Raw genomic sequence first — 413,471 nt, 5'->3', positions numbered from 1 at the left:
TCGCTGGTCAGACCGGACAAGTACTATGTAGGCATATCGATGCCCCGTTCTATTTTCGGATCCAAAGAATCCGACTATGTACGTCAGTTTGGTCGGGACAATACCTTTTATGTATCCTCTTCTGTCATCTTCGATCTGGATAACCAGATGTACATCCGTCCAAGCCTACTGGCGAGCTACCGTCCGGTGACCGGGGTTCAGTTCGATGGTACAGTGATGTTATTCTTCCATGAGAAATTCGGTATCGGGGCAGGTTACAGACAACGTGGCGATCTGATGGGAATGGCTGAATTCAATCTGGGCAGACTTCGTATCGGATACAGTTACCAGCAGAATCTGAAGAACAGTGTTCTGAACAGATACATCGCAAACAGTACACATGAACTAGGGTTGTCTGTGCGATTTGGAAATCAAAGCAGATCAAGGTTGTAAGACGAGTTGAAGTTTAATTTCGTAAATTTATGTTGTGAAACATAGATTATAGATAGATACCTCGGTTTTTGGCGGATATTACGATATAGAATTTGTCGAATTTACTATTCCGATATTCGAAAGATTTCAAAAGGGAGAGTTTATTATGCTTTTTTCAACTGTGACACAAGACGAACTTGAAAATGCACCCTCCAATGTTAGAAAATTAGTTCAGAGCTTAAAAGTTGAGCATACTGAATTTTTGGAAATAAATTAGGAAGCTGTTGATTTGGCAACAGCTTATTTAAGAGAAAAAGTAGTTGGGAAAACAAGTTATGCAGACTGTCTGCATATTGCTTTAGCAACAATATGTAAAGCGGATTATTTAATTAGCTGGAACTTTAAGTACATCGTAAATGTAGATAGAATTAGAGGGTATAATGCTGTCAACATTAAAAATGGATATAAACAATTAGAAATTCGTTCACCTAGAGATTTTATTAAATATGAAGACGATTGAGAAACAATTTGACGCTGTGAAATATATGCGTGAACAACGAGAACAATTAAGTGATAAATTATCTAAAATGTCAAAGGCGGAAATCATTAAATATTTTAGAAAGAAAAAATCAGAATCGAAGATAAAACCCGATGCTTAACATTGTTGCTAACCGCAATCTACTCTACTTTTATGAATAACCTGTTCCTACTCGTCGGAAGGGTTAGGGGGAGGTTCTGAACTTCTTGGGATTAACCTCTCTGCCCTTCGGGCATCTCTCCTTTAGAAGGAGAGAAAGATGATAACAACGTGCCTGCGGTCCCGATACAGTCTGATATCTATAAAGAGGTATAATATATTGGCTATCTTTAATGGAAATCAATTATTTATGGATTCAAAATCATTTAGAAGGCAACTTCGCAGAGACCAGACACCTGCGGAAACTACATTTTGGAATTTGGTTCGTTCTCATAGATTAAATGGATTAAAATTCAGGAGACAGCATACAATTTGTAATTATATTGTTGATTTCTATTGCCCAAAACTGAAATTAGTTGTTGAATTGGATGGAAGTGTTCATGATAATCTTGGACAAGCTAACTATGATCATGAGCGTGAGATAAAACTAAGATCAATGGGTTATAAAGTAATCAGGATAGAAAACGAAGCCGTTCTAAAAAATCCGGAAGTAGCACTTATGTATTTGTTAAATTTTATAAAGCAAACCTAATTCCCTCTCCTTTTTAAGGAGAGGGTTAGGGAGAGGTTGTGTGCTTCTATGGATTAACCTTTCTCCCGATAAATCGGGATATCTCTTTTGAAAGGAGAGAAGGTGAGGACAACGGCAGACGCGGACAAAAACAGATTCTAATCAAATTCTAATATTTTTCTAAAAGATCTCTAACAGCTCCCTGACAGGAGCTGTTTTACTTTTGCAACGTCAAAAAATAAAAAAACATGGATTCAGATCCCTATTATCTTACTCGCAAGCTGACAGCTTAATCCGTATCGTTCTTGAAGGAGCGTACCTAAGCTCCTGTTTGTATTATACAAAAGAACAATGAACACACTCGATTTTACTATTCGTCTGGCCCTATCTCTGTTATTGGGAGCTTCCATAGGTTTTGAACGTCAATGGAGACAGAAGAGTGCCGGTCTGCGTACCAACACACTAGTTTCTCTTGGCTCTACTGCTTTTATATTGCTGTCCGTCAGTATTGGAGGTGATGCTACCGGGAGAGTGGCTTCATATATTATCAGCGGAATTGGTTTTCTCGGTGCAGGAGTAATTATGAAAGATGGAATGAGTGTACAGGGACTTAATACCGCTGCTACGATATGGTGTTCTGCTGCAATTGGCTCACTTGTAGGTGTCGGATTATATGCAGAAGCTGTTATCCTCAGTTTTTTTGTTGTATTGATTCATCTGCTTATGCGTCCGCTTGGTCAACGCATAGGACAATCTCATTTTATCAAATCTTCCCTGATTCAGACAGACTACCGGTTTTCTATTATCTGCAGGGCTGAAGTAGAAAATCATATCCGTATCCTTCTCCTTCAGCAGTTGGGCAATCATGAAAAGCTATTGCTTAAATCATTGAGCAGTGATGATTATGAAAATCCGCAGAAGGCTATTATTACAGCAGAGATACATGCGGCATCCCAGCAGGACAGTTTTATGGAACGTGTCGCCAGTCTGTTGACGATTGAAGAAAAAGTAATGAAGGTGAGTTGGGAGATTATAGGTACACAAAGTGATTTATAGCTGTTATATTATTAAAGCTATAGTTTTCTAAATGTAATTTATCTATCATATAATCAATTGATTAAAAACATTTTAAAAAGTATAATTCCGGTTCGTAATAAAGGAGTGAGAGAATGAAAAACAGTACTACAACCCTGCATAAAAAAACGAAAGAAACGTTGAGCAGATCAGGAATGAATGAGGGGACAACTATCAAACTGCAGAATATCGCCATGCAGGAAGACCAGTTTATCTATGCTATGATGGAGAGTTCTGCCGAAGGCATCACGTCCGCTACAGCAAAGGACAGGATACAGCGGTTTGGGGAAAATGTCATACAGCATGATCGTGCACCTTCCTGGTTGAAACAGCTTATACAAGCTTTTGCCAACCCGTTTATATTGATTTTACTTGTGATTGCTCTGATATCTTTTGTATTGGATATATGGATGGCTTTACCCGGGGAACGTGATTACAAGACTGTAATAGTAGTATTGACGATGATGATAATCAGCGCATTAATGCGATTTGTACAGGAGTTCAGAAGTAACCGGGCTGCAGAACAACTCAAAAGTATGGTAAAGACCACGGCAACTGTTTTGCGTAGATATAACGGCAAGCATGAACTTCTTATTGAAGAATTAGTTCCGGGAGATGTTATTTTTCTGTCAGCCGGAGATATGATACCAGCAGATTGCAGGATATTACATTGCAAAGATCTCTTTGTGAGTGAGTCCATGCTTACAGGAGAAGCACTTCCTGTAGAAAAGAACTGGTTACCGGTCCCACATGCTGATCAGTGTTCTCCCATCGGGATTTCCAATATCTGTTTTATGGGAACTAATGTGATCAGTGGCTCGGCATCTGCAATCGTAGTGGCAACAGGTAGTTCCACTTACTTCGGGACTATCAGTAAAACAATTGTTGGCGAACGTCCGGAGACAGCTTTTGATAAAGGAGTGAATAAGGTGAGCTTCCTCCTTATCCGGTTTATGCTTGTTATGGTTCCGGTTATTTTTCTCATCAATGGTCTGCTCAAAGATGACTGGATGAATGCCTTACTGTTTGCGGTGGCAGTGGCTGTGGGACTTACTCCCGAAATGCTACCGATGATCGTAACCGCTAATCTGGCCAAAGGAGCACTGAACATGAGCAAACGTAAAGTGATCGTCAAAAGACTGAATGCTATACAGAATATAGGTGCAATGGATATACTGTGCACAGATAAGACCGGTACACTTACGATGGATAAGATCGTATTGGAAAAACATCTTAATGTACACGGAGCCGAAGATGATGAAGTATTGAAATGGGCTTATCTGAATAGTTATCATCAGATGGGATTGAAAAATCTGCTTGATAAAGCGGTGTTAGAACATGTGGAATTACATGATTATCTCAAGGTTGAAGAACATTACGTAAAGATTGATGAAATCCCGTTTGATTTTCAGCGGCGAAGAATGTCGGTTGTCCTGAAAAATGCAAACGGCAGCCACTTGCTGATCTGCAAGGGAGCGGTTGAGGAAATGCTTAATCTCTGTACACATACTTTCGATCCGGGGGAGGATCGAAGTATTCATACCGAGCAGGATAATATTGTGCAGATGACCGACAAAATGCGCGATCATGTGATGCGTACAGCACGGAAGCTCAATGAAGAGGGACTGAGGGTGTTGCTGGTTGCCATACGCGAATTTGAAGGCAACCATCCGCTTACTTATGCTGTTGAAGATGAGAACCAACTTATACTGACAGGTTTTATAGGTTTTCTGGATCCGGCCAAACCTTCCGCAGCACCAAGTATAAAAGGTTTACAGGAATTGGGGATAGCTATAAAAGTGCTGACCGGAGACAATGATATCGTGACCCGTAAAATATGTCGGGATGTCGGAATTCCGATCCGTAACATTATGCTGGGCGATGAACTCGATATGCTGTCTGCAGAAGAATTAAAAACACAGGTAGACGATATCTCTGTATTTGCCAAACTCAGTCCCCTGCAAAAAGTAAGAGTTGTGCAGGCGCTGCGTGAGAAGGGGCACACAGTAGGTTTTATGGGAGATGGGATCAATGATGCTGCCGCTCTCAAAGAATCCGATGTCGGCATCAGCGTTGATACTGCGGTAGATATTGCCAAAGAAAGCGCTGATATAATTTTATTGGAAAAAGATCTCACCATATTGAGAAAGGGCGTCATTTACGGCAGAAGAACTTTTGGCAACATAGTCAAATACATCAAAATGACCGCAAGTAGTAATTTTGGTAACATGTTTAGTATGCTGGGAGCCAGTGCATTTCTTCCTTTTCTACCTATGCTGCCTGTCCAGCTTCTGGTTCAGAATCTGTTATACGATGTTTCTCAGGTCACCATTCCCTGGGATAGTATGGATAAAGATTTTCTGGCTGAACCAAAGAAATGGGATGCTCGCAGCTTGCAACGCTTTATGCTATGTATAGGGCCTATCAGTTCTGTATTTGATTTTGTAACGTTTGCCGTTATGTTTTATGTATTCAAAGCTAACAGTCCTGAGCATCAATCTTTATTTCAGAGCGGTTGGTTTGTAGAAGGGCTATTGTCACAAACGCTGATTATCCATATGATTCGTACACGTAAGGTACCGTTTATACAAAGCTGGGCTACAGCTCCCGTTGTAGCTATGACTTCTTTGATTATAGTGACAGGCATGCTTATTCCGTTTCTGCCAGTCGCCTCAGCATTAGGGATGCAACCTTTGCCCTGGACCTACTTTCCGTGGCTCATCGGTATTCTGTTTAGCTACTGTTTGCTGACGCAAGTTGTAAAGAGATGGTATATCCGTAGATTTCAGGAATGGTTATAATGAGAGAGTTGTCGTCGTCCGACCAGATAAGAGATAATTACATTAAAAGGGTTGGAGCGACCGGCCTAAAAGGTTAAAATCGTGTAGTATGAAAAAGATGATTCCTTTCATTGCAGGCGTACCTATGTTGCTATCCTGTAGTCATCAGCCGGCAGAAACTACTTACATTGATTTTACGAACAAGGGCGATATCATACTCTCTGCTTGTTTACCGTTATAAAATGATTCTTAACAAATTTAATGTAACTTTTTTCATTGGTTAGCATCTATAAAATGCTAACCAATGAAAAGTGATTTCAATTAATTCATGACATCCAGATAATAAGCTAGTGCCCAATCCTGATCATTAGCATAGGCATCATAATATTTACCTGGTTTTCCATTAATGGTCTTTGGATACAGATAAGCGCAACTCGCTTTCCCATCTTCTTTAAAGTTTAACAAGTTATTCTCGACAATACCTTTTGCTCTTTGTGCATAGCTACTCTCCTGTGTACATTGATAATAGCGGTAGAAAGCAATCCCTGTAAGAGCACTCCAGTAATGTGGCATAGTATCACCCAGTAGTTCTCCTTTACCAAACCAATAGCCATCCCAGTGCCTGATTCCGATATCATATAGATGTACGTCAGGCTGTTTTCCGTTAAAGGCTTCAAGAGATGGCATCTGTTCTTTTGCGGCGGTAAGATATTTTTGTTCTTTTGTAACCAGATATAATTCACATAAAACCGTTACAGCCGGAGCTACGATGGATTGTTCGTAGTTTACCTCATGTTTTGGGTAGTAAATGCCATTTTTAATGATAAAATCACCAAACATTTTGTAATCATTTAGTAATACTTCTTTCTGTTCATTCATCCCTGCCGAAGCTAGTGCTGCTATTCCTTCCTTAATACGCATATCTATTCCGTAAAAATGATGACCATATTCTGTGAAAAATTTTCGCATAGTTCCGTAGTAGTCTTCTAAATACTGCCGTTCTCCAGTAAGTTTGTAGACTTCCAGATAAAGACTGGCGACCCAGGGGTAGTTATATCCGCGGGGATAACTGTTCTTCGTCACATTAGAAAATGTTTTGTAGTCAGTGTCCTGGAGCTTAGTTCTTACAAATTTTACGTATTTCTGTAAGGATTCTTTTATTTTTTCATCCGTATTATATTGCAGCCATCTTGCTATGAATACGCCCATTCCTAAACGTTCAGCTCCTTCATTTCTGTCTGCAGAACTTACTGATTTTGAGGGATCAGTGACAATTTTGTTAAGGTCATTGTCATACACCATATAAGCACCATATCTTTGATCATTAAGATCATTCATCTGCTGATGGTCAACAATGAAATGTGCTCGCTTTGCCAATAGTTCTTTTGGAGAAGAGATAACCAGATAATTAACAAAAGTATATTTATGACCATTGTCAAAATAGATTTTTTTGCTGTATTCTCCCGGTTTGTCGCCTGTTACAACTATAGTTTTATGCTTTAGCTTTGCAGTTTTCAAAGCATCTGTTTCTATTTTTATTTTGCCACCCTTTGAAGTAACATATTTATCAGCTTTTACATGTACAAAACCCAGATTTTTTGCCTTCGCATAAAAATCTTCCCAGCCCTCATGCCAAAAAATCTTCCACTGTAATACATAACTTTGACCCGGTTTCAAACTGAAATTTTCTACATTTAAAGCCATAGTTCCTCTGGAATTACTCCAGCCACCTTCTTTATTGGTGTTTCTGTTTTCTACAGCATAACTTTGCAAAGCGCCTTTTGTGAGAATCAAACCCAGGTGAGGGCCAGAACCATTCATTCGCATTGCATTGACATAGGAAGCGTGCATACCTGTCCATATATGTGCATTACACCGGTTAGTGGCACAAGTACGGGCATCAGGATAATTATCATTAAAGGGTGTGAAGATCTGAAGATCTGAAATGTTGATATTCTGAGAAGTATTATTTGAGATAGTATACGTTTCTACATAATATGATCCTTCAGGTTTTCGGTTCACCTTTATGTCTAAAGGTTTTGTATGATATAACAGTGAAGCAGAATTTTCTGATATGTTAGCTTCCTGTGGTATTTCCCATTTCTGAATACTATCTTTATTCAGATCAGATTTGAATTTTCCCATTCCCCAGTCCTGATTCTGATGTTGCCATGCGGTATTTCCATCTGAGGATGACAGAATCCAGTTCATCTTGTTCGGATCTGTGAAGTTAACAATACTGGAAATTGCTCCGGTTTGTTTATTGATTGTAATGTTGAATTGGGCGAAAATTCCGAAATGAATCGAAATAAACATAGATAAAATCAATGTTTTCTTGAGTAACATAATAATAAGTTTTGGTTGTTAGTGTGACGCTAAGATAGTGAAAAAAATATAGAGAATAATCATTTTGTATTATCTTCAGGAAACATATTCTGCTGTACGGATAAATATTTCAGCAGGTAAATTGAGAGAATAGTCAGCGCTTTTCAGACAGCATTTTTTAGGCTTCTGTAATTACTAAATTAGTAGATTATCAGGCAATTTATATGTATAACTGCATTTTATTGAAGAAAATTAGGAGTCTTTATGAAAGAAAACAAAATCAGTTTTAACCTGTCACAAAAAAGATCTGACAAAGGGCTGACCCAGCAAAAACTGGCTGAAATAGCCGGGCTGACCACACGTACGATTCAACGTATAGAAAAAGGTGAGGTGATTCCGCAAGGCTATACTTTACAAAGAATAGCTGAAGCCCTGGATATTAGTATAGAAGAGTTGAGTGCCGAAATCCGGAAGAATAACTATGATAATCAGGCTTCAAACGAAATGGTTTCACTTTTTCATTTCTTACCGCTCACCGGACTTATATTCCCTTTTGGGAATATATTGTTTCCCCTTTTTCTCTGGATATACTTTAAACAAAAAAATCTGCAGTATGATGTTCATGGCCGTATCTCTTTAAATTTTCAATTTACAATTACAATATTAATGCTTTCAGCCATTGTATTACTGGTTACCTATTTTCCTGTTGGCTTTTTTCTACTTGTTCTTACGACTGTTACCGCTATCATACTCTGTGTTTTCAATGGTATCCGTAGCTTTAAAAATCTAAAACCAATGTATTATTGTTCTTTTCCTTTTCTTAAACCTGTTCCTGAGAATTTCCATGAATAACTGCTTTTGTAATCTCTTTTAATTCAAACAGCCTCATCTGTCGTCTATATGTCGTCACTGTGTCGTTGACAGCATCGGTATGATGCAGGAACTTTGAATAAAAAATAAAAGCAAAATGAAGCAATCTGTTTTAACCCCATTTTACTTCCGGTCAGCTGTACAACTACTGTCGGGACTGAATCTTTTTTTGGCTTGTTGTGCCAAGCCATATCGACTGATACTCGTACTTATATGCTGCGTTCAGCTGTCTTATGGACAGCAAGACCCTATTACCCGATTAGATCAAAGTACATTAACCATATCTGAGATTGATCATAAAGTACGTGCTGTGATGGATAGTGCAGATATCCCCGGACTTAATCTGGCAATTCTCAATCACAACAAACCTGTATTCATTAAATCATATGGCTATCGGGACAAATTCCAAAACGAATTAATGGATACAACCACTCTTATATATGCAGCTTCTTTCAGTAAAGCTGTCTTCGGTTATCTTTGTATGCTGCTCGTTCAGGAAAAGCAACTGGATCTGGACAGACCACTTTATCAGTACTTAAAAAAACCTTTGCCTGATTATCCTTATTTTTCAGATTTAAAGAATGATGACAGATGGAAAATGATGACGGCACGTATGTGCCTGAGTCATACTACCGGATTACCCAATGTCAGATGGTTTGACCCCAGAGATGCTAATCCTGTATTTGATTCAGTCGGTGTGATACGTATATATTTTCAGCCCGGTAAACAATATGCGTATTCAGGAGAAGGATTCAAGCTGTTGCAGTTAGCTGTAGAGGAAATTACAGGTAAGAACTTGGATGAACTGGCCACAGAAAAGATTTTCAATCCTATTGGTATGACAAGATCAGGGTATATATGGCATGATAATTTTGGAGATAAACTGGTCATCGGACATAATGAAAAAGGCCAGCAGAATGTTAAGAGAAAGCGAACAGCAGCTGTTGCAGGTGGTTCTATGGTCACGACTATTGCAGATTACACACGTTTTATTGCGTATGTTACACAAGGTAAAGGACTGGAGAAGAAGTATTTTGAGCAAATGATTTCTCCGCAGATAAGTATTCATTCTAGAACTCAGTTTCCACCGATTACTACGGAAACAACTGCAGATAATAAAGCTATTCATCTGGCTTACGGACTGGGCTGGGGATTAATGAGAACTGAATATGGAAGAGCATTTTTCAAGGAAGGAGGAGATGATGCCTGGAAAAACTATAATATTAATTTTATAGATAAAGGAGTTTCTATTATCATAATGACAAATAGTGTCAACGGTTCAAAAGTCTTCAAAGAACTTCTGGAAACATTGATTGCTGATACATTCACCCCCTGGAAATGGGAAGAATACTACCCGTATAATTATAGGTAGACATTGATTGTTGGACTGATCTTTGCAAATAATTTATCTTTGTCGAGTACAAACAGAATTACTTAAAAAAGCACCCGGATATGTTTTCAGCAGAGCTATTAAAACAAATAGATTTTATTAAAGAGATTGATAAAATCAAGTATATTCAACGTAGAACCAAGCTATTCAATAGTGACCGGAATGAAAACGATGCAGAGCACAGCTGGCATCTGGCATTAATGGCGATTGTACTGGCAGAGCATTCCAATGAAAAGATTGATTTATTGAAAGTCCTGAAGATGGTGCTTATTCATGATATTGTAGAGATAGATGCAGGCGATACTTTTATCTATGATATGCAGAAAAATCATAGTAATACAGATGAAGAAAGACGGGCAGCTAATCGTATTTTCGGTCTGTTACCTCTGGAACAGGGAGAAGAACTTATCGCAGTATGGGAAGAGTTTGAAGCAGGAGAGACTCCTGAAGCTAAATTTGCCAGAGCAATGGACAGACTGGAACCTCTTCTGCAAAATAGTTCTAATAATGGTGGAACATGGAATGAGCCGGGTGTGAATTATACGAAAGTGTATACAAAGAAAAGTATCATAAAAGAAGGGGCTGAAAAGATCTGGGAATACGCCGAAACGCTGATCAACGAAGGTGTTTAAAACGGAATTTTGAAGAAAGAATAGACTAAGTGCTCAATCCCGGAAATTAAAAAAGATTAATAAAGCGATGCCACGCATTCCTGAATATAAAAACCAATTTAATGGAGGGTGAAAATCTGATAATTTCATTACCTTAATAAAACCAAATTATACACAGATGAAAGTAATCATTACAGGTGCAACAGGAATGGTAGGCGAAGGCGTACTCTTGGAATGTCTCAATAACACCGCCGTGGTGGAAGTATTGATAATTGGAAGGAAAAACTATCCATTATAACATCCAAAACTAAAAGAACTGATTTTAAAGGATTTTTCAGAAATAGAAGACCATGCAGATCTGTTGACCGGTTACGACGGTTGCTTTTTCTGTGCAGGAGTAAGCTCAGTAGGGGAAAACGAAGAAAGCTTTACTAAAAAGACTTACGATTTTGTTATTCCGTTTGCCAGAACACTTTCTGCCATCAACCCGGAAATGATTTTTATCTATGTATCCGGAAACCGGACCGACAGTACAGAACAGGGAAAGGTAATGTGGGCAAGAGTAAAGGGGAGAACCGAAAATGAGCTGATGAAACTACCCTTTAAAGGTCAATACAATTTTCGTCCGGCTATAATGAAAGCGACAAAGGGACAGGTCAACGTAAAAACAATATACAGAATAATGGGGCCGCTGATTGCTCCGTTTATCTCAGCAAAGACTTTGAAACTCGCAGATGTTGGCCGGGCCATGATCCATGCTGTATCAAAAGGCTATCCAAAACAGGTTTTAGAGGTTGATGATATTATACAATTAGCAAAGTAAGGATGCTGGTGTGTAACCTGATTTATTTATGCTGATGCATGAAGATGAGCTTCAGGTACATTCGAATAAATAAACAGATATGTCACAGTCTTTGTCAAAAATGTATGTACACATTATTTTTCATACAAAGTATAACCAGCCGCTAATCCGGCCGGAGGTTGAAAAAGAACTGTACGCTTATAACGGAGGGATTATCAAAGTAAATGATTCTGTACCTGTAAAAATTAATGATACACAAGATCATATTCATATCTTGACAATAATGTCAAAAAATATAGCTCTGGCAAAACTTGTAGAAGAAATAAAACGAAACAGCAGCCGCTGGATAAAATCCAAAGGTGCAAACTATCAGTAGTTTGCCTGGCAAGGAGGTTATGCAGGTTATTCAGTAAGTCAATCGGTAGTAGGTCGGGTAAAAAAGTATATTGAAAATCAAAAGGAACACCATAAAACAAAATCATTTCAGGATGAATATGTAGCATTTTTAAAAGAATATGAGATTGATTTCGATGAAGATTATCTATGGACATAGCTATGCTGCCCTTTCAGGGCGCAACTAAATATTGTATGAAGCCCTCAAGATAAACCTTGGGTTGATATAGGAAAGGCCTTCAGCCTTTTATCTGGAAATAAGACAAGTCTGTAAGGCTTGTCTATATTGAGCCCTATATATCGTATTGGGGTCTAATGAAAAAAATCCTGTAAGGGTTGTATAATGTTGAACTATGTTTCGCATCTGGATTTAAATAGAATATAAGCCTGTAAGGCTTGTCTATATTGAGCCCTATGAATTATAGTGGAAACGAGATCGTAAGAAATGGAAAGTAATAAGAAATCAGAGTATAAAGATATGCCCTCCGTACTTGGGGTAATCAGACTTGTTGCTACAGATGCCGGTCTTGCAGCCATCTTATGGGAAGGAGAAGACTATACACGAACGAAACTTTCCGTTCCGGAAAGAAATGATCAAAATCCAATACTATTAAAGACAGAACAACAGCTGACTGAATATTTCGCAAAAACAAGAACGACTTTTGATATCCCCCTTGATTTTTCAGGGACAGAATTTCAGAAGAAAGTATGGAAAGCCTTGTTGAATGTACCTTTTGGTAAGACCATAACCTATGGCGGATTAGCAAAAATATTAGGCGATATCAAAGCAGTAAGAGCAGTAGGAGGTGCTCTAAATAAAAATCCGGTCGCAATCATTGTTCCTTGTCACAGAATAGTGGGCGCAACCGGAAAAATGGTTGGTTTTGCAGGTGGCATCGCCAATAAAACTATTTTGCTGAATCTGGAAAATAAATACAAAATGCCTTCTCTATTTGACCAATAAACGAGCTATACATACAGCTCCGGTTTTATAGCAAAGTAGGTGAGAGGCAGAGCAGTTTATTTAATAAAATCAGCATACCAGTGTCCGGAGGACTTGATAATGCGTTGCTGCGTCCGGAAATTGACATACACCAATCCGAATCGGGGGTGATATCCTTCTGCCCATTCAAAATTATCCAGAAAAGTCCATAAAAAATATCCGTTGACATTTACGCCCTCGTTTTTAGCACGTAATACCTGTTGCAATATATCCTGCATATATTGTGCTCTTTTAGGATCATGTACCCGTTCATTCTCCGGCAAGTCAGGAAAAGCAGCGCCGTTTTCTGTGATGATCAGAGGCGGAATATTTTCATAATCCTGAAATTTTTTCAGCATGTGGTACATGGATTCCGGATATACTTCCCAGTTCATGGCTGTCATTTCTACCTTACGCTCTTTAGCAGTAACTATTTTTGCCTGTAAAAAGGGAACGAAGAAAGAATGACGTATGATTTCCCTTGTGTAATTCTGAATACCGATAAAATCCATATCGAATTTCAGGTTATTTTCGTCATTTGGTTTGATATATTTCTCAATCCTTCTCAATACTCTGATCTCTTTCGTAGGATAGCCCATCCCCAGTAAAGGTTCTATAAATAATCTGTTGAGCAATACATCTGCTTTTTTAGCAGCTATTATATCCTTTTCCCTGTTAGTGAAAGGTTCAACGTGTGAACATGAAAATGTAGTGCCTACTGTAGCATCCGGGTGCAGGGCTTTGATGATACGCGCACCGTGTGCCTGAGCCAAAGCAGCATGATGGGCTGCTGCCAGAAAACAATCTATACCTTTTCTGCCGGGAGCATGTACACCAAAGAAATAACCCGCAGCACTGAATACCGTAGGCTCATTCAAGACCATCCAGTTTTTTACCCGATCACCAAAATTTCTTACACATATAGCTACATATTCTCCAAACCAGTCTTTGATATCCCGGTTTACCCATCCGCCTTTTTTTTCGAGTTCAAGAGGAAGATCCCAATGATATAAAGTGACCCAGGGAGTAATTCCCAGCTCCAGAGACAAATCAATAAGTCTGTTGTAAAAGTCAATTCCGGCCTGATTGATTTCACCAGTTCCATTGGGAAGAATACGGCTCCAGGAGATAGAAAATCTATAGTTACGGATATTCAGGCTGTACATCAGATGCAGATCATCTACATAGCGGTTGTAATGATCGCATGCAATCTCCCCATGATGATTCTGAAAAATCTTGTTTTTTTTCCGGACAAACTTATCCCAGATAGAAAGACCCTTTCCATCCAGATTATGTGCACCTTCTATTTGATACGCCGCAGTAGATACTCCCCAGATAAAATCTTTGCCAAAGGCATCCTTCGTCAAAAGCATTTACACTGAAGATTAATTAATAACACAAACATTTTTCGAATATACCGTTTAGTTTTTATGAAACCTAAGCGGAGAATAGAACGAGCTGAACTGTGTGAGAAACAGACGGAAGACCATCTTCTGAAAAAAATAAACGATCGTTTTCATAATGCTGATGTTTTAAATAACAGTATTACATATACTTACATTATAAAGTTACGCAGTTTTTGTATATCCAATATTAAGGGAATATTAAGTTTTCAGCTCGCTATGCAGACTTCATGATCACACAGTTTTCATGATTTATTAATATAGTAACAAAGGGTTAACCATTCTATAAACCAAACCCAACACTCGCTTAACACGAGAGGATTAGATTTGCCACAAATCTATTTAAGTTGAAAAAATAAAAACATGTACTTTAAATCAACCAAACTATTATGGCTTCTACTGCCATTAACCACAGTTTCATTAACCGCTGAAGCAAGTGCCCTGAAGATCGGACTGTTGAAAATAGAGTTAAAAAATCAACAACAGATTTCAGGAAAAGTAGTAGATATCGATGGTAAGCCCGTTGCCGGAGCTACCATCACGAATATCCGTACACAGCAACGTTTTCAGACAGACGAAAAAGGAAATTTCTCGCTGGCAGGTACAGTAGGAGATACTATTTCTATCCGCTATATCGGATACAAAGAGGTTCGTCAGGTCGTCTCTTCCCTTCAGGGATTAACAGTTACATTAGAGGCCGAAGGACAGCAGATAGATGAAGTCCTGGTATCTATCGGATATCAGAAAGTTCGTAAAGCAGATGTGACCGGCGCGATAGCGAGTGTAAAAGCTGAAGAACTGAATCTGACTTCACCCAAACTTTCACAGGCTTTGGTGGGTAAGGTCGCAGGTGTGCAGGTGATGCAGACCAGCGGTGCACCATATGACGGGACCAAAATAAGAGTTCGGGGAATGGGATCTATCAATGCCGGCTCGGACCCATTGTATGTTATTGATGGCTATCCTGCAGGCAACAATCTCAATATCAATCCCAATGATATTGAGACAATTGACGTTCTGAAAGATGCAGCTTCAGCTGCGATCTACGGTTCCAGAGCGGCCGGAGGTGTAGTGTTGATCACGACCAAACGAGGTAAAGAAGGACGTAGCAATATAGATTATGAAGTACTTGGAGGATTTGGCCAGCTATCCAAAAAAATAGATGTGTTGAATGCTGGAGAATTTATCGATTTGCTGATTGATGGCAGAAATAATACCTACAGAGATTTGCTTGCCACGAAGGGTGTGACCTGGACTGATCAGAGACGACTGGACAATAACAAGGCCAGAGTAGATGCAGTAGGAAATGCGGGCTCAGTCACCATTCCTGAAGAATATTATGATTTTGCGACAGGTACAGCCAAAGCATCTAAATATGATACAGACTGGCAGGATGCCTTATACAGAAATGCACCTTTCCAACGTCACAATTTATCCGCATACGGCGGAAATGATAAAAGCCGCTATTTCCTGAGCGGATCTTATCAGAATCAGGAAGGGATCATGCTGGGAACAGACCAGAAAGTATTTAACTTCCGGGCCAATATGGATTCGAAAGTCAGTAAACGACTTACTGTAGGAGCCAACGTATCGTTTACCTACAATGATAATAATGAGGTGACTACAGGGCGATACGATCGGAGTCCTTCCATGGCAGCTTTGATCTATCTGCCTACCTTACCGGTATACAATGAAGATGGCAGTTATGCCAAATACTTAATGGCTAATCTGTCAGCTAACAACTATGGAATACAGAATCCTGAAAATCCGCTGGCCTATGTTACCGAAATCAAAAACAATAAAAGAGGAAAAAGAGGATTGTATAATGCTTTTGCGGATTTCTCCATTATTGAAGGATTAAATCTGAAGATCAACGGGGGACTTTCCACTTACGATGAGAAATACGATTACTACCGTCCAACCAGTATTTCGGATGGCAACAATGCGCCTTACTCGGATCTTGCAAAAACAGCTGCGTATGCCGATGCACGTACCAGAAGTGAAATTGATAAACTTGTCGAAGCTACTCTTAATTACAACAAGACATTTCAGGAAAAACATCAGTTAAATGTATTGCTGGGCTATTCTGCACAGCGGACAGACATCGACCAGATGACCGTTCGCGCCAATGGATTCCAGAATGATGCGATAGGCGAGATCACCAACAAAGGAGCAGATCCTTCCAACTTCCGGTTGCTCAAGGACAACGGAGAGACTTTCAAACGTATCACGACCCTACAGTCATATTTTAGTCGTGTCAACTACAGTTACGATTCCAAATATTTCCTGTCCGCGTCTTTCCGTACAGATGGTTCTTCCCGATTCGGGCCTAACAGCAAGTGGGGAACTTTCCCATCTGTATCTGCCGGCTGGACAGTATCAAATGAAGGGTTCTACGACAATTGGTTAGGAGCAGGATCTACTATGAAATTTAGAGCAAGCTGGGGTAAAAGCGGAAACAATAATATTCCGGACTACAGAGCTATAACCGCATACAATTCACCGGGTGGAGTTATCATTGCTGATAAGGTTGCTACAGCATTGTGGCCGGACGATCTGCGTGATCCTAATCTGGGGTGGGAATCCACTTCACAGTATAATGCCGGGCTTGATCTGGGATTACTGCGCGGACGACTGAATGTAATGACCAACTTCTACCTCAGCCGCTCCTTTAATCTCTTGTTTAATCAACCTATTACTGCAATTTCCGGAGCGACAACAATTTTTACCAATCTGCCGGATAGTAAGGTACAGAATAAAGGTTTCGATGTGCAGATCGATGCTACGCTTATTCGTAAAAATGACTTCGAACTTGGGTTTAGCGGCAATATCAATGTGAACCGTAATAAAGTGCTGGATCTCGGAGGAGCTTCAACTATTATGACTAACGGAGCAGAACGTTCTTATATTACCCATATTACGCAGGAGGGAAGCCCGATCGGGATGTTTTATGGATTCAAAGTATTGGGAATCGCTACCGAAGAAAACTATAAAACTGTAGCACCTTCAGCGGCCTCCACAAATCCGTTGCAGCCCGGAGACCTCTATTTTGAAGACGTAGACGGCAATGGCGTTGTTAATGATCAGGATAAACGTATTATTGGAAATCCGCACCCGGACTTTACCTATGGATTTGCCTTAAATACCAGCTATAAGAATTTTGATCTGAGAGCTTCTTTTAATGGTTCACAAGGTAACAAGGTATTGGATGGTTATGACTATTACCTGTATAATATGGAAGGATCCGGCAATCAGTATACTGACGTGGCACAACGCTGGAGATCGTCTGCTAATCCGGGAAATGGTAGTGTCTACCGTGCAGCGAGAGGAGGTACGCAAAGTAACAGTACACGTCTTTCATCCTTTTACCTGCAGGACGGATCTTTTCTGCGTATGACCAATATTATTCTCGGATACAGTCTGCCGAAAGAAACAGCACAAAAACTTATGCTTTCCGGAGTCCGGATTTATGCAAGTGTGGATAATCCGTTTACAATCACCAAGTATAAAGGATACAATCCCGAGCCGGATTACGACCAGCGCGGTAACCTCACTCCGGGAGTAGATTATGGCTTGTATCCACTGGTCAGATCGTACAATCTGGGATTAAAAGTGACATTCTAATAAAGATATAACAGAGATGGATACAGGAATCTTTAAACACCTGATTCCTGTATTCACTAAAACAGCATATACTAATGAAAAAGAGATATTTATTACCTTTTGTTCTTTTGGGGATTACTTCCTGTCAAAAAGATTTTTTAAATCAGCAAGATCCGAATGCGGTGTCCGTAGGATCTTATTTCAAAACTGAGAATGATGTCTTGTTAGCCGTTAACGGACTCTATCAGGCACTGCGCTCGGGGAGCAGTATAGGTGAATCCAGTACCCTTTATAGTGAGGAACGTTCGGATAATACAGGACGTGATGACAATCAGTCTAATGCAGGGGAACCTTTTCAGTTTAATGATTTTTCGATACTGGCCAGCAACTCTTATCTCAAGACACATTGGTCTACCATGTATGACGGGATTGCAAGATGTAATACATTATTATCCAATATCGATAAAGTGACCTTTGCTGATCCGGCATTGAAACAGCGCTATATTGCAGAAGCAAAATTCGTCCGTGCTTTATTGTACTTTCATATGGTTCGCAAGTTTGGAGATATCCCTTTGTCTACGGTAGAAATTACAACCAAAGAGCAGGCAAATGAACTTGCTTTTCGTCAGAAAGAAAGCGTAGTTTATCAGCAAATAGTAACAGATCTGTCCGATGCGCTGACCAGTAATCTGCCTGATCAGCAAGGGCAATATGCCGTAGGGCGTGCCTCTAAAGCTGCCATCAATGCGCTGTTGGGACAAGTCTATCTGACCATGGGAGCGACCTTAGCGGGCAATGCCAATGAAAATTTTCTAAAGGCAGAACAACATCTGACTGCAGCATACGGCATGCGTACCTTTGGTAAACTAAATGAAATACCCTATGCAGATGTCTTCGATGTGACGAAAAAAAATACATGTAAGGAGTTGATCTTTCAGGTTCAATATCTGCAGGGAGATCAGAACTACAGTTCCAGTATTGCACGTAATAATCAGGCAAGAGGTGAAACGATCAATTCTCAGTTTACATCTACAGGCATTGGAGGAAATGTCAAAAGAGATCTGGTAAAAGACTATGAGGATAACGATATCCGGAAGGCCTTTTCCATCAAATTTGCTGCAAGTACTCAGGTCAATGACTGGTTTATTACGAAATTCAGAGATAACAGTAATAATGCCGGTAAGCAGGGCTTTGGAGGTAATGACTGGATACTGATCCGCTATGCTGATGTCATGCTGCTGTTGGCAGAAACCAAAATGCGCCTTGGAAAAGATGCTGAAGCTATCGTATTACTGGATGAGGTGAGAGAACGGGCAGGTTTACCTTCCTATGCCGTTTCGAAAGCTAATAACACCTACAATACCAAATATCCTACTTTGAAAGATGCCATCCTGCATGAGCGCAGAGTCGAACTCGCTTTTGAAAATCACCGTTGGTTTGATCTGATCCGCAATTACAATGCTCAGGAGCTGGTCACCTACTTCAGGAAGAAAGAACAGGCTGATTACGGCAACGCCAAAATATCTAATATCTCTGCCAAAGACCGTTACTATCCTATTCCGTTTGATGAATACAAGCTGAATCCGGAGAAAATGTATCAGAATCAAGGATATTAAGTTCTTCTGTGTTATGAAAACTATTCTGAAATTAATACTCCTGACACTGGGGACATGCTTAAGTCATGTCTCCGGGGCTCAGGATTTTTCGGCCTGTGAGACACCTCAGGATTGGGTAATTGCCAAGAATTATTATGCCACATTTCAGCTGGCTCAGGATTCCGGTCTTAGCAATCGCATTTTGTCCGATCCGGATATGCACAGTATGTTGGAAAAAAGACATGCACGATATATCGAATCTGCTAATTGCAAAGATGTAGCCTGTTTTCTCCGTGAATTCAGATGGAATGAACAGGAGGTGGAAACCATCGTCACTGTTTTTAGCAAGAGACTTCAAACGGATAAGGTGTTGAAAGCACTGGTGAAGAATAAGCTGATCCCTTCGTACACATACGGCATGGATGTATCAGGCGGGGAGAGTGCCTATCTGGCAAAAGCACTTCGTCAGGATCTGAATGCTATGAATTACGTAATAGATGTATATGCCGGAGCAAAGAAACCCAACTATCCGAAGATTGATTCCATCTCCTTTGATAGCACAAAAAAATCATATCTGTATCTGCTTAAAGATGTCGCGCAGGATATTCTGAAAGACGTACGCAGACCGGAAGAAGCCTATTATGAATCCCTGTGGACAGCAGTACGGTTATTAGAAGTCAATGAACGTTGGGATGCCGCACAATTAGAACCGTTGATGCAGCTGGAAAACAAGAAAGCTTATGATGCGATCCGCAAGACAGACTTTGGAAGCTATCCGTATAGTCTGCTTCTGACATTAGGAGCCGGACCGGAGGTTTATGATCAGCCTATCAGTCCTGGTGGTATGCTGCGTTGCCGGATGGCTGCCCGGAGTTATTTTCAGAGACTTGCACCTTTCATTGTAGTTTCCGGCGGACGTGTACATCCTTACAAAACTCCCTACATAGAAGCCATAGAGATGAAAAAGTATCTGATGCAGGTATTGAATGTACCGGAAGAAGCTATTCTTATTGATCCGCATGCCAGACATACGACCACCAATATGCGCAATACAGCTCGTATCTTATTACATTATGGATTTCCGGCAGAAAAGTATGCGATCGTCAACAGTAGTGTACCTCATATCGATGCCGTTGAAAAGATGGCTGACCGATGTGTAAGGGAGCTGGGATACGTACCCTATGTATTAGGCAAGCGAATCAGTGAAGTCATTATCGAATTCAAACCACGGGAAGAAGCATTGACTATTGATCCGGACGAACCTATGGATCCCTGATTGACATAGTAGCATGCAGCAGTTTTTTGACGCAGAAGCTATTAACTATAAAAAAATAAAAGTATTTTGCAGGTCTTGACCGACCTGCTTTTAGTATCTATGAAAAATTTTCTTAGCCAGTTTTCCGTTTGTGTTCTGCTAATCCTAAGTTCGCAGCAATTTGTATACGCACAATCCAGATCATCCCTGACAAATGTATTTTTAGGTTCTTCAGGGGATTACGGACAAATGTCACCTGCTGCATCATCTCCTTTTCATCAGATGAGTATAGCACCACAGACTTATCCGACATTGCATATGGGGTATGAGTATCTGGCAAAAGAAATACTGGGATTTACGCACAACAGATTTGAAGGAGTGGGTTGTAAGGGGAGTGGGGGACTGATTCTTGTCAAGCCTTTTCTGGGAGGGCAGGACGATCAACAGCCGTTATTAAAAGTGACTGAGCAGGCTGGTCCAGGTTTTTATGAAATCGGATTAAAGAATAGAATAAAAGCTGCTTTTGCTGTAGATCAAAATTTTGGCATTCATGAGTACAGCTTTCCCAAAGGCAAAAAAGGATTCAGTATAGACCTTGCTCATGCTTTCAATGGTGCTTTCGTATCAAATACATACGATATGGATGCAAAGGGTATGCTCAAAGGATCAGTCAGGGCCCGTACTACATGCGGAGTAGGGATATATACTATCCACTATGCCATTAAAGTTTCTTCCTCTCATGTCTGGGAGGGGAAAGGTAATCAGCTAACCCTTCATCTGGAAGAAAATAGCGAAAAAGTCACGATACAGATTGCTTTTTCAGCCGTCAGTGTACAAAAAGCTGTCGAGACGCTTCTGCATAATGCTGACCGTTCATATAGCGAGGTCAGGAATGCATCCCAGCAACAATGGGATATCTGTCTCTCCCACATAGAAGTAAAAGGTGATCCGGAAAGAGAAAAACTGTTTTATTCGCTGTTTTATCGTACGCTTCAGTCCCCTTATCAGACCTCAGAAGCAGACGGTCAGTACGCAGGGACAGATGGAAAGATGCACTCGGCCAAAGGAAAACGATATCATGGCTGGGCTATATGGGATAATTATAAAACACAGCTGCCTTTATTGGAACTGCTCTATCCACAACTGTATCAGGATGTGGTATCATCCATTTCTGACCTGTACCGATACGGCAAGTATGATTTTGCAGGACCTAATGAACCCGCTAATTCTGTTCGTACCGAACATGCGGCAGTAGTTCTGCTGGATGCCAGGAATAAAGGATACGATATCCATTTTGATGCTGTAAAAGATTCACTGATCAGGGATACAGCGCGGTTTGATTTCTCAAAACCGGATAAAGCTTTAGAAGCAGCTTACGATATGTGGGCTATGGCACAGCTTTTTGATAAAAAGGGAACACATTATGCACAGAGAGCCGGTAGTTATAAAACTGTCTGGCAGAAAGAATTCAAAGATTTGTCCCGAAATGATGTAGATCGTATGTCTGCAAGAAATATGTATCAGGGAACGATCAGACAGTACCGCTGGAATGTACCCTTTGATATCGGAGGACTGGTAGATCTGGCCGGAGGAAAAAAGGCCTTGACAGAGCAACTGGATGAATTCTTTGACGAACATTATTTCAACAGAGCAAATGAACCGGATATGCAGTCACCCACGCTGTATTATGCCAGTGATAAACCCTGGAAATATCAGTCTCTGGTTCATCAGCTGGCCGTAGATACTGTTATCCAATATTACTTCAATGATAACAGCAGAGGAATAGATCCTTTTATAGACCGGATTTATAAGAATGAATCCAAAGCCTATATCCGGACAATGGACGATGATGCTGGTGCTATGTCCGGATGGTTTGTGCTTACAGCCTTAGGATTGCACCAACCTGTGATCGGCCATCCTGTATACTATCTCAGTGTACCTTTATTTCCGGAAATCAATCTCCGTAGAGCAGATAATACATTGCAGATCCGGGTGCATAATTTTGGCAGTCAGAACAAATATATCGCAGGCGTAAGACTCAACGGTAAAGATATTAAACGCTTATGGTTATCGCATGAAGAGATTAGCCGGGGAGGGCTTTTAGAAATTGAAGCCAGCTCCGAACCTTCTGCGTATGGTAATGAAAATATCTGGATTACGGGCAAAAATATCCAGCCTTAATCCGGACACTAACACGTCAATTGAGTCGTGTTAGTGTTCTTTATAAATCTTCTCAATCCTGCCTTACTCCTTGTGAATTAACTGTAAAACCCTCTTATCCATTCATATATCCTAAAAATTATTTTCACAAAAATTTGCGTAGTCAAATGGCTACATTTATATTTGTAGTCAAATGACTTCATATTAAAGTGCTGAAGTTTTACAGTAACATTTAAATAATCCATATCATGAACTTAAGAAGAGATGTTTTTCAAGCCGTTGCAGATCCGACCAGAAGAGCGATACTTCTTTTAGTAGCAACACAATCCATGACAGCAGGAGCTATTGCTTCCAACTTTGATACCGCCAGGCCTACCGTTTCCAGACACCTGCAGATCCTGACCGAGTGCGAGCTGTTGACATCCAAACAAAATGGCAGAGAGATTACTTATCAGCTTAATCCTTACAAAATGAAAGAGATAGCTGATTTTATTGAGCCGTTTCGTCAGATGTGGGAGGAACGTTTTAATAAACTGGAAACCATTATGAAACAATATAAAACCCAATAAAATGGAATATAAAACAAAAGTCAGTGCTGAAGACGGCAAACAGGAAATTATTATTACGAGGACCTTTGATCTTCCTGTCGATCTGCTTTTCAAGGCCTATGAAGAGGCCCATATTGTGGAACAGTGGATGGGGACAAAGGTGTTGAAACTGGAAAGCAGGCCACATGGCTCATATGCTTTCGAAACATCTCATAATGGAAGTGTGGTCTTTCGTGCAAACGGAACAATTCACGAGTTTATTCCCAACCAAAGGATTACACGAACTTTTGAGATGGAAAATAGCTCTTTTCCTGTTCAGCTAGAATACCTGTCATTTGAAGAAATTACCGAAGACAGCAGTCAGCTTACCATGCAGATTATTTTTAAATCGGTAGCACACCGGGATCAATTGCTGCAGATGCCTTTTGCTCAGGGTATTAGCCTAGCACATGACAGATTGCAAAGTATATGTAATAAACTTATATAATACGATTATGACAGGAGAAACAAACTTTGCCAGATCTTTAAGACTACGAAAAGTCTTGTATTGGATTGGGACGGGATTACTGGCTGCAGGAATGCTATCAGGTGGTCTGGCACAATTATCCGGCGCAAAAAAGAGTGCCGAAGGTATAGCTCACCTGGGATATCCGGTCTACCTGATGTATATTTTAGGTTCCTGGAAAATAGCAGGTGTCATCGCTATTCTGATTCCGGGGTTTAAATTACTTAAGGAATGGGCTTATGCAGGATTCTTTTTTGCCATGTCCGGAGCTACTCTCTCACATATTGCTGCGGGAGATGCGTTTTCGCAAGCCCTTGCATCTTTTATCTTTATACTGCTTATCCTTATATCCTGGTATTTCAGACCTGCTGAAAGAAAAATTTAAGTCAGACAAAATATAAATCAATTCTTATGAATACAGCTGCCGGTCACTTTTTTGAACGCAACCAAAAATGGAGTACAGAATTCCATTTACTGCGGGAAATCATCACTGAAAATACAGACCTTCTGGAAGATTTTAAATGGATGCATCCCTGTTATACCTTAAACGGAAAGAATATTGTCCTTATTCATGGTTTCAAAGAATACTGTGCATTATTATTCCATAAAGGAGCTTTGATGACTGATCCGGAGCATATCTTAATCCGGCAAACTGAAAATGTACAGTCTGCGAGACAAATCAGATTCACGAACAGTGAACAGATTACAGCACTGCGATCTGTTATAACCGCTTATATACGGGAAGCTGTTGAAATTGAGAAATCAGGAAAAAAAGTGGAGATGAAAAAAACAGCTGATTATCCTGTTCCCGATGAATTTCAACGTGCTATGGAAGAAGATACAGCACTGAAAAAAGCATTTCATACCCTGACACCCGGACGGCAAAAGGGATATTTATTTTATTTTAATCAGGCGAAGCAAGCCGCAACAAGGGAATCACGAATTGAAAAATACTACCAGCATATTTTAGATGGTAAAGGATTGGATGATTAGTGCGGACATCGTTAAGAGGAGCTGCTCATCATCATATCTCACTGGTCACCTTTGCAAATTTATTTCTATACTCTATCGGTGTCAGCCCCGTTATCTTCTTAAAAATATCACGGAAGGCCTTAGTATCGCTGTAACCCACATCGTACATGACTTCCGATACATTCTTTCGGGAAGCTTCGAAGAACTTTTTGGCTGCTTCTATTCTGACGCGCTGGATGTATTCTACAGCTGTATTGTTGGTAGCCTCTTTAAATCGCCTTTCAAAGGTACGGCGCCCCATACTGCTAAGATTTGCCAGGTCATCAATCGTGATTTTATCTTCATAGTGCTTTTCTACATAATCCTGTACTTTCTGTATATCGGCATCATCATGATTGCGTTGTCCCCTGAAAATAGCAAACTGAGACTGGCTGTCCCTGCTGATATCGAGTGCAAAATATTTTGCGATTAATACCGCCGTTTCTCTGTCTGAATATTTTTCAACGAGATAGAGGATCAGATTCCACAAACTACTCGCACCGCCACTGCTGTAGATATTATCATGTGCTGTTATTACCGCACCGTCTTCGATTTCAATGTCCGGATATTTTTCTTTAAACTCATTGATATACGCCCAGTGGGTAGAGCACTTTTTGCCGGACAGCAATCCTGTTTCCGCCAGTAAAAAAGCACCTACGCACAAACTCGCCAGACTGGCCCCATTCAGATGTAGTTTGCGGAAATAGGGTATCGCTTCTGCATTAGCAGCTATACCGGAATCTATACTGCCAAATACGGGAGGAATAATAAGGAGATCTGTACGACTCACATCCTTCAGCAAGCGATTAGTTCTGATACTGTATTCCCCGCTGTTAGCCGGAACATATTCCTGCAACCCTACATATTCTACTTCAAATACCGGCTTTTTACCAAATACAGTAAGAAATTCATTAGCCGTATGAAATGTTCGGAAGGCAGGGGTGATACCTTCTATTGTACCGTATTGAGGAACGAAAACGGAAATTTGCATGATCTGTTAATTTAGTCTGGTAAAGATACATATAGTTTTTGTCGTAATCTACCCTTAAAGTTGACGTTTTTACAATGTTGGGAATTCCAAAAACTGTCGCAACTTTGTAATAACATTATAAACGATAAATTGATAAAAATGAAAACACAACCACAAATCACTGTAGAAGCGACAATAGATGCTCCCGTAGAAATAGTATGGAAAGCCTGGAATACACCAGCGGACATTATGCAGTGGAATGCTGCAGATCCAAGCTGGCACTGTCCGTCCAGCAAAAATGATCTGCGCGTGAATGGTAAATTCAGTAACCGTATGGAAGCGAGGGATGGAAGTTTTGGCTTTGATTTCGAAGGCACTTATCAGCAGGTCGACTTGCATGAAAAGATCAGTTATACAATGGCTGACGGACGCGAGGTCAGTACATTATTCAGCAGCAAAGGAGACACAACAATAATTACAACGACCTTTGATGCAGAAACGGAGAACGATCCCGAGTTTCAGAAACAAGGTTGGCAGGCTATATTAAGCAATTTCAAAAAATATGTAGAATCCGCATATTAGATTTACGAACTCTTAGAGAGCAAAATTATATACTTATGAAAAAGAACAAAATAATATTCTGGATAGCAACCACTATTCTCATTCTATGGGAAGGTGTTATGCCTCTTGGTACACTGCTTTTTGCACCTCAATATGTAAATGCCGGAACAAAACCTTTAGGCTATCCTGATTACTTTGCGTATACCCTCATTATCTGTAAAGTATTAGGAGTGATCGCTATTTCTTTGCCGTCTGTTCCGGTAAAAATAAAAGAATGGGCATATGCAGGACTCACCTTCAATCTGATTTTTGCATTTATCAGCCATGCATATGTTGATCAGGTAATAGCATACATGATCATGCCGCTGGCAGTATTAGCTATACTTATTCTTTCCTACTGTTATAATCCGCGTATTGTTCATAGGAAAGCCGTTACGGGATAATGATTTATTAATCCCGCTATCTGATAAAATAATTGATTATTCACGATTAAAATCTCAATCAAGATGAAAACAAACAAAGTTTCCCTGCACAGGGTAATTAAAGCAAGTCCCGAAAAAGTATTTCGCGCTTTTGCAGATCCGGTTGCACATGCCACCTGGATACCGCCCTATGGTTTTCTATGTACGGTACAGGAAATGGAATTCAAAGTAGGAGGAAAATTCAGGATGACTTTTATAAATTTCAGTACCGGCAACGGACATTCCTTTGGTGGTGAATACCAGGAAATTATTCCCAATGAATCTATTAAATACAGCGACAAGTTTGATGACCCTAATATGCCGGGAGAAATGACAACTACAGTCTCGTTGCGTCAGGTTTCCTGTGGTACAGAGGTTCATATCGAACAGAGTGGTATTCCTGATATGATACCCGTAGAGATGTGCTATCTGGGCTGGCAGGAATCGCTGGACAAGATGATCAGACTTGTAGAGCCACAGATACCGGATGCCTAATTTTAAAAACAGATGTTACATCACTCGCATAATCGCTTTCAAAGTGGCGTTTTTATCTCTTTTGCAGGTAACTGTAAAGAAGCGCTGACATACTACCAAACCTGTTTTGGAGGCGAACTGCATTTTCAGATGATGGATAAGCATCTGGATGGCTTTGCCAAAATCCCGGTCATTAGCGGTTCGCTGATTTCTGATAGTGTTACTATCTACGGTTCAGATCTGGTGCCGGATGAAGGCCGGCAAACCGGTAATTATCTTGCCATTTTTATGTTATGTAATAGCGCTGAATCCCGAAAGTTGCTTTTGGAAAAACTGATGCCCATACCTAAGAAAACTGACGCAAAGAACGATGAAAAGATAGCTCTTATTGAAGTGACCGACCGATATGATGTGAGATGGCTGCTGGCTGTTTAGTTTTGATGCTGATAAAGTAAGACACTTTTACTAACTAAAAATACCTGAGCTGGTTCGGATAATACTTCGGGACCAGTTCATTTTTTGCTGTTTTGATGACCTTCAAACTGTTTTTTGTACATTTGAGAGCAGAAATAATCAGGTTTCTTTTGAAACTCAATACTGCTAAATCATATCATGATCAAAATATACCATAATAATATGTGCAGCAAAAGTCGGGCTGCACTGGAGCTGTTGAAAGCCTGTACTACGGATTTAGAGGTGCATGAATATATAACGGATACGCCAGATAAAGAGGAACTCACCCGAATCCTGGATATGCTTCAACTCAAACCTATCGAACTGATCAGACGTAAGGAAGCTATTTTTGAGGAAAAGTTTAAAGATATTTTGTATACGGACGAAGAGTGGATCGATATTATGCTGCAATATCCGGTTCTTATAGAGCGTCCGATAGTCGTTAAAGATGGTAAGGCCGTGATTGGTCGTCCGATAGAGCGGGTCATTGATTTGCTGAGAGAGGACTGATCCCGGATAAACAATATAAGTCCGTATCTTAAAACCAAATGCCGCACAACCGGCTTAAATAATGTAGATGTAATATTTAGGATTCATCTGCTGTCTTAATGGGACGTCTCTTATACCATTTCACAAATACACCTAACAAGGCAATGGAGACCCCGCAGGTAAGAGCCGATTTCAGCAATACAGCTTTGATAATTTCAGTATCTGTGTAGGTGGACCAGCAGGCATGTCTGCTGGTAAATTCGACTTTATTCACCCATAGCCAAAACAACAAGACTCCCACCAAAAGAAATAAATCTGCTGTTTTCTTATTTAGCAGACTCAGTAGGAAAACACCCGCAAACTGTATTGGCATATAGAATAAAATTCCATCCAGTAAAGAGCTTTTACCATCAATACAGGATACACCGCCAGGCAGAAAAAAAACCATTTGTATGGAACCTATAGTAACAGATACAAGACTGATGAAAAAGGCTCTTCCGGCTTTCATGGATGTATAAATGATTTAATTTAAAAACCTGATTAATGCTCAAATATATTATAAACAAATGAAAAAAGTAGCCGGATGATAAACACTTATTGTTTACGATTTTATTTTGTATGATCTGAAAATATAAGTTGTTCATAAATGGACAGATACATTATAGTTTGTGTGTTTTGTGAAAACTTTCGCATATTTATACGTTGTTATCCATATGATGAAAAATCTTGAAGACAAAATAATAAGTTTTGATGACTGGTCGCAGCCGTGGACATTTCACGGATTTGTTTCCGACAATAAGATATTAAGCACAGACGAAGTAAATCTGTTCAACAAAATATGGAAAGAGGCAGGTGACGCGGAATTATGGAAGTACAGTGACTTAACTTTAGGATGTAAAGCGAGCCATACTTATATTGAAAAGCACTATGATTTGGCAGATAAAGCAATTGCTAATATAGTACGGGCACTTTCTTATGAATGGAAATAAAACTGTAAATAGGCTGCGTCTGATCACGCCATTCACAGACAGGAAGGTGTTTTACATACAGTAAAAACATTAACAGTAACTCAATTTAAAACATAACAGTAACTAATGAAACAGGAAAAGGCTGGCAATTTTGAAGACCAGAAATTGAAAAGAATTAATAGCAATTATATTTCACATGAGATTCAGCATCTGATTCACTTTGAAAAGGGATTTCCTTTTACAATTAAAAATCTGTTATTAAGACCTGGGAAATCCATTAGAGAGTTTTTATTTGAGAATAGAGATAAATATGTAAAACCCGTATTGTTTTTGGTTGTTTCTTCTGTGGTATTTTTACTGTTAATGAGCTTTCTACATATACATTTGTCTTTTTTTAATATTGATACAATGGAAATATTAAAAGGAAAGATACGTTCAAAAGAAATCGGAGCATGGACAAATAAGAATATGGGTTATTCTCAACTGATCATGGGTATTTTTATTTCTTTATGGATTAAGGTATTTTATAGAAAATACAAATATAATATTTTCGAGATTTTAGTGCTCTTGTCTTTTGTCTTGGGTGAAGCATTATTGATTTTTGCATTTTTTATAATCGTTGCTAATATTGTTCAGAGTGAAAATGTGGCAGTTTTTGGAATTATTGTTTACTTTGTATATATTATATGGGCTATAGGCCAGTTTTTTGGAGAGAAAAAAGCGATTAATTATATCAAATCTTTTTTTGTTTATTTCCTTGGTAACGCCACTTATCTGGCAACATTAGTCAGCATCGCTTATTTGCTTAAATTTATATTGTAGTCACTGTAATAGTATACGTAAAGAGATAAAACCTCATTTTGTACCTGCGCAAGTATAATGTTTCCATAATCTATCTGAAATAGAAGAAAATAGTGATCCAGTTATTGGGATTAAACTCTTTCTTTTTAGATAAAGATTACAATTCTAATGTTCTGATCAGTTCACGGGCAGCAGCACCCCCGGCACGGTTGGCTCCGATTGTAGAAGCTGAAGGACCGTATCCTACCAAATGAATCCGGGGTTCTTTCGCGACTCTGGTTGCCAGTCTTCCATCCATCAGAATTCCACCGCCTTCCTCTCTTGGAACTACAGGATTCAAATGTTCGAGTGATCCTTTAAAACCCGTATTCCAAAGAATAACATCTGCTTTTTGTTCTCTTCCGTCTTCCCATTTTACACCTGAAGCAGTTATTTCACTAAACATCGGAAAGCGATGTAGAACACCACGTTTTTCCATATTCCGGACAGCTTCAGAATAGGGCAGACCGGTAACAGATACCACAGATAGCGGTATTAATCCCTGCCTTACCCGCTCATCTACCATAGCCACAGCTTCATGTCCTGCAGCATCATCAAACGGTCCTTCTCTGAATACCGGAGGACGACGGGTAACCCATGTTGTAGTAGTAACTCTAGAGATCTCATCCAGTAGCTGAATGGCAGAAATACCACCACCAACAATAACAACATGTTTGTTGCGGAAATAATCCGCATTACGGAAGTCTTTGGTATGCAATTGTTCCCCTGTAAATAAACTTTGTCCCGGATATTCCGGAATGTAAGGATTTTCCCATGTACCTGTGGCATTTATTATACCCAAAGCGGAGAAAAGCGTGTCATTTGTGTCTATGTAAAATCTATTTTCATGTTTATATACATTTTCGACTTTTAAAGGACGATATACCTGCAATCCGAATTTCTTTTCATAGGCATCAAAATAATGCGGAACAGCAATATTGGCCTGTACTTCTTTTTCATCTGTCTCCAGTGTTTCTTCAAAAGACATCCCCGGCAGATCGTGAATTTTATTGACTGTACTCAATGTAAGCGAAGACCATCTGAATTGCCATGCACCACCCGGATGAGGAGCTTCGTCCAGAATAATAAAATCCCGGCCGATTTCCAGACCCAGTTTTTTGAGATGATAAGCCGATGACAGGCCAGCCTGACCGGCACCTATAACAACAATTTTAGTTTTAAAGCGGAGGTTTTTTACCATACATCTCTAGGCATTACCGCCAACCCAGTCCCGGTGCTACGTGTTCCAGAAAAGAAGAGAGTACATGTACATTATACTCTACTCCCAATGTATTAGGAATAGTCAGCAAGAGCGTGTCTGCCTCCTGTATGGCTTCATCCTGTGCCAGTTCACGAATAAGCTGATCTGGTTCTGCAGCATAACTTCTGCCAAAAATAGCACGTTTATCTGCTTCAATCATGCCGATTTTATCGTCTCTGTCAGCCTCATGTCCAAAATAATAACGATCCTGATCATTGACCAGTGCAAAGATAGACCGACTCACCGATACACGGGGTTCACGCGTATGTCCTGCTTCTTTCCAGGCTTCTTTATATAACCTGATCTGTTCTGCCTGCTGTACATGAAAAGGTTTTCCGCTTTCGTCGTATTTAAGAGTAGAGCTTTGAAGAAGCATCCCGTTTTGTGCTGCCCACACTGCTGTGGCATTCGATGCAGCACCCCACCAGATACGATCCCTTAAACCTTCAGAATGAGGCTCCAGGCGCAATAGGCCCGGTGGATTGGGAAACATAGGATAGGGGTTGGGTTCTGCAAAACCTACACCCTGGAGTCTTTCCAGAAATTCAAGCGCTTTGCGTCGTCCCATGTCCGCATCTGTTTCACCCTCAGAAAGTGCATAGCCGAAATAGCGCCATCCATCAATAACCTGCTCGGGAGAACCTCTGCTGATACCTAACTGTAATCGGCCACCAGATATCAGATCAGCTGCTCCGGCGTCCTCAACCATATACAACGGATTCTCATAGCGCATATCGATCACTCCGGTGCCGATCTCGATTCTGCTTGTTCTGGCTCCGATAGCCGAAAGCAACGGAAAAGGAGAAGCCAGTTGCTTTGCAAAATGATGTACTCTGAAGTAAGCACCATCTATACCCAGTTCTTCTGCAGCTACTGCCAGATCTATAGACTGCAGCAGCGTATCACTAGCTGTCTGTGTGCTATATGCAGGATGATTGGCCCAGTGACCAAAGGATAAAAAACCTATTTTTTTCATGATTCCACTATGAAATTAGATAAACTATATGTCAAATGTAACAAATGTTATTGTTTTGCAGCTTCTGCAGATTGTCCTTTGCATGTAAATAAAAATAATTTTGAAAGCTGGTATAAAAGTCAGTTTATCCCAGATTTAGATTTTGGATAGATATTTGTAGAGTAGCTGATTAATCGGAGAAAATTCAGGAAAGCAAACTGTTTAATTCAGGATTATCATGCTCCTTTCTATCTTTGCAACTCAAAAACAGGGCTGGCCCCTGATAGGATCAGAGGTTAGCATACTAATAAAATTGAAATATGAATTTATTTTATAAATAATATACAAGGAAGGGGATACAAATCCTGTTTGTAAACCTGAAACAGAAGAACATCTACTATTAAAAACAATAAAAATGAACAAAAGGGGATTATTCATACTCTTAGGGAGTATTTATTTGGGTCTTTGTGCAATATCCTGTGAAAAATCAGCGGATATTAAAGAGACTGAAACACCCGGAGACCAGACGGGGACAGACAAAAACCAATCTAAAATTCAGACGAATCTTGACAATACACTTATTCTGGAACTGGTCAATAAAGTAAGAGTGGCTGGCTGTGAATGCAAAGACAAAGATACCAAAAAGGTGGATAAAATGCCCGCTGTACCTGCGCTGATCTGGAGTGAAAAACTGGCTGGTACGGCTGTGAAACATGCACAGGATATGGAAACCAGAAATTATTTTTCACACAACAGCCCCGAAGGGGAAACCTTTGGTCAGCGGTTAAAGAATAACGGATACAGTTACCGCCTTGCGGCAGAAAATATTGCCAGAGGACAGCGAACGGAAGCGGAAGTCGTGGAAGCCTGGATAAACAGCTATGGACACTGTAAGAACATTATGCTGGCAGATGTCAAAGAAATGGGGGCTGCCCGTTCACCCGGATCCGGTTTTTATTGGGTACAATTATTTGGAACCCAATTACAATAAAGAGAGAATAGCATAGAGGCATATCCTGCTGAAAATATAAAATGCTTATCATATAAGAAACGCACTACCCATCCGGTAATGCGTTTTTTGTATTGATTACATTGCATATAAAGCTTCTTTACAAACGAATAATAAAAGAAGCATAACGAATTTTGATTGAGCTAAACAACTTTACATAAGAAGTTGTTATTTGCGGTATAAAACTTAAAGAACTATGAAGACAACATTATTCTCAGCTATTATTGCTTTATTGGTATTGACCTCATGTGGCGGTAAATACGATTACGGATACAATGAAAAAATGTCCAGCCTGTTTCTCAGCTGTATGGAAAAAGTGGATGAGAGCCACGAAAAACTCATGAACGGAGAATACAATATCAGCAAAGCGAATAACGAAATCTCTTATGATATGGCTCTGAAAAATGCAAATGGCCTTATTAAATACACCAACCAAATAAAAACAGAAGCACAGGAGCTGACACATAGTGAAATCGCAAATAAATTTCACGATGCGTCGATTGCTTATATGACCGAAATCGGAGACGGATATGCCCCGTTACTCGTCAAATATATAGAAGAACAGGATAGTGTATCGAGAGAAGCTATTCGTAAGGAATTGATTCTCAAAAAGGAAAGTGTCGATAAGGCTGCAGACAAATCTCAAGAAGTGCAGATTGAATTTCTTAATAAAGCCGGGATCAAAATAAATACAGAAGGTTAAGAGTATCTTAGAAAAATAATCACAAATCTTTACTCCGAAGATGATTGTCAGACAAAAAATAAAATGGCATACTAAAAATGGATCTGAGGGAACTTAAAGTGTATGATGAAGATAGCAGATCGGAGAAATAATTCTGCAAAGGAAGATGAAATCCAGTTATACAGTGAGTGATAAAGTAATCGGGTGGAATGATTAGAAAAATCCTTTTCATCTTCTTGCTGGCAGTATATGCTCTTTTACTGCTTTTCTATGTGGGACTGGTGGTTCCCGAATATCTGGCCTGTACCGGATGTATGTATGAGGGAGAAAAAGGTATTGACATATGGGGAAGCGAGATTGATTGCTCCGGAGAGAGCCGCGCTGTTGGAGAAGGATTTTTTCAGCTTTTTTCTATCGTTGTTTCCATATACAGCATTTTGATCATTTTTATAATATACCGTATCAGACGATCAAAATTAAATACACAAAGATATTAACCCGATGAAATATATTGGTATACGAGTAATATTGCTGCTGTTGCTTTTAGTTGTTATCTATTACATGAGTGACTATATACAAGAATATACAGTTGTCGATGACGGAGATTATAATTTTGAAGGTGTAATTGCTTTCTTTCAGATGACCCTCGGTTTGGCAATTATCAGCCTTGGTCTGTTTATTTACGAAGCCTGTCGGTTTAATAAAAGGAAAGAACACAAAAAACGAAATGCAAGTCTGATTCTGATCAGTTTGATTTTGATTGTATTGATACTTTTTGCCGGATACTTTTTTGAGTTTGTTTATTAATTCTTGCGTATAAACAGCATTTGCCTTATTATTTCCTGTGTATATTACATATTCTTATGTAAGGGCTCTTATATTAGAAAACGTGGAAACAGGGAAATCAGAATATGGTATCTGTTAGGAGAAATAAACTGACGAGCTTCAGATACATGTAAAGATAATTTCAAAAAATAACAATATGCAGATGATTTTCATCATTGTAGGCGTCATGATAATAACTTTGGTCTTTCTCTGGAAGATCTCAGGTTTGGGTGTAAAAGAGGAAACGGTAGCCGGAGATTTTTATAAAGCAAACCGGGACTTTTTGTATAGTGAAAAGAGAGAACTCTATATAAAAAAAATGATCCGCAGATATCAGCAACTAAAATGGATTATCACCATAATTGTTTTAATTATAGCCTTTATTCCTTTTTTCATAACAGTATCAGACACCCTCAGTTTTAATGGGAGACTGGATGCAGAAAGGTATGATGCAAGAATGAGAGATAGTTATATATTGTTGGTGTGTATGTTAGGAATCGGGCTGTTGACTTGTTTTTTTAGCTGGATGATTTTCAAAAAGACTGTTCAGAACTATACAAAAGTTATAATGGAGCTGGATAATGCACATTTTGAAAAAATGATAAGCGTAAACAATCATCTGGGACTGGTCAATCAGTTTATGATGAATGCTCCTTTCATCATAGGATATTCCAATCTGTATGTATTTAAATTGGCCCGGATTCTTGTGCTCCCCTGGTCCGAAATCAAGTCCATCAAGATCACGAGTGCTCCCCGAAACGGTTATTATGTGCGTGTAAAAATTAAAGAGAAAACCTACTTTTTTACAGTCGGAGAACCGCAGATAGTCGTAATATTGGAGACAGAGGCCTTGAAATATAACCCTGACATTGAAGTTAGAATTTAATTTTCTACTTATAAAGGGTAGTTTAAGTTCTGATCCACAGTTACGCTATCCTTGTTAAGGAGAGAGGTTGATTTATGTAAGTTCAAAACCTCTCCTAATCCTTCCGACGAGTCGAAACAGGTCCTCCTTGAAACCTGAAAGGAGAGAGGATAGAGGATATCTTTAGTTATGATGAGTACTCATGGCTGCGTCTGTCGGTGTCCACACCGGCAGACCTATACAGGCACAAGCAATATGCTTGCGCCAGACAAGTGACAACGGTTAAGCCTGATTAATTTCTATCCTTGTTAAGGAGAGATGCCCGTAGGTAAGAGAGGTTAATCAATATACATTCAGGACCTCGCCTTAGTACCGGCAAGAAATAATATTTTATTAAATTCTCTTGAGCCTGCAATTTATGTATACTATCTACGGCATTGCATCATAATTTTTCATTATTGAAGAAAAATACTGAATCATACGGCCATAATTAGCGATGCTGATGTATTCATTAGTGCTGTGTATGCTTTGTCGTTCCGCTGAATTAATGGAAAAAGGAATAAATCGATATACATTATCACTTACAATTTCATACTTGTAGGCATCCGTTCCCCCTACAGTCAGGTAAGGTGTAATCAATACATGAGGATAGATTTCACGAATAGTCTTCTCCATCACTTCATATGCCTTTGTATTCGTTGCAGAAATTTTAGAAGCCTCACGAGTATTATCCACCTCTTCCACTTGTACATCGAATCCCTCACAAGCTTTTGCAATATGATCCTTTACTTCAGCTACCGTGTTGCCGGGTAATATTCTGAAATTGACCACAAATTCTACCTGTGGGGATAAGACATTTGTGCCGTCGCTACCCTCCATCATGGTAAGTGCCGTAGTAGTACGCACAAGTGCGTTTGTTGCATTATTGGAGGTTAATTTACTCAAAAGTACAGACTCAAGCAGCCAGCGGTTAGCAATAGCCATTCGCGCAGTAAAGCTCATATCTCCGCCAACGTTGGTAAAGAAATCTCCGATCACAGGCGTAATATAGGGTTTCATTTGATTTTCCTCGAGACGTTGCATAATGATCGCTGCTTTGCCGATAGCGCTCTGTAAAGGTGGCATAGAAGAATGACCACCCAGACCGCTAACTTTAATTCTGGCGGAAAGGAAACCCTTTTCAGCACAGCCGATCAGAGCTACGTCCGTATTTACACCTTCTACAGCGCCCTTTTGCATAATAATACCACCTTCATCATATACTGCATCAAAATGTAAACCTTTACGTTTGAAGTCAGCAGCAATCTCACTCGCGCCTTTACTTCCGCCTACTTCTTCATCACAACCAAATGCCAGATAAATATCCCGTTCGGGTACATAACCCCTTTTCATAAGAGCTGTCATACTTTCCAACAATGCAAAAAGCATACTTTTCATATCCAGTGTACCCCGGCCATATATACGTCCGTCACTGACGGCTCCGGAGAATGGGGCATAGGACCATTCTTTGGAAATCTCTGTTACAGCAGGTAATGGCTTGTCTTTTATATTGTAGATAAAAGTGGAATCATTGTTTTTGACAGGAGCATCGCCCGGAGGAACGACATCCATATGAGATAGAAACAGAATAGGTTTTAGTGAGCTGTTTTTGCCTTTCCATCGGAATACCAGTCCGTATTGATTATTTACAGTATACCGTTCAGTACCCTTATGCACTTCAGGGTAAGTCTCCTGTAAATATGCGATAAAGCGTTCAAAAGGTTCAAAGTTAAATGTTCCCATAGAGCCGGTAGATATTGTTGGGATTCGGATGCCCTGAGCAAAACGATATACCGCAGAGTCACTGACAGGTACAGTAGTTTGCGGATCTGTATCGGCTGAAGCCGGAATTTTTCCAAAAGGGTAAGTCATTGTTTTGACCACGACTATACTGATAAGAATAAGAAGCAGAATAAATAGGATAATAAAAACCTTTTTCATAGATCTGGAATTTGGAGAATACGGATACTATATGTTCTCAAGGAGTTGCATATCTTTTATGTATCATATGCTGCTCTGAGAGATAATCGATTATAATCAAATATAATAAAGTTCTCCTTAGGAAGACTACGACTTTTCATTTATAGTTATTCTCTCCTTGTTAAGGAGAGATGCCCGCAGGGCAGAGAGGTTGATTTATATAAGTTCAAGACCTCGCCCTAATCCTCCGACTAGTCCAAACAGGTTCTCCTTTAAACCTGAAAGGAGAGAGGATATCCTTAGTTATGATGAGTACTCATGGCTGCGTCTGTCGGTGCCCTCACCGGCAGTATGATATTCCGGTTTATCATTTGGGGGGACGCCAAATGACGTTGTTAAATAGCCTGGTTGATTTGAGTTTTTTAACCAGGACTTTTATATTTTGAGTATTAGAACCTCTCCCTAGCCCTTTCCTTAAAAATGAGAGGGAATAGGTTCAGCTTTTAAAAACTATTGTTTATATTAAAGATATTATAACTTTTGTCTGTTTATCTCCTTAGAAAGAAGAAGCAACCTTTTGTTTGATAGTTATTCTCTCCTTCCTAAGGAGAGATGCCCGCAAGGGCAGAGAGATTGGGGAATCAGGTTATGCTGTTCCGTTTGCTTGATCTCAATTGCTGGCGAGGACACCAGCAAACGCATGAGATGTTAAGTTGTTTGGTCTTATCTAACCCGCCAACTGCTTATATAGTTCTCTCCTTATTAAGGAGAGATGCCAGCAGGTCAGAGAGGGTAATTGATAAAATAATGTGCACATTATCAGTGAATTGTCACTTTGTCTTTTACTTCGATTAATCTTTTGCAAATAACAGACAGTCATAAAGAACAAAGAGTAAACACAAACATTAGAAAAACATTAAAGAGGGAGGGTTCCATGAAAAAATTACTTTACATTACATTGCTTATCGGAGGGATCTTCTCTTTCACTCCGTCTCAGGCTCAGGTTCGTATCAATGTCAATATCGGAAGTCAACCACTTTGGGGACCAGTAGGATACGATTATGTCCGTTACTATTATATGCCGGAAATGGATGTATATTATGATGTTGTGCATCGTCGCTATACTTATTACCATGGAAACAGATGGGTGACCAGAAGTAGTTTGCCGAGCAAATACCGTCGTTATAATATGTACAGAACGTATAAGGTAGTGGTAAATGATCACAACCCATGGCATCGGCACAACCATTATCATGAGCGCTATCATAGATACTCGGGTAATTACAGTCAGGTGAATTTAAGAGACGGTAGAGGTCGTTCGGATCGTCATGACCGGGATCGTTATGATCGTCACGATCGTAAGGATAACCATAAAGGAAATAAACACCGTGGAAAAAATAAAGGACGTCATCATGACTAATCCGCTTGTAAATTTATAATTTCATTAGCAAAGGAATCCTTAATCAGGATTCCTTTGTTGTTTTTTGAAACAACTTTTCTTTGAAATTAGATAAGTCAGATTTAATATGTTATTTTTGCGTAACTTTTATTAAAAAGTCTAATATAAAAATAATATTAAATGCGATTAATTGGAAATGTGGTGGCAGGAATGGCGCTATCAGTACTTGTTTTAAGTACTCAGTCCTGCGGAAATAATCAGTCTTCTCAAAAAACTTCTACTGTTGAACATCAGGATTCGGTAACAAAAAAGGAAGAGCATAATACCGAAAAAAAAGAGATTCAGACAAAAAAAGATACGTTAACCATAGATTCGGTTAAGAAAAAAGAGCCTGTTGATAAAGCTAAGCTAACTAAAGCACAACGAGACTCTATTAATGCGAAGCTTGATAGCCTTCCTAAGCATATCTACCTGACTTTTGATGACGGACCATTGATCGGAAGTTCAGCAATTGATTCCATTGCTACAGCAAAGAATATTAAGATTAATGTGTTCCTGATCGGTAAACACGCAAATATGAGTAAAAGACTCAAAAAAGATTATCTGAGATATTATAATAACCCCTTGGTTGATTGTTATAACCATAGTTATACACATGCCAATAACAAATTCAGTGTTTTTTACAGCAATCCGAATCACGCGTTTTCTGATTTTGAGAAAAATGAAGCTGATTTAGCCTTAAAATATAAAATTACCCGTATGCCAGGACGTAACATCTGGTATTTTAAAGACAGAAGAAGAATTGATTTACAGAGTGGTACAAGTACTGCAGATTTGCTTTATGCTAACGGATATGAAATCATGGGATGGGATGTAGAGTGGAAAATCCACGGACTAACAGGAAAGCCCGTGCAATCTGTTAATGAAATCTATCAGCGTATGAAAAACAGATTGAAGAAGAAAGATTCATTTACGGCCAATAATGTTGTGTTATTAATGCATGATGATATGTTCCAAAATCGAAAAGGGCAGAAATTGTTATCTGATCTTATTGACAGTTTAAAGTCTAACCCGAACTATCATTTCGAACATATGCGTGATTATCCGGTAAAATACTAATAGCGGGTTACGTCTTTTGAAGAAAAACAGAATCGAAATATGCGCTGCTATGGTGCTGAGTCCTGCAATGCAATTGTTGCTGGTTCGTAAAAAAGGATCTGAGTATTATCAGTTACCCGGAGGTAAGGTAGAAGAGGGAGAAACATTTGTCAACACTGTGTGCCGGGAGATAGAAGAGGAGATAGGGTTGACGGTAGTTGCGCAAGAGCTGCTTTTTCTGGGGACGCATGAAGCTGAAGCGGTAAATGAAGCTAATACAACAGTAGTGGGGCACGTATTCAAACTCATGTTATCTGAAATTAAAGAAGTGAGTCCGCAGGCTGAATTAGAAGAAGCGGTGTGGGTAGATCAGCATAATTACACGCAATACAGACTTGCACACCTGGCTGAAGAATTTGTTGTTCCAAGGTGGTTTCAGTTGTAAGGTTTGTAAAAAACATTCCCCTTGCATTCATCATGTATAAAAAGAACTGAAAATAAATAAGAAAAGCTCCTTTATGGAGCTTTTCTTATTTATAAAGTAAATACTCAATCCAGCTGAGCATTTAACAACTTAGCCACTTTTTTAGGAATATCTGTATTTTCCATTTTGTGGGTGAATAATTCACTGCCGCTTCCTATCGCAAATATCGGAATATAGCTTGCTGAGTGATTTCCGGAACCCCATCCCAGAGTAGAGGCATCATTTAATACTTTCACAGCCAGAGTCGCTAATTTATCGTCAGTAGCATAGAGACTTTTGGATTCCTGTGTCTCGTGGTTTACAAAACTGCGCAGATAGGTTTCATGCATATTTTGTTCATCAGCCTTGCTTACTTTGATGACAGACCATAGTCCGAGTTGATCCGAAAGCAATTGTTTAACCTCATCCCATGTTGTTTTAGGATTTGAGATTCTCAATTTGGAAATCTGTGCAGATAATTCACTTTGTGATTTTTTCTGTAATTCCAGATTTTTAAAAGATAACCTGGAGCTTCCTGTTCCAAGTGTCATTCCGCCGGTTTCATGATCGGCAGTAACAATGATCAGAGTTTCTTCCGGATATTTTTTATAGAAATCGAAGGCTTCCTTTACAGCTTCATTAAAATCCAACACTTCCTTTACTGCAGTTGCTCCGTCATTGGAATGACAAGCCCAGTCGATTTTCCCACCTTCTACCATCAGGAAAAATCCGTTGTTGTTTTCTTCTGTCAGCGATTCAATTGCTGCTGAAGTAATCTGTTTCAGTGTCAGATCATTTGGATTTTGATCAATTGCATATTTTAAAGATACCTGATCTGCTCCTTTGTTATTGGATAATATTATTTTTCCGGCTTTGTTTTTAAGCGTTTTATACTCCTGATAGCCTTCCACTAGAGAGTAACCTCCCTTTTGTAAGATTTGAGTAATAGGAGTTACTTTTTCCTTTTTGAAATTCTGTTCAGGTTTTAAGAATCCGGATCCTCCGAAAAAGTCAAAATCCGATTGGAGAATATCTTGTGCAATTTCGTAATACATATCCCGGTCCGGCTGATGAGCATAGAAAGAAGCTGGTGTAGCATGGTCTATACTTACACTTGTGGTGATGCCGACCTTCATGCCTTTTTCTTTAGCAAGGTAGGCAATGCTTTTTAAGGGTTTTGTTTTGGTGCTGTCCATACCGATCACACCATTTTTGGTTTTATTTCCTACAGCCAGAGCTGTGCCGCCGGCACCGGAGTCTGTTACACCGTTAGAAGTAGAGTAAGAGGTGGCAAAGGATGCAACAGGGAAGCCTGTAAATACGAGCGGTGAAATACCAATACGTCCTTCCCGTTCGGCAAGATACATTTCCGTAAGATTGACCTGATTTAAACCCATTCCATCACCGATCATAAAGAAAATGTATTTAGGTTTTTGTTGAGCAAAAGCCAGATGAAAGCTGAGGATGGATAATGCAAATAATAAGGATAGTTTTTTCATGTTATGAATCTGTGTATCGGTTTTCATTAATATAGAATGCTGTTGTCAAAGATAATGCATTAGTGTTAAGGTAATATTAAATGCTGGACCGGACCTGTATCAAACAAAATATCGTGCTGATTGTTAATTAGTTTATTAGACAATGGATCAATATTATGGAAAACAATCTCTTAAATAACGCAAAGGCATTCTTCAATGAAGATACACTTTCAAAGCTATCCGGGAAAGTCGGAGTAGATTCTGCCCAACTTAAGCAGGGAACAGATCTGGTCATTCCGACTTTGTTTTTAGGTCTGCAACGCGAAAATGAAAACGGATTAAATACTATTCTGGAACAAGCTAAGAGTCATTTTGGCAATTTTGATTTTCAGCAATGGTTTAATTCTGATGGTTCAGCTCCGGTCGGGGGAGCTGCTGAAGATGTAAATAGTCAGCATCCTGAACATCAGCACATATTGCAAAGCATATTCGGAGGTAAACTGGATACAGTAGTCTCTGCTATTTCCGGGTTTATCGGGATTAAATCAGATACTATTCAGAAGTTGCTGAGTTCGGCACTTCCTGCCGTATTCGCCAGTCTGACCAATAACGGTACCAACTGGAACGCAGCTAGTATTTCTAATCTGCTGAATGAGAATAAAAGTAATTTTGCGGCAGCGCTGCCTGCCGGATTAGGATTGGGCGCTTTTGGTAGCCTGTTTGCGGATTCGGATATTCAGAGTCCGGCTGTAGAGACGCGGATTCCTCCAGCAGATATTCCGGTTGTAGAACCTCCTGTACTCACTGTGCCGCCAGTCAATCCGGAGCCGGCTATTCATACACGTGAAGCTGTCAGAGAAGTAAAGAAATCAAGCGGGTTATGGTGGATACTGATACCATTGGTACTTGTGGCTCTTTGGTTTTTATTTGGTAAAAGTTGTGCAGGCAATGGTGCTGGTACATCTGATTCAACTTCCAATGGTCGTGACACATCGTCTATGACAAATCCGGCAGACTCATTGGGTGCAGCAGATGGTTTATCAAACAGAGAATCTGTAATTCTGAAATTACCTGACGGACAGGAGCTTCGGGCTTATCCGAGAGGGATAGAGGATAATCTGATTAAATTCCTGCAATCAGACTATAAGGCACTTCCGGATGATACACTTAAAAATAAATGGTTTGATTTTGATAATCTGAATTTTGAGACCGGGACAGCTAAGATATTACCTGCCAGCAGAGATCAGTTATTAAATCTGGCTGCTATATTGAAAGTATTCCCGGATGCGAAAGTTAAGATCGGAGGATATACGGACAAAACAGGGGATGAGTCATTTAACAAGAAATTGTCATTGGATCGTGCTAATGCTGTTAAAGTATTTTTAGATGAGCAGGGACTGGGAGCGCAGGTTGCAGGTACAGAAGGTTACGGATCTGAAATTGCGCGGTATCCGGCAGATGCACCTGAATCTGACAGGATCAAAGATCGCAGAGTATCTGTAAGTGTTCGTAAATAAGAACAGATATTTTAAATTTTATAGTAAAGGCTGTCAACATAGTGCTGACAGCCTTTGTTATTTAGAATGCATACACGAGTGCCATTGAAAACTGTCCTGCATTTTTTGTGGGACTTAGATCTTTTTTGACAAACATTTCGTTTTTGCTGTTATCGAATCGCACTTCAGGTATAAAAGAAAAACCCTGATGTCTGAGGTGGCCACTCAGTGTCGCTGACCATATTTCGTTTTCTTCAATAGCGAGTAAAGGAGCATCTTTTGTTTTGAAATATTCACCCCGTACACCTATACCTATATTTTCATTGATGTTTACTCTCGGATAAAGTGCAATTCCGGAATAGCCTGCATCACCTTTCTGATTGTAGTTGGTTGCATTGAGTCCGAGGGTGAAACGTGGAGAGAAACTGTAGTTTCCAACCAGATCTAGAAGTGTACCCGAACTGTAGTTTGCTACTCCGCCAACAGAAGAACCTGTCAGAAAATTAAGGTAGAAACTGGACGCTTCATTCGGGATGATGCTGAGTTGTGAACCAAAATGAGAAACTCCGTTAAAATCCTGATAAACATTCCAGTCATTAAAAATTCCTACCATTAGTGCTACTTTCTCAGAGAACGTATAGTTTGCTTTTAATCCGGCATCCTGAAACGGTCCGGCTCCGAAGAGGTAAGAAGTAGAATAATGGAAGTTGTTGGAAGGGCATATAACCTCATACCCTACAAATGTACCCATGAACCCGGCGGTCATGCTTAATTTTTCGGTCAGATCGTAGGATACATACAGATTTTGGATATGAAAGCTGTTGTTGTCGTCACCAGCCTGTCCATCTCCGTTCAGAATAGATCTGTACTGTCCCCTGGGTCCAAAGGAAAGCTCGCCTACGAAAGAAGCGCGACCTGTTTTCTTTTTCAGTGCCAGATCTACCATACCTATAGATACGGAATTATTGTCTTCTGTGAAGTAAGTTTTGATGTTAGGTTGGTTTTGGAAGTCATATTTCCAATACGTATCTACCGATCCTGAGATCTCGAGGCCTAATAATGTTGATTTTTCTTCTTGTGCGTTGGTTAAATTTAGAAATAGGTGGTAAATAATTGATAAAGTGATTAGTTTTTTCATGTTTTTAGTTTTAAATGGTTGATTTTTTAATTTTTTAAATCTAAAAACCCTTTTTTCATCTAATTTTAGTTTAAATAATTGGTGAATTTAATTTTGTTTTGTCTGTTTTGTGGTTTTTAATTAGATTTTTGGTTGATTTTTTATAAATGTATGAATATTATTTAAAATAATTTGTTGATTTATAAATATTTGCTCATATATTTGTTTTGAATTTAATTTTACATATCAATTTTTATCTGTTTTTCATCTAAAACCATTAATTATTAACAAAATTTGAATTAAAAACAATTAAAACATTATGAAAAAAACCGTTCCATTGATTATTTTAACAATTTTGGCCATTATAGGCTTGTTAACTCCCTCTATTGATGTGACTAATGTAGCAGATATAAAGATTGATTCCGGAGATACGGCCTGGCTATTGACATCTTCCGCACTTGTATTGATTATGACACCAGGTCTGGCATTCTTTTATGGTGGTATGGTGAGCAAGAAGAATGTAATCTCTACTATGATGCAGAGCTTTATCTGTATGTGTATTATTTCGGTATTATGGGTGATTGTCGGGTTTAGCCTTGCATTTGGCGATGATATCGGCGGAGTGATTGGCGATCCGCGTACTTTTTATATGATGAAGGGGATGCTTGGGAATGTTGCCTGGGGAGCTTTACCTACGGTCCCTTTGGTCCTGTTTGCCATGTTTCAACTCAAATTCGCTATTATAACTCCTGCTTTGATTACCGGTGCTTTTGCTGAGCGCGTGCGGTTCAATTCGTTTATGGTATTTATAATTTTGTTCAGTATTTTTATTTATATGCCTTTAGCGCATGCAACATGGCATCCGGAGGGAATACTTGCCAAATTCGGTGTTTTGGATTTTGCCGGTGGTACAGTCGTGCATATGTCTGCGGGATGGGCTGCATTAGCTTCGGCGGTATATCTGAAAGGAAGAAAGACCCCTACACATTCTCCGGCACGTATCAGTTATGTTATATTAGGTACAGCGTTGCTTTGGTTTGGCTGGTTTGGATTTAATGCCGGTTCGGCAGGAGCTGCAAACGGTCTGGCAGCATATGCATTTGCGACCACGACTACAGCTTCAGCTGTGGCAGCAATCGCATGGATATTTGTAGATATTATCAGAGGTAAGAAACCTTCTGCAATGGGTGCCTGTATAGGCGCTGTAGTAGGTTTAGTTGCGATTACACCGGCTGCAGGCTTTGTCAGTATTCCGCACTCGATCGTCATTGGACTTGTAGCAGCCCTGGTCAGTAATCTGGTTGTGTTTTTACGCAGTAAGACCAGCATTGATGATACGCTGGATGTATTTCCTTGTCATGGTGTGGGTGGTATGGTTGGTATGGTGCTGACGGGGGTATTTGCAAATAGTAATGTGAATAGTGTGGTTACTGCTAACGGATTGTACTTCGGGGAGACCAGTTTATTCCTGGCGCATGTGGTCGCATTGATCGCAGTTTCCTTATTTGCATTTTTCGGTTCTCTGTTACTAATCAAGATTACGGATCTGATCACACCTCTGCGTGTGCATGAAGAAGAAGAAAAACTGGGGCTGGATATTACACAGCATGATGAAGAGTTATAATAAGATATCCCAAACCAATTAACTATAACCCTAAATGTAATGGCATAGCTTAAGCTGTGCCATTTTTTGGTTAAGTACATTTTTTATTGCATTTTTGTCCTCATGAAAGATACGGTCTACGCAACGCTTAAATCTGATTTTGAAAAATTTATGCGCCATTCCATACATGTATCAGGAGCCTTTGGCTTTGATGTTTTTGGAGATTATGTGACTTCCGTACTTAATTTTTACGTAGGCAGTTCTGTATTGACACTGGACGAAAAAGTAAATGCTGCATTTTATTTGTGCCAGTTATATAATAAAGGGCTTAAGAATATGATGTCTGTTGCAGATATGAAAGAAATGTCTATCGAGTTTGCGAACGACCCTACTCTGGATTATACTGTGCTCAGTCCGATTTTTGACGGATACTAATCCTGTATTGTCCACACCAGTTTGTGGATTTCAAATCCACTTCTCAATGCAAAATCCAGATAAATAGATTTGATGTCTCCCGGAATTGATTTTTCCCTGGACAGAATCCACATGTAATTGAGATTATCACCAAATACTAAGGCATACTTATAATCAGGATCTATTTTCATAACATGGTAGCCTGCTGAAAAAGGAGGGAAGAAGCTGACTTTGAATGCACCTTCACTGTGATCCCGCATAAATTTAGCTTTGCCTATGCTTTTTTTCTGTTTCTGCTTACGCATATCGTAGCCTTCATTTACAACCTGAATACTGCCATCTTCATTAAGACTGTAATTTGCGGTCACATTTTTGAGATTTTTTTCCCACCGAAAGTCCAGTCTGGCTATTTCGTACCATTGACCCAGGTAACTGTCAAGATTAAAATTTGAGACTCCTCTGATATCCGATTTGACAGGCTTGAGTGCCTGGTATAACAATGTGCCAACAGCAGTGGCGGATAGAAGCAGTAGTGATTTTTTCTTGTCCATATCGTAACGTTTATATAATTATAACGTCGCGGACTTCGATATGTTTGAATTTTTCAATAGTTTTGAACAAAAATTACAGGGCTTTACATTGTATTCACGAGAAGAATCTAAACGGATCAAAGAAACATTCTGGACCAAATTTGGTCAATTTATGAGCTTACAGCCCAATAGTGAAGGTGCAAAAATCAATTGGATCAATTACCGCACCGGAATCAAGCATCTTTACTTCAGAATGAACGCAGATAAGCGAACTGCGGAGATCATGATTGAAATATCACATCCTGATACGGGTATTCGTCTGCTTATGTTTGAGCAATTTGAACAGTATAAAACGCTTTTGCATGCGGTACTTGGTGAAGAATGGAATTGGGAAAAGGACAGCTATGATGCAGACGGGAAAAAGATTTCCAGAATCTATGCTGCTGTGTCAGGCATCAGTATCTATAATGAAAATGACTGGCCGGAACTTATTTCTTTTTTTAAACCGCGGATAGCTGCATTAGATGAATTCTGGAATGATGCGCAATATGGTTTTGATTTGTTCAAATAGGAATGCCATATTATCTATACTTTTGCATATAAATTCAATACTATGAAGAAAATAATAAAATTGTTGTTGCTGCTGGCATTTTTTGCTCAGACATCATCGGTGTGGGGCTGGGGAATGACAGGTCACCGTGTAGTAACAGAAATTGCTGAACGCCACCTGACCAATAAGGCAAAGAAGAATATTGCCAAACTAATCGGAAAGCAACATCTTGCTTACTGGGCGAATTGGCCTGATTTCGTGAAATCTGATCATGCTTTTGATGAGACATCACCGTTTCATTATATCAATACAGAAGGAAATCTGACAAAGGAGCAGTTTGCTACGGCGCTGCAGCAGTCTCCTGATAACAACATCTACAAGCAGCTGATTCGTTTGTCTGCTGATCTGAAAGCAAAGGATAAAGGGCTGACAGAAATGCAGCAAAATCTTTATTTCCTGATCCATCTGATGGGGGATGCCCATCAGCCTATGCATGTAGGCCGACCGGCAGATCTTGGTGGTAATAAAATTGAAGTGATGTGGTTCGGGAAACCGGATAATATTCACCGTGTATGGGATTCCAATCTGGTAGATTATGAGAAGTATAGCTATACTGAATATGCAAATGTACTTGATATTCATACCAGACAGGAGAATCAAAGGCTGACAGATGGTGATTTTGCTTCGTGGTTATACGACACGCATATCGTAGCCAATAAGATTTATAAAGATGTGGAGCAGAATTCTAATCTGTCTTACCGCTATATATATGATAATAAGTATGTGGTGGAAGATGCCTTATTAAAAGGCGGCTTACGACTGGCGAAGGTACTTAATGAAATCTTTGGTTAAGCTGTTCGGTTACACTTGCTAAGTAAAAAAAGGGATGACTTCGTAAATTCACCCCTTTTTTTGTGCCTGCGATGTTATATTTTGGATACGGTTATTTCCAGTTTTTGTGACTGGATGATCCGGCTAAAGAACTCTTTAAGATCAAAATATTCTTCAGGTAAAAAGAATGGTTTATTGATCTGTGTGGCCACATTGATATGGAGTTTATTATCCTCCATCCTGGACGTGTAAAAATATCGTGCATCTTTATTTGGCAGAGACATGATAACATTCTTAGGCTTTTCTTTCAGTTGATATCCCTCTGGTAATTCTACTTCCATATTAAGCACTTCTTCTACGGTTGAACCGATATCGATTGGATAATTACGCTGCTCCAGATTAAAAGGATTTTTACTTGTCTTTCCAATAAAAAGCGGATTAAACAGGAAATCATTCTGATGTGTAGAGCAGAAGTTGTCTATTTCTATATCAAATGTTTCTACCAAAAAGTATTCTGTACTATCCACATGTGTAATATCTGATTTTAAGTAGTTTATTTTACTGTTGTTTTCTTCTACTTTTTCAAAGTACTCTTCCATTGAATTGTATTCTTTGATCTCTTTTCTTTTGTTATAGGCATCAAACCCGAGTCTTCTGATCTGCAGATTTCCTGTTAATTTTCCTTTGTCATCCAGTTTCCCTGTAAAATCATAGTAGACAGTAGATTTTTCTTTTGCTTTGAGTTCCACCCACTGGGATCCTCCTCCTTTTTGAAATAAGCGTCCCTGATAGTTGATACAGCGCAAAGGCAGACTGCCAAACGGAATAATAGATTCAGTAGCATCCAGATAATACACTGTCGAATCAATATTAACCTGAGCGACGACGTAATTGAAGTCCGAGAGGACAGGATTCGTAATGTTAGGGTAGCCATTCGCACGGGTAGAGAGTATTAGAGGGTTGGCATTAATGTCAGCTGCATTTAATGCAGCGATAAGAGCCAGATTTATGTCAGCGACGTTTCCGGATCTTTTCTCCAATGCATCTTTTATCCCTTTGTCGGTAAATAATCCGTTTGATTTATCCCATTTTATCTGCTTGTTGATATAGCTGTGGATGGCTTTGGCTTTTTCAAGCTCTGTTTTTTTGTCCGCTATAACAGATGGTAAAATGGCTTTGAAAAGTCCTTTTTTCTTGATCTGCCCCCCGAAATCTTCATCTGTAAACAGTTGTTTCTCCACATCTTCCCATGTTCTGGTGTAATTGTAGTTTGCACCCATAGGGATTCTGTAACTCGCCAGTTCAAATGATAGAGAAGAGCGCCAGTTGTCTGCAGAAGTCATGTAATCTTCATTGACAAAGGCCGGAATATTTTCCATTCCATATGTCGTTTTTGAACCGTGTACTTCTCCTATTTCACTACGCATGTCAGTATTGTAGTTTTCCTTAGTATGCCTGGAAATACTTAGCGAGCCTCTCATATTTTGGTTATAAATACAGATTTCAGGTATTTTAGAAACAAATTCACTGTATACTTTTGGTATATCATCCTGGAATTTCCACGTTCTGAAATTGTAGAGGAAAGGGGAATTAATCGTATACCGAAGTTCGATAATCGAGCCTTCCTGAATGTTGGGTAACGTTAGTTTGGTTAGCGCAACGGATTTTGTCGATTTCTCATTGAAAATTTTACTTTTATCCAGATCGTATTCAGCAATCTTCTCTCCGTTAAGATTATAGGTGACTCCTTTGATAGAAGATATGACTTCTTTTGAATTTCCGGATGTATACAGCGGGATAGTAAAATCAGCTTTGCTAAACCCTTCTTTAGTAAAGATTTTGGTCTTGATGTGATAGTAGAATTCAAGCATCAGACCTCCTTTTGCAGGATCGATAAGGATACTGGCATTTCCATATTCACGAAGAACTACTGCATTGGCATTGCTGTCAATCGTGTTTCGGTTAAAGTTTAGGTCTTCCTTAGTGATTTTTCCAAATGAAAAATCCTGAGCAAATCCTGATATGCTGCATAGCATAATTGCAGCAATACAAAATATTTTTTGCATGAAAAAAGGTCAATAGTTAATAATTCTGTCTTTATTGAGAAGCAGTAAAGATGTGATTTAAACTTTAAATATGCAAGGTTTGAATTAAATTTATTTTATTAGAAATTGTGTGATAATTGCTGATTAAGGAGTGAATGAAATACGGATAATCGTAAAAGATAAAGCTATAAAACAAAAAAACTTTAACAATCTCTTGTTAAAGCGTCATTCTTTCGAGGTTACTTTTTACTTAATCTTCACCTGAAAGATAATCATCACCATCAAATGTAAATTCTACTCCATCTGACAGGACCTCTGTTGCAAATAATTCATCTTTAATCATGACTTTTTATTTTAGTGTCCTTATTCTATTTATTAATACAAATCTACCATCTCATTATTAATTACCTATAAAGTGAAAATGATCAAATTGTTAATTGTGTTCTGTCGGTTTATTGTGGATTGTATGGTCCTGCAGATAGATAAGGTCAATCATGTTTTAGTAAACTGTTAAATATAAAATTCTGTAAAGTGATATCTATACCGAATTTCCTTTTGTTTTCGTTTAAAAAAATGAAATATTATTATGTTTGCAGGAAATATTAAAATAATGATTGTAGTGTTGACATTTTTTGCGGTTGTGATTGTAGTTTGTGTAGTTTCTATAGGATATTTATTGGTTAAAGGGGAGCAAACAGAACAAAATTAGTTCCTAAGTGGGGGATCTTCCAGCAAGTATCGGTTATTATAATTATCTTTTTAATTTGCGAATCCATTTCTTATTTCAGTATACTTTCCACGGTGTTTTGTGGCTGATAATAAATAGTTTGCAACAAACTTGATACATTTGAGTGAGTTCCGTATTTTAGTTGTGTTTTAATCAACTGATTATGGTACTACTTTTTATCCTGGGAACAGGATTTATAGCTTGTATTATTTATGCGGCTATCCTGATGTACAGGGATATGAACCATCATAATTTCTGATCATTATAAAGAATTTTATCTGTTCATCTCAGTAATAAATTCTTTATAATTGTGACTGTTTTATTTTATAGCCCTATGCAAATTATATCAGTACGAGAAAATCCCGAATATAAAGACACAGCTATCCGCTACCTGCAACAGTCATGGCCGGATATTTCACCCGTAATTTATGAAGACTGTATCGCTCACAGTATACATGCTCAGCAAGAACTGCCGCAGTGGTATTTACTGGAGAAGGATGAGAAAGTGATTGGATGTGCCGGATTGATCAGCAATGATTTTATTAGCAGAATGGATCTTTATCCCTGGATATGTGCCATTTATATTGCCGAAGAGCATAGAGGACATGCATACGCTACTTTACTGATTGATAAAGCAAAAGAAGATGCGCGTAAATTTGGTTTCCGCTATCTTAATCTGAGTACCGATCATATCGGGTACTATGAAAAGTATGGATTTCAATATATTGGTCAGGGATATCATCCCTGGGAAGAAGAATCCCGGATTTATCAGATCGAACTGTAGACTGCTGTTCTGTATTGATAATGTGGATAGAAGTCGCAATCATTTCCGGAATGATTGCGACTTTTTCTTTATGAGATGTGGTCACATCATCATTATTCTGTAAAGCGTGCGCTTTAGAAAAACTTGCTAAATTTGTTTAAATTGTACATATTATGATGATTATAGATTCACCTTCTACTAATGCTTATTTTAATATTGCTTCTGAGGAGTACTTGTTGTACAAATATCCCAAAGAAGATATTTTTCTGTTGTATGTCAATGCGCCCTCTATTATTGTTGGTAAGTTTCAGAATACGTTATCAGAGATTAATCTGGATTATGTCAGAGAGCAACATATTAAAGTGGTAAGAAGAATGTCCGGAGGGGGCACAGTATATCACGATACGGGGAACCTGAATTTTTCTTTTCATACGCTACTCGGTAAAAATGATTTCATGGACTTTTCTCAGTTTACGCAACCTGTCATTGCCATACTAAACAAGATGAATGTACCGGCGAGACTTGAAGGACGGAATGATTTGCTGGTCGATGGCAAGAAGTTTAGTGGTAATGCCAAGCTCGCCAAAAATGGGAAAATGATCCAGCACGGAACAATTCTTCTCAATTCTCAGATGAACGTACTGGTGGAGGCTATAAAGGTAAACCCGTTAAAATTTGTAGATAAAGCAGTTAAATCCAACAGAGCAAGAGTTACTAATTTAATAGAATATTTACCTGAAAATACAACTACTGAAATCCTTAAGCAATTGCTGATCGGCGAGATGCTGCAGAATAATACAGAAGCCAGTGTATATCAGTTTACGAAGGAAGATATAGCGGGTATCGAGAAGCTGGTGACAGAAAAATATAGTACATGGGACTGGAATTATGGATTCTCGCCTAATTATAACTTTAAAAAAGCTGTCAAAATACCCGCCGGATTTATCGAACTGCATTTGGATGTAGATAAGGGAATTATGGAAAAAGTAAAAATATTTGGCGATTTCTTTGCATCCAGGCCTATTGAAGAGTTGGAAAAGGTACTTACAGGTCAAAGGCATGATGTTGATCATATAGAAAAGCTGCTGTCTTCAACAGATCTTACAGCCTACTTTGGAAAGGTAAGTGTAGCGGAGATTCTGGAACTTTTCAAATAAAAACGGATCGCTTCCATATTCAGACAATCTGTTGTTAATTTTTGCTTTTGTTTTTATTTAGAATTATATCTAAATTTTACGAATGGAAGAAGTACCCTCAAATAAGCAAAAACATAAGAAAATACAAAAAGCGCTGCTTTGTGCCTTAGGTATAACAGTAGTGTATGGTATTATCATCTATTTTATACCCAAAGGTGGCCTTGACGGATTAGGCTATCTGTTGTTCACGCCTGTTGTTTTTATTGGCGGGTTTCTGTTTTATTATATTTTTGATTACTTCAGGTCTATACACAAACTGGCCTGGCTATTTTCAGTATCAGGTATCCTGTTGTTGTTCACGCTTTATAATTCCGGACTTTGGAATCTGGACATATGGCTGAGAAACCTGTTTCATTCCGATAAACTTCCTCCATCATATTCCGCATATCAGGATATCAATCAGCCGCCTTTGAAGTTTGGAAGCAGAACGATAACATTGCTGTACGAAAGTGAGGAGCGTATAGATCATTATCTTACTTCAAATAACGATCTGATTATCAAAAGAGAAAAGAAAGGTGAGGGGAATTCTGACCGTAGATTTACTGTGTATGAATTTACAAAACTGGATCCTTCAGGGAATATCTCCGGTACGTACAACTACATACAACACAACTATAGAGACCAGGAGGTGCTTTTTGAGGGCTATCTGATCAATGCAGATAAAGCTTATTACAAGACCTGGCCACTCGACGCGGATACCTCCCAAAAATCGATATCCATTCAAAATGAACATCTGGACTGGGACGAAGGCCGGCAGATTGAACTTTATCGTAGAATACAAGGTGATGCTTCTGTGTTTTATACAGATTATGACCATTCTCTGCGTAAGGAAGGTCAGGAAACAATCTACTTTCAAAAAATTGTGTACAAAATAGGTGAGGACTGGTTTATCTTTTTTGAGAATCTGAATGAGGATAGAAAAGGATATCCGTATGTACGGAGTAGGGGAAAAACTATCAATAACATATTTGGACATTTAGCTGAAAACGGACTTGACTGGGTAGATAATGTTAGTACAAATATAGAATCACAGTATTTTGAGAAGGTAAAACTGACCCGACTTACACATATTATCGGAGGTAATACTCCTGCTTCAAAATCTGACGAATGGTTAGGATATCTTTATACGAACCTGACTGTCGGTAAGGATACGTTGAAGTTTAAGGATGAATTTTATCTGGATGAGGAATGGAAGCAGACCCCTGTAGCCATCAATGGCCAGCTATTCGGTACCTTGAGCCGGCCGGATAATGATTTTTTTACGACCTATCTGTATTTCGAAAATAAAAATCTGCACTATAAACTGTTTACCAACAGTCTGAGAAAACTCTATATTATTAAATAACAGTTCCCCGAAACAGACATTATAACTGTAATTTTTCGCTGATAATATTAATTAATTAAAATTAATTCGTTGATAATCAACTGGTAACTGCTTTGTGCTCTCTTTTCAATATATAATTTAACATGGTACTTTGTTATACTATGTATTTTGTTTTATATTTGTTTGATGAATGAAGACTTTACTACTAAATGGATTTCCCAACTGAAAAAAGGCACACTGTCTTTTTTGGTGTTAAGTATTCTGAAAGATGAAAAGGAATATTACGGATATGATCTGATTAATGAGATAAAGAAGAAAACCAGTATTGAAATTGCTGAGGGTACACTTTATCCTTTGATGAACAGACTGAAAAAAGAAGAACTGGTCGAATCCAAATGGGTAGAGCAGGAGTCCGGTATTCCGAGAAAGTACTACAAGATCACGACTTTGGGATTAAGTACTGCAAGCGAAATGAAAATTTATTGGGACAACCTTAATACAACCATAAATCTAATATGAAATTTAAAGAGATCGCATTTAAGGATAAAAATTCAAAACGGATTTATCTGGATTATATATCCAGAATTCAGCAGGCTACAAAATCGCTTGATAAGACAAATCAGCAAGAGGTATTGCTGGAGATCAACAGTCATATTTACGAAAGTATAACAGATCCTGCAGCAATGGAAAAGGGGGAAGTGGAGCGCTTGCTGGATGTGCTGGAAAAGCTAGGACAACCGGAAATATTTCTGAAGCCTTTGGTAGCTGAAAAAAAACTTGAAGAAGCAACCAGGTCATTTAATCCTTTCCATATTCTGAAAGCGCTTATATTGAATATCGGTAACGGGATATCTTATGTGATCTTCACGCTGTTATATTTGCTGCTGTTTGGTTTTATATTCCTCATTGGTGCAAAGCTGGTAGACCCCGAAAATGTTGGCTTTTTCTTTAAGCCCAATGAAATTTTTATTCTGGGGTATTACAGAGAAAATGGAATCAGTTATCTGCAGTATGAGCAATTAGGCCATTGGTTTATTCCGGCTATGCTGCTGCTGGCAATTATTTTGTATGTGCTCATAACCTTACTACTTCGATTAAAAAGAATCCTTAAATAACTTATTATGCTTAAAAAATCAGTAACCTATTTAGCTGTCTTTTTTGTTGCATCACTTGCATCTGCACAAAAGATAGACACAGAAAAACTTGACTTGTATATCCAAACACTGGAAGATAATAACAAGTTTATGGGGAGTATCGCTATTTCTCAAAATGGAGAAAGGGTATATGCCAAATCTGTCGGATATATTGATCTGGAGAATAAGATCAAAGCCAATGAAAATTCAAAGTACAGAATTGGCTCTATCTCCAAGACTTTTACAACGGTATTAGTGCTGAAAGCGGCAGAGGATAAAAAACTATCTCTTGATCAGACTATTAAACAGTATTTTCCGGCGATAAAAAATGCGGATAAGATCACGGTAGGTCATCTGCTAAATCACAGAAGCGGGATCCATAATTTTACTGATGATGCGGATTATCTGAACTGGAATACTAAAGTGATGTCTGAAAAAGATATGGTGGATGTCATTACAAAGGCCGGAAGTGATTTTGAACCGGATAGTAAAGGAGAATATAGTAATTCCAATTTTGTGCTACTGACCTACATTCTTGAGAAAACTTTAAAAAAATCCTATGCAGATCTGTTGACAGCAAATATCACCAAACCTCTGGGCTTGCAGAATACCTATCTTGGCGGTAAGATTAATGTTAAAAACAATGAGGCGAAATCTTATGATTTTGCGGGGGACTGGAAGCCTGAATCCGAAACAGACATTTCTATCCCATTAGGGGCCGGAGGTATCGTATCTACACCTTCGGATCTGACAAAGTTTGCGGAGGCACTCTTTAACGGGAAGCTGCTTACTAAAGCGAGCGTTGAATTGATGAAGACTATCAAAGATAATTATGGTATGGGCTTATTTCAGGTGCCTTTTTACGATAAAAAAGGGTACGGGCATAACGGAGGTATAGATGGCTTTTCGTCAACATTTTCGTATTTTGAAGATGGAAATGTAGCTTTTGCACTTACTTCAAACGGGACTGACTTTAACAATAATAATATTGCAATTGCAGCACTGCGTGCTTTTTACAATAAGCCTTTTGATATTCCGGATTTTAGGACTTATGAAAACAGTTCGGAAGATCTGGATATTTATCTGGGAAGCTATGCTTCGACGCAGATTCCTATTAAAATAACAGTTACAAAAGATAATAAAACACTTGTGGCACAAGCCAGCGGACAACCATCATTTTCACTGGAAGCAACAGAAAAGCACAAGTTTAAGTTTGATCAGGCAGGAATTGTGATGGAATTTAATCCCGATAACAAATCTTTTGTGCTGAAGCAACGGGGAGGAGAGTTTCTCTTTACTAAAGAACAATAACTGACACAGCAAACGTATTGATGGGGTATAACAAAGCCGGAAAACTACAGTTTTCGGGCTTTGTTAGTTTTCAAAAGGATAGTTCTTATAACGCTTGTAAGCGCCAGACCTGGTGTTGATTTTGATCACATCCATATGTCCTCTCCGGTTTTCAAGTTCCTCTGCAAACACATAGTAACTCTCGTTTGGGGTAACTTCTATACCATAGGAATACATAGAGTATAAGGTTTTATTTTCTCTGTTATCCTGAAAAATGATTTCAGCATCTCTTGTTTTTACAGGCATACTTCTTGCAAAGGCCTCGTACTCATCAGTAGAAGGGTCCAGATAGGCTATATGTTTGGCTTTTTCTACATTTACCCATCCATCCATACGGTCTATAATACCGCTGGAATGACGGCCATTGATTATGCAATCCTCACTGAAGCGGCAGTCGTGGGATCCCAGATATCCAAACATCCCATATTGCAGATAGGCATAATGATGATAATCAGAGATGTAATAAATAAGCTTATTAGCGGTTGTCAGGACTATGGTGTCTGTTTTCAAAAATTGCTTATAAGGGATACTGACTTTCCAGATGATATCATCATTCTGTTTTGTGAAATCTGTCCTGATCATTTTTTCTTCGATAAACTTTCCGTCCCTTAATATTTGAAATTTCAGGGTTTCCAGATCACTTGCTTCAAATTTTATAAAACCCAAAGTCGGTTGTTCCGTTATCATCTTTACCGTATCACAGATAAGTGATATTTCTACACCGTCACGTTCGGCATCTTTGTGTCTGTTTTCCAAAGCCCACCATATCCAGGCCATGATCAGCAGTCCAATACAAAGAAGAACAGCAAATACAATTAAGCAATCTTTCAGATATTTATTCATAGGCTTTTATTTTATCTTTAGATAGCTGATTTATATTCTCGTATATGTTCTGGACTCAAATGTTACTTTAAAATATTTAACAGGAGGTAGCAGATCTATTCTGAAGTTGATATGCCGGACCAGCTCAGCAAGAATCTCCTTATTGGGCGTATCATTATTCAAGGGGCGAAAAGTGTAAATTACTTTATTATCTGATCCGGATACGGTCAGTGTATTAGGAAGGGGATGATTAAGTTTTAAGGCGTGAATCTGGGAATAGCTTATTTCCTTTTGTTTCCCGTTTTTGAGTTGAATGGTCATCCTGTGCTCATCAAAGGAGACTGTCGTAGATGTTCTCATTCTGGCCAGAATAAGAAACAGAGGTAGAAATACAGGAGTAGCAAAGATCAGTGCTAATCCGAGTGCAGGGCCTGAATACTGATTTATCCATTCAATTACACGCTCATTACTGGATAGTATCCAAAAGTAAAGGATTATGTAAATTGCAAAAGGCAATAATAATACTTTTACCTGCTTAAGATTTCGTTGATTAAATTCTATTGTTTTCATGGTGCAGACGCTTAATTGACTTAAATATAAGCTATTTAACAGGATGATGTAACTGTTACCTTAAATTTGTCCGGTTTCGTTTAATATTCGCCTTAAATGAAGAGATATTAATTGCCTGCATTGTCTGACAATTCTAGAAGGATTTCTATTACTGTTCAAGTGCAGATGTATTGTTTCAGCCTCTGTTTATAAGGGTTTAAATACAATTTTCGTTATTTCAGAAAATTATGCTCTGCTTCAGACCAATCTTTCGCTTAGATTTGGATAATAAAGAATCTGGCTGCTTTATCACCCCTTAAAGACACTGATATACATATGAAAGTAACGTTCGAAAAGTATAACCCGTTATGGACTGCATCTTTTGCTTCACTGGAAACGGAACTAAAAACCTATCTTAGTGATTTTGATGTGCGGATTGAGCATATTGGTAGTACCTCGGTCAAAAATCTGTCTGCAAAACCCATTATTGATATTATGATCGGGGTAAAAGACCCCGAAGACCTGGATAAGATTCCTGATCTTCTGATGGCTGAGGATTACATTTATTACGAAAATTATAATGCGGATATGCCGTACAGAAGATTTTTTGTACGACTTCATCAGTCTCCCGGAAGTCTGGGGCTACCTGTACATATTACTTCTATAGCGGATGTTACTGAGGAATTGCACAACCATACATGGCGCATGGCTCATATTCATGTAATACCTTTGGCATCGGAACACTGGATCAGACATATCGCATTCCGGGATTATTTGCGCAATCATTCAGTTGTCAGAGAAGAGTATCAGCAACTCAAAGAAAAATTGAGTAAGCAGGAGTGGATAGATGGTAATGATTACAATGCTGCTAAAGACTCTTTCCTGAAAAGAGAAGAACAGAAAGCCATACAATGGTATAATGATCTTTAGATCGACAATAGCTGCAGGGAGAGATTTAAAATCAGTTCGCCTGATCTGTTACAAAGCGAACTGATTTTAGTTGGATTATCTGATGTAAAGCTTTATTTTATTTATCTTTTATAGTTAACTTTCAGTTTTCTATGAAAGACCTCTTGATTTCAATTCAAGTTTTATTTCTTTGACCGTTTTAAAATTAAGAATTAATGTGGGAGACAGAGCAATAGGTATAACGATCAGTGCGCTGAAACCCTTTGTAAGTGAAATGTAAGTCGCTAGAATCAAAAGCAGAAGCAGCATTCCTGCAAGAACGCCCGTTGCTGTACTTGTGATTCTCTTTTTTTTAAGCAATTCTTCATCGCTCATTTCTTTTAGATTTTCCGTTTTCATGGGTTAATATAGGGTATAGTATTAGTTCACTCTCAAATATACATAAGTTTATGATTTTCTGCAGGACAGAAGCATATTTCCTTCTGTTTTGGGAGGACTTTCCGGATTAAACTGTTAAAGTTTTCAACTGTTAATGAGGAGCAATAAAAGCACATTCACTGAAAAGCAATATCCCTTCATATTATTTTCTGGAACAGCCACAGCTTTAGTTTTTATTGATTAGTTTTGTGTTTCAATTGAATATTTTATAAAATTTCCGTGGCATTAGTATTTAACGATGGACGTCCGGTAGTGAGATTGAGAGCATTTCGTGCTATTGATGATCCACAGACCTGTGAACGTTTTATAGAAGGGCATGCTCATGTCCTGACCGCTATAGGTGTAAAGAAGGTTACATCCTCTAAGAATGACTGGATGTATAATCCTGCTGCTTTTGTTTTGATTGTAGAATCATTAGACGGCGAGAGGGTGTATGGTGGTGTACGCATTCATGTGGCAGGGGGTAGTGAGCCGCTTCCGATAGAACAGGCAACCGGAGCAATGGATGCAAGTGTGTACGATCTGGTCTATCAATATGCAAAGCAGGGAACAGGAGAAGGGTGTGGATTGTGGAATTCACGTGAAATCGCAGGATACGGAATTGGTAGTATCTTCCTGACAAGGGCAGGAGCAGCGATCAGTACGCAGGTCGGGATCAAGTCCTTATTTGCGCTTTGTGCTCCGTATACGGTCAAGCTGGCCGAAAGTGTAGGCTATCGCATAGATACGACCGTGGGTAACAACGGTACCTTTTATTATCCGAAGCTGGACCTTCTGGCGACAGTGATGATTATGCGAAACCTGGATACACTGACAGAAGCGGATCAGGAGAATAAAGATGCTATATTATCGCTTCGCGGTAATTCGAATATTGTTCGCGTGGAAAGTCTGCGAAATAAGGAGATTGAAATCCACTATCAGATCGATATTCCGAATCTGGATCAGTGGGATCTGCAACAGGTCATTAATAACCTGAAGTATGCGCCGAATGACTTTAAACTGGATGATCGAAATTTAAATATATTATAAATGGATAATAAACACTATGGTGCCGGTTATTTGGTGGATACCGGCGATTTTCTTAAACAGTTAAAAATTCATTCATATACGCCTTTTGCAAATCTTCAGCAAGGTGTAATTTTAGATTTGGGATGCGGTACCGGGATGGATGCTATCAACATAGCGGATATGGTAGGAGAGCGCGGACAAGTTATCGGTATTGACCATGACCAGGCTATGATCGGGCACGCCAGAACTACTGTAGGTGAAAGAAAAAACATAGATTTCGTACAGGCTGGAGTAGATAAGCTTGACTTTGAAGATAATAGTGTTTCGGGAATACGTATGGAACGTGTGGTTCAGCATTTGCCTGAACCGGATGCCACATTCAGGGAAGTGTATCGTGTTTTGAAAACGGATCATCCCTTCGTTGTGGTAGAAACCATATGGGACAGCCTTAATTTTTATACACAACATATTGCGACAGAACAGAAAATCCGTAATTATCTGACGGGACAAAAAGTAAATAACGGATGGGCGGGAAATAAACTGACGGCAGATCTGAATGCAAACGGATTCCGGAATATTCAGTTGGATACCTTCTGTATGGTCGTCCGTACTAAAGAAGAAGCCAACCGCTACGTTTTTCTGGATCTGATACTTGCAGAAATGGTAGACAAATCCGTCTTGACAAAAGAAGAGTCTGAAGATTTTATAAATAGCTTATTATCTGCGGATAATAACGGTTATTTCACTGTTTCCATGAATCTGGTTATAGCTAAGGCTGTAAAATAAAGCAATTGTGATGAGGCTCTGGGTTATCCTTTTATCTTTCTTTGTATTCGCCGGCAATTTTCAATCTTATGCTGAGGTGATCATTAATGATGCTACCCACAGGCTTACCGTTGGAAAGAGCCTCGAACGTTATATGGGTAAGGAAGGGGTTTCCTTTGCTGAAATCCGGGCTTCTAAAGATTTTAAAGCATTGGACAGCGAGGTGCCTAATCTGGGTATTTCTCCGTCTGATATCTGGCTGCGGCTGCCGGTTACTAATCTGGGCCATGCAACAGATCTTCTGCTTGAAATAGCTTATCCTTTACTGGATGAAGTCGAACTATTCATGCCTTCTGCTTCAGGTGAATACCATTCCATAAAGCTGGGAGAGCATCTTATATTTTCCAAACGACAATACAAGATACCGAATTATGTGTTTGATATCCATCTTCCGGAAAATAGCTCGCAGGTATTTTATCTGCGGATTAATAGTACAGAGCAGATTATCTTACCTGTACATATCAGTAATGAGCTGGGTTTTGTGTCGCAGGTAAACAGGGATAATCTGGTAAGCGGTATTTATATTGGTATCGTCTTTATTATGGCCATATATAACCTCTTTCTTTTCTTTTCCGTACGGGAAAGAGGTTATCTTTATTACGTACTGTATGTGCTTTTTGCCGGAATCACGCAGATGGGTATTAAGGGGTACAGCTTTCAGTATCTGTGGCCAGACTGGCCGTCTTTTGCAACAAAGGGACCTATTATTTTCGGTTGTCTGTCCGGCCTGAGTGCTCTACTCTTTGCCTATACTTTTCTCCAGTTAAAGAAGAATGCACCACATGCAAGACGCTTTTTCTGTGTATTTATTGTCTTGTTTACGATAAGCTTGTTTATGGTGATCTTTGGCTGGGAGCAGCGGGCATTTCTCTGTATGCAACTGGTCACGGGTGTAGCTTCTTTATACGTGCTATATATTTCATACCGTGTCATGATAAATGGATTCCGTCCGGCAAGATATTTTGTATTTGGATGGACGATTCTTCTTTTGGGATCCGTAGTTTTCCTTCTAAAAGACTATGGATTACTTGAGTATGATGATTTTACGAGCAATGCTGTACAGTTGGCTTCCGTAATAGAAATGGCTCTTCTTTCCTTCGGTCTGGCTTACAGTATTAATATCCTGAAAGAGGAAAAGGAAGTATCTCAGGCACGGGAACTCGCTATTTCGCTGGAGAACGAGCGCCTGATCAGGGAACAGAATATCGTTTTGGAACAGAAAGTGGAAGAGCGTACACTGGAATTGACGCAATCCAACGAATCTCTTCAGACAACATTGACTCATTTGAAGGAGACGCAGTCGCAACTTGTAGAAGCGGAGAAGATGGCTTCTTTGGGACAGCTTACAGCTGGTGTGGCTCATGAAATCAATAATCCGATCAACTTCGTGACTTCTAATGTGGCACCGCTGAAACGCGACATTAAGATGATCTGGGAAATGGTGGATGAAGTCGAACGTCTGGCACTGGCAGATGATCTGAGCAATAGTGAAAAACGGGCACAGATCAAAGCTTATAAACAGGAGCTGGATGTAGATTATCTAAAGACAGAAGTTGATTTTCTGTTAAAAGGTATGCACGATGGAGCTCACAGAACGGCTGAGATCGTAAAAAGTCTGCGGATATTCTCACGTGTAGACGAAGATACACTCAAATTTGCCGATATCAACGAGGGACTGGAGTCTACTATGGTGATCCTGAATAGTTTGATAAGAGAGGGTGTCGAAGTCGAAAACAGCTATGCTGATCTGCCGAAAATAGAATGTCATGCCGGTAAACTCAATCAGGTATTCTTAAATATTCTGACGAATGCTCTTTATGCCATCAACAAGAAGTTTGATAACAAGGCAGGAGGGAAGTTAAAGATTGAGACCGGTATATATGAAGATAAATCCTTTATTTATATAAAAATAGCCGACAATGGCATAGGTATTCCTAAGGAAATCCGGGAGAAAATCTTTGAACCTTTCTTTACGACTAAAGATGTGGGCGAAGGAACCGGATTGGGAATGTCAATAGCCTACAATACAATTGCTAAGCATCATGGTAAGATCCTGGTCGAATCCGAAGTCGGAGAGGGAACGATTTTTACTTTGATCCTTCCGATCCAACAAAATATTTGATTAAAAAGTATACCTAAATGTCCGATAAATTATCATTAACTTCGCTCATAGGGTTGTTGAGGAAATACCATAATAGATAATTATGCAAAGAGAACTCATAATATTATATATTGATGATGAAGTGAACAATCTGATTGGCTTTAAAGCCAATTTCAGATATAACTATACTGTTCTCACCGCATCAAATACGACAGAAGCACGGGAGATACTTCTTGCCAATCCTGATATACGCATTATCTTTTGTGATCAGCGTATGCCGGAAGAACTGGGCGTGGACTTCTTTCACCGTATAAAGAAAGATTTTCCGAAGCCTATTCGTATTTTACTGACTGCCTACGCGGATATGGAAACAGTGATAGACGCAGTCAATAAGGGTCATATTTTCAGGTTTGTTCGTAAACCCTGGGTAGAAGAAGATATCATCTCTGCAGTAGAGGAGGCTGATAAGTTTTATATCGCCAATTCGATGTTAGAGATTAAGAATGAAGAACTTCAAAAGGCTTATGACGAACTGGATAAGTTTGCATACAGCGTGAGCCATGACCTTCGTGATCCGCTTACAGGGGTATTGTCTGCAGTGAGACTGGCTTCGGAGTTTGACAACATTGACCGTATTCATGAACTACTGGGGTTGATGGACGATTCACTGATCAGTCTGGATGCCTATATTGATAGCTTACGTGACTATTATCTGTTGAGAAGGGGAGAGCTGTTCTTATCGGATATAGATTTTAGAGAACTGTTCGGAAATATAGCCCAATTCTATAAAATGTATACACAGAATAAAGATGTTGCATTCAAAATTGCTGTAAATCAGGATTATATATTTAAAAGTGACAAAGCTATTCTTGAACTGATTCTGCACAATTTGTTATCCAATGCGTTCAAATACCAGCGTAAAGAACTGGAGAATAAAATTGTAAATTTATCTGTTGATGTGACAGAGACAGAAGCTACGATTACAGTTATTGACAATGGGATAGGAATTTCTTCCGAACATATAAGCGATATATTCAAATTATTCTTCCGGGGCAGTGATCAGGCAAAAGGAATGGGATTTGGTCTCTATAACGTACAGAATGCCTTATTAAAATTGAAGGGAACTATTGATGTGAAGTCAGATCTTGGTTTCGGAACGACATTTAAGGTCGTCATTCCGAGCAAGTAATCTGCATGCAGATGATCCTTATGAAAGGAGTTTCTGACGTAGTAGAAATTCCAGTTGTTCGTTAGATGTTTCCAACTGTGAATTGGTCTCTATTATTTTTTCTCTTTCATTATAGGCTTCATAAGCACGTATTATCGTTTGGTCCAGTTCCTCTTCGCTCCACGGCTTATTCAGATAATGAAATATTTTACCTTTATTAACGGCATCTATGACTGCAGCCATGTCTGTATAACCAGTGAGCAGAATACGCATAGGATGTGGATCCAGTTTAATAATCTCTTCTAAGAACTCTACTCCGGTCATTTCGGGCATACGCTGGTCCGTAATAATAACATTGACAGGATTCTTTTTGACAATTTCTATAGCATCCGCACCACTTATCGCCGTGTGGACTTCATATTTGAGACGAAAAGTCGCCTTAAAGGAAAGCAAATTATTCTCCTCATCATCTACGTATAATACCGTAATCTTCTTATTTTCCATCATTTTTTTGCTTTTGAGACTGATAAATCAATCAATCAGCCAAATTAAAAAAAAGTATTCCAATAATCAAAGAGAAGCAGATGAATATGAAAGAATCATTACAAACGGATCTGTTATCTTTATAGCTGCTCGGTTATCGGCAGATTATTTACAGTTTGGCGTAGCTGTTAAGACATCCAGAGACATATCCATTGCTTTTTTAGCCCATTTTTTCATGCCTTGCAGATCAGATTCTTTGAGAGCTTTGTTACCAAACGTTACAGCGTTTAACGCATAGTTTTTAGCATTAGCACAGTTGCAGGAAGGTATAAGCGCATATGCTGATGCTTCTGTTGCTTTTGCTACTCCGTCTTTTAGCAACGGTTTGGCATTTTCGATTGAAGTAGACTGATAGGCTTTTTTGAACGTCATAAAAGCCAGTTCTGCATATGTGGATGCCATTTCACAACCCGTAAATTCTGGTTTCTTTACTGCGCTTGCAGATGTAAAAAATAAGGCACTGATAAGCGTAAGAGGGATCAGGATGCGTTTCATAATTAATTCAGGTAAGATGTTGTTGTAAATATACAGAAAAGAACAGATAATTTTCATTGTCTACTTTGTCAGTCCTTATTAGCTTTCAAACTCATCTTAATCAACACTATGATTCTTTCGGCTTCTTCTTTCTCTATTCCGATACCAATACGTTGAATCTTATCGTATTCAAATGCTATCACTCCATAAGCAGCCAGTGAAGTCAGAACTGTCCTGGATACAAAGAAATCCATAAACGAATAAGGATGATTCTCGTATCTCAGATCTTTTATTTTTTGCAGATCAAAGCTTCGGGATTGCGTAAAGAAACCTGCTTTCTTCACTATTATGAGATGATTTTCATCAATACTGATTGTTTCTTCACCCATCAGATACCATAATAATGCTCTGAAAACAAAGATGCAGTATAGCGACAGGAAAACTAAAAGAATTCCGGCTCTGTAATCGTGAAAAGCTGCTATGCTAAGTCCGGTTATCAGGGAAATAAGAAAACACAATATCAGTACAAATGTGACTATAGCCGATTTGTGTTTATTCATTTTTGTTTTTATCAGAAGCATATTATTCGTGGTGAATGTAAGGATGATTGCATGATCTGAAGATTGCTATATCAAATAAAATGCCCGAAGTCTATACTTCAGGCATTTTGTATTATTAAGGTATATCTTCTTCGGTTAGCGTTCGATATCTTTCAGGCTATTCATCTTCTTGTATTCGAGGAATCCTTTGATGTCTTCAAAATGTTCCCGGACCCGTTTATTACCAAATTCAAAAACTTTTTTTGCCAGTCCATCCAGAAAGTCCCGGTCATGGGATACCAGTATCAATGTACCGTCGAAATCCTGTAAGGCATCCTTGATGATATCCTTTGTTTTCATATCCAGATGGTTGGTCGGCTCATCGAGTATCAATACATTTACCGGTTCCAGTAATAATTTGATCATTGCAAGACGGGTTTTCTCACCACCGGAGAGGACTTTTACTTTTTTGGTGGTATCGTCACCACTAAACATAAATGCGCCCAGCAAATCCTTTATTTTAACGCGTACATCGCCTATCGCAATCTGGTCTATTGTTTCAAAAACGGTCAGCTCTTCATCCAGCAAAGCTGCCTGATTCTGTGCAAAATAACCTATTTTGGCATTGTGACCGACTTTAAGCGTACCTTCAAAATCTATTTCACCCATAATAGCTTTTATCATGGTTGACTTACCCTCACCGTTTTTACCTACAAATGCTACTTTTTCACCTCTCTCGATTACCATGGAAGCTTTCTCAAATACGGTATGATCTCCATATGCTTTAGTCAGCTCTTCTACGATGACCGGATACTGACCTGATCGTGGTGATGGCGGAAATTTCAGACGCAAAGCAGAAGTATCCACCTCATCAATTTCAATGATCTCTAATTTTTCCAGCATTTTGACCCGGGACTGTACCTGCAAGGTCTTAGAGTATGTACCTCTGAAGCGGTCAATAAATTCCTGATTATCGGCAATGAAGCGTTGTTGTTCTTCGTATGCTTTCAACTGATGCATGCGACGATCCTTACGCAATTCCAGATAATGGCTGTATTTGGCTTTGTAATCATATATTTTGCCCATAGTGACTTCTATGGTGCGGTTGGTAATATTATCGACAAATGCACGGTCATGGGAGATCACGATAACAGCTTTAGCTGAATTTATCAGAAAGTCTTCCAACCATTGGATACTTTCAATATCCATGTGATTGGTCGGCTCATCCAGGAGAATCAGATCCGGTTTTTTGAGCAGAATTTTAGCCAGTTCGATACGCATGCGCCATCCCCCGGAGAATTCTGACGTCTGACGTGTGAAATCCGTACGTTCAAATCCAAGCCCTTTCAGTACTTTTTCGACTTCAGCATCGTAGTTAGTCTCTTCGATGGAGTAAAATTTTTCGCTTAATTCCGAAACCCGTTCGATCAGTTTCATATAATCGTCCGTTTCATAATCCGTACGGATATTCAGCTGTTCGTTCAGCGCTTCCAGTTCATCCCGCATTTTATAGACTTCTTCAAAGGCTTTGGACGTCTCTTCAAATACGGTCATATTATCCTGCGTCAACAGATGTTGCGGAAGGTATGCGATGACGGCATCTTTGGGACCGCTCACATTACCTGTAGTCGGCTTGCCTGCACCAGCTATAATTTTTAATAAGGTAGATTTACCTGCACCGTTTTTTCCCATCAGTGCGATTTTATCATTTTCATTGATAGAAAAAGATACATCGCTGAAAAGTGTTGTTCCTCCAAAAGATACGGAGATATTATTTACATTGATCACTATATGCTTGAATTAAAATCAGTCGCAAAGATAAGAGAATAAGATGAGTTTGCAGCGTAAAAGCCAGTAGTTTCAGATACAATATAGAGAATTGATAGACAAAAATTTTAAAACGTATTCTTCGTTTCAACATCCATTAAATGGAAAGAATCCGCAGGGAAGTCCTGAAGGTTGGAGATGTCCTATGGTTTCGAACGAGGCGATGAAAATTATTGATGCCAGACTGAGGCGTACAAAGAAACCGGTTCTGATGTGGATCTATAACTGATAAGCTGATTATTTCATTTATAATAATCTTTCCTGAATATATGAAATTAATTCTTTAAGTCACACGCTGACTTTACTGAATCTGTATTGCATTCAAATTCATTTAACCAATATCCTGGCGTGTATCATGTAGAGTTGTCACGACAAATATTGAAATATTATTACATTACGTTTGAAACACTATCATTTATTGTATATATTTATAATGATGATTAATATTTGTTCAGGGGATTTATACTTCTAAATACCATAATTATATAATTATCAATATTTTAAATTAACTAATAACGGGTTATATACCTTACATAATTCACACACTAACTATAATTATTATTTAGTTATTTTATTTAATTCGCTAATTAACAATTATTTATTGTTTTTCTGCAGTTGCTTTAGCCGCAGATCAACTGTAAACTTTTGTAAGAGATAAAATATGTCAGGTTATTGATCGACATGTACACGCATAACTATTGTAAAATAATAACTCCATTTAGTAAAATAGAATTTCAATGAAGTTTTTTCTGAAAACAGAATATAATGATGAAAGAACCATATTCATCACAGGTAATTTCAATAACTGGAATCCTAGAGACAAGCGCTTTAGTCTTCAACAGGCTGATGAAGGATATTGTATAGAAATTAATGATGAAATCTTACCTTCTGAAATAGAATATAAATTTACCAAAGGCGGATGGGGAAATGTAGAAATTGATAGCGAAGCACAATTCACTCCCAACAGAAAAGTTAAAAAGAAAGCAAAAGAGGTGGAAGATATTGTGGAAGGCTGGCGTCTCAACTGGGCTCCGTTCAAAGAAGAGTATTTTCCCAAAATAGAACTGATCTCCGAAAACTTCTATATCCCGCAACTGAATAAGACCCGTAAGGTATGGGCGCTTCTTCCTTATGACTATGAGACGACGGAGAAGAGTTATCCGGTGCTCTATCTGCAGGATGCTCAGAATCTGTTTAATGAAGATAGCCCGTTCGGAAACTGGGAGATCGACAAAAAGCTTTCGCTGCTTGCCGAATACGGCATTGGAGATATTATCATCATTGCTGTAGAACACGGGAGCGAATATCGTATCCAGGAATATGTGTTTGAAGATGATAATGAGTACGCTGTTAAGGCAGAAGGTAAAAAATATATCCGGTTTATAACAGATACATTAAAGCCTTATGTTGATCAGCATTTCCGCACTTTACCAGACAGAGAGCATACCGGAATAGGAGGTAGCTCATTAGGAGCACTCATCAGTATCTATGGTGGGTTTCTGTATCCGGAAGTCTATTCAAAACTAATGCTGTTTTCTCCCTCATTGTGGCTGAATCCCAATAATAATTTTCCAATGCTGAGCTTCCATCAACCTTATTATACCAAAGCGTATATCTATGGCGGTGAACCGGAAGGATCGGATATGGTAAAGCGTATTAATCTTTTTAAAGACGCTATGAGTCGTTGGGAAGAGAGCAAATCAATAGAATTTGAGGTGAGAACCAGTATACACCCAGAGGGAAAACATGAAGAGTTTTACTGGTCTCAGGAATTTCCGCGGGCATTGGAATGGTTGTTTTTTGATAAACTGGAAAATCCGGTAGAGAGAAAGAAAAGATATACTAAAGAAAAGGAAAATGTCTAAGCTGATTCAACATATCTATATCTACTCCGAAGTATCATGGACGGCGCACAAGCCCGTCTATCCTGATGCTATGGATAAGTTTTTTTCAGGTAAGCAACATGAAAGTTTCGTCATAACCTCTGAAAAGGAGATCACCTGGTTTTTGGGAATCGGAAACTCTTCCTGCACTGAAAGTGTACTGGTGGATATTGGTCAGAAATTCGCTTATGACAACAGAGAAAAACTATTACCAACCTCCACATACCTGCATCACGATCTACTGGACAGTCCGGGTTTTGAAAGTTTATGGATGGGATTCTATCTGGGAACTTATGAATATCCTTTTAAGGCGACTCATCCATTGTGGGATGATAGATTCAAGTGGGAAGGACTGCAGGATCATAAAGCTGGATTGACTAAGATTAAATCCATTTGCGAAGGTCAGTTTATGTGCATGGACTGGTTGAACAAGCCGGCGAATTTTAAGCGGACAACACTTTTAAATGCTTTTCTAAAGGAAAAATCCAGGGAATATGAGTTGCAGTATACTTCTTTTAACAGAAAGGAATGTGAAATTCATGGACTTGGTGCTTTTCTGGCAGTCAATCAGGGAAGCAGTCAGGAAGCATCTTTTACCATTATGGAATACCGGTGCGGGACAAAGGGAGCTCCTGTAATAGGGTTGGTCGGCAAATGTGTCTTATTTGATACCGGAGGCATCTCTATCAAACCTTCCGCCAATCTTCATTATATGAAAAGTGATATGGGGGGAGCTACAGCTATACTGGGGGCGTTGATTGCGGTATCAAAGATGAAATTTCCGGTAGATATTGTAGCCATATTGCCGATTACAGATAATGCCGTATCCAATAATTCTTACCTGCCAAGTGATGTTGTCACCGCCTATAACGGAAACACCATAGAGATACTGGATACAGATGCTGAAGGGCGTCTGACGCTGGCAGACGGATTGAGCTATCTGTCAAAAAATTATAAAACTGATTATCTGATAGATCTGGTAACACTTACAGGCAGTGCGGTGAGAATGTTTGGCAGTACATGCGGGGCATTGTTTTCAAATAATGAGGCATTAGAGCAACAATTGCTAAAGTCGGGACAAAAAACCGGTCAACGCCTCTGGAATTTGCCGTTATGGGAGGATTGGGAGGATGAGATTAAATCAGATGTAGCTGATTTTAAAAATATATCGCTCAAACCTGTTGGCGACTGTATTGTCGCTGCCACTTTCCTAAAACATTTTATTAATGAGCATCCTAAATGGGCACATCTGGATATTGCTGCTATGTGCTTCGGAAATGTAAGGTATGCTAAAGAAAAGGCTGCCACAGGATATGGTGTACGTCTTTTAATAGATTTTATAGAAAACTTGCAAACCTGATAGTTATGAGAACATTTGTATGCCTTTCCAGTTATTATAAAGGCTATGACTTTATGGATGAATGTAAAAAGCTGGGCAATAAGGTCATCCTGATTACATCTGAAAGTCTGAAAGACAAAAACTGGCCGTGGCATGCTATTGATGAAGTCTACTACATGCCCGAGACCGAGCCATCGGTCTGGAATTCTGATCATATGATCCAGGGATTCGCTTATCTTATGAGAATCCATATTATCGATACCGTCATTGCTTTAGACGATTTCGATGTAGAGAAAGCGGCCTTAATCCGGGAAACTTTCCGGATACAGGGTATGGGGCAGACGACATACCGATATTTCCGGGATAAGCTGGCGATGCGCCAGATGGCTAAAGACAACGGAATTCATATTCCATCCTTTGTCCCGGTTTTTAATGATGCTGTCATCGCAAAATTCATAGAAGAAAACCCTGCTCCCTGGGTGCTGAAGCCTCGCTCAGAAGCCTCTGCCAGCGGAATAAGAAAAATACATAGTACTGATGCACTTTGGCAGGCTCTTGATGAGCTTGGTGCAGAACGTATTCATTTTTTGCTGGAAGTCTTTAAGCCGGGAGATGTATTTCATGTAGATTGTCTCGTCTATGACAAAGAAATCAAATTTATTTCCTGTTCCCGGTACCTGTCTCCGCCTATGGCGGTATCTCATGAGGGAGGAATCTTCAGAACCAAAACACTGGGGGAAGATTCAGAAGACTTCAAACAACTGGAAGAAATAAATCATCAGGTTTTATCAAAATTTGGTATCGTACATGGGGCGACACATTCGGAGTTTATAAAAAGTAACGAAGACGGGAAATTTTATTTTCTCGAAACCTCTTGCCGCGTTGGCGGAGCACATATAGCAGATATGGTAGAGGCCGCAACCCATGTTAACCTCTGGCGGGAATGGGTGAAAATAGAAACGATGGTATTGAATAAATCTACCTATCATCTTAACTATAAAAGGAAGTATTTCGCCGGACTTATAATTGCTTTGGCGAAGGATAAATATCCTGATATTATAGATTTTCGGGTAGCTGAACTCGTTAAATCGCTGGACCTGGAACACCATATCAGCCTGTTGTATCAATCTGATTCTGCCGAAAAAATCAGCGAGGCGCTGGATAGTGCTGCCGAAAAAATATATACCCATCATCTGAGCATTCTGCCACCGCAGGCTAAGCCGGTTTCTTAATTTAAAAAAAGAAGATATGCCAAAAGTAGAATATACAGAGTATTATTCCCATATGCTGGGAAGAACGATTAATATACAGGTAACCGGGCATTACGGACTGCCTGTTATTATGTTTCCTACCTCACAGGGGAGTTTTACACAGAATTCTGATTTTCATCTAAATGCATCCGTGGATTATTTTACTGACAATGGTAAAATAAAACTCTTTAATCTGGAAACACTGGATCAGGAAAATTTATACAATACCCGTATTCCTCCACATGAGCGGATAGCACGTTATGAAAATTATATGTTGTTTCTTTTCCTGGAGTATATTCCGTTTATTCAGAAAACCCATAATGTACATCGTGTAGCTGTTGCCGGATGCAGCTTCGGAGCTTTTCATGCTACAAATTTTGCATTTCGTTTTCCGGATGTCGTGTCACACCTGATTGCCATGTCCGGTGCATTTTCTATCCGCAATTTTATGGATGGGTACAGCAGTGAGACCGTTTATTTTAATTGTCCCGAAGAATTTATGCAAAACGACGCTTCCTGGAAATTTGGTCATATGCACATTGTGCTTAGTACATCAGATCAGGATGTATGTCTGAATAAGAATCAGAGAATGTCAGAAATCTTACGGTCCAAAGGAATCGATCACTGGTACGATGAGGCCAAATGGATTGATCATGACTGGCCATTGTGGAGGATGGCCTTCCCCAGATTTATAGGTGCCTATTTTTCATAAAATACAGATCGAATATAATTAACCTAAAAAAATAATATTATGGTAAAGAGAGTTGGAATCCTATTCGGAATGGAAGACACATTCCCATGGGCGTTTATTGATAAAGTCAATGAATTGGGTAAAGGTAAAATAATCGCTGAACCTGTAAAAATTGAGATACTGGAGCAGGGAGCAGATTATGGGTATGCTGTTATTATCGACCGTATATCTCAGGATGTGCCTTTTTACAGAGCATACCTCAAAAATGCAGCGGTTAACGGCACTTATATTATCAATAACCCGTTCTGGTGGAGTGCTGATGAAAAATTCTTCAACAATGCGCTCATGAGTAAGCTGGGTATCCCTTTACCTAAGACGGTCTTGCTGCCTTCGCATGAGAGACCTGTAAATACTTCGGAAACATCGTTCAGAAACCTTAGTTTTCCCCATGACTGGGAATATATCTTTGAGTATGTAGGTTTCCCGGCCTATATGAAACCGCATGACGGTGGCGGCTGGAGAAATGTGTACCGTGTCGAAAATCCTGATGATTTATGGAACAAACTGGGAGAAACTGATCAGCTGGTCATGATGGTCCAGGAGGAAATCGTCTTTGAAGACTACTACCGTGTCTATTGTTTAGGGAAAAAATATGTTCATATTATGCCATATGAACCCCGGAATCCCCACCACTTGAGATATGCTGCCAAATCTCAGTACTCGGGAAAACAGCTCAAGGATCTGCTAAAGACCATCCATGACTACACCATTACGATGAATCAGGCTTTGGGTTATGATTTCAATACGGTGGAATTTGCCGTACGGGACGGTATACCATATGCTATTGATTTTTGTAATCCTGCGCCTGATGCAGACAAAAACTCTGTGGGAGAGGAAAATTTTGCATGGATAGTAGAACATGCCGCTAAGCTGGCAATAGAGAAGGCTAAAGAATATACTCCCGGAAAACCGAATATATCATGGGGGACATTTGTGAAGGATTCAATCAGATAGAAATACAAAAACTTCAGAAGATATTTTCTTCTGGACTGCTAACCAAAAATTAACCGAAATGCACAAGTTTACGATAGGTATAGAAGAAGAATATCAGATCATTGATGCAGAGAGCAGAGATCTGGTATCACATGTTTCCAAGATTATTGAAAGTGGCAAGGCTATTTTAAGCGAAAATCTGAAGCATGAAATGCACGAATCTATGGTCGAAATGGAAACCGGTATTTGTCAGAATATCCAACATGCCCGTGAAGAACTGACTGGTCTGAGACGTCAGTTGGTAAAAATAGCACACGATCAGGGGCTTCGTGTTTCAGGAGGCGGTACACACCCTTTTTCCCATTGGAAAGACAATGTTATTACGAAAGCCGAACGCTATAATAAAATTGTGAATGACATGGGGGATGTTGCGCGATCGAATCTGATCTTTGGCCTTCATGTTCATATTGGTATCCCTGATCGTGAAGAGGGGATCCGTATACAGAATGTGATGCGTTACTTTCTGCCACATGTATATGCGCTGTCTACCAATTCGCCCTTCTGGGTAGGACGCCTTACAGGGTTTAAATCCTATCGTCAGGAGGTTTTTGCCAAATTCCCCAGAACCGGAATCCCCAGTTATTTTGGCAGTGTTGCCGAATTTGATGCTTACGTCAACCTGATGATAAAAACAGGTACCATAGACAACGCCAAAAAGATCTGGTGGGATCTTCGGGTGCACCCGTTTTATCCGACAATCGAATTCAGGATATGTGATATGCCTTTTACTATTGACGAAACAACATGCCTTGCAGCGATTATGCAATCATTAGTAGCGAAAATCTATAAAATGCATCAGCAGAATATCAGTTTTCGTTCTTATCGCAGATTATTGCTCAGTGAAAATAAGTGGCGGGCTTCCAAAGATGGAATACATGCTGATCTGATTGATTTTGGTAAAGAAACCAGTGTTCCGTATGCTATATTATTAGATGAACTACTGGAGTTTATTGATGATGTAGTGGACGGACTAGGTTGCCGTAAGGAAGTAGAATATGCGCGGCAAATTGTCAAAATGGGAACAGGAGCAGACCGGCAATTAATGGTTTTCAATGAAACAGGAGATATCAAAAAGGTCGTCGATTATATGATCTGTGAAACTGAGAAATCAGTGCTTTGATCGTGCAATCAGCTAATAAAACAATTTTTTACTACAGTTCTATATTAGAAAAATTTACATATTATGAATCATCAGGTAAGGATTGCTTTACTGGATATGAACAACAATTATCCCAATCAGGGGATGGGTAATATTAAAGATATATCAGCAGCTTTTAAAGCGGGTTCGGACTATATAATCCTCATTGAGATTTTTGATGTTCGTTCTAAGTACGAAATACCGGATATTAAAGATTTTGATATTTTTATTTCCTCAGGAGGTCCCGGAAATCCCCATAAGGAAGGTTATGTATGGGAAGAAAATTACAATCGTTTTCTGAATGCAATATGGAAGCATAATAAAGAAAATGATGCTAAAAAATATCTGTTTCTTATCTGTCATTCCTTTCAGGTAGCCTGTATATATTGGGACCTGGCTGAGGTGATACTCCGGAAGTCGTATTCTTTCGGGGTGATGCCAATTCACAAAACAGAAGACGCTGAGCGGGATCTGATGCTGAAGAATCTTCCTGAACCTTTTTATGCTGTAGACTCTAGAGCCTATCAGGTTGTCCGTCCAAAGTCAGATCACCTGGATAAATACGGAATGAAGATTACCGCATTAGAAAAGATCCGTCCGCATATTGATTTGGAAAGAGCTGTAATGGCTATCCGGTTTTCTGATGAAATATTCGGTACACAGTTTCATCCGGAGGCAGATCCGGTAGGATTTATGGAGGCACTCAAGATTGAAAAATACAGAAACAGTATTATCGAGGATCACGGACCGGAGAAATATCAGGAAACGATTGATCGTATCAATGACCATGATAAAGTAATATTAACAAGAAAGGAAATTTTACCCCGGTTTTTAGAATTTGCGGCCGAACAGGTCTTCAAAGCTACTTCACTGGCCTAAAAAACAAAAGAATATGATAGCTCGTTTCAGAAAAAAATTTAATGAAGCTTTCTCGTCCGAGAAATATCAAAAATTAATAGATGTCTGTCAGCAGTATTCAGATACTGATATTGGTTTTAGACTTTCCGAAAGTCCGGTTTTCATAGATAAAGCCTTTCAGGAGAAACTATTTTGCGTTGCTGAATCTATTATTCAGCAGGTAGATTCTTTTTCTGCAGAGGAACTTGGCAGAGCTATACCTTCTGATTCTTTTGTACCGGGAGATGATACACACTGTCATTTTCTATCTATTGATTTCGGGATATGCAGAAATAAATCAGGAGAACTGGAACCTCAGCTTATTGAGCTACAGGCTTTTCCTTCACTATTTGGTTTTCAGCGTCAGTATGAAGAAAATCTCCGTTCGGTATATCCCTTTCTGGATAATTTTAAAAGACGTATTCCATTAGACGAATATGTAGAAAAGTTGAAGAACATTATCGTAGGAAACGAAAATCCGGAACATGTTATTCTGCTGGAAATATTTCCGGAGAAACAGAAAACAGCTGTAGACTTCCATGTTACCGAACAATTTTTGGGGATAAAAACGGTTTGTCTGACTGAGCTTATAAAAGAAGGTCGCCAGCTTTTCTATCATGACAAGGGCAGGAAGATAAAAGTAAACCGTATCTATAACCGTGTTATTTTTGATGAACTGGATCATATCCCTGATCTGAAGACGGATTTTCACTTTACGGATGATGTAGAGGTCACATGGGTGACTCATCCTTTTATTCTGCCTAAGCTGAATCATGTGTATGTACCCAAAAGCTATTTTTTGCATGAAGCACCTGAAAATATCGACTATAATCAGTATGTACTAAAGCCATTATTCTCTTTTGCAGGAAGCGGAGTAAATATACACCCCGGGCAAGATGATATTGATAAAATTGCTGATAAAGAGAATTATATCCTGCAACAAAAGGTAAGCTATGCTCCGATATTTGAAGATATCAACGGAGAATTTTCAAAAGCTGAAATCCGGCTTTTGTTTGGTAAAGCGGAAGGAAGCAAGGAACTGGAATTATTAGTAAATATCGTAAGGATGACCAAAGCTGAAATGGTGAATGTAAACTTTAATAAAAAGGACGCCATCTGGATCGGCAGTACAATGGCATTTATGGAGAGTGATCTTAAATAGCTAACAGGCTTATTCAGGTATGGTATTTGATGAACTCTGGAACTAACAATTAACATTTAATTTAAAAATATGAAAAATAAAATTTTCTTTCTGCTTTCCGTTGTTTTTGCTGTAGCTCTGTCTGTAGGTTGTTCAAAAAGTGATAACAAGCCTGATAATGGAAATCAGGATGTATTTATGCGCTGTAAGTTTAATGGCAAATTACGTGAATTTGCTTTTCATGTGAATGCGAATGATCCGCCATCTGAAAAACTTATACATTTCGTCGTCGTGTCGGGTTGGGAGGGGGAAGATATGGCTCGGTCCCCCGGGTTCGGATTCAGTCTGGTGCTTCCTGAAGGAGCGCAGGAAAAAACATATGAAGTAGCCGGAGGTTTAACCCCTGAACTGGATGCCACTTATTTTGTACAAAACTATAACGGAAGTACGAATATCGGAACTTCTACCTGGAGTGGGGGACGCACAGAAGGTACTTCATTTAAACTGACTATTACCAGTTTAAGTGACTGGGGTGTAAAAGGTAAATTCAGCGGCTTGCTAAAGGGGGATGACAATAGTCTGATTACTGTTACTGATGGAGAATTCTCTGCACCGTATAATTATGGGGGGCGAAAATAGATCTGAAAGTACAATAAAATTATGTATATTAATAACTTAAAAAAACAGTCTGATCATATGAAAGTTTTTGTATACATCTTAATCTTTTTCCTTGTTTATTTTGCGGTAAGTTATGTGCTGTCTTATTTTTGGTATGCTCATATTGACGTGAAATGGATACTTATCAGCAGTTTCCTGTCTTCAGCATTAATGCTTGTCTTTCTGTTAGTGGATAGGAGAAGAAAGGTTTAATGATTTATCATTGTAGGTCTGTTTTGGATCAGACGCATTATAAAAAATAATAGCGAGGCTAAAAGCCTCGCTATTATTTTTTATACTGATGTTTATTTTTCAAGGACTTTCAAATTTAGTGTCACTCTTTTCAGGTAGGATGGCGTTTTATAATCCTGACGCATGATGAGGGTTGAATCTGATATTTGGTATGCGAAAGAAGATTTTTGATCTCCTATATTCATGTGTATGGAATCTCCGGATAAAGTGTAGGATCCGTTTCCATCTACTGAATTGAATTTACCATCCGGAAGAAAGTGTATTGTGTCCTTTTCGGACCTGGAATAATCAGTTCTGCCCCTTAAACCTTCATTTTTACTGTGGTCAGGATTCAGGTAAGTAATTTCTTCAGAAACGATCTTCCATTTTTTTTGTATATCCTGTTTTTGCTGAATGTGATTATTACTATGCGGGATAAAAGATAAGTTGAAAAGAAGTAAAAAATAGGGCGTAAAAGTCATTTCTGTTTTTACATAGGAATTAACAAAAACTGTTCCGTTTACCGTATTGCTTTTTCTTACCATATAATCATAAATAAGTAACTGACTTTTCTGTTGCTGAAGTCCTTTCATGATATGGACAGGGACAGTGTAAATAAAAAGCGGGACATTAATCCCGCTGATTATTTTACATAAATACACCTCGCATCTTCTGATTTATTATTTTGAAGAATCTAGAATCATTTTAATCTCTAATAACTTTATCCATAATGGACATTTTTCTAGCTCTACTCCCCAATCCTCAATGTATTCAAAGCATACATTGATAAAACCTTTAACGTCACGTATATGAACGTTCTTCGGCAACATTATTTCATACGGTATTTCATGCGATTCGAAATATGTTTTTAGCTCTCTGATTTCCAAACTTTGAAAGCCCATAATTACTTAACATATAGAAACTTACTTTGTTTGTGCCAGTCGGATTTATTCCTGCCCGGCAAGTGCAAAGCTTAGTCGCCTGATATCATAACGGGGATTTGTATTATTTATTTCATGTCTAATCTGTTACATGTTTACATCATAGTAAATTGTGGTCGAAAAATCGGACGGTTTTAACCATAGAATCGTTTTGATTTTGTTATCACCCACCCAAAATCCCAGACTGTAATCTGCATTTAATGGAATTATAAAAGGTCTTGTGTTAGCATTGGGATTTTCTGATTTTAGAGAAGGACTCTTTACTTCCAGAGAGGGAAGTTTTTCTTTATCAATTGTTTGGACGATTGTGCTTTTTAGATTAGTCAGATTATTAATAATCTTATCTTTTTTAGCACTATCAATGCCTTGAGTAAAGTAGTGGTCTAAAAATGCATCAGTAATAGTTTCTGTTTCATAAATATCCTTTAAAAATGATTTTATAAGTTTTTCATCATTTTCCTGAGCAAAAGAACATGTGTACCCCAGTAGCAAAGTGAAGAGGAGTAGTAATTTATGCATATGAATTAATTTTGCTTTATCAATTCCTTGGTTTATAAATAATCTTCAATTATAATAAAAATAGATATTAAATCAGTGGTTTTCTTTTTGCTTTTGTTGGGTGGCAATGGTTGCTTTCAGTGCCGTAAAGGCTGCTATTTTGTCGGTATGCTGCTGTTGGGTATATTTGAGGGTGTCTCCCCAGCTTCTGGTTTGCTGTGCTTGCTGTATGGTTTGCAGTTTTTGCTTGCGTGGCTAGTATTTTAGCTTGATTGGCTTGTTGTGCAGCTGATTGGGCTTCATGTAGCTGGTTTCCTGATCGAGTTCGAAGATGATGACCTGATGTTTGTAATTGAGTTTTGAAAAGGACATGGGTAGCGGGCTCCGTAATTTGGTGGGATTTTTTTTGTGGAGGGGAGCCAAAGAGATTGCTTGAGTAGTACTTCCTATTGCCATGCATGAATATACTGCGAATTCAGTTGTTGGGATTTCATCTTTTCTGAAAAATAAAAAGCCCAACTTTCGTTGAGCTTTTTATTTTGTGGAGGTCATTAGAGTTCAATAGAACTATTAGTGCCTTTATTACAATTTATTAAGAAGATAAAAACAGGGAAATAGAATTATGTGGGATTTCCCTATATAATTCTATTTGCCTGTTTTTGTTTATCTAAATTTTAATGTAATGAAAAATGTAATTTTGTTGTTTGTTATCAATATAGTTGTGGTCATCGGTTTCTTTGCTGCGCTAAGTATGAAAACTCCGTGGGTTGGCTTTGCTATTGCTTTCAGTGTATGGTTTATATACTTGTGGAAAAGTACAAATACATGAGATTAAAATTCAAATGCGATTACTATTTCGCTATTTTTCCTTTTTATGATTTGATTTCTTCCCTTAAAAATATTTAAGAAGTATTACAATACAAATATTAGCATTTAAAAAAGTGAAAATATCCTTGACCAAATTTGTCTAATAATTCTCATAGTATTCCACCTAATTGAAGTCTTGAAGTTTTCTTTTTTGATAATATTGAATTAATTCAGTTATATCGTATGGCAACTTATCAAATAAATAAGTGAGAAAATAATTAAATTCAGTTTGCTTGTATAGTCTTCTGTGAGATTGAAAATAAATTTTGCTTAATTTGGTTACTGCTTAATAAACGGATTATTATATGTCGATTTATCAGAATAACGATTGTTTCGGGAGAAATATTGTTAAGTCATATGCGGTTACGCAGGAAGTTGAGGCATCCTTTAAATTTATTGAGTCGGGTATTTTAAACCTACAGGCTCAAAAGTTTGCTGTATTAAATAACCATGTAACATTACAGTTATTGGCAGCAGGATTTGAACGTTTATTAAAAATCCTCCTTCTATTGAAAGAAAAAGAATTGAATGGTGACTTCCCAGAGCTTGAATTGGCAAAAAAACAATTTAATAAATACAACGGTGGTCATGGAATTGGAAAGATGTTAGATGAACTATTGGAATATTCCGAAGGTGTAGAGGAAATGAAGAATATTCCTATGATCGAAGAGGATATAAGGTTTCTTAAAGAAGATGAAAAATTTACAATCCTAATAGATATTTTAACAGAGTTTGCAATATCTCAAAGATATTTCTATATCGATACTATCGTACTTAACAAGGAAAATACCGCATCGAATCCATTTGAGAAATTCACCTCATTCGTCTATAGTTTCAACAAAAATATTGATACCGATAATTTATCTTATGAAGAAGAAGATAAGCTAGCTATAAAGAATTCCATAATATGTATCGAAATGGGAGTTAGAGCTATCAGTAGTTTTTTTACACATGGCTTAGGAGATTTGGGAAGGCAATATTATGGAGATTTTTCAAGCTTTATCCTGCTCAAAGAAAAAGATTTGGGTTCATTGGACTATACAAAGAGCCGAGTAGCCCCTCATGAACTTTATGTGCCCATGTCAAAATATTCGTTAAAGTTTCTTGGTTTAAAAATGGATTCAAAATCTAAGTTAATTGTTTCATCAGAATATGAAGACTGGCCATTTTCAGTTGGCTCTATAAAAGTTTACTTTACGGGCAGCCGATACTATTTTGCTGAAATCGGTAATAAAATTTTTGCTTTGACGGGAGCTACCAGTAGAGATTATGAAATTCCGACATATTTTAAAAGTAAAAAGTTAAAGCCAAAAGGGTACGCGTTATTTCTATTGGAAGAGGCAAAGAAACTAAATCCAAAAGAACCCCTTTGATGCTATTGGTTCAGATTGGTATATTCAGGAATATAGACATTTAGAAATCTTAGCCATTATTATACAAAGATTTTTTTTGCAATGCTTTAATATAACGAGCTTTTATTTCTAGGTGCTTTTTTTTGAACCTGTGATGCTTTTAAAAATTCTAGAACAAATGATATAACAGATATAAGTCGTACCCGATAATCAATATATTTTCAATTTTATGAATTGCCAAATGGGACAAAAAATTAAAAAATATTAGCTTCTTCCGGCATATTATTCTTGCGACAATAACATAGATATGCCATATATGCTATTTGCGAGTATAAGTCAAGAAGTTTAATAAATGAAGAGCCCTTTAATTGAATATAACCGATTTCATAATTTATTGAATAACAAAAATTTTCTTTTTGTAAGGCGCCGTAAAATTGAAGGTTTTTAAATTTTTTACCCTCCTTAATTTTTTTATTGAATTCAATGAAATCATTTTCTAATGCTTGCACTAAACCTCCATTATGAGTGATACAGTTTCTAAATAGCCTAAGATTATGCAGTATCAATATGGTGGGTGTTTTAAGGAGCTTTTTGTTATCTATAGCCACTAATTGCTCTTGGAATTCAATGTCGAATTCGTTAATAATATTGATGCTTTTGCTACTATTTGTCCCTAATAAAGTTTTTAAAAATACACAGATGTGCTCGAAAACAGGTACACTCAATTGACAATAAATACTAGAAAGAAATTCTATCGATAATTTCGTTTTATTTGTCTCATCAATCACTATTTGGCGCCCAGAACTTCCTTTTTTTGCCCATTTTATTTCAGTATCCGACCTTCCCAGAAGTTTATTGAAAAAATCAACCTGTTCTTTTTCCGATTGAATATCGACATTGAAAGGATCTGTGAAAATATGGGGGGAATAACTCAGTTTGGTACTATCCAGCCAATTATCATTGATAGATTGAGCAGATTTTTGGATCGTTAGGACTTTAAGAAAAAATTCATTTAAAGATTGAGTCGCGTTGCTTGCCATAACATGGAAATAGGTTCTACCGTCAAAAATAACGATTTCAGTTAGAATGATTGTGTATATTAGGAAATATGACAGACCGTATGCTTTTTGACAATAAAGAGAGAGTAGAAACACGTCCTTCAAACGGAAATGAAAATACGTTCGACTATTTCAATAATAGTGGCCGTAAGGAGATAATTCCAGTTCGGGAGGTAATGGAGAACTGGTTTAGGATGTATCCCGATTCAGAGAAAGAAGAAATGAAAAAAAGAGTTAAAGCAGATTTTGGCCCCGCTTTCTATGAACTTGGAATGTATTGTTATTTTAAAAACATGGGTTATGATATTTTTATACACCCAACAGTTCCAAATTCATCTAAACGACCAGACTTTTTAGTTGTTAAAAACGATCATGACTTTTATGTGGAAATAAAAGAAATGAGAATGTTATCTGATGCTGAAAGGCTAAAAGAAAGACGTTTAAATACGCTAACAGATTCAATGAATTTGGTCGATTGTACATACTTTATGCTTTGCATTGAAAGTATCAGATTCAAATCAGGAAACCAACCAAGTGGAAAGAAAATCATTAAACACTTTGACGATTTAATCGAAACTTATGACCCAGATGTATATAGGGAAATGCTCGAAAAAGAGGGGTTTAGATTTATGCCAGAATTGAAGTATGATGATAACGACGTCTCCATTAAAGTGAAATTAATGCCGAAGGCTCCACACCTGAGAGGAAAAAGAGGTCGATCTATTGCCAGTTATGGGGCGTATACAAAGATTGGTGGTGACGAGGAAATGATCAAAAGTGCTATTCAAACAAAAGCAACACGATATGGAGAATTGGACATGCCATTTCTTATCTGTCTAAATTATCCAAGTAACTTACTTCATAAAGAAGATATAAATATTGCATTATATGGGAATGATGGAATTTTCGGGGCAGAAAATAACCCAAGGAATACAAGGATGTCCGCTGTTCTAATCACTACATTCACGGTGTCTGGCCTTCTGAATACAAATTTGTATTACCATGAGAACCCATTTGCAAAAAATAAAATTGATTTTTTGCCATTTACAGATCTGATAAAAGGTTTGAATCTTACAGATCGATACGTTCAAGAATTTGGTTCGGAATTATAAGTCCCGAGGGTCTAAAATCTCCTGAATTTGGTCTTCCGAAAAACTATAGTTAAAGGTTTTTGGCCCATTAGGGAACTCATTGCTTCGTACAATGAGTTCAATTTTTATTTCCGACGGTCTTGAAAAAACTAAAGCAATTTGGTCATTGAAAATATCAGTTTCTACTCCTTTTTGCTTGACACGAACAGCCGTATGTGTGCCCTTTTTTGGAGTAATCTCATAAATAGAATAGGAAGCATGTTTTGTAAACTCTACATTTAAATCTACACGTAAAAATGGAGAATACATATTGTCTAGATAAGGAGTATTGGAAAACATGCTTTTCTCACGTTTATCTTTATGATATTTCTCTTCAATGTCTTGTGTACATAGAGCCGTAACACCCCTATTATTGTAAATTTTAGCTTCAACATCCAGATCAATAGAGGAGTTAGAAAGATTTATCACATCAACTCGTAGATGCTTTATATAACCAGTATATCCTATCTCTGAGAATTTAAATCCACCAAGTGTTATTTCAAATTCTATTTCATCGCTACGATCTTTAATGCTAAAACGTTCTGTATAGATTTTTTCAAAATCATCTCGTTTTAATTCGCGCGTTGAAGTTCCTGTTCTAACGAATCCTGAACCTATTTTGTACTGATTTCCCTTTGGCTGAATATCCTTATATTCTTTCTTAAATAAATATGGTCTCTTATTATTGTTAAACAACCTAAAATAAGCCAATCGGTTGCCTTCATGTATAATCTCTCTGTACTCAAAATTGATTTCAGGTTCTATATATTGATTTAAGAATTGCTGATACGACGCCTGGTCGTGTAAATTATCAATAGATTTAAAACTCACTGCAATACCATTTTCTTCTTCAGCTCCTATGATAATAAATTTATCCTCTTTGCTGATGAGATTTGCAAATGCACACATATCTTTTAAAAATTCTCCTTTCTTAATATTCCCTTTTTCGATAGGGTACTGCTCAAGCTTAAAATCAAGCTTAGTGTTTTCGCTTTCGTTTTCAATCAGGTTAACAATGGTTTCTTTCATAGCTTTTCTATTCCTAATAAATTTACGATTTTTATGTCATTGTTAGCCCTGAACTGAAAGGTCGAAATGAGTATATTTGTTTAAAATACTCTATACTATGTTTGGTAACCAACAAAACGACAAAATTAGAATTATCAAAGCTAATACGGGCGAAATTTCAACAGAGATAAAAGCACGTGTAGATTCTAGGAATAATATAATTTATATTTATTTTCAACATCTTCCGGTAAATTGGTATGTGGAAGATGGTGATTATCTGGAAAGAGACTTGCCAGGAGATAGAATTGAGAAATTTACCATAAAAAATAACGGTTATCAACCTGCTGGAAAGATTTCTCCGGAAAGATATGAATGTATTGTTACTAAAGGAGATACTTTCGATAGAGAAGCATATTCATTTATAACTTATAATCTACACGGTGATAATTCCAGAGTATATAATAATTCAGTAGATAATTCTAGCAATATCATATCATCCGATAACGGTTCAGAAGTTTTTATTTTATTGAATAAAATAATTGATGAGCAGCTTTCTAGCAATTCAGTGTTACTAAATTTAGTTAAGGACATGGAGCAAAGTCATAAAGATAAAAGCTTTGTTAGCCTTGAAACATATCAGAAGTTTATTGCGCAAGCAGCCAATCACATGACTTTGTTCTCGCCGTTTATACCTGCTCTAACTGAAATGCTTAAATAACTTTTTTGTTATTAAAGAATATATTAGAGTAAGAAAGTATCACTGTTTCTGTTTTTTTTCTAGGAAATCCAAATCTTGTATCGTTTTTAAAATGTCGTTTTTTTCTCCGTAAACGAAATGCTCTGCTCTTTCCAATTGAGAGATATTAAGAATTCTGACAGCTTGTTCGGAAGCAACTTTCCCATGCTCAATTCTTAATATAATATTTTGGTCTGTATCTTCTATAAAGGGGTACAAATTTATCATGTGGTATTTGTCAATTGGTAGCGATATCCTACAAGAGGGAGAATATAGCGGTTCCGAGGTGTAAACGGGACGGTCACTTGAGATTAAGCCTATGGGGCTATTGTATTTAACGACCATAATATGATAGGAAAATTTCAACTTTACTAGCCCTCTTAATCTTGATATACATTCGATATTGGAAATTTGTCTGTTTTCATTTCTATTTTTGGTTTTAGCTTCATCTATGCTTTTCTCAGACCAATCGTATGCTAGTTTTCCGTCTTCTGTATATAATTTTTTTTCAGTACCTAATTGTTCATGGGAATTGAATACATAATCGATAGTTCTATCCGTCAAACTATTTAATGCTTGAGCTATTTTAGGAGTTCTTAATTCTTGGGAGATTATATGGCGAAGAATTTTATTCTTGATTTCTGGTGTTATTTCTTCTGTCTTTTCATCAATTAGCAAATTGTAAATACTGTTGTAATGGCTTTCAATATTATTTGCATAATATTTTTCCAACCACCTTTTATCTATTTCAGAAGGTGAGTGGTCGAATGTGTAAAATTCATTGATTTTACAAATATTTTTGATGTTGACCCTCGGTATATTAATGCCTTTTTGCTTTTTATAAAAGACATCCACGAAATAATCCTTTTTCTTGATTGATGTTGAAAAGTTCTTTAAATAAACTCTGGGTACTATATGTTGGCCAATAGGTTCAGTCATGGTAATTATTATTTTGGATGGTTAAGACAGTGTCTTTTATTTAATAAAATTAATGCTTTCTTTCCAATTAAATGTACTATTAATTCTTTATTTTCTGACTACATGAAAAGGGGTAAGGTGCTCCGCTTAGGAATAGCATGGTCTCAATGTCTATAGTCTCGAATATATATATGCAAAACAAATTATGATGAATCTTTGAATTAATTATTTTCTGATAAAATTACTTACCCTATTTGAATTTTAATTGATTTTTTTGATCTTTGAGTAGAGCTTTTAGCGGAAGCTTGCCACTTGTCTTAAGCTAAGCTGTTTCGGCACCGCCTCATCAATCTGATTCGTAACCCAATTTCTCGTTACGGAGAACGGTAGACAGGTGACGTTTTTCTTCGAGAGTTTGGAGGAACGATGACTCAAAAAACAAAAGAGGGCGAAGTAGAAAAAATTAAACGTAACGCCAAGAAAATCAAAAAGCAGATGGGAATACCTCATCACCAAGCGCTGGATATGTCCGCTATTGAACAGGGCTATTCCAATTTTCGAAATTTATTAAATAGTTTTCAGCCGAAAGAGAAGGACAAAAGAAATAGAATGGAAGTAACAAATTCTTTACCACGTCCTTTAACATTTCCTTACAAAACGTTGGGTAGTCCAAATGGTGCAAGAAGACCCAATGCTAAAGTGCCTGTTAAAATTCATCAGGAATTAGGAAGGGTTTTGAAGGAACTGTATAGTTCACTCGAATTTAATAAAAAAGGACATAAAGCTGTTTCAATTATTAAATCTACTCTCGATGATTGGATACAATTAGAATACACTAGTAAAACAGAATTGAAGGATGAGTTGTATTTTACAATCTATTATGGAGATACCGACTACCCCTCTGATCCATGGCCAACAGATAAGAGAAAAATGGAATTGGAAAAGTTGGTCGAGGTCTGTAGAAAACTGCTGAAAAATTCATATCCTAGTTGTTCGCCGATACATTCCCTCAATAAAAGATTGGATCAAGTTTTAAAAGCAATACATAATTGGCCTTTGAACAAAAAGGTCAAGGGGCTGAAAGAAGTGAAAGGCCAAATTGCTAAGGGTACTTTGATCTATCTTAAAAAGAACCAAAGAAAACCAGCGATCCTTCTCTCACATGATACCGTAAATAATCTTATTTATTGCTATGAAGATGCCGGATCTGCTGTTTTAGCTAGGGAGGAAATAACGGTTGCAAGGGATCAATCAAAGATTAAAAAATTTCATCCTATGCGATTGTCATTACCATATGGAAAATGGTTTTGTGAGAATGGAGCGGAAGTGTTGTTCAATAGGGATTACATTCCAATTTGGATGAAAGATAAAAACGGTAAGGTTCATCAGATTGATCCTGATACAAATGTAGTGAATGTAGATAATCCTGTATTCTATTTTAATGATGGATCTACACCATGGGGAGGAAATCAATCTACTTTTGTGAAATGTAAGAACATCTTGCTTAGTTGGAATGTGTCAGATAGAACGTCTTTACTATTGAAGGCTTTAGGCGATTCAGTAATAAAGGGTAATGCAAATAATCTTAAATTTAGAAAAAGGACCAATATCTTTCCATAAGCAAAGTCTGTCAGTTGGCTGTAATTTGCCAGCTGACAGTTCTTTTAGGGATATGCTAATTTAGAAAATAATGTGAATTTTCACCATATCCTTTCGAATTGAGGAGCAGGCTTCTTCCATTTTTTTATTCAACTATTGTCCTGTTGGAGATTTTGAAACCATTGACCATCCTGATTTGAAAAAAGATGACCATTCAATTCGGATAATTTTGACCATTTGAATAATACGCCTAGGAGTTACAAATTCATTTTTTACTTAGTTTGTATGGTTTAACTCAAAGTGGTCAATTTGCCTCCGAATTGCATAGTCTCTATGACCGTAATCTCCACCTTGAAAGCATTATACAAAGGAACTGAAATAATTATATTTTTCATGGAATTCACTTTGTGGTAAGTTGGTTATGAGTTCCAAGTCTTCCTAAACTAATTTCTGTTCTTCTTCACTATAGTTTTTGATACGGGTAAAAATGTTCCCAGTATGGATAATTGAATTTACTAATATAAATTTCTAGTTATTTGAGATAATATCGGCTAGATCTTGGAAAAGTTATTTTTTATTCCAGACATCACGCTCCTGTCTAAATATACCTTAATCCATAATTCCGTATTTATCATTTTTTGAATTTAAGAAAACTTTTAGAATAATTTTTCGAATAAAATTATTCAAATAATTGTTGCTTTTTATGTAATCTTGGCAGAGTCAACTAGTTGTAAACAAGTTAAATGAATTCATTATTCATATGAAAACAGCCTATCTATACGTCCGTGTAAGCACAGACGAACAAAAGAAAAAGGGATACTCTTTGCCGGAACAAGAGGATAGATTACTGAAATACTGTGATTATAATCATATAAAAGTTCTAGGTGTTTACAGAGAAGATCATTCGGCAAAAGATTTTAATCGGCCAGAATGGAAAAAGTTGCTTGCAATAGTCAAGCAGAAGCCAAGAGAAGATAAGAACATACTCTTTATTAAATGGGATCGATTCAGTCGGAATATAGAATATGCTTATGAAATGATAGGCTTGTTACGTAAATATAATTCAACACCTATAGCGATCGACCAACCAATAGATCTTTCTGTTCCTGAAAGTACAGTTATGTTAGCAGTCTATCTATCTGTACCGGAAGCGGAGAACAGTAGAAGGGCCATGAATACAGCAAATGGAATTCGTCGCGCAAAACAAATGGGAAGATTTCCTGGAAAGGCGCCATTAGGTTACATCAATATGAACGGTTTTGATGGAAGGAAAATAATTGTTCCTAAACAGCCCGAAGCGAATATAATAAAGTGGGTCTTTCGTCAACTAGCCAAGAATAACAATAAGATAGATCATATCCGAAAGATAGCTGATGCAAAAGGTTTAAAATGTTCGCGCTCACATTTTTTTAGAATTATACGCAATCCGACATATTGTGGCCTTATATCAATAAAGATTTCTTCAAAAGAGCAGCAAATGGTTAAAGGAATTCATGATCCCTTGATTTCTGAAGTATTGTTTAATGAGGTTCAGCGTATTATTACTAGAAAAAGAATAGTTACGTCTAAAACTAATGAATTGAATGAAACTTTTTATCTGAAAAGTTTTCTTCTATGTCCTATTTGCTACAAAAGGCTTTGTGGCAGCTTCTCTAAAGGCAAAACAAAAAGATATCCTTATTACCATTGTAATGCTAAATGTAAGACAAGAGTAAATGCGTTGACTCTTAACGACGCTTATTGTAGCGAACTTCAGAGCCTGCAGCTTTCTAAAAACGTGACTGAACTATTTAGTAGTATTCTGGAGGATTGTAATATAAATATACAGCAAGCAGAAGATATACAGGAACGCAACATGCTAGTTCGAAGATTAAGGGATCAGGGGTTGCTACTTTCCCAGGCAAGAAAACTATTTGTAGCTTCTGTGTTAGGAAATGATGACTACTACGCTATTAAAATGGAATATCAAATCAATTCTCAAAGTATTAAATGAGAACTTTCAAATGTTAATACTAAATTGGAAAACTATAAGAAGCATCGTGAGTTGATGTCAGTTTCGTTCATAGATGTTTTTCAAGTATTTAAACATTTAGAAACTGCAGATAAGATGCATTTGGTCAGCCTAATACCACCTAATAGATTTGACTTGCAGAAGAGAAGTGTATCCTTGCATCTTGACAGTGCCTTATCAAAAATATTGCTGCCAAAAATATCCCAAATACAGCAGCCATGAATTATATAGAAAAAAAGATCTCCATTAATAAAGCTATGGCGATATTAGCTAAAAATGGAATTCATGTAAATGAGGAAGAGACGGTTACTATTTTAGATTTTTTATATTTGATGGCCAAATACTACAGCTTCGATCCATGTAGCTTGGATGCCGAATCCTTAAGTAGAAATCGAACTCTGGAAAAACGGTAGGAGAGTGGTTACAAACCTCATTTTTTGCGTCATTGATAACGAAAGATTCAAAAATTTTGTTAAAATTTTCGAGCTCTAATTGAATATGCTTTAACAGTTTTTATGTATGTAAAAAAAGTAGGCGCTTTCTACTAAGTGTCTCCTTGAGTGAGTACGGTAATGGATCTAACATTGTAATATTTCTTTAGAAAGGCATAAAAATTTTTTACTTTAGAGTAGAACCTTGTTATATTTGAAATACAACAATTAATACCACTATTAGCCGATGCACCTTACTGATTTACTTTCCATTGAGAATGGCGCTAAATTTTATAGAGCCGACCTGCATATTCATTCATATGGCCCTTTTGCCTCATATGATGTAACTGATACGCAAATGACTCCAGCCAATATTATCGATGAAGCGATAAAAGAGAATATCGCAGTCATTAGCATAACAGACCATAATGAAATTGGAAATATACCAGCTGCATTAGATCACGCACAAGGGAAAAACATTCTGGTTGTGCCGGGTATTGAGCTGTCCACCAGTCAAGGGCATTTTCTGGTTTATTTTGAAACTTATGAGCAAATCAGATCTTTTTATGGTGAGCTAACAATTTCAGTGGATAAGAAGCAGTGTGATACCACCATCACAGCGGCTTTGGATACTGCGCGTAAATATGGTGGCTTCGGGATTGCAGCCCATATTGATATTGATGCTGGCTTTGAGAATTATACAGCAGGTTATACACCTTTTAAGGAAGCCATCCTGAAACATGATTTACTCTACGGGCTGGAAATATCCAACAAAAACGCAGAAAACTGGTTTACCGAACTTGATGAAAACCCAGACAGGAAGCGTTTGTTCAGAGCTAGAGTTGAAGCTTTTAATGAAGATAATTCATATAATATCGCAAAAATCATGTCTTCTGACGCTCATACGCTAATAGCATTAGGAAAGAACCTGAGTGGTAATAAGAAACTAACAAGACTGAAACTGGATTCCCTGGACTTTAATTCCTTCAGGGTTGCTTTTCTGGACGCAAATGCGAGGGTACGGATCGAAGAAAGTATTCCCACATCTTTTCCGAAGTTCCTTGGAATCAGTTTTGAGGGCGGTATCCTTGATAAGAACCATATCCATTTCAGTGATAATTTCAACAGCCTGATCGGAGGGCGAGGCACAGGAAAATCGACTATATTAGAGTGTATACGGGCTGTTACTGGTAATCCAACAAGGGAAGACATCATCGATAACGAGGTTTGGCCAGATACCATTAAGTTATTTTATCAGGACGAAGCAGGCCAGATACTAGAATTCCAAAAGCAAAAGTACAATAGTGCCATCAATTTTTCTGATCCGCAACATGGTATCCAGCAAATTACAATTGAAAGTTTCGGACAGGGAGAAACTGCAGCTACGATACAAAAATGCGGTAAAGACCCCGAAATCCTTTTAAAATTCATTGATAACTTTATCGATACCAGCGCCTATGAGCTTGAAGACGAAGAGTTGAGAAATCAACTGCTGCAAAATCAGACATTAAGGGAACGTCTGAAACTTGAAATAGACCGTATCCCTGGGATAGAACAGGCATTTACCAACGCTAAGGGGCAATTGGCACAATTGAAGACCCATAACGTAAAGGAAGTCGTTGAGCTGGAAGAAGGTATAGCGAATGAACGGACCTTAAGGAACGAACTGCTTGAAAATTTAGATACACATATACAAAATATCACCGATGGGTTGAACACCGATTCCCTTAAAGAGGCCGTCCACTCAATTACCGAGTCTGAAATTATTGTAGGTAAAGAGGAGTACCGTACAGTTTCAACACTTATGGATGGTTACATTACCTCTATCGGTCAACAGTCTTCCAAAGTCGTTTTAGACTCTACTGCTTTTAAACAAAGCCTGAAAAATGAAATTGAAAAATGGAAGGCCAAGGAGGTCGATATCATAAAAAATATAGAAGAAAAAAGAATAGTCCTCGAAGGTCAGGGCATTAAGCTCGATATGTCCTTTATACGCAAAGTAACCAAAGATGTGAGTGATTTTGATGCTAAGCTCAAAGAATTAAGACAGAAGGAAACTAAATATAAGGAACTGGTGAAGGAAAGGATGACGCTTATAGGGGATCGAAAGACTAATTTGGACAACCTGTATAATGAGCGTTATAAATTCATCTATACGGTAAATGGAAATTTAAAGGGATCAGTTATTGACTATGAAGTTGAACTACGAATAGAAAAGCAGAACTTATCGACCGAGTTAGCAACGCTGATCAAAAATGTGATGGGTTATAGAACTGCACAGGTTCCAAAGGCGGATCTTATCGTAGAAAAAATTTCCTATTTCGACCTAATTAAAGCATTGCACAAAAGTGATGTAACCGTATTTACCGCTTTACGTAATGGCAGCGGGCAGCCGATTTTCTCGGAGGAGGAAGCCATGGATATTATCGCACGCCTGAAAAATATGGAGACACTTGGCCAATTGGAACGATTAGTAGTGAAAGATAAGCCATTTATTAAGATCAAGAAGATCATAACAAATGACGATAAATCAAAGACGGTGATAGAGAGGGACTTTTCTAAATTGTCCATGGGCCAGCAGCAATCCATTTTACTGACCCTTTTACTGTATTCCAAAAGAAACTGTCCGTTAATAATTGACCAGCCGGAGGACAATCTGGACAGCGAGTTTATATATAAGACCCTAGTAAAAAACCTAAAAAGGATTAAAGAGCACCGTCAAGTCATTATTGTGACCCATAATGCGAATATTGCGGTGCTGGGAGATTCCGAACTTATAGTACCTTTAAAAAGTACTAATGAGAAAACCTCAATCGTAGACAGGGGCTCAATCGATAACAGGAAGACCAACAGTATGGCGTGCGTTATTTTAGAAGGCGGTGAAACGGCTTTTAAGAAGCGACAGGTGATTTACAATTTAAAATAGACTTATAGCTAAATGATTCAGTCACTATGGAGGTAGCGGAAGATATCAAGTGGATAAAAAATGTTAAAAGAAATAACTGCGAAGGATGGGCTTATGAAAACGCAAAAGTTGGGAATAATTTTTACTTGAACTGGCCTACAAAAATGCGGGGAAGTGCGGAGACGCCTAAAACAGGTGAAGTGATTGTCTTGTTTCAGAAGCCTAACTTTATCAACGGGCAGAGAAACAGGCTTGTCCACTTAACCCATTTAGTAGTTCCTGTTTCGGAAGATATACATGTGGATGAAAACTCACTAAAGCACAGGTGGTGCCGCGAAGTAAAGCTACTAGCAAAGGCTAAACCTATTCAGACAATTCCCAATCCGGGATATTATAATTCCTTTAAACCCAATCGCGGCTTAACCAATCCGATTATTAATCTGGAAAATAGGGAAAACCTCACTGAAGATGAAGTTAAGGTAGACCTATGGGAGTTATTTGGCGGATTTTTCAGTGACTCTTTATCTTCAGAGAATTTATACGGGCGTTTGCCTGCACATATGTATGAAGGTTCTGAGGGTGACAAGATTGTCAGGGCGCATATTTTGCAAGAACTTACGCGCCGAAACCCAGCAATTGTACGAAGAGCTAAGGAAGAGGCATTGAAGAGAGGAAATGGCCGGATAAGGTGTGAATGCTGCGGATTTGATTTTGTGGCTGCCTATGGACCGCTTGGTGATAGATTTATCGAATGCCACCATAAAATACATCTTAATAAGGGGGCGCTCCATTGCCTGAGATTTCCGTACACCAGTAATGGCGGCCCGTTTACGCTGTATGCTCCGCTAAATATGCCTGATAAAAACCTGCAGACAAATAGCCAGAACATACTGTCTTCTTTTAGATGCCTGCCTTTTTTTTAATAAAGCGAATAAAGCGTTACTATTTTAGATTTTTTATATTTAATGCCAAATACTACAGCGTCGATCCATGTAGCTTGGATGCCGAATCCTTAAGGAGAAATCGAACTCTGGAAAAACAATAGGAGAGTGGCTACAAACCTCATTTTTTGCGTCATTGATAACCAAAGACTAAATAATTTTGTTGAAATTTTCGAACTCTAAATGAACCTGCTTTAAGAGCCTGGTTCATAGTTTTTTATGGGTATAAAAAAAGGAGACAACTTCTATCAAGTGTCTCCTTAAGTGGAGCCGGAGAGATTCGAACTCTCGTCCAGTCATGGTACTGTATACGCTTTCTACATGCTTAGCTTCTCTTTGGTTGTCGGAAGAGGGAAGGTGAGTCGCTTACCTGTACCGTTCTTCGTATTTGCTGTTTCTCACAGATGCTTAGCAACATCACATCTGCCAGTTCTAAAGTTCGATGCCCCTAATGTCAGACTAAAGAACAGAGTCTGACGGGACAAATAGCTATGTTAAGTCTAACTTAAGCAGCTAAGGCGTAGTTTTCTTCGCCAGTTGTAATTCTGAAAGTTCAGATTAAAGTGCTAGACTAACAATGCACTGCATGCTTACATAACCGTCTCCATCCTGTCAATTCCGGTCGACCCCTGATTATTGTAAGAATACAAATTTACGAATAAAAATTTATATATTGTAAGGATAAACGCTTTGGACAGTCAAACAAATTCATTGTCAGATTGTTTACGTTTTAACAAAATTATCATATACATAAAAAATTAAAAAAATATAAAATGGCAAAGTCAAAACCAATTAAAGAAAAAAAGGACAAAAAGTCTAAGGATGGCGCTCCGGTAGCAAAAGAAAAAAAGACAGATAAGAAAAAACCAGATGCTAAAAAGGAGAAACCTAAAAAAGCGAAAGTTAAAAAAGTTAAAAAGGCTAGCAAAGGCAAAAAAGATTCAAAATTAGAGAAAGCCTACAAAAAATTAAGTAAAGAGGTTAAAACACTTGTTGGAAAGCTTAAAACAAATGTAGAGTCTGTTGTCGAGAAAGTTATTCCTGAAAAAACAGAAGAAAAGGCCAAAGTTCAGACTAAAGCAGCTAAGCCAGCGGCAGCGTCCTCTGCGGCTAAACCAGCGTCAACAAAAGCGACTCCTGCGAAAACATCAACATCTTCTGCGGCTAAACCTGCAGCAGCGAAAGCAGCTCCTGCAAAGCCAGCGGCAGCGTCCTCTGCGGCTAAACCAGCGTCAACAAAAGCGACTCCTGCGAAAACATCAACATCTTCTGCGGCTAAACCTGCAGCAGCGAAAGCAGCTCCTGCAAAGCCAGCAGCAACATCTTCTGCAGCTAAACCAGCGGCAGCGAAAGCAGCTCCTGCAAAGGCAACAGCAGCATCTTCTGCAGCTAAACCAGCGGCAGCGAAAGCAGCTCCTGCAAAGCCAGCAGCAACATCTTCTGCAGCTAAACCAGCGGCAGCGAAAGCAGCTCCTGCAAAGACAACGGCAGCCTCTTCTGCAGCTAAACCAGCAGCTGCAAAAGCAACTCCTGCAAAGACAACGGCAGCGTCCTCTGCAGCTAAACCAGCAGCAGCACCGACGGCTACTCCGGATACAGATAAAAAGGATGCTTAATCATCCAAAAAATAAAAAGGGCGGAAATTTATTTCCGCCCTTTTTATTCTATAGCAAACCTGCCCGCTTCAGCAACGCATCAGGTGTGGCCTCTTGTCCTCTGAATCGTTTGTACAATACCATCGGATGCTCAGTACCTCCTTTAGATAAAATATTATCCTTGAATTTTTTCGCAATTTCTTTATTGAAAATACCATTTTGCCTGAAGTAATCAAAGGCATCTGCATCCAGTACTTCTGCCCATTTGTAACTGTAGTATCCGGATGAATACCCGCCATTAAAGATATGAGAGAACGCCGGAGTCATAGCATTTTCCTTTACATCAGGATAAAGCTGTGTTTCTGAGAATTGTTCTGTCTCAAATACTTTAAGATCCCTGATCTGCCGCGGATCATGTCCATGCCATCCCATGTCCAGCATACCGAAGCTGAGCTGACGGATCGTGGCCATTCCTTCCAGAAAAGAAGCACTTTCCTTTATCTTTTCTACCAGATCCATCGGAATATCTTCGCCCGTCTCATAGTGTCTGGCGAATAGCGCAAGCGCTTCTTTTTCATAACACCAGTTTTCCATGATCTGACTTGGTAGTTCCACAAAGTCCCAGTAAACGGAAGTTCCAGACAGCGTAGGGTATACAGTATCCGCCAGCATTCCATGCAAAGCATGGCCGAATTCATGGAATAGCGTTGTGACCTCATTAAATGTCAACAGAGAAGGTTTAGTAGCGGTAGGCCTTGTGAAGTTACAGACAATAGACACATGAGGACGTTGTTGTGTGCCTTCTTTTACATACTGAGGCTTGAAAGACGTCATCCAGGCTCCGTTACGTTTTCCTTTACGCGGGAAAAAGTCAGCATAAAAAACCGCTACCAACTGACCATTATTATCCGACACTTCGAATGTCTGTACTTCTTCGTGATACTTGTCTATGTTGTGGACCTCTTTGAAGTGGATATCAAACAATTTTTCAGCAACTTCGAAAGCCCCGTTCAGGACATTTTCCAATTTAAAATAAGGTTTTAGTTTTTCATCGTCCAGACTGAATCTTTCCTGTTTTAATTTTTCAGCGTAATAGGAACCGTCCCATTTTTCCAATTGGCTGATTCCGTCTTTTTCTTTTGCGAATGCGGCCAGTTCATCGAATTCCTTTTGAGCAGCCGGCTTAGCCTTGCTTAATAATTCCTTCAGAAAAGCGTCTACTTTTTCAGGGCGCTGTGCCATACGTTCTTCCAGTACAAAATCTGCATGTGTCTTGTAACCTAACAGTTGAGCCCGCTGGAAACGTAAGTTGACGATTTTAAGAACAATCTCTTCATTATTATATTCGTTGTGCTGAAAAGCTTTTCTTCCAGCTGCTATCGCAAGCTCTTTGCGTAGTTCACGGTTATCCGCATAGGTGACAAAGGGCAGGTAACTTGGGAAATCAAGTGTAAATATCCATCCCTCTTTATCTTCAGACTGTGCTAATGCTCTTGCTGCTTCAATACTTCCTTCCGGCAGTCCTGCAAGATCGTTTTCATCTGTGATATGGAGCTGGTAAGCATTTGTCTCTGCCAGTACATTCTCACCAAATTTGAGTTTCAATACGGAGAGTTCAGCATCTATTTTACGTAAGCTGTCTTTCTGCTCATCATCAAGTAATGCCCCGTTACGGACAAAATCTTTATAGTTTTTTTCAAGGAGAGTCTGTTGCTCCACTGTAAGGTCGAGCTGATCTTTTTGCTCGTATACCGCTTTGATACGTTTGAACAAATCAAAATTTAAGGTGATGTCGTTGCTTAGTTCAGAAAGTTTAGGCGCTATTTCCTGTGCGATCTGTTCCAGTTCATCACTGGTTTCGGCCGAATGCAGATTGAAGAAAATACTGGATATACGATCCAGTGTCATTCCGGAATAAGCCATGGCGGCGATTGTATTTTCAAATGTGGGGGCTTCCGGATTTTGTGCTATAGCATCTACCTCTTTTCGGGTCGCTTGTATGGCTGTTTCAAAAGCCGGAATATAATCTTCATTCTTTATCTGAGAAAATGGCGCAGTATTATGTACTGTGTCAAAATAGTTCGTTAAAATACTCATGATGTAAATTTAAGATTATAATAGCAGAGCCAATAATTTTCTAATCCCAAAGTTGCAATAATGGCAAAATAATGATAGAATGGGTTTGGAAGAGCTAAATAAGAATTTGCATCTGTTAAACTTATCAGATGCAAATTCTTCAATAGGTCTTTGTACGAGTTATTTACAAGGTGTCATAAGGCCAATGATCTCCACGTTCGTATCAGCCTTTGCGGATACTTACCGCATTTTTGTGAGCGTGAAGACCTTCCAGTTCGGCCAGTATCTCTACAGTAGAGCCGATCTGTAACAGGCCTTCTTCCGAGATGTGCTGAAACGTGATCTTTTTGACAAAAGAGTCTACTGACACACCTGAGTACGAGCGGGCATAGCCTGAAGTTGGCAAAGTATGGTTTGTTCCCGAAGCATAGTCTCCTGCACTTTCCGGTGTCAGGTGGCCTAAAAATACAGATCCGGCATTAAGAATCTGATTGGACATAGATTTCCATTGATCAGACTCGATGATCAGATGTTCGGGAGCGTAGGCATTCGAAAATTTCATACCTTCAGTAAGATCGCTGACCAGGATGGCATAAGAATTTTCCAATGCCTTCTGAGCCATTTCTTTACGTGGTAATACAGCCAGCTGCTCGTCCAGTTGTTTATTGACCTCATCTATAAGCGTATCGGAAGTAGCGACCAGTACGGCCTGGCTATCTACCCCATGTTCGGCCTGTGCCAGCAGATCTGCAGCGATATAGGCAGGATTAGCCGTTTCGTCAGCAAGTACCAGTACCTCGGAAGGTCCTGCAGGCATATCAATACTTACATTTGTCATGCCTTGCAGCATACTTTTTGCCTTAGTCACAAACTGATTTCCGGGGCCAAAGATTTTATCCACTTTAGGGATACTCTCCGTTCCGAAAGCCATTGCTGCCACCGCTTGAGCTCCACCGACAAGGTATATGCGTTTTATGTTTAACAATTTAAGGCAATACGCCACGAAGCCATTGATCTTGCCACTGGCTTGCGGAGGAGAACAGACGACGATCTCTTTGCATCCGGCGATACGCGCCGGTACACCAAGCATTAGCAGTGTGCTGGGCAATACGGCTGATCCACCCGGAATATAAAGACCGACTTTTTCTATAGGGCGGGGTTCACGCCAGCATTTTACACCGGGCATAGTTTCGACTACACGCTCACGCTTCAGCTGATAACTGTGAAATTTGTGTATATTCTGGAAAGCAATTTCCAGTGCGCGTTGCTGTTCTCTGTTGATCGTGAAAGCCAGTTCGTCAATATCATCCGCATCCAGATACAGTTTGTCAAGCTTTACTTTGTCAAACTGATGCGCATAGTCCACTAATGCGCGGTCTCCATGCCTGCGCACCTCGTCGATGATATGCAGGACAGTATCCTGTATCGCAGATGAGGGGTCTGTATTACGGTCTACCAGATCAGCAATGTCCTGTGAAGATAGCTGACTGTAGTTATACTTTTTCAACATGTTGTTTTTTCTTTTGATTACACTTACAAGATAATCTTTTCGATCGGCATCACTACTATTCCCTGTGCTCCTGCAGATTTCAGTGTGTTGATCTTTTCCCAGAAATCATCTTCCGAAATAACTGTATGTACAGCTACCCAGCCTTCTTCGGCCAACGGAACGACTGTTGGGCTCTTGACACCATGCAGCAGGGAAGTGATCGCCGGCAGATTCTTTTTCTCCACATTGAGAACCACATATTTGGTCTCTTTGGCCAGCAGTACCGATTCAATACGCTGCACCAGTTCTGTCAGGATCAGGTTATCTTCCAGGCCCTTTCTTCCGATAAGGATTGCCTCTGAGCGGCGGACATCCGCAAAAGGCTTCAGACCGTTGCTTTTCAATGTACCGCCTGTAGATACGATATCACAGATCGCGTCACTCAGTCCCAGACCCGGAGAGATCTCTACAGATCCTGATATTAAACGGATATCTGCTGTGATCTGGTATTCATCCAGAAAATTTTTCAGGATAACAGGGTAGGAGGTTGCGATAGCCTTACCATTCAGGTCTTTCAGATCTTCGATCTTACTGTCTTTAGGTACTGCCAGTTTGAGTGTACATTTTCCAAAACCTAAACGTTTGACATAGGAGACCTGTGCTTCGGATTCATCGATCACATTTTCTCCGACAATACCGAGATCTGCAATGCCCTGTTCGACATATCCGGGGATATCATCATCTCTTAAGAACAGTATTTCAAGAGGAAAATTAGCAACAGAGGTAATCAGTGAACTTTTATAGTTTTCGAAATCTAAACCACAGTTTTTGAGTAATTGGACTGATTTTTCATTTAATCTACCCGATTTCTGGATAGCTATTTTGAGATTTTTCAACGCTTTATAATGTTAGCAGTAAATTATTAATAAATAGGATTCAAACACAAGGGGAAAAATGCTTCACGTAGAAACATATCAATTACATATCGCCACAGGGGCGATGATGGAAATGAAAATGATGTACGTGAGTATAAATCATGTTTGTATTAATAACGGATCAAAAATAGAGTTTTATTGCTAATAATCAAATAAAAATGTCTGTTTTTTGAAATAAATAAAAAGTTACACGGAGCCCGGGTGACTTACTCCTGTATATCTTAAAAATCTGTTAATACCTCCGTTTTCCTGAAAAATGAAAAAAAAAGTTGCAATGTTTTTAATATATTAATATGTTTGTATGTATGTACATTTGATGTGTGCCACTACAAAAACCAATGTTATGAGGATTCCTGTTTACATTAATAGGGGAGGTAATACAGTTTTCTGTAAAATAAATCTCATCATCGATTATTTCTGATTGTATCAGATATTACACAATTATGCTGCTTTAAATATGTTTTATCCTGTTTTTTTAGGATCAGCTTTTTACCTGCAGGACTATTCAAATAACCATAAACTTATACTATTCCAATTTAAACTAACTAACCATGAATCAAAACAAAATGTATGGACATTTTATGTCCTGTTTCCGGGCAGTGCTGCTCTTTTTGCTCGCCTGTCCGTATCTTGCATCAGCCCAGAGCGGGCTTGTAATACGAGGGCTGGTCTCTGAAAACGGAAATACAGCCTCTGCCTTGACAGGTGTCAGCATACTGGAGAAAGGGAGCTCCAATGCGACGACGACAGATGATAAAGGCCGGTTTCAGATCGAAGTGAAGGATGAAAAAGCAGTTCTTATCTTTAGTTTTATCGGTATGAAATCTCAGGAGGTTGCTGTCGGAAAGCAAAGAGATCTGCGTATCCTGTTGTCCGCATCGGGAGAAGAGCTTGAAGAAGTGGTGGTCACCGGATACGGTACACAGCGTAAATCTGATCTGACAGGATCGGTTGCGGTGGTATCTTCCAAAGAACTGCTGAATGTGCCGGTCAATAATGCTTTGCAAGCCTTAAAAGGTAAAGTAGCCGGAGTAAATGTATTTCTCAATTCCGGATCTCCTACCGGAAGTCCCCGTGTGCTGATTCGCGGGTTGGGAACGATCAATTCGTCTTCAAGCCCGCTTTATGTCATTGACGGGGTAGTCATGGAGAATATGCAGTTTCTCAATCCAAACGATATCGAACGTATGGAAGTACTGAAGGATGCATCTTCTACAGCGATTTACGGAGCCAGAGGTGCCAATGGCGTTATTCTGATCACCACCAAACGAGGTGCCACGTCAGATGGCGTCGTGATCGGTTATGATGGTTTTGTGAGTATAGGGGTATTGCCTAAAAAACTGGAGTTGCTGAATGCTAAGGAATTTCTGGAAGTCATTAAAAGAGGTTTTGACAATTACAGCAAATACAATCCTACAGGCACGGCTCCCGTATTTACAACTTCGGATCCCCGACTGTTTGACGCACAGGGCAATCCGTTGTATGACACAGACTGGCAGGATGAAGCTACCCGTACTGCGCTGTCTCACAATCATCAGCTGTCCGTATTAGGCAAGGGTGAAAAATCTTCATTTGGTGCATTTATGAATTATGCCAAGACCGAAGGGATCATGCTCAACAACTGGCTGGAACGGATCAATGGTAAACTGGCTTATGATGCCAAACCTAAAAAATGGTTGTCTATGGGTACAAATGTGCTCGTGAACTATACCCGCGGAAATGAGTTTGAAGAAGAGGGAGGGCATCAGATGCCGAGACGTTCTATGCTGGAAATGCCTCCTATATTCCCGGTCAGATTTCCGGACGGAACCTGGGCCCACAGCGGCATGATCACAGATGCATATTCTTTGGAGTCTATCCCGAATCCTGTACATGTATTGACAACTCAGGACCGGTTACGCAAACGCACGCAAATTTTTGGCAATACCTATCTGACTTTTCATATTCTTCCGGGACTGGATCTGCGTACGCAATTCGGATTTGATAAAAATGATAATCTGATCCAGAATTACGATCCTACAGATCTGATCAATATTTCCGCTCCGCTGGGTTATGCGTATATTGAGAATCAACATTCTTTTTACTGGCAGGAAGAGACGTATCTGAATTATAACAAGGATTTTGGGGATCATCGTATCAATGGAGTGATTGGTCTCAGCTGGCAGGAAAGAAGAGCGGAGAATAACTGGATTTCGGCAAAGGGATTTTCCGATAACTTCTTCCGCTACAACAGTATTCAGGCTGCAAGTCAACCAGGTGCTCCGGGTTCATTATACGACAGATGGGCTATGAACTCTTACTTTCTGAGAGGAAGTTACAGTTATAAAAGTAAATATCTACTCACCTTTACAGGGCGTATTGACGGATCTTCGCGGTTTGGGGAAAACAACAAATACGGTGTATTCCCTTCTGCAGGTATCGGTTGGGTAATTTCAGAAGAACCGTTCTTAAAAGATGTATCTGCCATCAACGAGCTGAAGCTGCGCTCAAGTTATGGGGTCACCGGAAATACGGAAATTCCGACTTATCAGTCTTTAGGTACCATATCTTCTGAAACGACGCTGATCAATGGTACACGTGTATCCCAGAGTTATATCAACAGACTTCCGAATCCTAATCTGGAATGGGAAAAATCAAAGCAATTTGATATCGGGATGGATCTGGCTTTGTTTGACAGACGTCTGAAACTGGGGCTGGATTACTACCACAAGCTGACTACAGATTTGTTGCTGGACAGACCTGTGCCTTCGTCTACCGGATTTATGGCTGTACGGGATAATATAGGTTCTGTGTCGAACAGAGGGGTAGAGGTATTGATTAGTGCCGTGCCGGTCAAAACTTCTGATTTCAACTGGGAATCAACTTTGAATTTTACCTATAATAAGAATCAGATCGAAGCGCTCGGAGCGAATAATGAAGATATTTTTCCCGGCCCTAACTGGGTGTCCGGCAGCCAGACTATTTTGCGTGTCGGAGAAAGCCTGAGTTCCTTCTGGGGATACAGAAGATTAGGGACATGGGGTACAGCGGAGGCTGCAGAAGCTGCCAAAGTGGGGGCTATCCCGGGCGAGGCCAAACGCAGTGCCGAGCGAACTATTATCGGTAAAGGATTGCCGGACTGGACGGGAAGCTTTATTAACAATTTCAGATACAAACAGCTGGATCTGGGAGTGGATATGCAGTTTGTATACGGAGTGGATATCCTGCAGCAGTTTTTTCATTCTACCGAAGACCGTACAGGTTATTCCAACGGCTTTCGCAGAACATTGTACGATAGCTGGACGGAGCAAAATCAAAATACAATGATCCAGCAAATCCGCAACGGTCCGTATTCGGGACAAAACAGTGAAGTAGATGATCATTGGGTGGCAAACGGTTCTTTCTTACGGGTGAATGCTATTAGTCTGGGCTATACTTTTCACAATGATCAGTTGCAAAAGTGGGGTCTTAAGAACTGGCGAGTATATGCAAGTGTACAAAATGCATTTCTGATTACTTCGGACAGTTTTAAAGGATATGATCCTGAAGCTACTTCATGGGGTGATAATCAATGGGGGCAAAACATATTTTTTCACCAATATCCAAAGCCCCGCACATTTACGATAGGTACAAGCTTTCAGTTTTAGTATCCAACCATTATGTTAATCTTAATATAACAACTCATGAAACCGACTATAATATTAATAATCATCACGCTCGCTATGATGACTTCCTGTAAAAAATTTCTGGAAGAAAACCCGAAGGATGAACTTGCCGGCAACCAGTATTTTACCCAACCCGAGCATGCTACCAACGCTGTAAACGGTTTGTATAGAATCGGAGCTCCACAGCTGTATGATGGCTCGGGTGCTCATTATTCCGGCTCCAAGATGTTCTTCGGACCTTATCTTACCGGATATATAGACAATGATTTCAAGGGGCAGGAAGTACATGTACAGCATGCACAGAACATGACCTTTAATGCCACCAATTTATCTACTTATTTTCACGACATCTGGAGTACTATATACAGGGGTATATCGAGATCAAATAATGCGATCAAATACATCCCGACAACACCGGGACTGTCTGATATCCAACGCAGTCAGTTGCTGGCAGAAGCTTATTTTTTCAGAGCACAGGGCTATTTTCAGCTGGTAAGGATGTTTGGTGATGTCCCTTTAATAACCGAGCCTTATGAAAATCTGGAAAACATCAATGTGAAGCGTACACCGGTAAAAGAGGTATATGCTTTGATTGTACAGGATCTGACTTTTGCTGTCAATCAGGGAAATCTTGCCGATAAGACCATGTCCGCCAATGCAGGCCGAGTGAGTAAAGGTACGGCTGCAACGCTGTTGGCAGATGTCTATCTGACCATGAGCGGATATCCGTTACAGCAGAATGAATATGCTAAAAGTGCGGCAACAGCACGTGCCATTATCAAGAGTGGCGTTTATCAGCTCACTACACACGATCGTAATCCGGACGGATCTGTCAACCTGAAAAGTACAGCCTATAACAAATTACGTCTGGTCGACAATGTCAGCAACGAGTATATTTATTCCTATGAGTTTACCATAGGAATTGCGACTTCCACACATGCACATTGGGCTTTTCCAACGACAGCGACTTCAGCCACTGTATTTGCGATTACCAATAATGCGTATGGACCTTCTTCTAAATTTTTGAAAGGCTACGGTGCTGCGGATGATCTTCGTATACAGGAAAAGCAGTTTTTTCATTCTTCACTGGAAAGGGCAAACGGAACAATCCTTAATTTCCCGACTGCACCTTACATGTGGCAGGATGATCAGGCATCGTTTGAGACCGCTACTTCGGGCAAAGATCTGCCGATATATACCTATCCTGATGTGTTGTTAATGGCAGCAGAAGCGATAGCACTTTCGGAAGGTGTCACTGCAGAAGCTGTGGACTACCTTAGTCAGGTAAGGGCAAGAGCATACTGGAAAACCGATCCGGCTGTTATCCGCCAGCAACTGGGCAGTCTTCCGGCAGATCAGTTTGTAAAGGAAATCTGGAAGGAGCGCTATCGCGAGCTTGTATTTGAAGGAAGACAATGGTTTGATATACAGCGCACAAGAATGTTTCCGGTGCCTGCCGGTACTAATGACGGAAATATTAATTTTGAAGCGGTGATCGGCCATGCAAATGATAAAGGAGCCACTATTCTGGAGAAAAATCTGTTGCTGCCTATTCCTACAGATGAACTGCAGCGAAATCCACTTCTGGAGCAAAATCCGGGATACTAAAGATGAAATGATATGTGTGTACAGTCTAAAGTGAAAATAATTAAAATAAGCTGTCTGATCTGTATGTTGTTAGGCTGTGTCTTTCAGGTAAAGGCACAGCATAGCGCTAAAGTGATCTGGCAGATAGGAAAGAAAGATCATAGTCCGGCAGGAATGGCATTGTCTTCCGATGCCTATAAACAATTTATTGAGAGAGATTTCGGATTTGAAGACCGGTCATTTATGATCGGTCATTCAGACGTACAGACCGAGTGGCCTTATGTTTTACCCGGACCGGTCAACGGCTGGGGAGGAACCGGACCGACTGCCGGAATACGTTCTCATTTTTTGAATATTGATTTTGGACTGGAGCACCTCTCTGCAAATGATAAATTCGGTTTTGAAATCAATATTTTGCAGACTGATCCTAAGGAGGCTCCTTCATTTAAGATATCTGTCAATGGTAAACCGTACTACTTTCAGCTTAAAAAGGGTAACGGCCATGAAAATCCGGTAGGTCCTTTTGATCGGGCCGAAAGCCAAAACATTCGGATTGAAATCCCTGAGGGACTGTTGAAAGACGGCTCAAACCATATCACATTGACTACCCTGCAGGGCGGATGGCTGATATTTGATGATTTGGCACTCTACGGTCCGTCACATGTCCATATCCTGAAACCTGGTACCGCATGGCTGAAGTCCGTATTTCCGGCGGATTATGAAACAGAGAAGGAAAATGAAAAATTTCAGGTTCTTTTAGTGGATGTGTCTGCAATGAAAGCACATGCGCAACTAGAGGTTCTGCTCGATGGAAACAGTATTCTGAAGCAGCATCTGGATACCGGAAGGTATGTGCTGGAAGCCCTTATGCCGGCAGTGAAAAATCCCAAAACAAGTCATTTCGAAATCCGGGCAGACGGAATGAAAATAGGAGCAGGGACAGTGAAACGGTCGGCACAAAAGCTCGTTAGTCCGGCCGACTATGTCAACACGATGATGGGAGCAGCACATTCCAGATGGATGATTGCGCCGGGACCCTGGATGCCATTCGGTATGGTCAAGCTCAGTCCCGACAATCAGCGAAGCGGATGGCAGGCCGGATATGATCCTACTGTAGAATCTATCGGAACATTCAGCCATATCCACGAGTGGACGATGACAGGTCTGGGTACTTTTCCGGTATCTGGTAAGCTCGATATTCATATGGGCGATCAGGATAAACCGGATAGCGGATACCGATCGCGCATCGATAAGACAACTGAAAAGGCTCCTTTGGGATATTATCGTGTGGATCTGACGGATTATGATATTACGGCTGAACTGACTGCAGGTACACGAACCAGCTTTCAGAGGTATACCTATCATCGTGCGGATACCGGACGGATCATGATTGATCTGCAATTGCCTACGGAGTATGATTACAAGATCAAAGCTGTAAAGCTGACCAAAATAAGTGATTACCGGATTGAGGGAGTGAGCAGACAACTGTCGCAGCACGTATGGTCCGGAGATATTGACCAGGAGTATAATGTACATTTTGTAATGGAATTTGACCGTCCGATCAGGAATTTCGGATATTGGAAAAACGGGCAGGTGCTGAGGCAGCAAACGTTGAATGAATCGGAGGTAAGTGATGCCGGGATGTTTGTCGAGTTTGATACCAGAACAAATAAAACTGTACAGTTGCGAACCGGAATCTCTTATGTGAGTATCGCAAATGCAGCTTTGAATCTGCAAGAAGAGATCAGTAAGCCATTTGGCTGGTCCTTTGACAAGGTATATGCCCGTCAAAGGCAGGTATGGAATGAGCAATTGGGACGGATTTCGATAAATTCAAATGATCAGTTGCAAAAGGAGCGTTTCTATACCAATATGTACCGTTCTCTTGCCAGCAGAAATACATTCAGTGATGTGGACGGAAGCTGGGTTTCTGCCGATGAAAAGATTCGCAAACTTCCCGGATCCACGGATGTGGCGCTCGGATGCGACGCTTTTTGGAATACGTTTTGGAACCTGAATCAGTTCTGGAATCTGGTGACTCCGGAATGGTCAGGCAAATGGGTACGCTCACAGCTGGCCATGTATGACGCCAATGGCTGGCTGGCTAAAGGCCCTGCCGGTATGGAGTATATTCCTGTAATGGTAGCCGAGCACGAAATACCTCTTATAGTAAGTGCTTATCAGATGGGAATCCGGGATTATGATGTGCACAAATCGTTTGAAGCAATGGTCAAAATGCAGACTACAGCATCTGCTCCGGTTGAAGGCGGATATGCAGGCAACAGGGATCTGATGACGTATCTGCAACATCAGTATGTACCCTATGATCAGGGACGGTTTTCCAATTCACTGGAATATAGCTTTGACGATTGGACTGTTTCGCAAATGGCCAGATCCTTAAATAAGGAAAAGGAATTTATTCAATTCAGAGAACGCGGATCCTGGTGGAAAAATGCAATCGATACTGTGACCGGCTATGCCCGCATGCGGGATGCTAAGGGGGATTGGTATAAGGAGTTTGACCCGTTTAAATCGGGTGCCAACGAACATTATGTTGAAGGAAATGCCTGGCAGCTCACTTTTTTTGTGCCACAGGATATACCCGGATTAGCAAAACGTATAGGACAGGATACATTTCTGAAACGGTTGGAGTGGGGATTTGAGGAGAGTTACAAATGGCGCTTCAACGGGCCGAATGATCAGTACTGGGATTATCCGGTCGTACAGGGTAATCAGCAATCTATGCACTTTGCATTTCTGTTTAACTGGGTCGGACGGCCCTGGCTTACGCAAAAATGGAGCCGGGCAATTATGGAACGCTACTACGGGCACGGCTTGTCTAATGCTTACCTTGGCGATGAGGACCAGGGCCAGATGAGTGCGTGGTTCGTGATGAATGCCCTCGGATTGTTTCAGATGGATGGCGGAGCCCGGGTAGATCCGATCTATGAGATAGGAAGCCCGCTGTTTGAGAAAGTAACCCTTGATCTCGGTAACCGGTATGGCAGAGGAAAAGAGTTTGTGATCGAAGCCCGGAATACCAGTAAGAAGAATATGTATATTCAGAAAGCCACATTAAATGGGGTGGAGCTTAATAACTGCTGGTTTCCTGCTTCAGAAATATTGAAAGGTGGTACGCTGATACTGGAAATGGGATCCATGCCTAACAAAAACTGGGGAACAGGAGGTATTCCTGTTGCACAGTAAAGTATATGTAGAAAAATTGCCCGGGAATTAATTCCCGGGCAATTGAAATATTTAAATGAATTTACCTTTTATATTGAAGAAGGTGTCTCAAAAGTCAGTCAAACCCTTTGAGAATTGCATATCTGAAATGATGATGCTGTAAGGGAGGTAGTATAAAATCGCATAAAAATGGGCTATCCAACCTTTTTGGATAGCCCATTTTATGTTATTTTTGGGCCTGCTCCAACAGTACAATGGCATCGTATAATACACCTGCCTCACCCCGAAATGTTCCTGACCCTTTAGGCTTATTGTCTTTGGTATACCATTCAAAAAAGCCTTTATTGACGATAACCCTGTCAAGCATAGGTTTTAGTTGTTCGTAAGCCTCCTTTTCAAATCCGTTTTTGATCAGTTGCTGAATCATTCTTCCGCCAAACCAGGTCCAGTCACCGCCATTCTGATAACCATAAGGATACATACCTTTATTTTTGAATGATCCTTCTGGATAGGTCGGGTATAAGGTCAGTCCAATGGTCGCCGCTCCGGAAGCTTTGACATTGGCAATCATTTTATCAAGAGATGTTTTAATTTGTTCCTTAGATAGTAAATTAGCTTCTATGGCTACCGCTGTTCCTCCGTGATAGTAGATCTGATTTTCATCAAAATTCTTGTCAAATGGAGAAGTCGTCAGGTAGATATGGGGTATAAACTTCTGATTCTTATCGTCCCATAAATGTTGCATTGTGCTGCCTGCTATCTGTTCCCGTATCAATTTCCATCTGTTAGCAGCCGCAGGTATCATATCCATATAATTGTCCAGTGCGATCAGAAACATGGCATTGTCATAGATGTCGATAGCGAGATGAGAATTTTCATCCAGATGGACACCCCAGTCATGTTCCGGCTGTACGTCACCCCAGTCTGCAGTCGTTGCTCCCCAGAGCAGGCCGTACTTCTCATTGTAACGGTGCTTCATCAGAAAATCCATCGCATGTTCCATACGTTCCTTTACAGTAGTGGTGCCGACTTTGGTTTCCAGAAAGCTGGTATCGTTTGTTGCTTTGATGTATTTGTGTACTGCCTGTATCAGAGATGTCTCCTGATCTGTTTCTACCGTATTCTTATGAGCTGCGAATTGCGGAGCAAGCGCATTGGTAATCGTGTAATAATCTGAAGGTTTGCCTTTAAGACTTGCTTTTGTGACAAAACCGTCTGCAATATTACCATCTTCCCCCTGTAATCGGAAAAACGTAAGCAGTTGTTCCTTAATCAATTCATGCGGATGTACTTTTGTGGCGACTGTGATAAATGTATTGTAATCTCTGATCCACACCTCACTGTATCCGTCTCCGGCATTGAATCCGGATTTTACGATTTCCAGCGCTTTATCTTTGACGATCTGTAGCGAAGAGTCTGCTTCTATACGCTTGGACAGTGTGGCTGAGTCTGTCTTGCCGGCAGAAGATCCACATGCAGTGAGCAGACCTGCTAAGGCAAATAAGGCTATTCTATTCATTATTTTATCGTTTATAAGTGATTGTTCTATATAGTTTAACAGACTTCATCTTTGACAAAGGATACAATTACTTTGGCCTGTGTTTCGCCTAGATTGCGTAACTCGTACGAACCGGCAGCAGCAGGTACAGCAAAGGTTTCTACAAAATGAAAGACCTCTTGTTTTCCGTCTGCGGTAGTCAGTTCTATTGCCGAGCCTTCTACCAGCATGAGGATATGGCATTGTCCTTTTGTCTCTACGGCTACCTGATCCGTAAAGTCATATCTGCAAATCGTATAGAAATGCTGTTCGTGAGTCGGCAGATCTATATAGTTTGTATTTACATCCAATGCAGTTTCCTTTGGTTTAGATATTAATGTATCCTGTACTACGGTTCCTTTACGTGAAAAATCCAGATTTTCAAATGCACGTGCTATATTGAGTGGTCTGGGCTTTCCATCCAGATCCGGACGTACCCAATCGTACATTTTGAAGGTGAAAATATAAGGTGTGGCGCTGATTTCGAGCACCAGATTGTTTTTTCCGGATGCATGTACTGTACCGTTGGGGATCAGATAGAGATCATGTTTCTGAACCGTGAATTTCTGAACATACTTTTCAATTTCGATAGTAGTGCCGTTTTCAAAACTTTCTTCCAGTACTTTTCGGAAGTTATCAGGCTGTATATCCTGTTGAAATCCCAGATACACTTCCGCATTCTCCTCACAATCAACAATATAATAGGTTTCATCCTGTGTGAAATTTTCGCCGAACTGATCTTTCGCATATTGTGTTCCCGGATGGCACTGTATAGAAAGGTTTCCTCCGTCAAAAGTATCCAGGAAATCAAAGCGTATCGGAAATTCATCTCCGAACCGGTTATATGCTTTGCCCAGCACCTGTTCGCCGGCAGTATACATCAACTGATCAAAGGAAACTTCCAGAAGATGATCTCCGTCAGCTAATACCAGTCCGTTTTCAGGAACGATCATCTCAAAAGACCAGGCGTAATTTTCTACGTTCTGATCCAATTGCTTCATGTGTTTTTTCATCCATTGTCCGCCCCAGACACCCGGCTCAAACCAGGGTCTTACTCTGAAGAAAGAGGTCGACATATCTTTCAGGGTATCACGCAGATCCTTGCCGTACATCCAGGTGATACGTTCCGTAAGCTGCTGATCCGCCATAATGGTTGTCCGCGGTAATATATTTTTCTTATGCTTATTCAATACTACCCAATCCACAAAGTAAAATCGCTTGTAAATCTGTTTCTTGTCGTCCTGAAAATCTGCACCAAGATTGTCAACCTTTCCCTGACGCATGCGCTGCGAAAGTACATTTTTAGGTAAATCAAAATAGGCAATGGGAGCCTTTGTATCGTAACATGCTGCGCCTGTTCCGTATAGTATCGTCAATCCTTCAGCATGTGCGGGTACAAGCATTTTTACTTTTTCCAGATCATAAAAATCGGTGATAGACAGATCCGTTCTGTAACCGAACAAGGGGTCATCCGCACCTAGAAAAGGCTGTACCATTGCCTCGATCTGAGTGGTTTCTTTCAGAGCCGTTTCGAAAGCTATAAAACGCACATTTATGGCACTTCTACGGAAAGCAGCGCCGAGTTCTTCAACAATTTCCTGCCAGTCCACTCCGATATATCCGTCAAGTATATAGAGTGATTCTGCAGACAGAGCTGTGGCCAGTGAATCATATCCGCGATAGATGTGACCTTTGGCTTTATGTGTGGGCAATATAGTATAATTTACGCTGTTATCTTTTACTTCGGTTTCCATGTTATGATATGACTAATGATATTTATCTTTTTTAATATTACTTTTTGATTTTCGATTTCCAGTATGCCTCTATTTCTTCCAGGCGTTTTCCTTTTGTTTCTGGCAAGAGATAGTATACGGTTACAAAGGCAATCGCGCAGCAAATAGCAAATACCCGGAATGTCCATGCTGTTCCCCACTGATCGAGCAGAATAGGAGTGAGCTGACCGATAATGGCGTCTGCGACCCACATAACCAGAATGCTGACCGCCATGGCGCGTGCGCGTATAGCCGCCGGGAATATCTCTGAGGCTACCACAAACTTTAAAGGACCTATAGAAAAGGCAAAAAACAGTAGAAAACAGAGGATGGAGATGATGAGCAGATTACCATATGTATGGATATCCTGACTCAGAAACCAGCCTGTTAATAATAAGCTGATCGTAGCTCCTAATGTACCGGTGAGGTACAACGGTCTTCTTCCCCAGGTGTCTACTTTCCAGATCGCCACACAGGTAAAGATCACATTGGCCAGGCCGAAAAAAACCTGTGCCTGTACCGAACTGTCAAGGGACAGACCGGATTGAAGCAGAATGCTGGGGCCAAAGTAAACGATAGCATTTATACCGCTCAATTGTGAAAATAAAGGAAGCAGAAGCCCTAATATAAAGGCTCTTCTGTAGACCGGGGAAAATAGAGATACATGTTGACGCTCTTGCTGAGCCACCGGAGTAATGGGGTCGTTGATATTTAACCGGGAAAGTATCTTATATCCCATATTCTCTTTCCCTTTCTGAATCAGCCATCTGGGGCTTTCGGGTACTATAAATAGTCCCAGACATAACAGTAATGCGGGAATTGCGCCAAGCAGAAACATCATACGCCAATGTTCGGCAGCGATACTGAGATCATATTTAAGCACAAGAGCATTACTGACATAGGCCGCCAGTATCCCAATGGTAATAGCCAGCTGATAGATGGTCACTGTACGGCCGCGGTACTGGCTTGGTGATATCTCTGCAATATAAAGGGGGACAACGATGGAGGCAATACCCACACCGAGACCGCCAACCCATCTGCTGGTCAGTAGCGAGATAAAATCCGGGCTGAATGTACATCCGATTGCTGAAACTAAAAACAATGTGCCGGCGATGACCAGAGTCGATTTTCGGCCTAAGCGGTCACTCCAGCGTCCGGCAAATACCACACCTATAATACAACCTACCAATGCTGAAGATACAAACATGCCTTCCTGACCGGGTGTCAGATTGAAATGAGCTTTAATCAACGGTACCGCACCCGAAATAACGGCCATATCAAATCCGAAAAGCAGCCCGCCCAAAGAGACCGTTGCAATAATAAGTTTAAAGAGTGTGTTCATAAATTTACATTGGTTACTTTAATATGTACATACATACAAACATATGTGTATTTTTTTAATTCTCCAAATAATGTTACATTAGCTACTGAAACAGGATAGCAGAAAATTTTACCCGAGTATTATGAATCTTCAGATAGACCACAAGAGTCCGGTTCCTTTACACATACAGGCCGAAATGTTACTTCGCGAACTTATCAAAGATCCCGAGTATATAGACGGCAAGTTGTTACCCAATGAAGTCGAACTTGCGCGTCGTCTTGCTATTTCACGCACTACACTTCGTCTGGCGATCAATAAGCTGGTATATGAAGAGCTGCTGGTCCGTAAGAAAGGAGTAGGCACTAAGGTCGTTACTTCCAAATTCAGCTCAAAGTCTAAAAACTGGCTTAGCTTTTCTCAGGAGATGAAAAACAGAGGAATAGAAGTCAAAAATTTTGAATTGCATGTGAGCTGGGTTGTTCCGGAGAAAAGTATTATGCATTTTTTTGATATCAAGGAAGATCAGAAAATCCTGAAACTGGAACGTCTGAGAGGAAAGAAGGACGATCCTTTTGTATATTTTGTTTCTTACTTTCATCCGCGTATAGGATTGACGGGAGATGAGGATTTTAAGCGTCCGTTGTACGAGATACTGGAGCAGGATCACCATATTATAGCTGATCTTTCACAGGAGGAAATAGATGCTAAGGCTGCGAATAAGTTTATAGCGGACAAACTGGAAATCAATCAGGGAGATCCCATACTCTCCCGTAAGCGGTTTGTCTACGATCAGTCGGGACGTCCTATTGAGTACAATCTGGGTTATTACAGGGCAGAAAGCTTTACCTATACAGTAGAAAGCCGCCGGGATTACTAAGCGCGTCCTGCTTATCAAAATATAGGCTAAGTTCTTGTTTGGAGTGTAGATAATATGCATGAAATGCTTTATTTTTATGTAATATCTACCAACCGAATATGAAACAGCTTAGTATAGTTATCCTTTTTATAAGTCTTCTGAACTGTGCGTATGCAGGTATTGTGCAATCTGATACTTTAGCAAAGGATACGGCTGTGAAGAAGGATTTTGTAAGTCAGATGCAGGACTTTGCAAAACAATCTGCTGCCAGAAGCCGGAAGGATTATGATGCTGATCGTGCTATGGTACGCCAGAATGAGATTCTGGAGCAGATCAAACGAACCAATCAGCGGGCACGTGCTTTTCTTAAAAACGGAGTGGATTCCTTACAGATCAATTCGGATCTGGATAATATTATAAAATGGCACGAAATAGCCGGAGACGGGGTTTTTAATCATCTAGGGACAGCACAGACGACCCGCAATCTCACGACGACCTATAATGTACTGGTCGGTCTTTCCAAAGATGTGGCTGCCCAAAAAAGCAGAATAGACCGGTATCAGACTCAACTTATACAATTTCGTTTTGCGCTGGATTCCCTGTCAAATGATCCTTCCTTATTTCAGTTTCCGACAGATTCGGCAGAACTTGTCAACTATATTCAACAGCTTCGTGCAGCAGCAGTAGAGATATCTCCGGTCACACAATCCTTAAAGACTGCTATTTATAATATTCAGCATATACAGACAAAGATCAACCTGGAGCTGTTCCGGCTGAATGCGCATATGGAAGAGATCAACTTTTATCAAAAGGAGATCGCTGATCGCATTTTTAATAAGGAATTTGTAAATATATGGCAACCCAATACTTTTGACCGTCCTTTTTCCGAACTTCTGTATTATTCCGTACATAAGGCTTATTTGGTAATGGTATTTTATTTCAAGGCACATTGGGGTAAATTTCTTTTTCTTATTCTTATGGTAGTATGCTCTGCATACTACCTGACTTCGTTAAAAAGGGAATTGACAAGTCAGCAGGAAAAAAGTGGAGAGAAGGCAGACGGACTTGTCATCCGTTATCCGGTTTGTTCGGCGATAATTATTGTTTGCAGTATATTCCAGTTTATCTTTCCTGCTCCGCCGTTTATTTTCAGTGCGCTGTTATGGATACTCTCCGGTATATTACTTTCTGTCATCTTTCGTACCTACATAAGCCAATACTGGATGAAGATCTGGCTGGCACTGTTTACTCTCTTTGTCCTGGCGTGTATGGATAATATGATTCTGCAGGCATCCCGTCCTGAAAGATGGTTTATACTGCTTATTTCTGCATGGAGTTTCGGTGTCGGACTGTATGCCCTGATCAATAGAAAGCGACACGAAGAGTTACGGGAACGCTGGATATTATACCCGATAGGGCTGATGACGGCATTTACACTGATCGCATGTATCAGTGACATTTTTGGTCAGTATAATCTGGCCAAGGTGCTGATGGTATCGGGATTGCTAAGTGTGATGATCACGATTCTGTTTTTATGGGTTGTACGATTGATTAATGAGGGGCTGCAGTTTGCATCTATGCTGTACACGCATCAGGAACAGCGATTGTTTTATCTGAACTATAACCGGGTAGGGACACAGGCACCTACATTTTTTTACATCTTTCTGGTGATTGGCTGGTTTGTGTTGTTTGGCCGCAATTTTTATGAGTTCAGGCAGATTTCCGAACCGTTAAAGAATTTTTTCGAGCAGGAACATACATTAGGCAGCTATACTTTTTCGATCAGCAATCTTGTGACTTTTATCGTGATTATGATCGTCACTACAGTGGTCTCAAAAGTAGTTTCTTATTTTGCTTCCGATCAGCAATGGAGCAGTAAGGAAGAAAAACGTAAGCGAAAATTGAAGGTGGGTAGCTGGCTGCTGCTTATCCGGATTACGATTATTGTGCTTGGACTTTTTCTTGCATTTGCTGCGGCTGGTATACCGATGGACAAAATTACACTGATCTTAGGCGCATTAGGAGTCGGTGTGGGATTTGGTTTACAGACGCTCGTCAATAATCTGGTAAGCGGACTGATCATTGCATTTGAAAAACCAGTCAATGTAGGTGATGTTATCGAGGTGGGCGGACAAGGCGGGACTGTCAAATCTATCGGATTCAGAAGCAGTGTCATTTCTACTGTTGACGGAGCTGATCTTGTTTTACCTAACGGGGATCTGCTCAATTCTCATGTGATCAACTGGACATTGGGTGGCTATAAAAAGCGTATGCATATTGTCTTGCGTGTGACTTATGACAGCGATCTTCAACACATCCGCGACTTGCTGTTGCTTATTATGGGCAAGCAGGTAAATATCCTGACATCTCCTATGCCCGTCGTACAATACAATCAGTTTGCCGCAAGTGCGATAGATATTGATCTCTATTTCTGGGTACGAAGCCTCAGAGATGCTTCGCAGATCCGAAGCGACCTTATGCAGGATATACATCAGCATTTCCGGCAGGAGGGTATTGTCATTCCGTTTCCACAACAGGATATTCATATTGCGTCCGGAACTGAAAAAGAAGGTGATAGGAAAGACTAAAAATCAAATTATTTTGCAGGGATAAAATTTTTTATTTAACATTGAGTTTAAGTAATGCTAAACTATAGCTGTTACTTTTGCCAAAATTTATACCTTTTGTTTTTCTATATTTTAATATTTATAAACATAGCTGCAATTTTTGCAATGTTGAGTCATGGTAAAACGAACTGAAGGGCGAGGTGAAATGAATAATCAATTCTAAAATAATAATTTTTTAGCAAGCTGATGCATATGCACGGTTTGCCTTTATGTAATCATGAGAAAAATACTACTTATCAGTGCATTTTTGACAGCCCAACTGGTGCATGCACAGTATCGCGGACAGGTTTATATTGATCTGAATGAAAATAATAAACCGGACCTGAATGAAAAAGGCATGGGAAATATTGTCGTATCGGACGGATATGAGATTGTAAAAACGGATGCCAGTGGCAAATTTGATATTAAACCTCATGAAAAAGCCCGTTTTCTTTTCATTACAATTCCGTCAGGTTATAAGGCAGGTAAATCGCATTATATTAAACTTTCTAAGGCGGAGGAGACGTATGACTTTGGCATCGTAAAAGACGAAGTTCAGTCTGCGGATAAACTACGCTTTATTCAGATCACGGATACGGAAACTCCGCTTTACGGGCAGTGGATAGACAATGTACGTAATTATGCACGCGAGCAGGGTGCTTCACTTATTATGCATACAGGCGATATCTGTTACGAACCGGGTATGCAGTTTCATGCCCGTCAGGTCAATTCTGAACTGATGCGCCGACCTACATATTATGCTGTTGGTAATCATGATCTGGTAAAAGGTGAATATGGTGAAAAATTATTTGAGGATCTGTTTGGTCCGACATATTATTCCTTTGATGCTGGTCCGGCCCACTTTGTGGTCACACCTATGGCCGGTGGCGACTATGCACCCAGCTATACGCAGGATCAGGTGATCGCCTGGCTGAAGAAGGACCTGGCTGCCAAGGATAAGAATAAACCTTTGATCTTTATCAATCATGATTTTGCAGTAGGGAAAGATTTTGTGATGAAAGGTAAGACTGAGGAGATCGATCTCAGGCAGTATAATCTGAAAGCCTGGCTGTTTGGACACTGGCATAATAATTTTGTGCAACGCGTAGGCGAAGGTAATGTATATGTGATCTCCACAGGAGCTCCGAATAAAGGTGGAATCGATAATTCTGCAGGTCAGTTTATGGCTATTGATATCGATAAGGACGGAGTCACTCATGTACAGCCTGTATATGCTAATCTGAGTGGGCATGTAGCTGTCGTAAGTCCTGCCGTATCCGGTATGAATACCCTGAACGGTAATAAACTGGAGTTAAATGTCAATATCTATGATAGTGAACGAGCGGTAACCGGAGTCCATACTTATATCTATGATCAGAGTGGTAAACAGATTGCCAAAGAGACCCTGCAGCAACAGAGCGACTGGAACTGGAGAGGACAAAGTGCATTAGGTAAAGTTTCTTACGGTGTAAATTATGAGATACTGACTGAAGTTGTATATGCCAACGGTGAACGTGAATTAAAGAAGCAACCTTTTACGTTAACAAAGACCGTTGCTGATCAGGCTTTGCAGCTGATATGGAGTGCCAATATCGGGGCGAGTGTATGGAAAGCAAGTCCGCTTGTTGTGGATGATATGGTATTAGCTGCGACTATTGATGACGGTACGACAGACAAAAGCAAGATCGTCGCTCTGGACAAAAAGACCGGAAAAGAGATCTGGTCTTATCGTACAAACAGCTCTGTTAAAAATAAGTTGAACGTAGCTGAAGGGCTGGTGTTAGCTACGGATGGTGCCGGAAATGTATATGCGCTGGATGTCAAAACCGGAAAGCTCAAATGGACAAAGAGTCTTAGCGGAGGAACATTACCGGTATATGTAACCGGAGGTGTCGTGGATAAAGGTATTTACTATACCGGTTATGGTAAATACTTGTCAGCCTTAAACGTCAAAACAGGAGATGTGATCTGGCAGAATAAGGATTGGAATAGCGGTGAAGGGATGCCCGGATCTATGTTGATCGCTAAGGATGTACTGATCACAGGTAGCAACTGGAATAGCTTATTTGCACATGAGCTTGCATCTGGTAAACTGTTGTGGAAGAGAAATGATGACGGACTTCGTTTCAGAAGCGGGGGTGTGAGTTTTGATGGTGAGTATGTATACACGACAGGACTCAACGGTTTGTTTGTACTGGATCTGAAAACCGGAGAAACGGTTAGAAAGAAGATTTTTGAAGATGAATTTAAGGTAATGGCTTCGCCTCTGCTTTTAAACGGGGAACTGATCATGCCTACATCGGTAAGCGGTGTGAAAAGTTACGATATGAAGACTTTGGAAGAAAAATGGCAGTTTAACACTGGCGAAGCATTGGTGTATACTTCGGCCTATACCAGTCCGGATCAGCACAAACCGGTTCGTACGGTAGAAAGTAGTGTACTTGCTGTCGGAAACAACCTGTACTTCGGTGCTTCGGACGGAAAATTTTATGTGCTTGATCAGACCGGTAAACTTGTACAGGCAATCACATTGGGAGCTCCTGTACTGGCGGAAGCAACAGTTGCTGACCACTATATGTATGTAGCGGATTTTTCAGGAAATGTGCATTGTTTTAAGATGAAATAACAGCCATCAATTAAGGGGTTTTAAAGTACTGGTCGTACTGAAGAAGCCGATTTCATAAAAACGACAACGCCCCTGAATCTGTTCAGGGGCGTTGTCGTTTAGTATTTAAGTACTCTGGAATCGATTTCCGAACTGATGGGGTATACATCTTTGTAAATATCAATTCCCGTCTGTTCCAGTGGTGTACCAGTCATGCTTGTTTTTTTACCTTTGATCGAGATTTTATTCTTGTTATTAATATCGATCATCGCCCAGATTGGTTCCTCATAGACCAGCGTATATTGCAGTATCCGGTGTTTTTTGTAAAAGTCTTCTGAAAATGCCTGGCTTTTGAAATCTTCACCAGCCCAGTAGTAGGACGCACTGTTGATCTGTACATAATGTATCCCGTTTATTTCATTATGATAGTTCATATGATGATGTCCGGTCAATACCAGGATGACCTTTTTGAATCCTGCCTTTTCGTTTATCTGCTCTAACAGATAGCGAACCTCCATTCCGTTATCGAGTCCGCCTAAGGTATTTTCCAGCCCTTGGTGACAAAAGATTACGGTTCTTAGAGAAGTCTTTTGCAGATCGTCTCTGAGCCACTCCAGTTGCTTCTTTGCGATTGTTCGCGGATAACCCGCTATCTCGGTTGTTTCGCTTTTCTCGTTACCGTCAAGGACAATAAAGTGAAAACCATTCTTATCAAACGAATAGTAGGGGCGTTCAGCGGACCAGAATGCCAGCGTCTGTTCTTTTGTATATCCGCCATCCGTATCATGATTGCCGAGCACATGATATTTTTCACCCTCAAAGCTGTTCCATATGTCCATCAAAGGCCTATTCTGAGGTTTGGGCATACAGAAATCTCCCAGCTGGATAATGAAATCCGGTTTTTCCTGTTTCATAGCCGCGATAAATGCTGCTGCCCGTTTTTCACTGTCGTGCATCAGGTCATAATGCAGATCTGTGATTACACCGAACCGAATCCTTTGACTGGCTTTATCTGTACTTATTCTGGCAGAGGCAAGTGCGGGATTCAGCAGAAGACCGGTGATCCCGAGTCCTCCGATTTTTAAAAATGATTTTCTGTTTATCATAACTGGTTTATTATTAGCAGTAATTCCTGTATTATAAGGCTTGTATGATTTCTATAATTTCCAATGGTTGATGTATAAGTTTATCCGAGGGATAATAATTCAGTTCATGCTTTGTATGTGTTCCGTAGAGTGATCCTACAGAATATCCTACATTAGCGCGGTGAGCGGATTGTAAATCCGAAGGGGTATCGCCTATATTGATCACCGTACCCGCATCCCGGATCTCACATTTTTCCATCGCAAGATGAATCATATCCGGTTCAGGTCTGCCGTTTACGACATCACTGCTGGATACAGAACAATTGATAATATTGTCTGAAGTATTATACAATCTTGTGTAATTGCTGTCCAGATCTTTATCCCAGCCCAGTTTACGCAGAATTATAGCGGTAACCTTAGGGTAGAATCCGGTAGTCAATGCGATCCGGATGTCATTTTCTCTGCAGAATTCAAATACTTCCGGTACTCCGTCATAAGGCTTTGCACCGTATGTTTCGTAATGATGTTCTAGTGTATTGCAGAAAAAAGCGTAGGATTCGTCTACTTTCTCTTTAAATGAGAGATGATTTTCTCCGATTTCATCTTTCCAGATAGTTTCGAATACCCGGTATTTGGACCAGCCCATCATGCTGTTTATTTTTTCGGAAGACACTTCCAGTTGTGTTGCCCGGATAGCTTCAAAAAAACATTTTTCGACTTCACGATTGTCCTGTACGGTCGTTCCGGCCATATCAAACAAGGCTAATTTAATTTTACTCATGATTATTGATCTGTTGTGGTTTTACAAATGATATAATACATGCACATACTGTGCATATGACAGCGACTATTAAAAAAATATTGGAGGTATCTCCGGTATAATCTATTATTTTCCCAAAGAGAGGTTCGCCTGCAGCTGCAAATACATAAGCAAACATATTCATAATGCCAATCCCCGTACCCACGAGTTGCGAACCGAGCAAATCAGGACTCAGTGTCCAGAAATTAGCCTGTGGTCCGTATACAAAAAAGCCTGCAGCAAACATAAGTACTGCTGCCAAAGCATGATGTGGGGTAGGTATAACGTATATAAGCAAGGCTACAGCACAGCTGCACAGCATCCCGATCCGGATAGACTTGCTTCTGTTTTTGTTAAAGAGGACATCGGATATATAGCCGAAAGAAACTGCACCGATGGCCATTCCGGCAGGAATGAATAAGGTTAGCCAGAGGTTATCTGAAGATTCTTTGTAATTATTTCCGAGAAAATGAATAGGCACCCAGAAGATAAGACCGTACCTGGCCATGCTTTGAAATCCTATAGCCACCGAAGCAATCATAAAATTGCGGTTCTGAAATACAGTTTTATAAGAGGATTTCCAGGCAGCCTTTTGCGCAATATTTCCGGAGGAAGGATTTGCTGCTGTTGTATACCCCTTTATTGCAGGGTGGCTGCGTGCAATAATCAGAAACAAAACCAAGGCAAAAAGCAGAAACAAAATCGGATATCTGAAGAGCGTGCGCCAGCTTTGTCCCTGCTGCACCAGTAATAAAGCCATAAAGAATGTCAGTACAGAAGAGCTTCCTGCTGCCATAGTATAGAACCCGAATGCTTTACCTCTTTCATCGCTGTCCCACCAGTTGGATATCAGCTTGCTGCCCGAGCCCCAGGCCATAGATTGAAAATAGCCGTTTAATGTCCAGAGGATGAGGATAGCTGTATATGTCGTTGCGTAGCTGATGCTGAGGTTGCAGATAATGGACAGAAAACCTCCTGTCAATATCATGATCTTAGGACTGAAGCGGTCAGCCAGATTGCCGTTGATGAGCTGTCCCAGTGCATACCCCATCAGCATCGAAAAACTGATCCATCCGATCTGCTGAAAACTAATGTTCAGTTCGGTTGCCATACCTTTGGCTGCCCATCCGAAATTGTGGCGTCCGGTATAGAAGAACAGGTAGCAAAACATGGTAATTAACAACATTTTCCATTGTTCTTTTCTGAATTTTTTTGAATATCCATCCTGTATTAGTTTTGATGGATAAGGATGCCGACACGGACCGGTTTTTTATCTATCGCATACGCAAATGCTTCGTTGACTTCTTCCAGCGAAAATTCTTTTTCGATCAGTCTGGCAAAAGGATATTTGTTCAGGTTATCCGTAATAAAGTCAACAGCAGTATTGAAATCCGAATAATTGTAATTGTGCAGTCCGCGTATGGTTAGTATACGTCTTATGATTTGCTCGGCATCAATATGAAGTTTCCTTTGTTTAAAGACAGCACCGATCAGTACAGCATATCCGCCAACAGTCAAGTGGTCTATGCCAGATTCCATGGCCTCAGGTGAACCACTCATATCAAAAAAGCAATCCACCAGAAGAGAGTTCGTCATTTCTTCGGATTGATTTGTCGGACTAAATGTCTGATCTGCACCGAATTGACGGGCAAGTTCTAATCTGTTTTGATCCATATCCGAAACAATAATACAGGCCGCTCCGGCTTCTTTGCACATTGCTGCACAAACTAATCCCAGCAATCCCATTCCGGAGATCAGAATACGCTTACCTTTTACAGATCCGGCGAGGCGTATCGCTCCGGCAGCCGTAGCCACAGCACAATTGATTGTCGCAGCCACAGGCAGCGGTAAGGATGCTGATAATTTTCGGATGCAGGTATGCGGACGCAGGATAATATGCGTAGCCAGCCCACCATGGAAACTGTCTGCTTCTGTAAGCTGACGATGCCCGTATTTATAGAGAGGTATATTTTTCTGTGGAATATCCGGATTGTAGCTGTTTGTCTGCGGATCACTGGCAAATACAGTCCAGGTGACCAGATCGCCTTTTTGCAAGGCGATGCCGATAGCATCAGCTGCTTTATAATCAGGAGCGATATCCTCAATTACGCCTACAATTTCGTGTCCCAAAATGGTCGGACAGGGTTCCTGACGCATACCGCAATAGGTGTGAAGATCACTTCCGCAAAGCGTCGTATAACAGATCTTTACTAATATTTCTCCTTTTGAGAGCGATCGGACAGGCAGGCTGTGCAAAGCCAGAGGCGCGTTGGATTGTTCAAAAACCAGAAAATTGCCTTGTTTTATCATAATGGTAGTATAAATATATAAAATGTTTTGTAATACTAAACAATGTTTATTTATACTGTATTTTATTAGTGTTAAATAATTATGAAGATTACAGGAAAGGTTTGCGGTATTCTCGCTTGAATTATTCCGTCCAGAAAGATAAATCCGGAAAAAATAAGAAGGAAAGGGGAGAAATTTCAGAGAGAATGGATTTCACTTTTTCCTGACTACAGGAAATAAAAATACCCCTGAGAAGTTCAGGGGTAGATGCTGCTATATTCAGTCAGCTTGTTAATTATTCTTCAGGTATTCTCTCAATACATATTGCAGGATACCGTCATTCTTATAATATTCTATCTCTATAGCGGAATCTAACCGGGCTTTAACTTTGAAGTCGGTTACTTTTCCGGATGGATGAACAGCTTTTACGTCCAGTAATTTGTGCGGACTCAGGTTTTCAGCCAGTCCCGTGATGGTAAATGTTTCTGTTCCGTCCAGTCCCAGAGATTCGGCATTCTGGCCTTCTACAAATACCAGTGGTGCTACGCCCATACCGACCAGATTGCTGCGGTGTATACGTTCAAAACTTTCGGCTATAACTGCTTTTATGCCCAGCAGAAATGTTCCTTTAGCTGCCCAGTCTCTGGATGATCCTGATCCGTATTCTTTACCTGCCAATACAATAAGTGGTGTATGGTCTTTCTGGTAGGCCATAGCAGTTTCATATACGGTATTCACTTCGTTATCTGGAAAATAGATGCTGTATCCACCTTCTTTTTCAACGATCTTGTTTTTGATACGCACATTGGCAAAAGTACCCCGCATCATGACTTCGTGATTCCCTCTTCGTGATCCGTAGGAGTTGAAGTCGGCCTGCGCAACATCGTGTGCCAGTAAGTACTGGCCTGCTGAAGTGTTATCTCTGAATGAACCCGCAGGGGAGATGTGATCTGTCGTGACCGAATCTCCGAGATATAATAACACACGTGCGTCTTTGATATCGGTTACAGGATTTAAGGTCTCTTTCAGCCCCTCAAAGAATGGTGATTCCTTGATATAGGTAGAATCTGATTTCCATTCGTAGTTTTGTTCCAGATTGACCTGCAGATTCTGCCAGTCTGTAGAACCGTCAAAGATGACATCATATACTTCCTGAAAATCTTCCTGTTTCACACAGTCATTGATGGTTCGGATAATCTCTTCCCGGCTCGGCCATATATCTTTCAGATACACCGGATTGCCATTCGGATCATAATCCAGCGGATCTTCCAGCAGGTTGATATCTACGCGGCCTACCAGTGCATAGGCAACTACGAGCATAGGTGACATCAGGAAGTTCATCTTTACCTGCGGATGTACACGTGCTTCGAAATTACGATTGCCGGAGAGCACCGATGCCACTACCAGTTCGCCTTTATCTACGGCTTCGGCAATATGCGGAGGAAGCGGGCCTGAGTTGCCGATACAGGAAGTACATCCGTATCCCACGGTATGAAAGCGTAAGGCATCCAGATCTACATTCAGTCCGGCCCGTTCCAGATATTGAGTGACGACTTTAGATCCCGGAGCCAGAGATGTTTTGACCCAGGATTTGGTTCGTAATCCTTTTTCTACCGCATTGCGGGCCAGCAGTCCCGCACCGATCATGACGGCAGGATTGGAGGTATTGGTACAACTGGTAATAGCTGCAATGACGATACTGCCATCGCTCAGGATAAATTCTTTATTCTTATGCTTGATACGGACGGACTGTATGGCTTCTTTATCCACCTGAAAATTATTAGGTGCTGTGAGCGGCACTTTTCCGAAAGTGAATTCAGTTCCTGATCCGCCATCTGCCAGCCAGGCCGCTTCCCGGCGATCCTGAAAAGGCTGGTATTCTCTGTTGTGTTCTTTATCCAGCAAGGTCGCAAATTTGCTCCCCAGTTCTTTCACGATGATCTTATCCTGCGGACGTTTGGGGCCTGAAACGGTTGGTTCTAATGTAGACAGGTCAAATTCGACTAATGACGAATATTGGATATTTTCATTGCCGGTGCGCCATAACAGATTTTCCTTACAATAGGTTTCTACAATCTCTATCTGCTCTTTGGAACGATTGGTCGCATGCATGTATTCCAGTGTGCGGTTATCAATAGGGAAGTAGGTGACAGTACAGCCAAATTCAGGCGACATATTGGAGATTGTTGCGCGATCCGTCACCGTCAGGTTGTCCAGCCCTTCGCCGAAGACTTCCACAAATTTGCCTACTACGCCTTTATCTCTTAATATTTTGGTAATGGAAAGCACCATATCTGTAGCTGTGCAAGTGTCCGGGATGTTTCCGGTAAGTTTCAGACCGATGACTTCCGGACAGGTGAAAAAGATCGGCTGGCCCAGCATTGCGGCTTCCGCTTCGATACCACCTACACCCCAGCCAATGACACCGATACCATTTACCATCGGGGTATGTGAATCGGTACCGACTAAAGAATCCGGAAATAACCAGCCTTCTCTGCTGATGACTCCCTTGGCCAGATATTCCAGATTGACCTGATGGCAGATTCCCATTCCGGGAGGGACAACTGTAAAATTACGGAGTCCTTTTTGCGCCCATTTCAGGAGCTCATAGCGTTCTGTATTGCGGTCGTATTCGAGTTGTACATTTTTATCATAGGAATAATCTGTGCCGAAGTAATCTACCTGTACGGAATGGTCTATGACCAGATCCACAGGGATAGCCGGATTTATCTTTTGTCCGTCTTTACCGTGGCGTACATATTCTGCCCTCAGGGAGGCCATATCCACGACAGCGGGTACGCCGGTGAAATCCTGCATCAGGATACGCGCCGGTTTGAAGGGTATATCTTTGTCTACCGGAGCCGGTGACCAGTGAAGCAATGTATTGACATGTTCATCGGTAATGCTGAACCCGTCAAAATTGCGGAGTACATTTTCCAATAAAATCCGGATACTGAACGGAAGATGATCTACCGATCCTCCGGGAAGGTTTTTCAGCGAACTGTAATGATAGGTAGTGCCATTTACATCGAGTTTCTGAAGTGATTTTGCTTTAGATGTGTCCATAAATTATCTCTCTTGTATAGTATTAACAAGTGATTTTTGAAATCGTTGTCAAAAAAATGAAATTTTCGCTCAGGACGGTTTTGTTTCAGATACGGCTGTCATCTTCCTGTTACCAACGGTCTTAGAGCAGAGGGAAAACCGTAATTTAAAACGTGCAAGATTGTGACTTTCTGCGCCTGTTCTTTGCTGTTGAAATATGTATCTTTGCAGCATGTCTACATCTTCTATTCAACAACAAGAGACTATAGTTGCATTGGCTACGGCCAATGGTAATGGTGCTATCGCTGTGATCCGTCTTTCGGGCAAGGATGCTATTGAAATTGCCAATCAGGTTTTTCGTGGTAAGGATCTTTCTGCACAGCCTTCTCATACGGTTCATTTCGGAACCATCCGGGATGGAGAGGAAATTCTGGATGAGGTGCTGGTCACCTTATTTGTAGGCCCTAATTCTTACACAAAAGAGCATGTGGTGGAAATATCTACGCACAACTCTAAATATATTATCGAACGTATTATCAGCTTACTGATCCGCAAGGGGGCACGGGCTGCCAAACCGGGAGAATTTACACTGCGTGCTTTCCTGAACGGTGGTATGGATCTTTCCCAGGCAGAGGCGGTGGCGGATCTGATAGCGTCTAATTCGGCGGCATCCCATCAGATCGCTATGCAGCAGATGCGGGGTGGGTTTTCCAATCAGCTGCGGAGGCTGCGGGATGATCTGATTCATTTTGCTTCGCTTATCGAACTTGAACTTGACTTTTCAGAGGAGGACGTGGAGTTTGCAAACCGTGATCAGCTGAAACAGCTGATTTTACAGATCAATTCGGTAGTACGCAAACTTATTCAGTCTTTTGAACAGGGGAATGTGCTCAAAAATGGCGTTCCGGTGGTTATTGCCGGTAAACCGAATGTTGGGAAATCTACTCTCCTGAATGCTTTGCTGAATGAGGAGCGTGCGATTGTATCGGATATCGCCGGTACTACACGGGATACGATCGAAGATGAGATTAATATTCATGGAGTGACGTTCCGTTTTATTGATACGGCCGGTATCCGCGAAACGGTAGATGTGATTGAGGCAAAAGGCGTGGAGCGTACCCGAGAAAAGATGAAGCAGGCTCGCCTGATTATCTATCTCTTTGATCCGGTGCAGGATACGATTGCGGATGTGGAAACGCAACTGGAAGAGGTGCGAAGCCTGAATATTCCTTTTGTGACGATTATCAATAAGTCGGATCTGCTCACGGAAGAACAGCGTGCTGAATATCGGACGCTATCTCCGGTATTTATTTCTGCCAAGGAGCAGATCGGCGTCGAGGAACTGAAGGATGAACTGCTGCGTCAGGTGAACCTGGCTAATCTGAATACGGATGATGTAATGGTAACTAATATTCGCCATGTCGAAGCGCTGCAGCATACGGAAGATTCGCTAAGCAGGGTACTGTTTGGTATTGATAATCCGGTTACTTCTGACTTTCTGGCTATGGATATCCGCCAGGCGCTGTATCACCTGGGCGAAATTACGGGCAGTGTATCTACGGATGACCTGCTGGATAATATCTTTAGTAAGTTTTGTATCGGGAAGTAAAGCTGTTTTACTTTGTGTTTCTTAGCTTGTTAACCAGTTATTTAGTTCTTTTTGCCTTTTCTTGAATTAGATATGCTGATTGAAATCTTATGTTGTAAAGTTTTTAAAAAGATATTCATACACCAAGCCGGTATCATATTGGTAAAACGGAAATTATCTTAGCGAGATTTGAGTTTGTAAAGTAGTGCAGACATTCTTGGGGATATTAAATATATAAAAACTAACAATGATGTCCAAAGTTCTCATTCGTTTTTTGATGACCATGAGGTTCGTGCTATTTGGCATTATGAACAAATCAAATGGTGATTTTTGGTATACAGCATCCCTTTACTTTTAATTAAAGGGATGATCATTTTTCAAACAAAGTATATTAGAATTTAATTGAGTGATTCTATCTTTAAAGAGCTCAAAATTTGTTGTTTTTGGTCCAAAATAAATATTTGTCAAAAAACATTCTGAAGCTTTTCTAAATGGTAGATATTCCAAGTACATACGACTAAAATCTTGTGTTGTTTTTATTTTTGGATTATCAATTAATGGTTCGACTTGGATAATTCGGCATTCTTGTTCTTCTTTAAAGTCATAGTGTTTTACTAAATATCTTAAGTGAATTAATAGTGAGGGAACAATTCGGATAATTTCATGTTTTTTATCTGAATCTTTCTCATTATTGTAATATTTATGGATTGTACCGCTAAGTTTTTCCAGTAAAATTTCTACTTTATTTTTAATATTTTCTATTTTACTTAAGTATTTTTTTACCTTATCATCGACTATATTTTTGTCTTCATTATTTTCTCTATAAAATACACAAGGCTCCTTATAACCTACAGAAATTACTCGTCGTGAAATGGGGTCTAAGTAAATACATCTAAAAATCGATTGTTTTACATTATTGTTTATCTCTTTTTTGGGTGAAATTAAAGAATTATTGATTTCAATATTTTTAGCAAAATAATTAAAGGATAATTCCAAACCTATCCCACTACCTTCAACGTTTTCTCTTTTTCCATAAAGTCTAAATTGATTTAGACTATCAGAATTAAAAGTAAAACTCCCCACAAACGCTTGATATATGTTAGGTGAATAAGGCCCAGTAAATCCTAAAAAATTTAATAATGGATATCCTTCCCTAGGGTCGTTAGCAGTAGTAACTGAGTTTAGTCTAAAAGGAGAATTATTAAAAATTAATGTGTTAGATGTTTCTTCTGTTGTATAATGTGAAAAATAAAATTCTTCAACTTCAGAAGCATTTAGAAGTGCAATTATCTCGAGTGAAATTTTATAGACATAATGATAGAAATTTTTATCTACATTACAGTTATTGGTTGTTGCTGAAAAATATATATCCATATTTAGCATACCATTTATTATCTGATCAATGTCTTCTTCTGAAATAGACTGAACACTATCCTTTAATGCTGATATTGCGTCCACTGTTGATATACTTCCTCGATAGAAATAGTACCCTACATCTTCTAATTTCTCTTCAGTTTCTTGTCCGGATTTAATCAAAGAAAATAATAATTCTCCTTTATTTACCCAGAACTTAGGGTTGTCTTGATCTAATTCGGTTGCTTTACATATATATTCCCATGCTTCTTTAATTTCTAATTTTTCATTATGTAAAACTGCTAAGTTATTATACGCGTAAGCATTTGTATTATCTAGTTTTAAAGCTTTTTCTAAATTCTTTTGCGCAGAGTATAATTTTTTGTCTAATTGGAAAGCATGACCTAAGTTGTTGTAGTATATGCTGATATCTTTATTTAAAGATATAAGTTCTTTGAAAATTTTTATTGCGTTTTTGTATTCATTTTTTTCAATAAATAAAAGACCTTGCGTATTTAAAGCACTTTCATTTTTGCTGTTAATACTTAAAGTTTTATCAACGTAAAGTTGGGATGTATTATAATCGTTAATTGAGTAATAATAATATGCTAGCTGTGAATTGCTAATTTCAGTTAATTCTAGCTGTTCCACTTTCTTAAAACATTCTTCTGCTAGTTGTTTATTTTTTAAAATTAAGTAGTATGTTCCTAAAAAACCCCAGCTTTCTGATTGATTATTGTCAATATTTATTGCTGCTTCAAAATTTAGAAATGCTTCAGGATAATTTTTATTTTTTAAGAAGCAAAAGCCCCTATAGTTAAAAGCCTTCCAGTTATCTGGATTGAGATCTAATTCTTTGTCCAAAGCTTCTATAGCAGCATTAATCTTATTTTTTTTTAGTAGATGTTGAATTTCATTAATTAATATGTCTGAACTTTTATCCATTTAATTTTGTGTTTGATATTATCTTTTTAAACTCATATAAAGTTAGGATTATTTAAAGTAACTAAAGAATAATACTAATATATACAAATTTTGAGGAGTCAATATTAATTGTTCGTTATTTCAAACATAATGATTATTTTTGTTTGAAATAACGAACGCTTAAATGAAAAGACAACCTGTATTACCGAAGTTTCAAGCTATATTGGAACAGATGGGCGAGAATATCAAACTTGCTCGGAAACGCCGTAAGTTGACTGCTGTACAGGTAGCAGAGCGAGCAGGTATTGCACGATCGACCTTGTACCTTATTGAAAAAGGTGATTCTAGTGTTGCTATGGGCGCATATTTTAATGTATTGCGTGTCTTAGGCTTGCAAGATGATTTCTTAAAATTAGCAGCAGACGATGTTTTCGGACGTAAACTTCAGGATTTAGATTTGTTGTAAGATGGCGGTAAATAAAACAGATATATACGTTTATGCGGATTGGGTAGGTTTGTCGCAACCGACATTGGTAGGGGTTTTGTCAGCTCATCAGGCAAAAGGACGTAAAGCCTTTAGTTTTGAGTATGATAAGCAATGGTTAAAGACCAATGCACAGCGATTAATAGATCCTGATATTCAATTCTACTCTGGGCAACAATTCCCCAATAATAAAGAGAATTTCGGTGTTTTTCTGGATAGTATGCCTGATACATGGGGGCGTACATTGATGAAACGTAGAGAAGCTCAACTTGCTAAAGCAAATGGAACGAAAGCCAAAACCTTATATGATATCCATTTTCTTTTAGGTGTTTATGACGAAACCAGAATGGGGGCTTTTCGTTTCAAACTTGATCCTGATGGTGATTTTTTGGATAATGATACGGAGAAATCAACACCGCCATGGTCGACGGTTCGTGAATTGCAACAAGCCGTTGTTCATTATGAAAATGATGAAGAAAATGAAGCCATAAATAAGTGGTTAAAATTGCTCATTGCTCCAGGCTCATCTTTAGGAGGTGCTAGACCAAAAGCTAATATTTTAGATGAAAACAAAGATCTTTGGATAGCGAAGTTCCCTTCAAAAAATGATACCATAGATAAAGCTGCTTGGGAATTTTTAACCTATCGATTGGCACTCAACGCTGGTGTGGAAATGGCGGAATGTCGATTGGAAAAAGTTAATGGTCAATATCATACTTTTTTCACAAAACGGTTTGATAGAGTTGGAACAGATCGAATTCATTTTTCATCGGCTATGACCATGACAGGAAATAACGAAGATACAATCAAAGATAATCCAGCAAGTTATTTGGATATCGTTGAATTTATTCAGGACAATGGCTATCATGTCGATGATAACTTGGCTCAATTGTGGCGTAGAATCGTATTTAATATTGCTGTTTCTAACACAGATGACCATCTTCGTAATCATGGATTTATCTTGAGTTCTGAAGGCTGGAAGTTGTCACCAGCTTATGATCTTAATCCTTCAATTGACAAAGATGGCTTAGCATTAAATATTGATATGCATAATAATGCTTTGGATTTTGATCTGGCAAATAGTGTTGGTGAATATTTTAGGTTGAATGATAGTCAAATGAAGAATATTATAGCTGAAGTTTTGACCGCAGTAAAAGGATGGGAATCCATTGCGAAAGAAATAGGTATTTCTAGAGCAGAACAAGAGTTAATGAAGTCTGCATTTAGAAATGATGTTTAATTATTTCAAAGGACGACTTCTCAGATAATAAATTGTTACAAAATTGATTAATGGTTGTTTTATCGGTAAGTAACAAATAAGAGTAATAAAATAACCCATATTGAATTTTTAAAAACTAAAAAAATCATCGCAAATGTACCTAGGAACAACCATACAAGGCAGATCAGATCAGTTTATTGTACTGGAAAAAGGAGATTCAGCAGCAGATATTTCTGCTTTGATGAAAGCAGAAAATATTAACAATATCATTATCTCAGGAAAAGAAGTGGATGCTGATGTGCTAAGTAATACTGCATTTTCTGGAGTCTTTAGTGAGATGAAAATAGTCCATCTGAGCGATATAGGGCTCGATAAGAGTGAAGAGTTGTTTCAATTTAAAAACGTAAAACGGTTAGAAATTAAAAACTGTAAGTTCAAAGGAAACGAAAGTCTGGACTGGTCGCAGTTGATACATCTGGAAGAACTGTTTACAAGCTATTCCAAACGTTTTCAAAACCTGTTTACTCATCCGGCGCTCAAAACACTTTATATCGAAAAATTTGAGGAAGAAGGATTTGAATTCCCGGTTAATTATCAGCTGGAAACACTTTCTATTGAGAAAAGTAAGGATTGTAACTGGGATTCCTTACCCAATTTCAAAAATTTAAAAGCTTTGTATCTGGTTAGTATTCCTTCCATTGTGGATATCACATGGATTACCGGAATTTCACAGCTTGAAGATATAGATTTCACTTCCTGCAAAAACATGGAAAATGTAATCGAAACTCTTTCTCAGGTAAAATCCTTAAAGACGATTTTTTTGGCGAATACAAGCGATTTTAAGACCTTATTGCCTTTAAAAAATTTAACCCATTTACAGGAGCTCAACATTGAAAGCAGCGGTAAACTTATGGATAAAAAGAATATCGATTTTCTCAACCAGATGCCAGATCTGGAGTTTAGCATTGAAATGAAAAATTGTGCAGTAAGCAATGAGGCGTAAAGAATCTGCATAATTTAACGATTTTACTACTTACAATCTCCTGTAGTTTCGATCCGTATATCCCCCAATCCCCGGTCCCTCTTGTTAAATTAACATTAACTTAATACTGTATCAGTTACTTTGTGGCAATTAAGACAAACAACCTTATGCTGCGCTTCTTCTGTTTCTGTTATTTGTTGTCCATTGGAAATCTGCTGTATAGCCAGTCGGAGGTACCACGGAAGGTACAGGCTGTGGCTACACAACACCCCGATACCGCTTTACGATCCTTGCAGGAACTTTATGCGAAATCCAGACAGGAGGACAATCCGCGGTTGGAAGGGGAATATCTGCAGGCAATGGGAGAGATCTGCTTCCATCAGGGACATTATCAGCAGGCACTTGAATTTTACATTGATGCCGAGCGCGCATTTGAAAAGGTTGGTAATTCCGATCTGCTGGCGCAGAATTTCGGGAAGACCGGAATGCTCTATTTCTACAATAAGCAGCACGATAAGGCACAGCATCTGTTTAAGAAAGCGTTGACCTTATATCAAAAGACCAAAAATCAGGAGGGTGAGGCCAATATTCTGGGAAGTATGGGGCAGGTGTATGAAAAGAGACAGCTCTATGACAGCGCCTTTTATTACCAAAAAATGGCTCTAGAAAAGTTTCAGCAGAGTAATAATCCCGGAGGAGCAGCCAAAATATATGAAAATCTGGGCAGCATCTATGAAGATCTGGAGCGGTATGATGAAGCCTTAGAACATTTTAACCAGTCCCTGTTGCTTTACAGAGCGCAAAACAATGAGACCGGCACAATAGAAGTCATCAATAATGTGGGGGATATCCTACGCAAAACCGGAAAGTATGCTGCAAGTATCGCTAAAACCAAAGAAGCCCTGCGTCTGTCCGAAAAAACAAAAAACACTTATCAAAAGGCATCAGCAACCAAAGATCTCGGAAAAACCTACGGCCTAATGGGGCAGATGGACAGTGCTTATCACTATGCCGAACTCAGCCGTACCTATAGCCTGGAAGTCTATTCGGAAGAGGTACTCAAACAAACCTCTTTTTTACAGGTACTCTATGATATGAATAAACAGGCGGATGAGATTGCCCGGCTGAACGGTATCCGTAAGGTAAACCGTATTATGGTGATTGCGTTTTCTATTGGTGCCTTACTGTCTGTTGTTTTGATATTAGTGATCATCAGCCGGCAGCGTCTGAAAAACAGGGATCAGAAAAATACGGTCGAAAAGCGGGAGGCAGAACATGCTTTTGTGCAGTTGCAACTGGAAAACAAAGTGCTGGAAGAAGATTTACTGCGCGAACAACTTGTACTCAAAGGAAAAGAGCTTTCCATACATACCTTAAATCTGATCAAGAACAAACAGTTTCTGGAACAATTGCGGGCAGACTTGTCTGCCATGGTAAAAGATGAACGTCGTGATCAGAAAAGACAGCTTCAGCAGCTTATACAGGAGATCGATAATTCCTTAAGTGAAGAACAATACTGGAAAGAATTTGCTCAGGCTTTTGAACAGGTTCATCAGCAGTTTTTTGAAAAGCTGAAAAATTACAGCACAGAACTGACGGCTTCAGATCTTCGCCTCATCGCACTGATGAAAATGAATCTCAGTTCACCCGAGATAGCCGTGATGTTGGGGATATCTACCGATAGTCTGCGTGTGGCCAGGTACCGGTTAAGGAAAAAACTCCATATAGCACAGGGCGATAATCTAAGTTTTTTTATCCAGTCCCTTTAGGTCATTTTTATATCCTAAAGATTTTTCTGTATTCCCGATTTATACTGCTTAATAATTTCTTAATGTAATGATGATGTAACGATAATGGAGAATTGACTTTGTTTTAAGTTGTTTATTTTCAATTATTTATCCAATTGTGTTGTTGTTTTGTTTACGCTGTTTGTAACGCTGTTGCCTTCTTGTAACGCTCAGAATTCTTGCTGTTTCAAATGTTTTTTCACTTTTGTCCTGTCGTTTAATCAGACTATTATTTGAAAAGCAATGAAGAAATTATTTGCAATTTTGATTCCATTATTATTTTGTGCAGGCCTGGTGCATGCTACAAAAATAAAAGGTAAAGTTTTCGATAAACTCAGTGGTGAAGCCCTTGTAGGCGCTACAGTAGTTTTAGAAAAAAGCGGTAAATCCGCGAGTACAGGACTTGACGGATCGTTTGAGATCAAAGGGCTGTCTGCCGGAAAGGAAAACATACAGATTTCCTATCTTAATTATGAAAGCGTAGTGGAGGAGATTACGGTTTTGAAAGAAGATACGCCGCCATTTGCATTCTACCTGCTATCCAAATCCACCCAATTGATGGAAGTATCCATCAAAAGCAAAGGTCCGGGTTCAGGGGATGGAGAAGCTCGTCGTATAGAGCAGAATGCATCGCAGGTCATGAATATTATCTCCGGCAAAGCTATTGAGCTTTCTCCGGATCTGACAGTCGCGAATGTAATGCAGCGTGTCTCCGGAGTGTCGCTGGAGCGCAACAGCAACGGGGATGGTCAGTATGCGATCCTCAGAGGTATGGACAAGCGCTATAATTATACCTTAGTGAATGGCGTCAAATTACCTTCTCCGGACAATAAGTACCGCTATATTCCGCTGGATATCTTTCCTTCCGATCTGTTGGAAAGACTGGAAGTCTATAAAAGTCTGACGCCAAATATGGAGGCCGATGCGATAGGAGGTGCGGTGAACATGATTATGAAAAATGCGCCGGAAAGATTACAGATCAATGCCAATGTATCTACAGGCTACAGCCAGCTGTTTTTTGATAATAAATTTACTTCCTACAACAGCAGCAGTATACAGTCAAAATCGCCTTATGAACTGAATGGCCGGGATTATAAAGCCTCACAGACAGATTTCAGTAAAGGCACACTGGACTACAGCAGCAAACAACCGGCACCAAATATCCTGAGCAGTCTGTCCGTTGGACAACGTTTCTTTAATAACAAACTGGGGGTTATTGTAGCCGGAAGTTACCAGAATACCTATCGCGGAAGTACCAGTACCCTTTACAATAATGCGGTGACAGGTACAGACGCGTATGCCGTTATCACCAATAAAGTAGAACGTCAGTATTCCGAACAGCAAAAGCGTTTGGGACTTCACTCTAAAGTAGACTATGTACTGGATCAGAACAATAAGTTCAGCTTCTACAATATGTATGTCAACTTGCTGAATGAGCAGGTGAGGGAGGCAGTAACGACGAACTATAACGGAGAATATAAACCCGATCTGGGTAATGCGGAACTAGTCTATCAGACCCGTAGCCGTAAGACAAATCAGAAGATATACAACGGAACATTGCAGGGGACGCACAATCTGCTGGATGATAAATTCAGTATTCGTTGGGCAGCAGTATATTCATCAGCTTTAAATGATGTTCCGCAAAATACACAAATCACCCTTAATGGTCTGGAACAGAATTTCGAACGTCGCAGAACAACTTTAGTCAATACCGCTCCGGTAAATTATCGCTGGGAACGCAATACCGACGATGATATGGCGGCTTACTGGGATCTGAAATATAAGCTGGAAATGAAAGATGCCAAACTGGAACTATCCACCGGTGGACTTTACCGTGACAAGCAGAGAAGCAGTTTCTACAATAACTACACCCTGGCACCTTCTGAATCCGATATCGGTAAACAGTACGGCGTGGATTATCAGAATTATACCGAATTAAATCTTCGGGTCACCAATCCTACAGGAGCGGTAAGTAACCCGCTGACCTACGATGCTACGGAAAAGACAACAGCTGTCTATGCCATGTTTAATTATCAGGCCGAACGCCTTCAGGCCATTGGTGGGGCACGTATGGAACATAATAATCAGGGTTATAACCTGTTGTTTCCAGCCGGTGAAAACTCACCTGCAGGTCGTCAGGTGTATACGGATATCCTGCCGAGCCTGACCGTAAAATATCTTTTTGACAGTAAATCCCAATTGCATGCTTCTTACGCCAAGTCTCTCAACAGACCGGGTTTCTATGAGCTGGTACCGAGTAAAGTGGTAAATGAAGAATATCAGGAACGCGGAAATCCTAATCTGATGCGTGCCTTAGCTGATAACTTTGATTTACGTTATGAATTATTTCCGGGGGCTTCGGAACAGCTTTTAGCGGGAGTTTTTTATAAGAAAATCAAAAACCCGATTGAGTATACTTTCCAGGCAGATGCCACACGGGGACAGGATATTTACTACAGTCCGGGGAATTTTGGGAATGCCAATAATTATGGTGCAGAAGTCGACTATATCAAATATGTCAATAAGTTTGGTGTGAAAGCAAACTATACCTACACACATTCGCGTATCACGACACCCAAAACACAGCGACGTATCAATCCGACATCAGGTGATATCGAAGCGATCTCAGTAGAACAGACAAGACCTCTGTACGGACAGTCTGAACATATTGCCAATCTGGCGTTATTGTTTAAGGATACCAAAACAGGATGGGACGCACAGGTCGCTGCTGCTTACACAGGTCCGCGTATCAATACCGTATCTCAGTTTCTGAATAATGATCTGTGGCAAAAAGGATTTATTCAGATGGATTTTTCAGCAGAGAAAAGATTTAAACACGGTTTAACGGTCTTTGCAAAAGCCAATAATATATTAGATACACCGATGAAATTATTTATTAAAGGTACGAATCCGGAGAACGATAAAATTGCTGAAAACCTGGTGTCCGGCGGGCAGACCTTAATCCGCAGTGACTATTACGGTCAGAGTTACCTGGTTGGTGTTCGTTATAAATTAAACTAATCCTTATAAACACAATATATACATATGAAAAAGTATATCAAACTAACAGCTCTTTTTCTGGTTATGACAGGGTTCATTAGCTGTGAGAAAGCAAATATTGATGTCGATACACGTCCGGTAGACGGATCAGCTACAGGGGAAGTATCGGGTGTGTGGGCCAAAGGAAGCACACAGGTGATCAAAGGCGATATTGTCATTCCGGAAGGACAATCCCTGACTATAGAAGAGGGAGTCACTATTGTAATGGATACGATAGCCAAACCTGAAATTATTGTCAAAGGCAATCTGTATTCCCTGGGTACAGCCGAGAATCCGGTAAAGTTTACCATCTCGGAGCCTTACAGAACCGAAGCGAATAAATTCGGAAAACTATGGGGCGGAATTCTGGCTGCACCAACCTGTAAGGAACTGGTACTGGATTATACCATTCTGGAATATGGAGGCAGCACCACTTCGGATGCATCCACTTCTGTAAAAATGGGATTGTATAAAAACAAGCCCGGAGAAAATCTGCCGGCTATCTGGTTTTCTAATGTAAATGGCAAACTGATTGTGCAGCACAGTATTATCCGTCATTTTCAGGAAGACTGTACGTATATCGATGGCGGTAAAATTATCTTTTCTAACAATGAATTCTATACCAACGGAATAACAGGAGGTGATGCAATGAACTTTAAGTCAGGATCATTGGCGGATGTCGCTTACAATATCGTATACAGCATGAATTCCAATGCGCTGAAGTTGTCCAATACAGGCGACCGTACACCACAGGCTTACATCATTGCGTACAACAATACAATGGTCAATACCGGCTGGAGACGTCCGACAGCCAAAGGCGGATCCGTATGGGTAGAAGCGACAGTGCGTGCCGATCTGTACAACAACCTGTTCGCAAATACCCGTTTTGGTATCAAACGGGATCCGAAGAAACCGGAGGATAGCCGCTCGGTGTACAGCAACAACTGGTATTATGGATTTGATCAGACAACAGTAGATCAGTTTCAACCCGGTAAGAATGATGTTATCGGCGGAGTGAACGATGTGAAAGGAACGAAGGCAGGGGAGAATGATCCCAAATTTGTCAATTATCCGATGAATACAGCAATGACACTGCCGGATTACAACAAAGCATGGGACTTTCATCTGCAGGGCAATTCACCTGCATTGACAAAGGGAACGACCGCCTTTAAACGTCACTACAAAGACGGAATAGTTCTCGAAAACGGAACCCGGTACAGTTCTCCGGAACCTGCATTATATGTAGGTGCATACGGCGTAAAATTATAACAGAGATATAAACAACATCATGAACAAACTACAAAAGATAAATTTGGCTGTACTGGCACTGGCACTTATGAGTCAGTATGCCTGTCAGCAACCCGGGAAACAGCGTACAGGCAGCACAGATAGTTCAGAAGTACAACCTGCCGTGATCTCCGAAGCTGTACAATTTGATTCGGATGATCCTGCCATCTGGATCAATAAAGAAGATCCTTCAAAAAGCCTGGTACTGGGTACAGATAAGGATGAAAACGGTGCGCTCTATGTATTCGACCTGCAGGGAAAGATTGTGAAAGATAAGGTGGTTCGCAACTTAAAGCGTCCTAACAATGTAGACCTGGCCTATGGATTGATGCTGAATGGTAAACCAACGGATATTGCAATCACGACCGAACGTTTTACGCACAAGCTGCGAATCTTCTCACTGCCGGATATGAAAGCAGTGGACAACGGCGGTATTCCGGTATTCGAAGGAGAGACAGGGACGGATTACCGAGACCTGATGGGAATCGCTATTTATACCGCACCGACAGGTAAAATGTATGCGATCGTAGGTCGTAAAAACGGTCCTAAGGATGGATATCTGTGGCAATACCTGCTGGAAGACAATGGTCAGGGACAGGTGAAAGCAACGCTGGTACGTAAGTTTGGCGAATATTCGGGTAAAAAAGAAATCGAAGCGATAGCTGTAGATAATGAACTGGGCTACGTCTACTACTCGGATGAGCAGACAGGGGTGCGTCAGTATTACGCTGATCCGGAAAAAGGAAACAAGCAGCTTGCTCTATTTGCAACAAGTGGATTTGCTGAGGATCATGAAGGGATATCGATTTATAAACTGACAGACAGTACCGGCTATATTCTGGTATCTGACCAGGGAGCAAATCGTTTTCAGATCTTTAGCCGTGAAGGAACAAAAGGAAATCCATATGCCCATCAGTTACTCAAAACAGTACCAGTAGCGGCACGTCAGAGTGATGGTTCTGATGTGGTGAATGTACCGCTGAATGATACGTTCAAAAACGGATTGTTTGTAGCGATGAGTGATGACAAGACATTTCATTTTTACAGATGGGAAGATATAGCCGGCAAAGAACTGAAAATTAAAAAATAAGTTCACAAGCTTTTCAGGAAGGGACTTGAAAATAACAGAAGCACAGTAAAAGATCATCTTTTACTGTGCTTTTTTTTGTGCTTATGCGGAAGTAAATCGGGATTGATTTTCAATCGCAAAAAAGTGCCTGTACAGGTTGCTTATCAAAGAAAAATCAGTTTTCGGATACAGGTCTGTTACTATTTTCCAGAGGTGTGGTAAATAAAAAATAAGCGTTAAAAATTTGTTCATAAAAACATTTTTGTTATTATTGTGTACGTTAACAATTGCAATAAAGCTAAATTATAGCGACCATGACCAAACTACTTTTACATAATTGTATTCTTGTTTTACCTGCTTCACTCCTTGAAAACGGATATGTGTATGTGGAAGATAATCGCATTGCAGGTATTGGTCAGGGCACGCCCGAAATGCAGGATGATACGGTAAAAACCATCGATCTGAAAGGGCGCTATGTCGCACCGGGTTTTATCGATATGCATGTTCACGGTGGTGGCGGATACGATTTTATGGATGCAACAATAGAGGCATTTTTAGGTGTTTCCGAAACGCATGTCCGCTATGGTACCACAGCCATGTGTCCGACAACTTTAACAGCAGACCGTGAAAATCTATATGCGGTGTTAGATACATATGCAGCAGCTCTTCCTCAGAATAAAAGAGGTGCTGCCTGGTTAGGTTTACATCTGGAAGGTCCTTACCTGGCCATGAATCAGCGGGGAGCACAGGATCCCAAATATATCCGGAATCCGGATGTAAAGGAATACAGCTCTATACTGGATTACAGTCCGCATATTACACGCTGGAGCGCTGCTCCTGAACTTTCCGGTGCACTGGCTTTTGGAGATTACCTGCAGTCCAGAGGTGTTATTCCATCGCTGGCACACACAGATGCACTGTTTGAGGAAGTCGTGGTAGGCTATGAACATGGTTATCGCCTGGCGACTCATTTTTATTCAGCCATGTCTACCATTGTGCGTAAAAATGCAAAACGCTATGCAGGCGTGATAGAAGCCGGATATTATTTAGACGGTATGGACGTAGAGATTATTGCAGACGGTATCCATGTTCCTGCTCCGCTGTTAAAATTAATTTACAAGATCAAAGGTCCCACTCGTATTGCATTGGTAACAGATGCGATGCGTGCTGCAGCTATGCCCGAAGGACCTAGTGTATTAGGACGTGTGAAGGACGGATTGCCCGTGCTGGTAGAAGGAGGCGTAGCCAAGTTGCCGGACAGATCCGCATTTGCAGGAAGTGTGGCGACCTGTAACCAACTGGTCAGAAACTACAGAGACCTTGCCGGAATACCGCTTCAGGAAGTGGTTTCTATGCTCACAGGGGTACCTGCACGTATTCTGGGAGTACAGGATAGAAAGGGAAGTTTGGAAACAGGTAAAGATGCTGATCTCGTTGTATTTGATCAGGATATAGAAGTGTACATGACGATAGTGGAAGGGGAGATCAGATATGATCGTCTGACGACCACATAGTTCAGAAAGTATTGATATCAATAGCCAAAGCATGATTTTGCAGGCATAAAGGAGAGGCTAAAGACTTGTGGATTGCTAAATACACAAACTGTCTGCGTCCGTTGAATAGTCAGTTGTCTCTGAGAGACAGCTGATAAAAACAAATTATAAACAAATGAAAAAAGATAATAGTCTGGTAGGTATTAAGGAACTGGCGAAGCTGGCGAATGTTTCTATCGGTACCATTGACAGGGTATTGCATGATCGTCCGGGAGTCGCAGCCAAAACCAAAGAACGGGTGCTGGCAGTTCTGCAGGAGCATGACTATCAACCCAATATGATCGCACGTGCCCTTGCGAGTCGCAAAGCCCGTCGCATCGTTGTACTGATACCCTCTGCATCTCCCGAATCAGCGTATTGGAAAGCTCCGCTTGAGGGAGTCCGCACGGCTGGCAGCGAGATTCAGCGGTACAGTTTTACACTCGATGTGTTGTTGTTTGATCAGAATGACAGGCACAGTTTTATTCCGTTGGCGATGCAGTTGTTGGAGGAAGACTTTGATGCCCTGGTGTTGGCACCTATGTTTCATCAGGAAGCGCAACCCCTGTTGCAACATTGTGACGAAAACAAGATTCCGTATGTATTTATCAATTCCGATATTCCGGGTTCGGATAGTGCAGCTTACTTTGGTCCGGATCTTTTCCAGAGTGGATGTATGTCTGCTCAGCTGATAAATTATATCAGCAATCCCGCGGATGAAATACTGCTAGTCCATATTTCCAGGGAAATGGAAATGCAGCATCACCTTTTGCGTAAGGAAGAGGGGCTGTTGCAGTATATGCAGGATAACGGCATGAAGCAGAAATTACATAAGCTGGTTATCCGCGATACTACCTATAGCGCAATAGAACAGGCGCTGGCAGAACAATTAAAAAATACGACCATACAGGTGCTCTTTGTGACCAACTCCAGAGTTGCATCTGTAGCCCGTTTTATTGAAGAGCAGCAGGTAGCAGGAATATGTCTGATCGGCTTTGATTATCTGCCGGACAATATCGCTTATCTGGAAAAAGGTATTATAGACTTTTTGCTGTGTCACAAACCTGTAGCGCAGGGATATAAATCGGTGATGTCTCTGTTTCAATTGCTGGAAGCCCAGCAGGAACCGCAGAAAATAAACTATATGCCTATTGATATCATCAGTAAAGAAAATTACCGCTACTACGAAAATTAAAATCAGCCAGCACTAATGCTATAAACGAATAAACGTATTACTATGAAAAAGTACATATTAATTTTCACCCTCTTAATCATAAGTCAGCTGCTCTCTTTTGCAGATAAGATTGATCCGGATTTTACCGTTCGGGGTTTTCACCTTGACCTGCGGGTGCAGGTTATGAAAATGCCGGCACTGAAAAAATTTGCCAGACAGTTACACGACGGAGGTGTCAATACCCTGATCATGGAATGGGAAGCTACCTATCCATTTGAGAATCACCCGTTGATTCCCAATCAGTTTGCCTATACACGGGAAGAAGTACGTGAATTTGTAGACTATTGCGAGAATATGGGAATTGATGTAATCCCTTTACAGCAAAGTTTCGGACACGTGGAGTATATCCTTCGTCATTACCGCTACAAAGATCTGCGTGAAGATCAGAAAGACTATTCGCAAATCAATCCGCTGAAAGAGAAGGAAGCAAAAGCACTTTTTACCGATCTGTACAAAGATCTGATCAGCACACACAAATCAGAATACATCCATATCGGAGGAGATGAAACGTATCTGCTGGGGCATTCTAAAGAATCACAGGCTAAGGTGGCTGCGGTTGGAAAGGGACGGTTGTACGGCGATTATATTAAGCTGCTCTGTCAGCTGGTCGTAGACCTGGGTAAGAAACCTGTAGTATGGGCGGATATAGCCATGAAATATCCGGATGCACTGCAAGGCATTCCTAAGGAAACTGTTTTCATAGATTGGAACTACGGCTGGGATGTGGATATGTTTGGTAAGCACAGTAACCTGTTGCATTCAGGTTATGAAATCTGGGGAGCACCTTCATTGCGCAGCCATCCGGACAACTATTTTCTGACACAGTGGGAAAAACATTTTAAAAATATACACGATTTCATTCCGTTGGCAAGACAGTTTGGCTACAAAGGTATGATCATGACCTCCTGGTCAACCTCGGGGCTATACGGTAGTACTTGGGAGAGTCCCAAAGATCTTGTTGACTTGTATCCTATACGCCGGGTGTATCCCTTATCCGGATTTAATATGCTGATTGAGGGTTATTTCACGGCTTTACGTACACAGCAACCCCTCGATATCAAAGGTTTTATACAGCAATACGCAACAAATCACTATGGATTCGGGGAGAAAGAAACAGATAGATTCTGGAATGCGCTTCGTGCAAATCCTTATGAAATAAATCAGGGCGTTATCAGTTCACAGGCAGTTTCGATCTCGCAAATGAAAGACAGTTCGGATTGGATTTTACAAGAGTTGCAATCGCTTTCGCCAAAAAAGAACAAGAATGAATTTGCACATTATATCCTGATGGCGCAGATCAGGCAACGCTATCTGCGATACATGGACATAGAAATGGCACTGAACAATCCGGATTTCGATCGAAACAGTATGGGGCGTCTGAAAGCTGAATTAAAATTGCTTCGGGATGAAAAGCTTGATAAGTCATTTAAAAAACTAAATGCTGATTTTATGTACACGACAGAGATACAGCAGGAAAATGAACTGCGTAACAGTAAAATCAGATTGCTGGAAGCACGATTAAACCGATTGGGTAAGAATTAAAACAAGAATTATGAAAACGAAATTATTCTTTATAGCCTGTTTCCTGATGCTGACGGTGCATACTGTCAAAGGACAAACGGAAAATAACTATCCCTTGTCTGTGAGCTGGCAGCCACTGATGAACAATTATGACGGCAAAGAACAGGCATTATCCATATTGACCCTTCAAAATACAAGTGACAAACCCTTTCCGTGGAAAGGCTGGCGATTGTATTTTAATTTTATCCGCTTACTGGAACCTATAGATTCTTCACAGCCCTTAGATGCTGTTCATATAAACGGTGACTACTTTTATTTCCTTCCTAATGCCAAAGGAAAAGAACTGCAGCCGGGGGAGAAGGTCAGCTATACGATGGTTTCCAAATCTTGGGTAGTAAATTATAATGATGCTCCGCAGGGATTTTATCTTCGATGGGACAATGCTAAACTGGAACCGCTGGGGCCGGTGAATTATATGCCGCCAACAGATGAGAAAGCTTTTTTCAGGGTTGCAGGTGACAAGGAAATGAATGCAGATATGCTGTATGAAAAAAATCTGCGTTATCAGCAGAATGAAGTATTACAGCGCGGACAGATCTTACCATCGCCTGTGTCTCTGGAGCGTCATTCAGGAACGTATACGCTTAAAAAGAAACTTCTTATTTCTTATGACAAAGGCTTTCAGAATGAAGCAGATTTGCTGTCCGGGACACTGAAAACCTACTTTGGTATTGCGGCTCAAACCGCTGTCCATACATCCTCCGGCGCGAAAGAGATCCGGTTGCTGAAAGAAGATGGATTGGGGGCTGAGGCTTATAAACTGGAGGTTACCCCGAAAGGAATCACGGTAAAGGCTTCTGCAAATGCAGGTATCTTTTACGGTATACAGTCTTTAAAACTGTTAATCGATCCGGCGAATTACAACAAAGGGGTAAATTCCAAAATTGTATTGCCTTTGGTCACTGTCACGGATGAGCCACGATTTGGCAGCCGGAGTTTGATGCTGGATGTTGCCCGTAATTTTCAGCCTAAAGAGCAGATTCTTAAGATGCTCGATATAATGGCGCTGTATAAACTGAATACCTTTCATTTTCACCTGAATGACGATGAAGGCTGGCGACTGGAAATCCCGTCTATTCCCGAACTGACTGAAACGGGTGCACACAGGGCGCATTGGGAAGAAGGAAAAGAATACAATAATCTGCCTCCTTCGTATGGATCAGGTCCATTTGCTGACAAGGGACGTGGAAGCGGATATTACAGCCAGGCCGATTTTATTGAGATCTTGCAATATGCCAAACGCAGACATATTAAAGTGATTCCGGAAATCGAAACTCCGGGACATGCACGTGCTGCTATTCAGGCGATGAACAGCCGCTACCGTAAATTGCTGAAAAGCGGAGACAAAGTCAAGGCTGAAGCCTTCCTGTTGCAGGCTTCCGGAGATTCATCCGTATTCCGCTCGGTGCAGAAATGGAATGATAATGTCATGGACGTGTCTATGCCATCGGTATATACTTTCCTGGAGCAGGTGACAGATGAGGTTATCGCTATGTATAAAAAGGCTGATGCTGAACTGGAAACTATTCATTTTGGAGGTGATGAGGTGCCGAATGGTGTATGGGAGGGATCGCCGGCTTTTGCTAAATTAAAACAAACTGATCCTGCAATAAAAACTACAGAAGATCTGTGGCTTCGTCATTTCGACAAACTGTACACGATGTTGAAGAACAAAGGGTTGCTTCTTTCAGGCTGGGAAGAAGTGGGGATGCAAAAGATCACTCAGGACGGAAAGAAAAAATGGATTCCTTATAAAGGATTTAAGGATAAGGGTATTCATCTCAATGTCTGGAACAATCTGGGCGGAAATGAAGATTTGGCCTATCGTCTGGCGAACGCAGGATACAAGGTGAAACTCTCTTTTGTAAGCAATTTTTATTTTGATATGGCTTACCATAAGCACTTTGGTGAGCAAGGGTTTTATTGGGGAGGCTTTATCGATCTGGAAAAACCTTTCAGCTTTGTGCCGTTTCACTATTTGAGTAATCAGAAGCAGGACTGGCTGGGTAGACCATTGCCCGAAAGTGTATTGGCAAATGCAGAAAAACTGACGCCGGAAGGAGAACGCAATATCGTAGGATTGCAGGCACTTCTGTGGTCGGAAACGATCAAGTCTGAAAAGGAAATGGAGCGTATGCTTTTTCCGCGATTGCTTGCATTTAGCGAGAGAGCGTGGGCGAAACCCGGCGTATGGGAGCAGAACGGTGAAACTTCAGCCTCAAAGGCTCGGTATGAAAAGGAAGTAAAACATTTCTTTAACATAGTCGGACAGCAGGAATTAAAAAGATTGCAGCATCTGGGCGTAGAATACCGTATTCCAACACCAGGAGTGAGACAGCTGGAAAATAAAGTGCATGTCAATATGGAACTTCCGGGATTTGTAATCCGCTATACGGTAAACGGAGAAGTTCCGAAAAATACGGATCCCGTATACAGCAAGCCTGTAGCTTATACCAAAGGGATGGTGTTCAGAGCTTTTGATGAACAGGGACGCGGCGGATTGCCTGTGTCTCCGGATTTAACGGAGGGTCAGCATGAAAAATAAACAGGAATCCGTAGCTGTTGCCAGTCTCTCTAAGCGGGATCAGGCTGTTTCCATTGGAATTATTGTGTTGCTGTTCTTTGTTTTCGGATTTGTAACCTGGATCAATGCTATACTGATACCTTATTTTAAAGGTGCTTTTACATTGAATCACTTTGAATCATATCTGGTCGCTTTTGCCTTTTATATCGCTTATCTGCTGATGTCTGTTCCTTCGGGATATCTGCTGCGCTATGTAGGATTTAAACGGGGAATGATGATTGGTTTTTTTGTCATGGCTATAGGGGCAGCTTTTTTTGTTCCGGCAGGGAAAATGCAGCTGTATCCTTTGTTTTTGACAGGCCTCTTTACGCTGGGTATCGGACTTTCTGTTTTGCAGACGGCCGCCAATCCTTATGTTACTATTCTGGGCGATAAAGAGCGTGCTGCACAGCGGTTTAGTATTATGGGGATCAGCAATAAACTGGCCGGTATTATAGCACCTTTGCTGTTTGCGGCTATTGTGTTGCGTCCCGAAGATCAGAACATGTTGGACAGTTTGTCTACATTGTCTCCCGACCAGAAGGCTGTGGCTATTGAAACTTTGCTGGCCAGAGTAGTCGTGCCGTATGCTGTAGTGTCCTGTATTCTGGTGGCACTGGGGCTGTTGGTTAAATTCTCACCTTTGCCCGAAATTCATACGGATGAAGAAGAGCAGGAAGGGGAAGGGGTGATTACCTCCGGGAAGACAAGCATATTGCAGTTTCCCCACTTGCTTCTGGGAAGTATTGCTATTTTCTTTCATGTAGGTTCTCAGGTGATAGCTGTGGATAGTATTATTGCGTACGGACAGCATTCGGGATTGTCCTTTGCGCAAGCCAAGACATTCCCGTCTTACACGCTTACTGCTACAATCGTCGGTTATATTCTGGGTATCATAATGGTGCCCAAAGTGCTGAGTCAGCTCACAGCCTTGCGCATATGTACGACACTGGGTCTGCTTTTATCCATGGCGATTATGCTGTTTTCCGGAGATATTTCCTTTTTGGGATATCAGACAGATATTTCCGTGTGGTTTCTGGTATTGCTCGGGTTCGCCAATTCTATGATATGGGCGGGGATCTGGCCACTGGCTTTATCCGGATTAGGTCGATTCCTCAAGATAGGAGCCTCTCTGCTGGTGATGGCACTTTGTGGTAATGCTATTATGCCTATGTTTTACGGTTTTTTTGCAGATAAAATAGGTCTCAAAGAAGCTTATGTTGTGCTGCTGCCCTGTTATGCCTATTTAATATTCTACAGTTTTTATGGTTTTCGTTTGAAAAGCTGGAAACGTTAAAGCGAACTATTTACTAAAACAAAGCTTATTTTATCCCCTTGTCAGAGGAATCCCGGATAATAAGCTTTGTTTTTATCACGACTTCCTGATAGTCCAGAGCCTGCATATCTTTGTCCTCTATTTGTTGAATCAGTATTTTGGCCGCAACGCGTCCCATATCATATGCACTGTCATCTATAGTCGATATCTGCGGCTCCATAATGGCGGAAATAGGGTAATTACTGAATCCGACAATAGCAACTTCCTCCGGTATTTTGTAACCTTTATTGCGGAATGCTTTCATTGTTGCGACAGCGGTATAGTCATTGGCACAGACAATACCATCCGGCATTATCTTTTCTTCCAGTAAAGCTTCGGCCTGAACTTTTCCTTCATCATAACTGAGATTTTTTGTCTCCTTGATCAGCTCCTTGTGTACAGTTAACTGATGATCTGTCAACGCCTGTTTAAAACCTTCCATTCTGGATTTAAAGATGTCTACATTCTGATTACCCGAAATATGCGCTATTGTTTTGCAACCCTGCTGTATAAGGTGTTGAGTAGCAGTATAGGAAGCTTCGAAGTCGTTGATCACTACTTTACTGGCTTTGAGACTATCCGTATTCCGGTCATATAATACCAGCGGTATATTGGATTTGTCGATCTTTTTGAGGTGATCGTATCTGTTTGTTTCTAAAGCAGGACAAATAATAATGCCGGCAGCAAGTGAGGTTTCTAGCATCTTTACAATTTCTTTTTCCTTCTTGTAAGAGTCCTGCGACTGAAAAATAGTGATCTGATATCCCTGATTATAGGCATAATCCTCGATACCACTGATTACCTTGGAGTGGAAGTCGATATCGATTCGCGGACAGATCACCCCGATCGATTTAGTTTTCTTACTTCTGAAGCTGGAAGCAATCGGATCCAGTGCAAAGCCCATTTCTTTTACCTTGTCATTGACCAGCTTTTTTGTGGTTTCACTAATGGCGTGGTGATTAGAGAGGACGCGGGAAATGGTAGCGGTGGAGAGATTAAGCTCCTTTGCGATATCTTTTATGGTAATGCGCGACGCGTCTGATTTCTTCATATTGACTTCTTTTATACTTGCTTTGCCGAAGTTAATTCAAATTTTGCGTATTTCAAACTGTAGAATATCTATAATTTTATGCAAACATTTGCATTAATAATTGTTTGTTTATTTTGATTTAAATGTATTTATTCAAATATTTTAATTTTTTTTTATGCAAACATTTGCATTGAATTTGTTTTTTGTCTACCTTGCTTAAACTAAATAACAGATGCTATAAACTAAAGTCTGAATTATGATATTTATTACTAATCATCAAAAAACAAAAGGGAGCAATCGTGCCTTTTTTCTGACGATTTGGTTTTTGGGTTTGGTGTTGTCCGTTCCGGGCTTAACATTTGCACAGCAAAAACAGGTTTCAGGAAAAGTCATTGATGCTGCTACTAAAGAGCCTCTTCCGGGAGTGAGCGTCTTGCTCATGGGGCAAAACTCCGGTATTAGCACCGATAATTCCGGTAATTTCACCTTAAAAGATGTCCGTGAAGGGCAGTCTCTGGTTTTTTCATTTTTGGGGTATACCAGTCAGACCGTAAAGGTCGACACCCGCAATGTGTACAACATCTCTCTGAACAGTCTTTCAACACTAATGGAAGAGACTGTTGTCGTAGGATACGGCCGGCAGAAAAGACGGAATCTGACCGGTTCTGTAGTGTCTGTAGGGGCAAGCGAAATTGAGAAAACCACATTACAGGATCCTTTATCTATTCTGCAGGGACGGGCAGCAGGAGTACAGGTATCTTCTAACTCCGGAGCGCCGGGAGGCGAGATGACCATTCGTGTACGTGGTAACTCCTCATTGAATTCCGGAAATAATCCACTCTTTGTTGTGGATGGTATTCCGATTGAGTCAAATTCTATTTCTTCTCTGAACGGTACTGAAAATTCGGGCTTGAATCCGCTTGCAGATATCAATCCAAGTGATATCGCTTCTATGGAAATCCTGAAAGATGCTGCATCGACAGCGATTTATGGTTCAAGAGCTGCCAACGGGGTTGTCATGATCACAACCAAGCGCGGGGCAGAAGGTAAGCCGGAAGTATTGCTGAATGCAACTACAGGGGTGAGTTCGCTGACGCGTAAGTTAAGCGTATTGAATGCAAGACAATACCGCGAAGCTGTTCTGGATTCCTACAACGCAATGGCCGTTCCTGAAGACCCTTATTATACACTTATTGACTCTCTAAATCCCATGAACAACGGGGATGTGGACTGGCAGGATGAGCTGATGCGAAGTGCCAAGCAATATAAAATAGATCTATCTGTACGTGGCGGTAATCAGGGAACCAAATATGCCTGGAGCTCGTCTTATCTGGATCAGGATGGAGTCATACTCAATTCCAACTACAAACGATTCACCTCACGGCTCAATGTAGATTTCAATATTTCTGATCGGATCCGTATCGGACAAAGTGTATCGTATACAAATGCGGTAAACAACCGTACCAATGCAGCGGGATCGGGCAACCTGAGCATTATCCGGAGTCTGCTCGTACGTCCGCCTAATATGTCTATGTATCTGCCGGACGGATCACTGAACGGATACATGATCGGTCAGCGTAATCCGGTAGGGATGGCGCTCTATGCGACCAACCTCAACAAGAGTAACCGTATTATTGGTAGTCAGTATCTGGAAATCGATATTTACAAAGATCTGAAATTCAGAAGTAATGTGAATCTGGATTACATTGCTATGAAGGAAGATGAATTTATGCCTTCTATATTGGATTACCGCGAAGGATACAACACAGGAGGTGTGCGCTCTACAGGCAATCTTACATGGGGTAATGAAAGTTACTTTACTTATACCAAGAATATTGATAACAAGCACAATTTTGGTGCGGTACTGGGTATGAGTTTTCAGAAATGGCGTTATGATCGTACCGGATTAGATGGTATGTATTTTCCAAGTGATGATATCACCACTTTAAATGCTGCTTCCGTGATTTCGAATCAGGGTGTAAATGTTGCTTCAGAGCATGCGATGCTTTCTTATTTTGGTAGAGCGACATACGATTACAAGGGAAAATATCTGTTAGAATTTAACCTGCGTGCAGACGGTTCATCCCGTTTTGGTCGTGACAAGCGATTCGGTTACTTCCCTTCAGCATCTGCAGGATGGCGTTTTGTGGAGGAACAGGCAGTGAAAGATCTGGGTTGGTTGAGTGATGGTAAGCTGCGCTTCAGTCTGGGTAGTACCGGAAATGAAGCAATAGGTGATTACACTTCACGCGGAGAGTTCACTTTAGGTACGAATTATCTGGACTTTTCGGGTGCCTCACCGACAGTAATGCCTAATGCTAGCCTTACATGGGAGACGACAAAACAATATAACTTAGGTCTGGAGCTGGGTTTCATCAACAACAGGATCATGTTCTCTACTGATGCTTATCTGAAGAAAACAAAAGACTTGTTATACAATGTGCCTATTCCAAGCACTACAGGTTTTGAATATATAACACAGAATATAGGTTCTATCGAAAACCGTGGTCTGGAATTTAGCTTACAGACCCGTAATCTGGAAGGCGCTTTCACCTGGAATACCAATATTAATGTCAGTCTCAACCGTAATAAAATAACATCTTTACCTAAAAACCTGTTAACCAATGGTTACATACAGAATGGTAATTTCCATATTCTGCAGGAGGGATTGCCGATAGGTGTGTTTTATGGATGGCGTTTTCAGGGTGTTTACTCCCGTGACGAAGATAACGTGAACGGAGTTACCAATGGTGCTAACGGTCCGGTATTCGTTGGAGGAGATCCTATCTGGAAAGATGTAAACAATGATAATATCATCAATCAGGATGACAGAGAGATTATCGGTTATGCAGAGCCTAAATATTTTGGAGGTATTTCCAATGATTTCAGTTATAAAAATTTCCACCTGAATGTATTTTTCCAATATTCTGTCGGTAATGAGATTTACAGTGAACTAAATCATCAGCGCAACTCTATTGTACGTTACAACAACCTGTCTACGGATGCTCTGAACAGATGGCGTCAACAGGGGGATGTGACAGACTTCCCGCGTCTTATTCGCGATGATCCGAAGCAGTCTGACAGCAGAGTGCAAAGCCGCTGGGTAGAGGATGGCTCATACATCAAACTGAAAAATGTTAATCTGAGATATTCCTTCAAATCGGATTGGATAAAAAGAATCGGAATGCGTAAGCTGGATGCCTTTGTAACTGCAACTAACCTGATCACCTGGACGAAATACACCGGTTTTGATCCCGATGTAAACTCTTATTCAGGACTTCGTGTCGGTTTGGATGAAGGTTCGTATCCGCAGAGTCGTACCTATATGTTCGGTTTAATCTTTGGACTTTAATTAATTAGCCATGAAAAGATCTTTTAAATATATATTCGCCGGTTTCGTGTTGCTGATGACTACGGCCTGTTCAGATTCACTTCTGGATAAGGATCCGATCAGTAATTTTTCGGGACAAGGTTATTATAAAAAACCGAGTGATGCACAAGCTGGTGTCAACGGTATATATAACAGTATGCAATCCCTGTTTCGTCTTAATTTTGCCTATTGGGGTGAAGGGCGTGCAGATAATGTGACAACCCGCCATTCGGGAGACCCGTTTGCGTTGCAGCAGAACGTTCTTACTCCAATTATCAATTCGGCAAGATGGGATAATTTTTACACGCTGATATCACGTGCAAATTATGCCATCAAATATACCCCGCAAGTATTTGGAGAGGGAGAAAGTGAACTTAAAAAACAATTACTGGGACAATCTCATGCGCTGCGTGCAATAGCTTACTTCTATCTGGTGCGTATCTGGGGAGAGGTTCCGCTTATCACAGAGCCCTATGAAAGTGTAGAGCAGGATTTGTTTGTAAAGCAAAATACCACAGCAGAGGTACTGGCTAAAGTAGAAGAGGATTTGCTCTTTGCTACTGAAAACTGTGCGAGCAGTTATTCCGGAGCACGTAACCGTGTACTGATCACCAAAGGTGCTGCCTATGCTTACCTGACACAGCTCTATATGTGGCAAAAGAAATATGACAAGGCAATTGCTGCAGCTCAGAATATACTGGGAGACCCGCAATATAGCCTGGTAGCTATGAGTGACTGGAACGATATCTTCGTAAAAGGAAGCAGTACTGAAAGTATTTTTGAGGTCGGATACAACGAGACACAAACGAACGGCCTGCGCATATTGTACGCTATCGGTTCAGATAGTGATTATGTGCCAAGTACCAGTTTTATTGCATCTATCGAACAGGGAGACTTACGCAAGGCCCGTATCTATGATGTAACTCAGGTACAACCCCGTAAAATATGGAAATTCTTTGGTCAGGGCTTTAATGATGAGAGTGCAGATCCTTCTTCTAATAATATCGTGCTGACGCGATTAGCAGATATTATATTGTTAAAAGCTGAGGCGCATGCACAGTTGCAGCAACCAACAGAAGCATTGGAACTGCTGAACCGTATTCGTCGCCGTGCCGGACTTTCGGTCATGGATGAGGCTTCAGCAAACAATCTTTATGGAAATCTGGTGAATGCTATCCTGCATGAACGCTCGATCGAATTATGCTTTGAAGGACACCGCTGGTTTGACCTGGTACGTACAGGTAAAGCAATCTCCACAATGAAACCTATCAACGGCCTTGCTGATGAGCGTAATCTTGTATGGCCGATTCATGAAAGTGCTGTTCTCAGAAACCCTAACCTTAACCAAAATGAATTTTATAAGTAATCATATGAAAAAGATAAAACATATAATTACGCATTCCCTGTTGGGGATGAGTATATTGGTTTTGCTCTTCAGTTGTGAAATCCAGGAAAGCTTTGACTATGAAAATGCGCCGGACAACAGTAAACTGAATATGTCTGCATTGGCCTATATCAAAGGAAATGAATCTCTTTCGATGTTTGCAGAGGCTGTAGAACGGACTCAGTTTGCATCGTTCTATGAAGGTACCACTCCTGCAACATTTATTGTTCCCAATAATCAGGCATTTACGGCTTATCTGAAAGAGAATGGATATGCTAGCATAGCCGCTATTCCGCTTCCGATATTAAAAAATATACTACGGTATCATATTGTCAAGAGTGTCGTTAATTTTAATGATCCGGCTTTAGCACCCAGCAACAGACCTATTGCTTATACTACAGAAAACGGCCAGATTATGTACTTGTCGCATACCAGTACCTATGTCGGGCTGATCAACGAAGGTACAAACAGACAATGGCAGATCCGGACGTCCAATCTGGTGCCTGATAACGGTGTTATTCATGTTGTAAATTTTGTTGTTTTCTATTCTGCACCTACGGGTGATGCCAATGCTGTCAATCCGAATCTGTTGCAGGACACTATTTTTCCGAAACACGACAGCTATGTCAATGGCGGGATTGAATCAACCAAAAACTTTGGTACAAATACATTGTTGAAAATCAAGAATGTAAGCAATAACGGTGACTACGACCGTAAGGCTTTTTTGATGTTTGACTTCGCAGATTTCAAGAAACAAGGTGTAGTGACAGATCTTAAATTGCAACTGGCTGTATCTTTTACAGCAGCGAAAGGAGTTGATCTCAATCTGTTTGAAACGCCTAGTACTTCATGGGTAGAGGCTTCGCTGAATTTCACTAATGCGGTGTTCCCTACATCTCCGCGTATTGCATCGATCAAGACAAGTAAAGTCAGTACATTCAAATTTGACCTTACGGATTACTACAAAGAGCGTAAACCCACAGGATTGAAGTCTTTCATGCTGGATGGTCAGCCGGGATCTGACGAAACTGATGAAATCGCATCTAAGGAACATCCTACGCTGGCGAAGCCGATGCTGATTGCTACTCTGGCGACTGGAGATTCGGAACTGGTGTTGCAAAAGCAACAGGATTTTGAAGTCAGCAACGGAGGAATGTATGTACTTTCCAATGATAATCTCAAAGTTGACGGCGCATCGGCCGCTGATATTATCTATACTATAGATGATCTGCCTGCTTTCGGATGGTTTATAAAAGGTGCAGAGGTACTGAAAAAAGGTAGCCGTTTTTCGCAGCTGGATTTAGATCTTAGGAATATAGTATTTATCCATAATGGTGAAACTTTAGGAACTAAAAGTTTGCTGCTGACTGCCCGGGATAAAGCGGGTGCAGTACTGGAAGATATCAAAATCAATATTATAGCGAAGTAATATGAAATGGTATAGCTTAAAATTCAGCGCCTTCGCACTTGTCGTATTTCTGGTGAACTGCGGAGGGTCATCTGTAGAAGTGGACAAACCTGTTGTACCTACGGACCGGGTAATCAGTTTCTCGGGTATGGATTGGATTGTTCGTACTACGAATAATAAAACAGAAGGTCCCGGGCCTAACCGGTTTTCAGACTCAGATAAAAATGTCTGGGTAGACGGGACAAACCGCTTACATCTCAAAATAAGACAGGAGGGAGGCAACTGGTATTGCGCCGGTGTGACCGCTAAAAAGTCTATGGGATATGGTAAATACATCTTTTACATCGGCTCGGATATTAATCAGCTGGATAAGAATGTTGTGGCAGGACTTTTTACTTACCTGAATGATGAGGAGGAGATCGATATCGAGTTTTCAAAATGGGCTGTAGCGGATAACGTAAATGCTCAGTTTGTGTCCCAACCATCTACAATAGCAGGAAATAAAGTGCGCTTTGATATTGCTCCCAATCTGGGACAAACGCAGCATTACTTTGACTGGCAGGAAAAGCAGATTGCTTTTGCCAGCAGCTATACAGATAGTAAGGGCTTATCCCGTCCGATTCAGGAGTGGACCTATACCGGAAAGCAGATTCCGAAAGAAAAGAACGAGAAGTTGAAACTAAATCTGTGGTTGTTCCGCGGACAAATGCCTTCTGATCTTAAAGAACAGGAAATAGTGATAGATAGTGTCCGTTTTGTAAAACAATAGTTAGGAGGAACGTAATTTTTTATTAAATAGTGATTATATGCTTTTAGAGAAATTGAATATTGATGTTGCCGATACTGCACAGGAGATAGGTGAACGGGCAGGGAAGGCTATAGAAGCCGCACTTGTGGAATTGCAAACAAAGAAGGATGAGATTCGGGTAATCTTTGCTGCTGCGCCTTCACAGGATTTTATGCTCGATTACCTCGCTAAATCAACGAAAATTGAGTGGTCAAAAATTGTAGCGTTTAATATGGATGAGTATCTGGAGCTGGAAACCGGTGCTCCCCAGCTTTTTTCAAATTATCTGGAAAACAGATTGTTCAGACATATTCATCCGAAAGGGAAATATTTTATAAATCCGGATCAGCCGGCAGCTGAGGAGATTGCGCGGATATCAGCACTGATCAGCGTGGCACCCATAGATGTAGTGTGTCTGGGTATAGGTCAGAATGGCCATATTGCTTTTAATGATCCGCCTGTAGCTGATTTTGAAGATAGTCATATTATTAAACAGGTTGAATTGGATGAAGTATGTCGTATGCAACAGGTGGTAGATGAGTGTTTCGCAACTATTGAAGATGTGCCTAAGTATGCACTGACCTTAACGATCCCGACCATTATGGATGCAGATCAGTTGTTTTGTGTAGTAGTAGGAGAGCATAAAAGAGAAGCGGTGAAGCATACGCTGAACTCTCCGATCAATACAGAGTGGCCTTCTACTATTTTAAGAAAGCATAAAGACTGTCATTTCTTTTTTGACCGGAAGGCATATCCAGCAACGTAAAAAAATGTGTGTTTGATGGTTGTCTCCCATCTAAACGACGTTTTTTAAAAAGTATGTGAACGAGTCCCTGTCCGCCCGCCGGATCAGGGGCTCGTTGTTATTAGTGACTTGTAGAATAAGTGCGGTGACAGGTTAAATGCTTGTGAGATACGTGATGTATTGGTAACCCCTGTAAAGGGAGGCTAATACATAAAACCAAAAAGCCATACCGGAATGATATTTCCAAAACCTATTTCAATACCGTCTTTCGCAACGTAAGCATTTTCTATATTTGCTATTTGTTTCTTGGTTTTGTTTTTACCTCCGATTTCAAATCTATACTTTTTATCAATCACAAAATCGGCTGTTTCTGAAAGGTTTATCTCATGCAAGCCTTTAAATTGATTTAAGAAAAACGTTTCTCTGACATTTCCTATATTGGTGTTTTCTTTTGCCAGTGCATACATCAGATTGCTGTTGTTCAGGTACAATTTTTCTGGCTTGGTCAATACCCCTATTCCTGAGTTGTCTTTGTACAATTCATTGACGAGTCCGGCACGTTCCAGAATTTTTATGCTTTGTACCAGCATGTTACGGGAAACACCGACTTTTTCACTCAGTTTGGTAATATTGGGCGTAAATGGTGCACTCGAAGCAACGGTAATGAGCAATTTCTTTAGTTTCACTAAGGTGTCATATTGTAAATCTTCAACTGCATTGATATCTATTTCAATAATCAGATTAATTGTGTTTTGTAATTTCTGAATGTATAGATCTTCATTCTCTTTGTAATAGGGGTAAGCTCCCGTTTTCAGATATTTTTCAAATAGCGGTAAGGGTTTTAGTTCATTTAATACTTCCGTAGCAATAACATTGTGGTTTTCTAAAATTTCTGAAAGCGAATGAAAGGGAAATACTTTTTTTGTTTCAAATATGATAAACTCTCTGAAGGAAAGCTCTTTCAGATAATAACTGACAGCTCTGCGACTCAGATCTGACTCGGATTTATAAATTTCCAGTAGTGATGATGAAGTGAAGATAACGTTAAGCTCCGGAAAGTTATCGTAAATAAGTTTTATCTCTCTTGACCAGTTGGGGTATTTGTGAACCTCGTCAAGGAGTAAATGTGTTCCTCCGAATTGAGTAAAATGCTTTGCGAGATCATACAGCTTGTTCTCAAAAAAATAAATATGATCTAAACTTACATACAGCGTCGATTGTAACGGCAAATATAGCTTGGCCAATTGCAGAAGCAAAGTAGTTTTTCCGGCACCTCTGGCACCTTTTATTACAATAAGACGATTATTCAGATCCATTTGATGGACCAGATAACGTTGTATATCCAGGGATATACGCGCTATTTTTGTCTGAAATTCTAATAATAATGTCTCCATTTTGCTTTATATATAAAGCAAATGTATGTAATTTTGTTAAATAAAAGAAGCATTTTATTAGTAAAATGCTTTATATAGAAAGCATTTTTCGTCAGTTGTTACTTTCGTAAAACTCTTTTAGTATATAGTCGATGTCATTTAGCTTTCCCAGTTCTTTCAATAAATAGTACCGGTGCAAAAAGCCTGTTAATACCACAATCTTTTTGCCGGGATATTTTTTTGCTACATTATAAATGTTTTTGGCCATTGTCTGATTTCGTAAATCCCAGAAACCGGACATGAGTCTGAAGCCGTCTTTGTAATTTATACTGTCTCCATCTGGTTTTACAACATATTTTTTCGAGAATTCGGGCCTTGAATTTGTGATTTTTAACAGTTCCTTATACTGATAATTCTGCCTCTTTTCTGAAATGCTATCCGTTGTTTTGTTATTAAAATTTTCCGGCGATAATGTTGAAATTTTTATAAGGTCATTCGTAATGGTATTGAATGTTTCGTAAATATCAGCCTCTTCCGCCGTAAGTGCATTTGCCTGATACAGGCTATCTATAAGTTGAACGGATAAATTATCTGCAGGAACCATTCCCATTGCTTTGCGGTATTTGTTTCTGCCTTCAAAATCAAAGGGAAATCGCAAAGTACGGGGATATTGTTTTAAATAAAGATTACTCGCCTGGATTTCATTTCCTTTAAAAAAACCACCTCGTTCATAATCTTTCATTCCTTCGCTATCGACCTCGTGTAGTATAATGTCCGGCTTTATAGTATTCAGGATTCCAAGTAATATTGTTGGATTATAGTTGGGAACGCTGTCGTGAATATTCCCAATGACATAAATTTCAGTTCTGGAATGTTGAGAAAAAGCGATGTTAATGAGTAAAAATGAGAGTAGGAGTGTAGCAAACAGTTGTTTCATAGGGTTGTATCTGATGGTTTAGCGTTTATCATATCCGCCGTTCCCGGGAAAATAGTTTCCATTTTCTCCTGTCAGGGATACGATATTTCTATTGCTAAAATACAAAAAAGCACTTGTAAGCCCTATTGAATTTACTGAATTATCTTATTTTTCAGTTTTTTAAAATCACTTAATCAACAATCTTTTTATATCCAAAAAAACATGTAAAGTCTTGAGGTATTAAATCTTGAAACACTATATTAAAATATTCCGAGATTATATTGTTTTACCAGATCCAGGATCATATGGTAACCTACTACGGAATTACCGTGACTATCGAGAGGAGCGCTGAATACAGCTATACCAGCCTGATTGGGTACGCTGACCATAATGCCGCCACCAACACCCGATTTGCTTGGTAATCCAACTGTACGGGCATATTCTCCACTAAATTCGTACATACCGGCAATCAGCATCTGCGATTGGATAAGTTTTGACATTTCAGGATTTTTATAGCGTTGGTCGCCATCAAAGCGCACGCACTGATGTGCAAAGAAATAACCTATTTTGGCCAGATCTTCTGCCGTAAGTTCGATAGAGCACTGGCGGAAGTAGTTGTCCAGCTGTTCTTCCGAACCTGAAATCAATCCTGCATTTTTCATAATATAGAACATTCCCCGATTGCGGTGTCCGGTTTCTTTTTCAGATGTATAGACAGTTTTGCTGTAGTCAAGTGTTGGATTGTCTGTGATGTATCGCACCATATTTAATATTTTGTCAAAGGGTACTTGTCCATCACCCGAAATAAGGGATGTTGTCAGGATCGCACCGGCATTCATCATAGGATTCAGCGGCTTGCCCATAGTTTCCAGATTGGCAAAATGGTTGAATGGTTTGTCGGTTCCAAAATATCCCATCTTCTTAAATACAGATTCTTCTCCATTTTCCATAACCGCCAGCATCAGCGCAATGGTTTTGGAAATACTTTGCATGGTGAATTTTTTATTTATATCACCCACTCCGATCACTGTTCCTCTGTCATTGACCACCGCGAGAGCAACAGCTTTTGCATCTATTTTACCCAGCTCAGGAATATAATCTGCAACTTTTCCATCTTCGTAGTAATTTCTGTTTTTATCCAGAACAGCTGTTAACGCTGCTTTGGATATATCTTTAATGGTATTTGCTTTTTGGGCATATGTGGAGATCGTAATCAGGAAAAATACGAGTACAAATGTACTTTTTGTCAGATCGGAAGTATAAGGTCTGTTCATATTCTATTATTCAGTATATAGTGTATACGAAATAACTGTTTTAAAATTTAATTAGCAAGGAACGGACAAATTGAATTGAGGATGTTTTGTTGTTTTTGGGATTCTGAAGGTGGCTGATAATACTTAAAGCAGCTCATACAGGCTGCATCTTAACAGCATTCAGAGGGAGATTACTCAGTAATAAGCACAGACTGAAACAGAAGAGAAGTAGGTATCATATATAAATATTTACAGCGTCTCTTTCCTGATCAGGAAAGAGACGCTGTAAATAACAGATTTGGCTTATTTTAGCTCAAATTCGGTATAGATATTACGTTTGAATTCGAGTACTTCAGGAGCGATCTTAAATCCGGCTCCCCCATAAGCCTTATTAAATGTTTCCAGTTGCATTCTGGTCTGGTAACCTCCGGCATCACCGGAAGAACTACCATCATTAGAAATAAATAGGAGCTTACCAATTTCAACATCTGCACGTTTTGCCAGTTTTTGAGCAGATTTGAATGCATCATCATATGCGATAAGGTCAGCTTCACGTAAGATACTGTCAGCTTTGGAATGATTGAACTGAACGGAAGATATTCCGCTGATTTTTGTTTCCAGCAGTTTACCTGTAAGTTCTGTAAACTTGGTCAGATCGTGCAGGACAAAATCAATCGTCTGCTGCGCCTGATATCCGACAAATTTGTTGCTGTTATTGATGTATTCGTAGGCTTTATTGGCAGATACACTGCTGGTCTTGATATCTTCTTTATTACTCCCGTATTTCTGCAGAATAGCGATTACGGAGTCAACCGTATTTTGAGTTTCTCGTACAGCGTCGACCATACGCGGTTTAGTAAAACCGGCGTCTATAGTTAAAGTGACCTGATCAGGCATAATTCGGATCTTTCCTTCTCCGCTGACACGGATTCTGTTTTTATTGTCTTTTGAATCCGAATTGCAGGATGCAAAAAACAACAGGCTGGCGGCAGCCAATACAAATGTTGATTTGATTACGGTATGCATAAGCGTTAATTTTAATACTATATAAATGAATGAAGTAATTTATATGCTGTTCGAGAGGTTTTACTCTGGTTAATTTGACAAGCGTGGTGCAGCCATTGGTGCAGGGGACTCTCTGTCGACCCGGAGTTCCTTTATCAGTAAATTTTCAATGATAGGCAGCATTTTATCATTGACGGCTATTTTATTGATCACATTTTTGAAATACACATCACTTTTAAATTCCTTATCTATCTTTTGTTTAAACTCCGGTGAAAGAGATTCATAAGTAAGTACCAGTTCTGTTTGTTTCTCTTTTATTTTCTTAACAGTCAGGTTCCATGTTACACCATAGTCTGGAAAGTAAAAATCCTTTTTAGGAGGTCTTACCTTTAAGGTTTTATCTTTTTGAGTATAGCTGATAAGCATATAAATGCTGGACGGATTTTCTACTTTTTTTGCCGGTGAAATCAGTTCCTTCCATTCTTTTTGATTCTCTGCAACGATATCATCTCCATACGCTGTTTCTTCGATTTGAAAAGCAGCAGTACTATCATTGCTTTGCAGCGCTTTTATATGTATAGTTCCCATGCGGTACAGGTTTTCCATTTCTGGTATAGCATCTTTTATTCGTTCAAAATCTGCTGCTATTATTTTTGACCTCGATTTGTTACTAATGGTCTGCGCCTGCGAATTCTTCAGAACAGCTAAAGCGATAAATAAGAAAAGTGAGTATTTGTACATAATTCTTTTTTTTAATATGATTGTTTATTGTATAATTTATTACCTGTTTATCCTGCTACAATCACCTTGTCAAATCTGAGTTTACCCTGAGCAAAGCGGAACACATATATGTAGCTGGATTCCGGACTGAATGTGGTCGGATAGATCGTGTTTCCATTCCCTATATCAGAAAATCCGCGAAGACTAAAACTGAATGTGACTGTATTACCGACAATCTTTAAGGTATATTCTTTGATTATATCTCCGTTATCTTTGCTGACTTTGTACAGACCTTCATTTTTAAACCAATGAATATCATCCAGAAAAATTTCATCCACCACATTGAGCATATAATCGTTGTTGTCTTCCGTTTTGTAACCAAACTGGTTTTGGAGAACAATTTTATTTTTACTCATCACCAGTGATTTGAGTTTTTTGAGTTCAGCGATAAGTTGAGCTCTTTCAGCCAAAAGAGCCTTCGTTCTATCCTGAAAAAGCTTGATGTTTTGATTTTCGATCTTATTATATTCCAGAGTACTATTAGCATTTACCGGTTTGTACCAGCTTTTGTCTGAGTAGTAGCTGTCTATTTCTGAACTTTGGAAAACATAACCTTTGCGTGCAAAAAGATCATTCATTAAATAGCGAATTTCATCTACACTTAATTCTTTGATCTGATCAGCTTTAATAAGTTCTGTGGCACAGGTTGAACAGTCCTTCAGCGTCTGTGCTGCAGCGTATTGTGAAAAAGCAATCAGAAATAAGATTAAAAGATTTTTCATTGCGCTTTTATGTTTTTTAATTCAGTTAGTGTCCCCGGTATTGTATATTTTCAGAATAAATGTATATCTATAATAGTAAATTGTAAAGGCAGGATTTACATTCGTAGGTGTTGGGTAAATATTTGCAGCCTGGAAGTAAACGAATAGTCCCTTACTTTATAACCGAAGCAATTTCACATTAAGAGAATTGCTTCGGTTTATATTGTATTACTACTTAATTTCTACTTTCAGATTCTCTGACCGTGCATTTACAGAAGGGTCATACATACATTCTGCTGTGCTGATACCTGCATTAAACACGCCGGTATTATTAGCTTTGATTTCATATTCCAGCTCATGTCTTCCTTTTGGCAACATGTCATAAAAATAATTTGTTGAAGCATCTTTCATTGTGAAATAATAACCTGATCTCCATTGATAACCCGAAGCCCGGTATTCCGGCTCTGTACCGGATGGGCGACCATCCTTGATATGTACATATTCCAGTGCTGTATCATTAATAATTGTCAGCCTGACTTTTACCCTCTCCCCGAGATTGAAACTTGTGCTTTCTATCCATTTACCTGCCCGTTCTACATAATATTTTTTATATACTGATAGGCTGTTGGCAGATGCTTTGATTTCATCAACCGGAGCAAAATACTGATGGTATATGCCACCGTAAACCGTTCTGCTGGTATTATTATTACGAACAGTAATATGCTGATTGCCTTTTAAATCATCCTTTTGAATTTCTTTATTGATCTGCCCAAGTACCTGCTCATCCATCTCGGTTTTCTGATCATTGACGATTACTTCAGTGGTATTCACCATTGAAAATTCTTCAGGGTTATTTGCCAGTAAGAGTGCATAGATAGCATCCACAGTCATCCAGGTTGTTCTCCAGTGGTTGGTTTGTTTATTATAATAGATCCACTGACTGATCTGTCGAAGTTTGTCGGGATCATTGAGTTTATATGCTTCTGTCATATACGATTGCTGACTGGTCGCATTATATAGTCTGCTGTTGCTTTCCCAATACATGCCTTTGTCGGTATCGGTGATAGCTTCCTGTTTTATACGGTTTTTGATAAAGTCGGCTTGCGTTCCTGTTCCATACAGCTGATTGACAATCCAGGCTTTAGCAGCTGATCCTGCAGAACCTTTTGCTGTTATTTCAGCGGATTTGGCCAACGTAGAACTTAGTTTTTCCAGTTCGGTTTTATTCCCTGGAGTATAGGCATTCCAGTAATGACGGGCAAAGAGGTAGCTTAACGTTTGTTCAACATTACTCTTCTCACTGATCAGATTCTTATCCTGATCCAGATAACTCACTATTTTTTTAGAGCTGTTCTGAATTGTATTGCTGACTAATGTTTTGTCCAGATAGAGTACTTTTCCAAATATTTCGAGAATACGAATCGAGATATCTGTATTTTCTTTTCCACCTTCAAACCATGAAAATGCTCCGTTTGGTAATTGATTTTTGGTAATCTTTTTTTCCAGATCATTTAATTCTGATGCAATATCTGAATGAAACAACTTCGCCAGAGCTTTGAGTTTTTGTTGCTCTCCCTTCACATCGCGAAGCCATGGCATTTCTTCCTGAGTCAATGAGCTCAGCTTTGTATTCTCTTCTAATTTACCTTTGCTGTTCTCCTGATCTAATGCTTTGAAATAATCCGATATAGCAGGATAGTACTTCTGTACATACTGGATCATTTTCAATCCAAACCATTTGCTGCTTAACTGTTCACTACATTCATAAGGGTAATTTTTCAGGTAATCTAAAGCTGCAATAATTTCAACAATAGGATTGCTCTGGATCTGAATTTTGGTCAGCAGGTTATCTTTTCCAAATGAAGCTATCTGATAAGTTTTGCTTTGCTCCGGTTTTAGTATGATCTTCTCTGTATCTGTGACCAGGATTTTATTGGAAAGTATCGGTAGTTCATGCACTTCTCCATCAGAGAAAGCATCTGTAGCCGCTACTATTTTGATCTGTACGACAGGAATATCAGTTGAAACTTTTAGTCTCCATTCCACGATCGTATTATTTTCGACTGATACATTGAATGACTGGTAAGCCTTGTCATCCAGAAAAGCTGAAGATATTACCTGATTATTTTCGGGATTGATAATTTCTATTTTGGCGTCACCGGACAGTGTGTTTTTGCCTAAATTCTGAATTTGAGCTTTGATTGTAATCTGATCTCCATTTCGCAGATAACGCGGGATATTAGGGCTGACCATCAACTCTTTCTGTGTCTGTGTCATAAAAGTGGCTGATCCTGCTTCCAGATGCTGTCCGTGCGCAAATAACAATAGTTTCCATTTTGTCAGTGCTTCCGGACTGTCAAATTCGAAAGATACGAGTCCATCTTTATCTGTGTACAGAGTAGGATAGAAGAAGGCTGTTTCCTGAAGATTCGTGCGCACCTGTGCTGCATTTATTTTTTCTTCTTTTGCTTTATACTCTTTTGTCGTAATAATAATGACACCATTCATTCCTCTTGCTCCGTATAATGCAGATGCCTCGGGTCCTTTAAGCACAGCCATATTGTCGATCTTATCAGCTTTAAGACTTTGTAAGTTAAATGCATCCATAATTTCTCCGTCAACTATATACAGAGGAGACTGTGCTTCCGGTGCTGCTGAAGCCATCCCTCTGATCTGTACACCAGACGCAACTCCGGCTACAACGACTTCCTGTAAATAACTATCATTTGACGTCATATAGGAAACAACACTTCTGGCAGTATATTTTCTTGTTGTATAATTGAAAAATATTCGTGTACTCCATAATCCGTAATTACGGATTTGAGGGATGTCATCGTTTAATAGTGTATCCTGTTTCTTGTGGTAACGGCTTATAAGAGATCCTGATGTCTGACCAAATTCCTGACGCAGATGATAAAAACTAAATCCATAAAAATATGGATATTGAAGGTTAAACTGGCTCGGCAGGGAATGAGGCGTAAACATATCAAGCGCATTGTCGTACATCGTGGCGAGTACCTCTGTTTGAAGTTGTTTATCTTTTTGAGCAATGGTGAAGCTCCATTTTTCTTTCTGTCCCGGCGTTATCTTGTTTCTGAATGTATGTTGTTTTATCTGTAGATTCCTGTCAGAAGTGAGCACTGGTACTCTCTGTGTCAGGAGCTGTATTTTATTATCTTTAATAAGTGCAATATGCAATGTCGTAGGATTTATGGTTCGGTCTCCGTCAAGTTGGAAAACATATTGTCCTTCACCCTTGTCCAGCGGAATGATTTTCGTAGGTTGCTTGGATCCGCCGATAACTTCCCATAAAAAAGCGGCTTTTGCATCCATAAAATCTGTCTGAAGCTGTAAGGTCACTTTTTCATTGCGGTCATATGTGTTTTTATCAAATTTGGTGATTAAAAAATCTGAATTACTTGTTTTTAATGTCTGCGGATGTAAGATCTGAACCGTATACAAAGAGTTTACCGTGTCCTGGCCTTCCACTGTAAATGCCTTGACTTCATACTGACCATATGGAAAATGGGTGCTGTCAATAAATACAATATTGGTGTCACGCGTATCAAAATGATATTTTCCTACCAACTCCTTGTTTTTATTTTCAAATTTGATCCGGTCAAATGTGTTAGGGAAATATTTTTCATATTCATCTGCTGTAAACAGGTGGTATTCCGGCTGTTCATTGTTGTAGGATCGGTAATCCGGAAGAATGACAGTAGGTTTTTTGATACGATAAATTTCAATTTCTCCGTCAAAAGCATATGGCTGATAATTCAGGTTAGTTGTATTAACCTTGATTTCCTTCCATTTCCCTTCCACCATGACATTGGGAACGATTTCCAGAGATAGTGCTCTTTGCTTATCTGCGTATTTGTAATTTGTGCTTGCAGTTTGCATCTCGCCGGTGGTATTTACTGCTTCAACTGTTACCTCTATTCCAAATTTTGTGCTGCTTTTTAAGCTGTCCAGACTTAATGGTAATGAGATATAGAACTTGCCTGCCTGATCTGTAACCGTCGTTGAGTCATAGGTTAAAATAGACTTCCAGTTATTGTGATCCCTTACTTTCAATGAGTAGCGTATAGTAGTTTGTGGCAAAGAGACTCCGGATAATGTTTCTGTTTTTCCTTCAAACTTTACTGTATCTGTCCTGCTGTATGTTTCTTTATTAGGTTCAAAAAATACTTTAAAAGTAGGCCGTTTGTATTCTTCAACTTTGAAATAATCGGATTCAAGCTGTTGTCCGTTATGTGTAAGTTCAATTCTGAAATTTCCACTCAAAGTTTTTACCGGTAAACGGAATTCACCATTTACAGAGCCAAAAGTATTTGTATTGAGCAATAGCGAATCTACCAGTTGATTATTTGCATCTTTTAGGTAAAGTTTTACTTTCTCACTAGCCATGATCTTTCCATTGAGTATCGCACTGTTATACAGAATAGCTTTGAGATATACGGTCTGACCGGGTCTGTAAATAGACCGATCCGTCATGATCAGACTCTTTATTTTTTCTCCGTTATTTTCTTCCTCTTGTCCTCTTCTGGTATGGTCTTCTACATCATTAAGTTCCAGAAGATCTACTAATTGGTTTTCTTCAGGGATGTATAATTGAAAATCGCTCAGATCATCCTGGCTGCTAAATGTAAGTTCACCCGCAGAGTTTGTTTTCTTATCGCCTATATGGATGAGCTCTCTTCTTTTATCCTGATATATTCCTATTTTTTTATTCGCATAAGGAATACCCGAAATACGGTTGATCAGTAATACTTTATAAGTAGATAAGGACTTGTTTTCATCCTCTTTCTCTTTGGTGGCTGAAACAAACAGATCACTAATTGTCAGTTCAGAATATGTAGTGGTAAGATAAAGACCATCATCTTTAAAATCAGGATTATTGGATGCCAGTACGGTATAATTTCCTGCTGAAAAAGGATTCAGCTTATAAGTAGTAGTATGGTTTTCGTAATCATCAAATACCTTTAGGCTAACTTTATCTTCATAAACCAGCTGACCATCGAATGTTACTAAATTTGTTAAAGAATCATTGTTGACTTTAAATTGTCTGAATTTTTTTGGCGTATTGGTTCTGTTATATACCCGGATATACAATTGGTCTGCATTCCGCTGCTTAATCTGTATCGGTGTATATTGATTTGCAGGAGCGAATGCAGGGTGGCTAATATCTATTTCAGCTTTAGTCAGAGCATTATGGATTTGTTTTACATTACCCAGCCACGGGCTGTTTGGATATTTTTGTAATGAGCTCTTCAATAATGTTACAGCTTCTTTTTTAGTCGGAGCATTTCGGGCAATGGAAGCTATTACATATGCATTGTAATCCGAATAAGTGGAGTCAAGCTTTTTTTTGATACTGCTGTAATTATTGTTTATATCCCAATAACTCTGGTTTAATACATTCAGGTATTGGAGATAGGCATTCGCGTTGTCATAATGATATTTTATATTGACCGCTTTGATTTCTTTTTTTAGTGAATCAACTTTTGTGCTTTGATCACGCTGTTCATCCAGAAAACTCAGATAATTATAAGCTAATAAATGGTATAAGGTAGGCGCAAGTTCTATATTCTGAGAAGAAGTGAGAAGTGTCGCCCAGTCTTCAGTCTTTTCCTCGAGTAATCTCTCTTTATCTGCTAAGGACTGTCTGAATATGGAGTCTATTTTATAGAGTTCGGTAGCTCTCTGTACCGGGACAATCGCACTTTTTTCCAGTAACTGGTGGATGTTCGCAGATAAGAATACGGCATAGAAATTTGTCAGAACCTGTTGTTCAAGAGGATTTCCCTGTTTAATATTATTTTTAAAATGGTTCTGAAGCACTTTAAAAGAAGACTCCGTAGTCTGGTTGATGGTATGTGCTCTGTTTTCAGCTAGAAAAGCGCGAACCCACTCCGGACTGTTATTTGATGAGCGGGCTTCTGCCTTGATATCGGCCAGTATCGGTAGCGTCTGTTCATAGTTTTTGATGTTGATCAGCTCTTCTACTTTTTTCCATTTGGGCGAGCTTTCTTTCTTTTGTGCTTTTACAAAAAGAGGGAATAAGGCAATGACAATTAATAAAAGGTTTTTCATAATCCGCTTTTAAAGACTTCTAACTATAATAATACGTACAATTTTTGGTAACGGATGCAGAAGGTTCTATAATTCCATAACAGATTTTCTGTTTTTTTAAAATTTATAAAAACAGAAAAGCCCGCGTCTCCACGCAGGCTTTAGGTTGAAACAAAAATACCCGGTTTTTAGGGGTATGTGGTTACCACTTTACTCACTTTCCAGACATCCTGGCTGCGTGTAAGGGTTATGTAGTCTACACGTGTGAAACTCTTAAAAGCCATAGTTGCTTTTGCTACACAGATATCACTGTTTTCATCCAGTACCTGGTATGAAGTGATACAGTCGTACTGCAATCCTTTGGTGTTTTTCAGGAATTCAGTGTATTGGTTTTTGTTGAATTTTTCATTTGGTTTACTTGCAGTATAGTATTCAAAGTCTTTAGCGAATAGCTGATTGTTAAAGTTCAGGTTACCTAATGTGGTTGCTTCCAGAAATGATTTGACTGTACTTACCGAATTAGTTTTTACCGGGTTTGTATTTTCGCCTGCGAAGGCACTTAATGAAGTAACCAGGATCAGGGCAGTCGCGATGGATTTGATTGCGTTTTTCATGTTATTTAGTTTCTTTAGTTTTTGTTGTTATGTGTTATTGTTTGAATCAAAAGTAGGGTAGAATATGCTGCCTGGGAATAGAGATTAGATCAATACGGGTAAAAACTCGGCAAAAACGGGGCTTCTGTCGGTGAAATTATTTTGACAGAAAGTCTGCTGTATGGAATGCTCATGAAATATTAAAAAATATATTTGTAGAAGCTCGCTATCTTGTATAAGAATAAAACTCTTACATTTATGCACAAGAGAAATGGAATTAAATAGTATGGTTGATGTGGCATCCTTATCGGAAGAACAACTGGTGGCGTTATTGCGTGATAGCCGGCAGCATGCTTTTAATGAAATCTATAAACGACACTGGACAGGCATATTTCTGTCGGCTAAGAATCGGCTGGCTAATGAAGAGGATGCTTATGAAATTGTTCAGAATATCTTTCTCAATCTTTGGCGTAAAAGGAGTTCTTTTGAGCTGACCAAAAATTTTGCCGTATATTTTGCTACAGCTACTAAATATGAGATTCTTAAGTCATTATCCAGACAGGGGCATCTCGAACTGCATCGTAATATCTTGCGGACTTCTATTTCAGAACGAGATGATTCTACAGTAAATGAGCTGGAAACAAAAGAACTGCTGGAATCACTCGAACAATCTATCCGTGTACTTCCTGAAAAGTGTCAATTAGTCTTCAGACTACGGGTAGAGAAGGAGTATAGCCAGAAGGAAATCGCAAAAGAACTTAATATATCTGAGAAAACGGTCGAAGCCCACCTCACCAAGGCCCGTAAGCATATCCGTAATGATCTGGGTATTCTTGCCTTTGTACATCTTATACATTATTTAAAGAATTTTTAATTTTCACTAAGGGATATTGCTGTTTCAGGGGGCTTACTTATATAACCCTTTATTATGAAGCAGAAACCGGAACCGCAGAGACTCCAGTATTTGGCCGAAAAATGGCTTAACGGAACAATTTCAGCAGCTGAAAAGCAAGAATTTGATGAATGGTATTTCTCTTTTGAGGACCATATTGTGACGGACCATACTGCTGAAGAGCTGGATGCTGTAGCTTCAGATCTTTACAAAAATATTCAGCTTCGGGCCGGAATGACAGTCCCGCCCCGTAATAAAAAGATTTATCCTTCCAGGCGTATACTGTATTGGGCAGCTTCTGTTTTGATACTGATAAGTGCAGGCATTATTTTGTACCTCAGACAGGAGAATGTTCAGCATCAGTATGCCAAAACTGCTGTAATTGTACCCGGATCCAGTAAAGGAAATCTGCAAATGGGAGATGGTAACGCCTACGATCTGGAACAACTTGATACAGGTATTTTTCTTAAAAGAAACGGAGTTGAAATTGTCAAAACCAGACAAGGGGAAATTAACTATACAGTAAGATCGATTGAAGCGCTGAATTCTCACGAAATTGTTGATAACAGCGTATCTACCCCAAATGGGGGACAATATCAAATCCAATTGAGTGACGGTACCCGGATATGGCTGAATGCAGCATCAGCGATCAGATTTCCAATAGCATTTGTCGGAGATAAGCGTATAGTTGAATTACAGGGAGAGGCTTATTTTGAAGTCGCAAAAGATGCCAGGAAACCTTTTATTGTGAAAACAGGTAAAGAAGAAGTCCGTGTTTTAGGAACACATTTTAATGTGAACTCATATGACGGAGAATCGGTATCAAGAGTGTCCCTGTTAGAAGGGAAAGTAGAGGTACTCGCTAAGCAGGGGCTTTACAAAACCCATCTCACACCGGGACAGCAGACTGTAAATACCGCTAAATCACTGACTGTGGAATCGTTCAATATGGAAGAAAGCATCGCATGGAAGAATGGCGAATTTATATTTAATAATGAGCGTCTGGATCAGGTCATGCTGAAGGTAGGCCGCTGGTACGACGCTGATATAACTGTCGATCCGGAGATTGCAAAAATATTGATCTGGGGGTCTATTTCTAAATCCGAACAGATCGACAAGGTGTTGAAACTGATACAACTAACGAATGAAAATATAAAATACCGAATAGAAGGAAGGAGGATATATATGAGTCCAAAATAACCATTAACCGATAGCATATATATAAAATAAGCTAGAGAAGGTTGAAGGCTTCTCTAGCAGAGATAGTATATATTCTACATTGTACAAACTACAAGTATTACCAATGTAAAACCTTACACTAATCAAATATAATGAAAATAACCTCTAATTATGGGAATGAAGGCTATTGCAGATACTCTTCTGTCCGAAAAATACTAATTGTGATGAAACTCATTACATTATTCATGGTGGCAGCCCTCTGTCAGGTGCAGGCTCTTACACATGCACAGTTAGTCACGCTAAAAGGAAAAAATGCGCGGCTCACCGATATTTTAAAAGAAATAAAGAAACAGACCAAATATGATGTGATCAGTGAATCCGGTACCGTGGATCGCCTGCGAGTCGAAGAAATCGATTTGAAGAGAGTCACCCTGAATAAGGGACTTTCACAGCTGTTGGCTCCCTTTGCACTGGATTTTGTAATTGAAGACAAAGCTATTGTTATAAGACGATCTTCAGTTGCTAAAATGACTAAGACAGAAAATACAACGGATGTACAAACAACCATAAAAGGTAAAGTCAGCGGAAAAGACGGGCAGGCTATCAAAGGAGCCACAGTACAAGTGAAGAATACACGTGAAGCTACAGCTACAAAAGATAACGGTGAATTTGAGATTACAGCCAGTCCAGGTGATCTTCTCATGGTAAGTTCTGTCGGATTCGTAGCTCAGGAAGTGTCTGTACAAGATCGGGGATACCTGACTGTGGTACTTGATGTATCCAATAGTGCCCTGGATGAAGTCGTAGTGGTGGGATATGGGGAGCAAAAGAGAAAAGATGTACTTGGAGCAATCAGTACGGTTACATCAGAAGATTTTGATGACAGACCATCTACAAATCTGGGCTATTCTATGGAAGGTAAATCTGCCGGCGTGATGATTACGCGCCCGTCCGGTAAACCACAGAATGGGATGAGTGTACGGGTGCGCGGCACCAACTCTATTACCGCAGGAAGTAATCCGTTATACATTGTGGACGGGGTGCCGACTCAGTTGATATATGATATTAATCCAAATGATATAGAAAGCGTGTCTGTTCTTAAAGATGCCGCATCTGCGGCTATCTATGGTGCTTCCGGAGCAAACGGGGTGATTCTGATCACGACTAAGCGTGGAAAAGAAGGTACTTCCAGATTAAAACTCTCTGGTTATACGGGCTTCAGCCGGATTGCAAAGAAAATGGATGTACTGGACAGAGATCAGTATATATCTCTGATGAACGAAATCGGGCAGGTTGCTGACTGGAGTAAGTATACCGCTAATACAAACTGGAGTGACGAAGTATTCCGGGTGGCCCGACTTCAGAATTATCAGATGACAGTAGAAGGTGGCAATGCAAAAACCAAATATTACCTTTCAGGAGCATATTCCAATGAAAACGGAGTCGTAAAAACAAACCTTATCAAACGTGGTACTGTCAAAATGAACCTGGATCAGAAGGTGAATGACTGGCTGAGTGTGGGTACAAGTATCAGCTATGCCCGCTGGTTTGATAAAAATATAATCGATAATTCAGGATCAGGGAATGCCGGGGTGATCATGAATGTGCTGACCAGTTCTCCGGTTATCGGTATCTACAATGAGGACGGTACATTTACAGCTAATCCTCTTCGGTTATCTTTTAACAATCCTGTAGCCTATATAGACGGTTCCGTAAACGGATATAATAATAACCGTTTCTACGGGAATATTTTTGCAAATATTGATTTGCTGAAAAATCTGAGATTCAGATCCATGTTTGGATATGATAATTATAACAGTAAATACAATTATTTTTTAGATCCGTTTAAAACAGATTGGGGAAGAGTTAACCGGGGTATTGCCAATCTTTCCAATGAGCAGAGTGAATACTGGTTGTCAGAGAATACATTAGAATATAAACAGACATTTCAGGAAAAACATAATCTCGAAGTATTGGGAGGAGTGACCAGTCAGCGTAAATATGGAGAATCCAGCAGCATTGAATCTAAAGGATTCAACAGTACTGCTGTACAAACGGTCAACGGCGGAACAATATTTACAAATCCGATAACGGCTAAGAGTCAGCGGAGTAACATATCCATTATTGGCCGTATACGCTATTCATTTGACGATAAATATCTGCTGTCCAGTAATTTCAGAGCGGATGCTTCTTCTGTATTCGGTCCGGACAATCGTTGGGGATATTTCCCTTCTTTCTCAGCAGGATGGCGTCTTTCTCAGGAAAATTTTCTTAAAGATGTATCGGCTATCAACGACCTGAAGATCAGGTATTCATGGGGACAGGTAGGTAATGATGCAATCGGCGCCTACAGCTGGTACGGGATCGTATCACCCGGAATCAACATGATTCAGGGTGGTCAGGTCGTAGCCGGTACGGGACCATCCACTCCGGAAAATACAAGTCTGAAGTGGGAAGCTTCAACACAGAATAACCTGGGACTTGATGTAACTATCTTAGACAACAGGCTGACATTTGCCTTTGATGTATATCATAAGAAGACAAAGAATCTGTTGTTAAATAAACCGCTGGCTCTTTCCAGTGGTTTTACAGGAGCATTACAGAATATCGGAGATCTGGAAAATAAAGGATTAGAGCTGACAATATCTTCTAAAAACCTGAAAAATAAGCTGGTCTGGAATACGGATTTTAATTTCTCACTCAATAGAAATAAGGTCGGATATACAGGAGGACAGGATATCCTCGACGGATACATTCCTTTACGCCAGGAGGTATCATTGATTCGTGAGGGTTTGCCTTTAGGTGTATTCTGGGGATACCGCTCTCTTGGTGTAGATCCTGCTACGGGAATGATGAAGTATGAAGACCTGAATAATGACGGAAGTATAGATGATGCCGATAAAATGATCATCGGTAATCCCAATCCCAAATTTGCATTCGGTCTGAATAACAACTTCCGGTATAAAAATTTCGGCCTGTCTTTCTTTTTGCAGGGAATTTCCGGTAATGATGTCTTCAATGCTACCCGGATTGAAACTGAAGGAATGAATGATTTCAAAAATCAGTCTGTTAAAGTCCTGAACAGATGGACAGCAGCAGGACAGCAGACCGATATCCCGAAAGCGATCTATGGAGATGTTACTAATTCAGACATTTCTTCCCGATTTGTTGAAAACGGATCTTATATGCGGTTGAAATCTGCAACGTTTAGCTATAGTTTTCCAACTAACTTACTCAATAAATTGAAAATAGCGGAATTGAGCTGTTATCTGACCGGTGAAAATATCTTTACAGTAACAAGGTATTCCGGATATGATCCCGAATCCAGCGCCTATGGCAATAACGGAGCCTTCGGTATCGATTTTGGTACTTATCCACAGGCCAGACAATTTATTTTTGGTGTAAACCTAACCTTTTAATCTCCTGAAGTAATGAGAACGAATTATTCTATACGAATCATATTCATCATGATGATGATGACCCTTGGACTTTCTTCCTGTGAGAAATTCCTGGACAATGCGCCCATGTCAGAAGCGACTTCGGGCAATGCGTACCGTACAGCAAGTGATCTGGACGCTGCACTGGTAGGTGCTTACCAGACATTCTATACGGAATACTTTATTTGGGAGTATTTTGTAGTATCTGATGTCCGTTCGGACAATGCCTATGCCGGGGGAGATGCGGATGAAATATACCAGTATGACGACCTCGATATCTCTCCGCTCAATTCACGTATACTCGGCACCTGGCAGCAGCTTTACAATGGTATATCCCGTGCCAATCTGGTCATTGGTAAAGCTACTGAGGTACAGGATCCGGCTTTGGATGTCAACAACCGCAGAGAGAATTTAATTGCTGAAGCTAAGTTTCTGAGAGCTCTTTTTTATTATGAGCTGGTCAGACAATTTAGAGAAGTACCTATCGTGACAGCTTATGCAAAGATTAATCCGGAAGATGCCAATATTAAAAAATCCCCCGAACTGGAGGTCTATAATTTTATTGTTAAAGATCTGGAAGATGCAACGATATTGCCTGCTACCTATAGTTCTTCTTCATTAAGTCAGTCTAAAGCCACCAAAGGTGCGGTATATGCTTTGCTGGCAAAAGTCTGGGCCCAACGTCCGGATCGTGATTACAATAAAGTGCTTCAATATGCAGAGGAAGTAGAGCGTCTGGGATACGATTTGCACAGTAGTTTTGATGAATTATTTGATGGTACACACTATGATAACAAAGAAAGCATATTGCTAATACAATTCAAGGAAGGAACCAATCAATCCAACTGGGGGCCGCAGATGTTGCTTCCTTCATCCCTGTCAGGAGATGACTGGCGTAAATATATTACTCCTTCCAAAGATCTTGTAAAAGCTTTTGATGATGCCGGAGATCATATACGAAAGGATGCCAGTATCTTATTTGACGATGCAGATTGGTCTGATGAATTCTGGAAACCTTGTCCAACGGCTGGACAGATACCTTTTGCGTACAAATTCAGACATGCCAGCGGATGGATGAGTGGAGATCATATTTACATCCTGCGATTTGATGACATTTTGTTGCTCAAAGCGGAAGCACTCAATGCTTTGGGAAGGTCTGCAGAAGCATTGACTCCGTTGAATAAAGTCAGAGACCGTGTAGACCTGCCGGCTTTGGATATTCAGAATAAAGATGCTTTGTTGCGTGCGATACTGAATGAACGCAGGTTAGAATTTGCATTTGAAGGTGATCGCTGGTACTCTTTACAACGGACAGGGATGCTGAAATCCACCATGGACAACCTTAAAGAATATCGTCTTATCTGTGGAGGCAACAGTACATTAATGAATTATGGGATGAACGATAACAGAGTATGGCTTCCTATTCCGCAGAGTGAATTAAACAGAAACCCGAATCTTGTTCAGAATCCAGGCTATTAACTGTTATTCTGACTCTAAATCTATTCATAGCCCCGATCTTTTAAAAGCAGATCGGGGTTTTTCCTTTCTTTTCTTCTGTTTCTGTATTTTTTCAGGCTATTTTGTTGTGATCATGTTTGACTATTGTCAAGAAATAAGGGTTTCTCCGGTAATTTTCTAAATAAATAGTTACTTTTGCGCGTAAGGTTTTGAAAAGTAATGCCTTTTAATGGCATAAACCTTCAAATATGTCTATACCTATCCTCAACTTAACTAACGGAGCATAATGTATCCTTTACAACATGAAGAAGAGTTTGTGAAGCATCTTTCTGAAGGATCTCAGAATGCTTATGAACTTCTTTTTTCCAGATATTGGACTCATGTATTTGCTGTAGTCAGATTACTTGTTAAATCACAGGAACAGGCAGAAGATATCACACAAGAGATATTTGTCAAGGTATGGAACCGCAGAGAGGATTTGGGAGAAGTTAAAAATATTAAAGCCTATCTCTATACTATAGCCCGGAATACAACACTGGATCATTTGCGTAAAAAGGTACTCGTTACCGAAAATCTGGAACAAATGATTCACTATTTTACCGATCATGCACTCACCCCCGTACAGCGAATAGAGTATAAGGAGCTGGAAGATATAATATCCAAAGGTATCGCGACATTACCCTCCAAAGTAAAAGAAGTATTTGTGATGAGTCGTATAGATGGACTTTCACACGAAGAGATCGCTGCCAGACTGGATATATCTGTCACATCTTCAAAGACCTATGTAGTCAGAGCGCTAAAATTATTAAGACTTTATATGTCAAAAAACACAGACCTCCAGGTACTGGTATTAGCGGCATTATTGTTAGAAAAAATCATATCCCAAACAAAATGATTTTTTTTGTCTTCCCCGAAGATCAGATTACGTCTATAGTTATGTAAAGCATTTATTAATCTTTTGATGAAGGACAAAAAAGCGTTCGAAATACTGTATACGAAATATGTAGAAGGATCTCTTTCCGCAGAAGAACTGCTGGAATGGGTAGAGGTATTTCAGTATCCGGAAAATGAGCAATACCTGGCTGAACTGATCGGACGTACTTTTGATACGTACAAAGTCCCGGAAGATCCCGAGGCAGCGAAGCAGGCTTTTCATAGATTTGAAAGATTAATTGATACAGAAGATACCTCTTCTGATACGCCTTCATTACCCCTGAATAAAAGTGTATTCAGCATCTTCAGACAATGGAAATACGTAGCGGCAGCTCTGCTTTTAAGTATAGCCTCATACGGAATCTATCAGTATACATTACAGACAACTTCACAAAGTCGCATTGCAAATATTTCAAAACCAGATGTTTCTCCGGGCAGTAATAAAGCTATTCTGAAAATGGAGGATGGCAGTGAAATAAAACTCGGACCACAGGGTGAACTCATCGTAAAGGGAGACAGGCTGGAAGATGGAGCAGGAAATATGCTGTTAAAGGGACAACTTAAAGAAACATGGCAGAGCATCGAGGTACCCAAAGGAGGTCAGTATACTATCGTCTTGTCGGACGGAACAAAAGTATGGCTGAATGCAGACTCTAAAATGAGGTTTCCGGTCGAATTTGTTGCTCAGCAACGTCAGGTTCAGCTGCAGGGAGAAGCTTATTTTGAAGTTACAAAAGATCCCTCAAGGCCGTTTATTGTCAAGAGTGCACAACAGCAGATCGAAGTATTAGGAACCTGGTTTAATATATCCGCATATCCGGATGAACCTGCTGTTACAACTTTGGTATCCGGCAAAGTAAATGTATCGGCATTTGGAAAACAGGTAGCATTGACGCCGGGGATGCAGAGTGTTGCGGATGATCAGCAACTTCACAGTAAGCAGGTAGAAGTAGAGCCGGCTGTGGCATGGAAAGATGCCAAATTTGTATTCGTAAAAGAACCTCTGGAAGATATAATACGTAAGCTCGAAAGATGGTATAATGTTGACTTTGTCATTCAGCCCGGATCCGAAGAATTAAAGAAAAAAACATTTAGCGGCTCATTATCCCGTAATGGTAAGCTGTCTGAAATATTAAATCTATTTAAAATCACCGAAACCATCAGGTTTGAAATCACAGAAAGGAGGGTTTACCTGATGAAATAAATCTCTACTAATCAAAAAACCAGAAGCATTAATACTTCTGGTTGACCTAGGCTAATGAAATTAAAAGCGATGTGAATAAGTAAGACCCTTCGAAAGTAATACCTTATCCCTTCGCTTAAACCTAAACTCTTCAAATATATGAATTATAATGTGGGATTGGGAGGACTGCGTACTGTTCTCCTGAAATTATTATGGGTAATGAAAATTACTGTCTTCATGCTGGCTGTAGCTTTTGTCCTGGTATCCTTTAAGGGTGAGGCACAGACCATTAATATCCGGGGTAGTCATCTGCGGATTGAGAATTTAATCAAAGAAATTCAAAAACAATCAGGATATAACTTTTTGTTTGATGATCAGCTTCTCGAGCGTACAAATGTCAAAAATGTACATATTGTCAATGCATCCGTCAAACAGGCTTTGGATGCTATTTTCAATGAAACAGACATTGCATATGTGGTGACTGATAAAAATATAGTCCTCAAGAAAAAGAAAGAATTGGGTGTGGCGGTCACTACCCTGACGTTGCAGGAAGAAGTCATTAAAGGCATTATTCGTAATGATCAGGGTATTGTACTGCCTGGTGCAACTATCCGTAATAAACGAAGCGGGCTTATTGTATCTACCAATAATGAAGGAGAGTTCAGCATCCGTGCACAGGCAGGTGATGTTCTTGAATGCAGTTTTCTTGGATATCAAAGGGCAGAGTACAAAGTTAAAAATAATGAAAATGCTGCAGTCGTGCTTTCTAAAGCAATAACTGAACTTAACGATATTGTTGTAGTGGGCTATGGTGCCCAGCAAAAGAAATTGGTAGCGGGAGCTATCAATACGATCAAAGGAGATGAGCTTGCAAAATCTCCGGCAGTCAATCTATCTAACACCTTAATGGGAAGGGCTCCCGGAATATCATCTACGATGACTTCGGGAGCACCTGACCGTGACCGTGCGACTATCAAAATACGTGGAATGGGTGAGGCGCTGATCGTTATTGACGGAGTGGCCAGAGAAGGGCAGGGAATCATTGGTATGGAAATGGATAAACTGGATCCCAACTCTATTGAAAGTGTTACTGTACTTAAGGATGCCGCTGCTGCAGTATACGGTACCCGTGGTGCAAATGGTGTAATCCTCATTACCACCAAAAAAGGTAATAAAGAACGCCTGGATATTCAGTACAGCGGACAGTTTGGTTTTCAGCAGAGCACCAGATTACCCCGTTTTCTGGATTCCTATCAGTATGCATTGCTGAATAATGAAATGTATGATAATGATGTCGCTGAAAAAGGTTCTTCACCACGGAGTAAGTATACAAATGATGAGTTGCAGAAATTCAGAGATGGCACCGATCCGGATCGTTATCCGAATACAGACTGGTATAAAGAAGTGCTTAATAATACAGCAATGCTCCAACGCCACAATGTAAATGTAAACGGAGGCAGTAAAAATGCCCGCTACTTTGTGAGCGGAACCTATACCGATCAGGATGGTCTGATGAAAACCTCCGGACTGAAAAGATATGGTTTGGTGAGTAATACGGAATATGATGTCACACCAAATACAAATCTTTCCGTAGGTATCAATTACATCAGTGAAACCGCAAATAATCCGGCAGCATATGCAGAGACGATCTTTAGCAGACTGGCTTCATTGGGATCTGTAGCTCCCGCTAAGTTCTCTAACGGATATTACGCTTATTCCGGATTTTCAGGTAATCCCTATTCAGATGTATTAGCCGAAAGTGGTTATAACCGGACCACGAGAAACGTATTTACAGGTTCATTCCGATTGACACAACAGATTCCTTTTATCAAGGGATTATCCGCAAGTGCTGCAGTAACTGTAGACCGTAACAACGCTTTTCAGAAAGGATTTACTACACCAGTTCCCCAATATACGTTAGCACAGGACAGAGAAGAATATACGTTGCAGAATGGTTCTGAAAAACCTTACCTGAGCCAGTCTTACAACCAGAATAACAATGTCAATGTACAGGTGAAATTAAACTACAAGCAAAAGTTTGGAGAACACCATGTAGATGCAATGGCACTTTATGAGCAAAATGAATTTAAAAGTGAAATGTTCTCCGCCGACAGAAGTAACTTTCCTGTAGCGAGTTTAGATCAGCTTTTCCTGGGAGATGCCAGTACGCAGAAAAACTTAGGTTCTTCTACTGAAAATGCAAGACAAAGCGTCGTTGGCCGTTTGGTATATAGCTACGATCAGCGTTATGTGGTAGAAGGAAGTTTCAGATATGACAGTTCGCCTTACTATCCGAAAGGAAAGCGAAATGCATTTTTCCCGGCAGTATCAGCCGCATGGATTGTATCTGAAGAAGATTTTTTCAAAGAACGCTTTGCATTTGTTGACAACCTGAAAATCAGATCTTCATTTGGACGGTTAGGAAATGATGGCGGTAGTTTGTATACCTATTTTTATAATTATGCCATTATGCCGGCCGGATATGTCTTCGGGACAAATAATGCCATTACTCCGTTGACAAGAATCTCCAATCTTACTGTTCCGAATACTAATATAACCTGGGAAAAAGTAGATGCTTTTGATATCGGACTGGACGCTATTCTCTGGAAAGGCAAGCTGGGATTCGAATTGGATTATTACAATAAAAATAAGTTTGATATTCTGCGTTCCAGATCATATGATGTACCCTTGTCATTTGGTATGACACCTGCTTTGCAGAATTTTGCAAAAGAAAGATACTTTGGTTATGAAGCCGCATTGTCGCATAGAAGCCGTATCAAAGATGTACAGATCAATGCCCGTATCAACATGACGTATACGAAAAGCCGTGCAGTAGATTACGGAGAAAACGATGCGGTATTACCAGGTTTACGTCAGGAGGGATCTGCCATTGGAATGGTTCGTATTCTGAATGCAAAAGGTATCTTCAGAGATGAGGCAGATGTAGCTAACTGGCCTAAATATCTGAGCAGTCCTAATGGTACACCGATCACTCCCAAACCTGGAGATATCAAATATGAAGATATGAACGGGGATGGGGTAGTAGAATTGTATAGTGGCAGTCCGGATCGTGCATTCGAGGCACGCTATATCAATCCGCCGACCGTATACGGTATCAATCTGGGCGCAGCATGGAAAGGTTTATCTGTAGATGCATTTTTCCAGGCATCGACAGATGTATTTATCAATTATACAGCTGCCAATGATATTGCTAATTTCTATGAACTTCATTTAGACCGATGGACTCCGGATAATCCCGACGCCAGTTATCCGAGATTATTGTCTAATCATGAGAATAACAGACTTCCATCTACTTTTTATGTGAAAAACGGAAACTATATCAAATTGAGAACAGCACAGCTGGCCTATGATATTCCAAAAGACTGGATCAAAGCAGCAGGTCTGAGATCGATGAGTATTACTGTACAGGGGCAGAATCTGTTTACGATCAGTAAAAACAGAAGATATGATCCGGAATCTACCGGTGCAACAGCCAATTTATATCCTCCTCAACGCATTTTCTCTATGGGAGTTCGCGTAGGTCTTTAACATTTAATGCATTTGATCCATGAAAAATAACAACACTATACTTCGTATTTTATTATTATCAGGACTGATAGGATTTTCATCCTGTCAAAAGGATTTTTTAGATCGCAAGCCGCTCAATCTGGTGTCCGAAGAGACCGTATGGTCAGATCCGGCACTGATCAAACTTTCGGTCAATGAATTCTATACATTTTTAAATACAGGATTTACCAATACGTATGTACCTGCTGCAGTAACAGATGATTTGCAGTTGATCGGTACAGAAGAAAAAAAGATAACAGCTTACCTGACGGGTGACTTTTTCAACAGCACATTTCCGGAACGTAATCTGTGGAAAGACGCCTATGTGCAGATCCGCAAGATCAATTATTTTATAGGCAGAGCGGAGACGGCAAAAGTGTTGAATGAGGATGACAGACGCCTGTTATTGGGGCAAGCCCGTTTTATGCGTGCCTATTTATATTTTCAAATGTTTTCTTCTTTTAAAGATGTTCCCCTTTTATTAAAGGCTCAGCCTATAGAAGAAGCAGAAGATAAACCTCATAAAGTGTCGCATGAAGAAGGAATGGCATTTGTCGCTTCAGAACTTGAAAAGGCAGCGTCTGAATTACCAGCGACTTATGCCAAAGAGGAATGGGGACGAATTACCAAAGATGCAGCTTTGGCATTCCGGACAAGAGTACTGCTTTGGGCAGCCAGTCCGCTGAGTAACACGGATCAAAACATAAACCGCTGGAAAGTAGCTGCGGATGCTGCTGAGGCGGTTATCAGCAGCAACGCATTTCAGTTGCAGAAAGAATATAACGATGTATTTCTGGTTAAAAATGTAATGACACGCCCTGAAGTTATTCTCGAATTCAGATACAATGGTTTGAAGGGTGAAAAACAACATGCATTTGATAAAAATAATAGTCCTGCCGGGTACGGAGGCAAGGGTATCAATTGTCCTACACAGGATCTGATTGATATGTATGAGATGGCCAACGGAAAGGCTATAGATGAAACCGGATCAGGTTACGATAAATCAAATCCTTATAAAGGAAGAGATCCGAGATTTGAAAAATCTATTCTGTACAACGGCAGTATGTTTAAGGATCGGGCAGTAGAAGCTTTTACGGGTGGAAAAGATATGCCAAGAACCAATCCAAGCCCTACCGGATACTATATGAAGAAATTTATTGATGAGAAATTCGATTACAATAAAGATGCAAGTATCGGGAGCAGCACCAACTGGGTAATCATGCGTTACGCTGAAGTCTTGTTGAATTTTGCAGAAGCAAAAAATGAAGCAGAAGGACCTGTACAGAGTGTATATGATGCGGTAAATGCTATACGCAAAAGAGTAGGCATGCCTGAATTGCCTAAAGGTCTGGATAAAGACAAAATGCGTCAGCGTATACAGAAAGAGAGAAGGATAGAACTTGCTTTTGAAGATAATATCCGTTATCAGGATCTGAGACGCTGGAAAATAGCTGACGTAGTACTGAATAAATCTGTAAATGGTGTGACGATCACCAAAAATACAGATGGCACCTTTAAATATGCTGCAAAATCTGCCGGAACACGGGTATTTACAGAAAAGAATTACTGGATGCCTATACCGCTTACAGAGCTGGGTGTCAATACAAATCTTCAACCACAGAATCCGGGTTGGTAATCCATATACATAAAGACAGAAATGAGATATATAAGTAAGATAACCATCGCATTGGCGATGATGACTATTGGGACAGGATCTCTTTATGCCCAGTCAGGCAAATGGTCCGGTCTGGTCAAACTGACAGATAAATCAGATACTTCAAAGAAGGAAGAAGATAAACCTAAAAAGGATAAGATCAAAAAATTTGATGAACTGATCAGTAAAGATGCCGTTAAAAGTAAAGGTCTCTTTAATAGTTACCGTGTTGGAGATAAGTATTATATGGAGATTCCGGATAGTCTGTTGAACAGGGATATGTTGGTAGTCACACGCTTTACGCAGACACCTGTCGGACTTAAAGAGTTCCGGTCACAGTACGGCGGAGAGATGATCAATGATCAGCTTTGGCAATGGCACCGCAGAGAAAATACAATCTATATCCGTGTACCGAGCTATGCCTACATGGCTACAGGCACTACAGATATCCATCAGGCATTAGCCAATTCCAATGCTATGCCTATTCTGGCTGCTTTTGATATCAAAGCGTTTAATGAAGGGGGCAGAAATGCAGTTATTGATGTGACGGATTTCTATAACGGAGATATTCCGGGGATGCAATTACCCGAGAATCTGAAGAAAACGTATAAAATCGCAGGTATCGATGCTTCCCGTTCTTATATTGATACAGTCAAAGCTTTTCCGGAGAATGTAGAGGTCAGAACGATCAAGACATTTAAGACACCGGACCTGCCGGCAGATAAGACGGTGGGAGCGATGACTTTCGGACTCAATACTTCTATGGTATTACTGCCAAAAGTCCCTATGCAGCCACGTTATGATAACCAGAGAGTAGGTTATTTTTCTAACCGCAAGATTGATTTTGGCGCGAATGATCAAAAAGTAACCAAAAAAGCATTTATTCAACGCTGGCGACTGGAACCCAGTGATTTGGAAGCATACAACAGAGGCGAACTGGTCAAGCCTAAGAAGCAGATCGTGTACTATATCGATCCGGCTACACCTAAGAAATGGGTGCCTTACCTGATCGCAGGTGTCAACGATTGGAATGAGGCCTTTGAAGCCGCTGGATTTAAAGAAGCTATTGTAGCCAGAGAGGCTCCGACTCCACAGGAAGATCCGGAATTCAGTACTGAAGATGCACGCTATTCTGTCATCCGTTATTTCGCTTCCGAAACTGAAAATGCGTATGGCCCGCGTATATCTGATCCGAGATCAGGAGAGATCATCGAAAGCCATATCGGCTGGTATCACAATGTAATGTCATTGCTTCGCAATTGGTTTTTTGTACAGACTGCTGCTATACATGAGGGAGCACGTGGTGCCAAACTTAGTGATGAGCAGATGGGACAACTGGTTCGGTTTGTATCTTCACATGAAGTAGGACATACTTTAGGATTGCTCCACAACTTCGGATCCAGTGCGGCATATGATGTAGACTCTCTTCGTTCTCCGGCATTTACCGAAAAATATGGTACAGCACCTTCAGTAATGGATTATGCACGTTTCAATTATGTAGCACAGCCGGGTGACGGAGTGAAACAAATCTATCCTAAAATAGGGGAGTATGACCGTTTTGCGATTGACTTTGGTTACCGTTATTTTGCAGGACAGACTCCCGAACAGGAAGAACGCGCATTAGAGCTGCAGATTCGTGAGAAAGTAAAGAATCCTGTATACTTCTATGGCAGACAGGGATCTATGGATCCGCGTGCACAAAGTGAAGATCTGGGGAACGATGCCGTGAAAGCAAGTGATTACGGAATTGCCAATCTGCGTTACATCTTGCCGAATCTGGAAAAATGGACGTATGATAATGCGGATGATTTAAGCGGTACTAAAGAATTGTATCTGGAAATTATGCGCCAGTATCGCCGCTATGTCAATCATGTGCTTGCAAATGTGGCAGCAATGACAGAAGACGTGAAGACAATGGGCGAGCCGGGAGCTGTATTCACGTATGTGAGTAAGGATAAGCAGCAGAGAGCTGTTGATTTTGTTGGAAGACAGGTTTTCCAGACGCCGACATGGTTATTGGATTCCACATTACTTTCGCGTGTAGATTACGGAACTATGGTCAACCGGATAGTCGAAATGCAAAATCAGGTACTGACTTCGTTGATGGAAACATACGGATTTGCACGTATGCTGGACGATGAATTTAAAAATGGGAATCAGGCTTATACCGTAAAAAATCTGTTGAATGATCTGGAGAAACAGATCTTTGAATCTAATGCCAATGATGTATTCAGCAGAGGATTACAACGTGCGTATGTAGACCGGTTGGGGGTATTGCTGAAACTTGATAAACCTGTACAGGAGACAGCCTACGCAGCAGCAGGTCTGACACCCTACAATCCTAATCTGTCGGATATGCGTATCATTATGTACGAAGCGTTGCTGCAGGTGGAGCAAAAGATTGCTAAATCTGCCAAAAGATCAAAAGATTTTGAAGCGGTTCATTACAAAGACCTGTTAAATCGTATAGAGAATATCAAAAAACTTAATAAATAGCCGGTTTTCAAACCATTTTATTAAGAGCTTGTAACCCCGTACCGACTAAAGCCGGTACGGGGTTTTTACATTGAAAAATTATACAAAATTTCCGAAATAGAGTAGCGACCCCCATAACGCGTATATAACACAAATCACTCCGGGTATAAGAACAGATCTCTTACGAAAGACAAGTTCCTTGATAATAGATGTATTCCAAAACAGATGTAAAATTGCTGCTCCGATTCCTGTAAAGAGAAAATTCCAGCCAAGCATAGAAACGATATGAGTCGAAGTTAGCAACATCAGATATTGCCTTAAAACCAAATGTATACCGGAAAAAAATAAGCCAAATAAAACAGTAAGAATCGTCATCTTTCTGTTTTTTAATTCATTGAAATTTATGGCCAATAAGATTGCGCCCGGTAATACCCCAAAACATATACTGAATGCCCAAAGCGCAGATTGAGAATATAAGACAGGTACATTCGGATCTCCGAGTACGCTTTTATCCCAATATAATTCCTTCTGTTCTGATTGTTCTCTTTCTTGTAGCTGTTTTGTAATTCCCTGCTTTTCCTCTTCCGAAAATTCTCTTCCTCTGCTTTGCAATATTTCAAAAGCATATTTTATTGCCTGAGCCACATAACGGCTACCCGGACGGATATATTCTTCAAGTTCAGCGTTTGATTTCTGTTCTAAAATCTTCTTGTTGACACCTCGCATCTCTACCTGTTGGTCTGGTTAATAACTATTGATCGGTTTGCCGCAAATATAAGATTTAAGAAAATAATTATCAATCCTTTTAATTCAAGTAATTTTATACTAATACAATGTCGCCAACTGCTTAACAAAACCCTGCCAATCAGAGCCAAACATAGTCGATATTAGTTTTCCTTCAGGCGTAACAATAAACTTGCTGGGATAACCCGGTACTTTGTAACTATATTGCACTTTGTCATCAGACATCAATACCGGAATTGTAAACTTGTTTTTAGCTAAAAAGGCCTCTACCTTTTCCTTCGTATCATTACAGGCTATGGTGATAAAATCTATTTTGCTTTTATCATCTTCCTTTAGCTTCTCATGATAGGTATTGAGTCTTGGCATTTCAGCCACACAGGGACCACACCAGGTTCCCCAGAAATCTATTACCGTCCATTTACCCTTAAACTGAGCAATATTTACATTCTTTTCTTCCAGATTCGTTAACTCAAATGCAGGTGCATCTGCGAGCTGGGGAATAATCTTATCTTTAAAATACTGACCAAAGGAAACGGAATCAAATTGCTTTTCATAAAAATTCTTTAATCCACTAAAATTACCGGAATGATTTATCAGAAATTCCTTTACATAGTTTTGTAAAGCCAGATCTTTTTGCCCGTTCTGAGCCAGCATGTCGAGGTATTTTTCATTGTAATTTTCTTTGGCTACACCAAATGATCTTTCATAACTATTGACACGTCGATCCTCATTTTTATTCTCGTGGGAATAAAATACGGCTTTTTCCGTATAGGCAAGAGCCTGAGCCGGATCTGCTTCCGATGCATGCAGATAGTAGCAGTAGGCGAGGTGTGCCTTTTTAACAATTCGATAGCCATTTTGCTCATCCTCAGCCAAAGGAGTCAGTTTATTTATAATCTGATCCAGAAATGCTGTTGCAGTACTTTTATCTTTTTCACCCAATAGCTTGCAGATAAATAAAGCATATCTGCTCGCATTTCCATCATTCCAATAGGAGGGGTCAAGTGCTAAAAGTGCTTTTCCATAGTAAAGCAGACTGTCTGCATTATTTTTATTTAAATATGCTTTATGCCATAGTATCATAGGAGTGGCTGCTGTTTTCTCCCTTTCACTGAAAGAAACCAAGAGTTTGGATAGCTTATTAATAGCTTCACTTTCTCCGGCGGCCACATGTTGATACAAATCATTCTGAGCCCATGAATAAAGCTGTTCATCATCCAGTAGAGGTATAATCTCGATAAAATCGGCATCATTTAAATCTTCAGATACAATTTTATTAGAAAGGTGATAGGTGCTTTTTAAGAGAAGTGGTCTTATTTTCCTGAGTTCCTGTTTATAGGTTTCATAATTACCCTGACGTTGTATCAGACCAAGTTTAATACTATTGAAATCCGGGCGTTCACCATAGAGCGGATCGTATTTGCTGATGTAATTCTTTAGTTTTATACTGTCAATTTCGTTGTTAGTCATTACTGCCTGACTCCATCCACTTCCCTCAATAATCATGACCAGATAGTTTTTTTCAGCTTCAGATTTTACCTGAGGTAATGAAGACTGTTGGACGGCAAAGTAAAATTCACTTTTTACACCCTTATTGTTTACATCCTGATCTACTTTTGTAGTAAGGCTGGCCTCAGTTATCTGGAATGTACGGATGTCAAATATTGTTTTCTCCTGAGTTTTTTCCTCGGTATTATTTTCGTCCCGGATAAAGAAAGCCTGGTTTCTATCTTTTTTCTGTATCTGACCGCTTAGTTTACTCTTCTCTTTTGAAAAAAATAAATATTGAGCCATCGTCTGAGTCTTACTTATCGTATTGGCTAAAATATTGCTCTGATATTCTGGCGTAATCTGCCAGTCAGTTAATTGCCGGAGTAATTCTGAACGAAGTTTTAGAGAGTCAATTTTTACTTTTCCGTTTGTCACCTCAAACTGGACGGGTCTTCCATATAAGAGTACATAAGGAATCGTAGCTGTAGTACTCTGAATGTTCCTGTTTTTGAGGGAATGAGCAGTCGATAATGTCATGTTGAATCTATTGTCTGCTGTCGAAGCGTAGATATCATTGACCTGCATTTGCATCAGGAAAGTAGAATCTGATATTTTTCGGATTTGTTTTAATGTAACAGTGTACTCCTCATCACTTACCTGCTGACCAATGCTGTATTTGTTGCTTACTTTAAGATGCTGCTCTTTTTGTTTCTGTGCGAAACTTAGTGTCGCTGTAAAAAGAAGAAAACAGGTTAAGATTATATTTCTCATAGTCCAAGGTTTTTATTGTTTTCATAAAAGTATGTTTTATTTTTCTTGTAGTAGTCTGATTAGTTAACAATTAACAACAATTAACAAAGAATGCAAACGGAAGACTTAATAATCCCTGATATCAGCTATATCCATACTATTTTTAATTAGGTAATTTTGAAAGTATTCATTATTTCAGTGAATCCAAAAATTGAATATCTATGAAACATCTGCTTTTACTTTTTTTTATTAGTTTATATTACCCGCTGAGTGCCCAGAACTCCTCTGAACTTATTTCTGAAGCTACAGAACTTAAGAGTATGAAATCATATTTAGCAAAAATCACACTTAAGGAATGGCCTTATATGATCCCATTTCAACAGGATAAAAAATGGGGATATCTGGATCAGAGAACAATGAAAATAACTGTTCCGGCTTTGGCAAATACCTTATATCTGTTTAAACCGGAGGGATATATAGGTACATTCAATGACTACAAGAATGATATATTTTATACCCTGACTTTAGATGAGGAAGGAAAGTTGCGAACACATTCTGAACAGGTGGCTGAACTGGTCATGCCACCTCAGCAATACGGACGATCTCCAAATCCGAATATTAAGCCAATACCTTCTGAAAATGGATATACCGGATTTGAATATAAAATAATAGCCGGCGACATTATAGAAATTACAGCGTATTCAGATCTGTATGCATCGTACAATGTAAAGGAACCTAAGCTGATACCGTTGTGGATTGATGGAAAGGTATACGCTATAGCAGGTAAAACCACATCCGATCCGCATGTAACGTATTTTGGCATTATTACCAGTGACGGCAAGCCTTTACCAGGTTTTAATTTTGAGCATCAAAAAGTTATTCCTATCGGAGGATTAAAGGATACGACATCAAGTTGGTTTCTTACACAGCCAATAGGGGGCAGGGATACCAAATACAGCTACATGAATCATAAAGGAGAGTACAAACTTAAAGACAGCCTTTCTTCCCGAATGTATAACTGGGTTTATCAAAGTAGTCAGGAACATTATCCCTATTACATGCCTGTCAAGACAACTGTAGGATATGTGCTGACAGAACAGCGTATTATAGATACGTATGAATTGAAATGCATTAATACACTTCCGCAGGGATATAAGTTGGAATATCTGGACTACATGAATACTAAGGCATATAGTAAGGAAAGTCCGGATATTACGCGTCAGACAACAAAAGTATTTGTCGTAGTCAGTCTGGACGATAAGTCCTGTTATATGGATCTGGAAGGGAAGATTTATGAACCTCAGTAACAGGACTGAGGTTTTTTTCAGATAAATCGGATTCTCTCTTTCACATTAAGTTGCATCAGTTAGTGTCCTCGCCAGCTGTATACCATTATTCAGATGAATCAATATCTCCCTTTCACAGAAAGATATGTCATTTTGCCTCCTAGCGAGCTGAGTATCATCATTCAGATAGATTTGGATCTCTCTTTCAAAGGAAAATGCGTCAGTTGGCGTCCTTGCCAGCTGTATAATTATTCAGATTGATCGGGGATAATAGACTAAATAGCAAAAGCCCGGGGTTTTTATGTCCCGGGCTTTCTATTTTAAAATTATTCGTTATGTCTTAATACCTTTAGTCTAAAACTAACCAATAATCTTATTTTAATAAATATATAACGTTTTGTAAGGCAATTTGTTTTATGAATTTTTTAAAATGAATGTAAGTGTCTGATTTTTAGATTTTTAATTTTTTATTAAAACTTCGCTTCCTTCCTCTACACGCTCATCTTTGGTGTTGATAAGGAACAGATCTTCCATATCAGCATCCATCGCCACATAGGCCACGCCATTAGAAAAACCTGTTGCATAAGCATATTTGAAAGGTATCATCACTTTACCGTTCTGATCCAGAAAACCATATTTATCACCTTTTTGTGCTAAAAATATATTCGGATCTTCCGTAGTAGCAATGAATTGAATGTTTCCACCCAGTCTTTTCTGATCTTTTATAGTGTAAAGATTATATAGTTCACCTTCTATGGCAATGAAATGCGTTGCATTCCGGTCAGCTATATAGCCATAATTTGCAGGAATGATTTGTTTATCCTGCTCGTCAATAAGGCCACTTTTGCCATCGATCTGAAAGATTGCAGTACCATGTTCAAAGAAGGAAAGCATGTCATATTTGGCATTAATTATAACTTTACCATATTTGTCCATCAGGCCGAATTTATCATTTTTACTGAAAAAGATTAATATAGCCCAAAGTGGCTAATAAAGAGTAGTTTACAAGAGTGGGAAATCCAATCGGTAACGATTTAGTAATGGTGCTTACTGCACTCGCTTTCATCTGATTACCTTGTAAATCAATACTGCAAATATAAAAAAATAAAGGGTAAAGTACATAGGTGCTTTACCCTTTTTTTCTTTCCTCTCATACAAAAATTATGAAAAAAAATTCCCCCACTGTGGGGAACCTGTGATATTTATTCCAGTATATTTTCCAAATTTTGGTTCATCATCAATAGATGTAATTCCGAAACAGATAGTGATAACTTTTAAAAGACTAAGCTATGGAAATCCTGTTGAGTAAAATATTATCGCAAATAAGGTATCAAGAAGATAAACTCGCTTCCGATTTGATGCCAACGGCGGAAAAGGCGTATCAAATGACCTTATTCCTGAATGAAATGCTTCTTAAAGTAAAAGCCAAGATTGTGCAAAGTGGGTTTAAGAACGAACAGCAGGAAATTAACTTTTTTAAGAACATCAAACCCCAAATCTTAGGAAAGCTCATCTACTACAATAAAGTATTTCGATTTGAAACGACCTGTCCGGTCAGCACAGGGAAAATACATCAGAGTTATTACGAGAATGAATTAAAATCTCTCAAATCAGAATATAAGGAGAGTATTTGCAATACCTATTTTTACAGGTACTACCGTGCAGGAAGAACAGACCGTGACCACAGCTATTTTATGCTCGGAAAAATTAATTACCACGATGGTTTAAATAGCGGAGTTTTTGAAATAGACCTTAGCTTTTCCACTTATTACGATAACAAAATAGCCCATATTATTGCCAATGAACTACTCTATACTTATTTGCTAAACAAAATCAATCCCGAAGAAAATCCTGACTTCGTTTTACTAAATGACGATGTGAATAAGGATATTTCGTGGACTAATTCGCAAAACGCACTTATCGAACTGATATATGCCCTGTATGCTTCCAGTTCTATCTCACACGGAAGTATCGGTATCAGAAAACTGGCTTTGATTTTTCAAATCCTGTTCCGAACTCCTGTAAATGATATACATCACGCTTTCCACAGAATGAAAACCCGTGCAGGTTCCCGAACGGCATTTTTAGACCAGCTTAAAGTTTCATTGGAAGAATATATGGATAAAGACCTTTGACTATTAAAAGGCATTGGTTCAAAGCAGTACATTTATGTGTACTGCTTTTTTTTACCCATATCTGCCAATTGGCAAATGAAGGCAAAATAACGTAGTTAATAATTCAAAAGCCCTCGAAACCCTTATTAAACAAGGGTTTTTCCCGATTGCAAAAATTTTCAAAAAACCGTCAAACCAATTGGCAGACATTGGCAGACAAACTTTGCCACCCTTAGCAATTTTGCATTGTGAACATTAATAGCAATGCAATGAAAATAATCACTATCGAAGAAGAAGCGTGGCAACAGCTCAACAGCCGTATCAATGCGATTGCCGATTATCTCAAAAGGTTAAATGATACAAGCTACGATGACTTGTGGCTGAACAACCACGAGGTATGCCAATACCTGCACATCAGCGAAAAGACTTTGTGGCGTATGCGTACCAAAGGCGAAATAGCTTATTCAAAACTTTACGGGCAATACTTCTATACGATTGGAGCAATCAAGGATATGCTCAATGCCAATGCTATACAAAGCAATGATGAATTTGTACAGGAGCTTATGGCAAAAGGCAAAAGCTATATCAAGAAAGGTAGAAAGCTGAAATCAGGTAAATCTTAAAACGTGCGGTTATGAACATTGACAGAATGGAATTTTTGGCGTGGATGGAACGCCTAATGGAACGCCTCGATATGCTGGGCGACAATATAGACAGCTTACAAAAGAAACGCAACAGCATTGACGGAGAGGAATTGCTCGACAATCAGGATTTACTGCAAATGCTGAAAATCAGCAACCGTTCCCTGCAACGGTATCGCTCCATCGGCAAGTTGCCCTATTACACCATAAGTGGCAAACTGTATTACAAACTGTCTGACGTGCATCAGTTCATCAGGGAAAGTTTTAATCCGCCTTTACCCAAACTGAACGCCAATGGATGACAAACACTGCCTTTGACTGCCATATCAGGCAAGTGAGCAAACGCTTCATATACATTCGGCATTTGAACTTTAAAATATTCAGATTATGAGCGAAGAAACAGAAAACAAACAGCAAACTCCCGAACAGTTATCGGATATATTACTGGTATTGGATAAGCAAAAGAATAAAATACAGGCGGTTACCGGCATAGACGAAAACGGCAAATTGAAGACTACTGACCCCACAAAGGAAAACCAAAGCCAGTTTATGCGTGTGGATAAGCACGGCGATTTGTTCTCCAACTTCTTCTCTAACTTTTGGAGGCAGTTAAAAAATCCGACCAATTTTTCATTCTTCAAAGTATCGGCTGATGAAGCCGTAGATAAGGCTAAGGAAATGCAAAAGCAGGTAGATAATCCTACACCCGAAGGCGAAAAGGAAATGAAAAAGAACGAGGTAAAAGCCGAACCCGAAAATGAACAAAAACAAGAAAATAAAAATGATATGGCAACAACACAGACAACACCGGATACCAGCGAATACCGCTACAAGCCGGAACAGATTGATTGGGAAACAATGAACAATCTCGGAATAGGCAAAGAACGCCTTGAAAAAATGAACCTTTTAGACCCGTTGCTAAGAGGTTACAAGACCAATGACCTTGTACCTGTAAGCGTAAACCTCGGCGGGGCTATTGTTCGCACAGATGCCCGTTTGTCTTTACAGACTGCACCGGACGGAACCGTAGTGGCAGCGATACACGGTATCAGGAAAGAGCCTAACCTGAACTTTGAGTTTTTCGGACACAAGTTTACCGATGAGGATAAGAAAAACCTGCTCGAAACGGGGAATATGGGTCGTGTGGTTGACTTGACCAATTCCAAGACAGGCGAATTGATGCCGTCAATTATCAGCGTGGACAGGCTAACCAATGAGCTGATTGCCCTGAAGACCGAATTTGTCAAAATTCCCGATGAGATTAAGGGTGTAAAATTGAACGATGAGCAAAAACAAACCTTGATGGAAGGCAAATCGCTTTATTTGGAAGGAATGATTTCTAAAAAGGGCGATGAGTTTAGTGCCAATGTACAGTTTAATGCGGATAAAAGATATGTTGAGTTTCTGTTTGATAGAAGTAACAATAATCAGCAAACACAAGAAAACCGGCAGAACAATCAGCAAAGCCAACCGCAGGAAGCTCCGAGAACTTTTAGAGGTAAGGAACTTGATGATGAACAATACAATAAGTTCAAAGCTGGACAAACTGTTTATATAGATGGTCTGATAGATAAAAAAGGACAAAAATATCAGGGCTACATCACGCTCAACAAAGAAACTGGCAAAACAGATTTCTCGTTCCAAAATCCCGACAAGCTCAAAGCCCAAGCGAAACCAACCGAAGCCCACAAAACGCAGACTGCGGTTAATTCCGAGGGAAAAACCAACGAAGCAACCAAGAATATCAAAGAGCCTTTGAAATCGGGGCAGCAAACACCCAAAAATGAAAAACAGCAGGAACAACAGAACAAACCCAAAGCACCTGCAAAATCCAAAGGCGTAAAAAGATAGTGAATAATGAAAACAATTATTGCAGAAAAACCAAGCGTAGCAAGGGAAATAGCCGGACTTGTGGGAGCATCCGATAAAAAGGACGGCTACCTTACGGGTAACGGCTATTTTGTTACGTGGGCATTCGGACATCTGATAGGATTGGGAATGCCCGAAGATTACGGCATTTCGGGGTTTGACAAAGCATCCTTGCCGATACTTCCAAACCCTTTTATGCTGACCGTTCGCAAAGTCAAAAAAGACAAAGGCTATCAAGCCGATGCTGGTGCATTGAAACAGCTAAAAGTGATTGAAAAACTGTTTAACCAAAGTGAAAGCCTCATCGTGGCAACCGATGCAGGTCGTGAGGGCGAACTCATCTTTCGGTACATTTATGAGTATCTGAAATGCTGTAAGCCCTTTAAACGGCTTTGGATAAGCTCGCTGACCGAAAAAGCCATTAAACAGGGCTTTGACAACCTAAAAGACGGAAAGGAATTTGACGGATTATATCAGGCGGCACAAGGCAGAAGCCGTGCCGATTGGCTCGTAGGCATCAATGCTACACAGGCATTGAGCATTGCCGCAGGCAACGGTATTTATTCGCTCGGAAGAGTGCAAACGCCTACACTGGCTTTGATTTGCAAACGGTATATAGATAACAAGAATTTCGCCGTACAGAAATATTGGCAGATACAATTATCCCACTCCAAAGAGCAAATTGATTTTAAAAGTATTTCTGCTACCAAATGGCAGGATAAAAAGCTGGCAGATGATACATTAAAATCTATTGAAAGGAATGGTAATACTGTAACAGTTACTTCCGTAGAAAATAAGAATATAACGGAGCAGCCGCCTTTGCTTTTTGACCTCACAGGCTTGCAAAAGGAAGCCAACAAAAAGCTGAACCTCTCTGCTGAAAAAACTTTGAATATTGCTCAAAGCCTGTACGAAAAGAAATTCATTACCTATCCACGTACCGGGAGCAAATACATCCCCGAAGATATGTGGGCTGAAATTCCCAACCTCGTGAGGGCATTGCAGAACAGGGAAACCTGCAAAGCTGCTTTATCCAAAATTAAATGGGGGCGTTTCAATAAGCGTATTGTAAATGATTTGCGTGTTACCGACCACCACGGATTGTTGATTACAGATAAAGTCCCGTCCGTTTTGAGTGCAGACGAAAATGCGGTGTATGATATGATTGCCTTTCGCCTGCTCGAAGCCATTTCGCAAGCCTGCATCAAAGAAATAACCGATGTTTCCTTACAGGCAATGCACTATGATTTCACCGTAAAAGGCTGTAAAATTTTGGAAGCAGGCTGGCGTATGATTAAGGGTAATTTTTCGGAAGATGATGCAGAACCTATACAGGATTTGCCCGAATTGAAAAAAGGCGATGAACTTAAAATAAAAGAAGCTGCCATTCTCGAAAAGAAAACCAAACCTCCTGTGCTTTATACCGAAGCTGGGCTTTTGTCGGCTATGGAAACCGCAGGTAAGGAAATCGAAAACGAAGAAGAACGGAAAGCCCTGCAAAACATCGGTATCGGTACTCCGGCTACAAGAGCCGCCATTATCGAAACACTGTTTACCCGTAACTATATCCAACGAGAAAAAAAATCTTTAATACCAACCGAAAAAGGATTGCAGGTTTACGAATTGGTTAAAGACCGAAAAATTGCGGACGTGGCTATGACCGCAGAATGGGAACTCGCTTTGCAGAAAATTGAGAACAACGAAGCGAATGCCGGAAGTTTTCAAAAGGAAACGGAAACCTTTGCAAAGTCCATTACCGATGAATTGCTGCAAACCTCCATTGCTCAAAACAGCCTCCCTAAATTGGTTTGTCCGAAATGTAAAAGCCAACAGCTTATTATCCGTGATAAGATTGTTAAATGCTCCGATGAAGTTTGCGGCTGGATACAGTTTCGCAATGTGTGCGAAGTGCAAATCAGTATTTCCGATATTGAAAACCTTGTGAATAAAGGGAAAACCAATCTTATCAAAGGAATGAAAAGCAAGGCAGGAAAGAAATTCGATGCTTATATCGTATTGGATGCCGATTGCAAAACCTCTTTTGAGTTTGATAATAAAAAGCCAAAAAGATAATGACCGATATTACCATATCCCAAAAGGAAATAGCACCGCTTATCCATACCATTAGGGATAAGCAAGTTATTCTTGATGCTGATTTAGCAATGCTCTATCAGGTAGAAACAAAAGCCCTAAACAGGGTTGTAAAGAGAAACCAAAACCGCTTTCCCGAAACTTTTTGCTTTCAGCTTAGCGAACAGGAAGTAAAATCTTTGAAGTACCAATTTGGCACTTCAAACGTTGGACGGGGCGGGAGGCGTACGCTACCCTTTGCATTTTGTGAGCAAGGAGTGGCAATGATGTCCGCATTGTTGCGAAGTGATATAGCGGTAAAGGTCAGCATTGAGATTATGAATGCCTTTGTAGAAATGCGGAAAATGCTTATCAGCAATGCTTCGCTGTTTCATCGTTTGAATAATATAGAACTGAAACAACTACAAGCCGACCAAAAATTTGAGGAAATCTTTAAGGCATTGGAAAGCGACAAGCTCCACAGCGAAAATGGCATCTTCTACAACGGTCAGGTTTTCGATGCTTACGCCTTTGTGTCGGATATTGTACGAAGTGCCAAAAGCTCCATTATCCTGCTGGATAACTACGTGGACGATACAGTGCTGACTTTGCTGGGCAAGCGCAAGGAAAATGTAACCGCTACAATCTATACCAAAACTATCAGCAATCAGCTACGGCTGGATGTACAACGGTACAACAGCCAGTATGCTCCGATTGAAATTGAGGTTTTCTCCGATGCTCACGACCGCTTTTTGATTATTGATAATGCAGAACTATACCACATCGGGGCATCTCTCAAAGACCTGGGCAAAAAATGGTTTGCCTTTTCGAGAATGGATATTGAGGTCGGCAGGATGCTCCAAATTCTAAACAATCCATAAAATGAACCTCTGAATTTTCAGAGGTTTTTTATTGCTCATTGCGACAAATCCTGCCACACAAAGCCAAACCCTGCCACTTCTTCAAAGGCACTTATCTACCGCTATAATTTTAGGCTTCAAGCAAAATTCTAAACAAAATTATAGTATGAGTACACAGCAAAAAGACTTGTCGTATTACAGATTACGACTACAAGAACATCTTAATTCAGGCTTTCCTGAAAAAGCCAGCGACCACAAATTTATCGACCAGCGTTCTTCGTGGGCTGCCAATGCTTACGAGGGTGCTTTCAGTTCGGGAAACGCTATTGAGCAGTGCAACGAAATAGCCAATTACATTCTCTTTGAACAAATACGGAAGTGTGGATTTGGACTATATGTCCGAAGTGAGCAATATGACTGCCGATGTGCTGAAAGAAGCCTTACACGGCAGGATTTTCTATAACCCTTTGCAACAGGAATATGAAATCGCCGAACGCTGGATTGCAGGTAACGTGGTAGAAAAAGCGGCGGATGTAAGAAACTACCTCGAAAACAATCCCGATGATGCCCAAGCCAAAGAAAGCCTTACTGCTTTGGAAGAAGCCCGCCCAAGACGAATTGAATTTGAAGAGCTGGACTTTAACCTCGGCGAACGCTGGATACCGACTGGCGTTTATGCCCGTTTTGCTTCGCATCTTTTCGATACGGATGTGCGTGTACATTATTCCGAAAGCTCCGATGACTTTTCTGTAACCTGTGGACAGAAGAATGTGCATATATGGGACAAATATGCTGTTAAGGCAGAGAGCAGAACGTTTGACGGGATTAACCTGCTGAGGCACGCCCTTGTCAATACTACGCCTGATATTACCAAGAAAATCACAATAGATGATAAGGAAGTAAAGGTTAGGGATATGGAAGCCATTCAAATGGCAAACACCAAGATTGACGAAATCCGAACTGCCTTTACAGAGTGGCTCCACGCCCAAAACAATGAGTTTAAAAACAGGCTGACCGACCAATACAATGATACCTTTAACTGTTTCGTCCGACCGAATTATAACGGAACACATCAGGAGTTTCCGGGATTAGACCGCAAGGGGTTAAAAATCCAAGACCTGTATGATAGCCAAAAGGACACCGTTTGGATGATTAAGCTCAACAACGGTGCTATCTGCGACCACGAAGTAGGTGCAGGAAAAACGCTGGTAATGTGTACGGCAGCACAGGAAATGAAGCGGTTGGGGCTGGCTCACAAACCAATGATTATCGGGCTGAAAGCGAACGTACCCGAAATTGCCGAAGCATATAGAACCGCCTATCCGCACGCTAAAATACTCTATCCGGGCATTGACGATTTTACGCCTAAAAAACGCTTGCGGATTTTTGGTGATATTAAAAACAACGATTGGGATTGCGTGATACTCACACACGACCAATTTTCTATGATACCGCAATCGCCCGAAATGCAAAAGGAAATTCTCGAAATAGAACTGGACAGTGTGGAGCGTAACCTCGATGTGCTGCAATCGCAAGGAAATGAAGTTACCAGAGGGATGCTTGCCGGAGCGATAAAGCAAAAAGAAAATCTCGAAGTAAAGCTGAAAACCCTGCAACACGATATTGAAAACCGCAAAGATGATATTGTGGACTTTAAGATGATGGGCATCGACCATTTATTTATCGACGAAAGCCACCAGTTCAAAAACCTGATGTTCAACACCCGTCATACACGGGTTGCCGGACTGGGTAACGTGGACGGCAGCCAAAAGGCACTGAACCTGCTTTTTGCCATCCGTACCATTCAAGAGCGTACCAATGCGGATATGGGTGCAACTTTTCTTTCGGGTACAACTATCAGTAATTCATTAACGGAGCTGTACCTGCTGTTCAAATACCTGCGCCCCCGCGCATTGGAAAAACAGGGTATTCATTCTTTTGATGCGTGGGCAGCTATTTATGCAAGGAAAACGACCGATTATGAATTTTCGGTAGCTAACAGTATTGTAGCAAAAGAGCGTTTCCGCTACTTTATCAAAGTGCCGGAACTGGCGCAGTTCTATTCTGAAATCACGGATTACAGAACGGCTAAGGATATTGGTATAGACCGCCCCAACAAGAACGAGGTATTGTACAATATACCGCCAACTCCCGACCAAGAAACCTTTATACAAAGCCTGATGCAGTTTGCCAAAACGGGCGATGCTACTATGCTCGGAAGAGAACCATTATCGCAAAGGGAAGAAAAAGCAAAGATGCTCATTGCTACGGACTACGCCCGTAAAATGTCCCTCGATATGCGTATGGTAAGCGGTATCTACGACGACCATCCCGACAACAAGGCTTCGCATTGTGCGGCAAATATTGCCAAGTATTACAACCAGTTCAACGCACAGAAAGGAACGCAGTTCGTTTTCTCCGATTTGGGAACCTACAAGCCCGGCGAATGGAACGTGTACTCCGAAATAAAACGCAAACTCGTGGAGGACCACGGCATACCTGCGCACGAAGTAAGGTTTATTCAGGAAGCGAAAAATGATAAGCAACGTAAGGAACTTATCAACGGAATGAACGAGGGCAAAATCCGTGTACTGTTCGGTTCTACAAGTATGCTCGGAACTGGCGTAAACGCACAGAAAAGAGCTGTTGCCGTTCATCATTTAGATACACCGTGGCGACCGTCTGATCTTGCCCAAAGGGACGGGCGGGCAATCAGAAAAGGCAATGAGATTGCCAAATTCTTTGCCGATAATAAAGTTGCTGTGATTATCTATGCAGTTGAAAAATCGTTGGACAGTTACAAATTCAACCTGCTGTATAATAAGCAGCTTTTCATCGACCAGTTAAAGACTAACAACCTGACCAAAAGAACGATTGACGAGGGAAGTATGGACGAAAAATCGGGAATGAACTTTTCGGAATATGTGGCAATCCTGTCAGGAAATACAGACCTGTTGGATAAAGCCAAACTGGAAAAACAGATTGCCGGACTGGAAAGCGAAAAGCAGGCGTTCAACCGCTCTAAATCCAGTGCCAAATTTAAGGTACAGGATTATATGGAAATGTTGCAAAGCACTCAATCCCGTTTGAACCGGATGAGTACCGACTGGGAAAACTTACAGCAACGCCTGCAAAAGCGTTCGGACGGTACAATCGAAAACCCTGTGCTGTTGGATGGTTTGCCGCCCAATGCAAATCCGAAACAAATCGGTGCGAAGCTGAACGAGATTGCGGACAAAGCCCGCACCGCAGGTCAGTATGAAGAGATAGGCAGCTTGTATGGTTTTACGCTGTTGGTCAAAACAGAAATGTCGGAAAAAGAGGGTTCGGATATTCGGGTAAACCGCTTTTTGGTACAGGGCGAGGGAAATATCAAATACACCTACAATAACGGGCTGATGGCAAAGGACCCTGAAACTGCCACAATGAATTTTTTAAGGGCTTTGGAAAAGCTGCCGGGCTTTGTAAAACAGGAACAGGAAAAAATCGCTGAAATACAGAAAGACCTACCTATACTTCAGGAAGTGGTTAACGGTACGTGGTCTAAAGAAAGTCGATTGAGTGAACTTAAAACGGAACTGGCAGCCGTAGAAAGGAAGATACAGCTTTCAATAGAACCTGTTAAGCAAGGGGAAGCAGTCCCGGAGCAGGTAGAAAAGCAGAAAGAAGCTCCAAAGGTTCAGGAAAGTATTATACGGACGAAAGGTGTTCATCTGTCGCGTGGCGTATTGTAATGGTCGTTTACTTTTCGTCCTGTTCGTCCATTTTCTTTATCAGTGCTTCACACAGGCTGTCAAGGAATTTCGTCCGGTTTATCTTACGGGCTTTCAGTTCCATAAATGTGTGGTAAAAATCGCCTAATTCAATATTGAAGGCATCTTCAAAAGTTTTAGCTATCAATTTTATGTCTGCATTCCCATTGTTAAATACACCGTGGGAGTACAGTGCATAAATCAATTCTGTAAGTGCTGTTTTGCTTGCTGTCCATTTCAATGAATTGTCCGAACCCTTTTTCACATTGATGTTATTCAGCCTGTCTTCCAAATAAACTTGTATCAGGTCATTGGCAATTATCTTGGCAACCTTATAATCGTGCGAAGTAGAAAAGCGGTGGTCTGCCTCGAAATAAAAAGTGTCCAACCATAACCTTATATCGTGCTTCCCACGTACAAAAAACTTCTCGTCAACGAAAGAATTGTTACTGCGGTAATACTTGTAAAAATCAAGGTTATTCTCAAAGAACCTTTTTAGCTTTTTTAGTTCTTTGGTAAAATATTTCTTGGTGCGCTTGTTTCCATACGGTCTTCTCGTTTCTATTTTATAGATGGAATTGTAGTAAATGAGCTTTGAAACAATAACAGGTTTCTGATACTTGAAAAAATGGATTTCCTCTTCCATATTTTTAAAGTCGTGCTTCAATACAAATTCCTTTAAATCGGCAAGGCTTTGAATGATAAGCTCTATAACCGCTTCTATTCTTTTTATCGGGCAGTCGGTTTCAATCTCCAGTTCCTGAATTGCAGTTTCTAATTTATGTAATATTTCATTATAGAATTTGTCCATTTAATTTACATTGGATGATGTTCCGGTTATTAAAAAAATGCCTAAATCATAATATTTAGGCATTTTCCTATTTGTTGAATAGGAAAATCAGCATTACATCTAACTCGTCTTTTTATAATTCCAAATCGCCAAGCCGTTCAATAAAACAGCAAATCCAATCATAATAATAAAATGATATTTGATGTCGGAAAAACCGCTTCCTTTCAAAATTATCATTCGTACTACCTCAATAAAATAAGTTACAGGAATACTCTTTGCTATGATGTAAGCCCATTGAGGCATTCCGTCAAGCGGAGTGAACAAGCCACTCATCAGCATAAAAATCATAATGAAGAAAAAGGCTACCGACATTGCCTGCTGTTGTGTTTCGGCAAATGTGGAAATGAGTAATCCCAAACCCAATAAAGCAATCAGATAAATTGACAAATAACCATACAACAAAAGCAAACTTCCGACAGGAACAATGCCGTAAACAAAACGTGCTACAATGAACAAGCCGATACTAAAAATTAACATTCCGATTGCCCAAAACGGAATGAGCTTGCCTAATACAAACTGATATTTCTTAATCGGTGTAACGTTGATTTGTTCAATAGTGCCGACTTCTTTTTCTTTTACAATGTTCAATGCACACATATAAGCCCCTACCATTGTTACCAACACAACCAAAATGCCCGGAACCATAAAAAAACGATAGTTCATAAATGGATTGAACCAATTTGATGAAGCAACGGTAATAACAGGTGCAGTATTATACTTATCGGGTTGTACCCATTGCAAGCGAATATCATTATTGTATGCCGAAATAATCTGTGCGAGATAAGCACCGCCCAAACCTGCTTTTACACCATTGATTGCATTAACAGCAATAAATAATTTTTGCTCATTTTCACGAACTAAGTTCTTTTCAAATCCCTGCGGTATTTCCAAAATCAAATCGGATTTATCTTTTTCAATCTGATTAAATGCACTTTGAAATGAGTTTCCGTAATCTGCCAATTGGAAATATCCCGAAGCGGTAATTTTTGAAATCAGTTGTTGCGAATAAGTAGAATGGTCGTGGTCAACGATTGAAATGTTGATGTTCTTTACTTCGTAATCGGCTGCCAACGGAAGTATGAGCAACTGAACTATCGGCACAACAAAAATCAACGGTAACAACGCTTTATTACGAAAGATTTGTTTGAACTCTTTTTGCAATAAAAATTTTAGCGTTCTCATACCAATCGGGTTTTAAATTTTTTGAAGCTCACTACCAATAAAAAACAAGTCATTCCGAAAAGCACCAATATTTCTTTCCATATAGCACTAAATCCAAGCCCTTTTATCATTATTGATTTTACAATGGTGTAATACCATTTTGAAGGAATGAGGTTACAAATGACCTGCAACGGAACAGGCATATTTTCGATAGGGAACATAAAGCCTGTAAATAACATTGTAGGTACTAACATACCCATCATTGAAATAAGCATTGCTGCTTGCTGCGACTGTGTTACGTTTGAAATCAATAAGCCCAAAGACAAAGCACAAATAATCAACAAGGTGCTTGTTGCGAATAGTAGTAAAACGCTGCCATTTATAGGCATATCCAAAAGCGTAATGCTTAATACAAGAATTATCGTAAGATTGATTAACGACAAAAACAAATACGGAATGGCTTTTGAAATGATAACCAAAAAGGGATTGAAAGGTGAAACTAACAGCACTTCCATTGTGCCTGTTTCTTTTTCCCGAACTATGGAAACGGAAGTCATCATCACACAAATCAGCATTAGCACCAATGCCATTACGCCTGGCACAAAGTTGGTTGCTCCTTTCAATTCGGGATTGTACAACATCCGCAGTTCGGGAACTATACGGAATGGCATTGCATTGTTTTTCATCAACTCCTGCTGATAATCCATAATGATATTGGTTGCGTAATTAGTTAATGTGTTGGCAGTGTTGGGGTCGGAAGCATCGGCAATAATCTGAACTTGTGCCTGATTTAAGTGCAATAAGTCTTTATTGAAATTGGTAGGAAAAATAATTGCCAATTTTGTGTTTCCTTCCTTAAAGGCTTCTTCAATCTGTTTGTGGCTCATTAATGCTTTCTGAATTTCAAAATTCCTGCTTGCTTCTATCTTGTTGATGATTTGTTGTGTGGCTTCATCTTTTGCATAATCGCAAATAACTATTTTGGAATTTTTGATTTCGTTTGTGAGTGCAAAACCAAACAGCACAATCTGCACTATAGGCAAGCCGAATAGCATTAACAGCGTTTTGCTATCACGGAATACGTGATAAAATTCTTTTCTTACAAATGATAAAAACTGTTTCATCTTTAATCTGATTTTCGTTTTGCTCCTCTTGCCAACTTATAAAATACATCGTCCATTGAAGCGGCTGAATATTGTTGTTTTAAATTGGCAGGTGTGTCCAATGCTTTTATTACTCCGTCCACCATCATAGAAATACGGTTGCAGTATTCGGCTTCGTCCATATAGTGGGTAGTTACGAAAATGGTAATACCTCTATCGGCTGCCGAATAAATCAAATCCCAAAACTGCCGTCTTGTTACAGGGTCAACGCCTCCTGTGGGTTCATCTAAAAACACAATTTTAGGTTCGTGTATTACGGCAACTGAAAACGCTAATTTCTGTTTCCAACCCAAAGGCAAAGAAGCCACTAATTTTTTTGCTTCGCTCTGCAATCCCAATGTTTCAATCAGTTCATTGCTTTTTGCGTTTAGTTGCTTATCGGATAAACCATAAATACCGCCAAAGAATTGAATATTTTCTATTACCGTTAAATCTTCGTACAATGAAAATTTTTGGCTCATATAACCGATGTTCTTTTTAATTTCTTCGGTCTGCTTGTAAATGTCAAAACCTGCAATGGTAGCATTGCCCGATGAGGGTTTGGAAAGCCCGCAAAGCATTTTCATTGCGGTTGTTTTTCCTGCACCGTTTGCACCTAAGAAACCGAAAATTTCCCCTTCGTACACTTCAAACGTAACTTCGTTTGTAGCGATGAAATCGCCAAAACGCTTGGTTAATTTCTCTGTTTTTATTACTACTTCGTTTGTCATATCAGTTCATCAGATTTATAAAGCAATCTTCAATGCTTGGTGTGATGTGTTTGAGTTCAATGTCTTGAAAATCGGCTTCCTGCAAGGTTTGTATCAGTTCATTTTGTGAACGCTCATTATCATTTTGAAACGTGATGTGATGAAAGTCGCCAAATGAAAAACAACTTTTTATCTGTGTGTTGTTTCGCAAAGCATTCAAGAGTTTACCCATATCGTTTGCCTTTACTGCAAACAACTTGTCGGGAAACTGTTTGATGATAGTATCGGGCGTATCAATAGACATTATGCTGCCGTTTTGTATCAATGCGATGCGTTCGCAAAGCGTGGCTTCGTCCATATAAGGGGTTGAAACCAAAATGGTAATGCCCTGCTGTTTTAAGCCTTTCAGCATTTCCCAAAATTCTTTTCTTGAAACTACATCTACGCCTGTGGTCGGCTCGTCTAAAAACAATACTGTTGGGCGATGAATTAAAGCACAACACAAAGCCAGTTTCTGCTTCATACCACCAGACAATTTTCCTGCTCTTCGATTTTTAAACGGCTCTAACTGTACATAAATATCCTTTACCAAATCGTAATTTTCCGCAACGGTGGTATTGAATACGGTTGCAAAAAAGTTGAGGTTTTCCTCTACTGATAAATCTTGATACAATGAAAATTTGCCGGGCATATAACCTACATTTTTGCGAATGGCTTTATAGTCTTTTACTACGTCAAAACCATTTACGGAAGCCGTACCGCTATCGGGAAGCAATAGCGTAGTAAGTATGCGGAAAATGCTTGTTTTTCCTGCTCCGTCTGCTCCAATCAAGCCAAACAATTCGCCCTTGTTTACCTCAAAAGAAACATCGTTTACTGCCTTTACTTCGCCTTTATTGTAGGTCTTTACAATGTTATTTAATACAACGTCTGCCATTGCTATTGGAATTTTATTTCGCCATACATACCTACTTTGTATAAACCGTCATTTTTAACTTTTATCTTCACGGCATATACCATATTTGCCCTTTCGTCTTTGGTCTGAATGGTTTTGGGTGTAAACTCCGCTTTGTCGTTTATCCAAATGATTGTACCTGCGGTTTCTTTGTAACCGCCTTTGCCGTCATCGGTAAGCACTTTTACTGTTTGGTTCAATTTTGCCTGTGGTAGTTGGTCGCCTGTGATGTAAACCCTCAAAATAATGTTGGATAAATTGGCGATTTTGTAAAGCGGTTTTCCCGCTGACGTCATTTCGTTGGCTTCGGCATATTTGGAAAGTACCGTTCCACTTGCGGGATTTATGATATAGCATTTTGCAAGCTGGTCGTTCAGTTGCTCAATCTGCACCTGCAATGGCACAACGTCTTTGCCTAAGCCCTCGCTTGAAATGCTCAACGTTGATTTTTGTGCTTCGATTTGTTTTTTCAATACTTCAATCTGTGCGTTGATGTCATCTAACTGTTTGGGTGTGGCTGCATCGCCTTTTACCAAATTAGCAACTCTTGTCCTTTCTCTTTCAGCCGTTCTAAGCTGTTCCTGCAAGGCAGATAGCTGAACAGGTATATTGGGCTTTTTTCCCAAAATGGCTGTAACCTGTGCTTCCAACTGCTTTTTCTTCAGATACAACTGCAAGCTGTCTATGTAGCCAATGGTTTGTCCTGCTTCCAATGTTTGCCCCTCTTCGATGCTGAACTGCTTGATTGTGCCTGTGGCTTCCGATGAAATAATGGTTTCTTCTGCCTCAAAACTTCCCGAAGCATCAAATGAAACTTTGTTATTGTTGCAAGCAGTAAGCACTGTTGCGATGCTTGCTATCAATGCGATTGTTTTTATTTTATACATTGTTCTACTTTTTTTATTGTTACTAATTTCCTGCTGTTGTTTGAGCGTTGTACTCTGTCATTAAAAGCTGTATTTCGTGTAAAATCAAACTTTGCTTCGCCTGGTCTTCGGCATTTACCGCAATGAGGTAATCGTTTGTGGTTGCCGTACCATAAGTAAGTTGATTTTGTGTGGTGTTCTTTACGCTTTCACGAAGTATAACAATGCTCTTATCGGTTTCAATCAAATCCTGCATTTTGGTTATATCAGCGTTTTGCTGTTTCAATGTGAGGTTGGTATTGAACAAAAAAGTTTCTCGTTGTATGTCTATCAAACTTTGATTGTTAGCAAGCATTTTCTTTTCGTTCTTATAAGTATAGAAACCTGTAATGTTCCAACTCAACCGTAAACCACCGATATAGTAACCTTGAAAATCATTATCCAGCATATTCAAACCAGGTCTGCCAAAACCGCCTTGAAAAAATGCACTCAAACGAGGCAGGTTTTTAGCGGTAATCAGCTTTTCCTGTACGTCAAAGGATTTTTTCTGTAAGTCGTAAAGTTTCAGTTCGGGGCGGTTGATTGTGGGTGTAAGCATTTGCCTATGTGGTTTTTCAAGAACGGTATTTTCATCAATCGACTTGCCGATGAACAAAGCCAGCATATCGGCATAGCCTTTGCGTGTGGCTTTCAGTTCAATGGTGCGCTGGTCTGCTTTCAGCAACTCGGCTTTCAGGTTGTCGGCTGTGCTTTTCAATGCTACGCCGTTGGCAATGGCTACATTGGTTTTTTCGATGCCGCTTTTAATATCCTTTTTAAGTAGTTCGGTCTGCTGGATTTGGGCATCAATCAATAATATTCCGAAATAAAGGTTGTTGATGCGTTCCCTTAGCTTGTATAGTTCCACTTCTGTTTTTTGTGTTTCTATTTCCGAATTGGCATTGATATATTCCTTTTGGTCTTTAACGGTAAACAGGTCGGTAATGGACTGCGATACCTCGCCATATAACCTGTATTGGTCTTTGCTCATTGTAGGAATATCCACATTGGGCAATGAAATCGGGACTTGGGTAACAGCCGATTGATAGGTTGCCTGTCCTGCTATATTGAATTGAGGTAAAACCCCTTTTTGAGCGTTGGCAATAGAATATTCCTTTGTCTTTTCTATCAGCGTGTACTGCTTTATCAAAGGATAATTCTGTTTTGCCATTTCAAGGCAGTGGTCAAGGGTCAATGAATTGTTTTGTTGTGCCATTGCCCAATGGCTGCACATCAGCAATAAGCCTATCAGCCATTTTGATTTTTGTTTATGAATTACTTTAATCATTTTATTTAATTTTTAGTTTCAATCATTTGATTAACTTATGGACAAAAAAATTTATTTCGCTTTCATCATCGCTTTTATCCAAACAGGTATCAATCTTTTACGCTCCTGCATCAGCTTGTTAAACTGTGTTTCATCCAACCCGCTTATTCCCTGTAACAATGGTTGTCCGATAAAAGGAAAAACAACCAAGCTCAATAAATTCATCAAAAAATGCAATGGGTTTGGTTCGGTAATTTTTCCTTTTGCAACAGCTTCCTGATGTTGTTTGACAAATGCAGAACTCATTACTATTTGTTTGATTGGTAATTTTTCTAACAGACCGCCCGAATTGTTACGGATTTCGTTCAACATAAAAATGGGGATATTCGGCTCTTGGGTAATAAAGTCTATATAATGGGAAGCAACCAATTCTACTTTCTTTTCTAAAGAGGTTTTCTCGTCATTCAATATCGTTGCCATAGTGTGCATAAAACCCGTTACGGTTTCAAGCATTATAATATCAAACAACTTTTCTTTACTGCGGAAATAATAATTGAGCAAAGCAAGGTTAATGTCTGCTTCCTCTGCAATGTCCCTTGTACGTGTTGCCGCAAACCCTTTTTTATGGAATACGATACGAGCAGCGTTCTTTATCTTTTCTTCAGTAGAAGTGTCTAACTTCTTTACTTCTTTACTTTTAGCCATTTTACATTAAAATTCTTTTCAGTGACAAATGTAAAAACTTATTCTTGATTTATCCAAATATTTTAATCATTTGATTAAATTTAGTTTTCGAAATTATTCTTGAAACTTGATAACGAGAAGGTTAGTAATAGTGCTGTACAAAAAAACAGGGCTGTAAAAAGTACAGCCCTGTTTTTGATGGATATATCCTAAAACGCTCTTATTCTTGCTGCACCAAATGTTGCAAATCCGGGTCATTTTTGATACGCTCCAATTCCATTTCGATAATCTGTACAATGTCTTGTTTTATCTGACGGTAGTTGCTTTCAATCTGCTGTTTCATTTTATCCTCGCCCTGCTCGTTTACGAAAGAAAGGATTTGCGGTATTTGCTTATAGGCTTTGGTTTCTGCTGCTACCTTGTCATTATCCACCACGATTTCAGCGTGGAAAATCTTTTGCTCGATGCGCTCATCAAAGTTATCCGATACAGAACCTACGAACATACCCTGTGTCAAAGTTGAAATTTTGGAAGCCGGAATAAGGCTGTCTAATTGTGTGGAAATTGAGGTAGATTTATCGTTGCGGTTAATCGTCATACTTTGGCGTTTCTGCAACACTTTACCAAAGCGTTCTGATAGGCTCTTTGCCGTTTCTCCAACCACCTGACCACTAAAAATATTGCCTACGGTATTCTGTATTACCTTGCTTTCTTTATCGCCGTAATCCCTCGTCAATTGCGAAAAATCCTGAAAGCCCAAGCAAACCGCTACCTTATTACTTCTCGCCGTTGCGATAAGATTGTCCAGTCCCCGAAAATAAATGGTGGGCAATTCGTCTATGATAACCGAACTTTTAAGCTGTCCTTTTTTGTTGATGAGCTTTACAATTCTTGAATTGTATAAGCCCAATGCTGCGGAGTAGATATTTTGACGGTCGGGGTTATTGCCTACACATAAAATTTTCGGCTCTTTCGGATTGTTGATGTCGAGCGTGAAATCATCGCCTGTCATCACCCAATAAAGGCTCGGCGAAATCATTCTTGATAAAGGAATTTTTGCCGATGCAATTTGTCCCTGTAACTGGTCTTGTGCGCCGCCTTGCCACGCATCCATAAAGGGCGACAAATAATTTTCCAAATCGGGGTAAGAGGTTAAAATCGTGAACACGTCCGAATACTTTTTATTCAGCAATTCAATGGCGTGTGGGAACGTACAATACTTACCATTCTCGTAGATTTTCAGATACCAAATAATGGCAGCCAATAAGATAATTGGGCTTTCTACGAAGAAATCGCCCTGCTTCTGTATCCAGCTTCGGTTGAGGTTTAGCATTATGGTATAAGCCGCTTCGTAAGCATCGGATATGTCGGTCATAAAATCGGGATTGAGTGGATTGCAACGATGGCTCTTGCGTGGGTCGTCAAAATTTATCACGTAAAATTTTGGCTGTACTTTGTACTTGTCCCTGTGCTTCAGTAAATGATTGTAGGCAATGGTAGAAAGGTCGTCAAACTTGAAATCGTATATGTACATACTGAAACCTTTCTCTATCTGCTGCTTGATGTAGTTATTTACGATGGCATAAGATTTACCGGAACCCGGAGTACCCAACACGATTGATGCCCTGAAAGGATTTACAATGTTTATCCAACCGTTGTTCCATTTGCCTTTGTAGTAAAATTTGGTGGGCAGGTTAACGGAATATTCATTTTCCATCAGCTTTGTTTCCTGTTGAAAGCTCTCGTTCTCGTTGTTGAAAACATCGTCCATTAAGTTGGTACGAAGCAAGCGGCTCATCCATACGCCCGCCATCAGCAAAGCAATATAACCTAACGAGATAGTAAGGATATACAGAAATGTGCCTATTACCGGAGATAGCTTTAACAACGGCGTGTTCAGAAAGAACAGCACAAAACCAACGCCCAAAGCCACGTAGATTTTAGCCCAGGTTATCTTCTCATTCTTTACGCCTTTCGTTCCCAAACAACTCAAAGCAAGCAAAACCAAAGCGAACGCCTTGGTATAAAGGGTATGTGAAAACAAGCCCGCCGTCCGGTCGAAATTGCCTAATATCTTGTTGATTATTTCCAACGTCCAACCACGTTCTAAAAAGAACCCGTAGCAGAACCAATAAAGGTGCATCAGCACCAAAAGAATACTGACTGCCCGCATAAAAGCCATTATTTTGGCTAAACCTCTTAAATCGTCTTCTCCCTGCATTCTTTTTTAGTTTTAATGTTCGGGCGTGAATTTAAAGGCTCTACACAGCGGCTATAAGAATGTGGCAGTCAATGGCGGTGCGTGGCAGTGTTTGGCGAAGTGATAAGAGTTGTAGCTTCTATGATCCTTTTGTATCGTAACATTTATGAAGCATCCAAATAAAAAATACTTTTAGTTGCTCTTCTGTTTTCTGTCCGTCAGCAACATTTTTTGTCCTGCTGAATTGGTGGACAAGGAACACTTCCGTAACTACAATAAACACAACAGTCTCCTTGTTTTGGTTTAAGAACTTGTTTGCATTTTTCACATTCGTAGAAATATTGGCAAGCGTCTGTCGGCATTGTTTCTTCTTTCTTGTGTCCGCAGTTGGGGCAAGTAATTGTTGATTGCAATATGATTTCCATTTGGTTTTATTTTTTGTCGGTTACAGAATATCCTGTTGAGTTAATTGCTTTTTCGACCTCAGAAATATTCGTTTTTGAGTTGTCAAATTCCACGATTGCGTTTCCTTTTTCGTATGAGGCGTTTGAACTTATTATTCCTGTCAATTTATTTACTTCGTGATTTACGTGTTCGCCACAACTTGCACAAGTCATTCCGCTAATCGTAAATTCTACTTTTTGAATATTGGATTTGTCCACCGCTATAATTTGCTTTTCTGTCTTTGGGTAGAAAATGCTTGAGTAGTATGGAAAGGCAAGCATTACGATTGCAAATGCTGTTACAATTCCTAAAAACATTTTTGACTGAATGAATTTTGGTTTTTCTTCTGTCTCACAATTGCAATCTATCTGCTTTTTGGGTTTCAACTTTTGATACCAAGCAAAACCAAGAACCAAAATTGTCAACCCGATAAAATAGGGTCGAAAAGGTTCAAGCCAAGAAAAAGTGGAAGCAAGACCGCTTGTTCCTGCAATAAGAGCCAATACTGGTGTGATGCAACAAAGAGAAGCTGCAATTGTAGTCAAAAGTCCTGCACCAATTAATTTTTTGTCAGTTTTCATATTGTTTCTAATATTTTGTTTTCGTCAAGTATTTTGAAAAATGGTTTCAGCATTTTTTCATACTCTTTAGTCAGTGAGTGAAAAATAGTTTGAGCTTCTCGTTCGGTTTCAATAAGTTTTCTGTCTTTGAGTTTCCGCAAGTGTTGTGAAACCGCTGAAATTGTCATACCAAGAATATCACTTATATCACAAACACAAAGTCGTTTTTCTTCATAAAGTAGAAAGAGTATTTTCAGTCTTACATTGTTTCCCGCTAATTCAAGTCCGTTCGATAAATAGTCAAAAGAACCGTTGAGTTCTGAAACTCGGTCTTTACAGCGGTTTATTTGTTTAATGTCTGCTTGTTGTCGTATGCAAGAATTATTGTCCATAGCACAAAGATAGTCAATTTGTTTATTTAAGCAATTACTTAAATACAACTCAAATTCTTTCAGAATTATAAAGTGACAGCTCAATAAATCTTTTTAAAAACAGATTTTTAATTCCAAAATCTGACCTCTTACAGTCTTCTTTTTTTTTTCTTCTTCATTTTGTTAGCAAAATCCTGTTCCTCGTAATCATCGCCCTGTGCTTCGGGTAACAAACCGCCAAATGCCTCAATCAAACCGTCTTCGTGTTTTTCAGTAGTATTCAGGAAGTCGAACAAATGATGAGGTTCTTCCGCAGGAAGATCTGCATCATTTGATGTGGATGTTTTTGGAAGTTGTACGACAGGTTCTTTAATCTCCGGTTTGATATTATTGTTCCAATAATCATTAAAGGTATTGGCAGAAAGTTCCTTTGCTAAGCGTGAACCGTTCCAAACCGCCTTTGAATTGTGGTCTATGAAAGTGATACCATAAATACGACCTGTATCGTTCCGGCGGACCACTACATTAATGCCCTGTTCACTCAACTGCTTTTTAAAAGCCTGCTCATCATTTGTGGATTTCAGAGCAATAGAAATTGCAGCTTTTAGGGTCTGCTTACTTGGGTGGTCTTTTAAATCCTCTTTGCATTTTGCAAAATGCAGTTCCAAAGCCGGAAGCCCTGCATTTTTACCAAACAACGAAGCCTTGAACGGATGCCCGGCTCTTTCGCCTTTCTCGTTTAAAGGAATATATAATAAGCCTTGCCGCATTTTTCCCTGCAATTCGCCCTCCACTTTTTCGGTGGTAACATTAAACAGGGAAAGCAAGGCATTGTATTCGCCCAAAGTCTGAAACTTATAATAATTCGGCAGGTGGCGAACGACCGAAGCTATTTGGCTTTTTACATCGCCCGCCCGATAATCTACCGGACGGAAAACCTTATCAGTCTGGTTACGTTCTTTGTCCGTAGCCGGTATTAAATGATATTGTTTTTCCAGTTCCCGGCATACATTCATCGACCGCATTTTCTCAAATTTGTCCGAAATCTTTTTGCCCTGCTCGTCCACACATACCGATACGATGTGAATGTGGCTGCGGTCAATATCAGTATGCTTGAATACAATAAAAGGCTGCTCGCCGTAACCCATTTCCCGCATATACTGCTGTGCCATTTCCCGAAATTTATCATCATTTACGATGTCTTTCGGGTCGGGATTGAGCGAAATATGCAGCGTATGTTTCTCGGTATTGCGGTTGGCTATCAGATAAGGAGCGAAAGATTGGGCTAATTGCGCAACCGTATATTGACCGCTTGCGGTTTCAATCATCTTATTGGCAAACAGAATTTGTCCGTTTTCTTTTTCAATTTTCAGGTTATTGTATGCCAATGCACCATATAAATTTCCGCTCCTACCGATTTTTGCTATCACTTTTTAGAATGGTTTTTGAGGTATTTTGCTTCAAATTCTTCGGTCAGTTCAATGATTTTTCTACATAACATCGCCATTTCAGCCGTCTGTTTTTCCAGCTTAAAGAGGTAAGCCGATGCTTTTTTCTGTGAAAAATTCTTGTAAAGCAGCTTAATAATCTGGTTGTAATTCACGCCAACGTTGCGGAACTGGCTGTGAAAAGAGGTCAGCCGCATATAAAAATCAACCGTTCCTTTGTCAATCTGAATGGTCTTTATCGTCTTGTCAAAGATGCGGGATTTGATAAAGTGTGCCTTTACATCCATATTCGACTGGTCAAACAGGGCAAGAAACTTGGCGTTTTCCTCTTCGTTAAGAGAAAGCGAATACCTGAATATCGCTGGGTCTGTTTTAAGTGGACGACCAATGGGTTTTCTCACTTGTCTTTTGTTGTTCTCGTTCATAATAAATCCATTTTTAACCTATACAAAACCCTGACTTCGGAAGGTGTTTTCCAGCCCCCTGCAAGGGCAAGTTGTTCTGCATCGGAAAATACTTTTGAGATGCTGAGAACACAACTTGCCGTGTTCTGTTGAACACAAAAATCCGCCCTGCGGGACGGATTGAATGTAACAGGGAAAAACGGCTCGATGCCGTTCCCCATTTTTTCCGATTTGTCAAAATATGCTTGCATAAATCCGTTAATAAAAATCATTCTACAAAGTAACTACCTCTTATTAAGAGTATTGCAATGCGATACCCGGACAAATACTGCCTTTGAACGCCAAACACTGCCACAATGAAATAAGCACCTATCTATCTGCATTTCTTTGTACATAGAAACAGAGATAAGGGCGCAGATAAGTATGCAGGTAACAACATAAGTACCTGATTAAAAAAGTAGCTAAGTGCAATTGTACGGAGATAGAAAAATACCTGCCGACATACCTGAACAGATAGTTGAGCAAGTAAAAATGCAGGTACGCATATCGGCAGATATGCAGATGCAAACCTGCATATCTGCATACAATCCTAAAGAAGTATTCAGGTACATCGCTAATGGAGCGCATACCTGCCTAAGTAATTACATACCTATATGCCTATGTACAGGATGATATAGGTAGAAGCCTGCGGAGATACGGACATAAGTAATTGAGTATATAAATAAGTAAAAACAGTTGTAATATGAACGAAAAACAAAAACCAGTATTTATCGCCTTTTCATCCCAAAAAGGCGGTGTAGGTAAAAGCACCTTTACTACGCTTGTTGCAAGTACAATGCACTACCGGTTAGGCTACAATGTTGCCGTATTCGATGCGGATTTTCCACAGCACAGCCTGATGAAAATGAAAACCCGTGATTTGGCAATGATAATGGAAAACGAGGCTTTGAAAAAGCTGGCGTACAAACAATTTACCACTATCAACAAAAAAGCCTATCCAATAATACAGCACAAGGCAAACAGCGTACTGGAAGAAGCCCACGAATTTGTAAGCAGCTCTTCAGTGCCACTTGATGTGGTATTCTTTGACCTGCCCGGAACGGTGAACACACCCGGCATCCTGAAAGCACTGGCAGGAATGCACCACATTTTTACGCCCATTACGGCAGACCGTGTGGTAATGGAAAGTACGCTCATTTTCACACAGCTTTTGCAGGACGTGATTATGAAGAAAGGAGAAACCGATATAAAAACCATTAACCTGTTTTGGAACCAAGTGGATGGAAGGGAAAGTACCCCGCTATACGGTATATATAATCAGCTTATCGAACAGTTAGGGTTAAGCCTGATGCAAAGCCAAATCAAAAACAGCACACGCTTCCGCAAGGAAAGCGAAGTAAACAGCAAAACCATATTTCGCTCAACCCTGATGCCGCCCGATGAGCGGCTGATGAAAGCCTGCCAGTTGGACGAGTTTATGAGCGAATTTTTAAAAATCATTCAATTATAGTCCTATGGAGAAAGACAATAAGAAAAAAGTAACGCCCGATATTAACGAGGAGCTGATGATGAACCTGATGGTAGATGGTGTAAAAAAAGAGGGCTTACAGCTTCCGCCAGAAACCGCCGATGAACCGGAGCAGAAAGTAAGTGTGCGGGAAGAACCGACAAGGGAAAAGCCTGCGGTTAAAGAGAAGAGCAGGACCAAAAAGGCAACCGAAGCCGATTACGAAAGTATCTTTTTCAAAAAGTCGGAAACCAATGCCCGTGATGGGAAAACGGTCTATATCCGACCAGAGTTTCACGAAAAGCTGACACGTATTATACAAGTAATTGGTGAAGACAAGATTAGTATTTACGCTTATTTGGATAACCTGTTGGATTATCACTTTCAGGAATTTGGCGAACAGATTACCAAGAGCTATAACGATAAGTATAAACCCATTTAATAATTGGAGCTATGGAGATTGTAATTGTAATATGCCTGCTGATAGTCATTGCCTTGCTTTTGCAGGACAAGATTGTCATTAAGAAAAGGTCGGAGCAAAAGCCGACAAAGGGAAAAATCAATCCGCACCTTCCCGATATTATGGGGCAGCCTAAACCGAAATTAAGCCATTCAGTGCCAAACACTGCCAATGAAAGCCAAATAGAGGAAGTGGAGATAAACCTTGATAATTTAGACATTGAATATGACGAAAACGAAAACGTCAGCATTCAAATTCCGCAGGAAGAACTGGACGAAGTTTTCAGCAATATACCTGATTTGGAAGATGAGGAAGAAGACTGGAACAGGTACGGAATACCCAATGGCGATGACGGTTTTGCCCAAGGGGTTACCTTCGAAGAACTAAGCTCCGTGGGGGTATTGCTCCAAAAAGAAAAATTGGAAACAGCCCAAAAGGAAACAGCGGTAGCCATAGTTCAGAAATTACAGGGAACCGAACTATTCAGCCTATTGGAAAATTCTGTGGCGGATGCTTCCCGAAAGATAGCCGAGCTTTTGGATAGTAGCCTTTCAACTGAAACAGAACCCGGTTCTTCCACCTTGCGGAAAAATGATTTGGGGAATTTTGACATTGGGGAGTTCTTATAGACTTCCCTTTGTCTTTTTAAATTCCGTTTTCCGAGAACTCTTCAAACGCAGAATAGTTTTTTATTCCTTTAGACTTGTTCACTTTTCCCATAATTGTGCAATCAATCCGGCTTTTTAGATAGGATGCTAAATCATCAAAATGCCGAACATCAATATAATTAATTCCTGATGCTTTATATCTTTTAGATAATGAAATAGTAAAAGCAGCCCAGTTGAATTTTTCTCCCTTTTTACTTAGTTCAATTTGTTTCCAATCGCCATATCTTTTTTTTAAATAATCAATATAGTTCTTCTTAGAAAGCTCTTTCCCCAATGCTCCGTCAGGTAATTCAATTTTTGCTTTTACAGGCTTGGATTTTTTTACAAACTTTGGAAAATACTTATGTAGCAAAGCCTCTGATTGTTCAATATGCTTTGTAACGGTGTCCCATCCCCAATAATATAAATGAAATGGAAGTTCCTTTTCTTTTCTGATTTGATTGAGGTATTCCTGTATTTGCACATCGTCACGGAAGGTAGAAACAAAAACAAATTTGTCGAAATCAATAGCTAAGTCCCTCGATTTTTCTAAATCGGTGTTTATATCCTGAATTAGATTTTTCCTGATAGTTTCATCCTTTCTTCCAATGCTCTTCAATTTGCATTGAATAACCGTTTTGGTTTTAGTAGAAAAGACATCAATTCCTTTCTGATTTTGTCCTTTTACACCAAACGTCTGAAAGTCTGTATTCTCATATGACGAAGTATTCTCTACAAAATTGAATAAATCACAAGTAAGTTCCTCAAATAACCTTTCATCTTTTAAAGGAGGTAGTTGATAGTTCGCCATCTAAAAAAATCGTTTAAAAATTGTTTCCTGTTCGGTATCTGAATATTCAGCAATCACTTGTTTTGACCAATCAAAATCAAACTTTCCAAACTTATTTTCATCGCCGTTTAAATCAATTTCATCTTCATTGAAAGTAAGTATATATTGAAAGTTATGCAGCTCGTTCGATTTGTGGTACATATAGTTCAGGACATTGGATATTGTTTTGTATGATATGGCGTGAAATACACCATCGTGTACAAGAAAATCAGGGATATTGCGTTTATCAATCCTGCTTTTTAAGAATACCATTAAATCATACGCTACAATTTTCAAACGTTCCTGTCCCAAAGCATCTGCTTTTGGAATTTCCAGACTTATTTTAAATGGCAACTGATTTCTTGGCGAAGTAGAGTTTAATGTGATATTAAAATAAGAATTATCAAATTCTTCATCCAAATAGATAGCATTTTCAAGAATTTGCTGAAATAATAATCTCAACTCATCAAGATAGGTTTGTTGCTTATTTAGTTCACTAACAATATCTCTCTTTAATTCTGCAATGACAATATTGGAATTTCCTAATATTTCCTCTATTTCGTCAATTTCCCTTACAATTGAGGTGTTCCGTTCTAAAAGTGTTTTTTCATTCACTAATCTTTCGTAGGTACTCTCAATCCTGTCCAATGCACCTCTCTCTTTTAGCAATGAAAATAATTGGCTCCTGTTCTTTTCTAATTTTTCAAGCTGTGTTAAACTTTGGTCTATTGATGATTGTAATTTCTTTTCTTCTTCCAATAAATATTTATTTCTATTCGCCAGAAGTTGTTTTTTAAAGTCTATAACTTCATCTAAACTCTTTTTTACAAAGTTGCCAAATGTAGATACGGTTTCATTGTAGAGCTTACGAATTTTGTCCAGGTCGATAGATGTTACATCATTGTAAGAGGATTTGAGTTTTTCTAATTTACGGTTTGTATTATGATAGATGACAGATTGCTCGTTAATTTCAGATATAACCTGATTTAGCTTTTGCTCTATCTCTTTGTGATTAGCAAGAAAGTTGTACTCTTTCAGGCTATTCTCAAGTGCTACAATATCTTTTTCGATTTTTAGCCGCTCGGTTCTAAACTCCTGAATATCTTTCCCTGTATCTGCCTTAACCTTTTCTGATAATGATTTTACTGTATTATTGTATCTTTCATATTCAGAAGAAACTTCGTTATATTTTAAAAGTGTTTTAGTCGGGAGATTAAGCAAATAAAAATTATACAACGCCTTTTCTCTTGCATTGGCGTTATAAGAAACAAAATTTAAAGGGTCAACTCTCTGCTGACTTTGCAAGTCATCCTTAACAAAAAATTCCATCAACGTTCCATATCTTTTTCCCTCAAAGAATACTTCGTTGTTCTCTGTCGGAAAAAATATCCCTTCCAGCAATTTCGGCATTTCAGATTTTTCATATTCATCGAGAGCATCCGGTCGCTTCCCGAAAAATATTTTTTTTGTATCGGCAAAGCCCCTCTTGAGAAAATATTTTTGTTCCTGTACTTCAATTTCTAAAGTAATCGTGTGTTCATCCTCACGTAAAAAGTCATACTTTTTTTGAGCAAATCTTTTTTCTGCTTTACCGCTTAGTAAGGTAAAATCAACAAGCCTGACCAACGTAGATTTGCCAATACCATTAATCCCTCGTGCTTCTTTATCCCCAGAGTATTTGCCCAATATGATGTTTATTCCATTGTGAAATGGAACAGCATCTATAAGGTTGGTTTCTGAATATATTCTAATTAACATTGTCGAATAAACTTGTTTGATTTTCTTCTTGGCTTTCTTTCTTTACCAATTTAATTTTATATCCTTTTTTCTCAATACTGCCAATTGTATGCAAAAAGGTTAAAGCATACAGAAAAAGGTCGGGTGTTCTATCTTTATCCCTGTTTAAAAACTTATTCATTATATCATCCACGATGGTATATTTGTTTTTAAAAGGGGAATTGCCCATAATACTAATAATATCTGCTCCCAATACCATAAGATTGGTTTTAAGATTGCTTTCTGGCTGCGGTAATATCATAGTTCATTTTCTGTTTTTCTGCCTATTAAACACTGCTCAAACATATAAAGCAATATAGATTTTACACACTTCACATATTCATCATCTTTAATGTTTCCATATGCTGTTGTATATTGGTCGGTTAGATTATATAATCTATCCTTGAAATTTCCTGAAAGTTTATTGTAATCATTTATAACTCTTCTTTTCAGGGTATTAATCTCATCATCGTTATATCCCGAAAGTATATTGGTAATCGTGTTAAATTCTGCCATAACCAGTACCATTTCCGAGTTCATTCCATCCCAATCTTCCTGCTCAAAGTTGAGTTCGATTTTCTTTTGGGGAGGGACTAATGATTTCCTGTCGAAATGCAGAGCCTTATCTTCTTCGCTTGAAGCATTCAATAAGTCATTAATAATTTCCTGAATATAGTCCTGTATAAAAAAGTTCTCAATCCCCAAATAAGCTGCAAGTTTTCTTTTTTTACTTGATACAAGTTCATCAACAATAGAAAGAATTTGGTCTATACCCTTAATCGAAGTATCGCCGTCCAAACTCTGAATTAGCGTAAATTGTTCCGGTGATACTTCGTGGTTTACGTACATTTCCCAATTTGGAAATTTGTCTTTCCAGTTTTTCTGGTATTTTTCGAAATCTCCTTCTTTGTTTGTTGCCCCTAAAACTTTCGTTTCAAAATCAGTTTTGCTATATTTTCTTGGTGCGTAACAAGCCAATATTTTTTGTTCGGGTAAAATAGTACCGTCATTGCCTTTATCCTTATTCCTTCTAATGGGCGTATAGTTATCAACGCCATATTTCAAAAGAAACAGTTCATCAATAAATTCTTCGAACTCAAATCCTTCTTTGGATTGAATTTGCATTTTAAAAGCGTTCTTCAATAATTTATCCATATACAAATCAGAGTTCCAAATTAATTTTAACTGTACCGTCAAATCCCTTTTCTACTATCTCTTTAAGGGTTTGAAGTTTGATATTATTGCCATAATCAGTTTCAACCTTAGAAATGTAACTCCTTTTCTTACCCACTTTTTGGGCTAATTGTTCTTGAGTTAGCTGTCTTTGTTCTCTGGCTTCCTTCAGCATTTCTCCAATATGTCTGCCTGATATTTTCATCTCAAAAAGGATTAAAATTGACTTTATTACGAATGTACAAATGTAATTTAAAAGTTGCATTGAACCAACTGTAAATTGTATAAAAAGCATTTGAAAATTTCCACTCTCGTTCTGAAAATTCCCACCAACAAAGCCACTCACAGCCAAACACTTCCTTTGACTGCCACTTTCTTATAACGCCTCTTTTTCCACAAGACATTTGTCCCGAAAGCTCGCAAGGTGCGGGATAAAATGTAACAAATAAATGTGTTTCAATTATGGAAAAACAGAGAAAAAAAGTTTTGCTGGCAGCCGTGGCGATGCTGTCAGGAATTGGTGCGTTCGCACAGGGAAACGGTTCGGCAGGTATCAACGAAGCTACTCAAATGGTAACAAGCTATTTCGACCCCGCCACCCAATTAATCTACGCCATCGGTGCGGTGGTTGGGCTCATCGGAGGCGTTAAGGTGTATAACAAATTCAGCTCCGGCGACCCTGACACGAGCAAGACTGCGGCAAGCTGGTTTGGTGCGTGTATCTTCCTGATTGTTGCCGCTACCATCCTGCGTTCATTCTTCCTGTAATCCTTTGCTTATGAATAGTTACAATATTAACAAAGGCATTGGGCGTACAGTAGAGTTCAAAGGATTGAAAGCGCAATACCTGTTCATTTTCGCAGGCGGACTGCTCGGTACGCTTATTCTCGTGATGATACTGTATATGGCAGGCGTAAACTCTTACATCTGCCTGTTCATCGGAGCAGGGGGTGCTTCGCTCATCGTATGGCAGACCTTTTCACTGAACCAAAAGTACGGCGAACACGGGCTGATGAAAGTGGGTGCAAGAAAACGGCATCCTCGATACATCATCTGCCGCAAGCCTGTACACAGGTATTTAAAATTCACTTCTAAACCAAAAGCCGTATGAGAAATGTAGCAAAGACCTCCACTTTGGAAAGCAAATTTCCATTGCTGGCAGTAGAGAACAACTGCATACTTTCCAAAGATGCGGACATTACCGCCTGTTTTGAAGTGCGTTTACCGGAACTGTTCACGGTAGCTTCTGCGGAATATGAAGCCATTCACTCCGCTTGGCACAAGGCGATTAAGACCTTACCCGATTTTACGGTCATTCACAAACAGGATTGGTACATCAAAGAAAGCTACGCCCCCGATTTGGCACAGGAAGATCAGAGTTTTTTATCGAAATCTTATCAACGCCATTTCAACGAGCGACCATTCCTGAACCACTATTGCTACCTGTTCCTGACAAAAACCACCAAAGAGCGTATGCGTATGCAAAGCAACTTCAGTTCGCTTTGCAAAGGCACACTCATACCAAAGGAAATCAGGGATAAGGAAGCGATACATCGCTTTATGGAAGCCGTAGCACAGTTTGAGCGTATTGTGAACGATAGCGGTTTTGTGAGCCTGCAACGATTGAGCGAAGAAGACATCATCGGTACAAATGAAAAGCAAGGATTGCTGGAACAGTATTTTACCCTTTCGAGGGAAGCAGGAACGCCGATGCAGGACATCGCACTCGGTGCTGAAGAAGTCCGTATCGGAAACAAAAGGTTGTCTTTGCACACCCTGTCCGATACGGACGATTTGCCCGGAACGGTATCGGCAGATACACGTTTTGAAAAGCTATCTACCGACCGTAGCGACTGCCGTTTGTCGTTCGCTGCACCTGTGGGGTTGTTGTTGAGCTGCAACCACATCTACAACCAGTATTTGTTTTTGGATAACAGCGAAGACAACCTGCAAAAGTTTGAGAAGTCCGCACGGAATATGCACTCGCTGGCGAGGTACAGCCGTGCCAACCAAATCAACAAAGAGTGGATAGAAAAGTACCTGAACGAAGCCCACAGCTTCGGGCTGTCTTCTATCCGTGCGCACTTCAACATTATGGCGTGGTCGGAAGACCCTGCGGAACTGAAGCAGCTAAAGAACGATTGCGGTAGTGCATTGGCACTGATGGAGTGTAAGCCACGCCACAACACAACGGACGTAGCCACTTTGTATTGGGCAGGAATGCCGGGCAATGCGGGCGACTTTCCTAGTGAGGAAAGTTTTTACACTTTTATCGAACCTGCGCTGTGCTTCTTCACGGAAGAAACCAACTACCACAATTCGCCCTCGCCGTTTGGTATCAAGATGGCTGACAGGCTTACAGGAAAACCTATCCATTTGGATATTTCCGACCTGCCTATGAAACGGGGCATTATCACGAACCGGAACAAATTCATTCTTGGTCCGTCAGGTTCGGGTAAATCGTTCTTCACAAACCATATGGTAAGGCAGTATTTCGAGCAGGGCGCACACGTACTGTTGGTAGATACGGGTAATTCCTATCAGGGTTTGTGCGAATTGATTAAGGGGAAAACCAAAGGCGAAGACGGGGTTTATTTTACCTATACCGAAGACAATCCCATTGCCTTTAACCCTTTTTATACCGATGACGGCGTGTTCGATATTGAAAAGCGTGAAAGTATCAAAACTTTGATACTAACGCTTTGGAAAAGGGACGATGAACCGCCGACCCGTTCGGAAGAAGTGGCATTATCCAATGCCGTTAGCGGTTATATCGAGCGTATCAAAACGGAAAACGTGTACCCATCATTTAACGGCTTCTACGAGTATGTAAAAGGCGATTACCGCAAGGTATTGGAGCAAAAGCAGGTAAGGGAAAAAGACTTTGACATTGCCAATTTCCTCAACGTATTAGAGCCTTATTACAAAGGCGGCGAATACGATTACCTGCTGAACTCAAACAAGCAGTTAGACCTGCTTTCCAAACGCTTTATCGTGTTTGAAATTGATGCCATCAAAGACCACAAAATCCTCTTTCCCATAGTCACGATTATCATTATGGAGGTGTTCATCAACAAGATGCGCCGACTGAAAGGTATCCGTAAGCTCATCCTGATTGAAGAGGCTTGGAAAGCGATTGCCAAAGAGGGAATGGCGGAATACATCAAGTACCTCTTTAAGACCGTTCGCAAATTCTTCGGAGAAGCGATTGTCGTAACGCAAGAGGTCGATGATATTATCCAGTCGCCCATTGTGAAAGAAAGTATCATCAACAACTCCGATTGTAAAATCCTCTTAGACCAGCGCAAGTATATGAATAAGTTTGACGATATACAGGCAATGCTGGGGCTTACCGATAAGGAGAAAGGGCAGGTACTTTCTATCAATATGAACAACGACCCATCAAGGCTTTACAAAGAAGTCTGGATTGGTTTAGGTGGTACGCACTCGGCAGTCTATGCCACCGAAGTTAGTTTGGAGGAATACCTCGCCTATACCACCGAAGAAACCGAAAAAATGGAAGTAATGCAGCTCGCTGCTGAACTGGACGGAAACGTGGAACTCGCCATTAAGCATATCGCTATGCAACGGCGTGACAATTCAAATCAATAGTCATTAACAATTTAAAATTTCAAGAAAATGAAAAAAATCCTTTTTATGGTGTGTACGGCACTAATGCTTGCCGTTGCACCGTCCGCAAAAGCCCAATGGGTAGTAACCGACCCCGCAAACCTTGCATCGGGCATTCTCAACAGTGCGAATGAAATCGTACAGACTTCTTCCACCGTAAGCAATGTGGTTAAGAACTTCAACGAAGTGAAGAAAGTGTACGAACAGGGCAAGGAATATTACGACAAGCTGAAAGCCGTCAACAACCTTGTGAAAGATGCCCGTAAGGTGCAGCAAACGGTTTTGCTGGTAGGCGATGTTTCGGAAATGTACGTGCAGAATTTCGGCAAGATGATGAACGACCCCAATTTCTCGCCGCAAGAGCTGACCGCTATCGGTAACGGCTACTCCGCATTGCTCAATGAAAGTACCGAACTGCTGAAAGAACTGAAGCAAATCGTAACCTCATCCAGCCTTTCGCTGAACGACAAAGAGCGTATGGACATCATCGACCGTGTGTACAAAGAAGTAAAAGACTACCACAGTCTTGTACGCTATTACACCAACAAAAATATTTCTGTAAGCTACCTGAGAGCGAAAAAGAAAAACGATGCCAAAAGGGTGCTTGACCTATACGGAACTGCTAACCAAAAATACTGGTAACAATGGAATGGGATAATCTTCACGAACTCCTGCGTTCGCTTTATGACGATATGATGCCGCTTGCAGGCGATATGGCGGCAGTGGCTAAAGGTCTTGCGGGATTGGGTGCATTATTCTATGTGGCATTAAAGGTTTGGCAGGCTTTAAGCCGTGCCGAACCTATTGATATGTTCCCATTGTTACGCCCGTTTGCTTTGGGGCTTTGCATTATGTTTTTCCCAACCATTGTATTGGGAACTATCAATGCAGTGCTAAGCCCCGTTGTAACGGGAACACATTCCATACTCGAAGACCAGGTGCTTGACCTGAACAAGCTGCAACAGCAGAAAGACCAACTGGAATATGAAGCAATGGTCAGAAATCCCGAAACCGCCTATATGGTATCGGACGAAGAGTTTGACAAGAAGCTGGATGAATTGGGCTGGTCGCCCTCCGACATCGGCACGATGGCGGGTATGTATATGGACAGGGGTGCTTATCAAATAGAAAAAGCCATAAAGGATTGGTTTCGCAATCTACTGGAGATACTCTTTCAGGCGGCGGCTTTGGTTATTGATACCATAAGAACATTTTTCCTGATAGTCCTCTCCATACTCGGACCGATTGCCTTTGCAATTTCCGTATGGGACGGCTTTCAGTCCACGCTCACGCAGTGGCTCACGAGGTATGTGAGCGTTTACCTGTGGTTGCCTGTTTCCGATTTGTTCAGTTCGATGCTGGCAAGGATACAATCGCTGATACTGGAAAAGGATATAGCAATGCTTTCAGACCCGACCTATATACCCGACACCTCCAATACGGTGTACATCATCTTTATGATTATCGGCATCATCGGGTACTTCACTATCCCGACAGTAACAGGCTGGGTAATCCAAGCTGGAGGCGCAGGAAACTTTACCCGCAATGTAAACTCAACAGCAATGAAAGCAGGAAACCTTGCCGGAGCCGGAGCTGGTTCAACGGTTGGAAACATCGGCGGTCAGTTACTTAAAAAATAATGTAAAACAATAATCATTCTTAAAAATGGAATTTAAAACGCTAAGAAATATAGAAAACAGCTTTCGGCAGATACGTTTATATGCCATCGTGTTTGCCGTTCTCTGCATAGGCGTAGTAGGATTTGCCGTGTGGAAATCGTACAGCTTTGCAAATGAACAAAGGCAAAAAATCTATGTGCTGGATAATGGCAAATCACTGATGCTTGCCTTGTCGCAGGATGCCAGTATTAACCGACCTGTGGAAGCAAGGGAACACGTCAGGAGATTTCACGAATTGTTCTTCACGCTTGCACCCGATAAGAACGCTATTGAAAGCAATATGAGCAGGGCGTTCAACCTTGCCGATAAATCAGCTTTCGACTATTACAAAGACCTGTCTGAAAAGGGCTATTACAGCCGTATCATTTCGGGTAATGTTCAGCAACGAATTGAGGTAGATAGTGTGGTGTGCAATTTCGACAATTACCCCTATGCAGTGCGCACCTATGCCAAACAGTTCATCATCCGTTCGAGCAACGTAACACGCCGTAACCTGATTACTTCCTGCTATCTCGTCAACTCCGTTCGTTCGGATAACAACCCGCAGGGATTTAACATCGAAAAGTTTGCGGTAGTAGAAAACAAAGACATCGAAGTTATCGAACGCTAAAAATTAAGGATATGAAACAGTTACTTGATTTAGACGCATTCGCAAAAACGCTGACCGATAAAGGGTATGACGGTTATTTCCAAACGGAGGCAGCTTATGCCGACAAAATCAAAGACAGCATCAGCAGGTTTTTAGAGGCTTGTAAAAATGGGATGGATAAACCGATGTTGCCCAACATTATGATGCTGACAACTTACCTGCAATGGAATGGCGATGATAAGCCAAAGGTTGAATGCAATATGTGGGTAAAGTATGAAGACGGTCTTTTTGATGTACAGAAGATGAATATTGAAAGGATAGACCAATACGGGCAATTATTGAAACAATCCAAACTGACAGACCTCTCTACAAGCTCGGTTCCGACAAGGAAAGAAGCCATTGCCCAAGTGTCTGACAAACCTAAAGAACAGTTGTCTTCCCCGAAAAGGCGGTTTAAAATGCGATAACCGAAAATCATTAAAGTATGAAAAAATTAAGAGCAACTATGGACAGGTTTTTTGATAAGCTCGATGAGCGTTGGCGGGCTTTGCCAGTGCGCAAGCAGCATCAATACACGTTGTACTTTTTTGTGGGTTATCTCTTGCTTACGGCAGGGGTTATTGGCAAAGTAGTGTACGATACGGGCAAGCCGAATGATACCATCAACATCAGGCATATCGAGAACCCTGTCCTCAAAAGTAAAAATCCTGCAAGGTTGCAGGATAGTGTATCAACAATTTTAAAAAATCAGTTTTATGAAAGAAAATGAAAAAAGGGTCAGCATTCTCGTTGAGGAAGGCGACCAAAGTAAAGCATCCAATCTGCTGGATGATAAAAAGAACAGCAAAGACCGCCTTAAAAAGCCCTTGATATTCGGTTTGATGGCGATTGTCTTCTTAGGCTGTATGTACCTCATCTTTAAACCGTCAAAGGATAAAAAAGAGGTCGAAAACATCGGGCTGAACGATGCTGTTCCACAAGCTACCGGGGCAGGAATGCCCGACAGCAAAGGCAAAGCGTATGAGCAGGAAATGCTGGAACAAAAAGACCAGGAGAAACGCAATGCCCTTACCACGCTATCCGATTATTGGAATGAGGACAGCTCATCTGCCAACGCCAAGAGCGAAGAAGATTTTGTAGAAGAGGAAGAAAGCAACGGCTATGGCAGTGGCAGAAATTCGGGACGTTATGGCAATCCTGCCTTGAACAGCTACCGAAATACACAAAGCACGTTAGGCTCATTCTATAATAACGACAATGCAGAAACAATGGAACTCCGCAGGCAATTGGATGAGCTAAAAGAAAAACTGGCTGATAAAGATGTACCTAAAGCAACAACAGTAGATGACCAGCTTGCCCTGATGGAGAAATCCTATCAAATGGCTGCAAAATATCTTCCGCAAGGTAATAGCAGCAATGGAGAAGCCACACCCACAAACGGTACAGCTTCGGGAGCTTCGACTGCCAGCCAAAAAGAGCATTTTGTATCATTTACGCCCACAAGGAAAAACACCGTATCAGCCTTGTATCGTGAGCCAACAGACAGCGAATTTTTGAACGATTTAAACCAGACCAAAAACAGGGGCTTCTATACCGCAGGTTCTACTGAACAGGTGGTACAGCCGAAAAACAGCATCAAAGCCTGCGTACACGATGCACAAACCGTTGTTGGGGAAACGGGCGTAAGGCTTCGTTTATTAGAGCCTGCCAAAACGCCTAATCGTACCATTCCCAAAGGAACTATCGTAACGGCGAATGCCAAGTTTCAGGGCGGTCGTTTACAGCTAAAGGTTACTTCGGTAGAACTGGAGGGTAATATCATTCCCGTAGATATTACCATTTACGATTTGGACGGGCAGCAAGGCTTGTACGTTCCGTATTCGCCCGAAATGAACGCACTTACCGAAATGGCGGGCAATATGAGCCAGACAGGAGGAACGAGCGTGATGCTTACGCAGAATGCCGGACAACAGGTTGCTGCCGATTTAAGCAGAGGCATTGTACAAGGAATTTCGGGCTATTTCGCAAAGAAAGTACGTACACCAAAGGTTACGCTCAAAGCAGGGCATCAGGTCTTCCTTGTATCAAAACAATAATGTTAAACTAAAATAATTTTATAATGAAAAATCTTTTTAAAACACTTTGGGCATTTGCTCTGACTATCGGCTTAGCCGTAAATTCTTTTGCGCAGGACAGCATCAGAACTCCGCTTGCATTGGGCAAGATAGAACCATACAAAATGGAAGTAACCTACGATAAAACTTCGCACTTGATTTTCCCGACTGCCATTCGTTACGTGGATTTGGGAAGCGAATACCTGATTGCAGGTAAAGCCGAAGATGCGGAAAACGTACTACGAGTAAAAGCATCGGTAAGGAACTTTGAACCGGAAACGAATTTTTCAGTAATTACCAATGATGGACGTTTTTACAGTTTCAGTGTGTATTACAGTTCCTACCCTGAAGCAACAAGCTATGACCTGCTAACAATGCAAAAATCAGTAGATAGAACCAACGGAAACGATGTGCTTTTTGAAGAATTGGGCAACAATTCGCCCTCACTGGCAGGCTTGTTACTGGAAACCATTTACAAGAAAGACAAGCGCATTGTAAAGCATATCGGGGCTAAGAGTTTCGGCATTCAGTTTATCCTCAAAGGCATTTACATACACAACGGCAAATACTATTTCCATACCGAACTGCGTAACAAAACCAATGTTCCGTTTGAGATTGATTTTATCAATTTCAAAGTGGTGGATAAAAAGGTTGCCAAACGTACCGTAGTGCAGGAAATTCCTTTGACACCGCTTAGGACTTACAAACCATTGGACGGCATAAAAGGAAAATCTACCGAGCAAAATGTATTCCTCTTAGACCAATTTACCATTGCCGATGATAAGATACTTCTGATTGAGATTTTCGAGAAGAACGGCGGCAGGCATCAAACATTGCAGGTGGAAAATTCGGATTTAATCAAGGCTCGTTTGATTGACGATATGCACCTGAAATTTTAATAACCCATTTAAAACAACAGTAATAAAATGAAAAAGTATATCTATACCGTGATGCTCGTTTTAATGGGTATCACAACGACACAGGCACAGCGAATGCTGCCGAAACAGAAAGGGTTGGAAGTAAATGTTGGTGTGCTGTCCGATGATAAAATCGGCAACGATTATTATATCAATATCGGTATGACCGTGAACGGTAAGAACGGCAATTACCAGCTTTGGGCGTTGGAATATACGCACCAATACCACGATTATAAAGACCTCCGCATCCCGCAGGAAACTTTTACAGCCGAGGGCGGTTACAGCTTCTTCCTTTTGGGCGATGCCCGGAAGAACATCACGCTGAATGCCGGAATAACCGCCGTAGCAGGTTATGAAAGCATCAACCGTGGCGAACCGATGTTGTATGACGGAGCGAAGATATTGGACGAGGACAATTTCATTTACGGAGCTGGCGGACGACTGACCTTTGAAACGTACCTTTCTGACCGATTTGTATTAGTCCTGCAAGGGCGTACAAAAGTCTTTTGGGGTACGGATTTACGACAGTTCCGACCGTCGGCAGGTGTGGGATTAAGGTTTAACTTTTAAAACGTAAAAAACGATGATAGCAATATTCAATAAATTCAGAACAGGGCTACTGCCATTATATATATTCCTGGCAATCCTCACAGCTTCGGTTACGTTGGTATCTTGCAGCAAAGATGATGAACTCGAAATACAGAACAATTTTCCTTTCGAGGTCAATGTAATGCCAGTGCCTAAAGATGTTGCCAACGGACAAACCGTAGAAATACGCATTACCATACAGCGTACAGGCAATTACAGCAACACGCAGTATTTTCTTCGCTACTTCCAGTTTGATGGTCAGGGAACGTTGCAATACTACAATGAGCCGCCGTATCAGCCCAACGACCTGTACCAGTTACCAACGGAGCAGTTCAGGCTGTATTACACGTCAACGTCTGCCGTATCACAATCTTTTGATGTTTGGATTTCGGACAGCTTCGGGAACGAAAAGCAGATAACTTTTCAGTTTAACAGCAGCGATTAAGAGCAGTATTCCAATTCATAAATAACGGCTTATCTGATGGGTAAGCCGTTTTTAATTTTAAATTCGATAGTTGCTAAAGAAATAATTTCTTATCCTTGCAATAATGAAAAAGGGTATTATCCTTTCGGTTTACCAAATTTGAGTAAGTTATTATTTCCATAAACAATGAAAGCGGCTTGCCTTTTTGGGTAAGCCGTTTTCGCATTTTATAAAACTGCTGATTTTACAGACTATGGAAATAAAAATTAGAAAGGAAGAAAAGGAAGATTTCAAAAAAGTTTTTGAACTCATTCGCCTGGCTTTTGAAAACGAGGAATTGAGCGACCATAAAGAACAGTTCTTGGTGGAACGGTTACGCAATTCTGATGCGTTTGTCCCCGAATTATCACTTATTGCCGAAGTAGATAATCAAATTGCGGGATATATATTGCTCACAAAAATTAATATTGAAGACAAGGATAAAAACACTTACACCTCGCTTGCGTTAGCCCCTGTTGCTGTGTTGCCGAATTATCAGGGAAAAGGTATTGGCGGCAAACTCATACAAGCTGCCCACGATATAGCAAAAAAAATGGGCTTTGGCTCTGTGATGCTGTTAGGACACGAAAACTATTACCCTAAGTTTGGCTATAAGCTGACCAAAGAATTTGGGATAAAGCTGCCATTTGAAGTTCCTGAAGAAAACTGTATGGCAATAGAACTATCGCAAAATGCGCTGCAAAATGTAAGCGGTGTAGTTCGGTATCCGAAAGAGTTTGAAATTGAATAATGCCACGGATATTTTTCGTAAATTCAAACAGTGGAAATAAAGTATTTTTGGTATGGTTGCATCATTGGTAATAGGTATTATATTTTTGGTTGCAGGACTGGGACTTCGCTACTGGATTAACCGGAGAAAGTTTTACAGGCGCAGCCCTATGGGAGCAGAGGGCTTCTCATCTTATGAAAGTTCGGTTTTCATTAAATTCGTGGAAAGGGTCGGTAAATGGATAGCTTACGGGCTGATTATTTTCGGTCTGTTGTCGCTGTGGGTTTATTGGCGTGAGAAAAAAGAAAAACAACAACCTGAAGTAAAAATAGAACAACCTGCCGAACGCAGATAGTTATTACAGCATACATTTTTTAAGCAAATCGGATAGCCCAAAAGCTATCCGATTTTTTTATTTACGGCTTAGTAAATCGCCAAACGCTACCTCTCAAAGCCAAACCCTGCAACTTTCCCCAATGCCGTACTAAGCCTTTATAAATTCAACTTCCATAGCAAAATTGAGCAAACAATGGAAGTAATCGCAATACAAAAATCCGCACTGGACGGAATGAAGAATGAGCTGAAAGCACTTTTGGAACTTACCGAAAATGCCACGCAGAAATACACGCCAATTTTTGCGCAAGAGCAATGGCTCGATAACCAGGAAGTGTGTTTGATGATGAACATTACCAAGCGGACTTTGCAGACGTATAAGGACAAAGGGTTATTGCCTTATTCCAGACTGAACCGTAAAAATTATTATAAACGCTCGGATGTACAGGCTTTGCTCGAAGCCGGACAACCGTACAATACTGCCGAAAATGGATTTATTCACGAATGACAATGAAGAAATCATTGCCCATCAGGAAATGATAACACAGCTAAGAACCCGTATCGAAAGCATATTGAAAAACTACCGCCCTGTAATGAACGGAGAAATTTACCTTTCGGGCGAAGATGTGTGCAAGCTGCTCCATATCAGCAAACGCACTTTACAGCAGTACCGTGATGATAATATACTGCCGTATATACAAATAGGCGGTAAGATTATTTATAAGGAAAGCGATATCCTGACTATACTGGAGCAAAATTACATTTCACAAAAAATTGTTTGACTGTAATCTTTTTTGTATTATATGCTGTCAAAAAAGGACGAGTTTAGTATCTTTGTTGTCGAAAATATAGAAAATACTTAAAGTTGTTTTTGCTTTAAGTTCCGCATTAGAAACTGGTAATTTTTAAAACCCCGGAACGAATAAGTAAGAACGCTCACGTTATGGCGTGGGCGCTCGCTTATTTGGGGGTCAGGCGTACCAGTGCCTTAATGCCAGTAAGTGTGGTTGCCTGCGCCTCTTTTTTTTGCAGGTTCCACTAACTTGATAAACATTAAGAGTTATGGACGGCAAGGATATTTTTTACCCCGAATTTGACCACCCTGCTACGCAATTATCAGCGTTCTCTCTCTGCATTGATGTTTTTATCATATCCCTTAAAAACGGGGAAATTGTACATTTTAAACCTAACGAGATAGCACACTTTAAAGATTGGCTTGACCGTTTTAAAGTCAGGGACATTGAGGTCGATAAAGGAATACCTTACGTTACTCGAACTCCGAATTTATCTAAAGCTCCCAACGGATTTTTTAACCTCATCAAACTAAGCAAAAAGAAAATGAGCAAAGAACAAATAATAAAGGTAGGGATGATAGATGACCACGATATGCTTAGAAAGGGTATTTGTGATTTTCTAATGGGTTTCGGTTTTGAAATACTTTTTGAAGCCGAGAATGGAAAAATGGCAATGAAAAAAATGGAGGAAATCGAAGTTGTTCCCGATGTAATGGTTGTTGATATAAATATGCCGGTAATGAATGGTTTTGAAACCGCTAAAGCATTGAATGAAAAATATCCGCAAACCAAAGTCCTGGCTTTTAGCATTAATGATGATGTACAGGATGTAGTAAAGATGCTTCAGCGTGGCGTAAAAGGGTATATACTGAAAGGCGCAGACCCCGAAGAACTTAAAAAAGCCATAACCGTTATAAATGATGGAGGACATTATTTTAGTGCTGGCGTAGCCGAAATTGCAAAAGAATACTATAAACAGTTTCCGCAATAACAGGTTTCTTTGTTACTTTCTTTTCCGCAGAACTCACGAAAGAAAGTAATCCCCCAATAATAAATTATGGGATAATGAATATCCCAAGCAATAATGTCGCAACCTGTTTGGTAAAATGGAAAAGAAAGGATTTGTGTAAGGGCGCATTTTGCTAAAGGGGATTGCACCAATTTAAAGCAAAAAGACTGCCCAACCATCGGGAGGATCTGTCTTTTTGCCGCCCGACTTTTCGGGTCAGGCGGCTGCTATTTTAGCTTATGGTTTTTAAATACTCGTCATAACGTTCCGTTATATCCTTGCCTTTCCTGAACGTGTCTTTTGTGTAGCTGTAATGCTCTTCAAAGAACTTTACTTCTTTGGTGGTAAGGTCTATTAAATAGCGGTAGTCTGCGTTTATCCGCCTTTCATCCATTGTACAATGCTCCGTAAGCATTTCGAGTTCTTGCTCACTGTTGTCAAGGGATAACAAAGGCAAAAAAAGCCTTTCAACGATATATCCCTGTTCGGGTGCGCTGCTGCTGTCGGCAACGCAAATAAGAGATTTGCCGTTGCTCAATTTGATATGAAGATTTGAACGTGTCATAAATTGAAATTGGGGTTTATTGATTAAGCCGTTAATTGGATTAATGAAAATTCTTCCGTCCAAAATTCCTCGCTGGTGTGCTTGCCGTATGCTGTATAGTAGCCTGTACCGTTTGCACGCAATACAAGCCTGTAACAGTCCAATCGGTTTTCGGGTGCGGTAAACATTTCCTGCTCCCCCTCGTCAAGCTCCACAAATGCCCATTCTTTATCGTTTAGCATTTCTTCAATGTTCGGGGTATCGTCTTCGCCTGTGCAATAAAAATCTACTGCCGTATCATAGTAGTTCATTGAGCAGAAATAATGATTGCCCTCTAACGGCTTAACCAATGCAAGCCGTTTTGCCTGTTCCTGTTTCCATTCTTCGGATAGATGGATAATTGCAAACTCGCAATTATCCCATTCGCTATTGGTGTTGGCTTTAACCAAAATATGTGCTGTCGCTTTATCGGATAGTTTCATCGTTCTAAATTTTAATGGTGTTTAACTGATTTTCGATTTTACGTTCTAATAGAGTGTCGAGTATTTCCCATTCGCTGTCGTACTCCTTGCCCTCAAAATGGTAGGTGTCTGTTTCCTTGTCTAATTCGTAGCTGTCAAAATCTTCGTCTTCCAGATAAATATCTATGAGTAGCTTGTCAGAAAACATTGTCCTGCCATATACCAAACAACCTAATTCCTCATAATCCAATTGGAAATCTATGTTGTAATGCTCGGCTATCTGCTTAACTGCTTCCGCATTTGGCGACCATTTTGTTTGATAATTGAATATTCCCGTATCGCTTTCGTAAACCTCAAAGAAATATCCGCCGTTACTGTCGTCTATGAAATCGGGCAGTTGTCCGCAATTCTCTTTCCTTTCTCTTTCAGCCATTGATTTGAATAGCTGTGTTACCTGTTCGATTGCTTCAGGCTTCCCCTCGAAGACAACCGTATTGTTGCACCAATTTGGCATAATTATTTATCGTTTAAGGTTATTTTTAATAAAGGCTCACTTCCGAATATTAGGTGTATAGCCTGTTTTAGATTGGGTTTACAGTCCTCTGTCTGTGCATATTCGATAAGGCAGTGCATCGCAAATATTGCGTTGTATCCGTCAAAAAAATGGTCTGCAAACCAGCGTGGTTTTTTGAGAAGTTTGTCCTCGTTCTTCTCGATTATCCTGTGTGCATCCTGCACAAGCCTGTACCAAAATTCTGCGGTAAAAAAGCCCTTTTGATACCAACCCTCACGAATGGTAATTTCATTTTTCAGAAAGTATTCGCACTGCTTTTTTACGGCGTTCTGAATGTTCGCCATTTCTTCGGGGAATAGCCTGCAAAGCAATTCGCCTTTATCTAAGTTGTCCATTTTATGTAATGCTTTCATATTGTTGTTTTATAGTAGGCTACCACCATTTAAGGCGGTAGCCTGTTGTTATCTAATTAAGGTTTAGGATTTCCGCACCGTCCAAAGCAAATGCGGTACACAATTCAAATGCTTTCTGTGATTTGAGTTGGGCAGTACCACCCAATACAATGCTCTGTAATTTGGCTTCATCATCTTTGTAATTGCGTACATTCTGAAAGTAGCCTGTAACAGCGTTGTATGCTCCGAACAAAGTCCCTTTGGTCGTGTTCATCTGTTGTGCATCATCTGTCATAGCATATAGAAGCGCATTATCAACCACGTTTTTGAACACGGTGGAAACTTCATCGTCAGCCCCTTTGTTGATAAGGTCAAGTGTTTCTTTGTTCGGGCAAAGTGCCAACTGGATTAGCTTTCTTACTTCTCGGTCTGATACTTTTACCTTTGTCCAATTATTGAAAATGCCCTCTAATTGGTTGCTCAATGTGTTGGCAAGCCCCATAATCTTGTGGGCGTTCTCGATACGTTGTTTTGCTCCCGAAGTATGTTTGATACGGACTACATTGGTCATACTGCGTAGTGAGGCATTCAGCGTGTTTTGGCATACGATACGGATAGGCGTAAATGCTGCGGTAATACTTCCGCTACCATCGTGCGAAGTGGTTAGAAAAATGTACTTTTCCGTTACATCATCGCCATTGCCTACACGGATATAATCGGGCAGTTTGGCAGTGATAAAGATGCGTTCCCCTTTGCCCAATGCCCCTGCGGTTTCGTACAGGATACCTTCGCCACCACCTACAATAGCATCAAAAAAATTAAAGGCTTCCCGATTTTGTACAATGTGGTAATCCTTACCGACTACACCCAATACTGCATTGTTATCGGTGCGTATGTTAGCGAAATAGTTAGGTACTTCTAATTCGGTGCTACCTATTTCTATACCGTTGGCAGTTTCGATAATGCCCGAACCTTTGGTAAACAGTGGGGATTTTACGACATCGTAATCTAACCCTGCGTATTTGATAGCTTCCTCGCTCGTTGGGTATTGCTCTACGATTTGCCCCAAACCGTGCCACGCTTTTTGCTGTACTGAAAAGAAACTGTGCTTTCCTGTTTGCTCGTTGAAATGAATGTTATGTGCCATTTTGATAAATTTTGATGTTAAAAAATGATTGAATACTCGTTGTTAGAATGGGAGGTCGTCATCTGCTCCCTGTGCTGTAACCTTGTTGTTCTCGGCTTGTGCAGTAGCTTGTATGGTTTCGGCTCTCCTGCTACCTCCGTGCAGTTTGATTTGTGAGGTATGAAAGTTCAGCCCCGAATGTGCTTCGCCGTCTTTGCCTATCCACGCTCGTGTATTCACTCGCCCTGTGAGTTCTACCAATGTGCCTTTTGTCAGCAGTCTTGCCACGTTTGCAGATAGCCAGTAGGCACAATCGAAGTAGGTCGTTTGCTCTACACGCTCGCCTTGTTTGTTCTTGTAGCTTTCGTTGCTCGCTACCGAAAAGTTTACTACTTGCTTGTCGTTGTTAAGGGTTCTTACTTCCGCATCCCTTGTTAGTCGTCCGATGATGTTCATAATCGTTCTGTTTTAAAAGTTTGACATTTTGTTACGTTCGCTTTTCTCGCTTCCTGCTTCCTGTTGTGGTCTGCTCCGCTTCGCATAATATTTTCCAAAAGAAAAACCGGAAAAAAGAAAGCAGATAATCCAAGCGGGCAACAGCGATGACCAAGAAAAAAAATGATTTAATGGGGGTTCCTTTAGGGGGAAACCGTTCATTCGTTTTTTTTATTGGTGGGTGTGTGCGATGGCTGCCCGCTATAACTTAGCTGCCTTTTTACCGGTTGATTGTGGAAATTTTCTATTCCTAATTTTTATGTCAATTATGAACAGGCTTCAATAGTCTGAAACAAAGGAGGAGTAATAAAAAAGTATGGGCATAAAAAAAGCAGAACCGTTAAGTTCTGCTTCTTGTGGTTAGATAAAAGCGGATTAGATTGCCATCATAAATGCCTCTTCCATTGCTTTGAATTTCGGTGTAACCAAATCCATATCCTTGCTGATTTTTTGGCTTGTGATTTTAGCATAAATTTGTGTGGTGGAAATGTTTTTATGCCCCATCATTTTGCTAAGGCTTTCAAGCGGTACGCCCTCGGTCAGAAACATTGTTCCAAAAGTATGTCTTGCGGTGTGAAAGGTTACTTTTTGCTCCGTGATAATCTCTGCCTTTTCAACCAATTTACCTATGTGCGTATTGCAGGTTGCATTGGTAGGAACCGGAAAGATAAATTCATTCCTTGTTGTACCCTGATATTTCTCAATGATACGTTTAGGGATTTCCATTAACCGAACATTGGAAGCAACATCAGATTTCTTTCTCCGGCTGATAATCCATTGATGACCGTCAAAGAATGATTGAATATTGCTTCTTGTCAATTTCTTAATATCAGCGTAAGCCAATCCTGTAAAGCAACTGAAAATAAAAATATCTTTTACAAGTTCATATCTTTTATGCGGAACCTGACACATCATCAGCTTTTCAACGTCTTCTTTCAGTATGTACCCTCTGTCGGTTTCTTCCATACTTATTTCGTAATCCTCAAAAGGATTATCACGTATCAGCCCTTTTTTGATAGCCAGTTCAGCCAAAGCAATAACAGGCATTGTGTAAATCCAAACCGTGTTATGGGCGCATTGCTTATCGTAGCGGAGGTAAAAGTCAAACTCACGGATAAAATCTGCCGTCAGTTCCCGAAATGCCATATCTTCCCTGTGATAACGCTCTTTTATAAATTCCGTAAGATGATTGTAAACAGTGATGTATTTGTTGTAAGTTCCTTGTGAACGCTCCTCTTTATCAACCAATCTTTTAAATTCAACATTCTGGTCGTTAAAAACTTTCAATATGGCATCATCCATTACACCAACACCGAGAAAAGAGAGCTTTACTTTTTGGGCAGTTGCAAAGCCCTCGTGCTTCAGCATATCTTCATAAATCTTGTCGATACGTCCCCGTATATTGTCCAGCTTTTGGTTGATGCTCAAAGCTGTGGCACTTTTGCCCTGAACCCGTCCGTGTTTTAAATCCCAACTATTAGGGTTAATTTCTAACTTTGTCCCGAAAGTTTTCGGTGTTCCATCAATGGTAATACGTGCCATAACCGGGGCATTACCGTTCTTTTTCAGTTCGTTCTTTTTCAAATAGAAAAGCAGTTTGAACGTCGATTTTTTTGTCTGCTCCATAACTCAAATGTTTAACGTTTAAAATTAAATTACATTGAGTTACAAGGGAATATAAAAAAGGGTGCAAAAGACTGAAATATAATCAGTTAAGCTATATAGTTGCCTTTATCAATCGGTAACGAATTAGTAACCTAACCTTGTCAATTTAAGCCCAAAACCTATCAGACACCGAGTTCCAAACTAAGACTACACATTTATAAAGCATTGTATAGTAGCGGTTTTAATCGCTTTGCGTACTTTTGCTTTTTATTAATCTTTTTTTATAAAAAGATATTGTTCGCTATTGGTATCAAAAGACAGGAAACTGTAATTAAATGGAATTACCGTATTGCCTTTAGGATCAATGGTTCCATAGTTGTAATCCGCATCGCTTGCTACTGCATTACCTTCGTAAAAGTGGAGTATCGACGTAAATTTAGGTTGAGTAATTACATTCCCTTCTTCATCTCTCAATCCGTATAATCCAGTGTTTTCATCTGTATATTGGTAGACACCTTCTCCCAGCGATTCAGGTTCTACAGCTTCTTCTGCAATTTCCTCCATTTCAGCGTAATCCTGAGGTATAGTTAACAACGTTTCTGCAACATCTTCCTGCACAATTTTATTGGCAATAAAACCGCTTCCCATAACACTCATACTTAGTGCTGCACCGGGAAGTTTTTTTAGGAATTCGTAATCTCCCCAATAAATACTTGGGATTTGTTCTGTATACCAGATTTCCAGTGAATAGGCACCATCTGTATCTTCAGAAGCATTGATTTGTGCAAGTTTACAGGTATATCCTGCAATTGTTTTTTGTTTTCCTGCCACATATTGAATATCTAGATCATCAAAATTGTGGTCAGCGGGAGCTTCATTTTCACCATATATAGTTCCAAACTGTTTTAGTCCGGGATATAGCATCGTAGAACTGCCTGTCTTTTTATTTGTTAGTTGTACTGTCGGATCTTCCCCATGTACATAAAAGCGGATAAAATCCTTATTTACCCAACCCTGGAAAATAATTTCCTGTTCATTATCCTGGCTGTTGTCTGCTTCTTCCTGTGAAAAAGTACTGTAATCAATTCTGAACATTTTTTTGCTTTGTGCAAATGTTGTGGTGCAAAAAACAAGTAATGCAGCCAACGTAATATTAATTCTCTTCATATTGTAATACTAATACATATTGTTAGGACAAAGATGCTCAATAAAGAAGAAGTATTGTATCCCTGAAACTGGCTAATTTGTCATTATCATACAATTTTATGAGGCTCAGCATAAAAACTTTTATTTTTATATGGGAATAATGAAGATATGGAACTCAAAAAAATGGTTACGGAATTTAACTTACTGGATGAAGAAAGATATCCTTGCTTTTGAATTACAGGTGTTGACTTTACAGAGTCAAAAAAACTAAGTCAGAATAAAACAAGTGCAGAGCATAACCGGATTATACAACAACTGGAAAAGAATGAAGTAGTTGTAGAAAAAGATCCGGGCAGATACATCCGGGAGATATGTAATTCATAAGAAAGTTAGTCTCCCCGGATTTTTTTATCTTTGTAGCCTTACATTGTAATATAACGTCATGAAATATAATGCCTTCTCTTTAACAGCAGTTGTAATATGCTTCTGTATAATGATTTCGAATGCCTATAGTCAGGCGCAGACTCGGGTAGAAGATTATATCATCACTATGCAAGGAGATACGCTATACGGAAAGATCCGATCCTTAAAAGACAATAAGTTGAGATTTGAAAGTAAAAACGGAATTAAGGTATACAAACCGGCTGAGGTCTCCAGGGCTTACAATGCCTCTGGAAATAAGATTTATGCCTCCTCTTCAGTACAAAGTACTATGGAGAAAACGGCGGTTGTGAAGCCTGTATTTGCAGAGCTTATACAGGAGGGAGAAATTGCGATATATGCTTTCGAAAAGGTGTATAATGGTTCTCCCAGACATAGGAATTATGGAGTTGGAAATCGTGGGACGGTAATGGGGCCGACTGCTTCCATCTCTGTAAAGTATTATGCTGTGAAAAAATCTACAGGCGAGATAGTTGAAATTGCAAATTCTGGAATGGATTTGTTTGGAAAACAAACAAAAAAACGGGCTGAGAACCTGTTGAAACTTATTGAAGATGAAGCTGTACTTTCTCAAAGCTTAGCAAGAGAAAAGAGCTATAATCAGGATGTATTCATTCGCTATATAGCCGATTATAACAAACTCAAAATTTCTCAGCGCAACCTCGATTAGAGAATTCCAGAACCGTTATTTTTATTTTGTAATACAGGAAATAAGCACCAGAACTATAGTGACAATAGCGGCAAAAGTTCGTCTGTTATTCCAGAAATTCCACCATTCTTGAAAAATATCCAGCATTTCACGAATCTGATCCGCTGTAGAATCGTTAATTTGAAAAGCGTCCAGTCGATTATTAAGAGGTACATTTACAATTGCCATGACAGCAAACACTCCAAATATATAGCAACAGCGGATGTTGCAACACAGATCCTACTTCTTTAAAACATATGTACCTTTGATTAAAATGAATGGCATTGAGGTGCTAAAATATAGATGTTTAAATTTTTACTTCGGTAATCCTCTTATTTAATCTTTTTTTCTCCTCAATTAACGTTTTTAGATTGTAATAATTGATCGTGATTAAACGTTTTAAAATAAATGATACGATTAAATTGCATCGTTAAATATTGAACACGCTAAAATTTTATTTGTATCTTTAAAGAGAAGGTTTGGACGCTTGAAATTTGATAGCGTTCAACATACAGATATAAAACAGAAACGTCTGAAATCCTCCGGATCGCTTTCTGTTTATTTTCAATTTCCAATTATATGATAAACTCACCAGGGCTTCTTTTCAGAGAAGCAATCAAGAATGAGAAACCATTGCAGGTGGTCGGTGCGATCAATGCTAATCATGCTTTGCTGGCACAACAGGCCGGATTTAAGGCTATTTATCTCTCCGGAGGAGGTGTCGCTGCCGGATCTTTAGGTGTACCTGATCTGGGTATTACCAATTTACAGGATGTACTGATCGATGTAGAGCGGATCAGCAACGTATGTACACTGCCGTTGATGGTGGATATTGATACAGGATTTGGTCCTTCAGCTTTTAATGTCGCCCGTACTATTCGTTCGCTTGTAAAGGCCGGTGCAGCAGCGGTTCATATGGAAGATCAGGTAGGAGCCAAACGCTGCGGCCATCGTCCGGGTAAAGAACTCGTGAGCACGGATGAAATGGCAGACAGAATCAAAGCCGCAGTGGATGCCCGTACTGATGTCAATTTTGTTATCGGCGCCCGTACAGATGCATTAGCATCCGAGGGAATAGATAAAGCACTCGACCGGGCTGTTGCCTATAAAGAAGCTGGAGCAGACTTTATCTTTGCTGAAGCTGTTCACACATTGGAGGAATATACCCGTTTTAGTGAGGCAACCGGATTACCCGTTCTGGCAAATATTACGGAATTCGGGCAGACACCCTTATTTACTAAAGAGGAATTGGGCGAAGCCGGGGTTGCTATCGTCCTGTATCCGCTTTCCGCATTTCGGGCAGCTAATAAGGCAGCAGCAAATGTGTACAGTCATATACGAAAGGATGGAGGCCAGGCCGCAGTACTGGATACGATGCAGACTAGGGAAGAGCTCTATAAAAGTATAAACTACTATGAATATGAAAACCGATTAGATCAATTGTTCAATACCAAGTATGATGAAAGAAACAAATGAAACAGGCTTTAAGCCTAAGAAAAGTGTTGCCCTTTCGGGAGTACCGGCAGGTAATACCGCGTTAAGTACAGTTGGAAAGAGTGGTAATGATCTGCATTACCGTGGATATGACATTCTGGATCTGGCAGATCAGGCTACATTTGAAGAAGTAGCTTATCTCTTAATATACGGCAGCCTGCCCACACGGGCTCAATTGCTGTCTTATCAGGCGCAGTTGATCAGTCAAAGGGGACTGCCTATAGCTTTACAGAATGTCCTCAAGCAGTTGCCGACTACCGCACATCCTATGGATGTACTGAGGACTTATGTATCCGTATTTGGAAGTATTCAACCAGAGAAAGAAAGCCATCCCCTGGCCGGAGCACGTGATATTGCCAACAGATTAATGGCTTCTATGGGGTCGGCATTGTTATATTGGTACCATTTCAGTCAGAACGGACGTGAGATCGCTGTAGAAACAACAGATGCGACATTGGGAGGACATTTTTTACATCTCTTACACGGTACAGTACCGTCCGAATCCTGGGTAAGGGCGATGCAGGTTTCGCTCAATTTATATGCAGAGCATGAATTTAATGCATCTACGTTTACAGCACGTGTGATAGCCGGGACAGGATCCGATATGTATTCCTGTATTGCAGGTGCAATAGGTGCACTGCGTGGGCCTAAGCATGGCGGAGCTAATGAGGTCGCTTTTGAAATTCAGACCCGTTATGCCAACGCAGATGAGGCAGAAGCAGATATACGTAAGCGATTGGCTAATAAAGAAGTTATCATTGGTTTTGGACATCCGGTATATACCATAGCAGATCCCCGTAATCAGGTGATTAAGATGATCGCCAGAGAATTATCTGAGGAAGCAGGAGATATGACCCTGTACAATATTGCCGAGCGGCTGGAAACGGTCATGTGGGAAGAGAAAAAAATGTTTCCTAATCTGGACTGGTATTCTGCAGTATCTTATCATTTAATGGGAATACCAACGGAGATGTTTACTCCTTTATTTGTTTTGGCGCGTATTACAGGTTGGTCTGCCCACGTCTTTGAGCAACGACAGGATGGGAAGATTATACGTCCGAGTGCAAATTATATCGGACCGGAAAACAGGGCGTTTGTGCCAATATCTGAAAGATAAACATTTGTAAAATAACTTATTATAGTATTCAATTACACTAAAACTTTTTTTTAATATAAAAAATGGCTTCAATTATTTCTAATGAAAGACCACAACCCGATCAGGTACTGACGGATATTGTAGATTATGTACTGGATTACAAAGTCGAGAGTGACGTAGCCTGGCGCACTGCATTTTATTGTTTTTTGGATACCCTTGGCTGTGGATTCGAGGCATTGACGTATCCGGCTTGTACTAAACTGTTAGGTCCGGTTGTGCCGGGAACTATTGTACCTAACGGAGCTAAAGTCCCGGGAACAGCTTATCAGCTGGACCCAATACAGGCAGCTTTTAATATCGGAACTATTGTCCGATGGTTGGATTTTAATGATACCTGGCTGGCTGCAGAATGGGGGCATCCTTCAGATAATCTGGGCGGAATTCTCGCCACTGCAGATTGGTTGAGCCGTACCCGTGTAGCCAACGGTGAAAAACCCCTGAAGGCAAAAGTGGTATTAGAAGCTATGGTGATGGCGCATGAAATACAAGGAGTACTGGCGCTGGAAAATTCATTTAACAAGGTCGGACTTGATCATGTTATTCTGGTCAAAGTCGCATCCACAGCTGTAGTAGGTAAATTACTCGGACTGAACCGGGAAGAGCTGATCAATGCTGTATCTCTGGCTTTTGTGGATGGTCAGGCATTACGTACCTATAGGCATGCTCCTAATACCGGAAGCCGTAAATCCTGGGCAGCCGGAGATGCAACTTCTCGTGCTGTACGGTTAGCACTTATCGCACAAACTGGTGAAATGGGATACCCTTCTGTACTTACGGCACCGGTTTGGGGATTTTATGATGTTTCTTTCAAAGGACAAGCGTTCAAATTTCAACGGCCGTATGGTTCTTATGTAATGGAAAATATTCTGTTCAAAATATCTTTTCCTGCAGAATTCCATGCGCAGACCGCTGCTGAAGCGGCTATGCAGTTGCATGAGCAACTCGCACTTGTAGGTAAAACGGTAGAGGATATTGCCCGGATTACCATCCGTACACATGAAGCTGCAATCCGTATCATTGATAAGAAAGGACCGCTTCATAATCCGGCAGATCGTGACCACTGTATACAGTATATGGTTGCTGTACCGCTGATCTTCGGCCGTTTGACCGCTGAAGATTACGAAGACATTATTGCGCAGGATCCGCGTATAGATATACTTCGTGATAAGATGAGCTGTCAGGAAGATCCGCAATTTACAGCAGATTATCATGATCCGCAGAAACGTGCTATTGCCAATGCTTTGACAATAGAAATGAAGGATGGAACGGTATTGCCGGAAGTGTATGTGCCTTATCCTATCGGCCATCCTCGTCGTCGTGAAGAAGGCATTCCTAAACTTATCGAAAAATACAAGCGTAATCTGGCACGCATATTCTCTGAAAAACAACAGAAGCAGATTATACAATCAACATTGGATTACGATACTTTTGTAGCCTTAGATGTACAGCAACTTGTCGATCTGATGGTGCGATAAACAAAAAAAGCCGTTGCATGCAACGGCTTTTTTTGTTCTTTGCTATAACAGTTCATCTATACTTTCTAAGGAGAAGGTTAGGGAGAGATTTTGAAGTTTTATGATTAACCTCTCTGCCCTTCGGGCATCTCTCCTTGGGAAGGAGAGAGAAGTTATAATACCGTTACTGCAATACAATCCACTCTACTTTTTAAGGAAATAATCAGAGAGAAGTTATGATATCTTTAGTATAAACTACAGTTTTAAAAACTAACCTATTCCCTCTCATTTTTAAGGAGAGGGTTAGGGAGAGGTTTAGAGCTTATAATATCAACCTCTCTGCCATTCGGGCATCTCTCTTTGGAAAGGAGAGAAAAGGTATAATAACTCCTTTATTGTTTACTCTTATTTCCAGTTTGAATCAAATCCACTGTAAAAACTAAAATTTCGGTCGGCCAGTTGCAATAGAGCCGGAGGGATTTTCCATTGCTCCCCGAATTCAGCAAATGCCTGACATTCATTTACAAAGTCGCGTAATCCGACCTGATCGATATGACCGAATACGCCTCCGGTATGTACTGCGTATCCGATGCCAAGTACCGAACCGATGTCTCCGTCTACAGGATGTTGTAATACGCCTTCATTCAGACAACGAAAGCTGTCCAAAGACATGACATGCAATAATCTTTTACGGATCTGCTCTCCGTCAGGTAAGTGATCTGCTTCTGTTATTTCCGGATCCTGCCAGATTGTTTTCTTTCCTGTTACAGAATCATAATCATAGAAACCTTTTCCTGTTTTGCGTCCGTTTCGACCTGCAGTTACTAATTTTGTAAGGTAATTGTAACATCTTTTCTGACTGGAATGTAGCGCAGGTAGCTGGTCATAAACATGTAACATAAGTGACAGTGAAATCTCATCCAGAACTGCCAGGGGACCTACAGCAAAACCCGCTGATCTCGCCTGTAGTTCAATATCATTTGCCGGAATGCCTTCCAGAAGCATAGTAATAGCTTCTAACAGATAATTGAAAAAAATACGGGAAGTGAAAAAAGCAGGACCATCATATACTACAATTGGAATTTTACCAAACTGCCGGGCCACCTGAAGGGCTTTTTTTAAGGTGTCATCACTCGTCTTGCTGCCCCGGATAATCTCGACCAAAGCCATACGGTCTACCGGAGAGAAAAAATGCATTCCAATAAAATTTTCGGGCTTTGAGGATACGGAAGCCAGTTCGCTGATAGGTAAAGAAGTCGTATTTGATGCAAAAAATCCTTTTTCATTCAGATAAGGAAGGCTCTCAGTGGTAACTTCTGCTTTTAACACTTTATCCTCAAATACAGCCTCTATAATCAGGTCTGTATTTTCCAGATCAGCCATTTGATCCGTAGGATGGATATATTCGAGCAGCTGATGTTGTGCATTTTCAGTCATGATACCCAGTTGTACAAGTTTATTGCAAACCTTCTCCGAATAGGCTTTCCCTTTTGATGCCTGTGCAAGATCTACATCTTTGAGGAAAACATCAATACCTGCACGTGCACTTTCATACGCTATTCCGGATCCCATCATACCTGCACCGATTACACCTAATTTTTTTAACTCAAATCCTGTTGAGGTATCCGGTCTGATAGCTTCTCTGATACCATAATACTGTGTCCGCAGCATACTTAATGCTTCTTGGCTGTTCCAGACTTTGGTGTAGTGTTGCGCCTCTTGTATCAATGCATCTCTTAATGATAATTCTCTTGCATCTCTGATCATTTGCAAACAATGATCTATGCCTGGAATAAGACCATGGTTTCTCTTCTTAATTAGTGCTGCGCTTGCTTCAAAAGCTTCTATATTGATCGGCAAAGGAGACGTTTTGACTTGTAAAACAGGATTCTGAAGTATATATTGCTGCGCTGATTCCAGTGCTTCAGTCAGATCAACAACTACCTGATCTATCAATCCGGCCTCTTGCGCCTGTACTGCAGTAAGGATAGTCCCTTGTGTGAGAAAGGATACAGCCTTTTCCGGATCTAATAAACGGGAAGTGAGTACAGTAGCCCCGAATCCGGGAAACAATCCGTATCTGGCTTCGGAAAAACCAAGGCGGGCTTCACGGGTGGCTATTCGTCGTGAGCCCCAAAGTGCAGCGGCCATCGACAACCCCTCACAATCATTCTGTATAATACTAATTACGGGTTTAAGCTGCTGCAAGTCCGGAATTTTAGAGAGAAGAAAGGATAAACGCTTTTCAAAAATATCAGAATCTGAAGCAATAGTATAAATAGCTTTATAATCTGTTTCTTTAGTGCTTAAGAGATTCTGATAGATAATACCTTTAATATCCGGCTTCCCGAGATAGAATAACGCTATATCTATAAATTCTTCCAATTGATCCAACTCATTTGTATTACTATCTGTGGTCGACGGATGAATGAGTATGATACCTTGTGTATTTTGTTCTGTATGAAAATATTTGAGGTTCTTATTCATGGTGATCAGCTTTAAGGTGTTAAAAATGAGTTAATTTTTGATGTTTTTGTTATAGTATCAGCGTAGATAAATCGTGTGATTGTCCTTCCGTCTTTATTCTTTTTTTGTATGGTAATTTACTTTATCAATTGCTGTTTTAGCTATGATCTCCCGCATGATTTCAGATGTGCCGCCAATAATTGTTCCTACACGGACATCCCGGTATAAACGGGATATTTTATAGTCTTCTGTAAAACCATACCCGCCAAAGAGCTGTAAACATTCATGAACGATCTTAATGGCCAGTTCGCTGGACTGTAGTTTAGCTATGGAGCATTCCTGAACAGCATAATCTCCGCGTTGCTGAAGGTCACAGCAATGGTATACGAATGCTTTTGTCGTGGCTATATCTGCGACCATCTGCGCTATACGATGTCTTAATACCTGAAAATCCATCAGTTTCTTTCCAAACGCTTCCCGTTTGTCTATATATGCCAGGGTATACTGTAAAGCTGAATCCGCAGTAGATATACTTTGAATGGCAGCAGTAAGGCGCTCCAATTGCAGCCCACCCATCAGATAACCGAATCCGGCGCCTTCTTCACCGATCAGATGAGATACGGGGACTTTAACCTGATCAAACCCCAATTCTGCAGTATCGGAGGCATGCCAACCCATTTTATTTATTTTATGTGCACTGACTCCCGGCGTATTCCTGTCTATAAGTAACAGACTGATGCCTTTGCTTTTTTTGCTTGGATCTGTCTTGACTGCCGTAATAAAGAAATCACCATAATAGCCATTTGTAATAAATGTTTTGGACCCGTTGACAATATAATAATCGCCTTCCCGAACTGCAGTAGTCTTGATGTGCTGAATGTCAGATCCGGCGCCGGGTTCTGTAATGGCAACAGCACTGACCAGATCTCCGGCAATAACGCCTGTTAAATAACGTTGTTTGAGTTCTTCAGAAGCATATTTCAGGAGATAAGGAGCCGACATATATTGAATGACCAGTGCGGATATCGTGAATCCTCCGGAATAACAATAGGAAAGCTCTTCGCAAAAAATCATGGAATAATAGAAATCCAGATCTAATCCACCATAAGCTTCCGGATAATTGAGTCCCAGAAAGCCCATATCACCCATTTTTTTCCAGATAGATTTGTCGATTTGATTGTCTTTTTCCCAACGGTCGATATGTGGTAAGATCTCCTTACGTATAAATGCCCGTAGCGTTTCGCGAAAGGTTTGATGCTCAGCTGTCAATAGGGTTGCCTGCATATAGTATAATTTTATTGGTTATGATAAGCCCTGAGAGGGTTTGATTCCCAATAAGGACAAAGACGAATTTAAGGAAAAAAATAGGGCTTTCCGTTAATTTTTACGATTTAATTTTTCCAGATATCATTTATATAAGTATTCGTTTTATTTTCGTTATATTATTACTTTATGAAAATATGGGCGTGTAATTCCGTATTGAATTCGTTCTTTTTATATCTTTACAAAATAAATGTAAGATGTGTATGCTTTTCCGTTTATCCGTTTCCGGTTAAGGAAGCTGTATCAACAGGAAAATGCAGATAACATTGTTTTGATCTGCTATGAGACTCAGCATTTAGAAATTTGTACCATTATAAACAAAAGATAAACATGAATAAAAAAGTATTTATAGTTGCAGCCAAGCGTACAGCTATCGGTAGTTTCGGAGGTGCACTTTCCACACTCTCCGCTACAGACCTGGGAGCTAAAGCTGTTTCAGCTGTTTTGGATCAGTCCGGAATAGCTCCTGAACATATAGATGAGGTGTTGATGGGCTGTGTCCTGCAGGCTAATCTTGGGCAGGCTCCGGCACGTCAGGTGGCCAAAATCTCAGGTTTACCTGATCAGGTGACTGCAACCACAATTAATAAAGTGTGTGCCAGTGGCATGAAAGCTGTGTCTCTGGGTGCACAATCGATCCTATTGGGTGATGCTGATGTCGTGCTGGCAGGAGGTATGGAGAGTATGAGTCAGACTCCATATTATGTTCCTGCAGCCCGGTGGGGTGCAAAGTATGGAAGTCAAAATCTAATAGACGGAGTGCAAAATGATGGGCTAAGTGATGTCTATACTCAGGATGCTATGGGCGTCTTCGGAGAATTGTGTGCCAAAAAATATACGATCGGGCGAGAGGAGCAGGATACGTATGCCATTAGATCATATCTTCGTAGCCGGGAAGCATGGGAGACAGGTAAGTTTACCAATGAGGTCGTGCCGGTCGTAATTGCTACACGAAAAGGTGAGCAGATCATAGCACAGGATGAAGAGTTTTCACAGGTCAATTTTGATAAGATTCCTTCTTTGAAGCCTGCATTCAAAAAGGACGGAACGATTACAGCGGCCAATGCATCTACTATCAGTGACGGTGCAGCAGCTTTATTACTTGTAAGTGAGGAAAAAGTAAAGGAGTGGGGGCTTAGTCCACTGGCAGAGATTGTGGCGTATGCGGATGCCGAACAGGCACCGGAATGGTTTACGACGACACCAAGTATTGCAACAGAAAAAGTGCTGAAGAAAGCTGGTCTTTCATTATCTGATATTGACTACTTTGAGTTTAATGAAGCTTTTTCTGTAGTAGCATTAGCAAATGCGAAGCTTTTAAATATTCCGGCTGAAAAAGTAAATATATATGGAGGAGCAGTATCACTGGGGCATCCACTGGGCTGTTCGGGTGCACGTATTCTGGTCACGTTGACAAGTGTATTGCAACAGGAGCAAGGTCAATACGGGCTGGCTGCAATCTGCAACGGCGGTGGCGGGGCATCCGCAGTAATTATCAAAAGAGTTTAAAAATCAGAATAAGGCATCTGAAACAGAGATTTTGTGTTGATTTTTTTATACTAAATAAAGGTTTTTAAATTTTATTCTTAATTCAGTACTCCTGAAACTAATCCGTTTCAGGAGTTTTTTGTTTTAACTTATGATGCTTTATCTTTTTGGAAGTGATTTTTATTCCTTGATTTTGAAATGTAGATGGACTTCCTCTTATTAAAAGTTTATTTTTGTTCATATGGATAACAGAGCTATGAAGAAGTTATTGATTTTTCTTTCGTTTTTATTACATATCGGATCAGCTTATTCACAGGATTCGGTTTCTACATCTGCTACCGTCCCGGATTCTTTGTCTGATCATCTGGAAGCTTTACGTACAGGAATGAAAAACCTGAATGTAGAATACATTACTAATATTCGGGCAAAGGAAATCGCTGCTGTAGTATCCAAAATAGAGGATAATTATAGAAAGTATGCCGGAATATCGGATAGTACTTCTCTGGATTCCCTGCAAAAATGGCATCAGGATGCTGCGGCAGAAGTAGTACGCCTGCGTTCAATGGAACATACGATCAATAATTACAATCAGGGCCTGATCTCTACCCGGGATAAGTTCCATGAATTGAAAAGGAAATATGAACCAATTCTGCTTGCAAATCCGCTGATCAACAATACACTAAACCATTCGGAAAGAGAAGTAAACGCCAAGATGGATTCTTTGCATACGATCGAATTGAAAATCAAAAAAATGATTTCCGAATCGCCCGCTATCACCGCTGATATAAACGAAGCCATTACATCGTATGGTGTGTCTGATGAGTCACAAACGGCTAAAACCAAAAGCTCGCTTTGGCGTGCACATACACAAGGAATTACAAAAAACGATATCGTAAACAGTATCAAGCAAAACTATGCCAGTACACGTTCTCTTAACTTGTATGTCAATCATACAGACTGGGGATCGCGGATCTTGCTGATTGTACTGACTTTAGCTTATATCTACTGGATTTTTAATATTGAATTTGTTTCCAGAAAGGCTGTTGGCGATCGTAAGCGTATAGCGGTTACTAATCCGTGGAAGCTATTGCGTATCCTAGGTAAAGGGATCATATTTCTACTGACACTGTTACCGTTGGTTAAATTTATCACCCCAACTTTTCTCATACAGGCCTCTCAGCTGGTCATAATGATATTATTCAGTCTGTTATTGCTGGATAAGCTATCTAAGACACAACGTAAGATGCTGGCTTTTATATTCTTGTTTTACAGTCTGGTTGTGATTGCCAATCTCATTGTAAATGATGGATTATTCCTGAGAGGTGTATGTATTCTTTTCAATCTGATTGCACTTGCACTGGTGATTTATACAAAGAAAAAGATCCGCAATCCGGAATCTCCGGGGTATATCGGCACTTTTGTATATCTGCTGGTGATCATCTTAAGTATTCTGGCTATTGTTTCCAACACACTCGGTTATGTGGATCTGGCACGTAGCTTTAGTGTCGCCTGTGCAGTAGCTTTTGCCCAGTCCTTTACATTGCAGTTCTTTACTGAAATGATCAGACGCGATGTGCGGAATCAGTTTAAGAAAGATCGTATTCAAAGCGGGTTCTGGAGTCGGTTTAATGAACAACGTACAATCAAAGTTCTATCTGATATACTGAGAATGCTGTGTATTATAGTGGCTATAATCGTCTTTGCGAACAATCTGCAGTTTATAGAACGTCTGTTGACTTCAAGTGATCTGTTCTTTAATAAGGTCCGAAAGATTGGTAATCTGTCTTTTACCATAGGCAATATGGGGATAGCTGTATTATTACTGTTAGTCACCAATTGGCTTCAGAAAAATATCAGTCTGTTGATTCTTGGCGGTGAAAACGGCAAACTAAATAAAGATTATAATCAGAAGTTAACCCTGTTTCCATTGTTTCGTTTAGCCATTATTCTGATAGGGTTCTTCTTTGCAATCTCAGCGCTCGGAATGAGCCTGGACAAACTTACGGTAGTCATCGGAGCATTGAGTGTCGGTATAGGATTAGGGATGCAGAATATCATTAATAACTTCGTATCTGGGATAATTCTGGTATTTGACAAGCCTTTCAGAGTAGGAGATCAGATCGAACTGGCAGATAAAAAGGGAAGAGTTAAAGAGATCGGTATACGTGCCAGTGTGTTGCAGACTGGTGACGGAGCGGATGTGATTATCCCGAATGGTGATTTATTATCCGGAAGACTTGTCAACTGGACGTTGTCTCAGGATTATAGCCGTACCAGTTTTACGATACAGGTAGATCGCCGGGTTGATCTTGCGCAAGCTACATCCTGGATCGCTGAAGCAATGGAAAGTAGTCCTTATTGTCTCAGGGACCTGGGCACCAATGTAAGTGTGCAGGATGTGAGTGAAGATATGATCTACCTCAATCTGGGCTGCTGGATCAATGCAGCTGCAAATGCAGGACCATTCAGAAATGATGTGCTCAAAGCCTTGTATCAGAAATTTGAGGAGCAAAAACTTAATTTTTACAGCGTTTCAACTGCAAAAACTATTATCAATACAAAATAGGGCTGATAACTTTAAACAAAGTCTGTCTGACATTTATGATAGAATAAATAGCGAATATCGGTTCATCTGATGCGAATATAAAATGTATCGGCAGCAGATGAAAAAAATATTGTTTATTTGAGTATTATTATGGTGTGGATTTCTTTTTAGTGCTTTAAAATAAGGAGTTTACATTTTGTTTATTCATATTTAATACAAATCTTATGCTTGTCATTTTTGGTACAAAATCCGTCGGTAAAACAGTCAAAACCGGAGAATTTGAATGTGTACGATGCAATGCACATCGCCCATATCAGTTGAAGCAAAATCAGAAGTTTTTTTCCTTATTCTTTATTCCGGTTATCCCACTCGGAAAATTAGGAGATACTCTGGAATGCTCCTTCTGTAAGACCGCCTATATTCCATCTACTGTATTATCTGCTTCTGAATATACTTCTTCAACGACAGTGATAGACAGTCTGGAAGCTCCTCTTGCATCTGTAGGGAAGCGCTTAGGAAGTTATCTTATAGATATGATAGTATTAACTTTACTCAATTTTCCTTTGGCTTTTCTCGCCAAACATTTGCCGGACTATTTTGATAACAAATTTTACTTGTTATTCTTCCCGTTATGGATACTCTATTTCTTCATGATGGAATTACTTTTTAAGGGTACTGTTGGCAAGAAGGCACTATCAGTTATAGTTGTTTCCGATAGACAAGACCGCAAGCTGTCTGTATTTCAGTATTTTGTAAGGAGTGTAGTCAAATGCATTCCATTTCTTCCGATTATACTATTATTCAATGATAAACGAAAAGCTGCTCACGATCTGATTGCAGGCACTATTGTTGTTGAAAAATAGAAACGAATAAATAGTATTCGTCAACCTATACATGAAAAAAATCAATATTATACTCGTACTGTGCGTACTAATCCATACCTGTTTTGCGCAGCAGCAACAAAGACAGATCAAACAACTCGACAGCATATTTTCTATGCTGAACGAGCAGAATCAGTTTAACGGAACTGTACTTATAGCTGATAAAGGAAATATTCTCTTTGAGAAGGGCTACGGCTATCGTGATGAAGCGACCAAAACATATAATAATCCGGAGACAATTTTTGAATTGGGGTCTGCTTCCAAACAGTTTACGGCAGCGGCTATTGTGTTGCTCAAAAGACAGGGAAAATTGCGTTATGAAGATTCAATAGAGAAGTATCTGCCTGAACTCGGATTCTGGAATAAAGTTACCATTTATGATCTGCTTCGTCATACGAGTGGTCTGCCCGAATTTATTATCGATATGCCGAAGCAATGGGATGCATCCCGAATTGCTACCAACGATGATGTGATCCGGTTTTATGCTGAGCGAAAAGATTCTTTGCAATTTAAACCAAAGAATTTTTATCGTTACAACAATACCAGCTATGCACTGCTTGCCAGTATTATTGAACGTGTATCCGGTAAGAAGTATGCAGACTTTATGGCTGATCATATTTTTAAGCCCTTGAAGATGAACAGCACATTCGTGTATAACAGCAGATTGAATCCGCGTGACATAAAAAATTATGCTACCGGTTATGTATGGGCGCATAACTCCTTTCGTAAGGTAGTACCTGAAGATACATCCTACAATGATAAAAAGATCTATTTTCTGGATGGTGTTGTAGGTGCGGGTAAGATCAGTTCGAATGTAAAAGATATCTACAGCTGGTTTAAGGCGCTAGAGTCCAATACACTGCTTACTAAACAGGAATTTGAGGAGATGACTGAGGTCACACAGAATGCCTATGGTAAAAACATTCCCTATGGCCTTGGCTTTGATCTGACAAAGGGAGAGAATAAATTTACCTACGGTAATGTAGGAAGTTGGGGAGGGTATGTCGCACTTCTTTACAGGGATGTAGTCAAAGACAGAATGATTATTGTGTTAGAAAATTTTAAACTGGGAGCCTATCCTTTTAATAATATCACGCAGATACTGGAGAATCAGCCTCTGAAAACAGAATTCAAGAAGAAAGTACAACTTTCTGAAGCCGATATAAAAAAATATGTAGGCCGGTATACCGATAGCAGAGATCCGGATGAAGATTACAGGATAACGTATGCAGACGGTCATCTGATCTATAATACTTCCAGATCCAGACTGGATCTGCGCTTTTTTCCTGTTTCGGCAAATGAGTTTCAGGGAATAAGACAAGGAGGCATGGATAGTGCATTAAAATTTACAGTCTTGGACAACGGAAATATCAAATTACAGATGTCAGAATATGGAGATATAGTTGCTACGGGAATCAAAACCGTAAAATAAACAGCCGATGCAGTTTTAAGTCTTATGAAAAAATATATTATAATCATACTTATGGTACTATCTGCAGTACAATTGTCGGCACAGCATCCAAACGATCCCAGATATAAAAAATATGAAGGACGATATGGCGGTAATGATGGCATTTGTCTCTTTGAAGATGGACATTTTCTGTTGTATGGCTATGCAACTGCTGTATTTGGCTCTTATCGTTTTGAGAAAGATTATCTGCTGTTTTGTCCGGATAAGCCCGAATTGTTTCAGGTTTATGCCTATGAAAATAAAAGTATAGGTGACAGTGTTCGCATTAATTTTACAGGTTTTGAAAACGGAGCTACTTTTGCACGATTTGATAAAGATAGCATACGACGGGTTTTTAATGAAGATGCCAATTGTTTTGATGCTCCGTTTGTATACAATGGTCCGTTGCGTTTCCGGCAGCTTAGCCTTTCGCAGTATGCCTCTGAGGAGGAGGAAGATCTACAAAATCCCAATACTTCCTGGTTGTATATAATAGATCCCAATTACAACGATTTTATTTTTGTATACAATAAACCTCAATCTGTGTATCAGGATTTTGCAGCTGTAATATCCGGGCAAGACGGAGAATTGTGTTTAAAGAAAGATGGCTACCTGGATAGACAAGGATATCCGTGCAGGCTTAATATCAAAGAGGATAAGGAATGGCCGGAGATAGTAAAGTGGAAAGACCAATATTTCGAAAATAAAAATAAGAGTGATGCTGTATTTGCCAACAGTCATTACAACAGTTTTCCGGCTCCTGATTCCAATGTCTATAACTACGATATTAATACCAATCAATATATCAGTAAGGACTATCTGGAAAATGAAGAATACTTCAAACAGAATGAGTATAGTGATGACCGCTCTCTGCGTAAGTACAACAAGCTCCAACCGAACAGACGAGAACCATTTGATTACAAACAGCAGACTATTGCTTCAGAAAGTATATTTTATACCACATGTGAAGAACCGGATAAATCTTATAAATACAAAGGACTTAAAAAAGTTGATTCCGCTAATGACGAAGCTATCCCAGCAACAACGGTTCCTGTTCCTATGCCCCCAAATCAATAATTATGAAACAGTTATTTAATCTGATCCTGATATGTTTATTGCCGGCCTTTTCTATGGGGCAGGAGATAATGATGAGTCCTGCTATCTTCAATGAACTGAAATTAAAGCTCACAAACGATTCGGTACTTTTCCTTAATAAGGCAGCAGAAATAAATACATTTGATCTCGATAAAATCAAATGTATAGAGATTACTGCGTTAAATAAACAAAGTCCGGCATTGGACAGTGATATTCTTGACAAGATATTTAATCATACACCGCATTTAGAGGAGCTTGTTCTGCATTCCAATCTTACAGGGCTGCCGGAAATATCATCTCCGGGCAAAAAATTACGTGTCCTGGATCTTTCCAGAAATAATCTGGACATCATTCCCGAAGGTATTGGTCAGTTGACCGCTCTGGAAATATTGAGGTGTGATTATAATGAGCATTTAAAAGCGCTGCCTCAATCTATAGCACAATTATCTAAACTGCAGCTATTATCTCTCTATGGAACAGGATTTGAAGAATTTCCTGAAGAAATATTTTCCCTGTCAACTTTGACAAAACTATATGTAACGGGCCATCCGCAGATCGGAACTCAGGTAAAAACACCTAAGAAGATAAATTCGATACCGGATCAGTTTGCCAAACTCCCGGAACTGACCGATCTGAGTATACGATATACCAATATTTCTACTTTGCCTGCCTCTATAACAAAGCTGTTGAAACTTGAAGAATTATCGTTGTCTGGCAATGCATTTAAGACATTTCCTGATCAACTAAAAGCAATGAAGGGATTAGTAATTGTAGATTTCGGAAATAATCCGGTAGATCCTAAAACCTTTATCAATTCGCTACACAATATGAAGTGGAGAGGCTTACTCTATCTGCATGACCTGGGACTGGATAAAGTGCAGCAGGAAAAAATACAAACCTTGTTATCTACTATAGATGTATATTACTAAACTACTTTAATCATGAGATCTATACGAACACTGCTTATTCTGATAACGGTATTCTTGCAAGTGTATGTAAATGCACAGACGGATCCTGTATTAGTGCCTGTGAATGACAGAAAACAGGGTTATATCGGTTATTATCTCGAGGATGGTACAGAAGTCGTCCCTCCTCAATTTTGTACGGCAACTTATCTTATCGAAGACAAATACTATATCGTATCAAGAGCGGAGCACGATCATTATCCGGACGGACGGAGGAAGGAAGAACATATTCCCAATACTGAAAAATACGGGTTACTCAACAGCAAGGGCAAAGTTATCATTCCGTTGGATAATAATTACAGTTTTGTATCCGTCAACAATGGCGTCATTACTGTCGGAAAGAATAATACATATGGGGTCGTAGACGAAGAGAATAAAATAACAGTGCCTTTAATATATACTTCTTTAGATCCGATCGATGCGAATCTGATTGTTGCTGAGCGGAATAACAAAGCCGGTATTATCGATATTCATAATAATGTGAAGGTCGCATTTGAATTTGATAGAATTTATCCTTTTGAAAAGGGTAGTGACGGAAGTCTGTTAGCTATGGCCGAGATAGCTCATAAAACTGCTGTAATCGACCCGACGGGGAAATATATTCTTCAACCTTCAGATATTTATGTTTCCTACCTCACTCCTGTATCATTTGTTTTTAAGGAAGGGGAGCATTACGGACTAATGGATTATCGTAAAAAAGTGCTTATACCTGCAATGTATACCGATGTCTATAAGACAGAGAATGAGCTGCAGTTTAGAAAAGATGATAACTACTATTACTTTAGCTTTGGCGGTAAATTGATTCGTAAAGAAAAGATCGAAGAGTCTTATAAATCTTCAAACTGATGAAGAATAGCCTGAAGTCATGGACTATTATGCTTTCTGTGATAGGGATATTGTATATACCTCTGACAGCTCTTTATCGTTACAATAATTTAGTTCCGGTGACCGGTATTGTTACCGAACTTATCAAGACCCGTACACGCATTCCATATTATAAATTTCGGTTGGCACAATACGACAATATGTTTTATCATCCGGGAAGGGGAACACTGACACTTTTTAAGGATGAGCTGGTGCAAAGTGACGCTCCGGTTGAATTTTATATTCTGAAAGGAGATACCGGGAAATTAAATAAAGGGGATGAGATTCTTTATATGGGATATGAAAATAAAGATATAGGGATTGATGTGTTTTACAGTATTACCAAGCCCGGTCTGCTGATTCAGTTCCTTACCCTAATTTTTTATTTTACGATCATGTGTCTGAATGCATGCTGTGCCTACCGCTATCGTGAAAAATGGGCTGAACGGCTTATAGTTGTATATTTCTTGTTTTTTATTTTGCTTATGGCATTGTAGGCAGCTAGCCTATCCGGATTTAAACTGAAGCTTTTCTGCTTTCCAGGAGATCACTTTTACCCCGGGAGAATAATGTGCTTTAATCATTTTTGATGGGGAAAGTTTTATATCCCCGAATTTATAGTCAACCAGCAGATTGTTCATATGGACATTGTGAATTTCCCATTCTTTGTGGTGGATATCATATCTCCATAATTGGGATTTTCTTTCCAGGTAAAGACAGTATCGTTCTGTAAGCCAGAGATCCAGTTGAGATTTTTCGGATACCTTATCGACAATCCTGAAGTCTGAATGCAGGTTGAAATTCTTTTTTATGTTATCGTTGGTATACTGATCTGTTTTGCGTGCTATTCCCGACTTTTCATACGGAAGTCCGGACAGCGTTCGGGCAACAAATGCGGAAAGTGCTTTTTCTGCTTCTATATGAATAAAGTATACCCCTTTTTTCTGGTCATTATCAATATAGGTACGGACATTTATTTCATAAAAATCGGATATAAACCTTACTGCAGGCAGATTGCGGGGTCGTATATTCTGCATCTTAAAAGCAACCAATGAGATGTAATATTTTCCATCAAAACTATCGATATGCAAAGGAGCCGGAACTAACTTACGAAGATGCGTATAATCAATCTCAAAGTGCAGAAATAAGGCATCGTTCCATTCCTGATAATACTGCCATTTTGAAGCAGGCATATTCCAGGGTCTGTGTCCGATATCCGTTAGTAACTGTTGAATGGCATTCATATCTGTAATCAGGAGATTCTTATTTAATGACTAATATTAGTAATTTTTTTACTAAAGACTGGACTATGTTAATACCGTAAATAAAATAGGTACTTTACTCGAGTAAAATAAAGATCTATTTATTTATAAAAATATGCTCCTTATGATATTGACAATTAGTATCATCTAAAATATGATCTTTGTGTAATTTTATATTACCTTTTATTCCTAACAAAGTTAAATCTGAATTTATAGCTATCATTCCTTTATCTAACATTACATGGTGATTTGGACATAAACAAAGTAAATTGTTAAGGAGATCTAGACCGTTATGAGGGGTACCAAGAGGTTTTATATGTGCTCCTTCAGCATATTTTACATTATGAACTGCAATTGTGATATTACATATTTGGCAAGAATAATCATAAAGGTTCTTAATATCTATAGAAAGTTTAGTATCTCTAACGATTCTTAATATATTAACTGCTTTGCGAGATGGAGCTTTATGGTATTCATCTTGATCTTCCTTAGCAAGTGTGTTTAAATTACTTATTTTTTCTAGTTTATATTTACAGATTAAGAAACCATTTTTCCCAGTCTTTTCAAAATGCTCAATTACTTGATATAATCCACCATATTTGTAACCCTTAATTGGGCTAAGCGAGGATTTATGCTTATATCCTCTAGTTACACGAACAGGAAGCCCATGAAGTTCACTTATTAATAATGCCTTATTACCTGGACTATCCCAAGATTGATCAGAAATTTGTTTTTTTGTTTTTATATCATTACCTCCATGACCTGTATAAATAATAATATCACCAAAATCTTCGTCATCTTCATATCCTCCACTTAGTACAATGGATGGGGAGCCCACTTTACTGTTGCCGTCAATTCCACTCTGCAATGCTAGATGTATGCCTGCTTTTCTGAGTTCCTGTCTATTTTCAAACTCATTTCCTTCCTCTATATTTGGAAGATTACCAAAAATATAAGCTGTCATTTTTTTGATTATTTAATTGAAAAACTTCTACCAACGTAAAATTTCTCACCACTATTACAGAAAATAATAACCTTCAATAAAGCAAAACGGAGAATACCTTAATCCTTTTTTATCAAGATTGGAGATCACATTTTGTGATCTCCAATCTTTTAACTCTGTATCAGACATTTCAAACATAAAATCTTCGGGAAACCGGTCTGTATTTCTACGGACAGCTTGTTTGAGTACTCTGGTTTCTACGTTATAAAGTTGAGCTAAATCTCTATCCAGTATGATTCTCTGTCCTCTGATGAGGTATATCTTGTCAATAAGGACTTTGTCAGAAAGTGCATTTTGTATATTGTCTTTTCTATTCATAGCCTTTATTTTGTTTGATTAAGACTGTGCAGATACTGTTTAGCAAAGAATGCTGCTTTTATATGCTCACAATGATTACAGCAGAAGCTTAAGAAATCATTAAACTCTGTTATTTCTTTTTATTCTTCTCTTTTTCGAAAGGAGGGATAGTGCTATCTTTCCAGTTGCTGGGATACAGCAGATCCCGGATATCTACGCGCAGGTATTCAGCGATATCATTTAAGGTATTTACAGTAGGCTGTTGCTTGTTGTTAACCCATCTCGAAACCGTTTCTTTCTTTACATTCAGATGCCGGACCAGATCGTTATTAGTAGCTCCTTTCTGTTCAAGAACATCTTTTATTCGATTTACTTTAATTTCTTTCATAATTATTGTTGATTTTTAAAATCAACTTTGTATATTTGTTTATTATGTAGCGAAAATTAAAGACGATGTAAAGTTTTTACTGTAAGTGGAGTATATGATTTTATTCCGTTAATAGGATACATCTCGCTATACCAATCAAAAGAGATTATGAAAACAATTGTTATTCATACCAAGAGCAGTATTCATGTATATCTTAAAGGAGATATAACATTTCATCAGCAACAACCCATTAAAAAGAACTTATCCTGTCCACCAGAATAGGATATTTACAACATTACAGACAGTAAAGGGACTTAAATTCGAATGATGAATTTGAATATTTCTCTCTGATAAAGATTGAAACGTTAAAGCCACTTTTTCTCGTCTGTAGGCCAACCTCTCTTCCATAAGAACACATACCTGCTTCAAACGGCGTAATCAATTGGTCTTACTTTAATTTCACACACTAAAGATAGATTGTTTTTTCTGCCAAAGCAAGTAAGTTGTATCATATTTTTTGATACTTTCTTATAAGGAGGGGTTTGGTTTTTTTAAGTTAATTGATTTTGAAACCTTTTATCTTTCTTAAGAGTAAGTACTGTGTACTCATTGAAGTGCTATAATTTATTCATAGAATAAGGAGGATATAGATCTAAAGCTAATTATATGAGACATTTAGCATATGGTATAAATTACACGATTTTGCTCACTGATGAGGAAATCCGGAATCCATTTATAGTATTGGATGATGTATTCAGAAGCAATTCTTCCTGTTTCCAAATGCAGGAGCGTTTATGGGATTTGGTAACCGTGGCTATGCGTCCAAATTACTGGATGCACTATGATTCTCCTTTGGAAATCTGTAATCTATACACTTCTATAGTAAGATTGGTAGAGGCCGGGTGGCTGATATCTCAAATACGACCAGCGAAGGAGCAAAAGGCGACCTTGTCAGACAAATTTATGACTAGAGAACCTCACCAGAAAAGGACTTTCATCAAACCCATAGAGCAACACACCGTCCTGAATGCTTACAAGGTAATGTTACAATCCTATAAAGAAGACAAGTTCTTTTCGCTGCGAATCGATCTTTTTGAGTTTTTGTTTGAAGGATTACATCCTACCTGCGTAGATTATTCCCCTTCTTTGAGCGAATATCTGGTCGATCGGTATCATTGTCTGAGCAGGCTCATAGATGCGTTGTATATGATTCATGATCAGGAAAAGAGAAGAGAAAGTTCAGAGGAGGATCTCCTTATTCTGGAGAAATATCAAAAAGATGACACCTCCGGAATAAGACAGACAGATATATACAGACATCAGCTGGCAGATATGTTTACCTATTCTAAAAAAGAAGATTTACGACAGGCATTATCGTCTTCATACGAGGTATTGTATCATAAGGACTTTTGGAAATATCATCATGATCCTGCAAATGTATTGTATTACTTCCATGACTTTGAATTTATCATGGATCGCAGTTATGTGTTTTTAAAAGAAAGCCTATTGAAGAATACAGCTCCGGATCAGGAATGGGGTATTCCGGATAATATCCTTCAGGAGATGGAGTCTTTGCATTTAAAAGAAAACAAAAGGCCGTTGAAATATCTGAAAGAAATGTTTGATATCCGGACATTGAAAGAATGGAAAAGCGAGCTTGCTAACTGGCAGGAAGCTGTACTCAGTAACAAAAAGATTCCCTATGACCAAAAAACTACATACAAAGAAGTAAGGCAATTCTTAACTGGTCTGATTGAATTTATTGAACTTATTCCGTATGAACCTGAAGTCAGAATATAAGTATCCATGTACCCATATACTTATTAAATACGGTCGGCTAATATTTAATTAAGCCGACTGTATTTATCAGGATTTTATAAGGTTGTAAACGTAAGTTTTTCGACTATATATGCTTTACCGAAGTTCTCCGGATCATGTTTTACTCTGGCAGTAACCATGTGCCACTTAGGAACGGCGCTCTGGTTTGCCTTCCATTGCGCTTCCAGATCCAGTTGTTCCTGCCATAATGTGGCCAGCTCTCCTGCTGCTTCAGTATTCAGCGGTTTCAGAATTAGCTTTTCACCTTCAAAATAATATTTATCATCTTTCTTGCGAATTTCAATATGAGGTCCTCCGGGTATAAAAGAGCGAATCAGAGGGATGGTAAAGGTCTCATTACCATTGTATTTTTCCTTATTCAGTACTTTCATAAATTCTAAGTAATAAGAGGAGCCGTCACTAGGCGGTTCTTTGAGTCCTACCATTTTAGCTTTTATTTTATAGATATATCCCGGTTCGCGCTCTGTAAAGTCGTATAGAGAAATATCTATCGGCTCTTTTCCCGGCAGTAACAACAGCTGGTTATCTGTAGAAGCATACTTGTGGCTGACCTGCAATTCTACTACCTGACCGTTTTTAAATTTCCATGGACTGTAAACTTCTTCTTTCTTGCAGGAAAGCAGTAATAAGACCGCGCCAAGGACAAACAATAGATTCTTCATGTTTTTTAGTATAAATTGATTTGTATGGATAACGGCCCGACAGGAATAGATGCTACATTCAACTTAAAATAATATTTATTTCATTTGACAAGTAATGTAGAAAAAAATAGCGGAAATCAGGGATATCCTGCGCTGCTAATTTTATGTTATTTTACACTATTAATATAACATATGGCACATCGTATCTATACGTACAATATTGATCTGAAAACCAGGCAGAGTTATCCTCATTATCTGGGAGAGTGGAATTATGTGATTCCAGAATTACTGTTTCCGTTATTTTCAGCAAATCCGCGAAGCAAGGGTACCCGACTTTATTTTGAGAGAGAGTCTGGGATTGTTGCTCTTCGTCAATTCTACCATCTCCTGGCTGAAACGTATCAACTTCATAATGAAAAAGCATACACGGAGCCGGTAGATACAATGTTCAGTTTTTTAGAGAACCTGCCGTACGACACTTTTGTTATGGATGCGACGGATGTGTTCAATATGAACGAAGAAAGGCATAGCGATCAGGCAAAAGATTGGGCAGGGGAGATTCGTGAAATGGCTGAGCTGTATAAGAATGCGATTGCCGAACAGGATTTGAGCTTTCTGTCTGATGTACTCAAGCAATCAGGTCATGCATCATTTCTGGATATGCTTCAGTATGATTGGATCAATTATGGATTAGGATACTGGAATGAAGAGGCTTATAAAGAGAACGGTGCTGAAATTTTTGAGCTAGATCAACGTTACGGACTCAAAGATAATAAAGGGAATATTCTGGTAGACCCTACATACGATGATATTTACAACTTTACGAATGAAGGTGTGGCTGTCGTGATGAAAGATGAGTTGTACGGATATCTCAAAGATACCGGAGAACTCATTATTCCCTGTCAGTATGACGATGCTTTTGATGCATTCCTGATCGAAGATGAGCTGTTTGCAACTGTCATGAAGCAAGGCAAGACGGGACTTATCCAGTTAAAGACTGGTGAATCCTGTATTCCTATAACTTATACTAACCTGGAAGAATTATACCGCGGGCTCTTTAATGCAAATGCGAATGGAGTCTACACGCTGTTAAATTCAAAAAATGAACAGATTATTCCCGGAAAGAGCGATTTTCCTTACGAATTTCAATATCCAGATCTGGTTTTTAAAAAGGAAAAAGGTACTGCACTTCGACATTATTACAGCTTATCAGGAGTTTACATGGGAGCCTATCCGGAGGATGTATTGCGTAATATTTCAAACGGTTATTATTGGGTAGAACCCAACAAATATCAAAAGAAGATCAGTGTGCTGAATCCTGAGGGTGTCGTTTTTAAAGATGAGATCGATCGGATTATTGTTTTGGATAATTACAGCAGTATAGCTTATCTCAAGAACAAAGCCTGGTACATTTACGATATCCGGCATCAGTTGATGCGTCTGAACGGCGAAGGAGTCGAAAGGGTAGGGATTGATGCTTTAAACAATTATATGCCGGATGTATTTATAGTGACAGATAAGGGGGCTAACGGTCTTTATGATGCCTTACAAGACAAATGGCTAATACCGTTATCTGTTGAAAATACTAAGATCGAACATTGTCAACTCGAATTCCTCCGCATTACACAAGGAGCACAGATGCGTTATTATGACTATAATACGAAGATAGTGAGTCCATTGTACGATTACGTGTGTGAGGGGATTGATTATCAAACACAATTTCTATGTCTTTTTGCCGGAGATAAAATGTGGATTCTGGACAAGGAACGCCAGATCAGGGAAGTCAGCAATGAGCAGATGGGACATCTGCATGAGAATAATCATGCGCTCAGAGGAAATGATCAGCGTTATTTTCTGGATTACTATCGGAACTGGACACAACGTACAGGTGAGGGTTATGAATCTTATTTTGATCAGGAAACTCTTTATGCAAAAGGAAGATGCTTTGCGCGCTCCGGAGATATGGAAAATGCAATCAGACTTTACACATTAGGTGCTGAACGGGGGAGTGTCCGCATGATGTTTGAACTTGGCAGTATCTATACAATGGATGAACAATTCCAGAATATTCCCTTAGGTATCACGTATTATGAAAAGGCTGCTATGGAGGATAGTGCAGCAGCATGGAATGATATCGGCTATCTGTACCAGAATGGAACAGGCTACCCTAAAGATATAGAAAGGGCTAGGTTTGCTTACCAAAAAGCAGCTGAGCTTGGAGACGGACTAGCGCTGGTCAATCTGGGCGATCTCTATTTTTATGGTCATGTAGAACAGGATTATGATCTGGCATTGGACTATTACAAGAAAGCGGAGAAAAAGCGACATTTTAAAGTAGAGAATGTGGCAGAGATCTACTATCAAAAGAAAGACTATACAAACCTGTTGCGGTATCTGAGAAAAGATTACGGAGATACATTTTCTGCGATATACTATGGAATTCTTTATGATCATGGATATGGAGTGAATCAAAATGCAAAAAAAGCAATTCAGTATTATGAGAAGGCTATGTCTCAGGGGCAGTATTTCTATGGTTTGGAAAGATTGTTATACTATTACAAGAATGATCCGGCCTATGCTGATTATGAAAAATTTAAGCAATGGATAGCATATGCGGAAGAATATGATATGGAAGTAAGTGAAGAATATAAATAATTAAAAGATGATCAGAAAAATAATAGGAATAGTTATAATTATCCTTAGCATGTATTCTGCCTACGGACAACAGATAAACGTAAATATCACTCAGGAAAATAAGAAAGTAGCTGCAGAAGGAGACCGCTATACGCTCCGCAAATTACCCTTTACTTTTCAGGTGGAGGTATCCGGTACAGATGCTTTCCTGATAGGAGCAACGACAGATGATGATGTCTACAGATCTGCAATCGGTGAAGCTGATCTGGAAGTGGAATGGTTTGAGAACTCAGGAATGGCGGAAGGACGTTTTAACGCAGAACAATCTCTTTTTATAAGTAATGATGCACCGAGCTACTGGTATTTTACAGCTGCAGATGATCATCGTTTTGATCGTGATCCAAAAGGTACACCCGATCATTGGACAGCGAACAGAACTGTTGCCAAAATAGATCTGCTGGCGCTGGATAAACAAGTATCTTTGAAAGATATACAGACACCGCTCTATCTTGTTTTCTATATCGCTACTCATGATGAGGATTATAATGTAGTAGATAAAAAAATCTTGTATAAAGCGGAGTTGGTCTGGGAATAATCAGGTAAGAGAAACACATGGGAATATTAGATATGTTTACAACGAATAAAAAAGAAATATACATAGAGGGAGATGTGCTTAATTACCTGGAATACGGGGAGATGGAGCAGGTAGATCTGAGCAAACTCAAATATGCTTATGCAGAAGTATTAGGCGGCGATCCTTTTCTCTTTTTATTCGATCACCGGCAATGGTATATATCAGGGCTTTTGAAAGGTTTTGATACGGTATACCGCCAACTCTCCGTACGTTTTGGTTTTGATGATACGGTATTCTATAAGGTGACCGGACAAACAAACGATATGAAGAAACGGATCTGGCTGAAAAAATATCCCCGTAATTACAGCATTCTGCAGCAGGGAGATGTCGCCGATTATACAGATGGTTTTGAGGTGATGACATCAGCTCCTCTCTTTGTGTCCTGGGATACATCGTATGATGAATTGGCAACTTTGAATGTAGGCCATCTCGAAAAATCGGACTACGATATCAGGATTTTTGTATTTGATTATCCGGTACGTATAGGTAACATGGTTGTGGAAGGTCTGGAAGCCTATTATGATAATGAACGTACAGATATTGCAGTACAGCACTATATATGTGCATTGTATAACGAGACACATACTGATACGAGTTATTACGAAATCAAAGCTGAGTGGATGCAACATATTCCTATAGATGTAGATGTCTGTGGTTATGAACGTGACGACCAGAAACACCTTACCTTTGATATAGAGGATGTATGGCTGTCCATCTCTTACACTTATGATACAGAAGAGGGCTATGATGATGGCAGCACTTCACTGAGTATGCAGAATAAGAGATCATATCCTGATTTGTTAGATCATCCGGATTACGCGGATGATCATATAAGTATAGATACGTATATTCCATTTAATACAGTCCATGAGATCGTTGAAGACTATCGTAAAAATATAAATGTAGTTGCATTGCCCTCCCTAATCCGTAAAACTCTCGATAATAAAAGCGGAATCTGGTTGGATAAGAATAATGGTAAAATAGGGTTTGCTGGTGAAGAAATGTGTCTGATCTATAATGTACATGATATAAAACGGATCTGTTTTTATAACCTGTTGCCTGCCAAAGGTCCGGGATATGCGAGCTTTGAGGTTCAACTAAAAGATAAGGAACATACAGATACAGTTTTTTACGGAGATTGTTATGCCTTTGACCGTTATGCAGATCAGCTGCGTGAGGTTTTCGGACTGGAAGTCTACATCCCAGAAGCAGACTACAACTGTTAAGCTGAAGTAAACCTCAGTCGTTCCGCTTTTATCCTAAATAAGATTAAAATGAGGTTCATATCATCCTTAGCCCGGCATTTTTACTGAAAAAATGAGAAAGTCCCTTAATATGTAGTCTGCGAATGCCTATTTTTGAATTTAACTTTTGTAGATGACATATTTTGAAGAGCTCGCTACGTTATTAGAGAAAGAACAAAAACACGATAAAGAAGAATATCAACAGCTTTTACAGACCCAGTCCTTAGCCAAACGAAGACAGGCAGGATTGTGCTGGTATCCGATTATGATTCGTAATGAAGAGATCGGACTAGGAGACTATATTCAGATTATAATTCAGCGGACAGTTAAGGATGAACAGACACATCGGTTCAGATACGGAATGCCTGTTGCCCTGTTCTCTAACCACAACCCGTCTGCAGATCGGATTTCGGGTACCATAGGCTATGTAAACGGAGATGAAATGAAGATTTCTCTGCGGGTGGATGAATTACCGGATTGGGTAAGATCGGGAAAACTTGGTGTAGATCTCCTGTTTGATGAAAACAGCTATCAGGAAATGTTTAAGGCATTAAAACGGGCTGATGCTGCCAGGGATGATAAGAAGATGGGGCCACTTATCAATATGCTGATTGATCAGCATGTTCACGATTCTGATCATATGGTTTCTGATCACCAAATCAACTCCATTACAGGATTAAATGAATATCAGTTAAAAGCTGTAAATCAGATAATAGCATCACCACACCTTACCATTGTACACGGTCCTCCGGGTACAGGTAAAACCACTACTTTGGTTCAGGGTATTAAAGCGCTTCTGCAGAAATATCCGGATCAGATTCTGGTCACAGCACCCAGTAACACAGCAGTAGATTTGCTGACAGAAAAACTTCATGAAACAGGTGTAAAGGTCGTACGCATTGGTAATCCTGTAAAAGTATCCGAACAGCTGCATGAGCTCACCCTGGATGGAAAACTGGAAAGTCACCCTATGCAAAAGGAATTAAAAACAATACGGAAAAAAGCGGATGTTTTTAGAGATATGGCTAAGAAGTATAAACGAAACTTTGGAAAAGCCGAGCGTGACCAAAAAAAAGCACTCTTTCAGGAAGCGAAGAATCTCATGAAAGAAGCTGAACAGATTGCGCAATATATACAAAAAGATATTCTGGATCAGGCTCAGGTCATTACTGCCACGCTGGTAGGTTCCAATCATTCCGCCATCCAGGACAGAACATATGCAGCCGTATTTATTGATGAAGCCGGACAGGCTCTGGAACCTGCCTGTTGGATTCCAATTCTAAAATCTGACAAGCTAATCCTTGCAGGAGATCATCTTCAGCTGCCACCGACAATCAAATCAAAAGATTCTTCGGTAAGGGCATTCCATGAAACACTTATGGAAAAACTGGTGCATGCGTATCCATCCTGTGTATGCCTCCTGCGGCAACAATACCGTATGCATCAGGATATCATGCAATACCCATCTGCAGCACTCTATAACAATACGTTATTTGCAGAACCATCCATAGCACAGCAAGAGCTCACGCCGGGTGATAATGCCTTTCTGTTTATTGACACTGCCGGAGCAGGATTTGATGAGGTGCAGGAAGATACAGCAATCTCAAATATAGAAGAGGCAAATTTCCTGATCCAACATTTAACACAATATTTGGCAGCATTTAAAAAGGATGAAAATATGAGCCCCTTTCCAAATATAGGTCTGATCTCACCTTACAGACAACAAGTATTGCTGCTAAAAGAACTGATTCGGAATGATGAAATGAAAATCTCCGTATCTATACAGATACAAACGATAGATGGATTTCAGGGGCAAGAACGTGATATTATCTATATCTCACTGACACGTAGCAATGCTGAAGGTCAGATTGGATTTCTGAATGAAATACGGCGGATGAATGTAGCGATGACCCGTGCGCGGTACAAACTGATTATTATCGGCGATAGTTCCACTATAGGCCAGCATCCTTTTTATGCCGGTATGATCCAATATGCCGAATCCATAGATGCCTACAAAAGTGTATGGGAATGGATGTAAAACTAACTTGGCACGAGGATAAACAGTCGTGGTAAGTTAGTTTTATAAACGTATGCCACAGAAATGTCTAATATTCCTTACCCTGTGCCTCAGGAAATGCTGAATATAGTTCAACATACAATTCGGTAATTCTAACCAAACGCAAATTCATGAGATTCTGTCTTGTTCAAACGGGTGTACTATTACCCGACAGATGGTATACCGGAGATCAGCAACAGCTTGTCGAGTTTTGAGGTTTTTGCTTCGGTAATATCAATATTAAAAGTCATGCCTTTGATCTCGAATGAAATAGTCGGAAAATACATAATTGGAATTTCTACCTGTCTTAATATAGCTGATACAAGAGGCAGAAATATTTCATTGAGCGCCAGACTCAAACCATAGCTTAGTGGTTTTAATAAATATTCTGCCCATTTGGCAATACCAAAGTCAATATCCAGTTTAGGAATATTTAGGTTTTTGACTGTTAACAACAATCTTCCGTTATGTACGACGGGTTTAAAAGTTGCTTTGATAGTCGCTTTTCCGTGTGGTCCGAAAGATATTTTAAAAAATCCTTTTTTTAGCGTCAGCTGTGCTAATAATTCAGTGTCAATCTTTCCTTCAATACTTCCGTCAGACTGAATAACAAAAGATCTGGGATTGAATACCTGTGCCAATACATGACCGCTTATGATCTTCCATGAAAATTCATTTTCTTTTTTCAGGGGAAAAGGTATAGCTGCCATTGTTTCTATCGCAGTACTGTCTACTCCTGCAAATACAGTTTCAACAGGCCAGTTAAGTGGAGCATATGTGTCGGGTTGCCGGGCTCCTATACAAGAGTAAGCCGTAACAAAGGATTTTTCGACAACAGGTATAGGAAGGCTTATGGTAACATCTTTAAAGGTAAGTGCAGGTAACTTTATTTTATCTAAAAGATCCTTATTTAATACATGAATAAGTAAGGGAAGAATATGCTTTTTCAGTTCATCTATGTATTCTTTGTAATCTTCTACATCTTTTATCTCCAGATCTGCTGTTAATATACTGGCGCCCAGATAGTTTTGTTTGTCTTCAATGGAGGTCTGTATATTTACTTTTGCAGATACTTTTATATTTATATTTAACAGGGAAGTATCCTTTAATTTGAGTTTAAGGTTGATATTGGGAAAATAAGCCTGAAAAGTGGCTTTTGAAAGCATATCCAGAATCAAAGCTTCTTCCTGGACATCAAGAAATAATTCCTCTTCGGATAGTTCAGAGGTATAATGATTTTGAAAATCTTCTTTTTTTAATTGAACTGACTGAGAAAGATCGATTACAGGAGGCTCATTAATATCATAAAATACAGCAAGAAAGAGTTCCGTGGCAATGTCTTTACTTCCTTTAAATATATGGGGATAGATTTTTTGATAGATCTGCTGGACTATTGGATTTAGGGTTTTGTTGTCCGTACCCATTACAATGTTGTAGTTCATAATTTCTATGTTTTACTTAATGGAAAATCAGTTAAATGCGTGATAATATGGAGTGTACCATCCTCACTATCAAAATTATACTTTTGCAGCTTTATAAAGGGGGGACAAAGAGTCGATATAGGGGGACATTTTGGATGCTCCTTATGCGTATAAAGGTTCTGATGGAATTCAGGAATATGAAATCTCTATTGCTTTAGAGCCCCTTAATTCTTATCAAAAACACATAACAAGTTGATAAGGGTCACTTTTTAAGGAAACAATAAACACGATCTTTATGTTAAAATAATAGATAATAAACCTGTGAAAATCGGGTCATTAAATAACTGTTTAAATATAAAGAAGATGAGTACAATGAAAGCCGCAAGATGGCACGCTGCAAAAGATATCAGAGTAGAAGAAACACAAATTCCGGTTACCGGTAAGCAACAGGTAAAGATCGCAGTACAATATGCAGGTATATGCGGATCTGATCTGCATGAGTATGTGCACGGACCACAATTGATCCCTTCAGAAAAACCATACCCGCTTAACGGGCATATCGGTGTAACGACATTAGGCCATGAATTCTCCGGAATTGTAGAAGAAGTAGGAGAGGGTGTGAACCGGGTCAAGAAGGGTGATCGTGTAGTTGTAGAACCTATTTTTAAAAATTTTGACAGTCCGTTTATTGCTAACGGAGAATACAATCTTTCCGAGCCTCTCGGATTTGTCGGTCTGACCTCTAACGGAGGATTTGCAAAATATACAGTTGTGGAAGATTATATGGTTCATAAGATTCCGGATAGTATGAGCTTTGAACAGGGGGCCCTGGTAGAACCTGCAGCTGTAGCAGTATATGCAGTATTACAAAGCGGACTCCGGATGGGTCAGACAGTATTGGTTTCGGGCGCCGGACCGATCGGATTGCTATGTGTGCAGGCAGCCATAGCAGCCGGAGCAGCGACAGTTATCGTAACGGATATATCAGAAAAGCGACTGGAGAAAGCAAAAGATATTGGAGCGACTACTATAATTAATGCCGCGGATAAGGATATTCCGGCGCAGGTTAGAAGGATCACAGGAATTGGAGTAGATGTATTTCTGGACGCTGCGGGTGTACAGGCTTCTTTCTCTACCGGGATAGCCAGTCTGCGGAATGGAGGAACAGCTGTATTGGTAGCGCTGTTTGGAAAACCGGTTGAATACAGTGCCTATGATCAGGTAGTTAGAGAGATTACCATAAAAGGTATAATTGCCTATCGGAATATATTTCCGCAGGTCATTGCTATGATAGACAGCGGACGTATGCCTGTGGAAAAGCTGGTGACAAGCAAAATCGGATTGGATGAAATTGTACCCAAAGGTTTTGAGGCTTTAGTTTCCAATCCATCAGAAGTAAAAATTCTGGTTGAAATAAAGTAATTTGAATGAAGAGAGCTTATAGATAGAGGTGTTTGCGGAATCTTGCATTAAGTTGATATAAAAACCGTAAGAAAAAGCTGTATATTTGTTTAGAATGAATCTACATACAACCTTTATCAAGTAAAAATGAAAAAATTAATTGCTTTAGTATTAATAGCCCTTACATCGGGAATCGTTGTAAATGCCCAGCAAAAACCTGTTCGTGAGCCTTTGCCTGCTGATGTACAAGTTCGAATTGCGGTACAGGCTGCGCCTACAGAATTCAGAGAAGGAGCCAAGGTATATGGCTATGACAAAGATGGTAAGTTTACGGTCCTGCGGGAAGGAACAAACGGATATATTTGTCTGGCTCCGGATTACAAATTGCCTTTGCTTTACGCTTATGCATATCCGGAGAGTCTTGAACCGTTTATGGCAAGAGGACGGGCGCTGATTGCGGAAGGAAAAAGAAAAGAACGGGATAAGATCAGAGAAGAGGAGTTTAAGGCGGGTAAACTATCCATACCACAACAACCTACCATGTTGTACGGATATTGGGGTTCATTAGATAAACTGGATAAAGAAACCGGAGAAATGGCAGATGCTAAGCGCAGATATGTATTGTATGTACCTTATGCCAAAGCTGCAGATCTTGGTCTGGCGAGTAAACCTACAGTTCCGGGTATTCCATGGTTAATGGATGAAGGAAGTTATAAAGCTCACATTATGATCAACCCGGCTGATATGGGACATTCGCACGGTCATTAACATAAGTCTTCTGATATAAAAAATGCTGCAGTTCATTAAAGACTGCAGCATTTTTTATATTAAATGGATTCCTTTTTCATGACATGCTTAGTCTTCAATGCCTGTTCCTTTACAGCAGGAGGTACCTTGTTGTCCTGTAATAAGGCATCACAGGTTCTGAAAATAGCTTCGCGCTGGTAGGACAGCGGAAACCAACTCATGACTTCCAGAGCTGTTATGCGCAAGGCTTCAGATTCAGAAGCATCTTCTATTACTTTCAGCACAGCAGGTACTACACGGTGATAGCGGTAAAGTCTGAGGGTGGTAATTTCAGCCAGACGTTCTTTTTCCGCAGTATTCTTATCAAGGATAGTAGCCTGCATTTTATCAACCTTGCTTTGATTATAATCAATATCTTTAATTAGTTGTGCACTTAAAGCAGATGCATTGTTGATTCCTTTATTCTGGCTTACCTGATTATTGATTTCCGTTTTGAGCAATTCCGGATTAAAGAAAGTCATATTTGTACGCAGACGATAGTTGATGCGTTCAGAATGTGGATCGCTGACATAAAAGGCAATCAGATCTTTTGCAAAATCATCTCCTCCGAATTCCCCCAGATCATATACTGCCATTCTTCTGATAAATTCATACGAATCCTGACGTGCGGCATGTAAGACCGTAAAGTAAGCTTCATTTTCATACTTGCGCAGCAAAGCAAAAGCCTGCATACGGGTAGTTTCAAAAGGGGAACTGAAATAAGTAGATTTCAATAAAGCTGACATTTCAGCTTCAGGCAGCTGTTTTTGTAAATATACCAATGCCAGAGATTGCAGATCAGCATCCTGCTCTTTAAGCAGACTTTTCCAGTATGATGCTTTTGCTACTGTACCTATAGCCTCATTAATTTCTTTGCTTCTGGAGGAAGAGAAATGAAAAGTAGGATCACCCAGAATATGGGTTTCCAGATAGGCAATATGCTTAAACCAGTTTCCTATACGTATCCCGTGCTGAAGCGTTCCCATAAGTTCTGCTGGCCACAGATCCTGCAATACACCTACGCTGTTAGCGATAGCGGCTATATTTTTATTATTGGAGAACGGGTAATATCCGGCCAGGTAATTGTCGAGGTGAAATGAACCCGTAAGACAGGAATTGAGGTATACCAGCGGCGCCTGGATGCCGGCATCACGAATATCCCAGATCTGCACATCCAGATTATCATTAAAGACTGAATCGGAATCAATTACCGCTTTTTCAAACGCATCATTCATCCATTTATCAGAAACCCCAAGAGATGTTTTGAATCCTTCCTTAACCTTTTCCACATCTCTGCCATCTTCTTTAGCAGATCTGACTTTTGAGCGCAGGTACCTTCCGACATTCTCCATAGAAGGCTGCGGATTGGAAGCAAGTGGATATCCGTTAATCAATTGCAGGGTAGGAGTACCGTGGCCTGTCATAAATGCAAAGTCCAGTCCTTCACGTTTCAGTTCGCGTAACAGATTGAACTTCATAAAATCCGCATTGCGGAAGTTTAGAAACTTAATGGAATTTCCGGGAAGATAGAGTGACGGAAATTGTGATTTCAATGCCAGCACATCTCCTGCAAAGGAATTTATAGAATTTGAATTATAACCATGTCCTGTAGAAGCGATAATATCATTAAGCGGATTGCTGACTTTACGCAGCTCCACGAGTTTTTGCAGATAGGCTTTAATTTTATCCGTCGGATTTTCACCCTTTTCAACAGGAGGTTTTATTCGGGCTGAATAAATATCCATTTCAATATATTGCGGAGAAGTGGCATCCAGACTGTAATAAAAGTAATTGCTCCGTTCACTTGCTGTATCTTGTTTTATAAAGTTGAGCTTCAGATCCAGGTCATCATAATAGCGGTCCGAAGGAACAGAGGATTTGTCCCAGCGGATTTTCTGATTCATTTTGAATGCTGAAGTCAGATATTGTGCATCACGTATCATCACCACAGGGATGTTACCTACCAGTACAGTGCCTTCCAGTGGTTGCTTAGTCTTGCGGAGTTGTTGCAGCTGCTCCCGTATCTGCTCCGGTTTTTCCCAGTTGTGAGCAATAATGTAAGTGCCTAACCCATCTTGTTCTACAGATTGGCGATAAGCCATTAATTCAGGTTTAAGCGCATTGAACGTCTTCTGGTCAACGACAATAGCAAAACTGGTTTTGGAGGAAACGGATGGTTTGATTATCTCTTGTCCGTAACTACTTGCCACCAGTGACAGGCAGGTTAGGGAAAGAAGCGTTTTTCTCAATCTTATCATGTTTATTCTTTCTAATGTTTTTATTCTGTTATTAAAGACTTATCAATCCGACAGACAATTGAGTCAGATAGCGGTTATCTCCTTTGCGGATATCTCCCTGATCACCCATAGCACTTATTAGCCAGCCACTGGCTTTGATATATAGCTGATTGCGCTTCTTTCCGAATGCTCCAAAGGTATATTTGACATTCGCCGAGTTTGTCCATGTATTGACGCTATAAAATTGATGTGCCGGGATAAAAACGTTTTTCGCTACAAAGTTAGTGGAATATGATTTATCTGTGTAAAGCAATTCATCGCTTAGCAACAAGTCATATGCAGAACTCAATTGGAAGGCAAATCCTTTTCTATTCTCTTTGGCATACGTTTTATCAAAACTCACAGCAACATTCAGTTTATCTACGATCTGTTTATTTTGCGGATTGGCATATCGGTTATCGATACTATGATAGCTTACCGCGGTTTTGAGCCACCAGTCCGTAAGACCTGCTGGACTATCATGGCTAATCAGATAGGAAAGCGTACTTTTATTCCGGAGCATGGTACTCATTACGCTTGAATATACCGTTTCATACGCCTTGGTATCCGCATTTTGAATCTGATGATATTCGGTGTTTTCCATATCTTTCAGCAACCACTCCAATCCGACCTGATGCGCATATTTACCTTTTTTCCAATCCAGATAGGAAGAGGCCTGATATTCCTGATAGCGATGTTTTCCGGCTTGTTGTATATATGTCGTTCCGTCTATAGCATTTTCATATCCACTACGGTATCCGGCAGTAGTTGACCATTTTATATGATCAGCGTTGTATACATAATCTGCAGCACCTCCAAAAGAATGACCTCTGTAGGTTCTGTTGTATCCGGCAGTCATAATATAAGGCGCACTCATCTGGTACTCTCCGGCACCCAGTAATCTGTATAAATAATGCTGCTGGTAATTTCCAATAGTTTCTATATTGAGTTCTTCTTTATAGAAACTATAGATACCCGTCAGTCCAAGCAGCTGTCTTTCCGATAGTTTATAGGTCAGTGCCGGTGATAAATTTAATGTACTGGAATTATCGAGAGACCTGGGATCTTTTTGGCGGGCTCCTGTTTTTAGATTGTATTGTACATCCAACCCTGCATTCATACGATCATCTGCAAATCCCGGTGAGGCAATCTTGAGACGAAGATCGTAATGTTGCTTTTTCCAGTCACCGGACAGCGAATCCATCAGTTGATACGGATTGTCCCGGTAGGGATCCGTATGTGCTGTCATGTTCATTTGTTTATCTTTTGTTGTCCGGAAATCAAATTGACCATAATATGTCCATTCTTTAAGCCGTTGATAACGTGAAGTGCTGAAGTTGATACCCTGGCTTTCTTTTGCTGAAAAAGGATGTCTGAGATCACCGGCCTGATAATAGGCTCCAAGCTGGGTTTCCCCTTCGACTGGGAGTATAGTGTAACGGAGAAGTGCGGCATTGGGACTTTTGCTCCATACCTCCTTAGCTTTAAAATAATCGTATGCAGGCACAGTCTGTGCGGTCGCCATTTGTCCCGTTAAGGTGAGGAAACAAAGGCTTGCGAATAAGTTCTTTTTCATATTACTGTGCTATTGTTTTGGGAGTGGGGTTATCATTTACTATAAAATCTGCGGAGGAGTTATTGCTATCCATCAAAACAGCTCTGTTATTGATTCTGCTTTTTACTTTACGGATAACAGATTTACCTGAATAAGTGGATCCGACGAAGGTAAGTCCGGCATCTACTGTCTCGGGTATTCTCTTTTTATCAATTGTAATGGTCGAATTGCCTACACAGTCTACTCCATCCAATATAGCTTTTACAGGTACCTGCAGATAGCGGGTAGTTCCACTGACATTGGGTTCTGTAAGGGTCTGATAACCGGCGACCTGACTGTCTCTGAACAGAATAAGTCCGGCTCCGTTTATACCGATATTCCAGTCAAAGCCTGCTGTTGTGTTCGCAAACTGGTGGATCATATTAGGTACATCCGGGTTGTCGGTGTCACGGGTATTGGTTCCGGTAGGATTAAAATACGTTTCAAAATCAGCAATACCCTTTCCCAGATTGGCCGGTGAATTAGGATTGCCGTTGGGATCCGTCTTGTGATTGATTGCGGTGATGGCGATGACCACAGATTCGCCCGGTCTGACCAGATGTTGTGTACCGTTACCCGGGATCATCCAGGCCTGTGCAAGATATACATTGTTTTTATCCGGTAGAAAACCATAAACTGTAGCTGAAGCAGATTTGGTATTTCCGATAACAAGGCTGTCTGCATACAGATCTCCGGTACTGTTGTTATAAATTTCGATAAAACCGTCATACAGGTAATTTGTACCGGAAGGAGTCTTGGAGCCCGCATAATAGAACTCTTTGATCACAAATCCTCCTGCCTGACTGCCAACTAAGCGAATTTCACTGTTCGCCGATTCGGTGATACGAAGTGTGGGGATGCTTCCATTACAGAAGATTTCTTCACGTATTCCCACCAGTTGTTCTGCCTCTTCTGCTGTAACCTGCTTACTTGCTGTGACTGTATATACACCCGGTGTAATGCCCTTTGCAGAGACACGTCCCTGAGCATCGGATACAAATTCCTGTGTCGCCCCTGTAATAGTATTCTTAAGATTGATTTTGACACTATCCGCAAGTTGTTTACTATACTCTTCGGGATACTGAATTGTAAAACTGTAATCTACTGTTGTATAGGCATAGTAATCTTTACGACAGGCGGTAAAGATGCTGAATACCGCTAAAAGGATTAATATACTTTTAGTTTTCATGCGTTTATATGTTGTTTTCTGATCATCTGCCTGAGATGAGAAAGGTTTGATGTGTGGAATGGATACGCTTGTTTTCATGTCGGTTAGAATTTGATGGAAATTTCCGTTCCGTAAAACATTGGGATATTACGCTTACTGTATTCCTGCGGATAACGGGAGCTTGCTTCCAAAGGTCTGTGATTAAATACATTGTTTGCATAGAAAGAAAAGCCCATATTATTAGCAAACTCTTTAGTCAGTTTGACATTAAATAACCAAAGTGGTTTCCAGCTTTCACTTTTATAATATCCGTCATTCAGACTGAGATAGATATCTCTGTCCGCTTCAGTAATAGCATTGCGTTCTGCTTCTGTAAAGTTGATGATCTGTGCAGTACTGCCGGCTTGTCCAACGGGTATGTAACCTGTAGGAATACTGGAATAGTTGACAAATTTATGTTGATCCTTCCAGATGGTCTGTGCTGAGGCTGAGATAATAAAACGCAGTTCAGGAATATTATGGACAGCTCTTAATGTCGTTACGAAACGATGCTGTTCCATTCCTCTGGCTTCAAACACACCTATACGGGTAGGAGTTTGACTGGCCACATTCTGCAACAAAATATAAGGAGTGTTGCTCATTGATTTTGTAGAAAGATAGGCTCCGTTCAGTACAAAAGAAGTACGGATGTTATCAAATCTCCCGAAGTCAAAATCAAATTCTACACCTTTATTCAGAATGTCATTATTGTTGCTTGGAGAACTGTATGTCGCTACAAATGTAGAAGTGGTTACATCAGGACTCAGGATCGGTTTGCTTCCTGCCGGAGCAGATTGTACCGTATAGATAGGTATGCCTACAAATTGGACACTATTCAGATTGGTATTCATCTCATATCCGTTTTTTGTCTGTTCGTAATATCCGTTTACAGAAAAACGTCTTTTACCGCTGAAAAAATCCAGACCGATTTCCTTCTTGCTGGTTTTTGTCATTTTCAAATCCGGATTAGCGGTATCAAAAACGCGGGTTGTGACAAGAGCAAGAGCTTCGGCAGGGTTTTCCTTATAATAGTTGAGACTGAAAGCGTCATAATATGCCCGGTCAGGGTATAGATAAAGCAGAGTTGGTGATTTGGCGGTAATACCATAGCCTCCTCTTAAGGTCAGATTTTTAATAATTTCGAAAGAAGCATTGATTCGGGGTGACAAAGCCGATAAGGTGTTATCTGTAAAGGGTTGTACCTGATCCCAGCGCAGACCCGCCTGAATATGGAGATTGCGATCTGCGATTTGCATAGAATAACGGTCTTCAAGGTATAATCCCATTTGGTGAAGAGCAGGAATATCTTTGAAAGCCCGGGGTCTGAAACCGAAAGGATCGGAGGTACGGTAAGGGTTGTTCGGGTCAATGGTTCTTCCCGCACCATAATTTGCATCCAGACGATAATCTCCTCCTAACAGGATACGGTGTGTACCGGATCCTGTCTTGAAATAGAAGTTATCCGACAACCTGGCAAAAATATTCAAAGGTTTCCCTTCTATCCACAACTGATTCAGAAAAGTAGAAGGCAGATAACTAACCTCTTGTGTAATATCTTCGGTAGCCTGACTTACTGCCGAGACACTCAGAGTCTGTAATCTTTGTTGATAGCCCTTTTGAAAGGCATAGTTGGCCGAAAGGGTATAGTTAATATTACGGGCAAAACGTTGGTCCAGGTTCCATTTACCGGTAGTCGCGAATTCGTAATTGTAGTTTTGTGCTTTGTTAATGACCTGCTCTGCCTGATAATCCGGATCTACTTTCGTATCATCCAGATTGGTGCCAAAAGAAAAAGTGGTGTTTGTGTACAGCGGTCTGTCTTGGCCGAAGGTATTGGTGTATTGAGCTGTCCCTTTCATACGCTCATAAGCAGAGTAGGCAGTGATCTGCTTATCATAGGCTTTTGTAAAGTCCAGATCGACAAAGAGATTCCCACTGCGTTCTCCCAGATTAAAACCTTGTCCTGCCCAGAATTGAGTCAGTTTTGGATTGATACGGGCTTTTACCTGTAACGGTTCTTTCCCTGCTTTGGTGGTGACCAGTACAGCTCCGGAGGTCAGATCACCATATTCTACTGAAGGTATGCCCCGGATAACTTCCACAGATTCAATGTTATCTGCAGAAAGCTGACGCATGTCGGTCCCCATTCCGCTGGAAGTTGAGAAAGCCGCCAATACACCTGATGTAACGGTGTTCATGGCCTGTAAATTGGCATTGTTAGACAGCGGTGCGCCGTTGATAATTACCGAAGTTCCCAAAGAGCTTGTATTCTGTCCCGAATAAGCCCTGTCACCTGTGTACTGGCGTATACTGGTTTTATTGACATTTGTAAAATCAGGATTGGTTACCACAGCTCCCGGCAGGAGTTGGAGAACTTCACCCAGATGTGTTGCCTGCATATGCTCGATCGCCTTACGGGAAATAACGGTAGATGTGGCCCCATCTTTACGTTGTTCTTTAGCAATGACAACAACATCCTTAAGGGTAATGCTGTTTTCTTTTAGTAAAAACTGAAGCGGACCAGATGGTAATGTTATCTGTACCTCTTCTTCAAGCATACCTAAAAACTGAACCTGAATGGTGTATTTACCATTAGGTATTTTAGAGAAACTGAAATTTCCGGAAGCATCGGTCTTGGTGAATAAACCGAGTTCGAGAATCTGTACTGTAGCACCCGGCAATGGGCTACGGTCTTTTAATTGTCCAACATGGCCCCTGAGGTCTTGTTGGTTACTGGTCTGTGTCCTTTTTTGTTGTTGTCCTGCAGCTTGTTGAGCTTCTAGTGGCAGGACAAACAGGCTATTGAAAGACAGCAAGGTAGAAAAAAGTAATAGTTTTTTCATATTGGCTGATAAATCAGGATGTAAGTTAATAGTGAGTGCCTGTTGATGCACATGTTGGTTGATGTTTCGGCAAATATAAGCATAATTGCCTTTTGTTTAGAAATAATCTAAATAAAAAACCTGGTAAATAGGACTATGACATTTTTATGATGAATAGGAGAGATGTCGATTTATCGGGAGAGAGGTTTGGAAAGAAGTTGATAGGGTTGATAAGGTTTGAATAGATAAAGTCAGAGAAAGACAATAACTCCTGTATACCTGTTGCTATTACAATTCTCTCCTTTTTTAAAGGAGAGATGCCCGAAGGCAGAGAGGTTGATAGGGTTGATAAAGTTTAATAGGTTATAAAGGGAGAATGTTAGAGGGAGACAAGGACTCCTGTATACGTGTTATTAGAACTTATCTTTCCTTTTTCTGGAGAAAGGCTTAGAAAGAAGTTGATAAGGGTGATAAAGTTTAGAAGGTTATTAGAAAGGGAAAATGTTAGAGAGAGACAACGATTCCTGTATAAGCGTTGTTATAACCAATCTCTCCTTTTAAAGGAGAGATGCCCGAAGGGCATAGAGGTTGATACTACAAGTTCAGAACCTCTCCCTAACTCTTCCTATGAGTCTGAACAAATTCTCTTTAAAAAGAAGAGGAGAATTGGATTAGAATGAAAAAGGCTATCCAAATTTTTTTGGATAGCCTTTTTTTTATGAGTTTTGTTTTATTATTACTTTTTATGAAAGCGCATTACTGCAATATCTCCCATAATCAGATGCAGGGTATTATCCTGAATATCGTAGTTGGTAATGGTTTCTAATGTTTTAAAATACACAGACTCACCACTTCCCTGACAAGCCATCTTGGTTGATGCTACAGGACCGAAGTGAAGGTTTCCGCCTTCTATTTTAATACTGGTATTGTAGTTGTTGCAACTGCTGTTACCATTTGCTTTTTTGTTCGCTGTATCAAATGTGATAGTCGGTTTTTTATTTGGATACAGACCGTCAAATGCAATGCGGGGTCCTGAAATATAATCCAGCTCCCATGTTCCGTTCAGAGCCTGTTCTTTGGAAGAACTTCCTTCTTTTACTTCCTGGAATTTCGCTAAGGGTGCCATGCGTGCTTTATTTAAAGAAAGAATCCCGTCTTTTACCGTATAATTATCTACAGTTGTAAATACACGTGATAATCCCTGTTCAATCGTCATATCAGGACATGCCATCATCGTGGACATACCTTGAGCAAAGCTGATACGGTTATTCGCTGATAACGTGAAATTACCACCAATACCATTACAACCTCCACTTGCACTGTAACGTTTTTCACTGGCATCCAATTCCAGGAAAGGTTCTTTTCCGTTGACTTTATCAGCGACAGGTTTGCCGTTTAATTCAATCAGTTTCCATTTCTTTCCGGTAATTACTTCAGATGATGATGTTTCTGTTTTATCCATTTTTTTGCCACCTTTCTGAAATACTCCACAGCTACTCAAACTCATGGAGATCGCGATTATGCTCATTACTATTGTACTTTTCATATTAAAGTATTTGTTGTAAAAAATATTTTTATTCTATCTGTAGCATATCTTGCTACAAAAAGTTGTAATTCTGTTCCTTCTATTCAAAAAGGATGCCATGATACCACCGATAGGAAATAATTTTCCCTTTTGTTTTATGTTATTTTCGAATGAGACTTGTGGTCAGATAATTAGTCAAATATGTTGTACTAACAATTCGTTTCACTTTTTTGTTTTTAAGAAATGAATAAAGTTTGCTGTATAAGCACAAAAAATACGTAATGGCCGTTATTTAGATCAGGGACACCTATATTATAAAAAATCTTCCCGGTAGGGAGCGAATGAGTCAATAAGTTCACCCGACTCCAGACACTCGCATCCATGTAGTGCATTGGATGGAACTAGGCAGGCATCTCCCTTATTCAAGATTTTTTCCTCTCCATCTATACTGTATTTAAATGATCCTTCGCTTACAAAAGAGGTCTGTACATGCGGATGTCTGTGCAAAGTACCTGTAGCACCTTTATCAAACCTAACTTTGACAAGCATCAGTTGGTCGTTGTAGCCAAAGACTTTACGGCGGACACCTTGTCCGAGATCTTCCCATTCTGTATGGTTGTCAAACTGAAAATTGGGTGAATGCTGTTCCATTGTGAAATTCCTGAGATTAATATATAGAGGCAAATATAAGTATTGGATAAGTATGCAAGAGTCTTTAATATCCATCAGCCGTATCTGTGGCTTTTTAAGTCAATGAAAACTAATTCTTTATTCATGTTAAATTCAAGTTTTATTAACATTGGAGATATACTGGATAGTTAACTTTGGCTACAGATGAAATTAAAATTAATCGTTTGGATTTTTTCAGTGGCTATTTTTGCTTCTTGTCAAAACAGAGACAAGACCATCAAAATGAAAGGGTCCGATACAGAAGTAAATCTGGCTGTCATATTAGCGGAGCGCTATTCAGAAAAAGATAAAGACTTCCATATTGCTATTTCAGGAGGAGGATCCGGTCTTGGGATAGCTTCATTAATGAACAGACAGGCCGATATCGCTAATTCTTCCCGACCGCTGACAGAGGAAGAGGAAGAATTGTTCCGATCCAGGAAGATCGTATTGCGAACCCTAACTTTTGCTGAAGATGCTACCGCATTTGTCGTACACAAAGATTTTCCAGTGGATGAGATAGATTTAGCAACGTTGGCTAAGATTATGAGCGGAGAGATGAAGGACTGGAAAGAACTTACTGGTGAGAGCTTACCTATCAATATCTACGGAAGACAAAGTAGCTCGGGAACCTATTCGTTTATCAAAAAGAAACTCAAAATTTCATTTAGTCCGAATGCAAAAGAAATGACGGGTAATGCACAGATTATAGAAGGAATCAAAGTAGACCGTTCAGGAATAGGATACGTAGGAGCCGGATATATTTCTCAGGAGAACGATGCCGCACAGCCCGTAAAGATCCTTAAAATCAAAAAAACACGACATGAAGCAGCGGTTTCACCGCTGGACAGGGAAGCAATCAATACGCGTCAATACTACTTTCAGCGTCCGCTATACCAGTTTGTTCTGGAAGAGTCATGGGAAAAGGTAAAGCCTTTTATCGATTTTGAAAAAAGCGGGGATGGACAGGCTATCATCCGTTCATCCGGATATTACATTATTGAATAAGGTTAAAATATGAGATTTAAGAAAAGACTATTAATAGATCATTTGTTTAAGATTATCTTCAAATCTACAGGTTTCTTGGTTTTAGCGCTTTTAGGCGGGATTTTCTTCATGTTGATTTATAATGCATTTGCCTTTTTCGCAGATGTCAAACCGCTGGATTTTATTACGGGAATGGAGTGGAATCCTACAGCACATGATCCTGCTTATGGAATTCTGCCACTTATCGTCAGCACTTCACTGGTCTCTTTTGGAGCGATGGCGATAGCCATTCCGTTGGGTATCTGTACGGCAGCCTTTATTTCCGAATATGCCAGTGAGCGGGTGAAAAATATTCTAAAGCCTACTATCGAAATGCTGGCTGCTATTCCATCAGTAGTTATAGGTTTTCTCGGTATTGTGGTCTTAGGTCCGGAGATCGCCTCACTGGCCGGACTCTCTAACGGTTTAAATGCACTGAACGGAGCTATCCTGCTGGCTATAATGGCATTACCAACTATTATTACGGTGTCAGAAGATGCTATACATGCCATTCCCAAGACGTATAAAGAAGCAAGCTATGCCATGGGTGCAAATAAATGGCAGACATTAATAAAAATCACGATTCCGGCGGCAGCACCCGGAATTATTGCTGCTGTAATGCTGGGAGTTGGGCGAGCCATCGGAGAGACGATGACTGTACTGATGGCAACAGGAAATGCATCTTCATTTCCGACAGGATTCTTTGATTCAATGAAAACGATTACAGCAACCATAGCCATAGAAATGGGAGAGGTTCCTTATCAGACGACTCATTATTTTGGACTTTTTGCTATTGCTACAGTTTTGTTTTTTATGACGATGATTGCCAATCTGGTTGGCGAATTTTTTATAAACCGATTTAGAAAATATCATGGGGTTTAAATTAAAAAGGCTAACACCCATTATCGAGTGGGGGACACTGCTTGGAAGTACCATACTGGTCTGTCTTTTTCTGGTGATTATTCTTTGGGAGATCGCTTCCAAAGGAGCCAGTGTAGTGTCCTGGGATTTTATAACTACATTGCCTAAGGAAGCAATGACTAAGGGCGGTATCTTATCGCCGATTATAGGAACAGTGTTGTTAACGCTTATAACAGCCTTATTCGCCATTCCTTTTGGTATCTGCTGTGCTATATATCTGAATGAATATGCACAGGACAATATGTTGACACGCCTTATACGCGCAGCTATCCGTAATCTTTCGGGTGTCCCTTCCATTATTTATGGTTTATTCGGGCTTGCTTTATTTGTACAGGCATTAAATATGGGAACTTCTCTGATGGCTGCAGGACTCACATTGGGATTGCTGTCGTTGCCTTATATTATTACGACTACAGAGGAAGCCTTGATGCGGATACCGCAAAGTACAAGAGAAGGTGCTTTGGGAGTAGGGGCAACTCAATTTGAATGTATAAAAGATGTTGTACTCCCTTCAGCTATGCCCGGAATACTTACAGGAGTTGTTCTTACACTGTCCCGTGCAGCAGGAGAGACTGCACCTATACTGTTTACAGGAGCTGCTTTTTACATAAACGGAACAAACGGCTACATGAATCAGGAATTCATGGCTTTACCTTACCATTTATACATGCTGTCCACACAGCATCAGGCTATCGAAGAAGTCAGACCTATTGCTTATGGTACAGCTTTGATACTGGTCGTAGTAGTTTTCCTGATGAATCTTACCGCATTCTATATCCGATATAAATACAGAAAAAATGATTAATAAACTTGCAGCTAACAATCTCAACTTAAGCTTTGGTAATAAACAGATTCTTAAGAATATTAATGTAGATTTTCCTGCCAATAAAGTTACTGCTCTGATTGGCCCGTCGGGTTGTGGAAAGAGTACATTGCTTCGTAGTTTTAACAGAATGCACGATTTATCTCCGGATGCCCGTATTGAAGGAAAACTATTGCTGGACGGACAGGATATTTACAGCAGAGATATACCCGTTACAGAAGTCAGGAAGCGTATCGGTATGGTTTTTCAAAAGGCCAATCCATTTCCGAAAAGCATCTATGAGAATATTGCTTATGGTCTTAAAATCAATAATCTGCCTTACGATAAATCAGTAATACAACGTACGTTAGAAGAAGCGTTTTTATGGGAAGAGGTGAAGGATGATCTGAAAAAACCTGCCGCCAGACTTTCCGGCGGACAGCAGCAGCGTCTGTGTATAGCCCGTACAGTAGCGCTCCGGCCTGAAGTTATTCTGATGGACGAACCTTGTTCTGCGTTAGATCCGGTGAGTACACTGAAGATAGAGGAATTGATACTGAAACTGAAAGAAGAGTATACGATCGTCATTGTAACACACAATATGCAACAGGCTCAGCGTGTAGCAGATAAGACCGTATTTATGTACCTGGGCGAAGTAAAGGAAGAGGGCGCTACAGAACAGTTATTCAATCATCCGGATCATGAGATTACGAAAAACTATATTAAAGGTAAATTCGGATAGTTTATATAAAGTGCTGTGACGCGCTTAAAATGACATGTTTATGTGATAAATATCCACTCCTGTTGAATAGGCCGGAATTTCTTCCCGGATAATCTGTTAGGTATACTAATAGATTTTAACCGGTCTAAAGTAAACCTTCTTATAGGGATAATGAATTGTAAATCGTATTTTTAGACCTTACTAACTTCGAAGGCTTCCCATCTTATTGGGGTTACCTGACTATGAATAGACTAGCGATACAAATAAATGAGTGTGCAGCATAGACCTTCAGTTCTTGTTGAATATCCCTTAAACACTGGAGTGGAGTCAGATTTTGATTATATATATCTGACTTATTTTGCTCCTTTGTGCTACTTTGCTTCTAAATTTGTCGATGATCAGGCTGTGGATATCGTGAATAGTTTATTTGCTAAACTTTGGACGAGTGAAATCGTACTCAATAACGCTAATCACGCCCAATCTTTTTTGTATTTATCTGCCAGAAATGCCTGTCTGGATTTTATAAAAACCAGTGGGAGAGCCAAAGAAAGAGATGCAGAATTTAGTTATTTATACCAACTTTCTGAAGAAGACTTACAATTAGAGGTCGTATACGTGGAATATATGGCCGAAATCTATCGTGAAATTAATAATCTTCCGGTCCAGTGCAGTAAAATTATTAAGCTGAGTTATCTTGATGGGGTGAAGAATGAAAAAATAGCAGAACAACTTAATATCAGTGTACAGACGGTTAAGAATCAAAAGTCCAAGGGCCTTAAAATATTGAGAAAGCTTTTTATCAATCATCCGGACAAGTATCTGTTTTTCCTTTTTCTGTTCAAATTGTAATTTTTTTTCATAGGGAAGTAGTACGATAGGACAAGTGCGTCGTATTAACAGTGAAGATGGAAAATCAGTATAGAATAATATATTTACTAACCGGTAAAAGAAAAGGTATTCTCAATCAGGAAGAGCTTGTTGAGCTGGCAGAATGGATCAGTAAAGAGGAATCAAACCGGCTCTTTGCTGAACGACTCGCAGACCCGAAAAACCAGGATGAAAGTTTAAATAAACTGCAATATTTTGCAGACTCCCAGTCTTTATCCCGATTTAAACATACACATCAGCATCTTAAGCCTGCACTTCGCAAATCTTTTATTAAAAATATTCCATCGCGTTACTGGGCTGCAGCTATATTGTTTATTTTCTGTAGTGTAATAGCCTTGTATTTCACAATCAGTTCACAACCTGTTCAGCAGGAAGATCAACTCACAAGAGCCGGCAGAGATATTTCTCCAGGAAAAGATAAAGCCATATTACAATTAGCCGACGGTAAGCATATAGCATTGGAAGAGCTGAAGAATGGCGAGTCTCTGGATATTAACGGGTTAAGAATTGTGAAATCTGCTGATGGTGAGATCTCCTACAGTTTCTCTTCTGCAAGTTCAGATGTACATCTTACCAATCGCATTGTGACGCCAAGAGGAGGACAGTATAAAGTCAGGCTTTCTGACGGAACAAGAGTCTGGTTAGGAGCTGAATCCGAACTGGAATACCCGGTTCAGTTTGAATCTGATAAACGGGAGGTACGATTATCCGGAGAGGCTTTCTTTGAAGTGACACATGTACAAAACAAAACAAACGAAAAGGTTCCTTTTCAGGTAAAGATGGCATTGCAGACTATCGAGGTTTTGGGGACTTCTTTTAACGTAGCAGCCTATCCTCAGGACCGTACAAACCGAACCACTCTAGTAAACGGTAAAATCAGGGTCAATACCGCATATGGTTCGGATGTATTACGACCTGGTCAGCAGGCGCTGGTTTCCAAAGACGGAAAGAATATTCAGGTGTATGAAGTAGATGTGTCAAATATGGATGAATGGAAAAATAAGAGCTTCAGATTTGAGGAAGAATCTATTCAGGAAATTATGAATAAAGTAGCACGCTGGTATGATGTAGACATCATATACGAGGGGAAAATTACAGAAGAGCTTTTCTCCGGAGTAGTTTCTAAATATGAGAATCCAGCCAATGTACTTAAGTTATTGGAATTGACCGGAAAAGTTAAATTCAGAATAGAAGGAAGGAGGATTATCGTTATGGCTTAGATATTTACCCATAGACCGATAATTAAAAGATACAGAGCATTGCTCGCAACAATGCCCTGTAGATAATTGTCAGGTTATTCGCTTTGTATTGAACAATTATTATTACTTATAACCCTATACCAAATTTATGAAAATAAAGAACTATAAGAAGGCCTTTATGCGTATTAATCTTATTTTTATTTTTCTGCTTTCTTGTATTGTGAGTGCTTATTCTTCAGTGAGTTATGCGCAGAAGGTTAACCTCCATACGAGAAATGCCTCTATCAGGGAGGTTTTCGAATCAATCCGGAAGCAGACATCTTATAATTTTATTTATTCAAAACGTCTCCTGGAAAAATCCAGACCCGTGACTGTCAACCTGAGTAATGTAAGCGTAAAAGACGCGCTTGAAGCTTGTTTTGAAGGACAACCTATTTCCTATAAACTACAAGGTGAAAATATTGTCATCAGCGCCAAAATCAACGATCCGAATTCCGGAATAAATACTCGATTACAACAAAATATCAGCGGAAGAGTACGTCTTAAAGGTGAAAGCGGAACACAGTATGCTCCGGGAGTAAGTATTCGTGTCAAAGGCAGGGACGCAGCTACATCTACTGATGCCAACGGACATTTCACAATAAGTGCTGCAACCGGAGATATCCTGATTATTTCGTTTGTGGGGTATATCTCACGTGAGATAACAGTAAAGGACGTCACGGGTATAGAGGTAACACTGGAAGAGCAGGTGAATGAGCTGGATGCTGTAGTCGTCACAGGTTACACCACTCAGGAGAAGAGATCCATTACTGGAGCTATGTCATCCATTAAAAAAGAATCTATCGAAAATGTTCCTGTACAATCCTTTGACCGGGCTATGCAAGGACAGGTTTCGGGGGTCAATGTGATGGCAGCCAACGGCGTACCCGGAGGACCTGTAAGGATTAATATCCGCGGTACAGGATCTATTACAGCCGGAAATGAGCCTCTGATCATTGTTGACGGAGTTCAACTTAATACTTCTACTTCTTCGGGACAGACCGCAAGTAATCCTCTGGCTTTTCTGAATAATAATGATATAGAGTCTATAGAAGTACTTAAAGACGGAGCTGCAGCATCTATATACGGAGCCCAGGCGGCAAACGGAGTGGTACTGGTTACGACAAAAGCCGGAAAGGCCGGAAAGACCAAAGTAAACCTCAATTATTATAACGGTATTACCAGTCCGATGCCGGAGATGAAAATGCTGAATACACAGCAGTTTTTTCAATCCAGATTAGAATCCCGTAACAATCGTTACCCGACACGTACACCTGAACGAAACAGAGCTGATATCCTTACAGGCATGGGATTTCCTGCGGATATGACAGACGAAGAAATTGCAGCATTACCTACCTACAACTGGCAGGAAGCCGCTTTCAGAACCGGTCACACCAATAATGCAGACCTTTCTATCAGCGGAGGAAATGATAAAACAACTTTTTTCCTTTCCGGATCTTACAATAAGACGGATGGAAATGTAGTCTCTATAGACTTTGAGCGTGCAACTGCTAAATTAGGGTTAACACATAAGTTAACGGACAAATTATCACTTGCCACTAATATTAATCTGAGTACTATTACCCAAAACGGTACTTCCGGAAGTAACGGTTCGACAGGAGCGTATGCTGCACCGCAGTACAGTGCGCCTATGATTCTGCCCTTTATTCCGGTTTACAATGCAGATGGAAGTTACAATGCACCGATCGATGGCTTTCCGGGTTCCTCTAATCGTAATCCTATACAGGAAAGTGTAGTAGGTACATTGCAAAGCCGTACAAAAGCGTTGGTATCTAATTTTTCTGCAACTTATCAGATCAACAGTAAATTAAGCTTCAAATCATTCTATGGTATAGACTATCGTATTATAGATGATGAACGTTATGTCGATCCCCGTACCCGAAGTGGGGCCGCTTCTCAGGGATCCCTGACCATAGGTAAAAGACAGAATAGCAACTTTCTTACAAACCAGACCTTAAATTATAAAACAACGTTTGCTGAAGACCACAATCTTTCTGCTTTATTAGGTGCAGAGTACAGGTATGACAACAGAGAGATCTCTTCTGTGACAGGAACGGGTTTTACTACTTATCAGTTCAGATCCTTACAGTCTGCAGCCATTATCACAGCAGGTACCGGAAGCTGGACTGGTTTCAAAAGAGCCGGTGTATTCGGACAGGTTAACTACGATTTTCAGAAAAAATATCTGTTAAGTGCAGTTCTGCGTTATGACGGCTCATCCCGATTTGGTAAAAACAATAAATTCGGATGGTTTCCTGCCATCTCTGCCGGATGGAATATGTCAGAAGAATCCTTTCTGAAAGATCAGGAGTGGATCAATCAGTTGAAACTGAGAGTAGGTTATGGTGAAACCGGTAATGATGCTATCGGCAATTTTGATTCCCGTGCCTTGTACGGTAGTTCAAGTTCATCCAACTACAATCAGGAGCCGGGTATTTATCCTTCGGGAATAGAAAATGCATTGCTGAAATGGGAGCGTAATGTGACTACTAATATTGGTGTGGATTATGCCTTTTTTAATAATAGAGTACAGGGTTCCGTGGAGGTATTCAGAAGGTTGAGCAAAGACTTACTGTTAGATAAACCCCTTCCTTACCTGAGCGGATTCTCAAATGTGACCAGTAATGTGGGAAAACTTAAGAATGAAGGTATAGAGTTTGAGATCCGTACGCGAAATATTCAATCCGATGATTTCTCCTGGTCTACTAACTTCAACATCTCTTTCCTGCGCAACCGTGTATTGGGACTATTAGGAGATGATAAGGTCTTGCCTGGAAATCAGTCTGTACGTGTAGGTTATGCATTAGGTACCAATGTGACTTATCAGTATGCAGGTGTCAATTCAGCGACAGGTAGACCCATGTGGTATGATGCTAATGGTGAAATTACTTATCAGCCTTCAGCACCGAATGATTACAAAATATTTGGGAATCAGTTAAGTGATTTCTATGGTGGGTTCACCAATACCTTCCAATACAAAGGTTTCTCGCTTAATGTATTTTTCCATTACGATTATGGTCGTGAGTTAAGTAACAGCGGTATGAATTCGAAATGGTATGCCAATGGAGGAGACTACAGAAATACATTGGAATGGATCTTTAATAACAGATGGACTACGCCTGGTCAGTTGACAACAGTACCTCGTCCTTTTGACGGAAATGCAGAGACCAATGGTATGTCGCAGGTATCCAGCAGCAGTCGCTATCTGGAGGATGCATCTTTTATTCGGCTTAAAAATGTATCCCTGTCTTATCAGTTACCTAAATCCTGGACCAGCCGTCTGAAATTGTCTGATGTAAAAGTGTATGCACAGGGAGAGAATCTGGCAACATGGACTAAATGGACAGGCTATGATCCGGAATTGATTATTGATTCAGGAGATTTCAGTTCTACTCAGGGAGCTATACCACAGACACGCGCATATACATTAGGAGTACAGATCGGGTTTTAATCTTAAACAGAAATGAAAAAAATAACATATATAATACTTTTGGCCACTTCGATGTGGGCGACTTCATGTGAGAAGATGCTGGAAGTGGATCCTCGTCAATCCATAGATGCTTCTACCGCACTCACCAGTCCTGAAGCCATCACTGCAGCCACAAACGGAGTATATGCAAAATTAAGGGAAGTAAGTCTGTACGGGCGTGATCTGATTGCGATACCTGAATTGCTGGCGGACAATGCTATCAATACCGGAGCAGGAAACCGCCTGATCAGAGAATCAAATAATGAGATAGGGGCACATATTACAAACTGGCAGCAGTCCTATTACGGGATCAACCAGATCAATCTGATTCTGGATGCATTGGAAAATATAGAGCTGGAAGCAAATTTTAAAAATAATATCAAAGGCCAGAATCTGTTTCTCAGAGCTCTATTATACCACAATCTTTTACGTGTATATGCGTATGATCCCACAGCTATTGTGTCTGCATCGGATAGAGGAGGCGTGCCGATAGTGCTGAAAGGTGTACTTGAGGTGGATCAGATCGCATTTGCTTCGCGTAATACGATTCAAGAAGGATACAAACAGGTGTATCAGGATCTGACAGAGGCTTCTACACTGATTGCAGAGAGCAACAACAGTAAAGCTCCGGCTTTTGCATCAAGGGGAGCAGTAGCTGCACTTTTCAGTCGGGTAGCATTATATAACGGAGATTATGAGAAAGCTGTTGCGGAAGCTGATAAAGCAATGGCCAGCGGAGTGGCGACATTTCCGGCCAATGCACAACTGATCAGCTCATGGCGCAGTGAAAAGCATCCGGAGTCATTCTTTGAAATCGCCTTTACCACAGCAGATAATCTGGGCAGCAATGAATCCCTGCGAGCCACTTTTATGACAAGAACTACTGTGACATCTAACGCTACTGCTTCTTTTGGAAATGTGGTGGTCAGTGATGATTTGTATGCAAAGTATAGTGCAAATGATACAAGAAGAGGGTTGATAATGAAAGGATTAGGTGCAAATGCCAGCCGCAATGAAATGACCAAATTTGCCAGCAAAAACGGTGTGGCTAATCTGGACAATGTGCCTGTAATCCGCTATGCAGAAGTCCTGTTGAATAAAGCAGAAGCTCTGGCTAATCTGGGTAAAGACAGTGATGCAAGAACCGCTCTCAATCGCATACGTACACGTGCAAATCTTGCTGAAGTATCTTTGTCAGGCACAGCATTGATGGATGAGATCATCTTACAAAGACGACTGGAGCTGGCTTTTGAAGGACATCGTTTCTTTGATATCAAAAGACGCGGAAAAGATATCATCAAAGATGCCGGAAATGTAATGTTTAATGATTTCAGAATACTGGGAAGACTTCCTATACGTGAAATAGAGATCAATCCTAATCTTATTCAGAATCCGGGCTACTAATTATTAAATATAAAAACATGAAAACATATATAAGTTTATTGGCAGTATTGATCAGTGTATTGTTCACCTCATGCTTTAAAGATCATGAAGAAGATTTTTACCTTCCTGATTTCAGGATTGAGTTTCAGGATGCGGTAATGAATACCAATAGTCCCGGACTATCTTATCCTATTCTGAAGGAACTGCGAAATAAAGCAGGCGTTCAGAAATATCAGGTTAACTTAATTGGCGGATTAAAGGATACAGATCAGACAGTAAAGGTTCGAATCAGACCGGAAAGTACCGCAAAAGCGGATCAGCATTACAAACTTCCGAAAGGAAGCGAACTTGTTATCCCTGCAAATAGTGCTTTCGGATATTTTGAAGTGGAAATCCCGGAGCTGACCAATACCACAGCGGTCAGCCTGGTCTTTGATCTGGAATCAAATGACCAGCTTAAGGTAAGTGCAAATTACAGCACTCTGGGACTTACTATTCGTAAATAAATAATTACCTTTAACAATCAACGCCCTCTTTATTATGCAAAGAGGGCGTTTTTAATAGAAGATACTATGTTAAGCAAAGCGATAAGAAGAAATATGCTGACATTAGCCTTTGCCTGTACAGCATTAAGTGGCTACAGTCAGGAAAAAAATGCCGGACTCCGGGAAGAACCACATCTGTTTTTTGAAAATAATACGACCTCCATCAAATGGGTGGATAATGGTGTATACCATCATGTCAGTTCCTCTGACAAAAAAGACTTTGATAAGCACATAAAACTGTTCTCTCAAAAACTCGATATAGATCTGAAGGAAGCCTTACGGCAAAAGGAGAGTACCACTCGTGAAGAATCTGCTTTTTTAGAACAATATAACGATATTGAACATTTTGCGGCCATCAGTGACCTGCACGGCCAGCATGATTTATTCGTTCGTTTACTGCAGCAGCATAATATTATAGACCAAAAAGGAAACTGGATCTATGGAGACGGTCATCTCGTGATCGTTGGAGATATTATGGACAGAGGAGATAAGGTCACTGAAAGTCTGTGGCTGTTAGTGAAGCTGGAAAAACAGGCCTTGTCAAAAGGTGGTCGCGTGCATTATGTGATCGGCAATCATGAACTCATGGTATTTGATAACGATCTCCGGTATATCAATCAGAAGTATAAAGATGTAGCCTCTCTTTTTGGAATCGGGTATGATCAGTTTTTTAGTAAAGATAGCTTCTTTGGCAGATGGCTGAAGCAAAAGCCGGTAATCATTGGTATTAATAATATACTGTTTACACATGGAGGAATTTCTCCGGAATTTGTAGAGAAAGGGCTGACAGCAGCCCGTACAAATAAGTTGTTTACAGATAGTATATTTACAAGGTCAAAGACAGTATACAGACAAAATAAAGAACTGGAGTTTCTGACACGTTCTAAAGGTCCGCTGTGGTACAGAGGCTATTTTACAGATTCTACATTTAATGCACAGACGCTGGATTTTATCCTGCACGGATTGAAAAAAGACCACATAATTGTGGGGCATACTTCCCATCCGACTATTGTAAATCTGTACGATAACAGGATATTTGGAGTCGATTCGAGTATAAAAAATGGTAAGAACGGAGAAATACTGCTGTATGAAAAAGGTATATTTTACCGGGGACTATTAAATGGACGAAAAGAAAAATTCTAACAGAGAATAGAATCATCAATCAAAGAAAGTATCCCAAAATGGTGCTGTCATACTGAAACGCTACTTCGCGGTGATTTCGTTCAGTATGACAGCATTTCTTAATAGCAGATATTCTTCTTCTGAGGTCAATACACGTTAGCCATTCATACCTTTGAGCAGCGTACTTACCAATTCATCTTCGCGCAAAGGTTTGTTTAGAATTCCGTCAAATGCGTAGATATTATGGCTTCTGTGATCATCTTCCAGCAGCATATTTTCGGAAGTGAATGCAAAGACTTTAATGTGTTCCGACGTTTTATTTTCTTTAATACTATTCAGAATATCCCATCCGCTGATTTCAGGCATCAACAAATCGGTGATCACAATATCTACGGGATGTTGTTGTACGAAACGTAATCCTTCAGCCCCGTTCTCAAACGTATGAACATTCTTCTTTTCTTTAAAGAACTGCTTCAGATACAGAATATTAATGCGGCTATCATCAATCAATACAATGTTGAGGTTGTCAGGAAGATCATTAACAGTATATGGCCCTGAATTCTGTTGTAGCAGCAATTCCCTTTCATACGGAATTTTCAGGCTGAATGTCGTGCCGGTGCCCAATGTACTCTCAAAAGAGATTTCTCCGTTTAGTTGTTCGGTAAGCAATTTGGAAATATACAATCCAAGACCAAAACCTCCGACCTTATTTTGAGAATCGGTCATATAATATTTACGGAACACAAAATTCTTGTTTTTATCTGCTATACCGATTCCTGAATCCGAAACTTCAATATGTAATGTTGGTTTATTACCGGATTTACGTATACGCGCCTGCAATCTTACATGTCCTTTTTTGGTGTATTTTATAGCATTTGTAATCAGATTAGACGTAATCTGCTTGATTCTGAATGCATTGCTGTATATTTTTAATTTCGGGTCAATATCGATCACATTAGTAAAGGCCAGACCCTTCGTCTGTGCCTGATAACTGTGCAGACTTACCAGATCGTGTAACATTTCATAAGGCGAGAAGTAATCATATTTGATGTTGAGCGAACCAACTTCCAGTTTACTGAGACTCAGAATATCATTAATAGTACTGTTTATCAATGTTATCTCATAATTAGCGGAATTGATCAACTCCTGATTGACCTTATTACTTTCCGTGTTTTTATTCATAAGATCGATCACACCCAGCAGAGAGTTGATCGGAGCCCGTATTTCATGGCTTATACTGGCAAGTACACTTGTTTTCTCTTCAGCGATTTTGGCTACATACTCTTTTTCCTGATAAAGCCTCTTTTCATAAGAAACTACCTTGAACTGGTAATAAATAATGAAAATAATCATAAACAGCATTATACATAGCGCAATTATGAGTTGCGTGCCAAAGTGTTGCGCATTTTTTTGATATTGAGCAAAGTTCATCGCTTCAGCATTGCGATTGGCAGCCAGTTCTATATCCCTGAGACGGTTGATGCCTGTTTTCAGTTTGTTCAGAAGAGTATGGTTAGATTGTATCAGTTCCCTTTCTTTCTGCCGGAGCTTGCTGAATACCAGCCGCAGATTATTCATATTGCTGCTGTATATTTTGTCATTTTGAAGCATAGTATTCTGAATGTGCTGTTGTATCAATCCTATTTTATTGATATTAAACTTCTGATCTACTGTATTCGAAACAATCGTATCATTTTTAGTGTTGAATATTCGTTTAAACAGGCTCTCTTTTTTCTTGACAACTGTATCCTGTTTGACCAGATTTCTGACCGTATCCTGCAGCGTATTGCTTATAAAGGTATCAGCAATGGTAAGCGTTGGTCTGGTTCTGTAATCTTCTTTCGGATTTTTTAATAACTCTAAGGAGTCTTTTGCAAAGAAGACAAGTTGGTCAACATCTCTTTTTAGATTTGCAAATTCCATAGCTACAGTACCTTTTTCTTTTACATTTGTAATACTTTGATGTAGCGGATTGTTTTCGATAGGAAGAGTAGACAGGGAATCTACAAAAAACTTAATGGTGTCCAGTTTCTTTTTATAGGAATGATAAGTTTCAGCTTTAAAATCGACAGTGTAGAGCCTAAACAGATTGTCAGCCTCACTAAACGTTGAAAATAAACCGTAGAGTGCAGAAGATTGTGTATTGCCAGCTGCATAAGCTGCATTGAGCTTAGCTTCAATACGTCTGTACTGTCCATATTGATAAATAAAAATGGCACTCAGAAATATAAAAGAGAGTATGATACTTATGATGAGTACCATACGCAGGTAGAAGGCATTTTTTTTAGCGTTAGTCACAGTTGATGATTATTTAAAGACAAAAGTACGTAATAGCATTTTATAATTACTAATAAGAATACCGGATAAAAATATAGTTGATTTTATTTCCTTTTTTAGTTGAGTTCTAAAGAAAATATGAACTAAATACATGTACATTACATGATAATGTAGGAATCGGGTAAATTCATTTAAATTAAAGCAAACTTAAATATATAACGTTACGGTAAGGTAAAATGCTACAATTAATCTTTCAATGTTATGTGGCCTTCTGTTTTTGAAAAAGAATGAAACAATATTAATCCGTATCTTTTAGATTACTTCCGATAAAAATTTCGTTTTTTTCATCTGAAGACAAGGATAAGAACCGTTCATATTGTTTGAGTACATCACTGATAATTTCATTTTTTGTAAAGTACTGAATATCGTATCCTATTCTGTTGTCACCAAAATAAGTCATGGGTATATGCGTTTTCTTATCCTGAATTTCGGGTGCATTTTCTTCCTGCATAAGGAAATCCGATATTGTTTTTGTCTGATTCTTTACACCATATCTGAAGTTGTTCATAGCATCATGCTTAATTTCTATTTCTACTGTGACGGGTGTATGCTCATGAAAATTGACATGTGCCAGAATATCTTTTTCTTTAAATTCTTTTGCAAGTTCCTCAAATGCAGATTTAACTGTTGTGCGCAGGTACTCATCAATAGTCTTACGGTCTTTATAAGAGATAATCCTGTCCAGACGTTCTTTCCAGTATTCTCCTGACCAGCTGTTAGTCGAGTGCGAATACGAACGAGAATAATAGTTGACATCAATGACCAGTCCTTTCAACAGGCTGTAACAGAATAAAAGCATAATAATGGAGAAAGGAAGCGCTGTAATGAGAGTCATCGTTTGCAAAGATTCCAGACCGCCCGCATTAAGCAGTACAAGCGCAAGTATACCAAGCAGTGCACCCCAGAAAATAAGTTGCCATTTTGGAGACTTGAAAGCATTATTAGAGGAAATATTGTTCATCACATAGATACCTGAATCGGCAGAGGTAACGAAAAATATAAAGATAATAAACAGCGTGAGTATACTCGTCACCATTTCAAATGGAAAGTATCCCAGAAATTTGAACAGCAATACATCTGCATTACTCACCAACGCACTTAAGGCGCCGTTTGCTTCATGCTGATCGATCCATATAGCACTGTTTCCAAAGATCGTCATCCAGAGAAAGTTGAAGAAAGTCGGTAATACCAGTACCGCCCCAATAAACTCACGGATCGTTCGGCCTTTAGATATTTTAGCAATAAAAAGACCTACATACGGGGACCAGGAAATCCACCAGGCCCAGTAAAGAATTGTCCAGTTAAAAAACCACTGTTGATGCTGGGGTTCATAAGCATGTGTGTTGAACGTCAGGCTGAAAAACGAATTGATATAATAGCCCAGACCTTCTGAAAACGTACCCAACAGAAAGGTCGTAGGACCAAAGATCAGGACAAAAAGCATAAGCAGCACAGCACTGATAATATTAAGCTGACTCAAAAATTTAACGCCTTTATTGACTCCTGAAGTCGCGGACAGAATCGATATCGTCATAATCACAACAACGATAATAATCTGATACATAAAGTTGACCTCCGGAATAACTCCTATATTGACCAGTCCGGCACAGAGCTGGACCACGCCAAAACCTAATGTTGTGGTAATACCGAAAAAAGTACTGCACAGGGCAAACATATCGATAACATCCCCTGCACGACCTTGTATTTTATCTTTGAGGATAGGGTAGAAGCAACTTCGCAGAGATAATGGAAGTTTGTAACGATAGGTAAAGTAAGCAAGGGATAATCCGACTACGGCATAAATCGCCCAGGCATGGATACCCCAATGGAAAAAAGTATACAATTGAGCATCCTTTGCCCGTTGTATGGGGTCAGTGCCCAATACGTTGGTGTCCGAATAATGTGACATCGGTTCTGCAACACTGAAGTACATCAGACCAATACCCATCCCTGCTGCAAAAAGCATTGATATCCAGGAAAAAAAAGAAAATTCTGGTTTGGAGTCATTAGAACCCAATTTGACATTCCCATACTTACTGAAAACCAGAAAAAGCAGAAAAAGAACAAAGATGGTAACCACAAGAACATAGACCCAATTGAGGTTTTCAAACAGAAAAGTTTTGACCAGAGTAAGGTAATAATCTGCTGAAGAAGGGAAGATGCTGGAAACTAAAGTGATCCCCAGAATAAAGAACAAACTGGGAAAAACGATACCTGAAACAAAAGTGCTTTTACGCTTTAAGATTTTTATAAAACTCATTAAAGTTAGAGATTTTGTGATGTGAAAAAATAAAATTTGGGTCTGCAAAGATACGAAAAATTAATTTTAACCACTTTTGAAGACTTTTCTAGCTGTATATATGCTTGGTTTTCAGATGAATAGACGAACGTGTTTTACATGCACCGAAAAATGCTAAAAATCAAAAACACAGGGGATAAAGCTTGATTATAAAGTATAAATGGTTCCTTTAAAAAGAAACCATTTATACCCTGCTATAGTGTCAGAACTGATCTTTATAATGGGCTTATTTTCAAAAGGAGGAAGCCGCCTTAATAATAAGATCGCTCACTTCTTCTGCTTTGGATGCAAGTGATGCATGACTCGCGTCTAGATGTATAGTTTCCCGCGGGCGGATCCGGTCTGCCATTTCCTGTTGCGTTCGCGGAGGAATCATATGATCTGCATCTGATACCTGATACCAGCTCGGCTTTGTGCGCCATGCGGGTTCAGCTGCAGGCTCTTCAAAACAGGTCGCATGAATAGGTCGCTGGGCGAGAGATAGCACCAAAGCCTGATCTTCGTCCAGATCGGCACAGAAGTGAGCACGATATTCATCATATTTGATCCATAAGAAACCTTTGCTGTCCGGATAGATACTTGCCGCACCTGCAGGTGCTTCATGTCTTGAAAAAATACGGGACAGGCTTTCTCCGGCATCTGGAGCAAATGCAGCAATATATACCAAACCGATTACTTTCTGATTATTTCCGGCTCCGGAAATTACAGATCCGCCATAGGAGTGACCTACAAGCAGAACTTTGCCTTCCTGCGCATTAATAAGATCGGTTGTACGTTCGATATCATGGGTCAGAGAGGTCAAGGGGTTTTGCGCGCTTCTTACTTGATAACCGGCTTTTACTAAACGAGGGATAACATGTTGCCAGTGAGAACCATCTCCCCAGGCACCATGTACTAAGATAATTGTGAGATCTTTCTTTTCCATTTTTGAAATTTTAGTTTACAATTTTAGTATTCAATGTGTTATCAATCAACAGATTAGAATGTGTATTGTTTGGCAGTATTTATATTTTTTTTAATGATAAAATAAGATGCTTCTCCAACCTGTTAAGTGATTCCGTTATTATGCTGACCTATAGTTGTCCCACTAATTCTCCTGCCTGTAATAAGAAAGATATTGTTTGTACAATGTGCTGTATCAGTCTATTTTATTGATTGTTTTGAACAGGATAGTACGCAGTGTAGCTATTTCTTTTTCACTAAGCGGCTGTAGCGGATTTCTAAGATATCCGGCATCGATTCCCATAAGATGAAGTCCGGCCTTGATCGTGCGGGGAAGACCTTTTTCGACAATAAATTTAAGAAGTTCAGCCTGTTGATAATATAAGCGTTGCGCTTCCGGCAGATTATTCTGACACACAGCCTCGTAAAGCGCTTTGGTCAGATCAGGGATCAGATTGGATGCCGCTGTACACCATCCGGTCGCTCCTGCAGTAAAGGCAGCCAAAGCCAAAGGGTTGGAGCCATTGTAAAAAGCGACATCCTTGCCAAAAGCCTGGTAGAGCTGATGCATACGTTGTACATCCCCTGTACTTTCTTTGATCATCGTTACATTAGGGATCTGCAAAAGTCTTATCAACAAAGAAGGAGACATATCTATTCCGCCCGTCGCCGGATTGTTATAGGCCATGACCGGAATATTTATAGCATCAGCTACCGTTTGGTAATGTCTGAATATTTCGTCTTCCGTGAGCTTCCAGTAGCTCATCGGAATAATCATTACCGCATCTGCACCTGCTTTTTCTGCAAATCTTGCATGATGTACCGTTCTTTCTGTAGTCAGATTAGAAACACCAGCCAGCACAGGAATACGACCTGCCACCTGTTCTACTGTAGCGAGAGTGATAGATTCCTTTTCGGCATCCGTCAGATAGGGCAATACGCCTGTGCTGCCTAATGGTGCGATCGCATGAGAGCCTGTGACGACCAGACGCTCGACTAGTATTTTGAATAAACGGAGATCAACTTTTTCCTGTTGATCAAAGGGTGTAATAGGGTAAGAGACTATACCTTTAAATAGATTCTGATTCATGTATATATTATTGAATTAAAGAGAGAAAGAGCCCTCCGCAGAGGGCATTATTAAATAAGACAAAGAGAGTCGGTGTTAGAGATCGCGACCTTCTTCTTCCCGGAGTGCTACTCCAAGATTCTGAAGTTGAGGGGCATTTTCACAGGCAATGTATTTAGCCGGTTCGGTATCGCTCAGATTCTGATGTCTGTGCCAAGCCCACGAAGGAATGTAAACAGCATCACCCGCTTTCCATTCTACACGTTCATCTTCCACTTCTGTATAACCGGCTCCTTCCAGTACATACAGCACTGTCTCATAGGTATGACGATGTCTGTTCGTCAGTTGACCCGGCAATAGGCCTCCGATAGTCATACTTACATTTTTGCTAGGCAGATCTACAAAAAATACAGGATGTTTGCGTTCAGCAGAAAACTGATTGTGTACACCTGCATTTTCTACATTCTGATGAATTAGCTTTGCCGGTTTGATATAAGCCGGACGGGCAAAAGTTTGGTGAAAGTCTTTTGAACTGAATTGTTTTTCTTCTGTTTTCATATTGACCATATTAAGTTGGTTTTTTGCATTATTGCAATTCAAAATTATGGTATATTTGGACTATATTACTGGTTCAGTTTTTACATAATTTAATAGTCCAGATGATTCGTCCTTGGAATTTAGAAATGCAGTTAGATTTTCAGGCAGAGAAGTCTGTTTATCTGCAGATCGCTGATGCGATCATAGAAGCGATCCGTAGCGGAAGGCTCAAAAAAGGAGAAGCCTTGCCGGGTACAAGATCTTTGTCAGAACATATAGGTGTAAATCGTAATACGGTCGTGGAAGCTGTGAATGTGCTTCAAAATGAAGGATGGATCATCACAAAGGAACGTGCCGGTACCTTTGTGGCAGAAGAGCCTCCGGTTCGTCAGCATAATACGCCGGACCTGGCAGTCCCAGTGAAAACAGATGCTGCACCGGATCCTATCTATACAATCTGCTTTGATGACGGATACCCGGACAGCCGGGTTGCTCCGGTCAAAGAGCTGGCCAGAGCTTACCGGCAGATCTTTAATCAAAAAGCCAGATGGCAGATGATGGGCTATACAAATGCACTTGGTGACGAAGCATTCAGAGCCGCAATAGCCCGAATGCTGAACCATAACAGGGGCATGAAGATCGATATACCTCATATATGCATTACAAGAGGAAGTCAGATGGCTTTGTATCTGGCCGCTCAGAGTCTGATACAAAAGGGAGATTATGTATTGGTCGAAGATCCCGGCTACCATCCTGCTTGGGAGGCTTTTGAACATGCAGGCGCCAGACTATTGCCTGTACGGGTGGATGAGGACGGATTGATCATAAGCGATATTATCAGGCATTTGCAAAGTGGTATATCTATAAAAGCAATCTATACAACTCCCCATCATCAGTATCCAACCACAGTTACACTCAGCCTGTCACGGCGCGCAGAACTTATACGGCTGTCCAATCAGTATGGATTTACAATTATAGAAGATGATTATGACAACGAATTCCACTTTGGCCGCCGGCCTATTCTACCTTTATCCAGTTATAATGAAATTCAGAATTATATCTACATCGGCACAATGAGTAAAGTAGTCGCACCGGCATTGCGCATCGGATATCTGGTAAGTGAAGCCTCTTATATTCAAAAAATAGGAGCTTTACGTAAAATCATAGATGTACAGGGAGATAATATTATGGAACAGGCCGTTCTTCAGCTTATAGAGGACGGAACGATTAAGAAGCATCTTAAAAAAATGACACTTTATTACCGGAATAAAAGAGATACCTGTATCAGATTGCTGGACCAGTATATGAAAGATAAAGCTGACTACCATTTACCAGACGGAGGGCTTGCATGCTGGGTAGTTCCCAGACAGCAGCAGCTTGTCAGAGATCTGGAAGAAAAGCTGAAGGAAAAAGGAATCCGGATATCTGGTCCGGAAAAATATAATCTTGGACAGGATACGCAGGGATTACGTCTGAGCTATGGTGCACTGTCTGAGACACAGCTGGAAGAGGGCATCAGGGTGATAGCAGACTTCTTGTAGCAGTAGAGCAGAAGTATTGATATCATGTTTGTTACATATAGAATGCGGCTGATTAATTTCGTATTTTAGAAGATCTATTTACCAAACTAAAACCTTTACCATGAAACAAATCCCTGTTTTTTTGAGTGTAGTATGCTTATTCCTGTTTTGCAAATCAGAGGTTGATGCGCAGCAGAAATTAGTATATAGCAATGACAAAATTAAGACCGGTGCTGAACAAACGGAAAAATATGTAGACTATTTAAAAGGAAAGCGAGTGGCTATATTGGGAAACCAATCTTCAGTTATCGGAAAAACACATTTAGTAGACAGTCTGCTTGCGCTGAAAATAAATATTGTCAAAATATTTGGCCCCGAACACGGCTTCAGAGGGAATGCCAGTAACGGAACTGAAGTATCGGATGAAGTGGATACGAAGACAGGCATACGTATTATATCTCTGTACGGTGACCGTAGGAAACCCTCTGCGAAAGATCTGGCTGATGTAGATCTGTTTATTTTTGATGTACAGGACATGGGGGTACGCTTCTATACCAATATTAATACATTAAGAGATATTATGGAAGCATGTGCAGATAACGGCAAAGAATTGATGATTCTGGATCGTCCGAATCCAAATGCCTATCTGATTGACGGCCCTATTCTGGATATGAAGCACAAATCAGGAATAGGACAATTTCCGGTGCCTGTAGCGCATGGGATGACTATAGCTGAATTTGCGCAGATGATCAACGGAGAGAAATGGATGAAAGCAAAAACGACCTGTAAGCTAAAGATCATTCCTGTATCTAACTATAACCATAGTATGCTTTATAAGCTCCCCGTCAATCCGTCGCCGAATCTGAATACGGAAGAGAGTATATTGTTATATCCAAGTACCTGTCTGTTTGAAGGGACCAAGCTTAATCACGGAAGAGGCACAGACTACCCATTTACAGTTATAGGAAGTCCGGTATATAAAGGCATCTATTCATTTTCATTTACACCGGTGAGCAAGAAGGGAATGAGCGAATCTCCTTTGTTTATGAACCAGGTATGTTATGGTCTTGACCTGCGCAAGGTGGATCTGGCTAAATTGGTTGCGAGTAAAAAACTGAATCTGGATTGGATGAAAGAACTTTATCGTAAATCTCCTGAAAAATCAGCGTTTTTTGACCGAAGTTTTTCGACACAGATCGGAAGTATTGAAACACTTGCCGGAGTAAGTGATTTTCGCAAACAAATCGAATCAGGAGCAAGCGATCAGGAAATTCGTAAAAGCTGGGAACCCGGACTGACAAATTATAAAAAGATGCGCAAAAAATATGTGATTTATAAAGACTAAATTCTTAACCCGCGTCTGTTGCTGTCCTCACGAACAGTAATACTTTTAATTTCCTGAAAGTCTGGTTAACTTGTCAACACCATAAAAAAACAAAAGAGGCAGTATTATTTATTATAATACTGCCTCTCTCTTGTTATTTTTGATATACTGTTACTTATGATCCGCAAAATAAGCTGTGATATACTTTTTATCTGCCTGGATCTGTTCTTTCATAATTTCAATAGTTTCAAATCTTTCATCGTGTCTTACAAAATGAAGGAATTTTACTTTTAATGTTTTTCCGTAGATGTCTTCATTGAAATCAAACAATGAAACCTCAATATTGCGGGTCATACCGTCGACAGTAGGACGCGTTCCGATATATCCCATTCCTTTAGCTTTCCGGAAAGGAACTTTCTCGGTATACTGACCTGTAAGAACTTCTTCTATTTTGTCGAATATTTCAACCTCTACAGCATAAATTCCGTAAGCCGGAATCAGCTTATGCTTTTCATGCACATGCAGATTCGCTGTAGGGAAGCCTATGGTACGTCCGATCTGATCGCCACGTATTACTGTTCCTGTCAATTCAAACGGGTAACCCAGATATTGATTAGCTGTGTCGATATTTCCCTTGATCAAAGATTCGCGGATCCGTGTTGAAGATACGGCTACATCGTTAATATCCTGTTCAGGAATCTGCTCTACCGTATAATCAAAGATTTCTGCAAAGTGCTCTAACTCAACTAACGATCCTTTTCGGTCTTTACCAAAATGGTGATCATATCCGATCACTATTTTTTTAGTCCCCAGTTTTCCTATTAATACATTACTGATATATTCTTCAGGAGTCTGATTGGAGAAATCGCGGGTAAAAGGAGTGAGAATCAGATGATCTATACCAGCATTGGCCAGATGACATACCTTTTCTTCAATATCATTGATCAGTCTGAGACTATCATCATCAGGATTAATAATCAGCCGGGGGTGAGGAAAGAAAGTTAAGAGAACAGTCTCACCGTTTATTTTCTTTGCAGATTCTTTCAGATGACTCAAAATCTTTTGATGACCTATATGCACGCCGTCAAATGTTCCGATGGTCACTACAGCACAATCCAAAGGTTCAAAGTCGTCTAAATTTCTGTATATTTTCATTAGTTATTAAACTTGTGATGCCGCAAAATTAGAAACTATTCTCGGGTAAAGCTGCAATCAATTGTTTGTTTTGCGTTAATTTTTTTGTGATTTTATCACCTCAATCAGATTTTCCAGATTCCAGGCGTTATCCACATGATAATTACCACTTTTAGTACGGCGAAGTTCACTCAAATGAGAGCCATTGTTTAGTAATTTTCCAAAATCGTTAGCTATAGAGCGAATGTAAGTTCCTTTCGAACATGAAATTCGAAAGGAAACATGAGGAAGTTCTATTTTTTCAATGGCAAAACTATTAATAGTCACTTTGCGGGATTTCAGTTCTACTTCCTCACCGCGACGTGCCTTTTCATATACCCGTTCGCCATTGATCTTAATCGCAGAATGTGCCGGCGGAAACTGGTTGATCTCACCTTCAAACGAACGCGCTGTATCAAAGATCATTTCTTCAGTGATGCCACTGATGTCAAAACGTTGGTCAATCTCTGTTTCCAGATCGTAAGATGGGGTAGTGGCACCTAAAGTGATGATACCGGTATATTCTTTATCTTCAGCCTGGAAAGAGTCAATCTGTTTGGTCATCTTTCCTGTACACACGATCAGGAGACCCGTTGCCAGCGGATCGAGTGTCCCCGCATGTCCGACTTTTAATTTGAGGGGTTTGAGTGTATTTCGAATCTTTCCCACCACATCAAAACTTGTCCAGGTTAGAGGTTTGTCAATCAATAGCATTTGCCCTTCAGCAAAATGAAAAGTTTGGAAATTCTCTGTAATATGGTCTTGCATTAGATGATTTGTAGGCTGTGACCTGTCAATAGCATGATAATGATAATCATGCCGATAATAATTCTGTACCAACCGAAAGCTTTAAAACCGTATTTAGTCAGAATTCCGATAAATGATTTAATCGCAATAATAGCCACAATAAAACCGACAACGTTACCGATAATCAGAAGATTAATCTCTTCCCCTGTAAATGTATTGCCTTCTTTAAAAAATTTTAAAAGTTTAACGGCCGATGCACCAAACATCATTGGTAAAGCCAGAAAGAAAGAAAATTCTGCTGCTGCTTTGCGGGTTAATTTTTGTGTCATACCTCCGACAATAGTACTTGCAGAGCGTGAAGTGCCGGGTATTAAGGCCAGACACTGGTAAAGACCAATCTTGAATGCCTGTGCATACGATATCTCATCAGAATCGTCTGTAGAAGGTTTATTGAACCATTTGTCGACAAACAATAAGATAATACCACCGATAACCAGCATTACCGCAACCATGAGCGGACTTTCTAACCACTGATCGATATAATCATTCAGCAACAAACCCAGTATAGATGCCGGAATAGCAGCGACTACAAGTTTGTAATAGAAGGTCAGGGATTTGAAAAAGCGCTTGTAATATAAAACCAGTACAGATAGAATGGTTCCCAGTTGAATAACGATAGTGAACAGTTTGACAAACGGTGTAGGCTCAATCCCCATCAATGCCGTTGCAATAATCATGTGCCCGGTTGAGGAAACAGGCAAAAATTCGGTCAGGCCTTCGATAATGGCCAGGACGATAACTTCAATTAAATTCATGCCTGTATTATATGTTCTTGTTCTTAGGTCTGTACAATATGGCTACAAAACCTATTGCGAACCCTAATACAACAACAATGGGAGCTAATGTAATTTTAGTGAAACTATAGATGTCCGAGCTTCCGGACATCAGAAAGAAACCAATAATAACGATTGCTACACTCGCAGCAAATAACTGATAATTAATCTTTCCAAAAACAAAACCTCCAGTATAATTTCCTGCTTTTGCAGTAGAAGATTTTGTCGTTTTATTCGTTTGAGCCATAAGGGTAATTAGAATTAACGGTATAGACTGTGTGATTTAGCTTTTAGATATTTGGTAACAGCAAAATAAGTACTTAAGCCTGAGATCAGTATTCCTAAGACAATGACAACAAGGAAAATCGCACCAAACTCATACCAGTTGCGCAAAAATACCAGTTCTGGAATTTGTTTTTGCGAAAACTGAAGAGTGAACAGGAGCAAGAGAATAGCGATCAGTGCACCTAAGAGTCCGTGCACAATTCCGTATATGATATACGGCTTGCGGATAAAGTTTTTAGTAGCTCCTATAAGCTGCATACTCTTAATCAGGAAACGCTGTGAATAGATCGCCAGACGAATTGTGTTGTTGATCAGCGCTACAGCAATAATCAGCAGGATGACAGTAAAGGCAAGTACAACGATACTGATCACTTTAATGTTTTTATTGACCATGTCGATCAGGGATTCCTGATATACGACCTCTTTTACTTTGCTGTTGTTGGATACTTTTTTAATAAAAGTCTCAATACTGTCCGTATTGGCATATTGCTCTTTCAGATATACATCAATAGAAGGCAGTAAAGGGTTATGTCCGAGAAATTCTACGAAATCTTCTCCAAGATCCTCTTTCAGGTTCTTTGCTGCCAGTTCTTTACTGATATATTCCGTACGTAATACGTAAGGATCTTTTTCAATATCTTTTTGCATAGAAAGTACATCTCCCTCTGTCGTTGCATCATTCACAATAACATTAAGGACGATATTTTCTTTTACATATTTGGAAAGATTTCGTGCATGAACAAGAATAAGACCTAAAAGTCCGGTCATCAACAGCACCAGTGCAATACTGATAACGGTAGAGACATATACTGATTTCGTTTTTTTCTTGGTCGTGCTTAACTCGTAACCTGACATAAGCAATTAAATTATTTGTTTGCGAAAGTAAGGAATTGCACTGATTTTACGAATATTTATTGCAATTACTTCCTTTTTGTATGATTATTATTACTGATATTCTCCTGTTATGTTGCCCTGTGGCAAAGCCTGCCAACACAATCATTAACTTCTAATATCCTTAAATATTGTTTAAACTACAAATCTTTTATTATATAGGACTAAAATCGTAATTTCGCATTTCTTAAATATTTCCTTATTCATCAAATGGAGTACAATCATAAAGCATTAGAGAAGAAGTGGCAAAGATTTTGGGCTGATCAGCATACCTTCAGATCGGCAGATTCACAGGACAAACCCAAATATTATGTATTGGATATGTTTCCTTACCCGTCAGGTGCGGGTCTGCATGTAGGGCATCCGCTTGGATATATAGCCTCTGACATCTTTTCAAGATATAAGCGTTCAAAAGGTTTTAATGTTTTGCATCCTATGGGATATGATTCCTTCGGGCTTCCGGCCGAACAGTATGCAATTCAGACAGGACAACATCCGGCCATCACGACAGAGGCCAATATCAACCGTTACCGTGAACAAATGGATAATATCGGGTTCTCTTATGACTGGAGCCGTGAGATCCGTACCTCAGAACCGGATTATTACAAGTGGACACAGTGGATCTTTATGCAATTGTTTAACTCCTGGTATAACAATGAATTGGATAAAGCCGTATCTATTGATACATTAGTTGAGCATTTCGAAAATGTGGGATCCAAAGGCATCAATGCGGTATGTGATGAAGACATTCTTGAATTTACAGCAGATGAATGGAAGGGATTTGATGAAGAGAAGCAACAACGTGAACTATTAAAATACCGTATCGCTTATCTGCGCGAAAGCACGGTCAACTGGTGTGCTGCCTTAGGAACGGTATTGGCCAATGATGAGGTGATTAATGGGGTTTCTGAGCGCGGAGGCTATCCGGTAGAACAGAAGAAAATGATGCAATGGTCTATGCGGATCACGGCATATGCTGACCGCCTGCTTCGCGGCCTGGATACAATAGACTGGCCTGAGCCTTTGGTAGAGATGCAACGCAACTGGATCGGTAAATCTGTAGGTGCTTCTGTCAGATTTCCGTTGCCACAGTTGGATAATTATATTGAAGTCTTTACAACAAGGGTGGACACTATTTTTGGTGTTTCTTTCGTGGTGTTGGCTCCTGAACATGAATTAGTGGCTGCTTTAACAACTCCTGATCAGGAATCCGAGGTAAAAGCATATATAGATAAGACAAATAAGAAGTCTGAACTGGATCGTATGGCGGATACAAAGACCGTATCCGGAGCATTTACAGGTTCTTATGCCAAACATCCGATTACAGGGCAAGACGTGCAAATCTGGATTGCTGATTACGTGCTGGCCAGCTATGGTACCGGAGCTGTAATGGCTGTACCATCTGGAGATCAGCGGGATTATGTATTTGCGAAGCACTTTAACCTTCCGGTTATTCCGATTTCAGATACACAGCAGATCGAGGAAGAAGCCGATCCGAATAAAAACGGACGCTATATCAATTCAGACTTTATTAACGGTATGAATTATCAGGAAGCTGTACCGGCTTTGATTTCCAAACTAGAAGAGCTTAAACTCGGTAAAGCCAAGATTAATTTCCGCATGCGGGATGCTATATTTGGCCGTCAGCGCTATTGGGGTGAACCGGTACCGGTATATTTCAAAAACGGACTTCCTTATCTCATTAAAGAAGAAGAATTGCCTTTGCTACTTCCTGAAGTAGATAAATATCTTCCAACTGAAACAGGTGAACCTCCTTTGGGAAGAGCCGAAGATTGGAAATATGAAGATCAGTATGAGTATGAATTGAGTACAATGCCGGGTTGGGCAGGTTCCAGCTGGTATTGGTTCCGGTATATGGATCCGCAAAATGCAGACGCCTTTGCTTCCAAAGAAGCTGTAGCTTACTGGAAAGCTGTAGATCTGTATATCGGTGGTTCAGAGCACGCCACAGGACATTTGCTCTATTCCCGCTTTTGGAATAAATTTTTAAAAGATATAGGTTATCACAATGAAGAAGAGCCTTTCAAGAAGCTGATCAATCAGGGAATGATTCAGGGAAGATCCAATTTTGTATATCGTATTCTGGATGAAGAGGGAAGAGGTACTAACCAGTTTGTTTCATACGGCCTGAAAGAGCAGTATAAAACGATCGCATTGCATGTGGATGTAAATATTGTCGTAAATGATATACTGAATCTTGAAAAATTCAGACAATTCAGACCTGACTTTGCTGATGCTGAATTTATCCTTGAAAACGGAAAGTATCATTGTGGCGCAGAAGTGGAGAAAATGTCTAAATCCAAGTTTAACGTAGTGAATCCGGATGACATTATTGATACTTATGGCGCAGACACTCTTCGCTTATATGAAATGTTCCTCGGACCGCTTGAACAAGCTAAGCCATGGAATACAAATGGTATAGAAGGTGTATATAAATTTTTGAAAAAGGTATGGCGTCTATTTCATGATACGGAAGGAAACTTTCATGTATCGGATGAAACTCCTGTAAAGGCAGAATATAAAGCATTACATAAAATCATCCGGAAAGTAGAGGATGATATCGAACGTTTTTCATTCAATACATCGGTATCTGCATTTATGATCTGTGTGAATGAACTTACGGAACTAAAATGTAATAAACGTGCTATTCTGGAACAGTTAATTGTCGTTTTACAGCCATATGCACCACATATAGCAGAAGAATTATGGTCCTTGTCTGGTCATGAAGCCGGCAGCATATCCTATGCTCCATATCCTGTATTCAATCCGGAATATCTTGTAGAATCCGAATTTGCATATCCGGTATCTGTAAACGGGAAGATGAAACTTAATCTTCCTCTTGCACTGGATCTGGAAGCGAAAGCTGTAGAAGAGATTGTGTTGGCTAATGCTGATGTACAAAAATATCTGGACGGTAAGCCTGTAAAGAAGGTCATCTTTGTAAAAGGAAAGATCATTAATATTGTCGTTTAATAAATCCCATCTGGTGAGCTGGTGTACAGCTTTGTATATCAGATAATCAGATCTATATTATCGTCTGCTACTGTGAAAAGGTAGCGGACTTTTTTGTGTGCTCAAAAAGTTGTGTTATACATGTCTTTGCATAGGCAGAATGACATTCACGTTAACAGTACTAAAAATGGGTCTAAGTTTATTCTTTATACCCCACCTGCTATCTGTCACTGTATCCACTACGTTTTCAAAAAAAAGTATTCTCCTGCTTTTAAAACTGAACTAAAACGGATAAGCTAAGTCGAATCAAATGTTACAATGTGTTACTGTTACACTATTAATGTTTTTGGGTATTTGTATCTTTTATTTCGTTTGAAGATATTTTGATCATTTCCATTTCACAAATTTGTCTGGCTGAAATTGCAGACTGAAATTAATTGGTTAAACATCTTTTTTGATGGTTTTAACTAATTTTTACGACTTTTTATCAACTGTATTTTTGTGATAGTAATACGTTGCTTATTCTCGGTGTGCTTGTGTTTTTTTATTTTAGTTTAATAAAGTGTTAATTTTAGAGATACATATTATTGTTACAATTTATGTGTTTTTAACTCATTGATTGTCAGTGTTTTGTTACAAAGACTAGTTGTACTTTGTACACTTTGCTTGGATATGTCAAATCAGTTTTTGTAAATTAGAGTTAACCAAAATATAAGCCTGTTATATCTTTTTAATTCATAGCAGTGCCAATTGTAAATTTAAAAAACTAAAATCTATTGCCTATGGTTAGATAAAGTATAACTTATTGTACTCTAATTGAGTACGTCGCCTAACATAAACAATCAATATAAACAATCTTATCACTTATTATGAAAAAACTTAAACAGTTTGATGGAAGAATTAAGCCGTCCTTCCATTTTTCACTCAAAAAATCCTTTTGGATGGCTAGTGCCACAGTGTTACTCGTTAATACGGCATTTGCCCGAATTTCTAATGCTGAAAACACAAATTATGAGAAAATTTTACTGAGCGAAAATCCACAACAGGAATTTCTGATCAAGGGTAAAGTACAGGATGCCGCTACTAAATCACCGCTATCCGGCGTTACCCTGAAAATACTAGGTAAAGCAACTGCTACTTCGACAGATGAAAACGGTTCATTTGAATTGAAAGTCAATGCCAATGACATTATCGAATTTTCTTATATAGGATATAAGAAGACCGAATACAAAGTCACCGGACCGGCCAGCAATGTGCTTATTGACCTGACAGATGAGACGGGATCACTGGAAGAAGTCGTTGTAACAGGCTATTCGACACAACGTAAAAAGGATCTGACAGGTTCTGTTGCTGTCGTAGATGTCAATCAATTAAAGACACAGCCTGCAGCCAGTGCTGTAGAAGCCCTTCAGGGACGCGCCACAGGGGTGCAAATTGTGACAGACGGTGCTCCGGGATCTACTCCGCAGATTAAAATAAGGGGATTCAGTACGATTAATAATAATGAACCGCTGTATGTTATTGACGGTGTGCCTTTTGAAGGTAAATTGAGCTGGTTAAATCAAAATGATATCGAGTCTATGCAGGTATTGAAAGATGCTTCTGCGGCTTCTATATACGGTGCCCGTGCGAATAACGGGGTTATCATTATCACAACAAAAAGTGGAAAATCAGGAAAAGCGCAAATCAATCTCGATGCTTATTATGGTGTACAGGTGCCAAACAGCTCACGTTTTCCTAAAATGATTACTCCTCAGCAGGAACTGGATATTGAAAATCGCCTGACCGGAAATAATAACACCTTGCCGGATTACTTAGTGGCCGGCTCTAAAACCGGACACGATATTACACTGGCGGATATTGATATGGCAAAATATAATTATCGCGCTAAATCACGAGCTGACTTTTACCAGATTACCAAAGCAAACAAAGAAGGTACAAACTGGTTTAAGGAACTTTCTCAAAATGCACCAACCCAGTCTTATCAGTTGAGTGCTGCTGGCGGTACGGATGACGCTAAATATGCAATGTCTGCCGGCTATCTTGGACAAAAGGGTACTATTATCCATACCGGATTTGATAAGTTCAATGTGCGCGCAAATACCAGTTTCTCTGCATTGAATAAAAAACTTCGTTTCGGAGAGAATTTACAATACAGTTTTACGGAAGGATACGGAATCGGGGTGAATACCAATACAGCCGGTGATTACATCGGTGAGGGAAGTGCGCTGGGCTTTGCATACCGTATACATAATATTATTCCGGTATATGATGAAGGCGGTAATTTTGCAGGATCACTTGGCGGAAAATATGGTAACGGTGAAAATCCGGTAGCTATCGCTTACCGTGCCAAGGATAATAAAAATAAAAATAACTTCTTCTTTGGAAATGCTTTTACGGAGTATGATATCATTGATGGTCTTACCTTGCGTACCAACTTTGGTTTGAAATATGAAAATTATAATGGTGTATCTTACAGATATCCTAATCCGGAGTTTACAGAAGGTAATTTCAGTAATTCTATAAGTGAATATTTTGGATTTACAACAGAATGGACCTGGACCAATACATTAAACTATAGAAAAACCTTCGGCGATCATAATCTGAATATTCTTGCCGGTACGGAAGCTATTCAAAACAGATACAGGCAACTGGATGGAAGTGGCCGCGATCTGTTTACCATGAGCAGTCTGGATTATCTGTACTTAGGTGCTGCCTCCGGACAGTCCAGTACAAGTGAAGGAACGGTAGGATCCATGTTCTCACTCTTTGGAAAAGTAGATTACTCTTTCAAAGACCGTTATATCCTGAGTGCGACTATCCGTCGTGACGGATCATCAAATTTCGGTTCTGCAAATAAGTATGGGGTATTCCCGGGAGTAAGTGGTGCATGGCGTGTGTCTGAAGAGGAATTCCTGAAAGGCACCAGCTGGTTATCCGATCTGAAATTAAGAGCGGGTTATGGAGTCACCGGTAATCAGCGCATTCCCTCTGATCAGTATTTCAGAAGATTTGAATCGGCCGTCAACTCCTCCTCATATCCTATCAACGGTACTGTACTCACCGGAATGTGGTTAAGCGATTATGATAATCCAAATGTCAAATGGGAGCAGGTGTCTGCGTTAAACTTAGGTATCGACTTCTCAATTCTCAACGGAGACTTAGATGGTTCATTTGATTGGTACAATAAAAAGACAACAGATATGCTTTATCGTCTGCCGTTACCTGCCATTGCAGTAGGTCGCGCTAGTTCTCCTTACGTGAATGTGGGTGAAATGCAGAATAAAGGTATAGAGTTCTCCTTAAACTATCACTATGGTAAGCGCCAGCAAAGACCATTTACATTAGATCTTTCTGCAAATATTTCACGTAACATCAATAAAGTGGTGTCATTGGCTCCGTCTATTTCGCAGGACATCTACGGAAGTTTCAGAAGTATGGAAACGTCTCTTCTGAAAGCAGGAGAGCCATTGGGATCTTTCTTTGGATACAAAGTGATCGGCATCTATCAAAATGCTAGCGATGTGGCCAGTTCGCCTTCATATGAACTGGCAAGAGCCGGTGGTCTGAAATATGAGGACATTAACGGAGACGGCAAGATCGATGCCAGTGACCGTACAGTTATCGGCAGCCCGCATCCTGATTTTGTATACTCCTTTAATATCAGCGGGGCATACAAGAATTTTGATTTTATGATGTACTTCTATGGTTCACAAGGAAATCAAAATTATGAAGCAACCCGTTACTTCACCGATTTTGGGGTGTTCAAAGGACAGAAAAGTGTACGTGTACTGGACGAATGGAGTCCTACCAATACATCCAGTATGATTCCTTCACAGGGTGGAAGTGACGTTTCTTCACTGGAATACGCATCATCGAGCTATTATATTCAGGATGCGAGTTTCTTAAAATTGAAAAATTTGCAAATCGGATATAGTCTTCCAACAGAAAAAATATTTAAATCAACTAGTGGTGTGCGCAAACTGAGAGTTTATTTCGGCGTGACTAACCTGTTTACCATTACCAAATACGAAGGTTTGGATCCGGAAGTGTCGGCGACACCTTCAGATTATCCGGCATTTGGTGTGGATTTCGGAGTTTATCCGCAGTCTCGTCAGTATATGTTAGGACTGAGTTTAGGTTTTTAAGATGGAATAGTTGAATAATTAAAATTGAAGAAGATGAAAAAGAGAAATATAATAACTACAATATTGGGCGCATCCATTCTGCTGATGTCGTCTTGCGGTAAGGATTTTTTGGAAAAAGCACCACAAGGTAAGTTAACGGATGAAGAAGTTGCAAATAAAGATGGGGTGGAGCAGGTGTTGCTGGGAGCATACGGTATTCTGAATGGAAATGTGAATGGTACCTGGGGTAATTACTCATCTGCACCGAGTCAGTGGCTGTTTGGAGAAGTAACCTCAGACAATGCACATAAAGGTTCTACATCTACGGATCAGCCAAATATGAATCTGATCGAATCTTATATTGCCAACAGCGCAAATGACAACCTCAGTCAGATGTGGCAGGTGTATTATGAAGGTGTACTCCGGGCTAATAATACGCTGAAATTATTAAAACTGGATCAGGATGGGGAAAAAACAATTGGTGCAGACCGTGCAAAAACAATTGAAGCTGAGGCCCGCATGTTGCGTGCACACTATTATTTCTTTTTGTGGAGAGTATTTAAGAATATTCCCTATGTAAGTGAGGCAACGACGACAGATGAGGCAAAGACTGTTCCCAATAATACAGATGTGCTTCCCAAAATAATAGATGATCTTAAATTTGCGGTGGATAATCTTCCGCTGACAAAGATCAACGGAGAGACCGGACGTATGGATCAGAATATTGCTAAAGCCTATTTAGGTAAGGTATATCTGTATCAGAAAAAGTATGGCGAAGCCTTAGTTCTGTTTAAAGATGTGATCGGAAGCAAAGATATCACTGTCATGCCGTTTCAAAATAACTTCGATGTGACTACAGAAGACGGACCGGAAACATTACTGGTATCCAAACATGCCATTAATCCGGATGGAAGCGGAGATAACGCTAATGTGGGCGATATGCTAAGCGGTCTGAACGGAAATAATCCGGTAGGATGCTGTGGTTTTTATCAGCCTACGATTGATCTGGTAAATGCTTATAAAGTCGGTACAGACGGCTTGCCGTTACTGGATAATTCGTATCGTACACTTCCTTATGTATCTGATCTGAATAATGAAGCAGGTTATACACTGAACGTAGCCTTGAGGTTTGATCCACGTCTGGACTATACCGTAGGGCGCCGCGGTGTTCAGTATCTGGATTACGGCGTGATGCCGGGTGCTGCATGGGTGCGTGATCAGCCGTATGCAGGACCTTTTGTAGGAATTAAAACAATGATTCCACAGAGCCAGTTTGGAAAATTCGCTGCAGCAGATCGCTATTTGACAGCGCTTGATGTCAATATTATTCGTCTGGCAGATGTTATTCTGATGGCAGCAGAATGTCAGGTAGAATTGAACGATCTGGATGCTGCATTGAAACTTGTGAACGCTATCCGTATCAGAGCGTCTAAGTTGCCGCCAAAATTAACGGGAGACGGAGTTCCGGCAGCAGTATATGAAGTCAAACCGTATCCGTCTTTTCCGGACCAGGAATATGCACGTAAAGCTGTTCGTTTCGAAAGACGACTGGAGCTCGCGATGGAGGGACACAGATTCTATGATCTGGTCAGATGGGGACAGGCTAAACAGGTTATAGAGAGTTATTCCGCATTTGAAGGTGGATTCCTGTCTGCATTTAAAGGATTGATTTTCAATAGCAGAAATGAGTACTTCCCGATTCCTCAGGATGAAATCGATAAGAGTAACGGTACATTGAAACAAAATGAAGGATATTAATCCTTAAAAAATCTATTGACAGATGAGCTGCAGTTTTGCGCAGCTCATCTTTCTTCCAATTTTCACTTCTTTCAACAATCAGATAGATTGTAAGCGCTTCTTTACAGTTAGTGTACTCTGTACATGAAGGTTTTTATGATCTTTTTTGTATGTTTATCGCAATGAAATTATATCTCTTTAGCTTTTTTGTTTCACTACTGGTCTATATAATGCCTGTTAAAGGGCAGATATCCAATGATCTTCAACAGAAGTTTAGTCAGGCAGAAGGGCTTAAAAAACACTTTTACGGTTTTTCACTTTATGATGCAGACAGCTCCAGATTCCTATTCGGAATCAACGAGGAAAAACATTTTATGCCTGCTTCCAATACAAAGATCTTTACGCTATTGGCAGCGATTCATACATTACCGGATTCTATTCCGGGGCTTCAGTATACAGTGAGAGGTGATTCACTGATCTTCTGGGGCACGGGCGACCCTACTTTTCTGCATAACAGATTGGATAGCCACAAAGTATATAATTTTTTAAAAAGCAGTGGCAAACATCTGTATTACGTACCTACAGCTTCTAAAGAACCCTTTTACAGAAACGGCTGGTCTGTGGAAGACTATGATGAATATTATCAGCCCGAGATCAGCACATTTCCTATTTACGGAGATGTCGTTACGTTCAGAGCAAGAGAAAAGGGATCGTTGAGGGCCACACCGGAATATTTCCAGAAAGATGTGCATGTAAAAGATGATGAAAAGAGTAAGGGTAAATTTAAATTAACCAGAGCTTTTGATAAAAATATCTTTTATATGTCCGGTATCGATGTCAAAAGAGGATATGTCAATGAGAAGCCTTTCAAATATTCGGATAGTCTGTTTTTGAAATTACTGGTGGATACGTTAAAGAAGGATGTAAAAATGATTTCTTATGAAAAACCATCCGATGTAAAGACTGTATATTCCAACAGCAGAAATAAGATGTTGCGTGAAATGATGTTGCCGAGCGATAATTTTATGGCAGAACAGTTTCAGATGATGAGTTCTCTTGTCAAATACGGCGAATTCGATACCAACAGATTGAGGGAGTGGATGCAGCAGGAATACTATAAATACTTTACGGATAAGGTAGATCTGAAGGATGGAAGTGGTTTGTCCGTGTACAATCTGGTCACACCAAGAAGTATTGCGGAGTTGCTGGTGGTATTACAAAAAGATATTCCGGATACGGAGATCTTGCATAAACTTTTCCCGACAGGTGGTGTGGATGGCACTATCCGGTCTGCTTACAAGCTGGACAGGGGAGAACCTTTTGTATGGGCAAAGACAGGTACACTCAATTCGGTACACTGTCAGAGCGGATATCTGATTACACGATCAGGGCGCAAACTTATTTTTTCATTCCTGAATAATAATTTTGTGACTTCTGCGAGTACAGTCCGTAGAGAGATGGTCAATATTGTGACGTATATACGTCAGAATTATTAACAGGGAGACACTAATATTTTTTAAATAAACGTTGTATATTCGGAGTTTAAAGACCCTTTATGATAGCTGTTGAAAAGAACAACAAGAAAACAATTCGCGCCTGGTCTATGTATGATTGGGCGAATTCAGCTTACAACCTGGTTATTACCTCTACAATATTCCCGGTTTATTACACAACGATCACCAATACAAAGGAACACGGAGACACGGTGACTTTCTTTGGAATCGAAGTGGTGAATACGGCACTGTCCAATTTTGCATTAGCCTTCGCCTATCTTTTCATGGCGGTATCCTTACCCTTTATTACTTCTTTTGCAGATGCTACAGGTCGCAAAAAGATGCTTATGAAGCTGTTTACCTATATTGGTGGTGCAGCTTGTATGGGGCTTTACTTCTTTAAGCTGGAAACGCTGGAAATGAGCATAATATTCTTTGCTCTGGCAGCAATGGGCTATATCGGAGGAGTTGCCTTTAATAATTCCTATCTTCCGCTAATCGCCACTGTAGATCAGCAGGACAGAGTCAGTGCACAAGGATTTGCTTATGGATATGTTGGCTGTGTGCTGTTGCAGATTATCTGTTTTGTATTTGTTTTAAAGCCGGAATGGTTTGGAATTATGGATCTTTCATTTCCGGCACGATTGTCCTTTTTTCTGGTGGGACTTTGGTGGGTAGGCTTTGCACAGATTCCATTCCGGGTATTACCCTCTAATTCTCCTATGCCGGGTACACAGGGAGTTCCTCTGATACGTACAGTCAAACAAGAATTTTTGAAAGTATGGCATCGCATTGCACAGATAGAGGGGATAAAGCGTTTTTTGCCGGCCTATTTTTTTTATGCAATAGGTGTACAGACCATTATGATTGTGGCTGCTGCCTTTGGTGAAAAAGTACTTCATCTCGGTGCACCTAAGTTAATCGGTACCATACTCTTGATACAACTGGTCGCTATAGCAGGAGCCTATCTGATGTCCGCATTGGCAAGCCGGATCGGCAATATAGCTGTGCTTATTATGGTTGTCGTTATCTGGATAGCTATTTGTATCGGAGCGTATTTTCTGACTAACGAGATCCAATTCTATATTATGGCGGTACTGGTAGGGTTGGTAATGGGAGGTATACAATCACTTTCACGGTCTACTTATTCCAAATTGCTGCCTCAAAACATAGAAGATACCACTGCTTTTTTCAGCTTTTACGATGTCACCGAAAAACTGGCTATTGTCGTCGGCTTATTCTCTTTTGGCCTTATAGAGCAGCTGACACATAATATCAGATATTCGGCATTATTTTTATCTTTATTTTTTGTAATTGGATTGTTACTGCTCTTCCGGGTATTAAAATTCAATAAAGTCTAATTTTAAGTTTTTGAAAAATTCACATATGAGAGTAGAGCTGTTTGTGCCGTGTTTTATAGATCAGATGTATCCTGAAACAGCTTTCAATACGATAAAATTATTAGAGCGGGTCGGATGTGAGGTCAGTTACAATCCAGAACAGACCTGTTGCGGACAACCTGCATACAATGCTGGATTCTGGGATGAAGCCAAAGAAATCGGCCATAAATTTTTAAATGATTTTAGTGAGGAGCATTATATTGTAGCTCCTTCAGCCTCTTGTGTAGGTATGGTAAAAAATGGCTACGATGATTTATTTACGAATTCTGTAGAGCATAACCGTTGCCGCAATGTACAACGTAATGTATTTGAGATCAGTGAATTTCTGATTCACATTGCCAAGCGGGATTATTTTGGTGCCGAATTGGTCGGGACAGCAGTCTATCATGATTCCTGTGCTGCCTTACGGGAATGTAAGATAAAAGAAGAACCCCGCCAGTTATTGTCCAAGGTTGGCGGGCTTGAACTGATTCCGATGAAGGATCAGGAAACCTGTTGCGGATTTGGAGGTACGTTTGCAGTCAAGTTTGAAGGGATTTCTTCCGCTATGGCAGAGCAGAAAGTACAACATGCACTGGATGTAGAGGCAGACTATATTATTTCTACCGATGCCTCCTGTCTGCTTCATCTGCAGGCGTATATAGATAAACATCAACTTCCTGTACGAACAATTCACCTTGTGGATGTCCTGACATCCGGGTGGGCAAATATTTAACTATCAATAATCAATAATAAAACTTACTATGAATTCTAGAAGAGATTTTCTGAAAAATTTGGGACTTGCTACGGCAGGTGTTGCTTTAGCGCCAAACTTGGATTTGTTTGCAGCGAAAAAGCCTTGGTTTGAAATTTCCTTAGCGGAATGGTCATTACATAAGACTCTTTTTAAAGGAGATCTTAAAAACATAGATTTTCCTGAATTTGCTGTTAAAAAATTCGGAATACATGCAGTAGAATATGTAAACCAGTTCTTTAAAGATAAAGCAAAGGATATGACTTATCTGAAAGATCTGAATCAGCGTGCTAAGGATAACGGTGTACGTAATGTTCTGATCATGATCGATGGTGAAGGATATCTCGGTGATGAGGATACTGCAAAACGTAAAGAAGCAGTAGAAAATCACTACAAATGGGTGGATGCTGCTGCATTTCTGGGCTGTCATGCTATTCGTGTGAATGCTGCCGGTAAAGGTACACCGGAAGAGGTGAAGGGAAGAGTGGTAGAGAGTCTGAGTACGCTGGCTGATTACGGAAAAAAATCTAATATCAGTGTGATTGTAGAGAATCACGGTGGTATCTCTTCACATGGAGACTGGCTGGCAGGAGTACTGAAAGCTGTAGGAAAGAAAAATTGTGGAAGTCTGCCTGATCTGGGTAATTTCTATGAGTATGACCGCTATCAGGGTGTGACTGACCTGATGCCGTATGCACACGGCGTTAGTGCGAAGTCCCATGATTTTGATGCAGAGGGTAACGAAACACAGATTGACTATGCCCGCATGATGAAAATTGTGAAAGACGCAAAATTTAAAGGTTTTGTAGGTATAGAATACGAAGGTGACAAGCACAGTGAGATTGATGGTGTATTGTTAACTAAAAAATTATTGCAGAAATTTCAATAGTATCTGCTATAGATGCTTAAATTGATTATATGAAGTATTGGTTTATATCTGTCTGTTTGGGAATAGGGATATTGACTGTTCAGTCTGCACATGCTCAAAAGCCTTCGGGTAAAGCTATGCAGGTCTGGCAGGACTCTTTGCTGAGTATCGGGAACAGGGTCTTTCAAAATCCTTCAGAACCCGAACGGATAGATGCCAACTTCAGATTTGTGAAGACGCTGGTCTCCGCATTAAAGGAAAAGAATTCGTTTGATTTTGGATTTGATCAGCTTAAAATGATCTCTGTCCTGAATTCTCCTGATAATAAATTTCGTATATTCTCCTGGAATGTCCCTCTCAACGATGGTTCCTATCTTTATTACGGGAGTATTCAACTCAAAACGGGAAATGGAGAATTATCTCTGATTCCGTTACTGGATAAAACATTTGAGATTCAGCAAGCGGAGCAGGCAGTTGTATCTTCTTCCAGCTGGTATGGAGCTCAATATTATGAGATCATCCAAAATGCTGACCACTACCTTCTATTGGGCTGGAAAGGCCACAATCGTCTGTTTACCCAAAAAGTTATTGAGGTACTCAGCCTAAAAGGCAAAGAAGCTACATTCGGAAAGAAATTGTTTTCAGATCAGCCGCAGATTTCCAGAAAAATATTCAATTATACCAGGCAGGCCAGTATGCTGCTTCGCTATGATGCCGCTAAAAAGAGAATTGTATTCGATCATTTAGTACCCGCAGATAAAAGCCTGGAAGGAAAATATCAGTATTATGGGCCGGATCTTACATATGATGCTTATGAGATCGTTCCTGCCAAGTTGTTTTTCAAATCAAATATTGAATTTACCAATCCTGTGCGTGGAGATGAAGATCAATATCTGAATCCTGCACGTAAAAAAATAGAGAAGAAGAGTGGTTTCAATGCCAATTGAAACAAAAATATTTCTTTAATAAGCTGTATCAATTCAAAAAGTTTGTTTTCTTTGTAGCATTGTTTGTTAAAACAACGATTGATGATTTCCTTCAGCAGGCAATTATAACCATGTAAAATCTATAAAATATCATATGACAGAAGAAAGAGATGGAGTATTGGTCTCGCACCTGGCAAAACAGGGAGTTGATGACAAAATGGTAATGGGACACCCGGCAGGACTATTTGTCCTCTTCTTTACCGAGATGTGGGAACGTTTTAGTTATTACGGGATGCGGGCATTACTTGTCACGTTCTTAATTACTGAAATAGCGAAACACGGATGGGGATGGAGTAATCCTGAAGCTATGGAATTGTATGGATGGTATACAGGACTCGTATACGCAACTCCTCTCTTAGGTGGTCTTATAGCTGATAGATTGATTGGATATAAAAAAGCAATTCTCCTGGGTGCACTGATCATGACACTGGGTCATGCTTCTATGGCATTGGAGGGTATCGGTAAAGAGTTTTTTTATTTAGGGTTGGGACTTATGATTCTTGGAAATGGGCTATTTAAACCAAATATTTCTTCCATGGTAGGTCAGTTATATCCGGATTCCAGTGCTAAAAAAGATGCAGGCTATACAATTTTCTATATGGGTATTAATGCAGGTGCATTCCTTGGATCACTATTGTGTGGATATATCGGAGAAAAGATTGGTTGGCATTATGGCTTTGGACTAGCGGGTGTATTTATGTTTTTCGGTATGTTGCAGTTTTATTTCGGGCAAAGAATCTTCGGAGTTATTGGTGATAAACCTAAAATCAAAAATGAAGAAGTAAATAATGACACTGACCCTACTGATCATGCTTCTTCAGGAAAAATCATAAAAGACAGGCTTATTGTTGTAGCAGTACTTATCATTGCCAGTATTTTCTTCTTTTTAGCTTTTGAACAGGCAGGGGGATCCATGACTATTTTTGCTAAAAACTATACTCAACGGGTATTAGAAGGTGGATCTGCGTTAACATTTAAATGGGTTGATGCTATTTTAACTTTGTTCCCTATTTTGGTAGTTACTTATGTTCTTCTTAAGTTATCTTCAAAAATATTTAACAAGTATCCTCTAACTATCCTCTTTACTATTGTTTCATTTGTTTCCATTGCAATATTGGGATTTTGGAAAATACATCGTGAATTTACAGCATTAGAAACTGAGGTTACAGTGGCGTGGTTTCAAATTCTTAATGCATTCTTTATCGTTACCCTAGCTTCTTCCTTTAGTAAATTCTGGGAAAAAGTGTGGAATCCAACAGGTCCTGTAAAATTCGCATTAGGATTAATATTAGTAGGAGCAGGATTTTTGGTGTTGTCTTATGGAAGCATGAGTATTCCGCAAGGAGCCGCTACAGCTTCTGTGAGTATGATTTGGCTTATTTTAGCATATTTTTTCCATACAACAGGAGAACTTTGTGTTTCCCCGGTTGGTTTGTCTTACATGAGCAAACTTTCGCCAAAGAAATTTATTGGATTGATTTTTGGTTTTTGGTTTTTGGCTTCAGCTATAGCGAATAAGATGGCAGGATGGAGTGGAGGGTTAATTGATAAAATTACTGAAATGTATTCAATGTCTACATTCTTTATGATTATTGCAGCACTACCTATTAGTGCGGCTCTGTTATTATTGATATTTAGCCCTATACTTAAGAAGATGATGCACGGAATTCGCTAAGAATAAAATATTTACATAAAAAAGCATCCTCAGAGATGCTTTTTTTGTATTAAGACCATTTGGCAATAAGATAAATTTATAACTTTGTAGCTATTGTTAAGTTAAAATTTTATATGAATGATCAGAATCGTGCTGTTTCAGGCACGCTTGAAAAAGACGGTATAGATGGGTCAACAGTGTTGGGACATCCGTCTGGATTATTAGTTCTTTTCTTTACAGAGATGTGGGAGAGATTCTCGTATTACGGGATGCGCGTATTGTTGATTCAGTTTCTAACTTCTGCGGTTATATTCGGAAGTCCTTTTTCCGGATGGGGCTGGACAGCTGAGCAGGCCGGAGCGTTGTACGGAACCTACGCCATGCTCGTATATCTGACTCCTATTCTGGGAGGTATCATTGCCGATAAATACATCGGCTCACGTAAGGCCGTTATTATAGGTGCAGCTGTCATGACCATAGGACATGCAGCGATGGCATTTGACAACTCTTATATGTTTTTTGCCGGTTTGGCCTGTCTGATTATTGGTACAGGTTTTTTCAAACCGAATATGCCTTCTATTCTGGGTGAAATGTACAAACATCTGCCGGAGAAAAAGGATGGTGCATATACTATTTTCTACATGGGAGTAAATGCCGGAGCATTCTTTGGTATGATGCTATGTGGTTACTTAGCCGAAAAAGTAGGCTGGCACTGGGGATTTGGACTGGCAGGTATCTTTATGTTCCTCGGCACTATCCAGTTCTGGGCTGCTAAACCTCTGATGGGTAACCTCGGCGTATTGGATAAATCGGCTAAAGAAGATGCTGAAAAGAAAGTGATGGAAAGTGAAGAAGAGAGCAAACGCAATCCTTATACCACTTTTGACATGGTGCTGATCGGTTTTATTACGGTTGTCGGGTTTATGTATGCCTTCAACGATCCGCTTTCCAAAAACGGGGTTGTAGATATTTTTAAATTTATTGACACTTCGTATCTGAGAGGACAATACCTGATGATATTTATAGCACTAATCGCTTTTATTTATCTGATCGTATCCCGTATTCTGCGCTATGGCAAAATCGTTCGTGACAGAATGTTTGCCGTTATCCTGCTTGCATTCTTCCTGATCTTCTTCTTTATGAGTTTTGAACAGGGAGCAACATCGCTGGTACTGGTAGCGCGTGACCATATCGACAGACAGCTTTCGGGCAACAGTCTGATGATCTTCAATATTGTAAATGCCTTATTTACAATTGTACCATTGACTATTATCTCATGGGTATTGATCCTGCTCACTAAAGCGACCTGGAAAAAAATAGCTCCTTCGAATATTATATTGTTGATTTGTTTTGTGCTGATCTGGGGTGCAGCTATCTGGATGCTGACCAATGAGTTTACAGCCAAAACTTCTGAGATTACTGTTTCCTGGTTCTCTACACTCAACTCCTTCTTTATTATAGCATTAGCCTCTTCAGTATCAAAAATCTGGGAATCCAAGTTTAATCCTTCTGCCGCATTTAAATATGGCTTCGGATTGGTGCTGGTAGCCATAGGATTTTTGATATTGGGATTAGGTTCATTGGGTATCAGTGAACATGTGAAAATATCGATGATCTTTCTGGTATTGACCTATTTGTTCCACACATTAGGTGAATTGTTTATTTCTCCGGTAGGTTTATCTTATGTCTCTAAGTTAGTTCCTGCGCGTATGCTGGCCTTTATGTTTGGTGTATGGTATCTTGCCATAGCGATTGCGCAGAAACTGGCCGCTATTCTGGGTGGTCAGGTAGAGATTATCAAAGAGAATTATTCATTGAGTCACTTCTTCTTCCTGTTCACTATTATTCCGGCTGCAGCAGGACTACTGGTGATGTTGCTTAATCCGCTGATTAAACGACTTATGCACGGAGTAAAATAGAAAATCTAAAGGCTTTCCTTATCCGGGAAAGCCTTTTTTTTAATATATCATAATACAAAATGGAGGAATATAAACAACAAACGTTAGCCGAAATCCAGAATTTTGAAGGAAAGTACCCCAAGCAGCTTTGGTACTTATTCCTGGTGGAGATGTGGGAGCGCTTCTGTTTCTACGGAATGCGTGGGGTATTGGCAATCTTTATGGTCGATCAGTTATTTCTGACAGATAAAGAGGCAAATCTTAAGTATGGAGCTATTCAGGCATTCGTTTACGCTTTTACTTTTATAGGCGGAATCTTTGCAGACCGGATTCTTGGTTTCAAACGTTCTCTAATTTTCGGAGCGATACTGATGATCGCCGGTAATGCATTAATTGCGGTTTCACCGCATGATTTCTTTTATCTGGGAATTGTACTGACTATTATCGGAACAGGATTTTTCAAACCGAATATTTCTTCTATGGTAGGAGAGCTTTACAAAGAGGGAGATCCGAGAAGAGATGCCGGATTCGGAATTTTTTATTCCGGAATCAATGTCGGAGCACTTTTAGGCGGTGCATTGTGTGTGTGGCTGGGTAAAGAACATTCCTGGAATCTGGCTTTTATGGCCGCGGCAGTGGTCATGGTTATCGGACTTTTTATCTTTTTGTTGACTAAAAAGTACTTAGGACCAATAGGAGCAAGTCCAATTGAACATCTTCCTAAAGCGAAGAAAACAGTACAGGAAGTATTGGTGTATATCGGTGCGTTAGCTTGTATTCCGTTGATCTTTATCATGATTCATAACACCGGGTATACAGATATGTTTATGTATATCATCGGTCCGTTGGCCTTGATCTATTTCTTCTATCAAATGCTGGTTGAAAAGGAGAAAAAGGCGCGTCAGCAGCTTCTGGCAGCTTTGATCCTGATCATGTTTTCCATCCTGTTTTTTGCTATTTTTGAACAGGCAGGAGGGTCGTTAGCGTTATTTGCAAATAACAATTTACATCGTGATCTTTTGTTTTTCAGCATAGATCCCAATATGGTTAATAATGGTGCAAATTCTCTTTTCGTAATTGCGTTCAGCCCGTTATTAGGTCTGGTATGGTTAGCGATGTCTAAGAAAAAAGTCGAACCTAATACTGTTGTAAAGTTCGGACTGGGATTCTTATTGCTTGGAGTCGCTTATTATATTTTCTTTGCGACTCGTTTCTTTGCAGATGCCAGCGGTAAAACTTCTCTGGGTGTATTTACATTAGCCTATCTAGCGGTTACTTTAGGAGAATTGTGTCTGTCTCCCATAGGGCTGTCTATGGTCACCAAACTATCTCCTAAACGTCTGGGAGGTATGATGATGGGATTGTGGTTTTTAGCGAGTGCCTACGGACAGTATCTTGCCGGATTATTAGGTGCAGGTATGACAGCTCCGGATGAAAAGGCTTCCTTAATGGATAAACTTCTGGCCTATACAGATGGCTATAAACAACTTGGAATCTATGCGCTTGGAGCAGGCGTGCTACTGATCGTAATTTCTCCGTTAGTCAAAAAGCTGATGAACGGAGTGAAATAGATTATCTTATTTACAATTGAAGGAAACGGATCTTTGTATGCAGATCCGTTTTTTTTATTTAACGGGTTAATCCTTCACACGACTTATACTCCTGTATATTTTTTTCTGTCCGTAGTTTTTTAATATCAGAGGAAGCCTTCTCCTGTTGTTCTGTATAGGATAAAAGCATAATTGGAGGGGTATTATATTCGTTATTCTTTAGGGATAATTACTACCTTTACGTCAATTTATTTTATGCAACAGACAGATAGCTTAGTCATCATTCCGACCTATAATGAGAAAGAAAATATTGAGAAGATCATTCGTAAGGTCTTTTCTTTAGCCATTGCATTTGACATTCTGATTGTCGATGACGGATCTCCGGACGGGACCGCAGATATTGTGCGAAAATTGCAGCAGGAGTTTCCGCATCACCTGCATATGGAAGAACGGAAAGGTAAACTAGGCCTGGGTACAGCTTATATTCATGGATTTAAGTGGGGGTTGGGACGTAACTATGAATTTATATTCGAGATGGATGCAGATTTCAGTCACAATCCAAATGACTTACTCAAGCTGAGACAATGTTGTATGGACGGAGCCGATATGTCTATCGGATCCCGTTACGTGAAAGGAGTAAATGTCGTCAACTGGCCGATGAGCAGGGTACTGATGTCTTATTTTGCCTCGGTATATGTCCGGTTTATCACCGGGATTACGATTCAGGATGCTACAGCAGGATTTGTGTGTTTTCGTCGCCGGGTACTTGAAAAAATTCCGTTGGATAAAATCAAGTTTGTCGGATATGCTTTTCAGATAGAAATGAAATTCACGGCATTGCAATATGGATTTAATGTAGTAGAAGTGCCTATTATCTTTACAGACAGAACAGAAGGTACTTCTAAGATGAGCACTAAAATCTTCAGGGAAGCCTTTTTTGGAGTGATCCAGCTAAAAATAGCCAGTTGGTTCAAAAAATATAATTAGAAATAGCACGTAAAGTTATATATTGTACATATGAACGAATATCTTGACCCCAATCCTGAACATCTGAATCCTGCGGATCGTGATCTGGAGCGTGTGCTCAGACCCCAGACGTTTGAAGATTTCACAGGTCAGGAAAAAATTCTTGAAAATCTGTCAATCTTTGTAAGGGCAGCTAAATTAAGGGGAGAGGCATTGGATCATGTGTTGTTACACGGCCCTCCGGGACTGGGAAAGACGACATTATCCAATATCATTGCCAATGAGATGGGAGTAGGCATCAAGATCACTTCAGGTCCGGTATTGGATAAACCGGGAGATCTGGCAGGTCTACTGACCAATCTGGAAGAAGGTGACATTCTGTTTATCGATGAGATACATCGTCTTAGTCCTCTGGTAGAAGAATATCTGTATTCAGCAATGGAGGATTTTAAAATCGATATTATGCTTGAAACGGGGCCTAATGCACGCTCGGTACAGATCTCGCTGAATCCGTTTACCCTTGTAGGCGCTACTACACGTTCGGGATTGCTGACTGCTCCGTTGAGAGCCCGTTTTGGGATCAATTCAAGACTTCAATATTACGATGCAAAATTGCTGACAACTATTGTATTACGCTCAGCTACAATTCTTAATACACCTATTTCGGATGAAGGTGCATATGAAATCGCACGCCGTAGCCGCGGGACTCCACGTATAGCCAATGCGCTGCTGCGCCGTACACGTGATTTTGCACAGATTAAAGGCAACGGCTCCATAGATCGGGCAATAGCACAATATGCGCTGAATGCCTTAAATGTAGATGAAAACGGATTGGATGAGATGGATAACCGTATTCTGACAACGATCATTGATAAATTTAAAGGCGGGCCGGTAGGGTTGAAGACGATCGCTACCGCAGTGGGAGAAGATGAGGGGACGATAGAAGAAGTGTATGAACCATTCCTCATACAGGAAGGATATCTGATGCGTACGTCCAGAGGTCGAGAATGTACGGAAGCGGCATTCAAACATTTGGGACGTATCCATCATTCGAGAGGTAATACACTATTTTAGATTTGCACATACACACTCTATACCATATGAAAGGACATATCATATTTCTACTTACGATTATTTTTTGTGCTCCTGTTGCCAGTTTCGCACAGCTGGATTGTCCTCCTGTAATCGGAGGAGCAAAGAAGGCTAACGATAAATTTCATATTACTGCCGGGGCGGGACCAACTGTACTGTATGGTGACCTGCCTAAGTCCGGTATGTCTGTAGCATTCTTTCTGAAAGCAGATTACCGTATTTATAAAGGTATTCTGGTGGGACTGGAAGGACAGATAGGATCTTTGAAGGCAGCCGCAACTATCGACACGCTTAATAAAAGAAAAGTAAATAACGGCTATTATGCAGGATTTGTGAATGTCACCGTTTTTCCGTTTCAGTTTTCAGATAAAAGGCTTTCAGCATATTCATCTCCTACAGAGATTCTGTTGAACTCTTTCTACCTGGGAGTCGGTTTTGGAGGTATTCAAAGCGAATTTAAAGAGTTAATAGAAGCAGATGGTACGGTTTCTAATAATCAGGGAAAGACGACTAATACCTTTCTTTTTCCGGTTGCAAACGCCGGTCTTGCTATACCTGTAAACAAGTATAATTTCAACAACCGTACAGGAAGATACTTCAGTGTGGTATTCAATGCGCAATTCTCGATGGGGCAAAATGATGCTCTGGATGGTTTTGTGCCGGTACAATCTCAGCACAATGATATGTATACCTTCTATTCAGCAGGTGTCAGATATTCTTTCTGATACGAGACAGGATCTTCTTTCCTCTGGATTGTATAGAGGGAGGTCCTTCTTTAAGAAAGTATTCAATCTGAGCAGCAAGTTCTTCTTTAACCCAGGAATGTTTGTTGCTCAGATAATATAATATTTCAAAACAATTAGCCACTACAGCTACGGCCTTGTCCGGAGTGATCATCCAGTTGAAAATTGTTTCTATAATGATTTCTTCCTGATCTGAATTCAGTACGATATTACTTCTTTTATCTAAAATACAGATCAGAATATTTCCAAAAATACGTTGACTTCCTTCAATACGAACGTCATTCAGCTTTGTAATTATATCAGCATGCAGAAGTTGTAACTGATGCGGCTCCGCTTTCACATATTTTTCCAGCAACCAGGAGGCATGAAGAGGAAGATTACTGTCGTAATAATCAAAACACAGATTAAATAACGCCCGGCTATCGATTTTTCCGGAATGGATAGGAGACAGGTATTCCTGTTTGTTTCTTTTCAGTACATCCAGAAATCGTTTTATTTGTTTTTCAAGCTCTATGTTGTCCTTATCTGGCATGGGTTAAAAGAATTTTTCATTAAAATTTACCAAAAATAACTCTTTTGTTGCACGTGTCAATGCCGTATACAGCCACCTTAGAAATTCAGTGGTGAGCATATCATCATTCATATAACCCTGATCGACAAACACAGCTTCCCATTGCCCACCTTGTGCTTTGTGACAAGTGATTGCATAGGCAAACTTGATTTGTAAAGCATTATAGTATGGATCTTTTTTGATTGCTTCCATGCGGTCTTTTTTGGAGAATATATCTTCGTAATCCTTTGCTATTGCTTCATAAAGTTGCTGTTGTTGTTCATAAGGCAGATTGGGAGAGTCCGAATACAGACTATCCAGAATAACACGGCAGGTGACAGGGTCCTCTTCTTCACTGGCTGAAAATTCCAGGGTAACATCTGCAAAACGAAAACCGTGCTGCTCATGGATGTTTCCGACTTTTCTGACTTCGGCCATATCTCCATTGGCTATAAATCCGGATTTGTTCTGTTCGTTATTCTCCGTAAGCCAGTAGTAATTGTTACGGACGACCATGATCAGATCACCTCCGGTCAGCTCTTCATCGCGAAAAAGAATACGGTTTCGTATATTCTGATTATACAGATTGGCCGATTTATTGGATCTGCATACCACTAATGTATTTTCAAGACCAAATTTGTCATAAGCGTAATGCAGGCCTTCCACCAGTTTTTCGCCCGTCATCTGAAAAATATCTCCGAATCCCTTTGTTACAAACTGAGGAAAGGGGTAATCATTTTTCTCTTCTTCTATTTTGATCTCCTGCCTTATTTTGGTGGCATTAAACAGAATGCCGGAAGATTTTGCCTGTCTTACTACATCCGTGAGTTCAAAACCAAAAGTATGCAGATAGAATTCATCCCGGAGATATTCCGCATCCAAAGCCGGACTTTGCAATAGACCTACCGGAGGAAGCTGAGCGGTATCTCCGACAAACAGCAGACTACAGTTTTTGCCCGCCTGTACATACCGGATCAGATCATGAAGCAGGCTTTTGGAAAATATATTGACAGATTCGTTGGATATCATAGATGCTTCATCCACAATGAATAAGGTGTCTTCATGTAAATTTTCTGCCAACCCGAAATCCATATTGAAGGCTATGGATGTCTTTTTGCGGTAGATCTTTTTATGTATGGTAAATGCTTTTCTTCCCGAATAATAACTCATGACTTTGGCTGCCCGTCCTGTGGGAGCCAGTAACACGCTTTTCTTACGAAGCTGAGGAAGTGTCTTTACAACGGAACTGATAATGGCGGTCTTACCTGTACCGGCATAACCTTTCATAATAAATACCTGTTGACGGTCAAAAGTACTCAGAAACTGATCCAACAGCGAAAATGCAGTTTTTTGCTGGGGAGTAGGCGGCCAATGAAAATTTTGTATCAGTAAATCCTGGATATGCACGATCAAAGTTATCTAAAAAGGTTTGTCATATCAATTGTAAAAGCTAATTTTGTTAGATATAGTAATCTATACCGTTTCGAAAGGTAGCTTTGCACATGAATTATACTTCAGATCAATTTAATATTCAATATTTGCCCCATTATACACTTCTGGTCAAAACCGGATTTCATACAGATACTATTCTTGTGTCGGATGAAAACGGAACGGTCCAGGTGATGATGGAATATGAAAGTGAACAGCCCGAACCCTCCGCTTTACAACTGCTGAGTCTGCCCTTTGTACGTGTAAAAATAGTGGTGCCTCATCAGAGCCTTGTATTTGTGCCTAATGAGCTTTTTAAGGAAGAAGCGCTGGGAGATTATACCCAGTTTCTGATGGATGAACAACAGGGAAATACCCTTCATCAAAAATTGAATCTGGGAGGAGTTACAGCAGTCTATCAATTTGATGCCATATTGTACAACCGCTGGAAGTCTCTTTTTCCGGAAGCACAGTTTATCCCGGAGTTTCAGGTGATATTAGAACAGGCTCAGCAACATATTCCGTTGCAGGGAGAAGTGATAGGAGTACATTTCGGAGATCAGACGGCAGATATATTTGTATTTCTCAACGGACAATTCCAGTTGTATAATACATTTGAAATATATAGCGTAGAAGACCTGACTTATTACCTGTTGCGTATATTCAGTAGTTTCCATATCAAAGATAAAGTGCAGAAACTCCTGATATCCGGAGAAATACCGGAAGAGGATTATCGCCAGAGACTGGCTCAGCTTGCCGAAAGAGTAGAAACATTGACTGCAAAAATCAAAATCAGTTCATCTGATGAACAGGTACAACAACAGTTGCAGGGGTTAAACACATTATTCGAATATTAATATGAGAATTATCGGGGGCACATGGGGAGGTATCCGCCTGAATCCACCCAGCAATCTTCCTGTCCGGCCTACTACAGATATTGCTAAGGAGGCCTTGTTTAATATCTTGCAGAATCGTCTGGACTTTGACGAAATAGAATGTCTGGATTTGTTTGCAGGTACCGGCAATATCAGCTTTGAACTGGCTTCCAGAGGTGCACTGTCTGTGCAAGCTGTAGATTTACATTTCAAATGCGTACAGTATATTCAGGATACAGCCAAAAAGATGAAAATGGAAACTGTACAGACAAAACGTGCTGATGTTTTTAAATTTATCACTTCCTGCAAAAAACAGTTTGATCTTATCTTCGCAGATCCTCCCTATGATATCCCTCAGTTACCTCAACTTCCGGGTTTGATTATCGAAGGTAATCTGTTGAAAGATAATGGATTATTAATAGTAGAGTTTCCTTCCACACGCAGACTGGATGATTCGCCGTATTTGCTCGAAATACGCAAGTATGGGTATTCATCTTTTGGATTTTATAGTAAACAAAAACCGGAATAAGTATGAAAGTAGCTGTTTTTCCAGGATCATTTGATCCGGTCACTCTGGCGCATCAGGATATTGTCCTGCGTGCTTTGGAATTATTTGACAGGATTATTGTAGCAGTAGGAACCAATAGTACCAAGCAGGGATTACTTTCTACTGATGACCGTGTGGCTATCCTTCAAGAGGTGTTTGCGGAGGTCAGCGATCGGGTAGAAGTAACGACTTATAAAGGGCTTACAGTAGATTACTGCAGGCAGGCAGGGGCGAACTATATCTTACGTGGTCTGCGCAATACCAATGATTTTGAGTTTGAATATGCTATCGCTCAGAATAACAAGCATCTTGCGCCGGAGATTGATACTATCTTTTTGATGAGTACAAGCGGTCTGGGACATATATCCTCTACTATAGTCCGCGATGTGACGCTCCATAAAGGAGATATCAGTTCGATGGTACCGGCCGCAGTCATATCATATATGGAAAGGAAGAGCAGATAATCTGCTCTTTATCCGGAATGGATTTAAGACCGCGTGATCTTGACTTTTTTATTCTTCATCTTAGTAACCTGAGACTGTTTCATTGCAAATGTAGCTTTTGATCTTCTGACAGCTACATAAGACATTGTCTCTTTGACTTCTATGATTCCTACATCGTCCTTTTCTATTTCCGGAATTTTAAGCAGATAACCCACAATATCAATCTTATTTATCTTATCTTTCTTACCGGCGTTTACATGTAAGGTCATGAAAGGAGAGTTGTGGGGCATGGGATGGTCTTCTGTGACAATCTCTTCTTCAATTTCATCCGGAAGATACGCGTAGTTTTCGTCCGTTGTCAGGATCACATATACATTTCCGGCTGCTTTCATACGTGCAGTACGGCCGTTGCGATGTACAAAAGCATCTTCTTTATAAGGAAGCTGATAATGAATAATAGAATCGATCTCCGGAATATCCAGACCTCTGGCGGCCAGATCTGTAGTAATCAGAATCTGTGAAGTACCATTTCTGAACTTGAGCAGTGTGAGTTCCCTGTCTGCCTGCTCCATTCCTCCGTGAAAAGCATCATGGATCAGCTCACGATCCATTAACAGTTCGGAAATATGATCTACTGCGTCTCTGTGGTTGCAGAAGATGAGCATACGCTTATTTCCAATCTGACAAATCAGGTTAAACAATGTTCTCAATTTTTCCTTTGGCCGGCAGATTACCTTTTTTATGGTCAGGTCCGGAGCCGCATCACTGTTGTCCAGATAATCGATAGTAAGGGCATTGGAGATACCGGTGAAAGATGGAATCTCTTCCATCTGTGTCGCAGATGTGAGTATATGCTGTTTGAGCACAGGAAGCTGATCAATGATAAAGGACATATCCTCCTGAAAGCCAAATTCCAGCGACTTGTCAAATTCGTCCAGAATCAAGCTGTGCAGCTGTGCGGTATCCAGGTTTTCACTGCGCAAATGATAGGCTATACGACCGGGTGTACCAATGATGATATCCGGTGCATGTTTGAGTGCAGTTCGCTCTTCACGGGTAGAATGGCCGCCATAGCAGCAGACTACACGTTTACCATGAAATACTTTTTTCGAAACAGATTCAATCTGCTGTGCAAGTTCTCGTGTAGGAGCTAAAACCAGACATTGAGGACCTTTTTTAGTCGTATCAAAGGAATAAGAAGCAGCAAGCAGGAATGCCAGTGTTTTTCCGGTTCCGGTGGGGGATAATAAAATAATATCCTGTTTTAATTTTAAGGAACTTACCACCTCACTTTGCATCTCATTTAAAGATGAGATGTTCATTCTGCTTAATATAGCTTCAATCTGCATGTAACAAAACTACTGATAAAATAGCGATTTAGAGGCCTAATGTCAAGAATATGTCTGAAATCTGTTAAAACTATGTTAAAGCCTTCGTGTAATTTGGACAATAAGGCCGAATCGGGGTATATTTGGTCTTTCATAATTTAGGTTAATAATTGGTTAGTATAGGTCTTCAATCTCCCCGGTTGGAGACCTATCTTTTTATATATTGATCAGATAACAGGTTTTGAATTATTTTTCCGGTCATCCATTCCGATAAAGCATTATTCAATACATCGTACCGGGCCATTAATAATTGGTTCTTTGCGGCTTTGTAAGCCGAAACATCCACTTTTCCATACTCGTACTTCACTTTGGTTGTTTCATATGCTTTACTGGCATATAAAGATGCCTCAGTCAGCGTGGCCTCCAGTTCAGCATATTGCTGTTGTTTTCTGGATTGATTTTGCAGCTCATTCTTTAACTCCGTTTCCTTTTTTGTAATGACTTCCTGTTGCTGAAGAATATCAATATTCTTGCGGGTTCTCAATCGCCTCACATCTCCTTTGGAGAAGATAGGAATAGAGAGATTCAGTCCAAGATATTGACTCCTGTTGTCTTTCAGCTGACTGCCAAATTTGAAAGATGTATCGAAGATCTGGTCGATAGCCGTAGCATAAAATGTACCGTATGAATAGTTTAAACGTACCGTTGGCAGATATTGATGCAGGAGTTGCCTGTATTCCTGCTGAAGTTTCTGCTGCGTCAACTGTTCTTTCATAACAGCAGGGTTATTCTCCCATAGGACAGATGGGGAAGGATTATCGTTGGACGGGACATCTTGTATAAGATTCATATTGGCCACAGAAATATCTTCTTTGTTGATCAACTGTACCAGCAAGGCTTTTTTATTAAGTTCATCCTGTTCGGTTTGTTTCAGCAGCTTTTGTTCCTGTGTATAGATGACCTGTATATCGTAGATGTCGCTTTCAGGTTTGGCGCCGTCTGCCACTTCCTTTTCAATACGATCCAGTTGTTCTTTGGAATTTACAAGCTGATGCGTAATGACTTTTTTCAATTCCTGGGCGGCCAATGCCTCTGTATAGCGCTGAATCAGCAAGGAGGCAAATTCCTGATCAATGACAGCTTTATCTGCCTGTGCTATAGCCGTCTGTAGCCTGCTTATGCGGGATTTGTTTAAGTCCTCAAAGTTAAAGAGGTTGATTCCGGCATCTACAGAAATATTATCTGATTGTATATTAGCACTTTCCCGTGCATTGGTCTGCGGGTTGATAGTAGAACCAAAATTATAAAAATGATTGATTCGGGCAGAAATATCCGGTAAAAAACGGGAGGCCGTAGTTATCTCGGCTGCCCGGAATGCCTTTATCTGCAGATTCTGGATTTTTACATCGAGATGGTTTTCCATACCCCAAACTATACACTGCTCTAATGTATACAGCTGCTGGCTGCTTCCCCATAAAGGGAAGCCCAGCATCATTAATACTAAACAAACAATACTTTTATTCATATTTTAACACATTCAGGATATCCAGTCGGGTAGCTCTGTATGCTTTGGACAAGACAACAGTTAAGGTAAGGATCAACATAAGGACAATAGCTATAAGAAAGATCTGCCAGCTGATAGCAATGCGATAGGCGAAATTGTTCAACCAGGTATTGATAAAATAATAACTTGGCAACAGGGCAAGTATAAATCCGACTACGGAGATCCAGATGTACTGACGGGTTAGAAACAACAGCAGATCTTTGGTTTCTGCACCCATTACTTTACGTATAGCGATCTCTTTAAATCTTCTTTCAATAGAGTAGGAGGCCAACGCAAATAATCCGAATAAGGCGATCAGAATAACGACAATATTCATCACAGCAAAGAGATTTCTTTGTTTGACAACATTTTCATACGTACGTGCAAATCTTTTATCCACGAACTCATAGCTGAATGGATGCAGATCATCGACATTGGTTTTCCAGTATTTTTCAATCTCCGAGATTGTTTTCTCCATATGTTCAGGACTTATCCTGACTGAAATATTAGTAATATTTCCTTCCATCCACGGAAAAGCCTTTAAATGGAAAAATGTCATAGGCTCTATCTTCTGTTGAAGACCTTTTAGATTAAAGTCATTTACAATACCGATTACCTTAAATTCTTTTCCCATAAACCGGATTTCTTTACCCACTATATCTTTTTCCTTGAGCATATCTGCAGCTGTCTGATTCAACATGACGGAGGCGGTAGAATCTGAACTCAGATTTTTATCAAAGTATCGTCCTGTAACTATATTAATCTTTAACATTTCGAGATATCCAAAATCCAGACCCATGTTTTGCCCCTGTATAGAGATATCCTTATATTCCAGACTGGAACTCGAATTGGCGCCACTTCCCAGAGTGAAGGAACTGATATTGACATCCTGTACAGCATTTATCTTTAACAGTTGCTGCTTTATCCTTTCATAGTTATTGAACTTTTGATTTTCAGGATACTGTTTTATAAATGATATAGTCAGTACCTGATCACTGTTAAAACCCAGATCCTTGTCTATCATGTAGTTAACTTGTTTGTGAACCATTAATCCTGATATCAGAAAGAATGTAGCTATTGTAAATTGCAGACTTAGGATACTATTTCTGAACCAGGTGCCTGATTTACTTCTTGAATAGTTTCCTTTTAGTACCTTTAATACATCAAATTTAGCCACGTAGATGGCCGGAATAAGGCCTGCAAGGATCAATAAGATCAGAAACAACAGCAACATGTGAGGAAGGAAATCCAGTAGATTGAGTGTCATCGTCTTATTCAACAGGGAATTATAGGATGGCAAAAGCACTTGCGTAATACCGGCAGCGAGAATAATGCTGACAATAGAAGTGATACAGGTTTCGAAAAGAAATTGCAGTACAATATACTTTTTGTCTGCACCTACTACTTTACGTACGCCGATTTCTTTTGCACGCTTGATCGCGTAGGCCACATTCAGATTCACATAATTAAAGATCGAGAGGAGCAATACCAATATGGAAATACCGACATTGATCTTCAGGAAAAGCAGATTTCCGCTTCCTTCCGGAAAACCTGTTTTTTTTGATATCAGCCTGCTTTCTGACAGCGATTGCAGAGACACTGTGATAGAGCCATATTTGGCCAGAAATTCTTTTAATGAGATACCTGCTTCTTTCGCATATTTGACTGCGCGTTCATTCAGGTAGATTTCATCAATCTGTTTTTTGACAAGATCTCTCTTTGCCGAATCTTTAAGTTTCAGCAATACTGTAAATTCAAAATCTCCCCAGGAGTTGGCTTTTCTCTTGATATCTTTCTCCATAGCTGTATAAACCGCATTAGGAGCAATAGATGATTTTCCGGGGATACGGTATACGGCGGTGACCACGTAGCTTTCCTTATTATCTGTCGTGATAATCTGATCGATGGGATTGGCAGTCCCAAATATCCGTTTTGCTTCCGACTCTTCCAGAGCCATCGTATTTTGTGAAGAAGAAAACTGGCTGACAGAGCCTTGTACGATTTCAAAAGGGAAAAACTCAAAAAAAGACCCTTGTGTATTTATGGTTTTGGTGAGTATTTCCGTTTTACCATTGACCTTAAAGTATTGATCAAAGTAATAGGCTCTGTATTGACAGTAACTTTCTATTTCATTCGACCTTTCCATAAGGACGGGCACAAGAGGGCCGGGGCTGCTGTTCCACATCATATCTTCACTAATGTTGGTCATGACCTCGAAGACCTTATCTTTCTCCGGATTCCACTTGTTATAGGCATGTTCATCATTCCAGTACAGAAGAGACAAGATCACTCCCGTCACACCGAGTGTGAGACCTATCAGTGTCAGAATTGTGAATACCTTATTGTGTGTAGCATTGTAAATAAATATCTTAAACCAGTTTTTTATCATGATTGAGCATGTTTTAGTTGAGTAAGTATCTGGATAGTCTGCTTATCTGGTGAAAATATCGACTGTTTTCTGATTGATCTTTTCACTCAGAATCTCTCCGTCTTTCATCGTAATTATTTTTTGAGAAAAAGCGGCATCTTGAGCAGAGTGGGTGACCATGAGTATGGTAGCGCCTCCGGCATGCAAGCGCGTCAGCAACTCCATTACCTCATTTCCGTTTGTGCTGTCCAGATTTCCTGTAGGCTCATCTGCAAGGATAATTTTCGGATTATTGATCAAAGCCCTAGCTACAGCTACACGCTGTTGCTGTCCTCCGGAGAGTTGTTGCGGATAATGTTGCAGACGGTGCGCAATATTTAGTTTTTCAGCAATTTCATGGATACGGCTCTTGCGTTCTGCTGCAGGCACTTTATTATAGATAAGGGGAAGTTCAATATTGTCAAAAACGCTTAGTTCATCAATCAGATTGAAATTCTGGAAGATAAAACCAATGTTAGCTTTGCGGACTTTAGATCTTCCGGATTCAGAGAGTTTTGCAATTTCTTCACCCAGAAGTTGATAGCTGCCTGCACTTATATGGTCAAGCAGACCTACAATATTCAATAAAGTGGATTTACCACAGCCTGAAGGTCCCATAATGGATACAAATTCTCCCTCAGTAATCGTCAGATTAATATTATTGAGTGCCTTGGTCTGTACTTCTTCAGTGGTAAATACCTTGGTTAAGTCTTTAATGTGTATCATATTGATATGTGTTAATTTAGATTTAGCAGTTGTATATTTTTATAGTCCTCATAGCCGGATGTAATGATCCTGTCACCTTCTTTGAGTCCGGAGATAACTTCGTAATAATAAGGATTTTCTCTACCTAATTCTATGGAGCGTCTGTTTGCTTTATTACCCTCCACAACAAAGATCCATTTCCCCTGGCTTACATTACTAAAAGTTCCTTTAGGAATGACCAGTTTCTTTTCTTTTCCGGACAATATCAGCTTGACTCCGAATGAAAGTCCCTGTTGCAGTCCCTCAGGTTGTTTATCTGTAAAGTCCAGTTCTATTTTAAACTGACCGTTTTTGACTTCAGGAAGAATCTTGGAAACACGTACCGGTACTGATTCTCCTTTCATCTCAATATTTCCGGTCTGACCGGAATTGATTTTTTCCAGATAGAATTCATCGATCAAAGCCATGAGTTTATACCCTTTCATGACGTCTACCTTACCTATGCTTGTACCCGCCTGATAGGTCTGGCCGAGTACGGCATCGAAAGAGCTGAGACGACCGCTAACGGGAGCCAAAACCAGAAAATTCTTCTTATTCTCCCTAAGCGTTTCCAAACTCTTGTGCATGGCCTGTAAAGCCTGATTGATCTGAGCGATTTGTATCTGATTAACTTCCTTTTCTCTGGATATATTTTTCTGAATCAGATTTTTTCGTTCTTCCTGATATCTGTGTTTCTCCTGTGTCTGTTCCCATTCGTTTTTTGCTAATACTTTATTCGAATAGAGCTTCTGATTCATATCATATTGCAATTTGGTATCATTATAATCATGGTCAATAGTGATCAGTTCCTTCGAAAGTTCCAGTTCCTGGTTTCTTAGCGACAACTTCTGTACATTGAGATTATTCATCTGTTCAATAATAGCAGTCTCCTGCGAAAGAAAATTGAATTCTGTATTAGGGTTGTACAATCTGGCCAAAGGCATTCCCTGAGTTACCATTGCGCCGTTTTCTACGAACAGTTCCTGTACAGCACCTCCCTCTACAATATTAATTAACATAGCATGTAGCGGATCTACCTGTGCCTGAAATACAACAAAGTCTTCAAAACTATCGTACTTAACTGCTTTGATCTGTACTTCTTCCTTTTTTATATTCAAGGATGAAGGCCGTGTAGCCAGGTAGATGCCGGCGGTTATAATCGCTAAAAAACCTAAAATTGATAGGGCAATGTATTGTTTTTTTCTATTTTTACGAGGGATTGCTATATCCATTATTCTTGAATTATGTAGTTGTTAATTCTGCAATAATATCTGTGCCATCTGCTTAATTGAAGTGTAATTAATTGATTATCAGATTGTGTTTTTGTGGTTGTATATTTTAGTGTTCGGTTTCGGACACTTGTTTGTCCGGTAGTGAACAATTAGTTGTATGAAATGAAAAAAGTTGAAGCTTCTGTTTTAGTCGTAGATGATCAGGAAGAGGTGTTGATCGCCTCCAGAATGATACTGAAAAGATATTTTGAAACAGTAAATGTATTGTCTGATCCAGGTCAGTTGCTGGATAAAATCCGGAGTTATGCGGTCGATGTTGTCTTGCTGGATATGAACTACCGTCTGGGCTATGAAAATGGAAGAGAAGGGATCTACAGGTTAAAAGAAGTGCAGGAGCACTTTCCGCAGGTCAGGATTATACTGATGACTTCTTACGCCAATGTAGAAACGGCAGTGGAAGGCATCAAGTTGGGAGCTATAGATTATATGCTAAAGCCCTGGGATAATGATAAGCTGATAGAAATAGTGAAATCTGCCGTACAACAGATTCGTAAAGCTAAAAAGACTGCTGTTCCATCAGCGCCGGTATTTTTTCAGGGAAGTTCAGCAGAGATTCAAAGAGTATATCAAATGGGGGAGCGGGTAGCAAAAACAGATGCGACCGTATTGATCCAGGGAGAAAACGGGACAGGGAAATATGTACTGGCCGAATATATTCATAAGCATTCTTCGAGAAGAGATCGTCCTTTTATACATGTAGATCTGGGCTCCCTGAATGAAAATCTGTTTGAAAGCGAATTGTTCGGTTATGTAAGGGGAGCATTTACTGATGCACGTGCGGATACAGCAGGTAGATTTGAACAGGCTGATGGAGGAACTATCTTTCTGGATGAGATCGGAAATATACCGCTGCATCTACAGTCAAAATTATTGCAGGTTATACAAAGTAAGGGTGTAACCAGACTGGGAGAATCCAAAGTAAGACAGCTGGATGTAAGGATTATCACTGCGACAAATGTCGATCTGGAATCAGCCGTAAAGGAAAAGACTTTTCGCGAAGATCTGTATTATCGTATACATACGGTGTCGCTTTATCTTCCGGCATTACGGGAACGGAGAGACGATATAGCGGATATGTTGCAGTTCTTTATGAAACACATGACCGAAAAATACGATATGGAGATGTTGCATATAGGAGACAGTACGCTGAGGCAATTGGAACAATATGAATGGCGGGGTAATATACGGGAGCTTCAGAATCGTATAGAGCGTGCGGTGATATTAGCAGATCAGCCGGAGCTTACTCTTGAGCATATGGGATTTGAAGGAGTACTGGCTTTAGTAAAAAGTAAAGAGGAGACGACCATAAGCGATGTGGAACGTAACCTGATAATTGACAGTTTACAGAAGTATGCCGGAAATATCAGTAAAGCCGCCCATGAACTCGGAGTATCCAGGGCAGCTTTATATCGCAAATTAGAAAAATACAGCATTCCAAATCCAAAAGAATGATTACACATAAATTGGTGATCGGGATAGTGATCCGTACATTAATAATAGCTATACTCATTGCTGTGGCTATATACTGCGGTATTCATAGTCTCTGGTATGTACTGACAAGTATATTTATATTTTTACTGATCCTTGTTTTTGAGACAAGGGTATTTATCAAACGGTATTACAGTAAGTTTGATAGTATTGTACAGGCTATGTTGTATGATGATTACACTTTGAGTTTTGAGGAACAAAAGGAGAATATAGTGCTGAATCAGCTTATACGATTGTATGAGAAGAATAAAAAAGCCTCATTTGATCTTCAGTCTCAGGCATTCATCTATCAACAGCTGCTTAATAGTCTGGAATCAGGGGTTTTGATTTTGAAGAAAAGTACAGATAGCTGGACGGTAATGAACATGAATGTATACCTCCGCAAGTATTTTGGCCTGCCCGGCATTACATACTGGCATCAGTTTAAATCTTTTGTACCCCAATTTTACGAGGCGATAGAACAAAAGAATTTTGCAGAATATAAGTCTACAATAGATATTCAGATCAATAAAGAAGAAAAGCAAACTTTTGTTATTCAGACCTCGGTGAGCAAGGTAGGAGACCAGCAGTATTATATCATTTTACTGGATTCTATACAGCGTGTTATAGATTCTACAGAAAATGAAGCCTGGCTGTCCATTATGAAAGTAATCGCACATGAATTGATGAATTCACTGACTCCTATACATTCACTGGCAGGAAATGTGAGTGAGATTCTGGAACAGGAATCTCTCAGTGCGGAAGATAAAGAAGATGTGCAGATAAGCGTAGATACCATTTTGAACAGAAGTTATCATCTGCAAAAATTTGTGGAACGCTACAGACGTCTGACTATGTTACCCAGCCCGCAGCCTGAATGGATAGCTGTAGATCCGCTTATACAGAATTGCCTGCGTGGATATTCCGGAATATTACAACAGAAAGGAATCACTTTGCATTATGACGTAGCTTCTGATATACGCATATTTGCAGATGCGGTGCAGATGGAGCAGGTGTTGATCAATCTTTTTACAAATAGCATGTATGCTGTAGAAAATCAGAGTGTTAAGGAGATCTTTCTGCAGGTTTATACTTTGAATAAACGTGTTTATATAGAATTTGCTGATTCCGGAAGAATAATAGATCCTGAGATTGTGTCCAGGATATTTCTGCCCTTCTATACGACCCGAAAGGATGGGGGCGGAATAGGACTCACCTTATCCAAAAGTATTGTCGAGGCACATGGCGGCTATCTGTTTTATCAGATCAAAACTGATCGTAATACATTTGTACTTGCTTTACCTGTAACAGAGACAGAGGCTTAGGAAAGCCACAAAAGTAATGTACACATTCATAAGGAAGTTAACATAAAGGGGTTACATCACCGTATTTGCACAGTATATAGAGTCATATTCTTTCATCTTATCAGATGTTAAATTGAAGATAAACCTTTAAGCTATATAAACAGATTATACCATACGGCATATCTTAATCGTGTTCAGCATGGGAGATATTTCTCCGATATTTCCATGCAACAACCGTACGAATATCAGGAATATGGATATTAAGGTTATGGAGTTACAGATGGCTAACAATTAAGAGGCTTTTGTAGAATAAACGCGTTTGTGTTAATATTTATAATCTAAAAATAATTTCCGTTTCTTGAGCCGTCTTAAGGTTATGTTTGGCGAAACTGTTTGATATACGATTATATATATCGAAATTAAGGACATCTTTTTCTAAGGTTGTCGGCTAGGGTTTTCAGCTTAGATCCAGTTCTTCTTATTTACAATTATTTATTTGAGTTTAAAAGTGTGATTTTATTTTAAAAATATTTCTTCATTAATGCGATTAATTTGTACCTTGCTTCCGTAGTTTTTTGTTGTTGTATTTTACTGTAAATCTGTGATTTATATTTATTTTACAATCTGCTTTATTAATATATTTTACTCTTATCAGTAAAACATATTATTGAAATTTTATTTTTAATGATAATTTATTTTTAATATGAAAAAGATACTATTGAATTGTTTCCTTATTTTAGCAAGTTTCAACTTATCCGCTCAAAATTCCACCTATCAGTGGAAAACAGCCACATCGGGAGGCTACAATTATAAATATATAACCAACGACCCGCTCAAAAGCCGATTCTATACTTTGAAAAACGGCTTAACAGTGATTCTTTCTTCAGATTTCAGGGCACCTGAAATTAATTTTAATATAATCGTACGGGCAGGCAGTAATTCCGATCCGAAAAACGCAACGGGTGTGGCGCATTACCTGGAACACCTTATGTTTAAAGGGACTGATAAATTTGGGACCGCGAACTGGACCAAAGAAAAACCATTGCTGGACAAGATTGATGCGCTTTACGAAAAGTACAATAAAACAACTGATGCTGCACAACGTAAAGAGATTTACAAAGAAATCGACAAGGTATCCGGCGAAGCCTCTAACTTCGCTATCCTCAACGAGTATGATAAAATGATACAAGAAATCGGGGGTGGAGGCGGTGCCGGGACTTCGGCCGAAAGTACAGACTATTCCGCTAGATTCCCATCAAATGCGGTAGATAAGTTTTTAGCCATCGAGTCGGAGCGTTTCCGCAAGCCTGTATTCCGTACTTTTCATACGGAGCTGGAAGCAGTTTATGAGGAGATGAACACAGACCTGGATAGTGATATATGGAGGTTGGTGAGAGCCATGGAGAGCAAATTGTTCCCTACGCACAATTATGGACAACAATCAGGCATAGGTACTATTGAACATCTTAAAAACCCTTCGTTAATCGAAATCCGCAACTACTATAACAGGTACTATGTGCCTAATAATATGGCGGTTATCTTAGTAGGAGATCTGAATCCGGATGAGATGATTAAAAAAGTGGATAAAGCATTCAGCTATATGGTGCCTAAACCACTATCACTATACAATCCTGCACCAGAAAAGCCTTTAACCAATATACAAAGGGTTGACTTATATGGCCCGAATGAAGAAATGCTCGAGATTTATTACCGTGGTTATGCTGAGAATAGCAAAGAGAGTCTGATGCTCTCGTTAATCAGCAGCATATTGAAGAATGGTAAAGCTGGTTTGTTCGATATAAACCTGAATAAGCAACAAAAGTTACTGAGTGCCCATGTTAATTATTCACAAAAGAAAGATTACGGAGTGTTTAATTTATCGGCAAGACCAAAGCAAGGCCAAAGCTTAGATGAGGCGGCCAAATTACTTTTAGAGCAAATCCAGTTGCTTAAAGATGGTAAATTTGAGGATGAATTATTGACAGCAATTGTTGCCAACAGAAAATTAAGTTCCTTGGAATATTTTGATGATCGTAGCAACAGATTACGAAGTCTTACTAAGGCATTTATCCTGAACAAAGGCACCGGATATGACAGGACGCTGAACGAAACCAATAACATGGCAAAAATTACCAAGGAAGAAGTGATAGCTTTTGCCAACACATTCTTTAAGGATAACTATGTAATAGGCTATAAACACAAAGGCGAAGATAAAAACATCGTCAAGATAGAAAAACCACCCATTACGCCTATCCATACAAATACCGGCTTATCTTCCGAATTTGCAAGGAATCTGATGAATGTGGCGGATAAACCTATTGTACCCAAGTTTCTGGATTATCAAAAGAACATTAGCTTTGGCAAATCAGGTATCGCCGAAGTACTGGCCGTCAAAAATACGGAAAATTCTATTTTCAAAATGACTTATCGTTTCAACCTTGGAAACAAAAACAACAAGCTGCTACGGCACGCTGTCGCTTACTTGCCTTACCTTGGTACCGAAAAATATACCGCTGAGGAACTGAGCAGGGAATTTTATAAGATTGCCTGCTCCTATAGAATAGACGTGAAAGATGAAAGTACTATCCTTGAAATAAGTGGTTTACAGGAAAACTTTGACAAGGCAGTTGCATTGGTTGAGCATATTTTTGCCAATGTAGTAGTAAATGAAAAGGCTTTGGCTGAATTGAAAAGCAGTATCCTTAAAACAAGGGAGAATTCGAAACTGGACAAAAGAACCATCATGAACGGTCTTACTTCCTATGCCCAATATGGCAGGTTAAACCCTTTCAACAATGTGCTATCAAATGACGAGGTAAAGAACATCAGGGCAGACGATCTGATCTATCTGTTGAAGAACCTGAAAAACTACGAGCATGTGATAACCTATTACGGACCTAAAGATATAACAGCCTTTACAGCTGATATCCAACAAGCACATGCATTACCAAAAGCGTTTACCCCTGTAGCTCCGGCTAATGTCTATACCTACAGCATTCAGGATTCAAACAGGGTTTACTTTATCAACTACGATATGGTACAATCTGAAATCTGCTGGTGGAGAAACACTGGCTTATACAACAAGGCTGACGAAACGACCATAAAAGTATTCAACAACTATTTTGGAATGGGTATGAGTTCGATTGTTTTCCAAACCATCAGAGAGTCTAAGTCTTTGGCCTATTTAACATATGCAAGTTACGACTCTCCTGACAGACCGGACAAACAATGCAGTATGACTGCCTACGTAGGCACTCAGGCTGACAAAATGAACGAAGCCATATCAGGCATGGATGAGTTATTGAATGTGCTGCCAAAAAGGGAGAAAATTTTTGATGCTGTCAAGGCTAGTTTATTGAGTTCATACCAATCTTGGAGGATATTGAATGATGAAATTTTTAAGCGCTACTTTGACGATAAAAAATTAGGCTACAACTACGATTCGAGAATGGACAGGTATAAAGAGATCAGGTCGGTTACCTTTGAAACTATCAATGCTTTCCATCGTGAAAAATTAGCTAACAAGCCTTATACTTATTTAATTCTTGCTTCCGATAAAAATGTTACACAAGAAGATATGGCCAAATTTGGCTCTGTGAAGACTTTAACATTGAAAGAGATTTTTGGCTACTAACCGCAATACATTAAGTACTTTGTATGTTTATGATATGAAAACCCCGATAGTTAGCAAAAAACTAAAAATCGGGGTTTATTATTTTCAGGTTTACACCGAGAAACTCTCTCCACAGGCACAAGTTCTGCTGGCGTTAGGATTATGGAATTCAAATCCCTTACCATTTAGTCCGTCTGAATAATCAAGTTCGGTACCCGCCAGATACAAATATGATTTAATATCCAGACAGATTTTTATTCCTTTATCTTCAGAGAACTGGTCTCCCTTTTTTTCTTCGTTATCAAAATCGAGTTTATAAGAAAGACCTGAGCAACCGCCACTCTCTACGGCGACCCTAACAAAATAACTGTCGTCGTACTGTTCCGTCTTCATGATAGATTGGATACGTTCTTTCGCTTTATCTGTAATGGTGATCATGCTGTCCATGTTTTCTGCTTTTCTTACAAATTACGCTATTTTTTTAAAAATAAGCAATGTGTTCTCTGTTAGTATTCTGTCAAAAATCAATCCAAAAGCCCATCCTTGTACAGCTGCCATACAGGAGACTGATCGCGGATCTGCCGGACAACAGTCCGGAGTTTCGCAACTGTCTCTTTAATTTCTTCCTCCGTTGTATATCTGCTCAGACTAAATCGCAGGCTGCAAAACGCTTCTTCATCGCTGCGGTGCATTGCTTTGAGTACATGTGAAGGATCACGGTCACCCGATACACAGGCCGAGCCTGCAGATATAGCTATATCGGGAAGCCTGCTCATGATTTCCGTAGCTTTGGTATGTTTGAATGTAATATTAGAAGTATTGGCAATACGGGATACTGCTGAAGCAATGACTTCTGTGTCCGGTATTTCAGTTAAGATCGTGCTTTCTAACAAATCCCTTAAGTCGGAAATATTTTGCTGACAGGTCAAATCAGAGACTGCCAGTTCGAGCGCTTTTCCCATTCCGACAATAGCAGGGACATTATAGGTTCCGCCACGGAATCCCTGTTCCTGTTTACCTCCGTGTATGAGGGGCACTATCTGCGTGGGTCTGGATTTTCTGCGGATATATAAAGCTCCTGTACCTTTGGGACCATGAAACTTGTGCGCACTGAAGCAAAGAATGTCGATCATGGTCTTTTCGAGATTAAGCGGTACTTTACCTACATACTGGGTAGCATCACAAAAAAACAAAGTATTCTTCTCTTTGGTAATTGTCGCAATCTCCTCTATGGGATGAATAACACCACTTTCGTTGTTAGCTGCCATCAATGCTACAAGAATGGTATCCGGCCGGATCAGATCTGCCAGTGTACTTGTATCTATCATACCATTATTGTCTGTTGGGACATACGTTATTTCTGCGCCTTTTTTCTCAAGATGCTCACAACACGCGAGTACTGCTTTATGTTCAGTAGCTGAAGTAATAATATGTTTTCCTTTGCCTGAGTAAAGCGCAAATACACCTTTTATAACGGTGTTGATTGCCTCTGTAGCACCTGAATTAAAGAAGATTTCTTTCTCACTTGCATGAATACTTGTAGCAATCTGCTTTCTGGCTTTTACTACTGCAGCAGAAGCAATTCTGCCAGGTTTATGTTGTATACTCGACGCATTTCCATAGGAAAGCGTGAGGTAGGGTATCATTTCTTCCAATACATCCGGATCGAGTGCTGTGGTAGCATTATTATCTAAATAAATCATAGAAATGAATGTTAAAGATTTTTAAAAGTTAAAGAAAATACAGTGCAAAAAATCAATTCTTCCTACCTTTGGAATGAAAAATCAAATATATTCAAATTTTAACAATTGTATGGAAACAGTAAATATTAGCAGATTTGAAGGCGGATTAGAAAAACTTATAGATGTAGTTATTGTCAGTATACCCAGTATTGCGGTAGGTCTGGGCATATTATTCTTTGGTCGGTATCTGATCAAATTTCTGATCAATATCATGAATAAGCGTTTTGAAAGACGCAATATAGACGTATCCATACGTGCATTTATATCCAGCATGTTAAAGTTTATCCTGTATGCTTTACTTATTCTTACTGCAGCAAGTACAATGGGTATTCAGACCACATCTTTCATAGCAGCATTATCAGCATTTGGTCTGGCGGTAGGTATGGCATTGCAGGGCAGTCTTTCTAATTTTGCAGGAGGTGTATTGATTTTAATGTTCAGACCATTTGAAGTCGGAGATTATGTTTCCAGTGCCAATGGTTCGGCTGGTACGGTAGAACGTATAGATTTGCTTTATACTACTTTAATTGGTGCCGACGGAATACGGGTATTCAGCCCGAATGGTACACTGGCCAATTCAGTTATAAAAAACTACACCAAGATTGTAAACAGAAGATTGGAATATGTAATCGGTATATCGTATGATGCCAATATTAAAACGGCTAAGGATATTATTCTGGAAGTACTCAAATCAGATAACCGTATTCTGGAAACACCTGCTCCGGAAATCTTTGTAAGCGAGCTTGCTGATAGTTCCGTGAACCTTACTATACGTGCATGGGCTAAGAAAGAAAACTTCTGGCCTGCGAATAATGAAAATCAGGAGGTCATTAAAAACGCCCTGGATAAACATGGTATAAGCATTCCTTTTCCACAGACAGAGCTTCATATTGTAAATGATAAGCTGACGATGACGACTAATCCAAAGCGCGAGTCGTAATAAAGTAACGATAGGCTAAAATAGCCTGTTGAAATTTGGTCAGTTTTGTGGGATCTTTCTTACTCAGTTTTGGAAGAATCACCTTATTGATCTTTGCCAATAGTCTGAAAATAGATTTGCGCATAATTACAAAAGTATATATCAGGACCGTATTACAGACGGTCCTTTTTTATTTAAAAGGATTTTACGAAACTTTTGTTTGCCGGTTTTGTTTTTTGATATAAATAATATTATATGGATTTATATTCGGGACTACCTTTTTGGATAATAAAAAATGCCCTTTACGATTACAATAAGCCCCTTCAGGAAGACTTAAAAATAGACGTTGCGATTATCGGATCAGGAATCACAGGATCTTTGGTGGCTCATGAACTGTGCGAGGCTGGAATTAAGTGTGCCATTTTTGATAAAAGAACCGTTGCTACAGGCAGTACAGCAGCGAGTACTGCACAATTGCAGTACGAGATAGATGTGCCTCTGAGCCAGATGCTTAAGGATGTAGGTGAAAAGAAAGCTGTACAAGCCTACCAATCGAGTTTGCAGTCTATCACTGATTTGGAGAATGTCTTGAAACAGGTAAATGTAAAAGCAGACTTCAAACGTGTCTCGACCATATTTCTTGCCAGTAACAGGAAAGGACGAAGAATGATTGGTGAAGAATATGATGTTCGTACACAATATGGACTGCCGGTATCTTATCTGGATGAAGAGCAACTCCTGAAAGAATACGGTATTGAGGGATTTGGAGCACTTTATAATGATCAGTCCGCCCAGATGGATGCGTATGCCGCTGCAACAGGTATATTAAATTATCATCACAGTAAAAAAGAACTGGATATCTACAGTCCTGTAGAGATTGTCAGCTATCAGGAAAAGCGGGAAGGATATGATCTGAAGACCAAAGGCGGATTTGTTATTTCCTGTAAATACGTGATTATTGCTGCAGGATTTGAAGCCGGTCAATTTTTACCAAAAGAAGTGATGCAACTCAATTCTACCTATGCATTAGTCACGAATCCTATTGCAGATGTACAGTTCTGGAAAGAAAAGAGTCTGATCTGGGAAACGCAGTCTCCTTATTTTTACATGCGTTCTACTGCAGACAACCGGATCATGATGGGAGGGGAGGATGAACCCTTTCGCAATCCGAAGGTACGGGATTTGTTGCTGCGGAAAAAAGTCCGGAAACTATCCTACAAACTAAAGAAAATGTTTCCTGAAATTAAGTTTGAAGTCAGTATGGCCTGGTGTGGTACATTTTCTTCGACAAAAGATGGATTACCTTTTATCGGTGCATGGCCAGGTAAGAAAAGGATGCTGTATGCATTGGGATACGGTGGTAATGGCATTACCTTCAGTATGATCGCTGCTCAGATTATCCGCAATACCTTAGATGGAAAAAAAGACGACAGAGCAGATACTTTTGGTTTCGAAAGACTATCTGAATAAGCATAAACAGAAAAAGGAACTTAATGTTCCTTTTTCTATTCTAAAGTAAGTTTGGATAATCACTGATTATACCATCCACTTTTAATTTTTTCAACCGTTTGATTTCCTCTTTTGTATTCGCGGTCCACGGGATTACCTTAATACCTCTGGCATGGCAATCCGCAACAAATTCCTTTGTAACAAGTGAATAGTTTGGGCTGATGATAAATGGAGTAAAACCTAAATCATTTATTAGCTCCTCAACAGACTGCTTATTCTTTCCGTCGATCAGATAAGAAGATTTCAGTTGCGGATACATCTTATTCAGATATTGTATCGTACGCTTATCAAAAGATTGTATAACCGTTCTGGAGCCTATCCCCTTATTCATAATTACTTCTACCATCAGATCTACAAATGTAGAGGGCTGCGGATGCAGGATATTGTCGCCTTTCGGAGAGCTCTTGGTTTCGATATTATAAAACATCGGACTTTTCCGGTGCAATTTAGCCTCAGCTTCAGCTGCATCAATAAGCTCGGAAAGTAGTGGAATGTGGGTTTTCAGCTTTAACTGATCCGGAAAATCGCTGTATAACTTAGAACCTGTATCATAGGTTTTGAGTTCGTTATAATCAAATTTATAGATTTTCAGATCCTTTTTGTCAGCAGGAATATCCTTTCCATCCGCATAGCGTATATATTTGGGATTTAAATAGTCATCATGTGTAACCACTACTTTTTTGTCTGCTGTGATGTGACAATCCATTTCTAAAGTTGTAATATGAGGCATATGTTCAATGGTCATCTTCATGGCCTCAATCGTATTCTCCGGATATAACCCCCTGCCGCCTCTGTGTGCTTCAGCAGAGAAATCAGGAAATCTGTCGTTCATCAGTTGATTTTTTTTGTTTAACATACTACAAGATGAAAATCCTAAAGTTAAAGCCAATCCGCACAATGCAAAAAAATAAAATTTCATGTTTATCTATTTTATACAAAAATAGTCCTTTTCTTAATTTAATACTAAATACAGACCTACAGCAAGCAAACTGCCGATCACCGGACCGATTACCGGTACCCATGCATAACCTGCATCAAAGCCGGCTTTATTCCTGATCGGAAGAAGAGCATGCATAATACGCGGGCCGAGGTCACGAGCCGGGTTGATCGCATATCCGGTGGTACCCCCAAGCGCCAGACCGATAACCCATACTACAAATGCTACCGGCAATGCACCTATAGAACCAAGACCTACAGGTGAATCATCAGCTAACTTGGCATCCGTAAAGTGAAAGATGGTAAATATCAGCACAAAGGTACCCACGATTTCGCTGATCAGATTGACGGGAATATTACGGATAGCAGGAGCAGTACAGAATACAGCTTGTTTTGCTCCGGCATCTTCTGTTGCATCAAAATGATCTTTGTACATCAGCCATACCAGAAATGCACCCGACATAGCACCCGCAAATTGTGCGGCAATATATTCCATACCTGCTGCAAAGGTCATCTTTCCCAAAGCCATATTGGCTACAGTGACAGCAGGACTAAGATGCGCTCCGCTGTAAGGGCCTGCAATTACTACTCCGCAAAAGACAGCCAGTCCCCATGCTGTAGTAATGACAATCCAACCCGAATTGTTTCCTTTTGTCTTGTTTAATACTACATTCGCCACAACGCCTCCTCCGAGAAGGATCAATACTGCTGTTCCTATAAGTTCAGCTACAAATGGTGTCATAATTTTATCTGATTTGGTTTATAAAGGTTATTATTATTTGTTTTCAGCCCAATAAACTGTTGCATTAACAGCACGGTGCCATTCCTCAAGTAGCTCTTTGGTTTTAGTTTTCTTATTGGGCTCAAATTTTTTGTCTTCTTTCCATTGTTTCGATATTTCTTCGATATCTTTCCAGAATCCGACTGCAAGACCTGCCAGATAAGCTGCACCCAAAGCCGTTGTCTCTGTAATTTCAGGACGTACAGTCGTCGAACTCAGAATATCAGACTGAAATTGCATCAGCAGATTGTTTTGCGTAGCACCCCCGTCAACACGTAACTCTTTGATTTTTAAACCGGCATCTGATTCCATCGCCCGTAAAATATCTACAGTCTGAAAAGCAATACTTTCTAATGCTGCTCGCGCAATATGTGCTGCATTTGCTCCTCTGGAAAGCCCTACAATTGTTCCTCTGGCGTCAGGATTCCATATAGGCGCTCCCAGGCCAGCAAATGCCGGTACCAGATATACGCCATTAGAGTCTTCAACAGAAGAGGCCAGCTTTTCTACATCAGCAGATTTTTTGATGATCCCCAATTCATCACGGAGCCACTGCACAATCGCTCCGCCAATAAAAATACTTCCTTCCAGCGCATAAGTCACCTCCTTGCCAATCTGCCATGCGACTGTAGTAACCAGCTTATTCTTTGAAATAACCGGTTTCTTGCCGATATTCATCAGCATAAAACATCCTGTACCATAGGTATTTTTGACCATACCTTTGGTGGTACACATCTGTCCGAATAATGCTGCCTGCTGGTCACCCGCAATACCTGCGATAGGAATCTGATGAGAAAGTATTTCATTCGAAGTTTCTGCGTAGATTTCAGAAGAACTTTTGACTTCAGGAAGAATAGATTTCGGAATGTCAAAAATCTCCAGTAACTCGTCATCCCATGCCATGGTCTGAATATTGAAGATCATTGTACGTGAGGCATTGGTTACATCCGTTACGTGCGTTTCTCCGTTTGTAAGATTCCAGATCAGCCAGGTATCAATTGTACCAAAGGCGAGTTCACCTTTTTCTGCTTTTTTACGGGCACCTTTTACATTATCCAGTATCCAGTTGATCTTTGAAGCTGAGAAATACGCATCGATCAGCAATCCTGTTTTTTTCTGGATTAACGGACCATGTCCTTTATCACTGATAGAACGGCAATATTCTGCTGTTCTTCTGTCTTGCCATACGATAGCATTATAGATAGGAACCCCCGTTTTTCTATCCCATATTACAGTCGTTTCGCGTTGATTGGTGATTCCGATCCCTTTTATTTTTGAAGAATTGATCTTCGATTTGGTGAGAGCCTCTGTCAGTACAGAGAACTGTGTAGACCAGATATCCTGAGGATCGTGTTCTACCCATCCCGATTGTGGATAATGCTGTTTAAATTCGCGCTGAGCTACACCTGCAATCTCCCCCGATTGATTAAATATAATAGCTCTTGAACTGGTTGTCCCCTGGTCAAGCGCAACGATGTATTCCTTATTTTGCATGGTTTATTATGGTTATATGTACAATTTAATTTATAATATAGTTCTTCACTAATTCCCGGTAGCTTTCTGTTTGCTCATTGATCCAAAGCTCATCTTTTCCCAGCGTTTGGGCCATCAATTTAGCAACTTGAGGAGCCATTTCCAAAGATGCTTTTGCATCCAGGAATAATATCCGCATACGTCTGGCCAGAACATCTTCTACATTCCGGGCCATTTCATGACGCACAGCCCATATCACCTCAGCAGCGATATGTTCAAATTTTGGATGTAATACAGTAGCCAGTTCAGGAGAAGTTACCGCCAAAGCACGTATACCCGCTGCGTCGCTCCCATAGAATTTCCAGTGCCCCCGTTCTTCATTTTTAGCATAACCATGTATCTTCAGTGTTTTTGTCATACAGGCTTTGGGATCTAAAGCCGCTACTTTAATAGCCAGATTGATTGTTTCTTCTGCCATTTTGCGATATGTAGTCCATTTTCCTCCTGTAATAGTGACCAGACCTGAAGCGTTACTGATAAGTTTATGGTCTCTGGATATTTCTTTAGTGCTGTTAACATCATCATCCTGCGGAGCAGCCAGAGGCCTTAATCCGGCAAATACGCTTAATATATCAGATCGGGTAGGAGCATGTTCCATATAATTGTAAGCGGTATCTAATATAAATTTAATCTCTTCTTCCAAAGGGCGTGGTTCGATCTGGTGCTGATCTAACGGAGTGTCTGTAGTTCCCAGCAATACATGACCATGCCACGGCACACCGAACAATACACGACCGTCACTGGTTTCGGGAATCATAAGCGCATCCGATTTACCGAGAAACTTCTTATCAACGACAATATGTGTTCCCTGGCTGGGTCTGACCAGATTTTTATGTTTGGGTTCTTCCAGTTTCAGAATATCATCTACAAATATTCCCGTTGCATTTATAATAGATTTTGCCTGAATAGTATGGGACTGTCCTGTTTCCTGATCGACAAAAGTCAATCCGTTTACTTTACCGGCCTCATTTTTATCAATATGTGTCACATCAGCATAATTGATGATTGTGGCTCCGTATTCAGCAGCAGTCTGCCCCAGATTGAGGGCAAGACGGGCATCATCAAACTGACCGTCAAAATATTGTATACCACCCTGAAGTGCAGAAGCTTTGACAGTAGGCAATTTAGAGATTACTTCATTCTTATTCAGATATACAGACTTGCCTATACGCAGACTGCCTGCCATCCAGTCGTATAATTTCAGGCCGATCAGATATTTTAATTTACTAAACCAGGAATAACATGGGATAATAAAACTCTGTATTCTGGCCACATGAGGAGCATTTCTAAAGATAAGCCCTCTTTCATGCAGTGCAGAGTAAACCAATTTGACATCGCCGTTGGCCAGATAGCGCACACCTCCGTGCACCAGTTTTGTACTGCGGCTGGAAGTTGCTTTAGCAAAATCATATTTTTCTAATAAGATTGTTTTATATCCTCTTGAAGCCGCATCTGCTGCGATTCCCAGGCCGGTAGCTCCGCCACCGATAATGGCAATATCCCATTGTTGGGTTTGATAAAGACTGTTTATGCCTTCATTTCTGTCAAATTTCATATATAATTGATTTTACAATTTATAACACTTCTTATGACCTGCTGTTTGAGCGATCCTGAAACAAACATAATAAATAATCAAACGAAACTAAAAGAAAACAAACGAAATTATTGTTAAATTTTTATTTCACTCATAAATGAAAAGTTTTTTACCTTAGTGAAATTTGAATTAAAACCTATTATGAATAGCGTTGAAAGACACCATTTGATCTTAGAAAAACTTAAACAGGTTGGTAATATTACGGTTTCTGAGCTTTGTGAAGAGCTTGGCGTTTCGACAGTTACTATTCGAAAGGATCTAAAATTTTTAGAAGACAGTTCGTTGTTGTTTCGGGTACATGGAGGGGCTACCCGGCAGAATCCCTATACCACGGACCGGCCTGTATTCGAGAAGGAAAAGTTACATACGCTGGAAAAGTCGAAAATTGGTAAGACAGCAGCTTCTTTTGTAGAGCCTAATGATTCTATTATTATTGCTTCAGGTACGACTATGCAGGCCATGGCAAAAGAGATTGAACCACAGGGACTACTTACTGTCGTCACTTCAGCTCTGAACGTAGCACAACAGCTTATTCAGCATCAGAATGTTGAAATTATACAACTAGGAGGTACTATGCGCAAAACCTCCATGTCTGTTACGGGCGCATATGCCGAAATGATCCTAAAAGACTTCTTTTGTTCAAAACTTTTTCTTGGTGTGGACGGTATTGATCTGGATTTCGGAATTACAACCACCAATGCTCAGGAAGCTCGTCTGAATCGTGTGATGATGGAATCGGCTCAAAAAGTAATCGTTTTGGTGGATTCCAGTAAATTTGGTCGCAAGAGCTTCGGAAAGATTGCAGAGATCAACCAGATCGATATTCTGATAACGGATAATTATGTCAATCCGCGCTACGTAGAAAAACTGGAATCTCTGGGTATCAAAGTTATTGTCGTTTAATATGTCTGCTATCTAATACCATAAAAATTTTACATACGATTTTTACAATGCTAAAATGTATGTAAGATTATTTTAATATCTTTAGAAATTGGAGTTGCCTGATAACAACTCCATTTTTATGATAGTATAATCAATACCTAAAACTTACATTCAACAATATGAAAAAACAAGAAAATTCAAGACGTGAGTTTCTCAAAAAGTCAATTATAGGAGCTGCTGCTTTTACAATTGTGCCACGTTTTGTTTTAGGAGGACAAGGTTATCTTGCACCAAGTGACCACCTGACCAAAGGTGTCATAGGAGTAGGATCAATGGGGCGCGGACATTTTGCTTATGCCGGTACTAAGACCGTCGCTATCTGTGATGTTGATACCCGTCATCTGGCTATCGCTCAGAAAACATTAGGCGGTGGTGTACGTGAATACCACGATTTCAGAGAACTGATCAAATCTCCGGAGGTGGATATCGTACATATTGCCACACCTCCCCACTGGCATGGATTGATGGCTGTAGAAGCCGCACGTGCCGGAAAAGATATCTGGTGTGAAAAACCGATGACCAGAACTATTGGTGAAGGTCAGAAAGTTAAAGAGGCTGTAAAACAGCATGGTAATATATTCCGTCTGAATACCTGGTTTAGATTTGAAGATAATTTTTACGGTATGCAGGTTCCGGTAAGAAAGATCAAAAAACTGGTAGATACCGGAATGCTGGGATGGCCGCTTAAAGTGACCATCAGCAAGCACACCGGTTTTGACTGGAAATTTTTCTGGATTGGTAAGCAGAATTTACCGGTCGAACAGGTTCCTGCAGAACTGGATTACGATATGTGGTTAGGACCTGCACCGTACAAACCATACAGTACACATCGTACTCATCTTACTTTCCGTGGATATTGGGATTATGATGGAGGAGGTCTTGGTGATATGGGACAACATTATCTGGATCCTGTACAGTATTTCCTGGGTAAAGATGAAGAAAGTCCGGTATCGATCGAGGTTGATGCCCCGCAACAACATAATGATGCCGTAGGTACATGGAGACGCATTACATATACGTATGCTGATGGTTGCCAGATTATATTAGACGGAGAAGGTAAGGACGAGGGATTGGCGTATATAGAAGGACCTAAAGGTAAACTGTATAAAGGATTTGTGTCGGATATTCCGGACCTGGAAAGAAAACTGTCACAATATCCGGAACCTGCACCGCAGATTACAAACTTCCTGGAGTCTGTGAGAACAAGACAGAAATTTGCGCTGAATGAGGAGAATGGATATCGTTCATGTACATTAGTCAATCTGGGACTGATTGCATTGAGACTCAACCGTTCGTTGAAATTCGATTCTGACAAACAAGTGTTTATTAATGATGAAGGCGCTAATCGTTTGATTCATCAACCGATGAGAGGTCCGTGGACTATTTAATTTACATTTCAACAGCACAAACCAATGAAAAAAACATTTAATATATTATCTGCACTCTTGATTTTACAAGTAGCTGCACATGCTCAATTACCTTCCAACAGGACAACTGCTACCAAAATAGCTGATGTACTGGCGCAGCAGCCGGCAGAGGAGAAGGCAAAATTTCTGGCTGCTATGAAAGAGCTGGAAAATTTCTCATCTGAAGATATAGCTGAATTATTAGCGAAGCTGCAGCCTCAGGGCGGAAACAATGCCACAATTGAATTTGCAAGTAATTCATACTCTTTTTATGTGATGCAATCCGGTATGGAGGCCAGACGCGAAACATTTGCAAAAGGATTGATTGCAGCTCTGGATAAATTAACAGACAAAGACAATAAAGGATATGTAATCAAGTTATTGCAACAATCCGGTAAGAACGAAGCTGTGGCTCCGTTGACACCGTACCTGAAAGATGATTATCTGGTAGGGAAGGCTTCCCGTGCACTTGTTGCTATCAATACAGAGGATGCGCGTAAAGCTTTATTAGCTTCGTTGACAGATGCAGATTCTGAAACTAAGAAGATTGCTATTGTCACAGCTCTTGGAGATCTCAGATCAACCGATGCAGAGACAAAAATTATTGAACTTATTCAGTCAACTTCAGCTCCGAAATTTCAGAAAGCGGCTTTCACAGCATTGAGTAAGATCGGCGGAGAGAAATCAGCAGCAGTTTTTACGACGCAACTGGCTATCGTAAAATATCAGTATGAGCCAAATGATATAACTGGACTGGCGGTCGATTACGCAGAGACACTCTTGAAGAACAAAAAATCCGCACAGGCAGAAAAGTTTGCAGCAGCATTATTTGCAGGAGCAGGGGTAAATAATGCTCCTGAAACTAAGATTGCAGCCTTAAGCATTCTTACAAATATCAATGCTTCCAAACAGAAAAAAGCTTTATTGACTGCCTCAACAAGCGAAGATGCAGCATATCGTAATGTGGCTCTGCAGCTGTTGGGCGAATATGGAAATAGCGGAGATACGAAAAAACTAATTGCAGCGCTAAAAAGTGCTACACCTGCCGTGCAGGAAAGTATTCTGGATTTCCTGGCACAAAAAGGATCTGCTTCGGATGTATCCACACTACAGAAGATTGTTCTTAACAACACTACAGGTGATGCCCGTATTTCCGGATTAGAAGCACTTGATGCACTGTCCCGCAATAATGTAACGCCACTTCTGATCAGTCAGCTTAAAGATACAGATGAAGCATTGACAAGCGCTATTCAAAAACTGATTCTTGCTTCTAAAGAAGCAAAAGCTATTGATATTGTAAACGAATCATTAGCAACAGCGGATGCCAAGACACAGATAGCATTATTAGGTATTCTGGCAAAAAGACCGAATGCTAAATCATCAAAAGCAGTCCTTCCGTTAGCAAAGAGCACGGATGAGAAGGTTCGCATGGCGGCCTATCAGGCATTACCAACAGTTGCATCAGAAGATGATCTGAATGAATTATATGCATTATTCTCGACTGCAAATAAAAATGAAGTCGCTTATTTACAAAAAGCAACAATCAATGCCATTCAGTCCAGCAAGGACAAAGATGCAATTACAACAAAATTAGCATCTAATGTGACTGTATCCGCAGCACCTTCCGCAGGTATGTATTTCCCGGTATTTGCAGGTCTTGGAGGTACGGAGTCTTTAAATGCGGTTAAGAATTTCACAGATGCCGGTATTCCTGAAGTAAAAACACAGGCAATCTCCGCATTAGCATCATGGAAATCAGCAGAAGCACTTCCTGCTCTTGTTGCGCTCTCCAGGACAGAAAAAGGAGAAGGAAATTTTGATACGATCTTCAAAGGACTGATTCGTCTGGTGAACAGTTCTTCTCTGACTCCGGATCAGAAAACACTGCATCTGAAAGATGCCTTTGCTATTGCACGTACAGATGCACAACGGAATCAGGTGTTAAGCTCATTGCAGGGAGCAGGCACTTATCAGGCTATGATCTTTGCAAGCAAGCAGATGGACAATCCGGCTTTAGCTGGAGCGGCTTCCAATACTGCAATGAATATCGCATTTGATCATAAAGAATATGTAGGTGAAGATGTTCGCAATATTTTGAATAAAGTTATCGGTAATCTATCCGGAAGTGAAAGTTCATACCTGAAAGAAGCTGTACTTCGTCAGCTGGCTGAAATGCCGAATAAAGAAGGATTTGTATCTGTATTTAACGGAAATGATCTGAGCGGATGGAAAGGATTGGTAGCTGATCCGATCAAACGCAGCAAAATGGACGCTAAAACATTAGCTGCAGAACAAAAGAAAGCAGACGAAAAAATGCGTGCAGGTTGGCAGGCTAGCAAAGGAGAACTGATCTTCAACGGAAAAGGAGATAACATCGCTACGATCAAACAATATGGAGATATGGAGATGCTGGTTGACTGGAAGTTGGATAAAGATGGAAAAGAAGGAGATGCAGGGGTTTATCTGAGAGGTACTCCGCAGGTGCAGATCTGGGATATATCCCGTACCAATGTGGGTGCTCAGGTCGGTTCCGGTGGTCTGTATAACAACCAAAAAAATGCAAAAGATCCATTAGTCGTAGCAGATAATCCACTGGGAGAATGGAATACTTTTAAAATAAAAATGGTAGATGATAAAGTGACCGTGTATCTGAATGGAGTGCTGGTAACAGATAATGTACCTTTGGAAAATTATTGGGATCGCAATCAATCTATATTCCCTACAGAACAGATTGAATTGCAGGCACATGGTACTAAAGTATATTATCGTGATATCTTTATTAAAGAATTGCCAAGAAAACAGGTTTCAGAACTTAGTGCTCAAGAGAAGAGTGAAGGATTTGATATGTTGTTCGATGGTACAAATTTAGACAAATGGATTCCTTCCGATGGTTATGGTATCAATGAGGAAAGTTATCTGGTCGTCTATCCAAATGCTAAATTTGGGGGCAACCTGTATACCAAAGATGAATACAGCGATGTTGTATATCGTTTTGAATTTAAATTGACTCCGGGAGCGAATAATGGAGTAGGTTTACGTGCACCGTTAGAAGGAGATGCTGCTTATGCAGGTATGGAAATCCAGATTCTGGATAATGATGCGGATGTCTACAAAAATCTGAAACCTTATCAGTATCACGGCTCGGTATATGGTGTCATCACGGCTAAAAGAGGAGCTTTGAAACCGGTAGGCGAGTGGAATACTGAGGAAATCCGCTTACAAGGAAATAAAATCAAAGTTACGGTCAACGGAACGGTTATTCTGGAAGGTGATATTGCTGAAGCATCCAAAAATGGTACATTGGACGGTAAAAGCCACCCCGGATTACAACGTAAATCCGGACATATTGCTTTCTTAGGACACGGATCTGAAGTATTTTTCCGTAATATAAGAGTGAAAAAATTGTAACTGTTATTTTTCAGTGACACATACAAGTCCGTCTTTCGTAAGGAAGACGGACTTTTTTATTTCTAAATTTTGAATCTCTTTAGGGGGATTAGTCTTTTTGATAATACGTAGTCATTTTCCAGCGTCAGTTGCTGTCCCCAACAACTGTATAGAATGGTTGTATATCTGCTAAAGCACAAGCACCGCTTTGCTAATGCTTCCGCTATAGATGTGAGATGCTGCGATTTGCAGGTTATTCTATGTCCTCAAATTCTATTTGGGAGAGGACTGTACTTGAAGCACGGCAACATTTCCTTTACTGCCTGTAAGGAATATCTTATTGCCGGATTGAGATTTTCCGATCACATTAAAACTTGAATCAGCGATTTTTGTCCATGTATTTCCTCCATCTTCAGATACATCTGTTCCGGAAGTGCCTGTTGCGAATAATGTCTGTCTATTTACATATACAACAGAAGATCTGAACCCTGAAACAGGTTTTGCTGGTGCTGTCCAGTTTTTTCCACCATCGGTAGTCAGCAGGATGTTATTAGCATTTTCTTTATCCTGCGCATAATCTCCACCTACTACCACACCTGTCATGTGATCAATAAAAGCTATAGAGAATACGCCGGTTGTACTTTTGCCCTGGGTAATTGGACAGGCATATTGTTCCCAATGCTGTCCGTAGTCTCCGGAAAAATAAATATGGGATACTGAACCACCTGTGGCGATCCATACATTGCCATGCGGTTGGGTACAGATAGTACTTCCACTGGCAGCAAAACTGGCTTCTCCCGTTTTCATAACCTGCTTAAGATTAGCAGATATGTCATTCCAGTTCTTCCCTTTATCAGAAGAATACAACAATTGGAGTCGGCCGTCTATAGGGTCTCCAAAAGCAATTCCTCTTTTTCGATCCCAAAAATCCATTCCATCCAAAAAAATATCCGGATGATTATTTTCATATGTACTTATCCAGTTTTTACCCCCATCACTGGTGCGTAATATAACTGCAGGAGAGCCCGCATTAACAATAACAGCCTCTTTTGCATTAAAAGCCTGAATATCCCTGAAATCGTATGATTCGAATCCGGCCGGATTAACCCAATCCCACGATTTTCCACCATCCAAAGATTTTCCTACAGTTCCGTTGCTGCCACTTATCCAAAGAATCTGATCTGAAACTACAGCTAATCCCCTAAAACTGCTTTTTACATCCTGAATTAAAGGAATAATATGGTATTGCTTGTTTTGAGCAAATAAAAGAGCTGGGGACATGAACAATAAAAAGAGAAGCTTTTTCATACCCATCCGAATTAACGCAGTTCCTGCATCAAACTGTCAAATTCAGCCCGAAGTTGCTGCAATTGTTCTTCTAATACAAGAACCCTGTTCTCGAGTTCCTTTACCTGACTCTGCTGTACTCCATTGCTTACTGGCTCATCATAATCTTCCTCATTTACTTCACCTAAAAGATGCACATAACGTACTTCTTTCTGTCCCGGCCGTTTAGGTAATTGCTTTACATATTCTATTTCACCTTCACTGAGCTTATTCAGATGTTCCTGTACATCCTCCAGCCCCTCAAATTCATGCAAGCGGCCTGAATTACTATTGATTTCGCCGGCAGTGAGCGGCCCTCTCAAAATCAATAGGCACAGTACAGCCAGATCGGAAGGAATCAAAGGAAACTGAATCGCCAGATTGTGTTTATATTTTGTCACTCTGCTGCCACCACCTACAACTGTGGACACCAAGCCTCTCTTTTTCAACGCATCTAATGCAGCGATAAGAGTAGGTTCATCATAATTAACCACCGGTTTTCGGGAAGTTTTTTGGTTACATGCAGTCTGTAAACCATTGAGTGTCATTGGGTAATATTCAGGTGTGGTTTTGGATTTTTCCAGTAAAGAACCTAAGACTCTTAATTCTTCTGCAGATAATTGAGGTAAAGATTTATTTTCCATGAAGTTAAGTTAAAAACTGACGCAGGTCAGTCTGTAAATATGTTAAATTTTATTAGTAAATCCAATATTTCGATAGGATTTCGGGGCAGTCGTGCCACAACATTTTTGTATCTTCGTCATCAAATAGAAAACTTTGTTTTGCTCAAAATAGCTTTTCATAACGCCTATATTCATCCGCTGAGGGAAGGCCACAGGTTTCCCATGTTGAAGTACGAGTTGATTCCCATGCAGTTGATACATGAAGGACTCGTATCGAAGGACAGTTTTTTTGAACCTGAATTAGTTTCAGAAGAAATTGCCTGTCTGGCGCATGACGAATCTTATGTACGGGATCTGTTCGAACTTACACTTGATGCGCGTATGATCAGGAGAATCGGATTTCCATTGACAGATAGTCTGATCCGGCGTGAACGTCTTATTGTGGATGGCACGATCAGAACGGCACTTTTTGCCATACAATATGGGATTGCCTTTAATGTAGCCGGAGGAACACATCATGCAGGATATGCATATGGAGAAGGTTTTTGTTTGCTGAATGATCAGGCTATAGCCGCGGCATATTTACTAGCGGAGCAAAAGGCACATAAAATATTAATCATTGACCTTGATGTACATCAGGGAAACGGAACAGCCAATATATTTAAAGGTAGTAAAGCGGTATTTACCTTTTCTATGCACGGGGCAAAGAATTTTCCATTTATAAAAGAACAATCTCATCTTGATATTAGTCTGGAAGACGGGATTACAGATAAGAATTATTTGTCTCAGTTGACAACAGTATTACCGGATCTGTTTGAGAAAGTCGCACCTGATTTTGTATTTTATCAGGCAGGAGTCGATGTTTTGGCAACAGATAAGCTGGGTAAACTGAAGCTTTCACCTGAAGCGTGTAAAGAACGGGATTATATCGTCCTTTCCTTATGCAGACAACTTGATATACCGGTTCAGGTCAGTATGGGAGGAGGATATTCCGAACATATCCGGGATATAGTCAATGCACATATACAGACATACCGGACAGCAATAGAGTTGTACAATTTTTAAAAAATAGAATCGCAATATATGTTTTTTCATCAAGATGCCACTTTCGAAAAATTATCCATTCATCGCGTAGGAAATAAAGCGCAGGATGAGTTTTATATCCTTTCTGATGAACCTGTTAACCTGGGTGAAGATGAAGTAATGCCCCAGCTGCTGATGCAGTATTTTTTATCTCCGTTTGCCAAGTTGAATGAAGTACATCGTTTTTTTCATCCTAATGAAGAACTCGATCTTAATGAAGTATATCATTTCACAAAACAGTTTTTTGAGGATAAACTACCTTTTCACGAACTTTCTCAGCAAGTCAGCAAGCATTTGTATGAGGTATCAGGCCATCCGAAGATCAAAGCTGGCGAAGTTTATGTCGTTCACCTGAAGAACGTACAGATGGAGGGAGAAGATCATCAGGCAATAGGTATCTTCAAATCCGAAAATAAAGAAACATACCTTAAAGTATATCCCGAACAGGGAGCTTTTAAGCTGGATTATGAAGCAGAAGCCATCAATATCAACAAGCTGGACAAAGGCGTACTGATTATCGATGTGGAGGAAGACGAAGGTTACAAGGTACTGGTCGTGGATCAGACAAACAAACAGCAGGAAGCGGTTTATTGGAAAGATGAATTTCTGAAACTTCGTATCCGTAACGATAACTTTAATCAGACAGGTAACTACCTGAAAGTGTATAAAAACTTTGTCAACGAAAAACTGGAAGACGTCTTTGAAATGGAGAAGGCAGATAAAATTGATCTGCTAAACCGTTCGATGAATTATTTTAAGGAAAAAGAAGAGTTTGTACAGGAAGAATTTGAAGAGCAGGTATTAGGAAATCCTCAGGCAATATCACTGTTTAAAGAATATAGGGGTGAGTTTGAAGATGAATTTGAAACTCCTTTTCAGAGTAATTTTGATATTGCAGACAAGGCTGTTAAGAAAATGGAGGCTTCCTACAAAAGTGTATTGAAGCTCGATAAGAATTTTCATATTTACGTTCATGGAAAGAGAGAATATCTGGAAAAAGGTTTTGACGAAGAGAAAGGAATGAACTATTATAAAGTCTATTTCGAAAACGAAAGCTAATCATGAAAAACCAGCTGAAAAGATCCGGGATTGTATCGTTGATACTGATTGTTCTGCTGATAGTGTTCACACTATGGCAGAGCAATACACATGCCGTGGAAATGATCTTTTCTAGAGGCTGGTATCCTGTCTTCTCCTATATTCCGGGCACTTTTTTCGGATATTTACCTTTTAGTATCGGAGATGTTTTTTATTGTACTGCGATCGGATTCCTGATATTCCTGACCGGACAGACCGTCTGTTTAGTATTCAAAAAGATGTTTTATCCCGCATTGTTACGTTTTTCAAAGCTCATTAATCTGGGGTTGCTTTTATATCTCTTTTTTTATATCAGCTGGGGAATGAATTACTACAGGCAGTCTGTAGCACTCAATGCAGATATACGGGTCGATAGTCTGAAACTGGCGGATTACCTGGAAGTACTGGATCGCTTTATCGATACAACCAATACTATTCGGGGACGGATCAATCCGAAGGTATGGAAAGGAAAAGGACGGCAAATTGAACAGGATATGGTGGCAACAGTAGAAAATGATACAACCTTCAGGTCATTCTTGTCTGTATCCAATGTACGTGCGAAATCTCCGTTAAACAGTCGGTTGGTATCGTATGTAGGGGTATCGGGATACTTTAATCCATTTACACATGAAGCACATGTCAACACAGCCATGCCCGAGGTTGCCAAGCCGTTTACTTATGTACACGAACTGGCTCATCAGCAGGGAATAGGCTTCGAAGATGAAGCTAATTTTATTGCTTTTGTACGCCTGCAGCATCACCCAAATGAATTTTACAGATATTCAGCCTATTTACAATGTGTGACATATATGTTGAGTGAGCTTCGTGGCATTGACAGGAATTTATTTGAGCAATACCGTAACAGATTATCTGCAAAAATCGAAAGCGATCTGGAGGAAGAGCGAGCTTTCTGGAAGACATATATGGGCTGGATCAACGATCTCACAGCCTTGTTTTACAATCAGTATCTGCAACACAACAATCAGGCTGAAGGTATAGCGAGGTACAACCGGATGACTCGTCTCGTACTCGCATATGAACTCCAAAACAAAGGATGCAGATAGTATATAACGATCGTGTGAACTATAAATAACGTGTGAACTGTAAATAATAAAAACGCTTCAGGCGGGGAACCTGAAGCGTTTCGTTACTAACCAATTATTAACCTAAACTTATGAAAAGTACAAATATAACGTCAGGTTTCAGGACGATATTACAGTTTGTCCGTTATTTTAAGATTTTTTAACAGTTGAGCGCCGTATTTGTGCTTTAAAGCCATATTCCGAATAAGAAGTATGTAATAAATCAGAGAAAGAAAGTCCGATAACCCAAAAATATTTTTACATTTATTTCTATGTATATTAAAGTAAAAGGGTGTGTCGATCGTCTTTTGGTCTATGGACTACACTCATACCTTACAAATGTCTGATAAACAATCTTCTTCACTTCCGGAGGTCGTTCGTAACTATGGCGCCCAATTGCTTCGTTTTATTAAGGGAAAAGTGAAGAAAGTGGAAGATGCCGAAGATATTCTGCAGGAGGTCTGGTATCAGACCAGCCGTCTGTCTAATATCGACCAGCTGGAAAATGTGAGTGCATGGTTATATTCTATTACCCGTAATAAGATCACGGATCTGTACCGCAAGAAAAAGACGGATGCTATAGAAGATCACACTTATATGGATGATGAAGGAGAGCTGAAGATCAAAGAGATATTGTTAGCGGATGATTCGAATAATGCGGAACTGAAGCTGTTTAAAGAAGTATTCTGGGAGGAGCTGATGAAGGCTCTGGATGAACTGCCCGAAAAGCAAAGAGACGTATTTGTGCTGAATGAAATAGAAGATATGACCTTGCAGCAAATAGCTGATCTGCAGGGTGAAAATATAAAAACGATCATTAGCCGCAAAGGTTACGCGGTAAAACACCTTCGTCTGCGCTTAAATATGCTTTACGAAGAACTTAAATATTAAGAAGATATGAATAACAGATTTAGAAACGAAAAGAAAGGAAAGATTCTTTTTATGATTCCTTTTATTATCGGGATGGTTTTTCTGCTGGTCTGGGTGGTTCAGTCACTTTGGAATGCCCTTTTACCTGAAATAATAGGGGTAAAAGCAATCAGTTACTGGCAGGCCTTCGGAATTCTGGTCTTATCCAAGATTCTTTTTGGAGGATTCAGATTTAAAGGAAAAGGAAAGGCTTGTGACCGTTCCCACTTGCGATCCAAATTGGAGCAACTCTCACCCGAGGATAAGGAAAAGTTTAAGGAAGAATGGAAGCAACGCTTTTCCAGAAGATGGCATGATTGCTAGCCTTAAAAATCCTATACAATAACGATGAATCCCAAACAACACCTGTTTGGGATTTTTTTTGCCTGTAATAAATAATATAAAAAAAGTTAAAGTATAATTCTCTGTTGTCCGTCTTCTATCAAAAGGCCTTTGAAATAAATAATTAAAAATAAAAAATCATGAAAAATAAAATTCGGTTTATATTACCAAGATTGATTGGATTGACAGTTTTAGCAGGCTTGCTTGCGCTGGTTGTAGGATTGATCTTTAAATTATTACTGGTGGGCACACTGCTGGCAGGTGCAGGAATGTTTATAGCTTCACGCTTTAAAAAACGTCAGGCAGCTATGATCGGCAATGAAAGAAGAAAAGGTATTGCACCGGCATATTACGAAATGAGTTCTTCTGCAATCCGTCCGCAGTATTCGGCAGCTGACAGCGCAGACTATGCTATTATCCCAATTCGTTAACTTTAAATAAATAATACAATGTTCTATAAAACTAATAATACATCAGATCGTTCCGCAAAGTACGGACATTTCAAGAATAAATTTGAGCAAAAATTCGGCAGATTTAGAGATGAATTCATGAATGGAGAACATCCTTTTTCCGGAGCATGTTCAGATAGAAAAAATAGTATTCCGGTCAATATCTCGGAAAACGAAGAATTCTTTACACTTCAACTCTATGCGGCAGGTTATCAAAAAGATAGATTCAAAGTAGCGGTAAAGGATAATGTGCTTACTGTAAGCTATAATCCTTCAGAAGAAGAGACTCCTGCCGCTTATATGTATCAGGAATTCTCTGCCACTGCTTTCGAGCGCTCCTTTCAGTTAAATAATCCGGTCTCTACCTCCAGAATATCCGCAAGTTATGAAGACGGCATTCTAACTGTCATCCTTCCCAAAGATCTGGAAAATATCACACCTCCTCAGGAAATACGGGTAGGATAATAAACAATAAACAGGCGGAATTTTCCGCCTGTTTATTGTTCTATGCTGATAATTTCTATTTTTCCGGTAGTTCCCGGACTGCCAGAATAAATCTGTCCCTGAGGAAGTCCTCTGAGTCCGCTTGGAGCCATTTTTATTCTACTGTATATATTCCTCAGATCCGAATTAGGATTGACCGACCGTCCTCCCGGTTCTACATCCACAAATAGATACGCCTTCGCTTTTTTATCCGTCTGTTGAGGCTTTATACTGCCTTTATCCAATTTGATCTTTACATTCCCTCCATTTCCGTTAGGAAAAGTTTTGGTTCCGTTAAAGGCATCATCACCTTTTGCAATAAGGTATAAAGAACCTAATTTTTGGATATTTGCCTGTATATCAAAGTTGGTACCGTTATTTTTTCCATCAGTACCCGATATAGAGGCCTGATTGCCGATTTCAGCATATTTGACAACCAAAGTCACATCTTTTTTGCCATAAAACATGAGTGAGGCACGGTCTCCCATAATTAATGTATCAATATGGATAACCATACTGGAATCGCGGTTGTTAAAAGTCTTCTTGGCCTTTTTACCGATCTCAAGTTTCGAGATGTGCTCCGTTGACGGTTGCGATTGCGCCTGAGCAGCAAACATAACTGCTACGGAAGCAAATAGTGCAATAATATATTTTTTCATATTGATCAGTGATTAAAATCTTAAAAACTACAAGTAAGACAATCTATATATGAAAAAGTTTAAAAGTATCATTCACTTAGATACTTAACAATCAGTTTTGCTGTTTTTTCAGAAGCACCGGGACTACCTAATTTAGAAGCTAATACCTCATAATTCTCCATTACACTGGCCCTGTGCTCTTTATCATTGATAAGTAAAGCCAGTTCATTGGCAATTTCAAAATCTGTACAGTCTTCCTGAATAAGTTCTATTACGGACAGATAATCATTGATAAGATTTACCAGAGAGATGAATTTTACTTTTATTACCAATCGGGCAATTTTCACACTTAAAGCATTGGCTTTGTATACAACAACCTGAGGTACTTTGAGGATACCTGTTTCCAGTGTTGCTGTTCCGCTTGTCACGACAGCAGCTTCTGCATTGCGCAGAAGATCGTAAGTCTGATCAAAAACAACTTTTATAGGAAGATCCTGAGTATATTGTTCGTAATAAGCTTTGTCAAAATTTGGTGCACCCGCTATGACAAACTGATGTGCGGGGAAAAGAAAGTACAATCTCACCATTTCAGGCAATATACGTTCTATCTCCATCTTACGGCTTCCGGGAAGTAAAGCGATGATATTCCGTTCGTTAAGCTCATTGTCTGTTTTGAAATCCGGATTGAAGTTGTATTTATCTATTGCATCCAGCAGAGGATTACCTACGTAATCCACTTTCATGTTGAATTTTTTATAAAAGTCAACTTCGAAAGGAAGGATGCAAAACATATGATCTACTACACGACGGATCTTATACACTCTTTTCTGATTCCAGGCCCATATCTTGGGTGAAATGTAATAGCATACTTTGATGCCATGCTTTTTTGCAAATTCCGCTATTTTGAGATTAAAGCCCGGGAAGTCAATCAGAATAACGGTATCCGGACGATAGGCTAAAAGATCTTTTTTGACCGTTTTCAGGTTTCTGGAAATCGTGCTCAGATTTTTGATAACCTCTACAAATCCCATGAATGCCATTTCGGAAGTGTGGATCAGAGCCGATTGGCCGGCCGAAGCCTGCATCTGATTTCCGCCGACTATCCGGAATTCAGCCTGGCTATCCTCTTTTTTCAGTGCTTCTATTAAATTTGCACCATGTAAATCTCCTGAAGTTTCTCCTGCAATAAGGTAGTATCTCATGTAAAACTCGTTTTCCTGATTTGATTTTAAAGATAAGTATTAATACTCTTATGATGCAAAACTGAAGAGGTTTGCATATGTTTTTTTATATTTTACTGTAAAATAGTAAAGGCTGCCAGAAGCAGCCTTTACGAATTAATGCTATATATTGTCGAATTAGATTCCTAATTCGACCTGAAAAGTAAATCCCCATTTATTATCATCCATCTTATTGTTATAATAACCATCTTTGACCAGATAGTTACCATTCAATTGAAATTTCAGACGGTGTGCCTTCATATACTTCGTAAGTCCGGCTTCCAGAATTTCTGTACGTTCCTCTTTGGGACGAATATCTTTATGCGGATCTACAAAAGTATATCTTCCTGCCAGTTCATAACCTTTGCTGAATAAATAGCTGATCTGCTGATTTATACCATATCCTTTGTAAACATATACTTCTTTTCCTTCCAGGTCCTGATTAAAAGGATTATCCACATTTCGTTTCATATATTCCACCTGATAGGCAAATCCGTTGTATTTAAATATTGCATCTGCAAATAACGTACTCAGATCCTTTGCATCCTTTACAAATGCGCCGGTCTGTCCGCTCAGACGGGTAGTCTTGTTGTTAAAACTATAACCACCACCGATAGACAATTTAGGAGTCTCTTCTCTTTCCAGATCTCCTTCGGAATAATCACCTGAATTTGTAAACTGACCAAATGGAAGTAATTCTACACGTCCTGTATAGGCTAAGCCATTGTCTGTGGTATTTACAGCCCTTCCTTCTCCGGTAGAGATTTCCGCTTTCAGGTTGAAAGGCATATCGCCGATTTTCTTGGAAAGGTTAGCAGATATACCAAAATCCCGGTCTATTGAAAAGTTTGCATTTACAATGGAACGTTCTGCAAACTGTAGCTGCCCGGAAGAATTGACACGCTGACGGTTACCCGGAAGTTTATTCTGACCGAATCCGATGTAAAAATCGTCACTGAAATTATAGAAAATAACCGCATCGCGAACAATATTCGGAATTCCGGAGTCATCAAAATCCTGATCTCCGCGCGTGAACGCCAATTGAACAGAGTAACTGATCTTAGGTGTGTAGATATAGCCGTCTACACGCATGCGCAGCCGTCTGACACGTGCTTCCCACTCATCATTTTTTTCACCATCAAGTGTATTCGTATACTTGACACGATTCTGCATCCGAAACCTGAAATTGGTGTAAAAAAGCGAATCTTTACTCGTGAACTGTATTCCTTTAAAATTTAGAATAGTAGCTCTGTCATCCCTTTCCTGAGCATTTATATGGGTGCATAATAATGCTATCCCAATGGTCAACAAAGCTCTGAATCCTGTTTTTCTCATATTATTTAAGCGGAGGTTAGTAAAAACGTAAATCTATAACAGAGGTTCTTGCTGGCTCAGACAATGGAAACTACCTAATCCCCAGATAATGTCTACTGAATTGATACCGATGACTTTGCGGGTAGGAAAACATTCCTGCAAAATAGCCAATGCTTTCTCATCATTGACATCATTGAAAACAGGGACTACGACAACTTCATTGGCAATGTAAAAATTAGCATATGAAGCCGGAAGCCTGGTGTCTTCATGGATGACAGGAGAGGGCATAGGTAAGGTAATAATATTAAGCGGTTCACCGTTTTTCAATCTGAATGAGCGTAAAGTCTCCAGATTTTCCTGTAACAGCAGGTAGTTTTCGTCTAATGGATTTGATTCCACTACTGTCACTACAGTGTTTTCATTTATGAAACGTGTAATATCGTCAATATGCCCGTCTGTATCATCACCTACGATACCGTCCCCAAGCCATAATACCTGATCCTGTCCATAAAATTCAAGCAGATATTGCTCGATCTGTTCTTTGTTGAGGTGCGGGTTGCGATTCTCATTTAACAGACAGGCCGTCGTAGTCAGTACTGTACCGGCACCATTAAATTCTACCGAACCACCTTCCATTACAATAGGAGGGGTAAAGAGACGGTGTCCGAAGTGCTGAGCAATCTTTGTCGGAACGACATCATCCAGATCAAAAGGAGGGTATTTACCTCCCCAGGCATTATATCCCCAATCTACTACAGCTTTTTCTCCGGAGTCCTGATTCAATACGAATGCAGGTCCGTGATCACGGCACCAGGCGTCGTTTGTTGGATTAAAATAAAATTCAATATTGGCCAGATTTGCTTCTGCATCGTTCAGATGATTCCATGCAAACTGTTTCATTTCTTCATCAGCTACGTTAATCCGTACTTTTTGAGCTTCGGCAACAGCTTTGATAAATTGTGCATAGGGAGCATATACAGTCTCTAATTTGCCAGGCCAGGATTCTTCCTTATGCGGCCAGCTGAGCCACATAGCTTCTTGCGGAGCCCATTCTGCAGGAAATGAAAAACCCAATGCTTTGGGTGTTGATGATAAATCTATAGATGAATTCACTGTGTTCTATTGTGTTAATAATTTAAGCGTATTTTCGAGATGGCCCTGTTGTTTCCATCCATCATGTCCGGGTATGACCCAATTGATCTTTTTAAAGGTCTGTTGAATTTTACGGATGGTTTTCGGCCATTCTTTGACATTTGCTTCTCCGACATATCCTAAGTTTTTGGCTTCACTGCTTTTTATCAGACATCCGCCGTCTAATATTTTTTCTTTCGGAAACCATACAACCACATTATCTGCGGTATGTCCTTCTCCAAAATACTTGATTACGAATTGCTTTCCTCCGATATGGATAGTCTTGTCCGGCTCAATAAGATGTGTCGCTTCGGGCTTGTGATCGGCCTTCAGAATTGCATTTGTAGCTGCAGTAGCATACGTCGGTATTCCATTTTTATTAAAAAAACCAAATCCTCCTGCTCTATCCTCGTGTGAATGTGTTGCATACACTGCAATAACTTCCTGATGATGCCTGTTACGTATGGAATCCAGTAACGGTTGATACTGATCCGGATCCCAGGGGGTATCAAAGAGTATTACACCATCTTTAGAAAGCATATACAGAGCGTTAGCAGATGTTTTTACGCCACTGTACGCTACATATGTGGTATATATATAGAAGTCTTTCGTCAGCTTTTCAATCTTAAGCCCCGGTTCCTGACTAAATCCGGAATGAGCCATTGTAAGCAGAAATAGAAGCAGAAATATGGATTTGTTGAACCTCATTGTTCTGTGTGATTTAATAAATACAGATTTTACAGACTTCTGATTCAGAACAGAAGTCTGTAAAATATAATGTTAGTCTTCGTCAATGAAGCGCTTTGTAATCGGTTGATAAGAGTCAATTCGTCTGTCACGCAGGAAAGGCCAGTGTTTACGGAAGTAGTCCGACTGATTGAGATCCAGTTCGACAACTTCTACTTCTTCCTGATCATGAGATGCCAGATAAAGCAATTTACCCTGTGCGTTGGCAGCAAAACTGCCTCCCCAGAATTTCATAGCACCATCCTGCTCAAAACCGACCCGGTTGACACTAACAACAGGCACCCCATTCGCTACCGCATGTGAGCGTTGGATAGTTTGCCAGGCATTGTATTGATCCGTATTTGTTTCTTCATCCTGATCTGTCGCCCATCCGATAGCTGTAGGGTAGAATAAGATCTCTGCACCCATTAATGCGGTTATACGGGATGCCTCAGGATACCATTGATCCCAACAGATAAGAATACCGATTTTTCCGAATTTGGTTGAAAAAACTTTATATCCGAGATCTCCGGGAGTAAAGTAGAATTTTTCGTAAAATGCCGGATCATCAGGGATATGCATTTTGCGGTATTTACCTAAATAACTTCCATCAGCATCCAGGATGGCTGTTGTATTGTGGTAAAGCCCTTGTGTACGCTTTTCAAAAAGGGATGCAATGATAACTACACCCAATTCTTTAGCCACAGCAGCTAATGCATCTGTAGATGGCCCCGGAATAGATTCAGCTAAATCAAAATTATCATAATCTTCTACATCACAGAAATAAAGGGATGTGAAAAGTTCTTGTAAACAAACGATTTGTGCGCCCTTAGCTGCAGCTTCTCTTACTTTAACAATAGCTTTGTCCAGGTTTGCCTGTTTGTCTTTTTCACAGGACATCTGTACAATTCCTACTTTAACTTTGCTCATTTCTAATTTATCAAAATTGTTAAACATACAAAGATAGCAATATCGATCGAAATATTGATCTTTGAAATTTTAATTAACTTGTTTACAGCTGTTTAACTTTATTGTGTTTATGTCCTCTTTTAATGCCTAAAGAGGACTAAACAAGAAAGGGTTCCTGAACTTCAGGAACCCTTTCTTGTTTAGAATAAGGAGATAACGGTTTAGAAACCGCTATCATCCAACATAAAGGTATTCTTTTTGGTTTTCCATTTTCCACTGGTGAAATCCGGAAATTCCAGTGTCTTGTTTCCTGCTTTGATAGATTCCGTTGATAATGGGAATACTGCACTCATCGTTACTGAATCGTATACATCAATCGGAGTCTGGCGTTTTTGTTTTACAGCCTGTATAAATCCGTTAAATACAAACCAGTCCATACCTCCGTGACCTGATCCGTTTGCTACTTCTTCGTATTTTTTCCAGATCGGATGGTCGTATTTTTTTACCCAGTCTGCTGCAGGATCCCATGCGTGAGGCTTAGATTGTCCTTCAATGTGGATACCATTAGCCACATCCATCCAGATTCCTTTTGTACCCTGTACACGGAATCCTATAGAATAAGGTCTTGGTAAGTGTGTATCATGTGTCAACAACATTGTTTCTCCATTTGCACACTGTAACATCGTCTGTGTGATGTCCCCATTTTTATAATTCAATTTAGCATTTGGATGACCCGGAGACATTTTCTCTACATAAGCAGCCAGACCTCTTGCTTTACTGGAATAAGAAGTAATATGTGTAAATCTGTTTCCGGCGTTGATATCAGCAAAATGCATGATCGGACCTAATCCGTGAGTAGGGTACAGGTCACCGTCCTGTTCTACATTATATTTGGTTCTCCACTGTGCTTCTGAAATAGCCTTAGGACCAAACTCGACTCCTTTGCCGTAGTAGCTTTTACCATCATTGAATAATACTTCTCTTAAATCGTGCTGATACCCACCTTCTAAGTGCAGAATCTCTCCGAAAAGACCTTGACGGTGCATATTTAATACTGCTAATACATCACGACGATACGCCACATTTTCCAATGTCATATAAGGCTTGCCTGTCTGCTCAGATGCTTTTACAACATCCCAGTGATCTTTTACTGTCAGACCTGCTATTACCTCACAACCTACATACAAGCCAGCTTTCATGGCATCAATAGCCTGATTTTTGTGGAATTCCCACGGAGTTGCAATAATAACAGCATCCAGCTTTTCGTTATCCAGCATTTTTTTGTAAGCATCAACACTTCCGGTGTACTCTTTAGGGAGTTTAACACCTTTTTTGTCAAATTGCTTGCGGCATTGTGTCAACGATTCTTCCTGTGTATCACAAATAGCGACTATCTCTACATCATCTCTATTCAAAGCAATCGCTACATGGTTACGTCCTCTCAGACCTACACCAATAAAAGCTAGTCTTACTTTACCATCCTGAGCAAATAAATCTGTGCTTGACATGATCCCTAAACCAGCTGAGGCAGCAGCTGTAGTTCTAATAAAATTTCTTCTATCCATAACTGTTTGTTAACCGATTAAAGTTTGATATCTTAATTTAATCGAATTTATAATGTGTCAAGGGCGTATTTAAAAAGGTTTATAACCACTTCACTCAACAAATATATATATTGATTTCTAAAAACTTTTGTGCAATCGTTTGTTCAATTTCTTAAATTTTATGCAAACGATTGAGTTTAAATTTTTTTATTATTTAGATAATTTATATTGATATTAGCCAAACTAATCAATAATAAACTGCTCATTTTTTAAAAAACATTATGTCAGATTTGAATTCTGTTAACATAGATAGAAACTTATATATAGCCAGTCAATTCGCAATAGACGGAGAAGTAATAGATGTAGCGCCATTTGGCTCCGGCCATATAAATGATACCTTTAAAGTAGTGACTACATCTACAACGAAGTATTTGTTGCAGCGCATAAATCATCATATTTTTCAGGATGTAGACGGATTGATGGAGAATATCCGTCTGGTGATAGAACGGTTAAAAGAAGATTATAAAAGTAAAGGATTAGAGAAGGCTGAAATTGATAAAAGAGTACTTACGCTGATTGCTACACGAAATGGCCTGGCTTATTATAAGGATGAGGATGGTGATTACTGGCGTATGTTTATCCTGTTGGATCATACAAAGAGCTATGATGTGGTCGAAACGACAGTGCAGGCTTATGAAGGCGGGAAAGCATTTGGTCATTTTCAAAAGCAACTTTCTGAACTCGATGCCAACAAGTTGGTGGAAATACTTCCCAATTTCCATAATGTAGAATTCAGACTTTCCAACCTTAGAAATGCCATTGCTTCGGATCAGGTATCCAGAGTAGGTGAAGTACAGGACTTATTGGATTATATCTTTTCACTGGAAGACAGAATGAAAACCATTCTGGACTGGGGAAAGGCCAATAAATTACCCTTACGCATTACACATAATGATACAAAATTCAATAACGTACTGTTAGATCAGGATGATCAGGCACAATGTGTTATTGATCTGGATACCGTAATGCCCGGCTTTGTGGCATATGACTTTGGTGATGCCATCCGAACAATTATCAATTCCGGAGCTGAAGATGAGGAAGACCTGAGTCGGGTAACCCTTAATATTCCGCTTTTTGAAGCCTATGCCAACGGCTACATGAGTGAAGCAAAGGTCTTTTTAACGGATTACGAAAAGAATTCCTTATTACCGGGCGTATTTTTATTACCTTACATGCAGGCTGTTCGCTTCCTTACCGATTATCTGGAAGGTGATCATTATTATAAAATTCATTATACAGATCATAACCTTGTGCGCACTAAATCACAACTCAAACTGGTTAAAGAGCTGGAACTACATGAGGATAAGTTAAAAGAAATATTAACAAGTGCTGTTAATGCCTGAAAAAAATAGTAAATTAGAACCCTAAGCATAACAACTACTGTTATGCTTTTTTAATTTTATGATCCAATGAAAAATCTTACAGTAAAATATGCAGAGCAAAAGCAGAATAATAATTATTCAGGCCTGCTGGAAATATTTAAAGGTGCCACTGTTCATGCGATTGCTGAAGCTACATGGAAGGATGAATATCCTGATCAGCCCGAAGTACATTTTCAGATTGTCTATACTTCAGAAGCTATATTTATTCATTATAAGGTCAGGGAAGATTATATCAAAGCCCAGTATATTCGTCCAAACGAAGCTGTTTGGGAAGACAGTTGTGTGGAGTTTTTTATCTCCTTTGATCAAAAGGTACATTATTATAATATAGAAATGAATCCGTTGGGGACAGGACTGGTGGGGTATGGTACAGCAGATAAAGATAGCCGAAGCAGACTGACAGCAGAACAGATTCAGCAGATTAATACCTACACAGAGGTAAGCAGCATAGGAGGGCAAAAATTATGGAACACTATTCTGGAAATTCCATTTACTTTGTTTACATCTGCGGGTACCATGGTTTCAGCAGAATCGTTAAAAGGACAATCTGTACATGCTAATTTTTATAAATGTGGAGATGGTCTCCCAGCCCCACACTTTGTTTCCTGGAACCGTATTGATTTTCCAACTCCTAATTTCCATTTGCCGGAATTTTTTGGAGAGATTAGTTTTGAATAAATACGGACTGAAGCAGCTTATTTGTAAAGAGATTCTTTCTTGAATTTTTTAGCAAGAAGAGCATAGACATGAACTCTGTACTTGTTTTTGTTAGATTTTCCGAGTTTTTCGATGACTTCCGAAATGGCTGCATCTAATTCCGGACTGTCTTTCAAGCCTAGCTTTTTGATCAGAAAATTGTTCTTAAGTCTTGCTAATTCTTCTTTGTCAGATGCAGCTACTGTTTCTGCATCCGCTTTGTAGATGGAGGGACCAAGTCCTTTTGCCACAGCATGGATAAGCGATTCGTCCAGTCCAAGATTTAATTTTTTTGCTTCTGCAACATATGCAGCTACTTTTTCATCTAATTTACTCATAACGATTAAAAATTTAGTTGTGATAATCCGATACTTAATTTGCTATAGCAAACTGAATATCAAACATTAGAGAAGAGATAAATGTTTTAAGAAATTTATTTTTGCCGTTAGAGTAGGAAAGAAGATTAAAATCTTTGATATTTGATGCGAAAATTGTTGCATTTGAAAAATACTATAATTATCTTTGCACCTCAATTGTTGAATATACGTAATCATAGATAAAAAATGAAAAAAGATTTGCATCCATCAAACTACAGATTAGTTGTTTTTAAAGACATGTCAAATGACTACGCTTTTATAACTAAATCTTGTGTAGATACAAAAGAAACAATCCAATGGGAAGACGGAAATGAGTATCCTTTGATTAAGTTAGAGATTTCTCACACTTCACACCCGTTCTATACAGGTAAAATGAAATTGGTTGATACGGCAGGACGTATTGACAAATTCCGTAGCCGTTACAACAAAAAGTAATTGCTGCTTTTGCTTAAAAAGTATTATTATAATCCCGGTAATCTTTATCGGGATTTTTTTGTGTACTTTTATATTTTCTATGGCTGTTGATATTATTCTGTTTGATAGAGCTTCCTGGAGAGATCATCTCTTGCCTCTGGTATATACGAGACCTGTAGGGGACCTGCATATAGGGATATTATCATTAGCAGAGAAGTGGGGTAAGATTTTCAACTGCAAGAGCAGTTATTATACAGAGCCGTATCTTGCTGTACGATTTCCGACATTGATTACAACAGCAGAAGTTATTGTTCTGAAAGCTAATATCTGTCCTTCAGATGCTCTAATAGCTGCCATAGATCAGTTGAGCGAAGGTGAAATCCTTTATGACAAAACAGAATGGATTGCATTTCGTATCAGGTCAGCAGATATTGACAACATTTTGACCAACGGGTATTTTGATAGTCTGCGTCCTGTAAACTTGCTTTACGATATATCTTATATCCGGTATCCGGAAGATATATTCAGATACAATAGTGCACAACTTCAATTTGATTATGCCTTGATGACGCAGGGCAGAAGCTCGGAATCTTTATCAGGTACAAATCAACTGATAGGAGACCGTATCTTTATAGAAGACGGAGTATTCGCAGAATGCTGCTCTTTCAATACAACTGAGGGACCTGTTTATCTGGCTAAAGGTGCTGAAATCAGTGAAGGCAGTCATTTGAGAGGGAATGTAGCTATAGGAGAGCATGCGCGTGTCAAGATGGGCACCAGGATATATGGAAATGTATCGATAGGTGCCAACAGTACAGTAGGAGGAGAGCTCAGCACATTGGTAATGGGGGCTTATTCCGCCAAAGGTCATGACGGATATCTGGGCTGTGCTGTTATAGGTAATGGATGTAATCTCGGAGCCGGTACCAGCAATTCAAATCTGAAGAATAACTGGAAACCCGTAAGCATATATGACTATGCGCTGGATAGCAGCCGTAATACTGACCTTAGAAAGTGCGGACTGATTATGGGAGACTATACCATGAGTGGAATTAACACTTCCTTTAATACAGGTACAGTGGTAGGAGTGGGAGTTCAATATGCAAGGCCAGGATATTCTCCTAAATTTATACCTGATTTTAGCTGGTGTACAGATCAGCATACGGAGGAATACCGTTGGGATAAATTTGAAGAAATGCTTCGGGATATGAAAGTGATGAAAGCAGAGCCTTATCATGATGATGAGACAGAGTTGCTGAGACATGTATATAAGTTGACACAACATAATAGATTAAAATATCAATTCTAAATAAAAATAAATTAACATGCGTAAAAAAATCGTAGCAGGAAATTGGAAAATGAATCTGGACTACCAAAGTGGAGTAAGTTTATTTTCTGAGATTGTAAATATGGTTAAAGATGAAGTAATCGGACAGCAGGAAGTAGTGGTATGCAGCCCTGCGATCCACCTTTACAGTCTGGGTCAACTGGCTCATACAGCTGTAAATGTGTCTGTCGGTGCTCAAAATATTCATCAGGCTGAATCTGGCGCATATACCGGAGAGATTTCTGCCGCTCAGGTGAAATCTGTCGGTGCAGAATACGTTATTCTCGGACATTCTGAAAGAAGAGCTTATTTTGGCGAAACGGATGAATTGCTGGCAGAGAAAGTTAATATTGCTTTGAAGCACGGATTGAAACCTATCTTCTGTATCGGTGAAACGAAAGAAGAGCGTGAATCGGGTAAATTTTTTGATATCATCAGGACGCAGTTAGAAAAAGGACTTTTTCATTTATCAGCAGAGCAATTCGGACAGGTTGTGTTGGCTTATGAGCCGGTGTGGGCTATAGGAACCGGATTGACAGCTTCTCCTGAACAGGCACAGGAGGTGCATGCTTTTATCCGTGAGACTCTGGCTAATCAGTATGATCAGCAACTTGCAGACGACACTACGATCCTTTACGGAGGAAGTTGTAACCCTTCAAATGCCCCGGATTTATTCAGTCAGAAAGATATTGACGGTGGATTGATCGGCGGTGCTTCTTTAAAATCAAGAGATTTTACGGATATCGTTAAAGTATTCAATTCATAATAGAAGATGAAGTACAGCGAAGTAATCTTCACCTGTAATTCCGCAGAGGAATGGCAACAGGATCTTCTTATTGCTGAACTGGCTGAAATAGGCTTCGATACATTCGAAGACACTGAATCGGGATTTGCAGGATATATTCCTTCTGCAAATCTCGATCTCCAGCAACTGGAGACTGTTCTGCTGCACGCACCTGAAGGGTTAGAAGTTCACTATATCATAAATGATCTGGAAGAACAAAACTGGAATAAGCTCTGGGAAAGCAATTTCAATCCTATAGTCGTAGATGATCAATGCTACGTGCGGGCTACATTCCACGAACATAAGGAGCAGTATCCGTATGAGATCATTATAGATCCTAAAATGTCCTTTGGAACAGGTCACCATCAGACAACTTCCATGATGCTCTCTTTTATTCTGGAGAATGATTTTGAGGGAAAGGAAGTTTTGGATATGGGATGTGGAACGGGTATTTTGGCTATACTTGCCTCATTTCGCGGAGCGACTCATGTATTTGCTGTCGATTATGATCCTATCTGTATAGATAGTGTTGAAGAAAATAAAATATTGAACCAAGTCAGCAATATTGAATCCCAGGTCGGCTCTTATGAAGTGCTGGAAGGCCGCCTGTTTGATACTATAGTAGCTAATATTAATAGAAATATATTGTTGGAGCAATTTGAACAATATGCTGCTTCCTTAAAAGATAAAGGAGAATTGTATATTAGCGGTTTTTATGATGGTGAGGATTTGGCTATTTTGTCTGACAAGGCTAAACAACTGGGTTTCTCATTTGTTATGAAGAAAGTGCTGGATGGTTGGTGTTCGGCAAAATTCACTAAAGCATAAGTCATAATGCGTATTCATTTTATTGCAATAGGCGGAAGTATCATGCATAATCTGGCTATTTCATTAGCCAATCAGGGGCATCAGATCAGTGGTTCCGACGATCAGATAGTAGAACCTTCCAGAACACGGCTTTTGGAAGCGCATCTGTTGCCGGAAGAGATCGGCTGGTTTCCGGAGAAGATCACTTCAGATATTGATGCTGTGATATTGGGAATGCACGCTGAGGCTGATAATCCCGAGTTGCTCAAAGCACAGGAACTGGATCTTAAGATCTATTCTTTCCCTGAGTTTGTTTACGAACAGAGTAAACAAAAGACGCGTGTGGTGATAGCAGGGTCATATGGTAAAACAACCATTACCAGTATGATTATGCATGTATTGAAAACCCTGGGGCGTTCTTTTGATTATCTTGTAGGTGCTCAACTGGAAGGTTTTGACCGTTTGGTGAATCTGACTACAGATAATCCTGTGATTATTATCGAAGGTGATGAATATTATGCTTCCACATTAGATCACAGATCGAAGTTTCATCTTTATCATCCAAATATTGCGCTGATAAGCAACGTAGAATGGGATAACTTTAAATCTGTTATTTCTCAGGAAGACTATTATGATCAGTTCCGTACATTTATCGATACCATCGTATTGAAAGGCACTTTAGTGTACAACAAAGAAGATAAGGTACTGCAATCTCTGGTAGGAGAGACCATGGTCTGTAAAATAAACAGGCATGGATATAAGTCTCCGGAATATACCATCAATAAGGGTATTACATATCTTCATTATGGCGATGAGCAAATTCCACTTCAGGTCTTTGGAAAGCATAATTTGTCCAATATCGCAGGGGCCTATACCGTTTGCGAATGGCTTGGCGTAAAGAAACAGGAATTTTTTGAGGCTATTAAAAGTTTTAAAAGCTCTATCCGTTATCTGGAGTTCGTAGCAAGCCAGGATGGCAGTGTCGTCTATCAGGATTTTGCACATACTCCGGCTAAATTAAGATGGAGCATTCACGCTGTAAAAGAGCAATTCCCTCAGAAAGAGTTGGTTGCAGTTATTGAATTGAGTGCTTACGATAGTTTGAATAAAGAATTTCTGGCGAATTACAGAGGTGCAATGGACGAAGCTGATATTCCGGTAGTGTTTATCAATAAAGATTCCTTTAAAGAGAAAAATAAAAATATTGATCATTTAGAGCAAGATATTAGGGAGTATTTTGGAAACAGTTCTGTACAAGTTGTTTTGGATCTGTCGAATTTAAGCTACTTTTTGGAAGATTTTAAATCTAAGGGATACAATCTTTTATTTATGAGTTCCAGCAATTACAGCGGGGTTAATATGGTTAGTTTTGCTGATAAATTTTTTAAAAATGATTAATTTGTGTATTTTTTTATCAAATGTTAATATTTTTTAACTAACTTTGGTTATACTATATAATAACATCACAACACACCCATGAATGCATTAGGAAAAAAAATCAGATTACTTAGACACCAAAAGGGTTGGAGTCAAGAAGATGTAGCGAAAAGATTGGATATCTCAATTCCTGCTTTTTCTAAAATTGAAACTGGTATTACAGATGTAAATCTGTCGAGGTTGAATCAGATCTCTAAACTTTTTAGTTTAAGTGTAGTTCAACTTTTGTCTACCTCAGATTCAGAAGAAGATAAGCAATATGCGAATGAGTTAGCCGATATGAGTAAAAAACTACAAGTAAGAGAAACTGAGGTCATTGAGTTGCAAAAGAAAGTGATTGATCTTTATGAGCAATTACACAAAAAAATGTAAGTTTTCTCTTACACCGAAAAGAAGAAGGTCGATTAAAATCGACCTTTTTCTTTTCGAAGCTATCCATTCTTCGTGGAAATTTGATGCTTAAATAGGTAAAGTGTAATCTATTTAATTAGAAATCTTCATCCTCATCAAAATCATCAAACTCGCCAATTGAATCGATTTCATCAAGATTAAAATCTTCATCAAAGTCATCATCTGAATCATCCTCAGGTCCGTTGAACGAAAGAATCACATCATCTTCTAGAACTTCCATTGCTGTCTCTTGCATCATAGTCATGTCCCTTTTTTGCTTTGTTTATTGTTGTTTTTACACAGTAAAATTAGCTAACAAAATCATAACTAAAAACTTTTTTTTAAAATAATTTTAAAATTAATTTACTGAAAAAGAAGCTGTTGTGAATTGTATAAAGAGCTGTGTTTGATTCAAAAGATTACAATTGGAGAAAGTGCTATTCAGCAATTTCTCCGATTGTGTTTTCTTCGTTGACGATGTCTTTTAGTTGAGGGAGATCCTTTGTGCTGTTGATGCCAAAATGATTCATAAATTGCGTGCTTGTACCATACAGCAGCGGTTTTCCGATTGTTTCAGATTTTCCTGTAATCTGAATGAGATTTTTTTCCAGCAGACGCTGAATAGAGTAATCGCAATTGACACCTCTGATCTGTTCGACTTCTAATTTAGTGATTGGTTGACGATAAGCAATAATTGCTAACGTTTCCAGAGCCGACTGACTTAATTTTTTCTTCTCTTTATGAGATTGCAGCTGATTGACCGATTCATGATAAAGCGGTTTGGTCAGAAACTGATAAGCGTTATTAATAAGTTTTAATTCCAGAATATAATCTTCTTGTTGATATTTTATTTTGATACGATCAACAAGATCAGTTATTTCATCTTTCGATATACTGATTGCTAAAGCATCTTCCAGCACTTGCTTTAATTCATTGAGGGTTATGCCTTCTTCAGAAGCAAAAATAATAGCTTCTATATGGAGTAATACGTCCTTCACTCTACTTATTTATTTTTTAATAATTGATTACCTGTTCTTCCATATGTTCAGGTAAATCTCTGAACTGATAGGTCTGTGTTCTCAATTGAGGTTCAAAACCAGCTTCGCGGATAGCGTCCTGAATAGATTTGGATGTAAAGCGGTGAGGAGCACCCGCTGCAGACACTACATTTTCTTCAATCATGATGGATCCAAAATCGTTTGCTCCTGCATGAAGACATAATTCTGCGGTGCGCTTGCCTACAGTCAGCCATGAAGCCTGTATATTTTTGATATTAGGCAACATGATTCGGCTAAGTGCGATCATACGGATGTATTCTTCTCCAGTAACATTATTTGTGATTCCTCTCAAACGTTTCAGAAGTGTACCGTCATCCTGAAAAGGCCAGGGAATAAAGGCAATAAAGCCGTATGCATCCTGAGGTTTTTCAGATTGAACTTCACGTATCCATACCAAATGCTCAAAACGCTCTTCTATGGTTTCAATATGTCCAAACATCATAGTTGCTGACGTTGGCAGATTGAGCTGATGAGCTGCCCTCATGACATCCAGCCATTCCTTACCTCCGCACTTACCTTTAGAAATCAGCCTTCTGACGCGGTCATTTAATATTTCCGCACCGGCGCCTGGAAGAGAATCCAGTCCGGATTCTTTGAGCTGTTGGAGTACATCAATATGCGTCATCCCTTCCAGTTTGGCAATATGTGCAATTTCAGGAGGGCCCAACGAATGAAGTTTCAGGGTCGGGTATAATTCTTTTAATTTTTTAAATATGTCTGCATAGAAAGTCAGCCCCAAGTCGGGATGATGACCACCCTGTAATAAGAGCTGATCTCCTCCGTATTTGAAGGTTTCCTCTATTTTTTGCTTATAGGTTTCTATATCAGTGATGTAGCTTTCGTCATGCCCCGGTCGTCTGAAAAAATTACAAAATTTGCAATTAGCAATACAGACGTTTGTCGTATTGACATTACGGTCTATCTGCCAGGTCACTTTTCCATGCGGAACCTGTACTTTGCGGCATTCATTAGCTACGTAAGTCAGGTCTGCAGTGGCAGCATGGTGATATAAATAGATGCCTTCTTCCTTGGACAGGAATTCAAAATTTAAGGCACGTTCTAATAAACTGTTAATATTCATGTCTTACAAAGATACGTACCTTTTACTTAAAATAGGGCGTATGTGTTAAGTTTTATAAACGGAAAATATGTATAGAAAATCCCGCTGATCAGGCAATAATCTCGCTTTTTTCAGCAACGTCTTTTTTCTTTAATACATAGGTTTTCAGGAATACAAATGTCAGTAAAGCGCCTATGCTGGCCATTCCTGCACCAACCAGAGACGGGTAATTATAAGCCAATCCCGTTGTAATAGGAATGGCACCGAAAAATGCGCCGAACGTATTTCCTATATTGAAAGCTGCCTGTCCTGCTGCCGCTGCAAATGTCTCCGCTCCTTTAGCATTATTGATAAGCATCATTTGCAGACATGGTCCTATTGTAAAAGATATCATACCTGTAATAAAGGCCATTACATATGCCAGCCAGTCTATATGGGATACAAAGAACAGAATAACGAGACAGACAGCCATTGCTGCAAAACTAGCTATGGAGGCTTTGGTAGGCAAAATGCTGTCTGCTAATTTTCCTCCCAGCAGATTTCCGAAAAACATACCTAAGCCTACCAGTACCATAATGTAAGGAACTCTGTCCGGATCCAACCCGGAAACCTTTGTAACTAACGGGGCAATGTAGCTGATCCAGGCAAATAAACCACCCGTACCAATGGAGATTATCGCAATGATAAGCCAGGAATACCACCTTTTGAAATAAGAGATCTGGCTGAGTATATTACTGTCTTTATTCGCTTTAAGTCTCGGCAGCCAAATGCTCAGGGTCAGGAATGTGAGTAAACCAAGACTACTGATAATAGCATAGGTTATTCGCCATGAAAAATGATGCCCGATATATGTTCCAATAGGAACTCCGGCCAGATTGGCAATGGTCATTCCTGTAAACATGACGGATATAGCCTGTGCTTCTTTACCTTTCTTTGCCAGATTAGCTGCTACTACCGAACCTACACCAAAAAATGCACCGTGAGGTAATCCGGATACAAAGCGGGTCAGCAACAATGTGTTATAGTCCGGAGAGATCGCAAACAGACCATTGAAAATAAAGAACAGTAACATTAAAAATAATAGTACACTCTTTGGAGAATATTTAGAGCTGAAAGCAACTAATGTAGGAGCACCGACTACTACACCTAAGGCATAGAAAGCAATAAGATTGGCGGCGACAGGAATTTCTATTTTCAGATCTTTAGCAATATCCGGCAGGATGCCCATCATGGTGAATTCTGTCATCCCGATTGCTAAACCACCAAATGCTAAAGCTATAAGTCCTTTGTTCATTTTATAACGTAATAATTTGCGGGCAAAGGTACACTCCTTCGGGATGTTTTTTGTCATAAATTTATTGAAATATTGTTTAAACACTAATTGGCATTTCTATAATGGGAGAAAAATTAGGTTGTTCATTATATGTAAAAAGCCTTAACTTTAGACGTTGTATGAATGATGATTCGCCTAAAAAATTTGACCGTACGGTCGCTATTCTGATCCAGTTACAATCTAAAAGAGTTGTAAGGGCACAGGAACTTGCTGACCGTTTCAATGTGAGTTTACGCACGATTTATCGTGATATCAGGACATTGGAGGCTTCCGGAGTACCTATCTTTGGAGAAGCAGGGACGGGATATTCCCTGATGGAAGGTTACCGTTTACCGCCGATTATGTTTACCCGTGAGGAAGCGACAAGTTTTGTGGCTGCAGAAAAGCTTATGCAGCAGTATGTAGATCAGGGTATACAGGAGCATTTTTCGTCCGCTATAATCAAAATAAAAGCTGTACTCAAATCGATGGAAAAAGACCTGCTTTCTAATCTGGAATCTCAGGTACTGATACAATCCAACAGCAAAAATCTGAATAAATTAGTTCCTAATGCATTGTCTGTACTTTTTGAAAGTATATCACGAAAGAAAAAAGTCAGGATGCATTACCAGACCATTGAAAATGAACATCCGGAAACAAGAGTTATAGAACCGGTGGGCATATTCCACGAGAATAAATTCTGGTATATGATAGCATACTGTTATCTGCGCAAGGCTTACAGACAGTTCAGAACGGATCGTATACAGCGATTGGATGTGCTGGAAGATGCCTTTGACATGGAACACCCTTCTATAAGTGAGTTTTTACATAAAAGGCAGGATGTAGAGAAAAGAAAAGTAGTCATCTCACTGGATGCAAAGATCGCTAAATATTTAGTGTGGCAACGGGATGCGTACGGATTCGTATCTGAAGAAAAAGTAGGGAGTGGAAAGGTAAGACTGACTTTTATGACGGCTTATATGTGTGAAGATTTTGCCCGGTGGTTTATGATGTTTGCAGATGTGGCCGAGATTGAAGAACCTTCGGAATTAAAAGTGAGGGTACATGAACTCACCTCAAAAGCTATGGAAAACCTGATGCAACTCAATGAAAACATACACAACGAACTACTTTAATACTTTTATTGAGGTAGCAGAAGACAGCACTGCCATAACCGGAACAATTCCTCCGCAGAGGGGAAATAAACCAACTATTGCGCAGCAGCAACTGGATCTTATTCTGGCTCATCCTTATGCATACACTTCGGATGATGTGCTTTACTGGTTATATGCAGATAAGAATGGCTTTGAAAGGGAAGATCCGTCTGTGAGAGCAGACTTTTTCTGCAAAGGACAGGCTTGTATGCGTGCATCCCCATTGACCAAGCTGTATGGCTGGGGTATCCATTTTGATGAAACGGGAAAAATGGCATTATATGGGAAAGAAACAGCTGCATACAAGAAGTTGTCGGAAGATCCTGCCTTGCAGCATACACGAGCTATGCGGAGTAAAAGAGTATAGATCGGTTATTTGAGGAGCATTACCTCTTTTATCTGAATTATTTCTTTCAATAAAGGTTTTTTTCCATCAGCCAGCAAGGGTTCATGCAAAGGAGAGGGAACAAATAATTTGAAATTCTTACGGTCTACTTTTACATTAAATATACATCCGTGTGTAATATGTTTATCATCTACCACAAGTGAAAGATCAGTAACCACCTGAGAAGCTAGTCCTGCCTGATTGATCAGCTTTAAGAATTGTTCCATGATTTTTTTACAAACATAAGTTTTTTCAATAATATTTTAGGGCTAATTTTGTTTAGCTACTTATGCTTACTTTGGTCTTGTCTTAAAACAATTTGGAAATCCAGCGCAAAATAATTCATTTAGATATGGACGCATTCTATGCTTCTGTAGAGCAACGGGACTTTCCTGAATTGCGTGGCAAGCCACTTGCTGTTGGCGGATCTCCGGACGGAAGAGGAGTAGTGGCTACAGCAAGCTATGAAGCCCGGAAGTATGGCGTCAAATCTGCGATGTCTTCGCGTCAGGCACTGCAATTGTGTCCTCAGCTGATCTTTACACGTCCCCGTTTTGATGTATATAAAGAAGTTTCACAGCAGATCAGACAAATTTTTCTCCGGTATACAGATTTAATCGAGCCTCTTTCTCTGGATGAAGCTTATCTGGATGTTACAGAAGATAAGCAGGGAATAGGATCGGCAATAGATATTGCAAGACAAATTAAACAGGAGATTCGGGAGGAGTTGAATCTGACTGTATCAGCAGGAGTGTCAGTCAATAAATTTGTAGCTAAAATAGCTTCTGACATTAACAAACCAGATGGCCTTACCTTTATAGGGCCTTCAAAAGTGGTGGCATTTATGGAGCATCTGCCCATCGAAAAATTCTTTGGTGTCGGTAAAGTAACGGCTTCAAAGATGAAAAAACTGGGTATTCACAGAGGGGCAGATATGAAGCAGTGGACACAAGAAGCACTGACCAGACACTTTGGTAAAACGGGCAAATTTTTCTACAATATCGTACGAGGTGTAGACAACCGACCTGTACAGCCTAACCGGCAAACAAAATCTATTAGTGTAGAAGATACCTTTGCGCAGGATATTGCAGATCTACAGGTACTGGAAGATATCCTGAAGGAGTTGTCTGGACGCCTCGCTAAACGGTTGAATGCAAAACAGCTTGCTGGTAAGACGGTTACCTTAAAGGTTAAATTTTCTGATTTTAGTCAGGCTACCCGAAGCATGACGTCTTTAGAGGTTGTGACAGGCGAGGAGGTACTCTATCAGATAGCTTCTGAGCTATTGAATAAAGTATCACTGGCCGAAATGAAAGTCCGCTTACTGGGCGTCGGGGTTTCGAATTTTACGGGCGAAGATCCTGATCAACAGATAAACAGGCAGCTAACACTGTTTTAGTGCCTGGTAAGTGCTCTCTGAACAGCGGAGGTAGATATTTGAAAAATGAACCAGGTTAACTATATCACATTTACGGATCCGTCTTAATTTAACTCCGGTGACTGCGGAAAATTAGCAACATGGGCATATTTCTGTCCCATACTGATCAGTGCCTGTTTCCACAAATCTTCTCCGTCCGTAATAAACGTGAGATCCTTATTAAATTTGTTGTCTACAGCCCAGCTGTTTTCTTTGATCTCCCGATCTAATTGGGACGGACTCCATCCGGAATATCCGATGAAAAATTTAACTTCATCGGAGGTGATTTTTTCTTCCTTAGCTAATCGCAGTAATAACTCTATATCGCCGCCCCAATATACATCATCAATAATATGTTCACCACTTAGTAGCAGGTCGTATGCCTTGTGAATAAAAAACAGCGCTTCACATTCTACAGGACCTCCCAGATAAATCGGAAAGTCAGCTTCCCGCTCTACATCCTGAAAGACATCGGACAACATAAGCTGCGTTCGCTGATTTAATATAAAACCCACTGTACCGTCGGTCTCATTGTGATCGGCTAATAAGATCACAGATCGTTTAAAATTCTGATCGAGCATAAAGGGTTCGGAAACCAAAAGACTACCTTTTTGTGGTTGTAATTCATTAAACATTGCTTTATCTCCTTTCTTTGTGATAAATATAGTGATTAAGAGAAATATATACCTTTAAAAAATCAATAAATACATTAAGGAGATAAAAAAAGAGCGCTTTTTTAGTAAGTTTGCAAATAGACAACTATTCCTATCATGTCAATAATACATAAAGATATAGCAGCTATACGAGTGGATTATACGCTTAATGAATTGTCAGAAGACCAGATTAATCCGGATCCTGTTGTACAATTTGAAAAATGGTTTAATGAAGCGATACATGCTGAAGTAATGGAGCCAAATGCGATGTCATTAGCGACGGTATCCACAGAAGGCTTTCCTTCCTCCAGAATTGTATTGCTGAAAGATCTGAAAGACAATGGATTTAGTTTTTTTACTAATTACAACAGCCGTAAAGGACATGAAGTCGTGGAAAATTGTCATGTTGCTCTTTTATTCTTTTGGCCTGAACTCCAAAGACAGGTCAGAATAGAGGGTTTAATAGAGAAACTTCCTTCATCAGATTCGGATGAATATTTTGTGTCCCGGCCAAAAGGTAGTCAAATCGGAGCCATTGCTTCACCACAGAGTAAGACTATTCCAAACAGAGCTTACCTGGAAAGTAAGGTGGATGAGGTGAACCGTCAGTATGCAGATCAGGATGTTATCGACCGGCCGCAACACTGGGGAGGTTATCTTGTGCGTCCTGTAGCGGTTGAATTCTGGCAGGGGCGAAGCAGCAGACTTCATGACCGTTTATTGTATACGAAAGTTTCAGATTCCTGGAAGATTACCCGTTTAGCACCTTAAAAAATGACCTTTGAAGATATTAAAGCATTGCTTATCCGCCAGTTTGACGGATCAGTTATTGTAAAAGAACAAGCTACAGGTCTTCAACCGGCCTTATATATACGCCCTGAAAATCTGGTAGAAGTATGTCAGTTTCTGAGGGATTCTTCAGATACGTATTTTGATTTTCTATCCAACATTACAGCGGTAGATGATTTCCCGGCTGATACATTTATCGTAGTTTATCATTTGGCTTCTATTCCATATCAGCTTCAACTCACCCTGAAGACAGAGCTGGCAGCTGGCCGGGATCTGGAGATTCTCCCATCTTTACCTTCAGTATCTGCTGTCTGGAAAACGGCCGAATGGCACGAACGTGAAGCATTCGATCTGATGGGTATATTTTTTACAGATCATCCGGATCTCAGACGAATTTTGCTTCCTGATGACTGGGAGGGATTTCCTCTACGTAAAGATTACCAGGATCCGGAGCAGTATCATGGTATTAATATCAATTAACTCTCTTTTGATTCGATGACAAACGAAGTATATAATCAGGCATTTACCAATTATCAAAACAGGATAGCCGCGATCGGTTCGCAGGAGATGGTGATCAATATGGGGCCTCAACACCCTTCCACCCATGGTGTATTGCGACTGGAGCTGATCACAGACGGAGAAATTGTAAAAGATATTATTCCTCATCTGGGTTATTTGCACCGTTGTTTTGATAAACATGCTGAATCTGTCAACTATACCAAGACAATACCTTTTACAGATCGTCTGGATTACCTGGCTTCTATGAATAACAGCCATGCCTATGTAATGGGAGTAGAACGGATGCTGGGACTGGATAGCAGAATTCCAAAGCGCGTAGAATACATACGTGTGTTAGTCTGTGAGTTGAACCGTATCGCGTCACATCTTATAGCAATAGGCACATATGGTATTGATATAGGGGCGTTTACACCGTTTATGTGGTGTTTTCGTGACCGCGAGCATATTATGAATATGCTGGAATGGGCATCGGGTTCCCGCATGCTCTATAATTATATCTGGATAGGCGGACTCTTCTATGATCTTCCGGTAGGGTTTGAAGAGCGTTGCGCTGAATTTGTAAACTATTTTAAGCCTAAACTTGTTGAACTGGATGAGTTGCTGACTCAGAATCAGATCTTTATTTCAAGAACGGCCAACATCGGAGCGCTGCCCGCAGATGTGGCTATTAATTACGGATGTTCAGGTCCTATGCTGAGAGCTTCCGGTATAAAGTGGGACCTTAGAAGAGTTGACGGATATTCTGTATATCCCGAATTAGAATTTGATATTCCTGTCGGGAAGGGAGAAATGGGACAATTAGGAGATTGCTGGGATCGGTATAAGGTGCGGGTAGATGAGATAAAGGAATCGGTGCGCATTGTTGAACAATGTCTGGAACGTCTTCAAAAAGATTTTCAGCGTACAACAGATTTTGATCCAAGAGCATTGGTGCCGAAAAAGGTGAATATCAAAGCTCAGGATTACTATGTAAGGGCCGAAAACCCGAAAGGAGAATTGGGGTTCTATTTTGTAGCACAGGATAAAACCGACATCCCTAAACGAGTTAAATCAAGAGGACCCAGTTTTAATAATTTGTCTGTATTACCTGAATTAGGGAAAGGTGTATTGATCGCTGATCTGATTGCGATATTGGGGTCAATTGATATTGTGCTTGGAGAAGTCGATAGATAATTGAAACCTGCAAAAAAATGCAAAAATATTTTGTTTTTAATGTTTCAACACCTATATTTGTAGTCTCATAATTTAAGTTTATAATTGGTTAATAGAAAGTTCGCAACCGCTCGGTTTGCGGACTTTTTTATTTTTATAAATCTGTTATTAGACTTTGTCCTGTTGCAGCTCACATCCTTAAAACCGGCTATAGAATTTCACTCAAAGGCTTCGGCTGATCGTAAAAGTTTTCTTTGAAAGAAGATCAGAGATTATGGAAATAGCAGATCAGGAGCACAAAAAAATGAGATATCTGTTTCCAGATACCTCATTCTCCGTTTGTTTGCTCTTACTAATTATTAAAAGTGAAACTGTACACCGATTGTAGGGGCTAAAGAATTTGCATCCAGACCGAATGTATTTGTTTTCACTTTTGTATCTGTAGCAATGTTTTCCACCTGACCATGGTTATAATACAAACCTCTTACTTTAAATTCGATTCCGATTTTAGAAGTAGGGAAGTATGCAAAACCTGGTGCCAATTCAACTCCGTAATTTGTAGTTTTGTTTGTTTTTACATCATCTACTTTCTGATTACCCCATGCCATTGGCACTGTTAATTGTCCGAAGAACTTAACAGGACCTTCACCCAGGTAATAGCGTCCGTATGGAGCAACTTTGAATGCGTCATTTACATTTTCAGTTGTAGTTTCTGATTTATTGTATTCATAACCAATTCCTGTACCTATTGCGAAGTTATCACTTACGAAATAACCTACCTGTGGCATAATAGAAAAGCTGCTGCTTTTGATATCTGTATCCTGAATTTTTGAAGTAGAGAAGCCAACCTGACCTCCAACAATGAATTTACCTTTTTCTGTTTGTGCGTTAGCTGCAAATGTTAAAGCTGTAATGGCAGTTAATGTTAAGAATAATTTTTTCATGTTTACAAATTTTTAAATTGTATTTAACTAATTAATCAACGATCATTCTGTATTTACTTTTTGACCGTTTGATACTAATAGTCAATGTTTGTGCCATTCTCAACGTGCCAGAATTATAAAAATTGCTTTTTCTGAATATTTTTTCTTATCTCATTGAAAATCAATTTTGTATTTTTAAAAAACATGGGCTTGTTCGTTTTTGATGGTGACGGCAGAAGATTAGAAAAACTATGACATTTTGACTATTTTGATTAAAATGTCAGTTTTATGGAAATCTTGTCAGTGATTTTAGCAGGTTTTAGAGTAAGTGCAGCTGATCAAGTATAAAGATTCTGCGTTCTTCAAGGGATGCTTTAGGCACATCAATCAGCCGATACCCATATTTCTCATATGTTTGCTTCATATAATAATAAGTCTGTTCGGCTTCCTCCCAGGATTGTTTTCGTTCCTGATCCTGTTCGTAGATTTCTTTCCATGCTGGTAGAATAAATACCACAGGGCTGTAGCGATAGTTTCTGACTGCCGTATCCATCTGTACTGGGATATTTTCCCCAAGCATTTCCAGATAGCACAACGTATCGGGTAGTCCCCGGTCAAACAAGGTAATTTGATTATGATTCTGATTATTGAAGTATTTAAAGTCGCGAAGAGAATATTCAAACATCAGTTTCGCATATGCCTGTTGGTCTGCCCATGGCAGAGCCCTGCCATTACTCCTGATCTGTTCTTTGATAATAGTACGGGCTACTTCAGCCACGATTTGTACATCGTCAGCAAGAGTTTCTAATAAGGATGTCTTTCCTGTACCGGGACCACCCGTCAAGATATAAAAATTATTTCTTTCAATGGTATTCATATAAGTTTTGTTTCTTTTTAAAAAGATAGTTTGCTCTTTGATAATTTGATTAGTGTAAGCTGTATCCGGATTATTGTTAAAATGTTTGATTAGTATTTGATGGGAGATATACAATTGCCAAATGGGAAGGGAATTATCTGGCTATTTATTGGTTTCGATTATTATAACAAATCGTACTTCAAAAATAATAAAAAACAGAAAATGAAGAACATAGCTATTATCATGATTATGTCAGATATAGAATGATTGAACAATCGATTGCGTAAATTGTGTGCTTGTCAGTTTAATGGATTTTCGTTAATATTGTGGTAGAGCCAATGTAAACGCAAATACTATGAGAAAACGAAGTTTCCTGAAAGTGTGCCTGATGCTGGGTTTGTTATCTGTCAGCCAGTTGCATGCACAAGATAAAACTCCTTCCTGGGCCCAGAAAGCCAATGATGACAAAGAAAACAGAATGAAATGGTGGACTCATGATCGTTTCGGAATGTTTATTCACTGGGGATTGTATGCTGTGCCGGCCCGGCATGAATGGATCCAGCAGATGGAGCAAATGAGTACGGAGAAGTATAAGGAGAAATATTTCAATCTGTTTGATCCTGACTTGTACAATCCTAAAGAGTGGGCGGCTTATGCCAAAAAAGCCGGAATGAAGTATGTCGTTATTACAACAAAACATCACGAAGGATTCAGCTTATGGGATACAAAAGTAAGTGATTATAAAGCTCCGAATACTCCTGCCAAACAGGATCTGTTAAAACCATTTGTCGAGGCTTGTCGTGCTGAAGGTCTGAAAATAGGATTTTACTATTCTGTCATTGACTGGCATCATCCTGACTTCACAATTGATGGCACACATGCGCTACGCAACAATCAGGAGGCAAGAAAAAGTAATGCTAACCGGAATATGGACAACTACCGCAAGTTTCTGAAAGATCAGGTGCGTGAGTTGCTTACGAATTACGGTAAAATTGATATGCTGTTTTGGGATTTTTCTTATCCGGGAAAAGACGGTAAAGGACATAATGACTGGGATAGTGAAGGACTTGTCAAGCTGGCCAGAGAACTTCAGCCGCAAATTATTATGAATGACAGGCTAGATCTGATGGATAAAGACTGGGGATGGGATTATAAGACTCCGGAGCAGTTTATGCCAAATAAATGGCCGGAACATAACGGAAAGAAAGTGGCTTGGGAGACATGCCAGACTTTTTCAGGTTCCTGGGGATACCACAGAGATGAAAATACCTGGAAAAGTACAAACCAACTTATCGCTATGCTGATCGAAGTGGTGAGCAAAGGCGGCAATCTGCTGTTAAATGTCGGACCTACAGCCCGTGGCTACTTTGATGACAGGGCTACAAACCGGTTGGAGGAAATGGGACAATGGATGAAATACAATAGTAAATCCATCTACGGATGTACAGCAGCCCCTGAAGGATTCCAGAAACCGGATAATACCTATCTGACATACAATCCGGAAACCAAGCGAATGTATATTCATTTACTACAGTGGCCGTTTAAAACATTATATCTGCCGGGCTTTAAGGATAAAGTTAAATATGCACAGTTCCTGCACGATAATTCCGAGATCAAATATACCTCCAGAAGCAGTGCTTCAGCCGGAGAACATATGGCCATAACGGCAGGAGAGGGTGATTTAATTATGGATCTACCCGTTGTAAAGCCTAATGTCGAAATACCTGTAATCGAACTTATATTGAATGACTGATAACTTCGGGGCGAAAGCCCCGTTTTTATTTTCCGCATTTTGAATCATGAGCTTAAACTTATAATTTTATACGGATTACTAATTTTAAATATATGATAAAAAAGACTGCCATCGCGCTGTTACTCAGTCTGCCTGTACTGGCTTCTGCGCAGAGCGATACGTATTTGATCGTTGGAAAGATCGAAAAACCAAAAGAAAAATCACAAATATATCTTTCTATCCGCAACTCGAAAATGCAGGTACTGGATTCAGTGGATGTAAAAGACGGAGCATTCCAGTTTCAGGGTAAGGTAGACGGACCTACTGCAGTGTTTCTGATATACGATCATGAACATGAAGGACGTAAAAAAAACGGGGCTCCCTCCGATGCATTAACGATCTATGTTGACAAGGGACAGACTACAGTTCATATCGCAGATTCGATCAAAAATGCAAGTGTTAAGGGAACGGCTATTCAGGATCAGTACAGCCAATATGCTCAGCTGCTCAAAACGGTTAACAGCGAAATGAATCGTGTAAGTGCAAAGTTTAGAAATTCAACTGAAGAACAGCAGAAGGATACAACGTATTCAAATGCCCTGCGTAATGAGTATATGAAATATGCGAATGAGAAATCCGCATTACAGGAAAATTATGCAAAGAATAATCCGGCATCATATTTTAGTTTGCAGGCTATTCAGGATATTTCTTATCAGGATTTTGACGTAGTAAAACTAGAAGGGCTTTACAATAAACTCACTGCTGAAATAAAAAATACAGCCGCCGGCCAGTCATTTGCTCAACAGATCGCCGCCGCCAAAGCGACTACTATTGGTTCATCCGCTCCGGATTTCACACAGAATGATGTGAATGATAAACCGGTAAAACTGTCTGATTTTAAGGGCAAATATGTGTTGCTGGACTTCTGGGCATCCTGGTGTGGGCCGTGTCGTGCTGAAAATCCGAATGTCGTAGCTGCATTCCAAAAATATAAGGACAAAAACTTCACTGTCTTAGGTGTTTCTCTGGATCAACCTGGTAAAAAAGAAAACTGGCTGCAAGCTATTGAAAAAGATCAGTTGACATGGACACATGTCAGTGATCTGCAGTTCTGGAATAATGCTGCTGCCAAATTATATGGCATACGCTCTATTCCTCAAAATTACCTGATTGGTCCGGACGGAAAGATTCTGGCAAGTAATCTGAGAGGAGAGGAGCTGCACAGAAAATTAGAAGAGTTATTAAAATAGAACTCCGGAATATGTCTATACATAAAATAGGGAATCTTATTCAGATTCCCTATTTTATTTTAACTGCTGTGGTTACTTCAGAGAAGAAGCCGGCAGGGGTACGAATTCTGTTTCTCCCGGAACTTTTGGAAATTTCTGATCTTTCCAGTCATGTTTAGCCTGTTCGATCAGGGCTCTGTCCGAGCTGACAAAATTCCAGTGGATATACCTTTGTTCCGGAAAGGCTTCTCCGCCAAAAATATAGACAGTTGTATTTTCTCCGATCTCAAATTCACATAACTTAGAATCTTTTGCAATCAAAATGTGTTTAGGGGTATATGTGTTTCCCTCACTTTTGATTTCCCCTTCCAGAATGTAAAGTCCGCTTTCACCAAACAGATCATTTCCTATGCTCAATTTTGCTGCTTTTGTACTTTTTATTTCAATAAAATATAAGGGGCTGTGTACCGGCACAGGTGATTTCTTTCCGAAAGCTTCACCGGCGATCAATTTTATCTGTACACCGTCTTGTTCCCATGCAGGAATATCACTTGCTTCTACATGCGTAAATGTGGGGTCAGATTCCTCCAGTTCTTTTGGAAGTGCTACCCATATCTGCAAGCCATGCAGATGCTTATCGGTATGACGAAGGTATTCCGGCGTACGTTCAGAATGCACCACACCTTTTCCTGCTGTCATCCAGTTGACAGCGCCGGGCTGTATTTCTATAGCCGAACCTATGCTGTCCCTGTGAAAAATAGATCCTTCAAACAGGTAGGTTAAAGTAGATAAACCTATATGCGGATGAGGAGGTACATCCAGATTTTGATAATCTTTCAACGCGGCCGGCCCCATATGGTCGATGAATACGAAAGGTCCGACTGCCCGCTTCTGTATAAAAGGAAGCAGTCTTCCGACCATAAAATTGCCGATGTCAGCGGCTCTCTCTTCAATTATTAATCCAATGTTTGACATAGTTAAAAATTAATCTAATGATTTGCTCTGCTCTGTTACGATTCTCTTCCATTCGGGATGTCGCTTGATATAGGCTACAACGAGCGGACAGAGTGGATTTAGTTTTTTTCCACTTTGTTCTATCGCATCCAGTGTCTTTTCTATTACAGCAGTAGAAGCACCATTCCCCTGCAGAGCAGGTTCAACTTCAGTATGCAACAGGGTGATCATAGCCGGATTTTCACGATAAGTGATAAAAGCCTTGCTGCCGTCTATCGTTATTTCGTACTGATGATCGGTTTCATTTTTGACCAGCGGGATTGTTAAAAATTCTTCTTTCATAATATCTCGTTTTGATTTTAATAAAAATGAGTGACAGCGCTGAATATTTAATCTTCCAGATATCCGAATTTGCCTTTGTTATAATCATCAAAAGCTTCCATAATCTCTTCACGTGTATTCATAACAAATGGTCCGTGTGCAAATATGGGTTCTTCGATAGGCTGACCGCTCAGCACCAATACTACAGCATCTTCTTTAGCTTCAACATCAAATTCTTCACCATTGTTTTTGAAGAGTACAAAATTATCAGTGTCTACTGCTGTACCATTTACAGTAACGGCACCTTCAATAATCAATACTGCTGTATTGTAATGTGCCGGGAATGAAAAATTTGCTTTTCCACCTTTTTTAAGATGAGCATTCATCAGATTCACCGGAGTGAATGTCGTTGCCGGTCCGTCATGCCCTTTATATGTTCCTGCGATCACTTCCACATAACTTCCTTCATTGTTTAAGGGAACACGTGTCATGTCTGCATTTGTAATTGCCTGATACTTCGGATTGGTTTTTTTGTCCTTTGCAGGGAGATTGACCCACAGTTGTACCATCTGAAATTCTCCGCCACTTTTACTGAACGACTCTTCATGATACTCCTTGTGCAATATACCGGATGCAGCTGTCATCCACTGTACATCTCCTGCATCAATGACGCCTCCGCCGCCACTGCTGTCGTGATGCGCTACGCGACCTTTATAGGCAATAGTCACGGTTTCAAATCCTTTGTGGGGATGCACACCGACGCCTTTAATTTTATCAGATGGTGGGAATATATAAGGTGCATTGTAATCCAGAAGAAGAAAAGGACTCATGCGCTGCATGCTTAGCGGAGCAATCCCCGGAATGAAGTTGTGGACCCGAAACCCGTCTCCTACAAAGTGCGCTCCCTGAGGGGCTATCACAGTTTCTATTGTTCTTGTACTCATATCATTAAATATTAAAGTAGTATAGTACAAAAGTACCCCTGTAAAAGCGGTCTGGCATTGATGTAAGATAAGAAATAATCATTAAATTCTAGTTATATCAGAATTTCTCCAGATCTAACAGCGCTAAATAAGGGTCTCCTTTCAATCCGAGCAATTGGGCAAAAGCAGGTTCGGTTTTAATGCCCTGCTTTTTCAGTTGAATAATTCTTTCTCGGAATGGATCGCCATATGTCTTCAGCAAGTTATATTCAATGAGCATATGTCTGTAAGCATATTGTTTGTTGGTGGGGATATTTTGACCAAAAAGTTCAAATTCAAATCCGTCCAGTTTAAAATTACAAATCACAGAAGGCTCGTCATAAATAGTTTTGTGCTGCAAGCTGAAATCTTCTCTGCTTGCAAATTCTTTTTTAAGCAACTCCTGAAAACTTTGGAGATCCTGCACCTCACAAATAATATCCAGATCGCTGGATTCAATGTTGATCGCAATCGGATAAGTTCCTGCCAGAATAGGATGGTATACCGCCAGCAGATCAAATATCCTGTGTTTTTGCAGCAGTTGATATATTTCCTGCTGTACATGATTTCCGTATTGAAGATAATGGATAGTGGTAAAGTCCAAGAGCTATCTTGCTATTTCACAGGGTAGAACATATGATAATAATCTCCTCCGATAAAAGGTCTTTTGTCGCCCAACTGAAATCCTATTCTTTCGTACAAGCGTTGTGCATTAGGATTAGACAGATCGACTAATAAACCTACTTTATCAAACTGCTGTTCTCTGGCATAGTCGATAACGTATCTGATCAGTGCGCTACCCACGCCCTTTCCCTGCTGGTCGGGAGCTACGGCTACTGTATCGAGATAGAGTTCGCCTCCCAGAGTTTCCTTTTCAAAATCAATTTGTTGTTTGTAGTGCTGAGTTACTGCAGCCAGCACAGGCGCACGGAGCTTGTCCAGTCTGTCTCCGTCATAGGCTGTGACAGATCCTGCAATTTTATCATTTTCATCTACAGCAACGAATGTATTGGTATAACTATATTGATTATCGGTATCCTGAAAGAATCCGGTAAGAAATTCAATGGCTTGTTGCTGATCGCGGCTTCCGATAAATTTGTAAATAATATCTTCCATTGCTAAAAGCATAAGAACCGGAACAGCTAAGTCTGATGGTTGAGCGGGTCTGATGTACATATATGTTAAATCTATTTGAAACTGAATATACCTTCAAGTATACGAAATTTTTCAGGATTAGCCGGGATTGTGACCGGCAGAATCAAGGACTACGGCATGGAAAAAGTAAATGTGATTTTATCAGAATCAGACTATCCCAAACGGTGCAGAATACCTGACAATTCCATATACCTGCTCTAAAGCTCCTTTGTGTAATTCAATGGCCATAAAATTTTCTGAAGGAACATCAAAGGGAGGTTTAATATTCCACTTGATTGCGGGTGCAAAACCAAAGCGTGCATAGTAGGCAGGATGACCCAATACAATAACTGATCTGAAGCCAGCTTGTCTGGCTACAGACAGACCTGCATCAATTAGCTGTTGTCCGATTTTCATATTCTGAAATTCAGGTAATACGGCAACTGGCGCTAATGCCAGACTTTCAACAGCATGTTCTTCATTTTCAATAATAATTTTTGTAAACATCACATGACCAATGATCTCTGCATTATAAACGGCAACCAAAGACAAGTTCGGTACATAGGCATCACTCAATCGCAATGCATCCACTAATTTTGCTTCATCTTCCTGATCAAATGCTGCAACATTCACGTGAAAGACTTCAGCTATATCCGGTTCCTCTTCTTGCCGGATAATGAGATCCTTACTATCTATTATATGCTTGTATTCCATTTGTTTGCACATTTTGTAAACGTAAATATAATATATCTCCTGAACAGTCTGCAGGCTGATTTTGTTCCGAGCTGTAAAAAAACAGAGCCGTTCCGTTTCCGGACAGCTCTGTCAAAATACAAAACAGGAAAAAATTACCAGCCTCCACCGAGTGCTTTATAAATGTTCAGTTGAATAAGTATATTTTCTTTTCGGCTCTCAATTTTATCTATACTGGCTTCAAGCGCAGACTTTTGTGCGCTCAATATATCCAGATAAGTTGCACGACCGGCTATAAACAGGTCATTCGATACCTGTGCTGCTTCATTCAGTACATCGACTTGTTTACTAAGCATGTCCTGTCTTTCGCGTGCATAGTCCTGCACCTCCAGTTGGCTGTAAAGTTCCTGCCAGGCTTTAAGAACAGTCTTTTCATATTGATAGAATTGAATTCCATAGTTAGCTTTATACTGGTCATATGTGGCATTCAGCGCTGTACGGTTCAGGATGGGACCGGATAGCCCTCCGATCAGACTGTAAGCCAGTGAAGAGGACGACAGTAATTTTTCAATGCGGAAGGAGTTGAGTCCCAATTGAGGCGCAAGTACCAGTGACGGATACAGATTAGCTTTAGCTGCATCCGTTTCCAAGCCTGCAGCAATCAGCTTTAATCCGGCCTGTCTGATGTCCGGTCTTGAAGCCAGTAACTGATCGGCATGCTCTGGTTTGATATTGGAAAATACAGGACTATCATGAGCGGTCAGGGGTGTGCGGGTAATCTCCCCGTTAAAACGTCCGATCAGGTAATTAATCTCATTTTCGATCTCCCGTATTTGTTGCAAACCCTTTTTCTCCCGGGCTTTAGCTTGTAATAAGGCTGCCTGAAATTGGCTGACACTGAGTGAATTCGCCGTGCCTGCCTTTTTCATCACTTCCATAATCTCCAGACTTTTGGACTGAAGTTTTATATTTTCCTGAATAGCAATCTGCTCGGCATCCAAAGCTACCAGGTCATAATATCGTGTTGCAATAGAAGTTACCAGTTCGGACTGAACAAGCTTTCTACCTTCATAGCTTGCTAAATATTCGTGTAGAGCTGCATTCTTAAGATTTCGCAATTTTCCCCAGATATCCAGTTCCCATACCGAACGTATACCAATGAAATAATCGGGGACAGGATTAGGAATTACTTTCTTTCCGGAAATATTATCGGACAGATTCTGATCAAATATACCTGTTCCATCTATCGTGTAGTCGCCAAAGCGGCTTAAACTTCCTTCGATAACGGCATCTACCTGTGGCAGTTGCTCTCCCTTACGCAAGCGTAATTTTGTCTTGCTGAATTCGATACGTTCCAGCGCCTCTCCAAGATCAGGACTACGTACCAGAGCTGTATCGATAAGCTGTTTCAGATTTTCATCTTTGAAAAATGTATTCCAGTGTAAATTATGAATAAAGGCACTGTCTATTGCAGCTGTATCCGCAACCGGTATTTTGGAAGGAATATAACTGTCTCTTACATCAGAGCGAACTTTACAGGCGGAGAACAGGACTAATATCAGGATTATTCCGGCGACAGGTTCGACTATTTTTCTACTTGTCTTTTTCCTGTCTTTTTTGCCATCTGCATTAAACAATACATACAATCCGGGAATGATCAGAACCCCGAATATGGTACCGATAAGCATTCCGCCCAATGCAGCCAATCCGATAGAACGGTTACCTAAGGCTCCGGCACCTGAGGCCATAGCAAGCGGGACCAGACCAGCGGCAAATGCAAATGAAGTCATCAGGATAGGGCGCAGACGCATAACAGCAGCTTCAATAGCCGCTTCTATAACGGAGAGTCCCTGCTTGTGTTTGATCACAGCATATTCAATAATCAAAATAGCATTTTTACCCAACAATCCAATGAGCATGACTAATGCTACCTGCGCGTAAATATTGTTCTCCAGCCCAAATACCTTGAGGAAAAGAAAAGCACCAAAGATTCCGGCAGGCAAGGAGAACAAGACCGGGAGCGGCAACAGGAAGCTCTCGTATTGAGCACATAACAGCAAGTATACAAACAGAAGACAGATTCCAAAGATATAAACAGCCTGATTGCCGGAAGCTTTCTGCTCTTTGGTCATACCTGACCATTCAAAAGTATAACCGGCCGGCAGCTTTTCTTTCGCAACACGTTCTATTGCACTAATCACTTGTCCCGAGCTGTATCCATCTGCAGGATCGCCATTCAGCATTGCTGAAGCAAACATATTATAGCGTGTGATCTGTTCAGGACCGTATACTCTTTGCATACGCATAAAAGCAGAAAACGGAACCATTTCTCCTTTATCATTTTTCACAAACAGTTTGAGAACATCTTCCGGCTTCTGGCGATACATAGCGTCCGCCTGTACCATTACTTTGTACATTTGTCCATAGCGAATAAAGTTGGTCGCGTAGAAACTTCCCATTAAAGTCTGCAGGGTGTTCATGGAATTTTCGACCGATATACCTTTTTTTGCTGCCAGATCATAATCTATATGGAGCATATATTGAGGGAAATTGGTTTCGAAAGATGTGAATACATTGCCTACTTCAGGTGTATTCTTGAGGTCTTCCATAAATGTTTCCAATACTTTGGAGAACGCTGTCAGATCATCTTTACCGGAACGATCCAGTACACGAAGTTCAAAACCCGATGAATTTCCGAATCCCGGAACTGTAGGGGGAGGGAAGAACTCAATTTCCGCATCCTTGATATGCTTTGTTTTCGTTTTGAGTTCTTCAATTATCTGCCATACATTCTGTTCACGGTCTGACCAGCTGGTCAGATTGATCATCCCCATTCCGTAGGATGAGCCTGAGACTTCATTCACTAGGCTGTAACCGGATAATGTAGAAACTGTTTCTACAGGTTTGAGTTCTCTGCTCACCCGGTCAATTTCATTCATGACGGCTTCTGTACGGTCGACAGTTGCTCCCGGAGGCGTCGTGACATTGACATAGATCATACCTTGATCTTCCGTAGGGATAAATCCTCCCGGAAGAATACTGCTCATTCCCAAGGTAGCGACAAATGATATAATGAGTAGTCCGGTGGTGATGACTCTTCTGCTGGCAATGGTGCGGACAATGACAGCATATTTTCCGGAAGTGTTGTTGTACCATTTATTAAAACCATTGAAAAAACGGTTCAAAAGGTTATTCTTCTTTTCTTTGCCGTGTGGTGATTTGAGCATAAGGGCACATAGTGCAGGTGTTAGTGTAAGGGCATTGATTCCTGAAATCACGATAGCAGATGCCAGTGTCAATGAAAACTGACGGTAGAATATACCCACAGGACCGGAGAGAAACGCTACAGGTATAAATACGGCAGACATAACGAGTGTAATCGCAATAATAGCTGATCCCACTTCTTTCATAGCCGCAAATGTTGCTTCACGAGGGGTCAGGGTCTCATCATCTTCCATTTTGGCATATACCGCCTCTACGACGACGATCGCATTATCGACAACAATACCAATTGCAAGTACAAGTGCAAACAGGGTAAGGAGATTGATGGAGAATCCCAGCATCTGCATAAAGAATAAGGCTCCGATGAGACAAACCGGAACTGCCAGAGCAGGTATAAGAGTAGATCTGAAATCCTGAAGGAAAATAAATACAACGAGAAAAACAAGCAGGAATGCTTCGATTAAAGTTGTAATAACGCTGCTGATAGAAGCATCCAGAAATCTGGAAACATCATAACCCATCGTATACGTCATACCCGGAGGAAAACTGCTTTCCTTTAGTTCAGCCATACGTTTCTTCACATTATTGATAACATCCTGAGCATTAGATCCGGGAAGCTGTTTCATCATAATGGATGCAGAAGGACGCCCGTCTGTTTTAGAAACCATTTCGTAATCCAGAGATCCGAATTCCAATGTCGCAATGTCTTTGATACGAAGTATTGAACCATCGGCATTTGCCCTGATCGGAATATTCTCATATTCGGATGCTTCCGTGAATTTTCCGGTATAGCGCAGTACATACTGCTGCATATTCACTACTTTGTCAGACCCGATACCTGTCTGTCCCGGAGCAGCTTCAATATTTTGTGAACGTAATGATTGGATAACTTCATCCGTGCTGATGCTATAAGCCGCCAAACGATCAGGTTTGAGCCAGATACGCATGGCATAGTCACGCATCCCCATAATCTGCGCAAAGCCTACACCTTCTATACGCTTCAGCTCTTTTAAAATATTGATATCTGTGAAGTTATATATAAATCTTTCGTCTGCATTTTTATCCTCACTAAAAATATTGAGGTACATAAGCATACTGTTGACTTCCTTTTCTGTTGTCACACCTGCTTTAATAACTTCTTCAGGCAATTCATCCAATACCGTAGTCACACGGTTTTGCACGTTTACTGCAGCAATATCAGGATCTGTACCTACTTTAAAAAAGATCTGTATCAATGTATTTCCATTGTTGGTACTGACAGTAGACATGGAAGTCATTCCTGCCACACCGTTAATAGCTTTTTCAAGAGGAATAGCTACGGCATTGGTACTTACCTCTGCATTGGCTCCGGTATAATTGGCTGTGACCACGACAGAAGGAGGTACAATATCCGGAAATTGGGTAACGGGTAATGTAAACAGGGATAATAATCCCAATAAGGTAATGAATACCGATATGACAAGGGATAGTATCGGCCGCTTAATGAATATATCAAACATCTTTACAAGCTATTATTGAAGGTTATGAGCTAATTTGTTTTTTTCTTCTGAGATAAGTTGTGGCTGAATGATACTTCCGTCTTTGAGACCTTGTGTACCTTCATAGACTACCTGTTGATCCTGATCTAATCCGGAAGTAACGACATAGTAATGTCCGATACGCGGACCGGGAATAAAAGAGGTCATTTTGATGGTATTGTCCTTGCCAACAGTGTACACAAAAGTGCGGTCCTGAATTTCAAATACAGCCTTTTGGTGAACGGCTATTATATTATCCATCCTGATAGGAAAGTTGATATTTCCGGATGCACCATGACGAAGCGTCTTATTCGGATTCGAAAATTTTGCACGTAGTGAAATTGTACCGGTTTCATTATTGAATTCTGTTTCAGCAAGTTCTGCTACTCCTGATAAAGGATAGATTTCACCATTCGCTAATGTGAGCTGAACAGGAGTTTTGAACGTATTACTGCTGCTGCTGTCTGCTGCCATAGTCAAAAATTGCTGTTCAGTAATATCGAAATAAGCATATACCTGTTTATTGTCTGAGATGGTTGTCAGCAGAGATCCTTCTGTAAGTAACGAACCTTCTCTTAGTAATATACGGTCTATATTACCATCAAAAGGTGCACGTATCGAACATTGATTAAGTCTTGTTTTTGCAAACTGAACCAGGGATCTGGCCTCATCTATTTTAGATTCAGCAGCCTGTAGTTTCGCTTTTGCCAGATCCATTTCAGTTTTGGAAATAATATTTTTTTGCAATAATATTCGGGTCTGATCAGCTTCAAGACTTGCTTTTTTTGCATCAGCAATAGCATTATTAAGCATCGCATTAGCCTTAGCTAATTCCGTGCGGAATTCTTCTGCATTGAGAGTGAATAATATTTGCCCTTTCCGGACAAAATCACCTTCATCTACATATATTTTTTCCAGAAAACCATTCAGGCGGGAACGTAACTCTACATTTTTGACGGCTTGTATATCTGTTACATAATCTTGTGTAATGGTGGTATCCAGACGAATGACGGTTGTTGTGGGAATAACGGAGATTTCATCTTTTGATGATTCAGATGACTGGGATTCCTGGCAGGAATAAAGCACAATTGCCAGAGATGAAAAAATAAGGGAACGGATGAAATTTGGTTTCATATCTTAAAAAAATGTTTAATTGAGGAAGTATAACTGAAAACACATGAAGGTGCAGGTGTCCGCAATACTTACCTCTGTAAATATGTTTAGATAAAAAGGATACAGATTCGAATCAAAAACTGTTGTCGGAGCTAAATGAAAAATCTAAATCCGAAACAAAGTTTGATTATAAATTGGGAAAGAAGTGGGAAACGAGATTGATCTAGAATGGTTTCAATCTAAAAAGATATTGATAATAACCCAGCTGAAGGGGTATAGCCTTATTGATCCGTTTGGATATGGGCGCACGGAGCGTATCCGTTT

Annotated in this window: 351 protein-coding genes, 1 other RNA gene and 1 pseudogene (1 of these 353 running past the window's edge); 210 read left to right on the top strand and 143 right to left on the bottom strand. The window is 39.8% G+C overall.

Going from position 1 to position 413,471, the window contains the following annotated elements; genetic code table 11:
* The 6 genes from HMPREF0766_RS10225 to mgtA all read left to right on the top strand — a co-directional run.
* On the top strand, window positions 1-432 hold a 432-nt coding region (locus tag HMPREF0766_RS10225; protein ID WP_002996463.1), incomplete at its 5' end, for a type IX secretion system membrane protein PorP/SprF.
* A gap of 268 nt (window positions 433-700) precedes the next feature.
* The gene (locus HMPREF0766_RS22460; RefSeq protein WP_002996461.1) at window positions 701-931 is read left to right on the top strand and encodes a PIN domain-containing protein; all 231 of its coding nucleotides are present in this window, start codon (window positions 701-703) and stop codon (window positions 929-931) included.
* Complete coding sequence (locus HMPREF0766_RS22390; RefSeq protein ID WP_002996459.1) at window positions 918-1,070, top strand: hypothetical protein; 153 nt, start codon at window positions 918-920, stop codon at window positions 1,068-1,070. Before HMPREF0766_RS22460 ends, HMPREF0766_RS22390 begins: the two co-directional genes overlap by 14 nt.
* Window positions 1,071-1,298: 228 nt before the next feature.
* Entirely contained in the window at window positions 1,299-1,640 is a 342-nt protein-coding gene (locus tag HMPREF0766_RS10215) for an endonuclease domain-containing protein (RefSeq protein WP_002996456.1), read from the top strand.
* Between the two features lie 330 nt (window positions 1,641-1,970).
* On the top strand, window positions 1,971-2,675 hold the full coding sequence (locus HMPREF0766_RS22530) for an MgtC/SapB family protein (RefSeq protein WP_002996454.1): 705 nt from the start codon (window positions 1,971-1,973) through the stop codon (window positions 2,673-2,675).
* Between the two features lie 113 nt (window positions 2,676-2,788).
* Window positions 2,789-5,494: a magnesium-translocating P-type ATPase gene (gene mgtA, locus HMPREF0766_RS10205; RefSeq protein WP_002996452.1), complete on the top strand. Its 2,706-nt coding sequence runs from the start codon at window positions 2,789-2,791 to the stop codon at window positions 5,492-5,494.
* Between the two features lie 300 nt (window positions 5,495-5,794).
* On the opposite strand, the gene HMPREF0766_RS10200 is transcribed toward mgtA, so the two are convergent.
* Complete coding sequence (locus tag HMPREF0766_RS10200) at window positions 5,795-7,819, bottom strand: hypothetical protein (RefSeq protein WP_002996450.1); 2,025 nt, start codon at window positions 7,817-7,819, stop codon at window positions 5,795-5,797.
* Between the two features lie 243 nt (window positions 7,820-8,062).
* Between HMPREF0766_RS10200 and HMPREF0766_RS10195 the strand changes: the two genes are divergently transcribed.
* From HMPREF0766_RS10195 to HMPREF0766_RS10170, 6 genes and pseudogenes are all read left to right on the top strand, one after another.
* Window positions 8,063-8,650, top strand: a complete 588-nt coding sequence (locus HMPREF0766_RS10195; protein WP_002996448.1) for a helix-turn-helix domain-containing protein — start codon at window positions 8,063-8,065, stop codon at window positions 8,648-8,650.
* A gap of 115 nt (window positions 8,651-8,765) precedes the next feature.
* The gene (locus tag HMPREF0766_RS10190) at window positions 8,766-10,040 is read left to right on the top strand and encodes a serine hydrolase domain-containing protein (RefSeq protein ID WP_002996445.1); all 1,275 of its coding nucleotides are present in this window, start codon (window positions 8,766-8,768) and stop codon (window positions 10,038-10,040) included.
* A gap of 80 nt (window positions 10,041-10,120) precedes the next feature.
* Complete coding sequence (locus HMPREF0766_RS10185; protein WP_002996443.1) at window positions 10,121-10,690, top strand: HD domain-containing protein; 570 nt, start codon at window positions 10,121-10,123, stop codon at window positions 10,688-10,690.
* A 340-nt stretch (window positions 10,691-11,030) separates the two neighbouring features.
* The gene (locus tag HMPREF0766_RS10180) at window positions 11,031-11,492 is read left to right on the top strand and encodes a Rossmann-fold NAD(P)-binding domain-containing protein (protein WP_002996439.1); all 462 of its coding nucleotides are present in this window, start codon (window positions 11,031-11,033) and stop codon (window positions 11,490-11,492) included.
* Window positions 11,493-11,571: 79 nt separating this feature from the next.
* Window positions 11,572-12,024: pseudogene (gene tnpA, locus HMPREF0766_RS22715) on the top strand (IS200/IS605 family transposase).
* 285 nt (window positions 12,025-12,309) lie between these two features.
* Window positions 12,310-12,828, top strand: coding sequence for a methylated-DNA--[protein]-cysteine S-methyltransferase (locus HMPREF0766_RS10170; protein WP_002996436.1), 519 nt, complete (start codon window positions 12,310-12,312; stop codon window positions 12,826-12,828).
* A gap of 56 nt (window positions 12,829-12,884) precedes the next feature.
* Here HMPREF0766_RS10170 and HMPREF0766_RS10165 read toward each other — a convergent pair whose 3' ends face one another.
* Complete coding sequence (locus tag HMPREF0766_RS10165) at window positions 12,885-14,219, bottom strand: GH1 family beta-glucosidase (RefSeq protein ID WP_002996435.1); 1,335 nt, start codon at window positions 14,217-14,219, stop codon at window positions 12,885-12,887.
* Between the two features lie 393 nt (window positions 14,220-14,612).
* Between HMPREF0766_RS10165 and HMPREF0766_RS10155 the strand changes: the two genes are divergently transcribed.
* From HMPREF0766_RS10155 to HMPREF0766_RS10120, 8 genes are all read left to right on the top strand, one after another.
* Window positions 14,613-17,873, top strand: a complete 3,261-nt coding sequence (locus HMPREF0766_RS10155; RefSeq protein ID WP_002996430.1) for a SusC/RagA family TonB-linked outer membrane protein — start codon at window positions 14,613-14,615, stop codon at window positions 17,871-17,873.
* A 74-nt stretch (window positions 17,874-17,947) separates the two neighbouring features.
* Entirely contained in the window at window positions 17,948-19,468 is a 1,521-nt protein-coding gene (locus HMPREF0766_RS10150) for a RagB/SusD family nutrient uptake outer membrane protein (RefSeq protein ID WP_002996427.1), read from the top strand.
* 13 nt (window positions 19,469-19,481) lie between these two features.
* The gene (locus tag HMPREF0766_RS10145; RefSeq protein WP_002996426.1) at window positions 19,482-20,723 is read left to right on the top strand and encodes a YdcF family protein; all 1,242 of its coding nucleotides are present in this window, start codon (window positions 19,482-19,484) and stop codon (window positions 20,721-20,723) included.
* 99 nt (window positions 20,724-20,822) lie between these two features.
* Window positions 20,823-22,883, top strand: a complete 2,061-nt coding sequence (locus HMPREF0766_RS10140; RefSeq protein WP_037459799.1) for a glycoside hydrolase domain-containing protein — start codon at window positions 20,823-20,825, stop codon at window positions 22,881-22,883.
* Between the two features lie 227 nt (window positions 22,884-23,110).
* The gene (locus HMPREF0766_RS10135; RefSeq protein WP_002996422.1) at window positions 23,111-23,431 is read left to right on the top strand and encodes an ArsR/SmtB family transcription factor; all 321 of its coding nucleotides are present in this window, start codon (window positions 23,111-23,113) and stop codon (window positions 23,429-23,431) included.
* A 1-nt stretch (window position 23,432) separates the two neighbouring features.
* Window positions 23,433-23,897: an SRPBCC family protein gene (locus HMPREF0766_RS10130; RefSeq protein ID WP_002996421.1), complete on the top strand. Its 465-nt coding sequence runs from the start codon at window positions 23,433-23,435 to the stop codon at window positions 23,895-23,897.
* Between the two features lie 7 nt (window positions 23,898-23,904).
* Entirely contained in the window at window positions 23,905-24,300 is a 396-nt protein-coding gene (locus HMPREF0766_RS10125) for a DoxX family protein (RefSeq protein ID WP_370445769.1), read from the top strand.
* A gap of 26 nt (window positions 24,301-24,326) precedes the next feature.
* Complete coding sequence (locus HMPREF0766_RS10120; RefSeq protein WP_002996418.1) at window positions 24,327-24,908, top strand: YdeI/OmpD-associated family protein; 582 nt, start codon at window positions 24,327-24,329, stop codon at window positions 24,906-24,908.
* Window positions 24,909-24,939: 31 nt separating this feature from the next.
* Here HMPREF0766_RS10120 and HMPREF0766_RS10115 read toward each other — a convergent pair whose 3' ends face one another.
* A complete protein-coding gene (locus HMPREF0766_RS10115; protein WP_002996417.1) occupies window positions 24,940-25,917 on the bottom strand; it encodes a GlxA family transcriptional regulator in 978 nt (325 codons plus the stop codon).
* Between the two features lie 138 nt (window positions 25,918-26,055).
* Here HMPREF0766_RS10115 and HMPREF0766_RS10110 point away from each other — a divergent pair, with 138 nt between their 5' ends.
* The 5 genes from HMPREF0766_RS10110 to arsC all read left to right on the top strand — a co-directional run bounded on the left by HMPREF0766_RS10110 (window position 26,056) and on the right by arsC (window position 28,355).
* On the top strand, window positions 26,056-26,478 hold the full coding sequence (locus tag HMPREF0766_RS10110) for an SRPBCC family protein (RefSeq protein WP_002996416.1): 423 nt from the start codon (window positions 26,056-26,058) through the stop codon (window positions 26,476-26,478).
* A gap of 35 nt (window positions 26,479-26,513) precedes the next feature.
* Window positions 26,514-26,900 carry a DoxX family protein gene (locus HMPREF0766_RS10105; protein ID WP_002996415.1) on the top strand — a complete coding sequence of 129 codons (387 nt, stop codon included), beginning with the start codon at window positions 26,514-26,516 and terminating at the stop codon, window positions 26,898-26,900.
* Window positions 26,901-26,963: 63 nt separating this feature from the next.
* Window positions 26,964-27,413: an SRPBCC family protein gene (locus HMPREF0766_RS10100; RefSeq protein WP_002996414.1), complete on the top strand. Its 450-nt coding sequence runs from the start codon at window positions 26,964-26,966 to the stop codon at window positions 27,411-27,413.
* A 12-nt stretch (window positions 27,414-27,425) separates the two neighbouring features.
* Window positions 27,426-27,827, top strand: coding sequence for a VOC family protein (locus HMPREF0766_RS10095; RefSeq protein WP_002996413.1), 402 nt, complete (start codon window positions 27,426-27,428; stop codon window positions 27,825-27,827).
* Between the two features lie 177 nt (window positions 27,828-28,004).
* Window positions 28,005-28,355, top strand: coding sequence for an arsenate reductase (glutaredoxin) (arsC, locus tag HMPREF0766_RS10090; protein WP_002996411.1), 351 nt, complete (start codon window positions 28,005-28,007; stop codon window positions 28,353-28,355).
* Window positions 28,356-28,431: 76 nt separating this feature from the next.
* On the opposite strand, the gene HMPREF0766_RS10085 is transcribed toward arsC, so the two are convergent.
* Entirely contained in the window at window positions 28,432-28,842 is a 411-nt protein-coding gene (locus HMPREF0766_RS10085; RefSeq protein ID WP_002996410.1) for a hypothetical protein, read from the bottom strand.
* Between the two features lie 205 nt (window positions 28,843-29,047).
* On the opposite strand from HMPREF0766_RS10085, the gene HMPREF0766_RS10080 reads away from it, so the two are divergent.
* A complete protein-coding gene (locus tag HMPREF0766_RS10080) occupies window positions 29,048-29,323 on the top strand; it encodes a hypothetical protein (RefSeq protein WP_002996409.1) in 276 nt (91 codons plus the stop codon).
* 105 nt (window positions 29,324-29,428) lie between these two features.
* Window positions 29,429-30,124, top strand: a complete 696-nt coding sequence (locus HMPREF0766_RS10075) for a DUF3667 domain-containing protein (protein ID WP_002996408.1) — start codon at window positions 29,429-29,431, stop codon at window positions 30,122-30,124.
* A 136-nt stretch (window positions 30,125-30,260) separates the two neighbouring features.
* On the opposite strand, the gene HMPREF0766_RS10070 is transcribed toward HMPREF0766_RS10075, so the two are convergent.
* The gene (locus HMPREF0766_RS10070) at window positions 30,261-31,343 is read right to left on the bottom strand and encodes an NAD(P)-binding domain-containing protein (RefSeq protein ID WP_002996407.1); all 1,083 of its coding nucleotides are present in this window, start codon (window positions 31,341-31,343) and stop codon (window positions 30,261-30,263) included.
* A gap of 13 nt (window positions 31,344-31,356) precedes the next feature.
* Window positions 31,357-32,379 (bottom strand): LLM class flavin-dependent oxidoreductase, encoded by a 1,023-nt coding sequence (locus HMPREF0766_RS10065; protein WP_002996406.1) that lies wholly within the window; start codon window positions 32,377-32,379, stop codon window positions 31,357-31,359.
* A gap of 394 nt (window positions 32,380-32,773) precedes the next feature.
* On the opposite strand from HMPREF0766_RS10065, the gene HMPREF0766_RS10060 reads away from it, so the two are divergent.
* The 5 genes from HMPREF0766_RS10060 (at window position 32,774) to HMPREF0766_RS10040 (ending at window position 35,760) form a co-directional block, all read left to right on the top strand.
* Window positions 32,774-33,349 carry a CAP domain-containing protein gene (locus HMPREF0766_RS10060; protein WP_002996403.1) on the top strand — a complete coding sequence of 192 codons (576 nt, stop codon included), beginning with the start codon at window positions 32,774-32,776 and terminating at the stop codon, window positions 33,347-33,349.
* A gap of 214 nt (window positions 33,350-33,563) precedes the next feature.
* Window positions 33,564-34,070 carry a hypothetical protein gene (locus HMPREF0766_RS10055; RefSeq protein WP_002996401.1) on the top strand — a complete coding sequence of 169 codons (507 nt, stop codon included), beginning with the start codon at window positions 33,564-33,566 and terminating at the stop codon, window positions 34,068-34,070.
* A gap of 188 nt (window positions 34,071-34,258) precedes the next feature.
* Entirely contained in the window at window positions 34,259-34,546 is a 288-nt protein-coding gene (locus HMPREF0766_RS10050) for a hypothetical protein (protein ID WP_002996399.1), read from the top strand.
* A gap of 4 nt (window positions 34,547-34,550) precedes the next feature.
* Window positions 34,551-34,856, top strand: a complete 306-nt coding sequence (locus tag HMPREF0766_RS10045) for a hypothetical protein (protein ID WP_002996396.1) — start codon at window positions 34,551-34,553, stop codon at window positions 34,854-34,856.
* A 175-nt stretch (window positions 34,857-35,031) separates the two neighbouring features.
* Window positions 35,032-35,760, top strand: a complete 729-nt coding sequence (locus HMPREF0766_RS10040; RefSeq protein ID WP_002996394.1) for a hypothetical protein — start codon at window positions 35,032-35,034, stop codon at window positions 35,758-35,760.
* A gap of 408 nt (window positions 35,761-36,168) precedes the next feature.
* On the opposite strand, the gene HMPREF0766_RS10035 is transcribed toward HMPREF0766_RS10040, so the two are convergent.
* On the bottom strand, window positions 36,169-37,719 hold the full coding sequence (locus tag HMPREF0766_RS10035; protein ID WP_002996392.1) for a M20/M25/M40 family metallo-hydrolase: 1,551 nt from the start codon (window positions 37,717-37,719) through the stop codon (window positions 36,169-36,171).
* 913 nt (window positions 37,720-38,632) lie between these two features.
* Between HMPREF0766_RS10035 and HMPREF0766_RS10030 the strand changes: the two genes are divergently transcribed.
* The 3 genes from HMPREF0766_RS10030 to HMPREF0766_RS10020 all read left to right on the top strand — a co-directional run bounded on the left by HMPREF0766_RS10030 (window position 38,633) and on the right by HMPREF0766_RS10020 (window position 40,640).
* On the top strand, window positions 38,633-39,118 hold the full coding sequence (locus HMPREF0766_RS10030; protein WP_002996391.1) for a hypothetical protein: 486 nt from the start codon (window positions 38,633-38,635) through the stop codon (window positions 39,116-39,118).
* A 159-nt stretch (window positions 39,119-39,277) separates the two neighbouring features.
* The gene (locus HMPREF0766_RS10025) at window positions 39,278-40,216 is read left to right on the top strand and encodes a polysaccharide deacetylase family protein (RefSeq protein WP_002996390.1); all 939 of its coding nucleotides are present in this window, start codon (window positions 39,278-39,280) and stop codon (window positions 40,214-40,216) included.
* 16 nt (window positions 40,217-40,232) lie between these two features.
* Entirely contained in the window at window positions 40,233-40,640 is a 408-nt protein-coding gene (locus HMPREF0766_RS10020) for an NUDIX hydrolase (RefSeq protein ID WP_002996389.1), read from the top strand.
* A gap of 104 nt (window positions 40,641-40,744) precedes the next feature.
* On the opposite strand, the gene HMPREF0766_RS10015 is transcribed toward HMPREF0766_RS10020, so the two are convergent.
* Window positions 40,745-42,157, bottom strand: coding sequence for an alkaline phosphatase (locus HMPREF0766_RS10015; protein WP_037460061.1), 1,413 nt, complete (start codon window positions 42,155-42,157; stop codon window positions 40,745-40,747).
* A gap of 155 nt (window positions 42,158-42,312) precedes the next feature.
* On the opposite strand from HMPREF0766_RS10015, the gene HMPREF0766_RS10010 reads away from it, so the two are divergent.
* A complete protein-coding gene (locus tag HMPREF0766_RS10010) occupies window positions 42,313-43,653 on the top strand; it encodes an OmpA family protein (RefSeq protein WP_002996387.1) in 1,341 nt (446 codons plus the stop codon).
* 61 nt (window positions 43,654-43,714) lie between these two features.
* On the opposite strand, the gene HMPREF0766_RS10005 is transcribed toward HMPREF0766_RS10010, so the two are convergent.
* Window positions 43,715-44,770 (bottom strand): outer membrane beta-barrel protein, encoded by a 1,056-nt coding sequence (locus HMPREF0766_RS10005; RefSeq protein ID WP_002996386.1) that lies wholly within the window; start codon window positions 44,768-44,770, stop codon window positions 43,715-43,717.
* A gap of 298 nt (window positions 44,771-45,068) precedes the next feature.
* On the opposite strand from HMPREF0766_RS10005, the gene HMPREF0766_RS10000 reads away from it, so the two are divergent.
* Window positions 45,069-46,373 carry an ammonium transporter gene (locus HMPREF0766_RS10000; RefSeq protein ID WP_002996385.1) on the top strand — a complete coding sequence of 435 codons (1,305 nt, stop codon included), beginning with the start codon at window positions 45,069-45,071 and terminating at the stop codon, window positions 46,371-46,373.
* Between the two features lie 102 nt (window positions 46,374-46,475).
* Window positions 46,476-46,787 carry a hypothetical protein gene (locus tag HMPREF0766_RS09995; protein ID WP_002996384.1) on the top strand — a complete coding sequence of 104 codons (312 nt, stop codon included), beginning with the start codon at window positions 46,476-46,478 and terminating at the stop codon, window positions 46,785-46,787.
* On the opposite strand, the gene HMPREF0766_RS09990 is transcribed toward HMPREF0766_RS09995, so the two are convergent.
* Window positions 46,784-47,317, bottom strand: coding sequence for a lipocalin family protein (locus tag HMPREF0766_RS09990; protein WP_002996383.1), 534 nt, complete (start codon window positions 47,315-47,317; stop codon window positions 46,784-46,786). The genes HMPREF0766_RS09995 and HMPREF0766_RS09990 overlap by 4 nt on opposite strands.
* Before the next feature lie 40 nt (window positions 47,318-47,357).
* Here HMPREF0766_RS09990 and HMPREF0766_RS09985 point away from each other — a divergent pair, with 40 nt between their 5' ends.
* Both HMPREF0766_RS09985 and HMPREF0766_RS09980 read left to right on the top strand, forming a co-directional pair.
* Window positions 47,358-47,867, top strand: coding sequence for a DUF4268 domain-containing protein (locus tag HMPREF0766_RS09985; RefSeq protein ID WP_002996381.1), 510 nt, complete (start codon window positions 47,358-47,360; stop codon window positions 47,865-47,867).
* A gap of 42 nt (window positions 47,868-47,909) precedes the next feature.
* Entirely contained in the window at window positions 47,910-48,698 is a 789-nt protein-coding gene (locus HMPREF0766_RS09980) for a S1/P1 nuclease (RefSeq protein WP_002996379.1), read from the top strand.
* Between the two features lie 74 nt (window positions 48,699-48,772).
* On the opposite strand, the gene HMPREF0766_RS09975 is transcribed toward HMPREF0766_RS09980, so the two are convergent.
* Window positions 48,773-50,743 carry a transglutaminase domain-containing protein gene (locus HMPREF0766_RS09975; protein WP_002996377.1) on the bottom strand — a complete coding sequence of 657 codons (1,971 nt, stop codon included), beginning with the start codon at window positions 50,741-50,743 and terminating at the stop codon, window positions 48,773-48,775.
* A 1,040-nt stretch (window positions 50,744-51,783) separates the two neighbouring features.
* On the opposite strand from HMPREF0766_RS09975, the gene HMPREF0766_RS09970 reads away from it, so the two are divergent.
* The 6 genes from HMPREF0766_RS09970 (at window position 51,784) to HMPREF0766_RS09945 (ending at window position 57,176) form a co-directional block, all read left to right on the top strand.
* Window positions 51,784-52,233, top strand: a complete 450-nt coding sequence (locus HMPREF0766_RS09970; RefSeq protein WP_002996374.1) for a GNAT family N-acetyltransferase — start codon at window positions 51,784-51,786, stop codon at window positions 52,231-52,233.
* A gap of 152 nt (window positions 52,234-52,385) precedes the next feature.
* The gene (gene lplA / locus HMPREF0766_RS09965) at window positions 52,386-53,369 is read left to right on the top strand and encodes a lipoate--protein ligase (protein ID WP_002996372.1); all 984 of its coding nucleotides are present in this window, start codon (window positions 52,386-52,388) and stop codon (window positions 53,367-53,369) included.
* 82 nt (window positions 53,370-53,451) lie between these two features.
* Window positions 53,452-54,753 carry a hypothetical protein gene (locus HMPREF0766_RS09960; RefSeq protein ID WP_002996370.1) on the top strand — a complete coding sequence of 434 codons (1,302 nt, stop codon included), beginning with the start codon at window positions 53,452-53,454 and terminating at the stop codon, window positions 54,751-54,753.
* 165 nt (window positions 54,754-54,918) lie between these two features.
* Window positions 54,919-55,251: a PadR family transcriptional regulator gene (locus HMPREF0766_RS09955; RefSeq protein WP_002996368.1), complete on the top strand. Its 333-nt coding sequence runs from the start codon at window positions 54,919-54,921 to the stop codon at window positions 55,249-55,251.
* Window positions 55,248-55,847, top strand: a complete 600-nt coding sequence (locus tag HMPREF0766_RS09950) for an HAAS signaling domain-containing protein (RefSeq protein ID WP_002996365.1) — start codon at window positions 55,248-55,250, stop codon at window positions 55,845-55,847. Before HMPREF0766_RS09955 ends, HMPREF0766_RS09950 begins: the two co-directional genes overlap by 4 nt.
* Before the next feature lie 6 nt (window positions 55,848-55,853).
* A complete protein-coding gene (locus HMPREF0766_RS09945; RefSeq protein WP_002996360.1) occupies window positions 55,854-57,176 on the top strand; it encodes a serine hydrolase domain-containing protein in 1,323 nt (440 codons plus the stop codon).
* A gap of 63 nt (window positions 57,177-57,239) precedes the next feature.
* On the opposite strand, the gene HMPREF0766_RS09940 is transcribed toward HMPREF0766_RS09945, so the two are convergent.
* Together HMPREF0766_RS09940 and HMPREF0766_RS09935 are read right to left on the bottom strand one after the other, a co-directional pair.
* On the bottom strand, window positions 57,240-58,058 hold the full coding sequence (locus HMPREF0766_RS09940; RefSeq protein ID WP_002996357.1) for a hypothetical protein: 819 nt from the start codon (window positions 58,056-58,058) through the stop codon (window positions 57,240-57,242).
* A gap of 30 nt (window positions 58,059-58,088) precedes the next feature.
* Window positions 58,089-58,607 (bottom strand): hypothetical protein, encoded by a 519-nt coding sequence (locus tag HMPREF0766_RS09935; RefSeq protein ID WP_002996354.1) that lies wholly within the window; start codon window positions 58,605-58,607, stop codon window positions 58,089-58,091.
* A gap of 315 nt (window positions 58,608-58,922) precedes the next feature.
* Between HMPREF0766_RS09935 and HMPREF0766_RS09930 the strand changes: the two genes are divergently transcribed.
* Window positions 58,923-59,516 (top strand): GrpB family protein, encoded by a 594-nt coding sequence (locus HMPREF0766_RS09930; RefSeq protein WP_002996350.1) that lies wholly within the window; start codon window positions 58,923-58,925, stop codon window positions 59,514-59,516.
* Window positions 59,517-59,645: 129 nt separating this feature from the next.
* Here the strand turns inward: HMPREF0766_RS09930 and HMPREF0766_RS09925 are convergent, their stop codons facing one another.
* The gene (locus tag HMPREF0766_RS09925) at window positions 59,646-59,894 is read right to left on the bottom strand and encodes a hypothetical protein (protein WP_002996348.1); all 249 of its coding nucleotides are present in this window, start codon (window positions 59,892-59,894) and stop codon (window positions 59,646-59,648) included.
* Between the two features lie 258 nt (window positions 59,895-60,152).
* On the opposite strand from HMPREF0766_RS09925, the gene HMPREF0766_RS09920 reads away from it, so the two are divergent.
* From HMPREF0766_RS09920 to HMPREF0766_RS09905, 4 genes are all read left to right on the top strand, one after another.
* Window positions 60,153-60,962, top strand: coding sequence for a hypothetical protein (locus HMPREF0766_RS09920; protein ID WP_002996346.1), 810 nt, complete (start codon window positions 60,153-60,155; stop codon window positions 60,960-60,962).
* Complete coding sequence (locus tag HMPREF0766_RS09915) at window positions 60,963-61,727, top strand: methyltransferase domain-containing protein (protein ID WP_002996343.1); 765 nt, start codon at window positions 60,963-60,965, stop codon at window positions 61,725-61,727. It abuts the gene before it with no gap.
* A gap of 10 nt (window positions 61,728-61,737) precedes the next feature.
* Window positions 61,738-63,888 carry a sensor histidine kinase gene (locus HMPREF0766_RS09910; protein ID WP_002996340.1) on the top strand — a complete coding sequence of 717 codons (2,151 nt, stop codon included), beginning with the start codon at window positions 61,738-61,740 and terminating at the stop codon, window positions 63,886-63,888.
* An 82-nt stretch (window positions 63,889-63,970) separates the two neighbouring features.
* Window positions 63,971-65,056: a hybrid sensor histidine kinase/response regulator gene (locus HMPREF0766_RS09905; protein WP_002996337.1), complete on the top strand. Its 1,086-nt coding sequence runs from the start codon at window positions 63,971-63,973 to the stop codon at window positions 65,054-65,056.
* 18 nt (window positions 65,057-65,074) lie between these two features.
* On the opposite strand, the gene HMPREF0766_RS09900 is transcribed toward HMPREF0766_RS09905, so the two are convergent.
* The 4 genes from HMPREF0766_RS09900 to HMPREF0766_RS09885 form a co-directional block, all read right to left on the bottom strand.
* A complete protein-coding gene (locus HMPREF0766_RS09900; protein WP_172462534.1) occupies window positions 65,075-65,539 on the bottom strand; it encodes a response regulator in 465 nt (154 codons plus the stop codon).
* A gap of 144 nt (window positions 65,540-65,683) precedes the next feature.
* Complete coding sequence (locus tag HMPREF0766_RS09895; RefSeq protein ID WP_115388695.1) at window positions 65,684-66,073, bottom strand: hypothetical protein; 390 nt, start codon at window positions 66,071-66,073, stop codon at window positions 65,684-65,686.
* A gap of 68 nt (window positions 66,074-66,141) precedes the next feature.
* Window positions 66,142-66,612, bottom strand: coding sequence for a hypothetical protein (locus tag HMPREF0766_RS09890; protein WP_236590470.1), 471 nt, complete (start codon window positions 66,610-66,612; stop codon window positions 66,142-66,144).
* Between the two features lie 135 nt (window positions 66,613-66,747).
* Window positions 66,748-68,379: an ABC-F family ATP-binding cassette domain-containing protein gene (locus tag HMPREF0766_RS09885; protein WP_002996327.1), complete on the bottom strand. Its 1,632-nt coding sequence runs from the start codon at window positions 68,377-68,379 to the stop codon at window positions 66,748-66,750.
* 776 nt (window positions 68,380-69,155) lie between these two features.
* Here HMPREF0766_RS09885 and HMPREF0766_RS09880 point away from each other — a divergent pair.
* From HMPREF0766_RS09880 to HMPREF0766_RS09840, 9 genes are all read left to right on the top strand, one after another.
* On the top strand, window positions 69,156-70,283 hold the full coding sequence (locus HMPREF0766_RS09880; RefSeq protein ID WP_002996324.1) for an alpha/beta hydrolase-fold protein: 1,128 nt from the start codon (window positions 69,156-69,158) through the stop codon (window positions 70,281-70,283).
* Window positions 70,276-71,661 carry a leucyl aminopeptidase family protein gene (locus HMPREF0766_RS09875; RefSeq protein ID WP_002996321.1) on the top strand — a complete coding sequence of 462 codons (1,386 nt, stop codon included), beginning with the start codon at window positions 70,276-70,278 and terminating at the stop codon, window positions 71,659-71,661. The genes HMPREF0766_RS09880 and HMPREF0766_RS09875 overlap by 8 nt, the downstream gene beginning before the upstream one ends.
* 5 nt (window positions 71,662-71,666) lie before the next feature.
* Window positions 71,667-72,872 carry an ATP-grasp domain-containing protein gene (locus HMPREF0766_RS09870; RefSeq protein WP_002996318.1) on the top strand — a complete coding sequence of 402 codons (1,206 nt, stop codon included), beginning with the start codon at window positions 71,667-71,669 and terminating at the stop codon, window positions 72,870-72,872.
* Window positions 72,873-72,888: 16 nt separating this feature from the next.
* The gene (locus tag HMPREF0766_RS09865; protein ID WP_002996315.1) at window positions 72,889-73,602 is read left to right on the top strand and encodes an alpha/beta fold hydrolase; all 714 of its coding nucleotides are present in this window, start codon (window positions 72,889-72,891) and stop codon (window positions 73,600-73,602) included.
* Window positions 73,603-73,641: 39 nt separating this feature from the next.
* Window positions 73,642-74,595, top strand: coding sequence for an ATP-grasp domain-containing protein (locus HMPREF0766_RS09860; RefSeq protein WP_002996312.1), 954 nt, complete (start codon window positions 73,642-73,644; stop codon window positions 74,593-74,595).
* Window positions 74,596-74,653: 58 nt separating this feature from the next.
* Entirely contained in the window at window positions 74,654-75,754 is a 1,101-nt protein-coding gene (locus HMPREF0766_RS09855) for a carboxylate-amine ligase (protein WP_002996309.1), read from the top strand.
* 63 nt (window positions 75,755-75,817) lie between these two features.
* Window positions 75,818-76,651, top strand: a complete 834-nt coding sequence (locus HMPREF0766_RS09850; protein WP_002996306.1) for a type 1 glutamine amidotransferase — start codon at window positions 75,818-75,820, stop codon at window positions 76,649-76,651.
* A gap of 13 nt (window positions 76,652-76,664) precedes the next feature.
* Entirely contained in the window at window positions 76,665-77,831 is a 1,167-nt protein-coding gene (locus tag HMPREF0766_RS09845; RefSeq protein WP_002996304.1) for a hypothetical protein, read from the top strand.
* A gap of 69 nt (window positions 77,832-77,900) precedes the next feature.
* Complete coding sequence (locus tag HMPREF0766_RS09840) at window positions 77,901-78,449, top strand: hypothetical protein (protein ID WP_002996301.1); 549 nt, start codon at window positions 77,901-77,903, stop codon at window positions 78,447-78,449.
* Between the two features lie 323 nt (window positions 78,450-78,772).
* On the opposite strand, the gene HMPREF0766_RS09835 is transcribed toward HMPREF0766_RS09840, so the two are convergent.
* The 3 genes from HMPREF0766_RS09835 to HMPREF0766_RS09825 all read right to left on the bottom strand — a co-directional run bounded on the left by HMPREF0766_RS09835 (window position 78,773) and on the right by HMPREF0766_RS09825 (window position 80,158).
* Entirely contained in the window at window positions 78,773-79,291 is a 519-nt protein-coding gene (locus HMPREF0766_RS09835) for a hypothetical protein (protein WP_002996296.1), read from the bottom strand.
* Window positions 79,292-79,378: 87 nt separating this feature from the next.
* Window positions 79,379-79,600, bottom strand: a complete 222-nt coding sequence (locus tag HMPREF0766_RS22710) for a DUF6965 family protein (RefSeq protein ID WP_002996292.1) — start codon at window positions 79,598-79,600, stop codon at window positions 79,379-79,381.
* A gap of 126 nt (window positions 79,601-79,726) precedes the next feature.
* Entirely contained in the window at window positions 79,727-80,158 is a 432-nt protein-coding gene (locus HMPREF0766_RS09825; RefSeq protein WP_002996289.1) for a hypothetical protein, read from the bottom strand.
* Between the two features lie 661 nt (window positions 80,159-80,819).
* On the opposite strand from HMPREF0766_RS09825, the gene HMPREF0766_RS22385 reads away from it, so the two are divergent.
* A complete protein-coding gene (locus HMPREF0766_RS22385; protein ID WP_002996284.1) occupies window positions 80,820-80,966 on the top strand; it encodes a hypothetical protein in 147 nt (48 codons plus the stop codon).
* Window positions 80,967-81,309: 343 nt separating this feature from the next.
* A complete protein-coding gene (locus HMPREF0766_RS09815; protein ID WP_002996280.1) occupies window positions 81,310-82,377 on the top strand; it encodes a hypothetical protein in 1,068 nt (355 codons plus the stop codon).
* Between the two features lie 233 nt (window positions 82,378-82,610).
* Here HMPREF0766_RS09815 and HMPREF0766_RS09810 read toward each other — a convergent pair whose 3' ends face one another.
* Entirely contained in the window at window positions 82,611-83,396 is a 786-nt protein-coding gene (locus tag HMPREF0766_RS09810; RefSeq protein ID WP_002996276.1) for a hypothetical protein, read from the bottom strand.
* A 68-nt stretch (window positions 83,397-83,464) separates the two neighbouring features.
* Between HMPREF0766_RS09810 and HMPREF0766_RS09805 the strand changes: the two genes are divergently transcribed.
* The gene (locus HMPREF0766_RS09805; RefSeq protein ID WP_002996274.1) at window positions 83,465-84,526 is read left to right on the top strand and encodes a hypothetical protein; all 1,062 of its coding nucleotides are present in this window, start codon (window positions 83,465-83,467) and stop codon (window positions 84,524-84,526) included.
* Here the strand turns inward: HMPREF0766_RS09805 and HMPREF0766_RS09800 are convergent.
* Window positions 84,521-85,573 (bottom strand): AlbA family DNA-binding domain-containing protein, encoded by a 1,053-nt coding sequence (locus HMPREF0766_RS09800; RefSeq protein WP_002996272.1) that lies wholly within the window; start codon window positions 85,571-85,573, stop codon window positions 84,521-84,523. The genes HMPREF0766_RS09805 and HMPREF0766_RS09800 overlap by 6 nt on opposite strands.
* 97 nt (window positions 85,574-85,670) lie before the next feature.
* Between HMPREF0766_RS09800 and HMPREF0766_RS09795 the strand changes: the two genes are divergently transcribed.
* Window positions 85,671-86,270 (top strand): hypothetical protein, encoded by a 600-nt coding sequence (locus tag HMPREF0766_RS09795; protein WP_002996271.1) that lies wholly within the window; start codon window positions 85,671-85,673, stop codon window positions 86,268-86,270.
* 39 nt (window positions 86,271-86,309) lie between these two features.
* Here HMPREF0766_RS09795 and HMPREF0766_RS09790 read toward each other — a convergent pair whose 3' ends face one another.
* Window positions 86,310-87,227, bottom strand: a complete 918-nt coding sequence (locus HMPREF0766_RS09790; RefSeq protein WP_002996268.1) for a DUF4238 domain-containing protein — start codon at window positions 87,225-87,227, stop codon at window positions 86,310-86,312.
* 405 nt (window positions 87,228-87,632) lie between these two features.
* Between HMPREF0766_RS09790 and HMPREF0766_RS09785 the strand changes: the two genes are divergently transcribed.
* The 4 genes from HMPREF0766_RS09785 (at window position 87,633) to HMPREF0766_RS22380 (ending at window position 95,075) form a co-directional block, all read left to right on the top strand.
* Window positions 87,633-88,826 (top strand): DUF5623 domain-containing protein, encoded by a 1,194-nt coding sequence (locus HMPREF0766_RS09785; RefSeq protein ID WP_002996266.1) that lies wholly within the window; start codon window positions 87,633-87,635, stop codon window positions 88,824-88,826.
* A gap of 739 nt (window positions 88,827-89,565) precedes the next feature.
* A complete protein-coding gene (locus HMPREF0766_RS09780; protein WP_002996264.1) occupies window positions 89,566-90,798 on the top strand; it encodes a recombinase family protein in 1,233 nt (410 codons plus the stop codon).
* Window positions 90,799-91,494: 696 nt separating this feature from the next.
* Entirely contained in the window at window positions 91,495-94,173 is a 2,679-nt protein-coding gene (locus tag HMPREF0766_RS09770; protein WP_002996260.1) for a TrlF family AAA-like ATPase, read from the top strand.
* A 26-nt stretch (window positions 94,174-94,199) separates the two neighbouring features.
* Window positions 94,200-95,075, top strand: coding sequence for a hypothetical protein (locus tag HMPREF0766_RS22380; RefSeq protein ID WP_002996259.1), 876 nt, complete (start codon window positions 94,200-94,202; stop codon window positions 95,073-95,075).
* Window positions 95,076-95,355: 280 nt separating this feature from the next.
* Here HMPREF0766_RS22380 and ssrA read toward each other — a convergent pair.
* Window positions 95,356-95,723: a transfer-messenger RNA gene (gene ssrA, locus HMPREF0766_RS22085) on the bottom strand.
* A gap of 143 nt (window positions 95,724-95,866) precedes the next feature.
* Here ssrA and HMPREF0766_RS09760 point away from each other — a divergent pair.
* On the top strand, window positions 95,867-96,709 hold the full coding sequence (locus HMPREF0766_RS09760) for a hypothetical protein (protein ID WP_002996255.1): 843 nt from the start codon (window positions 95,867-95,869) through the stop codon (window positions 96,707-96,709).
* A 48-nt stretch (window positions 96,710-96,757) separates the two neighbouring features.
* Here the strand turns inward: HMPREF0766_RS09760 and HMPREF0766_RS09755 are convergent, their stop codons facing one another.
* From HMPREF0766_RS09755 to hisG, 3 genes are all read right to left on the bottom strand, one after another.
* Window positions 96,758-98,785 carry a M3 family metallopeptidase gene (locus tag HMPREF0766_RS09755; protein WP_002996254.1) on the bottom strand — a complete coding sequence of 676 codons (2,028 nt, stop codon included), beginning with the start codon at window positions 98,783-98,785 and terminating at the stop codon, window positions 96,758-96,760.
* Window positions 98,786-98,987: 202 nt separating this feature from the next.
* Window positions 98,988-100,274 (bottom strand): histidinol dehydrogenase, encoded by a 1,287-nt coding sequence (gene hisD / locus HMPREF0766_RS09750; RefSeq protein WP_002996251.1) that lies wholly within the window; start codon window positions 100,272-100,274, stop codon window positions 98,988-98,990.
* 23 nt (window positions 100,275-100,297) lie between these two features.
* On the bottom strand, window positions 100,298-101,149 hold the full coding sequence (gene hisG, locus HMPREF0766_RS09745; RefSeq protein ID WP_002996247.1) for an ATP phosphoribosyltransferase: 852 nt from the start codon (window positions 101,147-101,149) through the stop codon (window positions 100,298-100,300).
* 590 nt (window positions 101,150-101,739) lie between these two features.
* Between hisG and HMPREF0766_RS09740 the strand changes: the two genes are divergently transcribed.
* The 3 genes from HMPREF0766_RS09740 to HMPREF0766_RS09730 are packed head-to-tail and all read left to right on the top strand — an operon-like array spanning window position 101,740 to window position 109,626.
* Window positions 101,740-104,814 carry a SusC/RagA family TonB-linked outer membrane protein gene (locus HMPREF0766_RS09740; protein WP_002996244.1) on the top strand — a complete coding sequence of 1,025 codons (3,075 nt, stop codon included), beginning with the start codon at window positions 101,740-101,742 and terminating at the stop codon, window positions 104,812-104,814.
* A gap of 36 nt (window positions 104,815-104,850) precedes the next feature.
* Entirely contained in the window at window positions 104,851-106,440 is a 1,590-nt protein-coding gene (locus HMPREF0766_RS09735; RefSeq protein WP_002996241.1) for a RagB/SusD family nutrient uptake outer membrane protein, read from the top strand.
* Window positions 106,441-106,470: 30 nt separating this feature from the next.
* Window positions 106,471-109,626: a GH92 family glycosyl hydrolase gene (locus HMPREF0766_RS09730; protein WP_236590471.1), complete on the top strand. Its 3,156-nt coding sequence runs from the start codon at window positions 106,471-106,473 to the stop codon at window positions 109,624-109,626.
* A 205-nt stretch (window positions 109,627-109,831) separates the two neighbouring features.
* On the opposite strand, the gene HMPREF0766_RS09725 is transcribed toward HMPREF0766_RS09730, so the two are convergent.
* From HMPREF0766_RS09725 to HMPREF0766_RS09715, 3 genes are read right to left on the bottom strand one after another with little or no spacing between them, the layout of a single operon-like run.
* On the bottom strand, window positions 109,832-111,124 hold the full coding sequence (locus HMPREF0766_RS09725; protein WP_002996235.1) for an amylo-alpha-1,6-glucosidase: 1,293 nt from the start codon (window positions 111,122-111,124) through the stop codon (window positions 109,832-109,834).
* Between the two features lie 35 nt (window positions 111,125-111,159).
* Complete coding sequence (locus HMPREF0766_RS09720) at window positions 111,160-112,896, bottom strand: class I mannose-6-phosphate isomerase (protein WP_002996229.1); 1,737 nt, start codon at window positions 112,894-112,896, stop codon at window positions 111,160-111,162.
* Between the two features lie 37 nt (window positions 112,897-112,933).
* Window positions 112,934-114,256 (bottom strand): sugar porter family MFS transporter, encoded by a 1,323-nt coding sequence (locus HMPREF0766_RS09715; RefSeq protein ID WP_002996226.1) that lies wholly within the window; start codon window positions 114,254-114,256, stop codon window positions 112,934-112,936.
* A 121-nt stretch (window positions 114,257-114,377) separates the two neighbouring features.
* On the opposite strand from HMPREF0766_RS09715, the gene HMPREF0766_RS09710 reads away from it, so the two are divergent.
* The 3 genes from HMPREF0766_RS09710 (at window position 114,378) to HMPREF0766_RS09700 (ending at window position 120,323) form a co-directional block, all read left to right on the top strand.
* Window positions 114,378-115,112: a GntR family transcriptional regulator gene (locus HMPREF0766_RS09710; protein WP_002996222.1), complete on the top strand. Its 735-nt coding sequence runs from the start codon at window positions 114,378-114,380 to the stop codon at window positions 115,110-115,112.
* Between the two features lie 98 nt (window positions 115,113-115,210).
* Complete coding sequence (locus tag HMPREF0766_RS09705) at window positions 115,211-117,679, top strand: mechanosensitive ion channel family protein (RefSeq protein WP_002996220.1); 2,469 nt, start codon at window positions 115,211-115,213, stop codon at window positions 117,677-117,679.
* Between the two features lie 256 nt (window positions 117,680-117,935).
* Complete coding sequence (locus tag HMPREF0766_RS09700; RefSeq protein ID WP_002996217.1) at window positions 117,936-120,323, top strand: outer membrane protein assembly factor BamB family protein; 2,388 nt, start codon at window positions 117,936-117,938, stop codon at window positions 120,321-120,323.
* Window positions 120,324-120,421: 98 nt separating this feature from the next.
* Here the strand turns inward: HMPREF0766_RS09700 and HMPREF0766_RS09695 are convergent, their stop codons facing one another.
* The 5 genes from HMPREF0766_RS09695 to acnA form a co-directional block, all read right to left on the bottom strand.
* A complete protein-coding gene (locus tag HMPREF0766_RS09695) occupies window positions 120,422-121,408 on the bottom strand; it encodes a metallophosphoesterase family protein (protein ID WP_002996214.1) in 987 nt (328 codons plus the stop codon).
* Between the two features lie 31 nt (window positions 121,409-121,439).
* On the bottom strand, window positions 121,440-122,168 hold the full coding sequence (locus HMPREF0766_RS09690) for an HAD family hydrolase (RefSeq protein WP_002996211.1): 729 nt from the start codon (window positions 122,166-122,168) through the stop codon (window positions 121,440-121,442).
* Window positions 122,161-123,372: an MFS transporter gene (locus HMPREF0766_RS09685; RefSeq protein ID WP_002996208.1), complete on the bottom strand. Its 1,212-nt coding sequence runs from the start codon at window positions 123,370-123,372 to the stop codon at window positions 122,161-122,163. Before HMPREF0766_RS09685 ends, HMPREF0766_RS09690 begins: the two co-directional genes overlap by 8 nt.
* A gap of 44 nt (window positions 123,373-123,416) precedes the next feature.
* Window positions 123,417-124,496 carry a zinc-binding dehydrogenase gene (locus tag HMPREF0766_RS09680; RefSeq protein WP_002996205.1) on the bottom strand — a complete coding sequence of 360 codons (1,080 nt, stop codon included), beginning with the start codon at window positions 124,494-124,496 and terminating at the stop codon, window positions 123,417-123,419.
* Between the two features lie 270 nt (window positions 124,497-124,766).
* Window positions 124,767-127,541 (bottom strand): aconitate hydratase AcnA, encoded by a 2,775-nt coding sequence (gene acnA / locus HMPREF0766_RS09675; RefSeq protein WP_002996202.1) that lies wholly within the window; start codon window positions 127,539-127,541, stop codon window positions 124,767-124,769.
* 211 nt (window positions 127,542-127,752) lie between these two features.
* Here acnA and mnmE point away from each other — a divergent pair, with 211 nt between their 5' ends.
* Window positions 127,753-129,129 carry a tRNA uridine-5-carboxymethylaminomethyl(34) synthesis GTPase MnmE gene (gene mnmE, locus HMPREF0766_RS09670; RefSeq protein WP_002996199.1) on the top strand — a complete coding sequence of 459 codons (1,377 nt, stop codon included), beginning with the start codon at window positions 127,753-127,755 and terminating at the stop codon, window positions 129,127-129,129.
* Window positions 129,130-129,462: 333 nt separating this feature from the next.
* On the opposite strand, the gene HMPREF0766_RS09665 is transcribed toward mnmE, so the two are convergent.
* The gene (locus tag HMPREF0766_RS09665; protein ID WP_002996196.1) at window positions 129,463-131,406 is read right to left on the bottom strand and encodes a tetratricopeptide repeat protein; all 1,944 of its coding nucleotides are present in this window, start codon (window positions 131,404-131,406) and stop codon (window positions 129,463-129,465) included.
* 163 nt (window positions 131,407-131,569) lie between these two features.
* Between HMPREF0766_RS09665 and HMPREF0766_RS09660 the strand changes: the two genes are divergently transcribed.
* From HMPREF0766_RS09660 to HMPREF0766_RS09605, 12 genes are all read left to right on the top strand, one after another.
* Window positions 131,570-131,851: a helix-turn-helix domain-containing protein gene (locus tag HMPREF0766_RS09660; protein ID WP_002996192.1), complete on the top strand. Its 282-nt coding sequence runs from the start codon at window positions 131,570-131,572 to the stop codon at window positions 131,849-131,851.
* A 1-nt stretch (window position 131,852) separates the two neighbouring features.
* Window positions 131,853-133,109, top strand: a complete 1,257-nt coding sequence (locus HMPREF0766_RS09655; protein ID WP_002996190.1) for a type II toxin-antitoxin system HipA family toxin — start codon at window positions 131,853-131,855, stop codon at window positions 133,107-133,109.
* A gap of 133 nt (window positions 133,110-133,242) precedes the next feature.
* Complete coding sequence (locus tag HMPREF0766_RS09650; protein ID WP_002996187.1) at window positions 133,243-134,091, top strand: hypothetical protein; 849 nt, start codon at window positions 133,243-133,245, stop codon at window positions 134,089-134,091.
* Window positions 134,092-134,213: 122 nt separating this feature from the next.
* Entirely contained in the window at window positions 134,214-135,839 is a 1,626-nt protein-coding gene (locus HMPREF0766_RS09645; protein ID WP_138944203.1) for a tetratricopeptide repeat protein, read from the top strand.
* A 261-nt stretch (window positions 135,840-136,100) separates the two neighbouring features.
* A complete protein-coding gene (locus HMPREF0766_RS09640) occupies window positions 136,101-138,878 on the top strand; it encodes a TonB-dependent receptor (RefSeq protein ID WP_002996181.1) in 2,778 nt (925 codons plus the stop codon).
* 24 nt (window positions 138,879-138,902) lie between these two features.
* Entirely contained in the window at window positions 138,903-140,165 is a 1,263-nt protein-coding gene (locus tag HMPREF0766_RS09635; protein WP_002996178.1) for a hypothetical protein, read from the top strand.
* A gap of 19 nt (window positions 140,166-140,184) precedes the next feature.
* Window positions 140,185-141,273: a phytase gene (locus tag HMPREF0766_RS09630; protein ID WP_002996176.1), complete on the top strand. Its 1,089-nt coding sequence runs from the start codon at window positions 140,185-140,187 to the stop codon at window positions 141,271-141,273.
* A 293-nt stretch (window positions 141,274-141,566) separates the two neighbouring features.
* Complete coding sequence (gene nagA / locus HMPREF0766_RS09625) at window positions 141,567-142,766, top strand: N-acetylglucosamine-6-phosphate deacetylase (RefSeq protein WP_002996171.1); 1,200 nt, start codon at window positions 141,567-141,569, stop codon at window positions 142,764-142,766.
* A 154-nt stretch (window positions 142,767-142,920) separates the two neighbouring features.
* On the top strand, window positions 142,921-143,979 hold the full coding sequence (locus HMPREF0766_RS09620; protein ID WP_002996168.1) for a substrate-binding domain-containing protein: 1,059 nt from the start codon (window positions 142,921-142,923) through the stop codon (window positions 143,977-143,979).
* Window positions 143,980-144,021: 42 nt separating this feature from the next.
* Entirely contained in the window at window positions 144,022-145,560 is a 1,539-nt protein-coding gene (locus HMPREF0766_RS09615; protein ID WP_002996163.1) for a beta-N-acetylhexosaminidase, read from the top strand.
* A gap of 10 nt (window positions 145,561-145,570) precedes the next feature.
* Complete coding sequence (locus tag HMPREF0766_RS09610) at window positions 145,571-148,144, top strand: family 20 glycosylhydrolase (RefSeq protein ID WP_002996160.1); 2,574 nt, start codon at window positions 145,571-145,573, stop codon at window positions 148,142-148,144.
* The gene (locus HMPREF0766_RS09605; protein WP_002996159.1) at window positions 148,134-149,459 is read left to right on the top strand and encodes a sugar MFS transporter; all 1,326 of its coding nucleotides are present in this window, start codon (window positions 148,134-148,136) and stop codon (window positions 149,457-149,459) included. Before HMPREF0766_RS09610 ends, HMPREF0766_RS09605 begins: the two co-directional genes overlap by 11 nt.
* Window positions 149,460-149,484: 25 nt before the next feature.
* Here the strand turns inward: HMPREF0766_RS09605 and HMPREF0766_RS09600 are convergent, their stop codons facing one another.
* Entirely contained in the window at window positions 149,485-150,528 is a 1,044-nt protein-coding gene (locus HMPREF0766_RS09600) for a LacI family DNA-binding transcriptional regulator (RefSeq protein WP_002996158.1), read from the bottom strand.
* 235 nt (window positions 150,529-150,763) lie between these two features.
* Here HMPREF0766_RS09600 and HMPREF0766_RS09595 point away from each other — a divergent pair, with 235 nt between their 5' ends.
* The 5 genes from HMPREF0766_RS09595 to HMPREF0766_RS09575 are packed head-to-tail and all read left to right on the top strand — an operon-like array spanning window position 150,764 to window position 158,222.
* Window positions 150,764-153,859, top strand: a complete 3,096-nt coding sequence (locus HMPREF0766_RS09595; RefSeq protein ID WP_002996155.1) for a SusC/RagA family TonB-linked outer membrane protein — start codon at window positions 150,764-150,766, stop codon at window positions 153,857-153,859.
* 10 nt (window positions 153,860-153,869) lie between these two features.
* On the top strand, window positions 153,870-155,243 hold the full coding sequence (locus HMPREF0766_RS09590; protein ID WP_002996152.1) for a RagB/SusD family nutrient uptake outer membrane protein: 1,374 nt from the start codon (window positions 153,870-153,872) through the stop codon (window positions 155,241-155,243).
* 4 nt (window positions 155,244-155,247) lie between these two features.
* Complete coding sequence (locus HMPREF0766_RS09585) at window positions 155,248-156,690, top strand: CBM96 family carbohydrate-binding protein (protein ID WP_236590472.1); 1,443 nt, start codon at window positions 155,248-155,250, stop codon at window positions 156,688-156,690.
* Window position 156,691: 1 nt separating this feature from the next.
* A complete protein-coding gene (locus HMPREF0766_RS09580; RefSeq protein WP_002996146.1) occupies window positions 156,692-157,438 on the top strand; it encodes a glycoside hydrolase family 16 protein in 747 nt (248 codons plus the stop codon).
* Window positions 157,439-157,475: 37 nt separating this feature from the next.
* Complete coding sequence (locus HMPREF0766_RS09575) at window positions 157,476-158,222, top strand: 6-phosphogluconolactonase (protein WP_002996144.1); 747 nt, start codon at window positions 157,476-157,478, stop codon at window positions 158,220-158,222.
* A 182-nt stretch (window positions 158,223-158,404) separates the two neighbouring features.
* On the opposite strand, the gene HMPREF0766_RS09570 is transcribed toward HMPREF0766_RS09575, so the two are convergent.
* From HMPREF0766_RS09570 to HMPREF0766_RS09535, 8 genes are all read right to left on the bottom strand, one after another.
* Window positions 158,405-159,595 (bottom strand): ATP-binding protein, encoded by a 1,191-nt coding sequence (locus tag HMPREF0766_RS09570; protein ID WP_002996141.1) that lies wholly within the window; start codon window positions 159,593-159,595, stop codon window positions 158,405-158,407.
* 91 nt (window positions 159,596-159,686) lie between these two features.
* Window positions 159,687-160,511: a hypothetical protein gene (locus HMPREF0766_RS09565; RefSeq protein WP_002996138.1), complete on the bottom strand. Its 825-nt coding sequence runs from the start codon at window positions 160,509-160,511 to the stop codon at window positions 159,687-159,689.
* A 239-nt stretch (window positions 160,512-160,750) separates the two neighbouring features.
* Window positions 160,751-161,764 carry a glutaminase A gene (gene glsA, locus HMPREF0766_RS09560; RefSeq protein WP_002996134.1) on the bottom strand — a complete coding sequence of 338 codons (1,014 nt, stop codon included), beginning with the start codon at window positions 161,762-161,764 and terminating at the stop codon, window positions 160,751-160,753.
* A 282-nt stretch (window positions 161,765-162,046) separates the two neighbouring features.
* Entirely contained in the window at window positions 162,047-162,769 is a 723-nt protein-coding gene (locus HMPREF0766_RS09555; RefSeq protein ID WP_002996132.1) for an SIMPL domain-containing protein, read from the bottom strand.
* Window positions 162,770-162,838: 69 nt separating this feature from the next.
* A complete protein-coding gene (locus HMPREF0766_RS09550) occupies window positions 162,839-163,489 on the bottom strand; it encodes a hypothetical protein (protein WP_002996128.1) in 651 nt (216 codons plus the stop codon).
* A 47-nt stretch (window positions 163,490-163,536) separates the two neighbouring features.
* The gene (locus HMPREF0766_RS09545; RefSeq protein WP_002996125.1) at window positions 163,537-164,250 is read right to left on the bottom strand and encodes a YARHG domain-containing protein; all 714 of its coding nucleotides are present in this window, start codon (window positions 164,248-164,250) and stop codon (window positions 163,537-163,539) included.
* A gap of 210 nt (window positions 164,251-164,460) precedes the next feature.
* On the bottom strand, window positions 164,461-170,322 hold the full coding sequence (locus HMPREF0766_RS09540; RefSeq protein WP_002996122.1) for an alpha-2-macroglobulin family protein: 5,862 nt from the start codon (window positions 170,320-170,322) through the stop codon (window positions 164,461-164,463).
* Window positions 170,323-170,489: 167 nt separating this feature from the next.
* Window positions 170,490-170,915: a hypothetical protein gene (locus HMPREF0766_RS09535; RefSeq protein WP_002996118.1), complete on the bottom strand. Its 426-nt coding sequence runs from the start codon at window positions 170,913-170,915 to the stop codon at window positions 170,490-170,492.
* Window positions 170,916-171,165: 250 nt separating this feature from the next.
* Here HMPREF0766_RS09535 and HMPREF0766_RS09530 point away from each other — a divergent pair, with 250 nt between their 5' ends.
* The 9 genes from HMPREF0766_RS09530 (at window position 171,166) to HMPREF0766_RS09490 (ending at window position 187,693) form a co-directional block, all read left to right on the top strand.
* A complete protein-coding gene (locus tag HMPREF0766_RS09530) occupies window positions 171,166-171,768 on the top strand; it encodes an RNA polymerase sigma factor (RefSeq protein WP_002996115.1) in 603 nt (200 codons plus the stop codon).
* Window positions 171,769-171,822: 54 nt separating this feature from the next.
* Window positions 171,823-172,986 carry a FecR family protein gene (locus HMPREF0766_RS09525; protein ID WP_002996112.1) on the top strand — a complete coding sequence of 388 codons (1,164 nt, stop codon included), beginning with the start codon at window positions 171,823-171,825 and terminating at the stop codon, window positions 172,984-172,986.
* A gap of 203 nt (window positions 172,987-173,189) precedes the next feature.
* The gene (locus HMPREF0766_RS09520) at window positions 173,190-176,384 is read left to right on the top strand and encodes a SusC/RagA family TonB-linked outer membrane protein (RefSeq protein WP_002996110.1); all 3,195 of its coding nucleotides are present in this window, start codon (window positions 173,190-173,192) and stop codon (window positions 176,382-176,384) included.
* Window positions 176,385-176,396: 12 nt separating this feature from the next.
* Complete coding sequence (locus HMPREF0766_RS09515) at window positions 176,397-177,881, top strand: RagB/SusD family nutrient uptake outer membrane protein (protein ID WP_236590473.1); 1,485 nt, start codon at window positions 176,397-176,399, stop codon at window positions 177,879-177,881.
* A gap of 265 nt (window positions 177,882-178,146) precedes the next feature.
* Entirely contained in the window at window positions 178,147-178,755 is a 609-nt protein-coding gene (locus HMPREF0766_RS09510) for an RNA polymerase sigma factor (protein ID WP_002996105.1), read from the top strand.
* A gap of 66 nt (window positions 178,756-178,821) precedes the next feature.
* The gene (locus HMPREF0766_RS09505; RefSeq protein ID WP_002996101.1) at window positions 178,822-179,997 is read left to right on the top strand and encodes a FecR family protein; all 1,176 of its coding nucleotides are present in this window, start codon (window positions 178,822-178,824) and stop codon (window positions 179,995-179,997) included.
* A 138-nt stretch (window positions 179,998-180,135) separates the two neighbouring features.
* The gene (locus HMPREF0766_RS09500) at window positions 180,136-183,525 is read left to right on the top strand and encodes a TonB-dependent receptor (protein WP_002996098.1); all 3,390 of its coding nucleotides are present in this window, start codon (window positions 180,136-180,138) and stop codon (window positions 183,523-183,525) included.
* Window positions 183,526-183,544: 19 nt separating this feature from the next.
* The gene (locus HMPREF0766_RS09495; protein WP_002996096.1) at window positions 183,545-185,179 is read left to right on the top strand and encodes a RagB/SusD family nutrient uptake outer membrane protein; all 1,635 of its coding nucleotides are present in this window, start codon (window positions 183,545-183,547) and stop codon (window positions 185,177-185,179) included.
* Window positions 185,180-185,200: 21 nt separating this feature from the next.
* The gene (locus tag HMPREF0766_RS09490) at window positions 185,201-187,693 is read left to right on the top strand and encodes a zinc-dependent metalloprotease (RefSeq protein WP_002996093.1); all 2,493 of its coding nucleotides are present in this window, start codon (window positions 185,201-185,203) and stop codon (window positions 187,691-187,693) included.
* 78 nt (window positions 187,694-187,771) lie between these two features.
* Here HMPREF0766_RS09490 and HMPREF0766_RS09485 read toward each other — a convergent pair whose 3' ends face one another.
* Window positions 187,772-188,398 carry a hypothetical protein gene (locus HMPREF0766_RS09485; protein ID WP_002996090.1) on the bottom strand — a complete coding sequence of 209 codons (627 nt, stop codon included), beginning with the start codon at window positions 188,396-188,398 and terminating at the stop codon, window positions 187,772-187,774.
* A 99-nt stretch (window positions 188,399-188,497) separates the two neighbouring features.
* Window positions 188,498-190,678, bottom strand: coding sequence for a TlpA family protein disulfide reductase (locus HMPREF0766_RS09480; RefSeq protein ID WP_002996087.1), 2,181 nt, complete (start codon window positions 190,676-190,678; stop codon window positions 188,498-188,500).
* A 299-nt stretch (window positions 190,679-190,977) separates the two neighbouring features.
* Between HMPREF0766_RS09480 and HMPREF0766_RS09475 the strand changes: the two genes are divergently transcribed.
* The gene (locus HMPREF0766_RS09475) at window positions 190,978-191,964 is read left to right on the top strand and encodes a hypothetical protein (protein ID WP_236590474.1); all 987 of its coding nucleotides are present in this window, start codon (window positions 190,978-190,980) and stop codon (window positions 191,962-191,964) included.
* A 438-nt stretch (window positions 191,965-192,402) separates the two neighbouring features.
* Here the strand turns inward: HMPREF0766_RS09475 and HMPREF0766_RS09470 are convergent, their stop codons facing one another.
* Window positions 192,403-192,879, bottom strand: a complete 477-nt coding sequence (locus HMPREF0766_RS09470; RefSeq protein ID WP_002996081.1) for a WG repeat-containing protein — start codon at window positions 192,877-192,879, stop codon at window positions 192,403-192,405.
* Window positions 192,880-193,232: 353 nt separating this feature from the next.
* On the opposite strand from HMPREF0766_RS09470, the gene HMPREF0766_RS09465 reads away from it, so the two are divergent.
* From HMPREF0766_RS09465 to HMPREF0766_RS09435, 8 genes are all read left to right on the top strand, one after another.
* Window positions 193,233-194,078 (top strand): RteC domain-containing protein, encoded by an 846-nt coding sequence (locus tag HMPREF0766_RS09465; protein ID WP_002996078.1) that lies wholly within the window; start codon window positions 193,233-193,235, stop codon window positions 194,076-194,078.
* 248 nt (window positions 194,079-194,326) lie between these two features.
* A complete protein-coding gene (locus tag HMPREF0766_RS09460; protein WP_002996076.1) occupies window positions 194,327-194,680 on the top strand; it encodes a helix-turn-helix domain-containing protein in 354 nt (117 codons plus the stop codon).
* A gap of 11 nt (window positions 194,681-194,691) precedes the next feature.
* The gene (locus HMPREF0766_RS09455; RefSeq protein ID WP_002996071.1) at window positions 194,692-195,000 is read left to right on the top strand and encodes a helix-turn-helix domain-containing protein; all 309 of its coding nucleotides are present in this window, start codon (window positions 194,692-194,694) and stop codon (window positions 194,998-195,000) included.
* 85 nt (window positions 195,001-195,085) lie between these two features.
* On the top strand, window positions 195,086-196,549 hold the full coding sequence (locus HMPREF0766_RS09450; RefSeq protein ID WP_002996066.1) for a DUF3945 domain-containing protein: 1,464 nt from the start codon (window positions 195,086-195,088) through the stop codon (window positions 196,547-196,549).
* Window positions 196,550-196,555: 6 nt separating this feature from the next.
* Complete coding sequence (locus HMPREF0766_RS09445; RefSeq protein ID WP_002996062.1) at window positions 196,556-198,640, top strand: type IA DNA topoisomerase; 2,085 nt, start codon at window positions 196,556-196,558, stop codon at window positions 198,638-198,640.
* Window positions 198,640-199,518 (top strand): ORF6N domain-containing protein, encoded by an 879-nt coding sequence (locus HMPREF0766_RS09440; protein ID WP_002996058.1) that lies wholly within the window; start codon window positions 198,640-198,642, stop codon window positions 199,516-199,518. Before HMPREF0766_RS09445 ends, HMPREF0766_RS09440 begins: the two co-directional genes overlap by 1 nt.
* A 145-nt stretch (window positions 199,519-199,663) precedes the next feature.
* Entirely contained in the window at window positions 199,664-199,960 is a 297-nt protein-coding gene (locus HMPREF0766_RS22080; protein WP_236590475.1) for a DUF1896 family protein, read from the top strand.
* Complete coding sequence (locus HMPREF0766_RS09435) at window positions 199,878-203,231, top strand: helicase-related protein (protein WP_236590476.1); 3,354 nt, start codon at window positions 199,878-199,880, stop codon at window positions 203,229-203,231. The genes HMPREF0766_RS22080 and HMPREF0766_RS09435 overlap by 83 nt, the downstream gene beginning before the upstream one ends.
* A gap of 7 nt (window positions 203,232-203,238) precedes the next feature.
* On the opposite strand, the gene HMPREF0766_RS09430 is transcribed toward HMPREF0766_RS09435, so the two are convergent.
* The 15 genes from HMPREF0766_RS09430 to HMPREF0766_RS09360 form a co-directional block, all read right to left on the bottom strand.
* Window positions 203,239-204,060, bottom strand: coding sequence for an RteC domain-containing protein (locus HMPREF0766_RS09430; RefSeq protein ID WP_002978441.1), 822 nt, complete (start codon window positions 204,058-204,060; stop codon window positions 203,239-203,241).
* A gap of 99 nt (window positions 204,061-204,159) precedes the next feature.
* Window positions 204,160-205,281, bottom strand: coding sequence for an ABC transporter permease (locus tag HMPREF0766_RS09425; RefSeq protein ID WP_002978443.1), 1,122 nt, complete (start codon window positions 205,279-205,281; stop codon window positions 204,160-204,162).
* Window positions 205,278-206,384, bottom strand: a complete 1,107-nt coding sequence (locus HMPREF0766_RS09420; protein ID WP_002978445.1) for an ABC transporter permease — start codon at window positions 206,382-206,384, stop codon at window positions 205,278-205,280. The genes HMPREF0766_RS09425 and HMPREF0766_RS09420 overlap by 4 nt, the downstream gene beginning before the upstream one ends.
* Window positions 206,385-206,386: 2 nt before the next feature.
* On the bottom strand, window positions 206,387-207,133 hold the full coding sequence (locus HMPREF0766_RS09415; RefSeq protein ID WP_002978447.1) for an ABC transporter ATP-binding protein: 747 nt from the start codon (window positions 207,131-207,133) through the stop codon (window positions 206,387-206,389).
* A 1-nt stretch (window position 207,134) separates the two neighbouring features.
* Window positions 207,135-208,049 (bottom strand): ABC transporter ATP-binding protein, encoded by a 915-nt coding sequence (locus tag HMPREF0766_RS09410; protein WP_002978450.1) that lies wholly within the window; start codon window positions 208,047-208,049, stop codon window positions 207,135-207,137.
* A gap of 2 nt (window positions 208,050-208,051) precedes the next feature.
* Window positions 208,052-208,954, bottom strand: coding sequence for an HlyD family secretion protein (locus HMPREF0766_RS09405; RefSeq protein ID WP_002978452.1), 903 nt, complete (start codon window positions 208,952-208,954; stop codon window positions 208,052-208,054).
* 22 nt (window positions 208,955-208,976) lie between these two features.
* Window positions 208,977-210,260, bottom strand: a complete 1,284-nt coding sequence (locus HMPREF0766_RS09400; RefSeq protein WP_002978454.1) for a TolC family protein — start codon at window positions 210,258-210,260, stop codon at window positions 208,977-208,979.
* A gap of 51 nt (window positions 210,261-210,311) precedes the next feature.
* The gene (locus tag HMPREF0766_RS09395; protein WP_002978457.1) at window positions 210,312-210,944 is read right to left on the bottom strand and encodes a TetR/AcrR family transcriptional regulator; all 633 of its coding nucleotides are present in this window, start codon (window positions 210,942-210,944) and stop codon (window positions 210,312-210,314) included.
* Window positions 210,945-211,143: 199 nt separating this feature from the next.
* Entirely contained in the window at window positions 211,144-213,144 is a 2,001-nt protein-coding gene (gene mobC, locus HMPREF0766_RS09390) for a conjugal transfer protein MobC (protein WP_002996047.1), read from the bottom strand.
* Between the two features lie 197 nt (window positions 213,145-213,341).
* The gene (locus HMPREF0766_RS22660) at window positions 213,342-213,548 is read right to left on the bottom strand and encodes a GDCCVxC domain-containing (seleno)protein (protein ID WP_002996045.1); all 207 of its coding nucleotides are present in this window, start codon (window positions 213,546-213,548) and stop codon (window positions 213,342-213,344) included.
* Between the two features lie 6 nt (window positions 213,549-213,554).
* The gene (gene merTP / locus HMPREF0766_RS09380; RefSeq protein WP_002978464.1) at window positions 213,555-214,148 is read right to left on the bottom strand and encodes a mercuric transport protein MerTP; all 594 of its coding nucleotides are present in this window, start codon (window positions 214,146-214,148) and stop codon (window positions 213,555-213,557) included.
* Window positions 214,145-214,519 carry an ArsR/SmtB family transcription factor gene (locus tag HMPREF0766_RS09375; RefSeq protein ID WP_002978466.1) on the bottom strand — a complete coding sequence of 125 codons (375 nt, stop codon included), beginning with the start codon at window positions 214,517-214,519 and terminating at the stop codon, window positions 214,145-214,147. Before HMPREF0766_RS09375 ends, merTP begins: the two co-directional genes overlap by 4 nt.
* 128 nt (window positions 214,520-214,647) lie before the next feature.
* On the bottom strand, window positions 214,648-215,928 hold the full coding sequence (gene mobB, locus HMPREF0766_RS09370; RefSeq protein ID WP_002996040.1) for a conjugal transfer protein MobB: 1,281 nt from the start codon (window positions 215,926-215,928) through the stop codon (window positions 214,648-214,650).
* Window positions 215,925-216,371, bottom strand: a complete 447-nt coding sequence (mobA, locus tag HMPREF0766_RS09365) for a conjugal transfer protein MobA (RefSeq protein WP_002996037.1) — start codon at window positions 216,369-216,371, stop codon at window positions 215,925-215,927. Before mobA ends, mobB begins: the two co-directional genes overlap by 4 nt.
* Window positions 216,368-216,601 (bottom strand): hypothetical protein, encoded by a 234-nt coding sequence (locus HMPREF0766_RS09360; protein ID WP_138944202.1) that lies wholly within the window; start codon window positions 216,599-216,601, stop codon window positions 216,368-216,370. The genes mobA and HMPREF0766_RS09360 overlap by 4 nt, the downstream gene beginning before the upstream one ends.
* 491 nt (window positions 216,602-217,092) lie before the next feature.
* Between HMPREF0766_RS09360 and HMPREF0766_RS09355 the strand changes: the two genes are divergently transcribed.
* From HMPREF0766_RS09355 to HMPREF0766_RS09345, 3 genes are read left to right on the top strand one after another with little or no spacing between them, the layout of a single operon-like run.
* On the top strand, window positions 217,093-217,860 hold the full coding sequence (locus HMPREF0766_RS09355) for a ParA family protein (protein WP_002996031.1): 768 nt from the start codon (window positions 217,093-217,095) through the stop codon (window positions 217,858-217,860).
* A gap of 4 nt (window positions 217,861-217,864) precedes the next feature.
* Window positions 217,865-218,299 carry a DUF3408 domain-containing protein gene (locus tag HMPREF0766_RS09350; protein ID WP_002996029.1) on the top strand — a complete coding sequence of 145 codons (435 nt, stop codon included), beginning with the start codon at window positions 217,865-217,867 and terminating at the stop codon, window positions 218,297-218,299.
* Between the two features lie 11 nt (window positions 218,300-218,310).
* Window positions 218,311-218,946: a hypothetical protein gene (locus HMPREF0766_RS09345; protein WP_002996027.1), complete on the top strand. Its 636-nt coding sequence runs from the start codon at window positions 218,311-218,313 to the stop codon at window positions 218,944-218,946.
* Window positions 218,947-218,962: 16 nt separating this feature from the next.
* Here HMPREF0766_RS09345 and HMPREF0766_RS09340 read toward each other — a convergent pair whose 3' ends face one another.
* From HMPREF0766_RS09340 to HMPREF0766_RS22525, 5 genes are read right to left on the bottom strand one after another with little or no spacing between them, the layout of a single operon-like run.
* Window positions 218,963-219,775 (bottom strand): hypothetical protein, encoded by an 813-nt coding sequence (locus HMPREF0766_RS09340; protein WP_002996025.1) that lies wholly within the window; start codon window positions 219,773-219,775, stop codon window positions 218,963-218,965.
* The gene (locus HMPREF0766_RS09335; RefSeq protein WP_002996024.1) at window positions 219,776-221,551 is read right to left on the bottom strand and encodes a DUF2326 domain-containing protein; all 1,776 of its coding nucleotides are present in this window, start codon (window positions 221,549-221,551) and stop codon (window positions 219,776-219,778) included. It lies immediately after the preceding gene.
* Window positions 221,541-221,831: a hypothetical protein gene (locus HMPREF0766_RS09330; RefSeq protein ID WP_002996022.1), complete on the bottom strand. Its 291-nt coding sequence runs from the start codon at window positions 221,829-221,831 to the stop codon at window positions 221,541-221,543. The genes HMPREF0766_RS09335 and HMPREF0766_RS09330 overlap by 11 nt, the downstream gene beginning before the upstream one ends.
* Window positions 221,828-222,724, bottom strand: a complete 897-nt coding sequence (locus HMPREF0766_RS09325) for a hypothetical protein (protein ID WP_002996021.1) — start codon at window positions 222,722-222,724, stop codon at window positions 221,828-221,830. Before HMPREF0766_RS09325 ends, HMPREF0766_RS09330 begins: the two co-directional genes overlap by 4 nt.
* A gap of 7 nt (window positions 222,725-222,731) precedes the next feature.
* Complete coding sequence (locus HMPREF0766_RS22525; protein WP_109570615.1) at window positions 222,732-222,947, bottom strand: helix-turn-helix domain-containing protein; 216 nt, start codon at window positions 222,945-222,947, stop codon at window positions 222,732-222,734.
* A 257-nt stretch (window positions 222,948-223,204) separates the two neighbouring features.
* On the opposite strand from HMPREF0766_RS22525, the gene HMPREF0766_RS09315 reads away from it, so the two are divergent.
* The 17 genes from HMPREF0766_RS09315 (at window position 223,205) to HMPREF0766_RS21840 (ending at window position 235,570) form a co-directional block, all read left to right on the top strand.
* A complete protein-coding gene (locus HMPREF0766_RS09315) occupies window positions 223,205-223,510 on the top strand; it encodes a DUF4134 domain-containing protein (protein ID WP_002979435.1) in 306 nt (101 codons plus the stop codon).
* A 10-nt stretch (window positions 223,511-223,520) separates the two neighbouring features.
* Complete coding sequence (locus HMPREF0766_RS09310) at window positions 223,521-223,853, top strand: DUF4133 domain-containing protein (protein ID WP_002996016.1); 333 nt, start codon at window positions 223,521-223,523, stop codon at window positions 223,851-223,853.
* Window positions 223,850-226,354 (top strand): TraG family conjugative transposon ATPase, encoded by a 2,505-nt coding sequence (locus tag HMPREF0766_RS09305; protein ID WP_002996014.1) that lies wholly within the window; start codon window positions 223,850-223,852, stop codon window positions 226,352-226,354. The genes HMPREF0766_RS09310 and HMPREF0766_RS09305 overlap by 4 nt, the downstream gene beginning before the upstream one ends.
* Before the next feature lie 27 nt (window positions 226,355-226,381).
* Window positions 226,382-227,014, top strand: a complete 633-nt coding sequence (locus HMPREF0766_RS09300) for a DUF4141 domain-containing protein (RefSeq protein ID WP_002996013.1) — start codon at window positions 226,382-226,384, stop codon at window positions 227,012-227,014.
* Window positions 227,015-227,016: 2 nt separating this feature from the next.
* Window positions 227,017-228,012 (top strand): conjugative transposon protein TraJ, encoded by a 996-nt coding sequence (traJ, locus tag HMPREF0766_RS09295; RefSeq protein WP_002996010.1) that lies wholly within the window; start codon window positions 227,017-227,019, stop codon window positions 228,010-228,012.
* Window positions 228,013-228,037: 25 nt separating this feature from the next.
* Window positions 228,038-228,661, top strand: coding sequence for a conjugative transposon protein TraK (gene traK, locus HMPREF0766_RS09290; RefSeq protein WP_002996009.1), 624 nt, complete (start codon window positions 228,038-228,040; stop codon window positions 228,659-228,661).
* 11 nt (window positions 228,662-228,672) lie between these two features.
* Entirely contained in the window at window positions 228,673-229,107 is a 435-nt protein-coding gene (locus HMPREF0766_RS09285; protein ID WP_002996007.1) for a hypothetical protein, read from the top strand.
* Window positions 229,108-229,124: 17 nt separating this feature from the next.
* Window positions 229,125-229,409 carry a hypothetical protein gene (locus HMPREF0766_RS09280; protein WP_002996005.1) on the top strand — a complete coding sequence of 95 codons (285 nt, stop codon included), beginning with the start codon at window positions 229,125-229,127 and terminating at the stop codon, window positions 229,407-229,409.
* Window positions 229,396-230,736 (top strand): conjugative transposon protein TraM, encoded by a 1,341-nt coding sequence (traM, locus tag HMPREF0766_RS09275; protein WP_002996003.1) that lies wholly within the window; start codon window positions 229,396-229,398, stop codon window positions 230,734-230,736. Before HMPREF0766_RS09280 ends, traM begins: the two co-directional genes overlap by 14 nt.
* A 23-nt stretch (window positions 230,737-230,759) precedes the next feature.
* The gene (traN, locus tag HMPREF0766_RS09270; protein WP_002996001.1) at window positions 230,760-231,653 is read left to right on the top strand and encodes a conjugative transposon protein TraN; all 894 of its coding nucleotides are present in this window, start codon (window positions 230,760-230,762) and stop codon (window positions 231,651-231,653) included.
* Between the two features lie 27 nt (window positions 231,654-231,680).
* The gene (locus HMPREF0766_RS09265; RefSeq protein WP_002995999.1) at window positions 231,681-232,241 is read left to right on the top strand and encodes a conjugal transfer protein TraO; all 561 of its coding nucleotides are present in this window, start codon (window positions 231,681-231,683) and stop codon (window positions 232,239-232,241) included.
* Between the two features lie 13 nt (window positions 232,242-232,254).
* A complete protein-coding gene (locus HMPREF0766_RS09260; protein WP_002995997.1) occupies window positions 232,255-232,704 on the top strand; it encodes a DUF3872 domain-containing protein in 450 nt (149 codons plus the stop codon).
* 232 nt (window positions 232,705-232,936) lie between these two features.
* Window positions 232,937-233,473, top strand: coding sequence for a GNAT family N-acetyltransferase (locus HMPREF0766_RS09255; RefSeq protein ID WP_002995995.1), 537 nt, complete (start codon window positions 232,937-232,939; stop codon window positions 233,471-233,473).
* A gap of 52 nt (window positions 233,474-233,525) precedes the next feature.
* Window positions 233,526-233,807, top strand: coding sequence for a hypothetical protein (locus HMPREF0766_RS09250; RefSeq protein ID WP_002995992.1), 282 nt, complete (start codon window positions 233,526-233,528; stop codon window positions 233,805-233,807).
* A 174-nt stretch (window positions 233,808-233,981) separates the two neighbouring features.
* A complete protein-coding gene (locus HMPREF0766_RS09245) occupies window positions 233,982-234,293 on the top strand; it encodes a helix-turn-helix domain-containing protein (protein ID WP_002995989.1) in 312 nt (103 codons plus the stop codon).
* The gene (locus tag HMPREF0766_RS09240) at window positions 234,274-234,567 is read left to right on the top strand and encodes a helix-turn-helix domain-containing protein (RefSeq protein WP_002995987.1); all 294 of its coding nucleotides are present in this window, start codon (window positions 234,274-234,276) and stop codon (window positions 234,565-234,567) included. Before HMPREF0766_RS09245 ends, HMPREF0766_RS09240 begins: the two co-directional genes overlap by 20 nt.
* A 280-nt stretch (window positions 234,568-234,847) precedes the next feature.
* Window positions 234,848-235,570, top strand: a complete 723-nt coding sequence (locus HMPREF0766_RS21840; protein WP_002995984.1) for a response regulator — start codon at window positions 234,848-234,850, stop codon at window positions 235,568-235,570.
* 250 nt (window positions 235,571-235,820) lie between these two features.
* On the opposite strand, the gene HMPREF0766_RS09230 is transcribed toward HMPREF0766_RS21840, so the two are convergent.
* From HMPREF0766_RS09230 to HMPREF0766_RS09195, 8 genes are all read right to left on the bottom strand, one after another.
* Entirely contained in the window at window positions 235,821-236,153 is a 333-nt protein-coding gene (locus HMPREF0766_RS09230) for a hypothetical protein (protein ID WP_002995980.1), read from the bottom strand.
* 23 nt (window positions 236,154-236,176) lie between these two features.
* Complete coding sequence (locus HMPREF0766_RS09225; RefSeq protein WP_002995976.1) at window positions 236,177-236,614, bottom strand: hypothetical protein; 438 nt, start codon at window positions 236,612-236,614, stop codon at window positions 236,177-236,179.
* 4 nt (window positions 236,615-236,618) lie between these two features.
* A complete protein-coding gene (locus tag HMPREF0766_RS09220) occupies window positions 236,619-237,107 on the bottom strand; it encodes a DUF1281 family ferredoxin-like fold protein (protein WP_002995973.1) in 489 nt (162 codons plus the stop codon).
* A 2-nt stretch (window positions 237,108-237,109) separates the two neighbouring features.
* Complete coding sequence (locus HMPREF0766_RS09215; protein WP_002995970.1) at window positions 237,110-237,520, bottom strand: hypothetical protein; 411 nt, start codon at window positions 237,518-237,520, stop codon at window positions 237,110-237,112.
* Between the two features lie 52 nt (window positions 237,521-237,572).
* Window positions 237,573-238,646: a DUF932 domain-containing protein gene (locus tag HMPREF0766_RS09210; protein WP_002995967.1), complete on the bottom strand. Its 1,074-nt coding sequence runs from the start codon at window positions 238,644-238,646 to the stop codon at window positions 237,573-237,575.
* Between the two features lie 42 nt (window positions 238,647-238,688).
* Complete coding sequence (locus HMPREF0766_RS09205; protein WP_002995963.1) at window positions 238,689-239,081, bottom strand: single-stranded DNA-binding protein; 393 nt, start codon at window positions 239,079-239,081, stop codon at window positions 238,689-238,691.
* Between the two features lie 414 nt (window positions 239,082-239,495).
* A complete protein-coding gene (locus HMPREF0766_RS09200) occupies window positions 239,496-240,746 on the bottom strand; it encodes a site-specific integrase (protein ID WP_002995959.1) in 1,251 nt (416 codons plus the stop codon).
* 249 nt (window positions 240,747-240,995) lie between these two features.
* Entirely contained in the window at window positions 240,996-241,892 is an 897-nt protein-coding gene (locus HMPREF0766_RS09195; protein WP_002995956.1) for a WG repeat-containing protein, read from the bottom strand.
* A 472-nt stretch (window positions 241,893-242,364) separates the two neighbouring features.
* Here HMPREF0766_RS09195 and HMPREF0766_RS09190 point away from each other — a divergent pair, with 472 nt between their 5' ends.
* Window positions 242,365-242,982, top strand: a complete 618-nt coding sequence (locus tag HMPREF0766_RS09190; protein WP_002995950.1) for a hypothetical protein — start codon at window positions 242,365-242,367, stop codon at window positions 242,980-242,982.
* Window positions 242,983-243,003: 21 nt separating this feature from the next.
* Here HMPREF0766_RS09190 and HMPREF0766_RS09185 read toward each other — a convergent pair whose 3' ends face one another.
* Window positions 243,004-243,210: an anthrone oxygenase family protein gene (locus HMPREF0766_RS09185; RefSeq protein WP_256621139.1), complete on the bottom strand. Its 207-nt coding sequence runs from the start codon at window positions 243,208-243,210 to the stop codon at window positions 243,004-243,006.
* A gap of 369 nt (window positions 243,211-243,579) precedes the next feature.
* Between HMPREF0766_RS09185 and prpB the strand changes: the two genes are divergently transcribed.
* The 3 genes from prpB (at window position 243,580) to HMPREF0766_RS09170 (ending at window position 247,125) form a co-directional block, all read left to right on the top strand.
* On the top strand, window positions 243,580-244,476 hold the full coding sequence (gene prpB / locus HMPREF0766_RS09180) for a methylisocitrate lyase (RefSeq protein WP_002995946.1): 897 nt from the start codon (window positions 243,580-243,582) through the stop codon (window positions 244,474-244,476).
* Window positions 244,457-245,611, top strand: a complete 1,155-nt coding sequence (gene prpC / locus HMPREF0766_RS09175; RefSeq protein ID WP_002995944.1) for a bifunctional 2-methylcitrate synthase/citrate synthase — start codon at window positions 244,457-244,459, stop codon at window positions 245,609-245,611. Before prpB ends, prpC begins: the two co-directional genes overlap by 20 nt.
* Before the next feature lie 62 nt (window positions 245,612-245,673).
* Entirely contained in the window at window positions 245,674-247,125 is a 1,452-nt protein-coding gene (locus tag HMPREF0766_RS09170) for a bifunctional 2-methylcitrate dehydratase/aconitate hydratase (protein WP_002995942.1), read from the top strand.
* Between the two features lie 384 nt (window positions 247,126-247,509).
* Here HMPREF0766_RS09170 and HMPREF0766_RS09165 read toward each other — a convergent pair whose 3' ends face one another.
* Both HMPREF0766_RS09165 and HMPREF0766_RS09160 read right to left on the bottom strand, forming a co-directional pair.
* The gene (locus tag HMPREF0766_RS09165) at window positions 247,510-249,591 is read right to left on the bottom strand and encodes a 3-hydroxyacyl-CoA dehydrogenase NAD-binding domain-containing protein (protein WP_002995940.1); all 2,082 of its coding nucleotides are present in this window, start codon (window positions 249,589-249,591) and stop codon (window positions 247,510-247,512) included.
* Between the two features lie 93 nt (window positions 249,592-249,684).
* Window positions 249,685-250,854, bottom strand: a complete 1,170-nt coding sequence (locus HMPREF0766_RS09160) for an acyl-CoA dehydrogenase family protein (RefSeq protein WP_002995938.1) — start codon at window positions 250,852-250,854, stop codon at window positions 249,685-249,687.
* Window positions 250,855-251,223: 369 nt separating this feature from the next.
* Between HMPREF0766_RS09160 and HMPREF0766_RS09155 the strand changes: the two genes are divergently transcribed.
* From HMPREF0766_RS09155 to HMPREF0766_RS09120, 8 genes are all read left to right on the top strand, one after another.
* On the top strand, window positions 251,224-252,402 hold the full coding sequence (locus HMPREF0766_RS09155; RefSeq protein ID WP_002995933.1) for a thiolase family protein: 1,179 nt from the start codon (window positions 251,224-251,226) through the stop codon (window positions 252,400-252,402).
* A 235-nt stretch (window positions 252,403-252,637) separates the two neighbouring features.
* A complete protein-coding gene (locus HMPREF0766_RS09150) occupies window positions 252,638-254,947 on the top strand; it encodes a mechanosensitive ion channel family protein (protein ID WP_236590479.1) in 2,310 nt (769 codons plus the stop codon).
* Window positions 254,948-255,150: 203 nt separating this feature from the next.
* Window positions 255,151-255,789, top strand: a complete 639-nt coding sequence (locus HMPREF0766_RS09145; RefSeq protein WP_002995927.1) for an RDD family protein — start codon at window positions 255,151-255,153, stop codon at window positions 255,787-255,789.
* Between the two features lie 31 nt (window positions 255,790-255,820).
* The gene (locus HMPREF0766_RS09140) at window positions 255,821-257,239 is read left to right on the top strand and encodes a serine hydrolase domain-containing protein (RefSeq protein WP_002995925.1); all 1,419 of its coding nucleotides are present in this window, start codon (window positions 255,821-255,823) and stop codon (window positions 257,237-257,239) included.
* 51 nt (window positions 257,240-257,290) lie between these two features.
* Window positions 257,291-258,334, top strand: coding sequence for a preprotein translocase subunit SecD (locus HMPREF0766_RS09135; protein ID WP_236590480.1), 1,044 nt, complete (start codon window positions 257,291-257,293; stop codon window positions 258,332-258,334).
* A 2-nt stretch (window positions 258,335-258,336) separates the two neighbouring features.
* Window positions 258,337-259,281 (top strand): leucine-rich repeat domain-containing protein, encoded by a 945-nt coding sequence (locus HMPREF0766_RS09130; protein ID WP_002995919.1) that lies wholly within the window; start codon window positions 258,337-258,339, stop codon window positions 259,279-259,281.
* A gap of 12 nt (window positions 259,282-259,293) precedes the next feature.
* The gene (locus HMPREF0766_RS09125; protein WP_002995915.1) at window positions 259,294-260,163 is read left to right on the top strand and encodes a WG repeat-containing protein; all 870 of its coding nucleotides are present in this window, start codon (window positions 259,294-259,296) and stop codon (window positions 260,161-260,163) included.
* Complete coding sequence (locus tag HMPREF0766_RS09120) at window positions 260,163-260,678, top strand: hypothetical protein (RefSeq protein ID WP_002995911.1); 516 nt, start codon at window positions 260,163-260,165, stop codon at window positions 260,676-260,678. The genes HMPREF0766_RS09125 and HMPREF0766_RS09120 overlap by 1 nt, the downstream gene beginning before the upstream one ends.
* Before the next feature lie 9 nt (window positions 260,679-260,687).
* Here the strand turns inward: HMPREF0766_RS09120 and HMPREF0766_RS09115 are convergent, their stop codons facing one another.
* The 4 genes from HMPREF0766_RS09115 to HMPREF0766_RS09100 all read right to left on the bottom strand — a co-directional run bounded on the left by HMPREF0766_RS09115 (window position 260,688) and on the right by HMPREF0766_RS09100 (window position 263,131).
* The gene (locus HMPREF0766_RS09115; RefSeq protein WP_002995909.1) at window positions 260,688-261,425 is read right to left on the bottom strand and encodes a YqjF family protein; all 738 of its coding nucleotides are present in this window, start codon (window positions 261,423-261,425) and stop codon (window positions 260,688-260,690) included.
* A gap of 115 nt (window positions 261,426-261,540) precedes the next feature.
* Window positions 261,541-262,407 (bottom strand): YDG/SRA domain-containing protein, encoded by an 867-nt coding sequence (locus HMPREF0766_RS09110; protein WP_002995906.1) that lies wholly within the window; start codon window positions 262,405-262,407, stop codon window positions 261,541-261,543.
* 54 nt (window positions 262,408-262,461) lie between these two features.
* On the bottom strand, window positions 262,462-262,764 hold the full coding sequence (locus HMPREF0766_RS09105; protein ID WP_002995903.1) for an ORF6N domain-containing protein: 303 nt from the start codon (window positions 262,762-262,764) through the stop codon (window positions 262,462-262,464).
* A gap of 109 nt (window positions 262,765-262,873) precedes the next feature.
* Window positions 262,874-263,131, bottom strand: a complete 258-nt coding sequence (locus HMPREF0766_RS09100; protein ID WP_002995900.1) for a helix-turn-helix transcriptional regulator — start codon at window positions 263,129-263,131, stop codon at window positions 262,874-262,876.
* A gap of 645 nt (window positions 263,132-263,776) precedes the next feature.
* Here HMPREF0766_RS09100 and HMPREF0766_RS09095 point away from each other — a divergent pair.
* Window positions 263,777-264,910 (top strand): hypothetical protein, encoded by a 1,134-nt coding sequence (locus HMPREF0766_RS09095; RefSeq protein WP_002995895.1) that lies wholly within the window; start codon window positions 263,777-263,779, stop codon window positions 264,908-264,910.
* A gap of 74 nt (window positions 264,911-264,984) precedes the next feature.
* Here the strand turns inward: HMPREF0766_RS09095 and HMPREF0766_RS09090 are convergent, their stop codons facing one another.
* Complete coding sequence (locus tag HMPREF0766_RS09090; RefSeq protein WP_002995893.1) at window positions 264,985-265,611, bottom strand: hypothetical protein; 627 nt, start codon at window positions 265,609-265,611, stop codon at window positions 264,985-264,987.
* A gap of 171 nt (window positions 265,612-265,782) precedes the next feature.
* Here HMPREF0766_RS09090 and HMPREF0766_RS09085 point away from each other — a divergent pair, with 171 nt between their 5' ends.
* The 4 genes from HMPREF0766_RS09085 to HMPREF0766_RS09070 all read left to right on the top strand — a co-directional run bounded on the left by HMPREF0766_RS09085 (window position 265,783) and on the right by HMPREF0766_RS09070 (window position 272,140).
* Window positions 265,783-268,245: an SEL1-like repeat protein gene (locus tag HMPREF0766_RS09085; RefSeq protein WP_002995891.1), complete on the top strand. Its 2,463-nt coding sequence runs from the start codon at window positions 265,783-265,785 to the stop codon at window positions 268,243-268,245.
* A 7-nt stretch (window positions 268,246-268,252) separates the two neighbouring features.
* Window positions 268,253-268,819: a hypothetical protein gene (locus tag HMPREF0766_RS09080; protein ID WP_002995889.1), complete on the top strand. Its 567-nt coding sequence runs from the start codon at window positions 268,253-268,255 to the stop codon at window positions 268,817-268,819.
* A gap of 17 nt (window positions 268,820-268,836) precedes the next feature.
* Window positions 268,837-270,084 carry a hypothetical protein gene (locus tag HMPREF0766_RS09075; RefSeq protein WP_002995887.1) on the top strand — a complete coding sequence of 416 codons (1,248 nt, stop codon included), beginning with the start codon at window positions 268,837-268,839 and terminating at the stop codon, window positions 270,082-270,084.
* Window positions 270,085-270,235: 151 nt separating this feature from the next.
* Complete coding sequence (locus HMPREF0766_RS09070; protein WP_002995886.1) at window positions 270,236-272,140, top strand: AAA domain-containing protein; 1,905 nt, start codon at window positions 270,236-270,238, stop codon at window positions 272,138-272,140.
* Window positions 272,141-272,322: 182 nt separating this feature from the next.
* On the opposite strand, the gene HMPREF0766_RS09065 is transcribed toward HMPREF0766_RS09070, so the two are convergent.
* Complete coding sequence (locus HMPREF0766_RS09065) at window positions 272,323-273,600, bottom strand: hypothetical protein (RefSeq protein WP_002995885.1); 1,278 nt, start codon at window positions 273,598-273,600, stop codon at window positions 272,323-272,325.
* Window positions 273,601-273,942: 342 nt separating this feature from the next.
* Here HMPREF0766_RS09065 and HMPREF0766_RS09060 point away from each other — a divergent pair, with 342 nt between their 5' ends.
* On the top strand, window positions 273,943-275,001 hold the full coding sequence (locus tag HMPREF0766_RS09060) for a 2,3-butanediol dehydrogenase (RefSeq protein ID WP_002995883.1): 1,059 nt from the start codon (window positions 273,943-273,945) through the stop codon (window positions 274,999-275,001).
* A gap of 126 nt (window positions 275,002-275,127) precedes the next feature.
* The gene (locus tag HMPREF0766_RS09055) at window positions 275,128-275,748 is read left to right on the top strand and encodes a hypothetical protein (RefSeq protein WP_002995881.1); all 621 of its coding nucleotides are present in this window, start codon (window positions 275,128-275,130) and stop codon (window positions 275,746-275,748) included.
* A 59-nt stretch (window positions 275,749-275,807) separates the two neighbouring features.
* On the opposite strand, the gene HMPREF0766_RS09050 is transcribed toward HMPREF0766_RS09055, so the two are convergent.
* The 6 genes from HMPREF0766_RS09050 to HMPREF0766_RS09025 form a co-directional block, all read right to left on the bottom strand.
* Entirely contained in the window at window positions 275,808-278,024 is a 2,217-nt protein-coding gene (locus HMPREF0766_RS09050) for a HEAT repeat domain-containing protein (protein WP_002995879.1), read from the bottom strand.
* 31 nt (window positions 278,025-278,055) lie between these two features.
* Window positions 278,056-279,618, bottom strand: a complete 1,563-nt coding sequence (locus HMPREF0766_RS09045; protein WP_002995877.1) for a DUF6850 family outer membrane beta-barrel protein — start codon at window positions 279,616-279,618, stop codon at window positions 278,056-278,058.
* A 1-nt stretch (window position 279,619) separates the two neighbouring features.
* Window positions 279,620-280,903, bottom strand: coding sequence for a DUF4876 domain-containing protein (locus tag HMPREF0766_RS09040; protein ID WP_002995876.1), 1,284 nt, complete (start codon window positions 280,901-280,903; stop codon window positions 279,620-279,622).
* A 5-nt stretch (window positions 280,904-280,908) separates the two neighbouring features.
* Window positions 280,909-283,686: a TonB-dependent receptor gene (locus HMPREF0766_RS09035; protein WP_002995875.1), complete on the bottom strand. Its 2,778-nt coding sequence runs from the start codon at window positions 283,684-283,686 to the stop codon at window positions 280,909-280,911.
* Between the two features lie 715 nt (window positions 283,687-284,401).
* Window positions 284,402-285,211: an META domain-containing protein gene (locus tag HMPREF0766_RS09030; protein ID WP_002995874.1), complete on the bottom strand. Its 810-nt coding sequence runs from the start codon at window positions 285,209-285,211 to the stop codon at window positions 284,402-284,404.
* A 291-nt stretch (window positions 285,212-285,502) separates the two neighbouring features.
* Window positions 285,503-285,841 (bottom strand): cupin domain-containing protein, encoded by a 339-nt coding sequence (locus tag HMPREF0766_RS09025; protein ID WP_037459763.1) that lies wholly within the window; start codon window positions 285,839-285,841, stop codon window positions 285,503-285,505.
* A 183-nt stretch (window positions 285,842-286,024) separates the two neighbouring features.
* Between HMPREF0766_RS09025 and HMPREF0766_RS09020 the strand changes: the two genes are divergently transcribed.
* The 10 genes from HMPREF0766_RS09020 to HMPREF0766_RS08975 all read left to right on the top strand — a co-directional run bounded on the left by HMPREF0766_RS09020 (window position 286,025) and on the right by HMPREF0766_RS08975 (window position 298,016).
* The gene (locus tag HMPREF0766_RS09020; protein ID WP_002995872.1) at window positions 286,025-286,867 is read left to right on the top strand and encodes a substrate-binding domain-containing protein; all 843 of its coding nucleotides are present in this window, start codon (window positions 286,025-286,027) and stop codon (window positions 286,865-286,867) included.
* 9 nt (window positions 286,868-286,876) lie between these two features.
* On the top strand, window positions 286,877-287,767 hold the full coding sequence (pstC, locus tag HMPREF0766_RS09015) for a phosphate ABC transporter permease subunit PstC (RefSeq protein ID WP_002995871.1): 891 nt from the start codon (window positions 286,877-286,879) through the stop codon (window positions 287,765-287,767).
* Window positions 287,757-288,611 (top strand): phosphate ABC transporter permease PstA, encoded by an 855-nt coding sequence (gene pstA / locus HMPREF0766_RS09010; protein WP_002995870.1) that lies wholly within the window; start codon window positions 287,757-287,759, stop codon window positions 288,609-288,611. Before pstC ends, pstA begins: the two co-directional genes overlap by 11 nt.
* Window positions 288,604-289,350, top strand: coding sequence for a phosphate ABC transporter ATP-binding protein PstB (gene pstB, locus HMPREF0766_RS09005; protein WP_002995869.1), 747 nt, complete (start codon window positions 288,604-288,606; stop codon window positions 289,348-289,350). Before pstA ends, pstB begins: the two co-directional genes overlap by 8 nt.
* 246 nt (window positions 289,351-289,596) lie before the next feature.
* A complete protein-coding gene (locus tag HMPREF0766_RS09000) occupies window positions 289,597-290,178 on the top strand; it encodes a sigma-70 family RNA polymerase sigma factor (protein WP_002995868.1) in 582 nt (193 codons plus the stop codon).
* A 56-nt stretch (window positions 290,179-290,234) separates the two neighbouring features.
* Complete coding sequence (locus HMPREF0766_RS08995) at window positions 290,235-291,437, top strand: FecR family protein (protein WP_002995867.1); 1,203 nt, start codon at window positions 290,235-290,237, stop codon at window positions 291,435-291,437.
* A gap of 127 nt (window positions 291,438-291,564) precedes the next feature.
* Window positions 291,565-294,927, top strand: coding sequence for a TonB-dependent receptor (locus HMPREF0766_RS08990; RefSeq protein ID WP_002995866.1), 3,363 nt, complete (start codon window positions 291,565-291,567; stop codon window positions 294,925-294,927).
* A 12-nt stretch (window positions 294,928-294,939) separates the two neighbouring features.
* A complete protein-coding gene (locus tag HMPREF0766_RS08985; protein ID WP_037459761.1) occupies window positions 294,940-296,349 on the top strand; it encodes a RagB/SusD family nutrient uptake outer membrane protein in 1,410 nt (469 codons plus the stop codon).
* Between the two features lie 17 nt (window positions 296,350-296,366).
* The gene (locus HMPREF0766_RS08980) at window positions 296,367-296,834 is read left to right on the top strand and encodes a DUF4843 domain-containing protein (RefSeq protein WP_002995864.1); all 468 of its coding nucleotides are present in this window, start codon (window positions 296,367-296,369) and stop codon (window positions 296,832-296,834) included.
* A 66-nt stretch (window positions 296,835-296,900) separates the two neighbouring features.
* Window positions 296,901-298,016: a metallophosphoesterase family protein gene (locus HMPREF0766_RS08975; RefSeq protein WP_002995863.1), complete on the top strand. Its 1,116-nt coding sequence runs from the start codon at window positions 296,901-296,903 to the stop codon at window positions 298,014-298,016.
* A gap of 135 nt (window positions 298,017-298,151) precedes the next feature.
* Here the strand turns inward: HMPREF0766_RS08975 and HMPREF0766_RS08970 are convergent, their stop codons facing one another.
* The 5 genes from HMPREF0766_RS08970 to HMPREF0766_RS08950 all read right to left on the bottom strand — a co-directional run bounded on the left by HMPREF0766_RS08970 (window position 298,152) and on the right by HMPREF0766_RS08950 (window position 305,200).
* Entirely contained in the window at window positions 298,152-300,293 is a 2,142-nt protein-coding gene (locus tag HMPREF0766_RS08970) for a hybrid sensor histidine kinase/response regulator (protein WP_002995862.1), read from the bottom strand.
* Window positions 300,294-300,570: 277 nt separating this feature from the next.
* The gene (locus HMPREF0766_RS08965) at window positions 300,571-302,592 is read right to left on the bottom strand and encodes a BCCT family transporter (RefSeq protein WP_002995860.1); all 2,022 of its coding nucleotides are present in this window, start codon (window positions 302,590-302,592) and stop codon (window positions 300,571-300,573) included.
* A gap of 271 nt (window positions 302,593-302,863) precedes the next feature.
* Window positions 302,864-303,556 carry an alpha/beta hydrolase gene (locus HMPREF0766_RS08960; protein WP_002995858.1) on the bottom strand — a complete coding sequence of 231 codons (693 nt, stop codon included), beginning with the start codon at window positions 303,554-303,556 and terminating at the stop codon, window positions 302,864-302,866.
* A gap of 213 nt (window positions 303,557-303,769) precedes the next feature.
* Complete coding sequence (locus HMPREF0766_RS08955) at window positions 303,770-304,663, bottom strand: dihydrodipicolinate synthase family protein (protein ID WP_002995857.1); 894 nt, start codon at window positions 304,661-304,663, stop codon at window positions 303,770-303,772.
* A 75-nt stretch (window positions 304,664-304,738) separates the two neighbouring features.
* A complete protein-coding gene (locus HMPREF0766_RS08950; protein WP_236590481.1) occupies window positions 304,739-305,200 on the bottom strand; it encodes a cupin domain-containing protein in 462 nt (153 codons plus the stop codon).
* Window positions 305,201-305,325: 125 nt separating this feature from the next.
* Here HMPREF0766_RS08950 and pdxR point away from each other — a divergent pair, with 125 nt between their 5' ends.
* Both pdxR and HMPREF0766_RS08940 read left to right on the top strand, forming a co-directional pair.
* The gene (gene pdxR, locus HMPREF0766_RS08945; protein WP_236590482.1) at window positions 305,326-306,720 is read left to right on the top strand and encodes a MocR-like pyridoxine biosynthesis transcription factor PdxR; all 1,395 of its coding nucleotides are present in this window, start codon (window positions 305,326-305,328) and stop codon (window positions 306,718-306,720) included.
* A gap of 100 nt (window positions 306,721-306,820) precedes the next feature.
* Entirely contained in the window at window positions 306,821-308,044 is a 1,224-nt protein-coding gene (locus HMPREF0766_RS08940) for an exo-beta-N-acetylmuramidase NamZ family protein (protein WP_002995854.1), read from the top strand.
* Between the two features lie 150 nt (window positions 308,045-308,194).
* On the opposite strand, the gene HMPREF0766_RS08935 is transcribed toward HMPREF0766_RS08940, so the two are convergent.
* The 5 genes from HMPREF0766_RS08935 to HMPREF0766_RS08915 all read right to left on the bottom strand — a co-directional run bounded on the left by HMPREF0766_RS08935 (window position 308,195) and on the right by HMPREF0766_RS08915 (window position 311,916).
* Window positions 308,195-309,178, bottom strand: coding sequence for a bifunctional riboflavin kinase/FAD synthetase (locus tag HMPREF0766_RS08935; RefSeq protein ID WP_002995852.1), 984 nt, complete (start codon window positions 309,176-309,178; stop codon window positions 308,195-308,197).
* A 75-nt stretch (window positions 309,179-309,253) separates the two neighbouring features.
* Window positions 309,254-309,964 (bottom strand): tRNA pseudouridine(55) synthase TruB, encoded by a 711-nt coding sequence (gene truB, locus HMPREF0766_RS08930; RefSeq protein ID WP_002995850.1) that lies wholly within the window; start codon window positions 309,962-309,964, stop codon window positions 309,254-309,256.
* Window positions 309,964-310,758, bottom strand: a complete 795-nt coding sequence (locus HMPREF0766_RS08925; RefSeq protein WP_002995847.1) for an undecaprenyl-diphosphate phosphatase — start codon at window positions 310,756-310,758, stop codon at window positions 309,964-309,966. The genes truB and HMPREF0766_RS08925 overlap by 1 nt, the downstream gene beginning before the upstream one ends.
* A gap of 7 nt (window positions 310,759-310,765) precedes the next feature.
* Window positions 310,766-311,023 (bottom strand): DUF3098 domain-containing protein, encoded by a 258-nt coding sequence (locus HMPREF0766_RS08920; RefSeq protein WP_002995845.1) that lies wholly within the window; start codon window positions 311,021-311,023, stop codon window positions 310,766-310,768.
* A 14-nt stretch (window positions 311,024-311,037) separates the two neighbouring features.
* Window positions 311,038-311,916, bottom strand: coding sequence for a cell division protein FtsX (locus HMPREF0766_RS08915; protein ID WP_002995842.1), 879 nt, complete (start codon window positions 311,914-311,916; stop codon window positions 311,038-311,040).
* 246 nt (window positions 311,917-312,162) lie between these two features.
* On the opposite strand from HMPREF0766_RS08915, the gene leuS reads away from it, so the two are divergent.
* From leuS to HMPREF0766_RS08845, 14 genes are all read left to right on the top strand, one after another.
* Window positions 312,163-314,946, top strand: a complete 2,784-nt coding sequence (leuS, locus tag HMPREF0766_RS08910) for a leucine--tRNA ligase (RefSeq protein ID WP_002995838.1) — start codon at window positions 312,163-312,165, stop codon at window positions 314,944-314,946.
* Window positions 314,947-315,794: 848 nt separating this feature from the next.
* A complete protein-coding gene (locus tag HMPREF0766_RS08905; RefSeq protein ID WP_002995836.1) occupies window positions 315,795-319,073 on the top strand; it encodes a SusC/RagA family TonB-linked outer membrane protein in 3,279 nt (1,092 codons plus the stop codon).
* Window positions 319,074-319,106: 33 nt separating this feature from the next.
* Complete coding sequence (locus HMPREF0766_RS08900; RefSeq protein WP_002995834.1) at window positions 319,107-320,810, top strand: RagB/SusD family nutrient uptake outer membrane protein; 1,704 nt, start codon at window positions 319,107-319,109, stop codon at window positions 320,808-320,810.
* Window positions 320,811-320,971: 161 nt separating this feature from the next.
* Entirely contained in the window at window positions 320,972-322,285 is a 1,314-nt protein-coding gene (locus tag HMPREF0766_RS08895; RefSeq protein ID WP_236590483.1) for a D-alanyl-D-alanine carboxypeptidase/D-alanyl-D-alanine-endopeptidase, read from the top strand.
* Window positions 322,286-322,344: 59 nt separating this feature from the next.
* Complete coding sequence (locus HMPREF0766_RS08890; protein WP_002995830.1) at window positions 322,345-323,643, top strand: MFS transporter; 1,299 nt, start codon at window positions 322,345-322,347, stop codon at window positions 323,641-323,643.
* Between the two features lie 25 nt (window positions 323,644-323,668).
* Complete coding sequence (locus HMPREF0766_RS08885; protein WP_002995827.1) at window positions 323,669-324,397, top strand: (Fe-S)-binding protein; 729 nt, start codon at window positions 323,669-323,671, stop codon at window positions 324,395-324,397.
* Window positions 324,398-324,425: 28 nt separating this feature from the next.
* Window positions 324,426-325,304, top strand: coding sequence for a TIM barrel protein (locus HMPREF0766_RS08880; protein WP_002995824.1), 879 nt, complete (start codon window positions 324,426-324,428; stop codon window positions 325,302-325,304).
* Between the two features lie 29 nt (window positions 325,305-325,333).
* Complete coding sequence (locus HMPREF0766_RS08875) at window positions 325,334-326,230, top strand: hypothetical protein (RefSeq protein WP_002995822.1); 897 nt, start codon at window positions 325,334-325,336, stop codon at window positions 326,228-326,230.
* 133 nt (window positions 326,231-326,363) lie between these two features.
* The gene (locus HMPREF0766_RS08870; protein WP_002995817.1) at window positions 326,364-327,944 is read left to right on the top strand and encodes a peptide MFS transporter; all 1,581 of its coding nucleotides are present in this window, start codon (window positions 326,364-326,366) and stop codon (window positions 327,942-327,944) included.
* A gap of 113 nt (window positions 327,945-328,057) precedes the next feature.
* On the top strand, window positions 328,058-329,842 hold the full coding sequence (locus HMPREF0766_RS08865) for a peptide MFS transporter (protein ID WP_002995815.1): 1,785 nt from the start codon (window positions 328,058-328,060) through the stop codon (window positions 329,840-329,842).
* Between the two features lie 59 nt (window positions 329,843-329,901).
* On the top strand, window positions 329,902-331,392 hold the full coding sequence (locus HMPREF0766_RS08860) for a peptide MFS transporter (RefSeq protein ID WP_002995812.1): 1,491 nt from the start codon (window positions 329,902-329,904) through the stop codon (window positions 331,390-331,392).
* Between the two features lie 234 nt (window positions 331,393-331,626).
* Window positions 331,627-332,358, top strand: a complete 732-nt coding sequence (locus tag HMPREF0766_RS08855; protein WP_002995810.1) for a polyprenol monophosphomannose synthase — start codon at window positions 331,627-331,629, stop codon at window positions 332,356-332,358.
* Window positions 332,359-332,388: 30 nt separating this feature from the next.
* A complete protein-coding gene (gene ruvB, locus HMPREF0766_RS08850; protein WP_002995807.1) occupies window positions 332,389-333,411 on the top strand; it encodes a Holliday junction branch migration DNA helicase RuvB in 1,023 nt (340 codons plus the stop codon).
* Between the two features lie 26 nt (window positions 333,412-333,437).
* Window positions 333,438-334,154 (top strand): hypothetical protein, encoded by a 717-nt coding sequence (locus tag HMPREF0766_RS08845; protein WP_002995803.1) that lies wholly within the window; start codon window positions 333,438-333,440, stop codon window positions 334,152-334,154.
* Here the strand turns inward: HMPREF0766_RS08845 and HMPREF0766_RS08840 are convergent.
* Together HMPREF0766_RS08840 and HMPREF0766_RS08835 are read right to left on the bottom strand one after the other, a co-directional pair.
* Window positions 334,138-334,704 carry a hypothetical protein gene (locus tag HMPREF0766_RS08840; RefSeq protein ID WP_002995802.1) on the bottom strand — a complete coding sequence of 189 codons (567 nt, stop codon included), beginning with the start codon at window positions 334,702-334,704 and terminating at the stop codon, window positions 334,138-334,140. The genes HMPREF0766_RS08845 and HMPREF0766_RS08840 overlap by 17 nt on opposite strands.
* A 3-nt stretch (window positions 334,705-334,707) precedes the next feature.
* On the bottom strand, window positions 334,708-336,129 hold the full coding sequence (locus tag HMPREF0766_RS08835; RefSeq protein ID WP_002995800.1) for an ATP-dependent DNA helicase: 1,422 nt from the start codon (window positions 336,127-336,129) through the stop codon (window positions 334,708-334,710).
* A 95-nt stretch (window positions 336,130-336,224) separates the two neighbouring features.
* On the opposite strand from HMPREF0766_RS08835, the gene HMPREF0766_RS08830 reads away from it, so the two are divergent.
* The 3 genes from HMPREF0766_RS08830 to coaD are packed head-to-tail and all read left to right on the top strand — an operon-like array spanning window position 336,225 to window position 338,036.
* Complete coding sequence (locus HMPREF0766_RS08830; RefSeq protein ID WP_002995798.1) at window positions 336,225-337,007, top strand: DUF3822 family protein; 783 nt, start codon at window positions 336,225-336,227, stop codon at window positions 337,005-337,007.
* 1 nt (window position 337,008) lies between these two features.
* The gene (gene rsmD, locus HMPREF0766_RS08825) at window positions 337,009-337,554 is read left to right on the top strand and encodes a 16S rRNA (guanine(966)-N(2))-methyltransferase RsmD (RefSeq protein WP_002995796.1); all 546 of its coding nucleotides are present in this window, start codon (window positions 337,009-337,011) and stop codon (window positions 337,552-337,554) included.
* Between the two features lie 2 nt (window positions 337,555-337,556).
* Window positions 337,557-338,036 carry a pantetheine-phosphate adenylyltransferase gene (gene coaD / locus HMPREF0766_RS08820; RefSeq protein ID WP_002995794.1) on the top strand — a complete coding sequence of 160 codons (480 nt, stop codon included), beginning with the start codon at window positions 337,557-337,559 and terminating at the stop codon, window positions 338,034-338,036.
* 23 nt (window positions 338,037-338,059) lie between these two features.
* Here the strand turns inward: coaD and HMPREF0766_RS08815 are convergent, their stop codons facing one another.
* From HMPREF0766_RS08815 to HMPREF0766_RS08795, 5 genes are all read right to left on the bottom strand, one after another.
* Window positions 338,060-339,364 (bottom strand): DEAD/DEAH box helicase, encoded by a 1,305-nt coding sequence (locus HMPREF0766_RS08815; protein WP_002995792.1) that lies wholly within the window; start codon window positions 339,362-339,364, stop codon window positions 338,060-338,062.
* A 187-nt stretch (window positions 339,365-339,551) separates the two neighbouring features.
* On the bottom strand, window positions 339,552-340,868 hold the full coding sequence (locus HMPREF0766_RS08810) for a TolC family protein (protein ID WP_002995789.1): 1,317 nt from the start codon (window positions 340,866-340,868) through the stop codon (window positions 339,552-339,554).
* The gene (locus tag HMPREF0766_RS08805; RefSeq protein ID WP_002995786.1) at window positions 340,861-343,275 is read right to left on the bottom strand and encodes an ABC transporter permease; all 2,415 of its coding nucleotides are present in this window, start codon (window positions 343,273-343,275) and stop codon (window positions 340,861-340,863) included. Before HMPREF0766_RS08805 ends, HMPREF0766_RS08810 begins: the two co-directional genes overlap by 8 nt.
* A 42-nt stretch (window positions 343,276-343,317) precedes the next feature.
* Window positions 343,318-344,019, bottom strand: a complete 702-nt coding sequence (locus HMPREF0766_RS08800; RefSeq protein WP_002995783.1) for an ABC transporter ATP-binding protein — start codon at window positions 344,017-344,019, stop codon at window positions 343,318-343,320.
* A gap of 11 nt (window positions 344,020-344,030) precedes the next feature.
* A complete protein-coding gene (locus HMPREF0766_RS08795) occupies window positions 344,031-345,269 on the bottom strand; it encodes an efflux RND transporter periplasmic adaptor subunit (RefSeq protein ID WP_002995781.1) in 1,239 nt (412 codons plus the stop codon).
* A 162-nt stretch (window positions 345,270-345,431) separates the two neighbouring features.
* Here HMPREF0766_RS08795 and HMPREF0766_RS08790 point away from each other — a divergent pair, with 162 nt between their 5' ends.
* The 3 genes from HMPREF0766_RS08790 to HMPREF0766_RS08780 all read left to right on the top strand — a co-directional run bounded on the left by HMPREF0766_RS08790 (window position 345,432) and on the right by HMPREF0766_RS08780 (window position 351,734).
* Entirely contained in the window at window positions 345,432-346,781 is a 1,350-nt protein-coding gene (locus tag HMPREF0766_RS08790) for a sigma-54-dependent transcriptional regulator (RefSeq protein ID WP_002995777.1), read from the top strand.
* Window positions 346,778-348,121 (top strand): sensor histidine kinase, encoded by a 1,344-nt coding sequence (locus tag HMPREF0766_RS08785; protein ID WP_002995775.1) that lies wholly within the window; start codon window positions 346,778-346,780, stop codon window positions 348,119-348,121. Before HMPREF0766_RS08790 ends, HMPREF0766_RS08785 begins: the two co-directional genes overlap by 4 nt.
* A 682-nt stretch (window positions 348,122-348,803) precedes the next feature.
* Entirely contained in the window at window positions 348,804-351,734 is a 2,931-nt protein-coding gene (locus tag HMPREF0766_RS08780; protein ID WP_002995772.1) for a M16 family metallopeptidase, read from the top strand.
* A gap of 90 nt (window positions 351,735-351,824) precedes the next feature.
* On the opposite strand, the gene HMPREF0766_RS08775 is transcribed toward HMPREF0766_RS08780, so the two are convergent.
* Complete coding sequence (locus tag HMPREF0766_RS08775) at window positions 351,825-352,151, bottom strand: HesB/IscA family protein (RefSeq protein WP_037460037.1); 327 nt, start codon at window positions 352,149-352,151, stop codon at window positions 351,825-351,827.
* Between the two features lie 86 nt (window positions 352,152-352,237).
* The gene (locus HMPREF0766_RS08770; protein ID WP_002995766.1) at window positions 352,238-353,416 is read right to left on the bottom strand and encodes a cysteine desulfurase family protein; all 1,179 of its coding nucleotides are present in this window, start codon (window positions 353,414-353,416) and stop codon (window positions 352,238-352,240) included.
* 109 nt (window positions 353,417-353,525) lie between these two features.
* Between HMPREF0766_RS08770 and HMPREF0766_RS08765 the strand changes: the two genes are divergently transcribed.
* Window positions 353,526-354,395 carry a mechanosensitive ion channel family protein gene (locus HMPREF0766_RS08765; protein ID WP_236590485.1) on the top strand — a complete coding sequence of 290 codons (870 nt, stop codon included), beginning with the start codon at window positions 353,526-353,528 and terminating at the stop codon, window positions 354,393-354,395.
* Here HMPREF0766_RS08765 and HMPREF0766_RS22375 read toward each other — a convergent pair.
* A complete protein-coding gene (locus HMPREF0766_RS22375) occupies window positions 354,373-354,519 on the bottom strand; it encodes a hypothetical protein (protein ID WP_002995760.1) in 147 nt (48 codons plus the stop codon). The genes HMPREF0766_RS08765 and HMPREF0766_RS22375 overlap by 23 nt on opposite strands.
* Window positions 354,520-354,629: 110 nt before the next feature.
* Between HMPREF0766_RS22375 and HMPREF0766_RS08760 the strand changes: the two genes are divergently transcribed.
* Window positions 354,630-355,844 (top strand): NAD(P)/FAD-dependent oxidoreductase, encoded by a 1,215-nt coding sequence (locus HMPREF0766_RS08760; protein WP_002995757.1) that lies wholly within the window; start codon window positions 354,630-354,632, stop codon window positions 355,842-355,844.
* A 40-nt stretch (window positions 355,845-355,884) separates the two neighbouring features.
* On the opposite strand, the gene HMPREF0766_RS08755 is transcribed toward HMPREF0766_RS08760, so the two are convergent.
* From HMPREF0766_RS08755 to HMPREF0766_RS08740, 4 genes are all read right to left on the bottom strand, one after another.
* The gene (locus HMPREF0766_RS08755; RefSeq protein ID WP_236590486.1) at window positions 355,885-356,715 is read right to left on the bottom strand and encodes a glycerophosphodiester phosphodiesterase family protein; all 831 of its coding nucleotides are present in this window, start codon (window positions 356,713-356,715) and stop codon (window positions 355,885-355,887) included.
* 120 nt (window positions 356,716-356,835) lie between these two features.
* Window positions 356,836-357,561: an MIP/aquaporin family protein gene (locus HMPREF0766_RS08750; protein ID WP_002995752.1), complete on the bottom strand. Its 726-nt coding sequence runs from the start codon at window positions 357,559-357,561 to the stop codon at window positions 356,836-356,838.
* A gap of 33 nt (window positions 357,562-357,594) precedes the next feature.
* On the bottom strand, window positions 357,595-359,094 hold the full coding sequence (gene glpK / locus HMPREF0766_RS08745; protein WP_002995749.1) for a glycerol kinase GlpK: 1,500 nt from the start codon (window positions 359,092-359,094) through the stop codon (window positions 357,595-357,597).
* 25 nt (window positions 359,095-359,119) lie between these two features.
* A complete protein-coding gene (locus tag HMPREF0766_RS08740) occupies window positions 359,120-360,688 on the bottom strand; it encodes a glycerol-3-phosphate dehydrogenase/oxidase (protein ID WP_002995746.1) in 1,569 nt (522 codons plus the stop codon).
* Window positions 360,689-360,868: 180 nt separating this feature from the next.
* Here HMPREF0766_RS08740 and agaR point away from each other — a divergent pair, with 180 nt between their 5' ends.
* From agaR to HMPREF0766_RS08725, 3 genes are all read left to right on the top strand, one after another.
* On the top strand, window positions 360,869-361,630 hold the full coding sequence (agaR, locus tag HMPREF0766_RS08735; RefSeq protein ID WP_236590487.1) for a transcriptional repressor AgaR: 762 nt from the start codon (window positions 360,869-360,871) through the stop codon (window positions 361,628-361,630).
* Between the two features lie 158 nt (window positions 361,631-361,788).
* The gene (locus HMPREF0766_RS08730; RefSeq protein WP_002995742.1) at window positions 361,789-363,057 is read left to right on the top strand and encodes a Gfo/Idh/MocA family oxidoreductase; all 1,269 of its coding nucleotides are present in this window, start codon (window positions 361,789-361,791) and stop codon (window positions 363,055-363,057) included.
* A 24-nt stretch (window positions 363,058-363,081) separates the two neighbouring features.
* Window positions 363,082-366,483: a DUF1080 domain-containing protein gene (locus HMPREF0766_RS08725; RefSeq protein WP_002995740.1), complete on the top strand. Its 3,402-nt coding sequence runs from the start codon at window positions 363,082-363,084 to the stop codon at window positions 366,481-366,483.
* 252 nt (window positions 366,484-366,735) lie between these two features.
* Here the strand turns inward: HMPREF0766_RS08725 and HMPREF0766_RS08720 are convergent, their stop codons facing one another.
* Together HMPREF0766_RS08720 and HMPREF0766_RS08715 are read right to left on the bottom strand one after the other, a co-directional pair.
* Window positions 366,736-367,770 carry a WD40/YVTN/BNR-like repeat-containing protein gene (locus HMPREF0766_RS08720; protein ID WP_037460036.1) on the bottom strand — a complete coding sequence of 345 codons (1,035 nt, stop codon included), beginning with the start codon at window positions 367,768-367,770 and terminating at the stop codon, window positions 366,736-366,738.
* 11 nt (window positions 367,771-367,781) lie between these two features.
* Complete coding sequence (locus HMPREF0766_RS08715) at window positions 367,782-368,432, bottom strand: YceH family protein (protein ID WP_002995737.1); 651 nt, start codon at window positions 368,430-368,432, stop codon at window positions 367,782-367,784.
* 39 nt (window positions 368,433-368,471) lie between these two features.
* On the opposite strand from HMPREF0766_RS08715, the gene HMPREF0766_RS08710 reads away from it, so the two are divergent.
* From HMPREF0766_RS08710 to HMPREF0766_RS08680, 7 genes are all read left to right on the top strand, one after another.
* Entirely contained in the window at window positions 368,472-369,476 is a 1,005-nt protein-coding gene (locus tag HMPREF0766_RS08710) for a histone deacetylase family protein (protein WP_002995734.1), read from the top strand.
* 18 nt (window positions 369,477-369,494) lie between these two features.
* Complete coding sequence (locus tag HMPREF0766_RS08705; RefSeq protein ID WP_002995732.1) at window positions 369,495-370,553, top strand: nucleoid-associated protein; 1,059 nt, start codon at window positions 369,495-369,497, stop codon at window positions 370,551-370,553.
* 2 nt (window positions 370,554-370,555) lie between these two features.
* On the top strand, window positions 370,556-371,635 hold the full coding sequence (locus HMPREF0766_RS08700; RefSeq protein WP_002995730.1) for a DUF3810 domain-containing protein: 1,080 nt from the start codon (window positions 370,556-370,558) through the stop codon (window positions 371,633-371,635).
* Between the two features lie 312 nt (window positions 371,636-371,947).
* Window positions 371,948-372,544 (top strand): RNA polymerase sigma factor, encoded by a 597-nt coding sequence (locus HMPREF0766_RS08695; RefSeq protein ID WP_236590488.1) that lies wholly within the window; start codon window positions 371,948-371,950, stop codon window positions 372,542-372,544.
* A 6-nt stretch (window positions 372,545-372,550) separates the two neighbouring features.
* Window positions 372,551-372,886: a hypothetical protein gene (locus tag HMPREF0766_RS08690; RefSeq protein WP_002995725.1), complete on the top strand. Its 336-nt coding sequence runs from the start codon at window positions 372,551-372,553 to the stop codon at window positions 372,884-372,886.
* Window positions 372,887-373,044: 158 nt separating this feature from the next.
* On the top strand, window positions 373,045-373,335 hold the full coding sequence (locus tag HMPREF0766_RS08685) for a hypothetical protein (RefSeq protein WP_002995723.1): 291 nt from the start codon (window positions 373,045-373,047) through the stop codon (window positions 373,333-373,335).
* Window positions 373,336-373,353: 18 nt separating this feature from the next.
* Window positions 373,354-373,818 (top strand): Hsp20/alpha crystallin family protein, encoded by a 465-nt coding sequence (locus HMPREF0766_RS08680; protein WP_002995721.1) that lies wholly within the window; start codon window positions 373,354-373,356, stop codon window positions 373,816-373,818.
* A gap of 32 nt (window positions 373,819-373,850) precedes the next feature.
* Here HMPREF0766_RS08680 and HMPREF0766_RS08675 read toward each other — a convergent pair whose 3' ends face one another.
* The 7 genes from HMPREF0766_RS08675 to HMPREF0766_RS08645 all read right to left on the bottom strand — a co-directional run bounded on the left by HMPREF0766_RS08675 (window position 373,851) and on the right by HMPREF0766_RS08645 (window position 381,339).
* Window positions 373,851-374,495 carry a hypothetical protein gene (locus HMPREF0766_RS08675; RefSeq protein WP_002995718.1) on the bottom strand — a complete coding sequence of 215 codons (645 nt, stop codon included), beginning with the start codon at window positions 374,493-374,495 and terminating at the stop codon, window positions 373,851-373,853.
* A 68-nt stretch (window positions 374,496-374,563) separates the two neighbouring features.
* Complete coding sequence (lpxB, locus tag HMPREF0766_RS08670) at window positions 374,564-375,676, bottom strand: lipid-A-disaccharide synthase (RefSeq protein ID WP_002995716.1); 1,113 nt, start codon at window positions 375,674-375,676, stop codon at window positions 374,564-374,566.
* A 156-nt stretch (window positions 375,677-375,832) separates the two neighbouring features.
* Window positions 375,833-377,029, bottom strand: coding sequence for a porin (locus HMPREF0766_RS08665; protein WP_002995714.1), 1,197 nt, complete (start codon window positions 377,027-377,029; stop codon window positions 375,833-375,835).
* 33 nt (window positions 377,030-377,062) lie between these two features.
* Complete coding sequence (locus HMPREF0766_RS08660; RefSeq protein WP_002995712.1) at window positions 377,063-378,121, bottom strand: agmatine deiminase family protein; 1,059 nt, start codon at window positions 378,119-378,121, stop codon at window positions 377,063-377,065.
* A 6-nt stretch (window positions 378,122-378,127) separates the two neighbouring features.
* Window positions 378,128-378,847 carry a subclass B1 metallo-beta-lactamase SPI-3 gene (locus tag HMPREF0766_RS08655; RefSeq protein WP_002995710.1) on the bottom strand — a complete coding sequence of 240 codons (720 nt, stop codon included), beginning with the start codon at window positions 378,845-378,847 and terminating at the stop codon, window positions 378,128-378,130.
* 72 nt (window positions 378,848-378,919) lie between these two features.
* Entirely contained in the window at window positions 378,920-379,795 is an 876-nt protein-coding gene (locus HMPREF0766_RS08650; RefSeq protein ID WP_037460033.1) for a carbon-nitrogen hydrolase, read from the bottom strand.
* Window positions 379,796-379,995: 200 nt separating this feature from the next.
* On the bottom strand, window positions 379,996-381,339 hold the full coding sequence (locus tag HMPREF0766_RS08645; RefSeq protein ID WP_002995705.1) for a Gfo/Idh/MocA family protein: 1,344 nt from the start codon (window positions 381,337-381,339) through the stop codon (window positions 379,996-379,998).
* Window positions 381,340-381,599: 260 nt separating this feature from the next.
* Between HMPREF0766_RS08645 and HMPREF0766_RS08640 the strand changes: the two genes are divergently transcribed.
* Entirely contained in the window at window positions 381,600-382,721 is a 1,122-nt protein-coding gene (locus HMPREF0766_RS08640) for a phosphotransferase enzyme family protein (RefSeq protein ID WP_002995702.1), read from the top strand.
* 66 nt (window positions 382,722-382,787) lie between these two features.
* Window positions 382,788-383,438: a carbohydrate-binding family 9-like protein gene (locus HMPREF0766_RS08635; RefSeq protein ID WP_002995700.1), complete on the top strand. Its 651-nt coding sequence runs from the start codon at window positions 382,788-382,790 to the stop codon at window positions 383,436-383,438.
* A gap of 17 nt (window positions 383,439-383,455) precedes the next feature.
* On the opposite strand, the gene HMPREF0766_RS08630 is transcribed toward HMPREF0766_RS08635, so the two are convergent.
* Entirely contained in the window at window positions 383,456-383,794 is a 339-nt protein-coding gene (locus tag HMPREF0766_RS08630) for a DUF2853 family protein (RefSeq protein WP_002995698.1), read from the bottom strand.
* A gap of 225 nt (window positions 383,795-384,019) precedes the next feature.
* Between HMPREF0766_RS08630 and HMPREF0766_RS08625 the strand changes: the two genes are divergently transcribed.
* From HMPREF0766_RS08625 to HMPREF0766_RS08600, 6 genes are all read left to right on the top strand, one after another.
* Window positions 384,020-384,268, top strand: coding sequence for a type B 50S ribosomal protein L31 (locus HMPREF0766_RS08625; RefSeq protein WP_002995694.1), 249 nt, complete (start codon window positions 384,020-384,022; stop codon window positions 384,266-384,268).
* Window positions 384,269-384,347: 79 nt separating this feature from the next.
* Window positions 384,348-385,556: a putative sugar nucleotidyl transferase gene (locus HMPREF0766_RS08620; protein WP_002995693.1), complete on the top strand. Its 1,209-nt coding sequence runs from the start codon at window positions 384,348-384,350 to the stop codon at window positions 385,554-385,556.
* 16 nt (window positions 385,557-385,572) lie between these two features.
* A complete protein-coding gene (gene tpiA, locus HMPREF0766_RS08615; protein WP_002995692.1) occupies window positions 385,573-386,340 on the top strand; it encodes a triose-phosphate isomerase in 768 nt (255 codons plus the stop codon).
* A gap of 6 nt (window positions 386,341-386,346) precedes the next feature.
* Window positions 386,347-387,186, top strand: coding sequence for a 50S ribosomal protein L11 methyltransferase (gene prmA / locus HMPREF0766_RS08610; RefSeq protein ID WP_002995690.1), 840 nt, complete (start codon window positions 386,347-386,349; stop codon window positions 387,184-387,186).
* Between the two features lie 6 nt (window positions 387,187-387,192).
* Complete coding sequence (locus tag HMPREF0766_RS08605) at window positions 387,193-388,563, top strand: UDP-N-acetylmuramate--L-alanine ligase (protein WP_002995689.1); 1,371 nt, start codon at window positions 387,193-387,195, stop codon at window positions 388,561-388,563.
* Window positions 388,564-388,641: 78 nt separating this feature from the next.
* On the top strand, window positions 388,642-388,974 hold the full coding sequence (locus HMPREF0766_RS08600; protein WP_002995686.1) for a helix-turn-helix domain-containing protein: 333 nt from the start codon (window positions 388,642-388,644) through the stop codon (window positions 388,972-388,974).
* A 115-nt stretch (window positions 388,975-389,089) separates the two neighbouring features.
* Here the strand turns inward: HMPREF0766_RS08600 and HMPREF0766_RS22370 are convergent, their stop codons facing one another.
* The 4 genes from HMPREF0766_RS22370 to HMPREF0766_RS08585 all read right to left on the bottom strand — a co-directional run bounded on the left by HMPREF0766_RS22370 (window position 389,090) and on the right by HMPREF0766_RS08585 (window position 392,461).
* Entirely contained in the window at window positions 389,090-389,251 is a 162-nt protein-coding gene (locus tag HMPREF0766_RS22370) for a hypothetical protein (protein WP_169311193.1), read from the bottom strand.
* Between the two features lie 178 nt (window positions 389,252-389,429).
* The gene (scpB, locus tag HMPREF0766_RS08595; protein WP_002995680.1) at window positions 389,430-389,990 is read right to left on the bottom strand and encodes an SMC-Scp complex subunit ScpB; all 561 of its coding nucleotides are present in this window, start codon (window positions 389,988-389,990) and stop codon (window positions 389,430-389,432) included.
* A 16-nt stretch (window positions 389,991-390,006) separates the two neighbouring features.
* Window positions 390,007-391,131: a CofH family radical SAM protein gene (locus tag HMPREF0766_RS08590; RefSeq protein WP_002995678.1), complete on the bottom strand. Its 1,125-nt coding sequence runs from the start codon at window positions 391,129-391,131 to the stop codon at window positions 390,007-390,009.
* Between the two features lie 88 nt (window positions 391,132-391,219).
* Complete coding sequence (locus tag HMPREF0766_RS08585) at window positions 391,220-392,461, bottom strand: MFS transporter (RefSeq protein ID WP_236590489.1); 1,242 nt, start codon at window positions 392,459-392,461, stop codon at window positions 391,220-391,222.
* Between the two features lie 101 nt (window positions 392,462-392,562).
* Here HMPREF0766_RS08585 and HMPREF0766_RS08580 point away from each other — a divergent pair, with 101 nt between their 5' ends.
* Together HMPREF0766_RS08580 and HMPREF0766_RS08575 are read left to right on the top strand one after the other, a co-directional pair.
* A complete protein-coding gene (locus HMPREF0766_RS08580; protein ID WP_002995673.1) occupies window positions 392,563-393,558 on the top strand; it encodes a helix-turn-helix transcriptional regulator in 996 nt (331 codons plus the stop codon).
* The gene (locus HMPREF0766_RS08575; protein ID WP_002995671.1) at window positions 393,530-393,943 is read left to right on the top strand and encodes a DUF6157 family protein; all 414 of its coding nucleotides are present in this window, start codon (window positions 393,530-393,532) and stop codon (window positions 393,941-393,943) included. Before HMPREF0766_RS08580 ends, HMPREF0766_RS08575 begins: the two co-directional genes overlap by 29 nt.
* A 5-nt stretch (window positions 393,944-393,948) precedes the next feature.
* Here the strand turns inward: HMPREF0766_RS08575 and HMPREF0766_RS08570 are convergent, their stop codons facing one another.
* Window positions 393,949-394,188: a hypothetical protein gene (locus HMPREF0766_RS08570; protein WP_002995669.1), complete on the bottom strand. Its 240-nt coding sequence runs from the start codon at window positions 394,186-394,188 to the stop codon at window positions 393,949-393,951.
* 125 nt (window positions 394,189-394,313) lie between these two features.
* Here HMPREF0766_RS08570 and dinB point away from each other — a divergent pair, with 125 nt between their 5' ends.
* Window positions 394,314-395,360, top strand: coding sequence for a DNA polymerase IV (gene dinB, locus HMPREF0766_RS08565; protein WP_052646396.1), 1,047 nt, complete (start codon window positions 394,314-394,316; stop codon window positions 395,358-395,360).
* 83 nt (window positions 395,361-395,443) lie between these two features.
* Here dinB and HMPREF0766_RS08560 read toward each other — a convergent pair whose 3' ends face one another.
* Window positions 395,444-396,013 carry a YqgE/AlgH family protein gene (locus HMPREF0766_RS08560; protein ID WP_002995664.1) on the bottom strand — a complete coding sequence of 190 codons (570 nt, stop codon included), beginning with the start codon at window positions 396,011-396,013 and terminating at the stop codon, window positions 395,444-395,446.
* A gap of 135 nt (window positions 396,014-396,148) precedes the next feature.
* Between HMPREF0766_RS08560 and pdxH the strand changes: the two genes are divergently transcribed.
* The 3 genes from pdxH to HMPREF0766_RS08545 are packed head-to-tail and all read left to right on the top strand — an operon-like array spanning window position 396,149 to window position 398,512.
* Window positions 396,149-396,802 (top strand): pyridoxamine 5'-phosphate oxidase, encoded by a 654-nt coding sequence (gene pdxH, locus HMPREF0766_RS08555; RefSeq protein WP_002995662.1) that lies wholly within the window; start codon window positions 396,149-396,151, stop codon window positions 396,800-396,802.
* A gap of 3 nt (window positions 396,803-396,805) precedes the next feature.
* On the top strand, window positions 396,806-397,300 hold the full coding sequence (locus tag HMPREF0766_RS08550; RefSeq protein ID WP_002995660.1) for an NADH-quinone oxidoreductase subunit C: 495 nt from the start codon (window positions 396,806-396,808) through the stop codon (window positions 397,298-397,300).
* A gap of 15 nt (window positions 397,301-397,315) precedes the next feature.
* Window positions 397,316-398,512, top strand: a complete 1,197-nt coding sequence (locus HMPREF0766_RS08545) for an NADH-quinone oxidoreductase subunit D (protein WP_002995658.1) — start codon at window positions 397,316-397,318, stop codon at window positions 398,510-398,512.
* A 338-nt stretch (window positions 398,513-398,850) separates the two neighbouring features.
* On the opposite strand, the gene HMPREF0766_RS08540 is transcribed toward HMPREF0766_RS08545, so the two are convergent.
* Both HMPREF0766_RS08540 and HMPREF0766_RS08535 read right to left on the bottom strand, forming a co-directional pair.
* Entirely contained in the window at window positions 398,851-399,435 is a 585-nt protein-coding gene (locus HMPREF0766_RS08540) for an outer membrane beta-barrel protein (protein WP_002995656.1), read from the bottom strand.
* Window positions 399,436-399,733: 298 nt separating this feature from the next.
* Complete coding sequence (locus HMPREF0766_RS08535) at window positions 399,734-400,291, bottom strand: AAA family ATPase (protein ID WP_002995653.1); 558 nt, start codon at window positions 400,289-400,291, stop codon at window positions 399,734-399,736.
* Between the two features lie 334 nt (window positions 400,292-400,625).
* Here HMPREF0766_RS08535 and HMPREF0766_RS08530 point away from each other — a divergent pair, with 334 nt between their 5' ends.
* Window positions 400,626-402,023, top strand: coding sequence for an alpha-L-fucosidase (locus tag HMPREF0766_RS08530; RefSeq protein WP_002995647.1), 1,398 nt, complete (start codon window positions 400,626-400,628; stop codon window positions 402,021-402,023).
* 92 nt (window positions 402,024-402,115) lie between these two features.
* Entirely contained in the window at window positions 402,116-403,252 is a 1,137-nt protein-coding gene (locus HMPREF0766_RS08525) for a TlpA disulfide reductase family protein (RefSeq protein ID WP_002995644.1), read from the top strand.
* Between the two features lie 72 nt (window positions 403,253-403,324).
* Here the strand turns inward: HMPREF0766_RS08525 and HMPREF0766_RS08520 are convergent, their stop codons facing one another.
* From HMPREF0766_RS08520 to HMPREF0766_RS08480, 9 genes are all read right to left on the bottom strand, one after another.
* Complete coding sequence (locus HMPREF0766_RS08520; RefSeq protein WP_002995643.1) at window positions 403,325-404,206, bottom strand: pirin family protein; 882 nt, start codon at window positions 404,204-404,206, stop codon at window positions 403,325-403,327.
* 9 nt (window positions 404,207-404,215) lie between these two features.
* The gene (locus HMPREF0766_RS08515; RefSeq protein WP_002995641.1) at window positions 404,216-404,527 is read right to left on the bottom strand and encodes a GNAT family N-acetyltransferase; all 312 of its coding nucleotides are present in this window, start codon (window positions 404,525-404,527) and stop codon (window positions 404,216-404,218) included.
* A 47-nt stretch (window positions 404,528-404,574) separates the two neighbouring features.
* A complete protein-coding gene (locus HMPREF0766_RS08510) occupies window positions 404,575-405,450 on the bottom strand; it encodes a pirin family protein (protein ID WP_002995639.1) in 876 nt (291 codons plus the stop codon).
* 97 nt (window positions 405,451-405,547) lie between these two features.
* Window positions 405,548-406,072, bottom strand: coding sequence for a DUF4269 domain-containing protein (locus HMPREF0766_RS08505; RefSeq protein ID WP_002995638.1), 525 nt, complete (start codon window positions 406,070-406,072; stop codon window positions 405,548-405,550).
* Window positions 406,073-406,083: 11 nt separating this feature from the next.
* Entirely contained in the window at window positions 406,084-406,644 is a 561-nt protein-coding gene (locus HMPREF0766_RS08500) for a GNAT family N-acetyltransferase (protein WP_002995636.1), read from the bottom strand.
* 126 nt (window positions 406,645-406,770) lie between these two features.
* Window positions 406,771-407,316, bottom strand: a complete 546-nt coding sequence (locus HMPREF0766_RS08495) for a GNAT family N-acetyltransferase (RefSeq protein ID WP_236590490.1) — start codon at window positions 407,314-407,316, stop codon at window positions 406,771-406,773.
* Window positions 407,317-407,450: 134 nt separating this feature from the next.
* Window positions 407,451-412,016 carry an efflux RND transporter permease subunit gene (locus HMPREF0766_RS08490; RefSeq protein WP_002995633.1) on the bottom strand — a complete coding sequence of 1,522 codons (4,566 nt, stop codon included), beginning with the start codon at window positions 412,014-412,016 and terminating at the stop codon, window positions 407,451-407,453.
* A gap of 12 nt (window positions 412,017-412,028) precedes the next feature.
* Window positions 412,029-413,168 (bottom strand): efflux RND transporter periplasmic adaptor subunit, encoded by a 1,140-nt coding sequence (locus HMPREF0766_RS08485; protein WP_002995632.1) that lies wholly within the window; start codon window positions 413,166-413,168, stop codon window positions 412,029-412,031.
* Window positions 413,169-413,370: 202 nt separating this feature from the next.
* Window positions 413,371-413,471, bottom strand: the 3' end of a protein-coding gene (locus tag HMPREF0766_RS08480) for a hypothetical protein (RefSeq protein ID WP_236590491.1). Its footprint extends 226 nt past the window's final position; only the last 101 of its 327 coding nucleotides appear in the window; its start codon lies beyond the right edge, outside the window — the gene reads right to left on this strand; the stop codon is at window positions 413,371-413,373.

Origin of the sequence: Sphingobacterium spiritivorum ATCC 33861 (assembly GCF_000143765.1) — a bacterium.
Lineage (GTDB): Bacteria > Bacteroidota > Bacteroidia > Sphingobacteriales > Sphingobacteriaceae > Sphingobacterium > Sphingobacterium spiritivorum.
This window is presented reverse-complemented; position numbering and strand designations above follow the sequence as displayed.

Coding starts and splice junctions, on each gene's coding strand:
- HMPREF0766_RS09285 (WP_002996007.1), top strand. CDS start 228,673: ATGAAACAGTTACTTGATTTAGACGCATTCGCAAAAACGCTGACCGAT.
- HMPREF0766_RS09170 (WP_002995942.1), top strand. CDS start 245,674: ATGGCTTCAATTATTTCTAATGAAAGACCACAACCCGATCAGGTACTG.
- HMPREF0766_RS08965 (WP_002995860.1), bottom strand. CDS start 302,592: ATGAGTTTTATAAAAATCTTAAAGCGTAAAAGCACTTTTGTTTCAGGT.
- HMPREF0766_RS09080 (WP_002995889.1), top strand. CDS start 268,253: ATGATCAGAAAAATAATAGGAATAGTTATAATTATCCTTAGCATGTAT.
- HMPREF0766_RS09795 (WP_002996271.1), top strand. CDS start 85,671: ATGTTTGGTAACCAACAAAACGACAAAATTAGAATTATCAAAGCTAAT.
- pstB (WP_002995869.1), top strand. CDS start 288,604: ATGATTAATAAACTTGCAGCTAACAATCTCAACTTAAGCTTTGGTAAT.
- HMPREF0766_RS09760 (WP_002996255.1), top strand. CDS start 95,867: ATGGCAAAGTCAAAACCAATTAAAGAAAAAAAGGACAAAAAGTCTAAG.
- HMPREF0766_RS09195 (WP_002995956.1), bottom strand. CDS start 241,892: ATGAAGAGAATTAATATTACGTTGGCTGCATTACTTGTTTTTTGCACC.
- HMPREF0766_RS09550 (WP_002996128.1), bottom strand. CDS start 163,489: ATGTACAAATACTCACTTTTCTTATTTATCGCTTTAGCTGTTCTGAAG.
- HMPREF0766_RS09200 (WP_002995959.1), bottom strand. CDS start 240,746: ATGGAGCAGACAAAAAAATCGACGTTCAAACTGCTTTTCTATTTGAAA.
- HMPREF0766_RS09425 (WP_002978443.1), bottom strand. CDS start 205,281: ATGAGAACGCTAAAATTTTTATTGCAAAAAGAGTTCAAACAAATCTTT.
- HMPREF0766_RS09845 (WP_002996304.1), top strand. CDS start 76,665: ATGATAGCTCGTTTCAGAAAAAAATTTAATGAAGCTTTCTCGTCCGAG.
- HMPREF0766_RS09300 (WP_002996013.1), top strand. CDS start 226,382: ATGAAAAAAATCCTTTTTATGGTGTGTACGGCACTAATGCTTGCCGTT.
- HMPREF0766_RS09520 (WP_002996110.1), top strand. CDS start 173,190: ATGAAACTCATTACATTATTCATGGTGGCAGCCCTCTGTCAGGTGCAG.
- HMPREF0766_RS09445 (WP_002996062.1), top strand. CDS start 196,556: ATGAAAACAATTATTGCAGAAAAACCAAGCGTAGCAAGGGAAATAGCC.
- HMPREF0766_RS09255 (WP_002995995.1), top strand. CDS start 232,937: ATGGAAATAAAAATTAGAAAGGAAGAAAAGGAAGATTTCAAAAAAGTT.
- HMPREF0766_RS09165 (WP_002995940.1), bottom strand. CDS start 249,591: ATGAATAAGAACCTCAAATATTTTCATACAGAACAAAATACACAAGGT.
- HMPREF0766_RS09610 (WP_002996160.1), top strand. CDS start 145,571: ATGAAAACGAAATTATTCTTTATAGCCTGTTTCCTGATGCTGACGGTG.
- HMPREF0766_RS08575 (WP_002995671.1), top strand. CDS start 393,530: ATGAAAACATACACAACGAACTACTTTAATACTTTTATTGAGGTAGCA.
- agaR (WP_236590487.1), top strand. CDS start 360,869: ATGAATAGCGTTGAAAGACACCATTTGATCTTAGAAAAACTTAAACAG.
- HMPREF0766_RS10140 (WP_037459799.1), top strand. CDS start 20,823: ATGAAAAATTTTCTTAGCCAGTTTTCCGTTTGTGTTCTGCTAATCCTA.
- HMPREF0766_RS09975 (WP_002996377.1), bottom strand. CDS start 50,743: ATGCAAAAAATATTTTGTATTGCTGCAATTATGCTATGCAGCATATCA.
- HMPREF0766_RS10120 (WP_002996418.1), top strand. CDS start 24,327: ATGAATACAGCTGCCGGTCACTTTTTTGAACGCAACCAAAAATGGAGT.
- HMPREF0766_RS09690 (WP_002996211.1), bottom strand. CDS start 122,168: ATGAGTAAAATTAAATTAGCCTTGTTTGATATGGCCGGAACGACCGTA.
- HMPREF0766_RS09870 (WP_002996318.1), top strand. CDS start 71,667: ATGAGAACATTTGTATGCCTTTCCAGTTATTATAAAGGCTATGACTTT.
- HMPREF0766_RS09910 (WP_002996340.1), top strand. CDS start 61,738: ATGAGGCTCTGGGTTATCCTTTTATCTTTCTTTGTATTCGCCGGCAAT.
- HMPREF0766_RS08890 (WP_002995830.1), top strand. CDS start 322,345: ATGATAGCTGTTGAAAAGAACAACAAGAAAACAATTCGCGCCTGGTCT.
- HMPREF0766_RS09260 (WP_002995997.1), top strand. CDS start 232,255: ATGATAGCAATATTCAATAAATTCAGAACAGGGCTACTGCCATTATAT.
- HMPREF0766_RS09800 (WP_002996272.1), bottom strand. CDS start 85,573: ATGAAAGAAACCATTGTTAACCTGATTGAAAACGAAAGCGAAAACACT.
- HMPREF0766_RS08630 (WP_002995698.1), bottom strand. CDS start 383,794: ATGAGTAAATTAGATGAAAAAGTAGCTGCATATGTTGCAGAAGCAAAA.
- HMPREF0766_RS09530 (WP_002996115.1), top strand. CDS start 171,166: ATGGAATTAAATAGTATGGTTGATGTGGCATCCTTATCGGAAGAACAA.
- HMPREF0766_RS09890 (WP_236590470.1), bottom strand. CDS start 66,612: ATGAATAAACACAAATCGGCTATAGTCACATTTGTACTGATATTGTGT.
- HMPREF0766_RS08920 (WP_002995845.1), bottom strand. CDS start 311,023: ATGGCTCAAACGAATAAAACGACAAAATCTTCTACTGCAAAAGCAGGA.
- HMPREF0766_RS09420 (WP_002978445.1), bottom strand. CDS start 206,384: ATGAAACAGTTTTTATCATTTGTAAGAAAAGAATTTTATCACGTATTC.
- HMPREF0766_RS08985 (WP_037459761.1), top strand. CDS start 294,940: ATGAAAAAAATAACATATATAATACTTTTGGCCACTTCGATGTGGGCG.
- HMPREF0766_RS09700 (WP_002996217.1), top strand. CDS start 117,936: ATGAGAAAAATACTACTTATCAGTGCATTTTTGACAGCCCAACTGGTG.
- HMPREF0766_RS08790 (WP_002995777.1), top strand. CDS start 345,432: ATGAAAAAAGTTGAAGCTTCTGTTTTAGTCGTAGATGATCAGGAAGAG.
- HMPREF0766_RS09570 (WP_002996141.1), bottom strand. CDS start 159,595: ATGGAGACATTATTATTAGAATTTCAGACAAAAATAGCGCGTATATCC.
- HMPREF0766_RS10190 (WP_002996445.1), top strand. CDS start 8,766: ATGAAGCAATCTGTTTTAACCCCATTTTACTTCCGGTCAGCTGTACAA.
- HMPREF0766_RS08545 (WP_002995658.1), top strand. CDS start 397,316: ATGACAAACGAAGTATATAATCAGGCATTTACCAATTATCAAAACAGG.
- HMPREF0766_RS09410 (WP_002978450.1), bottom strand. CDS start 208,049: ATGGCAGACGTTGTATTAAATAACATTGTAAAGACCTACAATAAAGGC.
- HMPREF0766_RS08530 (WP_002995647.1), top strand. CDS start 400,626: ATGAGAAAACGAAGTTTCCTGAAAGTGTGCCTGATGCTGGGTTTGTTA.
- HMPREF0766_RS09455 (WP_002996071.1), top strand. CDS start 194,692: ATGAACATTGACAGAATGGAATTTTTGGCGTGGATGGAACGCCTAATG.
- HMPREF0766_RS09740 (WP_002996244.1), top strand. CDS start 101,740: ATGAATCAAAACAAAATGTATGGACATTTTATGTCCTGTTTCCGGGCA.
- HMPREF0766_RS08490 (WP_002995633.1), bottom strand. CDS start 412,016: ATGTTTGATATATTCATTAAGCGGCCGATACTATCCCTTGTCATATCG.
- mobA (WP_002996037.1), bottom strand. CDS start 216,371: ATGAACGAGAACAACAAAAGACAAGTGAGAAAACCCATTGGTCGTCCA.
- HMPREF0766_RS08585 (WP_236590489.1), bottom strand. CDS start 392,461: ATGACAAAAAACATCCCGAAGGAGTGTACCTTTGCCCGCAAATTATTA.
- prmA (WP_002995690.1), top strand. CDS start 386,347: ATGAAGTACAGCGAAGTAATCTTCACCTGTAATTCCGCAGAGGAATGG.
- ruvB (WP_002995807.1), top strand. CDS start 332,389: ATGAACGAATATCTTGACCCCAATCCTGAACATCTGAATCCTGCGGAT.
- HMPREF0766_RS10065 (WP_002996406.1), bottom strand. CDS start 32,379: ATGAAAAAAATAGGTTTTTTATCCTTTGGTCACTGGGCCAATCATCCT.
- HMPREF0766_RS09590 (WP_002996152.1), top strand. CDS start 153,870: ATGAAAAGATCTTTTAAATATATATTCGCCGGTTTCGTGTTGCTGATG.
- HMPREF0766_RS10010 (WP_002996387.1), top strand. CDS start 42,313: ATGGAAAACAATCTCTTAAATAACGCAAAGGCATTCTTCAATGAAGAT.
- HMPREF0766_RS09635 (WP_002996178.1), top strand. CDS start 138,903: ATGAAAAAGTATATCAAACTAACAGCTCTTTTTCTGGTTATGACAGGG.
- HMPREF0766_RS09840 (WP_002996301.1), top strand. CDS start 77,901: ATGAAAAATAAAATTTTCTTTCTGCTTTCCGTTGTTTTTGCTGTAGCT.
- HMPREF0766_RS09880 (WP_002996324.1), top strand. CDS start 69,156: ATGAAGTTTTTTCTGAAAACAGAATATAATGATGAAAGAACCATATTC.
- HMPREF0766_RS09020 (WP_002995872.1), top strand. CDS start 286,025: ATGAAATTAAAATTAATCGTTTGGATTTTTTCAGTGGCTATTTTTGCT.
- HMPREF0766_RS09995 (WP_002996384.1), top strand. CDS start 46,476: ATGAAAGATACGGTCTACGCAACGCTTAAATCTGATTTTGAAAAATTT.
- HMPREF0766_RS08500 (WP_002995636.1), bottom strand. CDS start 406,644: ATGTACATCAGACCCGCTCAACCATCAGACTTAGCTGTTCCGGTTCTT.
- HMPREF0766_RS09405 (WP_002978452.1), bottom strand. CDS start 208,954: ATGTATAAAATAAAAACAATCGCATTGATAGCAAGCATCGCAACAGTG.
- HMPREF0766_RS08810 (WP_002995789.1), bottom strand. CDS start 340,868: ATGAATAAAAGTATTGTTTGTTTAGTATTAATGATGCTGGGCTTCCCT.
- HMPREF0766_RS09615 (WP_002996163.1), top strand. CDS start 144,022: ATGAAAAAGTACATATTAATTTTCACCCTCTTAATCATAAGTCAGCTG.
- HMPREF0766_RS09250 (WP_002995992.1), top strand. CDS start 233,526: ATGGTTGCATCATTGGTAATAGGTATTATATTTTTGGTTGCAGGACTG.
- HMPREF0766_RS09905 (WP_002996337.1), top strand. CDS start 63,971: ATGCAAAGAGAACTCATAATATTATATATTGATGATGAAGTGAACAAT.
- HMPREF0766_RS08755 (WP_236590486.1), bottom strand. CDS start 356,715: ATGAACGACAGATTTCCTGATTTCTCTGCTGAAGCACACAGAGGCGGC.
- HMPREF0766_RS08940 (WP_002995854.1), top strand. CDS start 306,821: ATGAAACAAATCCCTGTTTTTTTGAGTGTAGTATGCTTATTCCTGTTT.
- HMPREF0766_RS09375 (WP_002978466.1), bottom strand. CDS start 214,519: ATGGACAATAATTCTTGCATACGACAACAAGCAGACATTAAACAAATA.
- HMPREF0766_RS09940 (WP_002996357.1), bottom strand. CDS start 58,058: ATGAATAAATATCTGAAAGATTGCTTAATTGTATTTGCTGTTCTTCTT.
- HMPREF0766_RS08870 (WP_002995817.1), top strand. CDS start 326,364: ATGACAGAAGAAAGAGATGGAGTATTGGTCTCGCACCTGGCAAAACAG.
- HMPREF0766_RS10200 (WP_002996450.1), bottom strand. CDS start 7,819: ATGTTACTCAAGAAAACATTGATTTTATCTATGTTTATTTCGATTCAT.
- HMPREF0766_RS09305 (WP_002996014.1), top strand. CDS start 223,850: ATGAGAAATGTAGCAAAGACCTCCACTTTGGAAAGCAAATTTCCATTG.
- HMPREF0766_RS09130 (WP_002995919.1), top strand. CDS start 258,337: ATGAAACAGTTATTTAATCTGATCCTGATATGTTTATTGCCGGCCTTT.
- hisD (WP_002996251.1), bottom strand. CDS start 100,274: ATGTTGAAAAAGTATAACTACAGTCAGCTATCTTCACAGGACATTGCT.
- HMPREF0766_RS09935 (WP_002996354.1), bottom strand. CDS start 58,607: ATGAAAACAATAGAATTTAATCAACGAAATCTTAAGCAGGTAAAAGTA.
- HMPREF0766_RS08805 (WP_002995786.1), bottom strand. CDS start 343,275: ATGATAAAAAACTGGTTTAAGATATTTATTTACAATGCTACACACAAT.
- HMPREF0766_RS08915 (WP_002995842.1), bottom strand. CDS start 311,916: ATGTCAGGTTACGAGTTAAGCACGACCAAGAAAAAAACGAAATCAGTA.
- mobC (WP_002996047.1), bottom strand. CDS start 213,144: ATGCAGGGAGAAGACGATTTAAGAGGTTTAGCCAAAATAATGGCTTTT.
- HMPREF0766_RS08525 (WP_002995644.1), top strand. CDS start 402,116: ATGATAAAAAAGACTGCCATCGCGCTGTTACTCAGTCTGCCTGTACTG.
- HMPREF0766_RS10115 (WP_002996417.1), bottom strand. CDS start 25,917: ATGCAAATTTCCGTTTTCGTTCCTCAATACGGTACAATAGAAGGTATC.
- HMPREF0766_RS09470 (WP_002996081.1), bottom strand. CDS start 192,879: ATGGACAAATATGGTAAAGTTATAATTAATGCCAAATATGACATGCTT.
- traN (WP_002996001.1), top strand. CDS start 230,760: ATGAAAAATCTTTTTAAAACACTTTGGGCATTTGCTCTGACTATCGGC.
- HMPREF0766_RS09500 (WP_002996098.1), top strand. CDS start 180,136: ATGAATTATAATGTGGGATTGGGAGGACTGCGTACTGTTCTCCTGAAA.
- HMPREF0766_RS09805 (WP_002996274.1), top strand. CDS start 83,465: ATGACAGACCGTATGCTTTTTGACAATAAAGAGAGAGTAGAAACACGT.
- HMPREF0766_RS09025 (WP_037459763.1), bottom strand. CDS start 285,841: ATGGAACAGCATTCACCCAATTTTCAGTTTGACAACCATACAGAATGG.
- HMPREF0766_RS10100 (WP_002996414.1), top strand. CDS start 26,964: ATGAAAACAAACAAAGTTTCCCTGCACAGGGTAATTAAAGCAAGTCCC.
- HMPREF0766_RS09205 (WP_002995963.1), bottom strand. CDS start 239,081: ATGAACATCATCGGACGACTAACAAGGGATGCGGAAGTAAGAACCCTT.
- HMPREF0766_RS09960 (WP_002996370.1), top strand. CDS start 53,452: ATGGAAGAAGTACCCTCAAATAAGCAAAAACATAAGAAAATACAAAAA.
- HMPREF0766_RS10170 (WP_002996436.1), top strand. CDS start 12,310: ATGGAAAGTAATAAGAAATCAGAGTATAAAGATATGCCCTCCGTACTT.
- HMPREF0766_RS09330 (WP_002996022.1), bottom strand. CDS start 221,831: ATGATATTACCGCAGCCAGAAAGCAATCTTAAAACCAATCTTATGGTA.
- HMPREF0766_RS08700 (WP_002995730.1), top strand. CDS start 370,556: ATGAAAAACCAGCTGAAAAGATCCGGGATTGTATCGTTGATACTGATT.
- HMPREF0766_RS08550 (WP_002995660.1), top strand. CDS start 396,806: ATGACCTTTGAAGATATTAAAGCATTGCTTATCCGCCAGTTTGACGGA.
- mgtA (WP_002996452.1), top strand. CDS start 2,789: ATGAAAAACAGTACTACAACCCTGCATAAAAAAACGAAAGAAACGTTG.
- HMPREF0766_RS08715 (WP_002995737.1), bottom strand. CDS start 368,432: ATGGAAAATAAATCTTTACCTCAATTATCTGCAGAAGAATTAAGAGTC.
- HMPREF0766_RS09755 (WP_002996254.1), bottom strand. CDS start 98,785: ATGAGTATTTTAACGAACTATTTTGACACAGTACATAATACTGCGCCA.
- pdxH (WP_002995662.1), top strand. CDS start 396,149: ATGTCAATAATACATAAAGATATAGCAGCTATACGAGTGGATTATACG.
- HMPREF0766_RS22525 (WP_109570615.1), bottom strand. CDS start 222,947: ATGAAAATATCAGGCAGACATATTGGAGAAATGCTGAAGGAAGCCAGA.
- HMPREF0766_RS08995 (WP_002995867.1), top strand. CDS start 290,235: ATGGAAAATCAGTATAGAATAATATATTTACTAACCGGTAAAAGAAAA.
- HMPREF0766_RS09725 (WP_002996235.1), bottom strand. CDS start 111,124: ATGAATAGAATAGCCTTATTTGCCTTAGCAGGTCTGCTCACTGCATGT.
- HMPREF0766_RS08875 (WP_002995822.1), top strand. CDS start 325,334: ATGAAGTATTGGTTTATATCTGTCTGTTTGGGAATAGGGATATTGACT.
- HMPREF0766_RS09515 (WP_236590473.1), top strand. CDS start 176,397: ATGAGAACGAATTATTCTATACGAATCATATTCATCATGATGATGATG.
- HMPREF0766_RS09825 (WP_002996289.1), bottom strand. CDS start 80,158: ATGCATAAATTACTACTCCTCTTCACTTTGCTACTGGGGTACACATGT.
- HMPREF0766_RS08750 (WP_002995752.1), bottom strand. CDS start 357,561: ATGACACCATTTGTAGCTGAACTTATAGGAACAGCAGTATTGATCCTT.
- rsmD (WP_002995796.1), top strand. CDS start 337,009: ATGAGAATTATCGGGGGCACATGGGGAGGTATCCGCCTGAATCCACCC.
- HMPREF0766_RS09085 (WP_002995891.1), top strand. CDS start 265,783: ATGGCACATCGTATCTATACGTACAATATTGATCTGAAAACCAGGCAG.
- prpB (WP_002995946.1), top strand. CDS start 243,580: ATGATAAACTCACCAGGGCTTCTTTTCAGAGAAGCAATCAAGAATGAG.
- HMPREF0766_RS09475 (WP_236590474.1), top strand. CDS start 190,978: ATGAAATCATATTTAGCAAAAATCACACTTAAGGAATGGCCTTATATG.
- dinB (WP_052646396.1), top strand. CDS start 394,314: ATGGACGCATTCTATGCTTCTGTAGAGCAACGGGACTTTCCTGAATTG.
- HMPREF0766_RS09485 (WP_002996090.1), bottom strand. CDS start 188,398: ATGCGAGGTGTCAACAAGAAGATTTTAGAACAGAAATCAAACGCTGAA.
- HMPREF0766_RS08520 (WP_002995643.1), bottom strand. CDS start 404,206: ATGTCAAACATTGGATTAATAATTGAAGAGAGAGCCGCTGACATCGGC.
- leuS (WP_002995838.1), top strand. CDS start 312,163: ATGGAGTACAATCATAAAGCATTAGAGAAGAAGTGGCAAAGATTTTGG.
- HMPREF0766_RS09540 (WP_002996122.1), bottom strand. CDS start 170,322: ATGAAAAACCTTTTATTAATTGTCATTGCCTTATTCCCTCTTTTTGTA.
- HMPREF0766_RS08710 (WP_002995734.1), top strand. CDS start 368,472: ATGTTAAATTTTATTAGTAAATCCAATATTTCGATAGGATTTCGGGGC.
- HMPREF0766_RS09595 (WP_002996155.1), top strand. CDS start 150,764: ATGATATTTATTACTAATCATCAAAAAACAAAAGGGAGCAATCGTGCC.
- HMPREF0766_RS09815 (WP_002996280.1), top strand. CDS start 81,310: ATGTCGATTTATCAGAATAACGATTGTTTCGGGAGAAATATTGTTAAG.
- traJ (WP_002996010.1), top strand. CDS start 227,017: ATGGAATGGGATAATCTTCACGAACTCCTGCGTTCGCTTTATGACGAT.
- HMPREF0766_RS09640 (WP_002996181.1), top strand. CDS start 136,101: ATGAAGAAATTATTTGCAATTTTGATTCCATTATTATTTTGTGCAGGC.
- HMPREF0766_RS08865 (WP_002995815.1), top strand. CDS start 328,058: ATGAATGATCAGAATCGTGCTGTTTCAGGCACGCTTGAAAAAGACGGT.
- HMPREF0766_RS10185 (WP_002996443.1), top strand. CDS start 10,121: ATGTTTTCAGCAGAGCTATTAAAACAAATAGATTTTATTAAAGAGATT.
- HMPREF0766_RS08485 (WP_002995632.1), bottom strand. CDS start 413,168: ATGAAACCAAATTTCATCCGTTCCCTTATTTTTTCATCTCTGGCAATT.
- HMPREF0766_RS09100 (WP_002995900.1), bottom strand. CDS start 263,131: ATGAAAGAAATTAAAGTAAATCGAATAAAAGATGTTCTTGAACAGAAA.
- HMPREF0766_RS09865 (WP_002996315.1), top strand. CDS start 72,889: ATGCCAAAAGTAGAATATACAGAGTATTATTCCCATATGCTGGGAAGA.
- HMPREF0766_RS09040 (WP_002995876.1), bottom strand. CDS start 280,903: ATGAAAACAAGCGTATCCATTCCACACATCAAACCTTTCTCATCTCAG.
- HMPREF0766_RS09915 (WP_002996343.1), top strand. CDS start 60,963: ATGGATAATAAACACTATGGTGCCGGTTATTTGGTGGATACCGGCGAT.
- HMPREF0766_RS08690 (WP_002995725.1), top strand. CDS start 372,551: ATGAATAACAGATTTAGAAACGAAAAGAAAGGAAAGATTCTTTTTATG.
- HMPREF0766_RS10075 (WP_002996408.1), top strand. CDS start 29,429: ATGAAACAGGAAAAGGCTGGCAATTTTGAAGACCAGAAATTGAAAAGA.
- HMPREF0766_RS10000 (WP_002996385.1), top strand. CDS start 45,069: ATGAAAAAAACCGTTCCATTGATTATTTTAACAATTTTGGCCATTATA.
- HMPREF0766_RS08800 (WP_002995783.1), bottom strand. CDS start 344,019: ATGATACACATTAAAGACTTAACCAAGGTATTTACCACTGAAGAAGTA.
- HMPREF0766_RS09955 (WP_002996368.1), top strand. CDS start 54,919: ATGAATGAAGACTTTACTACTAAATGGATTTCCCAACTGAAAAAAGGC.
- HMPREF0766_RS08570 (WP_002995669.1), bottom strand. CDS start 394,188: ATGGAACAATTCTTAAAGCTGATCAATCAGGCAGGACTAGCTTCTCAG.
- HMPREF0766_RS09555 (WP_002996132.1), bottom strand. CDS start 162,769: ATGCATACCGTAATCAAATCAACATTTGTATTGGCTGCCGCCAGCCTG.
- HMPREF0766_RS08770 (WP_002995766.1), bottom strand. CDS start 353,416: ATGATTTATTTAGATAATAATGCTACCACAGCACTCGATCCGGATGTA.
- HMPREF0766_RS09860 (WP_002996312.1), top strand. CDS start 73,642: ATGGTAAAGAGAGTTGGAATCCTATTCGGAATGGAAGACACATTCCCA.
- HMPREF0766_RS09985 (WP_002996381.1), top strand. CDS start 47,358: ATGTTTGAATTTTTCAATAGTTTTGAACAAAAATTACAGGGCTTTACA.
- HMPREF0766_RS22390 (WP_002996459.1), top strand. CDS start 918: ATGAAGACGATTGAGAAACAATTTGACGCTGTGAAATATATGCGTGAA.
- HMPREF0766_RS08980 (WP_002995864.1), top strand. CDS start 296,367: ATGAAAACATATATAAGTTTATTGGCAGTATTGATCAGTGTATTGTTC.
- lpxB (WP_002995716.1), bottom strand. CDS start 375,676: ATGAGATACTACCTTATTGCAGGAGAAACTTCAGGAGATTTACATGGT.
- HMPREF0766_RS08650 (WP_037460033.1), bottom strand. CDS start 379,795: ATGAGCAAAGTTAAAGTAGGAATTGTACAGATGTCCTGTGAAAAAGAC.
- HMPREF0766_RS08580 (WP_002995673.1), top strand. CDS start 392,563: ATGAATGATGATTCGCCTAAAAAATTTGACCGTACGGTCGCTATTCTG.
- HMPREF0766_RS09245 (WP_002995989.1), top strand. CDS start 233,982: ATGGAAGTAATCGCAATACAAAAATCCGCACTGGACGGAATGAAGAAT.
- HMPREF0766_RS09215 (WP_002995970.1), bottom strand. CDS start 237,520: ATGAAAGCATTACATAAAATGGACAACTTAGATAAAGGCGAATTGCTT.
- HMPREF0766_RS22710 (WP_002996292.1), bottom strand. CDS start 79,600: ATGGGCTTTCAAAGTTTGGAAATCAGAGAGCTAAAAACATATTTCGAA.
- HMPREF0766_RS09720 (WP_002996229.1), bottom strand. CDS start 112,896: ATGGAAACCGAAGTAAAAGATAACAGCGTAAATTATACTATATTGCCC.
- HMPREF0766_RS09980 (WP_002996379.1), top strand. CDS start 47,910: ATGAAGAAAATAATAAAATTGTTGTTGCTGCTGGCATTTTTTGCTCAG.
- HMPREF0766_RS08645 (WP_002995705.1), bottom strand. CDS start 381,339: ATGGATAGAAGAAATTTTATTAGAACTACAGCTGCTGCCTCAGCTGGT.
- HMPREF0766_RS10195 (WP_002996448.1), top strand. CDS start 8,063: ATGAAAGAAAACAAAATCAGTTTTAACCTGTCACAAAAAAGATCTGAC.
- HMPREF0766_RS09090 (WP_002995893.1), bottom strand. CDS start 265,611: ATGAAGAATCTATTGTTTGTCCTTGGCGCGGTCTTATTACTGCTTTCC.
- HMPREF0766_RS08640 (WP_002995702.1), top strand. CDS start 381,600: ATGTCAGATTTGAATTCTGTTAACATAGATAGAAACTTATATATAGCC.
- HMPREF0766_RS09875 (WP_002996321.1), top strand. CDS start 70,276: ATGTCTAAGCTGATTCAACATATCTATATCTACTCCGAAGTATCATGG.
- HMPREF0766_RS08815 (WP_002995792.1), bottom strand. CDS start 339,364: ATGCAGATTGAAGCTATATTAAGCAGAATGAACATCTCATCTTTAAAT.
- HMPREF0766_RS09895 (WP_115388695.1), bottom strand. CDS start 66,073: ATGAAACGCATCCTGATCCCTCTTACGCTTATCAGTGCCTTATTTTTT.
- HMPREF0766_RS10155 (WP_002996430.1), top strand. CDS start 14,613: ATGTACTTTAAATCAACCAAACTATTATGGCTTCTACTGCCATTAACC.
- HMPREF0766_RS10015 (WP_037460061.1), bottom strand. CDS start 42,157: ATGAAAAAACTATCCTTATTATTTGCATTATCCATCCTCAGCTTTCAT.
- HMPREF0766_RS10125 (WP_370445769.1), top strand. CDS start 23,905: ATGACAGGAGAAACAAACTTTGCCAGATCTTTAAGACTACGAAAAGTC.
- HMPREF0766_RS09075 (WP_002995887.1), top strand. CDS start 268,837: ATGGGAATATTAGATATGTTTACAACGAATAAAAAAGAAATATACATA.
- HMPREF0766_RS09415 (WP_002978447.1), bottom strand. CDS start 207,133: ATGACAAACGAAGTAGTAATAAAAACAGAGAAATTAACCAAGCGTTTT.
- HMPREF0766_RS08830 (WP_002995798.1), top strand. CDS start 336,225: ATGAATTATACTTCAGATCAATTTAATATTCAATATTTGCCCCATTAT.
- HMPREF0766_RS09605 (WP_002996159.1), top strand. CDS start 148,134: ATGAAAAATAAACAGGAATCCGTAGCTGTTGCCAGTCTCTCTAAGCGG.
- HMPREF0766_RS08540 (WP_002995656.1), bottom strand. CDS start 399,435: ATGAAAAAATTATTCTTAACATTAACTGCCATTACAGCTTTAACATTT.
- HMPREF0766_RS10150 (WP_002996427.1), top strand. CDS start 17,948: ATGAAAAAGAGATATTTATTACCTTTTGTTCTTTTGGGGATTACTTCC.
- HMPREF0766_RS09145 (WP_002995927.1), top strand. CDS start 255,151: ATGCTTGTCATTTTTGGTACAAAATCCGTCGGTAAAACAGTCAAAACC.
- truB (WP_002995850.1), bottom strand. CDS start 309,964: ATGCAAGACCATATTACAGAGAATTTCCAAACTTTTCATTTTGCTGAA.
- glsA (WP_002996134.1), bottom strand. CDS start 161,764: ATGAACAGACCTTATACTTCCGATCTGACAAAAAGTACATTTGTACTC.
- HMPREF0766_RS08655 (WP_002995710.1), bottom strand. CDS start 378,847: ATGAGGTTCAACAAATCCATATTTCTGCTTCTATTTCTGCTTACAATG.
- HMPREF0766_RS09970 (WP_002996374.1), top strand. CDS start 51,784: ATGCAAATTATATCAGTACGAGAAAATCCCGAATATAAAGACACAGCT.
- HMPREF0766_RS08935 (WP_002995852.1), bottom strand. CDS start 309,178: ATGAAAATATACAGAAATTTAGACGACTTTGAACCTTTGGATTGTGCT.
- HMPREF0766_RS10085 (WP_002996410.1), bottom strand. CDS start 28,842: ATGAAAGCCGGAAGAGCCTTTTTCATCAGTCTTGTATCTGTTACTATA.
- HMPREF0766_RS08955 (WP_002995857.1), bottom strand. CDS start 304,663: ATGAATCAGAATCTATTTAAAGGTATAGTCTCTTACCCTATTACACCC.
- HMPREF0766_RS08775 (WP_037460037.1), bottom strand. CDS start 352,151: ATGATCACCATTACAGATAAAGCGAAAGAACGTATCCAATCTATCATG.
- HMPREF0766_RS10050 (WP_002996399.1), top strand. CDS start 34,259: ATGATTAGAAAAATCCTTTTCATCTTCTTGCTGGCAGTATATGCTCTT.
- HMPREF0766_RS08905 (WP_002995836.1), top strand. CDS start 315,795: ATGAAAAAACTTAAACAGTTTGATGGAAGAATTAAGCCGTCCTTCCAT.
- HMPREF0766_RS09790 (WP_002996268.1), bottom strand. CDS start 87,227: ATGACTGAACCTATTGGCCAACATATAGTACCCAGAGTTTATTTAAAG.
- HMPREF0766_RS21840 (WP_002995984.1), top strand. CDS start 234,848: ATGGACGGCAAGGATATTTTTTACCCCGAATTTGACCACCCTGCTACG.
- HMPREF0766_RS09510 (WP_002996105.1), top strand. CDS start 178,147: ATGTATCCTTTACAACATGAAGAAGAGTTTGTGAAGCATCTTTCTGAA.
- HMPREF0766_RS10035 (WP_002996392.1), bottom strand. CDS start 37,719: ATGAAAAAGGTTTTTATTATCCTATTTATTCTGCTTCTTATTCTTATC.
- HMPREF0766_RS09220 (WP_002995973.1), bottom strand. CDS start 237,107: ATGCCAAATTGGTGCAACAATACGGTTGTCTTCGAGGGGAAGCCTGAA.
- HMPREF0766_RS09710 (WP_002996222.1), top strand. CDS start 114,378: ATGAATCTTCAGATAGACCACAAGAGTCCGGTTCCTTTACACATACAG.
- HMPREF0766_RS22385 (WP_002996284.1), top strand. CDS start 80,820: ATGAAAAATGTAATTTTGTTGTTTGTTATCAATATAGTTGTGGTCATC.
- coaD (WP_002995794.1), top strand. CDS start 337,557: ATGAAAGTAGCTGTTTTTCCAGGATCATTTGATCCGGTCACTCTGGCG.
- HMPREF0766_RS08725 (WP_002995740.1), top strand. CDS start 363,082: ATGAAAAAAACATTTAATATATTATCTGCACTCTTGATTTTACAAGTA.
- pstC (WP_002995871.1), top strand. CDS start 286,877: ATGAGATTTAAGAAAAGACTATTAATAGATCATTTGTTTAAGATTATC.
- HMPREF0766_RS09930 (WP_002996350.1), top strand. CDS start 58,923: ATGAAAGTAACGTTCGAAAAGTATAACCCGTTATGGACTGCATCTTTT.
- HMPREF0766_RS22380 (WP_002996259.1), top strand. CDS start 94,200: ATGGAGGTAGCGGAAGATATCAAGTGGATAAAAAATGTTAAAAGAAAT.
- HMPREF0766_RS08625 (WP_002995694.1), top strand. CDS start 384,020: ATGAAAAAAGATTTGCATCCATCAAACTACAGATTAGTTGTTTTTAAA.
- acnA (WP_002996202.1), bottom strand. CDS start 127,541: ATGGACACATCTAAAGCAAAATCACTTCAGAAACTCGATGTAAATGGC.
- HMPREF0766_RS10045 (WP_002996396.1), top strand. CDS start 34,551: ATGAAATATATTGGTATACGAGTAATATTGCTGCTGTTGCTTTTAGTT.
- HMPREF0766_RS09310 (WP_002996016.1), top strand. CDS start 223,521: ATGAATAGTTACAATATTAACAAAGGCATTGGGCGTACAGTAGAGTTC.
- HMPREF0766_RS08720 (WP_037460036.1), bottom strand. CDS start 367,770: ATGAAAAAGCTTCTCTTTTTATTGTTCATGTCCCCAGCTCTTTTATTT.
- HMPREF0766_RS09680 (WP_002996205.1), bottom strand. CDS start 124,496: ATGATAAAACAAGGCAATTTTCTGGTTTTTGAACAATCCAACGCGCCT.
- glpK (WP_002995749.1), bottom strand. CDS start 359,094: ATGCAAAATAAGGAATACATCGTTGCGCTTGACCAGGGGACAACCAGT.
- HMPREF0766_RS09810 (WP_002996276.1), bottom strand. CDS start 83,396: ATGGCAAGCAACGCGACTCAATCTTTAAATGAATTTTTTCTTAAAGTC.
- HMPREF0766_RS22370 (WP_169311193.1), bottom strand. CDS start 389,251: ATGATGCAAGAGACAGCAATGGAAGTTCTAGAAGATGATGTGATTCTT.
- HMPREF0766_RS08895 (WP_236590483.1), top strand. CDS start 320,972: ATGAAATTATATCTCTTTAGCTTTTTTGTTTCACTACTGGTCTATATA.
- HMPREF0766_RS10025 (WP_002996390.1), top strand. CDS start 39,278: ATGCGATTAATTGGAAATGTGGTGGCAGGAATGGCGCTATCAGTACTT.
- HMPREF0766_RS09225 (WP_002995976.1), bottom strand. CDS start 236,614: ATGAAACTATCCGATAAAGCGACAGCACATATTTTGGTTAAAGCCAAC.
- HMPREF0766_RS09430 (WP_002978441.1), bottom strand. CDS start 204,060: ATGGACAAATTCTATAATGAAATATTACATAAATTAGAAACTGCAATT.
- HMPREF0766_RS08665 (WP_002995714.1), bottom strand. CDS start 377,029: ATGAGAAAAACAGGATTCAGAGCTTTGTTGACCATTGGGATAGCATTA.
- HMPREF0766_RS09000 (WP_002995868.1), top strand. CDS start 289,597: ATGAGTGTGCAGCATAGACCTTCAGTTCTTGTTGAATATCCCTTAAAC.
- HMPREF0766_RS09395 (WP_002978457.1), bottom strand. CDS start 210,944: ATGGCTAAAAGTAAAGAAGTAAAGAAGTTAGACACTTCTACTGAAGAA.
- HMPREF0766_RS08510 (WP_002995639.1), bottom strand. CDS start 405,450: ATGAGTACAAGAACAATAGAAACTGTGATAGCCCCTCAGGGAGCGCAC.
- HMPREF0766_RS09545 (WP_002996125.1), bottom strand. CDS start 164,250: ATGAAAAATCTTTTAATCTTATTTCTGATTGCTTTTTCACAATACGCT.
- HMPREF0766_RS10070 (WP_002996407.1), bottom strand. CDS start 31,343: ATGGTAAAAAACCTCCGCTTTAAAACTAAAATTGTTGTTATAGGTGCC.
- traM (WP_002996003.1), top strand. CDS start 229,396: ATGAAAGAAAATGAAAAAAGGGTCAGCATTCTCGTTGAGGAAGGCGAC.
- HMPREF0766_RS09785 (WP_002996266.1), top strand. CDS start 87,633: ATGACTCAAAAAACAAAAGAGGGCGAAGTAGAAAAAATTAAACGTAAC.
- HMPREF0766_RS09140 (WP_002995925.1), top strand. CDS start 255,821: ATGAAAAAAATCAATATTATACTCGTACTGTGCGTACTAATCCATACC.
- HMPREF0766_RS08760 (WP_002995757.1), top strand. CDS start 354,630: ATGGATTTATATTCGGGACTACCTTTTTGGATAATAAAAAATGCCCTT.
- HMPREF0766_RS09600 (WP_002996158.1), bottom strand. CDS start 150,528: ATGAAGAAATCAGACGCGTCGCGCATTACCATAAAAGATATCGCAAAG.
- HMPREF0766_RS09355 (WP_002996031.1), top strand. CDS start 217,093: ATGAACGAAAAACAAAAACCAGTATTTATCGCCTTTTCATCCCAAAAA.
- HMPREF0766_RS09045 (WP_002995877.1), bottom strand. CDS start 279,618: ATGAAAAAGAACTTATTCGCAAGCCTTTGTTTCCTCACCTTAACGGGA.
- HMPREF0766_RS10130 (WP_002996421.1), top strand. CDS start 23,433: ATGGAATATAAAACAAAAGTCAGTGCTGAAGACGGCAAACAGGAAATT.
- HMPREF0766_RS08845 (WP_002995803.1), top strand. CDS start 333,438: ATGAAAGGACATATCATATTTCTACTTACGATTATTTTTTGTGCTCCT.
- HMPREF0766_RS09160 (WP_002995938.1), bottom strand. CDS start 250,854: ATGCAGGCAACCCTATTGACAGCTGAGCATCAAACCTTTCGCGAAACG.
- HMPREF0766_RS09450 (WP_002996066.1), top strand. CDS start 195,086: ATGAGCGAAGAAACAGAAAACAAACAGCAAACTCCCGAACAGTTATCG.
- HMPREF0766_RS09735 (WP_002996241.1), top strand. CDS start 104,851: ATGAAACCGACTATAATATTAATAATCATCACGCTCGCTATGATGACT.
- HMPREF0766_RS10145 (WP_002996426.1), top strand. CDS start 19,482: ATGAAAACTATTCTGAAATTAATACTCCTGACACTGGGGACATGCTTA.
- HMPREF0766_RS08600 (WP_002995686.1), top strand. CDS start 388,642: ATGAATGCATTAGGAAAAAAAATCAGATTACTTAGACACCAAAAGGGT.
- HMPREF0766_RS09105 (WP_002995903.1), bottom strand. CDS start 262,764: ATGAATAGAAAAGACAATATACAAAATGCACTTTCTGACAAAGTCCTT.
- HMPREF0766_RS08495 (WP_236590490.1), bottom strand. CDS start 407,316: ATGGAATACAAGCATATAATAGATAGTAAGGATCTCATTATCCGGCAA.
- HMPREF0766_RS08855 (WP_002995810.1), top strand. CDS start 331,627: ATGCAACAGACAGATAGCTTAGTCATCATTCCGACCTATAATGAGAAA.
- HMPREF0766_RS08990 (WP_002995866.1), top strand. CDS start 291,565: ATGAAAATAAAGAACTATAAGAAGGCCTTTATGCGTATTAATCTTATT.
- HMPREF0766_RS08590 (WP_002995678.1), bottom strand. CDS start 391,131: ATGAATATTAACAGTTTATTAGAACGTGCCTTAAATTTTGAATTCCTG.
- HMPREF0766_RS09490 (WP_002996093.1), top strand. CDS start 185,201: ATGAGATATATAAGTAAGATAACCATCGCATTGGCGATGATGACTATT.
- HMPREF0766_RS10005 (WP_002996386.1), bottom strand. CDS start 44,770: ATGAAAAAACTAATCACTTTATCAATTATTTACCACCTATTTCTAAAT.
- nagA (WP_002996171.1), top strand. CDS start 141,567: ATGACCAAACTACTTTTACATAATTGTATTCTTGTTTTACCTGCTTCA.
- HMPREF0766_RS09695 (WP_002996214.1), bottom strand. CDS start 121,408: ATGATAAACAGAAAATCATTTTTAAAAATCGGAGGACTCGGGATCACC.
- HMPREF0766_RS09440 (WP_002996058.1), top strand. CDS start 198,640: ATGACCGATATTACCATATCCCAAAAGGAAATAGCACCGCTTATCCAT.
- HMPREF0766_RS09465 (WP_002996078.1), top strand. CDS start 193,233: ATGGAAATCCTGTTGAGTAAAATATTATCGCAAATAAGGTATCAAGAA.
- HMPREF0766_RS09705 (WP_002996220.1), top strand. CDS start 115,211: ATGAAACAGCTTAGTATAGTTATCCTTTTTATAAGTCTTCTGAACTGT.
- HMPREF0766_RS09325 (WP_002996021.1), bottom strand. CDS start 222,724: ATGGATAAATTATTGAAGAACGCTTTTAAAATGCAAATTCAATCCAAA.
- HMPREF0766_RS09360 (WP_138944202.1), bottom strand. CDS start 216,601: ATGCAAGCATATTTTGACAAATCGGAAAAAATGGGGAACGGCATCGAG.
- HMPREF0766_RS22080 (WP_236590475.1), top strand. CDS start 199,664: ATGAGTACACAGCAAAAAGACTTGTCGTATTACAGATTACGACTACAA.
- HMPREF0766_RS09335 (WP_002996024.1), bottom strand. CDS start 221,551: ATGTTAATTAGAATATATTCAGAAACCAACCTTATAGATGCTGTTCCA.
- HMPREF0766_RS09150 (WP_236590479.1), top strand. CDS start 252,638: ATGAAGAAGTTATTGATTTTTCTTTCGTTTTTATTACATATCGGATCA.
- HMPREF0766_RS09585 (WP_236590472.1), top strand. CDS start 155,248: ATGAAAAAGATAAAACATATAATTACGCATTCCCTGTTGGGGATGAGT.
- HMPREF0766_RS08960 (WP_002995858.1), bottom strand. CDS start 303,556: ATGGAAAAGAAAGATCTCACAATTATCTTAGTACATGGTGCCTGGGGA.
- HMPREF0766_RS09945 (WP_002996360.1), top strand. CDS start 55,854: ATGCTTAAAAAATCAGTAACCTATTTAGCTGTCTTTTTTGTTGCATCA.
- HMPREF0766_RS08515 (WP_002995641.1), bottom strand. CDS start 404,527: ATGAAAGAAGAATTTTTAACAATCCCGCTGGTCAAAAATGAAACCGAT.
- HMPREF0766_RS08785 (WP_002995775.1), top strand. CDS start 346,778: ATGATTACACATAAATTGGTGATCGGGATAGTGATCCGTACATTAATA.
- HMPREF0766_RS09535 (WP_002996118.1), bottom strand. CDS start 170,915: ATGAAAAACGCAATCAAATCCATCGCGACTGCCCTGATCCTGGTTACT.
- HMPREF0766_RS09770 (WP_002996260.1), top strand. CDS start 91,495: ATGCACCTTACTGATTTACTTTCCATTGAGAATGGCGCTAAATTTTAT.
- HMPREF0766_RS09525 (WP_002996112.1), top strand. CDS start 171,823: ATGAAGCAGAAACCGGAACCGCAGAGACTCCAGTATTTGGCCGAAAAA.
- HMPREF0766_RS08635 (WP_002995700.1), top strand. CDS start 382,788: ATGAAAAATCTTACAGTAAAATATGCAGAGCAAAAGCAGAATAATAAT.
- HMPREF0766_RS09055 (WP_002995881.1), top strand. CDS start 275,128: ATGAAAAAATTAATTGCTTTAGTATTAATAGCCCTTACATCGGGAATC.
- HMPREF0766_RS09780 (WP_002996264.1), top strand. CDS start 89,566: ATGAAAACAGCCTATCTATACGTCCGTGTAAGCACAGACGAACAAAAG.
- HMPREF0766_RS22530 (WP_002996454.1), top strand. CDS start 1,971: ATGAACACACTCGATTTTACTATTCGTCTGGCCCTATCTCTGTTATTG.
- HMPREF0766_RS08840 (WP_002995802.1), bottom strand. CDS start 334,704: ATGCCAGATAAGGACAACATAGAGCTTGAAAAACAAATAAAACGATTT.
- HMPREF0766_RS09230 (WP_002995980.1), bottom strand. CDS start 236,153: ATGACACGTTCAAATCTTCATATCAAATTGAGCAACGGCAAATCTCTT.
- HMPREF0766_RS10165 (WP_002996435.1), bottom strand. CDS start 14,219: ATGCTTTTGACGAAGGATGCCTTTGGCAAAGATTTTATCTGGGGAGTA.
- HMPREF0766_RS10095 (WP_002996413.1), top strand. CDS start 27,426: ATGTTACATCACTCGCATAATCGCTTTCAAAGTGGCGTTTTTATCTCT.
- HMPREF0766_RS09835 (WP_002996296.1), bottom strand. CDS start 79,291: ATGAAAGGACTTCAGCAACAGAAAAGTCAGTTACTTATTTATGATTAT.
- lplA (WP_002996372.1), top strand. CDS start 52,386: ATGATGATTATAGATTCACCTTCTACTAATGCTTATTTTAATATTGCT.
- HMPREF0766_RS09190 (WP_002995950.1), top strand. CDS start 242,365: ATGATTTCGAATGCCTATAGTCAGGCGCAGACTCGGGTAGAAGATTAT.
- HMPREF0766_RS10055 (WP_002996401.1), top strand. CDS start 33,564: ATGAAGACAACATTATTCTCAGCTATTATTGCTTTATTGGTATTGACC.
- HMPREF0766_RS09650 (WP_002996187.1), top strand. CDS start 133,243: ATGTACCTAGGAACAACCATACAAGGCAGATCAGATCAGTTTATTGTA.
- HMPREF0766_RS09135 (WP_236590480.1), top strand. CDS start 257,291: ATGGTACTATCTGCAGTACAATTGTCGGCACAGCATCCAAACGATCCC.
- HMPREF0766_RS09630 (WP_002996176.1), top strand. CDS start 140,185: ATGAACAAACTACAAAAGATAAATTTGGCTGTACTGGCACTGGCACTT.
- HMPREF0766_RS08885 (WP_002995827.1), top strand. CDS start 323,669: ATGAGAGTAGAGCTGTTTGTGCCGTGTTTTATAGATCAGATGTATCCT.
- HMPREF0766_RS09060 (WP_002995883.1), top strand. CDS start 273,943: ATGAGTACAATGAAAGCCGCAAGATGGCACGCTGCAAAAGATATCAGA.
- HMPREF0766_RS08605 (WP_002995689.1), top strand. CDS start 387,193: ATGCGTATTCATTTTATTGCAATAGGCGGAAGTATCATGCATAATCTG.
- HMPREF0766_RS10080 (WP_002996409.1), top strand. CDS start 29,048: ATGATGAAAAATCTTGAAGACAAAATAATAAGTTTTGATGACTGGTCG.
- HMPREF0766_RS09050 (WP_002995879.1), bottom strand. CDS start 278,024: ATGATAAGATTGAGAAAAACGCTTCTTTCCCTAACCTGCCTGTCACTG.
- HMPREF0766_RS10030 (WP_002996391.1), top strand. CDS start 38,633: ATGAAAAAATTACTTTACATTACATTGCTTATCGGAGGGATCTTCTCT.
- HMPREF0766_RS10215 (WP_002996456.1), top strand. CDS start 1,299: ATGGATTCAAAATCATTTAGAAGGCAACTTCGCAGAGACCAGACACCT.
- HMPREF0766_RS22660 (WP_002996045.1), bottom strand. CDS start 213,548: ATGGAAATCATATTGCAATCAACAATTACTTGCCCCAACTGCGGACAC.
- HMPREF0766_RS08685 (WP_002995723.1), top strand. CDS start 373,045: ATGAAAAATAAAATTCGGTTTATATTACCAAGATTGATTGGATTGACA.
- HMPREF0766_RS08675 (WP_002995718.1), bottom strand. CDS start 374,495: ATGAAAAAATATATTATTGCACTATTTGCTTCCGTAGCAGTTATGTTT.
- HMPREF0766_RS08765 (WP_236590485.1), top strand. CDS start 353,526: ATGGAAACAGTAAATATTAGCAGATTTGAAGGCGGATTAGAAAAACTT.
- HMPREF0766_RS08680 (WP_002995721.1), top strand. CDS start 373,354: ATGTTCTATAAAACTAATAATACATCAGATCGTTCCGCAAAGTACGGA.
- HMPREF0766_RS09660 (WP_002996192.1), top strand. CDS start 131,570: ATGAAAAGACAACCTGTATTACCGAAGTTTCAAGCTATATTGGAACAG.
- HMPREF0766_RS10105 (WP_002996415.1), top strand. CDS start 26,514: ATGAAAAAGAACAAAATAATATTCTGGATAGCAACCACTATTCTCATT.
- HMPREF0766_RS09505 (WP_002996101.1), top strand. CDS start 178,822: ATGAAGGACAAAAAAGCGTTCGAAATACTGTATACGAAATATGTAGAA.
- merTP (WP_002978464.1), bottom strand. CDS start 214,148: ATGAAAACTGACAAAAAATTAATTGGTGCAGGACTTTTGACTACAATT.
- HMPREF0766_RS09655 (WP_002996190.1), top strand. CDS start 131,853: ATGGCGGTAAATAAAACAGATATATACGTTTATGCGGATTGGGTAGGT.
- prpC (WP_002995944.1), top strand. CDS start 244,457: ATGATGAAAGAAACAAATGAAACAGGCTTTAAGCCTAAGAAAAGTGTT.
- HMPREF0766_RS10135 (WP_002996422.1), top strand. CDS start 23,111: ATGAACTTAAGAAGAGATGTTTTTCAAGCCGTTGCAGATCCGACCAGA.
- HMPREF0766_RS22375 (WP_002995760.1), bottom strand. CDS start 354,519: ATGCGCAAATCTATTTTCAGACTATTGGCAAAGATCAATAAGGTGATT.
- HMPREF0766_RS08975 (WP_002995863.1), top strand. CDS start 296,901: ATGTTAAGCAAAGCGATAAGAAGAAATATGCTGACATTAGCCTTTGCC.
- HMPREF0766_RS09715 (WP_002996226.1), bottom strand. CDS start 114,256: ATGAACACACTCTTTAAACTTATTATTGCAACGGTCTCTTTGGGCGGG.
- HMPREF0766_RS09155 (WP_002995933.1), top strand. CDS start 251,224: ATGAATAAAAAAGTATTTATAGTTGCAGCCAAGCGTACAGCTATCGGT.
- HMPREF0766_RS10110 (WP_002996416.1), top strand. CDS start 26,056: ATGAAAACACAACCACAAATCACTGTAGAAGCGACAATAGATGCTCCC.
- HMPREF0766_RS09030 (WP_002995874.1), bottom strand. CDS start 285,211: ATGAAAAGTACAATAGTAATGAGCATAATCGCGATCTCCATGAGTTTG.
- arsC (WP_002996411.1), top strand. CDS start 28,005: ATGATCAAAATATACCATAATAATATGTGCAGCAAAAGTCGGGCTGCA.
- HMPREF0766_RS09280 (WP_002996005.1), top strand. CDS start 229,125: ATGAAAAAATTAAGAGCAACTATGGACAGGTTTTTTGATAAGCTCGAT.
- HMPREF0766_RS08535 (WP_002995653.1), bottom strand. CDS start 400,291: ATGAATACCATTGAAAGAAATAATTTTTATATCTTGACGGGTGGTCCC.
- HMPREF0766_RS08880 (WP_002995824.1), top strand. CDS start 324,426: ATGAATTCTAGAAGAGATTTTCTGAAAAATTTGGGACTTGCTACGGCA.
- HMPREF0766_RS10060 (WP_002996403.1), top strand. CDS start 32,774: ATGAACAAAAGGGGATTATTCATACTCTTAGGGAGTATTTATTTGGGT.
- HMPREF0766_RS08900 (WP_002995834.1), top strand. CDS start 319,107: ATGAAAAAGAGAAATATAATAACTACAATATTGGGCGCATCCATTCTG.
- HMPREF0766_RS09990 (WP_002996383.1), bottom strand. CDS start 47,317: ATGGACAAGAAAAAATCACTACTGCTTCTATCCGCCACTGCTGTTGGC.
- HMPREF0766_RS08740 (WP_002995746.1), bottom strand. CDS start 360,688: ATGAAATTTGACAGAAATGAAGGCATAAACAGTCTTTATCAAACCCAA.
- mnmE (WP_002996199.1), top strand. CDS start 127,753: ATGTCTACATCTTCTATTCAACAACAAGAGACTATAGTTGCATTGGCT.
- HMPREF0766_RS09265 (WP_002995999.1), top strand. CDS start 231,681: ATGAAAAAGTATATCTATACCGTGATGCTCGTTTTAATGGGTATCACA.
- HMPREF0766_RS09850 (WP_002996306.1), top strand. CDS start 75,818: ATGAATCATCAGGTAAGGATTGCTTTACTGGATATGAACAACAATTAT.
- HMPREF0766_RS08950 (WP_236590481.1), bottom strand. CDS start 305,200: ATGAAAACAGAAGAAAAACAATTCAGTTCAAAAGACTTTCACCAAACT.
- HMPREF0766_RS09070 (WP_002995886.1), top strand. CDS start 270,236: ATGACATATTTTGAAGAGCTCGCTACGTTATTAGAGAAAGAACAAAAA.
- HMPREF0766_RS08780 (WP_002995772.1), top strand. CDS start 348,804: ATGAAAAAGATACTATTGAATTGTTTCCTTATTTTAGCAAGTTTCAAC.
- HMPREF0766_RS09855 (WP_002996309.1), top strand. CDS start 74,654: ATGCACAAGTTTACGATAGGTATAGAAGAAGAATATCAGATCATTGAT.
- pstA (WP_002995870.1), top strand. CDS start 287,757: ATGGGGTTTAAATTAAAAAGGCTAACACCCATTATCGAGTGGGGGACA.
- HMPREF0766_RS09120 (WP_002995911.1), top strand. CDS start 260,163: ATGAAGAATAGCCTGAAGTCATGGACTATTATGCTTTCTGTGATAGGG.
- HMPREF0766_RS08925 (WP_002995847.1), bottom strand. CDS start 310,758: ATGAATTTAATTGAAGTTATCGTCCTGGCCATTATCGAAGGCCTGACC.
- tpiA (WP_002995692.1), top strand. CDS start 385,573: ATGCGTAAAAAAATCGTAGCAGGAAATTGGAAAATGAATCTGGACTAC.
- HMPREF0766_RS09480 (WP_002996087.1), bottom strand. CDS start 190,678: ATGAGAAATATAATCTTAACCTGTTTTCTTCTTTTTACAGCGACACTA.
- HMPREF0766_RS09240 (WP_002995987.1), top strand. CDS start 234,274: ATGGATTTATTCACGAATGACAATGAAGAAATCATTGCCCATCAGGAA.
- HMPREF0766_RS09125 (WP_002995915.1), top strand. CDS start 259,294: ATGAGATCTATACGAACACTGCTTATTCTGATAACGGTATTCTTGCAA.
- HMPREF0766_RS08705 (WP_002995732.1), top strand. CDS start 369,495: ATGTTTTTTCATCAAGATGCCACTTTCGAAAAATTATCCATTCATCGC.
- HMPREF0766_RS09350 (WP_002996029.1), top strand. CDS start 217,865: ATGGAGAAAGACAATAAGAAAAAAGTAACGCCCGATATTAACGAGGAG.
- HMPREF0766_RS08730 (WP_002995742.1), top strand. CDS start 361,789: ATGAAAAAACAAGAAAATTCAAGACGTGAGTTTCTCAAAAAGTCAATT.
- HMPREF0766_RS08620 (WP_002995693.1), top strand. CDS start 384,348: ATGGCTGTTGATATTATTCTGTTTGATAGAGCTTCCTGGAGAGATCAT.
- HMPREF0766_RS10040 (WP_002996394.1), top strand. CDS start 35,032: ATGCAGATGATTTTCATCATTGTAGGCGTCATGATAATAACTTTGGTC.
- pdxR (WP_236590482.1), top strand. CDS start 305,326: ATGCAGTTAGATTTTCAGGCAGAGAAGTCTGTTTATCTGCAGATCGCT.
- HMPREF0766_RS09575 (WP_002996144.1), top strand. CDS start 157,476: ATGCTTTTAGAGAAATTGAATATTGATGTTGCCGATACTGCACAGGAG.
- HMPREF0766_RS09095 (WP_002995895.1), top strand. CDS start 263,777: ATGAGACATTTAGCATATGGTATAAATTACACGATTTTGCTCACTGAT.
- HMPREF0766_RS09035 (WP_002995875.1), bottom strand. CDS start 283,686: ATGAAAAAACTATTACTTTTTTCTACCTTGCTGTCTTTCAATAGCCTG.
- HMPREF0766_RS09460 (WP_002996076.1), top strand. CDS start 194,327: ATGAAAATAATCACTATCGAAGAAGAAGCGTGGCAACAGCTCAACAGC.
- HMPREF0766_RS09900 (WP_172462534.1), bottom strand. CDS start 65,539: ATGGAAAATAAGAAGATTACGGTATTATACGTAGATGATGAGGAGAAT.
- HMPREF0766_RS09400 (WP_002978454.1), bottom strand. CDS start 210,260: ATGATTAAAGTAATTCATAAACAAAAATCAAAATGGCTGATAGGCTTA.
- traK (WP_002996009.1), top strand. CDS start 228,038: ATGGAATTTAAAACGCTAAGAAATATAGAAAACAGCTTTCGGCAGATA.
- HMPREF0766_RS09065 (WP_002995885.1), bottom strand. CDS start 273,600: ATGAACTACAACATTGTAATGGGTACGGACAACAAAACCCTAAATCCA.
- HMPREF0766_RS09685 (WP_002996208.1), bottom strand. CDS start 123,372: ATGTTGTTAATTACCATGTTTTGCTACCTGTTCTTCTATACCGGACGC.
- HMPREF0766_RS09950 (WP_002996365.1), top strand. CDS start 55,248: ATGAAATTTAAAGAGATCGCATTTAAGGATAAAAATTCAAAACGGATT.
- HMPREF0766_RS08795 (WP_002995781.1), bottom strand. CDS start 345,269: ATGGATATAGCAATCCCTCGTAAAAATAGAAAAAAACAATACATTGCC.
- HMPREF0766_RS08860 (WP_002995812.1), top strand. CDS start 329,902: ATGGAGGAATATAAACAACAAACGTTAGCCGAAATCCAGAATTTTGAA.
- HMPREF0766_RS09210 (WP_002995967.1), bottom strand. CDS start 238,646: ATGGCACATAACATTCATTTCAACGAGCAAACAGGAAAGCACAGTTTC.
- HMPREF0766_RS08560 (WP_002995664.1), bottom strand. CDS start 396,013: ATGTTTAATGAATTACAACCACAAAAAGGTAGTCTTTTGGTTTCCGAA.
- HMPREF0766_RS09665 (WP_002996196.1), bottom strand. CDS start 131,406: ATGGATAAAAGTTCAGACATATTAATTAATGAAATTCAACATCTACTA.
- HMPREF0766_RS09315 (WP_002979435.1), top strand. CDS start 223,205: ATGGAAAAACAGAGAAAAAAAGTTTTGCTGGCAGCCGTGGCGATGCTG.
- HMPREF0766_RS09115 (WP_002995909.1), bottom strand. CDS start 261,425: ATGAATGCCATTCAACAGTTACTAACGGATATCGGACACAGACCCTGG.
- HMPREF0766_RS09345 (WP_002996027.1), top strand. CDS start 218,311: ATGGAGATTGTAATTGTAATATGCCTGCTGATAGTCATTGCCTTGCTT.
- HMPREF0766_RS09110 (WP_002995906.1), bottom strand. CDS start 262,407: ATGACAGCTTATATTTTTGGTAATCTTCCAAATATAGAGGAAGGAAAT.
- HMPREF0766_RS09495 (WP_002996096.1), top strand. CDS start 183,545: ATGAAAAATAACAACACTATACTTCGTATTTTATTATTATCAGGACTG.
- HMPREF0766_RS09580 (WP_002996146.1), top strand. CDS start 156,692: ATGAAATGGTATAGCTTAAAATTCAGCGCCTTCGCACTTGTCGTATTT.
- HMPREF0766_RS09925 (WP_002996348.1), bottom strand. CDS start 59,894: ATGAAAACGGAAAATCTAAAAGAAATGAGCGATGAAGAATTGCTTAAA.
- HMPREF0766_RS09340 (WP_002996025.1), bottom strand. CDS start 219,775: ATGGCGAACTATCAACTACCTCCTTTAAAAGATGAAAGGTTATTTGAG.
- HMPREF0766_RS09565 (WP_002996138.1), bottom strand. CDS start 160,511: ATGAAACAACTGTTTGCTACACTCCTACTCTCATTTTTACTCATTAAC.
- HMPREF0766_RS09620 (WP_002996168.1), top strand. CDS start 142,921: ATGAAAAAAGATAATAGTCTGGTAGGTATTAAGGAACTGGCGAAGCTG.